This is a genomic window from Streptomyces sp. NBC_00328 (assembly GCF_036139655.1).
Lineage (GTDB): Bacteria > Actinomycetota > Actinomycetes > Streptomycetales > Streptomycetaceae > Streptomyces.
In genome coordinates this window covers 8495424-8951137 of sequence record NZ_CP108013.1, presented here as the reverse complement: position 1 = coordinate 8951137, position 455714 = coordinate 8495424, and the positions used below count along the sequence as shown (strand labels likewise).

Annotated in this window: 419 protein-coding genes, 2 tRNA genes, 10 pseudogenes and 1 riboswitch (2 of these 432 cut by a window edge); of the genes and pseudogenes, 230 read left to right on the top strand and 201 right to left on the bottom strand. The window is 71.1% G+C overall.

What is annotated here, in order from left to right; genetic code table 11:
• A protein-coding gene (locus OG485_RS39290; protein ID WP_328673404.1) for a cation-translocating P-type ATPase crosses the window boundary here: on the top strand, positions 1–453 show its end. It extends 2271 nt beyond the left edge of the window; 453 of the gene's 2724 nt are visible here — the last part of the coding sequence; its start codon lies beyond the left edge, outside the window; the stop codon is at positions 451–453.
• A 53-nt stretch (positions 454–506) separates the two neighbouring features.
• Positions 507–2261, top strand: coding sequence for a SulP family inorganic anion transporter (locus OG485_RS39285; protein WP_443048865.1), 1755 nt, complete (start codon positions 507–509; stop codon positions 2259–2261).
• Positions 2262–2293: 32 nt separating this feature from the next.
• Here OG485_RS39285 and OG485_RS39280 read toward each other — a convergent pair whose 3' ends face one another.
• Complete coding sequence (locus OG485_RS39280; protein ID WP_328673401.1) at positions 2294–4786, bottom strand: SpoIIE family protein phosphatase; 2493 nt, start codon at positions 4784–4786, stop codon at positions 2294–2296.
• Positions 4787–5034: 248 nt separating this feature from the next.
• On the opposite strand from OG485_RS39280, the gene OG485_RS39275 reads away from it, so the two are divergent.
• Positions 5035–7104, top strand: a complete 2070-nt coding sequence (locus OG485_RS39275) for a SpoIIE family protein phosphatase (protein ID WP_328673399.1) — start codon at positions 5035–5037, stop codon at positions 7102–7104.
• Positions 7105–7132: 28 nt separating this feature from the next.
• On the opposite strand, the gene OG485_RS39270 is transcribed toward OG485_RS39275, so the two are convergent.
• From OG485_RS39270 to OG485_RS39245, 6 genes are all read right to left on the bottom strand, one after another.
• Positions 7133–8089 (bottom strand): YhjD/YihY/BrkB family envelope integrity protein, encoded by a 957-nt coding sequence (locus OG485_RS39270; RefSeq protein ID WP_328673397.1) that lies wholly within the window; start codon positions 8087–8089, stop codon positions 7133–7135.
• A gap of 150 nt (positions 8090–8239) precedes the next feature.
• Positions 8240–10333 (bottom strand): SpoIIE family protein phosphatase, encoded by a 2094-nt coding sequence (locus OG485_RS39265; protein ID WP_328673395.1) that lies wholly within the window; start codon positions 10331–10333, stop codon positions 8240–8242.
• Positions 10334–10547: 214 nt separating this feature from the next.
• Positions 10548–11747: a beta-1,3-glucanase family protein gene (locus OG485_RS39260; RefSeq protein ID WP_328673393.1), complete on the bottom strand. Its 1200-nt coding sequence runs from the start codon at positions 11745–11747 to the stop codon at positions 10548–10550.
• Between the two features lie 315 nt (positions 11748–12062).
• Entirely contained in the window at positions 12063–13817 is a 1755-nt protein-coding gene (locus OG485_RS39255; protein ID WP_328673392.1) for a hypothetical protein, read from the bottom strand.
• A gap of 188 nt (positions 13818–14005) precedes the next feature.
• Positions 14006–17740, bottom strand: a complete 3735-nt coding sequence (locus tag OG485_RS39250) for a S8 family serine peptidase (protein ID WP_328673391.1) — start codon at positions 17738–17740, stop codon at positions 14006–14008.
• A gap of 515 nt (positions 17741–18255) precedes the next feature.
• Positions 18256–19413 carry a serine/threonine-protein kinase gene (locus tag OG485_RS39245; RefSeq protein ID WP_328673389.1) on the bottom strand — a complete coding sequence of 386 codons (1158 nt, stop codon included), beginning with the start codon at positions 19411–19413 and terminating at the stop codon, positions 18256–18258.
• 418 nt (positions 19414–19831) lie between these two features.
• Here OG485_RS39245 and OG485_RS39240 point away from each other — a divergent pair, with 418 nt between their 5' ends.
• Together OG485_RS39240 and OG485_RS39235 are read left to right on the top strand one after the other, a co-directional pair.
• A complete protein-coding gene (locus OG485_RS39240) occupies positions 19832–20986 on the top strand; it encodes a S1 family peptidase (RefSeq protein ID WP_328673387.1) in 1155 nt (384 codons plus the stop codon).
• Between the two features lie 230 nt (positions 20987–21216).
• On the top strand, positions 21217–22047 hold the full coding sequence (locus OG485_RS39235; protein ID WP_328673386.1) for an aldo/keto reductase: 831 nt from the start codon (positions 21217–21219) through the stop codon (positions 22045–22047).
• 153 nt (positions 22048–22200) lie between these two features.
• On the opposite strand, the gene OG485_RS39230 is transcribed toward OG485_RS39235, so the two are convergent.
• Together OG485_RS39230 and OG485_RS39225 are read right to left on the bottom strand one after the other, a co-directional pair.
• The gene (locus tag OG485_RS39230; RefSeq protein WP_443048863.1) at positions 22201–25011 is read right to left on the bottom strand and encodes a hypothetical protein; all 2811 of its coding nucleotides are present in this window, start codon (positions 25009–25011) and stop codon (positions 22201–22203) included.
• A 252-nt stretch (positions 25012–25263) separates the two neighbouring features.
• A complete protein-coding gene (locus OG485_RS39225) occupies positions 25264–26679 on the bottom strand; it encodes an alpha/beta fold hydrolase (RefSeq protein WP_328673384.1) in 1416 nt (471 codons plus the stop codon).
• Positions 26680–27258: 579 nt separating this feature from the next.
• Between OG485_RS39225 and OG485_RS39220 the strand changes: the two genes are divergently transcribed.
• Both OG485_RS39220 and OG485_RS39215 read left to right on the top strand, forming a co-directional pair.
• Entirely contained in the window at positions 27259–27906 is a 648-nt protein-coding gene (locus tag OG485_RS39220; protein ID WP_328673383.1) for a TetR/AcrR family transcriptional regulator, read from the top strand.
• A 209-nt stretch (positions 27907–28115) separates the two neighbouring features.
• Positions 28116–29354: a carbohydrate-binding protein gene (locus OG485_RS39215; protein ID WP_328673382.1), complete on the top strand. Its 1239-nt coding sequence runs from the start codon at positions 28116–28118 to the stop codon at positions 29352–29354.
• Between the two features lie 176 nt (positions 29355–29530).
• Here OG485_RS39215 and OG485_RS39210 read toward each other — a convergent pair whose 3' ends face one another.
• Positions 29531–29893, bottom strand: a complete 363-nt coding sequence (locus OG485_RS39210; protein WP_328673381.1) for a DUF1330 domain-containing protein — start codon at positions 29891–29893, stop codon at positions 29531–29533.
• 460 nt (positions 29894–30353) lie between these two features.
• Between OG485_RS39210 and OG485_RS39205 the strand changes: the two genes are divergently transcribed.
• Positions 30354–31175: a maleylpyruvate isomerase family mycothiol-dependent enzyme gene (locus tag OG485_RS39205; RefSeq protein WP_443048862.1), complete on the top strand. Its 822-nt coding sequence runs from the start codon at positions 30354–30356 to the stop codon at positions 31173–31175.
• 47 nt (positions 31176–31222) lie between these two features.
• Here OG485_RS39205 and OG485_RS39200 read toward each other — a convergent pair whose 3' ends face one another.
• From OG485_RS39200 to OG485_RS39190, 3 genes are all read right to left on the bottom strand, one after another.
• The gene (locus tag OG485_RS39200; RefSeq protein ID WP_443048976.1) at positions 31223–33097 is read right to left on the bottom strand and encodes a glycoside hydrolase family 15 protein; all 1875 of its coding nucleotides are present in this window, start codon (positions 33095–33097) and stop codon (positions 31223–31225) included.
• A gap of 123 nt (positions 33098–33220) precedes the next feature.
• Positions 33221–33742: a hypothetical protein gene (locus OG485_RS39195; protein WP_328673379.1), complete on the bottom strand. Its 522-nt coding sequence runs from the start codon at positions 33740–33742 to the stop codon at positions 33221–33223.
• Between the two features lie 134 nt (positions 33743–33876).
• On the bottom strand, positions 33877–34296 hold the full coding sequence (locus tag OG485_RS39190) for an ATP-binding protein (RefSeq protein WP_328673378.1): 420 nt from the start codon (positions 34294–34296) through the stop codon (positions 33877–33879).
• Positions 34297–34699: 403 nt separating this feature from the next.
• On the opposite strand from OG485_RS39190, the gene OG485_RS39185 reads away from it, so the two are divergent.
• A complete protein-coding gene (locus OG485_RS39185) occupies positions 34700–35374 on the top strand; it encodes a hypothetical protein (protein WP_328673377.1) in 675 nt (224 codons plus the stop codon).
• Between the two features lie 255 nt (positions 35375–35629).
• Here the strand turns inward: OG485_RS39185 and OG485_RS39180 are convergent, their stop codons facing one another.
• Positions 35630–36121, bottom strand: coding sequence for an FBP domain-containing protein (locus OG485_RS39180; protein WP_328673376.1), 492 nt, complete (start codon positions 36119–36121; stop codon positions 35630–35632).
• Positions 36122–36192: 71 nt separating this feature from the next.
• On the opposite strand from OG485_RS39180, the gene OG485_RS39175 reads away from it, so the two are divergent.
• Positions 36193–36762: a TetR/AcrR family transcriptional regulator gene (locus tag OG485_RS39175; protein WP_328673374.1), complete on the top strand. Its 570-nt coding sequence runs from the start codon at positions 36193–36195 to the stop codon at positions 36760–36762.
• Positions 36763–36889: 127 nt separating this feature from the next.
• Here OG485_RS39175 and OG485_RS39170 read toward each other — a convergent pair whose 3' ends face one another.
• The gene (locus tag OG485_RS39170) at positions 36890–37630 is read right to left on the bottom strand and encodes a flavodoxin family protein (RefSeq protein ID WP_328673372.1); all 741 of its coding nucleotides are present in this window, start codon (positions 37628–37630) and stop codon (positions 36890–36892) included.
• Positions 37631–37996: 366 nt separating this feature from the next.
• Here OG485_RS39170 and OG485_RS39165 point away from each other — a divergent pair, with 366 nt between their 5' ends.
• From OG485_RS39165 to OG485_RS39155, 3 genes are all read left to right on the top strand, one after another.
• Positions 37997–38794 carry an oxidoreductase gene (locus tag OG485_RS39165; protein WP_443048975.1) on the top strand — a complete coding sequence of 266 codons (798 nt, stop codon included), beginning with the start codon at positions 37997–37999 and terminating at the stop codon, positions 38792–38794.
• A 129-nt stretch (positions 38795–38923) separates the two neighbouring features.
• Complete coding sequence (locus OG485_RS39160) at positions 38924–40579, top strand: serine/threonine-protein kinase (protein ID WP_328673368.1); 1656 nt, start codon at positions 38924–38926, stop codon at positions 40577–40579.
• Complete coding sequence (locus tag OG485_RS39155) at positions 40576–41235, top strand: hypothetical protein (protein ID WP_328673367.1); 660 nt, start codon at positions 40576–40578, stop codon at positions 41233–41235. The genes OG485_RS39160 and OG485_RS39155 overlap by 4 nt, the downstream gene beginning before the upstream one ends.
• A 111-nt stretch (positions 41236–41346) precedes the next feature.
• Here OG485_RS39155 and OG485_RS39150 read toward each other — a convergent pair whose 3' ends face one another.
• The 4 genes from OG485_RS39150 to OG485_RS39135 form a co-directional block, all read right to left on the bottom strand.
• Complete coding sequence (locus OG485_RS39150) at positions 41347–41781, bottom strand: hypothetical protein (protein ID WP_328673366.1); 435 nt, start codon at positions 41779–41781, stop codon at positions 41347–41349.
• 185 nt (positions 41782–41966) lie between these two features.
• Complete coding sequence (locus OG485_RS39145) at positions 41967–42458, bottom strand: hypothetical protein (protein WP_328673365.1); 492 nt, start codon at positions 42456–42458, stop codon at positions 41967–41969.
• Between the two features lie 397 nt (positions 42459–42855).
• The gene (locus tag OG485_RS39140) at positions 42856–43113 is read right to left on the bottom strand and encodes a hypothetical protein (RefSeq protein ID WP_328444843.1); all 258 of its coding nucleotides are present in this window, start codon (positions 43111–43113) and stop codon (positions 42856–42858) included.
• Entirely contained in the window at positions 43100–43369 is a 270-nt protein-coding gene (locus OG485_RS39135) for a DUF6400 family protein (protein ID WP_328673364.1), read from the bottom strand. The genes OG485_RS39140 and OG485_RS39135 overlap by 14 nt, the downstream gene beginning before the upstream one ends.
• Positions 43370–43539: 170 nt before the next feature.
• On the opposite strand from OG485_RS39135, the gene OG485_RS39130 reads away from it, so the two are divergent.
• From OG485_RS39130 to OG485_RS39115, 4 genes are all read left to right on the top strand, one after another.
• Positions 43540–44037, top strand: coding sequence for a lamin tail domain-containing protein (locus tag OG485_RS39130; protein ID WP_328673363.1), 498 nt, complete (start codon positions 43540–43542; stop codon positions 44035–44037).
• A gap of 254 nt (positions 44038–44291) precedes the next feature.
• Positions 44292–46028, top strand: coding sequence for a diacylglycerol kinase family protein (locus tag OG485_RS39125; RefSeq protein ID WP_328673362.1), 1737 nt, complete (start codon positions 44292–44294; stop codon positions 46026–46028).
• Between the two features lies 1 nt (position 46029).
• Positions 46030–46983, top strand: coding sequence for a YihY/virulence factor BrkB family protein (locus tag OG485_RS39120; RefSeq protein ID WP_328673361.1), 954 nt, complete (start codon positions 46030–46032; stop codon positions 46981–46983).
• Positions 46984–47784 carry a phosphatase PAP2 family protein gene (locus tag OG485_RS39115; RefSeq protein WP_328673360.1) on the top strand — a complete coding sequence of 267 codons (801 nt, stop codon included), beginning with the start codon at positions 46984–46986 and terminating at the stop codon, positions 47782–47784.
• A gap of 16 nt (positions 47785–47800) precedes the next feature.
• On the opposite strand, the gene OG485_RS39110 is transcribed toward OG485_RS39115, so the two are convergent.
• Complete coding sequence (locus tag OG485_RS39110; protein ID WP_328673359.1) at positions 47801–48031, bottom strand: helix-turn-helix domain-containing protein; 231 nt, start codon at positions 48029–48031, stop codon at positions 47801–47803.
• Positions 48031–48675: a DUF2975 domain-containing protein gene (locus OG485_RS39105; RefSeq protein WP_328673358.1), complete on the bottom strand. Its 645-nt coding sequence runs from the start codon at positions 48673–48675 to the stop codon at positions 48031–48033. The genes OG485_RS39110 and OG485_RS39105 overlap by 1 nt, the downstream gene beginning before the upstream one ends.
• A 194-nt stretch (positions 48676–48869) precedes the next feature.
• On the opposite strand from OG485_RS39105, the gene OG485_RS39100 reads away from it, so the two are divergent.
• The gene (locus tag OG485_RS39100) at positions 48870–49202 is read left to right on the top strand and encodes a putative quinol monooxygenase (RefSeq protein ID WP_328673357.1); all 333 of its coding nucleotides are present in this window, start codon (positions 48870–48872) and stop codon (positions 49200–49202) included.
• A 42-nt stretch (positions 49203–49244) separates the two neighbouring features.
• Here OG485_RS39100 and OG485_RS39095 read toward each other — a convergent pair whose 3' ends face one another.
• From OG485_RS39095 to OG485_RS39085, 3 genes are all read right to left on the bottom strand, one after another.
• Positions 49245–50276, bottom strand: a complete 1032-nt coding sequence (locus OG485_RS39095; RefSeq protein WP_328673356.1) for a medium chain dehydrogenase/reductase family protein — start codon at positions 50274–50276, stop codon at positions 49245–49247.
• A gap of 157 nt (positions 50277–50433) precedes the next feature.
• Positions 50434–50916, bottom strand: coding sequence for a DUF5990 family protein (locus OG485_RS39090; RefSeq protein WP_328674820.1), 483 nt, complete (start codon positions 50914–50916; stop codon positions 50434–50436).
• A 182-nt stretch (positions 50917–51098) separates the two neighbouring features.
• Positions 51099–51692: an NADPH-dependent FMN reductase gene (locus tag OG485_RS39085; RefSeq protein ID WP_328673355.1), complete on the bottom strand. Its 594-nt coding sequence runs from the start codon at positions 51690–51692 to the stop codon at positions 51099–51101.
• Positions 51693–51804: 112 nt separating this feature from the next.
• Between OG485_RS39085 and OG485_RS39080 the strand changes: the two genes are divergently transcribed.
• Positions 51805–52641 carry a helix-turn-helix transcriptional regulator gene (locus OG485_RS39080; RefSeq protein WP_328673354.1) on the top strand — a complete coding sequence of 279 codons (837 nt, stop codon included), beginning with the start codon at positions 51805–51807 and terminating at the stop codon, positions 52639–52641.
• A gap of 108 nt (positions 52642–52749) precedes the next feature.
• Here OG485_RS39080 and pgm read toward each other — a convergent pair whose 3' ends face one another.
• From pgm to OG485_RS39065, 3 genes are all read right to left on the bottom strand, one after another.
• Positions 52750–54390, bottom strand: a complete 1641-nt coding sequence (gene pgm, locus OG485_RS39075; protein WP_328673353.1) for a phosphoglucomutase (alpha-D-glucose-1,6-bisphosphate-dependent) — start codon at positions 54388–54390, stop codon at positions 52750–52752.
• Between the two features lie 100 nt (positions 54391–54490).
• Positions 54491–55486, bottom strand: a complete 996-nt coding sequence (locus OG485_RS39070) for an MASE1 domain-containing protein (RefSeq protein ID WP_443048861.1) — start codon at positions 55484–55486, stop codon at positions 54491–54493.
• A 171-nt stretch (positions 55487–55657) separates the two neighbouring features.
• On the bottom strand, positions 55658–56491 hold the full coding sequence (locus tag OG485_RS39065; RefSeq protein WP_328674818.1) for a PP2C family protein-serine/threonine phosphatase: 834 nt from the start codon (positions 56489–56491) through the stop codon (positions 55658–55660).
• A gap of 218 nt (positions 56492–56709) precedes the next feature.
• On the opposite strand from OG485_RS39065, the gene OG485_RS39060 reads away from it, so the two are divergent.
• The 9 genes from OG485_RS39060 (at position 56710) to OG485_RS39020 (ending at position 64403) form a co-directional block, all read left to right on the top strand.
• Positions 56710–57198, top strand: coding sequence for a hypothetical protein (locus OG485_RS39060; protein WP_328673352.1), 489 nt, complete (start codon positions 56710–56712; stop codon positions 57196–57198).
• Positions 57199–57495: 297 nt separating this feature from the next.
• A complete protein-coding gene (locus OG485_RS39055; protein WP_328673351.1) occupies positions 57496–58431 on the top strand; it encodes an ABC transporter ATP-binding protein in 936 nt (311 codons plus the stop codon).
• Positions 58428–59276: an ABC transporter permease gene (locus OG485_RS39050; RefSeq protein WP_328673350.1), complete on the top strand. Its 849-nt coding sequence runs from the start codon at positions 58428–58430 to the stop codon at positions 59274–59276. Before OG485_RS39055 ends, OG485_RS39050 begins: the two co-directional genes overlap by 4 nt.
• A 216-nt stretch (positions 59277–59492) precedes the next feature.
• On the top strand, positions 59493–60851 hold the full coding sequence (locus OG485_RS39045; protein ID WP_328673349.1) for a sensor histidine kinase: 1359 nt from the start codon (positions 59493–59495) through the stop codon (positions 60849–60851).
• Positions 60848–61525: a response regulator transcription factor gene (locus tag OG485_RS39040; RefSeq protein WP_328673347.1), complete on the top strand. Its 678-nt coding sequence runs from the start codon at positions 60848–60850 to the stop codon at positions 61523–61525. Before OG485_RS39045 ends, OG485_RS39040 begins: the two co-directional genes overlap by 4 nt.
• Before the next feature lie 52 nt (positions 61526–61577).
• Positions 61578–62018 (top strand): OsmC family protein, encoded by a 441-nt coding sequence (locus OG485_RS39035; protein WP_328673345.1) that lies wholly within the window; start codon positions 61578–61580, stop codon positions 62016–62018.
• Between the two features lie 113 nt (positions 62019–62131).
• On the top strand, positions 62132–62608 hold the full coding sequence (locus OG485_RS39030; protein WP_443048859.1) for an ATP-binding protein: 477 nt from the start codon (positions 62132–62134) through the stop codon (positions 62606–62608).
• Between the two features lie 201 nt (positions 62609–62809).
• Positions 62810–63763, top strand: coding sequence for a Ppx/GppA phosphatase family protein (locus OG485_RS39025; RefSeq protein ID WP_328673341.1), 954 nt, complete (start codon positions 62810–62812; stop codon positions 63761–63763).
• A gap of 280 nt (positions 63764–64043) precedes the next feature.
• Positions 64044–64403 (top strand): hypothetical protein, encoded by a 360-nt coding sequence (locus OG485_RS39020; protein WP_328673339.1) that lies wholly within the window; start codon positions 64044–64046, stop codon positions 64401–64403.
• Positions 64404–64530: 127 nt separating this feature from the next.
• Here the strand turns inward: OG485_RS39020 and OG485_RS39015 are convergent, their stop codons facing one another.
• From OG485_RS39015 to OG485_RS39000, 4 genes are all read right to left on the bottom strand, one after another.
• Entirely contained in the window at positions 64531–67074 is a 2544-nt protein-coding gene (locus OG485_RS39015) for a discoidin domain-containing protein (RefSeq protein WP_328673337.1), read from the bottom strand.
• Positions 67075–67557: 483 nt separating this feature from the next.
• On the bottom strand, positions 67558–69846 hold the full coding sequence (locus OG485_RS39010) for a M4 family metallopeptidase (protein ID WP_328674817.1): 2289 nt from the start codon (positions 69844–69846) through the stop codon (positions 67558–67560).
• A 402-nt stretch (positions 69847–70248) separates the two neighbouring features.
• Positions 70249–71754, bottom strand: coding sequence for an MFS transporter (locus tag OG485_RS39005; protein ID WP_328674816.1), 1506 nt, complete (start codon positions 71752–71754; stop codon positions 70249–70251).
• A gap of 370 nt (positions 71755–72124) precedes the next feature.
• Complete coding sequence (locus OG485_RS39000; RefSeq protein WP_328673335.1) at positions 72125–72298, bottom strand: CsbD family protein; 174 nt, start codon at positions 72296–72298, stop codon at positions 72125–72127.
• Positions 72299–72432: 134 nt separating this feature from the next.
• Between OG485_RS39000 and OG485_RS38995 the strand changes: the two genes are divergently transcribed.
• The 3 genes from OG485_RS38995 (at position 72433) to OG485_RS38985 (ending at position 74099) form a co-directional block, all read left to right on the top strand.
• The gene (locus tag OG485_RS38995) at positions 72433–73074 is read left to right on the top strand and encodes a DUF5709 domain-containing protein (protein ID WP_328673333.1); all 642 of its coding nucleotides are present in this window, start codon (positions 72433–72435) and stop codon (positions 73072–73074) included.
• A gap of 423 nt (positions 73075–73497) precedes the next feature.
• Positions 73498–73728, top strand: a complete 231-nt coding sequence (locus tag OG485_RS38990; protein ID WP_328673330.1) for a CsbD family protein — start codon at positions 73498–73500, stop codon at positions 73726–73728.
• 2 nt (positions 73729–73730) lie between these two features.
• Entirely contained in the window at positions 73731–74099 is a 369-nt protein-coding gene (locus OG485_RS38985) for a low affinity iron permease family protein (protein ID WP_328673328.1), read from the top strand.
• A gap of 50 nt (positions 74100–74149) precedes the next feature.
• On the opposite strand, the gene OG485_RS38980 is transcribed toward OG485_RS38985, so the two are convergent.
• Complete coding sequence (locus OG485_RS38980; RefSeq protein WP_328673326.1) at positions 74150–74629, bottom strand: hypothetical protein; 480 nt, start codon at positions 74627–74629, stop codon at positions 74150–74152.
• A gap of 168 nt (positions 74630–74797) precedes the next feature.
• Here OG485_RS38980 and OG485_RS38975 point away from each other — a divergent pair, with 168 nt between their 5' ends.
• The 8 genes from OG485_RS38975 to OG485_RS38940 are packed head-to-tail and all read left to right on the top strand — an operon-like array spanning position 74798 to position 78627.
• On the top strand, positions 74798–75148 hold the full coding sequence (locus OG485_RS38975) for a gas vesicle protein GvpO (RefSeq protein ID WP_328673324.1): 351 nt from the start codon (positions 74798–74800) through the stop codon (positions 75146–75148).
• 28 nt (positions 75149–75176) lie between these two features.
• Positions 75177–75686, top strand: coding sequence for a gas vesicle structural protein GvpA (locus tag OG485_RS38970; RefSeq protein WP_328673322.1), 510 nt, complete (start codon positions 75177–75179; stop codon positions 75684–75686).
• Positions 75687–75689: 3 nt separating this feature from the next.
• On the top strand, positions 75690–76403 hold the full coding sequence (locus OG485_RS38965; protein WP_328673320.1) for a GvpL/GvpF family gas vesicle protein: 714 nt from the start codon (positions 75690–75692) through the stop codon (positions 76401–76403).
• A gap of 10 nt (positions 76404–76413) precedes the next feature.
• Complete coding sequence (locus OG485_RS38960; protein ID WP_326783828.1) at positions 76414–76665, top strand: gas vesicle protein GvpG; 252 nt, start codon at positions 76414–76416, stop codon at positions 76663–76665.
• A 59-nt stretch (positions 76666–76724) separates the two neighbouring features.
• Positions 76725–77138: a gas vesicle protein gene (locus OG485_RS38955; protein ID WP_328444896.1), complete on the top strand. Its 414-nt coding sequence runs from the start codon at positions 76725–76727 to the stop codon at positions 77136–77138.
• Complete coding sequence (locus OG485_RS38950) at positions 77119–77988, top strand: GvpL/GvpF family gas vesicle protein (RefSeq protein ID WP_328673317.1); 870 nt, start codon at positions 77119–77121, stop codon at positions 77986–77988. Before OG485_RS38955 ends, OG485_RS38950 begins: the two co-directional genes overlap by 20 nt.
• Complete coding sequence (locus OG485_RS38945; protein WP_328673316.1) at positions 77985–78224, top strand: gas vesicle protein; 240 nt, start codon at positions 77985–77987, stop codon at positions 78222–78224. Before OG485_RS38950 ends, OG485_RS38945 begins: the two co-directional genes overlap by 4 nt.
• Complete coding sequence (locus OG485_RS38940) at positions 78214–78627, top strand: gas vesicle protein K (protein ID WP_328673315.1); 414 nt, start codon at positions 78214–78216, stop codon at positions 78625–78627. The genes OG485_RS38945 and OG485_RS38940 overlap by 11 nt, the downstream gene beginning before the upstream one ends.
• Positions 78628–78729: 102 nt before the next feature.
• Here OG485_RS38940 and OG485_RS38935 read toward each other — a convergent pair whose 3' ends face one another.
• The 6 genes from OG485_RS38935 to OG485_RS38910 form a co-directional block, all read right to left on the bottom strand.
• Positions 78730–80760, bottom strand: coding sequence for a beta-galactosidase (locus tag OG485_RS38935; protein ID WP_328673314.1), 2031 nt, complete (start codon positions 80758–80760; stop codon positions 78730–78732).
• Complete coding sequence (locus OG485_RS38930; RefSeq protein WP_328673313.1) at positions 80757–82100, bottom strand: glycoside hydrolase family 36 protein; 1344 nt, start codon at positions 82098–82100, stop codon at positions 80757–80759. The genes OG485_RS38935 and OG485_RS38930 overlap by 4 nt, the downstream gene beginning before the upstream one ends.
• Before the next feature lie 49 nt (positions 82101–82149).
• Complete coding sequence (locus OG485_RS38925; protein ID WP_328673312.1) at positions 82150–83046, bottom strand: carbohydrate ABC transporter permease; 897 nt, start codon at positions 83044–83046, stop codon at positions 82150–82152.
• Positions 83043–84023, bottom strand: a complete 981-nt coding sequence (locus OG485_RS38920; protein ID WP_328674815.1) for a carbohydrate ABC transporter permease — start codon at positions 84021–84023, stop codon at positions 83043–83045. The genes OG485_RS38925 and OG485_RS38920 overlap by 4 nt, the downstream gene beginning before the upstream one ends.
• Before the next feature lie 8 nt (positions 84024–84031).
• Positions 84032–85342 (bottom strand): ABC transporter substrate-binding protein, encoded by a 1311-nt coding sequence (locus OG485_RS38915; RefSeq protein ID WP_328673311.1) that lies wholly within the window; start codon positions 85340–85342, stop codon positions 84032–84034.
• Between the two features lie 609 nt (positions 85343–85951).
• Positions 85952–86926, bottom strand: a complete 975-nt coding sequence (locus OG485_RS38910; protein ID WP_328673310.1) for a LacI family DNA-binding transcriptional regulator — start codon at positions 86924–86926, stop codon at positions 85952–85954.
• A gap of 380 nt (positions 86927–87306) precedes the next feature.
• On the opposite strand from OG485_RS38910, the gene OG485_RS38905 reads away from it, so the two are divergent.
• Positions 87307–88461: a hypothetical protein gene (locus tag OG485_RS38905; RefSeq protein WP_328673309.1), complete on the top strand. Its 1155-nt coding sequence runs from the start codon at positions 87307–87309 to the stop codon at positions 88459–88461.
• Positions 88462–88767: 306 nt separating this feature from the next.
• Here the strand turns inward: OG485_RS38905 and OG485_RS38900 are convergent, their stop codons facing one another.
• Both OG485_RS38900 and OG485_RS38895 read right to left on the bottom strand, forming a co-directional pair.
• A complete protein-coding gene (locus OG485_RS38900; RefSeq protein WP_328673308.1) occupies positions 88768–89463 on the bottom strand; it encodes an alpha/beta hydrolase in 696 nt (231 codons plus the stop codon).
• 103 nt (positions 89464–89566) lie between these two features.
• Positions 89567–90175 carry a TetR/AcrR family transcriptional regulator gene (locus OG485_RS38895; protein ID WP_328673307.1) on the bottom strand — a complete coding sequence of 203 codons (609 nt, stop codon included), beginning with the start codon at positions 90173–90175 and terminating at the stop codon, positions 89567–89569.
• 57 nt (positions 90176–90232) lie between these two features.
• On the opposite strand from OG485_RS38895, the gene OG485_RS38890 reads away from it, so the two are divergent.
• Positions 90233–91132, top strand: coding sequence for an alpha/beta fold hydrolase (locus OG485_RS38890; protein WP_328673306.1), 900 nt, complete (start codon positions 90233–90235; stop codon positions 91130–91132).
• Positions 91133–91364: 232 nt separating this feature from the next.
• Here OG485_RS38890 and OG485_RS38885 read toward each other — a convergent pair whose 3' ends face one another.
• The 5 genes from OG485_RS38885 to OG485_RS38865 form a co-directional block, all read right to left on the bottom strand.
• Positions 91365–91970 (bottom strand): GOLPH3/VPS74 family protein, encoded by a 606-nt coding sequence (locus tag OG485_RS38885; RefSeq protein WP_328673305.1) that lies wholly within the window; start codon positions 91968–91970, stop codon positions 91365–91367.
• 211 nt (positions 91971–92181) lie between these two features.
• Entirely contained in the window at positions 92182–92304 is a 123-nt protein-coding gene (gene ykgO / locus OG485_RS38880) for a type B 50S ribosomal protein L36 (protein ID WP_328673304.1), read from the bottom strand.
• A gap of 41 nt (positions 92305–92345) precedes the next feature.
• The gene (locus OG485_RS38875; RefSeq protein ID WP_326783840.1) at positions 92346–92606 is read right to left on the bottom strand and encodes a type B 50S ribosomal protein L31; all 261 of its coding nucleotides are present in this window, start codon (positions 92604–92606) and stop codon (positions 92346–92348) included.
• A gap of 87 nt (positions 92607–92693) precedes the next feature.
• Entirely contained in the window at positions 92694–92858 is a 165-nt protein-coding gene (gene rpmG / locus OG485_RS38870) for a 50S ribosomal protein L33 (RefSeq protein WP_328673303.1), read from the bottom strand.
• Between the two features lie 406 nt (positions 92859–93264).
• The gene (locus OG485_RS38865) at positions 93265–93684 is read right to left on the bottom strand and encodes a DUF4232 domain-containing protein (protein WP_328673302.1); all 420 of its coding nucleotides are present in this window, start codon (positions 93682–93684) and stop codon (positions 93265–93267) included.
• Here OG485_RS38865 and OG485_RS38860 point away from each other — a divergent pair.
• Positions 93683–94057 carry a hypothetical protein gene (locus OG485_RS38860; protein WP_328673301.1) on the top strand — a complete coding sequence of 125 codons (375 nt, stop codon included), beginning with the start codon at positions 93683–93685 and terminating at the stop codon, positions 94055–94057. The two genes, OG485_RS38865 and OG485_RS38860, sit on opposite strands and share 2 nt — an antisense overlap.
• 70 nt (positions 94058–94127) lie before the next feature.
• Here the strand turns inward: OG485_RS38860 and OG485_RS38855 are convergent, their stop codons facing one another.
• The 3 genes from OG485_RS38855 to OG485_RS38845 all read right to left on the bottom strand — a co-directional run bounded on the left by OG485_RS38855 (position 94128) and on the right by OG485_RS38845 (position 97804).
• Positions 94128–95669, bottom strand: coding sequence for a hypothetical protein (locus OG485_RS38855; RefSeq protein WP_328673300.1), 1542 nt, complete (start codon positions 95667–95669; stop codon positions 94128–94130).
• 469 nt (positions 95670–96138) lie between these two features.
• Positions 96139–96837 (bottom strand): hypothetical protein, encoded by a 699-nt coding sequence (locus OG485_RS38850; protein ID WP_328673299.1) that lies wholly within the window; start codon positions 96835–96837, stop codon positions 96139–96141.
• Between the two features lie 79 nt (positions 96838–96916).
• A complete protein-coding gene (locus OG485_RS38845; RefSeq protein WP_328673298.1) occupies positions 96917–97804 on the bottom strand; it encodes a hypothetical protein in 888 nt (295 codons plus the stop codon).
• Between the two features lie 232 nt (positions 97805–98036).
• On the opposite strand from OG485_RS38845, the gene OG485_RS38840 reads away from it, so the two are divergent.
• Genes OG485_RS38840 through OG485_RS38825 form a run of 4 tightly spaced genes read left to right on the top strand, consistent with a single transcriptional unit; the run spans position 98037 to position 100913 of the window.
• A complete protein-coding gene (locus OG485_RS38840; protein WP_328673297.1) occupies positions 98037–98741 on the top strand; it encodes a response regulator transcription factor in 705 nt (234 codons plus the stop codon).
• 5 nt (positions 98742–98746) lie between these two features.
• The gene (locus OG485_RS38835) at positions 98747–100246 is read left to right on the top strand and encodes a sensor histidine kinase (protein WP_328673296.1); all 1500 of its coding nucleotides are present in this window, start codon (positions 98747–98749) and stop codon (positions 100244–100246) included.
• A gap of 47 nt (positions 100247–100293) precedes the next feature.
• Complete coding sequence (locus OG485_RS38830; protein ID WP_328673295.1) at positions 100294–100719, top strand: hypothetical protein; 426 nt, start codon at positions 100294–100296, stop codon at positions 100717–100719.
• Positions 100719–100913: a hypothetical protein gene (locus OG485_RS38825; RefSeq protein ID WP_328673294.1), complete on the top strand. Its 195-nt coding sequence runs from the start codon at positions 100719–100721 to the stop codon at positions 100911–100913. The genes OG485_RS38830 and OG485_RS38825 overlap by 1 nt, the downstream gene beginning before the upstream one ends.
• Before the next feature lie 218 nt (positions 100914–101131).
• On the opposite strand, the gene OG485_RS38820 is transcribed toward OG485_RS38825, so the two are convergent.
• Positions 101132–101821 carry a class I SAM-dependent methyltransferase gene (locus OG485_RS38820; RefSeq protein ID WP_328673293.1) on the bottom strand — a complete coding sequence of 230 codons (690 nt, stop codon included), beginning with the start codon at positions 101819–101821 and terminating at the stop codon, positions 101132–101134.
• Positions 101822–101911: 90 nt separating this feature from the next.
• Here OG485_RS38820 and OG485_RS38815 point away from each other — a divergent pair, with 90 nt between their 5' ends.
• Complete coding sequence (locus tag OG485_RS38815; protein WP_328673292.1) at positions 101912–102613, top strand: TetR/AcrR family transcriptional regulator; 702 nt, start codon at positions 101912–101914, stop codon at positions 102611–102613.
• Between the two features lie 233 nt (positions 102614–102846).
• On the top strand, positions 102847–105204 hold the full coding sequence (locus OG485_RS38810) for a SpoIIE family protein phosphatase (protein WP_328673291.1): 2358 nt from the start codon (positions 102847–102849) through the stop codon (positions 105202–105204).
• A gap of 108 nt (positions 105205–105312) precedes the next feature.
• Here OG485_RS38810 and OG485_RS38805 read toward each other — a convergent pair whose 3' ends face one another.
• Together OG485_RS38805 and OG485_RS38800 are read right to left on the bottom strand one after the other, a co-directional pair.
• Positions 105313–106554, bottom strand: a complete 1242-nt coding sequence (locus tag OG485_RS38805) for an NAD(P)/FAD-dependent oxidoreductase (RefSeq protein ID WP_328673290.1) — start codon at positions 106552–106554, stop codon at positions 105313–105315.
• Positions 106555–106919: 365 nt separating this feature from the next.
• Positions 106920–107267, bottom strand: a complete 348-nt coding sequence (locus OG485_RS38800; RefSeq protein WP_328673289.1) for a PRC-barrel domain containing protein — start codon at positions 107265–107267, stop codon at positions 106920–106922.
• Positions 107268–107927: 660 nt separating this feature from the next.
• Here OG485_RS38800 and OG485_RS38795 point away from each other — a divergent pair.
• The 9 genes from OG485_RS38795 (at position 107928) to OG485_RS38755 (ending at position 117786) form a co-directional block, all read left to right on the top strand.
• Positions 107928–108086: a hypothetical protein gene (locus tag OG485_RS38795; protein WP_328673288.1), complete on the top strand. Its 159-nt coding sequence runs from the start codon at positions 107928–107930 to the stop codon at positions 108084–108086.
• An 84-nt stretch (positions 108087–108170) separates the two neighbouring features.
• Positions 108171–109709, top strand: a complete 1539-nt coding sequence (gene pelF / locus OG485_RS38790; RefSeq protein WP_328673287.1) for a GT4 family glycosyltransferase PelF — start codon at positions 108171–108173, stop codon at positions 109707–109709.
• A complete protein-coding gene (locus OG485_RS38785; RefSeq protein WP_328673286.1) occupies positions 109706–111082 on the top strand; it encodes a hypothetical protein in 1377 nt (458 codons plus the stop codon). The genes pelF and OG485_RS38785 overlap by 4 nt, the downstream gene beginning before the upstream one ends.
• Before the next feature lie 107 nt (positions 111083–111189).
• Positions 111190–112191 (top strand): SDR family NAD(P)-dependent oxidoreductase, encoded by a 1002-nt coding sequence (locus OG485_RS38780; RefSeq protein ID WP_328673285.1) that lies wholly within the window; start codon positions 111190–111192, stop codon positions 112189–112191.
• A gap of 34 nt (positions 112192–112225) precedes the next feature.
• On the top strand, positions 112226–112939 hold the full coding sequence (locus tag OG485_RS38775; RefSeq protein WP_328673284.1) for a sugar phosphate nucleotidyltransferase: 714 nt from the start codon (positions 112226–112228) through the stop codon (positions 112937–112939).
• Positions 112940–112946: 7 nt separating this feature from the next.
• Positions 112947–113876: an NAD-dependent epimerase/dehydratase family protein gene (locus OG485_RS38770; RefSeq protein ID WP_328673283.1), complete on the top strand. Its 930-nt coding sequence runs from the start codon at positions 112947–112949 to the stop codon at positions 113874–113876.
• Positions 113873–114535, top strand: coding sequence for a spherulation-specific family 4 protein (locus OG485_RS38765; protein ID WP_328673282.1), 663 nt, complete (start codon positions 113873–113875; stop codon positions 114533–114535). Before OG485_RS38770 ends, OG485_RS38765 begins: the two co-directional genes overlap by 4 nt.
• A gap of 240 nt (positions 114536–114775) precedes the next feature.
• Positions 114776–116638 (top strand): M1 family aminopeptidase, encoded by a 1863-nt coding sequence (locus tag OG485_RS38760; protein ID WP_328673281.1) that lies wholly within the window; start codon positions 114776–114778, stop codon positions 116636–116638.
• Positions 116639–116814: 176 nt separating this feature from the next.
• Positions 116815–117786 carry an alpha/beta hydrolase gene (locus OG485_RS38755; protein ID WP_328673280.1) on the top strand — a complete coding sequence of 324 codons (972 nt, stop codon included), beginning with the start codon at positions 116815–116817 and terminating at the stop codon, positions 117784–117786.
• A gap of 30 nt (positions 117787–117816) precedes the next feature.
• Here the strand turns inward: OG485_RS38755 and OG485_RS38750 are convergent, their stop codons facing one another.
• From OG485_RS38750 to sthA, 4 genes are all read right to left on the bottom strand, one after another.
• Positions 117817–119187 carry a VWA domain-containing protein gene (locus tag OG485_RS38750; RefSeq protein WP_328673279.1) on the bottom strand — a complete coding sequence of 457 codons (1371 nt, stop codon included), beginning with the start codon at positions 119185–119187 and terminating at the stop codon, positions 117817–117819.
• Positions 119184–120041, bottom strand: a complete 858-nt coding sequence (locus OG485_RS38745; protein WP_326790669.1) for an AAA family ATPase — start codon at positions 120039–120041, stop codon at positions 119184–119186. The genes OG485_RS38750 and OG485_RS38745 overlap by 4 nt, the downstream gene beginning before the upstream one ends.
• 186 nt (positions 120042–120227) lie before the next feature.
• On the bottom strand, positions 120228–121172 hold the full coding sequence (locus OG485_RS38740) for an NADP-dependent oxidoreductase (RefSeq protein ID WP_328673278.1): 945 nt from the start codon (positions 121170–121172) through the stop codon (positions 120228–120230).
• A 319-nt stretch (positions 121173–121491) separates the two neighbouring features.
• Positions 121492–122895 carry a Si-specific NAD(P)(+) transhydrogenase gene (gene sthA / locus OG485_RS38735; RefSeq protein WP_328673277.1) on the bottom strand — a complete coding sequence of 468 codons (1404 nt, stop codon included), beginning with the start codon at positions 122893–122895 and terminating at the stop codon, positions 121492–121494.
• A gap of 292 nt (positions 122896–123187) precedes the next feature.
• On the opposite strand from sthA, the gene OG485_RS38730 reads away from it, so the two are divergent.
• Positions 123188–125089, top strand: a complete 1902-nt coding sequence (locus OG485_RS38730) for an AMP-dependent synthetase/ligase (RefSeq protein ID WP_328673276.1) — start codon at positions 123188–123190, stop codon at positions 125087–125089.
• A gap of 129 nt (positions 125090–125218) precedes the next feature.
• On the opposite strand, the gene OG485_RS38725 is transcribed toward OG485_RS38730, so the two are convergent.
• The 4 genes from OG485_RS38725 to OG485_RS38710 all read right to left on the bottom strand — a co-directional run bounded on the left by OG485_RS38725 (position 125219) and on the right by OG485_RS38710 (position 129482).
• Positions 125219–127060, bottom strand: coding sequence for a sensor histidine kinase (locus OG485_RS38725; RefSeq protein WP_328673275.1), 1842 nt, complete (start codon positions 127058–127060; stop codon positions 125219–125221).
• On the bottom strand, positions 127057–127755 hold the full coding sequence (locus OG485_RS38720; protein WP_328673274.1) for a response regulator transcription factor: 699 nt from the start codon (positions 127753–127755) through the stop codon (positions 127057–127059). Before OG485_RS38720 ends, OG485_RS38725 begins: the two co-directional genes overlap by 4 nt.
• Before the next feature lie 132 nt (positions 127756–127887).
• Positions 127888–128646 carry a L,D-transpeptidase family protein gene (locus OG485_RS38715; RefSeq protein WP_328673273.1) on the bottom strand — a complete coding sequence of 253 codons (759 nt, stop codon included), beginning with the start codon at positions 128644–128646 and terminating at the stop codon, positions 127888–127890.
• A gap of 194 nt (positions 128647–128840) precedes the next feature.
• Positions 128841–129482 carry a DUF6629 family protein gene (locus OG485_RS38710; RefSeq protein ID WP_328673272.1) on the bottom strand — a complete coding sequence of 214 codons (642 nt, stop codon included), beginning with the start codon at positions 129480–129482 and terminating at the stop codon, positions 128841–128843.
• Positions 129483–129710: 228 nt separating this feature from the next.
• On the opposite strand from OG485_RS38710, the gene OG485_RS38705 reads away from it, so the two are divergent.
• The 9 genes from OG485_RS38705 to OG485_RS38665 all read left to right on the top strand — a co-directional run bounded on the left by OG485_RS38705 (position 129711) and on the right by OG485_RS38665 (position 138283).
• A complete protein-coding gene (locus OG485_RS38705; RefSeq protein ID WP_328444985.1) occupies positions 129711–129926 on the top strand; it encodes a DUF4177 domain-containing protein in 216 nt (71 codons plus the stop codon).
• Positions 129927–130122: 196 nt separating this feature from the next.
• A complete protein-coding gene (locus OG485_RS38700; protein WP_328673271.1) occupies positions 130123–130926 on the top strand; it encodes a VOC family protein in 804 nt (267 codons plus the stop codon).
• A gap of 183 nt (positions 130927–131109) precedes the next feature.
• Positions 131110–131562: a cyclic nucleotide-binding domain-containing protein gene (locus tag OG485_RS38695; RefSeq protein WP_326783873.1), complete on the top strand. Its 453-nt coding sequence runs from the start codon at positions 131110–131112 to the stop codon at positions 131560–131562.
• A gap of 63 nt (positions 131563–131625) precedes the next feature.
• Complete coding sequence (locus tag OG485_RS38690) at positions 131626–132495, top strand: N-formylglutamate amidohydrolase (RefSeq protein WP_328673270.1); 870 nt, start codon at positions 131626–131628, stop codon at positions 132493–132495.
• 39 nt (positions 132496–132534) lie between these two features.
• A complete protein-coding gene (locus tag OG485_RS38685) occupies positions 132535–133359 on the top strand; it encodes an amidohydrolase family protein (RefSeq protein ID WP_328673269.1) in 825 nt (274 codons plus the stop codon).
• Positions 133360–133409: 50 nt separating this feature from the next.
• Positions 133410–134714, top strand: coding sequence for a DUF4032 domain-containing protein (locus OG485_RS38680; RefSeq protein WP_328673268.1), 1305 nt, complete (start codon positions 133410–133412; stop codon positions 134712–134714).
• A gap of 94 nt (positions 134715–134808) precedes the next feature.
• Entirely contained in the window at positions 134809–136485 is a 1677-nt protein-coding gene (locus tag OG485_RS38675; RefSeq protein ID WP_328673267.1) for an FAD-dependent oxidoreductase, read from the top strand.
• The gene (locus OG485_RS38670; protein WP_328673266.1) at positions 136482–137936 is read left to right on the top strand and encodes an ATP-binding protein; all 1455 of its coding nucleotides are present in this window, start codon (positions 136482–136484) and stop codon (positions 137934–137936) included. Before OG485_RS38675 ends, OG485_RS38670 begins: the two co-directional genes overlap by 4 nt.
• Positions 137933–138283, top strand: coding sequence for a UBP-type zinc finger domain-containing protein (locus tag OG485_RS38665; RefSeq protein WP_328673265.1), 351 nt, complete (start codon positions 137933–137935; stop codon positions 138281–138283). Before OG485_RS38670 ends, OG485_RS38665 begins: the two co-directional genes overlap by 4 nt.
• A gap of 63 nt (positions 138284–138346) precedes the next feature.
• On the opposite strand, the gene OG485_RS38660 is transcribed toward OG485_RS38665, so the two are convergent.
• Positions 138347–138838, bottom strand: a complete 492-nt coding sequence (locus tag OG485_RS38660; RefSeq protein ID WP_328673264.1) for a VOC family protein — start codon at positions 138836–138838, stop codon at positions 138347–138349.
• A gap of 134 nt (positions 138839–138972) precedes the next feature.
• On the opposite strand from OG485_RS38660, the gene OG485_RS38655 reads away from it, so the two are divergent.
• Positions 138973–139188, top strand: coding sequence for a hypothetical protein (locus tag OG485_RS38655; protein WP_326783881.1), 216 nt, complete (start codon positions 138973–138975; stop codon positions 139186–139188).
• 27 nt (positions 139189–139215) lie between these two features.
• Here the strand turns inward: OG485_RS38655 and OG485_RS38650 are convergent, their stop codons facing one another.
• Both OG485_RS38650 and OG485_RS38645 read right to left on the bottom strand, forming a co-directional pair.
• Entirely contained in the window at positions 139216–139683 is a 468-nt protein-coding gene (locus OG485_RS38650) for a hypothetical protein (RefSeq protein WP_328673263.1), read from the bottom strand.
• Positions 139684–139800: 117 nt separating this feature from the next.
• Positions 139801–141294, bottom strand: a complete 1494-nt coding sequence (locus OG485_RS38645) for a serine hydrolase domain-containing protein (RefSeq protein WP_328673262.1) — start codon at positions 141292–141294, stop codon at positions 139801–139803.
• A 386-nt stretch (positions 141295–141680) separates the two neighbouring features.
• On the opposite strand from OG485_RS38645, the gene OG485_RS38640 reads away from it, so the two are divergent.
• Entirely contained in the window at positions 141681–143327 is a 1647-nt protein-coding gene (locus tag OG485_RS38640; RefSeq protein WP_328673261.1) for a protein kinase domain-containing protein, read from the top strand.
• Between the two features lie 25 nt (positions 143328–143352).
• Here the strand turns inward: OG485_RS38640 and tgmB are convergent, their stop codons facing one another.
• Together tgmB and tgmA are read right to left on the bottom strand one after the other, a co-directional pair.
• A complete protein-coding gene (gene tgmB / locus OG485_RS38635) occupies positions 143353–144306 on the bottom strand; it encodes an ATP-grasp ribosomal peptide maturase (RefSeq protein WP_328673260.1) in 954 nt (317 codons plus the stop codon).
• A 14-nt stretch (positions 144307–144320) separates the two neighbouring features.
• Positions 144321–144512 (bottom strand): putative ATP-grasp-modified RiPP, encoded by a 192-nt coding sequence (gene tgmA, locus OG485_RS38630; protein WP_151467140.1) that lies wholly within the window; start codon positions 144510–144512, stop codon positions 144321–144323.
• Between the two features lie 252 nt (positions 144513–144764).
• Between tgmA and OG485_RS38625 the strand changes: the two genes are divergently transcribed.
• From OG485_RS38625 to OG485_RS38615, 3 genes and pseudogenes are all read left to right on the top strand, one after another.
• Positions 144765–145793, top strand: coding sequence for a hypothetical protein (locus OG485_RS38625; protein WP_443048858.1), 1029 nt, complete (start codon positions 144765–144767; stop codon positions 145791–145793).
• Positions 145794–145916: 123 nt separating this feature from the next.
• Positions 145917–146101, top strand: a pseudogene (locus OG485_RS38620) (IS630 family transposase); the annotation flags it as partial.
• A gap of 316 nt (positions 146102–146417) precedes the next feature.
• The gene (locus tag OG485_RS38615) at positions 146418–146759 is read left to right on the top strand and encodes an FtsX-like permease family protein (protein WP_328673259.1); all 342 of its coding nucleotides are present in this window, start codon (positions 146418–146420) and stop codon (positions 146757–146759) included.
• A gap of 19 nt (positions 146760–146778) precedes the next feature.
• Here the strand turns inward: OG485_RS38615 and OG485_RS38610 are convergent, their stop codons facing one another.
• Positions 146779–147930 carry an FAD-dependent oxidoreductase gene (locus OG485_RS38610; RefSeq protein WP_328673258.1) on the bottom strand — a complete coding sequence of 384 codons (1152 nt, stop codon included), beginning with the start codon at positions 147928–147930 and terminating at the stop codon, positions 146779–146781.
• A gap of 91 nt (positions 147931–148021) precedes the next feature.
• The gene (locus OG485_RS38605; RefSeq protein ID WP_328673257.1) at positions 148022–148756 is read right to left on the bottom strand and encodes a TetR/AcrR family transcriptional regulator; all 735 of its coding nucleotides are present in this window, start codon (positions 148754–148756) and stop codon (positions 148022–148024) included.
• 304 nt (positions 148757–149060) lie between these two features.
• On the opposite strand from OG485_RS38605, the gene OG485_RS38600 reads away from it, so the two are divergent.
• Positions 149061–149639, top strand: a complete 579-nt coding sequence (locus OG485_RS38600; RefSeq protein ID WP_328674813.1) for a DUF2238 domain-containing protein — start codon at positions 149061–149063, stop codon at positions 149637–149639.
• Positions 149640–149771: 132 nt separating this feature from the next.
• On the opposite strand, the gene OG485_RS38595 is transcribed toward OG485_RS38600, so the two are convergent.
• Positions 149772–150755, bottom strand: a complete 984-nt coding sequence (locus OG485_RS38595; RefSeq protein WP_326783889.1) for an aldo/keto reductase — start codon at positions 150753–150755, stop codon at positions 149772–149774.
• 259 nt (positions 150756–151014) lie between these two features.
• Here OG485_RS38595 and OG485_RS38590 point away from each other — a divergent pair, with 259 nt between their 5' ends.
• The gene (locus OG485_RS38590; protein WP_328674812.1) at positions 151015–152838 is read left to right on the top strand and encodes a glycoside hydrolase family 15 protein; all 1824 of its coding nucleotides are present in this window, start codon (positions 151015–151017) and stop codon (positions 152836–152838) included.
• A gap of 18 nt (positions 152839–152856) precedes the next feature.
• Here the strand turns inward: OG485_RS38590 and OG485_RS38585 are convergent, their stop codons facing one another.
• Together OG485_RS38585 and OG485_RS38580 are read right to left on the bottom strand one after the other, a co-directional pair.
• Positions 152857–153291 (bottom strand): DUF7144 family membrane protein, encoded by a 435-nt coding sequence (locus tag OG485_RS38585; protein WP_328673256.1) that lies wholly within the window; start codon positions 153289–153291, stop codon positions 152857–152859.
• 120 nt (positions 153292–153411) lie between these two features.
• Positions 153412–155190, bottom strand: coding sequence for a cation:proton antiporter (locus OG485_RS38580; protein WP_328673255.1), 1779 nt, complete (start codon positions 155188–155190; stop codon positions 153412–153414).
• Positions 155191–156009: 819 nt separating this feature from the next.
• Between OG485_RS38580 and OG485_RS38575 the strand changes: the two genes are divergently transcribed.
• Positions 156010–156225: a DUF6243 family protein gene (locus tag OG485_RS38575; RefSeq protein WP_328673254.1), complete on the top strand. Its 216-nt coding sequence runs from the start codon at positions 156010–156012 to the stop codon at positions 156223–156225.
• A 150-nt stretch (positions 156226–156375) separates the two neighbouring features.
• On the opposite strand, the gene OG485_RS38570 is transcribed toward OG485_RS38575, so the two are convergent.
• Complete coding sequence (locus OG485_RS38570; protein ID WP_328673253.1) at positions 156376–157773, bottom strand: FAD-dependent oxidoreductase; 1398 nt, start codon at positions 157771–157773, stop codon at positions 156376–156378.
• Positions 157774–157825: 52 nt separating this feature from the next.
• Between OG485_RS38570 and OG485_RS38565 the strand changes: the two genes are divergently transcribed.
• Positions 157826–158068 (top strand): hypothetical protein, encoded by a 243-nt coding sequence (locus OG485_RS38565; RefSeq protein ID WP_328673252.1) that lies wholly within the window; start codon positions 157826–157828, stop codon positions 158066–158068.
• Between the two features lie 603 nt (positions 158069–158671).
• Here the strand turns inward: OG485_RS38565 and OG485_RS44145 are convergent.
• The 3 genes and pseudogenes from OG485_RS44145 to OG485_RS44140 all read right to left on the bottom strand — a co-directional run.
• Positions 158672–159931: a hypothetical protein gene (locus OG485_RS44145; RefSeq protein ID WP_443048857.1), complete on the bottom strand. Its 1260-nt coding sequence runs from the start codon at positions 159929–159931 to the stop codon at positions 158672–158674.
• A gap of 372 nt (positions 159932–160303) precedes the next feature.
• Complete coding sequence (locus tag OG485_RS38555; RefSeq protein ID WP_328673251.1) at positions 160304–160687, bottom strand: tyrosine-type recombinase/integrase; 384 nt, start codon at positions 160685–160687, stop codon at positions 160304–160306.
• A 331-nt stretch (positions 160688–161018) separates the two neighbouring features.
• Positions 161019–161240: pseudogene (locus OG485_RS44140) on the bottom strand (site-specific integrase); the annotation flags it as partial.
• On the opposite strand from OG485_RS44140, the gene OG485_RS38545 reads away from it, so the two are divergent.
• Together OG485_RS38545 and OG485_RS38540 are read left to right on the top strand one after the other, a co-directional pair.
• The gene (locus OG485_RS38545) at positions 161196–161615 is read left to right on the top strand and encodes an NUDIX hydrolase (RefSeq protein ID WP_328674811.1); all 420 of its coding nucleotides are present in this window, start codon (positions 161196–161198) and stop codon (positions 161613–161615) included. The pseudogene OG485_RS44140 and the gene OG485_RS38545 sit on opposite strands and share 45 nt — an antisense overlap.
• 9 nt (positions 161616–161624) lie before the next feature.
• Positions 161625–162041, top strand: a complete 417-nt coding sequence (locus tag OG485_RS38540) for a hypothetical protein (protein ID WP_328673250.1) — start codon at positions 161625–161627, stop codon at positions 162039–162041.
• Between the two features lie 74 nt (positions 162042–162115).
• Here the strand turns inward: OG485_RS38540 and OG485_RS38535 are convergent.
• The 9 genes and pseudogenes from OG485_RS38535 to OG485_RS38495 all read right to left on the bottom strand — a co-directional run.
• Positions 162116–162343, bottom strand: a pseudogene (locus OG485_RS38535) (helix-turn-helix domain-containing protein); the annotation flags it as partial.
• A 558-nt stretch (positions 162344–162901) separates the two neighbouring features.
• Entirely contained in the window at positions 162902–163453 is a 552-nt protein-coding gene (locus OG485_RS38530; protein ID WP_328673249.1) for a F0F1 ATP synthase subunit B, read from the bottom strand.
• A gap of 276 nt (positions 163454–163729) precedes the next feature.
• Complete coding sequence (locus tag OG485_RS38525) at positions 163730–164056, bottom strand: hypothetical protein (protein ID WP_328673248.1); 327 nt, start codon at positions 164054–164056, stop codon at positions 163730–163732.
• Between the two features lie 431 nt (positions 164057–164487).
• A complete protein-coding gene (locus OG485_RS38520; protein ID WP_328673247.1) occupies positions 164488–165012 on the bottom strand; it encodes a peptidoglycan-binding domain-containing protein in 525 nt (174 codons plus the stop codon).
• A gap of 259 nt (positions 165013–165271) precedes the next feature.
• Positions 165272–166237, bottom strand: coding sequence for a CU044_5270 family protein (locus tag OG485_RS38515; protein ID WP_328673246.1), 966 nt, complete (start codon positions 166235–166237; stop codon positions 165272–165274).
• 2 nt (positions 166238–166239) lie between these two features.
• Positions 166240–166845, bottom strand: coding sequence for an RNA polymerase sigma factor (locus tag OG485_RS38510; RefSeq protein ID WP_328673245.1), 606 nt, complete (start codon positions 166843–166845; stop codon positions 166240–166242).
• Positions 166846–167358: 513 nt separating this feature from the next.
• Complete coding sequence (locus OG485_RS38505; protein WP_328673244.1) at positions 167359–167589, bottom strand: hypothetical protein; 231 nt, start codon at positions 167587–167589, stop codon at positions 167359–167361.
• Positions 167590–167779: 190 nt separating this feature from the next.
• Positions 167780–168169, bottom strand: a complete 390-nt coding sequence (locus OG485_RS38500) for a hypothetical protein (RefSeq protein ID WP_328673243.1) — start codon at positions 168167–168169, stop codon at positions 167780–167782.
• A gap of 1249 nt (positions 168170–169418) precedes the next feature.
• Positions 169419–169685 (bottom strand): annotated as a pseudogene (locus OG485_RS38495) (transposase family protein); the annotation flags it as partial.
• Positions 169686–169703: 18 nt separating this feature from the next.
• Here OG485_RS38495 and OG485_RS38490 point away from each other — a divergent pair.
• Positions 169704–170024: pseudogene (locus OG485_RS38490) on the top strand (hypothetical protein); the annotation flags it as partial.
• A 329-nt stretch (positions 170025–170353) separates the two neighbouring features.
• Here the strand turns inward: OG485_RS38490 and OG485_RS38485 are convergent.
• Positions 170354–171148, bottom strand: a complete 795-nt coding sequence (locus tag OG485_RS38485; protein ID WP_328673242.1) for a LamG domain-containing protein — start codon at positions 171146–171148, stop codon at positions 170354–170356.
• 230 nt (positions 171149–171378) lie between these two features.
• Here OG485_RS38485 and OG485_RS38480 point away from each other — a divergent pair, with 230 nt between their 5' ends.
• From OG485_RS38480 to OG485_RS38465, 4 genes are all read left to right on the top strand, one after another.
• Complete coding sequence (locus tag OG485_RS38480; protein WP_443048856.1) at positions 171379–171699, top strand: hypothetical protein; 321 nt, start codon at positions 171379–171381, stop codon at positions 171697–171699.
• Positions 171700–172155: 456 nt separating this feature from the next.
• Positions 172156–172422, top strand: coding sequence for a hypothetical protein (locus tag OG485_RS38475; protein ID WP_328673241.1), 267 nt, complete (start codon positions 172156–172158; stop codon positions 172420–172422).
• Between the two features lie 312 nt (positions 172423–172734).
• Positions 172735–172959 carry a DUF7660 family protein gene (locus tag OG485_RS38470; RefSeq protein ID WP_328673240.1) on the top strand — a complete coding sequence of 75 codons (225 nt, stop codon included), beginning with the start codon at positions 172735–172737 and terminating at the stop codon, positions 172957–172959.
• A gap of 47 nt (positions 172960–173006) precedes the next feature.
• Positions 173007–173213, top strand: a complete 207-nt coding sequence (locus OG485_RS38465; protein ID WP_328673239.1) for an Imm32 family immunity protein — start codon at positions 173007–173009, stop codon at positions 173211–173213.
• Positions 173214–173514: 301 nt separating this feature from the next.
• Here OG485_RS38465 and OG485_RS38460 read toward each other — a convergent pair whose 3' ends face one another.
• Complete coding sequence (locus OG485_RS38460) at positions 173515–173979, bottom strand: BP74-related protein (protein WP_328673238.1); 465 nt, start codon at positions 173977–173979, stop codon at positions 173515–173517.
• 457 nt (positions 173980–174436) lie between these two features.
• Between OG485_RS38460 and OG485_RS38455 the strand changes: the two genes are divergently transcribed.
• From OG485_RS38455 to OG485_RS38430, 6 genes are all read left to right on the top strand, one after another.
• On the top strand, positions 174437–174823 hold the full coding sequence (locus OG485_RS38455; RefSeq protein WP_328673237.1) for a hypothetical protein: 387 nt from the start codon (positions 174437–174439) through the stop codon (positions 174821–174823).
• Entirely contained in the window at positions 174784–175488 is a 705-nt protein-coding gene (locus OG485_RS38450) for a DUF6461 domain-containing protein (protein ID WP_443048855.1), read from the top strand. The genes OG485_RS38455 and OG485_RS38450 overlap by 40 nt, the downstream gene beginning before the upstream one ends.
• Before the next feature lie 236 nt (positions 175489–175724).
• Positions 175725–178013, top strand: coding sequence for an ATP-binding protein (locus tag OG485_RS38445; RefSeq protein WP_328673235.1), 2289 nt, complete (start codon positions 175725–175727; stop codon positions 178011–178013).
• Positions 178014–178209: 196 nt separating this feature from the next.
• Positions 178210–178692: a hypothetical protein gene (locus OG485_RS38440; protein ID WP_328673234.1), complete on the top strand. Its 483-nt coding sequence runs from the start codon at positions 178210–178212 to the stop codon at positions 178690–178692.
• A 54-nt stretch (positions 178693–178746) separates the two neighbouring features.
• Positions 178747–179994, top strand: a complete 1248-nt coding sequence (locus OG485_RS38435) for a serine hydrolase domain-containing protein (protein ID WP_443048854.1) — start codon at positions 178747–178749, stop codon at positions 179992–179994.
• 61 nt (positions 179995–180055) lie between these two features.
• Entirely contained in the window at positions 180056–180460 is a 405-nt protein-coding gene (locus tag OG485_RS38430; protein WP_328673233.1) for a hypothetical protein, read from the top strand.
• A gap of 326 nt (positions 180461–180786) precedes the next feature.
• Here OG485_RS38430 and OG485_RS38425 read toward each other — a convergent pair whose 3' ends face one another.
• The gene (locus OG485_RS38425) at positions 180787–181368 is read right to left on the bottom strand and encodes a dihydrofolate reductase family protein (protein ID WP_328673232.1); all 582 of its coding nucleotides are present in this window, start codon (positions 181366–181368) and stop codon (positions 180787–180789) included.
• Positions 181369–181433: 65 nt separating this feature from the next.
• Positions 181434–181634, bottom strand: coding sequence for a hypothetical protein (locus tag OG485_RS38420; RefSeq protein WP_328673231.1), 201 nt, complete (start codon positions 181632–181634; stop codon positions 181434–181436).
• A 467-nt stretch (positions 181635–182101) separates the two neighbouring features.
• Between OG485_RS38420 and OG485_RS38415 the strand changes: the two genes are divergently transcribed.
• Both OG485_RS38415 and OG485_RS38410 read left to right on the top strand, forming a co-directional pair.
• Complete coding sequence (locus OG485_RS38415) at positions 182102–184267, top strand: RICIN domain-containing protein (RefSeq protein WP_328674809.1); 2166 nt, start codon at positions 182102–182104, stop codon at positions 184265–184267.
• A gap of 36 nt (positions 184268–184303) precedes the next feature.
• On the top strand, positions 184304–185596 hold the full coding sequence (locus OG485_RS38410) for a ThuA domain-containing protein (RefSeq protein WP_328673230.1): 1293 nt from the start codon (positions 184304–184306) through the stop codon (positions 185594–185596).
• Positions 185597–185684: 88 nt separating this feature from the next.
• Here the strand turns inward: OG485_RS38410 and OG485_RS38405 are convergent, their stop codons facing one another.
• Together OG485_RS38405 and OG485_RS38400 are read right to left on the bottom strand one after the other, a co-directional pair.
• A complete protein-coding gene (locus OG485_RS38405; protein ID WP_328673229.1) occupies positions 185685–186521 on the bottom strand; it encodes a DUF1206 domain-containing protein in 837 nt (278 codons plus the stop codon).
• Positions 186518–186916, bottom strand: a complete 399-nt coding sequence (locus OG485_RS38400) for a hypothetical protein (RefSeq protein ID WP_328673228.1) — start codon at positions 186914–186916, stop codon at positions 186518–186520. The genes OG485_RS38405 and OG485_RS38400 overlap by 4 nt, the downstream gene beginning before the upstream one ends.
• A 191-nt stretch (positions 186917–187107) precedes the next feature.
• On the opposite strand from OG485_RS38400, the gene OG485_RS38395 reads away from it, so the two are divergent.
• The 6 genes from OG485_RS38395 to OG485_RS38370 all read left to right on the top strand — a co-directional run bounded on the left by OG485_RS38395 (position 187108) and on the right by OG485_RS38370 (position 193081).
• The gene (locus OG485_RS38395; RefSeq protein ID WP_328673227.1) at positions 187108–188034 is read left to right on the top strand and encodes a MurR/RpiR family transcriptional regulator; all 927 of its coding nucleotides are present in this window, start codon (positions 187108–187110) and stop codon (positions 188032–188034) included.
• 374 nt (positions 188035–188408) lie between these two features.
• Positions 188409–188792 (top strand): hypothetical protein, encoded by a 384-nt coding sequence (locus tag OG485_RS38390; protein ID WP_443048853.1) that lies wholly within the window; start codon positions 188409–188411, stop codon positions 188790–188792.
• 50 nt (positions 188793–188842) lie between these two features.
• Positions 188843–189739, top strand: a complete 897-nt coding sequence (locus OG485_RS38385; RefSeq protein WP_328673226.1) for an MBL fold metallo-hydrolase — start codon at positions 188843–188845, stop codon at positions 189737–189739.
• A 99-nt stretch (positions 189740–189838) separates the two neighbouring features.
• On the top strand, positions 189839–190183 hold the full coding sequence (locus OG485_RS38380; RefSeq protein WP_328673225.1) for a YkvA family protein: 345 nt from the start codon (positions 189839–189841) through the stop codon (positions 190181–190183).
• Positions 190184–190271: 88 nt separating this feature from the next.
• Positions 190272–191591, top strand: coding sequence for a CAP domain-containing protein (locus OG485_RS38375; RefSeq protein ID WP_328673224.1), 1320 nt, complete (start codon positions 190272–190274; stop codon positions 191589–191591).
• Positions 191592–191824: 233 nt separating this feature from the next.
• The gene (locus OG485_RS38370; protein WP_328673223.1) at positions 191825–193081 is read left to right on the top strand and encodes a serine hydrolase domain-containing protein; all 1257 of its coding nucleotides are present in this window, start codon (positions 191825–191827) and stop codon (positions 193079–193081) included.
• A gap of 24 nt (positions 193082–193105) precedes the next feature.
• On the opposite strand, the gene OG485_RS38365 is transcribed toward OG485_RS38370, so the two are convergent.
• Together OG485_RS38365 and OG485_RS38360 are read right to left on the bottom strand one after the other, a co-directional pair.
• Complete coding sequence (locus tag OG485_RS38365) at positions 193106–195451, bottom strand: glycoside hydrolase family 65 protein (protein ID WP_328673222.1); 2346 nt, start codon at positions 195449–195451, stop codon at positions 193106–193108.
• A complete protein-coding gene (locus tag OG485_RS38360; RefSeq protein WP_328673221.1) occupies positions 195448–196185 on the bottom strand; it encodes an HAD family hydrolase in 738 nt (245 codons plus the stop codon). The genes OG485_RS38365 and OG485_RS38360 overlap by 4 nt, the downstream gene beginning before the upstream one ends.
• Before the next feature lie 226 nt (positions 196186–196411).
• Here OG485_RS38360 and OG485_RS38355 point away from each other — a divergent pair, with 226 nt between their 5' ends.
• Positions 196412–197101, top strand: a complete 690-nt coding sequence (locus tag OG485_RS38355; RefSeq protein ID WP_328674807.1) for a nucleoside/nucleotide kinase family protein — start codon at positions 196412–196414, stop codon at positions 197099–197101.
• A gap of 52 nt (positions 197102–197153) precedes the next feature.
• Here OG485_RS38355 and OG485_RS38350 read toward each other — a convergent pair whose 3' ends face one another.
• Complete coding sequence (locus OG485_RS38350) at positions 197154–197882, bottom strand: peptidoglycan-binding domain-containing protein (protein WP_328673220.1); 729 nt, start codon at positions 197880–197882, stop codon at positions 197154–197156.
• A 327-nt stretch (positions 197883–198209) separates the two neighbouring features.
• On the opposite strand from OG485_RS38350, the gene OG485_RS38345 reads away from it, so the two are divergent.
• The 3 genes from OG485_RS38345 to OG485_RS38335 all read left to right on the top strand — a co-directional run bounded on the left by OG485_RS38345 (position 198210) and on the right by OG485_RS38335 (position 200429).
• Complete coding sequence (locus tag OG485_RS38345; protein ID WP_328673219.1) at positions 198210–198890, top strand: DUF6445 family protein; 681 nt, start codon at positions 198210–198212, stop codon at positions 198888–198890.
• 114 nt (positions 198891–199004) lie between these two features.
• Positions 199005–199364, top strand: coding sequence for a luciferase domain-containing protein (locus OG485_RS38340; protein ID WP_328673218.1), 360 nt, complete (start codon positions 199005–199007; stop codon positions 199362–199364).
• Between the two features lie 693 nt (positions 199365–200057).
• Positions 200058–200429, top strand: a complete 372-nt coding sequence (locus OG485_RS38335) for a Zn-ribbon domain-containing OB-fold protein (RefSeq protein WP_392973043.1) — start codon at positions 200058–200060, stop codon at positions 200427–200429.
• 194 nt (positions 200430–200623) lie between these two features.
• Here the strand turns inward: OG485_RS38335 and OG485_RS38330 are convergent, their stop codons facing one another.
• The 4 genes from OG485_RS38330 to OG485_RS38315 form a co-directional block, all read right to left on the bottom strand.
• Complete coding sequence (locus tag OG485_RS38330; protein WP_328673217.1) at positions 200624–201430, bottom strand: pectate lyase; 807 nt, start codon at positions 201428–201430, stop codon at positions 200624–200626.
• A gap of 38 nt (positions 201431–201468) precedes the next feature.
• Positions 201469–202446: a pectate lyase family protein gene (locus tag OG485_RS38325; RefSeq protein WP_328673216.1), complete on the bottom strand. Its 978-nt coding sequence runs from the start codon at positions 202444–202446 to the stop codon at positions 201469–201471.
• 376 nt (positions 202447–202822) lie between these two features.
• Positions 202823–203209, bottom strand: a complete 387-nt coding sequence (locus OG485_RS38320; protein ID WP_328673215.1) for a PPOX class F420-dependent oxidoreductase — start codon at positions 203207–203209, stop codon at positions 202823–202825.
• Positions 203210–203264: 55 nt separating this feature from the next.
• Positions 203265–203900, bottom strand: coding sequence for an HAD family acid phosphatase (locus OG485_RS38315; RefSeq protein WP_328673214.1), 636 nt, complete (start codon positions 203898–203900; stop codon positions 203265–203267).
• Between the two features lie 257 nt (positions 203901–204157).
• On the opposite strand from OG485_RS38315, the gene OG485_RS38310 reads away from it, so the two are divergent.
• Positions 204158–205510, top strand: a complete 1353-nt coding sequence (locus tag OG485_RS38310) for an NAD(P)/FAD-dependent oxidoreductase (protein WP_328673213.1) — start codon at positions 204158–204160, stop codon at positions 205508–205510.
• 322 nt (positions 205511–205832) lie between these two features.
• Entirely contained in the window at positions 205833–207218 is a 1386-nt protein-coding gene (locus tag OG485_RS38305; RefSeq protein ID WP_328673212.1) for a S1 family peptidase, read from the top strand.
• 85 nt (positions 207219–207303) lie between these two features.
• Here the strand turns inward: OG485_RS38305 and OG485_RS38300 are convergent, their stop codons facing one another.
• Positions 207304–207495, bottom strand: coding sequence for a hypothetical protein (locus OG485_RS38300; protein ID WP_328673211.1), 192 nt, complete (start codon positions 207493–207495; stop codon positions 207304–207306).
• A 95-nt stretch (positions 207496–207590) separates the two neighbouring features.
• Positions 207591–208286, bottom strand: a complete 696-nt coding sequence (locus tag OG485_RS38295; protein WP_328673210.1) for a L,D-transpeptidase family protein — start codon at positions 208284–208286, stop codon at positions 207591–207593.
• 262 nt (positions 208287–208548) lie between these two features.
• Here OG485_RS38295 and OG485_RS38290 point away from each other — a divergent pair, with 262 nt between their 5' ends.
• Complete coding sequence (locus OG485_RS38290; RefSeq protein WP_328673209.1) at positions 208549–209949, top strand: pyridoxal phosphate-dependent decarboxylase family protein; 1401 nt, start codon at positions 208549–208551, stop codon at positions 209947–209949.
• A gap of 54 nt (positions 209950–210003) precedes the next feature.
• On the opposite strand, the gene OG485_RS38285 is transcribed toward OG485_RS38290, so the two are convergent.
• The 5 genes from OG485_RS38285 to OG485_RS38265 form a co-directional block, all read right to left on the bottom strand.
• Positions 210004–210357, bottom strand: coding sequence for a VOC family protein (locus tag OG485_RS38285; RefSeq protein WP_328673208.1), 354 nt, complete (start codon positions 210355–210357; stop codon positions 210004–210006).
• Positions 210358–210414: 57 nt separating this feature from the next.
• Positions 210415–211233, bottom strand: a complete 819-nt coding sequence (locus OG485_RS38280) for an SDR family NAD(P)-dependent oxidoreductase (protein ID WP_328673207.1) — start codon at positions 211231–211233, stop codon at positions 210415–210417.
• A 61-nt stretch (positions 211234–211294) separates the two neighbouring features.
• The gene (locus tag OG485_RS38275) at positions 211295–212221 is read right to left on the bottom strand and encodes an SDR family oxidoreductase (protein ID WP_328673206.1); all 927 of its coding nucleotides are present in this window, start codon (positions 212219–212221) and stop codon (positions 211295–211297) included.
• A gap of 158 nt (positions 212222–212379) precedes the next feature.
• Positions 212380–213009, bottom strand: a complete 630-nt coding sequence (locus tag OG485_RS38270; protein WP_328673205.1) for an MBL fold metallo-hydrolase — start codon at positions 213007–213009, stop codon at positions 212380–212382.
• Complete coding sequence (locus OG485_RS38265; protein ID WP_328673204.1) at positions 213009–214094, bottom strand: S-(hydroxymethyl)mycothiol dehydrogenase; 1086 nt, start codon at positions 214092–214094, stop codon at positions 213009–213011. Before OG485_RS38265 ends, OG485_RS38270 begins: the two co-directional genes overlap by 1 nt.
• Before the next feature lie 141 nt (positions 214095–214235).
• On the opposite strand from OG485_RS38265, the pseudogene OG485_RS44135 reads away from it, so the two are divergent.
• From OG485_RS44135 to OG485_RS38255, 3 genes and pseudogenes are all read left to right on the top strand, one after another.
• Positions 214236–214630 (top strand): annotated as a pseudogene (locus tag OG485_RS44135) (rhodanese-like domain-containing protein); the annotation flags it as partial.
• Positions 214631–214741: 111 nt separating this feature from the next.
• Entirely contained in the window at positions 214742–216496 is a 1755-nt protein-coding gene (locus OG485_RS38260) for an ABC transporter ATP-binding protein (protein ID WP_443048974.1), read from the top strand.
• A 312-nt stretch (positions 216497–216808) separates the two neighbouring features.
• The gene (locus OG485_RS38255; protein WP_328673202.1) at positions 216809–217801 is read left to right on the top strand and encodes a helix-turn-helix transcriptional regulator; all 993 of its coding nucleotides are present in this window, start codon (positions 216809–216811) and stop codon (positions 217799–217801) included.
• On the opposite strand, the pseudogene OG485_RS38250 reads toward OG485_RS38255, so the two are convergent.
• Positions 217770–218067, bottom strand: a pseudogene (locus OG485_RS38250) (hypothetical protein). The gene OG485_RS38255 and the pseudogene OG485_RS38250 sit on opposite strands and share 32 nt — an antisense overlap.
• 172 nt (positions 218068–218239) lie before the next feature.
• On the opposite strand from OG485_RS38250, the gene OG485_RS38245 reads away from it, so the two are divergent.
• Positions 218240–218605 carry a nuclear transport factor 2 family protein gene (locus OG485_RS38245; RefSeq protein ID WP_328673201.1) on the top strand — a complete coding sequence of 122 codons (366 nt, stop codon included), beginning with the start codon at positions 218240–218242 and terminating at the stop codon, positions 218603–218605.
• Between the two features lie 277 nt (positions 218606–218882).
• On the opposite strand, the gene OG485_RS38240 is transcribed toward OG485_RS38245, so the two are convergent.
• Positions 218883–219869 carry a polyprenyl synthetase family protein gene (locus tag OG485_RS38240; RefSeq protein WP_328673200.1) on the bottom strand — a complete coding sequence of 329 codons (987 nt, stop codon included), beginning with the start codon at positions 219867–219869 and terminating at the stop codon, positions 218883–218885.
• A gap of 185 nt (positions 219870–220054) precedes the next feature.
• Here OG485_RS38240 and OG485_RS38235 point away from each other — a divergent pair, with 185 nt between their 5' ends.
• Positions 220055–221299, top strand: coding sequence for a glycosyltransferase (locus OG485_RS38235; RefSeq protein ID WP_328674806.1), 1245 nt, complete (start codon positions 220055–220057; stop codon positions 221297–221299).
• A 568-nt stretch (positions 221300–221867) separates the two neighbouring features.
• Here OG485_RS38235 and OG485_RS38230 read toward each other — a convergent pair.
• On the bottom strand, positions 221868–222539 hold the full coding sequence (locus OG485_RS38230) for a TetR/AcrR family transcriptional regulator (protein ID WP_328673199.1): 672 nt from the start codon (positions 222537–222539) through the stop codon (positions 221868–221870).
• Positions 222540–222763: 224 nt separating this feature from the next.
• On the opposite strand from OG485_RS38230, the gene OG485_RS38225 reads away from it, so the two are divergent.
• Entirely contained in the window at positions 222764–224023 is a 1260-nt protein-coding gene (locus OG485_RS38225; protein ID WP_328673198.1) for a YncE family protein, read from the top strand.
• Positions 224024–224030: 7 nt separating this feature from the next.
• Here OG485_RS38225 and OG485_RS38220 read toward each other — a convergent pair whose 3' ends face one another.
• On the bottom strand, positions 224031–225899 hold the full coding sequence (locus tag OG485_RS38220; RefSeq protein WP_328673197.1) for a cellulase family glycosylhydrolase: 1869 nt from the start codon (positions 225897–225899) through the stop codon (positions 224031–224033).
• A gap of 109 nt (positions 225900–226008) precedes the next feature.
• Positions 226009–227994 carry a translation factor GTPase family protein gene (locus tag OG485_RS38215; RefSeq protein ID WP_328673196.1) on the bottom strand — a complete coding sequence of 662 codons (1986 nt, stop codon included), beginning with the start codon at positions 227992–227994 and terminating at the stop codon, positions 226009–226011.
• Positions 227995–228246: 252 nt separating this feature from the next.
• Here OG485_RS38215 and OG485_RS38210 point away from each other — a divergent pair, with 252 nt between their 5' ends.
• The gene (locus tag OG485_RS38210; RefSeq protein ID WP_328673195.1) at positions 228247–229467 is read left to right on the top strand and encodes an XdhC/CoxI family protein; all 1221 of its coding nucleotides are present in this window, start codon (positions 228247–228249) and stop codon (positions 229465–229467) included.
• 90 nt (positions 229468–229557) lie between these two features.
• Here OG485_RS38210 and OG485_RS38205 read toward each other — a convergent pair whose 3' ends face one another.
• Together OG485_RS38205 and OG485_RS38200 are read right to left on the bottom strand one after the other, a co-directional pair.
• Complete coding sequence (locus OG485_RS38205; RefSeq protein ID WP_328673194.1) at positions 229558–230067, bottom strand: metallophosphoesterase family protein; 510 nt, start codon at positions 230065–230067, stop codon at positions 229558–229560.
• A 12-nt stretch (positions 230068–230079) separates the two neighbouring features.
• On the bottom strand, positions 230080–232512 hold the full coding sequence (locus OG485_RS38200; protein ID WP_328673193.1) for a SpoIIE family protein phosphatase: 2433 nt from the start codon (positions 232510–232512) through the stop codon (positions 230080–230082).
• A 290-nt stretch (positions 232513–232802) separates the two neighbouring features.
• Here OG485_RS38200 and OG485_RS38195 point away from each other — a divergent pair, with 290 nt between their 5' ends.
• Positions 232803–234971, top strand: coding sequence for a SpoIIE family protein phosphatase (locus tag OG485_RS38195; RefSeq protein ID WP_328673192.1), 2169 nt, complete (start codon positions 232803–232805; stop codon positions 234969–234971).
• A 168-nt stretch (positions 234972–235139) separates the two neighbouring features.
• On the opposite strand, the gene OG485_RS38190 is transcribed toward OG485_RS38195, so the two are convergent.
• Entirely contained in the window at positions 235140–236492 is a 1353-nt protein-coding gene (locus OG485_RS38190) for a S1 family peptidase (RefSeq protein ID WP_328673191.1), read from the bottom strand.
• Between the two features lie 738 nt (positions 236493–237230).
• On the opposite strand from OG485_RS38190, the gene OG485_RS38185 reads away from it, so the two are divergent.
• From OG485_RS38185 to OG485_RS38170, 4 genes are all read left to right on the top strand, one after another.
• Positions 237231–237446, top strand: a complete 216-nt coding sequence (locus OG485_RS38185; protein WP_326783939.1) for a type A2 lantipeptide — start codon at positions 237231–237233, stop codon at positions 237444–237446.
• Between the two features lie 91 nt (positions 237447–237537).
• Positions 237538–238347, top strand: a complete 810-nt coding sequence (locus OG485_RS38180) for an HlyD family efflux transporter periplasmic adaptor subunit (RefSeq protein ID WP_328673190.1) — start codon at positions 237538–237540, stop codon at positions 238345–238347.
• Positions 238344–240566 (top strand): NHLP family bacteriocin export ABC transporter peptidase/permease/ATPase subunit, encoded by a 2223-nt coding sequence (locus OG485_RS38175; RefSeq protein ID WP_328673189.1) that lies wholly within the window; start codon positions 238344–238346, stop codon positions 240564–240566. The genes OG485_RS38180 and OG485_RS38175 overlap by 4 nt, the downstream gene beginning before the upstream one ends.
• Before the next feature lies 1 nt (position 240567).
• On the top strand, positions 240568–243396 hold the full coding sequence (locus OG485_RS38170; RefSeq protein WP_328673188.1) for an NHLP bacteriocin export ABC transporter permease/ATPase subunit: 2829 nt from the start codon (positions 240568–240570) through the stop codon (positions 243394–243396).
• A 4-nt stretch (positions 243397–243400) separates the two neighbouring features.
• On the opposite strand, the gene OG485_RS38165 is transcribed toward OG485_RS38170, so the two are convergent.
• The 3 genes from OG485_RS38165 to OG485_RS38155 form a co-directional block, all read right to left on the bottom strand.
• A complete protein-coding gene (locus OG485_RS38165; protein WP_328673187.1) occupies positions 243401–243937 on the bottom strand; it encodes an SRPBCC family protein in 537 nt (178 codons plus the stop codon).
• Between the two features lie 244 nt (positions 243938–244181).
• Complete coding sequence (locus OG485_RS38160; protein ID WP_328673186.1) at positions 244182–245726, bottom strand: phosphatase PAP2 family protein; 1545 nt, start codon at positions 245724–245726, stop codon at positions 244182–244184.
• Between the two features lie 341 nt (positions 245727–246067).
• Positions 246068–246490: a subtilase-type protease inhibitor gene (locus tag OG485_RS38155; protein ID WP_328673185.1), complete on the bottom strand. Its 423-nt coding sequence runs from the start codon at positions 246488–246490 to the stop codon at positions 246068–246070.
• A 341-nt stretch (positions 246491–246831) separates the two neighbouring features.
• Here OG485_RS38155 and OG485_RS38150 point away from each other — a divergent pair, with 341 nt between their 5' ends.
• Complete coding sequence (locus OG485_RS38150) at positions 246832–247383, top strand: hypothetical protein (protein ID WP_328673184.1); 552 nt, start codon at positions 246832–246834, stop codon at positions 247381–247383.
• Positions 247384–247504: 121 nt separating this feature from the next.
• Here the strand turns inward: OG485_RS38150 and OG485_RS38145 are convergent, their stop codons facing one another.
• Positions 247505–248683, bottom strand: a complete 1179-nt coding sequence (locus tag OG485_RS38145; RefSeq protein ID WP_328673183.1) for a PucR family transcriptional regulator — start codon at positions 248681–248683, stop codon at positions 247505–247507.
• Between the two features lie 113 nt (positions 248684–248796).
• Here OG485_RS38145 and OG485_RS38140 point away from each other — a divergent pair, with 113 nt between their 5' ends.
• The gene (locus OG485_RS38140) at positions 248797–249966 is read left to right on the top strand and encodes a lactate 2-monooxygenase (RefSeq protein ID WP_328673182.1); all 1170 of its coding nucleotides are present in this window, start codon (positions 248797–248799) and stop codon (positions 249964–249966) included.
• Positions 249963–250937 carry a 2-hydroxyacid dehydrogenase gene (locus OG485_RS38135; RefSeq protein WP_328673181.1) on the top strand — a complete coding sequence of 325 codons (975 nt, stop codon included), beginning with the start codon at positions 249963–249965 and terminating at the stop codon, positions 250935–250937. The genes OG485_RS38140 and OG485_RS38135 overlap by 4 nt, the downstream gene beginning before the upstream one ends.
• A gap of 168 nt (positions 250938–251105) precedes the next feature.
• Here the strand turns inward: OG485_RS38135 and OG485_RS38130 are convergent, their stop codons facing one another.
• On the bottom strand, positions 251106–251591 hold the full coding sequence (locus OG485_RS38130) for a DUF6415 family natural product biosynthesis protein (RefSeq protein WP_328673180.1): 486 nt from the start codon (positions 251589–251591) through the stop codon (positions 251106–251108).
• A complete protein-coding gene (locus tag OG485_RS38125) occupies positions 251588–251797 on the bottom strand; it encodes a hypothetical protein (RefSeq protein ID WP_328673179.1) in 210 nt (69 codons plus the stop codon). The genes OG485_RS38130 and OG485_RS38125 overlap by 4 nt, the downstream gene beginning before the upstream one ends.
• A 206-nt stretch (positions 251798–252003) precedes the next feature.
• On the opposite strand from OG485_RS38125, the gene OG485_RS38120 reads away from it, so the two are divergent.
• Both OG485_RS38120 and OG485_RS38115 read left to right on the top strand, forming a co-directional pair.
• Positions 252004–253452 carry a helix-turn-helix domain-containing protein gene (locus OG485_RS38120; RefSeq protein ID WP_328673178.1) on the top strand — a complete coding sequence of 483 codons (1449 nt, stop codon included), beginning with the start codon at positions 252004–252006 and terminating at the stop codon, positions 253450–253452.
• Positions 253453–253462: 10 nt separating this feature from the next.
• Positions 253463–253954: a hypothetical protein gene (locus OG485_RS38115; RefSeq protein WP_328673177.1), complete on the top strand. Its 492-nt coding sequence runs from the start codon at positions 253463–253465 to the stop codon at positions 253952–253954.
• A gap of 111 nt (positions 253955–254065) precedes the next feature.
• On the opposite strand, the gene OG485_RS38110 is transcribed toward OG485_RS38115, so the two are convergent.
• Positions 254066–254126: transfer RNA gene (locus tag OG485_RS38110), tRNA-Ser, on the bottom strand.
• A 78-nt stretch (positions 254127–254204) separates the two neighbouring features.
• A complete protein-coding gene (locus OG485_RS38105) occupies positions 254205–256010 on the bottom strand; it encodes an RICIN domain-containing protein (RefSeq protein ID WP_328673176.1) in 1806 nt (601 codons plus the stop codon).
• A 794-nt stretch (positions 256011–256804) separates the two neighbouring features.
• On the opposite strand from OG485_RS38105, the gene OG485_RS38100 reads away from it, so the two are divergent.
• From OG485_RS38100 to OG485_RS38090, 3 genes are all read left to right on the top strand, one after another.
• Positions 256805–259180 carry a SpoIIE family protein phosphatase gene (locus OG485_RS38100; protein ID WP_328673175.1) on the top strand — a complete coding sequence of 792 codons (2376 nt, stop codon included), beginning with the start codon at positions 256805–256807 and terminating at the stop codon, positions 259178–259180.
• Positions 259181–259466: 286 nt separating this feature from the next.
• Positions 259467–260735 (top strand): arsenic transporter, encoded by a 1269-nt coding sequence (locus OG485_RS38095; protein WP_328674805.1) that lies wholly within the window; start codon positions 259467–259469, stop codon positions 260733–260735.
• A 5-nt stretch (positions 260736–260740) separates the two neighbouring features.
• Positions 260741–261283 (top strand): universal stress protein, encoded by a 543-nt coding sequence (locus OG485_RS38090; protein ID WP_328673174.1) that lies wholly within the window; start codon positions 260741–260743, stop codon positions 261281–261283.
• Positions 261284–261390: 107 nt separating this feature from the next.
• On the opposite strand, the gene OG485_RS38085 is transcribed toward OG485_RS38090, so the two are convergent.
• On the bottom strand, positions 261391–262917 hold the full coding sequence (locus OG485_RS38085; protein ID WP_328673173.1) for a DUF2079 domain-containing protein: 1527 nt from the start codon (positions 262915–262917) through the stop codon (positions 261391–261393).
• 114 nt (positions 262918–263031) lie between these two features.
• Here OG485_RS38085 and OG485_RS38080 point away from each other — a divergent pair, with 114 nt between their 5' ends.
• From OG485_RS38080 to OG485_RS38035, 10 genes are all read left to right on the top strand, one after another.
• Entirely contained in the window at positions 263032–263760 is a 729-nt protein-coding gene (locus OG485_RS38080; RefSeq protein WP_328673172.1) for a response regulator transcription factor, read from the top strand.
• A complete protein-coding gene (locus tag OG485_RS38075) occupies positions 263753–265522 on the top strand; it encodes a sensor histidine kinase (protein ID WP_328673171.1) in 1770 nt (589 codons plus the stop codon). The genes OG485_RS38080 and OG485_RS38075 overlap by 8 nt, the downstream gene beginning before the upstream one ends.
• A 46-nt stretch (positions 265523–265568) precedes the next feature.
• On the top strand, positions 265569–266402 hold the full coding sequence (locus OG485_RS38070; RefSeq protein WP_328673170.1) for a phytanoyl-CoA dioxygenase family protein: 834 nt from the start codon (positions 265569–265571) through the stop codon (positions 266400–266402).
• Positions 266403–266613: 211 nt separating this feature from the next.
• Complete coding sequence (locus tag OG485_RS38065) at positions 266614–267465, top strand: endo alpha-1,4 polygalactosaminidase (protein WP_328673169.1); 852 nt, start codon at positions 266614–266616, stop codon at positions 267463–267465.
• An 11-nt stretch (positions 267466–267476) separates the two neighbouring features.
• A complete protein-coding gene (locus tag OG485_RS38060) occupies positions 267477–268769 on the top strand; it encodes an ABC transporter substrate-binding protein (RefSeq protein WP_328673168.1) in 1293 nt (430 codons plus the stop codon).
• A gap of 48 nt (positions 268770–268817) precedes the next feature.
• Positions 268818–269780: a carbohydrate ABC transporter permease gene (locus OG485_RS38055; protein ID WP_328673167.1), complete on the top strand. Its 963-nt coding sequence runs from the start codon at positions 268818–268820 to the stop codon at positions 269778–269780.
• Positions 269777–270607: a carbohydrate ABC transporter permease gene (locus OG485_RS38050; protein ID WP_328673166.1), complete on the top strand. Its 831-nt coding sequence runs from the start codon at positions 269777–269779 to the stop codon at positions 270605–270607. The genes OG485_RS38055 and OG485_RS38050 overlap by 4 nt, the downstream gene beginning before the upstream one ends.
• A 6-nt stretch (positions 270608–270613) precedes the next feature.
• Positions 270614–271600, top strand: coding sequence for a carbohydrate kinase family protein (locus OG485_RS38045; RefSeq protein ID WP_328673165.1), 987 nt, complete (start codon positions 270614–270616; stop codon positions 271598–271600).
• The gene (locus OG485_RS38040; protein WP_328673164.1) at positions 271597–272916 is read left to right on the top strand and encodes an alpha-glucosidase/alpha-galactosidase; all 1320 of its coding nucleotides are present in this window, start codon (positions 271597–271599) and stop codon (positions 272914–272916) included. The genes OG485_RS38045 and OG485_RS38040 overlap by 4 nt, the downstream gene beginning before the upstream one ends.
• A 116-nt stretch (positions 272917–273032) precedes the next feature.
• A complete protein-coding gene (locus tag OG485_RS38035; protein WP_328673163.1) occupies positions 273033–273452 on the top strand; it encodes a DUF7144 family membrane protein in 420 nt (139 codons plus the stop codon).
• Between the two features lie 74 nt (positions 273453–273526).
• Here the strand turns inward: OG485_RS38035 and OG485_RS38030 are convergent, their stop codons facing one another.
• On the bottom strand, positions 273527–276190 hold the full coding sequence (locus tag OG485_RS38030; RefSeq protein WP_328673162.1) for a LuxR C-terminal-related transcriptional regulator: 2664 nt from the start codon (positions 276188–276190) through the stop codon (positions 273527–273529).
• Between the two features lie 312 nt (positions 276191–276502).
• On the opposite strand from OG485_RS38030, the gene OG485_RS38025 reads away from it, so the two are divergent.
• The 4 genes from OG485_RS38025 to OG485_RS38010 all read left to right on the top strand — a co-directional run bounded on the left by OG485_RS38025 (position 276503) and on the right by OG485_RS38010 (position 281693).
• Positions 276503–278128 carry an MFS transporter gene (locus OG485_RS38025; protein ID WP_328673161.1) on the top strand — a complete coding sequence of 542 codons (1626 nt, stop codon included), beginning with the start codon at positions 276503–276505 and terminating at the stop codon, positions 278126–278128.
• 201 nt (positions 278129–278329) lie between these two features.
• The gene (locus OG485_RS38020) at positions 278330–278527 is read left to right on the top strand and encodes a hypothetical protein (protein WP_328673160.1); all 198 of its coding nucleotides are present in this window, start codon (positions 278330–278332) and stop codon (positions 278525–278527) included.
• 126 nt (positions 278528–278653) lie between these two features.
• Positions 278654–279316, top strand: a complete 663-nt coding sequence (locus OG485_RS38015; RefSeq protein WP_328673159.1) for an HdeD family acid-resistance protein — start codon at positions 278654–278656, stop codon at positions 279314–279316.
• Positions 279317–279899: 583 nt separating this feature from the next.
• On the top strand, positions 279900–281693 hold the full coding sequence (locus OG485_RS38010) for an ArnT family glycosyltransferase (protein ID WP_443048849.1): 1794 nt from the start codon (positions 279900–279902) through the stop codon (positions 281691–281693).
• A 77-nt stretch (positions 281694–281770) separates the two neighbouring features.
• Here the strand turns inward: OG485_RS38010 and OG485_RS38005 are convergent, their stop codons facing one another.
• The 3 genes and pseudogenes from OG485_RS38005 to OG485_RS37995 form a co-directional block, all read right to left on the bottom strand.
• Entirely contained in the window at positions 281771–282286 is a 516-nt protein-coding gene (locus OG485_RS38005) for a hypothetical protein (protein WP_328673158.1), read from the bottom strand.
• A gap of 173 nt (positions 282287–282459) precedes the next feature.
• A pseudogene (locus OG485_RS38000) lies at positions 282460–283238 on the bottom strand (sugar nucleotide-binding protein).
• A 198-nt stretch (positions 283239–283436) separates the two neighbouring features.
• Positions 283437–283739, bottom strand: a complete 303-nt coding sequence (locus OG485_RS37995) for a hypothetical protein (RefSeq protein WP_328673157.1) — start codon at positions 283737–283739, stop codon at positions 283437–283439.
• A gap of 188 nt (positions 283740–283927) precedes the next feature.
• On the opposite strand from OG485_RS37995, the gene OG485_RS37990 reads away from it, so the two are divergent.
• The 7 genes from OG485_RS37990 (at position 283928) to OG485_RS37960 (ending at position 288251) form a co-directional block, all read left to right on the top strand.
• Positions 283928–284104, top strand: coding sequence for a hypothetical protein (locus OG485_RS37990; protein ID WP_328673156.1), 177 nt, complete (start codon positions 283928–283930; stop codon positions 284102–284104).
• Positions 284101–285264: a hypothetical protein gene (locus OG485_RS37985; protein ID WP_328673155.1), complete on the top strand. Its 1164-nt coding sequence runs from the start codon at positions 284101–284103 to the stop codon at positions 285262–285264. Before OG485_RS37990 ends, OG485_RS37985 begins: the two co-directional genes overlap by 4 nt.
• Positions 285265–285890: 626 nt before the next feature.
• Positions 285891–286097, top strand: coding sequence for a hypothetical protein (locus tag OG485_RS37980; RefSeq protein WP_328673154.1), 207 nt, complete (start codon positions 285891–285893; stop codon positions 286095–286097).
• A gap of 189 nt (positions 286098–286286) precedes the next feature.
• Positions 286287–286589: a hypothetical protein gene (locus OG485_RS37975; RefSeq protein ID WP_328673153.1), complete on the top strand. Its 303-nt coding sequence runs from the start codon at positions 286287–286289 to the stop codon at positions 286587–286589.
• 42 nt (positions 286590–286631) lie between these two features.
• A complete protein-coding gene (locus tag OG485_RS37970) occupies positions 286632–287534 on the top strand; it encodes a hypothetical protein (RefSeq protein ID WP_328673152.1) in 903 nt (300 codons plus the stop codon).
• 187 nt (positions 287535–287721) lie between these two features.
• Positions 287722–287895, top strand: a complete 174-nt coding sequence (locus tag OG485_RS37965) for a hypothetical protein (protein WP_328673151.1) — start codon at positions 287722–287724, stop codon at positions 287893–287895.
• Positions 287871–288251 (top strand): hypothetical protein, encoded by a 381-nt coding sequence (locus OG485_RS37960; protein ID WP_328673150.1) that lies wholly within the window; start codon positions 287871–287873, stop codon positions 288249–288251. Before OG485_RS37965 ends, OG485_RS37960 begins: the two co-directional genes overlap by 25 nt.
• Positions 288252–288270: 19 nt before the next feature.
• On the opposite strand, the gene OG485_RS37955 is transcribed toward OG485_RS37960, so the two are convergent.
• Entirely contained in the window at positions 288271–289026 is a 756-nt protein-coding gene (locus OG485_RS37955; protein WP_328673149.1) for a GntR family transcriptional regulator, read from the bottom strand.
• Positions 289027–289166: 140 nt separating this feature from the next.
• On the opposite strand from OG485_RS37955, the gene OG485_RS37950 reads away from it, so the two are divergent.
• From OG485_RS37950 to OG485_RS37945, 3 genes are all read left to right on the top strand, one after another.
• Positions 289167–289511, top strand: coding sequence for a hypothetical protein (locus OG485_RS37950; RefSeq protein ID WP_328673148.1), 345 nt, complete (start codon positions 289167–289169; stop codon positions 289509–289511).
• 67 nt (positions 289512–289578) lie between these two features.
• A complete protein-coding gene (locus OG485_RS44130) occupies positions 289579–289773 on the top strand; it encodes a DUF7848 domain-containing protein (protein WP_443048848.1) in 195 nt (64 codons plus the stop codon).
• Entirely contained in the window at positions 289770–289985 is a 216-nt protein-coding gene (locus OG485_RS37945) for a hypothetical protein (RefSeq protein WP_328673147.1), read from the top strand. The genes OG485_RS44130 and OG485_RS37945 overlap by 4 nt, the downstream gene beginning before the upstream one ends.
• A 208-nt stretch (positions 289986–290193) precedes the next feature.
• A riboswitch (cyclic di-AMP (ydaO/yuaA leader) is annotated at positions 290194–290339 on the top strand.
• A 364-nt stretch (positions 290340–290703) separates the two neighbouring features.
• On the opposite strand, the gene OG485_RS44125 is transcribed toward OG485_RS37945, so the two are convergent.
• Positions 290704–291075, bottom strand: coding sequence for a DUF6959 family protein (locus tag OG485_RS44125; protein WP_443048847.1), 372 nt, complete (start codon positions 291073–291075; stop codon positions 290704–290706).
• Here OG485_RS44125 and OG485_RS44120 point away from each other — a divergent pair.
• Complete coding sequence (locus tag OG485_RS44120) at positions 291002–291478, top strand: DUF6578 domain-containing protein (RefSeq protein WP_443048846.1); 477 nt, start codon at positions 291002–291004, stop codon at positions 291476–291478. The two genes, OG485_RS44125 and OG485_RS44120, sit on opposite strands and share 74 nt — an antisense overlap.
• A 55-nt stretch (positions 291479–291533) precedes the next feature.
• Here the strand turns inward: OG485_RS44120 and OG485_RS37935 are convergent, their stop codons facing one another.
• Both OG485_RS37935 and OG485_RS37930 read right to left on the bottom strand, forming a co-directional pair.
• Positions 291534–292067, bottom strand: a complete 534-nt coding sequence (locus OG485_RS37935) for a flavoprotein (protein WP_328673145.1) — start codon at positions 292065–292067, stop codon at positions 291534–291536.
• Between the two features lie 90 nt (positions 292068–292157).
• On the bottom strand, positions 292158–292616 hold the full coding sequence (locus OG485_RS37930) for a nuclear transport factor 2 family protein (RefSeq protein ID WP_328673144.1): 459 nt from the start codon (positions 292614–292616) through the stop codon (positions 292158–292160).
• Between the two features lie 122 nt (positions 292617–292738).
• On the opposite strand from OG485_RS37930, the gene OG485_RS37925 reads away from it, so the two are divergent.
• From OG485_RS37925 to OG485_RS37915, 3 genes are all read left to right on the top strand, one after another.
• Positions 292739–293317, top strand: coding sequence for a TetR/AcrR family transcriptional regulator (locus OG485_RS37925; RefSeq protein WP_328673143.1), 579 nt, complete (start codon positions 292739–292741; stop codon positions 293315–293317).
• A gap of 305 nt (positions 293318–293622) precedes the next feature.
• Entirely contained in the window at positions 293623–294255 is a 633-nt protein-coding gene (locus tag OG485_RS37920) for a LysE family transporter (RefSeq protein WP_328673142.1), read from the top strand.
• Positions 294256–294429: 174 nt separating this feature from the next.
• Positions 294430–294873, top strand: coding sequence for a nitroreductase family deazaflavin-dependent oxidoreductase (locus OG485_RS37915; RefSeq protein WP_328673141.1), 444 nt, complete (start codon positions 294430–294432; stop codon positions 294871–294873).
• A gap of 135 nt (positions 294874–295008) precedes the next feature.
• Here OG485_RS37915 and OG485_RS37910 read toward each other — a convergent pair whose 3' ends face one another.
• Positions 295009–296094, bottom strand: a complete 1086-nt coding sequence (locus OG485_RS37910; RefSeq protein ID WP_443048973.1) for a cation diffusion facilitator family transporter — start codon at positions 296092–296094, stop codon at positions 295009–295011.
• Positions 296095–296270: 176 nt separating this feature from the next.
• Here OG485_RS37910 and OG485_RS37905 point away from each other — a divergent pair, with 176 nt between their 5' ends.
• Positions 296271–296576: a DUF4235 domain-containing protein gene (locus tag OG485_RS37905; RefSeq protein ID WP_328673140.1), complete on the top strand. Its 306-nt coding sequence runs from the start codon at positions 296271–296273 to the stop codon at positions 296574–296576.
• Positions 296577–296605: 29 nt separating this feature from the next.
• On the opposite strand, the gene OG485_RS37900 is transcribed toward OG485_RS37905, so the two are convergent.
• Positions 296606–297067 (bottom strand): pyridoxamine 5'-phosphate oxidase family protein, encoded by a 462-nt coding sequence (locus OG485_RS37900; protein WP_328673139.1) that lies wholly within the window; start codon positions 297065–297067, stop codon positions 296606–296608.
• Positions 297068–297157: 90 nt separating this feature from the next.
• On the bottom strand, positions 297158–297922 hold the full coding sequence (locus OG485_RS37895; RefSeq protein WP_328673138.1) for a TetR/AcrR family transcriptional regulator: 765 nt from the start codon (positions 297920–297922) through the stop codon (positions 297158–297160).
• Positions 297923–298038: 116 nt separating this feature from the next.
• Here OG485_RS37895 and OG485_RS37890 point away from each other — a divergent pair, with 116 nt between their 5' ends.
• From OG485_RS37890 to OG485_RS37875, 4 genes are all read left to right on the top strand, one after another.
• Positions 298039–299532: an APC family permease gene (locus OG485_RS37890; RefSeq protein ID WP_328673137.1), complete on the top strand. Its 1494-nt coding sequence runs from the start codon at positions 298039–298041 to the stop codon at positions 299530–299532.
• 45 nt (positions 299533–299577) lie between these two features.
• Positions 299578–301209, top strand: coding sequence for an amidohydrolase (locus OG485_RS37885; protein ID WP_328673136.1), 1632 nt, complete (start codon positions 299578–299580; stop codon positions 301207–301209).
• A 146-nt stretch (positions 301210–301355) separates the two neighbouring features.
• Positions 301356–301718 carry a DUF1304 domain-containing protein gene (locus tag OG485_RS37880; protein ID WP_328445204.1) on the top strand — a complete coding sequence of 121 codons (363 nt, stop codon included), beginning with the start codon at positions 301356–301358 and terminating at the stop codon, positions 301716–301718.
• Complete coding sequence (locus OG485_RS37875) at positions 301715–302269, top strand: TetR/AcrR family transcriptional regulator (protein WP_326783982.1); 555 nt, start codon at positions 301715–301717, stop codon at positions 302267–302269. Before OG485_RS37880 ends, OG485_RS37875 begins: the two co-directional genes overlap by 4 nt.
• A gap of 33 nt (positions 302270–302302) precedes the next feature.
• Here the strand turns inward: OG485_RS37875 and OG485_RS37870 are convergent, their stop codons facing one another.
• Together OG485_RS37870 and OG485_RS37865 are read right to left on the bottom strand one after the other, a co-directional pair.
• The gene (locus tag OG485_RS37870) at positions 302303–303148 is read right to left on the bottom strand and encodes a hypothetical protein (protein ID WP_328673135.1); all 846 of its coding nucleotides are present in this window, start codon (positions 303146–303148) and stop codon (positions 302303–302305) included.
• A 133-nt stretch (positions 303149–303281) separates the two neighbouring features.
• Entirely contained in the window at positions 303282–304292 is a 1011-nt protein-coding gene (locus OG485_RS37865; protein WP_328673134.1) for a GlxA family transcriptional regulator, read from the bottom strand.
• Between the two features lie 71 nt (positions 304293–304363).
• On the opposite strand from OG485_RS37865, the gene OG485_RS37860 reads away from it, so the two are divergent.
• The 5 genes from OG485_RS37860 to OG485_RS37840 all read left to right on the top strand — a co-directional run bounded on the left by OG485_RS37860 (position 304364) and on the right by OG485_RS37840 (position 308605).
• The gene (locus OG485_RS37860) at positions 304364–305314 is read left to right on the top strand and encodes an NADP-dependent oxidoreductase (protein ID WP_328673133.1); all 951 of its coding nucleotides are present in this window, start codon (positions 304364–304366) and stop codon (positions 305312–305314) included.
• 301 nt (positions 305315–305615) lie between these two features.
• The gene (locus tag OG485_RS37855; protein WP_328673132.1) at positions 305616–305996 is read left to right on the top strand and encodes an anti-sigma factor antagonist; all 381 of its coding nucleotides are present in this window, start codon (positions 305616–305618) and stop codon (positions 305994–305996) included.
• A gap of 166 nt (positions 305997–306162) precedes the next feature.
• Positions 306163–306972: an alpha/beta fold hydrolase gene (locus tag OG485_RS37850; RefSeq protein ID WP_328673131.1), complete on the top strand. Its 810-nt coding sequence runs from the start codon at positions 306163–306165 to the stop codon at positions 306970–306972.
• Positions 306972–308240, top strand: coding sequence for a PP2C family protein-serine/threonine phosphatase (locus OG485_RS37845; RefSeq protein ID WP_328673130.1), 1269 nt, complete (start codon positions 306972–306974; stop codon positions 308238–308240). Before OG485_RS37850 ends, OG485_RS37845 begins: the two co-directional genes overlap by 1 nt.
• Entirely contained in the window at positions 308237–308605 is a 369-nt protein-coding gene (locus OG485_RS37840) for an STAS domain-containing protein (RefSeq protein WP_328673129.1), read from the top strand. The genes OG485_RS37845 and OG485_RS37840 overlap by 4 nt, the downstream gene beginning before the upstream one ends.
• Before the next feature lie 92 nt (positions 308606–308697).
• Here the strand turns inward: OG485_RS37840 and OG485_RS37835 are convergent, their stop codons facing one another.
• On the bottom strand, positions 308698–309534 hold the full coding sequence (locus OG485_RS37835; RefSeq protein ID WP_328673128.1) for a formate/nitrite transporter family protein: 837 nt from the start codon (positions 309532–309534) through the stop codon (positions 308698–308700).
• A gap of 354 nt (positions 309535–309888) precedes the next feature.
• Here OG485_RS37835 and OG485_RS37830 point away from each other — a divergent pair, with 354 nt between their 5' ends.
• The gene (locus OG485_RS37830) at positions 309889–310347 is read left to right on the top strand and encodes an ATP-binding protein (RefSeq protein ID WP_328673127.1); all 459 of its coding nucleotides are present in this window, start codon (positions 309889–309891) and stop codon (positions 310345–310347) included.
• A 75-nt stretch (positions 310348–310422) separates the two neighbouring features.
• Here the strand turns inward: OG485_RS37830 and OG485_RS37825 are convergent, their stop codons facing one another.
• The 10 genes from OG485_RS37825 to OG485_RS37780 are packed head-to-tail and all read right to left on the bottom strand — an operon-like array spanning position 310423 to position 316089.
• Positions 310423–310701 carry a gas vesicle protein K gene (locus OG485_RS37825; RefSeq protein WP_326783991.1) on the bottom strand — a complete coding sequence of 93 codons (279 nt, stop codon included), beginning with the start codon at positions 310699–310701 and terminating at the stop codon, positions 310423–310425.
• Positions 310698–310925, bottom strand: coding sequence for a gas vesicle protein (locus OG485_RS37820; protein ID WP_328673126.1), 228 nt, complete (start codon positions 310923–310925; stop codon positions 310698–310700). Before OG485_RS37820 ends, OG485_RS37825 begins: the two co-directional genes overlap by 4 nt.
• A gap of 3 nt (positions 310926–310928) precedes the next feature.
• A complete protein-coding gene (locus OG485_RS37815; RefSeq protein WP_328673125.1) occupies positions 310929–311738 on the bottom strand; it encodes a GvpL/GvpF family gas vesicle protein in 810 nt (269 codons plus the stop codon).
• Between the two features lie 60 nt (positions 311739–311798).
• Positions 311799–312149 carry a gas vesicle protein gene (locus OG485_RS37810; RefSeq protein ID WP_328673124.1) on the bottom strand — a complete coding sequence of 117 codons (351 nt, stop codon included), beginning with the start codon at positions 312147–312149 and terminating at the stop codon, positions 311799–311801.
• On the bottom strand, positions 312142–313266 hold the full coding sequence (locus OG485_RS37805; RefSeq protein ID WP_328673123.1) for an SRPBCC family protein: 1125 nt from the start codon (positions 313264–313266) through the stop codon (positions 312142–312144). Before OG485_RS37805 ends, OG485_RS37810 begins: the two co-directional genes overlap by 8 nt.
• A gap of 6 nt (positions 313267–313272) precedes the next feature.
• Positions 313273–314241, bottom strand: coding sequence for a histone protein (locus tag OG485_RS37800; protein WP_328673122.1), 969 nt, complete (start codon positions 314239–314241; stop codon positions 313273–313275).
• Between the two features lie 7 nt (positions 314242–314248).
• Positions 314249–314503 carry a gas vesicle protein GvpG gene (locus OG485_RS37795; protein WP_328673121.1) on the bottom strand — a complete coding sequence of 85 codons (255 nt, stop codon included), beginning with the start codon at positions 314501–314503 and terminating at the stop codon, positions 314249–314251.
• Position 314504: 1 nt separating this feature from the next.
• Positions 314505–315254 (bottom strand): GvpL/GvpF family gas vesicle protein, encoded by a 750-nt coding sequence (locus OG485_RS37790; RefSeq protein ID WP_328673120.1) that lies wholly within the window; start codon positions 315252–315254, stop codon positions 314505–314507.
• Between the two features lie 3 nt (positions 315255–315257).
• Complete coding sequence (gene gvpJ, locus OG485_RS37785; protein WP_328673119.1) at positions 315258–315728, bottom strand: gas vesicle protein GvpJ; 471 nt, start codon at positions 315726–315728, stop codon at positions 315258–315260.
• 40 nt (positions 315729–315768) lie between these two features.
• Positions 315769–316089 (bottom strand): gas vesicle protein GvpO, encoded by a 321-nt coding sequence (locus OG485_RS37780; protein WP_328445241.1) that lies wholly within the window; start codon positions 316087–316089, stop codon positions 315769–315771.
• 259 nt (positions 316090–316348) lie between these two features.
• On the opposite strand from OG485_RS37780, the gene OG485_RS37775 reads away from it, so the two are divergent.
• Positions 316349–316519, top strand: coding sequence for a hypothetical protein (locus tag OG485_RS37775; RefSeq protein WP_057605601.1), 171 nt, complete (start codon positions 316349–316351; stop codon positions 316517–316519).
• Positions 316520–316765: 246 nt separating this feature from the next.
• A complete protein-coding gene (locus OG485_RS37770; protein ID WP_328673118.1) occupies positions 316766–317116 on the top strand; it encodes a PRC-barrel domain-containing protein in 351 nt (116 codons plus the stop codon).
• A 139-nt stretch (positions 317117–317255) separates the two neighbouring features.
• Here the strand turns inward: OG485_RS37770 and OG485_RS37765 are convergent, their stop codons facing one another.
• Complete coding sequence (locus OG485_RS37765) at positions 317256–318209, bottom strand: ribose-phosphate diphosphokinase (protein WP_328673117.1); 954 nt, start codon at positions 318207–318209, stop codon at positions 317256–317258.
• A gap of 495 nt (positions 318210–318704) precedes the next feature.
• On the opposite strand from OG485_RS37765, the gene OG485_RS37760 reads away from it, so the two are divergent.
• The 4 genes from OG485_RS37760 to OG485_RS37745 all read left to right on the top strand — a co-directional run bounded on the left by OG485_RS37760 (position 318705) and on the right by OG485_RS37745 (position 322236).
• Positions 318705–319355, top strand: a complete 651-nt coding sequence (locus OG485_RS37760) for a DUF4230 domain-containing protein (RefSeq protein ID WP_328673116.1) — start codon at positions 318705–318707, stop codon at positions 319353–319355.
• A gap of 418 nt (positions 319356–319773) precedes the next feature.
• Positions 319774–320280 (top strand): VanZ family protein, encoded by a 507-nt coding sequence (locus OG485_RS37755; RefSeq protein ID WP_443048972.1) that lies wholly within the window; start codon positions 319774–319776, stop codon positions 320278–320280.
• 137 nt (positions 320281–320417) lie between these two features.
• Positions 320418–321665: a ricin-type beta-trefoil lectin domain protein gene (locus OG485_RS37750; protein ID WP_328673114.1), complete on the top strand. Its 1248-nt coding sequence runs from the start codon at positions 320418–320420 to the stop codon at positions 321663–321665.
• Between the two features lie 232 nt (positions 321666–321897).
• The gene (locus tag OG485_RS37745; RefSeq protein ID WP_328673113.1) at positions 321898–322236 is read left to right on the top strand and encodes a nuclear transport factor 2 family protein; all 339 of its coding nucleotides are present in this window, start codon (positions 321898–321900) and stop codon (positions 322234–322236) included.
• Between the two features lie 212 nt (positions 322237–322448).
• Here the strand turns inward: OG485_RS37745 and OG485_RS37735 are convergent, their stop codons facing one another.
• The 8 genes from OG485_RS37735 to ppdK all read right to left on the bottom strand — a co-directional run bounded on the left by OG485_RS37735 (position 322449) and on the right by ppdK (position 333112).
• Positions 322449–323354 carry a universal stress protein gene (locus OG485_RS37735; RefSeq protein WP_328673112.1) on the bottom strand — a complete coding sequence of 302 codons (906 nt, stop codon included), beginning with the start codon at positions 323352–323354 and terminating at the stop codon, positions 322449–322451.
• 91 nt (positions 323355–323445) lie between these two features.
• Positions 323446–324183: a pyruvate formate-lyase-activating protein gene (pflA, locus tag OG485_RS37730; protein WP_328673111.1), complete on the bottom strand. Its 738-nt coding sequence runs from the start codon at positions 324181–324183 to the stop codon at positions 323446–323448.
• Positions 324180–326438 carry a formate C-acetyltransferase gene (gene pflB, locus OG485_RS37725; RefSeq protein WP_328673110.1) on the bottom strand — a complete coding sequence of 753 codons (2259 nt, stop codon included), beginning with the start codon at positions 326436–326438 and terminating at the stop codon, positions 324180–324182. The genes pflA and pflB overlap by 4 nt, the downstream gene beginning before the upstream one ends.
• A gap of 148 nt (positions 326439–326586) precedes the next feature.
• Entirely contained in the window at positions 326587–327027 is a 441-nt protein-coding gene (locus tag OG485_RS37720; protein ID WP_328673109.1) for a pyridoxamine 5'-phosphate oxidase family protein, read from the bottom strand.
• 177 nt (positions 327028–327204) lie between these two features.
• A complete protein-coding gene (locus OG485_RS37715; RefSeq protein WP_328673108.1) occupies positions 327205–328026 on the bottom strand; it encodes a helix-turn-helix domain-containing protein in 822 nt (273 codons plus the stop codon).
• Between the two features lie 18 nt (positions 328027–328044).
• Positions 328045–329112, bottom strand: coding sequence for a zinc-dependent alcohol dehydrogenase family protein (locus tag OG485_RS37710; RefSeq protein ID WP_328673107.1), 1068 nt, complete (start codon positions 329110–329112; stop codon positions 328045–328047).
• Between the two features lie 206 nt (positions 329113–329318).
• Positions 329319–330203, bottom strand: a complete 885-nt coding sequence (locus tag OG485_RS37705) for a universal stress protein (RefSeq protein WP_328673106.1) — start codon at positions 330201–330203, stop codon at positions 329319–329321.
• Between the two features lie 278 nt (positions 330204–330481).
• Positions 330482–333112: a pyruvate, phosphate dikinase gene (gene ppdK / locus OG485_RS37700; protein WP_328673105.1), complete on the bottom strand. Its 2631-nt coding sequence runs from the start codon at positions 333110–333112 to the stop codon at positions 330482–330484.
• Between the two features lie 312 nt (positions 333113–333424).
• Between ppdK and OG485_RS37695 the strand changes: the two genes are divergently transcribed.
• The 5 genes from OG485_RS37695 (at position 333425) to OG485_RS37675 (ending at position 339499) form a co-directional block, all read left to right on the top strand.
• Positions 333425–333892 carry a cyclic nucleotide-binding domain-containing protein gene (locus OG485_RS37695; protein WP_328673104.1) on the top strand — a complete coding sequence of 156 codons (468 nt, stop codon included), beginning with the start codon at positions 333425–333427 and terminating at the stop codon, positions 333890–333892.
• Between the two features lie 32 nt (positions 333893–333924).
• Positions 333925–334587 carry a CBS domain-containing protein gene (locus tag OG485_RS37690; protein ID WP_328673103.1) on the top strand — a complete coding sequence of 221 codons (663 nt, stop codon included), beginning with the start codon at positions 333925–333927 and terminating at the stop codon, positions 334585–334587.
• Between the two features lie 433 nt (positions 334588–335020).
• A complete protein-coding gene (locus OG485_RS37685) occupies positions 335021–336844 on the top strand; it encodes a glycoside hydrolase family 15 protein (protein ID WP_328673102.1) in 1824 nt (607 codons plus the stop codon).
• Complete coding sequence (locus tag OG485_RS37680; protein WP_443048843.1) at positions 336837–337823, top strand: cyclase family protein; 987 nt, start codon at positions 336837–336839, stop codon at positions 337821–337823. Before OG485_RS37685 ends, OG485_RS37680 begins: the two co-directional genes overlap by 8 nt.
• Before the next feature lie 95 nt (positions 337824–337918).
• On the top strand, positions 337919–339499 hold the full coding sequence (locus OG485_RS37675; protein ID WP_328673101.1) for a GMC family oxidoreductase: 1581 nt from the start codon (positions 337919–337921) through the stop codon (positions 339497–339499).
• 23 nt (positions 339500–339522) lie between these two features.
• Here the strand turns inward: OG485_RS37675 and OG485_RS37670 are convergent, their stop codons facing one another.
• Both OG485_RS37670 and OG485_RS37665 read right to left on the bottom strand, forming a co-directional pair.
• Positions 339523–340839 carry a DUF2254 domain-containing protein gene (locus tag OG485_RS37670; protein ID WP_328673100.1) on the bottom strand — a complete coding sequence of 439 codons (1317 nt, stop codon included), beginning with the start codon at positions 340837–340839 and terminating at the stop codon, positions 339523–339525.
• Complete coding sequence (locus tag OG485_RS37665; protein ID WP_328673099.1) at positions 340836–342593, bottom strand: cation:proton antiporter; 1758 nt, start codon at positions 342591–342593, stop codon at positions 340836–340838. Before OG485_RS37665 ends, OG485_RS37670 begins: the two co-directional genes overlap by 4 nt.
• A gap of 460 nt (positions 342594–343053) precedes the next feature.
• Between OG485_RS37665 and OG485_RS37660 the strand changes: the two genes are divergently transcribed.
• From OG485_RS37660 to OG485_RS37650, 3 genes are all read left to right on the top strand, one after another.
• Positions 343054–344535 carry a cytochrome ubiquinol oxidase subunit I gene (locus OG485_RS37660; RefSeq protein WP_328673098.1) on the top strand — a complete coding sequence of 494 codons (1482 nt, stop codon included), beginning with the start codon at positions 343054–343056 and terminating at the stop codon, positions 344533–344535.
• 26 nt (positions 344536–344561) lie between these two features.
• Positions 344562–345602: a cytochrome d ubiquinol oxidase subunit II gene (gene cydB, locus OG485_RS37655; protein WP_328673097.1), complete on the top strand. Its 1041-nt coding sequence runs from the start codon at positions 344562–344564 to the stop codon at positions 345600–345602.
• 232 nt (positions 345603–345834) lie between these two features.
• On the top strand, positions 345835–346629 hold the full coding sequence (locus OG485_RS37650; RefSeq protein WP_328674801.1) for an SDR family oxidoreductase: 795 nt from the start codon (positions 345835–345837) through the stop codon (positions 346627–346629).
• A gap of 82 nt (positions 346630–346711) precedes the next feature.
• Here the strand turns inward: OG485_RS37650 and OG485_RS37645 are convergent, their stop codons facing one another.
• Positions 346712–346948, bottom strand: coding sequence for a hypothetical protein (locus OG485_RS37645; RefSeq protein ID WP_328673096.1), 237 nt, complete (start codon positions 346946–346948; stop codon positions 346712–346714).
• Between the two features lie 253 nt (positions 346949–347201).
• Here OG485_RS37645 and OG485_RS37640 point away from each other — a divergent pair, with 253 nt between their 5' ends.
• Together OG485_RS37640 and OG485_RS37635 are read left to right on the top strand one after the other, a co-directional pair.
• Complete coding sequence (locus OG485_RS37640) at positions 347202–348221, top strand: PHP domain-containing protein (RefSeq protein WP_328673095.1); 1020 nt, start codon at positions 347202–347204, stop codon at positions 348219–348221.
• Positions 348222–348523: 302 nt separating this feature from the next.
• A complete protein-coding gene (locus OG485_RS37635; RefSeq protein ID WP_328673094.1) occupies positions 348524–349483 on the top strand; it encodes an SDR family NAD(P)-dependent oxidoreductase in 960 nt (319 codons plus the stop codon).
• A gap of 29 nt (positions 349484–349512) precedes the next feature.
• Here OG485_RS37635 and OG485_RS37630 read toward each other — a convergent pair whose 3' ends face one another.
• Positions 349513–350346 carry an alpha/beta fold hydrolase gene (locus OG485_RS37630; protein WP_328673093.1) on the bottom strand — a complete coding sequence of 278 codons (834 nt, stop codon included), beginning with the start codon at positions 350344–350346 and terminating at the stop codon, positions 349513–349515.
• A 153-nt stretch (positions 350347–350499) separates the two neighbouring features.
• Entirely contained in the window at positions 350500–351822 is a 1323-nt protein-coding gene (locus OG485_RS37625) for an ROK family transcriptional regulator (protein WP_328673092.1), read from the bottom strand.
• A 169-nt stretch (positions 351823–351991) separates the two neighbouring features.
• Here OG485_RS37625 and OG485_RS37620 point away from each other — a divergent pair, with 169 nt between their 5' ends.
• From OG485_RS37620 to OG485_RS37605, 4 genes are read left to right on the top strand one after another with little or no spacing between them, the layout of a single operon-like run.
• Entirely contained in the window at positions 351992–353305 is a 1314-nt protein-coding gene (locus tag OG485_RS37620) for an ABC transporter substrate-binding protein (RefSeq protein WP_328673091.1), read from the top strand.
• A gap of 14 nt (positions 353306–353319) precedes the next feature.
• Positions 353320–354321: a carbohydrate ABC transporter permease gene (locus OG485_RS37615; protein WP_328673090.1), complete on the top strand. Its 1002-nt coding sequence runs from the start codon at positions 353320–353322 to the stop codon at positions 354319–354321.
• Positions 354314–355186, top strand: coding sequence for a carbohydrate ABC transporter permease (locus OG485_RS37610; RefSeq protein WP_328673089.1), 873 nt, complete (start codon positions 354314–354316; stop codon positions 355184–355186). Before OG485_RS37615 ends, OG485_RS37610 begins: the two co-directional genes overlap by 8 nt.
• Before the next feature lie 47 nt (positions 355187–355233).
• Positions 355234–356592 (top strand): GH1 family beta-glucosidase, encoded by a 1359-nt coding sequence (locus OG485_RS37605; protein WP_328674800.1) that lies wholly within the window; start codon positions 355234–355236, stop codon positions 356590–356592.
• Positions 356593–356910: 318 nt separating this feature from the next.
• Here OG485_RS37605 and OG485_RS37600 read toward each other — a convergent pair whose 3' ends face one another.
• Positions 356911–357921: a phosphotransferase family protein gene (locus OG485_RS37600; RefSeq protein ID WP_328673088.1), complete on the bottom strand. Its 1011-nt coding sequence runs from the start codon at positions 357919–357921 to the stop codon at positions 356911–356913.
• 166 nt (positions 357922–358087) lie between these two features.
• Here OG485_RS37600 and OG485_RS37595 point away from each other — a divergent pair, with 166 nt between their 5' ends.
• Positions 358088–358582, top strand: a complete 495-nt coding sequence (locus tag OG485_RS37595) for an FBP domain-containing protein (protein WP_328673087.1) — start codon at positions 358088–358090, stop codon at positions 358580–358582.
• Between the two features lie 35 nt (positions 358583–358617).
• Here OG485_RS37595 and OG485_RS37590 read toward each other — a convergent pair whose 3' ends face one another.
• A complete protein-coding gene (locus OG485_RS37590; protein ID WP_328673086.1) occupies positions 358618–359223 on the bottom strand; it encodes a TIGR03086 family metal-binding protein in 606 nt (201 codons plus the stop codon).
• A gap of 118 nt (positions 359224–359341) precedes the next feature.
• On the opposite strand from OG485_RS37590, the gene OG485_RS37585 reads away from it, so the two are divergent.
• The 3 genes from OG485_RS37585 (at position 359342) to OG485_RS37575 (ending at position 363109) form a co-directional block, all read left to right on the top strand.
• Positions 359342–360595 (top strand): FUSC family protein, encoded by a 1254-nt coding sequence (locus tag OG485_RS37585; RefSeq protein ID WP_328673085.1) that lies wholly within the window; start codon positions 359342–359344, stop codon positions 360593–360595.
• An 85-nt stretch (positions 360596–360680) separates the two neighbouring features.
• Positions 360681–361751 (top strand): hypothetical protein, encoded by a 1071-nt coding sequence (locus OG485_RS37580; protein ID WP_328673084.1) that lies wholly within the window; start codon positions 360681–360683, stop codon positions 361749–361751.
• A gap of 110 nt (positions 361752–361861) precedes the next feature.
• Positions 361862–363109, top strand: a complete 1248-nt coding sequence (locus OG485_RS37575; protein WP_328673083.1) for a lactonase family protein — start codon at positions 361862–361864, stop codon at positions 363107–363109.
• Here OG485_RS37575 and OG485_RS37570 read toward each other — a convergent pair.
• Positions 363077–363802 (bottom strand): DUF2470 domain-containing protein, encoded by a 726-nt coding sequence (locus OG485_RS37570; protein WP_328673082.1) that lies wholly within the window; start codon positions 363800–363802, stop codon positions 363077–363079. The genes OG485_RS37575 and OG485_RS37570 overlap by 33 nt on opposite strands.
• A 137-nt stretch (positions 363803–363939) precedes the next feature.
• Complete coding sequence (locus OG485_RS37565) at positions 363940–364548, bottom strand: TetR/AcrR family transcriptional regulator (protein WP_328673081.1); 609 nt, start codon at positions 364546–364548, stop codon at positions 363940–363942.
• Between the two features lie 108 nt (positions 364549–364656).
• On the opposite strand from OG485_RS37565, the gene OG485_RS37560 reads away from it, so the two are divergent.
• Positions 364657–366135, top strand: a complete 1479-nt coding sequence (locus OG485_RS37560; protein WP_328673080.1) for a cytochrome P450 — start codon at positions 364657–364659, stop codon at positions 366133–366135.
• Between the two features lie 138 nt (positions 366136–366273).
• On the opposite strand, the gene OG485_RS37555 is transcribed toward OG485_RS37560, so the two are convergent.
• The gene (locus tag OG485_RS37555) at positions 366274–367119 is read right to left on the bottom strand and encodes a pentapeptide repeat-containing protein (RefSeq protein ID WP_328674799.1); all 846 of its coding nucleotides are present in this window, start codon (positions 367117–367119) and stop codon (positions 366274–366276) included.
• 127 nt (positions 367120–367246) lie between these two features.
• Here OG485_RS37555 and OG485_RS37550 point away from each other — a divergent pair, with 127 nt between their 5' ends.
• Positions 367247–368221, top strand: a complete 975-nt coding sequence (locus OG485_RS37550; RefSeq protein ID WP_328673079.1) for an SDR family oxidoreductase — start codon at positions 367247–367249, stop codon at positions 368219–368221.
• A 3-nt stretch (positions 368222–368224) separates the two neighbouring features.
• Here the strand turns inward: OG485_RS37550 and sigJ are convergent, their stop codons facing one another.
• The 10 genes from sigJ to OG485_RS37500 form a co-directional block, all read right to left on the bottom strand.
• Complete coding sequence (sigJ, locus tag OG485_RS37545; protein WP_328673078.1) at positions 368225–369130, bottom strand: RNA polymerase sigma factor SigJ; 906 nt, start codon at positions 369128–369130, stop codon at positions 368225–368227.
• 50 nt (positions 369131–369180) lie between these two features.
• A complete protein-coding gene (locus tag OG485_RS37540; RefSeq protein WP_328673077.1) occupies positions 369181–370014 on the bottom strand; it encodes an enoyl-CoA hydratase/isomerase family protein in 834 nt (277 codons plus the stop codon).
• Positions 370015–370070: 56 nt separating this feature from the next.
• Positions 370071–371420, bottom strand: coding sequence for an alpha/beta fold hydrolase (locus OG485_RS37535; protein ID WP_328673076.1), 1350 nt, complete (start codon positions 371418–371420; stop codon positions 370071–370073).
• Positions 371421–371506: 86 nt separating this feature from the next.
• Positions 371507–372532: a LacI family DNA-binding transcriptional regulator gene (locus OG485_RS37530; RefSeq protein ID WP_328673075.1), complete on the bottom strand. Its 1026-nt coding sequence runs from the start codon at positions 372530–372532 to the stop codon at positions 371507–371509.
• Between the two features lie 79 nt (positions 372533–372611).
• A complete protein-coding gene (locus tag OG485_RS37525) occupies positions 372612–374036 on the bottom strand; it encodes a BNR repeat-containing protein (protein ID WP_328673074.1) in 1425 nt (474 codons plus the stop codon).
• Between the two features lie 120 nt (positions 374037–374156).
• Positions 374157–374477, bottom strand: coding sequence for an L-rhamnose mutarotase (locus OG485_RS37520; RefSeq protein ID WP_326784076.1), 321 nt, complete (start codon positions 374475–374477; stop codon positions 374157–374159).
• Between the two features lie 88 nt (positions 374478–374565).
• On the bottom strand, positions 374566–375651 hold the full coding sequence (gene rhaS / locus OG485_RS37515) for a rhamnose ABC transporter substrate-binding protein (protein ID WP_328673073.1): 1086 nt from the start codon (positions 375649–375651) through the stop codon (positions 374566–374568).
• 37 nt (positions 375652–375688) lie between these two features.
• The gene (locus OG485_RS37510; protein WP_328673071.1) at positions 375689–376684 is read right to left on the bottom strand and encodes an ABC transporter permease; all 996 of its coding nucleotides are present in this window, start codon (positions 376682–376684) and stop codon (positions 375689–375691) included.
• Positions 376677–377717 (bottom strand): ABC transporter permease, encoded by a 1041-nt coding sequence (locus OG485_RS37505; RefSeq protein ID WP_328673069.1) that lies wholly within the window; start codon positions 377715–377717, stop codon positions 376677–376679. Before OG485_RS37505 ends, OG485_RS37510 begins: the two co-directional genes overlap by 8 nt.
• Positions 377718–377772: 55 nt before the next feature.
• Positions 377773–379290, bottom strand: coding sequence for a sugar ABC transporter ATP-binding protein (locus OG485_RS37500; RefSeq protein WP_328673066.1), 1518 nt, complete (start codon positions 379288–379290; stop codon positions 377773–377775).
• Positions 379291–379654: 364 nt separating this feature from the next.
• Between OG485_RS37500 and rhaI the strand changes: the two genes are divergently transcribed.
• From rhaI to OG485_RS37465, 7 genes and pseudogenes are all read left to right on the top strand, one after another.
• Positions 379655–380815 carry an L-rhamnose isomerase gene (gene rhaI / locus OG485_RS37495; protein ID WP_328673064.1) on the top strand — a complete coding sequence of 387 codons (1161 nt, stop codon included), beginning with the start codon at positions 379655–379657 and terminating at the stop codon, positions 380813–380815.
• A gap of 286 nt (positions 380816–381101) precedes the next feature.
• Positions 381102–383141: a bifunctional aldolase/short-chain dehydrogenase gene (locus OG485_RS37490; RefSeq protein WP_328673061.1), complete on the top strand. Its 2040-nt coding sequence runs from the start codon at positions 381102–381104 to the stop codon at positions 383139–383141.
• A 5-nt stretch (positions 383142–383146) separates the two neighbouring features.
• A complete protein-coding gene (locus tag OG485_RS37485) occupies positions 383147–384637 on the top strand; it encodes a rhamnulokinase (protein WP_328673060.1) in 1491 nt (496 codons plus the stop codon).
• An 80-nt stretch (positions 384638–384717) separates the two neighbouring features.
• Positions 384718–385455: pseudogene (locus OG485_RS37480) on the top strand ((Fe-S)-binding protein); the annotation flags it as partial.
• 110 nt (positions 385456–385565) lie between these two features.
• The gene (locus tag OG485_RS37475; protein ID WP_328673058.1) at positions 385566–387044 is read left to right on the top strand and encodes a LutB/LldF family L-lactate oxidation iron-sulfur protein; all 1479 of its coding nucleotides are present in this window, start codon (positions 385566–385568) and stop codon (positions 387042–387044) included.
• On the top strand, positions 387041–387724 hold the full coding sequence (locus OG485_RS37470) for a LutC/YkgG family protein (protein WP_328673056.1): 684 nt from the start codon (positions 387041–387043) through the stop codon (positions 387722–387724). The genes OG485_RS37475 and OG485_RS37470 overlap by 4 nt, the downstream gene beginning before the upstream one ends.
• A gap of 309 nt (positions 387725–388033) precedes the next feature.
• The gene (locus tag OG485_RS37465) at positions 388034–388444 is read left to right on the top strand and encodes a hypothetical protein (RefSeq protein ID WP_328673054.1); all 411 of its coding nucleotides are present in this window, start codon (positions 388034–388036) and stop codon (positions 388442–388444) included.
• 115 nt (positions 388445–388559) lie between these two features.
• Here OG485_RS37465 and OG485_RS37460 read toward each other — a convergent pair whose 3' ends face one another.
• Together OG485_RS37460 and OG485_RS37455 are read right to left on the bottom strand one after the other, a co-directional pair.
• Positions 388560–389264, bottom strand: a complete 705-nt coding sequence (locus OG485_RS37460) for an SUKH-4 family immunity protein (protein WP_328673053.1) — start codon at positions 389262–389264, stop codon at positions 388560–388562.
• Between the two features lie 163 nt (positions 389265–389427).
• Positions 389428–390234 carry a leucine-rich repeat domain-containing protein gene (locus tag OG485_RS37455; protein WP_328673050.1) on the bottom strand — a complete coding sequence of 269 codons (807 nt, stop codon included), beginning with the start codon at positions 390232–390234 and terminating at the stop codon, positions 389428–389430.
• Positions 390235–390613: 379 nt separating this feature from the next.
• Between OG485_RS37455 and OG485_RS37450 the strand changes: the two are divergent.
• Positions 390614–391287: pseudogene (locus tag OG485_RS37450) on the top strand (IS701 family transposase); the annotation flags it as partial.
• 415 nt (positions 391288–391702) lie between these two features.
• Here the strand turns inward: OG485_RS37450 and OG485_RS37445 are convergent.
• Both OG485_RS37445 and OG485_RS37440 read right to left on the bottom strand, forming a co-directional pair.
• The gene (locus OG485_RS37445; RefSeq protein ID WP_328673048.1) at positions 391703–392329 is read right to left on the bottom strand and encodes a hypothetical protein; all 627 of its coding nucleotides are present in this window, start codon (positions 392327–392329) and stop codon (positions 391703–391705) included.
• 475 nt (positions 392330–392804) lie between these two features.
• Entirely contained in the window at positions 392805–393485 is a 681-nt protein-coding gene (locus tag OG485_RS37440; RefSeq protein ID WP_328673047.1) for a TetR/AcrR family transcriptional regulator, read from the bottom strand.
• A gap of 78 nt (positions 393486–393563) precedes the next feature.
• Between OG485_RS37440 and OG485_RS37435 the strand changes: the two genes are divergently transcribed.
• The 4 genes from OG485_RS37435 to OG485_RS37420 all read left to right on the top strand — a co-directional run bounded on the left by OG485_RS37435 (position 393564) and on the right by OG485_RS37420 (position 397472).
• Positions 393564–393776: a hypothetical protein gene (locus OG485_RS37435; RefSeq protein WP_328674867.1), complete on the top strand. Its 213-nt coding sequence runs from the start codon at positions 393564–393566 to the stop codon at positions 393774–393776.
• A 22-nt stretch (positions 393777–393798) separates the two neighbouring features.
• Positions 393799–395373 carry an acyl-CoA carboxylase subunit beta gene (locus OG485_RS37430; protein ID WP_328673045.1) on the top strand — a complete coding sequence of 525 codons (1575 nt, stop codon included), beginning with the start codon at positions 393799–393801 and terminating at the stop codon, positions 395371–395373.
• Positions 395370–395633 (top strand): acyl-CoA carboxylase epsilon subunit, encoded by a 264-nt coding sequence (locus OG485_RS37425; protein ID WP_328673043.1) that lies wholly within the window; start codon positions 395370–395372, stop codon positions 395631–395633. Before OG485_RS37430 ends, OG485_RS37425 begins: the two co-directional genes overlap by 4 nt.
• A gap of 66 nt (positions 395634–395699) precedes the next feature.
• Entirely contained in the window at positions 395700–397472 is a 1773-nt protein-coding gene (locus OG485_RS37420) for an acetyl/propionyl/methylcrotonyl-CoA carboxylase subunit alpha (protein ID WP_328674798.1), read from the top strand.
• A gap of 202 nt (positions 397473–397674) precedes the next feature.
• On the opposite strand, the gene OG485_RS37415 is transcribed toward OG485_RS37420, so the two are convergent.
• Entirely contained in the window at positions 397675–398640 is a 966-nt protein-coding gene (locus OG485_RS37415; protein WP_328673041.1) for a pirin family protein, read from the bottom strand.
• Positions 398641–398839: 199 nt separating this feature from the next.
• Here OG485_RS37415 and OG485_RS37410 point away from each other — a divergent pair, with 199 nt between their 5' ends.
• The 5 genes from OG485_RS37410 to OG485_RS37390 all read left to right on the top strand — a co-directional run bounded on the left by OG485_RS37410 (position 398840) and on the right by OG485_RS37390 (position 403072).
• The gene (locus OG485_RS37410) at positions 398840–399370 is read left to right on the top strand and encodes a MarR family winged helix-turn-helix transcriptional regulator (protein WP_328673039.1); all 531 of its coding nucleotides are present in this window, start codon (positions 398840–398842) and stop codon (positions 399368–399370) included.
• A 2-nt stretch (positions 399371–399372) separates the two neighbouring features.
• Positions 399373–399813 (top strand): MarR family winged helix-turn-helix transcriptional regulator, encoded by a 441-nt coding sequence (locus tag OG485_RS37405; protein ID WP_328673038.1) that lies wholly within the window; start codon positions 399373–399375, stop codon positions 399811–399813.
• 118 nt (positions 399814–399931) lie between these two features.
• Positions 399932–400279 (top strand): tetratricopeptide repeat protein, encoded by a 348-nt coding sequence (locus tag OG485_RS37400; protein ID WP_328673035.1) that lies wholly within the window; start codon positions 399932–399934, stop codon positions 400277–400279.
• Positions 400280–400507: 228 nt separating this feature from the next.
• Positions 400508–401167, top strand: coding sequence for a peptide deformylase (locus OG485_RS37395; protein ID WP_328673032.1), 660 nt, complete (start codon positions 400508–400510; stop codon positions 401165–401167).
• A gap of 318 nt (positions 401168–401485) precedes the next feature.
• Positions 401486–403072: an ABC-F family ATP-binding cassette domain-containing protein gene (locus OG485_RS37390; RefSeq protein WP_328673030.1), complete on the top strand. Its 1587-nt coding sequence runs from the start codon at positions 401486–401488 to the stop codon at positions 403070–403072.
• A 68-nt stretch (positions 403073–403140) separates the two neighbouring features.
• Here the strand turns inward: OG485_RS37390 and OG485_RS37385 are convergent, their stop codons facing one another.
• Complete coding sequence (locus tag OG485_RS37385) at positions 403141–404574, bottom strand: dihydrolipoyl dehydrogenase family protein (RefSeq protein WP_328673028.1); 1434 nt, start codon at positions 404572–404574, stop codon at positions 403141–403143.
• 119 nt (positions 404575–404693) lie between these two features.
• Between OG485_RS37385 and trxA the strand changes: the two genes are divergently transcribed.
• Positions 404694–405107, top strand: a complete 414-nt coding sequence (gene trxA, locus OG485_RS37380) for a thioredoxin (protein WP_328673026.1) — start codon at positions 404694–404696, stop codon at positions 405105–405107.
• A 48-nt stretch (positions 405108–405155) separates the two neighbouring features.
• Here trxA and OG485_RS37375 read toward each other — a convergent pair whose 3' ends face one another.
• From OG485_RS37375 to OG485_RS37365, 3 genes are all read right to left on the bottom strand, one after another.
• A complete protein-coding gene (locus tag OG485_RS37375) occupies positions 405156–406592 on the bottom strand; it encodes a benzaldehyde dehydrogenase (RefSeq protein WP_328673024.1) in 1437 nt (478 codons plus the stop codon).
• Between the two features lie 24 nt (positions 406593–406616).
• Positions 406617–407825, bottom strand: coding sequence for a 4-hydroxybenzoate 3-monooxygenase (locus tag OG485_RS37370; RefSeq protein ID WP_328673022.1), 1209 nt, complete (start codon positions 407823–407825; stop codon positions 406617–406619).
• A gap of 133 nt (positions 407826–407958) precedes the next feature.
• The gene (locus OG485_RS37365) at positions 407959–408996 is read right to left on the bottom strand and encodes a LacI family DNA-binding transcriptional regulator (RefSeq protein ID WP_328673020.1); all 1038 of its coding nucleotides are present in this window, start codon (positions 408994–408996) and stop codon (positions 407959–407961) included.
• Positions 408997–409165: 169 nt separating this feature from the next.
• On the opposite strand from OG485_RS37365, the gene OG485_RS37360 reads away from it, so the two are divergent.
• The 4 genes from OG485_RS37360 to OG485_RS37345 all read left to right on the top strand — a co-directional run bounded on the left by OG485_RS37360 (position 409166) and on the right by OG485_RS37345 (position 413282).
• The gene (locus tag OG485_RS37360) at positions 409166–410590 is read left to right on the top strand and encodes an amidase (protein ID WP_328673018.1); all 1425 of its coding nucleotides are present in this window, start codon (positions 409166–409168) and stop codon (positions 410588–410590) included.
• Positions 410591–410616: 26 nt separating this feature from the next.
• The gene (locus tag OG485_RS37355; protein ID WP_326784142.1) at positions 410617–410835 is read left to right on the top strand and encodes a hypothetical protein; all 219 of its coding nucleotides are present in this window, start codon (positions 410617–410619) and stop codon (positions 410833–410835) included.
• 273 nt (positions 410836–411108) lie between these two features.
• Complete coding sequence (locus tag OG485_RS37350) at positions 411109–412599, top strand: SPFH domain-containing protein (protein ID WP_328673014.1); 1491 nt, start codon at positions 411109–411111, stop codon at positions 412597–412599.
• A gap of 227 nt (positions 412600–412826) precedes the next feature.
• The gene (locus tag OG485_RS37345; RefSeq protein WP_328673012.1) at positions 412827–413282 is read left to right on the top strand and encodes a type II toxin-antitoxin system PemK/MazF family toxin; all 456 of its coding nucleotides are present in this window, start codon (positions 412827–412829) and stop codon (positions 413280–413282) included.
• Positions 413283–413695: 413 nt separating this feature from the next.
• On the opposite strand, the gene OG485_RS37340 is transcribed toward OG485_RS37345, so the two are convergent.
• Entirely contained in the window at positions 413696–414529 is an 834-nt protein-coding gene (locus OG485_RS37340; protein WP_328673010.1) for a TIGR02452 family protein, read from the bottom strand.
• Positions 414530–414786: 257 nt separating this feature from the next.
• Between OG485_RS37340 and egtA the strand changes: the two genes are divergently transcribed.
• The 5 genes from egtA to OG485_RS37315 all read left to right on the top strand — a co-directional run bounded on the left by egtA (position 414787) and on the right by OG485_RS37315 (position 420184).
• Complete coding sequence (gene egtA / locus OG485_RS37335) at positions 414787–416124, top strand: ergothioneine biosynthesis glutamate--cysteine ligase EgtA (protein WP_328673007.1); 1338 nt, start codon at positions 414787–414789, stop codon at positions 416122–416124.
• Positions 416121–417467: an ergothioneine biosynthesis protein EgtB gene (gene egtB / locus OG485_RS37330; RefSeq protein ID WP_328673005.1), complete on the top strand. Its 1347-nt coding sequence runs from the start codon at positions 416121–416123 to the stop codon at positions 417465–417467. Before egtA ends, egtB begins: the two co-directional genes overlap by 4 nt.
• A complete protein-coding gene (gene egtC, locus OG485_RS37325) occupies positions 417467–418258 on the top strand; it encodes an ergothioneine biosynthesis protein EgtC (protein ID WP_328673004.1) in 792 nt (263 codons plus the stop codon). Before egtB ends, egtC begins: the two co-directional genes overlap by 1 nt.
• Positions 418255–419229 carry an L-histidine N(alpha)-methyltransferase gene (gene egtD / locus OG485_RS37320; protein WP_328673001.1) on the top strand — a complete coding sequence of 325 codons (975 nt, stop codon included), beginning with the start codon at positions 418255–418257 and terminating at the stop codon, positions 419227–419229. The genes egtC and egtD overlap by 4 nt, the downstream gene beginning before the upstream one ends.
• 328 nt (positions 419230–419557) lie before the next feature.
• Positions 419558–420184, top strand: coding sequence for a precorrin-8X methylmutase (locus tag OG485_RS37315; RefSeq protein ID WP_328674797.1), 627 nt, complete (start codon positions 419558–419560; stop codon positions 420182–420184).
• A 340-nt stretch (positions 420185–420524) separates the two neighbouring features.
• Here OG485_RS37315 and OG485_RS37310 read toward each other — a convergent pair.
• A tRNA-Trp gene (locus tag OG485_RS37310) sits at positions 420525–420599 on the bottom strand.
• 133 nt (positions 420600–420732) lie between these two features.
• Between OG485_RS37310 and OG485_RS37305 the strand changes: the two genes are divergently transcribed.
• On the top strand, positions 420733–421236 hold the full coding sequence (locus OG485_RS37305) for an N-acetyltransferase (RefSeq protein WP_328673000.1): 504 nt from the start codon (positions 420733–420735) through the stop codon (positions 421234–421236).
• Between the two features lie 178 nt (positions 421237–421414).
• Here OG485_RS37305 and OG485_RS37300 read toward each other — a convergent pair whose 3' ends face one another.
• Entirely contained in the window at positions 421415–422188 is a 774-nt protein-coding gene (locus tag OG485_RS37300; protein WP_328672998.1) for a cobalt-precorrin-6A reductase, read from the bottom strand.
• A 327-nt stretch (positions 422189–422515) separates the two neighbouring features.
• On the opposite strand from OG485_RS37300, the gene OG485_RS37295 reads away from it, so the two are divergent.
• The gene (locus OG485_RS37295; RefSeq protein WP_328672996.1) at positions 422516–422731 is read left to right on the top strand and encodes a dodecin; all 216 of its coding nucleotides are present in this window, start codon (positions 422516–422518) and stop codon (positions 422729–422731) included.
• Between the two features lie 42 nt (positions 422732–422773).
• On the opposite strand, the gene OG485_RS37290 is transcribed toward OG485_RS37295, so the two are convergent.
• Complete coding sequence (locus tag OG485_RS37290) at positions 422774–423265, bottom strand: phosphatase domain-containing protein (protein ID WP_328672995.1); 492 nt, start codon at positions 423263–423265, stop codon at positions 422774–422776.
• Between the two features lie 317 nt (positions 423266–423582).
• Here OG485_RS37290 and OG485_RS37285 point away from each other — a divergent pair, with 317 nt between their 5' ends.
• Both OG485_RS37285 and OG485_RS37280 read left to right on the top strand, forming a co-directional pair.
• Entirely contained in the window at positions 423583–424959 is a 1377-nt protein-coding gene (locus OG485_RS37285; RefSeq protein ID WP_328672994.1) for a glycoside hydrolase family 43 protein, read from the top strand.
• A gap of 30 nt (positions 424960–424989) precedes the next feature.
• Entirely contained in the window at positions 424990–426339 is a 1350-nt protein-coding gene (locus tag OG485_RS37280) for a jacalin-like lectin (protein WP_328672992.1), read from the top strand.
• 150 nt (positions 426340–426489) lie between these two features.
• Here the strand turns inward: OG485_RS37280 and OG485_RS37275 are convergent, their stop codons facing one another.
• Positions 426490–427077: an RNA polymerase sigma factor gene (locus OG485_RS37275; RefSeq protein ID WP_328672991.1), complete on the bottom strand. Its 588-nt coding sequence runs from the start codon at positions 427075–427077 to the stop codon at positions 426490–426492.
• 9 nt (positions 427078–427086) lie between these two features.
• Between OG485_RS37275 and OG485_RS37270 the strand changes: the two genes are divergently transcribed.
• Together OG485_RS37270 and OG485_RS37265 are read left to right on the top strand one after the other, a co-directional pair.
• Positions 427087–428469: a serine/threonine-protein kinase gene (locus tag OG485_RS37270; protein WP_328672990.1), complete on the top strand. Its 1383-nt coding sequence runs from the start codon at positions 427087–427089 to the stop codon at positions 428467–428469.
• Between the two features lie 142 nt (positions 428470–428611).
• Entirely contained in the window at positions 428612–429355 is a 744-nt protein-coding gene (locus OG485_RS37265) for a DUF4232 domain-containing protein (RefSeq protein WP_328672988.1), read from the top strand.
• 53 nt (positions 429356–429408) lie between these two features.
• Here the strand turns inward: OG485_RS37265 and OG485_RS37260 are convergent, their stop codons facing one another.
• From OG485_RS37260 to OG485_RS37250, 3 genes are all read right to left on the bottom strand, one after another.
• Positions 429409–431529, bottom strand: coding sequence for a ricin-type beta-trefoil lectin domain protein (locus OG485_RS37260; protein ID WP_443048840.1), 2121 nt, complete (start codon positions 431527–431529; stop codon positions 429409–429411).
• 562 nt (positions 431530–432091) lie between these two features.
• Complete coding sequence (locus OG485_RS37255) at positions 432092–433060, bottom strand: aldo/keto reductase (protein ID WP_328672984.1); 969 nt, start codon at positions 433058–433060, stop codon at positions 432092–432094.
• Between the two features lie 84 nt (positions 433061–433144).
• Positions 433145–433918, bottom strand: a complete 774-nt coding sequence (locus OG485_RS37250; RefSeq protein ID WP_328672982.1) for a nuclear transport factor 2 family protein — start codon at positions 433916–433918, stop codon at positions 433145–433147.
• 203 nt (positions 433919–434121) lie between these two features.
• Here OG485_RS37250 and OG485_RS37245 point away from each other — a divergent pair, with 203 nt between their 5' ends.
• The 3 genes from OG485_RS37245 to OG485_RS37235 all read left to right on the top strand — a co-directional run bounded on the left by OG485_RS37245 (position 434122) and on the right by OG485_RS37235 (position 438033).
• Entirely contained in the window at positions 434122–434622 is a 501-nt protein-coding gene (locus OG485_RS37245) for a methylated-DNA--[protein]-cysteine S-methyltransferase (RefSeq protein ID WP_328672980.1), read from the top strand.
• Between the two features lie 229 nt (positions 434623–434851).
• Positions 434852–437206 carry an excinuclease ABC subunit UvrA gene (locus OG485_RS37240; protein WP_328672979.1) on the top strand — a complete coding sequence of 785 codons (2355 nt, stop codon included), beginning with the start codon at positions 434852–434854 and terminating at the stop codon, positions 437204–437206.
• 110 nt (positions 437207–437316) lie between these two features.
• Complete coding sequence (locus OG485_RS37235; protein ID WP_328674796.1) at positions 437317–438033, top strand: PH domain-containing protein; 717 nt, start codon at positions 437317–437319, stop codon at positions 438031–438033.
• A 129-nt stretch (positions 438034–438162) separates the two neighbouring features.
• On the opposite strand, the gene OG485_RS37230 is transcribed toward OG485_RS37235, so the two are convergent.
• The 5 genes from OG485_RS37230 to OG485_RS37210 form a co-directional block, all read right to left on the bottom strand.
• Positions 438163–439173 (bottom strand): 1-acyl-sn-glycerol-3-phosphate acyltransferase, encoded by a 1011-nt coding sequence (locus OG485_RS37230; protein ID WP_328672977.1) that lies wholly within the window; start codon positions 439171–439173, stop codon positions 438163–438165.
• Positions 439173–439943, bottom strand: coding sequence for a GNAT family N-acetyltransferase (locus tag OG485_RS37225; RefSeq protein WP_328672975.1), 771 nt, complete (start codon positions 439941–439943; stop codon positions 439173–439175). Before OG485_RS37225 ends, OG485_RS37230 begins: the two co-directional genes overlap by 1 nt.
• A gap of 266 nt (positions 439944–440209) precedes the next feature.
• On the bottom strand, positions 440210–440959 hold the full coding sequence (locus OG485_RS37220; protein ID WP_328672974.1) for a succinate dehydrogenase/fumarate reductase iron-sulfur subunit: 750 nt from the start codon (positions 440957–440959) through the stop codon (positions 440210–440212).
• The gene (locus OG485_RS37215; RefSeq protein WP_328672972.1) at positions 440956–442917 is read right to left on the bottom strand and encodes a fumarate reductase/succinate dehydrogenase flavoprotein subunit; all 1962 of its coding nucleotides are present in this window, start codon (positions 442915–442917) and stop codon (positions 440956–440958) included. Before OG485_RS37215 ends, OG485_RS37220 begins: the two co-directional genes overlap by 4 nt.
• A gap of 1 nt (position 442918) precedes the next feature.
• Entirely contained in the window at positions 442919–443590 is a 672-nt protein-coding gene (locus OG485_RS37210) for a succinate dehydrogenase (protein WP_328674795.1), read from the bottom strand.
• 120 nt (positions 443591–443710) lie between these two features.
• Here OG485_RS37210 and OG485_RS37205 point away from each other — a divergent pair, with 120 nt between their 5' ends.
• Positions 443711–444601, top strand: a complete 891-nt coding sequence (locus OG485_RS37205; RefSeq protein WP_328672970.1) for a LysR family transcriptional regulator — start codon at positions 443711–443713, stop codon at positions 444599–444601.
• A gap of 18 nt (positions 444602–444619) precedes the next feature.
• Here the strand turns inward: OG485_RS37205 and OG485_RS37200 are convergent, their stop codons facing one another.
• The 4 genes from OG485_RS37200 to OG485_RS37185 form a co-directional block, all read right to left on the bottom strand.
• The gene (locus tag OG485_RS37200) at positions 444620–445399 is read right to left on the bottom strand and encodes an SDR family NAD(P)-dependent oxidoreductase (protein ID WP_326784178.1); all 780 of its coding nucleotides are present in this window, start codon (positions 445397–445399) and stop codon (positions 444620–444622) included.
• A 197-nt stretch (positions 445400–445596) separates the two neighbouring features.
• Positions 445597–447732, bottom strand: a complete 2136-nt coding sequence (locus tag OG485_RS37195) for a putative bifunctional diguanylate cyclase/phosphodiesterase (RefSeq protein WP_328672967.1) — start codon at positions 447730–447732, stop codon at positions 445597–445599.
• A complete protein-coding gene (locus tag OG485_RS37190) occupies positions 447729–448541 on the bottom strand; it encodes an SAM-dependent methyltransferase (RefSeq protein WP_328672964.1) in 813 nt (270 codons plus the stop codon). The genes OG485_RS37195 and OG485_RS37190 overlap by 4 nt, the downstream gene beginning before the upstream one ends.
• A gap of 421 nt (positions 448542–448962) precedes the next feature.
• Complete coding sequence (locus OG485_RS37185) at positions 448963–449907, bottom strand: SCO0930 family lipoprotein (RefSeq protein ID WP_328672962.1); 945 nt, start codon at positions 449905–449907, stop codon at positions 448963–448965.
• A gap of 271 nt (positions 449908–450178) precedes the next feature.
• Here OG485_RS37185 and OG485_RS37180 point away from each other — a divergent pair, with 271 nt between their 5' ends.
• From OG485_RS37180 to OG485_RS37170, 3 genes are all read left to right on the top strand, one after another.
• A complete protein-coding gene (locus OG485_RS37180; protein WP_328672959.1) occupies positions 450179–450814 on the top strand; it encodes a hypothetical protein in 636 nt (211 codons plus the stop codon).
• A 16-nt stretch (positions 450815–450830) separates the two neighbouring features.
• Positions 450831–451595 (top strand): bestrophin-like domain, encoded by a 765-nt coding sequence (locus OG485_RS37175; RefSeq protein ID WP_328672957.1) that lies wholly within the window; start codon positions 450831–450833, stop codon positions 451593–451595.
• Positions 451596–451820: 225 nt separating this feature from the next.
• Positions 451821–452360 carry a hypothetical protein gene (locus tag OG485_RS37170; protein ID WP_328672955.1) on the top strand — a complete coding sequence of 180 codons (540 nt, stop codon included), beginning with the start codon at positions 451821–451823 and terminating at the stop codon, positions 452358–452360.
• A 130-nt stretch (positions 452361–452490) separates the two neighbouring features.
• Here the strand turns inward: OG485_RS37170 and OG485_RS37165 are convergent, their stop codons facing one another.
• On the bottom strand, positions 452491–452982 hold the full coding sequence (locus OG485_RS37165) for a hypothetical protein (protein WP_328672953.1): 492 nt from the start codon (positions 452980–452982) through the stop codon (positions 452491–452493).
• A gap of 331 nt (positions 452983–453313) precedes the next feature.
• Between OG485_RS37165 and OG485_RS37160 the strand changes: the two genes are divergently transcribed.
• Positions 453314–453976, top strand: coding sequence for a class F sortase (locus tag OG485_RS37160; RefSeq protein ID WP_328672951.1), 663 nt, complete (start codon positions 453314–453316; stop codon positions 453974–453976).
• Between the two features lie 110 nt (positions 453977–454086).
• Here OG485_RS37160 and OG485_RS37155 read toward each other — a convergent pair whose 3' ends face one another.
• Together OG485_RS37155 and lysX are read right to left on the bottom strand one after the other, a co-directional pair.
• Positions 454087–454932 carry a polysaccharide deacetylase family protein gene (locus OG485_RS37155; RefSeq protein ID WP_328672950.1) on the bottom strand — a complete coding sequence of 282 codons (846 nt, stop codon included), beginning with the start codon at positions 454930–454932 and terminating at the stop codon, positions 454087–454089.
• An 80-nt stretch (positions 454933–455012) separates the two neighbouring features.
• A protein-coding gene (gene lysX, locus OG485_RS37150) for a bifunctional lysylphosphatidylglycerol synthetase/lysine--tRNA ligase LysX (protein ID WP_328672948.1) crosses the window boundary here: on the bottom strand, positions 455013–455714 show its end. Its footprint extends 2577 nt past the window's final position; 702 of the gene's 3279 nt are visible here — the last part of the coding sequence; the start codon falls outside the window, past its right edge; it ends in the stop codon at positions 455013–455015.

The following is a 455714-nucleotide window of genomic DNA, read 5'->3' as shown; positions in this document are numbered from 1 at the left end:
GGACTCATGCGGCGCCGGCCGCGTCCCCGGGGCGAGTCGGTGCTGACCCGGCCCGTGATGGTGACGGTCGGGCTCAGCGGGCTGGCGATCACCTTGATCCTGCTCGGGCTGATCAAGCTGGGCGAATCCCGTTACGACAGCGTCCAGACCGGCAGTTCGATCGCGTTCACCGCGTTCGCGCTGTGCCTGATCGTGGCCGCGTTCGAATGCCGCAGCGAGACGGACTCGGTGCTGACGCCGAGCACCTTCGACAGCAAGCAGATGAACTGGACGGCACTCGCGCAGTTCGTCCTCGCGGTCCTGGTGACGCAGATGGACGGGTTCCGCCGCATCCTCGGCACCACGGAGATCGACCTGCGGCAGTTCGGCTGGGCCCTGCTGTCCGCCGTCGCGTTCCTTGTCGTGTGGGAGGTGGGTAAGCTCCTGGCCCGCAGGGCGCGGCGCACCGAGTGACCACGCGGGCCCCTTGTCCATGAAACCGCCGGCGCGATCCGAAGGGCTGGCCCGTGTCGAAGCACCACGGCACCCCGAGCGGAGGGTGGCGTCCCCCTGTTCCGGTGCTGCCCGGTCTCCTGGTGCTCAGGCACTACCGGCGGAGCTGGCTGCGCGGAGACCTGCTGGCCGGGGTGACGGTCGCGGCCTATCTGGTGCCGCAGGTGATGGCGTACGCCAGTGTCGCCGGGCTGCCGCCCGTCGTGGGGCTGTGGGCGATCCTGCCCGCCATCGTGCTGTACGCCCTCGTGGGTTCGTCCCGGCTTCTGTCGGTGGGGCCCGAGTCGACGACGGCGCTGATGACCGCGACCGTCGTCGGGCCGCTCGCCGGCGGCGATCCGGAGCGGTACGCGGTACTGGCCTCGGCGCTCGCCGTCGCCGTGGGGCTGATGTGCGTGGTGGCCTGGGCGGCGCGGCTGGGCTTCGTGGCCGATCTGCTCTCCCGGCCCGTGCTGATCGGGTATCTGGCGGGCGTGGCACTGATCATGATGGTGGATCAGCTCACGAAGCTCACCGGTGTGCCGACGGACGGTTCGGAGTTCTTCCCGAAACTGGCCTCCTTCCTCGGGAACCTGGACGAGGCCCATCCCGCCACGGTGGTCTCCAGCGCGGCGACGCTGGTCGTCCTCTACCTGGCCACACGTTTCCGCTGGCGCGTCCCCGGACCGCTGCTGGTCCTGGTCGCCGGTACGGCCGTGGTCGCGGCCTTCGGCCTCGAGGACCACGGCCTCGCGGTGATCGGGGAGATCCCGGCCGGGCTCCCCCGCCCGGACCTCCCCCCGCTCGACACCCTGCCCGAACTGCTGCTGCCCGCGGTCGGTGTCCTGCTCGTCGGGTACACCGACTTCATCCTCACGGCGCGCGCCTTCACGACCGACGACGGCGGTACGGCGATGGACGCGAACCAGGAACTGCTGGCCCTGGGCGCCGCGAACCTCGGCGCGGGCACCCTTCAGGGGTTCCCGGTGAGCAGCAGCGCCAGCCGTACGGCCCTCGCGCAGTCAACGGGCGCGCGCACCCAGGTGTACGGGCTCACGGCCGGATTCTTCGTGCTGGCCGTGCTGTTGTTCCTGAGTCCCCTGCTCACCGACACGCCCTCGGCCGTCCTCGGCGCGCTGGTCGTCTACGCCGCGATCCGGATGATCGACCTGGCGGGCTTCCGGCGGCTGGCGGGCTTCCGGCTCCGGGAACTCCTGCTGGCCCTCGGCTGTCTCGTCGGCGTCCTCGCTCTCGACATCCTCTACGGGGTACTGGTGGCCGTGGGTCTGTCGGTGGCCGAGCTGCTGAGCAGGGTGGCGCGCCCGCACGACGCGGTCCAGGGGCTGGTACCGGGCCTCGCGGGCATGCACGACGTCGACGACTTCCCGGACGCCCGGGTGATCCCGGGTCTGGTGGTCTACCGCTACGACTCCCCGCTGTTCTTCGCCAACGCGGAGGACTTCCGGCGCAGCGCCCTCGCCGCCGTGGCCGAACAGGAGGTCCCGGTCAGGTGGTTCGTCCTCAACACGGAGGCCAACGTGGAGGTGGACATCACCGCCCTGGACTCGGTGGACGAGCTGCGCCGGGAACTCGGGGAACGGGGCGTGGAGTTCGCGATGGCCCGGGTCAAGCAGGATCTGCGCGACGATCTGGACGCCTACGGTCTGAGCGCGTCCGTCGGCGAGGAGCGGATCTTCCCCACCCTGCCCACGGCGGTCGCCGCCTACCGTTCCTGGTGCCGCGACCACGGCATCGATCCGGGCGACGAGGACGCTGATCCCCAGTCCTAGCGGCTGTCGTTCGGATCGTGCGGCGGGAATCCTCAGGGGATCTCCTGTTCGGCCCAGATGATCTTTCCGTCCGCCGTGTAACGGGCGCCCCAGCGATGGGAGAGCTGGGCCACCAGGAACAGGCCCCGCCCGCCCTCGTCCGTGCTCCGGGCATGTCTGAGCCGTGGGGCGGTGCTGCTGGCGTCGGAGACCTCGCAGGTCAGCCGGGTGTCGCAGAGCATCCGTAGCCGGATGGGCGGTACGGCGTAGCGGATCGCGTTGGTGACGAGTTCGCTCACGATGAGCTCGGTGGTCATGGTCAGTTCCCCGAGGCCCCATGCCTCGATGACGCGGGTGGCTCGGGCCCGCATCTCGGAGACGGCGGCCGGGTCCACCGGCACCTCCCACGAGACGACATGGTCGTCCCCCAGGGAGTGGGTGCGGGCCAGGAGCAGGGCGATGTCATCGGGCTGCGGTACGGGCACGAGGTGCCGTACCGCGTCCGAGCACAGCGCTTCGAGGTCGGGATCGGGCCGGGCGAGCAGCTCTCCCAACTGTGCCATGCCGAGTTCCATGTCGTAGTGCGCTCCCGCCACGAGGCCGTCGGTGAAGAGGCCGATCAGGCTGTTCTCCTCGAGCTCGATCTCCCGGCTCTCGAAGGCCATCCCGCCGAGGCCGAGCGGTGGACCGGCGGGCAGCTCGGGGTAGGAGACGCGCCCGTCGGGGGCGACGAACACGGGGGGCGGATGTCCGGCCCGGGCCATCGTGCAGCGCCTGGTGACGGGATCGTAGACGGCGTAGAGGCAGGTCGCTCCGAGGAAGGACGCGGTGGTGCTCCGGTCCGCGTCCTGTTCGGTGGTGGTCAGGCCGGCCCGCTGTTCCTGGCCGCGCTCCTCGCTGAGCCGGAGCACGAGGTCGTCGAGGTGTGCCAGCAGTTCGTCGGGGGGCAGTTCCATGTCGGCGAGGGTCTGCACCGCGGTGCGCAGCCGGCCCATGGTGGCCGCTGCGGTGATGCCGTGGCCGACCACGTCGCCGACGACCAGGCCGACCCGGGCCCCGGACAGCGGGATGACGTCGAACCAGTCGCCGCCGACCCCGCCGCTCGGGTCAGCCGGCAGATAGGAGGAGGCCACCTCGAGGGCTGTCCCCCCTGACAGGGCGTGGGGCAGCAGACTGCGCTGAAGGGTGACCGCCGCCGTGTGTTCGCGGGTGTAGCGGCGGGCGTTGTCGACGCACAGTGCCGCGCGCGCCACCACCTCGCGTGCCAGCAGGACGTCGTCGGGCTGGAACGAGACCGGATTGAGCGAGCGGATGAACGTGGTGAGTCCGAGGGCGGTGTTGCGCGCCCGCATCGGTACGGAGATGAGGGAGTGCAGCCCGTACCGGCGGATGCTGGCCGCTCTCTCGGGCTCCTCGGCGATCCACAGGTCGTCGTCCGGGTCGAGGACCTGGATGAGGACGGGCTCGCTGTCGGTGAGCAGGTGCACGTCGTGGGGAGGCGGCAGGAAGTCCGCCCGGTCGCCGATCCGGGCCACGGCCTCCGGGCACCCCTCCCGCACCGAGCTCATGCCCGCGCGCCGCATCATCGGCTTGGCGGGTGCGGGTCCCGCGTCCGACAGCCAGGCTCCGTGGCCCTCGGTGCTGAGGACGGATTCCAGCAGGTCGACGATGACGAAGTCCGCGAACCGCGGAACGGCGAAGTCGGCGATCTCCTGGGCCGTCCGCATGACGTCGAGGGTCCCGCCGATGGTGGTCCCGGCTTCGTTGACGAGCGACAGGATCTGCCGGGCGTTCCATCGGTCGGTGACGTCCAGGACCGTGTAGCACACGCCGGTGTAGGACTTGTCGACGCCGACCAGCGGGAAGAAGGAGGTGGAATAGGCGTGCCTGCGGTGCGGGTCGGCCCAGCTCCATCCCAGGTACTCGTAGTCGATCATCGGCTCGCCGGTCGCCAGGACCTTGCGCATCAGTCCCTCGATGGTCTCCGCCTGGAGCCCCGGCAGCAGTTCGGTCAGCCGGCGTCCGAGCCGCTGCCCGCGGGGCACACCGCCCAGGTGTTCCAGGGTGTCGTTCATCCAGACGTAGCGCAGTTGCAGATCGAGCACCGCCATGCCGACCGGCGAGCGGGTCAGGAAGCCGTCGAGGAAGGCCGGGCCCACCGTCCACGGCCGCCTGCGGTCCCGTGCCGAGATCAGGAAGCACTCGCTCCCGCCCATGCGGAACGACGCGGAGACGCGCAGGTCCGCGTCGATGCGCCGGCCGTCACGGTGCCGCAGGGGGATGTGTCCGCTCCAGCCCATTCCGCCGCGGCAGCGCTCGGCGACCGCCGCCACCCGCGAGGGGTCCCTGGGCAGCGCGAGCAGACGCGCGGCCGATGAGCCGACCATCTCGGCCGCCGGATGGCCGAGAAGGGCCTCGGCCCCCCTGGTCCAGGCCGTCACCAGCCCCTCGCCGGACACCACCGCCGCCGCGTCGGAGGACGCGTCAAGGGGATCGCCCGGTCCTTGGGACACGGGCGCGTCGGAACCTTCCTGCGAAGAAACCATGAAGCTCTCATCCTCTACACGACCATGTTCCTGCTTGTCCGCCGGATGTGCAGGCCCACCGGACGATCACCCCCCGGCACGGCACCGCACGGCACCGACCTCTCATCCTGAACATGCCAACGGGGCGCTCTGGAGTGGGCAAGGCCGGGGGCAGGGCGCAGCATGGAAGGGCCGGAGTCGGCACACACGTGCCCGGCGGCGGCCACGGAGCCCGGCACATCGCGCCGGCCGGTGGAGGAGGGCCAGGGATGACAGCCGAGTCCACGCAGTCCGACAGTGCGAGCGGTCCCGAACCCGCACGGTCCCGGCCGACCGGCCTGCTGGACGTCCTCAACGTGGGCGCGCTGGTCCTCGACGCCGACGGGCGCATCGTGTTCTGGACCCCGCAGGCCGAGGAGCTCATCGGGTACTCGGCGGAGGAGGCCCTCGGCAAGTACGCGGCGCGCCTGATCATCCACCCCGAGCACATGCAGTCCGTCACCGAACTGTTCGCCGATGTCCTGGAGACGGGACGCAGTTGGGCGGGCGCGTTCCCCATCCGGCACAAGGACGGCAGCACCCGCCTCATGGAGTTCCGCAACATGCGGCTCCTGGACGACCTCGGGGACGTCTACGCCCTGGGCATCGCGGCCGACCACACGTTGCTCCAGCGCGTGGAGACCGACCTGGCCCTGTGCGAGCAGCTGATCAACCAGTCACCCATCGGACTGGCGCTGATGGACCCCGACCTGCGGTATCTCATGGTCAACCCGGCGCTGGAACGGATCGACGGCATCCCCGCCGAGGACCATGTCGGCCGTCATCTGCGGGAGACACTGCCGTTCCCGGACGTGGACACCGTCGAGTCGGCGCTGCGTCAGGTGCTCACCACCGGCACACCGCTGCTCGACCAGTACCACGTGGGCCGCCCGCCCGCCGATCCCGACCACGAACACGCCTGGTCCCTCTCCTTCTACCGGCTGGAGGACCCGGGCGGACGCATCCTGGGCGCGGCCGCCTCGGTCGTCGACGTCACCGAACGCCATCGCGCGGCCGCCGAGGCCGACCGCGCGCGGCGTCGTCTCGCGCTCGTCGCCAGCGCCTCCACCCGTGTCGGCACCACCCTGGAGGTGGAGCAGACCGCCCGCGAACTGGCCGACATCGCCGCCCCCGAACTGGCCGACGTGGTCGCCGTGGACGTTCTCGACTCCGTCCTGGCCTGCCGCCGCAAGCGCAGGCCGGACAGCGGCCCGGAGTTCTTCCGCGCCCTCGCGCTCAAGGCCTCGCACCCCACCGTGGCCCTGCGCGCCGCCGACTCTCCCGGCGACCTGGCGACGTACGACGGTGACCGCCTGGTGACCCTGTGCGTCCACACCGGCAGGCCGGTCCTGGTGCGGCACGTCGGCGAGCACGATCTGCCGCGCATCGCCCGCGACGCCGAGGGCACGACCCTGCTGGCGCAGGCCGGCGTCCACTCGTACCTCGCGGTTCCGCTGATCGCGCACGGTGAGGTGCTCGGCGCCCTCGATCTCAAGCGCACCCGCAATCCGCTCCCCTTCGACGAGGACGACGTGGTGCTCGCCGGTGAGCTGGCCACCCGCGCCGCCGTGGCCATCGACAACGCCCGCTGGTTCCAGAGCGTGCGCAACACGGCCGTCACGCTCCAGCGCAGCCTGCTGCCCCAGCATCCGCCGCGTCTCACCGGTCTGGAGGTCGCGTCCCGCTATCAGCCGGCGCAGGCCACCAGCGAGGTCGGCGGCGACTGGTACGACGCGATACCGCTGGCCGACGACCGGACCGCGCTGGTCGTGGGCGACGTCATGGGCAACGGAATCGACGCCGCCGCCACCATGGGCCGGCTGCGCACCGCCACCTGCGCCTACGCCGACCTCGACCTGGACCCCGGCGACGTGCTCCAGCACCTCGACAAGATCACGTGCGATCTGGAGCACTACATCGTGACGTGCATCTACGCCGTGTACGACCCCCACAGCGGGCAGTGCCGCATCGCCAACGCCGGGCACATGCCGCCCGCGCTGGTGCGTTCCGGCGCCGCTCCCGAACTGCTGGACCTGCCTTCGGGCGCCCCCCTCGGTGTCGGTGGCATCTCCTTCGAGACGACCACGGTCGAACTCAACCCGGGTGATCTGCTCGTCCTCTACACGGACGGTCTCGTCGAGACCAGGCTGCATCCCATCGACGACCGCCTGAACGTCCTTCTCAGTTTCCTCGACGAAGCGGACAGGCCGCTCGAGGAGATCTGCGACCTGCTCCTGTACGGACTGCGCAACTCCGACGACCACGACGACGTCGCCCTGCTCGTCGCCCGCGCGAAGTAGCCCGCGCGACGTACCGCGCGAAGTAGCCCTACCCGTTCTTCGTGTCCTTGGAGCGCCGACGGGAGGAGACCTGCTCGCGCGTGGTGTGCCACCGCGATCGGGCCTGTTCGACCACGCTGTCCCACTCGCGGCGGACCTCGTCGTCGGAGGGACGGTCGCCCGCGCGGATCCGGACGAGTTCATCGCGCATCTCGTGCCCGAGGGCCGCCGACGCGACGATGACGAACATCGCGGCGAAGAGCGCCGAGATCATCGCGAAGACGGCCCCCACCGCCCCGTAGCGTGCGGCGTAGGAGTTGAACAGGCGTGGCAGATACACGGTCGCGCCCACCGAGTAGAGCGCGGTCGCCACGCCCGCCGTGACGCCGAAGGGCACAAGGTCGCGCCAGGGGATCCGCTTCGCGGACAGCGCCCAGCCGCTCCAGACGAGGAAGGCGACGCTCACCGGGATCTCGCACACCGAGGCCGCCACGCCCAGCTTGCTCCCCCCGAGAACCGCGTGCAGCCACCCGGTGACGGCCGCGTAGCCGGCGAGCCCGAGGATCCACCACAGGCCGTTCCTCGTGTTGCGGACACTCAGCGGGGGCAGTTCCCAGGTCTGCTCGAACAGCCGCTGCGAGGCGCGGGCGAAGCTCAGTACGGAGATGATCAGGAACAGGCTCCCGAAGACACCCACGCTCGCGCTGGCGCTCTCGGCGGGGGCCAGGAGCGACTTGACCGCCGCGGCGCCCTGACCGGTGAGGCCGTAGCGCTTGATGATCCGGTCGGCGGCGTCGTAGTCCGAGAAGCTGCTCAGCACGGCGCCGATGAGAATCGTGAGGGGGATGAGCGCGGTGAGCGCGCTGGACGCCAGGGCCATCGAGCGGTCGAAGCCCACGATCTTCTGGAACCGGCTGACGACGCGCAGCGCGAACGCGGGACGCAGCCAGAACGTCAGCATCCTGACGAGGCGCTCGCGATTGATCCCCGCCGTCCTGTCCTCCATGTCATCGGGCCCGGTATGGCGCTGCGAGCGTAACGGACGGCCGTCCCGGCCGGGACGGCCGACACGGCCCGCCGTCCGCGTCCGGGCCGGGCGGCCCGTGCGGAGCCACCCGGCCGGCCGTCCCCCGCGACCGGCAGGCGTTCGACGCGCTCATTCCTCCTCGGACAGGGCGATCTCCGCCCAGATCGTCTTCCCGCGGGACTCGGGCCGGGTTCCCCAGCGCCGGCTGACCTGCCAGGTGAGGTAGAGGCCCCGGCCGCCCTCGTCGACCTCCTCGGCGTGCCGGAGGTGCGGCACGGTGCTGCTGTCGTCGGTCACCTCGCAGGCGATCGCGGATCCGTCGAGAATGAGGCGCACGGAGATGGGACCGTCCGAGTACCGGACCGCGTTGGTGACGAGTTCACTGACCACCAGGGTGACGGTGAAGGCGTGCTGCTCCAGCCCCCAGTCCGCCAGCGCGCGCTCGGCGCGGGAGCGTGCCTCGCCGACGGACGCGGGGTGGTTGGGCAGCGTCCACGAGGCGACCTGGTCCGGTCCCAGACCCCGGGTACGCGCCAGCAGCAGGACGGCGTCGTTCTCCATCTCCTCCGGTGCCAGCTTGTAGAGCACTTCGTCGCAGATCTCCTGAAGCCGCCGGTCGACCGGCTGCAACGCGTCGCCGACACGCTCCAGTTGTTCCTGCGGGTCGTCCGACACGGCACGCAGCATGGCGGTGTTGGACAACAGGATGACGCTGCCCTCGGCGAGTTCGAACTCGGCGCTGCCGTACTTCGCCAGGCCACGGCCCAGCGGCGGCCCGGCGGGCACCACGGCGTACTCGACGGTCCCGTCGGGCAGCGCGAGCACCGGAGGCGGATGCCCCGCACTGGAGACCGAGCAGCGGCGGGTCACAGGGCTGTAGACGAGGTACAGGCAGGTGGTGTCCTGGCGCGCGTCGTCCATAGCGGCGTCCGGGCGCCGCGGCCGTTCTCCATGGAGCCGGGTCACCAGGGCGTGCAGCCGTTCCAGAACCTCTTCGGGGGCCAGGTCGAGGACGGCCAGCGCGCTGATCGCGGCCCGCACCTCGCCCATCGTGGCGGCGGCCTCCAGGCCCCGGCCCACCGTGTCGCCGGCCACCAGGGCCACCCGCGAACCGGACAGCGGGATCACGTCGAACCAGTCCCCGCCCGCGCCCAGCGGGCAGTAGCTGTACGCGGTCTCGACCGCGTCGTGGCCGAGGACCCGGGCCGGCCGCAGACTGAGCTGCAGGACACGCCCGGCCGAACGCTCCCGTGCGTACAGCCGGGCGTTGTCCAGGCACAGGGCCACCCGGTCGGCGAGTTCGGCGGCCAGCGCGAGGTCGCCGTCGTCGAAGGCGTGCGGGGTGCGGTCCCGGTAGCAGTGGGCCAGCCCGATCACGGAGCCGCGGGCGGTGAGCGGCAGCACGAGCAGCGAATGCGCCCCCGCGTCGGTGAGACGCCGCCCTCGCACCGGCTCCCGGTTCATCCAGTCCGCGTCCGGGGTCAGCTGCTGGACGGCGCGCGGCCGGAGGTCGGACAGGCACTGCGCGAAGGGCGTCGCCATGGACAGGCCGATCACCTCGCCGATGGAGGGCAGGTACCGCTCGGCGTCCGGGACGGAGGAACGACGGCTCGTGCACCGCAGGGCCCCGTACTCGAAGAGGGTGCCCGGAGCACCGGCCTCGCCCCGCAGGACGGAGTCCAGGACCTCGACCACGACCGTGTCGGCCAGCTCGGGAACCATCTCGTCGGCGAACTCCTGCGCCGTACGGAAGATGTCCAGCGTCGTGCCGATGCGCCCGCCCGCCCGCTCCAGCAGGGCCAGTCGGTCCGCCGCCCGCTTGCGCTCGGTGATGTCCACCACCGCCGTCGCCAGCCCCAGGACGCCACCGGCGGCGTCCTCCAGCCGGAAACACGAGATCGACAGCACGAGCTCGGCCTGGTCGGAACTCAGATGGCCGTGCACCTCCACATCCAGCGCGGGTACGCCCGTCTCCAGCACCTCGAGCAGCGTCGCCTCGTAGTTTCCGGTGTAGAAGTCACGACCCCACTCCCTCGGGTGGCGCCCCAGTGCCTCATCCAGGGCGAACGCCTTGACGTAACGGGCCGCCGTGTTGAAGCGCACCAGACGAAGCTGTGTGTCGAGGACGTGCAGACCCACGGTCGACTCGGAGAAGAGCGCGCCGAGAATGGCCTCGTCCAGCTCCGCGTCCGGCGGGCCATGTCCGCCCAGCGATGCAACCATGACACTTCCGTTGACCGTTTACCGCCCATGCATTCCGTTTTGTCAGAGTTCCACCATATTCGCTCACCGGCGACGCGCGACCGGAGGTTCGCTCACGGCGACGTGCGACCGGAGCGCCTGTGCGGCCCGGCGGTCCCCGATCCGCACCGCGCCGCGTGCGCCCGCCGGCGCGATCGGCCGCCCCGCCCGCGCCGGGCAGGGCGGCGCGGGGTCTCTAGAAGGGCGACAGGGTCAGCCGCATCGCCGTGGGTGCGCTGTCCTGGATGAAGGAGGCGAAGTCGGCGACGTCGTCGAAGGCGAAGCCGTAGGCCTTGCCGTCCTCGGTGGCCGCGTGAACGGTCTTGGAGTAGTGGTTGGTGAGTTCGGTCCGGTAGAAGTCGGCCGCGGAGGTGGTCGGCTGTGCCGGGTTGCTGAGCAGGGTGGAACGGTTGAACCCGGCGCCGAGCACGGCGGCCACCGGGCCGGTCGTGCCGTCGTTGGGCGCGGCGAGGGTGCCGTCGCAGAAGAGGACGTCACGGGTGGAGGGCTTGGCGAACGAGACGGAGGCGGGTCCGTCGAACGTGAACCGGTCCCCGCGGACCCGGCCGGTGAACGTGCCCGCGTTGGTGGTGACGGTCAGGTCCTTGCCGGTGTACGTGCTCCACACCTCGTCGACGTACGGGGCGAGGTAGTCCTTGGCGAACAGGCCGGAGTCCAGGCCGTGGCCGGGGGCGATGATGCGGAGGTCGTCCACCACGAGGGGCGCGAAGTCCTCGTTCTGCTTGATCGCCGCGAAGGCGGCGGCCCGTCCGCCGTCGCGGATGGCGCCGGTCGTCTGCTCCTTGGCCCCGTTCAGCCGGATGTTCATGGGCACGCTGAACATGTCGACCATGGTCGTGTTGCAGAACATCCCGGCGGAGTTGTAGGTGAACTCCGCGCAGTCGTGCAGCACCCCGAAGCTGGGGTCGGAGGTGACCCAGCCGGCCGGGAACTGGAGGGCCGCGTTGCCGTTGCCGTCCTGGACCGCCTTGAACTTCAGCTTCGCGCCCAGCGACACATAGACGCGGCCCGACATGAACGGGAGGTTGAGCCGTGTCTCCCCGCTCGCGGCCAGGGTGAGCGCGTAGTCGGTGAATCCGTCCGCGCCGTTGTCCGAGAGGGAGATCGGCGCGAGTGTGCCGTCCTGGGTGACGCGGACCTGCTTTCCGTCCTGGTTCCCGACGATGTAGACGAACACCGACCCGTTGGCGAACGAGCCGCTGTTGTTGACGATCGTCAGCGGGAGCGAACCCGCGGCGGCCTTGGTGGACGCGTCCGTCTGCCCGGCCATGGCGTACGGCGCGATCGCCGCGATGGCGGGTGCGGCCACGGCCGCACCGCCGAGTGCGAACAGGGCCTTGCGACGGGTCAGGTTCCGCTGGTGACGAGACGTCATGTGACGGGTACTCCTTGGTGCTTGTGCCTGGGAAAAGGCGGTGGGGGGATCTCTTTTTCGGCGGACAGCCGAGCGTTGAGAGCGCTCTCCGCCCGTGGTGGAGGGCACCGGTGGGCACCGATGCTACGCACGAGTCGTTGAGGGACCAACTGCCGCCGGCGCCCGCCAAATCGCCCTGACCTGCGGCTACTTGCTGAAGCAGACGGTCCCCATGGTTGCTTAAGACGCGTTTAACCCCCACTTAAGAAGGAGGGTTCCGCTTCTGGCGCGCGATCCGCCCGGTCTGTCGCGGATCCGCCCGATCGGCCGCCGCGCTCAGTTCCCGCCCGGCGGCGGGTCCCCGTCCACGGCCCCGGACGCGCGGTACACGAACGTCGGAAAGGCCTGCCCGGTCGCCCGTGTCCAGGCGGATACGACTGCGTCCGGGTACTCCGCGCGGGCGTCGGCGAACGCGGTGACGCAGCGGGCGTGGACGTCTGTCCGGCCGGTGCGGCGGGTGAGTGAGAGCAGGGCGCGCAGCGCCGCGACGCCGTCGTCGGCCCGGCCGTCGGCCAGACGGGCGCGGGCCTCCTCGGCGAGCGCCAGAGCGAGACCGGAACGGGCGGCGGCCAGGGATGCCGCGTACAGGCCGGCCTCGGAACCCGCCGCCTCGTCGACGAGGACGGACTCCGACTCCGCGTAGCAGGCGACGGCCGCCCCGTGGTCGCCGGCGCGGCGGAGGGCGCGGCCGAGCACCCGTAGACGGCGGGCCGTCACGGCGTGGTGGGCCGACCAGTCCGTCTCGGCCAGACGGCGCGTGAGAGCGACTGTCTCCCGCGCGGCCCCGACGGCGCCGTCGAGGTCTCCGTCGTCCAGCCGCAGTCGGCTCAAGTCCTCCAGAACACGCGCGAGTTGCGGCTTGTGCGCCGTCGGGTCGAACTCCGCCGCACGCCGGTACGCGGCCACGGCGCGTTCACCCGCCCGGACCGCTTCACCGCGGTCGCCCGCCGCCGTGTGGCAGTCGGCCAGCCGCTCCAGACACGCGGCGAGAAGAGAGCTGTGGGTGTCCGGCTGTTCGGCGACGAGCGAGGCAGACAGGTCGACCGCCTCCCGTCGGCAGTTCAACTCCGTGTCCCGGTGCCCGAGTTCGCCGAGCCGGTCGGCAAGGCAGTCCAGCGCCAGGATGAGCAGGGGTTCACCCGTCGTCCGGTCCCGGTCCGCCAGGGTCCGCGCTTCGGCCACGGACTCCTCCGCCGTCGTGCGCGCGGCCGCCCGGTCCCCGGTGGCCGCCAGGCAACGGGCCAGGTCCGCGAAGAGCCTCACCCGCAGCGGCCGTACGACCTCGGGCACGACCCGCAGCATGATCGGGTCGGCGGCGTCCCGGGCCTCCCTGCCGACGGACAGCGCCTCCTCGTGCCGGCCCAATGCCACCAACCCCGCGGTGAGTTCACACATAACGCGTACACGCACCACGAACGCGTGGCTCACCTCGCGCAACGACATGTTCCGTAACAACCCTGCGCACTCCTCGTAGGCGGCCACGGACTCCTCCGTGCGGTTCAGGGCCGCCAGCGCCAGGGCGTAGGTGCGCAGCGCGCCCGGCAGGGTGCCAAGGGTCCGATCCCGTCGGGTGAGGACGAGGCGACGGTAGGCGGCCACGCACTCCCCCGCCGAGACCAGCGCGTCGTCCGGTCGCGCCAGGCCGAACTGCGCCTGCGCCCGCAGATGCAGATGCAGGGCCCGCTGCGCCGGCGACCACCGGACGCCCGGTACGGCCGAGGACGCGTCCAGCACCGCACACGCCTGCTCGCAGCGGTTGACGAGCACCAGCGTGTAGGCGTGCCAGACAAGACTGCGAGCCAGCAGGTCACGGTCGCGCGGGCGGGCGCCCTTCCTCTCGGCCAGCGCCCGGTACACGGCCGTCGCCTCCTCGGCCCAGGCCAGCCGACGCCACGTCGGGGGCGGCCGCAGCAGCACCCAGCGGGGGGCCACACAGTGCGTCAGCGCGGCGCCGAGCAGCCGCCGCCCCGCACCAGGACCGAACCGGGCCGCCGCGCGCGGCAACGGCAGCAGTACACGCACCAGCCCCATCGGCGCCCCCTTCCGGGATCCTCGTCCAAAGGACGGCCGGGCACCCGTATAGGTTGCCCGGAGAGGGCGGACACGGTCTGTCGTTCCGGTGGGAACACAGCTCCGATCGCCCATGCGTACGGAGGCTGTCGCCCGCCGGTCGCCGGATGGGCGACCGAAGGTCCGGGGCGACAGCCTCCGTTCACGGGCTACTTCAGACCGTAGGCGCGGATCACCTCCTGGGTGATGCGGTTGCCCGCGTCGTCCCAGCCCTCGGCCTTCAGCGAGACGTAGCCGTGGTGCGGGGCGTCGTAACAGGCCGTCCAGGTACCGGACTTGCCGGTGACCTTGACCGGCTTCCACGTGGTGCCGTCGTCGTACGAAACCGACAGCGCGGCGCCCTGGATCTTCCCGGTGCCCACCGCGTCGTCGATGTGGCGAGGCGTCAGGGCGAGCGTCTGACGGCCGCCGCGGGCGTCGTTCGCGAGGTCGGTGGCGACGCCGTAGTCCATCTGCAGCACGGCCATGTGTTCGATCTTCGTCGGGTCGGTGACCGGGTCGGACTTCACCTGCCAGACCGTGTGGGTGCGGGTGGACAGCCGGTAGGTGTCCGCGTCACGCTCGGCGGTGAGGTCGAGGGTGTAGACCGACGGGGTCGTCGGCGCGGGGTAGATCGTGGCGGCCTGCGAGGCGCTGGTCTTGATCAGAGTGCCGTCCTGATAGACCTTCAGGCTCTTCTTGTCACCGCTCTGCATGACGCCGGCGTGCTGTCCCGCACTGCTGTCGGCCCAGGGCTGGACGTTGAACGCGATCTGGGCCTTCTGCCGCTGCGACCACCAGTAGGTGCCGCCGTTGGCGGGCCGCGTCACCGCCCCGAAGAAGTCACGGACCTGCCGCGATCCCGGCTGGTACGCGTTCCGTACGCTCTGCGAGGAGAGCGCCATTCCCGGCCCGGTGGCCAGGTTCTCCACCCACCGGGCGCCCGGCTGCGTCGACACGTAGTCGGTGCGCGTGCCGGGGATGTCCAGGCGCTGCAGGTACCCGGCGCCGTACTTGCGGTACGGGCGGAAGCCCGACCGGTACTCGCCGCTGGGCGTGGTGGTGGTGCCGTGGAAGCGCATGTCCACGGTGGCCAGATCGGACGAACGGGGCCGGTAGGTCAGCCCGGTGGACGGGATCTGTCCCGGGTGGGCGTCGGAGAGGTCGTACACGTACGGGGAGTTGGGCACACCCTCGACCTCCAGCCGTCCCCGGCCGCGCTTGGCGTCGGCGATCAGGGCCGCGCCGTCGCGCGCGGTGAGGGAGAACACCGGCACGGCGCTGTAGTTGCTGCCCGTGGTGCCGACGTACTCCAGCAGCTTGCCCGGACGGTCGTTGACGACGATCAGCAGCCCGGCCCCGGCGTCGGCCGCGGCCTGTGCCCGGTCGACGGCGGAGATCGCGTCCGAACGGGTCACCAGCGCCACCTTGCCCTTGACGCGCAGCTTCGCGTACTCGGCGGCGGTGCCGGTACCGGCGTACACCACGTCCAGGAGCTTGTGACCGTCGTACAGCGCGGAGCCGCCCTGGCCCATCGGCCGGAGCTCACGGCCGTCGTGGGTGAGGGTGAGGAACGGGACCGCCTTGCGCCAGCGGGTCTCGTACTCGAAGCTGCCGGTGGTCACCTTGCGGGTGGGCAGCACGAACATGCTGTCGTACTTGGCGGCCAGCAGGTACTGCACCTCCAGGATGCCCAGCCCGTACTGGTTGAGGTCCGAGCCGTCGGCGCGGTACCAGTTCATGGACAGCACCCGGTCCTCGGTCCTGCGCGGGACCTCCGCGGTGACCTCGCGGGTGCGGCTCGCGTCGAGGGCCACGTCACGGTCCCGGTCGAGGACGACCTCGGGGTCGCCCATCAGCGCCATGCCGACCGAGTCCGGGCCGTGGCTGCCGGGCACGTCCAGGTAGGTCACCAGGCTGTAGGTGCCCTCGCGCAGCCGCAGGTCGAGCGTGCCGCTGTCGTCGATGGTCTGGGAGTACGGGTCCTCGTTGGACCCGAAGCGCTGGACCTCGACCCAGCCCGCCGTCGGCTTGCCGGAGCGGTCCTTCAGGCTGACGTGCAGGGTGTGGCGAGCGTCCTCCCGGTACAGGCCCACCTGGGTACGGGCGAGCGTCGCGCCGGAAGAGGCGTCCGCGGCGGTGATCTGGCCGAGGTAGCGGCGGCCGTCGGCGCCCAGGCCCGGCTCGGCGGTGGCGGTGACCGTCGCGGTGCCGTGGGCGGGCACGGTCACGGTGTCGGCGGAGAGGGTGAACATGCCGTCGGGGGCGGGCTTGCCCTTGTCCGCGGTCGGCTCGGTGTCGTACGGACCGCCGGCGACGGTGGCGTTCAGCGCGAGCTTCAGCTCCGCGGGGGAGTCGCCGGTGTTGGTGTAGGTGACGGTGCGGTCGACCGGGCTCGCGCCGTCGTGCGGCCAGGTGTCGATGCCGAAGTAGGCCGAGCCGGTGGCGGTGACCGTCGCGGCGGTGGCGGCGCCGAGGTCGGCGCGGCCCGATCCCACCTGGTAGGCGGTGTAGGCGGACAGCTCCTTGGACGTGCTCATCAGCGCGTCCTTGAGCTGGCGCGCCTTCCAGTCCGGGTGCTCCTGGGCGAGGATCGCGGCGGCGCCCGCGACGTGCGGCGTCGCCATCGAGGTGCCGCTCATCGACTGGTACCAGCCGGTCTCGGCGCTGCCGCCCGCCTTGGCGGCCAGGACGGCGACGCCGGGCGCGGAGATGTCGGGCTTGAGGGCGTAGTCGTTCAGACGCGGGCCCTGGGAGGAGAAGGACGCGCGCTTGTCGGCGGAGTCCACGGCCGCGACGGTCAGCGCCTCGTCGGCGACACCGGGGCTGCCCATGCTCGCCTCGCCGCCCGAGTTGCCGGCCGCGATCACGAACAGGGCGCCGCTGTCGTCGGTGAGCCGGTTCACCGCCTGGCTCATCGGGTCGGTGCCGTCGGACGGATCCGAGGAGCCGAGGCTCATGCTGATCACCTTGGCGCCCTGGTCGACGGCCCATTCCATGCCGGCGATGATCCAGGAGTCCTGGCCGTAGCCGTCGTCGGACAGCACCTTGCCGACCAGCAGGTCGGCTCCGGGCGCAACGCCCTTCTCGGCGCCGTCCGAGGCGGCGCCGCTGCCGCCGACGGTGGAGGCGGTGTGGGTGCCGTGGCCGTGGCCGTCGTCGGGGGTCTCGTCGGGGACGAAACTCTGCGACCCGGAGATCCGGTCGGCGAGGTCGGGGTGGTGGGAGTCGGCGCCGGTGTCCAGCACGGCGACCTTGACGCCCTTGCCGTCGAGGCCCTTGCCCCAGGCGGCGGGCGCGCCGATCTGCGCGGTGCTGTCCTTCAGGGTGGCCTTGACGCGGCCGTCCAGCCAGATCTTGGACAGCCCCTCGCTGAGCTTGGGAGTACCGGCCGCCGATCCGTTCAGGGCTTCCGCGGAGGCGCCGGTGGCGGAGGCCGCGGGCGCGACGGACCGCCACAGCTTCCGGGTCTGCTTCTTGGCGGCGCGCACGGACGTCGCGTGGATCGCGGGCAAGTTGCGCACGCGGGTGGCGCCGCCGGGCGTGGCCTGGGCGGACGGCGCCGTCTTGGAGCCGTAGCCCAGGATCAGCGGGATGCCGTCGCTGTGGGCGTCGTCGTAACCCTGCTCGATCAGGGCGGTGACGTCGAACAGCCGCCGGTCCAGCCGGTTCGCGGCCAGGTAGGGCAGCACCTCGTCCGGGTAGACGTAGAGATCACCGCCGACGGTCTCGGTGCGCACGCCTCCGAGAGCGCCGGGAGGGCGGGTCACGTCGGCGGTCTGCTTGCCGCCGGAGGGGCCGGTGACGCGTACGACATCACCGGTGAGGAGAGTGACGGTGTGCTGCCCGGAACCTGAGGCCGCAACGGGGTTCGCGGCGACGGTCGCTGATGGGTTGTCAGCCACCGCGAGAGGGGGTGGCAAGGCCAGGGACGTCAGAACGGCCAAGGTGCCGACCGCTGCCGCGAGTGAAGTTCGGCCGCTGCGGCCGGGAGGTATGCGGGAGATCATGGAGCGCTTTCTACCGGCCCCGTACCCGCGGAGGGAACAGCGGGCCGATGGCACGAAAGCGCCACGTCTCACATGCGCCAGATCGAAGAACTCCGCACAAACATAGGGGAGTTATCTCATTCGCCGCATCCTCGGGCCCGCCGGGTCACGACCCGTCCGGGGCTCCTGCCGGACACCGTCCGGCCCACGCACACTCACCGGGTCGCGGCCCACCCGCACCCCCTCACCGGGCACCACCCGGCCCCGTCACCCTCGCGAGGCACCGCTCGATCCCCGCACCCTCGCCGGGTCACGCCCACCCGCCCCCCTACCGGGAACCGTCGGGCCCACCCCTCGCCGCGCACGGTCAGGCCCGCGTGCCCGTGCCGGGCGCCGCCCGCCCCGCACCATCACACCGGGCTCCGGCCCACTCAGGAGCCGGCGGCCGGCTCCGTGGGGGCGGGAGCTGACGTGCTGACGCCGCCGGTCGAGCCCGGCTCCGGGGTCTCCGCGGAGCTGCTGTCGGGCGAGAACACCGCCACGCCCACGAGCACCGCCAGCAGGAAGACCACGGCTCCGGCGGCCGCGCCCACGACTCTTCGCCGGTCGGCGAGGAGTTCGCCGACCCCCGAGCGCGGGCGTCGGCGCGCCCGGTGCCCGCCGCCCGCGGTGTCCCTCAGCACCGACGGCAGAGCGTACGTGGTCGCGGGGCCCGTGGCCCTGACGGCCTGCCGGTGACGACCCGGCTCCGGCATCACCGCCGGGAGCGGCTCGGCACGCCCCTGCCAGGAGCCCGAGCCGTACCAGGCGGCCGCCTCGAGCGCGGTGGGCCGGTCCTCGGGCTGCTTCGCGAGCAGGCCGAGCAGATGGTTCTCGAAGGCGGGCGGCAGATCGGCGCCGAGCTCGCGCGGCGGAGTGGGGGCGGTGTCGAGATGGTGGTGGAGGACCGCGACAGGGCTGCCTGCCTGGAACGGCGGCCGTCCGGTGAGGAGTTGATACAGGACACAGCCCAGCGAGTACATGTCGGAGGGCGGCCCGGCGGTCTTGCCCAGAGCCCGTTCGGGGGCCAGGTACAGGCTCGTGCCGACGATCTGCCCGGTCGCGGTCAGACCGCCCGCCGGATCGTCCATGAAGCGGGCGATCCCGAAGTCGCCGATCTTGACACTTCCCTCGGCGTCCAGGAGCAGGTTGCCCGGCTTGATGTCCCGGTGCACGATGCCCTGTTGATGCGCGGCGGCCAGCCCCGCGGCGGCCTCGGCCGCGATCCGCGCGACCCGGTCGGCGGGAAGCCTCCCGGCATCGTTGAGGACACCGGCGAGACTGTCGCCCTCGACCAGCTCCATCACGAGGAACAGCCGGTTCTCATAGGCCCCGAAGTCCAGAACACCCACCACATGGCGATGGTTGAGCAGGCCCGCGGTCTGGGCCTCCAAACGGAACCGGGCCGCGGCCGTCGGGTCGGCGTCCTGGGAGAGAAGCAGTTTCACGGCCACGGACCGGCCGATCATCTCGTCGTGGGCCCGCCACACCTCCCCCATCGCGCCCCGCCCGAGAGTGGTCTGCAGCCGATACCGCCCCGCTATCAGCACTTGTGCTTCATCCTCACGCCGTTGGGATTCCGTCGATCGCCACGGGTCGATTCCCTACCGAGCATGAGTGATCATCGGGGCGCCGCAGCAGGTTGAGCCTACTGCCAACACGATGGTGATCAGACGCTGTTCACCCTCGGCCTCAAGATCACGGAGAACCGTTCGGTGCGCCACAGGGCACTGACGGAAAGTGACTCCGCGAACCGCTGCGGGGGCAGGCCGACGACGACCCGGGAAGCAGCCCGGCGGCCGGACGCACCCGAAGCCCCGCACTTCGGGCCGCCCCGGGCGAGCGGTGCATGCATTGGTATGGACCTGGCAAGGACCTCCCACTACCCTCGTTCACGCAACTCTGAGAGCGCTCTCTCCTGCCCTTCGCCCCACTCACCGACCATCGGATCGACGAAAGGCAACTCCCGTGAGACGCACCACAGTTCTGCGCATCGCCTTGTCCGCCGGCCTGCTCGTCAGCGCCGCGACGCTCGGACTCACCCAGGCCGCGGCCGACGAGGCCCCCCTCACCGCCACGACATCCCGGGCACCCGCCTCCTCGGCCCTCGTCTCGGCCATGCAGCACGACCTCGGACTCACCGAGCGGCAGGCGACCGTCCGACTCGCCCAGGAAACAGCCGCACGCGGCGTCGAGGCCACCGCCCGGCGCGTGGCCGGCGCCGCCTACGGCGGCTCCTGGTTCGACGCGAAGAGCGGCAAGCTCGTCGTGGCCGTCACCGAAGCCGCGTCCCGGGACGCCGTGGAGGCGACCGGCGCGCGCGTCACCCTCGTCGAACACAGCCAACGGCAGCTCGACGCCACCATGGCACGCATCGACGCGCTCCACGCACCGGCCGGCGTGGGCAGTTGGCACGTCGACCCCCAGGCGGGCTCCGTCGTCGTCGATGTGGTGTCCTCGCACCAGGATGACAACGATGTCCGGTCCTTCGTCGCCCGCGCCCGGGCGGCAGGTCCCGTCGTCGTGCGGCAGACGGACAAGGCTCCGAGGACGTTCGCGGCCGGCACGGTGGGCGGTGACCCCTACTACACCGGCAACGTCCGCTGCTCCATAGGCTTCTCCGTGTACGGCGGCTTCGTCAGCGCCGGGCACTGCGCCCAGCCGGGCGCCGCCGTCCGCGGCTGGGACGGCAGCTACATCGGCAACTTCCAGGGCTCCTCGTTCCCGGACAACGACTACTCCTGGGTCAACGTGGGCAGCGGGTGGTGGACGGTACCCGTCGTCCTCGGCTGGGGCACCGTGTCCGACCAGCTCGTCCGCGGCTCGGGCGAGGCGCCCGTCGGAGCGTCGATCTGCCGCTCCGGCTCGACCTCCCACTGGCACTGCGGCACCGTCCTCGCGAAGAACGAGACCGTCAACTACAGCCAGGGCGCGGTGCACCAGATGACCAAGACGAGTGTCTGCGCCGAACCCGGCGACTCGGGCGGCTCGTTCATCAGCGGCGACCAGGCACAGGGCGTCACCTCCGGCGGCTGGGGCAACTGCAGCAGCGGAGGCGAGACCTGGTACCAGCCCGTGAACGAGATCCTGAACCGCTACGGGCTCAGGCTGCACACGGCCTGACCCGGCCGCACCGGCCCGCTCGTCCGCCGAGCGGGCCGGTGCACCCGCGAGTCGTCCGGGACGCGTGGCGCGGCACGCGCCGGCCTTCGGCCCCGGCTTCCGGCTTCCGGCTTCCGGCTTCCGGCCGAGCGGGCCGGAGGTCCTGCCGGTGACGGCGTGCCCGCGTCGCCGCGGCGGCGGCAGCCGTGCACCATGGGCGGGTACCTCTCGCAGCTTCGGAAGGGCTCCTCGTGATCAGCATCCCGGGCCGCACGGCCCACGACGGTACGAAGGTCCCGGCTGTCGGCCTCGGCACCTGGCCGATGGACGACGCGCAGGCCGAGGAAGCGGTGAGCCGCGCGCTCGGCATGGGCTACCGGCTCGTCGACACGGCGGCCAACTACCGCAACGAGACCGGCACCGGACGGGGCGTCGCCCGCTCCGGCGTCCCTCGTGAGGAGATCGTCGTCACCACCAAACTGCCGGGCAGGCACCACGGCTACAAGGAGACGCTCGCCTCCTTCGAGGAGTCACGGGTCCGTCTCGGACTCTCCTACGTCGATCTCTACCTCATCCACTGGCCCCTGCCCCGCGTCGACAAGTACGTGGACTCCTGGAAGGCGATGATCGAGCTCCGCGCGGCGGGCCTGGTGCGGGCGATCGGCGTCTCGAACTTCACGGCCGAACATCTCGGCCGGCTGGAGGCGGAAACCGGAGTGGTGCCCTCGGTGAACCAGATCGAGCTCCATCCCTCGCTTCCCCAGGACGAGTTGCGCGCCTTCCATGACGACAGGGGCATCATCACGGAGAGCTGGAGTCCCCTGGGCCGCGGCTCCGCCCTCCTGGACGACCCCGTGCTCGGAGAGATCGCCGAGACCCACGGTGTGACGCCCGGCCAGGTCGTGCTGCGCTGGCACACACAGCTCGGAGCTGTGCCCATCCCCAAGTCCGCCGACCCCGGGCGGCAGCGGGAGAACCTCGACATCTTCGGGTTCGAGCTGACTCCCGCCGAGATGACGGCCGTCGGCGACCGCCCGCGACGGCGCCTCGGCGGCGACCCCACGACACACGAGGAGTTCTAGAAAACGCGAGGGTTCCGCGACGCAAGGCCGCTTCAACGCCTTGAGGGCTCAAGGGCTCAACGATTCAGTGGCACTTGAGCACCCGCACCGCGCGCCGGCCGGACCCGGGTCCTCTGGACCCGGGTCCGGCCGGCGCGTGGGCCGGCGCGCGGGCTACGCCGCGTCGCGCACCGTGCCGGTGAACTCCGGCCCGTCGTGCCGCGTGCCGTTCTCCTCGTCGTAGACCCGCAGCCGCAGCCGTACCGTCTCCGCGGGCTCGGTCACCGTGTCCGCGACGACGGGAATGGTGATCTCGGTGCTCGTCCGGCCGGGCGGAACGTCGGGGTACAGGGAGAGTCCGCGCAGCCGGGACAGGGGCCGTGACGGCAGCGGTGCCTCGCCGCTGTTGTTCCGCAGCCACTGGGGATCGACGTCGGTGGTGGACAGTTCGGCGCCCGAGGTGACGGGCAGGATGACGACGTCGGCCGCGATCTCCACGTCGGCCGCCGCGGAGAGGGACATCCGCCAGGTCAGTCTCCCGCCCTCGACGGCACTGGCGGCGGCCGGGGTCACCTCGACGGTGGGCGCCGGATCGTCGTTCAGCGCGGTCACACCACCCCGGTAGGCACCGGTCACGGCGCCGTGGACCGCCTTCACGAAGATGTCGTGGGAGACGTCGTAGCCGTAGCGCGTGTTGCCCCGGACCTCGACCGGCACCTCGGGGCTCTGGCCGCCGGGCCGTACGGTCACCTCGCGCGAGGTGGTCCGGCCCGTGTCCGGGTCGGCGACGAACAGCCGGACCGTGCCCTTCCCCTGCCCGGTGACCTTCACCGGAACGTGGTAGGTCCGCACGCCCGACTCGCCCTCCGCGACGCTCAGCCGGCCGATGTCGACGCGTACCAGGTCCGCGGCCCGGACCGCGGGGGTTCCGCCGCGCCATCCCCACGCGTCGATGAGCCACGCCTGTCCGGAGCCGGTGCGCGGGACGATCTCCAGGGACTTCACCCGGTGTGGATCGACGCCCGCGCGGAGGGCGGCGGCCAGCGGCAGCCGGACCTCCTGGCCCCAGAAGGAGGCGGTGCGGTCGGTTCCGGGCAGGCCGTCGAGACTTACCCGCCCGAGGGTCGCCCGGTGGCCGGAGGTGTCGGTCAGGCCGATGTCGAACCGGGCGTCCCTGGTGTTCGGCGGAACGATCAGACGCAGCGCCAGATCCCGGGAGCCGGCGATCGAGACCGGTCTCGCCGAAGTGACCCGGACCGTGTGACCGGCGGACGTCCATCGCAGTGCCACGGCACGCCGGCCCGGCTCCCGCGACGGCGCCCAGGTGGCGAAGTGCGGCGAGAAACCGCTCCGGCCCGAGCCCAGGCAGGCCGCCGACACGGTCTCGGTCACCTCGTCGCACAGCCTGCCGCCGCCGACGGAGACCTGTCCGTCCGGCAGGAACGCCGGAGTCCGGCGTCCGCCGACCGCGTGGGTGAGAACCCGGACGGGACCGGCGGAGGGTGCTCGCCGCCCCGAACCGTCGAGCAGCGGCCGTACACGGTCGTCACCGGCGACGAACAGCCGCGCGGCGGCGGCGATGTATGCCGCGCCGGCGGTCTGCTGCTGACGTGCCGTCAGCCTCGTGGCGGTGCCGGGCGAGCACACCCGGTCGGGCTCCCCGTTCCAGAAGTCGTCCTCCGCCGGTGCCTGGGCCTGGCCCGGGGTCCACTCGGCGTTGAAGAAGTTGTGGTTGGCGCCGACCATGTAGACGGCGCTGTGCAGCGCGGCGCCGCGGCTGACTCCGCGTGTCGCGTCCACGTACATCTCGCCCTGGAGGTCGGACACATCGCCGTCGCAGCCGGGCAGGATCGTCGCGGAGGGGACGTCGGGCGCCGGGTTCTGCCCGAAGATCGTGGGGCCGATGAGGACGGTGCCGCGGATGCGCCAGCGCACCGGCCCGTGATAGCCGTCCTGGTCGGCCGGGGCGCCGTACAGGCTGTCCATGGCTGCCCGGTTCACGCCCTCGCCGCCGCGCGAGTGCCCGATCAGCAGGACGCGTGACAGGTCCGCGGGAGCCGCCCGCCGTACGATCGGGGGCGCGGAGGCCGGGTCCGCGGACCAGCCCGCCCAACGGGCCAGGTGCTGCCGCACCAGCGACGACCGGGCCTGCGCGCCGCCGTCCTCCGCCGCGTAGTCCTGTCCGTTGATGCCGTTGGCGGCGATGGACACGGTCACATATCCCTGCGAGGCCAGCAGCTTCTGGTCGGCGAGGTAACCCCGGTAACTCGGAATGGGCCTGCTGCCCGCCGGGCAGGGCCATTCGCCACTCGGGTCGTGACCGTGGCCGTAGCAGGTGGCGTGGCGGCCGTGCAGGAACAGGGCCAGCGGCCGGTGTCCCGAGGCGTTCGTGGGCGCGACCACCACGGCGCGCATCTCCACGCGCTCGGCCAGGCCGGGCAGGCGGACCGAGGGGAGCTTGTAGTTACCGGTGGCCGTCCGGTAGGAGCCCGGCCTGCCGGGGTCGACGGCGTTCACCGGCAGCCGGGTCGAAGGCTGGGCCGACAGGCCGGACGGTTCCCCGGGCCCCTTCGGCCCGACGGGCCGGTTCCGCCCGGCGCCCACCGCGTCCAGGCGCCGTTCGCCGGTCCGTGCCTGGAGGTCGGACGGCTTCCCCAACCGTGCCGGACCCAGCGCGAGCCGGAAGGAGCGGCCGTCCGGAGCGCCGACGGGACGGCCGAGGAACCGGTCCCCGGAATAGAACGCGACGCCCGAGTCACTGATGGGCACCGGCTCGGCCGAGCGCCAGAGCAACTGTCGCGCCGCTCCCTCTCCGGTGAGGCTCCACCCGGCGGGAAGCCCGGCGTCGGCGTCCTCGGCCGAGGTCGATTCCATGGACCGCGCGGAGCCGGCGGTGTTGTGCTGTGCCTGGGTCGATCCTGGCGATCCCGCGACAGCTGCGAGCAACACCGCAGCGACGACCCCTATTCGCCGGACACGGAACAAGATTCTTCTCCTCCTGGTCGGCATGCGCCCCCGTCGCCACGTCGGTCCCGAAGGGCTCCCCCGTCCCACGAGGACGGATGAGGGGGCCGGGGGGTTGCCTCGCGCCGGCGGTGTTCTTCCTTCCCAACTCCCCTACGGCGGAGCGGAGTCGAGCATTCCAGCCAGACGGAGGGTGCGCGTGACGCTCTCTTTCGCGGCCACGCGTGCGGGCCCCGGCACCGGGGATCGGCGCCGGGGCCCGCACCGGACACATCAGGGCTGGAGGGGCATCGTCCAGCAGTTGGAGGTGGTGCGCTCGCCGGAGAGACGGTCGGTCAGCCAGGAGATGGCGTCGCCCTGGTCGGTGAGGAGGGGTGCGACATGGTTGAGGAGCAGTCCGTCGCCGAGGTTCGGCAGGACGATGGCGTCGTACGTGATGTCGGCGCCCTTGCGGCACCAGTCGACGGCGAGTTGACGTGCCTGGGCGTGCGGAACGATGTCGTCCTGGACGCCGGTGACCAGGCGTACGGGACTGGTCGGCTTGAGATTGCCGATGCGCTGGTCGGCGAGCGTGGCCTGGAGGGCCGGTGTGCTCGCGACGAGGTCGCTGACGGAGTGGCCGTCGGTCGTCCAGGAGGTGCTCTTCTTGAACGCGTATCCGAGGATCGCGTCGCCGACGCACATCGTGGAGAGGTCGTTCAGCGCGGCCTTCCCGGCGGCGTTGATGTGGGCGTCCGCGAAGCCCTGAAGATCGGGGTCGGACTGGAGGAAGCCGTTCAGGGACCAGCCCAGGGCGCCGGCGAGGGCGCTGCCGTCGATGCCCTTGATCACCTCGGTGAGGTTGGCGGGCGGTGCGCCGGAGTAGGTTCCGGCCAGGGTGATGTCCGGGGCGTAGGACGGCTGGAGTTCGGCCGCCGACGCGCTGGCACCGCCGCCCTGGCTGTAGCCGAAGAGGCCGACGGGTGAGGCGGAGGTGACCGATGTTCCGGCCAGCGCGCGGGCCGCGCGGACGGCGTCGAGCAGCGCGTGGCCGCCGTCGAGACGGTCGACGTACGTGTGGAGCCGGTCGGTCGCGCCCAGCCCGACGTAGTCGGTGACGACCACCGCCACGCCGGAGGCCAGGAGCCGGTAGATGGAGAGGTCCTCGTAACCGACCGAAACCGTCTCGTCGTTCAGGCTGATCGGGTGTTCGAGACCCATGGAGGCCGCGCACTGGTCGCCCTGGCCCATGGTGCCGGGGGCCACGGCGACCAGGGGGCGCGGACCGTCACCCTTCCAGTGGGCCGAGGGCTCGATGTAGGCGCCGGTCACGGCGACGGGCCGCCCGTTGGAGTCGGTCGACTTGTACATCAGGCGGGTGGCGGTACCGGGGAGCGGACCGTCGAGGCCGGGCAGGCTGAGCGCGAGCGGGAGGGGTTCGCTGCGGATCAAGGCGCCGTTGGCCGCGGGGAGGTTCGCGGGCGGCGTGTAGAACGCGGGGATGGTCACGCCACGGGACACCACGTCGCCGGTGCCGGCCGCCGCCGCAGGGATCGCCTGGACGCTCAGACAGGCGAGTACCGCGAGTGCGGTGGCGAGGAGGCGGCCGCGGTTCCGTGCGACGGGCCCGGGGCGGTTGGAGGGCAGATCCCGTTCCGGACGTCGGCCGGACACCGGACGCGGCTGATGGGTGCTGTGGGGTCGTTCCATGCGGCTCACTCCCTGCTTCGTCAAAACGTGGGGGTCGTGCGGGTGGCCGACGGCGTCAATGGCGTGACGCCGGGTGTGGCTGGGGGCCGGCCGGGGGCCGTCACCGCAGGACTGCCGGTGACGGTCACGGGTCGGTGAGGGGGGGGGAAGAGCGGTGCCGGGATGCGGAGTTCGGGCAGGACGGGACCCCGCCCGGCCGCATCGCGGAGGTGGACAGGACGAAGACACCGTCGGACGCGCCGTCGGCCGGGCGGCGCGTGGTGCGGCGTCCGCCCGCACGTCGTCCGACGTGCGGGCGGGGCGGCAGGGCTCGGGGGTCGTGTTCGGCGGAGCCCGGGGGCTCGTGGCTGCGGCTCCGTCGTTCCGTACTGCGTCCCGCTGTCCCGTGCCGCCCTGTTCCTGTATCGGTTCCCGGCAGCGGCGGACGTCGAAGTCCCGTTCGACGTCCGCTAGTTACTCCCGAGTCACATCAGGAGAGTAGGAGCGGATGTCACTCAGTGACAAGATGTCTGCGTGCGCCATTTCCGAACGGCTCGCTATGCTGCCCCCGGTCGGACAGACAGGGGTGGTGGGGCGACGGTGCGCGAAGCGGCACCCGCAGACCGGGCCACGCAGGCCGCGGCGGCCGCGCGGCCGTCACTGGGCGAACGGCGCAAGGAGGCCCTCCGTCTCGACATAGCCCGTGAGGCCGTGCGCCTGTTCGTCTCCCAGGGCGTCACGAACACCACGGGGGACCAGATCGCGGAGGCGGTGGGCGTCTCGACCCGCACGCTATGGCGTCACTTCCCGACCAAGGAGAGCTGCGTACGCCCGTTACTGACGGCGGGACTCGACGCGGCGACGGATCAACTGCGGCACTGGCCGCCGGAGACCGGCCTGCTGGACTTCCTCACCCGCTCCTGCCGCCACGGGACACTGCCGTCCGCCGACCCCGCGGTGCTCGACCTGATCCGCATGACCCCCACCGAGCCGGCGCTGCGCGCCGTCTGGCTCCAGGCCCACGACGACGCGCTACCCGTCCTCACCGAAGTCCTCGCCCGGCGCTCCGGCGGGAGCACCGACGATCTGCGGGTCAAGGTGCACGCGGCCACCGTCAACGGCGCGCTGCGCGCGGCGGCGGAGGACTTCGCCGTGCGTTTCGCCGACGAGGCGCAGGTCTCGGAGGAGGACCTCGCCGCATGCATGCACGCCGCACTCCGCGCGGCATCCGAGGGCCTGCCGTACTGACACCGTCAACGACCCGCCAGGACCCAGTGGTTGGAGCCGCGAGCCGCATACGAACCCCCTGCGAGCCGCATGCGAGCCGTACGGGAACGGCGGCCGGGTAAAGATTTCACCTGGTCTAGTCCAAAGACCCATTTGGTCTAGTCCAACATATTGACGTGATCGCGACAGAGCCCGGAAGCTGGGGACTCCCCCACCCCTCTGGAGGCACAGTGAGACGTCTTCGCGCATGTCTGGGCGCGGCTGCCGCCGTGAGCCTGGCCGCGGTCGGCACGACCGCGCTCGTCGCGGGCAGCGCCTCGGGCGCGACCACCGCACTCAGCAACCGCTGGTACGCCGCCGCCCCTTACCTGATGCCGCTGGACAACGATCCGCCGGACGCGGCCGCCATCATGGACGCGACCGGCCTCAAGGCGTTCCAGCTCGCTTTCGTCCTCGCCCCCAACGGCGGCGGCTGCTCGCCCACTTGGGGCGGAACGGCAGCGGTGTCCTCGGACACGGCCGTGCAGTCGGTCATCAACACCATCCGGGCCAAGGGCGGCGACGTCTCCATCTCGATCGGCGGCTACGGCGGCACCAAGCTCGGGCAGACCTGCTCGGACGCGGCCTCCACCGCTGCCGCGTACCAGCAGGTCATCACCAAGTACGGCCTGCACGCGGTCGACTTCGACCTCGAGGAGCCGGAGTACGAGAACACGGCGGCCATCAAGAACGAGATCGGCGCCGCCAAGATCCTTCAGCAGAACAACCCGGGCCTGTACGTGTCCGTCACCACGGCCGGCACGGCGGACGGAACGGGCTGGTTCGGCAAGCAGATGCTGCTGGAGGCTAAGGCGCAGGGCTTCACCCCGAACAACTTCTCCATCATGCCGTTCGACGGCGGCTTCAACGGTGCCGCGTCCCAGACCGGCGCGCTCGCCAACTTCAACACGATCCTCCAGTCGACCTTCGGCTGGGACCAGGCGACCGCCTACGCCCATGAGGGCTTCTCCGGCATGAACGGGCGCAGTGACACCGGCGAGTACTTCTCCCAGGCCGACTTCCAGACGGTGCTGGACTTCGCCACGAACCACAGGATGGACCGGTTCACCTTCTGGTCCCTCAACCGCGACCGCCAGTGCTCCCCCGCCGACAACGGCGGTCGTACGTCGGGCACTTGCTCCAGCGTGGCCCAGAACTCCTGGGACTTCGCGAAGTACTCGGTGAAGTTCGCCGGCGCGACCCCGCCCACCGGTACCCCCACCCCGACGCCCACCCCGACCCCGACGCCCACGCCCACGCCCACGCCGCCGAGCAGTGCCTGCAGGACGGCCTGGAACTCGGCCACGGTCTACACCGCCGGCAACGAGGCTTCGTACAACAACCACAACTGGAAGGCCAAGTGGTGGACCCAGAACGAGGCACCGACCGGCGCCGAGTGGGGTCCGTGGCAGGACGAGGGCGCCTGCTGACCACGAGACGGGCTCCGGAGCGGTTCCTGACCGGCTCCTGACGGGACGGCCCCACGGGCGCCCGTCCGGCTCCGCCGGCCCTCGGCCCTCGGCCCTCGGCCCTCGGCCCTCGGCCCTCGGCAGGACCGTACCTCCGAGGGGACGGCGTCACCCGGGATCCGGGCGGTGCCGTCCCCTCACCGGGTGGCCCCGGGGCCGGCACGCAGTGCCTCCCTCATCGCCTTCGCGGTGGCCGTCGGGTCGTAGCCCTCGGGCACGCCCGGGACCAGGATGATGTCCCCTTCGATGTGCCGCGAGCGCAGCGGGGCGATGTCCCGGTACGCGGGTGAGTCCCACCAGGCACGCGCCTCGGTCATGCCGGGGAAGCCGATCACGACGACATGGCCGGGCCAGCCGCCCTCCACCACCTCGTGCTGCGTGGCGTGCACGAGGAAGCGGCCGCCGTACGGTTCGAAGGTGGCGCCGATCCGCTCGATGTACTCGGCGATCTCGGGGTGCGGTGCGGCTTCCCGCAGGTGGGCTATGGCGTACGCGGTCATGGCATCCCTTCCGGCCGTTCCGGGCTCCGTACGCGGACGACCTTGCCAGGCGCGCGGGAGGACGTCGATTACCCAGGAGGTAAGCGGCCCGTGACGGTCACCCGCCACCCCGGACGCGGCACCCGCGACGGCGTTGCGCTGGGCTCGTTCCTGGCCGGACCGGGGGACGCGTCACGGTGACCGTCAGCCGCGCGCACTCCATCGCCACGGAACATGTGAAGATCCTCTGGCAGCGCACCAAGAGCCGCCCGTCGTGCGGCTGACACGGCACGACGACGACGGCACAAATGACCGCTTTTCCGCCGCGGGCCCGCCTCAGAAGTGCGTTCTCCCTGTTCAGGGTCTTGTCTCTGCCGCCGATGCCTGGTCTTCTGTACGCCCGGTGGGCAAGTGGCGCCTCGCCCCATCACGGTCTGCCCGCGGCCCGGGTGAGGAGGGGCCGGCAGGAGAGGCGAACGACGTGGACCCAGTGGCTGGGCAGGACGTGCGGAGGAAGCTGCCCGAGGGACTGGGTGCGGCGCTGCACGAGACCGCCGAGGACATCGCCGCGCTGCTGCGGGCCGACGCCGACATGGAACGCCGGATCCCCGGGGCCACCTGGAGTGTCGGCGAGGCGGCCGCACACCTGGCGCTGGCCAACGAGCTGATGGCCCAGCTCGCGGCGGGACACGCGCGCCCCTACGGGGACGGCACCCCGCAGAGCCTCGCCGGGGCCAACGAACGGTCGCTGGCGGAGTTCGGTGAGCGGCGGGCCGAACCCCTCGCCGCGATGATCGTCGAACACGCCGACGCCTGTGCCGCGTCACTGGGCGAAGGCATCCTGGAGGGACCCGTGGTCACTCCGCTGGGCCCGATGAGTCCGGCGGAGCTCGGGGCGTACCTGCTCACGCACATGCTCGGCCACGGCTACGACCTCGCCCGCGCGCTGGGGCGGCCGCACATGCTCGACCGGGCCCGGGTGGAGCTGACCCTGCCGTTCCTGCTCACGGCGATGCCGCGGGTGGCCGAACCGCGCACCACCGCCGGCATGAACGCCCGCTACGCCATACGGCTGTGGGGCGGCGACGCGTTCGGCGTGACACTGGCCGACGGTGTGGTGACCGTCGACGAGCGGCCACCGGCGGGACCGGACTGCACCATCTCCATCGAGCCGGTCACCTTCCTCCTGATGGCACTCGGCCGCCAGGGGCAGGTGAGCCCCCTTCTCCGCGGCCGCATCCTCGTCCGTGGCCGCAAGCCCTGGCTCGCGCCCCGCTTCCCCGGCCTCTTCACCGCGCCCTGAGCGCACCGCCCCGTACGGGACCGCTCTCCGCGCCCCTCCCGCGGGGGTCAGCCGAGCCTGCGGTCGAGGTTGAAGGCGGCGCTGATCAGGGCGAGGTGGGTGAAGGCCTGGGGGAAGTTGCCGCTCTGTTCGCCGGTGTGGCCGATCTCCTCCGCGTAGAGGCCGAGGTGGTTGGCGTAGGTGAGCATCTTCTCGAAGGCGAGCCGGGCCTCGTCGAGACGGCCCGCTCTGGTGAGTGCCTCCACGTACCAGAACGAGCAGATCGAGAAGGTGCCTTCCTCGCCCTGGAGACCGTCGGGGCTCGTCTGCGGGTCGTAGCGGTAGACCAGGGAGTCGGAGACCAGGTCCTCGCCCAGGGCGTCGAGGGTGGCGAGCCATTTGGGGTCGGTGGGGGAGATGAACTTCCCGAGCGGCATCATCAGCAGCGACGCGTCGAGGATGTCGCTGTTCTCGCACTGGGTGAAGGCGTTGCGTCGGGTGGACCAGCCCTTGCTCATGATCCGCTGGTAGATCGTGTCGCGGGCTTCGCCCCAGCGCAGCACGTCGGCGGGCAGGCCACGGTGCCGGGCCAGCCGCATGGCACGTTCGATGGCCACCCAGCACATGACGCGGGAGTAGAGGAAGGGCTTACGGCCTCCGCGGGTCTCCCACACTCCCTCGTCGGGCTGGTCCCAGTACTCGCACACCCAGTCGACCAACCCCCGGATGTTGTCCCAGTGCGCGCTGGAGAGGGGCTGCCCCCACTTGTCGTAGAGGTAGAGGCAGTCGACGAGGGCGCCGTAGATGTCGAGCTGGAGCTGGCCGACGGCGCCGTTGCCGACGCGTACGGGCGCGGATCCGCGATAGCCCTCGAGGTGGGTCAGCTCGCGTTCGGGCAGGTCACGGCGCCCGTCGATGCCGTACATGATCTGCAGCGGGCCGTCCGGGCCGATGTCCTCCGGTATACCGGTCTGGACGTGCTCGGACAGGAAACCCATGAAGGCCTCGGCCTCGTCGGTGAAGCCCAGGCGCAGCAGCGCGTACACACAGAACGCGGCGTCGCGGATCCACACGTAGCGGTAGTCCCAGTTGCGCTCACCGCCGATCCGCTCGGGCAGGCTGGTGGTCGGCGCGGCGATGATGGCGCCGGTGGGGGCGTACGTGAGCAGTTTCAGTGTGAGTGCGGAACGGTGCACCATCTCCCGCCACCTGCCCCGGTAGCGGGACTGCGACAGCCAGTGCCGCCAGTAGCGCACGGTGGCCTTGAAGTCCCGCTCGGCCTCCGTCACGGCGCAGAACCGCGGAGCCACCTCGTCGGTGATCCGGTCGAGGGCGAAGACCGCGGACTCGCCCTCGCGCAGCTTGAACAGCGACCACACGTCCTGCCCCGCGACCTCGACCGGCACCGTGGACGTCAGGGCCAGCTTGAGCGCGGGTGTGGTGAAGACGGCCTGGCCGGAGTCGACGTGCACGGTGTGCGGGACCGTCCCGTAGGCGAAACGGGGGGCGACGCGCGCGCGAAACGGCAGGGTGCCCCGGACGCACACCACACGGCGGATCAGGCGGTGCCGGCCGGCCTCGCGCGAGTCGTCGACGACCGGCATGAAGTCCTGGATCTCCCCGACCCCGTCGTCCGCGAAGAACCGGGTGATCAGCACATTCGTGTCGGGGAAGTAGAACTGCTTCGTACGTGCCGGAACGTCCGCGGCGAGTTCGAAGCGGCCGCCCCGGTCGGCGTCCAGGATCGAGGCGAAGACGCTGGGCGCGTCGAAGCGTTCGGGGCAGTACCAGTCGATGGTGCCGTCGGTGCCGACCAGCGCCGCGCTGCGCAGGTCGCCGATCAGGCCGTGGTCGGCGATCGGCAGGTAGCGGGGGGTGCCCGCGCCGTACGGGCCACCGGGCGCGCCATGGGTCCCGCCGTCGGCTCCGACCCCGGAGTTCATGTCCGCCGTGCTGGCCATACCGGCCTCCTCTGGGCCGTCACCCGAGCCTCCCCCTCCGCTCCAGGCTAACGAGTCGCCCGCGTTCGGGGGTGTTCATGATTGTTCATGGGTGTTCGCGCGTGCTCAGTGCAGGACGACCTTGGCGGCGACGATGATCAGGCCGAGGGCCAGGTTGACGAAGCCCTCGGCGACGACCAGCCCGCGGGAGGCGCCGGCGCGGACGGCTCCGAGGCACGCCCACATGATCTGCTGGGCCACGGCGATGCCCAGGGCGATCCACAGGCCCGTGCCCACGCTCGCCCCGAAGACGGCGCTGAGGGCAACGCCGGCGGCGGGAAGGGTGGCCGCCTCGACGATGGACCACTCGTGCGTGCCGATCCGGCGGATCTGGCGCAGCGACCAGCGCTGGCCGACGATGCGTTCCCCGGCGATCTGCGCGTAGACATGGGTCGCCCAGAACACCAGGCCGGTGACCATCAGCAGCACGACGGCCTGGAGCCGCGGGTGCTCCCCCGTCGTTCCGGCCGTGGCCACCACGGAGGCGGCCAGGATGGAACCGTAGATGGCGCCCGCGTAGTCGGTCCGCTGGTGTTCCGGCCGGTGTGCGCCATCCCCGCGCTCGGGCGGAACGCTGGAGCCACTCACCCGTTCACGATAGGCGGCGGGCCGGGGCCACGCCCGGCGGGCGGGGCCGTCCGGGCGGACTCCGGCGGAGTCGGGCGGAGTCGGCGGACTCTCGTCGTACGCAGTTCGAGGTGGCGGCGGGGAGGAAGCGGGCCTCAGCCGCCGTCACCGCGCTGCCGGGCGCCGGACGGCCGGAAACACGCCGTGACCGTCTTCCCGTGCCGCTGGCGTTTCATGTCCCACTCGTCGGCGAGCATCCGCACGATGCCCACCCCGCGGCCGGACAGCGCTCCCGGCTCCGGGTCACGCTGGACCGGCGGTGTGGAGTCCTCGTCGTGGACACTCACGTGCAGGCAGTCGCCGTCCCAGGTGAGAACGAGATGCGCGTCGCTCCGGGCGTGGATGTGGGCGTTGGTGAGCAGCTCGGACACCGTCAGCACGACCGCGTCCACCGTCTCGGGCTCCTCCGCCGTCCACGCCAGGGACTCCAGGTGCCCACGGGTCCAGCGTCGCCCGGCGCTCACCCCTCCGGAGACCGGGAACGAGTGCGCCCAGCCCATCGCCTTGACCGCCATGACGCGACCTCGCTTCCGCCGGTGTCGTCCGTGCCCCTCGTACGGGTCGTGTACCCACGGGACATGCGTACAGTCAGCACCGTCCCCGATCGCTTCGGCACATCGCGGCGGCCCTCCACGCCTGCCCCGCCGAGGAGTTCGGGCAGGGCCTTCATGTGCTCGGGACGGATCCCGGACGGAGCGGAGGGAGTCGGTCCCGCCGAACGACCCGAACTCCCCTTTGGGGCGAACCCGCACGCGAAAGGAACAACGGGCCAACACTGTCCGTACTATCTGTAAGCCGGGGCATACGCACCATGTGCGGTCGCCCAGCCATGCAGCCCGGTCGACACCAACACGCCCTGCCCCACGGCACCTTCCCGGTGTGTTCATGTGCGACCGCGCATCGAAGAGAGGTTCCATCGTGCCCGACACCAAGACTCCCACCGAACTGACATCGCAGTACACGGCCCAGGTGGTCGCCGACCTGGAGCGCAACGCCAAGGAACAGGAGCGCATCGGTGGGGAAATGGAGGCGCTTCAGGAGCAGTTGAACGCTCTGCGCCACGACCACGCCGTCCTGACCAACCTGCATCAGGCGCTGGGGGCCACCACCGCGCCCGTCGAGACCGGCCCGGAGCCGACGGCGGCGACCTCGGTGCCCCGTCAGAAGACTCCCGGCAAGTCCGCCGAGGGCAAGCGCCGGACCAGGAAGGCCGACAGCGCGAAGGCCACGACGGCACGGACGTCCGCGGCCGGGAAGCCCGCGGCCGAGGCCGCCTCGACGCAGCCCACCCTCATCGAACTCATCCGCCGCTATCTCACGGAACAGCGGGAACCGCGCTCCGCCGCCGAGGTCTCCACGGCACTGGGCCAGACCCACCCCGAGCGTCGCATCCAGACCAATGTCGTCCGGACCACCCTCGAGAACCTCGTGGCCAAGAGCCATGCCCACCGCGCCAAGCAGGGCACTTCCGTGTTCTACACGGCCGTCGACGCCGAAGAGCCGACGCCCGGCACGGAACAGCCGGCGAAGGCGAAGTCGGAGGAGAAGACGGAGGAGAAGGCCAAGGCAGAGGCGAAGACGGACAGCGCCTGAACGGATCGCCCCCGGTTCGCCGTGCGGGACTTGCGCGTCCACGCGGCCTCCCGGGCCCTGCGGGCGAACGGTCAAGCACTCGCGAGGACCCTCGGCGTGTGTCCCGCGCGACCACGCACCACACCCCTTGATGCGCCCTCTCCCGAGGCGGTCCCCGCCACCGCGCGGACCTGACGAGGTCCCGCGGGAGCCGGTGAAGTCCGGTGCCGCGGCCGCGGCGTTCGCGCCGCGGCCCGCCGCCGTCCGACGCACGGGTCAGGCCGTCACCTTGGCGATGAACGCCGCGAGGTTCGCAACGGTCCGCTGGATCTTCTCCTCCAGCGTCAGCGACTCGCGCATCCGCCCGCCGGCGCCCGCGTCCCGTTTGCCGCGCACATACAGCGAACAGGCGAGGTCGCTGCAGATGTAGGCACCGACCGAGTTGCCCTGCTGCCCGGCCTTCCCCGCCTTGGGCGCGACCATCAGGGAGACGCCTCCGGTGTGGGTGGTCACACACATCGAGCACATGCTGCGCCGCAACTGCCCCACCGTCGCACCGGGGCAGCGCAGCACGAGGCCCTTCAGACCGTCACCCGACTCGGCCACGACGTAGGCGCGGTCGGGCGCCTGGGGGTCCCGCCAGCCGAGGTAGTCCAGGTCGTCCCAGGGCCGTTCCGCCAGGTCGCGCGGGACGGAGAGGCGCTTCGCCTCACCCTTGGTGCAGTTCACGAACGCGGTACGGATCTCTTGCTCGGTCAACGGCTTCATAAGACTCACGGTAATTTGCCTAAAAGCTTTAGGCAAATGCATAATCGGTTACGCCAAGGGAGAGGAAGGACATGGGCCGCGCGGGACTGAACGCCGAACGCCTCACACAAGCGGGGGCGGAGCTGGCCGACGAGGTCGGCTTCGATCAGGTGACCGTCTCGGCGCTGGCCAGGCGGTTCGACGTCAAGGTGGCGAGCCTGTACTCGCACGTCAGGAACTCACAGGACCTCAAGACCCGCATCGCCCTGCTCGCCCTGGACGAACTCGCCGAGAGGGGTGCCGCCGCGCTGGCGGGCCGGGCCGGCCGGGACGCGCTGACCGCCTTCGCGAACGTCTACCGCGACTACGCCAGAGAACACCCCGGCCGCTACGCCGCCGCACAGCTCAGACTCGACCCCGAGACCGCGGCGGCGAGCGCGGGCATCAGGCACGCGCGGATGATGCGGGCGATCCTGCGGGGCTACGACCTCACGGAACCGGACGAGACTCACGCGGTCCGGATGCTGGGCAGTGTGTTCCACGGCTATGTGAGCCTGGAGTCGAGTGGAGGCTTCAGCCACAGCGCCCCCGACTCGGGGGAAAGCTGGGCGCGCGTCCTGGACGCCCTCGACGCCCTGCTGCGCAACTGGCCCGCGCCCTGAGTCCGGCGCCCGGCCGGCCGGCGGCACCGGCGGCCCGCGTTCCCCGTTCCCGTGCCGGACAACCGTCGACGCCGCAGCTGTCCGGCACGGGTGTCCGGCCCAGGACCGTCCGCCCGCAGTCCGCGCCTCAGCGGTAGTCGGGATTCGGGGCGTCCGGGCTGCAGCCCGCGTCCCATCGCGAACGCTGGTTGCCATGGGCGGGGATGCCGCCGGACCGCTTCAGCAGGGCCGCCATGTGCATCAGGTTCCAGGTCATGAAGGTGGTGTTGCGATTGGTGAAGTCGTTCTCGGGACCGCCCGAACCCGGGTCGAGATACGAGGGGCCGGGCCCCGCCGGCCCGATCCAGCCGGCGTCGGCCTGCGGCGGGATGGTGTAGCCGAGGTGCTGGAGACTGTAGAGGAGGTTCATCGCGCAGTGCTTCACACCGTCCTCGTTGCCGGTGATCAGACAGCCGCCGACGCGCCCGTAGTAGGCGTACTGACCCGCGGAGTTGAGCAGTCCCGAGCCGCTGTAGAGCCGCTCGACGACCTGCTTGGTGACCGAGCTGTTGTCACCGAGCCAGATCGGCCCGGCGAGGACGAGGATGTCGGCGGCCATCACCCGCTCGTGAATGGCGGGCCAGTCGTCCTGGGCGAATCCGTGTTCGGTCATGTCCGGGTAGACACCCGGGGCGATGTCGTGGTCGACGGCGCGTACGACCTCGGTCGTGACTCCCTGCGCCTCCATGATCGCGCTGCTCTTGTCGACCAGACCTTCGGTGTGGCTCAGCTGGGGTGCCGGCTTGAGGGTGCAGTTGATGAACAGCGCGCGCAGGTCCTCGAAGCGGTACGCGTCGTCGGCTGCCGAGGTCGAAGCTGACTCGGTCACGGGTTACTCCTTGGTGCGGGGCCGCGGCGGTGCGGGCCGGGAAACGGAGACGACCCGGTTGCCGGGTCCGGACGGTGCTCAGGGGCAGCGTCTCGTGTATGCCCCGGCTTGTCCTCGACCGACTCACGGGAACGCCTCGCACAGGGCGCGCATCGGAGTGTCGCGCGCCGTGCGGATGCGGGCCGCACGGCGGCAGGCCGCACGACAAAACCCAGTGCCGCGTCAGCCAAGGTTCGCCCCGTCGCTACGCCCGGTACTCCTCGAAGGGCGAACCTTGACTGACACGGCACTAGGCTGGTGGTCGTGACGACTGAACGATGGGAACTCGGCGGCGACTTGGGCGTCGCGCGCATCGGCTACGGCGCGATGAAGCTGACCGGCTGGCCGCGGGGCGAGCGGCCGGACCGGGACACCTCACTGGGCATTCTGCGCCGCGCCGTGGAGCTCGGGGTGAACCACATCGACACCTCGTACTACTACGCACGTGACGGGGTGTCGGCGAACGAGCTGATCCGGGAGGCACTGCACCCCTATCCGGACGACCTGGTGATCGTGACCAAGGTGGGCGCCCTGGTGGAGGGCGCCGACATCGCCCTGCCCGCGGACCGGAAGACGGGCCTGACCGCCGGCAATCTGCGCCGTGGTGTCGAGGCGAACCTCAGCTCACTCGGCCTGGACCGGATGGACGTGGTGAACCTCAGGATGGGTGATGTCGGCGAAGCCGGCGGGGCCTCCCTGGCCGAGCCGCTGGAAGCGCTGCTGGCGCTGCGGGACGAGGGCCTGATCCGGCATCTGGGCGTTTCCAACATCTCGGCCGACCAGTTCGCCGAGGCCCGCAAGGTCGCTCCGATCTCCTGTGTCCAGAACCTCTACAACCTGTCCCAGCGCGGTGACGATCCCCTGGTCGACGCCTGTGCGGAGGCCGGCGTCGCCTACGTACCCTTCTTCCCGGTCGGCGGCTTCCAGCCGGTCACCGCCGAGCACCTGGAGACCGTGGCCGCCCGCCACCGGGCGACCACACCCCAGGTGGCCCTGGCCTGGCTGCTGGCCCGGTCGCCCAACATCCTCCTCATCCCCGGCACCGGCTCCCTGGCACACCTGGAGGAGAACATCGCCGCCGGAGCACTCGAACTGACCGCCGAGGACCTCGCCGAACTGGGGTGACGGACACCGGGCGATCCGTTCCGCGCCGCCTGCAACCGAAGCGGCCCCGATCGTGTCTCACAGCACACGACTGGAGCGCGTGGGCACCGGAATGCCTCACGGGCCCCACGTCCCGGGGAGGCATGGGTCATGAGCGGTTGGGCGGTACCGGGCTACACCGAGTCCCGCGAGCTCGGTTCGGGGGCCAGCGGACGCGTCGCGCTGGCCGTGCACGAGGAGACCGGCCATCCGGTCGCGGTCAAGTACCTCAGTGAGTCGCTGCGTACCCGTCCGGGCTTCGTGCAGGAGTTCCGGGCGGAGGCGCGGCTGCTCGGCGGGCTGCGCAGCGACCACGTGGCCGGGCTCTACGAGTACGTGGAGGGGCCGGAGGGCGCGGCCATCGTCATGGAACTGGTGGACGGGGTGTGTCTGCGGGCCCTGCTCGGCCGGCAGGCTCCCCTCGATCCGGAAGCCGCCCTCGTCCTTCTCAAGGGCTCACTGCTCGGCCTCGCCGACGCCCACCGCATCGGCGTCGTCCACCGTGACTACAAGCCGGAGAACGTCCTCGTCCGCACCGACGGCACGTCGAAGCTCGTCGACTTCGGGATCGCCGCCACCGACGGCACCACGGCCGGCATCGCGGGCACGCCGTCGTACATGGCTCCCGAGCAGTGGACCGGCGCCCCCGCCTCACCCGCCGCCGACGTGTACGCCGCGACCGCGACGTTCTTCGAGTGCCTGACCGGCCGCAAGCCCTACACGGGCCAGAACCTGGCCGAACTCGCCCTCCAGCACGTGGACGGGATCATCCCCGCCGACGAGGTCCCCGAGCCGGTCCGCTCCCTCGTCCAGCGCGGCCTCGCCAAGGCTCCCGACCAACGGCCCGCCCACGCCGAGGACTTCGTCGCGGAACTCGAGGCCACGGCCGGCGGCGCGTACGGCCCGGACTGGGAGGAGCGCGGCCGCCGGCGACTCGCGGCGCTCGCGGCCCTGTGCCTCCTGCTGGTCCCCTCCGCCCCTTCCGTCCCGCGCCACGCCACGGACGCGGCGCGCACGGTCCTCGGCAGGGCACCCGACTGGCTCCGGGCCTGGCAGCCGAGTCTGCGCGCGCTGCTCGTGTCCGGGGCCGCGCTCGTCGCGGCCCTCCTGCTGACCTACGGCGTCGACCGGCACGCCCCGGACTTCGGCACACCCCGAAGGGCCGCGGAGGCACTGGCCACCACCAGCGCGCAGCCGGCCGGTGACAGCGGCCCCACGGCGACGGCGGACCCCGGGTCCCCGACGCCGTCCTCCTCGTCGTCCGCGTCGGCTCCGCCCTCGCCCTCCGGTTCGGCCACGGACGCCACCGCGCAGCCGTCGGCGTCGGCCTCGGCGTCCGGTTCGGCGTCCGCGTCCGCGTCGGCCACCGTGGCGCCTCCGACGCCACCGGCCACGACGACGTCCGAGCCCACCACGACGTCCCCGTCGCCCACCCTCACCGTCAACGTCAAGTCCGTCACCTTCAGCGAGTTCCGGCAGACGGGCACGGCGACCGCGGCGGCGACGGCCACGGTCACCACCGACGGCACCGGACCGGTCACCCTCACGGTCGCGTGGTTCACCGGTGAGGTCAGCGGGCAGGCCGGAACCCAGGACGGGGCGGCGGAGACGTACCGGCGCAGCGGTTCGACCCAGTACACCATCGCCCTCGACCACACGTTCCAGGGAGCGGGCTGCTACTGGGGCGTCCGGGCCGGCACCCAGCCGGCCTCCGCCGACGGCGGCGCCTGGCAACAGCTCCTGACCCGGCGGTGCTCGCTGCGATGAACGACAACTCCGGCGCCCCGGGCGCCCACTCGCCCGACGACGACTACAGCGCGACCGTGCTCGGCAGCCACTGGATCCAGCGGCCGGACTCCTCCGACACGCTCGCGCTCACCGGGAGTTCGCCCACCGTCGCGCTGTCGGACGCCGAGGCCGGGGCCGTCGCGCCCGACCGGGTCGAGGGCACCCTGCTGCGTTTCGGCCCCGGCGTGAACGCCGACACCATGCGCCGGGTCGCCGTGACTCCCGCGGCCGTGCCGGTACGCCGCCGGACCTGGCGCCGGCACGCGCTGCCGGCCGTGGTGCTGCTGGCCGTCGCCGCCCTTCTCCTGTGGCACCGCTCCGCGCCGTCCCTCGGGGTGGAAAGCGTCGCGGTCGGCTCCGGATCGCCCTCGCCCGGATGCGACGAGACCGCCGACATCACGGGCGTCGTCACCACCAACGGCATTCCCGGCGAACTCACCTACCGCTGGGTCCGCAGCGACGGCACCTCCTCGGACGTCCTGCACGAGGATCTGACGCGTCACCAGAAGCGGGCGCGACTGCACTTGTTGTGGACGTTCCAGGGCGACGGCAGCTACGCGGCACGCGCCGAGCTGCACCTGCTGTCGCCGGTACGCCGCACGGTGTCGACGAAGCTCACGTACCACTGCCCGTGACAGGGCCGGGCACCCGCCCGGCGGTGTGACGGCGTTCGGCCGCCGCGGACCGCGAACCGGGCACGGGCACGGGGAAACCCGCCGCCCGGGCCGTCCGGGTGTCCGGCGCCTTCACACGCTCGGCGGTGTGCAGGCGCTCAGCCCGGTGACGTAGTTGAGCTGGGGGCCGTAGCCGGCGAAGGTGGCGATCGCCCGGGGAAGCAGGGTGCGGCACGGGGCGCCCTGGCCGTCGGTGTACTGGACGGTGACGTCCACGGTGGTGTCGCAGTCGTTGACGACGGTCGTGTAGCGCCAGTCGCTGTAGTAGTGGACGCAGTCCGGAACGGGTGTCGCGTCGACCGCATCGCCCGCGAGGACCCCCTGACCGGCGTCTCGCGCGGCGGCGGGCGCCTCGGCGGCACCCATCAGGCCCACGATCGCGACGGACAGACCCAGAGCCGTCCTGAGCCCGCGCGGATGGATGAGGCGGCTGGTGGTGAACATGGAGGCGTCCTTCAGGTCGGCGAGAGCGGCGGCCGTGGAGCCGCGCTGCGTGCCACCTTGCAACGCCTGCAAGTATTGCGCAAAGCCATGCAACATCTTTCAGTCGATGATGAACTCTCAACCGAACAGGTGCCGTTCACGAGAATGTCCCGCCTTGGACCTTGCACCCCCTGCGGTACGACCTGTGCGCGGGGCCGGCCCGGTGACGGTGTGACCGCGGGTCGGCCCGGTGCGGGCCGGCCGGGTGGTCAGCCGCGAGATCTGCCCTGGTCCCGTCGGCCCTGCCGGGACTGGGGGCGGCCATGCCCGCCGGCACGGCGACGTGACGGTGCGGGGGGTGCGTCCGCGCTGTTGAAACCGGGGCCGCTCGGGGCGCTGAATCCGCCGGGGACCGCGGGAGCGGCCGCGGGGGCACCGGCGGCGGCCGTCGGCGCGGGGGGCGCGGACGGCGTACGGGTGCGCGGCACCGCGCGGCCCAGGACACGGGTGTGCGTCATCAACGGGGCGCAGGCGGCGCAGACTTCCATCAGGTTCCACACCTGGGCAATGGCCGGATCATGGCGCAGCACCAGGAGCACACTGCCCATGCAGTGCACCTGACTGCCCTCGTGGGAGGCGCACTGCGCCTGCCGGCAGGCACAGGCGGCGTCCGCGTGCACGGTGGCCGCGCGGGCGTGCGCCCCGATGTGGGCCTCGGCGAAGCGGCGCAGCGCGGCGAGGTCACGGGAGCGCGGCGGCATGGCGCAGGGAGAGGAGCAGGTGACCGACGCGGTGCGGTCGCTGTGGCCGGAGATACGGACGGTCCACGTGCGTCCCGGACGTCGCGCGGCAGGAGATTCAGAGTATGGGAGGTCCAAGACCGGCAGTCCTTCGGCAGTGGGATGTTCGCGCAGATGCGCATGGAGTTTCTTTACCCGCGCGGGCCGGTCCGTCATTCACCGGTGGGCCGCGAGCGTCCTCGAATCTTCGAGCGATGGCGTGCGCGGGCCCGGACTGCTGTCGTGCGGGGTTGCGATCTTCCCACAGCGGCGCGTCGGACGAGTTCGACCCGCCTGGGGCCCTTGAGGATAACCCCGCCGTGACGTGCGGGTCATCGGGGGTGGGCGCATCCCGCGCCCGCGATACCGGCCCGCCGGGTCAGCGTCCGGGACGGCCGCCCGTGACGCGGCTCCACCAGGAGCGGGTGGCGCCGAATCCGGTCTCGTGGGCCCAGACATGGGTGCACGAGGGGCACTGGAGGTGGAGCAGGCTTCCGGTGGTGGAGAGCAGGTAGCGCCAGTGGTCGGAGCACGACCGTCGCTGCTCGCAGGAGGCGCATCCGCGGCTGTCGGCGCAGTTCGGGCAGGTCACCCAGGCGCGCCGCCCGATGTCCGCCTGCGGGTCAAGCGGCAGCACGGCCGTCTCCGCGACGGGGAAGTACACCGGCCGCGACGAGGTCGTCGTACACGCGCTGCTGCCGCTCGTCGAGACCGGAGTACAGAAGCGCGTACGCGGCCTCCTCCTGGCGCATCACCTCCATGGGGTCCCAGTCGGGACCGAGGGCGGTCAGGACCTGGGCCTGCCGCAGGACCTCCTGGGCGGTGAGGTCGACGGAGAACTCGACCAGCCCGGAGGCGGGGCCGGTGGGAAGCGAGGGGTTCTGTGGGGCCATGGGAGAGAACTTAGGTATGCCTTTCTTGTCGGGACAAGAGGAGGTGGGCGAAGTCACAGCGAGCTCAGGACCGACGGCCGCTCACGAGTCCCACACATCTCCGTCATCCGTTGATCACATCATCGGTATGCTCCTGGAGCTCCATCCGCACTACTGAGGGGGGATTCCTCATGCGTATCCGCAATGCCCTGGCCGTCACCGCCGCCGCTGTCGGCACGCTCGCCGCCATCGCCACGGCCCCGGCCCAGGCCACGGAGTACTCGTCCGCGCTGAAGATCAAGGGCGTCCAGTACGACGCGCCCGGCCGGGACTCCAACAGTTGCTCCAGCGGCAACACGAAGAACGAGTACCTGACCATCAAGAACTACTCGTCCGGCACGACCGTCAACCTGAAGGGTTACGTCGTCAAGGACGCGACGGGCAACAAGTTCACCTTCCCGGCGAACCACTACCTGGAGCCCGGGGACTCGGTGAAGCTTCGCGGCGGCCACGGCACCGACTCGGACGCCGGCAACGTCGTCTACCGCCAGAACTGCAACTTCATCTGGAACAACGACAAGGACAGCATCTACCTGTACAAGTCGTCCGGTGCCCGTGCCGACGTCCACTCGTACACCAAGTCGGCCAACGACCGTGACGGCAACGGCTACATCTCGTACCACGGCTGAGCCGGGCGCCGGGACCCGCTGACCGGTCCCCGTGCGGCCGCCGGGCACCGTCCGCCCGGAGACGACGTCCCGGGCGGAGCGACCTCGCGGTCGCTCCGCCCGGGACGGGACGACCGCGAGGACCGGGGGCTTTCGTCCCGATCCACGCCGTGACAGGCCTGTCCGGGGCCATCGGGGGCAAACGGCCGTGGACCCGGGAGGAAGCGCGTCCCGGGCGGCAACCGGCCGCAGCGCGCTGCCCCTGGGAGTCCCCGATGCCGACCGCCGTACCGGACGGAGCCGCCGAAGTGACCGGCGGCCGCACCGAAGCCGTGAGCTCCGCCCGCCCGTTCGCACTGCCCCGGGGCACCGGCCGGACCACCGCCCGCATCGCCGCACTGACCGCGGGCCAGGCCGCGTCGATGGTGGGCCTCGGACTGCTGATCACCGGTCCCGCCCGCGGACTGTGGCCGCTGACCGCCGAGGACACGGTCAACGAGCGCCTCGAACAGGCCCGCACCGGGACCCTCACCACGCTGTCCTCCATCGCCTCGGAGGCCGGCAACACCCTCACGGTCGTCGCCCTCACGCTGCTGGCCTGCCTGGGGCTGCTCCTGATACCCCGCCTCCCGATGTGGCGTCAGGCGGTCTTCCTCGCCGTCGCCGTCTCGCTCCAGTCGCTGGTCTTCCTGGCCATCACCGAGTCGGTGGACCGCAACCGGCCGGACGTGGACCGCCTCGACGCGTCGCCGCCCACGTCGAGTTACACCTCCGGGCACACCGGGGCGGCGACCGCGCTCTACGCGGGTCTGGCGGTTCTCGCGCTGTCCCGGGTCCGCGGGCCGTGGCGCAGGGTCGTGGCCGGGCTGCTGCTGCTCCTGCCGCTGCTCGTGGGCGCCGCCAGGCTCTACCGGGGCATGCACCACCCCACGGACGTCCTGGGCGGCCTCGTCAACGGCGGGCTGTCCCTGCTGATCGTGGGGCGCGCCCTGCTCGTCGACCCGTCCGTGACCGCCGTGCCGTCCGGCACACGCTCCGCACGGACCGTCGCCGAGCGTCCCCCCGGTACGACCACCGTGATCCTCAACCCCACGGTGACCGGCGAGTCCGAGCGCCACGAACTGCGGCGGACCCTGGAACGGCACGGCCACCGCGAACCCGTGTTCCTGGAGACCACCGCGGACGATCCCGGGGCCGGACAGGGCGCCCGCGCGGTCCGCGAGGGAGCGACACTCGTCGTGGTCTGCGGTGGGGACGGAACGGTCCGCGCGGTCGCCGACGCCCTGGCCGGCAGCGGTGTTCCCCTGGCCGTCGTCCCCTGCGGCACCGGCAATCTGCTGGCCCGCAATCTCGGTCTGCCGCTCTCCCCGGTCGCCGCGCTCGAAGCCGCGCTGAGCGGCGGTCCGCGCCGGCTCGACCTCGGAAGCATCGAGGGCGACGGCCTGCCCGCCACCCGGTTCGCCGCCATGGCCGGGGCCGGGCTCGACGCCGCGATGATGGAGCACACCGATCCTCGCGCCAAGGCCGCCCTCGGCTGGCCCGCCTACGCGCTGGCCGGGTTCGGAACACTGCGCACTCCCCGTATGCGGGTGACGATCCGGCTGGACGGGTCCCCCGCCTTCCGCCGCACGGCCCGCATGGTGCTCGTCGCCAACGTGGGAACCGTCCAGGGCGGGGTCACCCTGCTGCCCGCCGCCCGTCCCGACGACGGGCTGCTCGACCTCCTGGTCCTCGACCCGCGGGGACCCGGCGGCTGGCTGCGGGCCGTCCGGACATTGCTGCGCGGACGCGCCGCACCCCGGGAGCCGTCCAACGCGAACACCCTCGCGGCCGAGGGCGACGACCGTCACGGGCTCCCCGTGGAGTTCTTCACCTTCCGGCGGGCCGAACTCACTTTCGACGCGCCGCAGTCCAGGGAGCTCGACGGGGATCCGGTGGACCCCGGCCGGCGCCTCACCGCCGAGGTCCGGCCCGGCGCCCTGACCGTCCTGCTGCCCTCCCAGGAGAAGTGAAGTGGGTACCGCGACGAAGGTCCCGGAGACCCGTGCCATGTCCGGCGACGAGCTCTCGGCCGACGAGGCCCTGGCGTCGCTGCGCCGGTACGGCGGCTGGCCCCTGCTGCGCGACGCGTTCATCCGGTTCCGCTACGCCGACGGGTTCAGTCATTCCCGTGCGCTCGCCCTCCAGACGGTACTGGCCCTGATCCCGCTCGCCATCGCGTTCGTGGGCCTGTCCTCGGCCCTGCACACCGAGAACATCGGCAGAGTCGCCGAACTGACGATCCGCAAGCTCGCCGCGGGCCCGAGCGCCGACGTCGTCGACGACGCGCTGCGCCGCAGCCGGCACACGGCGGGCGACGGGGCGCAGGTCGCCCTGTGGTTCGGGCTGGCCTTCTCCCTGGTCAACGTGACCACCGCGATGTGCCAGATCGAGCGCGGTGCCAACCGGATCTACGGCAACGAACGCGACCGCGTGTTCCACCGGAAGTATCTGCGCGGCCTGGCCATGTCCCTGAGCGCGGGGATCCCGCTCGGCCTCGGTTTCGTCCTGATGGTGGCCGGCGGCGACCTGGCGTCCGCCGTCGTGACGGTCTACCACGTCGACGGCGGCGCCAAGACCGCCTGGGACATGCTGCGTTGGCCCTTCGGCCTGCTCCTCGCCCTCATCTCGGCCAGCGCGGTCTTCCGCCGCTCGCCCCGCCGTCGCCAACCCGGCTACACCTGGCTGGCCTTCGGAGCGGCCGTGTACCTCGTGCTGTGGACGGCGCTGACCTGGCTGTTGAGCCTCTATCTCGGGCTCAGCGGCACCTTCGACACGGTCTACGGCCCTCTCAGCGCCTTCATGTCGCTGCTGCTGTGGGCCTACCTGACCTCGATCGCCCTGTTCCTCGGACTGTCCTTCGCCGCCCAGCTGGAGGCCTCACGCGCGCGGCGCCCCGGTCCGGTCCAACCCGATCCGGGAGTCTGAATGGCGGCGCGCGCAACGGTCCGGACCCAGAGGGACCGCCGCCGGGCGGCCGACCGACGGTTCGGCGCCCGGCTGCTCGGCTCGGCCGCGGTGGCCGCGATCACGGCGGTGCCGTTCGGCCTGCTCCTCGTCCTGGTCGAGGGCCGGTGGCAACCCCTGCGCCGGCTCGACGCGGGCGCGGCCCGCCGGCTGCACGAGATCGCCCTGGAGCATCCCGCCTGGACGAGCACACTGCGTTTCCTCTCCGACCGGGTCTGGGATCCGGTCACCTTGCGCACGGCTGTCGCCCTGCTGACCGTCTGGCTGGTGTACCGCCGGGCCTGGCGTCTGGCCGCGTGGGCGGCGGTGACAGCGGTGGCCGGCGGGTTCATCGGGCTCCTGGTGAAGACGGTCGTCGAGCGGGCACGTCCGTCGCTGGAGGATCCGGTGGCACGGGCGCCCGGGTTCTCCTTCCCGTCGGGCCACGCGATGACCGCCACCACCTCGTTCGCCGTCCTGCTGCTGGTCCTGCTGCCCATGGTGCCGCGCTCCCTGCGCGCGCTGTGCTGGGGCGCCGCCGTGCTCTCGGTCCTCGGTGTCGGCTTCACCCGCGTCGCGCTGGGCGTTCACTGGTTCAGCGATGTGCTGGGCGGCTGGCTGCTCGGTCTGACCGTCGTCACCCTCACCGCCTGGGCGTTCGAGGCCTGGCGGGCCGACACGGGCAGGCCCCCCGCCGACGTCGGCGAAGGCCTGGAGCCCGAACTCACCGACGAACGGCCCGAAGCCGAGGCCCCCGGGCCGGGGGAACGGGCTGTCACATGACGGTCCGTTCGGTCCCCTACTCGGGCGGGCGATAACTGAGGAGGTCCCCCGGCTGGCACTCCAGCACCTCGCAGAGCCGTGTCAGCGTGGTGAACCGTACGGCTCTCGCCCGGCCGTTCTTCAGGATCGACAGGTTCACATGCGTGACACCGACCCGGTCCGCGAGCTCCGCCAGGGTCATCCCGCGTTCTTCGAGCAGACGGTCGAGATGGACCTCGATCGCGTGCTCCTCCTTGTCCTCGGGCATCAGACCGTTCCGTCGAGGTCTTCTCGCATGGCGACGCCGACGCGCATGATCCGGGCGAAGGAGAGAACGCCGAGGCCGGTGAGTATCGCCATGTACGGAGCGTCCCACGAGATGAGCCCGGACAGGGCGCTGACATCGCCGCCTCTGCTCAGCGAACGGATCAGCGCCTTCTCGCCCACGGACTCCGCGATCGCGGCGAGCACACTGCCGGCCAGCAGCCACCAGCCCAAGCGCCGCAACCGCCGCGCCGTCCGCGCGGTGTAGAGGCCGTCGCCCTCGGCTCCCCTGATCAGCCGGAGGACGAGCAGGAGCGCCCCGACGGTGAAGACGAACGAGGGAACCTGCGTCGCGGTGTTGAGCAGGCCTTGAGCCGTGCCGGGATCGTCGGTGCAGAAGCTCGGGTGGGCGTCCAGGCCCATCGAGGCTCCCGGCGCCGCCTTGAACCCCATGTGGGACGGCATGTCGGGGCCCACCGTGTTCGTCGTGTCCGTGACGCAGATCGTCGTGTCCCCGATGCCGAGGACGCTGACTCCGTCCACGAACATCGAACCGAACACGCCCAGGACCGTCACCACCGCGATCAGCGTCACGATCATCGTGACCGCGCTCGACATCGGCTCCAGTGGATTGCGTACCCTCGCCATGACTCCCCCATATCGATTATCGATGTTATCGAAAAACGATACAGAGCCCGCCGTGGCTCCGCAAGGCCGTTCGAGGCCGGGCGCCGGACAGGAGCGATCAGGTCGCCGAGGTTCCCCCGATCGGCCTACAGGCCCCTGGTGTTCACCTGCCGCTGACGGCACAGAATGGCTCGACACCGACCCGAGGAGCCCTCATGATCTTCATCACCGTCAAGTTCAGCGTCCGCCCCGAGGACGCGGAGAAGTGGCCGGAGATCACGGCCGATTTCACGGCGGCCACCCGCGCCGAGCCCGGCTGCCTGTGGTTCGACTGGTCCCGGAGCCTCGACGATCCGACGGAGTACGTCCTGGTCGAGGCCTTCCGGGACGACGAGGCCGGGGCCTCCCACGTCCAGTCCGCGCACTTCAAGGCCGCCCAGCAGGCCCTGCCTCGCCACCTGACCACGACACCGCGCATCGTGAACATGAAGGTCCCCCAGGACGACTGGTCCCTCCTGGGCGAGATGGTCGTCGAGGAGCGCCCCTGAGGCTTGTCCGACAGCGCCGCGGCACCGGGCGGGGGTCCCCGCCTACGGATTGAGGACGACCTTTCCGGCGACGGTGCCGGACTCGGCCAGCCGCAGCGCCTCGGCAGCCTCGGTCAGCGGCAGCCGGGCGGCGATCCGGGCGGTGACGTCACCGCGCTGGAGGGCGCCGAAGACCTGGGTGAGGTCGGCGCGCAGCCGGGCCCGGAACCGGGTCCGGGACAGGGCCCGACCGGCCCAGATGTTGAAGAAGTACGCGTGGCGGCCGTTGGGCAGGACGTTCCACAGCCAGACACGGCCGAGCAGTTTGAGCACGGGCCACTGCTTGGACCCCGTGTCGTCCCGGGTGGAGGCGCTGCCGTAGGAGACGAGCGTGCCGCCGGGAGCCAGCAGGTGCCACGAGTCGACGGCGCTGCGGCCTCCGACGTGGTCGAACACGGCATCGACCCCGCCGGGCGCGAGTTCGCGTACGCGCGCCGGGACGTCCTCGGTGCGGTAGTCGACGGGGATGACGCCCTGTTCGCGCAGGGAGTCGTGGTGACGTGCCGAGGCCGTACCGATCACCTTGGCGCCGGCGGCGCGCGCGAGCTGGACCAGGACCGAACCGACGCCGCCGTTGGCGCCGTGCACGAGGACGGTCCGGCCCGCGCCGATCCGCGCCTTGCGGTGCAGCATCTGCCATGCCGTGACGCCGTTGACGACCACGGTCTCCGCCTCCGCCGCCCCGACGCCGTCGGGCACCGGTACGACGTCGGCCGCCTCCACGCGCACATGGCTGGCCCAGCCGCCGACCTTGACCAGCGCGGCGACCCGGGTGCCGGTCAGGCCCGGGTCGACCCCGTGGCCGGTGGTGAGAACCGTGCCGACCAGGTCGTAGCCGGGAACGAAGGGGAAGGGAGGCTGGTCGTAGTACCGCCCGCGGCGCATCTGCTGTTCGGCGAAGGAGACGCCAGTCGCCTCCATCCGCACGACGACCTGACCGGGGCCCGGGACGGGCACGGCGCCGTGCCGGATCTCCAGCCCTTCCGGCTCCACCTTGCCCGGCAGGACGACCTCGACGAGCCCTTCGGCGTTCATGACGACCTCCACTGCACTCCGCGCGAGTTATCTACTATCGCTTTAGTTAGAAGCTATAACGCACGGGCGTGAGCGTCAAGAGCTTTCGTTATAGGTTCTAACTCGGAGGGTGCCGCCGGGCCCGTCGCCCCGGCACCACCTCGGGTGCGCGCGGGGATTACGGGGCGGATTCGGCCGTCCACTCGATGTCCGGCGGCACGACGCGGGCGCACCGCGGGTTTCCGAGCGCGTCGGTCAGCCCCAGCCGCCCGACGAGGAGGCCTTCGCGCGCGGCCGCGTCGAGCACATCCGCGGGGACGGCGTCGAGCATGAGTTTGGCGCGACGGAACATACTGAAGACACCCGCCTCGTCGACCGTGCCCCACGACAGATAGATGAACCGGTGCCCCAGGCGGTCCTGTAGATAGGGGCCCTTCAGTTCGATCCCCGTCGGCGAGGGCGCGGCCGTGCAGGGGAGGGTCCAGGTCGCGAAGGCGCCGTCGCCGGGCTGGGGATCGAGCAGTTCGGCCGGACGGTCACGGAGCTGCACCGCCACGTGGATGTTGTCGTACGCCGCGACGGTGCCGCGGCCTTCGGGAGCCGGGCAGGTGAGGCCGGGCAGGTCGTCGGCGTCGATACGGATGTGCATACGGGCCATCATGCCGCCGAACCGCCAGGCACCGAGATTCGCGAGGCCTCCGGGGACGGTTCGACCACCGTCGGCGACGACGGTCCGCCCTCGGTCCGGCATCGGGCGAGGGCGGTCGCGAACCCCTGCGACCGAGCGCGACCGTGCCGACCGGCAGATCGGTGCGCCCGAGCGGGAGCTTCCGTCGTCGCCGCTCAGGCCGGGTAGGGAGCGGCGTTGCGCGCCGACCGGAGTGCGGCCGCCCACCAGGCCAACTGGTCGAGCACCGTCTTGGCGTACCGGGGGGACTCGGGATCGAGCGGACGACCGTCCTGCCACGCGGTGAAGTAGTTCGGGAAGGCAAGACCATCGCGAATCGTCACCGCGTGCAACTCGGTCAGCACGTTCTCCAGGTGCAGCACGGCGTGCCGGCCGCCTGCCGCACCGCCATAGCTGACGAAGGCGACGGGCTTGGCCGTCCACTGGGTGAAGTGCCAGTCGATGGCCGCCTTCAGCGAGGCGGGATAGCTGTGGTTGTACTCCGGCGTGACCACGATGAACGCGTCAGCACCCTCCAGAGCCGACGTCAGTGCCGCCATCCCCGCCGGACGGGGGTACCCGTCGCCGGCGTACTTCGGCGATGCCGAGGGCAGCGCCAACGGGATGTCGATCTCGGCCAGATCTATGACTTCCACATCGAAACCACCGTGGAGGCCTGCCTGTTCGGCCACCCATGACCCCACAACCGGGCCGAACCGTCCCTCCCGGACGCTTCCGACGATGATCACAAGCTTGTCGCTGTTCTCCATGCCCACCACGATCAGGCCGCTGCGGGGATCCGACCAGACCGTGCTCAGGCCAGCCCCCGCAGGGCCAGTCTGAGCAGTCCGCGCTCAGCGGGCAGCGCCGTATGCTCACGGCATGGGTTCGCCGTTGGGGGATTTCGTCCGGGCCAGGCGCGACAGCATCCAGCCGGAATCGCTGGGACTGCCGGATCACGGCCGCCGCCGGTCACCGGGGCTGCGGCGCTCGGACCTCGCCGCGCGGGCCGGCATCAGCGTCGAATACCTGACCCGCATCGAACAGGGCCGAGACCGCAATCCGTCGGTGGCGGTGGTGAACGCGCTTGCCGACGCGCTCGGTCTCGACCGCTCCGAGCGCGACCACCTGCGCTACCTCGCAAAGATCACTGGCGGCGTATGTTCCGCTCACACACGGCCCGCACCACCACGCCGCGACGTCCGCCCGTCGGTCCTGGAGACACTCCGCCTCCTTGAACCGGGGATCGCCATGGTGACCAACCGGCTGGGTGACGTCCTCGCCCACACCAGCGGCTACGAGTCGGTGACGAGCCGTACCGGATTGCTCGACGCCGACCCGCCTAACCTCACCCGCTACGTCTTCACCGACCCCCGCGCCCGGACGTTCTTCGCCGACTGGGACGAGGTCGCGGACGAACATGCCTTCGACCTGTGGCTCGGACCGTCCGTCGAGAACTCCGAGTGGTTCACCACCGAGCTCGCCTCCATCGCCGGCCCGGAGTTCACGCGCCGCCTGAACCGTCACGTGGTTCCGCGACGTGGAGCTCTCCGCCTCAACCACCCGTCAGGGCACGAACTTCAGCTCCTTCGCGAAACCCTCGAACTCTCCTCGGACGCCCAACAGCTGGTCGTCTTCCTCCCTGCCGACGAGAGAACGGCCCAGGCAGTCGACCAGCTCCGCCACCAACCCCATGGCCGGCTCCGGGCCATCTCGTAAGACCCCCTGATCAGCGGCCGGCGGCCGGCCCGATCCTGGGTGATCCGAACGACACCCCTGGCGGTACCGGCGCCGTGTCGACGAGACCACGGCGCCGGCGGCGTGGTGTCAGCCGGACAGGGCCGCCGAGACCACCGCCTTCGCCTCGTCCTGCACCCGGCGCAGGTGATCGGCACCGAGGAACGACTCCGCGTAGATCTTGTAGACGTCCTCGGTGCCCGACGGACGGGCCGCGAACCAGGCGTTCTCGGTGGTCACCTTGATGCCGCCGATGGGCGCGCCGTTGCCCGGCGCCTCGGTGAGGACCGCGGTGACGGCCTCCCCGGCGAGCGTGTCGGTCGTGATCTGCGCGGGCGACAGCTTGGCGAGGAGGGCTTTCTCCTCGCGCGACGCCGGGGCGTCGATGCGCTCGTAGGCGGGCTCCCCGAAGCGCGAGGTGAGTCCGGCGTAGTGCTCGGAGGGCGTCTTCCCGGTGACTCCCGTGATCTCCGAGGCGAGCAGGGCCAGGATGATGCCGTCCTTGTCCGTGGTCCACACCGAGCCGTCACGGCGCAGGAAGGACGCGCCCGCCGACTCCTCGCCGCCGAACCCGAGGGAGCCGTCGACCAGCCCGTCCACGAACCACTTGAATCCGACGGGCACCTCGACCAGCCGGCGGCCGAGATCGGCGGCGACCCGGTCGATCATTCCGGAGGACACCAGGGTCTTGCCGATCCCCGTCCCGGCGGGCCAGCGCTCGCGGTGGGAGTAGAGGTAGGCGATGGCGGCGGCTAGATAGTGGTTGGGGTTCATGAGCCCGCCGTCCGGGGTGACGATCCCGTGGCGGTCGGCGTCGGCGTCGTTGCCCGTGGAGATCTGGAAACGGTCGCGCCTCTCGATGAGCGAGGCCATCGCGTACGGCGAGGAACAGTCCATCCGGATCTTCCCGTCCCAGTCCAGCGTCATGAACCGCCAGGTGGGGTCGGTGAGCGGGTTGACGACCGTCAGGTCCAGCGCGTGCTGTTCGGCGATGCGCCCCCAGTAGGCGACCGAGGCCCCGCCCAGCGGGTCGGCGCCGATGCGGACCCCGGCCGCCCGAATCGCGTCCAGGTCCAGCACCTGCGGCAGATCGGCCACGTAGGTGCCGAGGAAGTCGTGGCGACCGGTGCCGGGTGCGGCGAGCGCCCGGGCGTAGGGGACGCGGCGTACGTCCTTGAGGCCGTCCCTGATGAGTTCGTTGGCCCGGTCCTGGATCCAGGAGGTCGCCTCGGAGCCCGCCGGGCCGCCGTTCGGCGGGTTGTACTTGAAGCCGCCGTCGGCCGGCGGATTGTGGGACGGGGTCACCACCACACCGTCCGCGAGGCCCTTGGAGCGTCCGCGGTTGTACGTGAGGATGGCGTGCGACACCGCCGGGGTGGGCGTGTAGCCGTCCGCGCTGTCGAGGAGCACGGACACGTCGTTGGCCGCGAACACCTCCAGGGCGGTGACCTTCGCGGGTTCCGAGAGCGCGTGGCTGTCGGCGCCCAGGAAGAGCGGGCCGTCGATGCCCCGGCCGTCGCGGTACTCGCAGATGGCCTGGCTCGTCGCGGCGATGTGGTCCTCGTTGAACGCGGTCGCCAGGGACGAACCGCGGTGTCCGGACGTACCGAAGGTGACGCGCTGGCCGGGTTCGGCCGGGTCGGGGTGGAGCGCGTAGTACGCGGTGACCAACCGGGCCACGTCGACGAGATCCTCGGGTCCGGCCGGACGGCCCGCTCGCTCGTGCTGCATGTGCCCGCACCTCCGCATCGGTGGTTCTTCGCTGGTGGTCTCATCTTTCCCCACCGGGCCGGGCGGCGGCACCGGGCCGGACGGCGGAACCGTGCCGCCGTCAGGCGTGACCGTCCTCCCCCAGGGGAGGCGGTCTGGGCGTGGGATTCCCGGCGGTCAGATGTTCGAGGACCTCCACCAGTTCCTGGCAGGCCCGTTCCACGGAGCGTCTGGTGTTGCGCTGCTCGGTGATGACGGCGGACAGGAGGAGGGCCGTCAGGGCCATGGTTCCGTTGAAGGCCTGCAGCTTGATCATGACCTCGGTATGGCTCAGCCGGTAGAACGGGCCCACCTCCTCCGTGGCCGCGACGGTGGCCATGACCGAGGCGAACAGGGCGCACACCACACTGCCGGGGAGCTCGAATCGCAGGGCCGCCCAGATCAGCAGCGGATAGACCAGGAACAGCATGCTGATGGAACTGCGGGTGGCGACCGGCACCATGACGCCGGCCACGACGAGGATCACGGCGGCCTCCTTCCACCGTGTCAGTCGCATCGGGGGTCGTATGGCGTACAGCATCAGGATGACCGGGGTGACGATCAGGACGCCCATCGCGTCGCCCACCCACCACGCCAGCCAGACCGGCCAGAAGTCGCCCAGGGCGAGTTTGTCCGTGGCCACCAGCAGGCCGACGTCCACGGTCGCACTGATCGTCATGGCGCCCAGGGCCGCCAGGAACACCAGGGCGAGACCGTCGCGGAACCGGCTGAGATCGGTGCGGAAGTGGACGGCGAGCAGCAGGAGGTAGGCGCAGACCGGAGCGACGGTGTTGCCCGCGACGATGCCCGCCGCGGAGAACTGGAGCGAGGTGAACGAGGAGAGGGACAGGACGACCAGGAGTGCCCCGATGGCGATCCCGAGCCACGCCTGGATCCCCAGGAGCAGCAGGGCGGCGACGGCCACGCCGGTGGGCGGCCAGATGGGTGTGAACACCGCTCCTTCGACAGTGAGCCGCCGCATGAGTCCCAGCCGCCCTGCTCCGTAGTAGCAGGCGGCGATCACCAGCGTCTGAAGGGCGCCGACGGCCGGTCGGCTCATCTTCTGTGCAGCCACCACAGAGTCATCAGACACCGTCGGGGCCCTGTCGGCGAGGCGAGCGCCGGTGTGCGGCGAGCGGCGGCGGGCGCGTCAGCCGTGCCGGACGACGGCCTCGTCGACGGAACGGGACGGTGGGCGCGTCACCCCGAAGCGGACGACAGCCGCGTCCCGGAACCGGAAGGTGACGCGTCACCGGAACCGGACGGTGGGCGCGCCGTGGCGGACCACGAGTACGGCCGCGTCGTCCTCGTGCCCCACGCGCTCGGCGCCCTTGATGACCGCGGCGGCCAGCGAACCGGCCGACAGACCCGCGACGGCGGCGACTCCGGCGAGCCGGACGACCTGGTCGAGACCCTCGTCCACGTTCATCGACGGGCCCTCGACGACGCCGTCGGTCAGCAGGACGAAGACCCCGCCGGTGGTGAGACGGTGCCGGGTCACCGCGTACCGCATCCCGGCCTCGATGCCGAGCGGTGGCCCGCCTTCGTCCTCGGTGATGCCGGACTTCCCGTCCGCCGTCGCCCAGACGCAGGGTATGTGCCCGGCCCGCGCGCTCTCCAGTACCCCGGTGACCGGGTCGAGCCGCATGAAGGTGCAGGTCGCGAAGAGGTCGGAGCCGATGGACAGGATGAGGTCGTTGGTCCGGGCGAGCAGTTCCCCGGGGTCGCCGGTGACGGAGGCGAGGGCGCGCAGGCCGACCCTGACCTGCCCCATGAAGGCGGCGGCCTCGATGTTGTGGCCCTGCACGTCGCCTATGGACAGGCCGATGCGCCCGTCGGGCAGTCTGAAGGCGTCGTACCAGTCCCCGCCCACGTTGAGGCCGTAGCAGGCGGGCGCGTACTGGACGGCCACGTCGAAACCCGGGGCGGAGGGCAGGTCTCCCGGAAGCATGCCGCGCTGCAGCGCGATGGCCAGTTCGACCTGGGAGCGCTGAAACTCCGCGCGTTCACGTGCCTGGGCGGTCAGCGATCCGAGCCTGGCGAGCAGCTCGTCGTCATCGCCCGTCGGCAGCTTGCGGGACATCGACCACCCCGGAGGAAAAGCCATCCATGAAGGGAATATGAAGAAACCGTCACTATCGGATGATAACGACCATGACGCACGACCCGACATCGACGCTTCCCGGCCAGCCTGCTCGTGCCAGGTGACGTGCGTCGGCGACGGCCGCCCGTCGCATGGCCGTCAGGCGCAATCACAGCGAGACAACCAACCCGGTACACATCACCACCCTTCAGCGCTACGTGCGCACAGCTCAGCTGGAAAGCGTCTACGCCGCCATCGGTGACACCCTGGCCGCGACCGATACGAGCGCGCTCTCCTACCGGGCAGTGGCGGTCAGGCACGCCGACTGGGGCGTGCCCGGCCAGGGGCTCGCGGTCATCCTCGTCCAGCCCAGCGAGCAGGTGCTCGGCTTCCAGGCCGCGCTGCTCGCCGCCGTCACCCCCTTCACCGAGCCCGACGGCACGGCCTCAGCCTTCGTCACCGACCCCGGCGAGGACATCAGCCAGAGCACCCGCGACTGGGTCGAGGGATACGTCCCCGCCCAGATCGGGCCGGGCAAGTACACGGCCCACGTCACCGTCGGCTTCGCCACCCTCGACGCACTCAAGACCATCGAGGCCGAACCGTTCGACGCCTTCCCCGTCCACCCGGCCACCGTCGCCGTCTACCAACTCGGCAACAGCGGAGCCGCCCGCAAACTCCTCAAGACCTGGCCCATCCCGCGCTGACGGCCGGCTCGGCAGCCCGGGGCACGGAGCGAGGATGCGCGCCGCACGCTCTGTCGATTGTCAGCCCTGCCATTTCGGCGGGGCCCAAAACGCCGGGGAACTCCGCGCCCGCCGGAGCTCGGACGGACGCGCCCGCCCGCGTCCTGTCATCCGCGAGCCGTAGCCGAGTGATACCGCGGTACTACGTGTCTCCCCTCGACCGGGCTCTCCGGTACCACGGATCCGGGACCGCGGGCTCCTAGCGTGGTGGGTGAGCAGTCAGGTGGGGGGCCTGCCCCCGAAAGCAAGGGATCATCGATGATCGAGGCACATCAGCTGACGAAGCGGTACGGGGAGAAGACGGCGGTGGACCGGCTGGACTTCGTCGTGAAGCCCGGTACCGTCACCGGCTTCCTGGGCCCCAACGGCGCGGGCAAGTCCACCACCATGCGCATGATCGTCGGCCTGGACGCGCCTTCCAGCGGCAGCGTCACGGTCAACGGCAGGCACTACGCCCAGCACACCGCGCCGCTCCAGGAAGTCGGCGCGCTGCTCGAGGCCAAGTCGATCCACCCGGGCCGGTCCGCCTTCGACCACCTCATGGCCCAGGCCTACACCCACGGCATTCCGCGCCGCCGGGTGGAGGAGGTCATCGAGCTGACCGGCCTCCGGACGGTGGCCAAGAAGCGCGCGGGCGCCTTCTCCCTCGGCATGGGCCAGCGCCTCGGCATCGCCGCGGCACTCCTCGGCGACCCGGCCACCGTCATGCTCGACGAACCGGTCAACGGACTGGACCCCGAGGGCGTGCTGTGGATCCGCAATCTGCTCACCGGCCTCGCGGCGGACGGCCGTACGGTCTTCGTCTCCTCGCACCTGATGAGCGAGATGGCCCTGGTCGCCGACCACCTGATCGTCGTAGGGCGTGGACGCCTGCTGGCGGACACCACCGTGCGGGAGCTGGTCCAGCAAGCGGGCGGTGACACGGTGACCGTGGCCACCGACCAGGCGGCCCGGCTGCGCGAGGTGCTGGCCGGTCCCGGTGTCGGGATCACCGGCGCGGCCGGATCCGAAGAGCTTCAGGTGACAGGTCTGACCCCGCGGGCGATCGGTCTCAAGGCCGCCGAGCACGGCATCCCGCTGTTCGAGCTCAGCTCCCGGACCGTCTCTCTCGAAGAGGCGTTCATGGATCTGACCCGCGACGCTGTCGAGTACCACGCCAGCGCCACCGTCGAGACTTCTGGGAGGGCGGCATGAGCACCGTCACCGTCACCGACAGTCCCGCGACCGGTCCCGTACGAGCGGCCCGTCCGACGTACAAGGTCACCGGGCGCCGGGTGCTGCGCTCCGAGTGGGCGAAGCTGTGGTCGCTGCGCTCCACCTGGATCACCCTCGGCCTCGGACTGCTGTTCCTCGTCGCGTTCGGCGTGATCGCCGCCGCGCACTACAAGTCCGAGCTCAACTCGGGTCACCCGATGCACCGGGACGACGTCGCGGCCTCCGCGCTCAGCCTCTCCGTGTTCGGCACGAACTTCGCGCAGCTGGCGCTCGGTGTGCTGGGTGTGCTGATCACCGCCGGTGAGTACTCGACGGGCATGATCCGTTCCACGCTGGCGGCGGTGCCGCGCCGGCTGCCGGTGCTGTGGTCCAAGGCCTCGGTGTTCGGCCTGGTCGCCCTCGTCGTCGCCACCGTCGGCGTCTTCGTCGCCTTCACGATCGACAGCGGCATCGTCTCGGGCACCCCCGCGGCCCTCACCATGTCCCACTCCGGCGTGGTCCGCAGCCTGCTGGGCGCGGGCCTCTACCTCGGCCTGGTCGGCGTGATCGGCACCGCCCTGGGCGCTCTGCTCCGCTCGGTAGCCGGCGGTATCTCGGTCCTGGTCGCCTCGCTGATGCTGGTGCCCGGTCTGGTCTCGCTGCTGCCCAGCTCGTGGCAGGACAACATCAGCCCCTACCTGCCGAGCAGCGCGGGCGAGTCGATGTTCGCGCTGACCCACGACTCGACCACCTTGTCGCCCACCGCCGGGCTCGTGGTCTTCCTCGGCTGGACCGTGCTCGCCCTGGCGGGCGCCGCGTACCGTCTCGTCCGCACGGACGCCTGAGACACCGCCCACCGCACCCCACGACCGGCACGCCACGGCACCCGACCGGACCACCCGGTCCGGTGTCGTGCCGTCCGGGTCCCGGGCATCACGACCGACCCGCGCGGTGACGCCCGTACGAGGACACGAGGAGTCGCGTACGGGGCGCGGCCGGACCCACGGCGTCCGGACCCACAATGGACAGGTGAGACCCATGAGCGTGGACCGGTGACTCCCATGAACGCCGACGACACCGCCCTGCCCGAACCGGCGGACGACCCTCCTTTCGCCGAGGCCGACCTGCCGTGGAACCACCCGCTGGCCCGTGCGCTGTCCCGTCTCGGCCGCCGGCTCAAGCGGGGTGACCGAAAGCGCCCGTGGATCCTCGACGCGGCGGTGACGGCTGTCGTGGCACTGCTGTTCTGCGTTCCGGACCTCGTGCACGACGAAGACGGCAGACACCATGGATTCGACACCCAGTTCACCCACCTGCCCTGGCCGGGGACGCTCGCGCTGCAGGCCGGACTGGTACTGCCCCTGCTGTGGCGGCGCAGAAGGCCCTCCCTCGCCTTCGCCGTGATCACCGCGGTCTTCATCCTCCAGCTGGCGCTGGGCGTCTGGCTGCGCGCCGACGTCGCCGTGCTGATCGCCCTCTACAGCCTGGTGCTGCACGGAGAGCTGCGACGGCTGCCCGTGGCCTGCGCGGTCACGGCCGGCGCGCTGGGGCTGGTCGCCGTACGCCTGCCGCCCGAAGTACATGTCCTGGACGCGCTGTTCTTCCTGTTCAGCACCATAACCGCGGCCGTCGCGCTCGGACTGGCCGTCCGGATCCGGCGCGGCCAGCTCGCCGTCCTGCGGGACCGCGCGACCCGGCTGGAGGTCGAACGCGACCAGCGCAGCCGACTGGCCGCCGCCGCCGAACGCACCCGCGTGGCCCGTGAGATGCACGACATCGTCGGACACAACCTCTCCGTCATCATCACCCTGGCCGACGGCGGCGCGTACGCGAACGACCTCGCGCCGGAACGCGGGAAGCAGGCCCTGCTGCTCATCGGTGACACCGGACGGCAGGCGCTCGGCGAGCTGCGCCGCATGCTCGGCGTGCTGCGCGAGCAGCCCGCGACTCCCAGCGCGCCCGAGCTGAGTCCCCAGCCGGGGATCGGAGACATCGACGCCCTGTGCGAGCGGATCCGGGCCGCCGGTCCGGTGGTCGTGCACCGCAGCAGCGGCGAACTGCGCACCCTGGACCGCGGTGTCCAGCTCGCCGTGTACCGGATCGTCCAGGAGGCTCTCACCAACGCCCTCAAGCACGGGGGCCCCGGGACACGCGTCGATCTCGCGGTGGGCGTGGAGGAGGCGCTGCTGCACATCGACGTCCACGACACCGGCCCGGGCAACGGCAGCGTGCGCTCCCGGCCGCACGACGACGAAGGGCACGGCATCCCCGGCATGAGAGAACGCGCGGCCCTCTACGACGGAACGGTCTTCGCGGGGCCCGGCCCCGACGGCGGGTGGACGCTGCGGGCCACCCTCGATCTCACCCCTCCGGGCGGGACCGACCTCGCTCCGCCGGCCGTCACGGGCGGTGCCGCGTGACCAGCGTGCTCATCGTCGACGACCAGCCGCTGCAACGCCTGGGCTTCCGCATGCTCCTGGAGAGCACGCCGGACACCTCTGTCGTCGGCGAGGCGTCCCACGGCGCCGACGCCGTCCGCAGGGCCGCCGAGCTGCGCCCGGACGTGATCCTCATGGACGTACGGATGCCCGGGATGGACGGCATCGAGGCCACCCGCCGGGTCGTCGCCTCCGGCGGCCGCTCCCGGGTGCTGATCCTGACCACGTTCGACCTGGACGAGTACGCCTACGCCGCGCTGCGCGCGGGAGCCAGCGGGTTCCTCCTCAAGGACGCCCATCCGGAGGAACTGCTCTCCGGGATCCGGGCGGTCGCCGCGGGGGACGCGGTGATCGCCCCCGCGCTGACCCGGCGTCTCCTGGACGCCTATGCCCGGCACCTCCCGCACGATCCGTCGGGCGCGAGGCCGCAGGACGACCCTCGCCTGCACGCCCTCACCGAGCGCGAGTACGAGATCTTCGTCGCCATCGGCGAGGGCTGGAGCAACAGCGAGATCGCCGGGCGCCTCGTCGTGGCGGAGTCGACGGTCAAGACACACGTCGGCCGCGTCCTGTCGAAGGTGGGCGTCCGCGACCGCGTCCAGGCGGTCATTCTCGCCTACGACCTCGGTGTCGTCCGGCCGAACCCGCCCGACTGACCCGACGGCACATCCGAGGCGGGCGGCGCGGCGCGACATTAGGGTCGGCGGTATGACTGACGACAAGCTGCGCCGCGTCACCGTCGAGCGGACCGGCACCGGACACTTCACCGCGACGAACACGCGGGGCGGGACGATCGCCTTCGGTACCGGTTCCGGACCCGGCGGGGAGGACGAGTTCACCCCGGTCGAACTGCTGCTCGCGGCCATCGGCGGCTGCACCGCGGCCGATGTCGATGTCGCGACCGGCCGCCATGCGGAACCCACGCGGTTCACCCTGACGGTGACCGGCGACAAGATCAGCGACGAGCTCGGAAACCGGATGACCGACCTCGCGGTCACCTTCTCGGTGGCGTTCCCGGACGGCGAGCCCGGCGACCGCGCCCGTGCCATCCTCCCCCGCGCCGTCAAGACCTCGCACGACCGGCTCTGCACGGTCAGCCGCACGATCGAGACCGGCACTCCCGTCGCCGTGACGGTCGCCGACGCCTGACCGCGGGGCACCCCGGCGCGGTGCCCCGCGGACGAATGCGCGGCCGGGTGGAGTGAAGCCGGATTTCCGGGGCAGACGCCGAACGTCGAAGAGGTGGACGCGGGACGGATCATATGGGTCAGCAGGTGAGCAAAGCGGAACAGCAGGAACAGCGGGGTGCACTCATCGAGGCCTCAGTCGCGTACGACGGTGACTCCGCGTGCATCGCTCAGGCGCGGGCGTTCACCCGCGACTTCCTGACACAGGTGCAGGCGGTCGCCGGACTGCCCGTCTCCGGACGGGTGATGGGCATGGTCCCCCTGGTCGTCAGCGAATTGGTGACCAACGCGGTCAAGTACGCGGGCGGACCGTGCCTGTTGTCGCTGGAGGTCGACCAGGGCGCCGTCCGGGCGACCGTGTGGGACTCCGACCCGACCCTTCCGGTGGCACGCGCGGCCGACGCCGGCCGCGTCGGCCAGCACGGACTGGAGATCGTCATGGCCGTGTGCCATGCCTTCGAGGCGCACCGGGAACCCGTCGGCAAACGGATCACCGCCGTGGTGACGTTGGCCGACACGCCGGACAGTGACCTGAGCCACTCCGCCACCTGACGCCGGCTCCCGCCCCCGGTGCGACAGCGGGGGCACGGCGGCGCGCGTGAAGTCCCCCCGGTCGGCCGCCCGGCGCCGCCGTGGCACCCTGAAAGGTCCCCCGACAGGCTCCTGACGAGCCGAAACGAAATCGTGTCGCGTCACCACGGCTGCTGTGCGGGACAATGGCAAGTTCGCGGGGTCCCCTTCGGCAGGAAACGGGTGGTTAACACAGTGCGTCAGGCAGGTGTACTAGACGTCGGGTGCCACAGCGCTCTGCTCACCGTGGCGCGGCGCCGCGCCGGAGTCGCCATGGAGGAGGTGCTGTCCCGAAAGGTACGGCTCCAGTTGCACGAGACGCTGGACGCCACGGGACGACTGGACAAGTCGGGCGTACGGAGCGTGCAGCGGGCCGTGGCCGAAACACTCGCCGAGAGCCGGGGAACCCTCCCGGAGGTGTACGCGTTCGCCACGTCGGTGATTCGCGACGCGCCCAACCGCGACGAGGTCCTCGCCCAGGTGGCCAGCGCGACCGGTACCCGGCTGCGGGTGATGTCCGGCGAGGAGGAGGCCCGTCTGGCCTACGTGGCCGCACGCCACTGGGCGGGCGAACGGGCCGGCTCCCTGCTGGTGCTCGACATCGGCGGCGGGACCGTGGAGGTCGCGTCCGGGTCGTCCAGGCAACCCCGGACGACCCATTCCCTGCCGCTGGGCGCCCGTACGGTCACCCGCGCCTGGAAGCTGGACGAGGCCGTGTCCTCGAAGCGACGGCTCGCCGAGGTGCGCGACCATCTGAGCGACCGGCTCGCCGAGGTGGCCGACCTGCCGCGCGCCGATCCCGACGGACGCGTGCTCGCCTGCTCCAAGACCTTCACCCAGCTCGCCCGCTACACCACCGCCGGCCGCGACCGCTCCCGGACCCCGCAGCGGCTGACCCTCGACGAGGTACGGACCGCGGTGGGCGTTCTCGCCAGGAACGGGACCGCGGGCCGCGGCCGTCTGCCCGGCATCTCACGTCACCGGGCCGGACAGTCCCTGGCCGGGGCGCTGGTCGCGGAAGCGCTGATGGAGGCCTGCCGGGCCACGAGTGTGGAGGTCTCGCCCTGGTCCACCCGGGAGGGCCTGCTCCTGGAACGGCTCGGGGCCCTGCGCGCCAAGGACTCCACCCCGCGCTGACGCGGACCGACCGCGGGCCGCCCGGTCCGCCGGGCGTTCCCCGTCCACGCACCGGGCGGGGATTTCGTCAACCACGTGAACACCGCCCCGTGTTCGCGGCCCACGGGACCGGCGGGCGGCTCGCGGGATGCGGTCGCGAGGGAGCGTGGCGCGCGGAGGCCGGGAACAAACCGGTACCACTCGACGCTGACCTGAACAGTCCGGCAGATGCCGGAGCGCGGAGTTCCACCGAGCGTGGTGGACCCGGCGGCGGTTCTGCTCGTGGAAAGGCGTGAGAGCGATGACGGCGTCCGGACAGCGGCGGCTACGCGCGGCCGGGGCGGGCGAGTTGCCCCTGGTGACTTCGTGCGGCCGCAGGATCCTCGTGAAGGAGCTGCGGCTGCCCACGCCGGGCCGGCCGATCGGCCGCGTGACGCTGGACGTGGGTCCCGACCAGGGCGACGAGCACGGGGTGTGGGCCTCGCTCACCCCAGCCGAGGCACGTGAACTCGCCCGTCGCCTCCTGGCGCACGCCGCCGGGGTGGAGCCGGCGGGGCCGCCCGATCAGGAAGCGCCCCGGGCTCATGACACGCGGCTCGACACACCTCGCGGCACGACGGGGGCCGCTGGGGGCTTCGGCTCGGGACACCGCTCCGTCTGAGCGGGCGGGCCCGGGCCGGCGACGGCCCACGCCGCCGGGTGACGCCGAACGCGCGAGGGTGCCGGCGCTCCCCCGGACCAGGGGGAGCGCCGGCACCCGCTTGTCTGTCAGCCGGCGCCGTTCAGGATCACGGGAACTGCGTGACCTTGGACGGGACGGTGTCCGTCCCCGAGGTGGGCGCGCCGGTGTTGTTGACGACGTGGGCGTACTGGCCCTTGCCGCCCAGGGAGATCACCTGGATGTCGTGCAGCTTGACCCCTGTCTTCACCGGGACCTGGAAGCCGTGTGCCTGCACGATCGACGGGTCCGAGGTGAAGTTGCAGTAGCTGCCCAGTCCCCATGCCTCGTGCACGGCCACGGAGTCGGCGACCTTGTAGGCCGCGTACCCGACGATGCCGTCGTGGGTGATGGCGGCGGAGTTGGGTACGTCGTACGCCTTCTCGTTCTGGTAGAAGATCGTGCGCCCGTTCTCGCCGTTCCACAGCACGTCGTACTTGTTGAAGTGCTCGACGAACAGGCCGGTCGCCAGGACGTCGTCACCGTTGACCACGAGCCCGTAGTCGGCGCGGTTGGTCTCCCAGCCGACTCCTTCGCCGTGGTCGGCCCGCCAGAGCCAGGTGTGGTCGATCACGACGTCGTCGCTGTTGACCACGACCGAGTTGGTGGCGAGGCCGGGGCCCGCACCGCCGATCCGCACGAACACGTCCTGCATGGTGGTCGGGTTGGCGGAGTGGTCGGCCGAGGCGCCCGACGGACCGATCTGCAGCAGGGTGTCGGACTTGGAGCTGCCTGCGTCGATGAGGAAACCGGCGAGCCTGACGCCGTCCACGTCCGCCACGTGCATCGCGTCGATGCCGTTGTCCGGCACGACGGTCGCGAGCCCGAGACCGAGGACGACGGTGTTGGCCCGGGTCACGTTGATCGTCTGGTCGAGGTGGTAGACACCCGGGGTGAACAGCAGGTTGAGGCCCTGGGCGAGCGCCGCGTTGATGGTCTGCGCGGTCGCGCCGGCCTTGACGACGTAGAACTGGTCGAGCGGGATCGACGTACCGGCCGTGTTGGGCCACGAGACGCCGCGGGAGTTGGTCCGCTTGGAGGGCACGAACACCTTGTAGGTGCTGCCGTCCAGGTAGAGGTAGGGCTTCTCGCGGGAGACCGGGGTGGTGTCCAGGGTGGTGTACGGGCCGGAGTCGAAGTTCGTCGCCGGTGCTCCCTGGACGCCCGTGAAGGTCATGTTCCAGACGCCGTTGGTCCAGCCGCCGACGGAGCTGTCACGGGTGTACCACTGCTGCTGGGAGTACGGGCCGACCGTACCGTCGATCTTGGAGTCGGCGATGTAGCCGCCGGAGGCCCAGCCGTAGCCGTTCGGAGCGAGGTTGAGGCCGCCCTGTACGTGGATACGGCGGAAGGGCGCGGCCTGGGCCACGGCCCAGCGGTCCGTGCCATTGACCGGGGTGATCGACAGGTTCTCCGCCGAACGCCAGAAGTTCTGGGTGGCGTTGCCGTTGAACCAGCCCGCGTCCACGGTGATGTCGCCGTTGATGTGGGTGTCGTCGGGGTTCAGGCCGAGGCCCGAGATCGAGGTGTAGAAGCCGACTTGGGCGTTGATGCCGTTGTACGTGCCCGGCTTCATCAGGAACTGGTAGCGGGCGGAACCGAACTGGTTCGACTCCTGCTGGGCGAAGACCTGGTCGAACTTGCCCTGCAGATCGGGCGTCGAGGGGTCCACGACGATGACGTTGGGCCCGAGGTCTCCGCCGCCCTGCACGGGCGGGGTGCCGGTCCCCGTTCCGGTGTGGACGGCGACCTCCCACAGCGAGTACCCGTACGCGGTGCCCCGGGTCGTCCCGTAGATCCGTACGTACCGGCCCTTGCCGGAGATGTCGTAGGAGGCGGTGCCGCCGGTGCCGTCGGTGACGGACTTGAGGACGGTCCAGTTCTGGCCGTCCGTGGAGGACTGGATCTGGAAGGCCCTGCCGTACGCCGCCTCCCAGTTGAGGTCGACCCGGCACAGGTCGCTGGAGGATCCGAGATCGACCTGGACCCACTGCGGGTCGGAGAAGGCGCTGGACCAGCGCGTCGCGGTGTTGCCGTCGAAGGCGGCCGAGGCGGGGCCGGACGCGTTCTCGGTGGAGGAGGCGGTCGCCGCCTTGCCCTGTGCCGCGTTGGCCGTGTCGCAGGTCGTCGGGGTACCGGTGCCACTGGTGCCGAAGACCTGGAACTCCCAGAGGGAGTAGCCGTACTGGGTCGCGCGGTGGACGCCGTTCATGCGGACATAGCGGCCCTGGCCCGAGACGTCGAGGGTGTCGGTGCCGCCGTCACCGCCGGTCACCGTCTTGATGTCGGTCCAGGTGCTGCCGTCCGGTGACGTCTGGATGCGGTAGTCACTGCCGTACGCGGCCTCCCAGTTGAGGACGACCTTGGTGATCGTGGCCGAGGCGCCGAGGTCGACCTGGAGCCACTGGGCGTCCGTGGCGGCCGAGGACCACCGGGTGGCGGTGTCGCCGTCGACGGCGTAGGCGGCGGGAGTGCCCCCGTTCTCGTCCGACGAGGACGTGACCGTCTTGCCCTGGGACAGCGGGAGTTCGGCCGCGGCGGCCGGTCTCTGCAAGGGCAGGGTGACGAGCGCGGCCATAGCGGCCAGCGCGACACCCAGGGTTCTGAGTTTCATGCCGTGACTCCATGCGGGTGGGGTGACGAGCGGAGCGGACACAGTGGATCGAGAGCTGTGGACACAGCTCTGCCATGTGGGTGGGAACGCTGTGAACTGGCCTTCCGGCGCTCTTAGTTCACGGTTTGATTTAAGTAATGAACCATCAGAGTGGCAAGTCCCGTGACACGGGTTTCTTCAACTCGTGTGCGTCGGCCCCGTGTTGGTGGGGCACTTCAAGGGGTTTGACCTGGATGGGGGTCTGCGCGGACAGGCGGGAGGCCGCCCGGATCCGTCAAGGCTTGAAGGCGCGGAGGACACGGAAGGCCCTGAAGGCCCGGAAAGCGCGAAGGGACCGCGGCGGAACGTGATCGAGGGCAGAAAGAAGCCGAGTGCCCTGGGGCGTCGCGCCGTTGTGACGGCGGACGCCCCCGGACACTCGGCGGGGACAGCTCGCCCGTCCGGTCCGCGAGGCGGTCCGGACGGGCACGGGTCAGTGGAGGATCAGGGGGTGATCCTCCACTCCTGGATGTAACCCACGTCGATCGACGCGAGGTCGCGGACCCGCAGCTTCCACGTGCCGTCGACCGGCTGCGCGGAGGCGTCCACCGTGAACGTCTGGTCCACGTTGTCGGCCGAGCCCCCGCTGCGGTTCAGCAGCGAGTAGACGGTGCCGTCGGGGCCGACCAGATCGACCGTCAGGTCACCGCGGTAGGTGTGCACGATGTTGACGTAGACCTCGGTGGTCGCCGAGGCGTTGCCGGGCCGGCCCGTGATCGTGACGGGCGACTCGACCGCCGGACCGACGTCGGGGATGTCGACCCGGGTGCTGTTGGCGTAGACGTACGCGATCCGCCAGTGGAAGGCCACCGACACCGCCGCGCCGGTGCTGTCGGTCACGGTGACCGTCGTGTCGCTGGTCCCCGGGGTGACGGGGATCCCGGAGACCAGTCCGGTGTCACCGATGGACAGGCCCTCCGGCAGTCCGGTGGCCGTGTAGGCGAGGCTCGCGTCGGTGTTGGTGGTGTACGCGTTCACCTGGAGGGACACCTGCTGGCCAACCCCCGAGGTCTGGTCGGCGACCGGGGCGACGTTGACACCCAGGGCGATGCGGTCACCGACGTTGATGCCCGCCCAGGCGTCGGCGACGGCGAGATAGGTGGGGCTGTAGGCCCCGAAGAGATCGCCCGCGGCTCGCAGGGTCGCGGTCCTGGCACCGGCGTAGCCGGTCGTGGACGTCATGTACGTCGTCAGCGCGCGGTACCAGATCCGGGCGGCGTTCTCGATGCCGATGCCGGCCACCGGAAGACCGTCATGGGTCGGACTGTCGTACGACACCCCGTTGACGGTCTTCGCGCCGCTCCCCTCGGAGAGCAGGTAGAAGAAGTGGTTCGCCGGTCCCGAGGAGTAGTGGACGTCGATGCCGCCCAGCGAGGAGTCCCAGTAGTCCCGGGAGGAACCGTCCTTGGAGGGCTTGTCCATGTAGCGCAGCGGCGCGCCGGTGCCGCGGATGTCGATCTTCTCGCCGACCAGGTAGTCGGGCACGTCGGCCGCGAGGTTCTCGTGGAACTCCACGGCCGCGGCGAAGATGTCCGACGTCGCCTCGTTGAGACCGCCGGACTCCCCCGAGTAGGTGAGGTTGGCGGTGGCCGCGGTCACCCCGTGGCTCATCTCGTGGGCGGCGACATCCAGGGCCGTCAGGGGGTGCGTGTTGCTCGCGCCGTCGCCGTAGGTCATGCAGAAGCAGCTGTCCTGCCAGAAGGCGTTGACGTAGTTGTTGCCGTAGTGGGCCCGGCTGTAGGCGGCCACACCGTCATTGCGGATCCCGTTGCGGCCGAAGACGTCCTTGTAGTAGTCCCAGGTCGCGGCCGCTCCGTAGGCGACGTCGACACCGGCGGTCTGCCGGTCGCTCTGGGCGCCGGTGCCCCAGACATCGTTGTCGTCCGTGAACAGGGTCCCGGTGCCGGAGGTTCCCTGGTTGAGGTCGTAGGTGCGATGGCCGGCGCGGTCGCCGTCGACCAGTTGGTACGACGATCCGGACGGGGTGGTGGAGAGCGGCACCGTCCCGACGTACTGGCCCGTCCCCGTGCCCGTGTCGACCCCCTGGTACCGGGAGGCGACCTTGCCGGAGGCGGCGTCGGTGATGACGTGCAGCTCGCTCGGTGTGCCGTCGCGCTGGACGCCGTCGATCACCGATTCCCAGGCGAGGACCGGGCGGGTGCCTGCGGCCCAGACGACGAGCCGGGGTGCCCCGTCGACGCCCGCTCGCCGGACGGCCGCCGCTCGTCCCACCGCGAGGGCCCTGGCCGCGGCGTCACCGGCGGAGATCCTGGGCTTGACGCTCGGCACCGCGATGGCGGCCCGGCCGGCCTCGGACACGGTGCTCCGGCCGCTCCTCAGGTGCTCGACCAGATCGCCGCCGAGCACCGGCAGTCCCGCGTAGGTGCGCTCGTATCGCGTATGGGTCGTACCGTCCGCGTCCTTGGAGACGTCCTTGACGACGAGTCGTTCCCGGGCGCCGAGGCCGAGCCGCTTCGCGGTGGCACCCGCCGCCGCTCCCGCGCTCTCGACCAGCGCTGCACGCCGGGCGGGCGACAGCGGAACCTGGCGGGCGCCGGACCTGGGCTCGGCGACGATCCGGGCGACGGCCCTGGCAGCCGGCGGATCAGCGGGGGCCGCGGACGCGGGAGCCGGGCGGACGGCGAGCGCCAGTAACGAGCTCGCGGCCGTGAGGGCGAGGACAGTTGCGCGTCTGCGCCGACGGGCGGAGGGGGGTTGCCGGTTCAAGGTCATCTCCATCTGCGAGGGGGGTGGCCCGGGCGGGCCGACCGTCGGATACGGCCGGTCCGTGGTGAGCCGGGCGGGAAGCAGCGCCGCAGTGACTGCCGCACGAAGGCGCTCGCGGAGTCGGCGGCGCGTGAATCGTCGGGGTGCGGGTGCGCTGGAAGGGGACGATGCGGAGGGGGTGAGCCGGAGGGGGTGAGGGCACCAGCGTGTGCACGAAGCGTGCCTGGTCGACAGCAGAGTGACATCGACCTGATGACCTTGTCATGGAGAGGACAAGACTTCGGCTTGAACTTGCCATTGCCTACTGGGAGTTCATCCGCCCGTCACAACTTTTCGGCCGCTGTGCGACGACTGTGAGCATGGCCGACGGCACGGCCTTCCACGCGGCCGGGTTCCCACATATGTGCCTCAGGGCCGACTCACGTGGGTGTGTTCGTGCGGCGTCCTGGAACGGCGGCGCGGTGGCCGGGGCTCACGGTCGCGCAGCCAGTCGTGAACAGCCAGGACGAGGGCGCACAGGACGGCCACGATCCCGGAGCCCACGGCGATCGCCAGGGCGGAGCGGAAGTCGTGCCGTCCCGTGCCGAGCACCATGTAGAAGAGTCCCGGCAGCGCCGCCGTACCGACCGCGCCGCCCAGCCGCTGGGCCGTCTGCAGGGCGCCGCCGGCCGCGCCCGCCATCCGCACCGGCACGTCCCGGAGCGTCATCGTGACGTTCGGTGAGATGACGCAGCCGCTGCCCAGCCCGCCGAGGAACAGGGCCGGAGCCGAGTACCACACGGCCGGATCCCCGGGTGCGAGGCACAGGATCAGCACGGCACCGCCCAGCCCCAGGGCGACGGCGGCCAGACCGCAGACGGTCAGGAGCCGGCCCAGCCGCTCGACGAGCCGTCCGGCCACCACGGCCGCCGCGGCCGAACCGATGGCGAAGGGGGTCACCGCGAGCCCCGAGCGCAGCGGGGAGAAGCCCTCACCGTTCTGGAAGTACAGCGCGAACACCAGCCACACGCCGCTGAACCCCACGAAGTACAGGGCGGCGATGACCGCTCCGGCCGCGTAGCCTCGCGTGCTCGTCACCAGGCGCGGATCCAGGAGCGGCTGCCCGCCGACCGCCGTCAGGCGCCGCTCCCACCCGGCGAACACCGCGAGGAGGCCCGCCCCCAGCGGGAAGAGCCACCACAGCCTTCGTACGCCGCCGGACTCGGCCAGGATCAGGGGAACCATCAGGGCGAGCACCCCGCAGCCGAGCAGCAGGACGCCCCGCAGATCGAGCCGTTCCCGGCGACGCGGAGCGACCTTGGGCAGCAGCCGCAGGCCCAGCAGGAAGGCGACTGCTCCGACCGGCACGTTCACGTAGAAGATCCAGCGCCAGCCCTGGGGCCCGTCGGCGAGCATCAGGATCAGGCCGCCGATGACGGGGCCCACCGCGCTGGAGATGCCGACGGTGGCACCGAAGAGCCCGAACGCCCGCCCCCGCTCGGCTCCCCGGAACAGCTGCTGGATGAGGGCGGAGTTCTGCGGTGCCAGGCACCCGGCGGCCGCGCCCTGGGCCAGTCGCGCCACGACGAGGAGAGTGATCGTCGGCGCGGCGCCGGCCGCGGCGCTGCACAGGACGAAGGCGGCGAGGGCGAGCAGGAAGATCCGCCGTCGGCCGATCGCGTCGCCCAGGCGTCCGGCCGTCACGAGAACCAGCGCGAAGGTGAGGGCGTAACCGGAGACGACCCATTGGATCGACGGGGCGGAGGCGTGCAGGGCGCGCTGCATGGAGGGCAGCGCGACGGCGACGATGGTGACGTCGAGCAGGCTCATGAACCCGGCGGTCAGGGTGACCCACAGGGCGCGCCACCGCCGCGGATCGGCTCCCTCGGCCGGCCCCTGCGCGCGGTCCCCTCGCCCCTCTGCCTGCGCGTCCAGTTCCACGCCGGGGACTCCTCTCCGCCACCCCCACCATCTTCGGCCCGCGGGGGCGTGGGGCAACACGAGGTCTTGGCCGGTGGCCATGAGCGTCGGAGTCTCGCCGGGCGCGGTCGGGGCCGATGACGGTGGGTGTCGCCGCGGTCAAGGCGTTTGCCGCGGTCATCGGCCCGACGCGTCGCTCCGGAGCGGCTGACCGTCCCGGGCTCCCGGCGGGGCCATGACCGTGCCGGACGCGTGCATGACCGTGGGGCCCGTTCCCCGGAACGGGCCCCACGTGGTTGGCCTGGCGGCCGCGCCGACTCCCCGGGACCTGAGCGATCGGCCCTTTCAGATCTTCGGCGGTTCAGTTCAGCCCCATCAGTCCTTCTCAGCCCTTGAAGACGTCCTTCGTCTTCTCCTTGGCCTCCCGCGCGTCGCCCTTGGCCTTTTCGGCCCGGCCCTCGGCGGTCATCCGCTCGTTGCCCACGGCGCGCCCGGCCGCTTCCTTCGTCTTGCCCTTGGCCTGTTCCATCTTGGCCTTGGCCTTCTGCTCGCCACTCACGATGTCTCACTTCCCATCACGATCGGCTTCGAGTGTCGACTCGTCGAGTGACCCTTCCCTCGGATACCAAACGTGGAGATCGAGAATCATCACCTCGTTTCCAGTGACTCTCTGTGATCGCGTGCCGTTCCGGCATGCCGGAACCGGTGTACTGGGTGAGCCTGGAGACATGGGCCGATGACACTCGGATCCGTCCGGAGGTCGCGCCCGTCTTGGGCAGCCAGAGCGAGGACGGCGTCATGGGTGATGAGGTCTACCAGCCGGGAGGTCCCGACATACGCGAGGACGAAGGCATCCTCGACCCCGAGGACACCCTGGAATACCGGGGCTCGGACCCCTTCGACGACGGGTGGTCCCCGCCCGAGCGCCCGCTCGCGGTGGACCATCCGGGCACCACGGCGCGTGAACAGCGCGAGGGGGAGAGCCTGGACGAGAAGCTGGCCGAGGAACGGACGGATCCGGCCCTGCGGGACCCCGGTGAGGACGACGGCGAGGACGACCTGGCGGCCGACGGAGACGAGCTCCTGGCCGACGAGGTGGACACGGATCCCGCGGAAAGGATCCTGGCCCTCGACGTGGGCGCCCATGAGGACGCCGAGCACGACATGATCGCCGAGGACGTCGGGGCCGACGGCGGACCCGACCCCGCCGAGCAGGAGGCCGTTCACCTGATCCCGGACGACGACATGCCCGAGCGCCTGGTGGACGAGGGTCAGCGCCGTCCCCCGGAGGACGAGATCCGCCGGCTGCGCTCCAAGACGGACTCCGCCTCCTGAGGTTCACCCGTGACGGCGCGGCCCCGGACGGAGAAGTGACGGCCGGTCAGTCCTCACCCCTGACGATGTTCCACTCGGGGGCGGTCCGGTCCTGGCGGGCCGACGCGCCGGCCGTCGCCGGAAGACAGGTCCTCGGCCCGGTCTGCCGCCGACGACGTGCCTTCGCCCATCCCGTCTCCGGTCGCTGGGTGCTCCTGGTCCCGATATCGGCAGCCATGGCTCCTTCTCATCACTTCTCTGTCCGGACCCGGCTCCCACCGTGTCCGGATCCATCGGATCCGGTCCCTTTCGCGGTTCCGGGCTTTCCGCATCGGGTCCCCCTCAGTCGCGCGGGGAAACCGGCCGGGCCGCACGACGTGGCGGACGTGGCCCCGACGTGGCCGGTTTGCGGTGCCGCCCGCCAGGTCACACGGTGAGAAGGGGATGAGTGACCCGCCGCGTCGCGGCACGGCGCGCACCCGGAGGACGGTGGCGATGATGTTCCAGGGCAACGCGAAGGCCAAGCAGATCAAGGGCAAGGTGAAGGAGTCCGTCGGGAAGGCGCTGGGCGACACGTCGGTCCAGAGGGCGGGCCGGCGTGAGCAACTTCGGGGCAAGGCGCAGGAGGTGACGGAGAAGGCCACGACGCGGGTGCGTCAGTGGACCAAGCACTGACCATGGCCTTTCAGCATCCCGCCGACCGCGGTGGCGACGAACGCGGCGGGTTCGAGCGGCTCGCCGAGTCCGGGTCGAGGTTCACCAGCTCGCCCGTCTTCTTCGCGTTCTGCGTCGGACTGGTCGCCCTGACGGTCGCCGTCCACATCGCCGGCCTCGCCGGGGAATGGCTCCTTCTCGCCGGCGACGCGATGACCGCGGTGACGCTGCTGCTCCTGGCACTGCTGAAGAACTCCGAGCTCCGGTCCGAGCGGGCGATCCAGCGCAAGCTGGACGCCATCGCCTCGGCGCTGCTGGAGGCGCGGGAAGGTACCCCCGGCAAGGCGCATGAGGATCTCAGGCGGGTGATCCGCATGGAGGACGAGACCTGACGGAGGCGCGCCGACGTCCAGCCTTGTCACGCTCTTTGGTGGCCATGGCCCTACCTCCGGCGTCCGGAAGCGCTCTTGGCTGTTCCGGACGAAGATCTCTTCGCGGCGGACTTCTTCGCGGGCGCCTTCTTCACGTCGGACTTCTTCGCGGGGGATCTCTCAGCCGTGGTCTTCTTGGCCGCAGCCTTCTTCGCTGCCGTCTTCTTCGCTGCTGTCTTCTTCGCCGGGGGCGAGGTCTTCTCTGCGGCCGTCTTCTTGGCAGGCGTCTCCTCAACCGGAGCAGTAGCCGCCAGGGCCTGGCGGCCTGCGTTCATCAGTTCGCCCCGTACCTGTTCCTGGAGCTCCGCGACAGCCGGGACCGCCGAGAGACGCTTGAGCCCTTCCGTGGCCAACTGCTGTGGATCGAGTCCGAATCGGCGCCCGGCGAGACAGGTGGCCACCGCGAACGTGAGGCGGCCCTTCTTCATACGTCCGAGCAGATAGCCCCCGGCGACAGCCGCGGCCAGGGCAATCTTGGTCGTCACCTTCATGAACCCGTTCCCTTCCGACCACGCGACCCCGCCTCCCCCTCTGCCCGCGTGCTCCACCGGGCCGGCTCGGAGAAGGCTGTCCACATCTGACGCTCCAAGTACCCCATATATGATGAGATTGCTTACTTACATGGGAATACGGCGTCCGTTTCGATGACCGGAGACACCATGGCCGCAGCAGAACCCGCCAAACGGCGACCGAGCGCCGACCGCGGTACCGCGCGCCGGCGGCCCGCCGGTGACAGTGCGGCCCCATCACGCTCCGGAGGCCCCGCCCGGGCCATCCGTGAGGCGGTGAAGCAACTCGGCTCGTTGCTCGGCCGAGCCCCCGAATCCGTTTCCGCGATCAAACCCACGGACGACGGTTGGGAGGCGGATGTGGAGGTACTCGAGTTGGAGCGCGTCCCCGAGACCACCAGCGTGATGGCCACCTACCGAGTGACCCTGGACAAGAAGGGCGACCTGGTGGCCTACGAGAGGAAGCGCCGCTATACGCGTGGACAGATCGACCGGCGCTGAGTCATCACTGCCGGTGAAGGGAGGCACCATGAGTGTGGTGCCGCAGAGTGGCAGCGGCCTCGCCCAGGGCGGCGGATCCGGCAACCTCTACGACGTTCTGGAACTCATTCTCGACCGCGGGCTCGTGATCGACGTCTTCGTCCGGGTGTCCCTCGTGGGCATCGAGATCCTGAAGATCGACGCACGCATCGTCGTGGCCAGTGTCGACACCTATTTGCGCTTCGCGGAAGCCTGCAACCGTCTCGATCTGGAATCCGGCAACAAGTCACCGGCCCAGCTCACCGACCTCGTCGGCGACTCCGTTGAATCCGGCGCGCGGGGCAAGTCCAAGGGAGCCCTCAGCGGCGCCGCCGAAGCGGTCACCGAAACCATCCGGGGAGTGACGGGCAAGGACAGCGACGACGAGGAGGAGGACGAGCCGGAGACGGAGGAGCCGGAGGAAGAAGAGGAGACGGAGGAAGAGCCGGTGCAGCGACGGCGGCGGCCGGCCCGGCGCTCCCCCCGGCGGGAGAGAAGCGCGTCTCGCGCGGAGGAGTGAGCCATGGCCGTATACATCTACTCGATCACGTTCAAGGACCATCCGCTGCGGCTCGACGGTCTCGACGGGGTCGGCGCCTCGCCCTCCCCGCTGCGCACGGTGACCGCGGGCCCGCTCTGCGCGGTCGTGAGCGACTCGCCGGAGGAACTGCGTCCTAAACGCAGAGACATCGGCCGGCACCAGGAGATCCAGCAGAGTCTGCTGGCGGACGGCACCGTGCTGCCCCTCAGGTTCGGCTACACCGCCCCGGACGAGGACGCGGTCAGGGAGGCGCTGGAGGAGCGCGGCGACGAGTACGCCGAACGCCTGCACCGGTTGGAGAACTGCGCCGAGTACAACCTGAAGGCGTCGCAGGACGAGGAGATGCTGCTGCGGGAGATCCTCGCGCAGTCGGAGACGGCCCGGCAGCTCAACGACGCCATCCGCGACGGCGCGGCGCCCCCCGACGCGGCCGTGCGGCTCGGCGAGCTGGTCGCCAACGAGGTGCGTGCCCGCCAGGAGGCACTGGCGTCGGGCGTGATCGAGGCGCTCCGCCCGTTCGCCCGGGAGATCGACTCCTCTCCGCCCGCCGGAACGGACTTCCTCAGCGTCTCGTTTCTGGTGAGCGACGACCAGGACGAGCTCTTCCTCGCCACGGAACTGAGTCTCGCGCACCAGATGGGCGAGGGGTTCGAATTCCGGCTCAACGGTCCGCTCCCCCCGTACAGCTTCAGCTGATGGAGATGTCATGGGACTGTTCACACAACTCGTCACGCTTCCCCTGGCGCCCGTGCGCGGGGTCGCCTGGGTGATGGACAGGGTCCTGGAGGCCGCCGAGAACGAGTATTACGACCCGGCACCGATACGGCTTCAACTCGCCGAGCTGGAAAGGCAGTTGAACGCGGGCGAGATCGACGAGGAGACGTTCGACCGGATCGAGGACCAACTGCTCGACCGGCTGGAGGAGATCAGGATCCACGAACGGGGCGGACCGCCCTGACCGGCCCGGTCTCCCCGAACGAACCCCGACCGGATCCGAGAGAACTCGAGGCCAGCGTCGTGAGTCAACCGCTCTCCAACCGCCTGGGCGACTATCCGTCCCGAGCCGCTCCGCCGTACGCGCAGGGGTCCTCCGCCAGTCTCGCCGACATCCTGGAACGCGTCCTCGACAAAGGCATCGTGATCGCGGGCGACATCCGGATCAACCTCCTCGACATCGAACTGCTCACCATCAAGATCCGGTTGCTCGTCGCCTCGGTCGACAAGGCCAGGGAAATGGGCATCGACTGGTGGGAGCACGACCCGTCGCTCACGTCGGGCGCCGGGGACGAGCGATCGCTCGCCGAACAGAACCGCAGGCTGCGCGCCGAGTTGAACGCGCTGCGCCGGGACAGGGGCATCCCCGAGGTGGACGCGGAACCGCACGGCACCACCCGCCGAAGAGCTGATCGCGATGACGACGAGTACGAGTGAACCGGTCACCTACGCGTACGCCGTGGCACGCGCGCACCCGGATCTGCCACAGTCCCTCACCGGACTCACGGGAGTGGCCGGCGCCCCGGTACACCTGATCGCCGAAGGCGGGAAGGAGCACGGCGACGCGGACATCGTTCTCGTGGTGAGTCCGGTACCGGCGGCGGACTTCCGTGAGGAGGGGCTCAGACGGCACCTGGAGGACCTGGCCTGGCTGGAGGCGGTCGCACGGGCGCACCACGCGATCGTCGAGGAAGTCGTGGCCCGCGCTCCGGCGCTGCCGCTGCGGCTGGCGACCGTCTACCGCGACGACAGCAGTGCGCGCGACATGCTGCGCTCCGCGGTACGGCTGTTCGCCGAGCGCCTGGATCACCTGGCCGACCAGGTCGAATGGGGAGTGAAGATCTATGTCGAGGCGACCGCCCCTCCCACCCCGGCGGCCCCGGAATCCCCGTCGGCGGACATCTCGCCGGGGCGTGCCTACCTGAGTGCCCGAAGACGACAGCGCGGCGACCGGGAGGCCGTCCACCGGGCGGCCCAGGAGGCGGCCGAGCGTGTGGGGAACGTGGCACGCGCGTACGCGACCGACCGGGCGGCGCACCGGCCCCAGCAAGGTGCCCTGGCCGGCGACGCGGGCGAGAACGTGTTCAACGACGCCTTTCTGGTGCCCCGCGGGCGCGGCGAGGCCTTCCGCGCCGAAGTCGCCCGCGCGGGCCAGGGACTGGCGGGGATCCGCGTCGAGGTCACGGGCCCGTGGGCGCCGTACTCCTTCGCGATGCCCGTGACCGACACGAACGCCCCCGGCGACACGGACGGCGGGGACGACTCTGTCCGGGGTGTCGGGCCATGACCGGGCCCGGCCGTTCGACCGCTCTGGAACCGCTGCCGGGCCGTCAGGTCGCGCTCATCGACCTGCTGGACCGGCTGCTCGCCGGAGGGGTGGTCCTGACCGGTGACGTGGTGCTGTCCGTCGCCGACATCGATCTCGTGCGGATCTCGCTGCGCGCCCTGATCGTGTCCGTCAGCGCGGAGAACCCGTCGCCCTGGGAACAGTCCGCTCCCCCGCGAGGCGGAGATGACGGCTGACGACGACGGCACCCCGGGCGCCGCGGATCCCCTGGAAGAGGCGGCGGAGGCCGCGGCACGGGCCTTCCGGCTGCTGCCGGCCGAGCCCTCGGACCGGCAGCGGCCGGGTGCGCGGGGTCGTGCCGCGGCCGGGCGGATCAACACGGACCCGGACACGGTCGAGCGCGACCTTCTGCGGCTGGTTCTGACGCTGGTCGAACTGCTGCGTCAGGTCATGGAACGGCAGGCGCTGCGCCGGGTCGACCAGGGTGATCTCAGCGAGGAGGACGAGGAGCGGCTGGGCGCGACGCTCATGGTCCTGCACGACCGGATGAGGGACCTGTGCGCGACTCACGGTCTGACCATGGAGGACCTCAACCTCGACCTCGGTCCCCTGGGCCCGCTGCTGCCGCCGCCCGACTGACCGGGGACCCGCCGGCTGCTCCTCGGCCCACGTCCCGGCGTGACGGTCGGTGGCGGGGCCGGCCTGGATCCGCCCCCGCCACCGACCGTCACCGTCCATGGGCTACACGCCCGCCGCACGCGGCTCCCGTACCACCGCGATCTCGCCGGGATCGACCCTCACCGAGCCCGACAGGGTTTTGCCGGTGAGGAGTTCGGTGGCGCCCGGCGGGACGGGGATCTCCGCGCCTCGGCCCGCGTGGTCGATGAGGAACACGTAGTCGGCGTCCCGGCCGCGCCGGCGGACGGTCTCCACTCCCGGTGGTGTGTCACCGGCGCCGGAGACCCCTGCCTCGGCGCGGACGCGGTCCAGCAGGGCGGTGAGCGTGTCCGCGTCGGGAAGGGTCGCCATGTACCAGGCGGTGCCCTGTCCGTGGGTGTTCCGCGTCACCGCCGGGACGCCGGCCAGGGGTCCGTCCGTGTACGTGGCGACCGCCTCGGCGCCGTTCAGGCGTACCCGCTCCGACCACAGGGTGGCCGTGGCGCCCGGGGGCACCTGGCCGGTCAGGCCGGCCGACTCGCCGGGGAGCAGGGGGAAGAGTTCGTCGCCGCGGACGCCGAGGATCTCGCGGAACGCTCCCGGGTAACCGCCCAGTCTGATGTGGCAGTTCTCGTCGACGGCGCCGCTGTGGAAGCCGATCGCGAGCGTGCCGCCGCTCTCGACATGGCCGGCCAGGTTCGCCGCGCCCGCCTCGTCCACCAGGTACAGGCTCGGGGCGAGGACCAGGCGGTAGGCCGAGAGGTCCGCGTCCGGGCGTACGAAGTCGACGGCCGTGCCGGACCGCCACAGCGGCTCGTACCAGGCACGGACCAGATCCTTGTACCGGAGGTCGCCGCTGGGCTGGGAGGGCAGCTCCAGTGCCCAACGGGCGTTCCAGTCCCAGACGATGGCGACCTCGGCCGTGCCCGTGCTGCCGCGTACCTCGGCCAGGGCCCTGAGGTCGGCGCCGAGGCGGACGACGTCCTGCCAGATGCGGCTGTCCGTGCCCGCGTGCGGGAGCATCGCCGAGTGCCACTGCTCGGCGCCCGCCCTCGCGGCCCGCCACTGGAAGTAGGCGATGCCGTCGGCGCCGTGGGCGACATGGGCGAGGGCGTTGCGGCGCATTTCCCCGGGGGTTTTGGCTCTGTTGACGGGCTGCCAGTTCACGGCGCCGGTGGAGTGCTCCATGAGCAGCCAGGGTCCGCCGGCCAGTGACCGTGTCAGGTCGCCGCAGAGCGCGACGTCGATCTCGGAGGCCGGATCGGTGGACATCAGGTAGTGGTCGTTGGAGACGACGTCGAGTTCCGGGGCCCACCGCCAGTAGTCGAGCGCGTCGAAGGTGTCCATCACCATGAAGTTGGTGGTGGCCGGTGTCGACGGGGCGGCCGCGCGCAGGACGTCCCGCTCCGCCGTGTACAGCGACAGCAGTTCGTCGGAGCAGAAGCGGCGCCAGTCGAGCTGGTGCGTGGGGTTGGGGACGGCGCCGGTGGCGCGCGGCGGCAGGACCTCCTCCCAGTCGTGGTACCACTGGCTCCAGAACGTCGTGCCCCAGGCGTGGTTGAGGGCCGCCAGGTCGTCGTCGTAGCGGGTGCGCAGCCAGCGGCGGAAGGAGCGGGCGCTGATGTCGCAGTAGCAGGCCGCGTTGTGGCAGCCGTACTCGTTGTGGACGTGCCACATCACCACGGCCGGGTGGGCGGCGTAGCGCTCGGCGAGGGCCGTCGTGACGCGCAGGGCGGCCTCGCGGTAGGCGGGGCTGCTCGGGCAGAACGTCTGCCTGCTGCCGTAGGTCAGTGTCCGGCCGTCGCGGTCGACCGGGAGCGCCTCGGGGTGTGCCCGGAAGAACCAGGCGGGCGGAGCGGCCGTGGGGGTGGCCAGGTCGGCCGCGATGCCGTTCTCGTGGAGGAGGTCCAGGAGCCGGTCCATGCGGGTGAAGTCGTACCGGCCCTCGGAGGGTTCCATGAGCGCCCAGGAGAAGATGCCGACGCTGACCATGGTGACGCCGGCCTCGCGCATCAGGCGCATGTCCTCGGGCCAGATCTCCTCGGGCCACTGTTCGGGGTTGTAGTCGCCGCCGTAGACGATGCCGGGGACGGACAGGGTGCGTTCGGGGGTCATGCGGCTCCTCCCGGGGCCGACGCGTGTCCCGGGGACAGCAGGCGGCGGGTGGTGGCCACGCCCCACTCGTCGAGGGACAGCAGCCGGTCGCTGGAGGCCATCAGGCCGTCGGTGGCCTCGACATGGGCCGCCCAGCGTTCGCGGGTCTCGACGGCGGGCCGGGCCATCAGGCAGTCGGGGTCGTTGATCCACAGGCGCCGGTGCTGCCATTGGCGGCCGGCGCCGGTGAACTCGGCTGCGTCCTGGCCGGGTTGGCTGTAGTCGTCGGCCTCGGGTCGCCGGTGCGGTGCCGTGTCGGGGCTGACCCGCATCGCGTCGAACAGGCCGATGGACGGGAGGATCGGGGCTCCGCAGCCGAGGAGGTGGGCGTCGGGGCCGATGGCTTCGCGGATCAGGGCGATTCCGTCGCGGTAGGCGGTCAGCGCGTCGGCTCCGGAGTGCCGTACGCCGTCCAGGGCGCCCGCGTACAGGAAGTCGGTCTTGAAGTAGTCGTATCCCTCGGCGCGCAGCGTGCCGAAGACGTCGGTCAGATAGGCCCTGGCCTCGGGGTGCGTGGCGTCGAGGGTGTACAGGTCGTGGTTCCAGTTGTGGCCCGCGTGCAGGGGTGCGCCCGCCGGGTCGCGGACGAGCCAGTCGGGGTGCCGGCCGGCGAGTTCGCTGTGCGGCGCCACGAGGAACGGGGCGGTCCAGATTCCCGCGCGCCGGCCGCGCGCGCGGATGGCGTCGGCGAGGGCCGCGCGGGAGCGGAAGCGGCCGGAGAGGGTGAGCCAGTCGCCGAGCGCGCTCTGGTAGCCGTCGTCGATCTGGACGACGTCGACGGGGAGGTCGAGGGTGTCCATGGCGCGGAGGTTCTCGTGGATGTCGTCCTCGGTGACGGCGGTGAAGTACTCGTACCAGGAGCACCACACCGTGGGTGCCGGCCGTGGGGCGGGTGCCGCGAGGGCGTCGGCCCAGGCGGCGAGCGCGCCCTGGATTCCGTCCGGTCCGGAGTAGGAGGACTCGGTGACCGGGCCGTCGGCGCTGATCTCGGCACGGCCGTCGTGGACGGCCAGCCTGATCGAGGGGACCGAGGTGGCCGGGTCGGGCGCCGCCCACAGCCGGACCGGGGAGCCGTCGCCGGGGTGCAGCGCGAGCAGTCCCTCGCCCTGGAAGCCGGCGGGCGGCGCGGTGCGGCCGGGCCGGTAGCAGACGGTCGCCCAGTTGGCGTTCGCCGGGCGGTGCGGAGCGTCGTCGAGGGCGTAGGAGCCACTGGGGCTCCAGGACTGCCAGCCCTCCTCGTGGACCCGTGCGGTGCGCGGGTCCACGGGTACGGAGGCTACGGGGGTGAAGGCTTGGGGCACGTCGGTCTCTTTCACGTGGAGCCGCCTGAGTCTTTCGGGTGGTGTCGTCTCAGCTCTTGTTGGCGCCGAGGGTCAGACCGCTGACGAACTGCCGCTGGAGCGCGAAGTACACGACGAGTGTGGGGATCGCGGTGAGCAGGGCGCCGGCGGCGACCAGGTTGGGGTCCGTGAAGTACTGGCCGGAGAGGTTGTTCAGGGCCGAGGTGATGGGCATGTTCTCGCCGGTCGAGATCAGGACGAGGGCCCAGAAGAAGTCGTTGTAGATCCAGATCGACAGCAGGGTCGCGAGGGCCGCCATGGCGGGCTTGCACAGCGGCAGGGTGATCTGCCAGTACAGCCGCCACACCGAGGCGCCGTCCACGAGCGCGGCCTCGGTCAGTTCGTCCGGCAGGGAGCGCATGTAGTTGCTCAGCACGAACGCGCAGAACCCGGACTGGAAGGCCACGTGGATCAGCACCAGGCCGAGCGCGGAGTCGTACAGCTTGCCGCTCTCCGTGATGCCGGGCAGGTCGGTCAGCAGGTACATCCGGTACAGCGGGGTGATGATGACCTGCTGCGGAAGCAGGTTGCCCGCCGTGAAGACCAGCAGCAGCGCGAGGTTCAGTCGGAAGTCGAAGCGGCTGACGTAGAAGGCGACCATCGACGACAGGAACAGCGTGAGCAGCACGGCCGGCACCGCGATCAGCAGGGTGTTGACGAAGTAGTGCGTCATGTCCGACTGCTCGAACGCGTTCTTGAAGTTGTCGAGGTTCAGCGTGTCCGGCCAGGACACATAGCCCTTGTCGCTGGTCTCGCCGTACGGGCGCAGGGCCGAGAAGACCGCCCACAGCAGCGGGGCGAGCCAGGCCAGGGCGGTACCGGCGAGGAAGAGGTGCAGGAGCACGCGGGCGGGGCGGACGGGCGCGCGCCGCTTGCGCGCGCCGGTGGCGAGGGTGGGGGCGCTCACGGTCGCCGCTCCTTCCGGAAGGTGGCCACCAGATACGGGACGATCACGACGAGCGAGATGACCAGCAGGACCACGGCGATCGCGGAGCCGTAACCGATGCGGCTCGACTCGCCGAGGATGTTGTTGGTCACCAGGATCGAGAGCAACTCGGTCCCCTGGGCCCCCTTGTTGAAGACGAAGACCAGGTCGAAGGCGCGCAGGGCCTCGATGACGGTGACGACCAGCACGACCGTGTTGGTGGGGCGCAGGGTGGGGAAGATGACGTTCTTGAACGTCTGCCACTCGTTGGCGCCGTCCAGCGCGGAGGCCTCCCTGAGGGAGGGGTCGACGCCCTTGAGGCCGGCCAGGTACAGGATCATCATGTAGCCGGTGTGCCGCCAGGAGGCCGCGACGAGGACGGCCCACAGATTGAGGTCGGGGTCGCCGATCCAGTCGATGTAGTGGCCGGGCGTGTTGGCCCCGATGAGGCTGTTGATCAGGCCCGTGTCCGGGTTGTAGACGAGCTGCCAGACGAAGCCGATGCAGGCCATCGAGATGACGACCGGCAGGAAGAACGCGGTCTGGTAGACGCGGCTGAAGCGGATCCTCTTGTCGAGCTGGACGGCGAGGAAGAGGCCGAGCGGCGTCGGGATCAGGATGAGGACGACGAACCAGATGATGTTGTGCTGGACGGCGGGCCAGAACTGCGGGTTGTCGTTGAAGAGTTGCTCGAAGTTCTGGAGGCCGACCCATTTGATCGAGTCGAACCCGATGCCGTCCCAGGTGGTGAAGGCGAGCGCGATGGAGGCGAGGGCGGTGACCCAGACCAGGGCCACGTGCAGGACCGTGGGCACGCCCGCCATGAGGGCGAGCGTGAAGCGGTCACGGCGGGTCAGCAGGCGGCGCTTGCCGCGTGCGGCCCGCTTCGGCGCGGAGGCGGCGCCCGGAGGCGGCACGCTGGCCGCCTCCGGGGACTTCGTCGTGGTGTCGGTGGTCATGGTGTCGCTCACGAGGTCGCGAAGATCTGCTTCTTCTGGCGCTCGATCGACGCCAGCAGGCTGTCCACGCCCTTGGGGTTCTGGAGGAACTTCTGGAGTCCGGGCTGCATCACGGTCGCGGTGAAGTCCGGGCGGGAGTCGCGGTCCATGAACTGGGTCAGGGTCTTGGCGCCCCCGATCATGTCGAACGCCTTCTTCTGGAGCGCCGAGTACGCGGAGGTGTCGGCCTTGCTGGAGGCGGCCACCACGCTCGGGTCGCCCTTGAGGTAGAGCTCCTCGGCGGCCGGGCTGCCCATGTACTCCAGCAGTTTGAGGACCCCGGCGTGGTTCTTGGGGGCCTTGCTCACCATGAGGCCGTCGGTGGGCGCCTCCACGGTGTCCTGGCCGTACGCGGAGTTGATCTCCGGGAAGGGGAAGAAGTCGAGGTCGTCCAGGTCTTCCTTCTTGGTGAACTGCTGGGCCACGAAGGTGCCGAGGAGGTACATGCCGGCCTTCTTGGCCACGAGCGTCTGTGCCGCGTCCTGCCAGGTGCGGCCCATGAAGCCGTCCTGGTGGTAGGGCAGGAGCTCGGCCCAGTGGTCGAAGGCGGCCTTGACCTTGGCGTCGGTCCAGGAGGCCTTGCCCGCCATGAGCTGCACGTGGAAGTCGTAGCCGTTGAGACGGAAGTTGATCTGGTCGAAGGTGCCCATCGCGGGCCAGGCGTCCTTGTCGCCGAAGGCGATGGGGACCAGCTTGTCCTTCTTCATCTGCTTGCACAGGGCGATCAGTTCGTCCCAGGTGGTGGGGACCTTGTAGCCGTGCTGCTGGAACACGCTCTTGCGGTAGAAGACCGCCCACGGGTACGTCGTCATCGGGACGAAGTAGTACTTGCCGTCCTCGCCCTTGCTGAGCTTCTTCATCGCCTCGGGGAAGTTGTCCCCGATCTTCGCCCACACGTCGTCGATCGGTGTCGCGAGCTTCTTGGCCGCGAAGAACTGCATCCGGTACCCGGCGAACCAGTTGAACACGTCGTCCGGCGTGCCCTGCAGATACGAGTTGATCTGCCCCTGGAAGGTGTTGTGGTCCTTGGTGTTGACGTCGACCGTGATGCCGGACTGCTTCTTGAAGTCCGCGTAGACGTCGGCGAAGGCCTTCTTCGGCACGGCGTCGGACGCGTTGGAGCCGACGGTGACCGTCTTGGGGTCCGATGCCGTGCCGCTGCCGCCGCAGGCGCTCAGCAGGGGTACGCCCGCGCCGAGGGCGACCGCGCCGCCGATTCCACGGATGAGGGTGCGACGGCTGGGCGTTGGGGCGGACAGACCAGAGAGGGGAAGGTGCATGACGGCTCCTGAGGGCAGGGTTCGGTCAGGCTGGACGGCGGGGAGGCCGGAAATCGATCAGAAACCAACTCGACCGAACAACGTGGGCGTAATGACAGCCTCATGTCGTCACGGCGTCAAGACCTCGCACTCGCCTTGCCCGAAACGTGACCGACACGTCACGGACCATCGACGCCGGGAGTCCACCGTCTCGACAGACGCCAAGAAATGAGGGCAAGAACGACCGGCGCGAGCCGTCGGGCCCACCGCCTCGCCCGGTTCTCGAACCGGCGAACGGCGGGCGGCCCGACCACATCAGCCGTGTTGGCTTTTGCGACGCGGCTGACCAAAAGCAAACAGGTCATGGTTGATTCTGTTTACAGGCAGCCCAAATCGACTTGCGGGCTTTCCCCTACCAAATGCGACAGACTGATGACGGGTCATGGGCGCCGTGCACCCCGGTCGGGCGTTCGTCCGCCGTCCAGTCTCGCGCAACGTAATCGATTACGCTACGGTCCCCCGACATCGATCGGGCAAAGCCGTGGAACGGGAACAGACGTGGCGGGAGGGACGGTCACGGAGCCCGCGACGGGGTCGACGACCCGGCCCGGACTCCGCGCCGACGCGGTGTCAGACCGACGCGCGCGCCACGAAGACCGCGCCGACCCGTACGGTCCTTCGCCGCGTCCGGCCGTCGATCTGCTCCAGAAGGAGCCCGGCCGCGACGCGGCCCACCTCGCGCGCCGGATAGCGGATGGTCGTCAGACGCGGCCGGACGAGCGAGGCGAACTCGATGTCGTCGTGCCCGACCAGCGACACATCGCGGGGAATGTCCAGCCCGAGGCGCTCGGCCGTGTCCATCGCGCCGACAGCCGTGATGTCGTTGCCGCACAGCACCGCTTCGGGCCGGGGCCGTGCCCGCATCAGCCGTTCGAAGCCCTCTGCCCCCGCCTCGCGCGTGTGCTCGCCGTGGACGATGTGCTCCCGGGCGATGCGCAGCCCCGCCTCGGCCGCGTGCTCCCGTACGCGTTCCAGGCGCGGATCACCGCCGGCGGCGTCCAGCGGCCCGGCGATCACACCGATGCGCCGCCGGCCGGTGGCCGCCACGTGCGCCAGCGCCGCACGGACCGCGTCGTCGGCGTCGGGAGTCACCAGATCGACGTCACCGAACGAGACGTCGGCGCTGACCACCGCCGGGATCCCGGCGGCGCGCAGCACGTCGAAGGCGTCGGTCGCGAGCCGGAACGGCGTCATCACCACACCGGCGAACCTCTGGTTCACCGCTTCGCGCAGCAGCGCCTCCTCCTCGTCCCGCCGCGCTCCCGTACTGCTGACCAGCACGTGGTAGCCCCGGCCGCGCAGCTCGTCCTGGATCGAGCGGGCGAGCAGCGCGTAGAAGGGGTTCGCGATGTCCGGTACGACGAGGGCGACCATGGTGGACTTGCCCGTACGAAGGCTCCGGGCAACGGGGTTGAGGGTGAAGCCGAGCCGCTCGATGGCCGATTCGACCGCTTTGCGCGTTTCCTCCGTGACCGGCCGTTTTCCGCTCAGTACATACGAGACGGTGGCGGACGAGACTCCCGCGGCTCGCGCCACGTCACTCATGGTCACCCGCTGCCGCATCCGCGTCCGCCCCTTCTCCGACCGCAACCCTACCGGCGCCCGCCGGCCGGCGAGCTCCGGCCGCTCACGCCCCGGTTCGCGTCCTCGCAGGTCCACACTCTCGACCGGCCGGACGCCCACCGCCACCGCACCCCGGCGCGCACATCGCGACCCCGGCGGCGCGGGCCGCCCCGGCAGGCCGCTCTCGCACCCACGGGCCGCTCGAATTCTTCGCGATGACCCCAATACGGTCAATCGTCAACGAAATTCGCATAGTCACCCGATGGCGGAGGTCTGTGATCTCAAGGGGCCTCGCCTCCCGGCTCTTGGCCAAAGGTGACCATACTGGGAGGGCACACCGCACCCCACCAGCAAAGTGACTCATGCCGAAGTCCTCAGAGCGTCTCACCGCCCCGGAAACGGTCTGGCTCGCCGCCGGGCGCCACACCGGTCCCGCCCCGCAGACGGCTCTCCGGGAGCACCTGCGGGAACTGAAGAACAGTGAAAGGATCCAGGACTTCCTGGAGAAGGAGAACGACACGACGCCGGACGGGCACGTCTTCGAGGCGCGCTGGTTCGTCGACGGCGATGTGACCGTGCGGGCGCGGCTCACCACCGACGGACGTGCGCAGGTGGACGGCGAACGGCGCTGGACACTCGCGGCCGAGGCGGAGCGTCCCTGGGACCCCGGGTGGCCCTCCCCCGCCGCCCTGCTCTGGCCCGAGCGGAGCGACCTCTCCTGGGACCGTGACGCCGCGGCCGGACTGATGCTCCAGGACATCAACCCGCTGCCGAAGGACGACGCCGCGCTGCGCCGCCTGCTCAAGGACATCGCGCGGCACAGCTGGAGCATCAACGTCGTCGTGCACGAGGCCATGACCCCCGACGCCGAGGGCCGCCTCCCGCTGGTCCGGCTGCTGCCGCCCGCGCTGCGGCATCGCGTGGTGGAACACCGGGCCACGCCCGAGCAGTTCCACGCCGTCAACTGGGCGCTCGGCGACCTCGGGACGTCCGTGCCGCGTGGCGGCGCCGTCATCCTGTCCGGCACCCCCGCCCGGACCGGGTTCGACGAGCAGGCGTTCAGGGTGCGCAGCGTCTTCCTCGACGGCTCCGAACCGACGGAACTCCTCGACAAGGTCGTGCAGTTCGCGGCGCTTCCCTGGCCGCTGCCGGACGACGCGGCGGTGGCCTTCACTGCGCTGCGCGAGGAATGGAGTCTGCTGACCCTCGAAGAGGAACTCACGCACGCACGCGCTCTGGTGGCCTCGTACTCCGAGGCCCTCGACGCGATGACGAAGTCGCGCGACCTGTACCGCGAGGCGACCGAGCTCGCGCACGCGGCGCTCTCCGAGATGGCCGAGTACCGCGACGCCGCGTCCGCCGCCCGGGGTTCCGCTCAGGGGCAGGACAAGCACCCGCTGGCGAAGACGCTTCAGCGCGTCACGGACTCGCTGCTGCCCCGACGGGCACAACGCGTCGACGCCCACCTCCAGGAGGCACGTGAGAGCGAGCGGCGGGCCCGCGACGCTTCCGGGTGACCCGGGGGCGCCAGGGGTCTTCTGTGTCCAGGGAGGACGACGGAGACCCCACGACGGGCCTGTGCCGCTGCGGGTGGCTGCTCGTTCTGGCGGGCTGGGGGCGGGGCGGGCTGGGAGCGGGGCGGGGCGGGGCGGGCTGCAGCGTTTCACGCTGCACTTCCTCGCTGCGAGCTTGCTTGACCTTTCAGATCAGATGACCGAGCCGGGTCTCTTGCTCAGGGCATCTCGGTGGTCTTGCGGTGTGCTGCCGCCTTGCGTGCGATCGAACATTTCCCTCGAAGCGACTGGGCGTCTATCGGAAGTGGATCAAGTTGTAGCGGCGAGCTCGACGAGGTGACGGGCTGTGCCGGCAGGGTCGATGATCTGATGGAGGTGCGCGCCAGGCAGCTGTGCCACACGCCAGCCGCGTTCGCCCGCCTGGTCGGCGAGGTCGTCATACGGAGGGCCGAACAGCAAGTAGGAGCAGGGGTGGTCGTCCCAGCCGTCGGGGACCGGGATGTGCTGCTCGTAGTAGGACAGCGGCAGGGTGGGCTGCTCCTCGATGACTGTCTGCCGCATCGTCGGATCGGTGAACATGGGTGCGACGTCTGCCTCGTCCCACCAGTCGGTCCAGCGTGGCAACCTGCCGTTCACGGCCATCGGGCGGAGGAACTCCAGCAAGTCGGTTGTGGCGACAGGGGTCGGTCCGGTCCGGGCCGGCAGCGCGGCATCGACGAAGATGGAGCTGGTCACCGGATGGTCGAGGCCCGAGCGGATCGCCGGGAGAAACAGGCCCGCGTTGCTGTGTGCCACCAACGTGACAGGACTGTCGGCCGGAAGCTGCCGGAGGTCGTCGCGGACGGCGTCGACGACGCGGGGCCAGAAGGGCGGAGCGCCGGTTCCTATGTGCAGCAGGGACGGTACCCGTACCTGGTATCCGGCCGTCGTCAGGTGTTCGGCCACTGGGTGCCAGGTCGAGGGGCCTACGGACGGACTGTGCACGAGCACGAAGATCGGCTGCATGTGACGATCCTGTCGCTCATGCCGTCGGAGGCGAGACAGACTTGGCTGACAGCAGAACGCTTCGCTTCGAAGACAGGTCCATTGGCGACGGAGCCGATCCCGCCTATCGCGGCCCCGACGGTTCGGCCGGCCGGTTCGGCGGAGCCTTGGCATTCTTTGCGGCGGCTGCCGCGACGGTTGCCAGGTCTTCGCCCGAGAAGCCGGCGCGGCTCAGCACTGCCAGGGATTTGTTCGTCGCCAGCGTGCACAACGCCAGCTCTGCCGCCTCCTGTTCACCGGCCCCCGCCGCCAGCAACGCCTGCTCCAGCATCGCCCGCAAACCGTCGATCATGGCGCGGACCGTCGCCCGTCCCTCCGCGTCAAGCGCCGGGAACTGCGTTGCCGACACCGTGAGCAGGCAGCCATCCGGGACCGTCGGGTCGGCGATGCGGTTCAGGGCGACCTGCAGGAAGGCGGCCACAACGGCGCTCGGGCTCGGGTGGGGGCCGGACAGTGCCTGCTCGTACAGCGGGTGGTAGGTCTGCGCGTACCGTTGGAGGCTCTTGCGGAAGAGGGCGCTCTTGTCGCCGAAGGTGCCGTAGAGCGAGCCCCGGCCCAGGCCCGTGCCCTCGGTCAGGCGATCGATCGAGGCCTCCGAATAACCCCAGCGCCAGAAGACGTGCATCGCACGTCGTAGCGCCTCGTCCACGTCGAATTGCTTGCGGCCTGCCATGGTCCGTCAGCCTACACATCTTGTACCGATCGTTCAAAGATGGGTATGGTCACCGGCATGACAAGCTTGCGTTCGCTGCGACTGCCTGACGGATTCCTTGACGTCTTCACCAGCCGGCTCGTGGAGGTGAACGGACTGCGGCTGCACGCGGTCACCGGTGGGGACGGCCCGGCGCTGCTGCTGATCGGCGGGTGGCCCCAGACCTGGTACGCCTGGCGGGAGGTGATGCCCGCGCTCGCCCGCCAGCACACCGTCGTCGCCGTCGACTCGCGCGGGGCCGGGCTCTCCGACAAGCCCGACGACGGGTACGACGCCGGCACGCTGGCCGCCGATCTGGTCGCGTTGATGGCCGCGCTCGGGCACGACCGGTTCGACGTGGTCGGCCACGACATCGGTACGTGGACCGGATACGCCCTCGCCGCCGATCACCCCGAGCGGGTGGGCCGGCTCGCCGTCCTCGAAGCAGTGATCCCCGGTCTCACGCCGTCCCCGCCGTTCTTCGGCCCGGCCGCGGTCAACCTGAAGCTCTGGCAGTTCGGCTTCAACCGGCTCACCGACCTCAACGAGGAACTGGTCCGGGGACGGGAGCGGCTCTTCTTCGGCTGGCAGTTCGCCACCAAGGCCGCCACGCCGACCGCGATACCCGCGTACGCCGTCGACGTCTACGTCGACGCGATCACCGCGGATCCTCGCGCGCTGCGGGCGAGCTTCGCGTACTACCGGGCGCTGGACGAGACGATCGCGCAGAACGAGCAGCGCAGCAGGACCCGGCTGACGCTGCCGGTGCTCGCCCTCGGCGGCGCGCTGTGGAGCGGCGCGAATGCCGCCCAGACGATGCGGCTGGCGGCCGACGACGTCACGGGGGTCGTCCTCGACGACTGCGGCCATTACCCGGCCGAGGAGCAGCCGACGCGGTTTGTCGAGATCCTGGAGGACTTCCTCGCGGCCAACCGGTAGCAGGCACGCCACCCAGAGCGGTCGGCTCGTGCCGGACGAGTTGACTGATGCGCCCCGGGCGTCGGTCGAGCCGATCATCAAGGCGTGGGAGCCCCCGACCACCGCTTGCGCCCGGGGCGCGTGATGCTCGATACGTTGTTCCACAAGGCACGTGCAGCAAGAAGCGGTGCCCGCCGGAACAGGAATCCCCGCGCCCGTCACCTGGCCCTCGCGGGCCCCGGCCCGGGTCACGTCAGGCGCCGCGCCAGATGTTGGCGAAGGCCGCGTTCTCGATGGCCCGGCGCTGGCGGACGGCTTCCAGTTCCATCACCGCGTCGTGCACGGCGACCAGGACGGTCGTCACCGCCTCGTCCTCGACCGTCGAGTTGTCATCGCTCTCCTCGGCGGGGATTCCGACCACGTCGGCGAGCGCGGCGAGGACGGGCTCGTCCGCCGCCCAGCGATGCATCGCCCGGCTGCGGGCCGGTGAGTCCACCAGCTCCATGCGGTCGGGGCCGAAGGGCAGTCGGCCCCGCCGTTGCCGGGTGAGCTGGCCCGCCTGTTCGAGGTCGGTCTGATAGGCCTTGGCCAGATCGCGGCCTCTGCGCCAGAGCCAGTCCTCGACCCGCTCGTACGGGACCTGCCGCACGAGCGAGGACGCCGCCTCGCCCAGAAGACGGTCGTCCGTCGCGGGCTGCCTCGCCGGAGTCATCCGGTCACCGTCCAGCGTGATGACCTCATCCGCGAGAAGGTCGATCACCTCGGCTCCGGCGAGGGCGAGCGACAGATCGCCCTGCCCGACACTGCGTTCCGGCTCCTTGTCCATCGTGATGATGAACAAGTCCCTGGCCGTGGTCACGAACGGCTCCCTTCGGAGTACTTCGCCCGGCGCGACCCTCACGCATCGGATCCAGCGTGTCCACCGCACCACCCTCCGCGGGCGATCCGTCGTCCGCGGAGGAAGGGCACGTCACGATCGTGATCGTAACTCCCGGCACACATCACGCGCGGCCGGTCCGGCCGACGCGCGGTGCGTCCGCCGGACCGGTTACCCTCGGCCTGATGCGCCGTCAGCCCTGGCGGGCCTTCAGGTGCGGGTTCTTCTTGTTCACGACGAAGACCACACCGCGCCTGCGGACCACCTGGGCCCCAGGCTTGGACTTCAGTGAGCGCAAGGACGCTCGTACCTTCATGGTTCTGTCCTCCTTCTGCCGAACTCGGCGCGCTCCGGCGGTCAGTGCCGGTTCGACGCCGTGCGGCCGTAGCGGCGCTCGAAGCGCTCCACCCGGCCGGCGGTGTCCAGGACCCGTGAGGTCCCGGTGTAGAACGGGTGGCTCGCCGACGAGATCTCCACGTCGACGACCGGATGGACGGCCCCGTCCTCCCACTCGATCGTCCGGGCGGAGTGCGCGGTCGATCGCGTCAGGAACGCGACACCGGCGGCACGGTCCCGGAAGACGACCGGACGGGATTCGGGGTGGATGTGAGGCCTCATACGGTTCCCTCCTCGGTTACGGCAGGTTCGTCTGCGGATACGACGGTGCTACGACGAGTGCGCCCGCCGAGTACGCCCGGCGTGCGCTCAGCGCTCCTCGCGGAACGTGACGTGCCGGCCCGCCAGCGGGTCGTACTTGCGCAGGACCAGCCGGTCGGGGTCGTTCCCGCGGTTCTTGCGCGTCACATACGTGGCGCCGGTCCCGGCCGTCGACCTCAGCGTGACGACGGGGCGCGCGGTGCTGCGTGCCATGAGGCCCTCCTTCTCCCACCATGCACGAGCCTTGACTCGCGCATGCCAATCAGTTACGTGAGCTGTAACAGCGCACCCGGTGCCGGCATTCCCGGACCCCGGACACAGCAGGAGGCGGTCACCGCGCCGAGGGCCGCTTCGACGTGTCCGGCCCCGCCCGTTCCACCGGTCCGGGCCGGGTCCCTTCCACAGGTCCGGCCCGGCAGGCGCCGCCGTTCGCCGTCCACAGGGCCCTGACCGGCACGGCACGGCTCCGGCAGCCTGTGGACGACTTCGCAGGCACACCCCCTCAGCGACCCCCGTCGCGGGCCACCCCCTGGTCGCGGCGCACCCCTTTCTTGCGGCCCACCCCCTGGTCGCGGCCACCCCCCGGCACGGTTGTGACAGCGCGCCGGTGACGGTCAGGTCAGGAGGGCTTCGTCGCGGTGACGGCGGTGACCGTCACCTTGTTGTCGCACTCGGCCAGCACGCCGTCTTCGAGGGCGAGCTGGTGCGCTCCGCTGGAGGGGAGACCCACCACCAGGGTCGGGTAGGTGACCGGAGTCGTCCCGGACACGCAGTAGCCGTCGGCCTCGCCCTGCACCTGGACGAACGTCATCTTGAGCCAGGCCTTCGCGGCGGGTGCGAGCGTCACCTTGGACGAGGAGCCCGTCCGGGTCACGGTCAGCGGGTGGTTCTTCTCGGGGGAGCCGTTCGCCGCCCCCGCCACGGTCGGATACCCCTCAAGGGCGCACGTCGCTCCGGACATGTTGGTGAACTCGACGATCGCGGCGCCCGTTCCGGTGCCCGGGGGCCGTACGTCGGCCTGGTACATGAACGCCTTCATGGACTCCGCCGCGCACGTCCTGGTCTTCGTCGCCGGTGTCGTGGTGGCGGTGGCGGGGACCGATGCCGGGGCCTTGGTCGTGGAGTCGCCCGCGGGTTCGGCCGAGGCTCCCGTCCCGCCGGACGGCGCGGTGGGTGTCGGGGAGCCGGAGGACGAGGCCGTCGGCTTCTTCGCCGTGCCCGAGGGCGAGGCGGCGGAATCCGCGCTGTCCGGGCCCGGCTGGCACGCGGTCATGAGAAGTGCGGCCGCCGACATGGTCGCCATGGCCAGTGCGGCCCCGCGGACCCGCGACCCGAAGTGCATCCCGTACAGCATGAAGTCCCCCGATGACGATGTTCAGGTGCCGGGCGTTCACCGGCACTCGTCGCTGTAGATCGCGGGACGGCCTCCGTGGTTCACGCGCGCACAGGCCTGTGACACGACGGTGACGCCCCGGGTACCGATCACCGGGGCCGCTCGCTCGGACCGGACCGCTCGTCGTTTCCCAAGGTCAGCGACAGGCGCTGCGCGGTGGTCGACGTGGAGGTGAACTCCCGGCAGGCGACCACGGCCCGCGTGACCCCGGTCGCGGCCCTGATGAGGTCCAGCCGGACCGTCGGGCCCCCGCCGGTGACGAGACGGGCCTCCGTCCATGTCGTGGTCGCGCTGACGTCCGTGCGCCGGGTGCGCTTCCCGGTCAGCAGGCGTGTCGTGGCGTCGACAGACGTGGTGCGCAGGACCGGGACCTCGGCCAGGTCGGCCGCCAGCGTGCCGTCGTCGCGCAGTGTCCAGCGGGCCCCGCGCAGGCGGGCGGCCACCTCCTGGGCCTGGGAGCGGGTGCCCGAGAGGGGATCGGCGGATGTGACACCGAGCGTGCGGAAGGTGCGTGGTCCCCGCGCGTGATCCGGGTCGCCGCCGGACGACGACGGCTTCCCGGGCGTGAAGGTCGGGAGCCCCGGCGGACGGCTCGGATCACGCGGTGCGGCACGGCTGGGGCACCCCGTCGTCGCCCCGGCCCCGGTTCCAGACCCGGCTCCGGCCCCGGTGCCGGCGCCGGCATCGTTCTCGGCTCCGGTTCCGCCACCGATACCGGTTCCGGTTCCGGTTCCACCAGCACCCGGTACCCGCGTGGCCGGGGCGGTCGGCCCCGCCGGTTCATCGGCGAAGACTCCGCCCGCCGGGCGGGAGGCGAGGGGCAGCAGCCCGAGGAGCGGCAGGACCGCCGGGAGGAGGACGGCTGCCGCGTACACCACCGCGGACCGGGCCGGCGCGGGCCTGACCAGCTCGGGCCGGACCGTCGCTGGCCGGGCCAACGCGGGCCGAGTCGATACGGACCGAGCCCTCTCCGACCGGACCGTCGCCGACCGGTCCCCCCGTGCCCGGCGCACTCGTGTCGCCGACGGCCAGACCAGTGCGACGGCGAGCGTCGCCCACCAGGCGGGCTGCCCGGCCAGCGACTCATGGGCCAGCGCGAGGACCTGCCGGGCGGCCCGGTCACCGGACGCGCCCAGCAGCACGTACGCGGGAAACGCCCCCAGCGTCGTCAGCAGAAGCTGGGCCAACAGCGCCAGCGGCCACAGCAGCGTCGACAGGAGCCGGCCCCGGGTGGTCTCCGCTCGCGACACACACCAGACGCGCATCCTGACGGGCGGGTGGTAGAGCCGTGCGAGGCCGCCGCGATCGCCCTTCTCCAGGCTGCGCAGGGCGCGTACGACGGTGTCGGCGCCCGCGGCCCCAGCCGCGAAGCGGTCCGCGGCGAGCTCCGCGGACCACAGCGCCGCCACCACGAGGAACAGCACCTTCGGCACGCTCTGGAGGACCAGCACGACCTCGGCGAGTGTCAGGACCGCGGTCGCGTTGCCCGTGACGAACAGCAGCGTGACCGGCAGGACGACGAAGCCCGCGAGGACGTACGGCCAGACCCGGACCAGGGCGGTGAGGGGGCTGCCGAGCCCGGTGACGTGCTGCTCGCCCCGGCGCAGGTGGCCGAGTTCGTGCAGGAGCACCGCTCGGGCCGCCTCGATGTCCGTGTGCCACAGATGGACGAGCGGGGCGAAGACCCCGACCGAGTGGCACGCCGACCGCCGGGGTAGACGCGGGCGGAGAGTCCGTCCAGAGTGCTCAGGCGCAGCCGGGTACCCGGGGCGTGCGCGTGGACGAACTCCGTCATCGCGGCGGCGAAGTGCTGCTCGGCGCTCCCGCCCCGGCTCCCGGGTACCGCCGCCGGAGGCGCCATCAGCGGGTCGTCGGGGGCCAGGAGCCCGTAACGGCGCTCGACGCGACGGCAGCGTGCCCGTGGGGCGAGGAGCGCGAGGACCGCGGCGAGCAGGAAGAACTGGGGCAGGAGCTGGACCAGGCTGAGCACCGCGGTGACGAAGCGGCCGCGGCCGGCCTCACCGAACCGGCCGAGACCGGTGCCCACACCGAGGGCGTGCCCGATCAGCGCGGGAAGCTGGGCGAGGAAGAGCGCCAGGGTCAGCCACAGCCAGGGCGGCGGCCCCCACGACCGGCCGGGGCCAGCCCCCGGGCCCGGAGCCGCCCGCTCATGCGCAGGGCGGCCCGGACGACGTCGACGGTGGGAGCGGCCGAACCGGGGGCCGCGCCGCCCGAGGGAGCGGCCGTTCCCGGCAAGGCCCCGGGTCTCGCTCCTGGCGACGCTGACGACAAGTCCTCGTCGTCGCCGTCGGCCCCGCCGTCCCGGTCACCCCCACCGTCCTCGTCGTCGCCTGGCACGGCCCGCGGCGACGGCGATGGCCCCGGCGACGACGGCGACGGCGGTGGCCCGGGTGACGGCGCTGGTGGCGCGCCGTCACCCGGTAAGGCCGTGCCGTCGTCCTGCCCCGGTCGCCGGGTCGCGGCCTCGGCGCGCCGCTGGGCCCGTAACCCGACCAGCAGTCCCGTCGCGGACAGCAGGTTGTTCAACTCGGGGCTACCCAGGGCCGACTTGAGGGACTCGGCGGCGTAGGCGAGCCCGTCCAGCACGGCGGGAAGGACGGCGACCGCTCCGCCGCCCATGCCTCCGGCCGCCTGACCGGGCGAGGAGAAGAGGTTACGGCGGGGAGCGCCGCCCGCGGCGTACGCGCGAGCGGTCTGCGCCGCGAACCCGCTCTCCTTGGGAGCGGCCCGTTCGGCGATCCGTATGCTCCAGGTGTCGAGCCGGTCCGGTGTCGTCATCCGGCCTCCCTCGGTGCGGTCGCCCCGCTCTCCCGCCGTCCCGTCCCGGCTGTCCGCGGGAAGGGGGCCGATAAGGGTGTCACGAGGCCGTGCCGTCGAAGGTGAACTTGAACGCGACCACGCCGTCGGTGGTGCTTCCCTCGGCGGTGAGGGACGCCCCGGAGCTGTCGATGCGGCCCGTGAACGTCGTGCCGGCGGCCAGCGCGTGCGGGAAGCCGCCGGGCATCTGACCGAGGTCGGAGCGGCAGGCGACGAGCAGGCCGGGCCAGTTGAGCAGGTTCGGGACGACGGCTTCCCGGTCGTGCGGATCCGTGAGCCGTGCGTCGAGCTCGCCGTCGGACCAGTCGATGTTCCAGTACGTCAGCAGGAGGTTCGGATCCCGGTAGTTGCCCGCCAGGTCCTGACTCGAGACGGTGCTGACCAGCGACGACTGGAAAGACACCGCGCCCGCCTGGGAGGCGTAGCCCGCCGCGAACAGCATCGAGAACGGGTTGCTCTCGGTCTGGTCGCCGCCGGACTCCGGCCGGCCCAGGTTGAGGGTGCTGTTCATGGAGTAGGTCTGGCTGCCCGCCAGGCGCCGGGACCCGTCGGTGGAGCAGTAGTCGTAGACGTCGACCGTGATGCTCGCGCTGCCGCTGTACGCCTTGCCCCACAGGGCCGACGCCTCCGAACCGCCGGCCGACACCGGTTCCTGGGAAGCGGCCGTCGTGGCCTCCTCCGTGGTCGGTGTCTCCGTCGGCGTCGCCGCCTCGCTCGTCGAGGGCGTCGCCTCGGGCGTGGACGCGGCGGCGGACGACGGCGCCGCGGACGCCAACGTGTCGGCGGACGCCGTCGAGGCGTCGGCAGTCGCCGTACCGTCGTTCCCGCATCCGGCCAGGGACGCGCACAGGAGCCCCGCGCAGACCGTCGCGACCACCCGGACCCGGACAGTTGTGGGCACTCTTCGAACCCGCGTCATGGCAGCCATGACACTCCCCTCCCCGCACCGGGCAACCCCCCACGAGCACCCGGACATGCGGGACATTACGCTGCGCGGGCATCTCCTCAACCGCCAGAAAGTCCTTCGTTACCGTTTTGTGCCTGGCCCATGGCTTCGCGCCAGGCGACCCGCGTGGGACCGCTATCGAAGCCGCTGGTGCACCATGGGCGGCGAAACGGGCCGGCCCGACCGGTCCGTTCCTCGGAGCTGGGGAGTGGTGATGGGCGGAGACCGGGGCCGGGTCCTCGTCGTCGACGACGACGCGGCGATACGACGGTCACTCGAACGCGGGCTGCGGCTGGGCGGATTCACCGTGGACCTCGCCGACGGCGGCCGGCCCGCGCTGGACCTGGCCCGGCGGACGCCGCCGGACGCGATCGTGCTGGACATCTCCATGCCCGGTCTCAGCGGCATCGACGTGTGCCGGACGCTGCGCGAGGAGGACAACGACGTACCCGTCCTGATGCTCTCCGCGCTCGACGAGACCGCCGACCGGATCGCGGGGCTCCAGGCCGGCGGTGACGACTACCTGGTGAAGCCGTTCGCCCTCCAGGAGTTGGTGCTCAGGCTCCAGGCACTGCTGCGGCGCCGGCCGCCGAAGGGCACCGACACCGTACGGGTGGGCGGACTGTCGCTGGACCCGACGGCCCGCACGGTCAGCCTGGACGGGCGGCAACTGGAGCTCACCCGGCGGGAGTTCGAGCTGCTGCACGTCCTGGCGCGCAACGCGGGCATCGTGCTCAGCCGGGATCGGCTCCTCGACCGGGTCTGGGGGTACGACTTCGATGTGCGCACCGACGCGGTGGACACGTTCGTGAGCTATCTGCGCCGCAAGCTGGAGGCACCGGACCGGGCCCGGATCATCCACACCGTGCGGGGCGTGGGGTTCGTGCTGCGCGACGACGGGCCGGAGGCCGGACGTTGAGGACGATGAGACTGTCCACCCGCATCGCCCTCGCCGTCGGAGCGGCCGTGCCGGTCCTGGTGCTGGCCACCGGCTGGCTGCTGCTGCGGCTGGTCGCGGCGGATCTGCACGACCAGCAGGACGCACACCTGCGCCGGAGCGCGGCGGCCGTGGCGAAGGACGCCCGCGGGCTGCTGCGCGCGAGCGCCGCGGACCGGTCGGCGGCGGTCGAACGGGCCCGCGAGAGGCGGCTGTTCACCTCCGCCCTGGACGTCGGCGTACGGCTGATCGGCCCGTCGGAGACGTACACGGGCGGTCCGCAGCCGGACCGGGCGGCGGCGCTTCCCGCGAGCGCGCCGGTGCCGGTCACGCTGCGGGCCGGCGGGGATTCCTGGCGGGTTTTGTCCCAGCGGGTCTCCGGTACGCGTCCCGGGGTGCGCGGCACACTCTGGCTCTTCGCACCGGACACCGCCGCGGACGCCCAACTGCGCCTGGTGCGCAGGCGCGTGGTGACGGTGGCGCTGCTCGCCGCGCCGCTGTCGGGGCTGCTGGCCGGTGCGGTGGCGGGGCGCGCGAGCCGTCCGCTGCGGCGGCTGCGGGACAGCGCGAGCGGTCTGGATCCGCGGACCAGCGCCGCCCGCCTCGACCACGCGCCGGCCCGGATCGCCGAGGTCGACGATCTGGCGCACACCCTCCAGACGGTCCTGAGCCGCTACGACGAACAGGCCGCGAGGACCGAGGAGGCACTGGCCACCGCCCGTTCGTTCGCCTCCGCCGCCGCGCACGAACTGCGCACTCCGCTGATGAGCATGCAGACCAACCTGGAGATCCTCACCGAGCATCCGGCCCTGCCCGCTCCCGACCGCGACGAGGTCCTCGACGACCTTCGCCGTGAACACGCCCGGCTGCTGGGGCTGTTGGTCATGCTGCGCGAGCTCGGCCGCGGTGACCTGGTCGAGGCGGACGCCTTCGGACCGGTGGATCTCGCGGAGGTCGTCGAGGCGAGCGTGCGGGAGCAGCGGCGGCGTCATCCGCTCGCGCACATCGCCGTCGACTGTCCGCCGGGGCCGCGGGTCCACGGCTGGGAGCCGGGACTGCGCACGGTCCTGGACAATCTCCTCACCAACGCGCTGGTGCACGGCGGATGCGCCGACGGACGCCCCGCGCGCATCGATGTCACGTTGCGCGCGAGCGACGACCGCGCCGTCCTGTTCGTCGACGACCAGGGACCGGGGATCGCGCCCGAGCGTCGCGCCGCGGTCTTCGAACGCTTCGAGCGCCGCCCGGACAGTCCGGGATCGGGCCTCGGACTCACCCTGGTCTCCCAGCAGATCGACCTGCACCGGGGCCGTGTCCGCGTCCTCGACGCGCCGGCCGGAACGGGGACCCGGATCGAGGTCGCGCTCCCGTTGCTCCCGTTTCCGGGCGGCGGGTCCGGCGTGGAGGCGAGGCTCCCCGCGCAGCGCAACTGGGTGATCACGACCGCCGGTGTCCGGCCACAAGAATTCCACAAGGAGGACTCCTAGCGTGCCGGACGTGCGGACAACCGCCCCGGAAGGAAGAGGAGTTCAGCATGGCGAGGACAACGAGGAAGCCGACGGCACCGAGGACCAGGACGACCGTCGTCTCGTTGATGGCGGTCGGCGCGCTGCTCGGCGCCGCGGGCGCCGCGTCGGCCGACGGCACAGGGACGCACCCGTCGGGCGCGCCGACGGGTGACGGCGCGAAGGCGCTCTGCAAGCGCGCGCCGAAGATCGACAAGAGGATCGACCGCATCCTCGACCGGCTGAACGGGGACGCCTCTCAGCGCGGTTCCATCGCCAGGCTGGAACAGCGGGTGGCCAACGCCAAGTCCGCCGGGCACACGGAGATCGAGAATTATCTCGACAACCGACTGACCTTCCGGCGTTCGCTCGTCCCGACCCTGGAGGGCCGCCAGAAGGATCTGGCGGACGTCGAGAAGTGGTGCGCCGGCCACGACGACGGGGCCGGTTCCTGATGCGCGCGGCACGTCTGGCGACGGCCCTCGCCGTGGCCGCGCTGCTCCTGACCGCGTGCGACGGCGCGGGTGACACCGGGAACGCCCCCGCGTCGCCCGGCCCGGCGTCCACGGATGTCGCCCGGCTGCAGAAGCTGGTCGACGGCGCGGAGTCCGCGGCGAGTTCCGCCGAGTCGGACATGGCTCACGACTGACGCCGTGACGGGCGGAGTTCGCGCGGCCGGGGCGTGTCCTGGCCGGCCCGGCACCGGCACCGGCGAGTGCCGTCGTCCGCGGGGCGCTGTGCGGGAGTCGGCGCCGCCGGGCCGGGTGCCCGGGGGCGGCGGCGGCCGGTCGCGCGGTCCGGCGGCGACGGCTCCGGGCGCCTGACCCGGCTGCCCCACGGGTTCCTGACGCGGCCGCTCCGCGGGTCCTAACCCGGCTGCTCCGCGGGCTCCTCGGACGTCGGCCGTACGGCCTGGACGTAGGTCAGCCACGGGCGGACGTCCCCGCTCCCCCGGATCCCGAAGCCCGCGCCGGTGACGAGCCCGTCCAGCAGGTCGGTCCGGTTGTGGGACATGGCGTGACCGAGGCCACCGTGCACCAGATGGCGCCCGACGGCGCTGCGCGGCGGCCGGAACTCGACGACCAGCAGGCGCCCGCCCGGCCGCAGGACACGCCACATCTCCTTGAGGGCGGCCGGCCGGAGTTCTTCCGGCAGGTGGTGCAGCATCAAGCTGGTGACGACGGTGTCGAACGACCCGTCCGGGTGGGCGAGGTCCTCCGCGACCCCTTCCCGGTAGGTGCACACGGCGCCCTGTCCGGCCCTGTTCCTGCGTCGCGCGTAGGCGAGCACCGAGGACGACGGGTCCACGCCCGTCACCGTTCCCTGCGGCCCGACGACGGCGGCCATCCGCCGGGTCAGATACCCGGTGCCGCAGCCCACGTCGAGCACGCGGTCCCCGGTCTCGGCGCCGCTCAGCGCGGCCAGCCGGGAGAAGGCGCGGTTCCGCCGGCCCGCGAAGCAGAACGCGCCGCACAGTTCGTAGGCGCGCGGGGCCCCGATCGTCACTCCTGGGGTGTCCGCGTGCGGCTTTCCTTGCATGAGGCGTCCGATGGACATACCGGTCACTCCCTTAACTTAGTTGCGACTAAGTACACCACTAACTTAGTCCCGACTAAGAAAACTCGCAACGGGCCTACGATGGCGGGTGTGACCGACACCGACAGGGCCCCCAGCCGCCAGGGCAAGGCCGCCCGCACCCGCACCCGGATGCCGGCAGCCGAGCGGCGCGCCTCGATCCTGGCCGCGGCCACCGAGGTCTTCTCCGAGACCGGCTACGAACGGGGCAAGGTCTCCGACATCGCCCGGCGCGTCGGGGTCACGGAACCGGTGGTCTTCCAGAACTTCGGGTCCAAGTCCGCCCTCTACCAGGCGGCCCTCGACCACGTGACCACGGCGGTCACCACGCTCCTGACCGAGGCCGCGGACACCGGGCGCCCCGTCCCCGACGTACTGGCCGCCTTCCTGGACCCGGCCCACATGGACCGCTTCCACCGGCGTGGCGCCCATGGCTTCCTCTTCGCCGACGCGGCGGCCCTGGCCCACGATCCGGCCCTCGGCGAGGCCGCGCGGAACATCCACCGGAATTTCGCCGAAGCCCTCGCGGGCCTGCTGCGCCGGGGCCAGAGCGAAGGCGACATCCGCGACGACATCAGCGCGGACACCGCCGCCTGGTGGCTGATCTCGCTCCTCGCCGGACGCCCGCTCCGCACCGCGGTGATGCCGGACCGGGCCGCCCAGGAGGCCCGGTTGACGGACATGGCCCTGCGCTCCCTGCTGCCCCCGGATGCCGAGCACGCCCCCGAGCCCCGGCCGGCGGCCAGCCGTCCGGGGCTGACGACTGACGACTGACCGCCGACTGCTGCCTGCCGCCTGCCGCCTGCCGCCTGCCGCACGGAACCTCCGGGGAACGCGCCGGTCCGCATCGGCGGGCGGCTCGGCAGCGCCGTACAATGATGGTTTTGTGGACCATAGGGAACAAAGAAGGCAAAGTCCGCGACACGGCCTTCCCCGGTGAATCAGCCGTCGACGTCGTCCCCGGGCCCGGGGGTGCTCACCCGGACGCACAGCAGAGGTGATTTCCGGTGACTGCCGCCACTCCGCTGATGGTCGTCGACGGCGAGGGCGTCGTCGTCCGGTGGAGCCGCAGAGCGCGCGAGATCTGGCTGCGTTCGGACTCCGAGGCCGTGGGGCGAACGGCCCTCGCCATGGTCACGCCCGACACCGGAGACTCCGCCGGCTCCGACTCCGTCGACGGCACGAATCCCGGATCCGGGCCCCTGGTCATCCATGACGTCGACGGAAACCCGGTCGACCTGCGTGTCCGGGTGATGCCGCTCTCCGACGGCGCGGTCGCCTGGGGCGTCTTCGAGGCGGGCGGCGACGACGCCCCCCTCCACGGCACACCGACCGCGGTCTTCGACATCCTGCACGCGAACACGCACGAGGCGTTCTTCGTCCTGGACCCCGCGCTGCGCGTCCTCAGCGTCAACGAGGCGGCCCGCGCGCTGACCGGCGTCACGGCGGACCAAGCTCTCGACCGGCCGGTCGGGGAGGTGTGCCGCCCCTCCCGTCCACAGGAGTTCGAGGACGTCCTGCGGGGCGTGCTCACGGACGGCACGTCCGTCGGCGACTGCCTCGTACAGCTCGAACCGGTGGACGGCTCCTCGCGGGAGCGCTTCGTGAACGTCTCGGCGTTCCCGCTGAGGAACGCGCGCGGCGTGGTCGTCTCCATGACCGAGGTCACGGAGGCCCTGCGGAGCAGAAGGCGGCTGGAGGCACTCGGTTCGGTACGAGAACGGGTCGGCCGGAGCCTGGACGTCGTCACGACCTGCCAGGAACTGGTGGACGCGCTGGTGCCCGGCTTCGCCGACATCGCGGTGGTCGAAGTGGTCGACGCGGTGGTGCGGGGCGAGGATCCTCCGCTCAGCCCCCTCGGGCGCGACGTCCCGCTGCGCCGCGCGGCCTTCCGTATCGAGGGCCCCTCCCACAGGGCGCAGGCCCACCCCGTCGGCGACGTGCGAGCCGTGCCGTCGCCGACCCCGTACTCGCAGGTGCTCAGCGATCTCCGGCCACGAACCGTCACGCTGGACAGCGGCACCCCCTGGCTGGACGCCGACCCGGAGCGGGCCCGCGCCATCCGCGCCTCCGGCGCCCGCGTGATGCTCACCGCCCCGTTGACGCTGCGGGGCGCCGTACTCGGGCTGCTGAGCCTCTATCGCGTACGACCGCACAACGACTTCGACGAGAACGATCTCGCCGTCACCGAGGAACTGGCCGCACACACCGCGCTGAGCCTCGACAACGCGCGCCGCTACACCCGCGAGCACACGATCGCGGCGGCGCTGCAACGCCATCTGCTGCCGCCGGAACCCCCGTCGCAGACAGCCGTGGAATTCGCGCCGCTGCACATTCCGGCCGACGCGGGAGCGGGCACCTGGTACGACGCCTTCGGACTGCCCGGCGCCCGTACGGCCCTGGTGATCGGGGAGGTCAGCGGAAGCGGCATCGACGCCGCCACCGCCATGGGCCAGATCCGGACGGTGATCCACACGCTCGCGGCGCTCGACCTGGACCCCGACGAACTGCTCGCCCGCCTCAACGACGCGGTCGTACGGCTGGCCCACGAGCGGGAGGCCCTGCCGGCGAGCGATCCGCTGCACCAGCAGCCGCTCAGAGCCGGCTGTGTCTACGCGATCCACGACCCGCTCAAGGAAACCTGCGTCATGGCCTCCGCCGGCCATCCCGCGCCCGTCGTGGCCCACCCCGGCGGTGTCGTGCACGTCCCGCAGATCCCGACGGGCCCCCTTCTGGGCAGCCGGGACGGACCTCCCTTCGCCACCGCGTCCGTCCCCGTGCGGGACGGCAGCGTACTCGCGCTGCGCACGACGTCGTTCCCGGTTCCCGAGGGCCCTGACGACGACCGGGCGAAGGACGCGCTGCGCGTCGCGCTGACCCGCCTGGACCGCTCCCTCAGCGAGGTACGGGACGATGTCCTGTACCGGCTGCGCGACACGACGGGCCATCACGACGTCCTTCTGCTGCTGGCCCGCACCCGGGCCTTCCCGCCGGACCGCGTCGCCACCTGGTCCCTGGACTTCGTGCCCACGGCGCCGGCGACGGCACGGCACCACACCCAGGACCTGCTCCGCAGGTGGCGGGTGGGCGAGGAGACCGCCTTCGCCACCGAGCTGATCGTCAGCGAGCTGGTGACCAACGCCCTGCGGTACGGAGCGCCGCCGATCCGGTTGCGGCTCATCAAGGACGCCACGATCACCTGCGAGGTCAGCGACGCCGGCGCGGCGGCTCCGCGCCTGCGCCACGCCCGCGCGGCCGACGAGGGCGGCCGCGGCCTGTTCATCTGCGCGCAGATGAGCCACAACTGGGGCATCCGCTACTCGGCGCCGGGCAAGACGATCTGGACGGAACAGACGCTGCCCTAGGTCTGGGCTCCCCAGGGCCGGGCAGTCAGCCGTCCGGGACGGGTCGCGGACGCGGGACGCGGGGTGCGGGGGGGGTGCGGGGTACGACGGAGGCAGGGCGTGCGGCGTCTACCGGGCCAGGTCGGCCGCGACCTCGCGGGCCGCGCGGGCTCCCGACGCCAGCGCGCCCTGGACCGAGCCCGTGGCCCGGTGGTCCCCGCACACATAGCGGCCGGGAGCCACGCGGGTGGTCCGGCTGAGCGGCTGCGGGGGCGGCATCGCCGGCAGGGCGTCCGGAACGGTACGGACGGTCAGCAGGTCCCACTGCGAGGTGTCAGCGCCGTACACCTCGGCGAGCGCGTCGCGCAGCCAGGTCTCCCGGCCCTCCTGGTCGTGCCCGAGGACAGAGGTGGCGATCAGCGACATCCCGGGCGGAGCGTAGCCGCGGACCGCCTCGCTCAGGACGCAGGTGTTGAGGAAACGCCTTCTGGTGTCCGTCAGCAGGACGGGTTCGGCCAGCGGTGAACGGGTGGCGGCGTGGTAGTACGTCGTCACGACGCGGTAGCCGGGGAGGCTCAGCCCGGGCAGCAGCCGGGCAGCCGGTCCCGGCCCCGTGGCCACGACCACCGCCCGCGCGGCGAGTTCACCCCCGGAGTCCACCTCGACCCCGTCGTCCGTGAGCCGCGTGACCGGGGCGCCGAGACGTACGGCGTCCGGGGGCAGCCCCTCGGCCAGCAGGCGCGGCACCGCCCCGATGCCGGCGCCGGGCAGACACAGGGTGCCGCGCAGCATGCTGCGCCAGACGAGGTGGAACACCCGGCCGGAGGTCTCCAGCTGGTCCTCCAGGAAGACCCCGGACAGGAACGGCCGGAAGAACCGTTCCACGAACTCCTCGGAGAATCCGGCCGCCGCCAGCACGGTGCGGGTCGTACGGTCCTCTCCGCGCCTGAGCCATCCGGCGGGGGCGAGCATGTCCCGGCCGGACAGGGCGGCCAGCGCGATCAGGTCACGGGTTCCCGCGAGGCGCCCCGGGCGCAGGTCGCCCGGTCGCCGCCGGCCACGGGTCGGGTCCTCGAAGCGCAGCGTCCCGTCCTCGGTGTGGACGAGGATGCCGGGCGTGAAGGGCCGCAGCCTCAGCTCGCGCAGGGCGAGCCGGCGCCGGACCTGTGGATAGGACGTGTTGAAGACCTGGAAGCCGCGGTCGACGACGAAGCCCTCGTGCGGGTCGGAACGCATCCGGCCGCCCACCCCGTCCGAGGCCTCCAGGAGCCGGACCCCGAAGCCGTACCCGGCGAGATCGCGGGCGCACGCCAGACCGGCGAGCCCGCCTCCGACGATCAGGACATCGGGCACACCGCGCTTCGCGGTCATGGGCACCATCCTCCGAGCAGCCGGTCCGTCCGCGCGCCGGTGGGCACGCGGAGGTGGTCCGGGCACAGGACGGCGGCCCCGCGCCGTCGCACGCGCCCTCCTGAACCGATCTTCCCGCCGGGCCCGCCCTGCGGATGCGGGGCCACGCCGGTGTCCCGTCCGCTCCCGTCCACTCCGGTCGCCCTGGACGGAATAGATGGATATCGACCGATGTTCACCCCATGCGGAGCGGAGCGGCCTCCGCACACGAGCGGCCCCGGCTGGTCTCCCCCGTCCAGCCGGGGTCTCCCGCTTTTCCCGGCCGCCCGGAGACAGCGAAAACCGCCGGTGCCCCCGGGCAGGGGGCACCGGCGGTCGGCGTCGCGTCAGTGTCCGGAGCCGTAGTGGCCGCCGAGCTGATCACGGTAGTGCGGATCGCCGAGATGCTTCTCCTTGTCGAATTCCGGAGCCGCCTTGATCTCGTCCTTGGTCCGGGAGACATGGATCGTCTTGTCCTCGTGACTGATCGCCGTGACAGTTCCGGCGGGCAGCAGGACCTCCTTGCCGAAGATCCAGACGCCGGTGTCGACGACGATGTACTGAGAACCGACCTCGTCGGAGTGCTTGTCGACCTTCCCGATGTGGCCGTCGACGGCCTCCACCCGGTAGCCGGAGAGATCGGCGTCGGGCGTGTGCCCGCTGGTCGGGCCGTAACCCCAAAGGTTCTCGTTCACGAAGAAGTCCTCCAACTCGTCCACGGACGCGCGCCGCGATCCCGGAAGGAATCCGCAGGCGCGCCCTTCGGTGACCGGATCCCGGTCACCGTTTCCCGGCACGCTTTCCGCCGGAGCTCGACGGGTGTCCCCTTCCGGGCCCCTGACACCCGCTCACCGGAACTTCCCCGAATCCCGTCGCGGCCGCGGACACCGTCGCGTCGCCCCCACCCCCCGCCTCGCGATCGTGGCGACGGAGTCACGAGCGCGGTGTCGGCACACACGTTCTTCACAGACGCGGTTCACAGTGGCCTGAAACCGACGACTCAGCCGAAACTCGTCTCGGCCTGGACCGCCGGGACCCAGACAGGGCGGACCAAGGCATTCCGGATGTGGTCGACTCCGGGCCGCGCAAGCACAGGAACGTTTCATTGAGTAGTTACCCGAACGCTCAAAGTGACGATCACATCGTCATCGCGGCACTCAATGATCACCCGTTCGGTGGACGCGCTTTTCCGTCATGTCTCGCGGCAAGCACACGAAAGCTCCACAGAGACACCACTATGTGACCCGACGAACGCGTCGACGACCACGTCTGAGGGGGGCTGTGGCGTCGCGCCAGGGGGTGGTCGGCTCCATGGGAGCGGTACTCACCCCTGCCCGGGGAGGGGACTTCACCGCATGAAGCGGACCATTCGCGCGACCGCGCCCATCGCAGGCGCGCTCATCGCGTCCGGCCCACCGGCCGGCACGGCGCACGCGAACACCGCGCACGTATCCGACAACCACGACCTGCCGACGGGTGTACCCGAGCAGGTCCCCTACAGCCCGGACAACTGAGCCGCGCACCGACCGAAGATCCCGTCCGCGCCTCGGCGGACGGGACGGGCCCGACCACCCCAACCTCGGCCGTGGAGCACATCCATGCACGTTCCCCGCGGCGCGCGCAGCCTCAGCACGACGCGCGTCACCCTGCTCACCGAAGGCACCTACCCGCACAGTCACGGCGGCGTCAGTGTCTGGTGCGACCAACTCGTCGACGGGATGCCCGACTTCGACTTCGACGTCATCGCCGTGACCGGCACCGGACGTGAACCGATCGTGTGGGACATCCCCGCGCAGATCACGGACATCGTCACGGTCCCCATGTGGGGACCCGCGCCCGAAGGCCGCTCTCCGCGCGGGCGGCGCCGCAGGCAACTCGCCTCCGTCTACGAACAGTTCCTGACCGCTCTGGTCGATCCGGGCGCCGAGGACGGGTTCGCCACCGCCCTGTACGCGATGGCGCGGGCCGCGGCGGACGGGACGCTGAGTCCCTTCCTGCGCGGCGACCGGGCGATCGGCGTCCTGACCGGAGTGTGGAACCGCCCGGGTCTGGCCGTCCGTGAGGCCCGGCCGACCCTGCACGACGCCATCACCGCGACCGCCCTGCTGGAGCACGCGCTGCGCCCGCTCACCGCACCGCTGCCCGAGCACGGGGTGGCGCACGCGGTCAGCGGCGGCGTCGCCGTGCTGCCGGGTCTGGCCGCGCTCGAACGGCACGGCGTCCCGCTGCTGTTGACCGAGCACGGCGTCTACCTGCGCGAGCGCTACCTCGGCTACCGCACCGCCCCGTACCGCTGGCCGGTCAAGGCGGTCGTGCTGGGCTTCTTCCGGCTGCTCGCCGAGGAGACGTACCGCCGCGCGGCCCTGATCACCCCGGGCAACCGCTACAACCGGCTGTGGGAGGAGCGGGGCGGTGCCGCGCCCGAGTCGATCCGTACGGTCTACAACGGCGTGGACCCGGCCGCGTTCCCGCCGGCCGGTCCTGAGCCGGAGCGGCCGACGCTGAGCTGGGCCGGGCGCGTCGACCCGATCAAGGACCTGGAGACCCTGATCCGGGCGTTCGCTCTCGTGCGGGACCGGCTCCCGGACGCGCGGCTGCGGTTGTTCGGCGGCACCCCGCGCGGAGGCGAAGCCTACCGCGAACGCTGCGAGGCGCTGGCCGCCGAGCTGGGGCAGGCGCAGGCGGTCACCTTCGAGGGCCGTGTGGACGACATCAAGGACGCCTACGCCGCGGGCAGCGTCGTGATGCTCTCCAGTATCAGCGAGGGTTTCCCGTTCACCCTGATCGAGGCCATGTCCTGCGGGCGGGCCACCGTGTCCACGGACGTGGGCGGGGTGAGCGAGGCCGTCGGGGACAGCGGTCTCGTCGTCCCGCCGCGTGATCCGGCCGCCATGGCCGCCGCCGCGCTGGACCTGCTCGGCGATGCCGGGCGGCGCGCCTCGATGGGCGAGGCGGCCAGACTGCGCGTCATCGATCAGTTCACCCTGCGGCAGACGGTCGACACGTTCCGGACCATCTATGGGGAACTGTCGGCGCTCGGCGCACTCGTCCCGGGCGTCCCCGCGACGGCCGACGCCCCGCTCGCGGTCCCCGGGGGCCGGGCCGCCGCGTCCACGTCGAGGAGCCTCGCCGGATGAGCGGACCCATGGCGCTGGAACCCGGCGGCACGGCGGGGGACGCGCTGTCCCTGCGGCTCGCCGACGCCCGTACGCCCGCCCGGTCCGCGTCCGGCCCCGGCGCGAACGGGGAGGCCGTCGACCGGCTCGCCGCCGAACTGGCGGAGGGAATCGGACCGGCGGTCCACCCGTACGAGGTGGCGGCCCTGCTGGAGTCGGAGGGGCTGACCGCCGAGATCATCCAGGAACGGTACGGGCACACGGACCTCTTCTCGCTCGCCTCCGCGCTGTACGAGCGGGTACCGCGCACCTTTCCCGAGCCGCCGCGACCGGCCGACCCATGGCGTCCGGACGCTGTTCGCTGCGGGTTGCGCGGGGCGCTGTTCGCCCTGCCGGGCCTGGCCTATCTGCTGACCGGGCGGCTGTGGCACGCGGGCCGGGATCTCGACGTCCTGGTGGTGGCCGGCCTCGTCTCCTGGGCGCTCGGCCAGGCACTCGGGCACCGTGCCCATGTGCGGATGGCCACGGGCCGTCGCGAAGCGGGCCGGACCCTGCTCAAGGGGGCACCGCTCGGCGCGCTCGCCGCGACCGGGGCCGGGGCGCTGGTCGCCGGGTCCGGCACCGCGATCGGGGTCGCCGCGGCACAGTCGGTGTATCTCGCGGCGGCCGGGGTGCTGCTCGTCCTGGGCGCGGAGCGGTTGCTGCTGGCCGCGCTCGCCCCGCTGATCGCCGGTGCGGCGGCGCTGCCCTGGTGGGACCCGGGGACCGCGGGGCGCGGCGCCCTGGTGCTGCTGTCCGTGCTCGGCGCGGCCGCCGCGGCCGGCTGGGCGCTGCGGTCCGCGGTCGGCGCCTCACCGGTCCCGGATGCGGCCCGTCCGTCGCTGCTGCGGTCGCTGCCGTACGGCCTGTTCGGACTGTCCGCCGGGGTGCTGGTGCTGCTGGAGGGCCGGCAGCATCCGTACGCCGTGGTCGTGCTGACCGTGAGCATGGGTCCGGCGGAGTGGCTCCTGTACCGGTATCGCGGGATGTCGGTGTCGGCGCTGCGGGCGACCGCGACTCCGGCCGCCTTCCTGCTGCGTTCGACCGGCGTCCTCTGCCTCTGTCTGCTGCTCTATGTGCTCCCGCTGCTGCCCGCGGCCCTGCTCACCGGCGCGGAGCCGGTCCCGCTGCTGCTGCTCGCGGCCACGCTGTGGACCGCGTTGCTGCTCCAGGCCTTCGGGGCGGCCTGGCCGCCGGCCGTGGTCTGTCTGGCGGCGGCCTGCGGCGCCGCCTCGGCCGTCACGCTCCGTTCCCTGCCGGGCGCCCTCGTACTGACCCTGTCCTGCGGCACGGCCTGCCTGTGTCTGGCGGTCTGTGCCGTGCGGCTGCTGGGGCGACCGGCCCCGCACGCCTGAACCACCACCCCGCACAGCCCTTCCGGACGGATCCGGAGGGCCACCGTGCCTTCGTCCGCATCACCCATGACCCAACACACGCACAACCAACCGGAAGGATCCACGAGTTGACTACCCAACCGCTCGCCGCCGTCACCGGGGCCGAGGGTTTCATCGGCTCCCACCTCACCGAGGCGCTGGTCGCCTCCGGGCACCGGGTGAGGGCCATGGCGCAGTACAACTCCTTCTCCTCGTACGGCTGGCTGGAGACCCTGCGACCCGATGTCCTGGACCAGGTGGACATCGTCCTGGGCGACGTCCGGGATCCGGGTTCGGTCCGCGCTCTGGCCGAAGGCGCCGACACCGTCTACCACTTGGCCGCGCTCATCGCGATCCCGTACTCCTACCAGGCACCGCACAGCTATGTGGACACCAATGTCACCGGCACCCTCAACGTGCTGGAGGCGGTGCGCGCGCTCGGCACCCCCCGGCTCGTGCACACCTCCACCAGCGAGACCTACGGCACCGCCCGGACCGTGCCCATCACCGAGGACCACCCCATCAACACCCAGTCCCCGTACGCCGCTTCGAAGGCGGGCGCGGACCGGCTGGCCGACAGCTACCACGCGAGTTTCGGCACGCCGGTGGTGACGTTGCGGCCGTTCAACACCTTCGGCCCGCGTCAGTCGATGCGCGCGGTCATCCCCACCGTCATCGGCCAGGTGGCCGCGGGCGAACGCACCATCACCCTCGGCGATCTGCGGCCCACGCGCGACTTCACCTTCGTCGAGGACACCGCGCAGGCGTTCCTCTCCGTGGGCACGGCGCCCGCGGACCGGGTCGTGGGCAGGACCTTCAACGCCGGTACAGGCGGGGAGATCTCGGTCGGCGATCTGGTGGCGCTGATCGGCAAGGTGATGGACACCGCCCTCGACGTGCGCGAGGACGATGGGCGCGTCCGGCCGGCCAACTCCGAGGTGATGCGGCTGGTCGCCGACGCGACCCGGCTGGCCGAGGCGACCGGCTGGAGCCCCGCCCACGAACTGGGACAAGGGCTCGCGCGGACCGTCGAGTTCTTCCGCGAACCGGCGAACCTGGCCCGCTACAAAACCGGCATCTACAACATCTGACCCCGACCGGCACGTCCCACGAAGGAAGAACCTCATGCACGCAGTAATCCTGGCGGGAGGCAAGGGCGTCCGGCTGCGGCCCTACACCACCGCCCTGCCCAAACCGCTCGTTCCCATCGGCGACCAGCACGCCATCCTGGAGATCGTGCTCCGCCAGCTCGTCACGTCCGGCTTCACGAGCTGCACCATCGCCGTGGGCCACCTGGGCGAGATCATCCGCGCCTACGTCGGCGACGGGGCCCAATGGGGCCTGGCCATCGACTACTCCACCGAGGAGAGCCCGCTCGGCACCATGGGCCCGCTGCTGACCATGCGCGACCGGCTGCCCGAGTCGTTCCTCGTGATGAACGGCGACGTGCTCACCGATCTCGACTTCGGCGACGTCCTGCTGCGGCACCGCGATTCGGGCGCGCCGCTGACCATCGCGACGTACGCGCGCAAGGTGCGCATCGACTTCGGTGTGCTGACCACCCACGACCGCAAGGTGGTCTCCTTCACCGAGAAGCCGAGCATCGACTACCGCGTCTCCATGGGCGTGTACGGTCTGTCGCGCTCCACGCTCGATGGCTACACACCGGGGCTGCCGCTGGGCTTCGACGAGCTGGTCATCGACCTGCTGCGGAAGGGCGGCGAGCCGCACTCCTACGCGTTCGACGGGTACTGGCTCGACATCGGCCGCCCGGACGACTACGACCGGGCCAACGCCGAATTCACCACGCGCAAGTCGCTGTTGCTCAAGGGAGCCTGACCACCGCATGCGCATTCTCGTCCTGGGCTTCACCGGCTATCTGGGCGGCCATGTCGCCGAGCACCTGCGCACCCTCCCGGGCGTGCGGGTGCTCGGCGGCGGGCGTTCGCCCGCCGCCGAGTTCGGCATCGACCTGGCCACCGCCCGCCGCGAGCGGCTGGTCCCGGCCCTGGCCTCGGCCGCACCCGATGCCGTCATCAACTGCGCCGGTGCGACCGGCGGCGACGCCGTGACCCTTTCCGAGGTCAACTCCCGTGGCCCGGCGGCCCTTTGCGCCGCGCTGCGCGAGGCGGCGCCGTCCGCCCGGCTGGTCCATCTGGGCTCGGCCGCCGAATACGGTCCCGGCGTCCGGGACACCGCCGTGACCGAGTCCGCGGCCACCTGTCCGCTCACCCCGTACGGGGCCACCAAGCTCGCGGGCACGGTCACCGTCACCACGTCCGGTCTCGACGCGGTGGTGCTGCGGGTGGGCAACCCCGTGGGTCCGGGAGCACCGTCCACGGGGCTTCCGGGCCGGATCGCGGGACTGCTCCGCGAGGCCGGGACGGACCCGGACGCGGTCATCCGGCTGGGCGATCTCTCGGCGTACCGCGACTTCGTGGACGCACGCGATGTGGCACGGGCGGCGGCCGCCGCGGCGACCACCCCCGGGCCGCTGCCGCGGGTCCTCAACATCGGGGGCGGCAAGGCCGTCCCGGTGCGTGATCTGGTGTGCGGCCTGGCGCGTGTCGCCGGGTTCCGGGGGCGCATCGAGGAGAACGGCGGCGGTTCGGCGCGCTCGGGCGACGTGTCGTGGCAGTGCTCCGACATCACCGCCGCCGGGGAGGCACTCGGCTGGCGGCCGGAGCTGACGCTCGACGACTCGCTGGCCGCCCTCTGGACGGCCACGACGGGGACGGGTCCCGCCCCGCGGGGAGAAGGCGAACGGACCCCATGAGCCTGCTGATTCCGCTGTACGTCCACCCGGGCGACGACCCGGGCGCCTGGCAGCGGCTGACCGAGACGGCCGACCGGACGTACGGGGTCGTCATCAACCCGGCCGACGGGCCGGGCGAGGGCCCGGATCCCGCGTTCGCCGCGGCGGCCGACGCGCTGTGCTCGGCCGGTGCCCGGCTGCTCGGCTATGTCGACACCGACTACGGCGCGCGCGATCCGGATCTCATCGCGGACGAGGTCCTGCGGCACCGGGACTGGTACGGAACGCAAGGGTGTTTCCTCGACCGGGTGGCGCCGACTCCGAAGGCGCTTCCCGGCTGCGAGCGGCTGGTGCGGAGTCTGCGCGGGCTCGGCGCGGCTCCGGTCGTGCTGAACATGGGAGTCCACCCGGCGCCCGGGTACGCCCGCTGCGCCGATCTGCTCGTCACGTTCGAGGGCCACTGGTCCACCTATGTCTCGGCGTTCAGCAGACCGGCGTGGACCGTGCGGCACGCGCCCGAGCTGTTCTGTCATCTGGTCTACGGCGTCCCCGAGGCGCTCGTCCCGCTGGCCGTCCGCACCGCGCGTGACCGCGGTGCGGCGGTGGCCGGACCCGTGACGGGCGAACTTCCCAACCCCTGGTCGCGGTTGACGCCCGCCCTGAGCGAGCCGGGTTCCTGAGCGGCCCCTGCCCCGACCGCCGTCCGGCTCACCTCTCCTTCCCCGGTTCGATGGCATGTCTAGGTCAAATCTGCGAGGCTTTCCGATGCCGTCGCCCTGACCCCAGGGTGACGGCACGGAAATCTCACCAAGCGACCGCGCGCACCCGTGCGCGGCCCGCGGCCACCCAGCGGCGCACCCCAGTCGTCCCGGGCGGCCACCGAGCAGGCCGGAATCCCGGCCGCCTCAAAGGAGTTTCGTGTGAGACCGACCCCCCTCAAGGCCCTGGCGGCACGCGTTCTCGTCGTCGCCGCCCTGGCCGCAGTCTCGCTCCCCGGCACCCCCGCGGGGGCCACGCCGAGCACCACGCCGGCCGCCGCGGCCGCCTGCACACCCGCCCAGGTCGTGACCAACGGCGGCTTCGAGAGCGGCACTTCGCCCTGGACCCAGTCCTCGACCACCGTGATCACCAGCCGGACCGGCCAGAGTGCCCACGGCGGCACCGCCTTCGCCTGGCTGGACGGAGTGGGCAGCACCCACACGGACACGCTCTCGCAGAGCGTCACGATCCCGTCCGGGTGCAGCAGTGCCAGCCTCACGTTCTGGCTGCACATCGACACGGCGGAGACGACCTCGTCGACGGCCTACGACAAGCTGACGGCGAAGATCGGCAGCACCACCCTGGCGACGTACTCGAACCTCAACAAGGCCTCGGGATACGCCCAGAAGACCTTCGACGTCTCGGCGTTCGCCGGCCAGACCGTGACCGTCGCGTTCACCGGCACCGAGGACTCCAGCCTCCAGACGAGCTTCGTCCTCGACGACATCGCCCTCAACACCTCGGGTGACACGACCCCGCCGGCCGACTCCACCCGCACACCCGCCGCCCCCGGGTACACGGTCAGCCTGACCAGCAACACGAGCGGCACCGGCTGGACCGGTCACGAGAGCGTGACCTTCACCAACGCCTCCTCCACCGCGCTCAGCGAGGTGTACCTGAGGCTGTGGGACAACTACCACGGCACCTGCTCCGCGACGCCCATCACCGTCAGCAACGTCAGCGGCGGCACCGCCGGAGCCCTCTCGGTCGGCTGCACGGCCCTCCAGATCAGCCTGGCGTCACCGGTGGCCCAGGGCCAGAGCGCGACGATCGGCTTCGACCTGGCCATCACCGTGCCCAGCGGCGCCGACCGCTTCGGCTACGACGGCGCCTTCGTCAACATCGGCAACGCCCTGCCCGTCCTGGCGGTCAAGGACGGCGCCGGCTGGCACCTGGACCCCTACACCAACAACGGCGAGTCCTTCTACTCGCTGGCCGCCGACTTCAAGGTGACCCTCGACCACCCGACGAGCCTCCTCGTCCCGGCCACCGGCACCTCGGTCGACACCGCCGGATCGAGCGGCCGTACGGTCACCACGGCCACGGCCTCCAAGGTCCGTGACTTCGCCTGGGCCGCCGGGCCGTTCACCAAGATCTCCGGCACCTCCCCCGCCGGCACCGCGATCAACATCTACTCCGTCTCGGGCATCAGCTCCTCCGACTCCCAGTCGATGCTCACCACCGCCAAGTCCGCGGTGGACGCCCACGCCGCGCGCTTCGGCGCGTACCCGTACGGCGAGCTGGACGCCGTGATCGACAACAACTACTGGTTCGGCGGCATGGAGTACCCCGGCTTCGTCCTCGACCTGGTCAGCACCACGGCGCTCACCCACGAGATCGGTCACCAGTGGTTCTACGGGATCGTCGGTGACGACGAGTACACCAGCCCGTGGCTCGACGAGTCGTTCACGGACTACGCCACCGACCTGGCCCAGGGCAAGACCGGAACCAGCTGCTGGAGCAGCGTCTCCTGGGCCTCGAGCGCGGAGAACATCACCAACTCGATGGCGTACTGGGACGCGCACTCGTCCCGCTACTCCACCGTCGTCTACGGCTACGGCAAGTGCGCCCTGCACGACCTGCGGCGTGTGCTCGGCGACACGGCCATGGCCAACCTGCTGAAGAGCTACGCCACTTCGCACTGGTACGGCGTCTCGACCACGGCCGAGTTCAAGGCGGCCGCCCAGGCCGCCACGACCACGGACCTGACGTCGTTCTGGACGACCCACCGCATCGTGGGCTGACCCGCTTCCGCGCGACCTGTTCCCGTGTCCGTCGCGGTGACACCTCCGGGCGTCACCGCGGCGGGCATGGCCGGCCGGGCCGGGGGCAGGTTCCGCTGTACGGCGGCTCCCGGTCCGGGAGCACGGCGCCCGATCATGGGATCAGGGAGCCGCCGTGCTCGGTGCGAGGAGACGTCATGGTGCTGGTACCGCCCCCGTTCGACCCCGAACTGGGTATCGCCCTCGCGGCGGTGGGACCGTCCGATCCGTCCGGGCCGAGCCCGGCCGACATCGCCGCCCTGCGCGGGGTGCAGGAGTCCGCCGTGCCCGCGTACGACCTCACCGACGGCGGCGCCTTCACGACCACGGATCTGACGGTGCCGGGGCCCGAGGGCGCTCCCGACGTCTCGCTGTTCGTCGTCAGGCCCCTGGCGCCGCCCCGGGACGGGCCACGCCCGGTGATCTACCACTCCCACGGCGGCGGAATGGTTCTCGGCAACAACCGGGCCGGGGTGGAGGTCGTCCTGGAGTGGGCGAGGGAGCTGGACGCGGTCGTGGTGTCCGTGGAGTACCGGCTGGCGCCCGAACACCCGTATCCGGCCGCGGTGGAGGACGTCTACGCCGGTCTGCTGTGGACGGCGCGGCACGCCGGGGAGCTCGGCGGCGATCCGGAGCGGATCGTCGTCGCGGGCGCCAGCGCGGGCGGGGGCCTCACCGCGGCGCTCGCCCTGCTCGCCCGGGACCGCGAGGGGCCGCGGCCGCTCGGCCAGGTCCTGATGTATCCGATGCTCGACGACCGCAACGACACTCCGTCCGCGCACCAGATGGCGGGCGTCGGTGCCTGGGACCGTACGGCCAACGAGACCGCGTGGACCGCCGTGCTCGGCGAGGCGCGCGGCGGCCCGGACGTGCCCGCCTACGCCGCCCCGGCGCGGGCCTCGGACCTGTCCGGACTGCCCCCGGCCTTCCTCGACGTCGGCTCCGCGGAGACCTTCCGGGACGAGGTCGTCGACTACGCCTCCCGGATCTGGCGGGCCGGCGGGGTGGCCGAGCTGCATGTGTGGCCCGGCGGCTTCCACGGCTTCGACGCCTTCGCCCCGCACACCGCCCTCGCCCGGACCGCCCGCGCGGCCCGGCTCGCCTGGCTGCGCAGGCTCCTGGCCCGGTGACGGCCGCCGCCTGTCGCGCCCGTCGGCCGTTCAGACGGGCAGCAGCCTGCCGATCAGCTCGCTGAGCTGCTGGGCGTTGCGGCACTCGTGCATCTCCACGAGGTCGGCGTAGGCGAGGGCGGCCGAGTCGCCCGTGCCCCACTGCGAGCGTGCCTCGGGGTTCAGCCAGTACAGCCGGCGGGCCTGCCGGGTGAGCTGCCGGACGGCCGGCAGGTTGGGATCGCTCATGTTCGTCCGCGCGTCGCCGAGGACGAAGACCGTCGTCCGGGAACCGACCGCGCCGGTGTACCGCTCGGCGAACTCGCCGAGGGCGACGCCGTAGTCGCTGCTGCCGTGCCAGCCCGTGATCGCCGCCTCCGCGCGGATCCGGGCGCTCAGCCCCTCGGGGTCGGCCGAGCCGGGCCCGATCAGACCGGTCACCTCGTCGACCCGGTTGACGAAGGCGAACACCCGCACCTTGCTGAACTGGTCGTGCAGCGCCTGCACGAGCAGCATCGTGAAGTCCGAGAACCCCGACACCGATCCCGACACATCGCACAGCAGCACCAGTTCGGGCCGCACGGGACGGCGTCTGCGCAGCACGGGGCGCATCGGCACCCCGCCCGTGGACAGCGACCCGCGCAGGGTCCGCCGCAGGTCGATGGTGCCGCGCCGGGCCCGGCGGCGGCGCGCGGCGAGGCGGGTGGCCAGTTTGCGCGCGAGCGGCTGCACGGCCTTGCGCAGTTCGGCGAGCCGGTCGCGGCCGGCGAACAGGAAGTCGACGCGGTCGGCGGTCGGGGCCACCGCTCGCCGGGCGATCTCGTCGCGGTCGCGCCGTTCGGCGATCCGTCGCCGTGCCTCCGTCGCGACCTGCCGGCGGAACACCTCGATGCGCCGGCGGATCTCGTCCTCAAGGAGACGGTCGGTGAATCCCTCCGCGCCGCCCCGCGCACGGACGGTGTCCCGCACGCGGGCCAGCAGCGTCTGCGGCCGCAACCGGTCGAGCGTCTGGTACGACGACCAGCCGTCGCTCGCCGTCGTACCGCCGTAGCCGCCGAATCCGTCGACGGCCTCGATCGCCAGCTGCCCCATGAGGGCTTGGTCGTCGGCGGCCAGGGCGGCCGCGAGACGCGCCCGCAGTTCGTCCCGGTCCGCGGGCGCCGCGCTGTCCGGCGCCCCTACGCCCCGCGGGAAGTACACGTCGAAGACGGGGTCGAACACCCGGCGCTGTCCGGGGTTGTGGAGGAGGGTGGCCGCCAGCCCCTCGCGCAGCCGGTCACGGTCCGCGAAGCCCAGCGCCGCCAGCGCCCGCGCGGCGTCCACGGTCTCGCCGGTGCCGATCCGCACGCCGTGCGAGCGCAGTGCGCCGACGAGTCCGGTCAGCCGGTCCGCGATTCCGTCCGCCTGCGCGGCGGCGTTCACACGGCGCCCAGGTCGAGCTTGGCCGCCGCCTTCAGTACGTCGTCCTGGTGCTTGAGGATGACGCCGAGGCTGTCGCGTACGACGTTCTCGTCGAGGGTGTCGGCGCCCAGCGCGAGCAGGGTGCGGGCCCAGTCGATGGTCTCGGCGACGGAGGGGACCTTCCGCAGGTCCATCTCCCGCAGCGCCCCGACGACCCGCACGACGGACTCGGTGAGCGCCTCGTCGAGTCCGGGCACCTTCAGCCGTACGATCCGGCGCTCCAGCTCCTCGTCGGGGAAGCCTATGTGGAGGAAGAGGCAGCGGCGGCGCAGGGCCTCGGACAGCTCGCGGCTGGCGTTCGAGGTGAGCACCACGAACGGGCGGCTGGTCGCCTTGATCGTGCCCAGCTCGGGGACGGTGACCTGGAAGTCGCTGAGCACTTCGAGCAGCAGGCCCTCGACCTCGATGTCGGCCTTGTCGGTCTCGTCGATCAGCAGGACCTTCGGGTCGTCCCCGCGGATGGCGGTCAGCAGCGGGCGCGGCAGCAGGAACTCCTCGGAGAAGATGTCCGTGCGTGTCTCGTCCCACGACTCGTCCCGGCCGGCGGTGATGCGCAGCAGTTGCTTGGCGTGGTTCCACTCGTACAACGCCCGTGACTCGTCGACGCCTTCGTAGCACTGGAGGCGGACGAGCCGGGCTCCGGCGACCTGGGCGACGGCCTTGGCGAGTTCGGTCTTGCCGACGCCGGCGGGCCCCTCGACCAGGAGGGGTTTGCCGAGCCGGTCGGCCAGGAAGACCGTGGTCGCGACGGCGGGCGACGCCAGATAGCCCGTGTCGGCGAGGCGTGCGCAGACGTCGTCGACGGATGTGAACAGCAACGGGGCCTCCAGCACGCGCGAGCGAGGTCGGACTCACTATCTAAGCGCTTGTTCACCCTCGCTGTCACGTGTGACGGCCCCCACGAGGCAGCGACGCCCGGCAGGGTCGGCACCCCGGCCCCGGGCCTCAGGAAGCAGGCCGGGTCGGGCATCCGGCAACAAACGCATCCCAGGACACCGTGCCTAGGACACCACCCTCAGTACGATCTTGCCGCGCCGGTGCTCGCGTTCGAGGGCCGCGTAGGCTCCCGGGGCACTCTCCAGGGAGAGGATCCGGTCGACCTGCGGGATCAGCCGTCCCGTCTCGACGAGGGCCGTCAGCTCCTCCAGACCGGAGCGGTCCGGCTCGACCACGAAGAACACCGCGCGGGCGTCCGCCCCCTCCGGCGGCGCCGGCGGCTCGACGACACTCACCAGGACTCCACCCGGACGCAGCACCTCCCAGGAGCGGGCCTGTGTGTCCCCTCCGACGGTGTCGAAGACGACGTCCGCGTCCTTCACCTCGGTCTCGAAGCGCTGCCCGGCGTAGTCGATCACGGTCTCGGCACCCAGGCCCCGCACGAAGTCCGCGTCCCCGGCCGAAGCGGTGGCCGTCACCTCGGCCCCCAGCGCGGCCGCGACCTGGACGGCGAACGAGCCCACGCCGCCCGCGCCGCCGTGCACCAGCACGCGCTGTCCCGGCGTGACGCCGGCGTGGGTGACAAGGCCCTGCCATGCGGTCAGGCCCGCGAGCGGCAGCGCGGCCGTCCGCTCGTGGTCGAGCGACCCCGGCTTCGCGGCCAGCCCCGCCGCGGGAACGGTCACGTACTCGGCCGCCGCTCCGTCCCGGGTGAAGGGAATCAGGCCGTAGACAGCCTCGCCGGGCCTGAAGTCCGTGACGCCGTGGCCGAGCTCGGCCACCACCCCGGAGACCTCCTTGGACGGAACGACCGGCAGGCGCGGGCTGCCGCCGTCGAAGCTGTCGGTCCAGGTCGCGTCCCAGCCGAGCTCGCCCGGGGTGACCGACGCCGCCCGCACCTCGACCAGCACGTCACCGCGACCGGGGACCGGCTTCGGCGCGACCTCGTAGACCAGCTCCTCCGGCCCGCCGCGCCGATGTCCGCGTACCGCGTGCATCGTGGCGTACATCGGGTTCCTCCTCGTCGGGACGGCACAGCCCTCCGTCGAGTCGGTCCCCATCGGGTCCTCGCGCTCCGGCACGGACCGGCCGTTCCTCACGATAGTTCCGGGACCGGCCGCTTTCCTGCCGGGCCCGCGACCCGCACCGCCGCGGGCGGCCTCCGGCCGACGGCCGACCGCGGCCATACGGCGGCTGGCGGCTGGCGGCTGGCGGAAGACAAAGAGGTCTGGCCCGTCGCCACGGGGGGAGCGACGGGCCAGACCCTGGGTCCACGGTGCCATGCCCGGCCCGTGTCGCGCAGTACCTTCGCGAAGTCCCGTACGGCGGTCAGTCCCTGAGCCGGTCGATCTGGCGGATCTTGTTGGTCGCGTCCAGTGCGGCGACCTTGTAGGACTCGGCGAGCGTCGGGTAGTTGAAGACGGCGTCGACCAGATAGTCGACCGTTCCGCCGCAGCCCATGACGGACTGGCCGATGTGGATGAGCTCCGTCGCGCCGGTGCCGAAGCAGTGGACGCCGAGGAGCTTGCGGTCGTCGGGCGAGACCAGCAGCTTCAGCATGCCGTGCGAGTCGCCGATGATCTGCCCCCGGGCCAGTTCCCGGTAGCGGGAGATGCCCACCTCGAACGGCACGCAGTCCTCGGTGAGCTGGTCCTCGGTGCGGCCGATGAAACTGATCTCCGGGATGGTGTAGATGCCGATGGGCTGCAGGTCGTGCATCCGGTTCACCGGTTCGCCGCAGGCGTGGTACGCCGCCGTACGGCCCTGTTCCATCGAGGTGGCCGCGAGTGCCGGGAAGCCGATGACGTCACCCACGGCGTAGATGTGCGGCACCTCGGTGCGGTAGTGCTCGTCGACGGTGATCCGGCCGCGCGGATCGGCGGACAACCCCGCTTTGCCGAGGTCGAGTTCGTCGGTGAGACCCTGTCGTCCCGCCGAGTACATGACCGCGTCGGCGGGTATCTTCTTGCCGCTCTCCAGGACCGTGAGCGTGCCCCGGGCATGGCGCTCCACGGCGGCGACGGTCTCACCGAACCGGAACGTCACGGCGAGGTCCCGCAGGTGGTACTTCAGCGACTCGATCACCTCGACGTCACAGAAGTCGAGCATCGCGGACCGCTTCTCGACCACCGTGATCTTGGAGCCGAGGGCGGCGAACATGGAGGCGTACTCCATGCCGATCACCCCGGCGCCGACGATGACCATGGAGCGCGGCACCTGCTCCAGGTTCAGGACGTTGTCCGAGTCCATGATCGTCCGACCGTCGAACTCGACGGTGTCCGGCCGCGCGGGACGCGTGCCGGTGGCGATGACGATGTGGTCGGCGCTCAACCGCTTCTCGTTGCCGTTCGCTTCGGTCAGGGCGACCGTGTGGTCGTCCACGAAGCGGCCGACGCCGGCGAACAGGGACACATGGTTGCGCGAGAGCTGGCTGCGGATGACGTCCACCTCGCGGCTGACCACGTGCTCGGTGCGAGCGGTCAGGTCGGCGACGGTGATGTCCTCCTTCAGGCGGTAGCTCTGGCCGTACAGATCCCGCTGGCTGAGGCCGCTGAGATACAGGACCGCCTCACGCAGCGTCTTGGAAGGGATGGTTCCGGTATGAATGGAGACCCCGCCGACCATGTCGGGGCGGTCGATGACGGCGACCCGACGGCCGAGCTTCGCCGCTGCGATGGCGGCTTTCTGTCCACCCGGGCCGGATCCGATGACAAGCATGTCGAAGTCGCGCACCAGCGGAGTCTGTCAGCCCGGGACCGCTTCCCGATAGGGCGAACGGGGGATCCGTCGCCCGAGTGACGGATGAAGCGCCTGCTCGCGGTGCCACCTTGGCCGGGCCGGTGTCCGGCGGCGACCGACGGGTTTCGGCCAGAGGAACGGGCACGCGGGGAAACGGGAAGTCAGCGGCGGGCGAACGCATGCCGGAATAGGGCACGGGCCGCGCCCGGGTGGGCTACATTCGGGAATCCTTGGCATCGGCGCCTCCGGGGGTGAGGTCGCGTCGAGGAGAATCCCGGAGCGGCGCATGCATCAGTCCCACCTTTCCGCACCGCCGACCGTGCCCACCCAGGGGGGACTCGCCGACAGCCTCCGCGAAACCGCGCGCAACACCCCTGATCTGCCGCAGCTCGCGCGCCGCGACGAAGGCCGCTCGGGTGGCTGGATCCAGGTGACGGCGGCCGAGCTGTGGGCCGAAGTGGTCGACGTGGCACGGGGGTTCGTCCGGTCCGGCATCCGGCCGGGCGACCGTGTGGCCATCATGGCGCGCACCCGGTACGAGTGGACGGTGCTCAGCTACGCCCTGTGGTCGGTGGGCGCCGAGGTCGTGCCGGTCTACCCGACGTCGTCACACGATCAGGTCGCGTGGATCCTCCAGGACGCGCATTGCGTGGGCGTGGTGGTCGAGGACGAGCAGGGCATCATGACGGTCGGCTCGGCGTGCGCCGCGCTCCCGTTCCTGCGCCACGTCTGGCAGTTGGACGCCGGGGCGGTGGCCCAACTGGTGGAGCGCGGCCGGGCGATACCCGCGACCGCGGTCGACTCGCTGCGCCGGATCGTGCTGGCCGACTCCACCGCGGTCATCGCGTACACCTCCGGCACGACGGGACAGCCCAAGGGCTGCGCCCTGACCCACCGCAGCCTCGCGAGCCCCTGCGACACGCTGCTCGAAGGCTGGAGGCAGACGGCGGCTCCGCCGGACACGCAGCCGGCCGTGCTCGCCTTCCTGCCCTTCTCCCACGCCTACGGGCTGATGGTCCAGGGGATCTGTCTGCGCGGCGGCCTCCTGATGGGCCACGAACCGGATCTGCGGGAGGAGACCCTCTCCGAGGCCATGCTCTCGTTCCGGCCGACCTATCTGTACGCCGTCCCGTCCGTGTTCGAGCGGATCTACAAGAACTTCGTGCGGGCGTCCCAACGAGCCGGTCGTGGCGTGCTGTTCGAGCGTGCCGTGCGCACGGCACGGGACTTCGCCCTCGCCGAGGAGAAGCAGCGGCTGGGCACGGGTCCGGGCCCGGGTTTCGATCTGCGGCTCCAGCACTCCCTCTACGAGAAGACGGTGTACAAGAGGCTGCGCGCCGCGCTGGGCGGACGGGTGTGCGGCGCGGTCTCGGGCGGCTCCCCGCTGAACCGTGAACTCGCCCTGTTCTTCGCGGGAATCGGCATCTTCATCCACGACGGGTACGGCCTGACCGAGACCAGCGGAGGAATCACCGCCCAGCCGGTCGGCCGGGAGAAGTTCGGCACCGTCGGACGCCCCCTGCCGGGCACGGAGATCCAGGTGTCCGACGACGGGGAGATCCTCGTGTGGGGGCCCTCCGTGTTCCAGGGCTACATCAACGACTCCGCGGCGACGGCGGCCTCGTTCCGCAACGGCTGGCTGGCGACCGGGGACCTCGGCCGGGTGGACTCCGAGGGCTATCTGACCATCACCGGGCGCAAGAAGGACATCATCATCACCAGCGGGGGCATGAGCGTGGCCCCCGCGGCTCTGGAGGAACGCCTGCGGGTCCATCCGCTCATCCATCAGGCGGCCGTCGTGGGCGACAACAGGCCCTGTGTGGGCGCTCTGATCACCCTGGACCCGGAGTTCGTGACGCACTGGCGCGCCGCCCGGGCCAAGGGGGAGACACCCGCCCGGGACGCGCGGGAGGAGAACGAGCTGCGCGAGGAGGTCAGGCGCGCGGTCGCGGCGGCCAACAGCACCGTCTCCCGCTCCGAGTCCATCCGGGTCTTCCGTGTCCTCCCGGAGCCCTTCGACCTGTCCAACGGGCTGCTGACTCCTTCGCTGAAGCTGCGCCGGGACGCGATCGCCCAGCGGTACGCGGCCGAGATCGAGGCGATGTACCAGACCTCGTCGCGGGTTCCGCGGGAGGCGATGATCGGCGACCCGTCGATCCTGGACGACTCCGACAACGTGTTCCGGTGACCGGATTCCCCGCGCCCGGAAACCAGCGGAGACCCGGTGACCGGAATCCGGGCGCGCGAAATCCGGGCACCCGGAGCCGGGTGACCGGCTGAAGCCGTCCGGATGCCCGGCCGAAGCGCGTCCGGCTCCTCAGTCGGAGCCGCTGGCCGAGGCCGGTGGCCGGGGACTGGGCAGCCGCAGGGTGAAGACCGAACCGGCGCCCACCTCGCTGGTGACGGAGACGGTTCCGGCGTGGGCGGCGACCAGCTGACGGACGATGGCGAGGCCCAGACCGCTGCCGCCGGTACGCCGGCTTCGGGACTTCTCCGCCCGCCAGAACCGGTCGAAGACGCTGGCCAGATCTCCGGGAGCGATGCCGCCGCCGGTGTCGGCCACCTCGAACACGACCTCGTCCTCCTCGCGGTGCGCGAAGAGCGTGACCGTGCCGCCGGGCGGGGTGTGGCGGGTCGCGTTGGACACCAGATTCCCGAGCGCCTGCCGCATCCGTACGGGGTCCGCGTCCAGCCAGGGCGCCCCGGCGACCTCGGTCACCAGCCGGATGCCGGCGGCCCGCGCACCGACCCGGTGTGCCGCGGCGACCTGTTCGAGGAGTTCGTCGGCGCGCACCTCCTCGCGGTGCAGCCGCAGCGTGCCCGCGTCGGCGGCCGCGAGGTCCTGGAGGTCGTCGATGACACGCTGGAGCACCACGGCCTCCTCGTGCAGGGAGGACAGCAGTTCCGGGTCGGGGTCCACGAGGCCGTCGCGGGCCACCTCCAGCCAGCCGCGGATGTTGGTGAGAGGTGTGCGCAGTTCGTGCGCGATGTCGCTGACCATCGCCTTGCGCTGGACCTCCATCCGCTCGCGGCGCTCGGTCAGTTCGTTGAAGGCGAGGGCGAGGATGCCGGTCTCGTCCCGGGTGGTGACGGGCACGCGTACGTGCCGCTCCAGGGGTTGCCGCGCGGCCTGGGTCAGCGCGCGCAGGGGGCGCACGAGCCGGGTGGCGACCAGCGCGGTCACGGCCACGGTGAGGGCGAGGACGAGTCCGGCGACACCGACCACCTTGGCCTTGTTGGCGGCCGACATGTCGAAGCGGGGGACGGGCCTGTCCCCCGTGCCGAGGAAGAGTTCGGCGGCCGGGGCGACGTAGGGGTCGAGTTGGCGGAGCCGGGCCTCGGCGACGCAGGCGTTCGCCGTCCGGGCCAGCGGCCCGTCCTGGTCGCCGAGTCGTTTGCCCGTCAGGTAGGGGACCGGGGTGGCTCCGCTCGCGGCCTCCAGCGGCAGCGCCACGAAGTGGTCGAGGTGCACCTTGTGCCGGTCCAGGCAGGTCCGGGTGAGTGCCGACAGGGCGTCCAGGGCCTTCCGCTCGGTCGGGGTGGGGGTGTTGAGCCTGCCGTCGGCGCATTCGGCCGGCACGTAGCCGGGGTCGACCGTCCCGTCCACGCCCTTCAGTACGGTCCGGCCGCTGGGCATCCGCTCCGTGCGGGTCCGTATGCCGTTGCGGGAGAAGCAGAGTTGACGCACCACGGCCAGCTTGTCCACCGACAGACGCTCGGTCGTGGTCAGCCGGTACGGCCCGACGACACGTGGGTCGACACCGGTGAGCTGTGCGCCGGGTTCCGCGTAGGTGTCGGTGCGCAACGGGTCGACGGTGGCGGCGGCCCGGGGCGGGAGGGAGGTCCCGGTGGCCGCGGAGTCGGCGAAGGGGACGCGGTCTCCCGCGGTCAGCGCGATGCGCCGGCCCGTCCGCTGCGAGATCGTACGCAGCGTTCCGGCGGCATGGGACCAGTCGTCATGGGTGGCCGCGTATCCGCTGAGCTGCCGGAGGATGTCCATGTCCTCGGCGAGCACCTGGCCCTGCTCCTCCTGGATGGCCCGGGTGGTGGTCTGCACCGCGAGCCAGGCGGTCGCGGCCACGGAGCACACGGCGATGAGCACGGACGTGATCAGCAGTCTGACGAGCAGGCTCTTGCGCAGGGGCACGGCACGGCTCACGCCCTCTCGCCCCTGAGCTTGTAGCCGACGCCGAACACGGTGACCAGACGGGCCGGTCTGCGCGGGTCCGCCTCGATCTTCTTGCGCAGGTTCATGATGTGCACGTCGATTGCCCGCTCGGTCGAGGCCCGGTCGATGCCCCGGGTGTGATGCAGCAACTGCCGCCGGGAGAAGACCCGTTCGGGTTCCGCGGCCATCGCGAGCAGGATCTCGTACTCGCCCGGGGTGCAGTCCACCGGCGAACCGTCGCACACGACCGTGTGCCGCCGCGGGTCCACCGCGATCCCCCCTGCCCTGACGACCGGATCGGTCTCCCGTCCCCCCGCGGGCCGTCCGCCGCGTCTGAGCACCGTACGGATACGGGCCATGAGCTCGCGCGGACTGTACGGCTTGGTCATGTAGTCGTCCGCGCCGAGCTCCAGGCCGAGCAGGATGTCGTCCTCGGTGGAGCGGGCAGTCAGCATCAGGACGGGGATGTCGTCGTTCTCCCGCAGCGCCCGGCACACGCCGAAGCCGTCGACCACCGGGAGCATCAGGTCCAGGACGACGAGGTCGGGCCGGTGCCGCCGGACCTCGGCGAGGGCGGCCGCGCCGTCGTGGACCACGGCCGCGGTATGCCCCTCGCTCAGCAGCGAACGGCGTATCAGCTCCGCCTGCTTCTCGTCGTCCTCCGCGACCAGCACATATGCGCACACGCGGCCGATGCTAGGGCCTGCCGGCCGCGCGGTGGCCGGTGAGAGGGGCTTCCCACACGCTGACACCTTCCTGACAACCTCGATGGACACTGCGGCCCTGGTCCGACGCGGGCCGGGGGCTCGCGCCGGGCGTCAGCGTGCCAGGGAGGCGGCGTCCCCCATGACGACCACGGGGTGCCGGGCGGGGTCCAGGGCACGCATCAGCTCCACCAGGTCGCCCTCGCGCAGACCGACACATCCGTGTGTGGGGCCTCCGTGGTCCACGTGCAGCCAGATGCCCCCGCCGCGGCCCGCGCCCAGCGGCCGGGTCCAGTCCAGGGGTGTGGTGCCGGGCCTGCGGTTGTAGTTGACGGCGACGACGTAGTCGAAGGAGCCGGCCAGCGGCTCGCCCTCGAAGCCGGTGCCGGGTGAGGTGAAGGCGCGCGAGCGGTCGTACGGGAGCCGGGTGCCGGGATCGGCCAGCAGCCCGCCTGCGTCCGTCAGGGTGAAGACGCCTATGGGGGAACGCAGGTCACCGGCGCGATGGTGTCCGGTCCAGCCCTTGAGGGCGTTGTGCGCGGGCCAGCCCGGGCCGGCCCGCCAGCCCGCCTCCGTGCGCTCGTACAGCACCACGGTGGACCGCGACGAGTTACTGCCCCGGCCGGTCACCACGACGGCCTGACGGGTCCGCGACGGGATCGCGGCCAGCGTCCTGGGGCCGAGTCCCGGCAGTCGCCCCGGTGCGGCCGCGCGCGAGGCGCCCGGCCCGGGTGCCGGTGTCGCCTCGCCGTGACGCGACGGTGAGCCGCCGGCCCCGGGGCCGAGCCTCTCGGCCGGGCCTCCACCGCAGCCGGCGAGCAGGAGGGAGGCGGCGGCGACCGTCGCCCGGACACGGTGTGCGGAGTTGATCATGTATCGACCCTGGCCGACACATATGAGGAACTCGTCAGGTCATCCACGGTTCGCCGCGTACCCAGGATGCGGCGGATCACCGGTCCTCCGCCGGATCATCCGCGGTCCGCGCGACGTCGGCCCGTACCGGGCTCGTCCCCGGGCGGGCTCCGCGCCGTCACCCGTGGTCCACCCGCTCCGGCGGGGCTACGGGATCACCCGTGGTCCACCCGCTCCGGCGGGCCGACGGCCTCCCGCGCGTTCACCCAGCCCAGCAGGGTCACCGAGACGACCGCGGCGCACGCGCACCACGTGGAGACGAACTCCAGCTCCCACAGCGACCAGCAGATCACCGCGCCCGCCCCGGTCAGGGCGCCGAGCAGCACCAGTCCGCGGTCGCCGGAGACCAGCAGCGCGCCGACGGTGGCGACGAGGTAGCCCGCGATGACCAGTCCGGGCCGGGGCAGGTCGACGGCATAGCCCATGGTGTGGCCGCGGATCTCGGCCCTGACGGGACGGACCGCCATGGAGTGCGCGAGCGCGGCCGCGGTCGCGACACCGGCGGCGAGCGGGAGCAGCAGCCGGCGCCGGGCGCGGCGCGGCGCCGCGCACAGGACGCCCGCCGGCACCCACACCGCCAGCAACGGGAGGGCGATCACGGCCCAGGCCACGGTGGCGGGACCCGTACCGCCACCGGTGTCCCAGACCCGGGCCTCGACGATCTGGTGGACGCCGAGCAGCAACGGCAGCGCGGCCAGCGGGAGATCCGTCCTGCGCCGTGCCCGGGCCATACAGGCGACGCCGACCGCGGCCACCCCGGTACCGGCCGCCAGATCGGCCGTCGCACTCCAGCACATCGAGCCCCCTGCGTCCGCCGTCACCGTTCCCGTCGACCCGCGTCCACGCTACGACGCCCGGGCCCGGCTCCTCTTCCGGCCTGCCGTCAGGACGCCTTCCCGGCACGGCACTTCATGAAGTTTCAACAAAGGTATGCCTACCGTCCGGTTCGCCCCTGTGCCGCGGCCGCGAAGAGTGATTGGGTGGGCCCGGTCATACCGTCCAACACGCAGGAGAGCTCCGCAACCATGAGCACCCCGTACGCCTTCGAATACAAGGTCGTCACGTTCCGCGAGTCGCTGATCGGCGACGCGCTGGACAGCGACAAGCTGGAAAAGGTCCTGAACAAGCATGCCGAGGACGGGTGGGCGCTCAAGGCGATCACGGCCGCGGACGTCAAGGGCCGCATAGGCCCCGGCGCCGTGGAAGGCCTGCTGCTCACCCTGGAACGGCCGCGCGGCTGACCCTCGCGTGGTGCGCGCGGCGCCGAAGCGGGAGATGCTGTTGGTGATGGGACAGCGGATCCGCAGGTGATGCTGACGCCGTCGGGGGCCTTCCGGAACGGAGGGCCTCTCACGGCTGAACTCACGTCCGGGAGCCCCACGAGGGCCCCGCACCCCGCGAGACCACTGTCGGCCGATCGCGTCAGGACGGGCGGCGATGAAGAGCGACGGAACTCTCGACACCGGTGTCGTCACCAGCAAGGCGGTCTTCGGCGCGCCGTGCTGGGTCAGTCTCACCACCCGCGACATGGTGGCCGCCCAGAACTTCTACACCGCGGTTCTGGGCTGGCGGTGGACCCCGGGCACCAGGCTGGGCGAGCAGTACCGCGTCGCCAGTGTCGCCGGGGTTCCGGTCGCGGGGATCTCCGAGGTCGGCTCCGTGGCGAACACGGCGGTCGCCTGGACCGCGTTCTTCGCCGTGTCCTCCGCCGACGAGACCGTCTCGCGCAGCCAGGAGCGTGGCGGCACGACCGCGGTGGGCCCGATCTCGCTGCCCCCGGGCCGGGCCGCGCTGCTGGCCGACCGTGACGGCGCGGTCTTCGGGATCTGGGAGGGCGACCTGGTGTCCGGCTGGGAACGCTGGCGCAACGCGGCCCCCTCCTTCCTCCGTCTGCACACCCGCGACGCCTTCGACGCCGCCATCTTCTACGGCGAGGTGCTGGGCTGGGCCTCCTCCGTCCCGGGCTGCTGCGAGGTCGACTACGAGGAGAACGAGGTCGTCCTGCGCAGCTTCGGCGACGTGGTGGCCCGGATCCACTCCGGCGCGCTCGGTGCCGCCCCCGACCCGAGTCTGCGGCCGCACTGGCAGATCCACTTCGCGGTCGACGACGTGGAGGCCTGTGTCCGCGCGGCGCGCGCCCACGGCGGCGCCGCGCACCAGCAGGGCATCGGCTCGGTGGAGGCGCTCATCATCGACCCCGACGGGGCCCGCTTCTCGGTGACCTCCCGGACCGCCGGATGACGCCCCGGACGGCGCGCGCACGACCGCCCCGCGCAGGACGCGACCCGTCCCACGGCGAACCCGAGCGTCCCACGACGCGACGGATTACGCCGTTCGGGCTCCAATAGAGGATGACGGGATACCACCGGTACGACAGGCGCCGCCGACCCCCTCGGTCGTGCGGCGGCCCGATGGAGGTCCGCGATGCCCACTGCTCTCCGGCTCCTGCACGCGCTCTCCCCCGAACACCGCGATCGGCTGATGAGCGTGGCCCGCGAGGTGTCCTTTCCCGCGGACGGGCCGATCTTCGAGGAAGGGGGCACCGCCGACCGCTTCTGGGTGGTCCGCTCCGGAACGGTCTCGCTGTACCAGCGGGTCATCGCCGACCGGCGGATCACCGTCGCCCAGCTCGGGCCCGGCGACCTGCTCGGCTGGTCGTGGCTGTTCCGCCCGCACACCTGGGACTTCGGCGCCGAGGCCTTCAGCCCGGTGCGCGCCTACGAGTTCGACGCCTCCGAGGTACGCACGCTGTGCGACCAGGATCCGACACTGGAGCTGTCGCTGACGCGGACGATCGGCGCGATCCTGGCCCACCGTCTCGAAACGACCCGGACGGCGCTCATCGAGCACTACGCGCGCCGCGGGGGCGGTGGCTGAGCACACACGGTGAGGTCGTCGGGTCCCGTCCATTGTCAGACCCGGCTGCGACAGTGATCTCTTATGAACGACATCCCCGGTTCCCCGGACTCCTTCGCGCTCCTGCCCGGAGCGGTCCACTCGCCCGTGATCCTGCACGTGCCGCACTCGTCCCGGGAGATCCCCGCGCCGGTCCGTGCCGGCATCCTCCTGGACGACACGGCGCTGGACGGCGAGCTGGACCACATCACCGACGCGCACACCGCCGAACTGGCCTCGGCCGCGGCCGAGGCCGCCGGGCTGACGCCGTGGCGGTTCGTCAACCGGCTGTCCCGGCTGGTCGTGGATCCCGAGCGCTTCCCGGACGAACGCGAGGAGATGCTCACGGTCGGCATGGGCGCGGTCTACACACGGACGACGCACCGGGCGCCGCTGAGGCCCGCGGACGTCGATCCGCGGCCGCTGATCGGCCGCTACTTCCACCCCTACGCGCAGGCGATGACGGCCGCGGTGACCGACCGGCTGGCCGCCACCGGGCGGGCCGTGATCATCGACGTCCACTCGTATCCGACGGCCCGGCTGCCCTACGAACTGCACGGTGACGGGCCCCGGCCGCCGGTGTGCCTCGGGACGGACTCCTTCCACACACCGCCGGAACTGGTCGCGCTCGCGGAGAAGGCGTTCGCCGGGCTCGGCGGTGTGGGGATCGACAGTCCGTTCTCCGGCGCGTACGTCCCGCTGCGGTACTACGAACGCGAGCCCGGGGTCACGGCGCTGATGGTGGAGATCCGGCGGGACACGTACATGAAGGAGCCGGGAGGCCCGGTGAGTCCGGGATTCGCGCGCCTCGCCGCGGCCCTGACCGCGCTCGTGGACGCGGTGGACGAGTGGACCCGGAGCGTCGACACCCGGGCAGGTAGCCACGGAGCGCCGGGCACCCTAGGGTCGCGGTAAGCAAGCGCTCAGCCATCGACTCAGGGGAGGGCAAGGACCATGCCGGTCGTCGACGCGTGGATGCAGCACCCCACTCTCCGCCATTCCAACCACGAGATGTTCGAGTCCCTGCGCCGCTGGACCGGCATGAAGGTGCTCCAGGAGGAGCTGCCGGTCGAGGTCACCCTGACCGCGCTGGCGGCGGCCGGCGTGGACACCGGCCTGGCCTCGGCCTGGTACGGACCTCAGGGCGCCCTGATCAGCAACGACGAGGTCGCCGCGTTCGTGGCACGGTCGGACGGGCGGCTGCGCGGGGTGGCGGGCGCCGACCTCACCCGCCCCGTCACCGCGGTGCGCGAACTCCGGCGGGCCGTCGAGGAGCTGGACTTCGTGGCCCTGCGGATCATCCCGTGGCTGTGGCAACTGCCGCCCACCGACCGGCTCTACTACCCGCTGTACACCGCCTGCGCCGAACTCGGCGTCCCCTTCTGCACCCAGGTCGGTCACACCGGACCGCTGCGCCCCTCCGAGACCGGCCGGCCCATCCCGTACATCGACCAGGTCGCGCTCGACTTCCCCGAACTGACCATCGTCTGCGGGCACATCGGCTACCCGTGGACCACGGAGATGATCGCGGTCGCCGACAAGCACGAGAACGTGTACATCGACACCAGCGCCTACACCACCCGCCGCTATCCCCCGGAGCTGGTCGCGTATCTGCGCGGCAGGGGACGGCGCAAGGTTCTCTTCGGCTCCAACTACCCCATGATCGAGCCGAGTCGGGCCCTGGAACACCTCGCTGAACTGGGCCTGGACGAGGAGACCACCGAGCTGTTCCTGGCGGGCAACGCCCGGCGCGTCTTCCGCCTGGGCGATCATTCGTAGATGCTGGGGCCCCGAGCAGCGTTCGACCTTGAGGTGAGGGCGTCCCGGCCATGGCTCTGCAGATCAGCGCGACGAACCCGGAGCATCCCGCGCTCCTGCTCGAACTGCCGTGGCGGCTGCCCCTGGAGGAGTGGCCCGAGCACCATCTGGTGCCGCTGCCGCGCGGCATCTCCCGGCACGTGGTGCGTTACGCGCGCGCCGGTGACGAGGTGGTGGCCGTCAAGGAACTCGCCGAGCGGCCCGCGGTGCGCGAGTACGAACTGCTGCTCGGCCTGGACCGGCTCGGGATACCCGCGGTCGACCCGCTCGCCGTGGTCTCCGGCCGCACGGACGCGGCCGGAGAGCCCCTGGAGTCGGTGCTGATCACCCGGCATCTGGGCGGATCGCTGCCGTACCGGTCGATGTTCGAGACGACCATGCGGCCGGCCACCATGCACCGGCTGATGGACGCGCTGGCAGTCCTGCTGGTGCGGCTGCACCTGGCCGGCTTCGCCTGGGGCGACTGCTCGCTGTCCAACACGCTGTTCCGGCGCGACGCGGGAGCCTACGCCGCGTATCTGGTGGACGCCGAGACCGGTGAACTCCATCCGCGGCTCAGCACCGGCCAGCGGGACTACGACCTCGATCTGGCCCGGGTGAACATCAGCGGCGAACTGCTCGACCTGGAGGCGGCCGGCGCCCTGCACCCCTCGGTGGACCCGGTCGAGTTCGGCCGGGAGATCTGCGCGCGCTACCAGGGCCTGTGGGAGGAGCTGACCCGCACCTCCGTCTACCCGGCCGGCAAGTACCACTACATCGACCGCCGCATACGGCGCCTGAACGACCTCGGTTTCGACGTCGCCGAGATGCAGATCGCGAGCTCCTCCAACGGCGACACCGTCACCTTCGTCCCCAAGGTCGTCGACGCGGGCCACCACCAGCGCCAGCTCCTGCGGCTGACCGGCCTCGACACCGAGGAGAACCAGGCCCGCAGACTCCTGAACGACCTGGAGAGCTGGATGGCCACCCAGGACGACTACGCGCCGGGCTCCGCCGCCCCCGGCACCCGGCCCGGAGGGCATCCGCACCCCGCCCGCCCCGAGGTGCTCGCCCACCGCTGGGTGCGGGACGTGTTCCGGCCCGCGGTCCGGGCGGTGCCCCAGGACCTCCGCGGCTCCATGGAGCCGGCCGAGCTGTACCACGAGCTCCTCGAACACCGCTGGTTCCTGTCCGAGCGTGCCCAGCACGACATCGGCCTGGACGCGGCCGTGAAGGACTACGTCACGAACATCCTCCCGAAGGCCCGCGACCCCCTGCCCGCCCCCGCGGACGCCCCGGAGGCGCCCGGCGGGTATCCGGTTCCCGAGCAAAGGTGACCGATCGTACATACGATTGGCTCTGTACCGGCCCCGCAGCGCCCCGGCGTCCGCTCGGCCGGAACGCAACTGACCTGCTCGGGGTGGGAGAGGTATGACCCAGGCCGCCAGTCCGGCGCGGACCGTCATTCTGACCGTCGACGACGACCCCGGGGTCTCGCGAGCCGTCGCCCGTGACCTCCGGCGCCGCTACGGCGAGGGGCACCGGATCGTGCGCGCGGAGTCCGGGGACGCCGCGCTGGAGGCCCTGCGCGAGCTGAAGCTGCGCGGTGACCAGGTGGCGGTGATCCTCGCCGACTACCGCATGCCGCAGATGAACGGCATCGAGTTCCTGGAGCAGGCCCTCGACGTGTACCCCGGCGCACGCCGGGTGCTGCTGACCGCGTACGCGGACACCAACGCGGCCATCGACGCGATCAACGTGATCGACCTCGACCACTACCTGCTCAAGCCCTGGGATCCGCCGGAGGAGAAGCTCTATCCGGTCGTCGACGACCTCCTGGACGCCTGGCGGGCCAGCGACTACCGGCCCGTGGGTGCCTGCAAGGTGGTCGGGCACCGCTGGTCGGCCCGCTCCTCGGGCGTGCGGGAGTTCCTGGCCCGCAACCAGGTGCCGTACCGGTGGTACTCGTCCGACACCCCCGAGGGGCAGCGGCTGCTGAGCGCCGCCGGGCAGGACGGCGACCGGCTGCCGCTGGTGGTCACCCCGGACGGCACCCCGCTCGTCGAGCCCGAGGATCCGGAGATCGCGGCGCACGTGGGACTCGCCACGACGCCCACCTCGGAGTTCTACGACCTCGTCGTGATCGGCGGGGGACCGGCCGGACTCGGCGCCGCTGTGTACGGGGCGTCCGAGGGGCTGCGCACCGTACTCGTGGAACGCTCCGCGACCGGCGGACAGGCGGGCCAGAGTTCACGGATCGAGAACTATCTCGGCTTCCCCGACGGCGTCTCCGGGGGACAGCTCACCGACCGGGCGCGGCGGCAGGCGGCCAAGTTCGGCGCCGAGATCCTCACCGCGCGGGAGGTGACCGGACTGGAGGTCACCGGGGCCTCGCGCACCATCCGTTTCTCCGACGGCTCCGCGATCTCCGCGCACGCGGTGATCCTCGCGACCGGAGTGTCGTACCGCCAGCTCCAGGCGCCCGGTCTGGCCGAGCTGACGGGCTGCGGCGTCTTCTACGGCTCGGCGCTGACCGAGGCCGCCGCCTGCCAGGGCCACGACGTGTACATCGTGGGCGGCGCGAACTCGGCCGGCCAGGCGGCGATGTATCTGGCCCGGGGCGCCAAGTCCGTCACCATCCTGGTGCGCGGTTCCTCGCTGTCCGCCTCGATGTCGCACTACCTGATCCAGCAGATCTCCGACGCGCCGAACATCTCGGTGCGCACCGGAACGGTCGTGGAGTCCGCGCACGGCGACGGCCATCTGGAGCAGCTCACCCTGCGCGATGTGGCGAGCGGCCACACCGAACTCGTCGACGCGCAGTGGATGTTCGTGTTCATCGGCGCGGCCCCGCTCACCGACTGGCTGGAGGGCACGGTCCTGCGGGACGCCCGCGGATTCATCGTGGCGGGCCCGGACATGACACCCGACGGGCAGCCGCCCCGCGGCTGGGAGCTCGACCGGCCTCCGTACCACCTGGAAACCAATGTGCCCGGCGTGTTCGTGGCCGGGGACGCCCGCGCCGAGTCGGCGAAGCGGGTCGCGTCCGCGGTCGGAGAGGGAGCCATGGCCGTCATGCTCGTCCACCGTTATCTGGAGCAGTCGTGAGCGGGCGGCCGGTGCCGTGCGACGCGGCCGAACTGAGCACCCTGTTCCTGTTCGAGAAGCTCGACAGCGACCAGTTGGACCGGCTGTGCCGGGAGGGCCGGACCGAGCAGTTCGACCCCGGGCCGGTCTACACCGAGGGTGATCCGGCCACCTGCTTCTACGTGCTCCTCGAAGGCACGCTCGTGATGTCGCGCAGGGTCGGCGCGGATGACGTGGAGATCAACCGGACCTCGCAGCGCGGGGTGTACGCGGGCGCGATGCAGGCGTATCTCAGCGATCCGGGCGACGCGCAGTACAAGGGGTCCGTGCGGGTCACCGAGCCGTCACGGTTCTTCGTGCTGCCCGCGGCGACGTTCGCCGCCATCCTGCGGGACTGGTTCCCGATGGCCGTCCATCTGCTGGAGGGCATGTTCTTCGGCAGCCAGAACGCCCAGCGCACCGTCGGGCAGCGCGAGCGGCTGCTGGCGCTCGGCTCGCTGTCGGCGGGGCTCACGCACGAGCTCAACAACCCTGCCGCGGCGGCCGTGCGGGCCACCTCCTCGCTGCGTGACCGGGTGGCGCACATGCGGCAGAAGCTGGGGATGATCGCCGCGGGACCGTACGCGCGCGACGCTCTGGAGACGCTGGTCGAGATCCAGGAACGGACCGCCGAGCAGGTCGCCAAGGCCACCCCGCTGAGCCCGCTGGAGGCCTCCGACCGGGAGGACGCGCTGGCCGACTGGTTCGACGACCACGACATCGCGGACGGCTGGCAGCTCGCCCCGACGTTCGTGCAGGCGGGTCTCGACACGGACTGGCTGGACCAGGTCGCGGCGGCCGTGGACGGGCCGACCCTCGAAGGCGCGGTCCGGTGGCTGAACTACACGGTCGAGACCGAGCTGCTGATGAACGAGATCGAGGACTCCACCACCCGTATCTCGCATCTCGTGGACGCGGCCAAGCAGTACTCGCAGATGGACCGCGCGCCCTACCAGGTCGCCGACGTGCACGACCTGCTCGACAGCACCCTGATGATGCTCGCCGGCAAGATGGGCTCCGGCATCAAGGTCGTCAAGGAGTACGACCGTGCGCTGCCCCGGATCCCCGCCTATCCGGGCGAGCTGAACCAGGTGTGGACGAACCTCATCGACAACGCCGCCTCCGCGATGGCCGGCGAGGGGACACTGACGGTGCGGACCGCGCCCGACGGCGACCACGTGCTCGTCGAGTTCCGTGACACGGGTCCCGGAGTGCCCGAGGAGATCCGCGACCGGATCTTCGACCCGTTCTTCACCACCAAGCCGGTGGGCGAGGGGACCGGTCTCGGCCTGGACATCTCCTGGCGGATCGTCGTCAACAAGCATCACGGCAGTCTGCTGGTGCAGTCCGTGCCCGGGGACACCCGCTTCCAGGTGCGCCTGCCCCTGACCGCCGCGGAAACCGCCGCGGAATCCTCCGAGGAGCCGTCATGACCACGCCGAACGGAATCGACCCCTCCGCACCGCCGAGCGGAACCGGCTGCACCGAGTGCGACGCCGTCGGCGGATGGTGGTTCCATCTGCGGCGCTGCGCCCAGTGCGGTCACATCGGCTGCTGCGACGACTCCCCGGCCAAACACGCCACCGCGCACGCGCGCGGCACCGGGCATCCGGTCATCCAGAGCTTCGAACCGGGCGAGAACTGGTTCTGGGACTACGACACCTCGGAGCTCTACGAGTCCGGTCCCGACCTCGCTCCCCCGGTGAGCCACCCGCTCGACCAGCCCGCACCCGGCCCCGCTGGGCGTGTTCCGGACAACTGGGCCGAGACCCTGCGCTGAGCCGCTGAGCCCGGGGCCGCAGCCCCTGGCTCCGGCCCTGGCCCCGGCCCCCGCCCTGGGGGCTCAGAGGACCTTGTTGCCGTACATCTCGCCGAGCGGATCGGCGAGGAGTTCGATCCGGGCGCCGTCGGGGTCGCGGAAGTAGATCGACACACCGCTCTCCTCCATGTACTCCACCCCGGCGGCGTCGAGCCGGTCGCGCAGGTCGCGCCAGGTGGCGGGGTCGACCGAGATGGCGAGGTGGTGCAGTCCGCCGAGCACCTCCGCGTAGGGCCCTACGTCGAGGCCGGGGAAGTCGAAGAAGGCGAGCAGGTTGCCGTTGCCGAGATCGAAGAAGAAGTGGGTCGAGCCCTTGTAGTCCCGGTTCTCGATCATCTCGGTCAGGGGGAAACCCAGGACGCCCTGGTAGAACCGTACGGTCCGCTCCACGTCCGCGGAGAGCAGCGCGACATGGTGCACGCCGCGGGCCGTGCTCCGCGCCCTCTCCGGATTCAGATGGGCGTCCCTGATCCGCTGACGCTCCGCTTCGATCGCCGCCAGGTCCGTCGCGCCCATCGAAAGCTCCTCACCGAGAACCGGTACCGCATTCAGTACCGAATACAACCACTTCCCCACCGTACGGCGACCGGTGTTCGCCCGTGTCCGTCCGCCGGGATGCGCGGCGCGGCCGGAAGGACGATCCTGGATACATGTCCGGACGCGCTCCTTTGGTTGTGCATCCGGCCCTGGATACCAGTGGCCGTGAGGTGACCGCGCGGGGCGAGGACCTCGGCGTGGCGTTCTCGGACGAGGATCTTCTGGAGTTCCTCGGCCGGGCGGGACTACCGGACGCGGAGGATCTGCTGGACGATCCCGCGTGGGTGAAGTGGCGCGGAGGCCAGGCGCACTTCTACGGGACCGGATAGGTCTCCCGATTCCGTGGGTGGCCGGGTCTACTCGCCGGCCGGCGGTGCCAGGACGGCGAGTGTCCCGTTGGCCTGGCGCAGCGCCAGTTCCAGGGAGACCACGGGGTGCAGGACGCCCGTCCCGTCCGGCGGCACGATCCACTCCAGCGGTCCCGCCGAACGGTACGGCGGCGGTACGGCGACCCACGATCCCCTGCCGAGGTGGCGGAGCCCCGAACCCTCCCACCGGCTCTCGGGGTCGGGCGGCAGGAAGAATCCCACGCGCTGCGCCGCGCAGTCGACCAGCGTGGGCCCCGGTACCTGGACCGGGTCGGACCACAGGATGTCGAGGGCGAGCAGGCCGAGCTGTTCGGGCACGCTCAGCACGTCCCAGTAGCGCCCGGCCTCCAGAAGCACACCACCGCTCCCCTGGTCCCACTGGCGTTTGCACGCCCTCGGATTCATGGCGGCCGCCGCCAGCCACTCCACGCTCCGCGTCCACATCAGGTTCGTCATGCATCACCCCGGAGTCGGCTCCGGTTCCCTCGGCTCGGCAGGGCACGCGGGAGGCGTGGGCGGAAGAGCCCGCGTCCGCCCGTCAGGACCTCGGCATATGCATGGTGGTGGATATCTCTACGTGGCGGAAGGGGTGGCGAGCCGTGGCGTTTCCCGGGTACCGGTTGACGGCTGTCGCGACGGCGCCCGGAGGGACTCCAGGGAGCGGATGTGGAGCGGGGTCGTGTGCCAGCGGGCGGTGAAGGTGCGGCCGGCAAGGACGCACTCCACGGTCAGCCGGTGCGGGGTCTCCAGGAAGAGCACGTCGACGCGCAGGGTGCCCGGGGCGGTCCAGCCGCCGCTCACCGCCAGCGGCGTCGGGCCGGGACCGACGCTCCAGCCGGTTCCTCCGAGCCGCAGCTCGAGTCGCCGGTCCCCCTCGGCCAGGGTGACGCGGGCGCCCTGGTCGTCCTCGGCGACGGTCACGCCCGTCAGTGTCCGCTGGGCCGTGCAGACGCCTCCCTCGGGAACGAACCCCGCCCGCGACCAGACGCCCCGGGGCTCCACGGGCCCGGCCGCGGCCTCGACGGGCGGCAGGGCGAGCCGGGCGAGCCGTCGGCGCAGCGCCTCGTCGCGCTCGCCCGCGGCCGGCAGCGGTGCCGTCCCGAACGCGGGCAGCAGATGCCGCCACATCAGGTCCAGCAGTTCCTGCATCCGGTCGGTCGCCGCGGTCGTCGCGATCACGGCGTCGTGTTCGGGCAGTACGACGCAGAACTGTCCGAACGCCCCGTCGCCGCGGTATCCGTGCCGTCCCCGCCAGAACTGGAGTCCGTAGCCCTGCTGCCAGTCCGACCGGGCGCCCTCGGGGGTACCGTCCGCGGTCGCGACGTGCGCGCGGGTCGCCTCCGCGATCCAGGAGGCCGGCAAGAGCCGCCGCCCCTCCCAGACGCCCTCGTCCAGATAGAGCTGGCCGAGCCGGGCGACGGCGTCGGTCGCGGCGTGCAGCCCGCTGAAGCCGATCTCCCGGCCGGCCCGGTTGCGGGTCCAGTCGGTCTCACCGATGCCCAGCGGGTCGAACAGGCGGGGCCTCAGGTAGCCGGTCAGCGACAGACCGGTCACGCGCTGGAGGATCGTGGCGAGCGTGTAGGTGGCGGACTGGTTGTACGCGAAGACGGTGCCGGGGTCGCGGTCCGGCGGGATCAGCAGGAAGCCGCGTACCGTCTCGGTCCGGTCGAGCCGGAGCGCGTCGGCCCAGGTCTCGGTGAGATGGCCGCTGGCCATGGCCGCGACGTGCCGGACGAGCATCGCGCGGCTGCGCGGACCGGTGATGTCGGCCGCGAACTCGGGGAAGTACGAGATCACGGGCCGGTCGAGGTCCAACAGGCCCTCGGCCACGGCGAATCCGGCGGCCGTGGAGGTGAAACTCTTGCTGAGCGAGTAGAGGAGCTGGAGACGATCCGGCGTGTACGGCGCCCACCAGCCGGAGGCGACGAGGTGCCCGTGGCGCAGGATCATCAGGCTGTGCGGTTCGATGTCCGGGTCGGCCTCGACGGCGTCGAGGAACGCGGTGATGCCCGAGGCGTCGACTCCCTGCTCGGCGGGCGGGCTCTGGGGCAGCGGTCGGACACTCATACGGACGGCCTCCGGACGGCTCGGGCGGCGGGCGACGACTGGACACGACGGTCGGGGAGCATTGCGTGCATCTGGCATCTTTCCCGGGCGGCCCGCCGGTGTCCATGTCCCGACGGCACCGGCACTCACCAGTTCCAAGCCACGCTTCAACTCCGTCTACTTAAAGGCGAGTTGGCGTTCGGTGCGCACTTCGGAGCACGGTCCCGGCCAAACGTCCGGTCGGTGAAACGGTGGGAAACAGGGGCCTGAACTGTTCGTACGGGCGCGCGACGGCCGGACGTCCGGGTAAAAACACTCATCTCCAGCCGTCTCCCGTTGAACACTCTTCGTCACATCCCGCGTACTTCTGGGAAAGACGAATGTCCGGTACACGACGAAGGATGACGATGGCCAAGGCGCATGACTCCGCGGGCGAGTTGATCGCCGGGAGATACCGGCTGCTCGACGTGTTCCTGCGCGAGGAGGGCCAGGTCCTGTGGCACGGCGAGGACACCGCCTTCGGACGGCCCGTCGTCCTGACCCGGTCGCGTGCCGCCGGACAAGGAGGCGAGGGGACGCCGGAGCCCGCCGCCGACCGGATCCTGCGTACGGCCGAGATCCTCGGGCCGGCCTGTCACGGAGGGGTGGCCGCGGTCCTCGACGTGGTCGAGGAGCCGGGCTTCCTGTGGACCGTCACGGAGCGGCCTCCGGGTGCCCCGCTGTCCGAACTCCTCCTGCACGGTCCCGTCGATCATGTGCGGGCTGCCGGAATCGGGCTCGGGGTCCTCGATGTCCTCACCGCCGCGCACGGCGAGGGAGTCGTGCACCGCGAACTCGGCCCGAGCCAGGTGTGGTCCGACGAGCACGGCACGGTCACCGTGACCGGGTTCGGCCTGACGGCGTCCGCCGACGCGCCCCGCGTCACCGCTCCCTCGTATGCCTCCCCCGAACAGGCCCGCGGCGAGGGCGGCGCACCCGCGGCCGATCTCTGGGCGCTGGGCGCGATGATGTACGCGCTGGTCGAGGGGCGGCCGGCCGTACGGGACCGGGGCGAGGCGGAGGCCACGCTCCGGGCGGTGGACCGGCTGCCGGTCAGGGCCCCGCGCGGCGCGGGCCCGCTCGCTCCCGCCATCCTGGGCCTGCTGCGCTGGGACCCCGTGGAGCGGGTGCCCGAGGCTGTCGTGCGGGAGTCGCTGACGCGCATCCTCCGGCAGAACTTCGAGGAGGTCACGCCGCCGGAGCCGCTGCCCGATCTCCTCGATCCCGCCGGGGACCACCGCGACGGGCGTGCGGAGGGCGAGGGCAAGGGGCATCCGGGGCGCAGCCGCGGAGGCCTGCCCGTGGGCCGGCCGGTTCTGCTGGGCACGGCCCTCGCCGTCACGGTCGCCGGTGCCCTGGTGTTCGCCTCGATGGGCGGACCGCCGGACGGGGACGACACCTCCGCGTCCGGCCCGGCGGCGTCCCGGACTGCCACGCGCGCGCCGTCCGCGGCCCCCACCGGTGCCGGCGCGCCCGCCGGCCGGGAGACGCCCACGGCGTCCGCGAAGCCGTCCCCCTCCCCCTCCCCCTCGGCCACCGCCGGCGCGAACCTGCCGTCCGGCTTCTCCCTCTACCGGGCGCCCCAGGGCTTCGCCGTCGCCCTGCCGTCGGGCTGGAAACCCGTGGAGACACAGTCCTCCGACGATCTCGCCTACCGGGTGACGTTCGGGGCGAGCGGCGATCCGCGCACCCTGGCCGTCACCTACAGCACCCAGCTCGGGCCGGACCCGGTCGCCGTCTGGAGCGACCTGGAACCGTCCCTGCGCGCCGTGTCCACCGGATACGAACGGGTGGGCGCCATCCGGCCGGTGACCTATCGCGGCATGAAGGGCGCCGACATGGAGTGGTACTCCGTGTCCCAGGGCGTACGAGTGCGCACCCTCGGCCGCGGTTTCCTCATCGGCGGACACCGGGGCTTCTCGCTGCGCTGGACGACCCCGGCGGACGACTGGGACACCGCCGCCAACCGGCAGGCGCTGAAAGCCTTCCTCGACTCCTTCCGGACCGGCACGTAGTGCGGCTCGTCACCGAGCTCTCATGTCAGTGTCCTTCCGGAATACGGAGGCCGGACCTTCGCTGCGCCAGCCACACGGCGACCTCGTCGGCGATGGGCTGTCCGGTCTCCAGTTCGATGAAGCCGAACTGGCCTCCCTGGTTGCACTCCAGGAACCACCAGATGCCGTCCGCGTCCTCGGCGAAGTCGAAGGCCGCGTAGGCGAGTCCGGTGAAGGCCAGGTAGTCGTGGACCGAACGGGCGATGCGGTGGGGCACCGGCGTGGGTTCCCAGCCGTTGTCCGCCTCGCCGAACCGGCCGTCGACCTGACCGGGCTCGGCGGCCTTGCGGGCGGCGAACAGCCGGGTGCCGATGCCGGTGAGCCGGATGTCGGCACGTCGGGGAATGTAGCGCTGGAGCAGGGCGGGACCGGCCGCCACGCCGGAGAAGTCCGTACCGGGTCCGACCAGCGTGGTGGGCAGGGCCGCCGGAGGCTCACCCGGCGGCGGCCCCGAGGCCGACTTCACCACCACGTCCCCGTGCTCCTCCACGAACTGCTGTGCCACCCGGGGAGCGGTCGTGATGACGGTGGGCGGCACGGCGAACCCGCTGCTGTGCGCCACCCTGAGCTGCCAGGGCTTGTGCCGGGCCTGGTCGGCACGGCGCGGGTGGTTCATCCAGCGGGTCGAGGCGGAGTAGAGCATGCCGAACAGGGCCTGCCTGGTCTCGGCGGTGAGCCACGCGGAGGGTTCCGCGGCATGGGCCGCGGGCTCGCCCGGCCTGCGCACCCACACGGAACGCAGGCCTCCCATGCTGAGCACATGGCCGTTGACCGACAGATAGCCGTCGAAGTCACCGTGGGCGTAGTCGGCCGACAGCACCGCCTTGCCGGGCACGTCGGCGGGATCGAGGCGCACCATGGGCACACCGCGCTCATGCAGTCTGGCCACCACCATGTCGGCGGTGACGTCCTGTTCGGCCGTGAGTATGAGAACCGTCATGCGCGCGGCATCCGTCAGTCGTCGAAGTGCGTCTGAGAACCGGCCGTCGAGGTCGTGGTGCCGGCCGCCATCAGCAGCGCGCGGTCACTGACGGCCGGACGGCCGTCGGGCAGCACGTTCAGTTGCAGGGACACGTCGAAGTGGTACGGGGGTACAGCGGCCGACTGCCCTGAGGGCCGGGCGTAGTTGAGAGTGAACGGTCGCACGAAAGATCCTCCCGCGGTCGCGCGATGGCCAATACACACCCGTACGTGACACAGCCGTAAGGAATTCATCACTTTCTGCCACATCGGGGTGAAGGTCATCACATCGCGTCGTTTCTGGCTTGCACATTTCGGATTTACTGGGGTGTCCGCTGCGGTCGCGGTCTCCGCGTGTCTCCTTGGTTCCACGCAGACCTTAGGCCATAGCTTCATCCTCCGTGACATCAACGCCCCACCACCCCAGGAGAGTTCCCGGTGACCGCAGCCATCACCTCGTCAGAAGACGGCGCCACGCAGACCGGGGTTCCCGGCCTCATCGAGCGCGACGCGCATGACTTCGGCGCCTACGCGCGGAACGGCGGCTGGGCCTTCGCACTGAAGGTGGCGCGCAGTGTCCGTCCGGGCGGACAGTCCGCCGAGGACACGCAGAAGGTGTCCGCGAAGGAGTTCGCGGAGCTGGCCGGCTGCTCGCCCGAGCGGGTCATGCGCTACTACAAGGCCTGGGACAGGGCCGCCGACGACGGCCTGGTCCCCCATTTCGAGGCCCTGCTGCCCGGCGCGGACGTCGAACTGCCGGACGGGGACGCCTGGTCGGCCTACTACACCGCGCGCTCCAGCGCCTCTTCGGAGCGCGGCGCCGCCATCACCGAGGCCGCCGAGGCCGAGGGCATCCGTCCCACCAAGGCCCTGGAGGTGGCCGAGAACCCGACCGCGCTGCGGGCCGCGATCCTCGCCGACCCCTCCACGGCGAAGGCGGCGCGGGCCGCACTCCTCGACCGGGTGAAGGAAGACCCGGCGCTCCAGACCGAGTTGGCCCGCGACATCGCCCGCACGGACGAGCTGAAGAAGGCGGTGGCCATCGAGAACAGGGCGGCCGACCGCATCGGCTACGTGCGCCAGATCGCGGAGAAGGGCCAGATCAGGACGCCGGCCGGACAGACGCTTGACGCTCCGGCGGAGCTGCGCTCCGAGGCCGAACGGCATCTGTCCCTCCTCGACGAGCTCGACGAGGGCGAGGACGCGGGAGAGTGGGCCACCGAGGCGTACGACACCATGAAGAACCTCGTCGTCGAGACGGTGGAGGCAGACCCCGAACTGCGCGTCCAGGAACGCCGGACGAAGTTCTACAGCAGCCTTCAGAAGGCCACGAAGGTGTTCGAGGAGCTGACCTTCGACGACGCCGACGACATCTACGAGGACGACATGGTGCAGCGCCTGGAGGAGCTCCAGCAGGCGATCGGGACGGCCATCGCGGCACTGCGCGGGGCGGCCGGCCGGGAGTGAGCGGGCCAAGTGGCCGTGCGGGAACGGGCGTTCCCGCACGGCCGCGCGTCACCGCGGAAGCCCGCCGGGAGCGGCGGCTCCCCTGACGAGCTGTCATATCGACGCCTCCGTACGTCAGTGCGTCTCGGGGCCTGGATCGTCTTCGAGGACGAGGCCGGGTTCGCGATGATGCCGCCACGAGCGCGCACCTGGGACGGCGCGGACAGGCTCCCGTGGTCACGGTGCGGGGACGGTCCCGGCGCCGGATCTCCATCGCCGCGATGTGCCGCCACCGGCCCGGTGAACGGTCCCGGCCGATCTACCGGCCCCACTCCCCCACACGGACCAGTGGTGCGGCGGTGGGGACGCTTCATCCCGTCCGTCCCCTGCCGCGGGGGCGGGGCGTCACGCGTAGTACGCGGTTCGGGCCACGTCTCGCCCCAGGGCGGCGGATGCCTGTACGGACGTCCTGCGCCGCGGCCTCTTCCGGTGCCGCCAGGGCCTTCGGTCTCACCACCGTCCCGGCCGGCCGTACGCACCCCAACGCCTGCACCGCCGTGGTGATCAGCCTGCTCATGGACCGAACGCCCGGTCTGTCCGAGGTTCCGCGCGAGCACAACCCGCACTGCCTTCCGCGTCGCGCTGGTGGCACTGTCCACGCTCAACACCGTGCTCCTCGGCTGGAGCACCGCGGTGCAGGCCCGGCGCGCCCTGTCCATCGCCCGTACCCTCGGTGCCACCCCCGGCCAGGTCGTCACGGCACTCTGTGTCGCACAACTCCTGCCTGCCGTGCCCGGAGTGGCGGCGGGCATGCCGGTCGGGCTCGGCCTGTACTGGCTCTTCGGCACGCAGGTCATGCCCCCGGGACCGTGGCTGCTCACCGCCGCGCTCGCCATCCTGCTGGCCATCGCGATGCTGACCGTGCTCCCCGCATGGGCCCACACCCGCAAGCCCGCAGGGCCGGTCCTCAACGCCGAAACCGCATGACGGGTCCCTTCGACGAACTTCAGTCGGACTCGCCCCGGTACTGGTTCATCAGGTCGACCAGGCTCTGCGGCGCGTCCGGGCCGAAGCAGACGGCGAGGTTCGCGGCTGACTCGGTCGCCGCGTTCTCGGAGCGCGGGAAGAGCGCCTCCTCGTACACGGTGAGGGCCTTCTCGGTGTCGCCGGGATGGGCGATGAGCGCGGCGGCCAGTTCGGCGCCGTCGAGCATCGCGAGGTTGGCGCCCTCACCGGCGAAGGGGGACATCAGATGGGCGGCGTCACCGAGCAGGGTGACGCCGGGGACGCGCTCCCAGCGCAGACCGGGCGGCAGGGCGTGGATCGGCCGGGCGACGAGTTCGCCGTCAGCCTCGGCGATGAGGGAGCGCAGGCTCTCGTCCCAGCCGTCGAAGTGCTCCAGGAGGCTCCGCCTGGCCGTCTCGGCGTCGGTGAAGTCGACGGCGCCGGACACCGCCCAGTCGGCGGGCGCGCGCAGGGCCGCGTACACGTGCAGGGAGCCGTCCGGGTCACGGTGGCCCAGCAGGCCCTTCTCCTCGCCCAGCGCGAACAGGACGCCTCCTCCCACGACCTCCGCACCCCGCGGATGACGGGTGTCGGCGTCGAGCAGGTGCATCTCGACGAAGGAGAGGCCGGAGTAGACCGGGGTGGCCTCCGTGACCAGTGGCCGCACCCGCGACCAGGCGCCGTCGGCGCCGATCAGCACGTCGGTGGTGAAGGTGCCTCCGTCGGCGAGGGTCACCTCGTGCCGGCCGTCCCCGAGCGGCCGGGCCGCGGTGACCTTGGAGCCCCAGCGGACGCGGCCCTCGGGCAGCGAGCCGAGCAGGAGGTCGCGCAGGGCACCCCGGGAGACCTCCGGACGCGACTCGTTCTCGCCGGTGTCCTCCATCCGGACGGTGGCGTGCCGGTCGAGGATGCGCATGGCCTCGCCGCCGGCGTGGATGAGCGCGCGGAACCCGTCGTGGAGACCCGCGGCGCGGAGCGCGGCCTGGCCCCCGTCCTCGTGCAGGTCGAGCATGCCGCCCTGGGGCCGGGCCGCCGGTGAGGCGTCCAGGTCGTGGACCACGGCCTCGACGCCGTTCAGATGCAGGACGCGGGCGAGCGTGAGGCCGCCCAGGCCTGCGCCGATCACGGTGATGGGGTGGTGGGTGTTCGTCATGGCGGAGTCTCCTCGGTACATCGATACAGGGGTGTCCGTCGGCTCCCGGTGACGGCGCCGCCGGGTGGTGGCGGCCGTCACCGGGGGACGCTCACGGCGTGTCGGGTGATGCGGTCGCGGTCGGCGCACCGGGCGGGTCGGGGAGAGCGGTGCGCAGGACGCCGTTGATCAGGACGTGGAAGCCCCAGTCCAGGCGGGCCTCGCCCGGACCGGAGAGCAGGTCGGCGGCCCGCTCGGCGATGTGCGGGTGCCGCTCGCGGGAGGCACCGCGGACCGCCGAGTCCAGCGCCGCCCACTCGCCCTCGGTCTCGGTCGCCCCCTTGTCCCCCGCGGCGTGTTCCGCCGCGGTGGCGGTGGCGAACTGGAGCAGCAGGTCGATCGCCCACGCCGCCCGGTCGCCGGGGACACCGCCCCCGTCGAGCAGGGACAGCAGCGCCTCGACCAGGTCCAGGTAGCGCTCGCCGGACGGGCGGGCCACCAGGGCCGAGCGGGCGAGCCCCGGGTGCTCGAACAGCACGGCCGTGTACGAGGTGAGGATCCGCACGAGCCGGTCGCGCCAGTCGCCGTCCGCCCGCGCCGGGCCCAGGTCGACTCCCCCGAGCAGGTCGTCGAGCACGGCCGCGTGCAGTTCGGCGGTATTGCGCACATAGACGTAGAGCGAGGCCGGTCCGGTGTCGAGTTCCTGCGCCAGGCGGCGCATGGTGACGCGCTGAAGTCCTTCGGCGCGCATCAGCGCCACGGCGGTGCCGACGATGCCGTCCCTGGTCAGGGCCGGCTTGGCCGGGCGCTCGCGGCGGCTGGGGCGGGGGGCGGGTTGTCCTGTCACTCCTTCACGATAACGAACATGTTCGTTGCGAACAAGTACGTCACGAACATGTTCGTCACCTCACGGATGTGTACCCGGGTCACAGGCGCGGGTCACCACGGGTGCGTACCCGGGTCACAGGCGCGGGTGAGTACCCGTACTCATGCCACCCTCCCCGGCGCTCCACCACCATGGGGCCACCTGGACGAAGGAGCCCGTCATGCCCGGATCAGCCCTCGCGCCGCCCGGCCCGCACCCCGCCTTCCCCGAGCACGCCCGGCGCAAGGCCCTCCCGGCCGTGCTCCTGGCGGTGGTCGTGACGGGTATGGCGCTCTCCGCGTGGCACGCGCGCGACCCGATGACCTGGCTGCTGGAGACCGTGTGGGTGCTCGTGGGGCTGCCGCTGGTGGTACTCGGCCGGCGGCGGTTCCCGCTGACGAACCTGCTGTACTGCCTTCTCGCGGCGCACGCGCTGGTGCTCGCGGTGGGCGGCCATTACACCTACGCGCAGGTGCCGTTGGGCGACTGGGCGCGCGACACGTTCGGGCTCGACCGCAATCCGTACGACCGGTTCGGACATCTCATGCAGGGCTTCGTGCCGGCCGTCCTGGTGCGGGAGCTGCTCAGCAGGACGTCACCGCTGCGCGGCAGCCGGTGGCTGGCGCCCCTGACCGTGTGCGCGTGTCTCGCCTTCAGCGCCCTCTTCGAGATGTTCGAGTGGGCGGCCGCGGTGATCGGCGGGCACGGCGCGGACGCCTTTCTGGCGACCCAGGGCGATGTGTGGGACACCCAGTGGGACATGTTCTGCGCGCTGATCGGCGCGACCGTCTCGGTGCTGGTGCTCGGCCGGGTGCACGACCGCCAGCTCGACGCGCTCGCGGCGGCGCGGCCCTCCGGGGGCTGAGACGCGGGAACGGATTGCAGGATCGTGTGGCACCCGACGGCACGGGACCCGGTGACGCCGGACGGTGCGGGACCCGGTGGCACGGGGCTCCAGGGAACCTGGTGCGGTACGACCGCGGGTCCCGCGTCGGTGTCACCAGCGGCTCTCCACCTGCTCCTTGATCCGCCGCTCGTAGAGCTCGTCGATGGCGTCCAGCGTCGCCCGGGACAGTTCCGGCAGCTTCGCGGCCTCCGCGTTGGCGCGGGCCTGTTCGGGCGACCGGGCTCCCGGAATGACGGTGGTGACGCCGGGCTGGGCGACGATCCACCGCAGGGCCAGCTGGGCCGGCGTGTACCCCTCGGGGGCGAGGGCGGAGAACTCGGCCGCCGCCTCCACGCCCGTCGCGAAGTCGACCCCGGAGAAGGTCTCGCCCTGGTCGAAGGCCTCGCCGTGGCGGTTGTACGTCCGGTGGTCGTCGGCGGCGAAGACCGTGTCCTTCGTGTACTTGCCGGAGAGCAGCCCGGAGGCCAGCGGGACCCGCGCGATGATGCCGACGCCCGCCTCCCGGGCCGCCGGCAGAACCTGGCGCAGGGGCTTCATACGGAAGGCGTTGAGGATGATCTGGACGCTCGCCACGTTCGGGCGGGCGATGGCGGCCAGTGCCTCGTCGCACGTCTCGACGCTCACCCCGTACGCCGCGATCCGCTCCTCCTCGACCATGGTGTCGAGGGCGTCGTACACCGCGTCCGAGGAGTACACGGGTGTCGGCGGGCAGTGGAGCTGCACCAGGTCGAGGCGGTCGACCCCGAGGTTGCGGCGGGAACGGTCGTTCCAGGCACGGAAGTTGTCGAGGACGTAGTTCTCCGGGATCTGGTCGACACGGCGGCCCATCTTGGTGGCGACCATGACGTGCATGTCCGGCCGGCCGCGCAGGAAGCCGGCGATGGTCTCCTCGCTCCGCCCGTCGCCGTACACATCGGCGGTGTCGAAGAAGGTCACCCCCGTCTCCGCCGCCGTCTCCAGCACGGCCAGGGCGTCCTTCTCGCTCACCTCGCCCCAGTCGGCCCCCAGTTGCCAGGTGCCCAGACCGATGACGGAAGCATGCTGGCCGGACCTGTCGAATGCGCGCTCGTCCATGGCGCCAGTCTGTCACCTCCCCCGGACCGGACCGGACGTCCCCGCTCCGCGCGTCCTCGCGCGACGCCGGAGCCGTCGAAGGCCGGCGGATCGCGCGCCGAGCGGGCCGGTACCCGTCCGCGCGATGCGTCCGTTGAACGCCATACCGACAGGTCCTGACGGGTCGCGTCACCGCCCGTGTCGCGGACCTCGTCCAGGGCGGACAAGCACACATGACCGGCATGTCGGATAGTGAAGATGCCTGGATCCTCGAGATTGGATCACCATGGACCGCTATCCGCCCATCGCCGACCACGGCCTGGTGGGGGATCTCCAGTGCTCCGCTCTGGTCTCCGCCAAGGGCGTCGTGGACTGGTTCGCCGCCCCGCGCTTCGACTCCCCCAGCATCTTCGCCGCGCTGCTCGACCACGACCGCGGCGGCTTCTTCCGGTTGGCGCCCTCCGGCCCGAAGGGCACCTGGAAGCAGCTCTACTACCCGGACACGGCGGTGCTCGTGACCCGGTTCATGTCACCCGACGGGGTGGGCGAGGTCCTCGACTGGATGCCGCCCGACCGCTCCGGGACCGCTTCCGCCCGGCACCGCCTCGTCCGTACCGTGCGGACGGTGCGGGGAACGATGGAGTTCGCCCTGGAGTGCCGTCCGCGCTTCGACTACGGGCGGGCCGGTCACGAACTCACCGTCGGTCCCGACGGCGCCGCGTTCCGCGGCCCGGGGATCAGCGCGTTCCTCCAGAGCACCTTCCCCCTGGAGCGGGACGGCCGGGACGTCCGCAGCACGGTCACCCTGAAGGCCGGCGAGACGGCGGCGGCCGTGTTCACGGTGGACGGTCCGGACGCCACGGCACCGCCGCCGCCCACCGTGCCAAAGACCGAGGAGAACCTGGCGCGGACCCTCGACTTCTGGCAGGACTGGGTACGGAACTCCAGGTACCGGGGCCGCTGGCCCGACATGGTGCACCGCTCCGCGATCACCCTCAAGCTCCTCACCTACGCGCCCACCGGCGCCCCGGTCGCGGCGGCCACCATGGGACTGCCGGAACAGATCGGCGGCGAACGCAACTGGGACTACCGCTACACCTGGGTACGGGACGGGTCCCTGTCCCTGCGCGCCCTGATCGACCTCGGGTTCGCCGAGGAGGCGACGGCGTTCACCCACTGGCTGCGCGAACGGCTGGTGGAACGCCTGGACCAGGAAGGCGAAGCGCTCCAGATCATGTACCGCGTGGACGGCACGCCCCTGCTGGGCGAGGAGATCCTGGACCACTTCGAGGGCTACCGCGGCTCCTCCCCCGTACGGGTCGGCAACGCCGCCTCCGGCCAGCTCCAGCTCGACATCTACGGCGAGGCCCTCTACGGCATCTCGGAGGGGCGTGAGCTCGTAGTCCAGGCCGACTACGCGGGCTGGAAGGCCGTCTCCCGCACCCTGGACTGGCTCGCCGACAACTGGGACCGCCCGGACGAGGGCATCTGGGAGACCCGCGGCGGACGCAAGGACTTCACGTACAGCCGCGTGATGTGCTGGGCCGCGTTCAACCGCGGTCTGCGGCTGGCCCACGACTGGAGCCGGCCGGCGGACACCGCGCTGTGGACCCGGGCGCGGGACACGATCCTGGAGCAGGTGATGGACCGCGGCTGGAACGAGCGGGAGAAGGCGTACGTCCAGCACTACGACGGCGGCGTCCTGGACGCTTCGCTCCTGCTCATCCCCCGGGTCGGCTTCCTGGGCGCGAAGGACCCGACCTGGCTGTCGACGCTCGACGCGATGGGCCGGACGCTGGTCTCCGACAGCCTCGTCTACCGCTACGACCCCGCCGCCTCCCCGGACGGCCTGCGCGGCTCGGAGGGCACCTTCAGTCTGTGCACCTTCCTGTACGTCGACGCGCTGGCCCGCTCCGGCAGGCTGGCCGAGGCGCGCTACACGTTCGAGAAGATGCATACGTACGCCAACCACGTCGGGCTCTTCGCGGAGGAGGTGGGCCCCAGCGGCGAGCAACTGGGCAACTTCCCCCAGGCGTTCACCCATCTGTCGCTGATCATGGCCGCCACCACGCTCGACGAGTCACTCGACCGGCAACGCGGCTGAACGAAGACGCCGGACCGGCTACACCCGCGCCCCGTGCACATGCTTCGGCTCGGCCAGCAGGCCGTAGATGACCAGCAGGGACACGAGCATCGTGAACACCGACCACCACGGGTAGACCGGCAGGAAGATCATCTGCGCGATCAGGCTGAACGCGGCGAGGCCGATGGCCCCCAGCCGCGCCCCTCTGGAACCCACGAGCACACCGAGACTCAGCACGGCCATGACGATGCCGATGGCGACGAAGATCCAGCCCCAGGCCGTGTAGTTGAGGATCAGCAACCGGTTGCCCTGGGAGTACACCTTCGAGTAGTAGCCGTGGTTGAAGATCGCCACGAAGCCGGTGAGGAGGTTGAACAGGGCGCTGACCATCAGCAGGATTCCGGCGAAGGCCACCCAGTGCGAACGCTCCATCGGCGGTACGAGGTCGTCTGGCTCAGAAGCTTGTCGCTGCATGGGAACCATGAGATCCATCCGGCGGGCGGACCGCAATCCGCACTGGACCGTTGGTGTCGGAGGGGCCGGGCAGCTCGCCAAACCGCGCCGGGACGCCGGCCAGGGCCGGACGGGGCGCCGTCAGTCCGCCCGCACCGGGTCCCGTGTACGGGCGGGACCGAGCAGGATCGCGGTGTCCCGGGCCTCCGGCACCGGGGTGCGGGTGTCGGTGACCGGATCCAGCCGGCCGTCGGGACGCACGAGGAACAGCAGCGCGTGTCCGTCCGGGATACCGTTCCCGGCCGGGCCGGAGACGATCCGGGCGCCGCCCTCGTAGCGACGGGCCAGTTCCGGTCTGCTCAGTCCGGCCCCGAACAGGGTGTCCCCGGTCGTGTAGGGGGCCACCACGCCATGGCTCAGGCCGGGCGGCCCCAGCCGGTGCACGAACCCGTCCACCGCGCCGCGCAGGGTCTCCGAGGCCAGCGCGTTGAAGTCGTCCTCCTCGGTGAGCAGCAGAACGCCGGTGATGCCTTCGAGCTCGGCTCCCTCGCCGGTGGCCGCTGCCAGCAGCTCACCCGGCGCCAGGTGCAGTCCGGCGCCCCGGATCAGGTCGCGCTGCTCCTCCCGTCCGGCCCACATCAGCACGTCCAGGCCGGCGGAGCGCAGCGCGCGGCCCAGGTCGATCGCCCAGGGGTCGCCGCCCACGAGCAGTGGGCGGGCCCGGGCCGGGCGCAGCACGCCGAGGCGCCGGGCCACGGGGTGCGCGCTCAGCCCGTACAGCGTCACCGTGGCGACGATCACCAGGAAGGTGGCGGGCAGGATCTTCTGGGCGCCCCCGACGTGGTCGGCGACGAGAGTGGCGGAGAAGGTCGAGGCGGTGGACGCGGCGACGATTCCGCGCGGTGCCATCCAGCCGAGGAACGCTCGCTCGCCGCGGGTCAGGTCCGTGCGCACGGTCGACAGCAGCGCGACCAGTGGTCTGACCGCCAGGACCAGGGCGGCGACGAGAGCGAGCGTGGGCAGGATGATGTGCCGCAGGGACGCCGGGGTGACCGTGGCCGAGATCGAGATGAACAGCAGCCCGATGATCAGCGAGACCAGGGTCTCCAGAAAGGGGCGGCGCGCCGGGAGGGAGACGCCCGGCAGATTGGCGAGGGCCATCCCCATCACGACCGCGGCGATGAGCCCGGTGTCGTCCCGGATCGCGTCGCAGAGGGCCGCCATACCCACCGCGGCGGCGAGCTGCGCCGTCGTCCCCAGCACCTCGCCCAGGTGCAGCCGGCCGAGGAGGAACCACAGCACGGCGGCGCCCACCGCGCCTCCGATCAGTCCGACGGCCGCACTCGCCGCGAACTGACCGATCTTGCCGGGCAGACCGTTGCTGTCGTCGGCGACGACCGCGTGGAACACGAGCGCGCCGAGGATGCCGCCGACCGGGTCGATCAGCGACCCCTCCCAGATCAGGATGCGCTGGATCCGCTCGGTCGGCCGCACGAAGTGGAGCAGTGGGCCGACGACGGTGGGCCCCGAGACGACGAGGATCACGCCGAGCATGACCGCCGAACTCTTCGACATGCCCAGCAGCGGCACCGCGAGAACGGCGGCGACCCCCCAGGTGATCAGGACGCCCATCCAGATCAGTCGTGCCACGACACGGTGCATGTGTCCGTGCAGCCTGCTGATGTCCAGGCCGAGCCCGGCTTCGTAGAGGATCACCGCGACGGCGAGCGAGACCATCGGGGAGAAGGCGTCCCCGAGCAGTTTGTCGGGATTGACGATGTCGGTCAGCGCGCCCGCGGTGAAGCCGACCGGCAGCAGGACGATCAGGGCGGGGATCCGCAGCCGGCTCGCCACGATCTGGGATCCGACGGCCAGGACGGCGATCAGGCCGAGGCCCTGGAGGATCTGATTCTCCGTCACGGCTGCCTCCCTGCCGGTCGTCGGGGACCGGAGGGTGTCGTCCCGTCCTGGGCATGGCCGCTCGGGACGGCGCCGGTGCCTTCGGCCGCGGACGGGCCCGTCGGCGGCGGACGGGCCGGCTCCGGGCTCGGCGGTCCCCCACCGAGCCAATCACTCCCGCCGGAGGCCGGCGACGGCGGACTCGCCGCGCTCGGCCGTTGGAAGTAGCCGGGTCCCTCGGGCGGAGCAGCCGTCCGGCTCCGGCGCACCGCCGAGAGACGGCGCCGGCCGGGACCCTGAGGCCGTCGCGGAACACGCACGGCGCCCCGGAGGTGCTCCGGGGCGCTGTTCCGCGGCAGCCGCTTCCCTTGCCGCAGGACACGAACCGGCGGTGCCGGTCGGCGCGGTGGCCGGTGGATTTCCGTGTCTCTCCAGGACAGGAGTCACCGACCCGGAACCAGAGTGCCCTGAGAGGCGGGTGAGGCGGGTGTGATTCGCCACCATGTCATCACCTTGTAAGGAACCCCACACGGGGAACGCCGGCCCGGAGCCGGCGCCCGAGAGCACCAGAACGACGGCAAACCGCATCGGACGGCCTGGCGGACAGCCGGGTGGAAAGGAAACGGCCGGCCCCGGGCGCTCGCCGAACGCCCGGCCTACGCCGGGGCGGCGAAAGGTTGGTGTGCGGGGCCGACGGAACCGGGTAACGTCTTTGTCATGTTCTTCCAGACCCGATGTACGAGTGAGAGCGTGATGGACCCCCGCTGACGTCCTTCGACGGCGCCGCCCGTCCCCACCGCTGAATCCGTAGATCACTTCACATCATTACCGGGAGAACCCGTGACCGTGAGCAAGAACATCAACAACCCCGTGGGCATGGGCGGCGGCAAACGCAAGAAGCTGTCCCGCGCCGAACGGCAGAACAACGGTCCGCACCGCAACCTCGACCGCAAGGCCGCGGCCGACCAGAAGGCGGAGCTGGTGCGCAAGATGCGCGAGAAGGCGGCCGCAGCCGAGGGCGCCGGGCAGGCCGGCGACAACACCGCACAGAGCTGACGCTCCGCCGCCGTCGCCTTTGAGGGCGGCAGTCGCGCAGAAGCCTGGTCCGTCCGTCCTTCCGCCGCCGCCCTCAGCAGCTCTTCCACACCGCTCGGCCAGGGCTCGTCCCCAGCCGAGCGGTACGTCCGCGCTTCCGCCGCAGGCCGTTCAGCCGGCAGCCGAAACGTACGACTCGAAGAAGGCGCGTTCCTCGACGGTGAGTGGCGGCCCCTCCAGCGAGGGCAGGACGGGCCCTGCCAGCGTTGCGAGCAGGAGTGAGGGGTGCACCAGCCAGATCGCGTCCTTCCGCAGTGTGGTCACGTCGCACATGGCGGAGGACACCTGGTAGGAGGTGATGGCCACTCTCGTCATGCGGCGCACGTACCGGGTGAGGGCGCGCTCGGCGAAGTTGGGCGGATTTCCCTCCACGTCAGGGAAATGCCTGTCCTGAGACGTACTCATCGCCCAGGCGGCCTCTACCGGCTTCGCCGCGGCCCGCTGGACACGGCGCGCGAGCCCGGGGGCGCCGGCGCCGTCTCGCTGTACTTCCTCTTGAAGCGCCTTCGCTCCCAGCGCAGCCACGGACATGCCCTGGCCGTACACCGGGTTGTACGTGGCGACGGCGTCGCCCAGGACGATGAATGCCTCGGGCCAGATGCGGGCCTTCTCGAAGTAGCGGCGGCCATTTCGCGTGCCCCGGCTCAGGACGACGTCCGTGAGAGGCTCGGCTCCGGCAATGAGCTCGCCCACGATGGGGTGCCGCAGGCTGAGGGCGAACCGCGTGAAGTCCTCAGCGCTGGAGGTGGGCTCGCCGCCCCGTGTCCCACCCAGGCTGACGAGCCACTCGTCGTTCTCGATGGGTACGAGGTTCGCGGAACGGCCAGGTTCTCCGGAGAAGGGATCCGCGTTCACCTGCGTCAGGGGCCAGTCCTCGGCGCCCTTGGGGATGCGATAGCGCCGGCTGGCGTACACGAGCCCGGAGTCGACAACGGATTCCGTGACATCCGTTATGCCGAGATCCTTGAGCCAGTGCACGGCCCGGGACCCACGCCCGCTCACGTCCACGATCAGATCCGCGGACAGATCGCTCTCCTGGCCGTCCTCGTCGCGCAGTCGTACCCCCGTGACCCGTGCCGAGCTCCCCAGCAGTCCCACAACCTGCGTTGTGCGAACCGCGATGTTGTCCTCCTCCAGAACGGCCTCGCGGACCGTCCAGTCCAGCAGGTCCCGGCTGCAGGCGGTCAGCGGGTGACTGTCGCGCCCCCAGCGGCGGAACCATCCCTCGGTGCCGAACGTGAGGAGCGAGGTGGCAGACGAAACACGGGCGCCGGCAGCAGCGAGACGGCTGCCGATGCCCGCGCCCGGTATCAGCGACTCGATCGCATCACGGCCGCTGGGCAGCAGGATGTGGGCGTGTCGGCTCTGCGGGATGCCCTTGCGCGGCCCTGGCCCCTCCGGCAGCGGATAGCGCTCGAGGACGGTCACTTCCTCGACCCTCTGAGACAGGGCCGAGGCTGCCAGCATGCCGGCCAAGCCACCGCCGATGACGACTGCAGTACGCGACATGCTGCTCCTCAAGCCTCAATGACCGGGCGGGACTTCACCGTACGCTCGCGCCTTGTACCGACGACTTCAGATCAAGAAGAAGGCCGGAACTCCCCTGCACACGCCCGTTGTCGGATGGTGCAGCCATCGCGCCGCAGCAGGAGCGGCGGCCCGCCACGACGACCGGGCCCGCACATCGACGCACCTGCTGCCCACCGCGGGGCATCACTCCGGCACGGACGAGTCCGAAGGGGTGGGCGGGTGGTCGGTCGCTCCACGTAAGGCGTCCGTTCGCGTGACAGCGTGGCTCGTGTGAACGAGGACGAGGAGGCCGAAAGGGCACGGAAGGCTCGCACCCGGAGGACCCGACGCGCTGGTCGCCGGGAAGGCATCGACTCGCCGGCCGCCTCGACGACCAGGTCCGCCAACGCGCGTACCGGGAAGCGCCGGCAGCCGGCTCAGCAGCAGCCGAGGCCATCGGGACGGCAGCGATGACCGCCGTCGCGGCCCTTGCTGAGGCCCCCGCCCTGACCTCAGGCACGATTGCCATCGCGATCGGGGACATCGACCTCGTGGTACCGAGGAGCGGGTACGTACCGCGCTCCCCCACCGGACCACGGGTGCTGGACACCGGGCAGCCATCGCTCTTGAGCCTGTCCCGGGCGGTGCGCACGCCGGTCGTCGACGCCGCTGTCCAGTCACGCATTGGCCGGGTGCCACAGCGCTGACCCTGCTCACGGCCGAGCACGTCGAACCGATCAGCTCAGTCCTGGAGTGGCACCCGTCCGAGACGACAAGGCATCGGTATGCGTGCCGTCGCCGCCGCCTGGGTGACCGTGTGCGGTGAGCATGCTCCAAGGCGGGACCGGTATCGCCGATCGAGGAAGCAGGCTCGGAACGCGGACCGTGTTATCCGAAGTTATCCGAAGGCCGCTGCGATGCCACCTACAAGGAAGCACGCGAGGGAGACGCCGGGCCCCAAACACTCCGGGAGCCCGATCGTGATGCGCTTCTCGAAGCCGTGTCCGGCCAGTGGCACGGCGGCGTCGCGGCGGCGCAGCAACTCCTGCGCGACGGTGTCCCGCTTGGCCTTGCCCGTCAGAGGAGCGGCGCCGAGTGCGTCCACCCGCATGCCGCCGTACCCCGACACGACAAGGTCGAGGGCGGACCGCCCTCCCAGCGCCGTGATCAGCTGGTAGGGGACAAGGTAGTGCGTGAACATGTTGTTGACCCGAAGGCGGTGCTGCCCGAACGACACGTAAGGGTTCAGGAACAGCCGCCAGACGAAGTACAGGCCGAACGGCATCGGAGCCAGCGGGAGCAGGCGCGTCATCCACGAGCCGGTCACGGTCGCGTCCTCCTGGAGCGCCACCTCCAATGCCACCATCGCTGCCTGTGCGGTGACGGCCAGCACCACCCTGAGGGTCCTCCTGATTTTGACCACTGAGCCGGTTCTTTCGTCGTGTGCATTCGGACAGTCCTGCCCCGCCCCGGAATCGAGCGCGGCGATAAACCTACTCGGTACTGTCCGGTGGGCCATCCTCACGGTCAGATCGCTGCGAGGGCGACCACGCCGTGGGATTCCACAACCTCGCCGGCCGCGTACCGCCCTGCACGCCATGGAGGCGCCCACCCAGTTCGACGGCCGTCGAGCCGTGCCACTCTCGTTGAGGTGACCGGTCTGCTCCTCCCATTCGGCGAGCCAGGGCCCGAGCGTTCCGGAGGCCTCGGCGCACATCGCGAAGACCTGGTGCGCCGGGACGACCGCATCCGGGTCGGTGAGGCTCTGCGCCCACCAGGCATGCAAGAACTCGCGTACCGGACCCGCGTGCTCGTCGGGCCACTGCTGCCAGCGACCGCGGGCGAAGCAGTACCCCGCCTCTTCCAGCCCTCGCCATGGTTCAACGCGACCGGCGACCAGCGCTGCGGCGAACTGCGGCAGGATGCGGCGCAGCACGGCCGCGTGATCGGTCCAGTCGGTGACCTGCCAGGTCCGGCGCAGGAGATCCGGCTCCAGCTCCACGTCCGGCGTCTTCAGCAGGGACAGCTCCGCCGAACTGCCCCAGTGGCAGGTGCAGTTGGTTTCGTCCGGATGCGCGGTCATACCGCGGAAGGTGACGTTGAGACTGTCCAGGGCGGCGCCGAGACGGCGGCTTGCGGGATGTTCGGTCAGACGCATGATGTGCCCGGCCTTCAAGGACTCCGTACGGCTTCCGCCGATCGAAGATCGTCACGCTACCAGGTGAGGCGTGGTCGGCGCCCGCCACCGTGGCCCGGGCGAGAACCCATGGAGATCTGTCCTGTGCCCGGATTGTTCCGCTGACATCAACAATCATGGACGGCTGCGGTTTTGAGCGACCACAGACGATATTTGTGTGCGCAGTTGAGCCCCGCCAAGGTCCGGTCGGAGCGAACTTACAAGGCGGATGTCGGCGGTTCGAAACCGTCCGCGCCCACCAGTCTCAGGACACGAACAAGGCCCAGGTCAGCCGGTGTGAATCCGGATGCCTGGGCCTTGATCTTTTTCGGCTGCTCGGGGCCGCCGTGCCACTCACGTGCCAGATGGACCGCGCGGAGGCCGCCGCACCTTCCTGATCTGACCGTCCACGTAGTCGGCGATCTGGTGGTCGCGTCCGTTGACGAGGTGCTGATAGACCAGCGCGGCCCGCACCGACGAGTGGCCCATCCGCTGCATCAGCTCACGGGTGGTGGCGCCGCCGGTCGCGGCGAGGGTGTTGCCGGTGTGCCGGAGATCGTGGAAGTGCACGTCACCGAGACCGGTCGAGGCGAGGGTGCGGAGCCAGATCCGCCGGAAGTTGTTCCGCCGCAGGACACCACCGCGGGTCCCGACGAAGACGAGCCCGGTGCGGCCGGCCTCCGCGCGCTCGGCCAGGTGGTGCGCCAGCTCGGGCACGAGCGAGGCCGGGAACGCCACGGTGCGGACACCCGGCCGCGCTCTTGGGCGCCTTGACCGTAAGGCCATCCGTCCGGGTCTCGGCGTACGAGCGACGGACGGAGACAGTACGGGCCTCCAGGCCGACGTCCCGGCGCTGGAGCGCGGCCAGCTCACCGAAGCGGAGCGCGGCGAACGCGGCCAGGAGCACCAGGGCACGGCAGTGAGGCGGGACCGCGTCGGCGAGCCGGTACACCTCGGGCACGGAGAGGAACGGCCGCTCGGTGTGGGTGACCGTCCCCGCACCTTTGACCCGGCACGGATTGCGCTCGATCAGCCCGTCATCCACGGCCGTGCTCATGATGGCCCGGAGGACCTGGTACGCCTTGGAGACGGTGGCCGGCCCGACCCCCGCGTCGAGGAGATCGGTACGCCAGCGCCGTACCTGCGGCGTGGTGATCTCCCGCAGGGGGACCGCGCGGAACGTCGGCAGGATGTGCCGGTTGAGGACGCCCGCGTTGCGCTCACGCGTGGTGGCCGCGTAGTCACGATCCTTGAACCAGGACGCCGCGAAGTCGCCGAACGCGATCTTCACATCAGGGTTCTGGCAATCCGCCGTGCGGACAACGGCACTTGGGAGCTCCCGGGTGGCGTGCTCGAACTCAACGAGACCCCCGAGGCCGGCGTCGCCCGCGAGGTCCTGGAGGAGACGGGCATTCACGTCGAGGTGGACCAGCTCACCGGGGTGTACAAGAACACGACCAGGGGCGTCGTCGCCTTGGTCTTCCGGTGCAAGCCCTCCGGGGGCGCGGAGCGCACGTCCAGCGAATCGACCGCGGTTGACTGGCTCACGCCCGAAGAGGTCAGCGAGCGCATGGCCGAGGTCTTCGCGATCCGGCTCCTAGACGCCTTGGACGGTAACGGCCCGCACGTGCGGAGCCACGATGGCAAGCAGCTGCTGCGCCGCTAAGGTGCCCCGATGACTGCATCAGATGGAACACGGCGGAAGCCGAGGCAGCTGACCGAGCTGGGCGACGTACACGACTTCCTCGACAAGGTCCGCCTACGCCCTGGGATGTGGCTGCCTGGCAGTTCCCTGCAGCATCTCGACTCCATGCTTGTCGGATACCGAGTCGCGTTGGCAGTGCACGGCACCGCAGAGGACTTCGACTTCTGGAACCCTGGCTGCCAGGGGCCATTCGCCGAGTGGCTGTGGAAGCGGCTGGGTCGGCACAGCTCCCTGGGATGGGCAGCTGAGATCGAGCGCGAGGCCGAGGCCTCCAACACACCAGCGGTCGAGCTGTTCTTCAGCCTGCTGGACGAGTACCGCGCTGAGCGCAGCCAGCCTGTCGGATCCCAGCTGATGCTTGACGTTCTGGTCCCAGGTGATGCTTGACGGTGGGCCTAGACAACATGGGAAGCCCCGTGGGGCCTGTTCGCTTTCACGTTACGGACCGGGACGTCGGTCGTGCGCCGCAGCTCGCACACGGCCGCTTCGACCTCGGCAGAGGCCTGATGCGGACACGAGGCCGGCCTGCGGGAACGGTCCGCCAACCCGGCCAGCCCCGAAGCCTCATACCGCGACTTCCACCCGCTGACCGTCTGCCGCGACACCCCAAGCGACGCGGCAACCTCCGTCACCGTCGCACCCGCCAACACGGCCAGGACAGCCCGGTATCTCTGCTCGACAACCGACAACTCCACCAGCGCCAATCCCGGCCTCCCCACACACGCCGCAACGACGCGCACAGAAAAGCCGAACACGGCCACTGTCAACTATCAGCTGGGACCGAACTGTCAAGCGTCTACCGGAACCGGACAGGCCCCACGAGGACGACGTGATTCAAACTTTCTCTACTGGTTCAAGCCCCGGCTTCGCTGCGCGCCGCGCTCCTGCCTTCGGCCCGCTCGCGCGCGCTGCGCCGACGCGCGCCCACATGTGGATAGGGCGGTGGCCATGAGCCGATCACTGCATAGCGCGGCCACGGTCAGAGCAGTGCCTCCGGCGGGGGATCGGCCGGCACCGGGATGGAGGGGGCGCCGTTCCCGACCGCGGGTCCCTTGTGGCGTGCGCGGGGTGCTCTCATCCCGTCCACCGTCGACCCAGGCAAAGCCGAGCAGACGCGGCCCATGGCGTCCAGGTCGTTCGTACAGTAGCGCGCTCCACCTGGACGCCATGGACCACGCCCGCTCCACGGTGTGTGGGTCGACGGCGGACGGGATGAGAGCTGGGGAAGTGGTGGGTTGAGGTGGGGACTACTGCAAACCTGCCACGCTTCGAGCGTCGAGGTCCGAGAAGAAGCGGTCCACGATTTCGCTGTTGGCGACACTTTCGAGAGCCTCGCCGACTACCCGACCAGCCAGCTCCGTGGCCAACGACACGATGTCTCCCCGCAGTTCTGTCTCCGCGATGACGCGATCGGCCGCGAGCCGTGCCTGAGCTTCCACAATCATCGCCTCGCGTTCCCGCAGGCCCGCAGCGCGAATCTCGGCGATCAGTTGCGCGCCCTCCTCCAAAGCCCCCTGGCGCAGGCGCGCCGCCTCGTGTCGGGCCTCAGCCAGCTCCTCGCGATACTTGGCGAGGACTTCATCGGCTTCAGCCGCCAACTGTTCAGCACGTTCAGTCTGGCCCTCGATGGCGTCCTTCCGTTCGCCGAGGACCTTGTTGATGCGCGGTAAGAGAACCTTGGCCATGCAGACGAAGACAACAGCGAAGCTCACCACGCCGACCACCGTCGGCGCGAACCCAGGTATAAGAATGCCCATGCCAAGACCATAGGGGAGTAATGATTGCGCTGCGCAGGGCATCAGGTAAGAGTTCGCTCCTATCTGGTGCAGCAGCCATCCCGCTCTCCCATCTGGATCAGCCAAAACTGCTATAGGTCGGAGGGTGCACCCTTCGTGCCCCAACCGTGCCCGATCGAGCGGGGACCAGCGGTGAACCGCGGGCACTCGCGGGCAGCAGGCAACGCAACGGCCCCTGACCGATCTACCTGGTCAGGGGCCGTTCACCAGCGCGGTGGGTGTGGGATTTGAACCCACGGTGACTCGCGCCACGACGGTTTTCAAGACTGCCCCCTGGGCTCACCGCGGCAGATCGAGGTGCGCGAGCAGGCGCAGCACACCGGCGAGGTGATCGAGATCGTGCCACAGGGCAATGACGTCCTCTGGGGCGCGCCGCACAAGCGCCCCGATCTCAGTGACATCGTCGCTGACCTGTCCGCAGTCAAGCTGCGCTGTCGGCGTTTGGCTCATGTCGAACGCGGCTGCAAGGTCGAGGCTCCAGTAGTAATCCACGGGCAACTCGGAGAGGTCCACCTCATGACCGAACCGGCGTTCCGCCTCGTCCAGGAGTACGGAACAGGCGCGCCGGAGATCGGCCATCCTCAGTACGTGTTCGCTCTGCGTCATACACGCGATGATGCCGGAGCACGTCAACGGCCCCAGGGCGTGCCACTCCCGTGCCAGAACGGACGGGGACTCACGGGGAATCGGGGTTCGCCAGGGTGCGTACCGCCCGACGCTGCCCAAGGCAGGGATTCCCAGGTCGCACCTGTGATCGCCCAACCTCGCTCCTAAAGCGGGTGTCGCAGGTTCGAATCCTGCCGGGGGCACAAGGGAAAGCGCCCCGGACCGATCATGGTCCGGGGCCTTTGACATCCACGGGGGCGGTTGGTCACGACTAGGCCGCCGTTTCCTGAAGCGCTTCGGCAAGTGGCCGACCTTAGAGAGACGCGACCGCATCTAGGAGCCGTTCGCGTTCAACTCCGGCCGACGGGTACCCGGACCGGGGTCAGGGTACCGAGGCTGGTTGGTCCGTCAGCGGGACGCCGGGGCCGGGCTCAGCGGCAGTTGGCGGCACTCGTGTAGCTCGCATCGACGAAGCCGTTGGTGTAATCGGTGTGGAAGAAGTACTCGCCATTGTTGACGTTCCGGCCGATGTAGATGCTCCCGTACTGGAGGCTGAAGCCGTTGTCCGTGCTGCCGATGTGCTGGCTGGCCTCACCGAACGTCTTGTTGCCGACGACGCCGTCCGCCTCCGAGGCCCTCAGGTAATGCGCCTGCCACTTCTTCGTAGCGGCCTGGGTCTTGGGTCCGAACTTGCAGTCGACGTCGGACTCGGAGAGGTACCCGTCCTGCCACAGCACAAGCTGCCACAGGCCGGTGGCACCGCTGTTTGCGTGCTGGGTGGTCGACAGGATGCCCTCGTCGGCCCAATCGTCCGTGAAGTTGTCCCAGCCGTTTACGAAGCCCTGCGCGGTGGCTGCCTGGGCGGTCGTCGCCGGACCGGCGACGACCCCGAACGCCAGGGCGGCTGCGGCAAGAGCGGTGACACGGTAGCGGGTCTTCCTGCTGATGTTGTTCATTGCGGTGAGAATCCCCCGATTTAAGGTGAATTGATTCCTAAACAGACACCGGCGCACTGCGTCGTGAATCTTGCAGCCGCCGGAGCTTCTGAACATTAGTACGCAAAGAGGCAGGTCAACTGCCAATCGCTGCACGTCTGTTGGCTAGGTCACTCGCCCGGGGTCCGAGCATCCCAAGCTGAGGTACCAGGTGCGCAGACGCAGACGCAGAGGGGCGGGGCGCGCCCCCGTGGTGCGGGCCGCCCTGGATCGCGGTCGGTCAACTGCGGTCGCCCGCCTTGTCCACCACCGCCGTCGCGACGAGCGAGTCACCGCCGAGGACCTTGCCCTCGCCCGAGACGATCCGCTTGCCCACGATCCGGTAGGTCTGCGGGTCGATCAGCCACTGGTCGTGCATCGATTCACCGGTCCTGGGGTCTTCCCCGCGGCTGTAGTCCAGGGCGATCACCCGGCGTCCGGCGGCGGTGTCGACCAGGTGGCCGGTGACCTTTCCGCCCGGCAGGAGTGCGAGGGCACGGTAGAGAGAGGCCAGGCCCTTGGCCGGCATCACGTCGGCCGACAGCAGGACTCTGATCTCGAAGTAGTCGTTGCGTGCCTGTGAGTCTTCCTTGGAGTCGGCGATGGCGTCCTGCTCGCGCAGCGCCTTCAGCGTCCCCCTGCCGTCGGCCGGCAAGGCGGTGAGGACCCGGTACATCTCACGTGGCGAGCGCTCATCGCCCGCGCCGCCGTTCTCCAGGTGCATCTTGGTGACGTCGAGCGGCCTATCCCCCAGCCGGAAGGCGCCGGCGGAGCCGTCGTAGCGGATCCAGTTCTCCAGATCGCCCATGAATTTGTGGGACTTGTTCGGAGGCTCCTGCGCCGTCTTGGTATAGATCCACTGCTTGGCCGTCGGGACGGTGCCGTTCGGCTGTGTCCGGACCGCGTCGGCTGCCTGCCGCAGGAACTCGGCCGCGCTCACTCCCTTGAAGCGCACGCCCGGCGTGGCCGCGGGCTGCACCGTGCCTCCCGAGCCCTTTCCGCCCACCAGCAGGGTGACGGCGACGGCGACGGCGGTCACCGCGGCCACGACCGCGACGATCGCGAACTCCCACCGCAGCCACAACGCGCGGCGCGACTGCCCGGCCCGCGCGGTCTCGGTGAGCCGGGCCCGTCCCGGTGCGAGCCGGGCCCGGTCAGGGACCGGCACGTGGGCGCGCAGCTCGCGCACTTCGGTCATCTCGTCCATGGCTACGCCACCTCCGCCGCGTCGATCACGAATGCAGGATCGGCACCCAGCGCCGTACGTACCTTGCGTCGCGCCCGGTTGAGCCGCGAACGAACCGTGCCGACCGGTATGCCCAACGCCTCCGCGACCTCCTGGTAGGTGAGTTCGGCCCAGGCGACGAGCAGCAGGACGTGCCGGTCCGGCGCCGACAGTCCCGCGAGGGCGCCGGCCAGCGGGCCCTGCGCCGCGATCCGGCTGTCGGTGTCCTCGATCCAGAACTCGCTCCCGGACGCGGCGAGCGGGTCACAGCCGGTGCGGGCGAGCGCCCTGAGCGCCCGCACCTCGGCGCGGCGCTGCTTGCCGATGAGGTTTCCGGCGATGCCGTACAACCAGGGGCGCGCGTTGGCGCGCGTGCGGTCGTAGCGGGACCGGATCCGGAAAGCGACCAGGAAGGTGTCGGCGGTGATGTCGTCTGCGGCGCTGTCGCCCAGGCGACGGGCCGCGTAGCGGTGGATATCGGGGGCGTAGCGGTCGTAGAGCAGCGCGAACAACTCCGGCTGCTCCAACGACTGCACGACTGTCTCCGCGTCGTCCTCCGTCCGTGTCACAGACGGCGGTGGTCCGCTCACAATGCTTCCCCTGGCTCCTCGGCGAGTGCCTGTCACCTGCTGTTCCCCGATGCGCCCCGAAGAGTTCACGGTTTCGCGAAAGTCGTCGCACCACCGGTGAACACGCGGGCGATCAGAGAATCACCCGCTTCAGCACCTCCCGCACGGAGGGGCTGAGCCTCCGAGGCTCGCCGTGCCTCGCACCGAGGCGTGCGGTCTGCCAACGGGCCACGCATCTGCGGACCAGGCCACACGCCGGCTACTGCACCGTGCGCAGTGAGCGTGTGCGATGCCCTGGAGAAATCCTGGAGATGATCTTGTACCGAAGCCCCGGGGCGTCGACGGAAAACGACGCTCTCCAACGCCGTGACCGGCATATTTGACCTAGAGCACAGGCAAACGATCTTCCAGGTCCTGCTTCGGGACGAAGAGGTCGTGGGTTCAAATCCCGCCACCCCGACACCGGTCGGAGGCCCATTCGCGTGATCGCGAATGGGCCTCTGTCGTGCGTACAGCAGCGGAGTACAGCAACCGCTATGGCTCTCGCCGGCCGCCCTCGGCCGACGGCTCTTCCGCCCCCTCTTGCTGCTTGCGCTTCCCCTTCTTTTCCTTCTTCTGCTTGCTGCCGCCACCCAGCGCCTTGCCGAGCTTGCGGAGCGCCCGGCGGGTGTCGGCCGAGGGCACGTGCGTGTAGACCTCCATCGTGACCGCGATCTCCGAGTGGCGGAGGATCTGCATCGCGATCCGGGGGTGGACGTCAAGCACCCGTCGTCGCTTCGCTCCTCCAGGCGGGCGCGGGCGGCCGGCGGCGCCCGCGCTCATGTCTCCGCCCCGCTCGGCACCGCCGGCCGCCCGTGCCCGTGCCCGTTAAGAGGCAGGCACACAGGGCATGCGGTCAGAACACGTTGTACTGGGGTGAGGCAGGTCGGCTCCACGGCTTTAGATCTCAGTCGAATCAGCCGAAGTCGTTGATCTGGTCGCTCGTTGTAGGGCTGGTGGCCTGCCACTGCTCAGGACTCAGCAGACGTGTCCGCGCGGCCAGACGGCGCAGGGCGGCGATGGCACCTTTGTCGAGTTGGGCCCCGCTGTAGCCGATGTACGCCACGACACCGGGCACCGGCTCCCAGGCCAGCGCGCCGTTGCCGCCGAACGCAGACGTGATGATCGCGGGCTTGCCATTGACGGTCCCTGCCGTCTGAACACGGGCGGCGTACAACTGGTCTTCGAGGCCGCCGCACCGGGCGACGCCGGTGAAGGTCAGGCCGCCTGAGAGCTCGTCTACCTCCCCGGTCTCGGCTGAGCTGTATCGGGCCTCGTGTATGTAGGTCGGGCGTGAGGTGCCCATGGCCGTTACTGAAAGTCCGGGCGGTGATTCGACCTCGGGGCGGCCCGAGGCGACGCTAGTAGCGGCGGCGACAGCGATCAGCTCGGACTGCGGCAAATCTCCTCGGACTCGTGCGTATGAGCCACCGACTGGCCAGGTGATCTCTCGCTCAAGGGTCCTGCCCGAGACGCTGCCGACCAGGACCGGGCGCCCACCTGTCGGCGCAGGTACGGGGAACGTGACCACCGCGCCGTGCAGTCCCAGAGAACCGTCTGAGCGTCGCACGACCACCGTCAACGGGCCCGCGTCCGCTCTGCGATCACGCCTGATCAGCGTGGCACCCTGAGACAGTGGTAAACCTGTGATCACCATGCCAGGGGTTTGTTTTGCCCCGACAGTCGAGTCCGGGCCATCAGGAAAGGCACGGCCGGACGGCGACGCCGACGACGAGCTCACGGGTGCTGCCGGGTCCTGCTCGTCGGGCCCGCTCACGGCCACGATGCCCACCACGAGCGCCGCGGACAGGGCTACGGCTGCGGCCGCAGCGATCAGCCGACGCGGTGGTCTCCAGGGCGGTCGGTCCGAGCCACTGCTGAGTACATCCCCCATGCCCACAGTCTCCCCCGACAGGTTCCGGGCCGTACAGACAGCGGCGTCGTCAGTGCCGGGGAACCACAGGGAATAGCAGGGCCCGTAAAGACCCAAGCTCCCAGGCTGAGGGCTCAGCAGCAGTCGTCACGGGCCTGCCGTTGGGGCTTGCTCTGGTCGAGGCCGCAAGCCAGTAGCGTGGCTGAGGCCGGTGGGGGTACAGCGAGACATACGCGTGCGTGGTCGGTCGGCGCACCCGCCGTCGTGGCTGACTGTCTTCGACTGAGGTCCAGGCGGCGTGTATCGAGGGTGCCGGCCGTCAGTCGCGCGCGGCAAAGCTGGGCCGTCTCTGGGCCGTCCAAGGGTGCTCGATGGTGGCCAAGGACGACCAACAATGACCACCAGGCGCACGAGCCCGCCGCCCCTGAGCAGCAATAACCCAGCTTGCCAAGATCCCCGGCAAGACCCAGGGCAAGAAGAAGTAGCAATAGCGATCATGCCTCCCACCTGCGCATACGGCGCGGGCGGGAGGCATTTTCGTGCGCTGGGACTGCTCTGGGCCCTCAACCCTCCTCGTCCTGCGGTCGGAGAGCCTGGTCTAGAGCCTTACGAGCACGCTCCCGACTGCTGGGCATGAGGTGTGCGTACACCTTTAGGGTTGGGCAGTGAGCCTCTTCCAACCTCATGTTGATGCGTGGTGAAGGACGAGGACGGCCTTCACGACGTCGGTGATCCGGTTGGTGCTGCAGCGGAGCTTGCGGAGCAGACGCCGGCCTTTCAGGACGGCCATGGCCTGCTCGCCGACGCAGCGGATCTCGGCGTGGGTGGTGTTGTGGCACCGCTTCCATCGCTTGGGGCGACGGTCCCGGAACGGGACTCGGATGGGACCGCCGGCCCCCTGATACGCCTTGTCCGCCCAGCACTTCAGCTCTGCAGTGGTGAGCGCGTCGCAGCTTGAACGATTGTCGCCGGCGGACGGATCCAGCGGCGCGGTGCATGGCGGGTACCTCGGAGCCTCAAGGTCGAGTCCGCATTCGGAAGGGTGCACCTGGACCTGTCCCGGGCGGTCATCGAGCATCCGGTGGTCGACATCGAGTTGCAACTCGGCACCGGCAGAGCCAAGATCACGGTGCCTCGCAACGCGATCGTCGACGTCGAGAATCTGCAGACCGGGTGGAAGGGCCTGCTCTACAAGCCCCGGCGGCGTTCCCACCTCAGTGGGCCGAGGATCCGGATCTCCGGGGCTATGGGGCTCGGGCGCTCGAAGATCCGCCACGCGCGGCGTTGAGCCCCCATCCGGTACCAGGACAAGCATCTCGGACACACGCGAGAAGCCGTTTAGGTCATCTACGCAAGGCAGTTCAAGCCGAGTGCCTCTTCGCAACCGCAGGATCTTCTCTGGAACTGGGACCGTGGAGCAGTTCGAAGGAGCAAGCGGCGAATCTGCAGCGCAACCGGTCGGCCGAAGCCGTCGGCCCGCATGATCGACCTGGCGAGGGCGAGGGCGAGGCGTCCGCGTGCCGCCTGAACCAGGTTTCGGCGAGCCCCTGCACGGATGTCCTGCGTGCAGGGGCTCAGCAAGCCAGGGCCTATGGGTGTGTCCGGACCATCCGGCACTCAGAGGTCGGGAGTTCCCGTCAGCGAGGACATCAGGCTGATCATCGTGGGGTTCGCGGCTCCGGAGTAGGCGCGCACCTCGTCCACGGTGCCCTCGAAGTACTCACCGTGGATCGCCGATCGGCCTACCTGAAGGCCGCCCGACGCCGCCCACGAGGTCGTGTCCACGGCGGTGGACGTGTTGGCCAGTTGACCGTTCACGTAAAAGCGAAGCTCATGAGCGGGGGCGTCGAAGACGACGGCCAAGTGGTCGCCCACGCCGTAGGGATCGTCATTGGGCAAAGCCTGTTCCTCGGTGATGACCACTTGCGGAGCATTCGCCTCGTCCTTGGTGGACACCACGACTTCCCACTTCCCGCTTGTCGCCTGGTACCGGATCGCGATGCGGTCGGCGTCAGAGCCAGGAAGTGACAGGACGGTCTGCGTCCTGTTGTCGGCTGCGGCCGGGCGAGCGCGAACGGCGAGGGTGAAACTTCCGTCCCCGCTGACCGGTGCTCCGGATGTCGCTGCCCAGTCGCCGTCGCCGTCGAGCCTGAGATCACTCTGATCAACCAGTGCGGGATCTCCGAAGATGTCCTCGTTGTGGTAGATCCAGGCATCGCCGTTCACGGTCAGTGGCAGGCCTCCCGGCTCCACGTTGGGAGCGATTCCGCCGGGTGCCCCCTCCAAGGGCCAGTAGCCCTCCCGGCTCAGCGGCGTCTCCGCAGCCCGGTAATTGTGTCCCTTGTCGGCCGTGTGGGCGGCACCAGGCGGCGCACCGAGTGTTAACGAGATGGCGACGGCACCTACCGTCACAAAAGCCGCACGATATCTGTTGTACATGGCCCCTCTATTGAAAAAAAATATAGTCAAAGTTCTGACGAGATCTTCCAGTCTCGCTCCTGCGGACGCAAGGAGTTTCAGTTGCCCAGCTCACATGTCCGGCCTCCCTCCGAGGCGGACCGGACATGGCCAGGCGGAGCAACTGCCTAAGCGAGTCGGTACTGCGGCGGCGTACCGCAACCGCTGCACCGCAGCCGACTGCCATGAGCGATCGAGGACTGATCAGCCGGCTCGAGGCGGAGCAGTACAGCCGCGAGGTTTGCGGATACTCGGAGATCGACTACGAGCGCAACAAGGCCAATTGGCTCGGCAGCCAGCCGGAACAGAAGCTCGACCCGGAGACCACGCTCCGCCAACTGGACCAGTTCGAGGCCAAGGCCCACAACCGCGGCATCACGCACACGACGTTCCGCAGGATCACCGAAGCCCTCGGCCTCAGCGGCAAGCAGCGTCAGGACCTCAGAGCACTACTGCTCAGCAGCCGCCCGGAGCAGTACGAAGCCCCACTGTGGCGCATCACGTGAGAGACGATCACAAACTTCCGGCCGCCGCCGACCTGCCCGATCCCCGCTCAACACTCACCCGAACCAACTGGGCCGCGCTCCACCATGCTTACGGGCCGGCCACAGATGTACCCGAGATCCTGGTCGCGCTGCTGGATGCAGATAAGGGCGTGAGGACCAGGGCGCTGGACAACCTGCACGGCATCCTGCACCACCAGGGCACGATCTATGAGGCGACGGTTCCCACAGCCCAGTACGTAGCCACGATCCTGCCCGATCCTCAGACAGCGCTCTCGGTCGACAAGACCCACCGGTCCTTTCCCGGATGCATGCGCGCCGATCTGCTGGCTTGGCTCGGCTCAGTCGCCGACGCGGTTGATGAAGTAGGTCAACGGCTCGGGTTCCCCGTCACTGCCGCGGCATTGTCGCAGGTGGCGCCGGTTGACGCGCTCCGGGCAACCCGCAAGGATGCGCGTCATGGTGCAGCTCAGCGTGCAAGCCTCCCACGGCGGCCAGGTGTTCCTGTTGATCTGGGGAGTGGGCGCGCTGGTCATGGGGTCGGCATTCGCCTCGAAGAAGGGGTCCGACTGGTTTCGTGAAGTGATCGTGTCCGGGCTTCAGGGAAATCCCGTACAGCAGGCCCGTGCGCAGAACTTCGGTGGTCTGCGAGTGATAGCGACTGTGCTTGCCGTTGCAGGCCTGATCGGAATCATGGCAGCCGGCGCCTTGCTGACACGAGGCTAGAACGCAATCCGGCCCCGGCTGCGCTTGTCAAGAGTGCCCGGATTTCTGACACCAGCGACTGACACCAACGAGCGCGAACGGCGATGGACAACGCCGAACTTCCGCGCCCAGCCAACCGAAGCCATGCACAGCCCGACCGGTGTCGACGACTGCTCTTAATCGACCTGATAAAGATGAGGCCACGCCTCAAAGCCTGCGTTCCGGGCGAAGCACCGTCAGCAAGCGATAAACGACGAGCGACACCATGCCGACCACGCTAGGGTCCCGGCCATGCCCTTCGTTGCGCCCGATCCCGATCCCTATGAGGAAGTCATGACGCGAGAGTCCCTCGCTGCCATGATCTACGACCTCTGCGAGGACTTTCAGCGACGAGGCGAGGAGTGGGAGAACCGCACCGTAGAGGACTACCTCGGTGCGCTCGCCTCGTGGATCACAGACTCGCCCGGCTCGTACCGTCACCTCGGCGAAGAGATGCCGCCGAACGGCGACTGGACGTTCTTTGCGCGGGCCCTCAGCGCGGCCGTCATCTACGAGTAGCCGAAGCCGCGCCCCTGCCGTACCCGCCCGCACCGTAGCGTGACGTCATGGATGAACCTCGAATCAAGGTGTTCGGCTCGGCCACCGAGATGACCATTGCAGCCAACGCAGCCGGACTGCGGGATCTTGTGGATCGGCTTTTTGGTCTCGCGGATCCCGAGCTCCGAGATGGCTACCACGAACATCTTGAGGGTCGCGTCAATCTTGAGAGCGGGTCGATCAGCCTGATCTTGGAGCGGGACGACAAGGTCTAGAGCTGCCGTACAGCAGCGAGGTACAGCAACCGTCGCGACCCGAGTCGACCGTCAGCAGCCACATCCGACCGTGTGACCAGCCGAGCAGACCTCAGGGACCGTCGTGCCCATAGTTCGCACCGAGAGGGCTGGGGGCCTCCAGCCGACCACACGATCAAGCTCACGGCGCGTGCCACGACCGTGCCAGAACGGGCGGGGAACACCAGGGAGCGCCCGGGCCGACCACGAACGGTCGGCCCGAGCAGCCCTGCGTGGGCCGGGGCGTCGTGAGGGTACGGCGCCAGCCGACCTTGTCGGTCAGCTACGGGGCGGGGATTTCCCTGATGAGGCGCGAGGACCAGTCGCACCAGATCAGGCCGGGCAGGAAGGGGCCGCCAGCTTCGTCCAGGTGGTCTTCGACGTACGGGATGACCGCGTCACAGACTTCGATGGCCTGGTCGAAGAATTCCGTGTAGTCGGGGTTGTTGTGGTAGCTCCAGCGCGGGTTGTAGGGGGCCTGCCGCTTGAGAATCCGCGTGAGCACGTGGGGCCGGTCGGTGGTCTGCCCGCTGACGAGTTCCCGGGCGTGCTCGATGTCCCCGGGCTTGGTCAGCTTGATGACGAATTCCTCCCGCGTGACGTCGGTCATCACGAAGTACGCGGAGCTCTCGGCGGCGGCGCGGCCGGGCTGCTTGCTGAGGGTGTTGGCCTGAGTGGGCTGCGCCGTGGCGAAGGCCAGCACGCCGACGGCGGCCAGGCCGGCCGCCTTGGTGAGCATGCGTCGCATGAGGGTTCTCTCCTTGGTTACGGGCGTCGTGCACGTCACGACTAGTCACCAATCGGATTGAATCAGTAACATTGAGTAATCGCACTGAGGGCGCGCTCGACTTCGCCGCATATGCCATTAGCCTCATGCCGCCGCCACTCTGGGGCGTCGCCACCGTCCTCGGCACACCTTGACCGTGCGGCACTGGCAAGTTCGCGCTGAGGTGCAGCACACGGCGCCCCACTCGGGCCGTCTCTGGGCCGTCCGAGGGTGCTCAACGACGACCAACGCTGACAGCTAAGTCGCAGGTCGCAGCGTTGATCGATTGCAGGGGTACAGGTCAGAGACCCGGCCCCGCACTTCTTCGGCTACTGAGCGCCTTGACTGGTCAAACCAGACACCGCCCGCGCTGCCACATCCAGGAGCCGGGAGGAAGGAACCACAGATCGCATGGGCAGTCGCATGCGACGATCGTGCCGTGACCACTACCGACCCTTCGTTTCGCCGACGTTTGCTGGTCGAGTCGCTCACTGTGCTGGCCGCTGATCCCTCGGTCCAGGCAGTGCGGCTGGAGAAGTACGGCATCCCCACGGATGAGATCGCCTTGGACTTCGACCACGCCTTCCGTATGTCAGAGCAACTGGTGGAAGAGGGACAACTCAGCCACGATGTGCTGCCCGATCTGCACGGCATAGACGTGGTGTTCAACGAGATGAGCGGTGAGCCGAATGCCGCCAGGTGGGCCGCGGACGCGCTATCCAGCGATGCGGGGTGGATCAAAGTCCGCGAACTGGCCCGCCGGGTCCTCATCGCAGAACTGAGCGAGTGGGGAGCTCCCATGCCGGCCATTTGCGTGATCCGTTGAGGGGCTGTTCGGAGGTCGGGTACACCCTGACGCTGGTGCGGGGAGTCTCGCCCTCAGAGGTGTTCCGGATCGTGGGGGCCGAGCCGCGCGATGTGTGTCAGGGACTCAACGAACTCATCGAGGCGCAGCAGGAGTTCTTGGAAGGTTACGAGGAGTGGCCCGAAGCCTTCCTCGCAGGAGCGTTCACCGCGCAGGGCGAGGGAGGGGACTGGACTCTCGCTCTGGAGTTCGGAGGCGATCTGGGCACGCGACCGGGCCTCATGGAGGCACTCTCCGCCGGGACGCGTGCTGTCTCGCATTCGAGCAACGGGGGGAAGCCCATGGACTTCTTCCACTGGTACGAAGAGGGCGAGTTGCGGACCACTTTCGAGTGGCCCGCGGACAGGACCGGCAGCACTCCCGATGAACTGAACGGCGTGATGACGGAGGTCGGTCTCAATCCGTCGGGGGACGAAGATCCCGACGTCGACAGGAAGACGGCGGTCCTGGCGCTGACAGAGCGCCTCACAGGCGTACGGGTGACCGAGGAGCTACTGGCGCGGGCCGAGTACCAGGTGGGGGAAGTCCCGGAGGAACCCGCCGACGAGTGGCAGAGCATGACCATCGACGTCACGGACGCGTACGGCGAGGGGACGCACATACAGCTGCGACGAGATCAGCTCTGACACACGAGGTACCGCCGGCCACTGACCCCTCCATGTCGCCAGCAAGACCGGCCGAGGGCTCACGTGCCAGGCGCGCCGACACCGCTCCGCCGCGGGTCAGTTGAGCTCTCACAGTAAGGGACCCAAGTTTCCCGACCTGAGAGTGCGAGTTCGATTCTCGTCACCCCTCCAGTCGACTTCGCCCCCTCTAAGATCAACGCGTGAAGCTCACGTGATGTTGGAGGGGGCTGGCAAGCGTGCGTGAGGAGTTGGCCGGGCAGTTGCGGCAGTTACGCGATCTGACCGGGCTGAGTCTGCGGGGGTTGGCCCGTGATGTGCGCGGGAGCAGTTCCTCGCTGTCGCGATATTTCTCCGGGCAGGCCGTTCCGCCTTGGCCGACGGTGGTCGCACTGTGCAAGGCGGCCGGGCGCGACCCGAGGCCGCTGCGTGAGGTGTGGGAGCGGGCCAGGGGCGAGGCACAGCCGAGCGTCACCACCGCACTTGCGCCTGTGCGCAACGATCTGCCGCACGACATCACCGCGTTCACCGGGCGCGGGGAGGAGCTGGCCGCGCTCCTCGGCGCCGCGCGGACCACGACGATGGCGGCGATCGACGGTATGGGCGGGGTGGGCAAGACCGCGCTGGCCGTGCACGGCGCGCATCTGCTGTCCGCCGAATTCCCTGGTGGTCAGCTCTATTTGGACCTGCACGGGTTCACTCCGGGCCGGGAGCCGGTCGAGCCCGCGGAGGCGTTGCGGGTGCTGCTCGCCGCGCTCGGGGTGCCACCCGGCAGGATTCCCGACGGGGTCACCGAACGGGCCGCGCTGTGGCGGTCGGAGCTGGCGGCGCGGCGCGCGATCGTACTGCTGGACAACGCCGCCGACGCCGATCATGTGCGTGAACTGCTGCCCGGCGCCGGGCAGAGCTTCGCTGTGATCACCAGCCGTCGGCGGATGGTGGGGCTGGACGGCGTCCAGCCGATATCGCTGGACGTCTTACCGACCCAGGAGGCGGCGGAGCTGTTCATCGAGTCGGCGGGCGGGGCCCGCCCCGGTGATGTCGGCGAGGTGCTGCGCCGCTGCGGGAACCTGCCGCTGGCCATCAGGGTGGCCGCCGCGCGGCTGCTGCACCGGCCCGCGTGGACCCTCGACACCTTGGTGGAGCGGCTGCGCGAGGGCGAGTTGGCGGTGTCGGACGTGTTCGCGATGTCGCTGCGGCAGCTCGACTCCGCCCAGCGGCGGATGTTCGGGCTGCTGGGGCTCGTACCGGGTGAGGACATCGACGCGTACGGCGCGGCGGCCCTGGCCGGGATCCCGCTGGCCAACGCCCGTTCCCTGCTGGAGGAGCTGGTCGACGTCCATCTGCTGCAGGAGCCGACGGTGGGCCGCTACCGGATGCACGACCTGCTGCGGCAGGCAGCCCGCGCCGAGGACGCCGCGGCGGACCCCGGACCGGCGATCGCCCGGCTGGCCGACTACTACCTGAGCGGCCTGCTGGCCGCGACGGAGGTGATCGAGCTGGTCGTCGTTCCCGTACCGGTCATCGTGTCGCAGCGCCCTCCCGCGCTTCCCGACTTCTCTCATGACAAAGCCCTCGACTGGCTGGACACCGAGTGGGCCGGCATCACCGCGACGCTCTCGCTCGCCGTGGAACTGCGCGTCGACGGACCCGCTGTCGGGCTCGCCCAGTACGCCTTCGTGATCTCCCTCGGACGGCGCGGTGGCATGCCACAGCTGTGCCGTGGGCTGGAGGTCAGCAAACCCGCCGCCGAAGCGCTCGGCGGGCGCCGGACACTCGCCTCCCACCGGTACCTGCTGGGCGCCGCGCTGCTGCGGGTGGGCCGGCTGGAGGAGGCGGTGCCGGAGCTGGCGGCGGCCCGCACGCTGATGGCGGCGGAGGGCGACATCGTCGGCGAGGCCCTGGCCGTCGAGCAGCTGGCGGAGGTCCGGCTGTACGCCGCCGACGCCCGCGGCGCACTCGAACTCCTGCGAGAAGCAGCCGGGCTGGTACCTCCCGGCGAGGGCGCCGTCCGGGTGTACATCGGTGTACGGCTCGGGCGGGCCCTGGTGCTGCTGGGCGAGCACGACAAGGCCCGCGAGGTCGTCGCGGACCTGCTGGAAACCGCGCGCGGGCTGGACCGGCAGAAGGTGCGCATGTGCCTGGACGTGCTCGGCCGGGCGGCGCTCGGTCTGGGCGACGCCCGCACCGCGCTCGACCTGGCGGAGCAGGCCGTCGCGATCAGCCGGGAGACCCGCCACCCGGTCCTGGAGGCCATCAGCCGGACGGACGAGGCCGTGGCCCTGCGCCACCTCGGTGACAGCGAGGAGGCGACGGCCGTGCACGCCGAGGCCATGGTGCTGCTCGAAGAGGCCGGTGAGTCGCATCGGATGGTGCGCAGCCTCCTGCCGTACGCGCAGGCCTGCCTGGCCACGGGCGACCGGGAAGCCGCGGCGCGGCACTTCCGGCAGGCGCTGGAGATCGCCACCGCGCACGGCGTCACCTACCTGGTGCCGACGGCGCGTTCGGGGCTGGCGCGGGTGTCCTGAGGCCGGTCCCGAGAGGTGCCTGCCCTGAGCCCGTCCCAGCGGTGCCCCGGGTGTCCCGTCCCGTCCCGGGACACCCGGAAGGCAGTCGTACGGTGGGGTGACAGCGCAGGTCAACAGGGTGCCGGTGGGGTGCCCACCGTGCCGGACCGCGGTACGTGCCGTCCCGGACGAGCCGCCCGCGCCCAAGCTTCCCGCCATGCACACCACGCCTTCCCTGCTCGCCGAGCTGGACGCGCTGCCCGCCCGGTGGGAGGTACGAGGGGCGCTCGCCGCGCCCGTCGGCGCGGTCGCCGCGCTCCTGCTCTCCGTCGCCGAGGGGCGGGTCGGCGACGACAACCTGCTGGTGCTGGCCAGGGCTTCGGCAGCTCGGCAGGGGGCGATGACCGTCGTGGCCGGCTCCGGCGCCGACGGTTACCGCGTCGAGTACGCCGGGCCGGTGGAGCCGGTGGAGATCCAGGTGGACCGGGCCCGGTCCAGGCTGGCGGTGCAGAGCTGGTACGCCGGTGTGCACACCGTCACCGCCTGCCCCGAAGGCGCCCGGGTGACCCATCGCGTCCACCGGGTGCTCCCCGACCATCAGGGGTTCGCGCCCGGGATCGCCGAGCTCGGCCTGTACACACGCATGTCACGCGATCTGAAGCAGGTCCTGGACGTGATCGCCGACCGGCTCGGCCGCTGACGCATCGCACCCCCTCCACACCCCTCCACTCAATCGACAAGGGAGTACACAGCCATGGCCATGTCCATCGGCCACACCGACCAGCACCACGGCTTCTCCAAGGCGGGACTGCAAAGAGTGCGCGACGTGCTGGCCCGGCATGTCGACTCGGGCAGGATCCCGGGAGTGGTCGCCCTGTTCAGCAGGGGGGACGAGACGCATGTGGAGACCCTCGGGACGATGCGGCACGACGGCGGCGCGCCGATGCGCCGGGACACGATCTTCCGGATGGCGTCGACGTCCAAGCCGGTCTCGATCGCGGCGGCGATGGTCCTGCTCGACGAGTGCCGGCTGCGCCTGGACGACACGGTGGAGGAGTGGCTGCCGGAGCTGGCCGACCGCCAGGTGCTCAGGACGATCGGCAGCCCGGTGGACGACACCGTGCCGGCGCGTCGGCCGATCACCGTACGGGACGTGCTGACCTCCACGTTCGGGCTCGGGATGGATATGACGGTGATCGGTACGCCGATCATGAACGCGGTCTTCGAGCAGGGGATCACGCCCAATGGACCGGTGCCGATGCCCGAGCCGGACGAGTGGATGCGCCGCCTCGGCTCGCTTCCGCTGATGTACCAGCCGGGAGAGCGCTGGCAGTACCAGATCAGCAGCGACCTGGTCGGCGTTCTGGTCTCCCGGGTCACGGGCCGGTCGTTCGAGTCGTTCCTTCGTGAGCGGATCTTCGAGCCGCTGGGCATGAAGGACACCGGGTTCCACGTCCCCGCGGACCAGATCCACCGGCTGCCTCCGCTGTACGCCCCCGACCCGCAGACCGGCGAGTTCCAGGTGTGGGACGAGGCCGCCACGGGACGCCACAGCGCGCCCCCCGCGTTCCAGGGGGGTGGCGGCGGGCTGAACTCCACCGCCGACGACTACCACGCCTACTTCCGGATGCTCCTCGGCCAGGGCGTGCACGGCAGCGAGCGGATCCTGTCCCGGCCCGCCGTCCGGCTGATGACCACCAACCGCCTCACCCCTGAACAGCAGTCCGCGCGGCAGGAGTTGGCCCTCGACAACGTCCACATCTCCTTCGGCCAGGGCCAGCACGGCGGCTGGGGCCTCGGAATGGCCGTGCGGACCTACCAGGGTGACTACGCGCCCGTCGGCCAGTTCGGCTGGGACGGCGGAAGCGGTACGTCGACGTACGCCGACCCTGTCAACGGGATCACGGGCATCCTGCTCACCCAGGTCGGCGCGACCGTCCCGGACGGAATCCGGATCATGCTCGACTTCTGGACCAGGCTCTACCAGGCGATCGACGACTGACGAAGCCGAACCGGCTCCCTCTCCCTCATCGCTTCAGCCCTTCGCCCCGAGGAGACCCACCATGTCCGTCACCCTGACCGGGCAGGACGAGACCACCCTGCGGACCGCCGCCTACGGCTCCGTCACGCTGCTTGCCGCCGCCGGTGCCGTCGACAAGCCTCACAAGATCGCCAAGAACGGCTCCATGGCCCTGGCCTCGGCTACCGGCCTCGTCGGCCACGTGCTCGCCGTGTACCCGGAGGGCAAGGACCTGGCGGGCCGGTCCGCGGCCGAGATCGCCGATCGTGTGCTGCCGGCCCTGACCGCGGCCATGGGCCTGCTGAGCAAGCAGGACCCCGCCGAGGCAGACAACTTCCGCCGCACCGTCCTCGTCGCGGTCGAAGCCGCCCAGGCCCACCAGGGCAAGCCCAGCCCCGTCATGGTCGAGATGACCCGCAAGATCACCGAGGCCCTCGACGCGGGCTGACCGGCCGTCCGCCCGCGCGGGGCGGCCAGAACGGCATGGGCGTGCGACGTGAACGCACGCCCATGCCACCTGGCGCGCCCTTGCAGCCGGCAAAGGCCGATCGCAGGCTTCCGTTCCGGGCAGCGGAGTGAGTCGGCTCCGCTGCCGACCATCGCGCGCACGACCTGTCCGGCCGTTCCAGAACGCCGTGCTCACAGCGGGCTCGTACGGGCGGACAACAGCGGTCGACAAAGGTACGACCCTGCCTGTACTGCTGCCCGGCGGGTCGGCATCCCCGCAGGTCGGAAGTGAAGCGTCCGCCCAAGCGCAGTCGCTTCCCCAGCTGGTCAACGGCGCACCCGATAGCGCAGGTGAAGCACCCGGTTGCCCTGAATCACCACGTCAGGATCCTCCAACAGGTGCTGCGCGTGGACCGACCCGAAGTAGCGCTTGCCGGACCCGAACACGACGGGTACGACGTCCATGCGCACCTCGTCGATCAGGCCCGCGGCAAGCACCTGGCCACCGACGTCGCCGGCGGCGACCTCGACGATGCGGTCACCCGCAAGCTCCTGCGCCTTGGCCATGGCCGCCTCGACGCCGTCGACGAAGTGAAACGGCGCCCCGGGGTCCCAGCCCTCGGGCTCCGGCCGGTGCGTCACGACGACAACGTGGTCGATCCCGCCCGGAGGCTTCCCGTCCCAGCCGTCCGTCAGGTCGAAGACGTGGCGGCCGACGATCGTGACTCCGATCCGGTCCCAGTACGGCCGGGTGTAGTCGTAGGACGTCTGCGACACCTTCAGCGCGCCGCTCTCGTCCAGCGGGACGTCACCGCGGGACAACCAGTCGAACAGCGGTCCGGGCAGGTCATTCTCGTCCGCGACGAAGCCGTCCACCGACACCGAGCTGTACATGACCACCTTGCCCACGGGGCTCTCCTCTGCTTCGGGGTGCCCCAAATTAGCGTGTCGTGAGCTGTCGCTCCGGTAGGAAATCAATCGGCCGGCAGCGGCCGGCCGTCCAGCGCGTGGCCGGGATGTTCGCGCAGGAACCGTCGCCGGACTTCGACGTACCGGGCCGGCGTGAGCCCGGTGAACGCACGGAACTCGTGGCCGAAGCGGGCCCGGTCGAAGTCGCCTGCGCCACCGGCGAGGTCGCACCAGCCGATCGGTCCGGCGGGGTTGATCGCGAACACGGTGGCGACTGAGCGGTAGGTGCGGGCCGGCCGTCAAGAGCACTGGAAGGGCCGCCGAATGCACCGGCTGTGCGGACAGCCGGGCGGCGTCCGTCAACAGCTCTGCCGGTAGCGCCATGTGACGAGCCTTCAAGAAGTGAATCGCCTCACGAAGCGGCGACCTCGCCACATCTCGCCGGTGAACAGGACTGTCACAGAGCCGAGTTCAGGGGCTCTCCGGTCGCCGTCTCTTCAACTCCAGTTGAGGACTGGCCATTTGAGAGAGTTCTTTGCTTCATATCTTGACGTCTTTGGTGCAGACCTTTAGGTTCACCGATCACCACAACTCCATGAATGCATTCAATGTTCACGGACATGAACCCCCCACCAGTTCAGGAGTGTCCAGCATGTCCAGATTCCCCCTGCCCCGGTCCCGAAGAAGATCCGGGCGCCGTCGAACGGCCAGGCTGCTCACGGTGACCGCGCTCATGGCGACGACCGTGTCGGGCCTGACGGCCACCGCGCAGAGCGCCGCCGCCCGGAACGACGCACTCGCGCAGGCGGCCGCGGTGCCGACGGGCTGGGCCACCGTCGTCAACGCGGGCAGCGGCAAGTGTGTCGACGCCCGCGCCGCCGGAACGGCCGACGGCACGGCCGTCCAGCAGTACGCCTGCAACAGCAGCCAGGCCCAGCAGTGGCAGTTCGCCGCCACGTCGGGCGGGTACTCCCAGGTCGACAACCGGGCCGACAGCACCAAGGCCTGGGACGTCACCGACGTCTCGACCGCGGACGGCGCGCCCGTCCAGCTGTGGGCGTACGGCGGCGGCACCAACCAGCAGTGGCAGGCCGTGGCGGAGGCCGGCGGCGCCTACCACTTCGTGAACCGGGGCAGCGGCAAGTGCCTCGACGTTCCGAGCGCCTCCACCGCCGACAGCGTGCAGCTCCAGCAGTACACCTGCAACGGAACGGCGGCCCAGTCCTTCCATGTCAACGCGGTGGACACGCAACAGCCTCCGGGGACACCGAACCTGGGCCCGAACGTCACCGTCTTCGACCCGTCGACCCCGGCCGCGACCATCCAGAGCAGCCTCGACGCGGCCTTCTCCCAGCAGGAGACCAACCAGTTCGGCACCGCCCGGAAGGCCTTCCTCTTCAAGCCCGGCACCTACAGTGCCAACGCGAACGTCGGCTTCTACACCCAGGTCGCGGGTCTGGGCCTCTCCCCCGACGACGTCGACATCCGGGGCTCGGTGCACGCCGAGGCGGACTGGTTCCAGGGCAACGCGACCCAGAACTTCTGGCGTTCGGCGGAGAACCTCTCCGTGACTCCCCCGTCCGGCACGGACCGCTGGGCGGTGTCGCAGGCGGCGCCCTACCGGCGCATGCATCTGCGCGGCAACCTGGCGCTGGACGACGGCGGCTGGTCCAGCGGCGGCTACATGGCCGACACGAAGATCGACGGCCAGGTCAACTCCGGTTCGCAGCAGCAGTGGCTGTCGCGCAACACCGAATGGTCGAACTGGACCGGCTCCAACTGGAACATGGTGTTCGTCGGCGCGAAGAACGCCCCCGCGAACAGTTTCCCGAACCCTCCGTACACGACGGTGGGCCAGACACCGGTCTCCCGCGAGAAGCCCTTCCTGTACGTCGACGCGGCGGGCGCCTGGAAGGTGTTCGTCCCGTCCGTACGCACCAACTCCACCGGCACGACGTGGAGTTCGGGCACTCCCGCGGGCTCGTCCCTGCCGCTGTCCGACTTCTTCGTGGTGAAGCCGGGCGCGACGGCGGCCCAGCTGAACGACGCGCTGGCCCAGGGCAAGAACCTGCTGGTGACGCCGGGCGTCTACCACCTCGACCAGACGCTCAGGGTCACCAGGGCCGACACCGTGATTCTGGGCCTCGGTCTGGCCACCCTCGTCCCCGACAACGGCATCACCGCCATGACGGTCGCCGACGTGAACGGCGTCCGGCTCGCCGGGCTGCTGATCGACGCGGGCACGACCAACTCCGCGCAACTGCTGGAGATGGGACCGAGCGGCTCCTCCGCGGACCACAGCGCGGACCCGAGCTCCCTGCACGACGTGTTCTTCCGCGTCGGCGGCGCGGGCGTCGGCAAGGCCACCACCAGCCTGACCGTCAACAGCGACGACGTCATCGGCGACCACCTGTGGCTGTGGCGCGCGGACCACGGCAGCGGGGTCGGCTGGACCAGCAACACGGCCGACACAGGGCTGGTCGTGAACGGCGACGACGTGACCATGTACGGCCTGTTCGTCGAGCACTACCAGAAGTACCAGACCGTCTGGAACGGCAACGGCGGCCGCACGTACTTCTACCAGAACGAGATGCCCTACGACCCGCCCAGCCAGGCGGCGTGGATGAACGGATCGACGCAGGGCTACGCCGCCTACAAGGTCGCGCCCTCCGTGACCAGCCATGAGGTGTACGGCTTCGGCAGCTACTGCTACTTCAACGTCAACCCCGCCGTCGCCGCGGAGCACGCCATCGAGGCGCCCGTCAACGCCAACGTGCGTTTCAAGGACATGGTGACCGTCTCCCTCGGCGGTACCGGCACCATCCGGCACGTCGTCAACGACCGGGGCGGTCCTTCCAACTCCGCCACCAACGTCGCCGACCTCGTCAGCTACCCGTGACCACCACCCCTGACACGTACGGGAAAGGAGAACCGGATGCGCATCAGCCAGTCCCCACCGGCGCGCGGTGTCCTGCGGGTCCTCGTCCTGCTGGCGACCCTGCTCGGCCTCGCCGCGCCGCCGGCCGCGCACGCGAGCGCCACGGCGGCCCCGTTCAAGGTGCTCGCCCTCTACAACGGCACCTGGGACGCGGCCCACATCAGTTTCGTCCACGAGGCCAACGACTGGTTCCCGAAGCAGGCCGCGGCGAACGGCTTCACCTACACGGCCAGCAACAACTGGGACCTGCTCGGCAACGGGGGCGTGAACGCGTACCAAGTCGTCCTGTTCCTCGACGACCTGCCGCAGACCGCGGCCCAACGCGCCGGTTTCGAGCAGTACATGCGCGCCGGCGGCGGCTGGATGGGCTTCCACGTCTCCGCCTTCACCACCGACGCGCAGAGCTGGTCCTGGTACCACAACCAGTTCCTGGGCAGCGGGAACTTCAAGTCCAACACCTGGGGGCCGACGACCGCCGTCCTGAAGACCGAGGACCGGACGCATCCCTCCACCGTGAACCTGCCGGCCACGTTCACCTCGTCGGTCAGCGAGTGGTACAGCTGGTCGAACGACCTGAGGCAGAACCCGGACATCCGCGTCCTCGCCTCGGTCGACCCGAGCAGCTTCCCGCTGGGCACGGACCCGAACCAGACCTGGTACAGCGGCTATTACCCGGTTCTGTGGACCAACACGAAGTACCGGATGCTGTACGCGAACTTCGGTCACAACGCGATGGACTACGCGACGAACACCACTCTGTCGTCGACGTTCGCCAGTACGGCCCAGAACCGGTTCCTGCTGGACGGGCTCAAGTGGCTCGGCGGGGCGGACACGCCGGTGCCACCGACGGACCCGATCTCGGAGACCGCCTGGTACTCCCTGGCCGGTTCGGGCAACGGCGCCTGTGTGGACGCCCGTTCGGCCGCCACGGCGAACGGGACCGCGGTCCAGCAGTACACCTGCAACGGCACACAGGCGCAGCAGTTCCAGTTCCGTTCGACGGACAGCGGCTACACGCGGATCGCGCTGCGGCTGAATCCTCAGCAGGTCGTCGATGTCACCGACCGCTCGACGGCCGACAACGCGCCGCTGCAACTGTGGAGTTGGTCGAACGGCCAGAACCAGCAGTGGCAGCCGGTGAAGGAGGGCAGCGGGCGCTATCACTTCATCGCCCGTCACAGCGGCAAGTGCCTGAGCGCGGCGGCATCCGCCGCGAACAGCGTGCAGCTCACCCAGCGCGGCTGTGACGGATCGGCCGCCCAGAGCTTCGCGCTCACCGCGCAGCCCTGACCGGTCCGCATCGGGGTGCCTCCGTCGCGCGGCGGCGGAGGCACCCTCGCGGTGCGACCGGACACGCGACCCGGCCCCGTCCGGTGCCTCACACCCTGCGCCACCGTGCCATCGCGAACGAGAACAGCCCGAACAGGACGAGGCCGGCGGCGACGCAGGCCAGCAGCCACGGTCCCATCGGCGTTCCGGCGAAGGACCGCAGCGTGCCGTCCATCCCCTTGGCCTGGTCGGGCCGGTACTCCACGGCGGCCCGGACCGCGAAGGCACCCGCCGCCGCGAACACCACACCGCGCGCGGCCCCGCCGCCGACTCCCGTCGTGTCGACGGCCCCGCGGACCCGCCGCGACATCTCACCGAGCTTGAGGTGCTTGTGGTACTTGCGCATCACGGCCCGTACGGCGATCCAGACGCCCGCGACGACCAGACCCGCCCCGGCGGCACCGACGATCCACTGGCCACCGGGTATGCCCAGCGCCTTGGCCGTGACGTCCTGGGACTGCCGGTCGCCCGAACCGCTGCCGCGCGAGCCGGCCGCGAAGGCCAGCACGGAGTACGCGACGAATCCGTAGAACACGCACCGCCCGGCCGACATCAGGCGCTTGCCCGCCTTGCCGCCGTCCTGTCCGGCGGCGCCGAACAACGCCTCGGACAGCCGCCACAGCGCCATGCCCACGAGCCCGGCGCCGAGAGCCCACAGCAGGGCCGCGCCGAACGGTTTCGCGGCGATCTCCTGAAGGGCGCCGCTCCGGTCCGCCTGCCGCCCGCCGCTGTCGCCGAAGGCGATACGCAGGGCCAGCAGGCCGACCAGGACGTAGATCACCCCACGGGCGACCAGCCCCGCCCGGGCCGCGCCCTCACGCGCTGAGCCGGTCGCCGCACGGCGGGCGCCGATCTCTCCGTCGCGGGCCACCGACCCGGCGTTCACGCGGACCGCGTCTCGTGCGCCGTACTCGAATCCAGCCGCAGCCTCATCTGAACCTCCTGGTCACCGGCCTCCGTGCCCAGCTCGTGCACGGAGAAGGCGGCACCGAGGACCTCCCGCAGACGCTGTGTCGCCTGGGGGCCGCCCTGTGCCTCCACGATCGGCTGCCCCGAAAGTTCCACGACAGGCCCCGCCCTGCCGCTGGGATCACCGGCGGTGTCGAACAGCACGGTCCACACCGTCGGCCTGCCGCTCTCGGACTCGTGGGGCTGGTCCGCCCCTTCCCGGTCCGCGGCGAAGCGGCCGCACAGGACACCGAGCACGCTTTTGGCGTCGGCCGCGGAACAGTCCCCGAGCATCACGTGAACCGTTGACGCGGGCAGTTGTTGCACGCTCATGAAAACCCTCTCCCTCGCGTCGGCGAACAGGCACGCGCGCCCGCGAACGAGCACGTCGTGACAGGTGTGCGAGTACCCCGTGATCCGGCGCGAAACGAGGAACGCACGCATTGGTTGCGTCCATACCGGCCCAGGTCAGAAAGGTCCGTGAGCTATGTTGAGTTCTCGTGGGACATGAAGGAGGCGCATCGGTGCCATCGCCGCAGCAGGCACGCGCCCAGGCATCCGCGATCACCTCGGGAAAGACGGCACCCGAGGCGGGCGTGGCGCCCACGTCCCAGCTCAGGGAGCTCTTCGACGGACCCCGGCTCTCCCCCGGCCAGCGGCGCATCGCCCAGTACCTGATCGAGCACCTCACCGAGGCCGCGTTCCTGTCGATCACCGACCTCGCCGAGCGGGCGGGGGTGAGCCAGCCCTCCGTGACCCGTTTCGCGGCGGCCGTGGGCTTCAGCGGTTACCCCGCCCTGCGCGAGAACCTCCAGGCCCTCGCGCTCAGCACCCTGGGCAGCAGCACACCGGGAACCCCCGCCGAGGTCACGAGCAACGAGCTCCAGGCCGCGGTGGACGCCGAGATCGAGAACCTGGAGAACCTGCGGCGGGACTTCACCGATCCCGACCAGATCATCCGCATCGGCCGGGCCCTGTCGGAGTCGGCGCCGCTGACCGTCCTCGGGCTGCGGATCTCCGGCTCGCTGGCCGAGTACTTCGCCTACGCGGCCCGCCGCATCCACCCGGACGTGCGGGTGGTGACCCGCGGCGGCTCGGTCGCCTACGACGCGCTGCTCCAGTCGCGAGAGGCGGGCGGCACGTGGGTCCTGGCCTTCGGGATGCCCCGGCACGCCCAGGAGACGCTCACGGCCATGCGGGTCGCGCGCAGCGCGGGCCTGCGGGTGGCCCTGGTCACCGACCTCGGGCTGGGCCCGCTGGCCGACGAGGCCGACGTGACCTTCGCCACCGGGACCGGTTCCCGGCTCGTCTTCGACTCCTACGCGGCGCCCGTGGTGCTGTCGGCGGCCTTGCTCCAGGCCATGACCGACGCCGATCCCGAGCGCACCCAGGCGCGCCTGGAGGAGTACGAGCAGGTCGCCGAGCAGCACCAGTTCTTCCTGCGGGACTGACCCCCCGGCCTGGGCCCGCCTCGGCCCCGGCATCGGCGGAGGAAGTCCCCGCTGTCACGAGGAGGGGCTCCGGCCCCACGCGGCGGCCTCTCCCGTACCCGCTCTCACCACGGCATCACGGGATCATTCACAACAAAGCACGCATGAATGTTTTCATGTCCTTGCGCTTCTGGCGGCATATATAAATACTTCTTTCGGATCGTGCCCCGGAGGATTCCAGGTCACGACCCATGAACACCGGGGGCCGTCCGCTCCTACCCGCATCGGGTCCCGGGTGTTCGAGCGGGTCTCGCCTGCGAGACCCGTGGTGGCGGCCCCGGTCCCCCTATGCCGGGGCCGCCCCCAGAGTCCCCCGCCGACGTAATCCGGAAGCGATGAACATGGCCCTGACGTACTCACCGATCACCTCGGACTGGCCGTGCCAGGTCAAGACCCCCGGCAGCTTCGACTGGGAGCGATCGGCGGTGAAATGGCTGCGCGAGCTGGTGCCGAGCCGCTACGCGAGCTACCCCGTCCTGCACAAGCACCCCGTCCTGCTCGCCCGCCACGCGCACCTTCAGGTGCAGCAGGAGATACGGGTCGCCCGTACGGCGCTGCAGACCGCCCGCTCCGAGCTGCCCGGCCTGGGCGTCCAGGAGAGTGTGATCGAGCACTCCATCAAGATGTACGCTGCCGAGGTGATGCAGCTCCAGCACATCGCCCGGAGCATCCGTGCGGTGTCCCAGGCGCTCATCGACCACGCCCACCCGCGAAACTGAGGTCCCGGGCCCTGCCGTGGCCCGGCAGGACCGAGTCCGAGGGAGACAGCGTGGACAGTGCCGGGCAGCAGACCGACGGAACTCCCGGAGGCGACGATTCCGCGGCGGCCGCACCGCTCGACGTGCGGTGGATCCACGGCTCGCCCTCGGCCAAGCACAACACGGACCCCGACATCCAGGTCCACGCCTACGACGCGCACACGGTGATCCTTCGCCAGAACATGGCGATCGACTACGAAGCGCCCTTCATGTTCCTGCTGTTCGGGACCGCGCGAGCCGTCCTGATCGACACGGGCGCCACGGCCTCGGCCGACCACTTCCCGCTGCGCCGGGTCGTCGACGAGCTGATGGACTCCTGGCTGGCCGCGCACCCCCGTGACGACTACGGGCTGCTGGTGCTGCACACCCATCCGCACGGCGACCACATCGCCGGGGACGGCCAGTTCACCGGCCGTCCCGGCACCGAGGTCGTGGACGCGGCCCTGGACAGCGCCTGGGACTTCTTCGGGTTCCACGACGATCCCGACGCCGTCGCGCGGGTCGACCTCGGCGGCCGGGTGCTGGAATGCCTGGCCACACCCGGGCACCACGAGGCCGCGGTGACGTTCTTCGACCCCTGGACCGGGGTCCTGCTCACGGGCGACACGGTCTATCCCGGACGCCTGTACGTCGAGGACTGGCCGGCCTTCACCCGCACCGTCGACCGGCTCATCGACTTCTGCGGGCGCCGCCCCGTCACCCACGTACTCGGCTGCCACATCGAGATGACCCGGGAACCGGGACGGGACTACCCCGTGCGCACCACCTACCAGCCCGACGAGCCACCGCTCCAGATGACCACGGATCAGCTCATGGACGTCCGACGGGCCGTCGAGTCCGTCGGCTCACGTCCCGGCCGGCATGTGTTCGACGACTTCGTCATCTGCCGCCGCGACACCCGGCGGTGAGAGAACGCGTGCCCGGACGGCGCTGCCAGGCGGCACTAGCCTGGGCGTGAGCGGGCACACGGGAGGGAAGCGCGCCCGACGACATCTCTGGACGGACACATGGATTCGACCTCGTGGACCGTGGTCCTCGTCATCGTCGCCGTACTCGCGGCCGCCGCGCTCGCGGTGGCGCTGGTGCTCCTGCTCCGGCTCGTACGCGCCCGCCGTGACCTGCGGCGGGCCGGACTGCCGACCGGATCCCGCTGGGTGTTCTGGGGCGCCGTCGCCTATCTCGTGCTGCCGACCGACCTGCTGCCCGACCCCGTCTACCTGGACGACATCGGCGTCATGCTGCTCGCCCTGCGCTCCCTGCGCTCGGCGGTACCCTCCGGGTCGCTCCGCCCACCCCTCGCTCCCGTCAAGGGCGATCCCGGCCAGGTCCCGCGCCGGTCGCGGGAACCGTAGGCCACAGGCGGTCCGTTGAGCGGTCGACGGCCCGTGCTCCGCATCCCTGGCGCGGGGGGCACGGATCACGACCTCGACGGGCGGCGGCATGAGCGAGCTGGTTCCCGGGGGCAACACGCCCCTGCCGGACGGGACCCTGACCCTCAGGGTCCCCGGCCCCTTCGACGTGTCCGCGCTCATCACCGACGACAGCGGCAAGGTGCGCGGCGACGGCGACTTCGTGTTCTACAACCAGCCGGCCGCACCCGGTGTCCGTCTCGACGGCGGCCGGCTCACCGTCGATCCGCCGCGGCTGAGGACCGGAGCGTCCCGCGTCACCGTCGTCGTCAGCCCCACCGCTCCCACGACTCCCCTGGGACGGCTGCCCTCCCCCACGATTCAGGTCACCTCGGCGGACGGCCGCGTCCTCGCCCGGTTCACCCCGCCCCGGCCGGAGCGGGAGACCGTGCTGCTGCTCGCCGAGCTGTACCGGCGCGGTACGGCCTGGAAACTCCGTGCCCTCGGGCAGGGGTACGCCGACGGACTGGCGGGCGTCGCGCGGGATTTCGGGGTCGATGTCACCGAGGACGGCGCGCCGTCGGGCGGCGCGCCTGCCCGAGGCGGATCGCCGGGGGCGTCCGGAGGCGGCCCCGACCCCGACGGATTCCTGGGACCGGTGAACTCCGCGCGCGCCGCCGCCGGTTCCCCGCCCGTCCGCCTCGACTCCCGGCTGACCGCCGCCGCGCGCGGTCACGCCGCCGCCATGGCGGCTCGCGGCACGCTCGCCTCGGAGGGCCCTGACGGCGTCTCCGTCTACCAGCGCGTCGTCTCGGCCGGCTACGTGTACCTGACCATCGGCGAGCATCTGGTCTCCGGCCCGCGCACCCCGCACGAATTCGTCGAGTACTGCCTCTCCGCCGAGCCGTCACGGCGCACGCTGTGCGATCCCGCCTTCGACCAGGCGGGAGTGGCCGGCGTCCCCGACGCCCGCACGGGCGACCTGTACTGGACGGCGCTGTGGGCCCGGCCGTTCAGCCCGGCGGGCCTGGACCGGACGACACGCGAGGTCATCGCGCTCACCAATACCGAAAGGGCCTCGGCCGGGCTGCCGCCCCTCGCCGCCGACGCGACGCTCACCGCCGCGGCCCAGGCCCACAGCGCCGACATGGTGGCCCGCGACTTCTACGCTCACACCTCCCCCGAGGGGAGCAGGCCGTGGGACCGCGCCGCCGCGGCGGGCTCCGTCCACCGCGCCGTCGGCGAGAACATCGCCTGCGGACAGCGCTCCCCCGCCGAGGTGGTCCGGGGCTGGATGGACAGTCCCGGCCATCGCGCCAACATCCTCAAGCGGGACTTCACCCACATAGGCATCGGCCTGGCCGGCGGCAGCAGGGCGGGCACGTACTGGACCCAGCTCTTCGGCGGCTGAACCGGCGTCAGCGCCCCGGGCCCGTCCGGCACTTCCTGTCTGGTGTACGACTGAGTGGGCCCGGCGCACGGCTTTCGGCCAATTCGCCGATTCCGTCGCCCCGTTTCCGCTGCATCCCCATGGCGTTGCAACCCGCGCGCCCCGTCAGCGCGTACAGATGGTGCCGTCGCCCGCGTCCGCGGCGCGGTCGGGGCCGGGACGTCGAACCGGCAGATGGCACTCGGGAGAAGAAGATGGTCTCAGCAACGGCGGTTACGGGGACGGCGCTGGGCGCGGTCGTGGTGTCCCTGCTGGCGGCCCCGGCACAGGCCGTGGCGCCGGCGGGCACGCACCGCTCCGGCGGCGAACGGACCGTGGTGGCCGCCACCGCGGCGCCCGACGAGGCGGGCCTGCGGGCGATCCTGCGTACGGCACGCGGTCAGGGAGCACCCGGCGCGATGGCGAGAATCGACGACAACGGCACGGTGCACCGGCTCGTCGAGGGGGTCGACGACCGCGCCACCGGCCGGACCATCAGCACCGACGACCGGTTCCGCGTCGGCAGCGTCACCAAGTCCTTCTCCGCCGTGGTGCTGCTCCAGCTCGTCGACGAGGGCAGACTGAATCTCGACAAGCCGGTCAACACCTATCTGCCGGGCCTGCTGCCCGACGACAGGATCACCGTGCGGCACCTGCTGAGCCATCGCAGCGGTCTGTACGACTACACCAACGACATGTTCGCCCGGTCCGTCTCCGGCTTCGAAACGGTCCGCAACAAGGTCTTCGGCTACCGCGACCTGGTGAAACTGTCGCTGGCCAAACCGCGCACCAACGCGCCGGGGGCCGCCTACTCGTACTCGAACACCAACTTCGTCGTCGCGGGCATGCTGATCGAGAAGCTGACCGGGCACACCGTCGCCACCGAGTACCGGAAGCGCATCTTCACCCCGCTGAACCTGACCGGCACCTTCTACGTCCACCCCGACACCGCGATCCCGGGCCGCCACGCCAACGGCTACCTCACGCCCGACACGGCGGGGGCGGCGCTGGTCGACTCCACCGAGCAGACGGCCTCCTGGGCACAGAGCGCGGGCGCCGTCATCTCCACGCCGCACGACCTGGACACCTTCTTCTCCGCGCTGCTGCGCGGCAAGCTCGTGTCCGCCGCCCGGCTCACCCAGATGACGAAGTGGACGCGGGTCAACAGCACCACGTCCTACGGCCTCGGCCTGCGCCGCCGCGAGCTGTCGTGCGGGATCTCGGTCTACGGGCACACCGGCACCGTGCAGGGCTACTACACGTACGCCTTCACCACGAAGGACGGCAAGCGCAGCCTCACCGCCCTGGCCAACACCTCCAACAACACCGCCGTGCTCAACACCATGTACCGCGCCCTGGAGCCCGCGTTCTGCGGCAAGCCCACCACCAGGGCCGCCGCTCGGGCCGCCGCACCCGGCGTGGCGCCCCTGGAGCGGCACGAGGACATCGCGCCTTCCGTCGGCCGCGACTGACCCGCCGGGGGCCCGCGCCGCGCCTCACCCCCGGGAGTTCGGCCTCCGGTGCCGCGGCTGGTCAGGGGCGGGGCGCAGCCTCTGCGCCGGGATCGGCAGGCTGCGGGGCTTGTCGGCGTCGACGGTGAGGGTCTCGCGGTGGTGGCGGATCTCCAGCGGGCCGCCGGACGCGAGCGTGTAGGTGGCGACGTCCTGCCCGATCTCCACGCGCAGCCGGTGTCCGAGGACCTGGAGGGAGAAGGCGAGCCGGCTGAGCCGTTCCGGCAGCCGGGGCGCGAACTCCAGGGTGTCCCCGTGGTGGCGCAGCCCGCCGAAACCGGCGACCAGAGCCGTCCAGGTGCCGGCGAGCGACGCGATGTGCAGGCCGTCCCGGGTGTTGTGCTCCAGGTCCTGAAGATCCATCAGGGCGGCCTCGACGAGATAGTCGTAGGCGAGGCCCGGATGACCGGTCTCGGCGGCGATCACGGCCTGGCAGCAGGCCGACAGGGAGGAGTCGCGGACGGTGAGGGGTTCGTAGTAGGCGAAGTTGCGGGCCTTGTGCTCCTCGTCGAAGAACGGGCTGCACTTGTAGAGGGCGAGCACCAGGTCGGCCTGCTTGACGACCTGCTTGCGGTAGATGTCGAAATAGGGGAAGTGCAGCATCAGCGGGTACTGGTCGGGGCGGGTGGAGGTGAAGTCCCAGCGCTGATAGCGGGTGAATCCGGCGTTCTGTTCGTGGACGCCGAGTTCGTGGTTGTAGGGGATGTGCATGGCGTCGGCGGCGTCGCGCCAGGCCGCGCTCTCCTCCTCGTCGACGCCGAGTTCCGCGGCCCGCCGGGGGTGCCGCTCGACGGCGTCGGCGGCGGCCAGCAGGTTCGCGCGGGCCATCAGGTTGGTGTACGTGTTGTCGTCGGCGACGGCGCTGTATTCGTCGGGCCCCGTCACCCCGTCGATGTGGAACCTCCCCTGGTGGTCGTGGTGTCCCAGGGAGCGCCACAGCCGCGCCGTCTCGGTCAGCAGCTCGACGCCGGTGTCGCGTTCGAAACGGGTGTCGCCCGTGGCGGCGGTGTAGCGGACGACGGCGTCGGCGATGTCGGCGTTCACATGGAACGCGGCGGTGCCCGCCGGCCAGTACGCCGAGCCCTCCGATCCCGCTATGGTCCGCCACGGGAACGCGGCTCCCCGCAGGCCGAGTTGGACGGCCCGTTCGCGCGCCGCCGGGAGGGTGCTCTGGCGCCAGCGCAGCGCCTCGGCGACGGCGCCCGGGGCGGTGTAGGTGAGCAGCGGCAGGACGAAGGTCTCGGTGTCCCAGAAGGCGTGGCCGTCGTATCCGGAGCCGGTCAGGCCCTTGGCGGGTATGGCGCGCTGTTCGGCGCGGGCGCCTGCCTGGAGCACGTGGAAGAGGGCGAAGCGGACGGCCTGCTGGATCTCCTCGTCGCCGTCCACCTCGACGTCGGCGCGTGCCCAGAAGTCGTCGAGGTAGGCGTGCTGTTCGTCGACGAGCCGGTGCCAGCCGCTGTGCCGGGCGGCGGCGAGGGCCGCGTCGACCTGGTCGCGCAGGGCGGGCAGGGAGCGGTTGCCGGACCAGCCGTAGGAGACGACCTTCTCCAGGCGCAGGGTGTGGCCCGGCTCCAGCACGGAGGTGACGGTGAGGCGGGCGAGGTCGTCGCTGCTCTCGCCGCTCAGGGTGGTCCTGTCGGGGCCGCTGACCGTGTGGTCGGCGGCCGCCGCGACCCGCAGGGCGCTGCGCCGGGTGCGGTGCACGAGCCGCAGCCGGCCTCCCGCCGCGAAGTGCTCCTCCGGCTCCAGCGGCGACTCCAGGGCGATCGCCGCCCGCGGGTCGCCGTCGCGGCCGGGCAGTTGCTCGTTGGCGACCAGCTCCGACTGGACGACCACTCTGATCCGGCTGTCGACGGCCTCCACCTCGTAGGCGACGGCCGCGATCGCCCGCTGGGTGAAGGAGACGAGCCGGGTGGAGCGCACCCGGACCGTGGAACCGGCCGGTGAGGTCCACTCGCAGGTGCGGGTGAGGAGCCCGGTGCGCAGGTCGAGGACGCGCTCGTGGGAGCGCAGCCGTCCGTAACGCAGGTCGAACGGTTCGTCGTCGACGAGCAGCCGGACGAGTTTGCCGTTGGTGACGTTGATGACGGTCTGCCCGGACTCCGGATAGCCGTAGCCCGCCTCGGCGTAGGGCAGCGGGTGTGTTTCGTGGACGCCACCCAGGTAGGTGCCGGGAAGACCGTGGGGTTCGCCCTCGTCGAGGTTGCCGCGCCAGCCGATGTGGCCGTTGGCGAGGGCGAACACGGACTCGCTCTGCGGCAGCAGTCCGAGGTGCAGCTCGCTCTCGCGCAGGCTCCAGGGCTCGACTCCGTACGAGGAATGAGTGATCACGCGCGCTCCCCCAGTTCGTCGAGATCCTGTACGACGATGTCGGCGCCGTGGGCGCGCAGGGCGGCGCTCTGGCCCACGCGGTCCACGCCGACGACGTACCCGAAGTGGCCCGAGCGGCCCGCGTCCATGCCGGCGAGCGCGTCCTCGAAGACGGCCGCCTCGGACGGCTCGACGTCGAGGTCCTTGGCCGCGGCGAGGAAGGTGTCGGGCCGCGGCTTGCCCGGGAGCCGCCGTTCGGCGGCGACGACGCCGTCGATGCGTACGTCGAAGAGGGCCTCCGCCCCCACCGAGCGCAGGACGTCCCGGCAGTTGGCGCTGGAGGAGACGACGGCGGTCCGCAGTCCGTGCGCCCGGACCGCCTCGATGTAGCGCAGCGTGCCGTCGTAGGCCTCGACCCCGTCGTTGCGGATCATGTCGAGAAGCAGGTCGTTCTTGCGGTTGCCGAGTCCGTGGACGGTGGCCCGGTCCGGCGGGTCGTCGGGGGTTCCGTCGGGGAGTTCGACGCCGCGTGAGGCAAGGAAGGACCGTACGCCGTCGGCTCGGGGCAGGCCGTCCACGTACGCGGCGTAGTCGGCGTCGTCGAAGGGACGGAATCCGTCGCCGTCGCGTCCTCGCAGGAAGTCGTCGAACGTCCGCTTCCAGGCGGCCGCGTGGACCACCGCGGTTCTGGTGATGACCCCGTCGAGGTCGAAGAGGCAGGCCAGGATCTGTTTCGGCAGGCCGAGCTCAGTCATACGAGGAGTCTGCCCCCGGGAACCGTCTCCACCGGGTGGCGAGCGCCACATCACCGCCCTGGCTCAGGAACCGTCGCCGCTGTTCCCTGCTCTTCCCTGCCCTTCCCTGTCCTTCCCGGCGATCCGGCCCGTCCGGTACGGGACTTCCCCCGCGCCCCGCGTCGCCGATACTGGAGGGCATGGAGACCGCTGCCCCCGCGCCTTTGTCCGGGCTCGAATGACCGAGGTGAGTCCGTCCTTCGACGACCTGGTGGAACGGGCCGCCGCGCTCGTACGGCCCGGCCGGCGCGCCCTTCTCGGGATCGCCGGCAGCCCCGGGGCGGGCAAGACGACGCTCGCCGAGCGACTGGTCAGGCGGCTCGACGAGGTCGGGCCCTTCCGTGTCGCGCACGTGCCCATGGACGGGTTCCATCTCGCGGACGCCGAGCTGGACCGGCTGGGGCGCCGGGACCGGAAGGGGGCTCCGGACACGTTCGACGCGGCGGGGTACGCGGCGCTGCTGCGCAGGCTGCGCGAGGACGAGGAGGAGCTCGTCTACGCGCCCGGCTTCGAGCGGGTCCTCGAACAGCCCCTGGCGGGAGCCCTCGCGGTTCCCCGGGCCGCGCGTCTGATCGTCACCGAGGGGAACTACCTGCTGCTGCGCGAGGAGGCGTGGGCGCGGGCCCGGGCGCAGCTGGACGAGGTGTGGTTCTGCGAGCTCGACGAGGCCGACCGTGTCCGGCGGCTGGTCGCGCGCCACGAGGAGTTCGGGAAGGACCACGACACGGCGGTGGCGTGGGTGCTCGGAACGGATCAGCGCAACGCCGAGCTGGTCGCCGCGACCCGGGACCGCGCCGACCTCGTCGTCGGAGCGGCGGTCGTCGGGAGCGCCTTCGGCGGGGCGGCTGTCGGCCGTGCCCGGGGGCGGCGGGTATAGGGGGGCCGGGGCGGAGGGAGCGAGCGTCACCGCGCCGGCCGCCTCGGCCGTCTCAGGGGGCCGCCGTCCTGGATTCCAGGTCGGCCCGGGTGTCGTTGCCGTAGACGCCGGACTCGTCGCCCCGGATGCCGTACCAGAGCTGGAAGCGGGCGACGGCGGCCGTGAGCGCGGCGTCGTAGGTGCCGCCGGTGCTGCCGTGGTCGTACACGTTCGGGATACGGAGCAGGCGTTGCTGAAGAGCGGTCACCTCGGGGCCGCTGTCACCCTCCCGGAGCGTGCCGGCGCCGTCCGGATCGGAGGCCCCGTCCGCTGCCCGGTCGGCCGGTGCCGTCGGGGAGTGCCCTCCTGCCGCCCCGGACGCGTCCCCCGGGGCCCCGCCCGGCACCAGGAGCGCGAGGGCGAAGCCGGTAAGGCCCGCCGCCGTGATGGCCAGCGTGATCGCGGCCCGGCGCAGGCCCGCGCCACGAGCCGGGCCGTGGGCGCCTCCGGGCCTCTTCTCGTGCGGGCGTCCGCCTCCGGAAGATGTCCCCTCGGCCGGGTCGGCCGCGTACACCTGCGGAGTGTCGGCCGTGTAGTCCTCGCCTCCCGGGACCGGGGGAAGTTCCTCGGTCTCGTCCTCCTCCACCAGGACGGGCAGGAGCCGTACGGGGGGTGTCGGCTCAAAGACCGGACCGAAGTCGTCGTCCGCGTCGGTCATCCCCTCCTTCTCGCGCACCTGCCGGAGCAGCTCCGCCAGGGACTCCGAGCGGCGGCTGCGCTCGACGCGCGTGGGTTCGATCACGGAGCGCCCGGTGGACCTCCCGCGTTCGGGCCGTGTCGGCACACTGCTCTCCTTCCGTCCACGCGGTCTCCCGCCGTCCCTGTGCAGTGATACGCGGGCGCGGGCCGGGACGTTCACCGCCCCCGCTCCTCAGTGATCACCGACGGGTCACCCCTGCCGTGGAAGGGTGAACTCGGTTGTTCTCGGACGGCGTTGACGTCGCGGGTCGTGCGCACTTCCTCGCACGGACGCCGGGCTGCCGGCCTTGGCCAATCCATGAACCGAGTTGGCGGAAGGTTGACCAGTTCCCTGGAGATCACTGACGGACCCGTCCATAGGGTCGGCCGCATGCCCCCACAACCTCCCCTGCCACCGGCGTTGCCGGTCCTGCCGTACCGGAAGCCCACGCGCGACCGGGACTACTGGGTCTTCGACGACGTGCTGCCCGACCCGGATGCCGTACGAGCCCGGTGCCTCGGAAGGGACGACTGGGCCAAGGGCCATCCGTACACCTCGGAGAGCTGGCCGGGACTGCGGACGATGCCGGGACTGGAGCAGGACGAACTGGCGTGTGTGGAGCGGGTGGTGAGGAAGGCCACCGGCGCCCGGGAGCTGTGGCAGCAGTCGACCCCGTCGGGCGCCACCCTCAACCACAACTGCGTCCAGGTCGTCGGCAAGGACGAGGGCGAGCCCCGCCCGCACACGGATTCCCGCGCCCTGTGCCGTTACGCGGCGGTGCTCTATCTGAACCCGAACGTCCCCAAGGACTGCGGAACGGCCTTCTTCCGGCAGGCCCTGCCCGGGGGCCGGCTCGGCGGCAACGTCGTCGTCGCACCGCACAGCAATCTGGTCGAGGCCCTCGGTACGCGGTTCGTCCCGCCGGACTCCTTCGTCGAGGACATCCGCGTCCCGCACCGCTACAACCGGCTGCTCCTCTACAACGCCAACCTGATGCACAGCGCCACCGGCTACTGCGGGACCACCATGGAGGACAAACGGATGACCGCCGTCTTCTTCTGGATGGCGTGACCCGGACAGCCCCTCGTCAATTACCAGGCGAAAACCGGACATTCTTCGACGACGGAGGGATTACATCCGCGCCAAGTTCTGGTGGCCGAGAGGTGTGCTCGTCATGATGGGCGCATGACCTTGGCCTCCAGAGCCATGACGCGACTGGCCAGCTGGCCGGACCTCGCCGAGTCCCTGCCGAGCTGCGGCACGGGACGCGCACTGTGTGCCGCGCAGTGCGAGATCGTCCACTTCCATTCCGAACACGATGTCGACCTGCACCTCACCGACCGGGCCATCCGGCGCTTCGAGGACCAGCTCAGGACCTCGACGGCGATCCGCATGGTGCCCGGTTCCCGCTGGGTGACCATCCATCTCGAAGTCGACTCGGACATCGATCTCCTGCTGACCCTGGTGAGCGTCGCCCTGCAGGCCCATCGGAACGGGCACATGGCGGGCGACGACATATTCTCGACGGCCTGCAACGACCGCTGACCGCGGCACCGACAGGAAGACAGCAAGCCTCGGCACTCGTGCGGGAACGAGTGCCGAGGCTCTTCTCACCGCGTCGTCCGGGGGGCGATGACGCGGCGGGTCGGGGGCGGGTGTCCCGGGAGTGAGCGGTCGAAGAACACCGGACCCCTCGGTCAGGTGGGCCACGGCTCGACCTCATAGTCGATCACTGCTTATGGGCTGTCAACTTCGCTCCCTGCGCGCGGAGTTCACCCGTGAGCACACAACGGCCGCATGAGGAACCCCGCACTCCGAGGTGCGATCCGCACCGGTCCCGGCGCGGATCCCGGCGCGCACGTACGGCCACGACCGTCAGGGAATCCCGGCCGGGACGGTCAGGGAACCCGGTCCCCCGCCAGTAGGGCACCGAGTGCCACTACCTCGGCTTCGATGCCGGTCCCCCGGGCCGTGGCCCAGGAGATCGAGTCGACCTTCGCGCGGGACTGAGCGCGGACCGGCCGCCAGCACCGTTCTTCACGAGAGGTACGGAGTTTCATTTGAAAGGTACGGAGTACTTTACGGGGTGGCACTCAGTGCCATAGCCTGTGGTCGTGCACGGCGATCCGCGCACATCAGATTCCGGTCCGAGCGCAGGGAGATGACATCGTGTATTACCCAGGAATCGCCCTTCACCCGGGCCTGAACGCCTCGACGGACGTGCTCGACGCGGGATCCGTGGAACGCCTCGACACCGCTTCGGCGCAACGCGCCGGGGACGTGCTGCTCTTCCAGCGGTGCCACTGGTGTGCCACCGCCATGTACAACCGTCTTCTCTGTCCCGTGTGCGCGGGCAGCGACCTGCGGACGGAGGCGAGCGCGGGCACGGGCGTCGTGCGCCACTCCACGGTGATCCACCGCAACACTCCGGCCGCCCGCAACGTCTCCCTGATCGAGATGGCGGAGGGCTTCACGGTCCGGGGCCGGGTCATGGGTTCGCCCGCCACCATCCACAGCGGCGACCGCGTCCAGCTCTCCACCGCCCAGGACCCGGTGCGCCGGCAGCCGGTGTTCCAGCTCATCGACGGCCCGTACAGCGCCTGGAGCTGAAGAACCCACCTGGCGACGGCAGGACCCGGAGCCTGCCCCCAGCGGCGATCTCCCTGTCGTTCGAGTCCGGCATTCAGGCGATTTCGGTACGGGCAGAGATTTGACGCTCTTCCCCGATCGACCCGCGGGGTTGTCGACGCGGCTGGACGAACCGGCGTACGAGGCCGGTTCGTTCAGCCGCCGGGCGACGGCCGTCAGCTGTAGGTGATGTCGGACGTCGCGTACTTGCAGTAGGTGCTGTCGGGGCCGCTGCCGTTCGTGGTCGGCTCCGCCCCGGTGTTGTTGCCGATGTACTTCTGGCAGGGGATGATCTTCTTGCTGCTGTCCCCGACGATCTTGATGGACTTCAGGGTCGCGCTGTCGCCGTAGTTGGTGTTGATGCCGACGAGCTTGCTTCCCTTGTAGGTCGCCTCGATGGTGTTGAGATTGATCGTCCGCTTGTACTGCGTCTTGCAGTTGCCGCAGGACCGGACGAACGTGCCGAAGGTCTGCACCGCGAAGTTCGACACGTTCAGCGTTCCGGCGCCGTTGAACTGGAACACCTTGTCGCTGGCCGCCTTCGCGCCGCCGCCGCTGACGGTGTAGACGTTGGACGACGACGAGCCGAGGAACGTCGCCGCGTCCTCGCCGACGTCCTCCCACCAGACGTTCTGGAGTGTGCAACTGCCCAGGCAGTGGATGCCGTCGGCGGCGGGGGCGCCGATGATGACGTTCTTCAGGACGGTGCCCGCCGCCAGTTCCAGGATCGGCCCCTGGTCCTCGTCCTGGCTGTCCGAGCCCAGGTCACCGGTGCCGTAGAGACGCTTCATCCCGTAGTCCTTGGTACCGGAGACCGAGATGGTGGAGGAGACGGCCTGACTGCCGGTCGCGGTGGGCCAGGTGGCGGCGCTCGCCGGTGTCAGGGCGCCGTCGGCCATCACCATGGCGGCCGAGAGGCCCAGCGCGGCGAGGGTGCCGGTGAGGGCGCGCCGCCTGGCGCGCGGACGTGCTGATGACGTCATGTCCGGATGCCTTCTTCCTGTGGGGGTGGTGGAGTTCGTCAGAGCTTTCCGGTGCCCGCGCCGGACGTCACCGAGGCGACGACGGTCGAGGCCGGCTCGGCGGTGTAGCCGTAGGGCGGCTTCGTGAACGTGCCGACCTGCGAGATCTCGGTCGCGGCTCCGCCGAGATCGTTGCCGGTGAGGTTGGCGTAGCCGTCCACGTCGCTGTCGCGGTTCGTGGTGACGGCGACGGCAGTGCTCCGGAACACGTTGTTCTCCACGAGCATCTGGGCGCCCATGCGGGAGTGGACCGCGGTGTCGGCGCCGACGACGTAGTTGTCGTAGACGTGCCCGGTGCCGAAACGCAGGCTGGGGATGCGGGAGTTGACGTTGTTGAACCAGTTGTGGTGGTACGTCACCCGCAGGTGCCCGGTGTCCTCACTGGCGTTGCTGTCGCTGTGGCCGACGAGCGAGCCCTTGTAGTGGTCCTTGAAGGTGTTCCAGGAGACGGTGACGTAGTCGGAGGCGTGGGTGATGTCGAGCAGACCGTCGTAGTAGTCCTTGTCGTGGTCGCGGTCCGACGAGAAGGCGTTGTGGTCGATCCACACCTTCGTCGAGGCCTGCACGGTGATCCCGTCGGCGGGCGCGACCGGCTTGCTGATGTTCAGGTTGCGGACGACGACGTTGGTGACCTTCTTCAGGCGCAGTCCGCCGCCGGTGAACCCGGACGCCGAACCGACGCCCAGGACCGTGGTGTTGGAGCCGATGTCGACCTGACCGCTGAGCGAGATCAGGCCGCTGACCTTCACGACCTTGGCCGTGTCACCGGTGACGGCGGTCTTGAAGGCGGCGAGTGTCGTGACGGTGACGGCGGTCGCGCCGCCGCCACCGGTGGTCCCGGCACCGAAGCCGACCGGCGCGGTCTCGGCGGCTCCGGCCGGCTGCGGCAGTACGAGTGCTGTGGCGACCGCCAGGGTGGCGGCCCCGGCCGTCAGCAGGGCCAGGCGGGGGCGCTTGCGTGGGGGGAGCGTACGCATGCGGGTGTGTCCCTTCAGAGGCGACTCTGGACATGTACACAGATGCTGTACCTGTATCTGAACAGTGCAGGTTGTGCGACATGACGTTCATGGACCCGAAGCGAGCTGGATGCGACGACTTGCCCTGGTGGTGCGGCTCGGAGATCTGATGTCTCGTATACGAGATGTCACACATGGGTCACGCTGCTGAACGGGAACGTAAACGGTAAGCGCTTTCTAGTCAACGCCTCCGGCAGCACTCATCCGGCCAACTCCCGCATCAGCCGCGACCCACGCCACCGTGGACGGCGGGGCGGGCACGCGAAAGGGAGGGCGCCCTCGGCGCCCTCCCGGGATACGGCACACGGCTCGAAAGCCGTCCTCACGACGGACTACGTCACTGGGACAGGGTGATACGGATGCCGACCGTGCCGCTCTGGCCGCGGCGCAGGCGGCTGCCGAACAGGGTGAGACGGCCCGTCACGCCGTACTTGCGGGCGATGAGCTTCCGGTAGCGGGCCGTCTCCGCCGCGTCGACGATCTCGGCCGTGCCGGGAACCGGCTCCCCCGTCGGCCTGCCGCGCACGTCGCACGGACCGACCAGGACATCGGCACGGTTGCGGATGCGCTTCACCTTCCAGCTGTCCGCCACGGTCCAGGCGCCCAGCGCCGTCCCGTCCCGCACCACCCACACGGGCGTGGCGACCCCTGTGCCGTTCTTCCGATAGCTGGTGATCAGCAGATACTTGCCCGATCCCAGCGCGTCCAGCGAGGCCTCGTCCATGGCGGAAGTGTATGCGGGACGGTCCACGGCCCCCTCGGCACCGGAGCCGTCCGGGTCAGGACAGCTCGCCGTCGTAGTCCGGCAGCTTGAACGTGCGCTCCGCGTGACCGCCGGACAGGTCGGTGGTGTTGTTGCCGATGTTGGCGATGATCGTGTAGCCGCGGGACTCGATCTCCGCGCGCTTGCCGGTCTTGTAGGCGCCGACCTCACCGAACAGGTCCGGCAGATCCCGGACGTAGAGTCCGTCCACCGGGTAGCCGACGCTCTTCAGGTTCCACTTCGTCTCACTGGCGATGATGCCCGGACGCGCGGTCACGAAGAACACGGCCACGCCCCGGGAGTGCGCGTAGCGGGCGAGTGCGAGCGAGGCCTTGACCGCCGGCGTGGGCAGCTCGTACCAGGGGTGGAAGTCGGTCTCCAGCGTGGTGTTGTCGATGTCGAAGACGACCGCGAGCTTCTGGCCGCCGGCGTTCGCGGTGCGCTGCTCGACGTACGGCACCGCCTGGTCGATGACGGCCTGAACGTCGTTCTGCCAGGTGGCGTAGTCGACACCGGCCGTCGCGGAGGCACTGGCGACCGTCCGGGCCGGGGCCGCGACGGCGGACCCGGCCGCGGTGGCCGTCCCCCCGATCCCGAGCGCCACGACCGCCGACACCGCACCTATCCGCCGCACCACAACACGTCGCGTCATGCCTGTCCCCTTTTCACATCTGTCGGTCGGAGCGCGTGAGTTGGCCGAACCCACACATCGAGACGGCGGCAGTGCCCGGGACTGCCGCCGTGGCGGAAATGATCCTGGCAGCGCGTGTACGGCGGGGGAAGAGGTAGTTACTGATCGGTAGAGATCGTGCTTCGCGCTCTTCGGGGTACCCGCCGTGCAGTGGCACGTGTCCGCGGCCCGTGTGAGCCTGGGCTCGCGGCTGGCACCAGTGGAAAGAGGCTGCTCTGATGCAAGGACCGAACATCGTCATCGTCGGCGCGGGTTTCGCCGGAGTCGAGGCCGCCAGAAGCCTGGAACGGACGCTCACCCCCGGCGAGGCCAGGGTCACCCTGATCAGCCCCACCGACTATCAGCTCTATCTGCCGCTGCTGCCCCATGTCGCCGCCGGTGTCGTCACACCTCAGTCCGTGGCGCCCTCGCTGCGCCGGATCCTGCACCGCACCGCGCTGGTGCCGGGCGGAGTGATCGGTGTCGACCCGGAAGCCAAGGTGTGCGTCGTCCGGAAGATCACCGGAGACCTCGTCGATCTGCGCTACGACTACCTGGTGCTCACTCCGGGAAGCGTGACCCGCACCTTCGACATCCCCGGGCTGGCGGAGGAGGCGCGCGGGATGAAGACGCTCGCCCAGGCCGTGTATCTGCGCGACCACGTGATCGCCCAGCTCGACCTGGCGGCGGCCACGTCGGACTACGACGAACAGGCCGCGCGGCTCCAGTTCGTGGTGGTCGGCGGCGGGTACGCGGGCACCGAGACGGCGGCCTGTCTCCAGCGCCTGACCACCGCGGCGGCACGGCGCTACCACCCCCGTATCGACCCGGGTCTCATCAAGTGGCATCTGATCGACGTCGCCCCGAAGCTGCTGCCCGAACTGGGGGACAAACTGGGCGAGAGCGCGCTGCGGATGCTCAGCGCACGCGGCGTACGGATCTCGCTGGGAACCTCCGTCGCCTCCGTCACCAAGGACGAGATCACCCTCACCGACGGGCGGGTGCTGCCCTCGCGGACGCTGGTGTGGACCGCGGGCGTCGCGGCGAGTCCGCTGGTCGACTCGCTGGGCGCGGAGACGGTGCGCGGACGGCTCGTCACCGAGCCCGACTTCAGGGTGCCGGGAATCGACGGGGTGTTCGCGCTGGGCGACGCGGCGGCGGTGCCCGACCTGGCCAAGGGCGACGGCTCCGCCTGCCCGCCGACCGCCCAGCACGCGGCCCGGCAGGGCCGGCACGCGGCCAAGGTCCTCGCGGCGAAGCTGCGCGGCGAGCCCACCCTGCCGTACCGGCACAAGGACCTCGGTCTGGTCGTCGACCTCGGCGGCCACGACGCCGTGTCCAAACCGCTCGGCATCGGCCTCAAGGGCGCGCCCGCGCAGCTCGTGGCCCGCGGATACCACCTGTACGCCCTGCGCACGGGCGCCGCCCGGTTCCGTACGGGTGCCAACTGGCTGCTCAACGCCGTCGCGGGCGACGACTTCGTCCGCACCGGCTTCCTCGCGGACCGCAAGGGAACCCTGCGGGACTTCGAACGGACGGACGTGTATCTGAGCCGGGCCGAGGTGGCCGCCCGGACCCGCACGGGCGTCTAGAACCCGACGCCCGTCCTGCTGTCGGACAGGGTCCGGCCCTCTCCTCGGACAGGGACCGTTCCTCCCGTGGGGCGGCGTAGCGCTCCGGCCGTCTCAACGTCCCTCGGAGTGCGGCGACTTCGGCGGCTCGAAGCCAGGGCCGGCATCAGGAGCGCCCGCGCGCGCTTCTGATGCCGGCCGTTCCCGACACGAACCGGCCACCTGTGCGAGAGCTCCGAAAGGCGGTGAACGCGCGGGCCGGGACGCACGTATGAGGGGAGGGCCCTCGACCGGGGCCTTCGGCGGCGGGGCCGCCGCTCCGTACGCTTTCGGGAGCCCACGCATGAGGCACGCACGACGACGGATCGTCCAACGGGGGGCGCGCCTGGCGGCCGTCGGCGGGCTGCTCTGCGGGGGGTTCATGGTGACACGCGCCATGGCCAGCGAACCCTCCGACGCGTCGGGCACCACGGCGAGTTCGGCGCGGGTCGCGGCGGACACGGGTGCCGGACTCGTGTCCCGGCTGGGTACCTCGCGGACAGCCGGCAACTGGATAGCCGCCGACGGACGTCCCGTCGTCGCGGTCACCGACGCGGACGCCGCGGACGCGGTGAAGCGGGCGGGTGCTCGCCCGAAGGTCGTGACGCACAGCATGCAGGACCTCAAGTCCGCGACGCAGACGCTCGGTTCGGCACCCCGCGTGCCGGGCACGGCATGGGCCGTGGACTACACGAAGAACGAGGTGGTGGTGCAGGCCGACAGCACGGTCTCCGCCACCGACTGGTCGCGCATGACGAAACTGGCCGACGGCATCGGCGACTCGGTGCGGATGCAGCGGACCCGGGGCACGTTCACCACGCGGGTGAACGGCGCGCAGGCGATCTTCTCGACGAGCGGACGCTGCTCGGCGGGGTTCAACGTGACCAACGGGCAGAGCGAGTTCATCCTCACGGCCGGACACTGCGGCCCCGCCGGATCGGTCTGGTTCTCCGACAACACGGGCAAGCAGCAGGTGGGCCGCACGGTCACCACGGCGTTCCCCGGCAGTGACTTCTCGCTGATCCAGTACGACAACGGGCAGCAGACCTCGGCCGGGAACAACGTCGTGTCCATCGGCGGCGGCAACGGCGTACGGATCACCGGCGTCGCCGATCCGGCGGTGGGCCAGCGGGTCTTCCGCAGCGGCAGCACCAGCGGGCTGCGCGACGGCAAGGTGACCGCGCTCAACGCGACGGTCAACTACCCCGAGGGCACGGTCACCGGGCTGGTCGAGACGACGGTGTGCGCCGAACCCGGCGACAGCGGCGGCCCGTTGTTCTCCGAAGGCATCGCGCTCGGGGTGACCTCGGGCGGCAACGGGGACTGCAAGACCGGCGGTACGACGTTCTTCCAGCCCGTCACCAAGGCGCTGACGGCGCTGGGAGTGACGCTCGCGGGCCAGCCCGCGCAGGGCGCCGGTGGTGCGGCCCAGCCGTCCCTCGCCCCGTCGGCGTCGGCGATGGCCTCGCAGGGAGGGGCGCCGGGTTCGGCGGCTCCGGGCGCGGTCGAGGCGGTGGGTGAGACGGGGGCGGCCGAGACGTTCGTCTCCGAGCTCACCGACCCGAACAATGTCGGGCCCGGTCTGCTCGTCATCGGGGGAAGCGTCATCGCGTTCGTGGCGACCCGGTTCATCCGCACCGAGCAGGACCGCAACGCCTACCGGCGGCAGTATTCGCAGAGCTGGGGCTGACGGGCCGCCGCAGGTCGGTGCCGACGTTCGAAGTGAGATGAGGCGAGGGCTCCCCGGGAACGGGGAGCCCTTCAAACGTGGAGGATCAGGCGGCCTGGGTGGCCGAGGACGACGGAGCGGCCTTCGCCCACTCCAGGACGAGGCGCTGGTACTCGCGCCGCTCGTCCATGTTCAGCGACCCACCTGCCCGGAACCAGAGGGCCCGGATCTCCTCGTTGACTTCGGCAGCGGATCGCTGAGTGTCGTTGTCAAGAGTGGTGCACATGGCGTGAAGCATACGACCCTTGACGTGAAGATGATGTGAGTAAAGGCCCACGGGCCGACATAACGGACCGTGAACCTCGTCACTCACGTGCCGGCTTGCGGGCGTACTCACGTGCCGGGCTTGCGGCCGTACACGTAGACGTCGTCACCGTTCTTGAGCAGTGACCAGTACTTCTTGGCCGTCGTCGGGGTCATGTTGACGCAGCCGTGCGAGCCGGGCGGGTTCCACATGCTGAGGCCCACCGAGTGGAAGGCCTGACCGCCGTCGAAGAACTGGCTGTAGGGCATGGCCACGTTGTAGATGCTCGAGACGTGGTCGATGTCACGCCAGTAGATCTTCTTCAGGCCGGTGCGGGTCTCGTAGCCGTCCCTGCCCGTGCGGACCGGGACCGGTCCGTAGACCAGGCGGCTGCCGTCCTGGATCCAGCTGAGCTGGAGCGTGAGGTTGACGCAGGCGATACGGCCCTTGTTCACCGGACACTTGCCGTCCCGGTTGGGGTTGCTCCCCACGGCCTTCTGCTTGTTCATGAGGTCCATCACGCCCCAGGTGACAGGGCCCGCGTACCCGATGTTCGGGGTGATGCCGTGCTTGTTCTGGAAGGCCTGGATCGCCTTGCAGTCGGTGGTGGACTGCCGGCCGTCGACGGGCCGGCCGAGGAACTTCTCCACCTGCTTCTGGTACGGGCCGGCGGCCGTCGTGCAGCTCGCGGCCTGGGCGGGCGTCGCGCCCAGCGCGAGGGTGAGCGGTGCCACCAGTCCGGTGAGTCCGAGCGCGACAGCTCCCCGCCTGCGTGTGTCCCCCATGGCGGACCTTCCTGTTGTGTCCATCGTGTTGTCTGCCTGCTAGACCGCCCTAGAGGGTATTGCGTTGTACGGCCGGTAAGACAGGCACGAAACAGTGACATTCCTCGCTGTGACGGCTCCGGTCCCCCGGCGGCGCGCCGTCGCCCCGGGTCCGGCGGACCCCGCGAGGTCCGCCGGGCCCGGCTGCGCGTCCGCTCCGGACCGGTCCGCTTTCCTTGAAGTGGACCGCTTGTTCGACGGGCGTTCCTTCTAGGCTGCCGTCATGCACCCCGCGCTCTCCGACGACCTCGACCGTCTCCCCGAACTCCTGCAGGCCGCCCGGGACTTCGCCGTCCAGGAGGTGAGCGGCCTCGACGGCCGTCCCGTCGCCCGGCTCGGCAAGGCGCCCGACCCCGACCCCCTTCCGGGCCGTGGCGCCGGTGCCGAGGGCGCCCTGGCCCGGTTCGCCGGACGCTGGGCACCCGGGTTCTCCGGCTCGGCGGGCCCGCGCTACCTCGGATTCGTCACCGGCGGCGCGACGCCCGCCTCGCTCACCGGGGACTGGCTGACCAGCGCCTACGACCAGAACGTCTCGGGCGCCGCCGGATCCTTCGCCAGCGCGCTGGAGCACGAGACGCTGGGCTGGCTGCGTGAGCTGTTCGGGCTCGGCGAGGGGCACCACGGTGCCTTCGTGAGCGGCGCGACGATCTCGAACACGGTCGGGCTCGCGATCGCGCGGGAGTGGCTCGGCGAGCGCCGGGGCGTGTCGGTCGCGCACGACGGAGCCGGCGCGCTCGGTCCGGTGGACGTGCTGTCGGGCCGCCCTCATTCGAGCGTCGCCAAGGCCCTGTCGATCCTCGGCCTCGGCCGGAACAGCCTGCGTCGGGTGCCGGTGCTGCCCGGCAACCGCGAGGCCGTGGACGTCGAGCGCCTCGATGCCGCGCTCACCGCGCTCGACGGGCGTCCGGCCGTCGTCGTGGCGAACGCCGGGACCGTCGACACGGTCGACTTCGACGATCTGCGGGCCATCGCCGCGCTCAGGGAACGCCATGACTTCTGGCTGCACGTCGACGCGGCGTTCGGCGGATTCGCCGCGCTGTCGCCCGCGTACTCCTCGCTGGTGGCGGGCCTGGACGCCGCGGACTCCGTCTGTGTCGACCTGCACAAGTGGCTCAACGTCCCCTACGACGCGGCCGTCCAGTTCACCCGTCGTCAGGACCTCCAGGTCCGGGTCTTCCACAACGCCTCGCCCTATCTGGGACTCCCCGGCGCCGACCCCGACTTCCTGCACCTGACGCCGGAGAACTCGCGCCGGCTGCGCGCGCTCCCGGCCTGGTTCTCGCTGACGGCCTACGGGCGCGAGGGGCATCGCGAGATCGTCGAGCGGAACGTCGCGCTCGCCCGGCGGCTGGGCGAGCGGATCGCCCGTACCCCGGGACTGCGGCTCCTCGCGCCGGTGCGGCTGAACGTCGTGTGCTTCACCCTCGCGGACGACCCGACCGAGCGGCGCGTGCGCGCGCTGGCCGACACCGTCGCCGCCTCGGGCGAGGCGTTCGTGACACCGACGTGCTACGACGGCACCCACGGGCTGAGGGCCGCGTTCAGCAACTGGCGTACGTCCGAGGCGGACACGGACCGGGTGTTCGCGGCCGTCGCGCGTCACCGCACGGAGCCAGGCCTTTGACGGCCCGCGACAGCCGGTGACGCACGGGTCACCGGGCGGTCATCGGTCCTCGCGTCAGGCGGGCTGCCACAGCTCGACGCGGTTCCCTTCCGGGTCGGTGACCCAGCCGAACCGGCCGACGCCGTCCATGTCCTGGGTCTCCTCCGCCACGTCCGCTCCCCGGGCGCGCAGTTGCGCGAGCATCGCGTCCAGGTCGCGGACGCGGAAGTTGAGCATGGTCTGCTGGCCGGGGGACCCGAAGTAGGCGGTTTTGGACTCGAAGGCCGCGAACACGGTCGGCCCGGCTTCCGGGCGCCACAGGCCGTTCTCGTCGGTGTCCAGGCCCAGGCAGTCGCGGTACCACGCGCTCAGGGCCGCCGGGTCGCCGGCGCGCAGGAAGTATCCGCCGATTCCAAGCACACGTTCCATGGGGCCATCCTGTCAGCAGGGGTCCCGGACGGACCGGCACCACACCTGTCGCCCGCTTCAGCTTCCGTCGTCGCTTCCGTCTTCGCTCCCGCCTGCGACCGCCTGCCGGAACCTCTTGTTGACGCCCAGCAGGCCGCCGTCGACACACAGGGTCGTCCCGGTGATCCAGGACGCGTCGCGGGAGGCGAGGAAGGCGACGGCGGCCGCGATGTCCTCCGGTTCGCCGACCCGGCCGAGCGGGTACAACTGCCGGGCCGCCGAGGCCAGAGCGTCCTCGCGGCCTTCCCAGGCCGTGGTACGGACCGTTCCCGGCGCCACCAGGTTGACGCGGACACCCCGGTCGGCGGCGTGGCCGGCCAGGGTGCGGGTGAGCGACATCAGTCCCGCCTTGGCCGCGCTGTAGGCGTGGTTGCCGAAGTCCTGGATGCCGTTGACGGAGCCGATGGTGACGATGGCCCCGCGGCCTGAGGCGACCAGGTGCGGGAGCGCCGCTCGGGAGCAGCGGTAGGCGCCGGTGAGGGTGATGTCGAGATCACGGGCCCATGACTCGTCGCTCTCGTCCTCGAAGAGCGGGGCGTCGGGGCTGCACCGGTAGGCGCTGTTGACCAGGACGTCGAGCGAGCCGAAGGCGTCCACGGCGTACGCCACGGCGGCCTCGACCTGGGCCCGCTGCCCCACGTCGCAGGCGAACGCCTCGGCCCGCGAGCCGAGTTCACGCAGTGCGGCGGCTGTCTTCTCGGCCTCGGCCCCTTCCACGTCGGTGACGAGGACCTGAGCGCCCTCCGCGGCCAGGCGGTGGGCGGTCGCCGCGCCGATGCCGCGGGCCGCGCCCGTGATCAGAACCCCGTGTCCCTCGAAGCGCCTCATCGCAGTCATGGCTGGGAAGGTACCTCCATGATCGTGACAGCGACAGAGGACGGTCCGGACCCGTCGTCCGTCAGCGGTACCCCGTCGCGTCCGCCGGTTTCCCCTTGTCCTGCACCTCGACCATGTAGCGCCAGGCGTCCGGTCGGCTGCCGTCCCGGTCGGTGAAGCCGTACACCCGGGCGAGCTGCCCGCTGGAGAGGGACTGCCCGTTCCAGCGCGCTCGTTCGGGATCGGCGGCCAGGGCGGCGACCGCGCGCCCCACGTAGTAGGGCGTCTCGGAGATGGCGAAGTGCGGCACGTTCACCTCGGCGTCGTGCCAGTTCTCCTCGGTCACGCCGAAGGCCTCGAGCATCATCTCCGAGCGCAGCCAGCCGGGGGTGAGCGCCACGGCGGTGGCGCCGCGCGGGCCCAGTTCGTGCCCGAGGGCGAACGCCATGCGCAGGACGGCGGACTTGGCGATGTCGTAGAAGAAGGAGATCCGGTAGGTGTCCCGGTTGTACTCCGCGGTGCCGTCGGTCATCTCGACGACCAGGCCGCCCGGGGTGCGCAGCAGCAGGGGCAGCGCGTGGTGGCTGGTGATCGCGTGGGTCTCGATGGCGAGCCGGAGCATCCTGCGTCCGTTGTCGAGGTCGTGCTCCCAGACGGGCACGTCCCACTCGAAGAGCTTCTCGGCGCCCCAGATGTCGTTGACCAGGATGTCGAGACGGCCCTGTTCGTCCGCGATCCGGGCGACGAGCTCGGCCACCTCGGCCGGGACGAGGTGGTCGGTGGGAACCGCGATGCCGCGTCCGCCCGCCGCGGTGACCAGGTCCGCGGTGTCCTCGATGGTCTCCGGGCGGTCGTACTCCGAGCGCCGTTCACGTGTGCTGCGGCCGGTCACGTAGACCGTGGCGCCGGCCGCGCCCAGTTCGACGGCGATTCCGCGGCCCGCGCCCCGGGTCGCGCCCGCCACCAGCGCGACCTTGTCCCGCAGCGTGCCTTCCAGCGGCCCTGACATGTCCGACCTCCGTGCTCGTGGCGTCCACGGGCGCTCACCCGTGTGTCCCTACGAGCCTCTCTCGGAAGCCGGACATCTTCTGTCAGGTATCCGTGTGGCGGCTACGCCGTGTCGCCGCGCGGCGGAGCCGGACGTCCGGCCGGCGCGGTGGCGGGGCGTCAGTGGCCGCGTGCGATCCAGGTCTCCAGGTGCGGAGCCTCCGCTCCGATCGTGGTCGTCTCGCCGTGGCCCGTCCGTACGACCGTGTCGGCGGGCAGGGTGAGCAGCCGGTCGCGGATGGACTCGACGATCGTCGGGAAGTGGGAGTAGGACCGGCCGGTCGCCCCCGGGCCGCCCCGGAAGAGGGTGTCGCCGGAGAACAGCGTGCCAAGGCCCGGGTCGTAGAGGCAGACCGCGCCGGGGGCGTGGCCCGGGGTGTGGAGCACGGTCAGATCGGTGCCCGCGGCCTCGATCACCTGCCCGTCCTGGAGCCAGGCGTCGGGCAGGCGGTCCGGGTGGGTGAGCTTCCACAGCGGCAGGTCGTCGGGGTGGAGCCAGATGGTGGCTCCGGTGCGCTCCGCCAGGGCGGGAGCGGCGTCGATGTGGTCGTTGTGGGCGTGGGTGCACACGATCCCGCGCAGGCGGCGGTCGCCCACCGCCTTCGCGATGGCGTCGGCGTCGTGGGCGGCGTCGATCACCACGGCCTCGTGGTCGTCACCCACGATCCAGACGTTGTTGTCGACCTCCCAAGTGCCGCCGTCGAGTTCGAACGTGCCCGAGGTGACGAGGTGTTCGATGCGCGCGGCCATCAGAAGGTCACCACCGAGCGCAGCACGTCGCCGTGGTGCATCCGCTCGAAGGCGGCCTCGATGCCGTCCAGGGCGATCGTCTCGCTCACGAACGCGCCCAGGTCCAGGCGTCCTTGGAGGTGCAGGTCGATCAGCATCGGGAAGTCGCGGGAGGGCAGACAGTCGCCGTACCAGGACGACTTGAGGGCGCCGCCGCGGCCGAAGACGTCGATCAGGGGGAGTTCGAGCTTCATGTCGGGGGTGGGCACGCCGACGAGGACGACGGTACCGGCGAGGTCGCGGGCGTAGAACGCCTGCGTGTACGTCTCGGGGCGGCCCACCGCCTCGATGACGACGTCGGCGCCGAACCCGCCGGTGAGTTCACGGATCGCCTCGACGGGGTCGGTCGCCCGGGAGTTGACGGTGTGCGTCGCGCCGAGCTTCTCGGCGGTCGTGAGCTTGCGGTCGTCGATGTCCACGGCGATGATCTTCGCCGCGCCCGCGAGCCGGGATCCCGCGATCGCCGCGTCGCCGACACCGCCGCAGCCGATCACGGCGACGGTGTCGCCCCGTCCGACGTTGCCCGTGTTGATGGCGGCCCCGATGCCGGCCATGACTCCGCAGCCGAGCAGTCCGGCGACCGCCGGGGAGACGGCCGGGTCGACCTTGGTGCACTGTCCGGCCGCGACCAGCGTCTTCTCGGCGAAGGCGCCGATCCCGAGCGCCGGGGACAGCTCGGTGCCGTCCTTCAGCGTCATCTTCTGCTTCGCGTTGTGGGTGTCGAAGCAGTACCAGGGGCGTCCGCGCAGACAGGCACGGCACTGCCCGCACACCGCGCGCCAGTTGAGGATGACGAAGTCGCCGGGCGCCACGTCCGTGACACCGGCGCCGACCGACTCCACGATTCCGGCAGCCTCGTGGCCGAGCAGGAACGGGAAGTCGTCGTTGATACCGCCCTGCTTGTAGTGCAGGTCCGTGTGGCAGACCCCGCAGGCCTGGATCTTCACCACGGCCTCGCCCGGCCCCGGATCCGGCACGACGATGGTCTCGACGCGCACCGGCTCGTTCTTGCCCGGTGCGATCACGCCCCGTACTTCCTGCGCCATGTGAGTGAGCCCTTCCCTGAGTCGACGTTCCGTCAACCGACCCTACGGGGTGACGGGCCGGTAGAAGGCCAGGTGGGCCGCGGCGGATGATCCTCGCCCTCGCCGCCGGAGCCGTGACCGGGCTCGCGCTCGGCGCGCCGGGCGGCGAACGTCCCGCTGGACCGGCTCCGCCGTGCGCTGCCCGTGCTCGGGAACTCCCGGACCGAACTGCTCGTGGTCTGCGCCTCCGGCAACCGCTCGGCGAAGGCCTGCGCCCTGCTGGCCGAGCACGGTGTGCCTGCGGCCACCCTCACCGGCGGCACCGGCGCCTGGGCGGAGCGCGGCCACGAGCTGCACCGCCCGGCCACCGCGACGCGGCCGCCTGGTCCATGGAACGCCAGGTCCGGTTCACCGCCGGCACCGTCGTCCTCACCGGCCTCGGCCTCGGACTCCTGTACCCCGCCTGGCAGTTGCTCTCCGCAGGTGCCGCGGGCGGTCTGGTCCTCTCGGCGCTCACGAACACCTGCGGCATGGCCGCGCTGCTCCCTCGGGGCCCTCGGGGAGCGCGTGTCCTGAAAGTCCGCGCGGATCCGGGGCAGCCGGGGCGGGCCGGCCCGGGCCGCCGACGTAGCCTGAGGGCTCCGTACCCCACTCCCGCGAGGAGCGCCGTGAGCCCGACCGAGGCCGAGCCCGAGGTGCCCGCGTGGCGCCTGCTGTTCGGGTACGTACGACCGCACCGCCGGGCGCTGTTCGGGGGCGCGCTGCTGGCGCTCGCGACCGGGGCCACCGGTCTGCTGCTGCCGCTGGTGGCGCGCGGCCTCATCGACGACCTGTCGCACGACCGTCCGATCGGACGGGCCCTGTTCGGCATGGCGGCCCTCGTAGTGACCAACGCGGCGGTGGGAGCGCTGGGTTCGTACGTTCTGCGGCGCACCGCGGAGTCGGTGGTTCTCGGCGCGCGCCGCGCCCTGTCGTCGTATCTGCTGCGGCTGCGCATACCCGCCGTGGACCGCAGCGAGCCCGGCGACCTGATGGCGCGCATCACCTCCGACACGACCCTGCTGCGCGAGGTCACGACCGATTCGCTGGTCGGCCTCGGCACCGGCGGCCTCACCCTCGTCGCGACGGTGGTGATGATGGGCCTGGTCGACGTGGTGCTCCTCGGCGTCACGCTGGGCGTGGTGCTGTGCGCGGGTTCGGTGCTCGCCCTGATCGTGCCGCGCATCAACCGGGCGAGCAGACAGGCGCAGGACGCCGTCGGGGTGATGGGGGCCTCGCTGGAGCGGACCCTCGGCGCGCTGCGGACGATCAAGGCGTCGGGCGCCGAGCACCGCGAGGAGCGAAGCGTCCACGAGGCCGCCGAGGAGTCCTGGCGGCAGAGCGTGCGGGCGGCCCGATGGTCGGCGGCCGCCGGCAACACGGCCGGTCTGGCGATGCAGGTCGCCTTCATCACGGTCCTCGCCGTGGGCGGCGCCCGGGTCGCGACCGGCGCCATCGACGTCGGCACACTGGTCGCCTTCCTGCTCTACGTGTTCTACCTGATGTCACCGATCCAGCAGGTGGTCGGCGCGGTCACGCAGTACCAGACGGGTGCCGCCGCGCTCGCCCGCATCCAGGAGGCCCTGCGGCTGCCCGCCGAACCCGCCGCCCTGCCCGCACCCCTGCCGACGCCGGACGCGGAACCGGCGACGCTCGCCTTCGAGGACGTCCGCTTCCGGTACGGCGACGACCTGCCGTACGTCCACCACGGCGTGACGTTCACCGTCCCGGCCCGGGGCCTGACCGCGTTCGTCGGCCCTTCCGGAGCCGGAAAGACCACCGTGTTCTCGCTCATCGAGCGGTTCTACGAGCCGGAGGCGGGCGCCATCAGTGTGGACGGCCGCACGCTGGAGGAGTGGGAGCTGCCCCGGCTCCGTTCCGCCATCGGCTACGTCGAGCAGGACGCGCCGGTGCTGTCCGGCTCGCTGCGCGACAATCTCCTGCTCGGCAATCCGGAGGCCGAGGAGGGCGAGCTGACGCGGGTGCTGAAGACGACCCGCCTCGACGGCCTCGTGTCCCGGCTGCCGAACGGCCTGGACACCCTCGTCGGGCATCGCGGCACCAAGCTGTCCGGCGGCGAGCGCCAGCGCGTCGCCATCGCCCGGGCCCTGCTGCGCCGCCCCCGGCTGCTGCTCCTCGACGAGGCCACCTCGCAGCTCGACGCGGTCAACGAGGCCGCGCTGCGCGACACGGTCGCCGACGTGGCCCGTACGACCACGGTTCTGGTGGTCGCGCACCGGCTGTCCACGGTCACGACGGCCGACCGCATCGTCGTGATGGACGCGGGCCGCGTCCGTGCCGTGGGCACCCACCGCGAACTCGTCGCGGCGGATGAGCTCTACGCCGAACTGGCCGCCACCCAGTTCCTCGCCACCGCGGGATGACCCGGGCACGCCAACCAGACCCACAGCCCGGCACCCGGACCGCACCCCAGGCACTCCCAGCACCCCAGCACCCCGGCACCCCGGCACCCCGGCACCCCGCCTCGGAACGCCCCCGGCACGGTGACCACACCCCGGTGTCCCGACGGCACCCCTCCACCGCGCCCGGCGAAGAAGCCCGCGGCGGTTCCTTGGCGACGGCCCGGCTCTCCTCTATGGTGATGCCTTCCTTCCGCCCCGGGGCGGTCGTCCGCACGCCGCCACCCCCGACCGGGCGGCGAGGCACGTCCCACCCGGATACGCAGGCGACTGATCATGGTCAACAACCGACACCCGGCCGGGCAGGCCGCCCCCGGAACCATCTGCGCGGCCCCCGCCGGCCCACCCGCCGGCCTGGAAGTGATCTCGCTCGCCGCGCTGCGCGCCCGGACCCGTGCCGACGGCACCGATCTCGGCGTGCCGCAGCGTCCCGCCTTCCACCAGGTGCTCACGCTGGCCTCCGGCACACTGCGCCAGAGCGTGGACTTCACCGCCCATGACGTCGAGCGGGGCACCTGGCTGTGGACGCGCCCCGGGCAGGTCCTGCAGTGGGGGGATCTCACAGGGGCCGAGGGGACGCTGATCGCCTTCGAGCGGGACTTCCCGGGCGCGGCCACCGTCCGCGCGGCCCGGCTCGACGACCCGCACGCACGCGTGCTGTGCACCCCCGAAGGCGAGGTCGCCACCTCGCTGCGGGTGGCGACCGAGCATCTGGTGCACGAGTTCCGGGCACCCGGGCGGCTGCCGCGCGACGCGCGAGGCACCGTACTGCGTCATCTGCTGGACGTGCTGATCCTGTACCTGGCCCGTCCGGAGGAATCGGACCCCCCTCCCACCGGACCCGGCGAAACCTTTCTTCGCTTCCGCGCGACCGTCGAGCGGGACTTCGCGCGCACCCGGCGCGTGGACGACTACGCCCTCGCCCTCGGCTACTCGGCCCGCACGCTGTCCCGGGCCGCCCTCGAATCGGCGGGCATCGGCGCCAAGGAGTTCATCGACCGCAGGGTGATCCTGGAGGCAAAACGGCTGCTCGCCCACACCGACCTGGCCGCCGCCCGCATCGCCGCGCAGCTCGGCTTCTCCAGCGCCACGAACTTCGCCAAGTATTTCCACCAGCGCGCCGGGCAGGCTCCCATCGCGTTCCGCACGGCGGTACGCGGACGGGGCGCGGGCATCCCCTCGGCCCGGGGCGGAGGGGATGCCGCCGCTGTCGACGCCTGCCAGGGCCCGTCGGACGCTAGCCCTGGATGCCCGGGAGGAGCCCCGTGACGGGCGCGGCGAGGTCGGTGATCCGGTGCAGGTGGTCCAGGTCGTTCAGCTGGTTCAGACCCGCGAGCTGGTCGGAGGGCCGCGGAAGCCCGGCCTGCTGCTCGGCGGGGATGTCGCTCGTGGCGAACGAGTCGAGCGTGGCGACGGGGCTCACCTTCCCGGCGTCGTGAGCCTCGGAGCCCGCGGCCGTCGCCATCGGCGCGGCAAGTCCCCTGACGCCGACGGCGAGACCCAACGGCGGCGACGATACGTCGTGTCGAGATCAAGCAATCAGCAACGGCACCGGCCCGGAACGGACACGGCCCGGGGTGCGTGCTCACCCGAGAGGCGCATCGGGCCCCTTGCGTTTGCCGTGGGCCCCGAGGCGGAGGACGCTCGATACTGAGGCGCTTCACGGCCGGCTCGTGGCCGGTCCACGCCTTCCTGAGGAGGTCACCCATGGGCACAGCCGCAGCCCCCGCCTTCGACACCGAGGCACTGCGCCGGGGCATTGAAGGACACAGTGCGGCAGATCTGCTGTCGCTCTACGCCGACGACGCGGAACTGCGCGTCGTCGACCGCAACACCCAGCCCAGCCACCCGATGGTCAAACACGGTCGCGCCGAGATCGCCGAGATGCTCAACGACGTCTACAGCCGGGACATGACGCACAAGATGGACCAGTGCGTCGTCCAGGGCGACCACGTCGCCTACACCGAGACCTGCGTGTACGCGGACGGGGTACGGGTGATGAGCACGTCGATGATGTCGTTGCGTGACGGCAAGATCGTCGAACAGATGCTGGTACAGGCATGGGACGAGTAGGGAGGAACTGGCCGAAGGTCCAGGTCACGTCTCGTCTGACCTGGACCTTCTCCGCGGGCGCGGCGATGGGGAGTTCACGCCCGGACCGGTCTCGACGGCGGCACGCGGTCTCCGCGGCGGGTCTGCGGGTGTCCGCCTCCCTGCTGGACTCGATCCTGCGGACCGCGCGTTCGTATCCGCGTCCCCCTGCGGCTCGTACCGCCCGAAGGCTTCGCATCCGGCCCCGGTGAGTGCCACGCGGCCGCCGCATACCGGCTTGTGGCGGGCCGAGTCGCCGTCAGAGCCGGGGCGTGACCGCCCGGGCGACGGGCTCAGCCGCCCGCAGCAGCATCGGGGAAGCCCGGTCCACCAGGTCGTGCAGGACGTCCGAATAGGCCGTGTCGCCCCCGAGTTCGTCCAGGAGGCGGTGGGCCCGGTCGCGGAAGACGCTGATGTCCTCCTCGTAGCGGCGCAGCACGTCCGGTGCGAGAAGGACGCCGGTGAGTTCGGCTCGGGCATCGGTCGAGTGGCGTGCGGCGGCGTGCAGTTCCAGGACGTCGCCCGCGCGATCCCGTCCGGCGCCCTCCACCGCGCACGCCAGCAGATAGGTCACCGTGCCGTTCGCGAGGTCTTCGTTGCGGCCGGTCAGGATGTCCTGCTGATCGTTGAAGAGCTGCCACAGAACGCCGAGGACGTTGCCGAACTCCCGCCAGAGCTCGACTCGTTCGTCCGGGCGGTCGGCCAGTCGCGCGGCCATGGCGGTGACCATGCTGAACGGGGCGCCGGACTTCCCGAGGTAGGCCGTGACCACGGCGTCGCGGGTGGCCGTGTCCGCGCGCAGGTCCCTCAACTGCCCCTCGGTCGCGGTGATCCAGCACCTCACGACCTCGGCCGACAGCGGCCCGCGCGCCTTCTCGGGGATCCGCGGCGACTGAACGACGAGCAGGGGAAGCGGAATTCCGCTGATGACCGTCGCGAGCAGCGCCTCGCTCTCGCCGAGACCGCCGGCGGCGAAGACGGCCTGGCCGTCGGCGAGGTCGTCCAGGTAGCACGCGGAGGTCCACCACAGTTCGTGGACGACGGCCAGCGGAACGGCCGGTCCTGTCGCCCCCGTCTCCACGGCGTGGACGATCACCGGCAGCACCGACAGAGGGTAGGCGAAGGTCCGGTGTTCCAGGAGCTCGGCGACCGCGGCCCGGACGGACACGGCCGACGGTCCCAGCATGTCGAGCGCGGACGCGCGCTCCGCCTCGATGCCCGCGGACATCTCCCGATGCAGATCCATGTACGACTTCGCCCGCACGCAGCCCACCCCCACCACTGAATTGTTCGAGCGCTGATTCGATCATTCGTCATGATGGCGAGCCAGAGCAACTTTCCGCCATGGCCGGTCCCTTGAGAGCTCTTCCCGCCGGCGAAGCGGCGGGAGCCACGAACCTCGCCATACTGGATCTCGTGCGCGTAGCGATCCTGACCGCAGGTTCACGGGGCGACGTGGCCCCGTTCACCGGACTCGGGCACGGCCTGGTGCGGGCCGGCCACGACGTGACCCTGGTGACGCACGGATGCTTCGCGGACCTGGTGCCGGGTTCGGGGGTGGGGTTCCACGCGCTGCCCGTCGATCCGCGGGCCGAACTGGAGTCCGGGCGAGGGCGGCGGCTCCACCGGAGCGCCACGGGCGCCTGGAAGATCATCAGACTGGCAGGAATCGCCCGGTCGCTCGTCGGGCGGCTGACCGACGGCATGATCGCGGCCGCCCGCTCCAGCGACGTCCTCCTGCTGGCCGGTCCGCTGGGACCGCTCGGGTACGCCGTCGCGGAGGGACTGGGCCTGCCCAGCATGGGAGTGCATCTCCAGCCGCTGGCACCGACAAGGGAGTTCGCGCCCCCGGTGGCCGGCACCGGCTCCTGGGGGCCCACGGTCAACCGGGCGGCCGGGTACGGGGTGAACCTGGCCGTCGAGCGGGTCTACGCGGAGACGGTGCGGAACCTGCGCGAGGAACTCGGCCTGCCGCCCCTGGGTCCCCTCGCCGTCCGTCGCGCCCGCGAACGGCGGGCCTGGCCGGTGCACCACGGGTTCAGCCCTCTGGTGGTTCCCCGGCCGCGGGACTGGAGGCGCGGGCTCGACGTCTGCGGCTACTGGTGGCCCTACGACGGGCAGGACGCCCGGCTCCCCTCCGCGCTGGAGGACTTCCTGGACGCGGGCCCCGCTCCCGTCTTCGTGGGCCTCGGCAGCGCGACGGTCCCCGATCCCGGACGGCTGAGCGGCGAGATCGTACGTGCTCTGCGTGCCGCCGGGCTGCGCGGGGTGATCCAGCGGGGGTGGGGTGAGCTGCGCGCCACCGGTGACGACATGTTCACCGTCGGGGAGGTGCCTCACTCGGTCCTGTTTCCCCGGACGGCGGCGGTGGTGCATCACGCCGGGGCCGGCACGACCGCGGCGGGGCTGCGGGCCGGGGTGCCCGCGGTGCCCGTGCCGGTCCAGTTCGACGAGGGGTTCTGGGCGGCGCGGCTCGTCGCGCTCGGGGTCGCGCCCGGCGTCCTGTCGCCACGCGGGCTGCGCGCGGAGCGGCTGGCGCCGGCCCTGGTCCGGGCGACCACGGATCCCGCGTTCCGGCGAAGCGCGCGGAACCTGGCGGAACGCCTTCGCCCGGAGGACGGGGTGACCCCGGTGGCAGAGGCCCTCGACCGGCTCGAACACTTCGGACACCCATGACGGCTCCTTGGCTCCGGCAGCTCCGGCAGCTCCCACGGCTCCCACGGCTCCCACGGCTCCGGAAACGCCGGCTGCTCGCCGACGGCACCAGCGAGGGCAACCCCTTTTGCCGCCCTTGACCGCGTCCTGCTAGGACCTGTCCGGTCGATCACGGTGGAGGATGCCGACGGCCCCTGGTGGGCGCCGGTGAGCGGGGTGTGGTGCGTGCAGCTGCAAGGCGGAGGAGGGAGGCGACGCGGTGGGGGCCCCTCCCGGCCGAGGCTGGGGGACGTCGTCGACCGACGACAACGCCGCGGGGGGTCCCCCCTGCTCGCAGAGCTTGGGAGCGTGCGTGCCACACCCCGCGTCTCCGCCGTGATCGGCCGGACAGGTCCTAGTGCCCCGGCAGGCAACGTTTGCCCGTCAAGGAGCGGCGTCCGGTGCGTGCTCTCGGCGTGCCGGGTGCAAGCCCTCGTACTGGACGTACTTGGGCTTGTGCCCGGTGCGGCGAGTGGGGGTCCCCCCTGCTCGAAGAGCTTGGGGGAGCGTGCCGGGCGTCGCGACGGGGCGAACGTTGCCTGCCGGGGCACTAGGTACTCGTGATCCCGTCCGCGCCCCAGTCGGCGGGGCGCAGGATCCCGAGCAGTTGGCGGACCAGCTCCTCCACCACCTCGTCCAGGGTCGCGTCCACCCAGCCGGCGTTCCAGTCGTGCAGCAGGCCGTTCACGCTGCCGATGAAGGCGGTGGCGGCCAGCCGGTAGTCACGCGGCGCCGCCTCCCCCCGGGCGACGGCACCCGCCGCCTCGCCGCAGATGAACTCCACCCAGCGGGCCCGGCGGGCGAGCCGCTGTTCCTCCAGCCGCGCGCTCACGCCGATGATCTCCACGAAGGTGATACGGATGCGGCGCGGATCGCTCGTCACGTTCGCCGCGTAGGCGCGGAAGAGAGCAGTGGCACGCTCGGCGAGCGGCAGGTCACCGGCTTCGGCGAGCGCGGCCAGAGCGGCCTGCTCGGCCCAGTCGTTGACCTGCAGATGCAGCGCCGCCAGTACGTCTTCGAGGCTGCGGAAAGCCTCGTAGAACTGGCGCGTGGACAGTCCCGCCGCCCCGCTGAGGGCCGCCACGGTCGTGGACCGGTACCCGGGCCCGGCGCCGAAGAGCTGGAGCCCGGCGTCGAGAAAACGACGGCGGCGCTCCGCCTGCCGCTCCTCCGCCGTCCTGCCGCCGTAGCGGCCGGTGGGCTGTCTGAGCCTGCCCGCCACGCGTTCCTCCCCAGCGCCCGTCACGAACCGGTGTTCGCCCCCTTCCGCGATTTTCTCGTGCACCGACCCTTGTGAAGAGGCTCCCTCAGTCCTTACTTTCCAGTAAGTGAACTTTGAAAGCAGGCATGTTCAGATTCCCGCCTGTCACGCACGTCGCGCACGCACAGCACGCCTCCGGTCCACCGTGCCGTCACCCGCACTCCCCCACCAGACAGGGACCCTCCATGTCCGTCCTCAGAGCCAGACACCTCTGTTCACTCGCCGCGGCCCTCACGCTCACCCTCGGCGGCACGGCGACCGCCGCTTCCGCCGCCGGCGCGCAGACCTCCGCCACCGATCTGCGGGAGGTGATGTTCGTCGGCAACAACTGGGAAGGCACCTCGGACGTCATCAAGTCCTCCGGTGACTTCGCGAAGATCGGCCGGATCAACGTCATCCCGGACAAGGCCGAACGGCTCGCGGCGATCAACGCCGATCCCATCAAATGGGCCTACTTCATGGGCATCCGGAACGGCGTCGGCGAGGGACACGACCAGTTCGTCGACGACATGTACTCGACGCCGGACGGCCGGTCGGTGGTGGTCTCGCGCCCGAGTTTCGCCGATGTCGTCTCGATCGACCTCGCCACCGGGCGGATCAACTGGCGTTTCGCCGTGTCGGGTTACCGCTCGGACCACATGGCCGTGTCGCCCGACGGCACCCGGGTCGCGGTCTCGGCCTCCACCGCGAACACCGTGCACGTGCTCGACATCACGACCGGCAGGCAGCTCGGCTCGTTCGCCACCGGCGACAAACCGCACGAGAACATCTTCACCCACGACGGCAGGTACATCTGGAACATGGCCATCGGTGACGTCACCACCGCGCTGGACGACCCCTGGCTGGACTGGACGAAGGGCGACCGGAAGATCACGGTCGTCGACGCGGCCACCTTCAAGCAGGTCAAGGTGATCGACATGCGCCAGCGCCTGGACGCCATCGGCCTCAAGGACTTCTCCGACGCCGTCCGCCCGGCCGTCTTCTCGCCGGACGAGTCCAAGCTGTACTTCCAGGTGTCGTTCTTCAACGGCTTCCTGGAGTACGACGTGGCCACAGACAAGATCACCCGGGTGAAGACCCTCCCGAAGAACCCCGCCACCAGCAGCGACCGCACGACCTGGGTCAACGACTCGCGCCACCACGGCATTTCGATGAACCCCTCGGGTACCAGGCTGTGCGTCGCGGGGACGATGGACGACTACGCGACGGTCGTCGACCGCGCGACCCTTCAGGAAGGACCGCTGGTCCCCGCCGTCAAGCCGTACTGGGCGACCGTGAGCGGTGACGGCAAGGACTGTGTCGTCTCCGAGAGCGGCGCCGACCAGGTCACCGCCATCGACTTCGAGACCGGGCTGAAGACGGTGTCGGTGCCGGTCGGCGACCACCCCCAGCGGGTCCGGCTCGGCCACGTGGAAGCGAACTGGACCGGCCAGGGCGGCAGCTGATGGTCGTTCAGCCGAACCGCGCGGCGGCCCAGGCGGTGAGTTCGGTCCGGGCCCCGTCGAGCAGGGCGGCGGACGGGGCTCCCGCCCCGTTCGTGACCAGCGCGTAGTGCACGGTTCCCGGGCCGGACGCGGTGAGCAGGAGGCGGCGGCTTCCGGTGCCGCCCGGCTCGGGAGCCACGGCGACGGGTGTGGCCGTGGTGTAGGCGGGCGGGGAGACCAGCGCTCCGAGGTCGGACACCACCGTCGTGGCCGAGGAGGGGAACGAGGCCGGCAGATGGAGTTCCGTCGGGGCGGACCCGCCGTCGGAGCGCCAGACGAGCAGGCCGTACTGGCCCGTTCCCACGAGCTGGGAGACCTGCGGAAGGGTCGAGGGGACCGGGTTCCAGGTCAGGGTGGTGGAGCCGTCGCGGGAGCGGTCCTCGTAGGTGAAGGCGAGGGTGGAGCCCGCGGTGGCGCCGGGGTAGAGGCGGTCGAGGAGCCGGGCGTCCTGGCGCAGCACGGCCGTGCCCGAGTCGTCGAGGCGCACGGCGGAGAGGTCCTCGTCGTTCCAGGCGTCGGTCGAGGTCAGGACCTTGTCGGGGTTGTCGTTCATCAGCTCGTGGTGCCGGCCGCTGTAGATGTCCCACTGCCACTGGGTACCCGACAGGACCGGTCCGGACGAGGCCGCTCCTGACCACCAGCCGGACCCGGAGAGCCGGGAGTCGAGGGCCTGGTACATCGCCTTGTCGACGGTCGGGGCCTTGTCCGAGACCGTTCCGGAGAGCGGGTGGCCGAACTCGGAGACGACGGCCGCCGTCCCGGCGGCGGTGGCCCGGTTCCGTACGGTGCCGAAGTCACCGATGTACTGGCCGTCTCCCGCCTTGCCCCACATGAGGATGCCCGAGATGGCCTTCTGGTCGTAGAAGTGGGTGTTGAACACATAGCGCGGGCCGAGGGTGCCCGCGTCGAGCAGTCCGCCCTCCTGCTTCTGGGAGGTGATGTTGGCGTTCCAGAAGAGGTTCGGTTCCACGAAGGCGGGCTTGTCCTGCCAGCCGGCCGCGTCCATCCGGGCCCGGAACTTCCCGTAGAACGGCCAGAGCAGGTCGCGTTCCCAGGTGCGGCTGGTCTGGCCCGAGTCGTAACTGCCCGCGTAGGGCTCGTTGTACGGGTCGAAGCCGGCGACGCCCGCGAACTCGGCCGTGGTGAGGTGCTGCCGGACGTACGTCATGGTGGCCTGGGCCGTGGTGAGGAAGGCGTCCTGGAGTCCGTAGGAGTTGTGCCAGAAGTCGTACTGTGCGGCCTTGACGGCGTTGTTCTGGGTGATGTTCTGGCCCCAGAAGAGGCAGAGGCCGCAGGACTCCTGCGGGTAACCGCCCGCGGTCACGGCCCACTTGGGGGCGCCGTCGCCCGAGTACCAGCTTCCCTGGTTGAAGAGGTAGCGGGAGTAGAGGTCCTGGTGGAAGTCGGGGAAGACGCGGATTCCCGCGTCGAGGAAGGCTCGCATCTGGTCGGTGACCGCGGCGAGATAGGCGTTGTCGACCTGGCCGCGGACCGGTTCGGCGTGCGCCCAGGAGAGCAGGAGGCGCACGGAGTTGCCGCCACCGAGGGCGCGCAGCGCCGTCGCGGACTTCGCCGCGTCGGCGACCGAGGCGAAGGGCAGTCCGCTGTTCTCCTCCAGCTTGGTCTCGCCGGAGACGTTGTAGCCGCGCAGGACGACCTCGCGGCCCAGGCCGTCGGTGAAGCGGCCGTTCACGACCGTGAGGGCGGCGGCGGCCGGCTGGTCGAACCAGAGGGAGTCGGGGAGTCCGTCCGCGGCGGCGGGCCCGGTGCCCGCCGCCGTGAGGAGACCGGTGAGGAGTACGAGGACGCCGAGCAGACGCGCACGTAACTTCGTCATGTCCACAACAGTCCCGCCGGCACCAGGAGCCGTCAACACCTCTGACTCATGAGTAAGTTTCTCGTTTCACCCGCCTGGCCGCACGGGGCCGGCAGCACGGCCGGCCGGCTCACCCTGCGACCCTGCGCGTCAGGTTCAGCAGATACTCCTTGCGGTCCAGCGGGTTCAGATCGGTCCGGGGACGGTCCGGGATCGCGCCCCGCGCCACGGGCGCGTAGTGGTCGAAGGAGCATTCCAGCTCACCCTCTCCGCGCGTCGGCCCCGGGAGCTGCTGCTCCAGATCGTGCGCCCGCACCACCGGGAGGACCCCCTCCAGCACACACGAGGACCCCTGGATCCGGGTGGTCCGCGGCACCGCCCGCTGCCGGGCCAGCAGGGGCAGTACGGCGCCGAGCGTGTCCGCGGGCACCTCCAGACGGAACGCGTTCACCGGCTCGTACACCTGGGTCCCGGCCGCGCGCAGTGCGGCCGTCAGCACCAGCGGGGTCAGGCCCCTGAAGTCGGCACCCGTGCTGGACATGCTCTTGTCGAATCCCTGGTGTGCATGGCTCTGGCGCGGTGAATAGCCCGAGTGCGTCATCGTGACGGCGCAGTCGGTGACCTGCCAGCCGTGCAGCCCCTGCCCCAGGGTCTCCTCGACGGTGTCCTCGACCGCTTTGAAGAACGCGTACGGCATCGATCCGAGCTCGACCTCCAGCCGGAACGCCACACCGGATCCGACCGGCGCCGGGTCGACCCGCAGTCCGACGGTCGCGAGGAAGGGATTCGGGTCCTTCTTGTTGAACTCGACCGACGCGCCGATGCCCAGAGGCCGTTCGACACAGAGCGGGGTCGTCTCGCGGAACAGGACGTCGATGCCGAACTCGTCGGCCAGGGTCGCCTGGAGGACCTCCTTCTGGACCTCGCCGTAGAGCGACACGGAGATCTCCCCGCGCAGTTCGTCGTGCCGGAGGCCGATCAGCGGGTCCTGTTCGGCGAGTTGGGTGAGCGCCGTGTGCAGCGCGCCCCTGTCGGCCGGACGGCCGGGCGAGACGACGGTCTCCAGGGTCGGCGGAGCGAAGTGGTGTTCACCCGCCGGTGAGCGTGGCGGTTCACCGATGGTGTCGCCGATCCGGACCGCTCCGAGCCCCCACAGCTTGCCGATGCGTCCCGCGGTCACACTCGCCTCACGGACCGCCGAACCCTGGTCGAAGACGCTGATCGCGGTGACCTTCCCCTCCTCGCCGTCGCGCAGCGTCAGCCGGTCACGGGTCCGCAGGGTGCCCGAGAACATCCGCGCGTACGCGATCTTCTCCCCGGCCGCCCCTCGCTCGACCTTGAAGACGGTGCCCGACAGCGGCCCGTCCGCGTCCGCCTTCGCCGTGGGCAGCAGCTCCCGGATCCCGGCGATCAGTTCGGTGACGCCCGCGCCCGTCATGGCCGATCCGAAGAACACGGGGTGCACCAGGGCCTGCCCCGTCTGCCGGACCAGCGCCCCGCGCAGACGCTCGTCGGACAGGCCGTCCTCGACGTACGCGGCCAGCAGTTCCTCGTCGTGCCCGGCCAGTGGGTCGAGGAGACGCGGCCGCAGCCGGTCGGCGGGGTGGGGGGCGAAGTACGCGGCCCGCGTGCCCAGCCCGCCGGGCTCGCCCATCGGGACGATCGCCGGGGTGAGGCGCTCGGAGATCCTGTCCAGGATCTCCTCGCACCGGGCGCCGCGGCGGTCGATCTTGTTCACGAAGATCAGCGTGGGGATGCGCAGCCGCTGGAGCGTCCGCATCAGCACGCGTGTCTGCGCCTGTACGCCCTCCACGGCCGAGACGACGAGGACGACGCCGTCGAGCACGCCGAGCACCCGTTCCACCTCGGCGATGAAGTCCGGGTGACCGGGGGTGTCGATCAGATTGACGGTGAGATCGTCGATCACGAAGGAGACGACGGCGGACTTGATCGTGATGCCGCGCTGCCGCTCCAGCGCGAGGAAGTCGGTCCGGGTGTTCCCGTCGTCGACGCTGCCGATCTCGTCGATGGCCCCGACCGTGTGCAGCAGCCGCTCGGTCAGGCTCGTCTTACCGGCGTCTACGTGCGCCAGGATTCCCAGGTTGAGCATATGCACCGGGTGTCATGTCCTTTGAGATGAGAGGGATTCCTTCCTGGGTGGACATGAACGGTGCGCGCATGTGCTGCTCCTCATCGGTGGTGGTGAACACGTTCCCGTCAGTGCAACAGGTGGCCACCCGCGACGGCAACGCATTAACGCTCAACGAAACCTCGTCGCGGGGCGGATCCTTGGAGGTGACCGGATCCCGGTCCTTCGAGGTGACCGGATCCCCGGGCGGGCCCGGCCCCGCGGCGAGAGGAGCGGACGATGCGTGACATCCTCCCCGCGCTGTACGAGTGGTACGCCGCCGGATCGCCCTTCGGGCTGGCCACGGTGGTGGCGGTCGACCGCAGCGCGCCCCGCGACCCGGGCGCGGCCATGGCGGTCGGCCCGGGCGACGAGATCGTGGGCAGTGTGTCCGGCGGCTGTGTCGAGGGCGCGGTCTTCGAGCTGGCCCGGGAGGTGATCGCCTCGGGCGAGGCCCGCCTGGAGACGTTCGGGTACAGCGACGAGGACGCCTTCGCCGTGGGACTCACCTGCGGCGGAGAGATCACCCTGCTGGTCCGGCGGGTGTCGGCCGCCGACGATCCGGCCTTCGCGGCGGTGGCCGAGTCGGTGGCGGCGGGCCGCCCGGTGACGCTGGCGACGGTACTGGACGGCCCGGCACCACGGGGGGCGACGCTGGCCGTCCGGCCTGACGAGACCCCGGCCGGGAGCGGGACCCCCGGCTCGGCGGCCTCCACCGGCCCGGACGGCGCGCCCGGCTCGGCGGGCCCGGACGGCGCCGCCCCCGCGCCACCCGGGCCGACGGACCCGGACGCCGGGGCTGTCGGGTCGCTCGGTTCCGGGGGGCTGGATGCCGCCGTGGCCGCCGACGCGCGGGGGGAACTGGCCCAGGGGGCGACGGGGCGTCGGCACTACGGGCCGCACGGTGAGCGGCGCGAGGACGCCGTCACCGTATTTCTGCACTCCTTCGCACCGCCTCCGCGCATGCTGGTCTTCGGCGCGATCGACTACGCGTCCGCCGTGGCCCGCATCGGAGCCTTCCTCGGCTACCGGGTCACGGTGTGCGACGCCCGTCCGGCGTTCGCCACGCCGGAGCGCTTCCCGGCGGGTGTGGAGGTCGTCGTGGACTGGCCGCACCACTACCTGAGCGGCACGACGACCGACGCGCGCACGGTGATCTGCGTCCTGACGCACGACCCCAAGTTCGACGTGCCCCTGCTGGAGGAGGCGTTGCGTCGCCCGGCCGCGTACATCGGCGCGATGGGCAGCCGCCGCACCCACGACGACCGCCTGGAACGGCTGCGCGCGGCCGGCGTGCCGGAGCACGAGCTGTCCCGGCTGCGCTCCCCCGTCGGCCTCGACCTCGGAGCCCGTACACCGGAGGAGGTGGCCGTGTCCGTCGCCGCGGAGATCATCGCGCTGCGCTGGGGCGGCAGCGGGCTGCCCCTGACAGCCGGGGGCGGGGCGATCCATCCGCGGTGAGCCCGAGCCGGCCCGGCGCCGGGCGACCCGTGGCCAGCGACCCGTGGCCAGCGACCCGTGGCCAGCGGCCCGTGGCCCCTGGCCATGGGATCAGCCGCTGCGCGGAGGCAGCCGGTGCAGGGTCACCTCGGTGAGCCGGCCGTCGTCGGTCACCGTCGCGGTCATGTACGTGCAGTACGGCTCGCGGCGGCGGTCGGTCGGTGAGCCGGGGTTGAGCAGGCGCAGGCCGGTGGGCGCGGTGCTGTCCCAGGGGATGTGGCTGTGGCCGAAGACCAGCACGTCGAGGTCGGGGAAACGCCGCGCGCAGCGCTGTTCGCGCTGGTGCGCGGAGCCGGTCTCATGGACGACACCGAAGCGCAGGCCGCCCAGTTCGGCGCGGGCGGTCTCGGGGAGCCTGGCCCGCAGACCGGGGCCGTCGTTGTTGCCGTACACGCCGATGACCCGCCGGGAACGGGCCTCCAGCAGGTCGAGGGTGGCGGTGTCCACCCAGTCGCCCGCGTGGATCACGACGTCGGCCGACGGGAGTTCGGCGAGCAGCGCGGCGGGGAGTTCCCTGGCCCGCTTCGGAAGGTGGGTGTCGGACATGAGCAGCAGACGCACGGACTCACCTCCTCAGTCGAGGGCGATCTCGCTCCAGACCTGCTTCCCGCCGCTCACCGGCACCGTGCCCCAGGTCGCCGACGTCGCCTCGACGAGCAGGATTCCACGGCCTCCGGTGGCCTCCCAGCCGATGCTGGTGGGCTTGATCGGCGTACGGGGCGAGTTGTCGGCGACCGCGATGCGCAGGCGGTGGTTGATGAGGGTGAGGTCGAGCCTGACCTTGCCGTCGGTGTGCACCAGGGCGTTGGTGACGAGCTCCGAGACGATCAGCAGGGCGGTGTCCGTGTACTTGCCGACGCCCCAGGCCCGCAGGGCGCGCCGGGTGTAGCGGCGGGCGTGCCGGACCGCCTCGGGGACCCGCCAGACGGTCCAGCTCTCGCGGAGCGGCAGGACCTCCATGCCGTCGTACCGCATCAGCAGGAGGGCCACGTCGTCACTGCGGTTGGCGCCCGTGAGCAGTTCGTCGGCGACGAGACCGAGGTGGGCGGGGTCGGAGCCGGCCAGCCCCTCGGCGAGACGCCTGAGGCCGTCCTCGATGTCGACCTCGACGGACTCGACCAGTCCGTCGGTGGTCAGCGCGACGATGGTGCCGGGCTGGAGCCGCAGCGGGCTCATGGGGAAGTCGGTCTGGCGGATGACGCCGAGCGGCGGTCCCGTCTCCGACTCGGGGACCTCGGTACGGCCGTCCGGGTGACGCAGCACGGGTGGGATGTGTCCGGCGCGCACATACCAGGCGGACCCCTCCTCCATGTCGACGTCGACATAGCAGCAGGTGGCGAAGAGGTCGGTCTCCAGATCGAGCAGGAGCCGGTTGGCGTGCGAGACCACCACGTCCGGCGGGTGGCCCTCGACGGCGTAGGCGCGCAGGGCGGTGCGCATCTGGCCCATGAGGGTCGCGGCCGAGGCGTTGTGTCCCTGGACGTCGCCGATGACGAGGGCGACGTGGTTGTCGGGCAGCGGGATGACGTCGTACCAGTCGCCGCCGACGTCCAGGCCGGAGGTGGTCGGCAGGTAGCGGGCGACGGCGACCGCGCCGGGCAGCCGGGGCAGCCGTCGTGGGAGCAGGGTCCGCTGGAGCATGCCGATCAGCTCGTGCTCGGCGTCGAAGGCGTGGGCGCGTACCAGGGCCTGCCCGGCGAGACCCGCGGACGCGGTGAGCAGGGCCCGCTCCTCGGGGCCGAACTCGTGCGGGGCGTCCCAGCCGATCAGGCAGGCGCCCGCCATGCGGCCGCCCGCGGGCAGCGGCAGGACGGCGAGCCCGCCGGGGCCGACCTCGGCGAGCGCGGATTCCAGGTCGGCGCCCGCGGGCCAGATGGCGGGCCGCCCCTCGTTGAGGGCCGCCGCGAGCGTGGGCATGGCCCGGACGGGCGCGTCGGGCCACTCCGAGCGCCATTCACTGCGCCACAGCTCCGGCCAGAACTCCGGCTGAGGCGGGTCCAGAAGCGTGACGACGAGACGGTCCCCCTCCAGCTCGGCGACGGCGATCCGGTCGGCCTGGAGGGGTTTGCGCAGGGCGGCGACGACGGCCTGGCCGACATCGCGGACGGTGCCGGCGGTGGCCAGCGCGGCGGCGAGCCGCTGGACGCGGCCCACGTCGCTCAGGCCGGAGCGCAGCTTGGAGGCGTCGGAGACGATGCCCACGAGCCGTGCGGGGCGGCCCTCGGCGGAGGGCAGCAACCGGGCGCGCAGCCGGAGCCACTTGTGTCCGCCGGACGGCTGGTGGATGCGGAACTCCAGCTCGCGTTCACCGATCGACATGTGGTCCGGTTCGACCGCGGACATCAGGGCCGGGAGGTCCTCCGGCACGGCCATGGACAACAGGGTCTCGACCTTGCCGTCGAAGGTGGTGGGGGACAGTCCGAACAGGTCGAGCACCTCGTGGTCGACCTCGACGTGCCCGGTGTCCATGGCGAGGCTGAAGGCGTTGGCGGGCAGGTCCGCCGCGTTGTCCGGCGGCGGCGCGGGCGGGCAGACCACGGCATCGGCGAGCAGCCCGAGGCAGGCCCGGTCCTCGGGGCCGAAGCCGTCGGGGCGCTCGCTGACGGCGACCAGGCAGCCGTTGTCCCCCAGGGGCAGCACGGCCAGCGAGAAGTCCTGGGAGGCCAGTCGCCGGGCGTCGGCGCAGCGCCCGAGCTCCTCGGGTCCGAGCCAGCACGGCAGTCCCGAGCGCAGGGCCTCGGCGGCCGGGGAGCCGCCGGACAGGGGGTAGCTGTCGCGGAGCCCGTACAGCGTCCTGGGCACCCCCGCGGACTCGGCCAGCTGCAGTTCACCGCCGCTCGCACTCGGTGAGTACACGGCGGCCACGGTCGCACCGGTGAAGACGAGTGCCTGTTCCAGCAGGCGGTGCAGCCGTTCGCGTGGGTCGAGATCCGCGGTGAGCGTCTTCAGGGCAAGTTCGGCACGCGACCTTCTCGTTCCGCGTTCCGCAGCACCCTCACTGACCACGCCGTCATTACAGCGCTTCCCGGGCTCGGGCGCAGCCCCTGTGACCGTTCCGGACGCGCCGGGCCTGCGGCGGAGCCCATACGGGACTGCAGATCCGACGAAAGCGAATCCGTCGTGATTCATGTCGTTCGCACCGTGCTCCCGTGACGGAGGTGGCGGTTCGTGTCCCGGCCGGGCTGGACAGCGGGCCGGCGGGCCGTGGGGGCGGGTCGGCTCGCCGTGCGGGATCGATCTCCAGGGAGGAGCCTTGACCCCTGGAGGTGCGGAGTCGTGGACGGCCCCGCGAGGAGGTGGTCGCCGTGTCCGACGGGCAGGAGGCCGCGCAGGCGCCGGCAGGCCGTCCGGCCCCGGTGGGACGTCCGCTGCTGTCGCTGACGCTGGCCGCGATGCTGGACGACGTGGACGCCCACTCGGGAGCCCTCTACCTGCTGTCCCCCCACGAGCCGGTGCTGGAGATGGCGGTGTCCGCCGGGCTGCCACGGGCCTTCGCCGCGCCGTGGGAGCGCGTGGGGCTGAACGCGCCGATCCCGGTCGCCGAGGCGGTACGGGAGCGGCGGCTGATCTGGGTGGGCGGCGAGCACGAGATGGCCCGCAGGTATCCCCGGATCGCGGTGGTGCTCCCGTATCCGTTCGCCCTCGCCGCGCTTCCGGTGGCGACGGCCGCCACGATGTACGGCGCCGTCTTCGTGACCTGGCCCGGCTCGCATCCGCCGGACCTCTCCGACCGGGAACGCGATCGCCTCACCGCGGCCTGCGACCGGCTCGCGCTGCGTCTGGAGCGTGCCGCCGCGGAGAACCGGCCGCTGCACCCCGAGCCGGACCTGCTCACGCCGTACGCGGAGGCGCCCGGCGGCACGCTCGGCTCGGTGGAGGCCACGCGGATGGTGGGGCGGCTGCCGTACGGGCTGTGCTCGCTGGATCTGCACGGGCGGGTCGGCTTCGCGAACGCGGCGACGGCCGAGCTGCTCGGGGTGCCCGTCAGCCGTCTCCTGGGCACCCAGCTGTGGGCGGCCGTGCCCTGGCTGAACGACCCGGTCTACGAGGACCGCTACCGGGCGGCGCTGATCAGCCAGCACGTGACCTCCTTCGTCGCGCTGCGTCCGCCGGGCGACTGGCTCTCCTTCCGCCTGTATCCGAGTACGAGCGGGCTGAGCGTGCGGATCTCGCGGGCCCGCCCGGTGTCCGAGATGACGCGGGCGGGCCCGCAGCGGCACGACGGCAGCCCCCGCCTGGTGACGATCTCCCATGTGCTGAGCCTGGCGAGCGCGCTGACGGAGGCGGCGGGCGTGCAGGACGTGGTGCAGCTGGTGGCGGACGAGATCTCGCCCGCCGTCGGCAGCCAGTCCCTGGTCGTCCTCGCCAGCCGGGCCGGGCGCATGCATGTCCTCGGGCATCGCGGTTATCCGGACGCGCACATCGTGGAGCGCTTCAACGGGCTGCCGCTGAGCGAGCAGACCCCGGGCACCCAGGCGCTGAACACCGGTGTGCCCGCGTTCTTCGACTCGCGCGAGCAGCTGGAGCGGCTGTATCCGTCGCGGAACGCCACGCCCGACGGCATGGGCGCGTGGGCGTATCTGCCGCTGGTGGCCTCCGGACGGCCGGTGGGCACCTGCGTCCTCGGGTACACGCAGTCCCACCACTTCGCTCCCGACGAGCGGGCGGTGCTGACCAGCCTGAGCGGGCTCATCGCCCAGGCGCTGGAGCGTGCCCTGCTCTACGACGCGAAACTCCAGCTCGCACAGGGCCTTCAGGCCGCGCTGCTGCCGGCCTCGCTCCCGCCGCTGGCCTCGGTCGAGGCGGCGGCACGCTATCTGCCGGCGACCCAGGGCATGGACATCGGCGGGGACTTCTACGACCTGGTGTCCTCGCACGGCCGGGCGGCGGCGGTGATCGGGGATGTGCAGGGGCACAACGTGACGGCGGCGGGGCTGATGGGGCAGATCCGTACGGCGGTCCGCGCGTACACGGCGGTCGGCCAGGCCCCGGAGGAGGTGATGGGGAGCACCAACCGGCTGCTCATCGACCTGGGCACCGAGCTGTTCGCCAGCTGTCTGTATCTGCGCCTGGACCCGGCGCGCGAGGTCGCCGTGATGGCCAGGGCGGGGCATCCGCCGCCGCTGCTGCTCCGGCCGGACGGCAGGGTGAAGGTGCTCGACCTGGCCGGCGGGCCGCTGCTGGGGATCGACCCCCACGCCGTCTATCCGACGACCGCGGTGCCGCTCGTCCCGGGGTCGGTGCTCGCCCTGTACACCGACGGTCTGATCGAATCCCCCGGTGTCGACATCGAGGACGCGCTCGCCGACCTCGCGCGACGGCTCGCCGCGAGCGGGCACCAGCCCCTGGACGAGCTGGCCGACACACTGCTCCAGCAGGGCGAGGGGAGCGCGCGGGAGCGGCCCGACGACGTCGCCCTGCTTCTGCTCCGGGTACGGCCGCATGGTGGGAACGGCGCCGTATGAGGAGCGGTCCGACCCTCCCGCCGGAGGGCCGGACCTGTCCACTGTCGACCGGAATTCCCTGTTCCGTTGGCCGGTCAGTGGTTCTTGACCGCCGGACTCACCGGCTTCGGGGCGGACACGAGGCCCGATCCGTCACCGGTGGCCGACTACTGGGGTGGCGGTGCCGGACTACTGGTGCTTGCGGGACCGGTGGTGCGTCCCGTTCTGGCCGGTACCCGCGCCCGCCGCGTCACCGGCGCTCGCGCTCGGGTCCACCGCTTCACCGGCACCCGGGTCCACCGCGCCCGCGCTCGGGTCCACGGCGTCACCGCCGGCGCCCGGGTCGACGGCGCTCGCACTCGGGTCCACCGCGCCGCCGGCACCGGCGTCACCGGCACCCGCGTCGCCCGCACCCGCGCCCGCGCCCGCGTCACCGGCTCCCAGCGTCGCGCCGACCGCGGCCAGCGCGGTGGTGACGGGCTGGAAGAAGGTCTCGCCGCCGGCCGTGCAGTCGCCGCTGCCGCCGGAGGTCAGGCCGACCGCGCCGCCGTCCTGGGTGAACAGGGAGCCGCCGCTGTCGCCCGGCTCGGCGCACACATCGGTCTGGATGAGGCCCGTGACGGTGCCCTCCGGGTAGTTCACGGTGGCGTTGAGACCGGTCACGTTGCCGTCGTGCAGACCCGTGGTGCTGCCCATCCGGAAGACCTGCTGGCCCACGGCGGCCTCGACGGCCTGGTTGATCTGGACGCTCTGCCCGTTGCCGACGTTGACGGCGCTGTTCGTCTGCGTGGCCGGGTCGTCGTACTTGACGAGGGAGAAGTCGCCGTCTCCGGGGAAGGTGGCCTGGTCGACGGTGGCGATGGGCGCACCGTTGGCCGCGTCCGACCACTCGGCGGCGGCGACACCGCAGTGGCCCGCGGTGAGGAAGGCGGGGGTTCCGTCGCCCGCCGTGACGTTGAAGCCCAGCGAACAGCGCGCGTTGCCGCCGAAGATGGCGTCACCGCCGTCGACGAAGGTCTTCAGGGTTCCCGCGGACTTCGAGAGGGTCGCCACGTCGGAACCGAGGCCCTTGACGGTCGACTCGACCGTGTTCCACTTGTCGCCCGTGACGGTGGAGTCCGCGGTCACCCGGATCTCGTTGGTCTTCGGGTCGACGGACCACGCGGTGCCCGGGATCGTCGCGTCGGCCTTGAGGGTCTTGGCGGCGGTCTGCAGCGCGGCGGTGCTGTTCTGCACCTGGTGGGCCACCGCGCCGGCCTTCTCGATCTGGTTGACGACGTTGCTGTTGTTACCGACGACATTGATGACGAGCTGCTTCTGCTGCGCGTCGTAGTACGAGCCGGCGAACGCGTCACCCAGTTGGGAGGCCAGCAGGGAGGCGACGTCCGAGACGTCGTTCGCCGCGAAGGTTCTGGGAGTGGCGGCATCCCCGTTCGACTGCGACGCGTTGGCGTTGGGCAGCAGCAGAGCCGCTGCTCCGAGCGCCGCGACGCCGCCAACCGCGATGGCGGCCTTGCGCTTGGGTATCCGTTTGTGACTCAACTCTTGACCTCCTGGGGACGGGGTCGATGCCGCGTCCGGCAGCTGACTAGGGGGGCGCCTGCTTGCCCGTTGATACGCGTGTGTCGCCCGGGGCGTTCAACTGCCATTGCAAATTGCGGGAGTTGACCTCGCCAAAGGTGTCGATTGCGGAGACAACCGGGGCATTTCCTCAACCGGGAGGACGCCGGGCACGGGCAGAACCGGCACAGGCGGGACCGCCGGGGCCGAGGGGAACCGGAGGGAGCGGACAGCGCCGCCGAGGGGGACAGCCACATCCGGGGCGGCACGGAAAGCGACCGGCCGACGACGTTCCGTCGACGAGCGGCGGCGGAATCCCGGGTTCAGGGAATCTGCACAGCCCATGCTCACCGAGGTCACCGCGGACCGGGGATCTGCACAGTCGCGCGCCCCCCGCGCGCCGATGGGCCGGGACTGTCCGGTTCGGCGCGGGAGTGGCAAGGGTCAGGGTGGATCGATGCCGCGCAGCATGTGAAGAAGTGGCCGCAGAGGCGTGTGCGCCCGTCCACGGTTCACCGCCCATGGAGCACAAGTTCCCAGGTGAGAGCCCTGGTTGATTGGAAGCGCGCCCCGCGGCCGTGCTTTGATCCGTTGCACCGCGGAGGTCGCAGCACAGCTCCCGGCAACGGGAGCCGCACCCCTGCGGTGGCGGCCGTCGTCTGTCCCCCAGAGGGGGCCGCTCTCCCCCTTGTGAATATCCATATGAAGGGAAGTTCCATCATGAACTCCACCCCCCGTGTCGAGACCGCCGAGATCTCCGACGCCGACCTCGACAACGTCTCCGGTGGCCTCGCGCTGAACGCCGTCGGCACCGTCACCGGCCTGGTGGACGGCGTTGCCCCAGTTTCCGGCATCGTCGGCACGGCCATCGGCACCGTCGAGGGTGTGACCGGCCTGAACACCGCCCCGGTCACCGGCCTGGTCGCCGGTCTCTGATCGCGTTTCACGCCGCCGAGTCCCGGAACCGCCCCACCGGTTCCGGGACTCTCGGGTGCCCTGAGCCTCTCGAACAGGTGAGAAGAGTCCCGTGCAGTTCCGCCAACAGGCCCTCGCCAAGCTGCGCTCCCCCGAAGAGCTCGACCTTCCGGTGCGCTTCGCCCGCCCACAGGGTCGGCTCGCCCTGTCCGTGACGGTCCTCGCCATGGCCGCGGCCTCCGTCTGGGCCGTGACCGGCACCGTCACCTCCACCGTCGCAGGACCCGCCGTCCTCACCCACGCGCAGGGCAGTTACCTCCTGCAGAGCCCGGTCGCCGGGCAGGTCACGGCGGTCCTCGCGAAGGAGGGCGAACGGCTCCCCGCGAACGCCCCCGTACTGAAGGTGCGTACGGCGCGAGGGGAGACGGCCGTCGTCCGCACGGTCGCCGCGGGCCGTGTCACCGCCCTGGCCGCCACCATCGGCGCGATCATCTCGACCGGCGCGAACGTCGCCGCCGTGGAGAAGACCGCCCACGCCGACGACCCCCTGTACGCGACGGTGTACGTCTCCGCCACGAGCGCGGCCGCCGTTCCCGCCGACGCCGCCGTCGACCTCACCGTCCAGTCGGTGCCCGCCCAGCGGTACGGAGTGCTGCGCGGCCATGTGAAGGCGGTGGGCCGCAGCGCGCAGACCCGGCAGCAGATCGCCGCCTACCTGGGCGACGCCCAACTGGGCGAGCAGTTCAGCGAGAAGGGCAGGCCGGTCGCCGTGCTGGTCGGCCTCGACCGGTCGTCCGCCACCCGCAGCGGCCTGAAGTGGTCGTCCGCGGACGGGCCGCCCTACGCGCTCACCTCCATGACCCTGGCCACGGCCTCGGTCCGGCTGGCCGGTCAGCGCCCCGTCGACTGGCTCCTGCCGTGAGCGCCGCACCGGACACCCGCGGCAGACGGCGCGCCGCCCCGCCCCGGCGCAGCGTGCCGAGGACCCGGGTCAGGAGCGTCCGCACCCCCACCGTCCTCCAGATGGAGGCCGTGGAGTGCGGCGCGGCGTCCCTGGCCATGGTGCTCGGCCACCACGGCCGGCACGTCCCGCTCGAAGAGCTGCGTATCGCCTGCGGTGTCTCGCGGGACGGTTCGCGTGCGAGCAACCTGCTGAAGGCGGCGCGCGGTTACGGTCTGACGGCCAAGGGCATGCAGATGGACACGGCCGCTCTCGCCGAGGTGCGGGGGCCCGCGATCCTGTTCTGGGAGTTCAACCACTATGTCGTCTACGACGGCATGGGGCGCCGTCTCGGACGCCGGGGCGTGCACATCAACGACCCGGGCAAGGGCCGTCGTTTCGTGCCGATGGAGGACTTCGACACCAGCTTCACCGGAGTCGTCCTGGTCATGGAGCCGGGCCCCGGGTTCCGCAGGGGCGGCCGCAGGCCGGGGGTGCTGGGTGCCATGCCGGCCCGGCTGCGCGGCACTTCGGGCACGATGCCCGCCGCGGTGCTGGCGAGTCTGCTGCTGGTGGCGGTCGGCGCGGCGGTGCCCGCGCTCAGCCGGACGTTCATCGACCAGTATCTGATCGGCGGTCAGAGCTCGCTGCTCGGGGTGCTGTTCGCGTCGATGGGCGTCTCGGTGCTGCTGACGGTGGTGCTGACCTGGCTGCAGCAGGCGAATCTGCTGCGCGGCCGCATCATCTCCTCGACGCTCTCCAGCGCCCGGTTCCTGCGTCATCTGCTGCGGCTGCCGGTCACCTTCTTCTCCCAGCGCAGCCCAGCCGATCTGGTGCAGCGGCTCCAGTCGAACGACGCGGTGGCCGAGACCCTGGCGCGCGATCTCGCCGCGGCGGGTGTGGACGCGGTCGTCGTCGTCCTGTACGCCGTGCTGCTCTACACCTACGACCCGCAGCTGACGGCCGTCGGCATCGGTGTCGCGCTGCTCAACGTGGTGGCGATGCGGGTGGTGATCCGGCTGCGCGCGACCCGCACCGCCAAGCTCCGCGCCGACACCGCCCGGCTGACCAACACCTCTTACACCGGGCTCCAGTTGATCGAGACGATGAAGGCCACCGGTGGCGAGGACGGCTACTTCCGCAAGTGGGCGGGACAGCACGCCACCACGCTGGAGGAGCAGCAGCGCCTCGGTGTGCCGAGCGCGTGGCTGGGGGTGGTCGCCCCCACGCTGGCCATGCTCAACAGCGCGCTGATCCTGTGGATCGGCGGCCTGCGGGCGGTCGAGGGGCAGGTCTCCGTGGGTCTGCTGGTCGCCTTCCAGGCTCTGGTCACCCGGTTCACCGCGCCGATCACCCGGCTCAACGGTGTCGCCGGCCGGATCCAGGACTTCGCGGCCGACGTGGCCCGGCTCAAGGACGTGGAGGACTTCCGCGCCGACCCGCTCTACGCCCGCCCCGGCACCGGCGGGTCCACCCGGCGTCTGCGGGGTCATGTGGAGCTGGAGAACATCACGTTCGGCTACAGCCCGCTCGACGAGCCGCTGCTCACCGGATTCTCGCTGACGGTCGGGCCGGGTCAGCAGGTCGCCCTGGTCGGCGGTTCGGGCAGCGGCAAGTCGACGGTGTCCCGGCTGATCTCGGGCCTGTACACGCCGTGGGAGGGCACGATCCGCATCGACGGCCGGCGCCTGGAGGACATCCCGCGCCAAGCGCTCGCGTCGTCCGTGTCCTTCGTCGACCAGGACGTGTTCCTCTTCGAGGGGACGGTCCGCGACAACGTGGCGCTGTGGGACCCGTCGATCCCCGACGACGCGGTGGCCGCCGCCCTGGAGGACGCGGCGCTGTACGACGTCGTCACCCGCCGTCCCGGCGGGATCCACAGCCGCGTCGAGCAGGACGGGCGGAACTTCTCCGGTGGTCAGCGGCAACGCCTGGAGATCGCGCGGGCGTTGGTGCGCAGGCCCAGCATCCTCGTGCTCGACGAGGTGACCAGCGCCCTGGACGCGGAGACGGAGCAGACCGTCATGGACAACCTGCGCCGGCGCGGCTGCGCCTGCGTGGTGATCGCCCACCGGCTCAGCACCGTGCGGGACAGCGACGAGATCGTCGTGCTCGAACACGGCTCGATCGTGGAACGCGGGCGGCACGAGGCACTGGTGGCGGCCGAAGGCCCTTACGCCGGTCTGGTCAGGGAGCGTTGAGATGAGCACGGTCCACGAAGGCGTCCACGAGCAGGACATGGTGCTCGGCGCGCTCGGCGGCATGGGCACCCACGTCGGCTGCTCGGGAGTGAGCCGTCTCGATCTGGAGGGTCCGCAGGTCCTGTGGCTGGTGGCCGCGGGAGCCATGGACCTGTTCGCGGTCGACGCGGCGCAGCAGGGTCACTGGCATCACCTCGGCCGGCTCGAAGCGGGCTCCCTGCTGCTCGGTCCGGTGACGGGCCCTCAGCACACCCTGGTGGGGCGGCCGTTGCGCGGCTGCGAGCTGCGCCGGATCGGGTTGCGCGAGCTGCACCGGCCTGCCGACACGGCGACCTGGTCGTACGACGCGTACGGCAACCCGCAGTTCGTGCCGCCGGCGTCGAGCCCGCTGGAGCACGCCCTCGCGCTCGGCGTGGGACGCGGTCTCTCCGTCCTCTTCCAGGCGCCGACGGCCGCGGAGTACACCGCCGCTCCCACCGACGACGACGTGTTCTGGATGCGGGTCCCGCCGGGGAGTGTCCAGTACGGCTCGTTGTACGGGGCCGAGGCTGCGGCCGATCTGCTGATGGACTCCGGTGTCTGGCAGGGCATGGTCGACCAGCAGTACCGGCTGCTGTCCACCCTCGACCGCTGGATCGAGGAGCTGGAGGCCGGTCACGAGGACCGGGCGGCGGCGGGCATCAAGGCCGGTGAGGACGTCCGCGACCGGGCCGACCGGGCGCTGCTCGCCTCGATCGGCAGAACATCGGCGAAGCGCCCGACCGCGGCCGAGGCGGACGCCACCTACGCGGCCTGCGAACTGGTCGCCCGCGCGGCCGGGATCACCCTGGCCGAGCGGACGGGCGGCGGCGCGGAGAGCGAACGGCTCGACCCCGTCGAACGGATCGCGCTCGCCTCACGGATCCGCGCCCGTTCCGTGCGGCTGGACGGGCGCTGGTGGCGTGACGACATCGGCCCGCTGGTCGGCAGCCGGGCGGTGTCCGGTGCGCCGGTGGCGCTGCTGTGGCGGCGCGGCGGCTATGTCGCCGTACAGCCGTCGTCCGGGCGGGAGACGCCGGTCGAGAAGGCCAACGCCTCGGAGTTCGAGCCGCGGGCCGTGATGTTCTACCGCCCGCTGCCCGAGCACGGGCTCGGCCCGCTGCGGCTGCTGCGGTTCTGTCTGGCGGGCACGGGCGGGGATCTGCGCAACCTCGCGATCAGCGCTCTGGTGACCGTGGCGATCGGCGCGCTGGTGCCGATCGCGACCGGCCGGGTGCTCGGCGAGTACGTCCCGAGGGCCGAGCACGGCCTGATCGTGCAGGTCTGTCTCGCGCTGATGGTCACGAGCGTCGTCTCGGCGGCGTTCACGCTGTTGCAGAACCTCACGCTGCTGCGGATGGAGGGCCGGATCGAGGCGAGTCTCCAACCGGCCTTGTGGGACCGGCTGTTGAGGCTGCCCACGTCGTTCTTCGCGGCCCGTTCGACCGGCGAGCTCGCGAGTGCCGCGATGGGCGTGAGCGCGATCCGCCGTCTGCTCGCGGGTGTCGGGCCCACGCTCGCGCAGGCGGGCACGGTCGGCGCGATGAACCTGGGTCTGCTGCTCTGGTACAGCGTGCCGATGGCGCTGGCCGCGATCGGCATGCTCGTGGTCGTCGCGGCCGCGTTCCTCGGTCTCGGTCTGTGGCAGGTGCGCGGGCAGCGCCGGCTGGTGGTGCTGGGCAACAAGCTCAACAACCAGGCGTTCCAGACCCTGCGCGGGCTGCCCAAGCTGCGGGTCGCGGGGGCCGAGAACTACGCGTACGCGGCCTGGGCGGGCGAGTTCGCGCGCAGCCGTGAACTCCAGCAGCGGGTCGGCCGCGTCAAGAACCTGACGACGGTGATGGGCGCGGTGTATCTGCCGTTGTGCTCCCTGCTGATGTTCATGCTCCTGGCGGGCCCGGCGCGGGGCTCGCTGTCGGCCGCGGCCTTCCTCACCTTCAACACGTCGGTGACGATGCTGCTGACGTCGGTCACCCAGATCACCGGCGCGCTGGTCTCCGCGGCGGCCGCGCTGCCGATGTTCGAGGAGATCAGGCCGGTCCTCGACGCGACGCCCGAGGTGCGCGGGGCGAGTACGCGTCCCGGTGTCCTGTCCGGCTCGGTCGAGGCGCGGCGGCTGTCGTTCCGGTACGCCGACGACGGTCCGCTCGTCCTGGACGACGTGTCGTTCTCCGTCCGGCCGGGCGAGTTCGTGGCGATCGTCGGCCCGAGCGGCTGCGGCAAGTCCACGCTGCTGCGGCTGCTGATCGGCTTCGACCGGCCGGTGTCGGGCAGTGTGCTGTACGACGGCCAGGATCTGGGGGCCCTCGACCAGTCCGCCGTACGACGTCAGTGCGGTGTCGTGCTCCAGCACGCGCAGCCCTTCACCGGGTCGGTCCTGGACTGCATCTGCGGAACCGAGCCGTACACGCCGGAGGAGGCGATGGAGGCGGCGGAGATGGCGGGTCTGGCCGAGGACATCGCGCGGATGCCGATGGGGCTGCACACGCTCGTGGCGGGCAGCGGCGCGATCTCCGGCGGTCAGCGCCAACGCCTCATGATCGCCCAGGCGTTGATACGGCGGCCGCGCATCCTCTACTTCGACGAGGCGACCAGCGCGCTGGACAACGCGACGCAGCGCACGGTGATCGAGAGCACCAAGGCGCTCAACGCGACCCGGGTGGTGATCGCGCACCGGCTGTCGACGGTGCTGGACGCGGACCGTGTCATCGTGATGGAGAACGGCCGGGTCGCCCAGCAGGGCCCGCCCGCGCAGTTGCTGGCGGACACGGGCGGGCGGCTGCACGAGCTGGTGCGGCGGCAGCTGGCCTGAGCGGTCAGTCCGCCCCCGGCACCGGGGCGCCGGAAGGGACACCCGCCTCGACGTAGTCCTCGTAGATCTCCTTCCAGGCCGGAACCCCGCCTGCGTGCGGGCCCTCGGTCGGTTCACCGCGCACCGCCCGGTCGAGGGCGGCGAGACACACCTCCCAGCCGGCGCCGTTGCGGGCGGCCGTGTTCCGCTCGGCGAGCACGTCGGTGAGCGTGAAGCGGGTTCGCCCGCCGTCGAGGGCTTCGAGGTCGAAGCGCAGTTCGTCGCCGCCCCACTCGAAGGAGAGGTGGCGGGGCGGGTCGACGGCGAGGACGCGGCCGGTCGACCCGGGCATGTTCGGATCGCCGCTGAAGGTGATCGTGCCGCCGGGGCGCAGTTCCATCTCGGCGCGGGAGGGGAACCACGCGGCCAGTTCGTCGGCGTCGGTCACGAACCGCCAGACGGGGTCGACGGGGTGGTCGTAGGTGCGGCTGAACCGGACTGCGGGGCGGTCGTCTTCCAGGGTGAGGTACGTCCCGGTGCGTGCGGTGGCTTCGGCGGACATGGTGTCTCAGTCCTTCGGTGAGGAAGCTTCCTGTGGGGGTGCCGCGCCGTTCGGCTGCCTTCGGCCGGGCGGGAACGGCTCTTCTCGCTGATCCGACGGCACGCCCGCCACGTCGTCCAGACGGCGGCGGAGGGCGACCGGGCTCTCGTTCCACAGTCTGCACCCGTCGTCCACGTGCGACCGGGTGCCGGCCCGGTCACTCCTCAGGCCGCGGGGCCGCCGTCGGCAAGGAGGCGGCGGCCCCTCACCCGTCGCCTGGGGCGGGCCGTCGCGGCGGCCCCGCGTGTCTCCCGGACCGGCTCGCCCTCCCCCGGACGGGCCGGTACACGACCAGCGCCCGGTACTCCTTCTCCAGCCTCAGCCCGGTGGCTCCGGAAAGCGGTTCACCGTCGAACGCCAGGATGTCCGCTCCGGCGATACCGTCCAGCTCCAGCCAGGGAACCCGCTCGGCTTCGTAGACCCGTGAGTACTCCAGGGTCCCGAGGACCGCGGCGGCGACGGTACGGGTGCGGGCGAGACGGCGTCCCGCGTCGACCAGGCGCACATCGAGCAGATCGTCGTCCAGACGCGGCCGGAAGGCGGGGACGAGTCCCTCCGGCACGAAACGGCCGTTGCCCGCGAGGAGCAGCCACAGGCGACGGGGCCTGCCGTTGACGTTCAGCTCGACCGGGCGGGCGGTGCCGAGCACCCGGGCCAGGGCGAGCGCCGTCGTCGGCGCGGCGGGCCGGAGCCGTTCCAACCGCTGGCCCAGCCGCGCGAGTTCGGGGTACGGGCCGATGCTGAACTCGTTGAGGAACCAGGTGTCCTCTCCCGCCCCCGAACGGGCCACGCCGATGTCCACCGACACCCCCTCGCCACGGGCCACCGCGCCGGCGGTGTCCTCAAGGTCCTGGACACCCACGTCCAGCGCGAAGCGGTCGGCGGTGCCACCGGGGAAAACGGCCAGCGCCAGCCCCCGTCCGGCCGCCGCGCGGGCGGCGACGCCCGCCACGGCGTCGCCCCCGCAGACACCGAGCGCGCCGCCGGTCTCCACCGCCCGGTCGGCCGCCGCGGCGAGCAGCTCCGCGAGGTCGTCGCCGGGGCCTCGCTCGATCACCTCGGCCTCGGGCAGCAGGGCGCGCAGCCGCCGGGCGTGGCCCGGCGGCACCCCGGGGGCTCCGGGCGCTCCGGCACGGGCCGGGTCGTCGACGATGACGACCAGTCCCTTGCCCAGCGGCAGGGCGGGCGCCCGCGCGGCGGGCCGTTCCCGCTCCGGTACGGCGGGGCGCGGCGGCCACCAGCGGCAGGTGAGGGCGGCCGCGCCCGCGCCGATGGCCACGCCGGCGAGGACGTCTCCCGGGTAGTGGACCCCTACGTAGACACGCGAGAAGGCGACGGCGGCGGCCACGGGCGCGACCAGGAGGCCGTAACGCGTGGACTCCAGGGCGACGGCGGTGGCGAAGGCCGCGGCGGAGGCGGAGTGTCCCGACGGGAAGGACGTGGTGTGCGGCTGACGGGCCAGGTGCCGGATCGCGGGTACGCCCTCCAGCAGCGGGCGGGGGCGGCGGGCGCTCCACTTCACCAGCGTGTTCACGGTGAACGAGGCCAGCGCCAGCGAGCCGAGGCCCCGCAGCGCCGCCCGGCGCCCGGCCGGCCCGCCGACGAGGCCGATCCCGGCGGCCGTGCCGAGCCACAGGCGGCCGTGGTTGGCGGCGTGGCTGAGCCGCCGCAGCGCCGGATCGGCCCCGGGCACCCGCGCGGCGGCCACCCGTGTGAACAGCCGCTGGTCCCATTCGAGGAGTGCACCCATGCTCCACCGCTACGCCGTCTCGGCCGCGCCGGCATCCCGGGTGACCCGGAACGGTGACGGGCATGGGCCGTTGGGCGCACGGACCGCCCCGGCGTGGTACGGGGGTTCGGCACGGGCGCGGAACGGCCGGCGTCCGCCGCGGCACCCTCACACCCTCCAGGGAGCCACGCCCGTACCGCGCTGCCGCGGTGGCGCACGCGGACATGCCGAAGGCCGGTCGACGGCCCCACTCCGTCTGACCGGCCCTCGGTGCGAAATCACATGGCGCCTCGTGACGGTGCCCGCACTCCCCAGCTACGGATCCCGGTCCATGTCCACGACGGCCACGCGATCCCGGTCTCTCAGAACGCGAAGACAGTCATCCCGTAGGAGGTCTTCACGCACTCGTTGGCGAAGGTGTGCTCGTACGAGACGCGCTTGCCCTGCCAGACGCCGGCCACCGTGACCACCACGGGGTCGTACTGCCTGGTACAGAAGACATCGTTCCTCGGCGTCAACGCGTCGAGATCACCCTTGACCCCCCGTAGTTCGGCGCAGGCGTCGGCCGCGGCGGGATGGGTCCCGGAGGCCGTCGGGGCGCAGTTGAGAGTGACCGCGCGCTCCGGCGTCGCGACGGAGGCGTTCTGGCCATGGCCCGTGGTGAGCACCAGGGCGGAGGGGGCGTAGAGCCCGGACGGGGCTGCGTGGGCGGACCCGACGAGGGGGCCGCAGACGGCGGTGGCCGTCAGGGTGAGAGTCGCTGCCCAACGCGCGGTGTTCGGCATTGTGTGCATCCTTCCGCTCGATCGAATGCGATACCGGCTCGGTCGGTGCCGGTTCGGCGAGCGCGAGTCTGCCGAGTTCGCACAGGAAACACACATCGACCCCACATGTTTCAGTAACTTTGAGTATTGAATCAGTGGCGCGAAGTTACAGAATTCGAACGGATGAAGCCCGGAACTGGGCGCCCGACGACAACCACAGACAGCCACCTGGCCGGAAAGACACGGCTCAGCAATAGGCCTGAAACATTCCACTTGAACCGTCATGCCGCCTCGACTTCCGCTGTCGGCGGACTTCTCCGGCACCCCTTGCGCCGCGCTCACGGACGAGTAATGGTGATTACATGATTACATCGGAGCAACGCGAGAAGCTGCGCGGCTGGTTCGCCGGCCGCCTGCCCGACGATCTCTTCGAGAGCCTCACGGAGGTGACGGCCGACCGTGAGGAGATCACCGTCGTCGGCCGCATCCCCGAGCCGCGGCTCGCCGAAGGCGCCTCGGACGCCGAGAAGGAGGCGGCGCTCCGGGCCCGTATCCAGGAATTCCGCGAACGCACCCGCGAGGACCGCATGGAGGTGGCCCGTGACGCGGAGCACCGCTTCCGCAAGAAGGTCTCCTGGGGTGTGGAGTGCGGCACCGAGCGCGCCCTGTTCACCCATGTCGCCGCGCCCGTCATGACCCGGCTGCGCCAGCCCGAACGCGAGGTCCTCGACACGCTCGTCGCCTCCGGGGTCGCCCGCAGCCGCAGCGACGCCCTGGCCTGGTGCGTCCGCCTCGTGCAGCGCCACACCGACGACTGGCTGGGCGAACTGCGCGACTCGCTGGAGCATGTGCAGCGGGTTCGGGCGCAGGGCCCGGACGTCGGGGCGGAGGACGATCCCGGCGACGAGGAGTGACCGGGCGGGCGGCACCTCGGCGACACCGCTCCGGGGGTTGCCCTCGCGGTGACGGCGAGGACCGTCCGGGTCCGCCCGGAGCCTCACCCTGGACATCGCCCGGACGATCCGCCGTCGAGCCTCAGTCGCGGATCGTCCGGGCGATGTCCAGGGTGAGCCGCTGCCAGGGGTCGCGGGGGTCGCGGCCGGTCAGCTCGTGCACGCGGCGCAGGCGGTAGCGCAGGGACTGCGGATGAAGGTGCAGGGCCCTCGCCGCGGCGTTCGCCGAGCCCGAGTCGATGTACGCCGTGAGGGCGTCCAGCAGATGCCGCCGGGCGGCCTCGGCGAGCGGCCCGAGCACCAGGCGCGCGATGTGGCCGGGCGCGGCGGCCGGGCGCCCGGCGAGCAGGGCGAGCACCTGCGCGTCGGCGTCGGTGAGCACCTGCCCGGACCGATGGGCGTGGGCCGGGGCGGTGTCGAGCGCGTCGGCGGCGAGCCGGTGCGCCAGGGCGATCCGGTCCAGGCCCTCGCCGGTGATGACGCACCCGCGCCAGGACCCTTCGCCCATCACCTCCCCGGCCCGCTCGGACGCCGCGAGCGGCAGCAGCAGGACGGCGCGTGAGCCCCGTACCGTCGCCAGGGACGTCACCTCGCCCCCGGGAGGGGCCAGCGCGTCCAGCAGGGCCGTCGCCGTCTCGTGGGCGAGATCCGGCCGGTCCGCGGCGACCTGCTCCGCCGCCAGCAGGCAGTACGGATCCGGGAGCTGGATACCCAGTCTGGCGGAGCGGTCGGAGAGCGCGCCCACCGAGGCGTGCCGTCCGGCGATGAGGTCGTCGAACAGCAGCCGCAGCGCCCGGCTCCGGTCGCCGGCCAGGTCCTCGCTGGTGGCGGCGTAGGCGGTGGCCATCTCCTCGGAGAGCGTGTCCAGGGTGGCGAGCAGCATGCGGGCGAGCGCGAAGGCGTCCGCGGCGGCGAGCCGGGGCGCGCGGGCGGCGACCTCGTCCGTGAGGACGGTGCCCGCGACCCGGTAGGCGCGCAGCACCGCCTGCACCGGGCGCCCGTCCGCCGCGCGGGCCGAGGCGATGCCCCGGAAACGCCGGAGATCGGCCGGTCCCAGCCTGCCGTCGGTGGCCCACAGGTGGAGCAGCCGTTCCAGGCCCCAGGCCGCGATGGCCCGTACCTCGGGCAGCCGGCTGTCGTCGAGCGCCGCGTACACCGGGACCTGTTCGTGGACCGCCGCGACGATCGCCTCCACGACACGCGGGTCGGCGACCATTTCCTGCCGGACGCGTTCCCGGTCCTCGGACGGCTTGTTCGTCACAGGGTGATGATCCCAGCCGCACGTTGTGCGCACCACGGTGGACGGGACTTGTCACAGTCGCCAGGATCATCGTCGTACAGCGCGGTCTCAGGGACGAGAGGCGGGACGTACGGATGGCGAAGCACTGGGCCGACTTCCAGTACGAGATCTATCTGAACGGGATGACGGGTGCCGTGCCGCGGCTGCCCACCGATCTGACGCGGCTGGAGGAGCTGACCGAGCAGCGGCTCGGCCCCGGTCCGGTCGGCTATGTGGCGGGAAGCGCGGGCGACGGCAGCACGGCGCGCGCCAATCGTGCGGCGCTGGCCCGGCGCCGGATCGTGCCGCGCATGCTGCGGGACGTCCACGAACGCGACCTGTCCGTCGAGGTGCTGGGGCGCCCGTTGCCCGCGCCGCTCGCGCTCGCGCCGATCGGCGTCCTGTCGATCATGCATCCGGACGCCGAGTGCGCCGCCGCACGGGCCGCCGCCGCACAGGGCGTCCCGTACATCCTGTCCTCCGCCTCCAGCACCCCGATGGAGCAGGTCGCCGAGGCGATGGGTGACGGCGAGCGCTGGTTCCAGCTCTACTGGGCCAAGGACCGCGAGGTCACCCGCAGCTTCCTGGACCGGGCGAAGGCGGCCGGGTTCACCGCGCTGTTCGTCACGCTCGACACGCCGCTGCTGGCCTGGCGACCGCGCGACCTCGACCAGGCGTACCTGCCGTTCCTGCACGGCGTGGGCACCGCCAACTACTTCTCCGACCCGGCGTTCCGCGCGGGGCTGGCCAAGCCGGTGCACGAGGACCCGAACGCGGCCGTGATGCACTTCGTGAGCATGTTCGCGGACCCCGGCAAGACCTGGCCGGACCTGGCCTTCCTGCGGGAGAACTGGGACGGGCCGATCGTCCTCAAGGGCATCCTGCACCCGGACGACGCCCGCAAGGCCGCCGAGGCCGGGATGGACGGCGTGGTGGTCTCCAACCACGGCGGCCGGCAGGTGGCCGGGTCCGTCGCGGCCGCCGACGCGCTGCCCCGCGTGGCGGCGGCGGTGGGCGACCGGCTCACCGTGCTCTTCGACAGCGGCATCCGCACCGGCGACGACATCTTCAAGGCGCTCGCCCTCGGGGCGCGGGCGGTGCTCGTCGGACGTCCGTACGCCTACGGTCTCGGCCTCGACGGGCAGCCGGGCGTCGAACACGTCGTCCGCTGTCTGCTCGCCGAGTTCGATCTCACCCTCGCCCTGTCCGGACACGCCCGCCCGGCCTCCCTCGGCCCCGAGGACCTCATCGAGGAGACCGCATGACCGTCACCAAGAACGTGCTCGCCGTCGTCTCCGCGCATGTGGGCGGCCGTACGGCGGGAGCGGCGCTCGCCACCCTCTTCCCGGGGCAGGCCCGTGTCACCGTCGTGGAGACCACGGACGAGGACCCCGCCGCGCTGCGCGCGGCGCATGTCGTCGTCACCGGCCTCGGCCCCGTGACCGCCGGACACATCGCCGCCGCACCGGACCTGGAGCTGATCCAGTGCGCGAGCCACGGCTTCGACTACGTCGATCTGGACGCGGCGCGCGAGCGGGGCATACCCGTGTGCAACATCGGTTCCAGCGGCGCCGAGAAGCAGAACGTGGCCGAGCAGACCTTCGCCCTCATGCTCGCCCTGGCCAAGCAACTGGTGCCCGCCCACACCGCGTTGACCGAGGCGGACTGGGCGCTGCCCCGGCTCCAGCAGTCGATCACCGAGCTGTCCGGCAAGACGCTCGGGATCGTGGGACTCGGCCACATCGGCGAGGAGGTCGCGCGGCGGGCCGTCGCGTTCGACATGAGCGTCGTGTACGCCGGGCCCACGCGCGCGTCCGCCGAGACGGAGGCCCGGCTCGGCGCCCGCCATGTCGAACTGGAGGAACTGCTGCGCGTATCGGACTACGTCAGCCTGCACGCGCCGCTCACCGACGCGACCCGTCATCTCCTGAACGCCGAACGGCTCGCGCTGCTCAAGCCGACCGCGTTCGTCGTCAACACCTCGCGTGGCGCCCTGATCGACCAGGACGCCCTGGCGGACGCGCTGCACGCGGGCGCCCTCGCCGGAGCGGGCCTCGACGTCTTCGACCCCGAACCGCCCACCCCTGCCCTGCGGTTGCTCAAGGCCCCGAACGTCGTGCTCTCCCCGCACGTCGCCGGCGTCACCCGCGAGACCCTCGTACGGATCGCGCTGGCCGCGGTCCGGAACGCCGCGGACTTCGTGGCGGGCAAGCCGCCCCAGGACGTCGTCTCGTAGCCCGGGCGCCGGGCGACGGCGGGTCGGAGCCCTGCCTGATCGGAGCCCCGCTCAGGGGCGTTCGGCCCGCCGGCGCCTTCCGGGACGCAGGCGGGCCGGGCGAAGGTGGGTGCGGCCCTGACCCGAACGGCCGCCATAGGGCCCTGTGCGCCGGGGCGGGCGGCCGAACTAGCGGCGGGGGCGGGGCGCGTCGGCGCAACCGGCGTGCACGCCGGCCGTGATCGCCCCGCCCGAGTTACTGACCTGGTCCAGGGGCACGGCGTCTTCCGGACGGCGGATCTCACGGTCGCAGGCGACGCACATGACCTGTCCGGTCAGGGTCTCGAAGTGGTCGCACAGCGCCGCGAGGGAGCGCGCCAGCTTCCGCGCGTACGCCACGTCCCCACCGAGGCCCATCCCGGGCAGGGACCGGAGCTTGCCCCGGGCCTCCCCGACGCACGCGAGCGCGCAGTATCGGGGGATGTCGTCACGATGAAGTCGGCCGGCCAACTCCTCGACCTCCGGGATCAGCCCGGTCATGAACCCGCGCAAGGTCTCCGTCAGCGCCGGCACTTCGAGTCCGGCGGGCAGGTCCTCCGAGGGCGGCAGCAGCGCGGCGATCGCCTGTCTCATCACGGCCACGTCCACGGCCTCGCGTCGGGTCTCGGTGTTCACCGGCCGACTCCCGTCCGACGGTGGAGCGGACAGGCGCATTCCGGGAACAGCGTCCCCAAAGCCACCGGGTCGGGCTGGTAGTCGTACGGCACGACGACCACGGCGCGCGGCCGGGTCACAACTCCTGTACGACTGACGGTGCAGACGCTGAGCGTCATCTTCGCGGAGGCTTCGCGTCCGTCTCCCGAAGCTCTACTCTCTGTCATGTCGACGCTCCCTCTCAGGTTCGAGCGTTGGCCACGCCCCCGGGACCGGTCGCTCGGTCGCCGGGGTGCGATGTCTATGCATCGAGAGTCGTCTTCCACGGTTAGCTCCGCGATGACCGGCGGGGGGTTACCGAGGCGGTAATACACTCGTTCCTGGTTCGGAACAGGTCACCGCAGCGCATACGATCACCCCGGAAGTTGGCCCGATGGATGCCACCACCCCCGGCCCGCTCGCCCCTGACCTCCTCGATCGAGATGACGTCAGGCGAGCTCTGGCAGAACACGACTTCGCAGCAGCCTTCGCCCTGATCAAGAAGTGGGGCGGACTGTCTCAGAACCGGATCGCCGTCGCCTGCCAACTCACCCCCGGCAAGGTCTCCACGATCATCCGCGGACAGCAGCACATCACCAGCTTCGACGTCATCTGCCGCATCGCCGACGGATTACGCATTCCCGGGCGCATGGTCGGCTTGGCCGACCGCCCGTGGGAGACCCGTCCTCCACCCGACCCTCCAGACCCACCTCCACCGGCCTCACGGTCTTCCGACGGCGCATCCTGGCGCCCCTCAGCGACCGTTCACCAGGCCGCTGACCTGACCAGGAGTGACCTCGTGATGGACCGCCGCACGGCAGCGCGCACAGTCGCCGGCGCCGCCATCTCCGGCGCCACCCTCCTCAACTCCCTGGAAGCCTGGCTCCAACCCCCTCCAGCCGCGGACCCAACCGTCAGGCGCGGCAGGATCGGACGCCGAGAGGTCCAGGAACTCGAAGCCACGGCACAGGCGTTCCGCGCCTGGGACCATAAATACGGTGGCGGCCTGCGCCGAAAGGCCGTCGTCGGCCAGCTGAACGAGGTGGCCGGCCACCTCGACGAGCACCAGGCGCCCCCTGTCGAGCAGGCCCTGTTCCGGGTGATGGCGCAGCTCGGCGGCGTCGCGGCCACCATGGCCTGGGATTCCGGACTCCACAAGCAGGCCCAGAACTACTATCTGCTCGCGCTCCGCGCCGCGTACGCGGCCGGTGACGCATGTTTCGGCGCTAACGTGCTGGCCGGAATGGCCCGGCAAATGCTGTACACCGACAGGCCACAGGACGCTCTCGAACTCATCCGCCTGGCGCAGAGGGGTGCACACTCCTCGGCCAGTCCCCGCGTCCGGGCCATGCTGCACACCCGCGAGGCGTGGGCCTACGCAGCCATGGGCCGGACCGCCGCCTTCGAACGGGCGACCCAGGAGGCAGCCGAAGTCCTCGCTGATTCGCCGGGCGCCGAAGAGCCGTACTGGATCGCCTACTTCAACGAGGCGGAGCTCGCCGGAGTCACCGGCGGCAGGCTCCTCGACTTGGCCCGGCACAACCCCCACGAGCACGCTGAGGCTGCCGCCGCGAGCATCCGCAACGCTCTCACAACCCGCGGCGCGGAAGCAGGCCGCAGCCACGCCCTGGACCTCATCGGGCTGGCTGAGTGCCACTTCCTGGTGGGCGACGTGACCGGGGCGGTCGAGCAGACCCACAGGGCCGTCGACGCGGCGGCAGACACCCAGTCGGGCCGGGTCCGCGCGCAACTCGGCCAGCTCTACCCGTACACGGTGGGCCGATCGACCTCCAGTACGGTCAGCGAAGCGCGGGCCAGACTCCGCGAAGTCCTCTCCGTCTGAAGGGAACACAGTGGCCACGATCGCCGTGACCGGGCACATGGATCTCACCGAGGACAGCGTGCCTCTGGTGCGGGACGCCCTGCGAGGAGTGCTGAAGCCGCACGCGGCGTCCGGCGACCTGGTCGGCCTCTCGTGCATCGCGAAGGGCGCCGATTCAATCTTCGCCGAGGTCGTCCTGGAACTCGGCGGCAGCCTGGCTGTGGTCGTCCCGTCCGCGGACTACCGCGAGAACAAGGTGAAGCCCGACCACGCCGAGACCTTCGACCGGCTCATCGCGGCCGCCGCCCAGGTCGACGTCCTCGCCCATGACACGGCCAACAGGGCCGCATACGAGGACGCCAACCGCACGCTCCTCGAACGCGCGGATCGTCTCGTCGCGGTCTGGAGCGGCGAACCGCCGAGCGGCAAGGGCGGAGGTACGGCAGACACCGTCCTTGAGGCCCGTGCGGCCGGTCTGCCTGTCGATGTCGTCTGGCCGGAGGGCGCCGCCCGGAGGATCTGACACAGCAGAGCCGCCCGCAACTCCCCCGTGGCGGACGGCTCGTTTCTGACGTCCAGAGATCAGGTTCGGTGCCGGTACATACGCTCTAGGCCGCTGAGCTACACCTGCCGAAGCCGGCGGCGGGATTCGAACCCGCGTCTCTCGATTAACAGTCGAAGTAACCGGCACCTGCGCACCTGGACGCGCCTACCGTAGCCGCCCAACCGCCGCCGGGCACGGGGTTTTTGCGGCAGCGGCCACCCGACCGTATTCAGGGCCGTTCGGTCCGCCAGCGCTGGATGTCGGAGTAGTCGCGGACCTTGACCACGATGTCGGCTCCGGGGTCCGTGGACGCGGGTGCGACGGCCAGTCCGTCGCGCCCGCGGGACAGCAACTCGCCCTCGTCGGTGAGGTCGTAGCGCAGGTCCTCACGCCGCTTCTCGTCCCCGTCGGCACAGCGGCCGAGGAGCAGGACACCGTCGTCGGCACGTGCGTCGAGGCAGAGCCCGGTGCTCGCGACGCTGCGCAGCAGTCCGTCCCGCTCGTACACCCATTGCTGGGTCCAGGCGGACGAGCACACGTCCAGCGTGGCCTCGGCGCCTTCCACCGCCCTGGCGTCCCGCAGGCCGAGGCACAGGTCGGCGTCCACGTTGCGCAGCCGGGTCCGCTCACCCTTGGACGCCACTTCGGCCGCGGTGGACGGCGTGGACATCACGGGCGGGACCTGAGAACCCTGGGCCGGAGACAGCGTCCGGCTGCTGCTCGCTCCGATGGCGGCGGCGGAGTCGGTGCCGCCCTCCTCGTTCGGCCACAGACTGACCGCGAGGACGGTCGCGAGCAGCGCGGCCGACAGACCGGCCCCGGTGACCAGGGCCTGCTGGGACACCTCGGCCGGCCTGGCGGCCCGTCGCCCCGTCGACGCGGACAAGGGCTGCGGACGACGGCGCCCGCCGCCCGCCGGGCTCGCACCGCCTTCGGCGCGCCCCTCCCGGCCACGGCGTCCGCCCGCGCCGGCTCGCCCACGGACCGCCGGGGTCTCGCCTCCCTCCGCGCTACCACGGCCCGCCGGGATCTCGCCGCTCTCGGCGCGGCGCGCGTCGTCTCCGGGGCGTGCGTCCTTCCCGGTCCGCTCGCCGCCCGCCGGGCGTCCGTCGTCCGGGAGACGTCCGTCCTTCCCACTCTCACCGCCGCGCTGCCGCCTGGCCCGGAACCGGGAGACGCCGGCACGCGGGCGCAGTCCCTGCCGTCCGCGTGCCCGGCGGGAGTCGTAGTAGCGGCGGGCGCCCCAGCCGAGCACGGACTCGGCGATCAGCAGCCCCAACCCACCCTCGAAATGGCTGAGTTGTGCCGCCGCGTACCGGCAGTAGGAGCACTCCGAAAGGTGCTCCTGGACATCCGGCAGCAGGGCCCCGCCGCGCCGGATCGGCGCGTCGAGGAGCCGGTTGTGGAAACCGCATTCCCTGGTCGGGGCGAATTCCAGATGTGCCCGCAGACAGGCCTGGCGGAATTGCTCGCGGGCCTGTTCCCAGGCGGCGACCGCGATGGGCTCCTCCATGCCCAGGAGTCCGGCCGGCACGGACAGCGACTCGTCCTCCACCTCGGTGTGCCACAACAGGCATCGGGCGACGCCCGGAAGACCGAGGAAAGCGTGTTCGGCGAGCTTGCGGTTCTCCGCCGTCATGGACTTCGCCGCGCGCATTCCGCGCCCGCCCGCGGGTTTCCTCAAAGCCGGCAGGGCCTCCGACATCCGGTCGTCCGCGGCCCAGGTCCGGACCGTGTCCCGCACCGTGACGAGGAGTTGGGGCCGCAGCGCGAGAGCATGCCCGCCCGCCCCGAGGCCGTCGAGGACGTGACGGAAGGACGCCTCGGTGACCATGGAGGCGACCTGCGAGGACGTGGCGAGGCAGATCACCGCGTAGTCGTACGCCGGTCGCCAGTGCCGGGCTGTCAACAGGGCGACGGGACGGGTGCCGTCGGCCTCCTCCCCGTCTCTCAGCACGGCGGCGAGGTCCTCGTCGGACTCGCCGAAATATCCGCCGGGCGGACGGTCGGGCAGCGGCGGGTGGGGGGTGCGCACGGGAGCGGGTTCCTTCCGAGGTGCAAGGGGCACACAGGTCGTGCTTGCCCGTCGAAAAGGAGTCCCGATTGGTGTGGACCTTTTGACGGAGCGCCGGGAGAACGGCCGGGGACGAAGGCCGTGCGGCGACCGTCGCTCGGAGAGCTTCTTGAGCTCGTCGACAGCCGGAAATGGCGAACAGCGATTCAGACCCGGCCTTGACCAAGCGCGGGAGGCTCACCCTCGCACAACACACTCGTCACCAACAAGGCGCACGAGCCAGATCAGCCTTATTGAAAACATGTCAAAAGCGAACGACGGCTCGGGGGACCGTCCGGCTTTCGGCATTTCATGCGCCCCGTGTGAACCGTGCGCACACACCGGCTTCTCACGCACGCTCCCCGCGCACCCGGCTCCGCGGTCGACTGGGACCGGCCCTTCTCGAAGGCCCCGCGCGGGACGGCGGGCGCTCCCACGCGAAACCGGCCGCCGACCCCGCTCCTCCCGCCCTCGGTCGGCGGCCCCGGGGCCGTTTCAGGGGGCCTTGCATTCGCCTCGCATTTAGGCAAACACCCATGAATAAGCGGATTCTGACGGAGGGATACGGGCTCACGAATCCGGCCGTCACCGGCCCGGCGCTCACTTCCGTCCCGCGAGCCGCATCGGCCGCGAAGGCGCGGCGCGCGGGCCGTCCGCTACGAATGGCTGTCCGGACCCTCCGCGTTCGAGGGTGCTCGAGTCGCCCAGCCACTAGTCTGGAACCCGGACGACGCGCTTGTTCACTGTGAGTGTGCGCACAAGGGAAAGTGGCGACGATGAGCCCGGTCCACCCTCTCGACGAGGCCGCCACCGCACAGGCGGTCATCGACGGGAACGGCACCCTGATCCACTGGAGCGAGGGTGCCCGCCGGCTCCTCGGCTACTCCCCCGAGGAGGTCGAGGGCCGCCCGGCGGCGGATCTCCTGGCCCCCGGGAGCACCGGCCCGCTCCCGGAGGCCGGCGTCGACCGCCGGTACGGAGTGCTCGACCTGCGCCACCGCGACGGCCGGATCCTGCCCGTGTGGCTGCTCGCCCACCGCATGGAGCGCGGCGAGGACTGGCTGGTACTCACCCCGCTGGAGGGCCAGGAGCCCCGCACCCTGGAGGACCCGCTCGTCCGCGCCGTCCTCGCGCAGGCTCCCTGCGCCATAGCCGTCTACGACGAACGGCTGCGGCTGTACGGCCTCAACGACGCGATGTGCGAGGTCGTCGGCCTGCCGGAGGACCGCATCCGAGGTCTGCGGGTCTCCGAGATCGGGTCCCGGCGGGCCGGCGAGCAGCTGGAGCGCGAGATGGCCGAGGTCCTGGCCTCCGGACGCCCGCGCGCCGTGGCGACGTACGCGCGCGCCGACGGCGAGGACCGGCCGCAGCACTGGCTCGCGCGGATCGCCCCGCTCACCGACACCCATGGACGCGTGATCGGCGTGTCCGTGGCCGCTCACGACTTCACCGAGCAGTACCGGGCCCGCGAGCGGCTCCAGCTGGTCAACGAGGCGAGCATGCGCATCGGCACCACCCTCGACGTCGGCCGGACGGCCCAGGAGCTGGCCGACGTCTGCGTACCCGCCCTCGCCGACTTCGTCAGCGTCGATCTGCTGGACCCCCCGGAGAACGGGGGCGAGTACGACGTCGAACCGCCGGCCGCCCCGGTCACGCTCCGCCGCGCCGCCCACCGGTCGGTGAACGAGGGCAGCCCGGAGGCCGTCCTCGAACCCGGCGACGCCGACGTCTATCCCGCGTCCTCGCCGCAGGCCGACTCGCTGATCGCGGGCCGGCCCCTCGTCGCGCCGAACGCGAGCGGCACCCTGGAGGAATGGCTGAGCTCGGACGGACCGCGCGGCAGACACGTCCGGGAGTACGGCGTCCACGCCACCATGTCGGTGCCCGTCCGGGCCCGGGGCCGGACCCTCGGGGTCGTCGTCCTCAGCCGGTTCCGGCGGCGCGACCCCTTCACCGCCGACGACGTGCTGCTCGCCGAGGAGGTCACGGCCAGGGCCGCCGTGTGCATCGACAACGCCCGCCGCTTCTCCCGCGAGCGGCAGACCGCGCTGGCCCTCCAGCGCAGCCTGCTGCCCCAGTCCCTGCCCCGGACAGCGGCCCTGGAGATGGCGTCGCGCTATCTGCCCGCGGCGCGTGCCGGGGTCGGCGGCGACTGGTTCGACGTGATCCCGCTGTCCGGGATGCGGGTCGCCATGGTCGTCGGCGATGTCATCGGCAACGGCATCCAGGCCTCGGCGACCATGGGCCGGCTGCGCACCGCCGTACGCACCCTCGCCGACATCGATCTGGCCCCGGACGAGCTGCTCACCCACCTCGACGACCTCGTCGTACGGCTGTCCGCCGAGGCCGGGGCCGAGGAGACCACCGGAGAGGTGGGCGCCACCTGCGTCTACGCGGTGTACGACCCGGTCTCCCGGCGCTGCACGCTCGCCAGCGCGGGCCATCCGCCGCCCCTCGTCCTGACGCCGGACGGACCGCCCCGGCAGATCGACGTGCCGCCCGGTCCGGCGCTCGGCCTGGGCGGGCTGCCCTTCGAGTCGGTCGAGCTCGAACTGCCCGAGGGCACGGTGCTCGCGCTGTACACCGACGGCCTGCTGGAGAGCCGCGACCGGGACGTCGACGCCGGCCTCCGGCTGTTCTGCCGGGCCCTGGAGGAGTCGTCGCGGCATCTGGAGGGGGCGGCCCACGCGATCCTCCAGGCGCTGCTTCCCGCGGGCGGCGCGCCGGACGACGTGGCGCTGCTGCTCGCCCGTACCCAGGGCCTCGCCGCGTCCGACGTGACGACCTGGGACATCCCCGCCGACCCCGCCCTCGTCGCGCCGATCCGCAAGCAGGTCGCCGATCAGCTGGAGATCTGGGGCCTGACCGTGGCCACCTTCACGACCGAGCTGGTGGTCAGCGAACTGGTCACCAACGCCATCCGCTACGGCGAACCGCCCATTCGGCTGCGGCTCATCCACGACGCCGAGACCCTGATCTGCGAGGTCTCGGACAGCAGCCACACCGCGCCGCATCTGCGGCGGGCGAAGACCTTCGACGAGGGTGGACGCGGGCTGCTCCTGGTCGCCCAGCTCACCCAGCGCTGGGGCAGCCGGCACACCCCGGAGGGCAAGACCATCTGGGCGGAGCTGTCCCTCCTCGGCGAGGAGTGAGGACCCCACCGGGACGGAGCCGGAGCGGGACCGCGGCGCGAGGGAGGGCGTTCAGGGGCCGGGGGTGCGGTGTCTGATGTGATGTGGGTGCCGCCATCACCGCCCGGAGGACACCATCCTGTACAGCCCGCTCGTCCAAGGCATCCCCGGCGCGGCCGGCACCCGGTTCGCCGGAGCGTTCTCCGCCGGTCCCGGCACCCGTCTCGCCGAGGCCTTCTCCCCCGGACCCGGCACCCACCTTCCCGCGCCGCACCTCGGCGGTGCCGCCACCTCCGGCACCGCGACGCTGGCCGCCGCTCTCGGCAGTCCGCTCGCCGAGGCGCTGTCCGTCGTCCTGCTCGCGGCCGTCCTCGTCTGCGCGGTCGTACGGCCTTTCAACTGGCCGGAAGCGGTCGTGGCCGTGCCCGCCGCGGGGCTGGTCCTGGCCACCGGGGCGATCTCCTGGGACCACGTCCGCGCCGAGGCCGCCCATCTGGGTCCGGTGATCGGCTTCCTCGCGGCGGTCCTCGTCCTGGCAAAGTTCTGTGACGACGACGGGCTCTTCCAGGCGTGCGGCGCCTGGATGGCCCGCTGGGCCGCGGGGCAGCCGGGCCGGCTGCTGACCGCGGTGTTCGCGCTCGCCTCGGCGATCACGGCGGTGCTCAGCCTGGACGCCACCATCGTGCTGCTGACCCCCGTCGTGTTCGCGACGGCGGCGCGGATGGGAGCCCGCCCGAAACCGCACGTGTACGCGTGCACCCACCTGTCGAACACCGCCTCGCTGCTCCTTCCGGTCTCCAACCTCACCAACCTCCTCGCGTTCGCCGCCAGCGGTCTGAGCTTCACCCGGTTCGCCGCGCTGATGGTGCTGCCCTGGCTGGTCGCGATCGGCGCCGAGTACCTGGTCTTCCGGCGCTTCTTCGCCCGTGACCTCGCGGCGGGCGCGTTCCCCCGGCGGGCCGAGGAGCCGCCGGACCTGCCGCTGTTCGCGCTGATCACCGTGGGCTGCACCCTGGCCGGTTTCGTCCTGGCCTCGGCCGTCGGCGTCGACCCGGCCTGGTCCGCCGCCGCGGGGGCGCTCGTCCTGGCCGGGCGGGCTCTCCTCCGCCGCCGCACCACCCCGCTCACCGTGGTGCGCGCCGCCGCGCCGTCCTTCCTCGCCTTCGTCCTCGCGCTCGGCGTCGTCGTCCGCGCGGTCGTCGACAACGGTCTGGCCGGTGCCCTCGACGACCTCCTCCCGGAGGGCGGATCACTGGCGGCGCTGCTCGGCGTCGCCGCGATCGCCGCCGTCCTGGCCAACCTGATCAACAACCTGCCCGCGGTCCTCGTTCTGCTGCCACTGGCGGCCGACTCGGGCGCGGGCGCGGTGCTGGCCGTCCTGCTCGGCGTCAACATCGGGCCCAATCTGACGTACGCGGGTTCCCTCGCGACGCTGCTGTGGCGACGTATCGTGCATCAGCACGAACACGGCGTCGACCTCAAGGAGTTCACCCGGCTGGGCGTGATCGCCGTACCCGCGGCGCTGGTGCCCGCCGTACTGGCGCTGTGGGGCTCGCTCCACGTCATCGGAGGCTGATGGGCATGCGGGTGGTCGTCTGGCTGGTCGAGGGAACATGGCCCGCGTGCGTGGACGCCGTGCGCACGCACGCCCCCGGGGCCACGGACGTGGTGCTGCTGCATGTCGCCGACCCCGCCGTGCCCGGTCTCGCGCACGGCGCCTTCGCGGGGCTTCTCGGACGCGGACGCGCCGAACCCGATCCCGGCGACCTCCTGGAGACCCTCGGCACGGTCTCCGGGGCCGAGCTCCTCGACGCGGCGGCCCGGCGGTTCGGGGGCCCGGCGACCCGTCTGGAGCGCACCGGCCGGGTGGAGCGGGAGGTCGTGGCGGCGGCCGAGGACGCCGGTCTGCTCGTCCTGGCCCGCGACGGCGACCGCAGCCGGCTCGGCCCGCACAGCCTCGGACCGGCCGGACGCTTCGTCGTCGACCACGCCCCCTGCCCGGTGCTCCTCGTGTGGCCCGAACCGGCACCGGACGTCACGACGTTGCCGCCTCCGCCCCCGCATCCGCCGCACCACCCGGACCATCCTCACCATCCCGATCACCCGCACCGCCCTCATCCCTGAAGAGCCGTTTCACATCCTCTTTTCGCAGGGTCACGGGGACGAGCCCAGCAAGCTACCGAGCGTAGGAGGCGCCACGGGTTCCACGGCGTCGTCTGCCTGCGGCTCTGTCAGGGCCGCCGCTGCAGGAGAACGTAGCCGTCCTGGTCCGCGACGGTCCGGTAGCGGCCGTTGTCCCGGGCCTCGGACAGCAGCCTGCGGTCGTCGTCGGGTGAGATCGGCCAGCCCTGCGGTCGCGCGCTGTCGTCGATGATCCACTCCGGGTCGGGACGGCTGTCCCCCAGGCCGAACACGCTGACCCGGGTGCGGCTGGCGAGCTGCGGGACCAGCCGGTTGGAGGCGGCGACGGTGGCGCCGTCCGGGATGCGGTCCATCAGCCGCCGGGCGGTCGCGAGCCGGGGGTCGGTGTGCCAGGTGGCGGGCTGCGTCAACTCCCACAGCGGGAACTGGGGTAGCAGGAGCACGCTGACGGCCGCGCTCGCCGCCAGCGCGTACCGCACGGGGCCGGGCCGGGTCAGCGCGTCGACGAGGGCGGCGAACAGCACCGGCATCAGGACCGCGCTGTAGTGGTAGCCGGTTCCCCAGTAGGCCTGGTTGTCCGACGCGAAGCGCCACAGGAGCGTCGGCACGGCCGCCCACAGGAGCGGGGAGCGCACGGCCAGGAACCCGGTCACGGACAGCAGGGCCAGCACCGTCAGCGCCTTGGTGTCCGGGGTGACCAGTCCCACCGTGTAGTGGAGGAGCAACTCGCCGACGCCCGGCGTCGCGGACCCCGCGCCGGGCACGCTGGAGGTGTAGGCGAACGTGCCACCGGGGTTGAACGCCGGTATCACGACCAGCATCTCCAGGAAGGACCCGAGCACTCCGGCCAGGAACAGGGCACCCCCCGTCCGGCGGTGGTCGTGATCGCCGGTGCGCGCGATCAGCAGACCCACGACCGCGACGGTCAGCCCGAGATCCTCCTTCACCAGCAGCAGCGGAAGCGCCCACAGGGCCGCGGCACGCGCCCGGCCCCGGCCCACCGCCGTCAGGGAGAACGCCAGCAGCGGCACGGCGAAGCACACCTCGTGGAAGTCGAATCCGACCGCCTGGGCGACACCCCAGGAGGCGCCGTGGCCGAGACCGACCACCAGCGCCGCCCGCCGGCCGCGTACCTCCTCGGCCCACCTGGCCAGGGGTATCACCGCCACCGCGAACAACGCGGCCTGCGCCACCAGCAGGGTCACCGGCGTCGGCCAGACCCGGTACAGCGGTGCCAGCAGGGCCAGCACGGGCGAGAAGTGGTCGCCGAGCAGCGGGAACCCCGGTCCCTTGAGCTCGGCCACCGGCAGGTGCCCGTGCGCGTAGGACCGTACCGCCTGCTCGAAGATCCCCAGGTCGTAACCGGTGGTCAGCATCCGCTGGTGCAGCCGCACGGACAGCGCCGTGTACGTCACGAAGCACACCAGGGCGACAGTCAGCGCGGTCGCCCAGCCGGGGGTACCCCCCGACGGCCGGGCCGTTCCGGCGACGGGCCCGGCCGCGTCGTCGCGGGACGGGCGGGACGGGGAGGGGAGCGCGGGCAGGCGGGTAGGCACGTCGGGCCTTTCGTCCGGCGGATCACCGATACGGCGCTCGCCGCGCGGGTGGGGCCGCACGGCGAGCACCTTTCTGGGGGCTCGGACACCGTGCCGGAGAGCCGCTGACCGGGTCCTGACCGAACCTGACGAAGCGGTCAGGGAGCCGCCGGAAGCCTGTGCCAGGCTGGCGGGATGAGAATTCTGGTGGTGGAGGACGAGCGCGAGCTGGCGGAGACGCTGCGCCTCGGGCTGACGGCCGAGGGCTATCGCGTGGACGTGGCCCATGACGGCCGCGAGGGCCTGTGGAAGGCCCGCACGGGTGACTACGCGGCCGTCGTGCTCGACCTGATGCTGCCGCTGCTCAACGGCTACCGGGTCTGCGCGGAGCTGCGCCGCGAGGGCATCACCACCCCCGTGCTGGTGCTCACCGCGAAGGACGGCGACTGGGACCAGGCCGAGGCCCTCGACACCGGCGCCGACGACTACGTCACCAAGCCGTTCACCTACCTGGTCCTGGTCGCACGGCTGCGCGCGCTCATGCGCCGGGCGCGGGGAGCGGCCTCCCCGCTGCTGGCGGTGGGCGACCTGGTGCTGGACGTGGCGGCCAGAACCTGCCTCAGGTCGGGCGTCGCCGTCCCGCTCACGCCCCGGGAGTTCGGAGTCGCCGAGGTGCTCGCGCGGCGGCCGGGCGAGGCGGTCACGAAGTCGGAGATCCTGCACCACGCCTGGCCGGACGTGGCCGAGGACCTCAACCTGGTGGAGGTCCGGGTCAGCGCCCTGCGCCGGAAGATCGACACGGCCTTCGGACGGCAGTCCCTCCTGACGGTGCGCGGGGTGGGCTACCGGTTGGTCGACGACCGCGGAGAGGCGAGGGAAGGCGCCGTGCAGGAGCCCCCGGCCGGGCGGAACTCCGGTGGCTGACGTCCCGAACGGGCGGCATCCGAGCGGGCGCCGCACCCTGGTACCCGCGTACCCGCCCGGCACGCTCCGCCGGCTTCGGCGCGCCCGCCTGCTCCCACGCCCGGTACGGGTCCTCCGCTCGCTGCGGGTCCTCCCACGCTCGGTACGGGCGCGTTCCGCGTTCGCCGCCGCCTTCGCCGCGGCCGTGCTCTTCACCTCCGGGGCCCTGCTGATGCGGCATCAGCTGTACGACGAGCGGCTGCGTGCCACTTCGTCGGTGGCCCAGGAGCAGGTCGACACCCTGCTCAGCGCAACCGCCCACTCATCCATCGGCGGCCCCTGGGGGGCGCCCTACGAAATCGTCGCCGACGACGGCGTGCTCCTGGCGTCCAGTCCCGAGCTGGAGCCGTACGAGAAGGACGGCCACGCGTTCCTCCCGGGCCCGGGCCGGGGCGGGAGCCTGCCCCTGTACACCAGACGCCGGTTCACGTTCCCCGCCGTGGCCGAGCCGGCGGCCCGCTCGCTGTCCGGACGGACCCTGACCACCGTCGAGGGGACGGTGCCCGCCTCCTACCTGCCCGGCGAGACGCAGGGGCGCGGGGTGGCCGCCGGCGCCCGGGTCCGGGTGTACGTCCTGATCGTCCCGGACGATGCCGAGCGAGCGGTCGGCGAACTCGACCGGGAACTCGTCGTGGCCGTTCCCCTCGCGACCGCGCTGGTGGCCGGGGTGGCCTGGCTGGCCACGCGGCGGGCGCTGCGGCCGGTCGAGGCGATCAGGGCGCGTACCGCCTCGGTGACCGCGACGGACCCCCGCGAACGGGTGGAGGTACCCGACACCGCCGACGAGGTGGCGGAACTGGCAGTGACCATCAACGCCACCCTGCAGCGGCTGGAGGAGGCGGCCACGGCACAGCGCCGGTTCGTGGCGGACGCCGCGCACGAACTGCGCAGCCCGCTCGCCACCCTGCTCGCGGGGCTGGAGGTGGCCACCGCCTACCCCGACCGGGCCGACTGGCCCGCCGTGGTGTCCGCGGCCGGCCGGCAGACGCGGCGGCTGAGCGGTCTGACGGAGGAACTGCTCCTGCTGGCCCGGCTGGACGCGGGCGCTCCGCCGGCCCGCACCGAACGGGTCGACCTGGCGGCGCTGGCGGGCCGGCTCGTGGAGGAGTACGCGGAACGCGCCGGGGGTTCCCCGAAGGTGGATCTCCTCGTCGCCGCGCCGGGTACCGCGACGACGGTGTTCGCGGCACCCGGTGACCTCGAACGGATCCTCCGGAACCTGCTCGACAACGCCCTGCGCCACGCCGTCGACCGCGTGCTGCTGACCGTGGCCCGGGACTCGGCCGCACCCGGGCCGGTGCTGTGCACCGTCCGCGACGACGGGCCCGGCGTCGCGGAAGCCGACAGCGAACGGATATTTGAGCGGTTCACCCGCCTGGACGAGTCCCGCACCCGTACGGACGGCGGCACCGGCCTCGGCCTCGCCATAGCCCGCGACCTGGCGGCCCGGCACGGCGGCCTGCTCGTGCTGGCGGTGCAGCCGAAGGGTTCGGGGGCGTGCTTCGTCCTCCGCCTGCCCGCGGGAGACCCGTGTCAGGGGTGTGGTGGAGAGCAGTTGTCGGGCCTGCCGCCACTCGACGGTGAAGGCGGTCTGTCGGCCTGCGTCCTCGAAGGCGGGACGCCTACCGGCAGTTGTTCACGTCCGGCGGACGCCCGGCCGTGTCGCGTGCCGCCTCGGGAGGAACCGCTCGCGCGGTGGTGGGCGAGCCCCCGGAGAGGGTAACCGCACGGTGTGGGACACGAGGGGCACGCCGAGAGGGGACGGTCGTATGGCAGTCACGGACAGGAGCGTGCTCGGCCGGTTCGAGCAGGACGGCTTCGTGGTGCGGCGCGGGCTGTTCGCCCCGGACGAGATCGACACCCTGTGCGCGGAGTTCGCGGCGCTGCACGAGGCCGGCCCGGTCCCCGGGCACTTCGAACCCCGGGCCCCGAGGACCGGCGGCACGGAGTTCGGCGGCGTCGGAACCGGCGCCCCGGCCGACCCGCTGCACGTCTTCCCCCGCTTCATGCACCCGCACCGCGTCAACGCCCTGTCGCTGCGTCTGCTGCTCGACCCGCGGGTGCGGGACGTCCTCGAGATCCTGCTGGGGGAAGAGGTGCTGGCCGCCCAGAGCATGTTCTACTTCAAGCCGCCCGGAGCCCGCGGCCAGGCGTTGCACCAGGACAACTTCTATCTGCGCGTCGAGCCCGGCACCTGTGTGGCCGCGTGGACCGCCTGCGATGTCATCGACCGCGAGAACGGCGGCCTGGAGGTCGTGCCGGGCACGCATCGGATGGACCTGTTCTGCCCGCACGAGGCGGACCCGGCGCTGTCCTTCGCCCGCGAGTACGTACCGCCGCCTGCCGGTCTGACCGCCGTGCCCGTCGACATGGAACCGGGGGACGTCCTGTTCTTCAACGGCAGCCTGGTCCACGGCTCCGGCCCCAACCGCAGCCGTGACCGTTTCCGCCGGTCCTTCATCGGCCACTACGTCGGCCGCTCCACCCGGCGCATCGGCGGCTTCTACCGCACGCTGACGATGGACGGTGAAGCCGTGGCCCTTCCCGAGAACGAGGGCGCGGGCCCGTGCGGGACGGGCTGGACGGCGGCCGGTCCGCACTGAACGCCGGAGCACTCTACCGGCGGTACCCAGGGCCGAAGGGGTCACTTGACGAAGTCGGGCATGCGCGATTTGATCCTCTGAGTGCCGTGGTGCGACCCGGCACGCAGAGGTGCGCCCAGCCGGTAACGGACCAGGTTCAAGTCCGGCCAAAGTCGCCAGGATCGCTCGAAGCGTCCGAGGCGGGGACGTACTCGCGATTGATGGAGCGGACATGCCCCCCGTCAAACGTGTTCTCCGCGCCGGAGTTCCGGTCACGGCCCTCGCCTGTCTTCTGACGCTCGCGGGCTGCGACGCGGGCACCGACACGAGCGCCTCGGCCGAACCGGCGCCCCGGCCCGGCCGGACAGCGACTTCCGTCGAACTCCCGCCGCTCCACGCGGGGTTCGACTACCAGATCGGCGGCGCCTACCCCCCGGCCGCCGACGTCCGCGTCGTCAGCCGCGACCGCTCGTCCTCCCCCGCCCGGGGCCTGTACAACATCTGCTACGTCAACGCCTTCCAGGCCCAGCCCGAGGAACGCGGACAGTGGCCCGCCGACCTGCTGCTGCGGGGCGCGGACGGCGAGGTCGTCGTCGACCAGGACTGGAACGAGGCGCTGCTGGACATCCGGACGCCGGACAAGCGCCGGCGGGTGGCCGCGCGGGTCGAGGAGTGGATCGACGACTGCGCCGACAAGGGATTCGACGCCGTCGAGCCCGACAACTACGACAGCTACACCCGCTCGCGGAAACTGCTGAGCGCGGAGGACGCCACCGCGTTCATCACCCTGCTCTCGCGGCACGCGCACGCCCGGCATCTGGCGATCGGGCAGAAGAACACCGTCGAACTGGCGGGAGTCAGATCGCGGACCGGGCTCGACTTCGCGGTGGCGGAGGAGTGCGGCGAGTACGACGAGTGCGGCGCGTACGCGAGGGCCTTCCACGACCGGGTGGTGGTCGTCGAGTACACCGACAGCGGTCTGCGCAAGGCCCGTTCGGCCTTCGGCGACCGGCTGAGCATCGTGCGCCGGGACGTGAAGGTCTCGACACCCGGCAGCGCGGACTACGTCCGCGAAACGCGCTGACGGAGGCCGGGATGACACACGTGATCGCGCGGCGCCGGCTGCTCCTGGGCGCGGCCGCCGCCGGGGCACTGGCAGGCTGCGGCGGCCCCTCCGACGGCGTCGGCACCGACGGCAGGGTGACCGTCGAACTGTGGCACGGCCAGAACGACACGGCCAGGAAGGCCGTGGAGTCGCTGGTGGCCGAGTTCAACCGCACCCATCCACGCATCCGCGTGGACAGTTCGGGCGGCGGGGTGGTGGCCGACGCCATGCTCCAGAAGGTCACGGCCGCGCTCGCCGCCGGCTCTTACCCCGACATCGCCTACATCTTCGGCTCGGACCTGGCGAGCGTCGCCCGCAGCCCCCGGGTCGTCGACCTCACGTCCGCGCTGCACGAGGGCGCCCCGCCGTGGAAGTCCTTCTGGACGCCGGTACGGGACGCGGTCACCGTCAACGGCAGGGTGCGCGCCGCCCCGGCGGTGCTCGACTCGCTGGCCGTCGTCTACAACAAGAAGCTGTTCCGCGAGGCCGGGGTCCCCTTCCCGAAGGCGGGGTGGAGCTGGGACGAGTTCACCGACACCGCGCGCAGACTCACCGACTCCGGACGCGGGACCTTCGGCACGGGCTGGCCGGGCACGGGCGACGAGGACACGGTCTGGCGGCTGTGGCCGATGATCTGGGACCTCGGCGGAGAGGTGATCGCCGCCGACGGCGGGAGAGTCGGCTTCGCCGAGCAGGGCGCCCAGGCTCTGTCGACCCTCGCCCGACTGGCCCACGACAGAAGCGTCTACGTCGATCCGAAGCCCGGCAGCGAGCAGATGTACCAGGTGTTCCTGAGCGGCCGGATGGCGATGGTGGCGACGGGACCCTGGCAGCTTCCGGACGTCATCACCGCCAAGGTCGACTACGGCGTCGTCCCGCTCCCGACGTACAGCGGCAGGCCCGTCACCATCTCCGGGCCGGACACCTGGACCGTCTTCGACAACGGCTCCGCCCGTTCCCGGGCGGCCGTCGAGTTCGTGCGCTGGATGATCCGGCCGGCCCAGGACGCGCGCTGGGACCTCGCGGCGGGCAGTCTCCCGCTCGGCTCGGCCACCGCCCGGCGTCCGGAGTGGCGCGAGCACGCGCGGACGACCACCGGACTCGGCGTGTTCACCGACACGCTGAACTCCGCCCGGGTCCGGCCCGTGCACGCCGCCTATCCGCAGATCTCCCAGGCCCTCGGCGAGGCGATCGTCTCGGTCCTGCTCGGCAAGGACTCCCCCGCCCACGCCGTCCGCCGGTGCGCCGACGCGGCCGACGCGGCCCTGCTCATCCCCCGGTGACCTCGACTTCAGACGTTCCCAGCCGACTTCCGGCTGAAGGAGGCCGTCATGTCCACCCTTCCCCGTGCCATCACCCTCGTTCCGGGCCCCGCGGTGACCCCGGCCGCCGCGCGGCGCGCCGCCCGCCGCCGCGGCCGCCGGGAGACCGCCACCGCCTGGGCCTTCATCGGCCCGTCGGTCGTCGTGATCCTCGGTCTGAGCATCGTGCCCGTCGTCTGGTCACTGCTGCTCTCCTTCCGGGCCGACGACCTGGTCACCCCGGGCCGCTGGGTCGGCCTCGACAACTACCGGGCCCTGGCCCAGGACCCCAACTTCCGTACGGCCGTGGGCAATACCCTGCTCTACGCCGCCCTCTACGTGCCGCTCAGCCTGTTCGGCGGACTGATGCTGGCCCTGGCGCTGAACCGCCGTATCCGGTTCATCGGCCTCTACCGCACGCTCGTCTTCGTTCCGTTCGTGGTCTCGGCGACCGCGCAGGGCGTGCTGTTCTCGTTCATCCTCGATCCCGAGTTCGGTGTCGCGAACTCCCTGCTGCACAAGCTCGGACTGTCCCCGCAGGGCTTTCTCACCGACCCCGACCAGGCGATCTATCTGCTGGTGCTGATCTCGCTGTGGAGCGGTGTCGGATTCTGCGTCGTCGTCTATCTGGCCGCGCTGCAGGACGTGCCGCCCGAACTCGTGGAAGCCGCGCGGATCGACGGGGCGGGTCGCGGTCGGGTACTGCGCCACATCATCCTGCCGACCCTCACCCCGGTCACCGTGTTCCTGCTGCTGTGGCAGCTGATCACGGCACTCCAGGTCTTCGACCTGATCTATGTGACGACGAAGGGCGGCCCCCTCGGCTCGACCGGCGTGGTCGTCTACTTCGTCTGGCAGCAGGCGTTCCAGACGTTCACGGCGGGCTACGGGGCCGCCGCGGCGTACGTCCTCGCGGTCGCCCTGCTGGTGGCGGGCGGGGCGCTGCGTCTTCTGCGGCGGCGGCAGGAACGTACCGAAGGAGCGGTCCGATGAGTTCACCCGCGGCCTCCCGCAGGCCGAGTACCTGGCATCTGCTGCTGGCTCCGCTGACCTTGTGCTTCGCGCTGCCGCTGGTGTGGCTGGTGCTCAGCTCGGTGATGTCCGACGCGGAGATCAACCGGTTCCCGCCCGCGCTGTGGCCGAAGGGGATCGACCTGGGCGGTTACCGGTATGTGCTCGGGAACGCGATGTTCCCGCGCTGGTTCGCCAATTCGCTGATCGTCGCGGTCGCGGCCGTCCTGTCGAACCTGCTGCTGGGAGCGCTCGGCGGCTACGCCTTCGCGCGGATGCGGTTCGCCGGGTCACGGACCCTGCTCGCTCTGATGCTCGCGACGATGGTGATCCCCTTCCAGCTCACGATGATCCCGACCTTCCTGGTGATGAAGGAACTCGGTCTCATCGACACGCTCGGCGCGCTGATCGTGCCCTCGCTCGTCACCCCGTTCGCGGTCTTCCTGTTCCGGCAGTTCTTCCTCGCGCTGCCCAGGGAGATGGAGGAGGCGGCCTGGATCGACGGGTGTTCGCGGCTGCGGGTGCTGTTCTCGATCGTGCTGCCGCTGGCCCGGCCCGCGCTGGCCACGGTCGCGGTGCTGACCTTCCTGAGCACCTGGAACGACTTGTCCTGGCCGCTCATCGCGATCAATCACGACACGCGGTACACCTTGCAGCTCGGTCTGACGACGTTCCAGGGACAGCACCACACGCGGTGGTCGGCGGTGATGGCGGGCAACGTGATCACCGTGCTGCCCGTCCTGATCGCGTTCCTGCTCGCGCAGAAGACCTTTGTCCAGTCGCTCACTTCGAGCGGTCTGAAGGGCTAGGCCACCATGAAATCGTTCGATCTCCTCGTCGTCGGCGACGCCAATCCGGATGTCGTCCTCGGCCCGTTGCGCGGCCCCCTGGAGTTCGGGCAGCGCGAACAGCTCGTCGAGCACGCCGGTTTGGTGCTCGGCGGCTCCGCCGCGATCATGGCGTGCGGGGCGGCTCGGCTCGGGCTGCGGGTCGCGTTCGCGGGCCGGGTGGGTGACGATCCCGCGGGTGCCTTCGTGCGCGAGGCGCTCGCCGGGCGCGGTGTCGACGTGGGCTTCCTGGTCACCGACCCGGTCCGGCCCACCCCTCTCACGGCCGTCGTCATGGCCGGGGACGGGGACCGGGCCATCCTGACGGCGCCGGGCTGTCTCACCGAGACCGGTCCCGAGGACGTGCCGCGGGACCTGATGGCGGACTCCCGGCATGTGCACGCGGCCTCGTTCTTCCTGATGCCCCGTCTGGCCCGGTCCCTGGCGACGGTGTTCGGCCTGGCCCGGGAGACCGGCGCGACGACGTCACTCGACACGAACGACGACCCGGCCGGGCACTGGGACAACCAACTCCTCGACCCCGTACTGGAGTTCACCGATTTCCTGTTGCCCAACGCGGCGGAGGCGTCGGCGCTGTCCGGGGAAGCCGATCCGGTCGCCGCTGCCGCCGTCCTGGCCGGCCGGGGGCCGACGGTCGTGGTCAAGGACGGCGCGAACGGCGCCCTCGCCGACACCGGGACGCGGCTCGCGCACGCACCGGCCACGGCCGTCGACCCCGTGGACACCGTCGGCGCGGGCGACAGCTTCGACGCCGGGTTCGTCGCCGCGACCCTGCGCGGTCTCGACCTGCGCTCCGCGCTCACGGTGGCCGCGGCCTGCGGTTCGCTCTCGACCCGGGCACACGGCGGTACGGCGGCACAGCCCACCTGGGACGAGGCCCTCGCCGCGGCCCGCGCACACCTCCCTGCAGTTCCACCAGCCCCCCGCACCCGCGAGACCAGGAGCCGTTCATGAACGACGTCACCGCCCCGAAGATCGCCTTCATCGGAGCCGGGAGCGTGGTGTTCACCCAGGGACTGCTGGCCGACCTGTTCAGCTTCCCCGAACTCGCGCACGCGCGCATCGCGTTGCACGACATCGACCCGGAGCGGCTCGCCACGGCGGAGGGCGCCGCCCGGTACATCGCCGGCGTACGCGGCGCCAAGCCCACGATCACCTCGCATCCCGACCGCCGAGCGGCCCTGGCGGACGCCGACTTCGTCATCAACATCATCCAGGTCGGCATGGACGGGGCGACCCGAACCGACTTCGACATCCCCGCCCGCTACGGACTGCGCCAGACCATCGGCGACACCCTCGGCATCGGAGGCGTCTTCCGGGCCCTGCGCACGTTCCCGGTGCTCCGCGCGCTCGCCGCCGACATGGCCGAACTCTGCCCGGACGCCCTGCTGTTGAACTACACCAACCCCATGGCGATGAACGTCCTCTATCTGAGCCGGATCGCGCCGAAGCTGCGCGTCACTGGCCTGTGCCACTCGGTGCACTGGACGATGCACGACCTCGCCCAGCTCGTCGGGGTCCCCTTCGAGGAGGTCACCCACCTGGCCGCCGGGGTCAACCACCAGGCGTGGGTGCTGCGTTTCGAGCGCGCGGGCCAGGACCTCCACCCGCTCCTCGACGAGGCCATCGCCAAGGACCCCGGGCTGCTGCGCCGGGTCCGCGTGGACATGTACCGCCGCCTCGGCCACTACCCCACCGAGACGAGCGAACACTCCTCGGAGTATGTGCCGTGGTACCTCCACCACGACAGCGAGATCGAGCGGCTCAGGCTGCCGGTGGGCGCCTATCTGGAGATCATCGAGGAGAACGCGGCGAGCTACCGGCGTACCCGCGACGCCCTCGCCTCCGGGGCGCCCCTCCCCGTCGAGGGCACCTTGGAGTACGCCCCGCAGATCATCCACAGCACGCTCACCGGCACCCCGCGCACGATCTACGGCAATGTGCCCAACCGCGGCCTGATCGACAATCTCCCGGCGGACTGTGTCGTCGAAGTCCCGTGCCTGACGGACGCGTTGGGGGTGCAGCCGACCCGTGTAGGCGCGCTGCCCCCGCAGTGCGCCGCGCTGAACAGCGCATACGTCTCCGTCACCGACCTGGTGGTCCGCGCCGCCACCGATGACGAGCCGCGGCACATCCGGCACGCCGCGATGGCCGACCCCGCGACGGCCGCCGCTCTCCCCGTCGAGCGCATCTGGGACCTGTGCGACGACCTCGTACGGGCTCACGGTGATCTCCTCCAGCCCGGGCTGAGGGTGCTGCTGGGCCACTGAGCGGGGGACGACGTCCGTTCACCGTCACCCTTAGGGGGTGAGGCCGGTCGGGGCCGGGTGCCGCAGGCTCGGTGGTGAGTGGCTGCGGTCGCAGCCCGTGCAACGGAGGTCTCGCCATGGCAACCACCCAGCATCACACCCGCTCCAAGACCACGATGACGGCCGCGGGCGGCCTGATGATCTTCGCCTCGGTGATGCTGTTCGTCTCCGGCGTCCTGGACATCCTGCGGGGCGTCATGGCCATCGCCGAGGACGACGTCTTCGTCACCAGCCAGAACTACGTCTTCAAGTTCGACCTGACGAGCTGGGGCTGGATCCACCTGACGCTCGGCGCGGTCGCCGTGGTCGTGAGCCTCGGTCTGTTCACGGCGGCCACCTGGGCCCGGGTGATCGGCGTGGGCATCGCCGCACTGCTGATCATCGCCAACTTCCTCGACATCCCGTACTACCCCGTCTGGTCGCTGACGCTGATCGCCCTGTACGGATTCGTCATCTGGGCGCTCTGCGTGGCACGGCCGGACACGGACACCGTCTGACCCGGCGGCGACGCCGGAACCGGCCCGGACCACCGGACCGGGCCGGGCCGGCTCCCGGTGCGACGGTCCGCGGCTCACAGGATGTGCAGGTCGCGGGCCCGTCGTACGGCCTCGCCCCGGCGGGTCGCCGCGAGCTTGCGGTAGACGCTCTTGAGATGAGTCTTGACCGTGTTGACCGACAGATGCAGGTCGGACGCGATCTCGTCCCTCGACATCATCTGCGCCAGCCGTTCCAGCACCTCCTGTTCGCGCTCGCTGAGCGGTTCGATCACCGGCTCGATCACGGATTCCTGACCCGTCCGCAGGCCCGGCCCGGTACCCCGGACCGCGGCCGCCTCCGGGAGCCACTCATGGCCCTGGGCCAGCGCGGGCCGGTGCCGTACGAAGGCCCGTATCCAGGGGCCGGCCTCCAGGAACGGCCGTCTCAGACGCTCCGGTCTGGCCGTCCGCAGGGCCCGCGCCACCAGTCGCTGGGCGGTGGAGTCGTCGCCCAGCGCGTCCGCGGTCTGCGCCCGCGCGAGCAGCACCCGGACGGCGATGCCCGGTCCCTCGTCCACCTCGGCGGAGAGCGCGTCGAGCAGGGCGCGCGCCGCCTCCCGGTCACCGGTGGCGAGCCGGGCACGGGCTGCGGCCGCCGTGGCCTCCGGCCCGGTCGCCCGCTCCTCCACGAGCACGTCCGCCGCGGCGAGCGGTTCGCCCAGCGCCAGGTACGCGGTCGACATGGCCAGCGCGGCCCGGTCACTGACCCACGGTGAGGGCTCGACCCCGTGCGGCGGGCGCTTCAGCTCCTCCAGGACGCGCAACGCCTCCTTCGGATGCCCCTTGGCCAGCAGTATCCGGGAGCGCAGCAGCGCCAGGCCCGCCGTCGCGACGGGATCGTGCGAGGCCGTGCCGGAGGCGGTCGCCTGGTCCAGATGGGTCTGTGCCGCCGCCAGATCGTCGCGCTCCTCGGCCACCGCCGCCAGGACGAGCTGGGCGACGCCCGTCCGGGCGGCGGGCGGCAGGCCGGAGCGCTCCGCCTCGGCGACCGCCGCCCGCGCGTGCGACTCCGCCCGGCTCGGCCGCCCGCACAGGAGATCGATCAGGGCGAGCCGGCTGAGGGATTCGTGCCGGGGGTACGCGGTGGACGGCCCGTCATCGACCTGCACGGCGGCGGACAGCGAGAGCCGGGCCGCGTCGAGCCGTCCCGCCCAGAGCTGTGCCGAGCCCAGGTCGGTGAGCATCAGGGCGGGCAGTTCCGGGTGCCGTTCCAGCCGCTCGGCCGGAAGGGCCAGCTCCGCCGCCGTCATGTCCTCGGCCGCCGCCTGCGCCGCCTCGGCCGAGCCGGTCAGCCGGGCGGCGAACACCCGCAGCAGCGCGTGGCTCAGCCTCAGGGCCGCCGTGCCGGGCTCGTCGCCGGCCAGGTTCTCCCCTGCCCGGCGCAGGTAGTCGAGGCCCCGGTCGACGTCGTGGCGTACGAGTTCACGGGCGGCGCGCACCAGGCACGCGGCCGGGCCGGCCGCGTCCGGGGGCATGGCGGCGAACAGTCCGTCGAGGCGCTCGGCGTCGAGTCCCGTCAGCAGTTCGCCGATGGCCAGCTCGTCGACGAACCGGTCGGCCGCGAGCTCCCATTCACCCGCCCCCGCCGCGTGCGGCAGGGCCTCCGCCAGCAGGCCCGACTCGCTCAGCCAGCGGGCGGCCCGCCGGTGCAGTTCCGGCTCCAGGCCCGGGAGTCTGACGCGCAGATGGACCCGCAGGATCTCCGCGAACAAGGGGTGCAGCCGGTACCACGAGTGGCCGATGGCCTCGACGAAGGCGTTGGCGTGCTGGAGCCCGGCCAGGATGGGATCCGCGTCGTCCCGGCCCGTCAGGGCGTTGGCGAGATCCGGGTGGATCTGATCGAGGATGCTCGAACGCAGGAGCAGGTCCTGTGTCTCCTCCGTCTGCGCTTCGAGGACCTCGGCCAGCAGGAAGTCCGCGAGCGTGCTCTGGCCCGCCTCGAAGTTCTTGATGAACGTGTCCGGGTCGTCGACGTGCTGTGCCGCGAGGATGCACAGGCGCAGTCCGGCCGCCCAGCCTCCGGTCCACTCCGTCAGCGACCGGGCGCCGTCGTCCGACAGCCGGATGTCGTGACGGTTCAGCAGCGCGGCCGTCTCTCCCGGGACGAAGGCCAGGTCGGCGCCGCGGACCTCGGCGACCTCTCCGGCGGCGCGGTAGCGGTGCAGCGGAAGCTGTGGCTCCGTACGGCTGACGACGACCAGGCGCAGGCCACCACCCGCGTGGCGCAGGACGAACTGGAGCTCGTCGGCGACCTCGGCCGAGGCGCCCACCCGGTCGAACTCGTCGAGCACCAGGATCACGGGATCCGCGCGTTCGCTCAGCCAGGCCGCCAGCCGGGTCAGCAGGGAGTGGTCGACGTCGCCGGGGCTCGACGGGCTGCCGATGTCGTCCGGGACGTCCGCTCCGTGCCGCCGCAGGGATTCCAGGACGTACGTCCAGAAGATGCCGGGGCCGGTGTCCTCGGGCTCCACGGTCAGCCAGGCCACGTCGTCCGGACGGTCCATCGTGGAGATCCAGTGGGCGACCAGGAGCGTCTTCCCCGCTCCCGCGGGCCCGTTGACCAGGGTGAGGGGGCCTCGCACACCCTCGGCGAGCCGTCCGACCAGCCGCGGCCTGCGGACGAAGGTCTCCGTCAGGTCGGGGACGGTGAACCGGACGGCGAGCAGTGGGTCACCGCCCGGGGTCAGCAGCCCGGCCATGAGGTCCTGCCTCCGCGATGTCTCGGCAGCGGCGACGCGTCCGATCCGATGTGGTCCGGGTCCACGGCTCCCTCCCCGGTGTAACCCCCGCACACTGATCGTCACCCGCTGTCCCGAATGTCGCAAGGCAGGCTCCGGTCCCCCGCCGCGGGTGAGGTGCGGGGCGCCCGTCCCGGATGCCATGGGAGCGGATTCCCCGGATGCGCGAAGGCTGAGGTCCGGGTGCCATGGAGGTGCCGTGGACGTGCGGCCGGGCCGGACGCCCTGTCCGGCACGGCGGCGTCGCGGGCGGAATCGATGAGGTGGTCACCGGTGAAACACTGGCGCGCTCTTGCCGTGCTCGGGACGGCCCAGTTCCTGATGGTCCTGGACACCTCCGTCATGAACGTGTCCATCAGCCAGCTCGTGGAGGACTTCGACACCGACGTCACCGCCATCCAGGCCGTCATCACGCTCTACGCGCTGGTCATGGCCGCGTTCATGGCCACCGGCGGGCGGCTCGGCGACATCCTCGGACGCCGTCGGCTCTTCCTCGTCGGACTCGTCGTCTACGGCGTGGGCTCGGCCCTGACCGCGGTGGCTCCCACCCTGTGGGTGCTCGCCCTCGGCTGGTCGGTCATCGAGGGGCTCGGGGCCGCCCTGGTGCTGCCGGCCATGGCGGCCCTCGTGGCGGAGTCCTACAGCGGAAAGGACCGGGCCGTCGCCTACGGCGTCATCGGCGGGCTCGCCGGTGCGGGCATCGCGGTCGGACCGCTGCTGGGCGGCTGGGTGACGACGTACCTCACCTGGCGTCTGGTCTTCGCGGGCGAGGTCGTGGTCGTCGTCGCGATGCTCTGCTTCCGCCGGGCGATCCCCGACAGACCCCGGCCCGAGCCCCGCCCCCGGCTGGACGGCGTGGGCGCCTTCCTGTCGGCGGCCGGACTGGGACTGGGCGTGCTGGGTGTCCTCCAGAGCGGCACCTGGGGGTGGGTGCAGCCCCGCAACCCGCCCTTCACCATCCTCGGCTTCGCTCCGACCCTGTTCGTCGTCGCCGCCGGGGTGCTCGTCCTGGCCGTCTTCGCCAAGTGGGAGCGCCGCAGGGAGGCGCACGGCACCGACCCGCTGATCCATCTGTCGCTGCTGCACCGGCTGCCCCTGCGCTCGGGTCTGCTGACGCTGGTCAGCCAGAACCTCATCCTGCTGGGGCTGTTCTTCGCCATCCCGCTGTATCTCCAGGTGGTGCAGGGATTCGACGCGTTCCAGACGGGTCTGCGGCTGCTCCCGGTGTCCGTCACGATGCTGCTGGCCTCCGTACTGGCCTCCAGGCTGGGGCGGGTGATGGGGCCGCGCCGGGTGGTCAGACTGGCCCTGCTGACGCTGCTCGGAGCCATCACGTGGCTGCTGGCCACCATCGAACCGGACATCGACGACGCCCAGTTCGCCGGGGCCATGGCACTGCTGGGCGTCGGCATGGGTCTGCTCGCCTCGCAGCTCGGCAACGTGGTGCAGTCCAGCGTCGGCGAGGAGGAGCGCAGCGAGGTCGGCGGGCTCCAGTTCACCGCCCAGAATCTGGGCTCCGCCCTCGGTACCGCGCTGATCGGATCGATCCTCGTCGGCGCCCTGGCGCAGGCCTTCACCAACCAGGTGGCGAAGAACCCGGCGGTGTCGCAGGAGGCACGCACCCAAACCAGCATCGCGCTCGAAGCCGGCATCAGCTTCGTCCCCACCGACCAGGTGCGTTCGGCGGCCGAGCAGGCCGGGCTGCCGCCGGCCGAGGTCGATGCCGTCACGGACTCCTACGCGACGGCGCAGCTCAACGGCCTGAAGGCGGCGATCCTCGCGGCCGGCGGCATCACGCTCGCGAGTTTCCTGGTCACGACGCACCTGCCGACCGGACGGGCGGGCCGGGGAAAGGAACCCGGGACGAGCAGCCCGACCGTCCCCGTCGAACCGGCGTGAACGCGCGGGACTCGAACCGGTGAACCCGAGACGCCCGCACCGGCGTGAACCCGGGGCGCGTGAACCGGCGCAAGCACGCACGGCGGCGCCCCGGCCCCGATTCACCTTCTGCGGGTGAGGGCGGGCTGGGCGTGGTGCCGGATGATCGTGGGGAAGGGTGCCGTCAGCCCACCCCAGGCCGCCCGCCGGGGGGAGCCCCGTATGCAGTACGAGATCCGCGTCGAGGGACATCTGTCGGAGGCGCTTTCCGAGGCGTTCCCGGAGATGGACCACGTGCTGATCTCGGGCCAGACCATCCTGTTCGGCCCGGTCGTCGACGAGGCACACCTGTACGGACTGCTGGCCCGCTGCCGGTCGCTCGGCCTGCGGGTCGTGGAGATGCGCCAACTGCCCGGGTGACCACGAGGATCACCCGCCGGGGGTGAGCCGCCGAAACCCGGCGCACGGGAGCGTGGATGCCGGGAATCCACCCACCGTCCCGTCGGCGGCCCGGAACCGGTCCGCTCGACCGCGTGAGGAGGAACCATGACGGAATCGCATGGTCCGGCACCGCACACCGGACCCGAACCCGGGCCCGGGGGCCAGGCCTACGCGCCCCCAGGGGACCCCGCGGTCATGCTGGACCGCGTCGGCGCCTCCTGGACCTGGCTCCTCGGCTCGGCCGTCGCGACGCTGATCCCCGGCATCCTGATCCTGGTCTGGCCGGACGAGACCCTGCACGTTCTCGCGGTTCTCCTGGGCCTCTACCTGCTGGTGATCGGCGTGTTCCGGTTCGTGTCCGTCTTCGGCCACCGGGAGCAGGGCAACCGGTTCGCCACGCTGCTGATCTCGGTGCTCTACGTCCTGGCCGGCGTCCTGTGTCTGCGGAACCCGCTGCAGACCATCGCCGCGCTCTCCCTGATCCTCGGCATCGTCTGGCTCGTCTCCGGCGTGCTGACCGCGTACACCGCCATCGCGGCCAAGGACCTGCCGCACCGTGGCTTCGTCCTGTGCGCGGCGGCGATCGGCATCATCGCGGGCATCGTCGTACTGGCCCTGCCGACCGAGTCGGCCCGCGCCCTGACCCGGCTGCTCGGTCTGTGGATGGTGCTGATCGGTCTGGTCGAACTGGCCGTGGCCTTCGCCTGGCGGGCCGCGCTGCGCCGGGCGGTCTCCGCCGGGCCGCGCGACCCGGCCTCCCCGTACTGAGGAGAAGCCGGAACGGAGGACCTAGGGCCTGTCTGACAATTCGCGTCGTCGCCCGAAGGGCGGCCCGGCGGCGTCATGGGGGTCCCCCCTGCTCGAGCGAAGCCGAGAGCTCGGGGGAGCGTGCTCTCGGCGTGCCGGCCCCAGACCTGCGTACTGGACGTACTCGGGTCTGGGGCCGGTGCGGCGAGAGGGCGTGCATGGCGTCGCCGGGCAGACGGGAATTGTCAGACAGGCCCTAGTGCCGCGACAGGCAACGTTCGCCCCGTCGCGACTCCCGGCACGCACTCTCGCCGCACCGGCCGAAAGCCCAAGTACATCCAGTACGAGGACTTCCGGCCGGCACGCCGAGAGCACGCACCGGGCGCCGCTCCTTGACGGGCAAACGTTGCCTGCCGCGGCACTAGCACTCCCGGCCCTCCGCACACCGCCGCCCGCGACCCCTTGAGTTGTGCGGAAGGCCGGGCATACTCGTGACTCCCCTGCCAGGGCGCCGGCCGGATCACCCGGCCGGCGCCTCGACGCGCACCCGAATCCGTGGGCCGCCCGATGAGCAGGCTCGTACGGAGCGGACGTAACAAAGGGCATGCCGACATCTCTGGCCAGCAGGCACGACGAGCGCGTGCCGGTGAACGGCGCGGTGGCACCGCGCGCGCTCCTCGGGCGGCTGCGGCGGCACAGACGGGCCGCTTTCGTCGTCGCCGTGGCCCTGCTGCTGGTCCAGATGGCCGTCGCCATGGTCACTACGGCCGTCGAGCAGACGCCGACGATCGACGAGCCCGTGTACGTGGGCACCGCGACGGTCTACGTCCAGCAGCACGACCTGAGGTACAACCCCGAGCATCCGCCGCTGGGCAAGCTGATCATCGGAACCGGTCTGCTGTTCGCGCACCCGCACCTCGACCCCGCGTTCAAGGGCGACCAGACCGAACTCGGGCGGCATGTGCTGTACGAGTCCGGCAACGATCCCTGGCGGGTGATGCTGTGGGCACGGTTGCCGGTGATCGTCCTGACGCTGCTGTCCGGTCTGGTCGTCCTCGCGTTCGCCCGTGAACTCGCGGGCAGGAGAGGCGCGTTGGTGGCCCTCGCCCTCTACGCCTTCTCGCCCGACGTGATCGCGCACGGCTCGCTGGCCACGCTCGACGTTCCGGCGTCGGGGTTCCTGCTGACCTCGGTGTGGCTGGTGTGGCGGGCCAGGCGACGGCCGTTCCTGTACCTGCCGCTCTCCGCCGTGGCGCTGGGCGCGACGGTGGCGACCAAGATGAGCATGCTGCCGGCCGTTCCGCTGGTGCTGCTCCTCGCGGTCGTGTCCGTGTGGCACGCGGGCACCACCGGCCGGGGCGCGGCACCGGGTGGCGACCCACGGGCGAAGGCTCGGCTGCTCGGACGCGCCGCCGCGGCCGCCGCCGGGATGGCCGTGGTGGCCGTCGCCGTGGTGTGGGTGACGTATCTGGCCGTCGATCCCCGGCTGCGCTGGACGGCGCCCGCGGATCTCCCGGCCGCACACGGACTGCGCGCGCTGCTCGTCGACCACCTGCCCGTGCCGCGGCCGTACCGGGACGGTATGCGGGTCCAGTTCGGCTTCGAGAACGCGACCTGGCAGGGCTTCCTCTTCGGCCGGCTCTACCAGGGGTCTCTCTGGTACTACCTGCCGGCGGCGCTGCTGGTGAAGACCCCGCTCGGCATGATGGCGCTCTGGACGGCCGGTTCGCTCACGCTCCTGGCCGTACGCCGGCTGCGCCCCGCGGCCCCGTACCTCCTGGTCCCGCCGGTGCTGCTGCTGGCCTCGGCGATGACCGGATCCCGCGATCTCGGCGTGCGCTACGCCCTGTTCATGCCGGTGTTCCTCGCGGTCGCGGCGGGCTGCGCCGTGGTCCCGCGCGGGCGCCGGCCGGAACGGGCCGGGGCCGAGCGGCGGCGCCTGCCGGGATGGGCGGGGCTCGTGCGGCAGCCCGGTCCGGGGTGGCCGGGGCCGGTGACGGCGGCGCTGGTCCTGTTCGTCGCCGTCAGTTCGCTGCTGACGTACCCGTACTACCTGCCGTACTCGAACGAGGCGTTCGGCGGCCCGGGGAAGACCTATCTGCGCCTGCACGACTCGAACGTCGACTGGGGTCAGGACCTCGGCCGCCTCGCCGACCGGCTGAAGGGGCACTACCCCCACGAGAAGGTGTGGCTCGTCTACAAGGGCGCCGGGGTGCCGTCCGCCTACGGCATCGACGCGACCGACCCCCGTACGGTGCCCGCGGCCCGGGTGCACGGACTGCTCGTCGTCTCCGACACCGCGATCGACAAGGCCGATGCCCGCCTGAAGGCGCTGCTGGCCCCGAGCAGGCGGGTCGAGGAGATCGGCCACTCGATCACCGTGTTCCGGAGACCGTGACCCGCCGCCGTCCGCGGACGGCAGACCGGCGACCGGAGCAACACCTCCGCCGCACGGCCGACGGCCGTCGAGCCTGCCTAGGCTCGCTCCAGGACGTAGGCGCTGCGGGAGTCGGGGTCGCCGAAGAAGAAGTACAGCAGCAACCGCTTCTTGTCGTTCCGCCGCAACTCGAAGGTCCAGGTATAGGTATCGGGTGCCGGCTCGGGCCCTGCCGACGCGCCGAGGCTCTCATCGGGACCGGGAGTGCGCGTGGCCGATGCCGTGCGCGAGGTGAGGGTCAGCCGGACATGCTGACCGTCGTTCCACCCGCCGCGCTCGTCCGTCAGCTCCCACGCCCCCGTCCCCGACACCCGCCACCTGTCATCGAAGTCGAACTCCTGCCCGTCCAGGAGACGGATGACGGCCGTTCCGTCAGCACGGAGAGTGACCTCCGTCCTGTCGACGCAGCGCCACGAATCCACGATCTCCGCCCGCTTCGCGTCATGCACCGCGGGCACCTCGTCGTACATGTGCGGATCGCATCCCACCAGCACGAACAGGCCGGCCACGAGGACCGCGATGCGCCGTACCGGGCGGGGCAAGTCGGTCTTCACGATCCGGCCCTCCGGGGCGGCGCCACACATGACTGCGGTTCGACCTGGTGTCGATCATGCGTCCACCATCCTGCCAGCATATTTGAACATGTTCAACTCCTTCCACCGGGCCGTGTGCGGGTACGCTCCGCGCTCCGGATCGGCGCGGTCGGCCTCCCACGGGAAGCCACGTATCACGCCCCGCCTCCGCGGAGGAACTCGCGGGCGCCTCGGAGCCTGGTCCGCAACCGCTCCTGCGTCGCGCGGCTGTCGAGGTGTACGTCGAGGGCCGCGGGCAGGTTGGTGTCGGCTCGTCGCCCAGCAGGCAGTTGCGCACCATCAAGTCCTTGATCCCGGGCGATGTGGACACCGAGGTCGTGACGGCTCAGGGCATCTGGCCCGGCAAGGTAGAACATGCTGGCTGCGTCGGACAGCGCGATCTCCCACCACGCGGCGGCCAGGTCTTCGACATGTACTGGGCAACGGATGTCATCGGTGAACAGGACCCCGTCACGGGTGCCGGCTGCCAGGGCATGCACCGTGTGCTCGTGCCCGGACTTGCCCTGTCCGAGGATCAGCGAGGTCCGAACGACGGCTGCGCCTGGCAGCAGCAGCCGCACCGCCGTCTCGGCCGCGGCCTTGCGGCACCGTAGGAGGTGACCGGGTCGGGCAGGCTGCTCTCGTCGTATCGGACATGCATACCGGAGAACACCGCGTCACTTGAAACGTGGACCGAGCGACATCCTTGCCCGGCGGCAGCCAGCGCCACGCGGATCGCACCGTCGGCGGTGACCGCCCAGTCGGACTGGCCGCTGGACGCGTTGACGACGATCGAGGGGCGACATCGAGCAGTCCTGCGGCGGGCAAGCAGAAAGTTTTCGCGATCAACCCGATGGCCACCGCCCGCTACCGAGACCGCGGTGCGGCTGTGGGTCAACCAGGCCGACGCCCACACCGTGATCTTCGACTTCATCGAGGGCTGGTACAACTTGCACCGACTCCACAGCAGCCTCGGCTACCAAAATCCCGTCGAATACGAGACCGCACTCGCAGCCTGACCGCCACACCGACGGTGTCCATCAAAGCGGAACAAGCTCAGTGGCGTGGGGGCTCCGGCTACAACGGAGTCCTCCACGGCCGATCCTTCCACAAAACGCCTTCCTTACGCCCGTCAGCCCAACGCCTGTCCGTCCAGGGCCCGCTGAAGGCTCACGGTCGTCACGTGGGCTGCCGACATCATCGACTCGATGCGCCCCTTCTTCCCCTCCGCCTCCCAGTGGCCCTTCGCCCAGTAGGGCTGGGGGTACACGTCCGGAGAGTGCACCCAGACCACCGTCACGGTCATGCCAGTGCCCGCCTTGGTCCATCGGTCGATGCACGTGGTGATTCCCTGCCACGTCATCTCGGCCACCTCCAGCTTCCACCCCTTACTCGCGGCGTAGCTCCGGGCCGAGTCCCGCTCTTCGATCTTCATCGTGCCTCCCTGAGTCCGAGTCAGACAGTCTGCACCGATGACGCCCGTCAGCACCTGACCGGTCACCCGTCATCCCACGCGTGTAAGGGGGTGAGCCGGCCGTGGCCCGCACCTTCTCCGCAGAGGACGAGGACCGTCTCCGTCAGCTCCACGCTGACGGCGTTAGCCGCAACGAGATCGCGCGTCAGATGGAGTGGTCCGTCGGCACGATCACGAACCACGCCCAGCGCCTCGGGCTCTCCTTCGGCGAGGACAAGCCCCTCAAGCAGGACGACCACAGCGTGGATGCCCTCCGCTACACGATCAAGACCACTCAGCACATCTGGCGTCCCCACGTCGCTCTCAACTTCGAGGAGGTGGCGTGATGGTCCCCGCATGGCCTCCTCCGGAACTCGCTGACGTCTTCGCCCAGCAGGACGTCTGGGGCGCCTGGTACGCCGGGATACCCGAGGCTCTGACCGACGCGTACCGGAATGCCCCGAACGACAGGCCCGCCCTACGCCGGAAGGGCTTCCTGGCCTGCCTGGGGCGGTGGTTCTGGGGTCAGCCCACGGCGGTGGGAGAGCGGCCCTCCAAGCTCCACGTGCCGCTCGCCGGAGCCATCGCGGCCGCCAGCGCCAACCTGCTCTTCGGGTCTCCGCTGAACCTGACGGTGGACTACAAGGCGACCCAGGAGCGCCTGGACCAGCTCACCGACGACACGACGTACGCCGTTCCTGCGGGAAGCCGCGGAGATGTCGGCGACCCTCGGCGGGGTGTACCTCCGTGTCGTCTGGGACAGAGCGTCCAGGACAAGCCCTGGCTGGTGGAGGCCTCCCCCGATATCGCTGTTCCCGAGTGGAAGTGGGGCCGGCTGAGCGCCGTCACGTTCTGGAACGTGATCCGCGAGGACGCCAACACCGTTGTCCTGAAGCCGAACAAGCTCTGGCGTCACCTGCCCGCAGCCACCCACCTCGGCCGCTCGGACTTCTCCGGTGTCGAAGGGCTCATGGACGCGCTGGACGAGGCGTACAGCGACTGGATGCGCGACCTGCGTACGGGCAAAGCCCGACTCCTGGTCGGCAACGAGGTCCTGAAAGGTCTCGGCAAGGGCCAAGGCGCGTACTTCGATCTCGACCGCGAGCTGTTCGCCCCGCTGAACCTGGAGCCGGGCGAGGACAAGGGCTCGGTCATCGAGCAGGTCCAGTTCGCCATCCGCACCGAGGAACACCGCGTTCTCTGCGCCGACCTGGCCGAACGGATCATCCTCGGAACCGGATACAGCCTCCAGACCTTCGGCGTTGTGCCCGAGGGCAGCGGCAACCCGACGGCGACGGAGATCGCGGCTCGGGAGCGTCAGTCTCTCACCACCCGGGCGAACAAGACGAGTTACTGGCGTCCCGCGCTTGCCCACCTCTTCGGCGTGCTGCTGGAGATCGACCGAGCCGTCTTCCGGTCCCCGGTCGTCACCCAGATCCCCGGCATGGAGTTCCCCGATGTCGTCACGCCCGGCCCAGGCAAGACCCGCGTCAGCTCAACGACCTGAACGCGGCCGGCGCCATCTCTACGTACGAGAAGGTCCGTCGCCTGAACCCTGACTGGCGGGACGAGCAGGTTCTCGAAGAGGTCGCACGCATCTATTCAGAGAGGGTGTCGAACCAAAGCCCCTCTCCGGAAAGCAATCTGGCCCAGGACGCAAAATCGCTTCCAGCACCTGACCGCGCTGGAAGCGATTCCTAGTACTCAAAGCCATGTGGCGCCTGGGGGTTACACCACAGAACCCAGAATACCTAATGGTGGTCGATCAGCCGCACGGCCAAGGTCCACAGGGCGCGAGCGCCCAATGCGATACCGAGCCGCTTCGTCAGATCCCGAACAAGGCCCCGCTTGCTTGGGGCACGTTCTTTTTCCACCATGCACCTCATCTCATCTTGATGGACTGGGTCACCGGGCATCCGGCGACCCCCAGGACGGCGGATCAACCAGGCAACCCAGCCCAGCCCACTGATGAGGTAAGGCCCTCTCAAGGTAGAGCCCGGTCCTGGCGCCATCTAGGGCGCATCAGGCGCGCAACGGACGCGTACGAATCACTCCACGGGGCGTTCTTCACCTCCCACTCCCCCGACTTTCAGCCCGCATGGGCACCTCCACCCGACAAGGGAGAGCACGGCCATGGCGACACCCGCAGAGCCCGGCACGGGCGCGGAGAGTCCCGGCGCTTCCCCGGAGGACACCCCCGTCACCCTGAGCGAGGCGGAGAATAACACCACGGACGCCATTGACGTCCAGGTCATCGATGAGTTCCGCAAGGCGAGCGCCGTCCTGGACGCGCTCGCCTTCGACGACGTCGTGAACCCTGCCGGTGGCGGCGCAACCTGACCTACGGCTACCACCGACTGGTCACCCAGCCCACTGCGGCCTTCCGTGCGCTCAACACCGAGTACGCCCCGAGCAACGTCCAGACGCAGCGGTACACCGTCGATCGGGCCGTCCTCGGTGGCAGCTTCGAGGTGGACCGCATCATCGCCAAGATCGGCCCTGCCGCATCACGGCGCGGTCGCGCTGAACATGTCGCAGAAGATCAAGGCGACCAAGACCCGCTTCCAGGACGCCGTCGTCAACGGCGACGTGGACGGCAGCGAGGACGCCGACGCGGAGAACGGCTTCGACGGCCTGGACAAGGCACTCCGGGGCTCCGACACGGAGTGCCGCGCGACCCCAGACCACGAACTGGTCGGACTTCGACACCGACTCTGCCGCGAAGTCGCAGGCCCTAGATGTCCTGGACGGGTGACGTGCCGCCTAGTCCTTCAGGAAGCCCCCGACCTCGAGGAGTTCTGGGTGTGGTTCGCCCCCAGGTCGGGTCCATGAATTCGATCGCCCCTGTAGTACATGGCTACTAATGTCCTGTTCATGAACGATTCGCTCTCCTTCGAGAGCCTCTTCCAGGGCGCTGAGAAGGCCGCCCACAAGGCCATGGACGACCATGGGAGAGGCGAGTACGACGAGTTCGCCCTTCACGCCGGTGTCGCGATCGAGCGGCTCGCCAAGGCGGTCCTTGTGAAGATGAACCCGCTGTACATCGCCAGCGGCAAGGTTCAATTCGGAGGCCCTCAGAAGGCAGCCAAGATCTACACGATCACCGTTTCGGAAGCGCTGACTCGGCTACAGAGCTTGAACATCCTTAAGGTGTCTGACCAGTTGAGGTTGTTGATCGAACAGCGCAACGGCACCGTCCATGCGTCGGGCGACGACGAATCGAAGAGTCAGATCCCGACGCTCGCCACGACCATCGCGGCAATGCTCAAGCACCTCAACATCCCGATAGACACCTTCTGGGGTCGCTGGACAAGCGCGATCAACGTGGCCGTCAACAAGCAGCGAAGCGAGATCGAACGGGACGTACAGATTCGGATCAGGCAGGCCCGGCACCGCTTCGACGATCGGTTCAAGGGCCTTCCGCAGGAACTAAAAGAGCGCGCGATCAGCTTGGAGCCGCACGTCATCACTGCGGCGTTCGACCACTTCGTTGAGATCGACAGCAAGACCTTCCCCTCATCGATCATGACCCCGGGTCCTCCGTGTCCGTCCTGTACCGCCGAGACGACGCTCCTCTTCGGCATGGTCGACAGGAGCGCGGACCAGACCCAGTACGCACCAGACGGGATCACCTGCCATGCCTGCCGTCTGTCCCTGGACGGGTTTGACGAGATGGCAGCCCTACGGGACAGCCTCGGTCCTTCGAACGAGGCATACGAGCAGCTACGGACGGAAACACTCAGCGCCTTCTTCGGAGGTCACTGGGACACGAACTGAGAACTTCCTGCAAGCCCCGGCCTCCCCGCCGGGGCTTTCGCATGTCCAGAACAGCGCTGGTTCTTCCTGCGCATACTCCGCAAGGAGTAACCGCGTGATACCCAAGCTACTCAGGGCCCTGGCGGCTGCCGACGACAGTGGCGGAGGTCCCGAGGTCGGCAAGCTCGTCTAGTACGGCATCGTCGTCGTGCTGCTGATCATCGGCATCATCATGCCGGTATACGTGATGACCAACCTCACGGGCGACCGGGACAAGTGGCGCGAGGCGTTCGAGAAGGAACGCGAGGCCCACCAGCTCCCCCTCGAGCAGCTCGCCACGGCCGAGGAGCGGGCGACGTGGCCACCGAGCAGGGGCGGATGATGAACACGCTCCTCCTGAAACTCAGGCACCGCCCCGATCCCGCGAAGGAACGCCGCGTGCCCCGCCAGATGGCGTACGAGGACTTCATCGGCATCGGTCACCGAATCAAAGAACTCTTCGAAGACATGCCCGAGTGGTCCGCACACGGGCATCTCTGGCTGGAGCTAAGCCAGCGAGTTGCCACAGTCACCGTGGTCGGTCCGGACCAGGTGGCGGGGGCTGCCGAGACCGCTATGGAGGCGTTCACTCTGGCGTTGTTCCGCCACGGTCGCGATGACCATGCCGAACACACCGACACGGTAGGACCGATGAAGGCGTTCGCCGCTGCTGCAGGCCGCGCTCTGGAAGAAAACTGAACGAACCGCAGCGCTGCTGTCAGTCCTCCAGGTCGATGACGAAGTCGACCACAGTGGTGTCACCTCGCCTCACGATCGGATGCCCGACCTCCACGATCCGGCCGTTGTCGGCGACGTGGCGCCGGGTGTAGCGCAGGACGGGCACACCTGTACCGATCCGCAGGATCTTGGCCTCGATCTCGGTCGGCATTCCTGAGGTGAAGCTCTCGGTAATCCGCGTGACCCTGATGCCGAGGGAGGCCATCTGGGCCCTCGTCCCACCCGGCCACGGCTCATGAATTGCGTCCGCCACGGGGGTCCCCTCCACGTCGCTCCAGCGCACGTACGAGGTGCTCATCTGGGTCGGGGTGTCGTTGTCGTGGAAGACGAAGTGCCGCGCGAGCAGGCGCTCTCCGACCTCGCACTCGAAGAGGGAGGCGAGGTCCGGCGTGGCCTCCACCCGCTCGAACTTCTTGTCCAAGCGGTACTCGGACCAACCGATCCCCTGATCCCGGGTGTACGGCGTGGACGGAGCACCGGGCTTGTTGCGATACCGGTCGGCGGCCATGCGGTGCACAGGAGGCGTCTGGCGTACGCGAGTTCCTGCTCTGGCCCGGGTCTCGATAAGGCCCTCGTTCCGCAGCAGCGCAAGAGCGTTGCGGATTGTCGTCTCCGACACGTCGTAATGGCGTGCGAGCGGCAGGAGCGTGGGGAGCTGATCGCCGGGTCCGAACTCGCCGGAAGAGATACAACGGCGCAGCTCATGGGCGATCCGCAAGTACTCAGGCTGTGCCACGGACTTACCGCCTTCGAGTGATCGTCGCTTATCTGTGCACACATATTGCCCCGACTGGCTTGACCCGCGCCAACACCCGTCAATCTGTGCACAGATAAGAGTTATCTGCGCAGATGAAACTGCGGCCACCAGGAACAAGCATGCTCAAATTGGGTCAATCATGGCGTCGGGAGTTCAAGGCGCATCCCGCCGAAGCCCGGCAGGTCCGTCAGTGGGTGGGTGCCCGCCTGGAGCGGCAGGACGCCCAACAGATCGCGCATGAACTGTTCGTCGCCGTCATGACCACGGGGTCCGAGACGGTTGAGATGACGCTCTCGAAAGCAGGCCCGCGCGTCCGGATCGCCTCGGCCGGCTCGGTCGAGCTGGGCCTCCGCCACAGCCATGACCCCGGCTTCCGCATCGTCAACGGCCTCTCGGCCCAGTCCGGCTCGAACACCGGCGGACACGGGCTGTGGGCTCTGCTGAGCACGAGGGACGAAACGTGAGAGCGATCATCAAGGCAGCAGAGTGGACCCTCGAGCCGGAGACGACCGAGGGCGCCCCCAGGAACCCATGTACGGAGCCGAGTGCACCACGTGCGGTGAATCCAGCGGGGCCACGGACGGGGAATCCCTTCCGGCGGAGGTCTGGGCTCTCAAGCACACGGACTCCCACCCTGCACACCGGACCTTCCGGGCAATCATCACGAGCTTCTGGCGGGTCTCGCCCGCCGAGGGCAACCCGCACCGCGCGCTGGAGGCGTCATGACCGAGGACGAGCCGAAGCCGTGGGTCGGAGACCAGGTCTGGGACGAGGACGCCGAGAAGGAGGGCGTCGTCACCGACGTGAAGGCCGGGACGTACATCATCCGCGAGGTGTACGCGTGGGCCCGCACCTGGACGGCCCCCGGCCCGGAGCATCTGAAGATCATGGTCACTCGCGAGGAGCGGCTCCGGCAGCGCCAGGAACTGGGCTGGTGATCCACCCAGAGGCCCCGCGCGGCGTAAAGGCCCCCTGCCCCAGGAGGCTCCCCTACCCGCGAGGAGTAGAACCCCGACTACCTCTGTGACTGTCGGGGCTCTACGTCATCTCTGCGGCACGGGCGAAATGAGCGCAGTGCATTCACACGGCGCGCGAGTGCGGGTGCGCTCCCTGCGCTTCAATGCGCGCTGTACCTAACGCGTTTGTGCCCCTACATTGCCTGAAACGGAGGCGGGGAACCGAACGTACCCGGGGCGAATCGACAGGCGTAGCCGCAGGAGGCGGGGTGCCGTCGTAGGGCGAGAGTCGTCCGAGTCCGACAGCTAACCCGCTAGGCGCCCGTGATCACTCAGAGCCGAGTCCGTCAACACCGTGCAGTCACGCGTGTCGATGAGACTTGGAGAAGTTCGCATGCTCGTGCTTCCCGGGCTGCCCCTCAGGGCGGTAGCCGCAGTCACGGCAATCCTGTGCGCCGTCGGCCTGATATGCATGATCCTTCTGATGGCTCCCACATGGATCCTCTGGCCGCTCTTGTCGACGGATCGCCGGGCAGACCTCCTCCGGCTGGTTACGGCCTGGACAACGTGGGTCAGCACTGTGATCCAACATGGGCCCACACCAGTCGAAGTCTCTCCGAGGCGGCCGAACCAACCAAAACGCAGCCGCGGGGAAGCCGCAAACCCCCAAGTGAATGTTCTTCAAGGAAGGCATGGTGGATCAGGTTGACGGTATCCGCCGCCAAGGCCAATGGCCTGACAACTCAGTAGGGTCTCGAAATCCCATGCTCTCCCAACTCAGCCTCGTATCGCGCCAACAGAGCATCCAGGCTCGCCAGAAGAAGGACGGAGGAGTCCCGGGCTTTCTCCAGATCGCCTCGCTCGCATGCCTCCACCACCTCGACCACGTCACCGCGAAGGATGTGAAGGAGTCGCCTTGCACCAGGACCCCTGGAAACCGTCTGCCGGACATGCGAACCACGGCGTCGTTGCCACCGTCTGTGAACAGCTCAGCCTCAATGCATCCATCGGCCCATGCAACCCTCACGAAATCCCTGGTACGGGCGGGGAGCTCCTCGAACAATGACAGCATGACGATTTGGGTCGATGACTGGCAGATCCATTGCTGCGGGCAGGAGTTCACGCCGGGAGATGTCGTCTCGTGGACGCTACTGGAAGTCGATCCGAAGGATTACGCCGACATCGTCGGTGGCGAGCGTGCGGCTGAGATCGACTTCCGCGAGGAGCATCACGACCAGGAGGAACACACACCCATCCGCTTGCAGGTGCTGACAATCGCCGAGGCGCACCTTCGCTTCGAGGTACCTCCAGGCGGCACGGCTTACCATCCGGTTCCGGGTACGACCGTTCTGGTCCCGGCCGAAGAAGCTAGTGGACGGGTAGTGGCTCGACCAGGCGCTCGCTTCACGGGTTACCTGGTGACCGCTCGGCGTATCACAGAAATGTCAGAGGACGCGGCCGCTCGTGACGCCTGAGCCTTTCAGCCGGCTTCTGAGTGGTTGAGCTTCCCGACCGAGCGCCGGAGCAGCCTCACACCTCGAATGTCAGCAGGTCCAGCACCCGTTCCCAGCGGAAATCCCCTCGTCCGCCGCCCTGCTGGTCATCACCGGCGTACGGGTCACCGAAGCGGACGCCCATTCCGCGGAGGCGCTCGACGCTGGCGCGGTAGGCGGGGTGTGCCGCCAACGCCTCGTTCACGCAGGGCAGTACGGCGATCGGGACGCCGAGTCCGTATGCCTCGCACAGGGTTCCGAGGGCGAGGGTGTCGGAAATGCCGGCCGCCCACTTATTGACGGTGTTGAACGTGGCCGGGGCGAGGACCACCGCGTCCGGCGCGGGGAAGGGGCGCGGCTCGCCCGGGGCCCGCCAGGCGGAGCGGATCGGGCGGCCGGACCGCGCCTCGACCACCGCCGCGTCGATGAAGCCGAGGCCCTGGGGCGTCGCGATGACACCGACCTCCCAGCCCCGCTCCTGCGCCGCGGTGATCAACGTGCCGACACCTTCGGCGACGCCCGCCGCGCAGACGACGACGTAGAGGAAGGGTTTCCCGGTGGGTTCGCTCACATGCGAACCCTAGTGAAGATCGGGTCCCGCCACCGGAGGGAAGGCCTTCCCTCCGGTGGCGGCCATCTCCCCGCCGGAGGGAGGGGTCTCCTACCGAAGCGGGAAGGTCCGCCCGCGCTCCGCCTCCGGGCGCGGCCCGAGGATCCGGCGCTCCGTCTCCTCGATCGGAACGTCGTTGATGGAGGCCTCGCGCCGGGTCATCAGACCGTGCTCGTCGAACTCCCACAGTTCGTTGCCGTACGCACGCCACCACCGGCCGTCGGCGTCCCGCGACTCGTACTGGAAACGGACCGCGATGCGGTTGCCGTCGAAGGCCCACAGGTCCTTGCGCAGGGCGTACTCGCGCTCTCGGGCCCACTTGCCGGTGAGGAACTCGACGATCTCTGCGCGCCCCCTGACGAAGGTGTCCCGGTTGCGCCAGACCGAGTCCTCGGAATAGGCGAGCGAGACCTTGTGCGGGTCACGGGTGTTCCAGGCGTCCTCCGCGGCCCGGACCTTCTGAAGGGCGGTCTCGCGGGTGAAGGGCGGCAGGGGCGGACGGTCGGTCATGGGGAGCTCCTCGACACACGGACACGAACGCGGGCACGAGCGGAAGCAACGGAGAACGTACGTTCTCTCAGTCTGACGGCTAAAGTAGAGAACGCTCGTTCTCAGGTCAAGGAGCCCGCCGCATGGACAGCACGACCACCCGGGAACAGGCCCTCGCGCTCGCCCGGGAACAGGCGCTCGACGCTGCGGAGCGGCTGTTCTACGACCGCGGCGTCCAGGCCGTGGGGATGGACGACATCCGCGGCGCTTCGGGGGTCTCGCTCAAGCGGCTCTACCAGTTGTTCCCGGCGAAGGAACAACTGGTGGAGGCGTATCTGGAGCGGCGTGACGTCCGCTGGCGGGCACGCCTGTCCGAGCACGTCGACGGACAGCAAAGACCCGAGCTGCGGATCCTGGCCGTCTTCGACTGGCTGGGCCTGTGGTTCGCCGAGCCCGGCTTCCGCGGCTGCGCGTGGATCAACGCGTACGGCGAACTCGGCGCCACCTCGGAGCGGGTGGCCGCGCGGGCCCGTGCGCACAAGACGGCGTTCAAGGCGTATCTGGCCGGCCTCGTGAGCGCGGCGGGGCGACCCGCCGCGCTGGGCGACCATCTGTTCCTCCTCGCCGAGGGCGCCATGGTCACGGCGGGCATCACCCGGAGCACCGAACCCGCCGCTCAGGCGCGCGCCGCCGCCCAACTCCTGCTGGAGACAGGGAAATAGGGCCGCCGGGCTGTCGGGTGCCGCCGACACCCAGGCCCATGACCAGGCGCTGCGGGTGCCGGCCAGAACTCCGAAGACACCTGAGAGTCCTCGTACGACCCCGTACGGCCCTCGTACGGCCGGACCCCCTCGGCAAAGACCGCCCGGCCGTCGTCCGAAAACCGGTTGCGCGGTCGCGTCCGGCGGCCCGAACATCTGCCCATGTCCACGAACGAAGCCTTCCTGCCGCCGACCTCCGCCACCGTCCGTCCGGTGCGGGTCCGACAGCAGCCCGGCCGACCGCGGAGGCCCGAGCTTCCCGGGTCGTGACCGCCGCTCTCGTCGCGGGGCTTCTCGCGGGCTACGGCATCGCCATGCCCGTCGGAGCGGTCGCGACCTACCTCGTCTCCCTCACCGCTCGTACCTCCCTGCGGATCGGCGCCTCGGCCGCGCTGGGCGTCGCGACGGCCGACGGGCTCTACGCCCTCCTCGCCACGCTCGGGGGGACGGCACTCGCCGCCGGACTCCAGCCGGTGATGCTCCCGCTCAGCCGGGCCTCCGCGCTGGTCCTCGCCGCGCTGGCGGTCCACGGCGCGATCGGCGCGGTCCGCCGCTACCGCGAGCGCAGGCTCGCCGAGCGGACCGGGCAGGACCCCCCGCACCCCGTCCGCGCCTACCTGTCCCTGCTGGGGATCACCCTGCTGAACCCCACCACGGTCGTCTACTTCGCCGCGCTGGTGCTCGCCAGCCGCACGGCCGAGGCGGTGAGTCCGCTGGAGCAGGGGGTGTTCGTGCTCGCCGCGTTCGCCGCGTCCGCGAGCTGGCAGCTCCTGATCGCCGGGGGCGGCGCCCTGCTCGGCCGGACGCTGACGGGCCACCGGGGACGGCTGGTGACGGGGCTCGCGTCGAGCTGCGTGATCATGCTGCTGGCCGTGCGTGTGCTGGTGGCCCCGTCATGAGGGCCCGGGCCCCGGCCGGTGTACGGCCCGGCCGGTGTGCCCCCGGTACACCCCACCGGGGGATCGGCCCGGCACGGGGAGCCACGCGGGCCGCGGTGCGGAAGATTCGCGTCCGTGCTGGTGTTGAATCGTGCCGAGACACGACCAGTCCGACGCGACGATGGGACGGAAGTCATGCCACTTGAGGGCGAGTACGAGCCCAGCCCCACGCAGTGGGTCCGGGACCAGGTGGAGTTGTACGAGAGTTCCGGTGGGACCAAGGGAACGACCCTGATGGACACCGGCCTGCCCGTCATCATCCTCACGACACGCGGTGCCAAGAGCGGCAAGGTCCGCAAGACCCCGCTGATGCGCGTCGAGCACGATGGACGGTACGCCGTGGTCGCCTCGCTCGGCGGCGCTCCCAAGCACCCGGTCTGGTACCACAACGTCACCTCCGACCCTCACGTCGAGCTCCAGGACGGACCCGAGCGCAAGGAGTTCACGGCCCGGGAGATCACCGGCGAGGAGAAGGACCGGTGGTGGGAACGCGCGGTCGCCGCCTATCCCCCGTACGCCGACTACCAGAAGAAGACCGACCGGCTGATCCCCGTCTTCGTGCTGGAGCCGGTCGCCTGACTCCGGCACACCGCCGGGACCACGTACCGGCCGCCTGACCCCACCGGCCGGCGCACCGCGGGAACCCCCGACGGACCGCCCGGATTTTCCGGGGTGCCGGTGCGCATGAACCGAAGGACGTCGGGCACCCGAACATCAGGCCCCGCCGCGCTCCCCCGTCGCGGCGGGGCTTCCCGTCGTGGCGGGGTCGCGTGCGGAGGCGGGGTCTCCCGTCGGCGCGTCTCGCGTGGGGACCCCCTCGCTCGTCCCGCCCCCGCCGCGGCGCGCGGCCGCTCGCGCCGCTCCGGCGTCGGTCACGTCGAGGAAGATCTGGTCGGCCTCCGGGAAGGTGTGGGCGACCGAGCGCTTGATACGCACGGCGACCTCCTCGACCTCCTCGCTGTCGAGCCCGGGGACCAGGTCGATCCTGGCGGCCACCAGGGTCGAGTCGAGGCCGAGCTCCATGGTCAGCAGCGCCTCGACGCTGTCGATCTCGGGCTGTGCCTTCAGCAGCTCACGGATCCGGCCGCTCTGCTCCTCGTCGACAGCCCGTCCGATGAGCTGCTCGCGGGCGTCGCTGCCGAGCCAGAAGGCGATGCACACGAGCAGCAGCCCGATGGCGAAGGAGGCGCAGGCCTCCCACACGACCTGGCCCGTGATCATGTGGAGCACCATGCCGACGATCGCGAGGCTCACCCCCAGTACCGCGGTGCCGTCCTCGGCGACGACGGTCCGCAGGGCCGGGTCGCGCATGCCGTCGCCGCCCTTGCCGCGGATCTGGAAGAGGGCGCGCAGAAGCGAGGCTCCTTCCGCGAGCAGGGCCACGACGAGCACCGCGATCCCCGTCATATAGCCCCTGAAGGACTCCTCGGCGCCGTTGCGGAGCGCCTCGAAGCCCTGGAAGAAGGAGAAGCAGCCGCCCATGACGAAGATGCCGACGGCCGCGAGCAGTGACCAGAAGAAACGCTCCTTGCCGTAACCGAACGGATGCTTCCGGTCGGCGGGCCGCCTGCTGCGGCGCAGCGCCGCCAGCAGGAACACCTCGTTCAGGCTGTCCGCCACGGAGTGCGCGGCCTCCGAGAGGAGCGCGGGCGATCCCGAGACCAGGCCGCCCACCGCCTTGGCAACGGCGATCACCAGGTTGGCGCCCAGCGCCACGATGACGGTGATCCTGGTCCTGCCGTCCGAGCCGTCCTCCTTCCGCCGCTGCCGCGTCGCCGGGGCGCGATCCGCCGCTTCCACCGGTTCTGTCGTCTCTTCGCCACTCACACCGGCCGGTTTCCCTCGGGTCCGCACCTCACACCGGGCCGGCGGGGACAATCGGACCGAGGGGTACGAGGCGGCACATAGGGCACTCGCACCCTGTGGGAGTAGGTCCGCGCAGGTCGGCGGGGACCGGAAGCGGAGAAGGAGTCCCGGTGTCCAAGAAGCGGAAGCAGCTCAAACTGCCCCTGGCGTACAAGCCGATCGGCTTCGTCCTGAGCTGGGCCGGAGGCGCTGTCGCCGGACTCGCCTTCCAGAAGACCTGGATGGCGCTACGGCACGAGGAGGACGCTCCCGACGCCCTGGACAAGGACCGCGGCTGGGGCGAGGTCCTGCTGGCGGCCGCCCTCCAGGGCGCGATCTTCGCGGTCGTCCGCAGCGCGGTGGACCGCTCGGGCGCGAAGGCCATCGAACGGTCCACGGGCGTATGGCCCTCCCCCACCAAGTCCGGCCGCGACTGAACGGCACACGGGGCATGCGCCCGGCGATGTCAGTCGGCCACCAGCCACGCGCCGTCCCGCATGAGGTCGCGACCGGAGAGTTCGTCGGCCTCGCGCCAGGCCTGTACACGCACCGGGGTGACGCTGAAGTACTGGTACTGGGTGCTGAGTCCGCGCGGGTCGAAACCGGTGCGGGCCGCGAACGCGTCGCCGGTCCCCTCCGGCAGCTCGCCCGCCTCCAGTGTCCGGACGGTGCCTTCGATCATCACCACGTCGCGGGTCGGCCCGAGGCCGAGCCGTACCGTACCGGTCGCGCGCAGGTTACGGCCCGTGGGGCTGGCGGCGGGGGTGGCCAGCAGTACGGCCGTCCCGTCCCAGAGGTAGGACAGCGGTACCAGGTACGGCGCTCCACCGGCGCTGTCGGCGGTGGACACCCAGACGTCGACGTCGGTCTCCAGCCGGTCGAGCGTGTCCTGTGTGCGCTGCTTGCGGGTGCGGGCGGGCGGGTTCATCTGCGGACGGCCTCCTGGTCGACGGCGTACGGGCGGCGCACCCGCCCGGGGCGGGCAGGCCGCTCCGCACGGATGACGGTGGAGCGGGCCTCAGTGTGACGGGCCGGGCCCGTTCGGCGCGGGTCCTGCGGCGGACCCGCCCGCGGTGATCTCCGCGAGCCGGGCCGCGGCGGCGCCGAGCAGCAGGTCGAGCGCCGTCGGATAGGCGCTGCGCCGCATGTCGTGCACGAGATGGCGGGCCGTCGCCGCGATGTTCGGGTGGCTGTCGGCGGGCAGCCGGGCGTACGTCGCCCGCCACACGACGGCCTCGGCCTCGCGGGTGGCCGGGGGGAGGGCGAGGCTCGCGGCGTCCAGGGCCGCGAACGCGAGGGCCTGGTCGACGAAGGCGTGGTAGATCCGTACGGCCTCGGGGTCGGGGAATCCGGCGCCGCGGAGCACCCCGAGGATCGTCTCCACCGCCTGGATCTCGTGAGCGCGGCCGGTCACCCGGTAGGAGCTGAGCACGGCGGCCTGCGGATGGGCGAGGGACCCGGCGTGCACCCGCAGGCCGAGTTCCCTGAGGTCGGCCCGCCACTCCCCCGTGGGGTGCCAGGCGCGCAGGGTGCGGCCGATGAGCTCGTCGGCGATGGCGAGCAGCAGGTCGTCGGTGTCGCGGAAGTACCGGTACAGGGCGCTGGGGTCGGCGCCGAGGGCGAGGCCGAGGCGGCGGACGGTGAGCGCGTCGGCGCCGTGCTCCTTGAGCAGCCGCAGCGCGGTCTCGACGATCAGCTCCTCGGAGAGGACGACGCCGGTCTTGGTGGGGCGTCTGCGCCGCCGGGCGGCGGGCGGGACGACGCGGTCGTTCGTGGACGTCATGGGTCTCCCTCCGGTGCGGGCACCTTATGACAACGCCGTTGACCTGTTAAGGCCCCGGGCAGTTTCATTCCGGTCATCGGGCCGGAATCAGGCCCCGGGTGCGATCGGAGCAGGCCATGACGCAGAAGCCGTACGGTGTGGATCCCCCGTCCTTGCGCAAGACCCTCGGCCTGCTGGACGGTGTCGCCATCGCCGCCTCCAGCACGGCGGCGACCACCAGCATCGGGATCGGCCTCGGAGTGACGGCGGGGGTGGTCGGGCTGCATCTGCCCGCGATCATGCTGCTGGCCTTCGTGCCGATCCTCGGGATCGCGGGCGCCTTCTCCCGGCTGAACAAGGTCGAGCCGAACGCGGGCAACGGCTATGTGTGGGTGGGCCGTTCGCTCAGTCCCTGGCTGGGTTTCCTGGTCGGCTGGGTGAGCATCGTGGCCACGGTGGCGTTCCTCGCGTACACCACGGCGGTGACCGGTTCGGCGATGATCCAGCTCGCCGGCCAGGCGGGCCTGCACACGGTGGCGGGGCTGGCGCTCGATCCGGGCTCGACCGCCCAGACCACGGCCGTGGGCGTCGTGGTCCTCGTCGCCGTCACGTTCACCGCGGTGACCGGTGTCAGAACCGCGGCGCGGCTCCAGGCCGGGCTGCTGGTCTTCGAGTACGTCGTCCTGCTGGGCTTTTGCGGATACGGCATCGTCACCGGCACGCACCCCTTCAGCCTGAGCTGGTTCGACCCGTTCCGGATCCCGTCGGCGACGGCGCTGGCGCAGGGCCTGCTGCTGTCGGTGTTCTGTTACTGGGGCTTCGAGGCGGCGTTCACCGTGAACGAGGAGGTGCGCGATCCGCGCGACGCCTCGCGGGCCGGGACGATCACACTGGTGACGATGCTGGGGCTGTTCCTGCTCGGCTCGGTGGCCTTCCAGCGGGTGCTGTCCGAGGACGAACTGGCCGGGCACGGTGCCGAGGGGCTGGCCTTCCTGGGGAACCGGCTCGCCGACCAGCCGCTGGCCGCGCTGCCCCTGGTGGCGCTGATGTTCTCCGCGGTCGCCTCGTTGCAGGCCGGGGTGATCCCGACGGCGCGCGGGATGTTCGCGATGAGCCGGGACCGTACGCTCGGGCCCGTGTGGTCCAGGGTCAGTGCCCGGTACGGGACTCCGGCGACCGGCACGCTGCTCATCGGCGCGATGGCCGTGGCGGTGGCGACGCTCTCGCTGGTGATTCCCCGCCTCGCCGACATGATCATGGCGACGGTCAACGCCGTCGGGATCGTCGTGGCGCTGTCGTACGCGCTCATCGCCCTCGCGGCGGCCGCCCGGTTCCGCGGGCTGCTGCGCGAGAACCTGTGGGACGGGATACGCGCGGTAGTCCTGCCCGCTCTGAGCGCCGTGGCGCTGCTCGGCCTCGGCGGCTATCTCGCCTGGTCCTTCTACGACTCGGCCGATCATTTCGAGGTCAGCGCGGACAACGGCTGGTTCCTGCTGCTCACCCCGACCCTGATGATCGTCTCGGGCTTCGTGGCCGGAGCGTGGGCCAAGTGGGTCCGCAGGTCCGCGTACTTCACCACCGGGCGGGGAACCGACGCCGACGCACCCCAGCTCCTGGCCACCGCCGACTGAGCTTCCGGCGACCCGAAAAAGGAAACGGAAAAAGGAAACGGAACGATGCACGCTGACCTGCTCTTCACCGGCGGCCCGGTGTTCACTCCCGAGGGCCGCACCGCGACGGCGGTGGCCGTCACCGGCGAGCGCATCACCGCCGTCGGGAACGCCGAGGTCCATGACCTGGCCGGCCCGGGCACCGAGGTCGTCGACCTGGCCGGGCGGCTGCTGCTGCCCGGGTTCCAGGACGCGCACGTCCACCCGGTCCCGGCGGGCCTGGAACTCGCCCAGTGCGATCTCACCGACGCGAAGACCGCCGAGGACACCGTGGCCGCCGTCCGCGCCTACGCCGAGGCCCACCCCGAGCGGGAGTGGATCACGGGCGGCGGCTGGTCCATGGAGGCCTTCGCGGGCGGTACGCCCACCAAGGAGCTCCTGGACGCGGTCGTACCCGACCGGCCGGTGTACCTGCCGAACCGGGACCATCACGGCGCCTGGGTCAACAGCCGCGCCCTCGAACTCGCCGGCGTCACCCGGGACACGCCCGACCCCGCCGACGGACGCTTCGAACGGGACGCGTCGGGTGAGCCCACCGGCATGCTTCAGGAAGGGGCCATGCAGTCCGTGGGCCGGCTCACCCCCGCGGCCACCCCTGCCGACCGGCTCGCCGCGCTGCTGCACGCCCAGCGGCGTCTGCACGCGCTCGGCATCACCGCCTGGCAGGACGCGATCGTCGGCACCTTCCTCGGCATGGAGGATCCGTCGGAGGCGTACATGGCGGCGGCCCGTGACGGTTCGCTGACCGCGCGGGTGGTCGGCGCCCTGTGGTGGGACCGGGAGCGCGGCGCCGAGCAGATCCCCGAACTCGTGGAGCGACGGGCCGCGTTGCGGCACGGCAGGTTCCGGGCCGACAGCGTCAAGCTGATGCTGGACGGGGTCGCCGAGAACGGCACCGCCGCGCTGCTCGACCCGTACCTCGACAAGTGCGGCTGCGCCACGGCGAACCGGGGCAAGAGCTTCATCGACCCGGACCGTCTGCCCGCGTACGTGGCCGAGTTGGACGCGCTCGGGTTCCAGTGCCACTTCCACGCGCTCGGCGACGGCGCCGTACGCCATGCCCTGGACGCCGTGGAGGCGGCGCGCAAGGCGAACGGGCCGAGCGACACCCGTCCGCACCTGGCGCATCTCCAGGTCGTGCACCCCGACGACGTTCCGCGCTTCGCCGCTCTCGGCGCCACCGCGAACATCCAGCCGTTGTGGGCCGCCCACGAACCGCAGATGGATGAGCTGACGATCCCCTTCCTGGGGCCCGAACGGGCCGCCTGGCAGTACCCGTTCGGGTCGCTGCTGCGCTCCGGCGCGCGGCTGGCGGCGGGCAGCGACTGGCCGGTCAGCAGCCCCGACCCGCTCCAGGGCGTCCATGTCGCGGTCAACCGGGTGAGCCCGGACGAGCCGGGGCCGGTGTTCCTGCCGGCCGAACGCATCGATCTGACCGCCGCGTTGACGGCGTACACCGCGGGAACGGCGTACGTGAACCACCTCGACGACACCGGGAGCGTACGGGCGGGTGCCCTCGCTGATCTCGTCGTCCTGGACCGCGACCCGTTCACGGGACCGCCGGAGGCGATCAGGGAGACCGCAGTCGCGCTCACCTACGTCGGAGGGGAGCGCGTGTACACCGCGCCGGACGCCTGAGCCGCACGGCCTTCCGGCTTCCCTGAACCACACCCGTTTTCGGGATTCTCCGCCGCCGTCACTTCTTGGACAGTCGTCCAGCTATAGTGGACACCTGTCCAAGAACCTGTCCAAGAAGTGACGAGACGGATCGGAGCCCGCCGACGATGGAAACGGCCGCGAGCGTGCTGGTGGGCCTGGTGGCCGCGCTGCACGCGTACATCCTGGTGCTGGAGATGTTCCTGTGGGAGAAGAAACCGGGGCGGGGGCTCCACGGCTTCGACGCGCCGATGGCACGGGCGACCGCGCCGCTCGCCGCGAATCAGGGCCTGTACAACGGATTCCTGGCCGCGGGTCTGGTGTGGGGGCTGATCGCGGCGGACCCGACCGGGCATGACGCGCAGGTCTTCTTCCTGTGCTGTGTCGTGGTCGCGGGTGTGTACGGATCGGTCACCGCGAACCGCCGCATCCTCTTCGCCCAGGCGCTGCCGGGGGCGCTCGCCCTGGCCGCCGTCCTGCTCGCCGGATGACGCCCGACGACCCGCGCGCCGCCCGGACCCGCGCGAAGCTGCGGCAGGCACTGCTGGAGGAGTGCGCCGAACACCCGCTGGAGGAGACCGGTGTCGCCGCGCTGGTGCGGCGGGCCGGGGTCGGCCGGGCGACCTTCTATGTGCACTACGCCGATCTGGAGGCCCTGGCGGTCGACGCGTGCGCCGATGTCGTACGGGAGGCCGTGGAGGCGCTGCACGCCTGGCGCGGCCGGCCCGACCCGGTGTCCGCGCCCCCCGCGCTGCGGGCCTTCTTCACCGGACTCGCCCCGCACGCCGGTCTCTACCGCGCGCTGCTGAGTCCGGGCGGCGGCGGCCCGCTGGGCCTCGTGCTCCACCGCGACCTGCGGGCCCGCAGCCTGGCCGAGCGCACCCTCGCCGGCGCGCCGGACGCCCCCCTCGTCGCCTCCGCGGTGGCCGCCACCTTCGCGGGCGTCCTCGGGGACTGGCTGCACGGCCTGCTGGAGGGCACCCCGGACACCGTCGCGGACGAGGTCTGGCAACTCCTGGTCGCCCTGCACACGAGCAGATGACACGCCGGGCCGGGCGGCGGACCGCCCGGCGGCTCACCGGCAGCCGAAGCGCGAGGTCGTCGCCGGCCACGCCTCCACCCCGTGCGAGGTCCTGACGTACGCCGTGGACCGGTCCGGCGTCAGCCAGAGCCTCCGGTCGCCGTAGCGGTAGCCGGTGTCACGCGCGTCGGCGGGCATGCGGACGTCCGGGTCGTAGGCGGCTGTGAGGGCCTCGGGCGGGAGGACCCCGCGCGGGTCGCGCGCGTACTGGCGGCCGTACCGGCCCAGGTCGAGGAAGTGCGCGCTCTGCCAGTCGCAGTGCTCGGCACCGGCCGTGCTGGACACCACGGTGGTCGGCACGCGGTGGCCGTCCCGGTCCGTCCAGATCTCGTACCCGTGCGCCTTCGTCCAGCTCGCCGGGAACTCGGAAGGGTCGCAGGACGCGCTCGTCTCCGGGCCCCAACCCGGGCGCCGCGGCTGGTCCTTGGCGACGACGACGGCGACCTTGGTTCGGCCCGCGACGTCGTACGAGAACAGGACCCGATCCCCTTCGGCACGCTCCACCCGGTAGCCCCGATCGGGCAGTTCGGGCTGGTAGATGTCGAAGTACGCCTCCAGCCCCTCCTCGGGGGTCGAACCGCCGTCGCCCTTGCTCCACGCGTCACCCGCGTCGCCCGCCCGTATCGCCCCCTCGCACTCCAGCGCCCGGCCCGCCGCGCCCGAACTCTCCTGCGCGTCCCCGTCGTCCTCCACCGTGTACGGCAGGTCCAGCGGCCCGGTGTACGAGGTGGCGGGCACCGTGCCGGTCACCACCAGCGTGTCGTGCCCGTCCCCGCCGCACCCCGCCGCCGCGAGCCCCACCAGCACCACCGCGGCCACGATCCCGCTGCGCGTCCTCACCACTGTTCCTCCGCCTGTCGTCGGTGCTCCTACGACGCACGGGTGCGGACGTTCGTTCGCCGGCCGGCGCGGACCGCTGCGGGTGATCGCCCGGGGAACGGCGTACGGCCTCGCGCGGACGGTCCCGCCGGGGTCAGCGCGCGGTCTGGAAGGTCCGCCGGTAGGTCTGGGGCGAGACGCCGATCGTCGCCTGGAGGTGCTGGCGCAGCGAGGCGCCCGTCGCGAAGCCGACCTCGCCCGCGATCCGGTCCACCGGCAGATCGCTGGCCTCCAGCAGATGACGGGCCCGGGAGAGGCGCTGCTGGATGAGCCAGCGGCCGGGGCTGAGACCCACCTCGTCGTTGAAGCGGCGGGCGAAGGTGCGCAGGCTCATTCCGGCGTGGGCGGCGAGATCGGTCAGGGTCAGCGGGTCGCCGAGGCGCGCGAGTGCCCAGTCGCGGGTGGCGGCGGTGCTCGCCGTCGAGGGTTCCGGGACGGGCTGTTCGATGAACTGGGCCTGGCCGCCCTCGCGCAGCGGCGGGACCACACAGCGCCGGGCCACCTTGTTCGCCAGTTCGCTGCCGTGGTCGCGGCGGACGATGTGCAGGCAGACGTCGATGCCGGACGCGGCTCCGGCCGAGGTGAGGATGTCGCCGTCGTCCACGAAGAGGACGTCCGGGTCCAGGTCGACCCGCGGGAACAGGCGCCGGAACTCGTCGGCCACATGCCAGTGCGTGGTCGCCGGGCGCCCGTCCAGCAGACCTGCGGCGGCCAGCACGAACGCGCCCGTGCAGATGGAGACGATGCGCGTGCCCGGACGGATGCACGCGAGGGCGGCGGCGACCTCGTCGGAACGTCCGACGGGGAGGGCGGCCGGGGTGACGGCGGCGATCACCACCGTGTCCGCCGTCCGCAGAACCTCAGGACCGTGCTCGACGGTGATGGAGAAGTCGGCGTCGGTACGGACCGGACCTCCGTCGACGGTGCAGGTCACCACCTCGTAGCGGCCGTCCGCCGCGCCGAGGATACGGCTGGGCATCCCCAGCTCGAAGGGATAGACCCCGTCGAGCGCCAGCACCACGACGCGCTCCACGCGCCGCCCCGGCTCCCCTCGCTCCCCGCACCCCGCCCGCTCCGCCTGTTCCGCTCGCTCCGTCTTTTGCATGGCACGATCTTATCGAAGGTTGGCAATCATGCCATTTTCTGTCGCGGCGCCCCCGGGCAGGCTGGTTCACCATGAGCACTGTGAACACGATGCGAGCCATCAGCCAGACCGTCCTCGGCGGTCCCGAGGTTCTTGAGGAAGTGACCCTGGAGCGGCCCTCGCCGCGACCGAACGAGATCCTGGTCCGGGTACGGGCCGCGGGCGTCAACCCGACCGACTGGAAGCACCGCGAGAACGGCGGGTTCCTCGGCGAACCGCCCTTCGTCCTCGGCTGGGACGTCTCCGGCGTGGTCGAGGCGACCGGGATCGGCGTCGCCGCCTTCCAGCCCGGGGACGAGGTCTTCGGCATGCTGCCCTACCCCTTCGGCCACGGCTCGCACGCCGAGTACGTGACCGGCCCGGCCCGCGCCTTCACCCGTAAGCCGTCGGCGATCGACCACACGCAGGCCGCGGCCCTCCCGCTGGTCTCCCTGACCGCCTGGCAGGCACTGACCGAGCGGGCCGGCCTGCGGCCCGGCCAGCGGGTGCTGATCCACGCGGCGGCCGGAGGGGTCGGCCATGTGGCCGTCCAGATCGCGAAGTCCCTCGGTGCGTACGTCATCGGCACCGCGAGCGCGGGCAAGCACGACTTCCTGCGGTCCATCGGCGTGGACGAGCCGGTCGACTACACCAGCGTCGACTTCACCGAGGCCGTGCGCGACGTCGACGTCGTCCTGGACACCATCGGCGGCGATACGGGACTGCGCTCGCTGCGTGTCCTTCGCCCCGGAGGCGTGGTCGTCTCCATCCTGCCGGTCGGGTCCGACGCGTTCTACGAGGAGGCCGAGCGGCTCGGGGTCCGGGCGGTGCGGATGCTCGTCGACGCCGACCGGACGGGCATGAGGGCGGTCGCGGATCTCGTCGAGAAGGGCGCGCTGCGCGCCACCGTCGCCGAGACCTTCCCGCTCGCCGACGCCGCCAAGGCACACGCCCTGGGCGACACGGGCCGGACCACGGGGAAGCTGGTCCTGGTGGTCGACTGACGGCCGCGCGACCGCGCCGCCGGGCGGGCGGGTACAGCGGCCGCCAAGCGCAGCGGCCACCGGGTACAGCGGTGGCCGTGCGCAGCGGCCAACTCGCCGCGCACAGCGAAGACATATGTCAATCGAACATGCTGGAATTCACCTCAACGAGGGTAACTTGCAGAGCAGGAAACGGTTTTACATCGAACCGGCGCCCTGGTCGTGTCCAGTGATCGCTTGACGAGTCGTCGCCCCGGCCTCCGGTGAGCCCGCTCTCGAGCGATCGGGAGCAGGCCCACAGCCGGCTGGAGGTGATGTCCGCGTGGCGAGCGAGTTCGCACCGTGCACCAGTCATCTGCGGATCCACCATGCCCACGGTCATGTGGTGCTGGAACTGCACGGGGAGATCGACCTGCTCGCCTCGACGGAGATCACCCCGCTCCTGGACGCGGCAACCTCGGACCCCGCACCGCAGGTCGTGATCGACCTGCGGTGCGTCGAGTTCTTCGACTGCTCGGGGCTGCGGCTGCTGTACCGCGCCAGGCGCCGCGTCCTCGACCGGGGCGGCCGGCTGCACCTGGTCTGCGCCCATCCGCTGACGCTCCGCATGTTCCGGCTGACGGGGCTCTCGAAGATCCTGCCGCCCGCGGCCTCGCCGGAGGAGGCACTGAACCGGCCCGAGGCCGTCCCGGACCCGTCCTGAGGGCCCGGCGGACCGCTCAGCCGCTCAGCCGCTCAGCCGCTCAGCCGCTCAGCCGCGGGGAGTCCCCCAGGTGGTGATCCACACGTGGCTGACACGATCACGCGTGGTCAACGGGCCGGCCGGGACTTCCGGCCGGGTCCCAGGAGCGGTCTGCGAAGATGGCTCCATGGACGTGTGGGGCAGGAACCACGTAAGGGTGACCGGCCGGACGGGCGGCCCCGTCGTGGTGCTCGCGCACGGATTCGGGTGCGACCAGAACATGTGGCGCCTGGTGGTGCCGCTGCTGGAGCGCGATTTCACGGTGGTGCTTTTCGACCACGTGGGGGCAGGGCGCTCCGACCTGGCGTCGTGGAGCGAGCGGCGATACTCCACGATCGACGGCTACGCCGAGGATGTACTGGAGATCTGTCACGAGCTCGCGCTGGGTCCCGTGACGTTCGTCGGACACTCGGTGAGCGCCATGATGGGTGTCGTGGCCTCCGCGCTGGAGCCCGATGCGTTCAGCGGTCTGCTGCTTCTCGCCCCCTCTCCCTGCTTCATCGACGACCCGGCAACCGGCTATCGCGGCGGGTTCAGCGCCGAGGACATAGAGGAGCTTCTGGAGTCGCTGGACGCGAACTATCTCGGCTGGTCGCGTGCCATGGCCCCGGTCATCACGGGTAATCCCGAGCGTCCGGAACTGGGTGAGGAGCTGACCAACAGCTTCTGCCGCACCGATCCGGACATCGCCCGGGTCTTCGCCCGGGTCACGTTCTTGTCCGACCACCGCGAGTCGCTTGCCCATGTGCGGGTTCCGACCCTCGTGGCGCGGTGCTCCAAGGACGCGATCGCCCCGCCGGAGGTGGGGGCGTTCGTGCAGGCGCGGATTCCCGGCAGCAGGCTGATCACGCTGAATGCCACCGGGCACTGTCCGCAGCTCGCCGCCCCGGAGGAGACAGCTGCCGCGATCGCTGCCTTCGCCGGAGCAGGCCGCTGATGTGCAGAACCGGCCTCAGCGGGAATGGTGAGAGTTCCGCCCCGGAATCTCAGCCCGGCGCCGACCAGGCCGCGTTCTCCGCGTTGCTGGAGGACAGCGCGGAGGACTTGTACGAACACGCGCCGTGCGGCTACCTGTCCACGACCCTCGACGGCCGCATCGCGAAAATCAACCAGACTCTGCTGAACTGGCTCGGATACGAGAACAGCGACCTGGTGGGCCGGAAGGACTTCGCCGATCTGCTCACCGTCGGAGGCCGGCTCTACCACGAGACCCACTTCGGCCCATTGCTCCGTATGCAGGGTGAGATCAGCGGCATCGCCCTGGAACTCAGAACCGCCGGGGGCGGCCGGCTCCCGGTTCTGGTGACCTCTGTCGTTCGCAGCGGCAGTGACGGACAGCCGCTGCTGATCCGCACGACAGTCTTCGACGCCCGGGACCGGCGCACGTACGAGTCCGAACTGTTGCGAGCACGTCAGGAATCGGACCGGGAACGCGAACGTCTGAAGCGACTGAACGCCACCCTGCAGAAGACTCTGCTGCCTCCCACCCTGGTGGACGTGCCCGGACTGGACGTCGCCGCGTACTACCATGTCGCCTCCGCCGACGAGGTGGGCGGCGACTTCTACGACTTGTTCCCCCTGGACTCCGGCACCTGGGGATTCTTCCTGGGCGACGTCTGCGGCAAGGGCGCGGCCGCCGCGGCCGTCACCTCTCTGGCGCGCTACACACTGCGGGCGGCCGCCGTGTACGACCCCGACCCCGCGGCGGTGCTGGCCAATCTCAACACTGTCCTGAATCACGAGTACAACGGCGACGACCCACGCTTCTGCACCGTCATCTTCGGCCTGCTCACCCCGGAGGGGGACGCAGGCGGCTTCCAGGTCACCCTGGCCAGCGGCGGCCACCCGCCGGCCCTGCTGATGCGCTCCGACGGCCACGCCAACTTTCTTCCCACCCCCGGCGGCCAACTCGTCGGCGTCCTGCCCGACGCCCACATCGCCACCACCTCCATCCGCCTCGACCCCGGCGACACGCTGTTCCTGCACACCGACGGTCTCACCGAAGCCCACTCCGCCGGTGCCGCCGACGGCCGCTACGGCGACGAAGCGCTGCTGGAGTTCGCCCAGGAGCTGGCACCCACCACCGCCCGCGACGCCGTGGCCGCGATCCGGGACCTGCTCGACACCTTCGGCACCGGCGTGGACGACGACACCGCGGTCCTGGCCTTCAACGTGCCCCGACACAGCAGTGAAGAGCAGATGTGACCCGCGAGCTGACCGTCCGCACCCGCACCACACCGGCGGGCCCGGTGGTGGAGCTGACCGGCGCCCTGGACCATCACAGTGCACCCGACATCCGCAGACTGCTCCCTGGCCTCGTCCTCTCCCCCGGCCAGCAACTCGTCATCGACCTGGGCCGGCTCACCTTCTGCGATTCCACCGGCATCACGGTCCTCATCGCCGCCCGCAACCACGCGCTGGCATCCGACGCGTCCGTCGTTCTGGCCGCGGTTCCGGACGGAGTGATCCGGACCTTCCGCATGACCGGTCTGGAACAGGTCTTCGCGATCCAGCCCACGGCGCGGGCGGCCGCGGCAGCGTGGACCCGGCCACCTCCCGCTCCCGAATGAAACGCGGGGCAGGCCGCCGAGAACGACCAAGGACCCCGAACGGGACGGCGCCGACGACAGTGATGTCGTCGGCGCCGTTCAGAGACCGGGGGTCAGACCGTGGCGGAGGTGCGGGCGGTGTCCTGGGCCGGGACGGACGGTTCGACGGGGGCCTTGCTGACGGCCGTACGGCCGCCGTCGTTCGCGAACCAGTACGCGGCGGCGACCAGCACCGCTCCGCCCACGATGTTGCCCGGAACGGTGAAGGCGAGGTTGCGGGCGAGGTCAGCGACCTCCGCCTGACCGTTGACGATGCCGAGCGAGAACAGCGACATGTTGGCGATGCTGTGCTCGAATCCGCTGGCGACGAAGGCGAACACCGGCCACCACACCATGGTGGCCTTCGCGCCGTCGCCCGATGCCCGGGTGAACATCCACACGGCCAGACACACCAGCATGTTGCAGAGCACGGCGCGTGCGAACAGCTCTCCGCCCGACGCGGCTTCCTTCGCGGCCAGCAAAGAGCCCAGCAGGCTGGCGGAGGGTCCGGATTTGAGGGTCCCGGCCATGCCTATGAACAGGGCGAAGACCACGGCGCCCACCAGGTTGCCGAGCAGCGACATCACCCAGACCCGCGCCAGGTCCGCCCAGGTGGTCCGGCGGCTGAGCACGCCGAACGTCATGGTCATGCACTGGCTCGTGAACAGATCGGCACCGGCGAACAGCACCAGCAGCAGGGCGACGGGGAACACCGCGCCCTCCACCAGCCTGACGACGCCCGAATGGCCTGCCTCCAGCGGCCCCGCAACGCTGAGCAGCAGAATCTCGCCGACGCCGATGTAAATGCCGGCGAGCATCGCGGAGACCAGATAGCGGGCCGGCGAGCGGACAAGCCGGGACTTCTTGACGGCTAGATCGGCGGATTCGTCAATGGTTGCGGGAATTGTCATTGGCACGGAAACGACATTATGCGCCGCACCGGCGTTTTATCACAGGAGATGGTCCCCAGTCTGCGGGCCTCTCGGTCCGGGTCTTCCGGGTCGTTCGGCACACATCGGCCGTCATGTCCCTTCCAGGGGGATCCCACGCCGCCCGCGGCGGACCGGATCGGACCCCGATCGGCGGCCGCGAACAGCACGCAACGCTCCCGGCGCCGGAAGCGGCGGACCGGCACTGCCCACCACGCACCGCTGTCCCAACGCACGAGGCGGCACGCCCGCACAGCGAAGCAGGTGCGTGAGAGCAACATCTTCCGCGCCACCCGGGGTACATGTCGGGACAATAGGGAACGAAGGTGAAGAGAAATGGACTCATCCGGTAAGGACTCGGAGCCGCCGAGCACTCACCCCATAGCCACCGCTGTCCCTTTGAACGGAGGCAACACCTGCATCGCCGCGGCGCGCCATGTCGCGGCGGACTTCCTCACCCATGCCCAGGCAGATCAGAACGTTGCCGTCTCCGCCCGTGTGATGGACCTGACCCAGCTGGTGGTCAGCGAGCTGGTCACCAATGCCCGTAAATACGCGCCGGGGCCCATCCTCATGGAATTGCGCATCGAGGAGTCCACGGTCGAGGTGACCGTGCGCGACAGCGGCCGCGCCCAGCCGATCGTCTTCGACGTCGACCCCCTCCGAATCGGTCAGCACGGCCTGGAGATCGTCAGGGCCGTCACGCGGAAGTTCCAGGTCCAGGCAGAACCGTCCGGCAAACGCGTCACGGCACACATCGCCCTGGGAGACGACTCAGGACCTGCACCGGGGTGAGCCTGGGGCCCAAGGCGCTCGGGCTGGGTCCGGAAGAGGCCGGGCACGCCTCCGCAACCGGTCGGATCAACCGCGTCAACTCCTGGGCAGAAGGGTCCCGAGCGGGCCCAGGTCGAGATTGAGATCCTCCGGGCGCACTCCGTGCTGCTCGCAGAGTTCCGCCATCCGCTGGTCGAGGAGCATGAGCGTGGTCCCGATCTCATCGACCTGCTCGTCACTGAGGTCACCCTGCTCGACACGGCGGATCGCCTGGCGCTCCATCAGCTGTCTGAGCAGTTCGACCACGGTGAGTACCAGGGCGACCAGGTCGCGCCCCATCCGGTCGGAGTCCAGGTCGAGCCGGGAGCCGCTCACAGGGGGCCGCCGTCCGCCCAGGGAGCCGGGACGCGCTCGTTGACGGACGACAGCAGGGCATGGAGGGACAGCCGCACCAGGGGGACGTCGGCGATGGCGATGACCAGGTCCCCGCTGATCACCACGCCGGTCGCCAGGACGCGGTCCAGCAGATCCACGAGCGGAACGCCGATAGGACCGCTCAGGGGCCCGGGGTCGTCCCAGGGCACCGCGTCGTGCGTCACGGTCTACACCTCACCGACGAAGGAATAGGGCACCCATGGCCCGGACAGCTCGATTTCCGCCCCGGTGCGTTCCCGCAGCGTCTGTGTCAGCAGAGCCAGTTCGTCGGCGCGGTGTTCGGCCACCAGGTAGGTCGCGTTGAGCACCTGGACCCGGCGTTCCCCAGCGGGCTGGACGTGCGGTCGCAACGTGCGGGAGGCGGTGGCGAGGCCCCGGACTTCGGTGTCCACCTCTTCCGCGGTCCTCAGTGCCTCGTCCTGGATCCGCTCGCGGCGCTCCTGTGCGCCTCGTTTTCGATTCAGGTAGGCGAGGCCGGCTCCAGGCGCCGGGCGCGACCGCTCGGGCGGCGTCACGCGCCGGGGCGCCGTCTGTACCGTGTCGTCTCGCGGGCAGGGCGGCGCGTAGACCTTCACACCCCATTCGGCATGGCGTGCAATGCGCTTGAACGCGGCATCGAACCGATCCGCCTCTTTGGCGAGTGCCTCTCGCGCCCTGTCCTCACCGCGGTACAGGGTGGCCATCGGCAGGGGGACCGTCGGGCAGCAGGCCGCGACGGCGGCGACGACGTCGTGGTGGGCGCGTGCGTAGTGTTCCAGTTCCCGCTGGTCGGACAGGCGCGCCTGCCAGACTTCGTCGGTGAAGTCGCTTGCCCGGACGGACTGGACGATGGCCGTCAGTGCCCCCAGAGGCAGTGAGCTCACGGGTGCCTCGTCGGTGACACCCGGCAGCCCGACCACGACCGAGGGGTCCGGTTTCCGGCAGACAGCGAACACGTAGATGGTGTCGCCCGAAAGCTCGGGCCCGCGCTCCGTCATGTGCCTCGGTTCTCCTTGTTCCTCGCCGACTCGGGGCGTTGCCGTGGGCCTTCTCTCAGGCTATTTCTCCGCGCTCTCGGATTCGGGTGACTTCTCCGGCGTACCGGATTCGAGCGCCTTCAGCCGTTCGCGCAGTTCGCGGTTCTCGTCCCGCAAGGCATCGCGTGAAGCTCGCGAACTGAGCGCGGGATCGTTTTCCCACCAGTCGATTCCCGCCTTTTTCGCGGTGTCCACGGACGCCACGAACAAGCGGAGCCGAATGGTGAGCAGTTCGATGTCGAGGAGATCGATCTTGATGTCCCCGGCGATCACGATGCCCTTGTCCAGAACGCGTTCGAGGATGTCGGCGAGGTTGGTGGTCTGAGGGCCGGAGGCGGGGTACGAGCCCTGCCGGACGTCCACGTCACTCACGGCGCCGCCTCTGTCCTCGCTTCTTCTTGGGAGTCTTCTTCTTGGGAGCTTCTTCCTCTTCCTCCGCTTCCCCCTCCTCGTCTTCGTCTCCGTCTTCCGCGCTCTCGTCGCCCTCGTCCTCGTATACGTCCTCGGCCTCGTCGTCGGCCCCGTCCTCGTCCTCGTACGCGTCCTCTTCGTCTTCGTCCGCGTACGCGTCCTCCGCCCCCTCTTCTCCCTCACCGTCGCCTGCGGAGTCGGCGTCTTCCTCGGCGCCTTCCTCGGGCTCCTCGCCCTCCTGCTCCTCCTGCTCGGCCTCTTCCTGTTCGACGGCGTCATCGTGGGACACGACGACTTCTCCGTCACGGATTTCGCCGCGCCAGCCTTCTGGTTCTTCGTTGGTGAGGGTCACATATCGCTGGAAGTTCTTGAAGTCCAGTCGCATACGGCGCCCTTGCGCCCGCCAGAGGTTGCCCGTCTTCTCGAAGAAGCCCGACGGGTAGTACTCCACTACAAGGACGATCCGGGTCAGGGTGGGCGCCAACTCGTGGAAGCTGACCGCGCCGCGGGTGCTCCCCTTGGCTCCCTCCGAGGTCCACACGATGCGGTCGTCAGGAATCTGTTCCTGGACGGTCGCCTTGAAGCTGCGCGACGAAGGGCCGACTTTTACCTTCCAGTCGCTCCCGCCCTCATCGTCCTTGGAGACGTCGCGAACGCCCTTGGCGAAGCTGCTGAATTTGTCGTACTGCGTCCAGTAGTCATAGGTGTCCCGGAGCGGCACTCCGACATCGAGAACCTCGATGATGTTCATGACCTTGCCGCCGCTGGCCTTCCGCTTCCCTTTGCCGCCCCCGAAAGCGCTCTTGGCCTTCTCCACGACGTTGTCCTTTACACCCTTGGCCTTCTCCGACACGAAGGCCTTCAGCGGTGAGTCGCCCTGGAGCATGCGGGACCCGATGGCGGGAAGCGAGCCGCTCTCGGCCGAATCGCTGAGCTGCCCGGCGACGTCCGTCAGTTTGTCGCCGGCTTTCTCGGCAAGGTTCTCCACCTGCGCGGACACGAACTTGGACAGCTCCTCACGGAGCTTGTCCATGCCCGACGTACCCTCTGCCGACCCGTCCGTTTCCTTCTCGGCCATGGCTGCCTACCTCCCACGACCGGCGCGCTTGGACGCTGCTCGCTTCGATGACGTCGTCTTCGAGGCAGCGGACTTCTTTGCCGGAGCGGTCTTCTTGGCTGTGGTCTTCTTCGCTACGGTCTTCTTCGCCGGAGCGGACTTCTTCGCCGCGGTCTTCTTGGCTGTGGTCTTCTTGGCCGCGGTCTTCTTCGCTGCGTCCTTCTTCGCCGGAGCGGACTTCTTGGCCGCGGTCTTCTTCGCCGGCGCGGTCTTCTTCGCCGCCGCCCTGCCGGAAGCGGCCTTCTTCGCCGGCGCGGCCTTCTTCGCCGCCCGGGGCTTCTGTCCGCCGGCGGGGGCGGCCTTCTTGCGTGCGGCGGGTTCGGGTGTCTCGCGGGACCGATCCGGCCGTGAAGCGCGGCGCCTCCGCGGCTTCGCCTCCGGCTCTTCTTCCGGCTCTTCTTCCGGTTCCTCCTCCGGTTCTTCCTCTTCTTCTTCCTCTTCTTCCTCTTCCTCGTATTCGTCCTCCGGCTCTCCCTCTTCCTCCTCTTCCTCCTCTTCTTCCTTGGGCTGGTCCTCTTCGTACTCGCCCTCGGGCTCCTCCTCTTCCTCGTATTCGTCCTCCTCGTACTCCGCGTCCTCCTCCGGCGGGTACTCCTCCTCGTACTCCTCCCCTTCGTCCGGCTTCTCCAGGAGCCGGGCCGTACGCTCGCTGAGGCTGCCCGCAAGCGTGCTCATGCCCCGGTCGGCGGCGGCCGTCATCGCCTTGCGGCCCGCCTCCAGCACTTCCCCTCGCAACTGCTCCTGCAACTCGGCGACCTGCGGGATCTCCCCCAGTCGTCGCATCCCTTCGGCGGCAAGCTGGCGAGGCTCGAGACCGAAGCGCCGGCCCGCGATATAGGTCGCGATGGACAAGGCCATCCGGCCCTTCTTGGTGCGGCCCAGCACATAGCCGCCCACTACCGCAGCCGCGAGAGCCACCTTGTCCTTGTCATCCATGATCTCGTCACCTTCGATCGCTCGGCGTGGAACAGGTCTGTGCGGCGTGCAGCCGGTCGAGCAGCCGTTCCTCTTCTCGTTCGAACTCCTCCAGGCTGATGTCTCCGTCCTCAAGCTCCCGGTTCAGCAGGGCCAGTTGGGCACGGAGCACCGCTGGGTCGTGCAACTCCCGTTCGGCGGCGTCGTTGAGCTTCTCCGCCACCCAGACAACGCCGCGGACCGGCGCGATGGGGAGGGTGAGCAGTCCGGTGATCAGTCCCATCTCAGACTCCAGCGGTTCGGACGGGAGTGCCTTCGGCGGAGACGAAGCTGTAGCAGGGCAGCGGACCCGTGAACCGGAGCTCCACCCGGTCGCGATGTGTGCGGGCGAAACGCTCTGCCGCGCTTCGGAACGCGTCACTGTCGCCGCGATCGACGAGGAACGACGCGTTGAGCACGCATCCCTGGACTTCGGGACCCGAGGCCACCGCACGGGCCCTGGGCGTCAGTTCGCGCAGAACGCGCCGACCGGCTTCGGCGGCCCTGCCCTCCAGAGCGGCCGAGACGGCCTCCCCCAGTCGCAGGCTCGCTTCGTATCCGGGCCGTCGGCGCACTTCGTCCCGCAGCCGGCGAACGTTCATGTCCTGCGTCAGAAGACTGGCCAGCGCGTCCTTGGCCGGGAGCGCCTTGACGTTGACCTCGACCCCGCCGGAGAGGTGTTCCAGTGCGGCCATGTGCTCCGCCTCACGGGCCTTCAACTGACCGCGCACCGCCTCCTCGTCGGATGCGACCACACCGAACCGCATCGGCAGTACCGATCCCTGCTCCGACAGGCGCAACAGCAGATCCTGGTGAGCGAGCAGATCACGCCGTCGGGCGCGGAGCTTGGAAGGAGCCTCACTGACGACTGCGGCGACCCGCCCCTGCCGGATCACCCGCAGTTCGGCGGCCGGGTCGCCCACCCCCTTCGCGTCCACCGGCAGCGGTCCTCCCGCCGTGATGATCGCGTAGACGTACACACCATCGCCGGTCACGGCTCACGCCTCCACGGGTCGTCGTCGGCTGCTGCCGCCCCGGGCCGGAGCACGCCGCTTCCTCGGTCGTTCCTGCTGCTCTTCCTCGTCCTCGTCGTGCTCGTCGGAGTCGTCGTCACGGCCGCCCCCGACCGCCTTGCGAACGGTGTCCCCCACGGTTTCCGCGGCCTTGCGAACCTTGCGCTTGCCGATGGACTTGGCGGCACCACCGCCGATCAGCTCGGGAACGGTGGTGCTGCCGGAGTCACGCTCCAGGTCCAGCCGGTTGCACGCCTCCGCGAAGCGCAGGTACGTGTCGACACTCGCCACCACGATGCGCGCATCTATCTTGAGGATCTCGATGCCGACCAGGGACACCCGGACGAACACGTCGATCACCATGCCCCGGTCAAGGATCAGTTCGAGCACGTCGTACAACGTGCCGGCGCGCGGCGGGCACGCCACTACCTCATCGGAGTAGGTGGTCGCGGGCATGGGGGATCCTTCCGGTCGTCGGGCAAACCTGAGTCACTGGTCACTCGTCGGCGGACCCCCGCCGATAACGGCGGACCCTGCGGTACCCCATGAGTTCGCCGTCCTGGTCGATCCGCACCTCGTACGAAGCGAGAAGGCTCGTCGTGTCCGGAATCCGCGGCAGTTCAAGGACGTCCACGACGACACACCAGCCGTCGTCCTCACGCCCCACCGCTGATACGCCCTCCGTGGGATGACCGATCAGACCCTCCAGGGCCCGGCAGGCAGCACGCGCGGCATGTTCCGCTCCACGCACGGAGGGTGTGCGTCGAGCGGTGGTCGTCGAGGACTTCCTGGGGCGCGGCCGACGCTCTTCTGCCATGAGTTCAAGTCTGGGCCGTATCCGGTTCGACGCACCTTGAGTGGGCCAGTCGAGCGTCCGCGCCCGGTCCCGCGATCGCCCCGGGGGGCGTCAGGCGGTCGCTGCAGTATTTCGCCGCCCCCGCTTCCCCCCGTTAACGCTCTCAAACTCGGAACTCAGCCACAGAATTGCCGCCGCTCCAGGTTCCGTAAAAAATATCTAAGGCCACAGGAATGCAGATCGTCGGGCAGGGCACAAGATGGCTCGGAGGTTGATAACTATGGTTCCTATTCTTCTCGTTCTCCTGCTCGCTCTGATCCTCTTCGGTGCCGGTTTCGCACTCAAGGCCCTGTGGTGGATCGCCGTCATCGTGCTGATCGTATGGGTCCTCGGCTTCGTGATCCGGCCCGCTGCAAGCGGCGGCAAGCGGGGCCGCTGGTACCGCTGGTAGGCATGCGCGGCACAACGCACGGATCCGGGTGGGCCCCGACGCCAAGGCGTCGGGGCCCACCCGCGCTTCGCCGTCAGGGTGCACGGCGGCGAATACGGGTTGACTATTTCTTGGCTACGAATGTGTGGCATCCGGGATTCAGGGCACCCGACGTCCTGAGGAAACGTCACCGAATTCAGATGACGCTTGCACGACTCCGCAGTTTTTCTGCGGACCGGCGAATAATTTCGATGAGGGAGCCGTTTTATGAGTGACAGCATCTGGGGCTACCAGGCGACCACCGGCCACATCGCGGGCAACGATCTGACCGGGTACAAGGTCGAGGCGACCGACGGCAGTATCGGGAAGGTCGACAAGCACTCGGACGACGTCAGCTCCTCGTACCTCGTCGTCGACACCGGCGTATGGATCTTCGGGAAGCATGTTCTGCTGCCGGCCGGAACCGTGAAGACGGTCGACCAGGCCGAGCGGAAGATCTATGTCGCTCTCACCAAGGACCAGATCAAGGACTCTCCCGAGTTCGACAAGGACAAGCATGTCGGCGACGCCGGCTATCACGAGCAGGTCGGCGGCTACTACGAGAACCACCGCGCCTGACCTCACAGCGCCGTACGAGAAGTGGGGCCGCCCGGAGACGCTCCGGTCGGCCCCACTTCCCATGTGTCCTACGGCAACCGAAACTCACGCGCGTCGCAAGGTGCCGATCGCGCGTCCAAGCGCTCGTTTCACGGCCTGCCTATCGGTCCTGCGGCGCGTCGAACAGAGCGCTGACGGACTCACCGTTGTGAATGCGCCGCACCGCCTCGGCGAGCGCCGGGGCGATGGACAGGACGGTCAGCTTCTCCGTGTACTCCTCGCTCGGTATCGGCACCGTGTTCGTGCAGACGATCTCCAGCACGTCGGGCTGCTCACTGAGCCGCTTGAGCGCCCCCGCCGCGAACAGTCCGTGGGTACAGGCGACGCGGATCGACCGCGGACCCATCTCGCGCAGCCTGTCCAGGAGTTCGAGGACGGTACTGCCCTTGGCTATCTCGTCGTCCAGCACGATGACATCGCGCTCGGCGATCTCGCCGATGACGGAGCTGATGCTCACCCGGTCGTCGGCGAACCGCTGCTTGGCGCCGGCGGCCACCTGGGCGCCGATCAGCCGCGCGAACGCGGCGGCCTCCTTCGCGTTGCCGAGATCGGGCGAGACCACCGTCGTACGCGACAGGTCGTTGGTCCGGAAGTGCGCCGCCAGCTCACGCAGGGCGTGCAGATGGTCGACCGGCACCGAGAAGAAACCGTGCACCTGCGGGGAGTGCAGGGTCATGGCGAGGACACGGCTCGCGCCGGCCGCCACCAGCAGATCCGCCACGAGCCGGCCGCCCAGGGAGATCCGGGGCATATCCTTCTTGTCCGAACGTGCGTACGAATAGTGCGGCATGACGACGGTGATCCGCCCGGCGGAGGCACCGCGCGCGGCGTCGCACATCATCAGCAGTTCGACCAGGTGTTCCTGCACCGGCGTGACGAGGGGCTGCACCAGGAAGACATCGCGCTCGCGGCAGTTGGCCTGGAGCTGGACCTCCAGGCAGTCGTTGGCGAACCGGCTGACGCGGGTCGGGCTGAGGGGCACACCGAGGTGTGCGCAGAGCTCGTCAGCGAGCTCTGGATGGGCACTACCGCTGAACACGGCGATGTCACGCACGACCGCTCCTCGCATGATCGAACCGGGTTGCGTCGCCGGGCGCAAGATCGGCCCGGAGTGCGTCGCCGGGCGCAAGATCGGCCCGGAGTGCGTACCTCATGCTACTGGGCGTCTTTCGGGCCTACGACCGGGGATTTCCGGTTGCGGGCGAGGCCGCGGGGCGCCGGGCCGGTTGCGGGCGGGACCGCACCGGGCCGGTTGCGGGCGGGACGGCAGGGCGCCGGACCGGGCACGGGCGTGCCGGTGGTGGGCCGTACCGGAGCGTCACGCCCCGGACGGCGTACACCCCGGCGCGTCGGGCCGGCGGCCGGGGCCCGGCGTCCCGTCCGGCCCATCCCCCTCTCCCCCAGCCTTCTACCTTCTACCTTCTGCCTTCTGCCTTCCGCGTCCGCCGGACCGCACCGCGGGCTCACGGCAGCGGAATCCGCACGCCAACCCGGCGGCCTGCGAAGGGGCTTGGGGGGTACCCGGACAGTTGAAAGGAGGACCGTCGACATGACGACGTCCATCAAACGCATGCCCGGCTGGGCGAAGGTGGTCTCCGCCTTCGTGCTGGTGCTCGTGGTGCTCTTCGCCGGGCTGCGGCTGGCCGTTCTGCCGGGACTGCGCGATGTGTTCGGCACGGAGACCCACGACAATTCGGGCCCCACGCTGCTCAAATCCATCCAGGACATGAGCCGTTACGACGCGGCTTCGGGCAACTTCCAGGTGGTCGTGGACCTGGAGAAGGACGCGAAGTACCTGCCCGACGCGATCCGAGGCACCCGCACGCTGTACGTGGGAGCCGGCACCGTCGACGCCTATGTCGATCTCGGGCGCATCGACCAGAAGGACGTGACGGTCAACGACGACCGCACGTCGGCCACGCTCCGTCTGCCGCACGCGGCACTGGGCAAACCCGCCCTCGACCCCGACCACTCCTACGCCGTCTCGAAGCAGCGCGGTCTCCTCGACCGGCTCGGTGACGTCTTCTCGGACAACCCGAACGACGAGCGGGCCGTCCAGCGGCTCGCGGCCCAGCACATCGGCAAGGCCGCGAAGGACAGCCGCCTCACCGCACGGGCCGAGGAGAACACCACCAGCATGCTCGAGGGCCTGCTGCGCTCTCTCGGCTTCACGGACGTGACGGTCACCTACGGGACCTGAGTCCGGACGGTGCCGTCGGCGCCGGGGCGAGCACACAGCCGCACCCGGCGCCCCGGCGTCCCTCACGCATGAGGTCCCGGGCTTCCCCGTAGCGGCGACCGGACACCCACCTGCTCACTTGTCCGCAAAGTCCCCCTGCCCCGAGATCCTGGGCGAGATCCCGGGCATTGTCGGCCCCGCCGGGGGTAAGCGGGCTGCACCAGAGGGCAGTTGAAAAGGGGAGGGTCTCATGGTCCGCACCGCGTTGCGCGCTCGTGCCGCCAAGGCCGTGGCCGGCCGGCGGAAACCGGCGCCGAAGTCGGGATCGGACCGGGGGAAGCCGGCGTCGAAGGCCGGAGGGGGCAGGCCGGCGTCCAAGGCGGAGCGGGGCGGAAAGGCCGCGAAGGCCGAGTCGGGGAAGCCGGAGAGGTCGCGGTGGCTGCTCGGCCGAAAGAGGCCGACGCCCGCACCCGCGCCGGAGACCCGGGCTCTGGCGCTGCCCTTCCGGCTGCTGGCCATGCTGCTCGCGTTCGCGGCCATGGTGGCGTTCGCCGTCGCGTTGGCCAGGCTGACCCTGGAGCCCTCACCGGCGTCCACGGCGCTGATCCACGACAACCTTCACCCCGGGCGCTCGCTGCGGGCCTATCTCGACCAGCCGGAGCTGCGCGACGCCGTCAAGCAGATCGGCGGGAACCTCTTGCTCGGGGTGCCCTTCGGAGTGCTGCTGCCGGTGGTGTTCCCGAAGACCCGCGGAATCCTGCGCGTCCTCGCGCTCACCGCGGCGGTCATGCTCCTGGTCGAGCTCGTTCAGGGAGCCCTCATCACCGGACGCTCCTTCGACATCGACGACGTCATCCTCAACACGACCGGAGCGCTGGTGGGTTACCTCCTTCTGGGCCGACGGCTCGGCCGGGCGGTGCACCCCAGGAAACGCCTTCGCACCTGAGGCATCACCTCAACTACTGGTACGGACCAAAGTATTGACACCTCGTTACCTCACTCCTTAAATCAAGAGGCGAAGCATGGACCCCCCACCTCAGTCGGCGCACCCTCCCCCCGGGTGACCGTACGGAAATGAGAGTCATGGACTCCCCACGCCTGCTCCGCAGATGTCTCTTCGCCGCGCTGTCCGCCGCGCTCGTCGCCTCCGCCTCGGCCGTCGTCACCCCCGCGCACGCGGGCCCGGCGGCGGCCACCGCGGCGGTCACGTTCCAGGACACGTTCGACGGGGCGGCCGGTTCGGCCGTCGACTCCTCCAAGTGGCAGCTGGAGACCGGCGACAACGTCAACAACCACGAGCGGCAGTACTACACCTCGGGCAACAAGAACGCCGCGCTGGACGGCCAGGGCCATCTGGTGATCACCGCCCGCAAGGAGAATCCGGCCAACTACCAGTGCTGGTACGGCACATGCCAGTACACGTCGGCCCGGATGAACACCTCCGGGAAGTTCACCACGGCCTACGGTCATGTCGAGGCCCGGATGAAGATCCCGCGCGGGCAGGGCATGTGGCCGGCGTTCTGGATGCTCGGCAGCGACATCGGGCAGGTCGGCTGGCCGAACTCCGGCGAGATCGACGTCATGGAGAACGTCGGCTTCGAGCCGTCCACCGTGCACGGCACGATCCACGGCCCCGGGTACTCCGGATCCGCGGGCATCGGCGCCGGCTACACCCTCCCGAACGGCCAGGCCTTCGCGGACGCCTTCCACACCTTCGCGGTCGACTGGGCGCCGAACTCGATCACCTGGTCGGTGGACGGGACCGTATACCAGCAGCGCACACCCGCCGATCTGGGCGGCAACACCTGGGTGTTCAACAAGCCGTTCTTCCTGATCCTGAACCTCGCGGTCGGCGGATACTGGCCCGGAGACCCCGACGGCTCCACCTCCTTCCCGCAGCAACTCGTCGTCGACGAGGTGAAGGTGACCACGAGCGACAGCCCGGGCGGCACCAGCGGTCCGATCAAGGGCCTCGCGGGCAAGTGCGTGGACGTGGCGGCCGCCAACTCGGCCAACGGAACGCCCGTACAGCTCTACGACTGCAACGGGACGGGCGCCCAGCAGTGGACGGTGTCCCCGGACGGCACGATCCGCGCGCTCGGCAAGTGCCTGGACGTCACCGGCAACGGTACGGCGGACGGCTCGACGGTCCAGCTCTGGGACTGCTCCGGCGCACCCAACCAGAAGTGGACGGTCACCGCGGCCCACGACATCGTGAACCCGCAGGCGAACAAGTGCCTGGATGTCACGGGCAACAACTCGGCCAACAGCACCCGCCTGCAGATCTGGACCTGCACGGGTGGCGCCAACCAGAAGTGGACGGTGGGCTGACACCGCTCGAACTGTTGTAGCTCCAATGGCGGGACTCCCGACGGCCGGCCCTGTGACAGGGCCGGCCGAAGCCGCTGCTCACAGGCGCGTTGAGCAGCACTCCGACATGGTCACCAGGAGCGGCGGGACCGGTGGCGGAAACGTCGACCGGCCCCGTCGCTCCCGCGCGTCAGGGCCGATGTGTGGTTATACCGTGGCGGAACAGGTCCAACCGTCCGGCCGAGGAGACCGAATGATCGACAGTCCGGCACACATCGTCGAGGCGGCGTTTCGGTACTACAGGTCGCAGGACCGCGACGCGGCCTTCCCTCTCTACGCCGATGGTTTCTCGTTCACCAGTCCGCAGGACGACCATATCGACAAGGCGACCTTCTTCGAGAGGTGCTTCCCGACTGCCGGCCGGTTCAAGGAGCAGCGGTTGCTTCACGTCACCCCCGCGAACGAGGAGCTCGTCCTCGTGTACTACGAGTACGAGCTCAGTACGGGCGACAGGCACCGAAACGTCGAGGCGATCACCGTTCGGGACGGACTCATCCAGGAGGTGGAGGTCTTCTTCGGAGGCAAGGCATGAACAGGCCCGGGCCCGAAGAAGGCGTCGGTGGCGGCCCGGGACCGGCACACCCGAGCTGGACACGCATCCGCCGTAGGTCGACAAGGGCCACCACGGCCCCACGATGCGGCGTCCTGTGAGGGCATACGGTTCGACGCGCACCCACATGTCGCGCCTGCCACCGGCCCACGGCGCGCTGTATGCCCGCTCCGGCGCTCTCCTCCTCGGGTGGGTCAGCCGTGGGGGACGACGGCGACAGGAGCGGTGGAGTGGTGCAGGACGGAGTGGGTGACGTGTCCGATGTGGGCGCCCAGGGGGCTGCGCCGGATGCGCCGGCCCACGACGACGAGCGAGGCCTCGCGCGAAGCGCCCACGACGTGGACAGCGGCGCTGCCGTACCGCGGCACCTCGACGACCTCCACGTCCGGGAACTTCTTCCGCCAGGGGAGCAGCACCTCGGTCACGGCCTGGGACGCGCTCAGGGCGAGTGCCTCGTGCAGCGCCGGGTTGGCGGGCGTGCCGTACGCGTAGTAGGGCGGCGGGGTCCAGCCGTGGACGACCCGCAGGGACGTCGCACGGAGCTCGGCGGCGGCGAAGGCGAACGCGATCAGCGTCTCGTCCGGGTGCTCGACGTCGAGTCCGAGGACCACGGGCCGGAACGGCGTCGCGGCGGACGGAACACCCGCCGGGTCCAGCTCGTGCTCGTCGGCGGCTGTCTCCAGCGCGCGGACCAGTACGACGGGGGTGTCCGTGTGCCCGACCGCGGACAGGCCGACCGAGCCGACCATGAATCCGCCGATCCCGCCGAGGCCCCGCGAGCCCAGCACCAGCAGTTCGGCACTCTTCGCGGCCTCGGCCAGGGCGTCACCCGGGTGGCCGGAGAGCTGCTCCGTGCACACCTCGATGCCGGGGTGACGCAGCCGGATTCCCTCGGCCGCTTCCCGGGGAATCCGCTCGGTCCAGTGCTGCTGGGTCTCGGTGCCCAGGAGCGGGGCCTGAGCCATGGGCTCCGGCACCGGCTCCCACACGTGCACGATCTTCAGCGGCAGGCCGCGCAGCTCCGCCTCGCGAGCGGCCCATTCTGCGGCGGCACGGCTCTCCTGCGAGCCGTCGAGACCTACGGTGATGGTGCGGAGCATGATCTCCACCTCCTGGGGTGAGAGTTCGGATTCCGAAGTCGTCTTCGAGCGGTTCCTCGTGCGGCCAGGGGCCGTACCCGGTATTCGGCTCTCAGTTGGCGGACAGACCGAGAGCCCTGAACCGACCCCGGACGCGTTCGGTCAGGGCGGGGTCGGGGACGGGGTTGTCCCGCAAGGGGAAAGGGATGCCCAGGGCTTCGTACTTGGGGGCGCCCAGTTTGTGGAAGGGCAGGACGTCCACGCGGTCGACGTTGCCGAGGCCGGAGAGGAAGCGGGCGAGTCCGTCGACGGTCTCGGGATCGTCGGTCCGGCCGGGGACGAGGACGTAGCGGATCCATACCGGGATGCCGAGACGGTCGAGCCGGGTGGCGAAGTTGAGCGTGGGGGCGAGTTCGCCACCGGTGAGCCGGCGGTAGGCGGCGATGTCGAAGGACTTGATGTCGAGCAGCACCAGGTCGGTGTCGGAGAGGAGTTGGTCGTCGGCGCGGGCGCCGAGGAAGCCGGAGGTGTCCAGGGCGGTGTGCAGCCCGGCTTCCTTGCAGCGGCGCAGCAGCTCGCCGGTGAAGGCGGGCTGGAGGAGGGGCTCGCCGCCCGTGACGGTCACGCCTCCCCCGGCGGTGGTGACGAACGGCCGGTACTTCTCGATCTCCGCCATCACCTCGTCGACGGTGGCCTCCTTCCCGTCCCGCATGTGCCAGGTGTCGGGGTTGGCGCAGTAGAGGCAGCGCAGGGGGCAGCCGTTGACGAAGAGGACGAACCGGGTCCCGGGACCGTCCACGCCGGTGGACAGGTCCCAGGAGTGGATCCGGCCCGTCGTCTTCGTCCTCACAGCGTTCCGTGGAAGGTGCGGCTGATCACGTCGAGCTGCTGTTCCCGGCTCAGGCGGACGAAGTTGACGGCGTAGCCGGACACCCGGATGGTCAACTCCGGGTAGTTGTCCGGGTGTTCCATCGCGTCCTCCAGGGTGGCCCGGTCCAGGACGTTGACGTTCATGTGGAAGCCGCCGGAGGCCGTGTACGCGTCGAGGATGCCGACCAGATGGCCGACGCGCTCGACGGGCACGTGTCCCAGGCCCTCCGGGGTGATCGTCGTCGTCAGCGAGATGCCGTCGCGGGCGTGCTCGTAGGGCAGTTTGGCGACGGAGAGCGCGGAGGCGGCCACCCCGTGCCGGTCGCGGCCGTTCATCGGGTTGGCGCCGGGGGCGAAGGGCTGTCCCGCGCGGCGGCCGTCGGGTGTGTTGCCGGTGTGCTTGCCGTAGACGACGTTCGAGGTGATCGTCAGCACCGACTGGGTGTGTTCGGCGTCCCGGTAGGTGGGGTGCTCGCGCACCTTCGTCATGAAGGTGTCCACCAGGCCGACGGCGATGGCGTCCGCCCGGTCGTCGTTGTTCCCGTACGCCGGGTAGTCGCCCTCGATCTCGTAGTCCACGGCCAGCCCGGTCTCGTCCCGGATCACCTTGACCCGGGCGTACTTGGCGGCGGACAGGCTGTCGGTCGCGACGGAGAGGCCGGCGATGCCGCACGCCATGAAGCGGTGCACGGGATAGTCGTGGAGCGCCATCTCGACGCGCTCGTAGGCGTACTTGTCGTGCATGTAGTGGATGACGTTGAGCGCGTTGACGTAGGTCTCCGCGAGCCAGTCCAGCATCCCGTCGTACGCCTTCGACAGCTCCTCGTACTCCAGATACTCGCCGGTCAGGGGCGGCGTCTCGGGGGCGATCCGCTCGCCGCTGATCTCGTCCCGGCCGCCGTTGACCGCGTAGAGCAGGGCCTTGGCGAGGTTGACGCGGGCTCCGAAGAACTGCATCTGCCTGCCGACGGCCATCGCGGAGACACAGCAGGCGATCGCGGTGTCGTCGCCGGTGCGGGGCCGCGTCAGTTCGTCGGACTCGTACTGGACGGCGCTGGTGTCGATGGAGACCTTGGCGCAGAACTCCTTGAAGCCGGACGGGAGTCGGGGCGACCACAGCACGGTGAGGTTGGGTTCGGGGGCCGGACCCAGGTTGTAGAGGGTCTGCAGGAAGCGGAAGGAGGTGCGGGTGACGAGGGGGCGGCCGTCCTCGCCGATGCCGCCGATGGATTCCGTGACCCACGTCGGGTCGCCGGAGAACAGGGCGTCGTACTCGGGGGTGCGCAGGAACCGTACGATGCGCAGCTTGATCACGAAGTCGTCGATCAGTTCCTGGGCGTGGGTCTCGTCGAGGACGCCCGCGGCCAGGTCGCGCTGGAGATACACGTCGAGGAAGGTCGAGGTGCGGCCCAGTGACATCGCCGCGCCGTTCTGCTCCTTCACGGCGGCGAGATAGCCCAGGTAGAGCCACTGCACGGCCTCGTGGGCGGTGCCGGCGGGGCGGGAGACGTCACAGCCGTACGTCGCGGCCATCCGGGTCAGCTCGTCCAGCGCCTTGATCTGCTCGGCGAGTTCCTCGCGGTCGCGGATGATGTGCTCGGTCGACGGCGCGGCGTCGAGTCCGGCGCGTTCCGCGCGCTTGGCGGCGATGAGCCGGGTCGTTCCGTACAGGGCCACGCGCCGGTAGTCGCCGATGATCCGGCCCCGGCCGTAGGCGTCGGGCAGGCCCGTGATGATGCCGGCCTTGCGGGCGGCGCGCATCGCGGGGGTGTAGGCGTCGAAGACGCCGTCGTTGTGGGTCTTGCGGTAGGTCCCGAAGACGCGGGTGACGAACTCGTCGGGCTCGTAGCCGTACGCCTTCAGTCCGTTCTCGACCATCCGCAGACCGCCGTTGGGCATGATGGCGCGCTTCAGCGGTGCGTCGGTCTGCAGGCCGACGATCAACTCCCGCTCGCGGTCGATGTATCCGGGCGCGTGCGAGGTGATCGTCGAGGGGGTCGCGGTGTCGACGTCGAGGATTCCCCTGCGCCGCTCCTCCGGGAAGAGCGCGCTGACCGTGCCCCAGACGGCTCGGGTGCGCTCCGTCGGGCCGGTCAGGAAGGCCGCGTCTCCTTCGTAGGGCGTGTAGTTGGCCTGGATGAAGTCGCGGACGTCGACGCGCTCGCGCCACGCCGTCCCGGCGAAACCCCACCATGCCTCACCCGTCCGGCTCCCAGCCGTCACTGCCGTGGTCATCGCCGGTCTCCCCTCACGCTGTTCGGAATGTCCCGCACTGTCGATACTTGTCGTTCGGGGTGGACGGGACGAGGGCCGGACAGTACCGGCCGGGGCGCCGAACGCCTTCCGTCCGAGGGCCGTTCGGCCCACCCCGCGATGGCGGAGGTCAGGAAGACCGCTCCACGCCGTACTGCGTGCGGCCGCCGACGAGCTCCCGGCCGGTGACCAGTTCGGACGTGATCCGGATGAAGACCTCGTGGGGAGAGGCCACCCAGGAACGGGGTCCGGTCCGGGTCAGGCGATCATGCTCGGCGGGATCGGTCACCACCAGGGCGTGGCCCGTCACGACGACGCTCCAGCCGGAGTGCGCGGTCGCGTCCACCGCGTCGGCTTCGAACGCCACCACGACGCCGTCGATGGTGCGGGCCAGTTCCGAGTCCGCCGACGTCCGCAGGACGACGGCGGAGTCGGCGTCGAGGCGGAAATTGACCGGCAGGACCGCGGGCAGGGCGTCTCGTGTGTGGACGACCCTGCCGATGGGCGCGTCACCGAGGCGGTCCAGGCATTCCTGCCGGCCGAGTTCACGAAATCCGTCGTTGGGATTCATCAGCGGGGTCAACTCTCACGCGGTACGGCGCTTCGGCCACAAGCGTCGCTTCCACCTGTGGCGGGACAGCAATCGGGGTCAGGGCTCATCGGCCCTGCTCGGTCTCCGGAGAACGGAGAAGGTCATCGGAGAACAGAGAAGGTCACGCCTTCCGGTGCTCTGCGCGCGGTGCCCGGATCACGGCACCGCGATCCGGCGTCCGCTGATCCGGTCCTGTTCGACGCGTACCCACAGGTCGCGCGCTTCGCCGCCGGCCCAGGGACGGCTGTAGGCGAGGGCGTCGAACCGGCGCCTGACGTCCGGATCGGTCACGGCCCGGGCGCTGCCCTGGACGAGTACGCTCCAGCCCTGGCTGAGGGCTTCGTCGGCGTGATCGACCTGGAAGGCGACGTTCGATCCGACCGCTGCCGCGATCGTCGAGCCCGGCGTCGTCCTGAAGGCGATCGCGCCGTCGATGACGCTGTAGTTGACGGGGAGGATGACAAGGCCGCCCGGGGTATCGGTGGCGAGCCTGCCGACGCCGTGCGTCGACAGGCGTTCCAGGCAGTCCTCGGGGCCGAGCTCGATCAGTTCGGCGTGGCCTGCGGCCTGGCCGAGGCCTGGCGGCAGGCCGGATTCTCCGCCGTACAGGGCGGCGACGCTCGTGCCGAGGGCGCCCGCGAGCCGGATCAGGACGCTGGTTCCGGGTCTCGCCGTGGACCGTTCTTCCAGGTAGCGGAGGTAACCTGCGGCTGTGCCCGCGCGGGCGGCCGTGTCCTCCCGGGTCAGGCCGAGTTCCTCACGTCGCGCCGCGAGGCGCCGCCCGATGTCGCCCGGTGCCGCCGCGGCCGAAGCGGCCGTGCGGACCGTCGGCCGGGATGCCTCCCTGGTATCTGCTGTCACGACCGACGTCGGCCAGGCTGCCTCCCTGGTGTCTGCTGTCGCGACCGACGTCGCGCCGCGTGTGCCCTCGTCCTGCGGTGTCCCGCCGAGCATGTCGCTTCGTGTCTGTCCGGACATGACCTTCGCTTCCTTCCGTCAGGGCGTCCTGACCGTCAGTGCGTCGTGCTGCGGTTCGCCGAGGACCACCTTGAGGGCGCCCGTGTCGGCGGCCCGTGCGAAGACGTCGTACGCCTCCTCCATGCGGTCCAGCGGGAACGTGTGGGTGACGAGGGACCCGGCCGGAAGCCGGCCCGCGGCCATCATGCGCAGCAGGGTGGGGGTGGAGTGGGTGTCGACCAGGCCGGTGGTGATCGTCAGGTTCTTGATCCACAGGCTTTCGAGGTGCAGGGTCGCGGGCCTGCCGTGCACGCCGACGTTGGCGACGTGTCCGCCGGGCCGCACCATGCGCGTGCACATCTCGAAGCTCTCCGGGACACCGACCGCTTCGATGACGACGTCGGCTCCGAGCCCGTCGGTGAGATCGGAGACGAGCTGCTCGGCCTCCTCGCCCGTCGCGACGGCGTCGGCGCCGAGGCGCTTGGCCGCGTCGAGCCGGGCCGGAGCGAGATCGACGGCGATGATCTTCTCGGGCGAGTAGAGGCGCGCCGTCGCGATCGCGGCGAGCCCGATGGGGCCCGCTCCCACGACGGCGACGGTGTCTCCGGGGCGTACCCGCCCGTTGAGCACGCCGACCTCGTAGGCGGTGGGGAAGATGTCGGCCAGCAGGACCGCGTCCTTGCTGTCCACGGCCCCGGGCAGGAGATGTGTGGACAGGTCCGCGTGCGGGACGCGGACGTACTCGGCCTGTGTCCCGTTGATCCGGTGGCCGAGGATCCAGCCGCCGCCGGCGCGGCACTGGCCGTAGGTGCCCTCCCGGCAGAAGCGGCAGCGGCCGCACGCCGTGATGCAGGAGACCAGGACACGGTCGCCCGGCCGGACCGTGCGCACGTCGCCGCCGACTTCGACGATCTCACCGACGGCCTCGTGACCGAGGACGGTGCCAGGGGTCACCTCCGGCACATCGCCCTTGAGGATGTGCAGGTCGGTGCCGCAGATGGTGACGGTGTCGACCCGGACGACGGCGTCGGTGGCCTCTTCGATACCGGGATCCGCCACGCTCTCCCACGCGGAGCTTCCCGGGCCGTGGAACACGAGTGCCTTCATGCCGATCCCCTTCAAGTCGAGACTTGACGTGGTAGCTCCAGCCTGACCGGGGCGGATGCTTCCCGCATGGGCCGGTCGGTCCCCACCGCGGGACCGGAAGGCCCCCGCCACCGCGCAAAGGCGCCGCGGTTCCCGACCGGGCCGCCTCCCGGCGCGAGGGACGGTCGAATACCCCGGGCCTCTCATGGCACTTCCCCGACCCAGTGCTATTCGTGCGGGACGACCGCGACCGGTGCGGTGGAGTGGTGCAGCACCGCCTGGGTCACCGGTCCGATGTGAGTGCCGACCGGAGTCTGCCGGTGGCGGCGACCGACCACGACCAGTTCCGCGTCCCGTGAAGCGTCCACGAGGTGGGGACCCGCACCGCCCACCACGGCCTGCTCGTGGACCTGGACGCAGGGGAACTTCTCACGCCAGGGATGCAGTACGTCGGTCAGGCGCCGCTGTGCCTCGGCGAGCAAGTCCGCTTCGGCCACCGCGTCGGTGGCTCCGCTGTAGCCGTAGTAGGGCGGCAGACTCCAGCCATGGACGACGCGCAGGTCCGCCGTCCTGCGAGCCGCCGCCTCGAAGGCGAATTCGATCACGGAGGTGTCCGAGTGCTCCAGGTCGAGGCCGAGGACCACGTGCCGGCTTTCGCGCACGTCCTCGGAACCTTCTGCCGCGCGTACGAGGACGATCGGCGTGCGGCTCCTGGCCACCACGGCCTGCCCGACGGAACCCGTCAGGAAACCGGCGACTCCGCTCAGCCCCCTGGACCCGAGGACCAGCAGTTCGGCGTCCTCGGCCGCGGCCAGGAGCACGGTGACAGGCTGCTCGGCGACGCGCTCGGCGCTGACCGACAGGCCCGGATGAACGGCAGCCAGCTGGGCCGCGGTCTCGTGCGGCAGACGTTCGGCCCACTCGCGCTGCGGATCGTCCTGCGGCGCCGGAACGGCGACGCCGGCCAGCGGGGCGTAGATGTAGGGGTGCCACTGCCAGGCGTGCACGACACGCAGGTGGGCATCCGTGCGCAGGGCTTCACGAGCTGCCCAGTCGGCCGCTGCGAGACTCTCGGGCGAACCGTCCAGACCGACGACTATGGTGCGGGACATGTGATGGCCTCCTTGATGGATACGTGATCAGTCTCGTGTTCGCCCGGCTGCGCAAGGAGGGGCCGCTGGTCCTCGAAAGGGACCAACTGGCCTACATGAAGGGGGACTTCACGGCCCCGGTCGGACGGTGTCCGCCGACCGGCGGCCGGCGGATCGGTCGGCCCCGTCGGCACAGCGCTCGTTCCCGCACGCGGAAGCGCCTCGGGGCGCCCCCGCACCTGCGCGGGGGCGCCCCGAGGCCGGCCTGCCGCACGGTCGCGGTCAGGGTGAGGGTCACCCTAGGTCGAAGCCGACGCGCCGTCCCTTCCGTCGGCGAGCGAGGCCCGGCCGGCTTCGAGACGGGCGGCCGGGACGCGGAACGGCGAACAGGAGACGTAGTCGAGGCCGATGTCGTGGAAGAAGTGGATGGAGTCGGGGTCGCCGCCGTGTTCGCCGCAGACGCCGATCTTCAGGCCGGGGTGGGCGGCGCGGCCCTCCTCGACGGCGATGCGCACCAGACGTCCGACGCCGTCCCGGTCGAGGGTCTCGAACGGCGAGACGGCGAAGACGCCCTGCGCCAGATAGGCCGGGAAGAAGGACGCCTCGACGTCGTCGCGGGACAGGCCCCAGGCCGTCTGGGTCAGGTCGTTGGTGCCGAACGAGAAGAAGTCGGCGGCCTCCGCGATCCGGCCGGCTGTCAGTGCGGCCCGGGGCAGCTCGATCATCGTGCCGATGGGGCACTCGACGGTGAGCCCGGACTCCCGTGAGACGTCGGCGAGGACGCGCTCCGCCGCGGCGCGGACGATCCGCAGTTCCTCGACCGTGCCGACCAGCGGGACCATGATCTCCGCGCGGGGGTCTCCCCCGGCGCGGATCCGTTCCACCACGGCTTCGGCGATCGCCCGTACCTGCATCTCGACCAGGCCGGGGACGACGAGCCCGAGGCGGACGCCACGCAGTCCGAGCATGGGGTTGGACTCGTGCATGCGCTCGACCGCGGCGAGCAGCCGGCGGTCGTGCCCGGTGGGCCGGGTGGCGACACGGACGGCCAGCTCGGTGCGGTCGGGCAGGAACTCGTGCAGCGGGGGGTCGATGAGCCGGATCGTCACCGGGAGCCCGTCCATCGCGGCGAGGATCCCGGTGAAGTCGGCCCGCTGAAGAGGCAGTAGGGCCTCCAGTGCGGCGCGCCGTCCGGTCTCGTCCCCGGCGAGGATCATCGCCTCGACGAGACTCCGGCGCTCACCGAGGAACATGTGCTCGGTGCGGCACAGCCCGATGCCCTGGGCGCCGTAGCGGCGGGCGCGGGCCGCGTCCTCGGGGGTGTCCGCGTTGGCGCGCACCTCCAGGTGCCGTACGGAGTCGGCGTGCCGGAGGGTCCGGGCGACCGCGTCGGTCAGCGCGCCGTCGCCCTCTCCGGTGTCGAGGAAGTGCCCGACCGGGGAGTCGGCCAGCGGCAGGGCGCCGAGGTGGACGGTGCCCGCCGTGCCGTCCACGGAGATCACGGTGCCCTCGGTGAGCACGGTCCCGTCGGGTGCGGTGAGGGTGCGGGAGGCGACGTCCACCGTCAGTTCCTCGGCACCGCACACACAGACCTTGCCCATCCCTCGGGCGACGACGGCCGCGTGGCTGGTCTTGCCGCCCCGGCTGGTCAGCACGGCCTCGGCCGCGACCATCCCGGGCAGGTCGTCGGGCGTCGTCTCGCGCCGTACGAGGACGACGTGCTCCCCCGCGTCCGCGCGCCGCACGGCCTCCGCCGAGTCGAAGACGATGGCGCCGACCGCGGCGCCGGGCGAGGCGGGGACGCCCTGGGCCAACGGCGTGGCCTCGGCATGCGCCTCGAACCGGGGGAACATCAGCCGTGCCAGCTGCGCCCCGCCGACCCGGGCCAGCGCTTCGTCCTCGTCGATCAGCTTCTCGTCGACGAGCGCCTCCGCGATCCGGAAGGCGGCCTCGGCGGTGCGCTTGCCGACCCTGGTCTGGAGCATCCAGAGCCTGCCGCGCTCGACGGTGAACTCGATGTCGCACAGGTCCCGGTAGTGATGCTCCAAGGTCTCCATGTGCTGGAGGAGTCGGCGGTGGGAGGCCGGGTCGAGGCGCTCCAGTTCGGCGAGCGGGACGGCGTTGCGGATGCCGGCGACGACGTCCTCGCCCTGGGCGTCGGGAAGGTAGTCGCCGTAGACGCCCCGGGCGCCGGTGGCCGGGTCGCGGGTGAAGGCGACGCCCGTGCCGGAGTCCGGGCCGAGATTGCCGAGGACCATCACCTGAATATTGACGGCGGTTCCGAGGTCGTCGGGGATGTGTTCACGGCGGCGGTAGAGGCGGGCGCGCTCACCGTTCCAGGAGTCGAAGACGGCACGGATCGCCCGCTGGAGCTGTTCGGCCGGGTCCTGCGGGAACTCCTCGCCGGTCGCGTCGCGGATGACCTGCTTGAAGTGCTCGACGAGCGCCGCGGGGTCGCCTCCGCCGGCGTGCCGGTCGAAGCGTTCCGGTGCGATGCCGAGGACCGTGCGGCCGTACATCTGGAGGAGCCTGCGGTAGGAGTCCCAGGCGACATGCTCGCTGCCGGTGACCTTGGCGAGGCCGAGGACGGACTCGTCCCCGAGACCGATGTCGAGGATGGTCTCCATCATCCCGGGCATCGAGAACTTGCTGCCCGAACGGACCGACAGCAGCAGCGGGTTGTCCCGTCCGCCGAGCTCGCGACCGGTGCTCCGCTCCAACTCGGCCAGCGCGTGCACGACTTGTGCGCCCAGCTCGCCCGGTTCATCTCCGGTGGCCAGGTACTCACGGCACGCGGTGGTCGTGACGGTGAAGCCGGGCGGTACGGGAAGTCCCAGCCGGGTCATCTCCGCGAGGTTGGCTCCCTTGCCGCCGAGCAGGTCCGCCATGTCCCGGCCCCCGTCGGCGAATTCGTACACGTAGCGGGTCATGTCCTTCACCCTCCGGGTGTGTTCAGACGTGCTGACGACGGCGACGGAACCACCGTGCTCCGGCGTCGTGCGCTCGGCGGAGAGCCCACGGGCCTCGCGGTGGTCGCCGTCGCCTGCGGAATCCCTTCTCCCGTCGAGCCTGGTACGGGTCGAGGGCCGAGCGCAGGGGCCGGGCAGTACCCTCCGCCGGGGCCGATTGGCCCCGGCCGATGCCGTGCGGCCCGCCGCGGGGGCCGGGTGGCCCATGGCGGCGGGCGCGACACGGGCGGAGATTGGGGGTGGGAGGGTCACGTGCCAGGAAGAGGCAGGATCATGAACACTTCCACCACCACATCCACCATGCTGCGGGCGCTGCCCACCGAGCACCGGGAACGGCTGATGCGGGTGGCCCGCGAAGTGTCCTTCCCGGCAGGCACCTGCCTGTTCACGGAAGGCCGGCTCGCGGACCGGTTCTGGATCATCCGGACCGGGACGGTGGCCCTCGACCTGCGAGTGCCGGGCCGCCGAGCGGCCGTCATCGAAATCCTCGGACACGACGAACTCGTCGGCTGGTCCTGGCTGTTCCACCCGCACACCTGGCATCTGGGCGCCAAGGCGACCAGCCCGGTGCGCGCCTACGAGTTCGACGCGGGGACCGTCAGGGCGCTGTGCCGGGCCGATCCCGGATTCGGCGTCGCCATAACCCGGTGGACCGGCGAGATCGTCGCCCACCGCCTCCACTCTACCCGGACCCGACTGCTCGACCTCTACGCCCCCTACGGCAGCGGCGACGTCCGCTGACCGGCGTTTCCGGAACCGATCAAGGAGTCACCGTGCACGGCAGTCCGCACATCGTGAGCGACGTGATGACCCACACCGTCGCCGCCATCGGCCGCGGGGCCGGTTTCAAGGAGGTCGTGCAACTGATGGAGCAGTGGCAGGTCAGTGCCCTGCCCGTCGTCGAGGGCGAGAGCCGGGTGATCGGAGTCGTCTCCGAAGCCGATCTGCTGCCCAAGGAGGAGTTCCGCGACGGCGACCCCGACCGCGAGACGCAACTGCGGCGGCTGGACGATCTCGCCAAGGCCGGCGGTCTGACCGCGGAGGAGCTGATGACGTCTCCGGCGATCACCGTGCGCGCGAACGCGCCCCTGGCGCAGGCGGCCCGCATCATGGCGCACGCCAAGGTCAAGCGGCTGCCCGTCGTCGACGAGACCGGCGGCCTCGAGGGCGTCGTCAGCCGCGGCGACCTCCTCAAGGTGTTCCTGCGCGGTGACGAGGACATCGCCGAGGAGGTGCGCAGGGAGATCGTGTCCTACCTCTTCCACGGGTCGCCCCCAGCGGTCCGCGTCGAGGTGCGCGACGGTGTCGTCACCCTCACCGGACGGGTCCGCGACACAGCGCTGGTGCCGGTGGCCGCCTGTCTGGTGCGAGCTGTCGAGGGAGTGGTGGACGTCGGCTTCGACCTCACAGGCCCGGAGCGCACCCGGGAGCGGTGAAACGGCCACGAGTGCCGTGCCGTGTCGATCCCTCAGGCCGTGTCGATCCCCCAGGGGGGTCGGCGCGGCCATCGTGCGAGAGCATCCCGCTCAAGGCCGGCCGACCTCCAGCCGACCTCCAAGGGATCGACGCTCAGCCTTCGTGCTGCCTTCGTGTCGTTTCCCCCATGGGCTGACCGGGTGCACCCCATGGGCCGCCCGGCCCCTGCCAGGGACCGGGCGGGCTGACGCCCGGTAGCCCGTACGGCCCGACTGGGAGTGCCGCCTCACCGTGGAGCGGCGGAAATGGAGGCAGGCGGCACGGAGCATCCGGGCTCGTGGGCACTGCGGGCCGTCGTCCATGGCCTGATTCGGCCGTCCGTGACGCCGAGAGGCGCCCGTGCACGGCCTGTCGGACAGTGGACCGCGCCGGAACCTCCTTGATTGGACGCTCATGGACCGCTATCCCCCCATCGCCAACCACGGTCTGGTGGGCGACCTGCAGACCGCCGCCCTGGTGTCCTCCGAGGGCGTGGTGAACTGGTTCTGCTCGCCGAGGTTCGACTCGCCGAGCGTCTTCGCCTCGCTGCTCGATCACGACCGCGGCGGGTATTTCCGGCTTGCGCCGGAGCACTCGGACGTCACGTGCAAACAGCTCTACTACCCGGACACCGGGGTGCTGGTCACGCGGTTCATGTCGCCGGAGGGCGTCGGCGAGGTCATCGACTGGATGCCCGCGAACACCAGCCGGACCCCCACCGACCGGCACAGCCTGACGCGGGTGATTCGCGTGGTGCGCGGCACCGTGCGGTTCCTGCTGGAGTGCAGACCGCGGTTCGACTACGGCCGGGCCGACCACGAGCTGGATCTACGGGCCCAGGACGCGGTGTTCCGGGGGCCCGGGATCGCGGGACACCTGCAGACGTCCTTTCCGCTGGCACGGGACGGGCACGACGTGAAGGCCGCGGTCACGCTCGGCATCGGGGAGTCGGCCGCCGCCGTGTTCACGACGTGCGCCGCCGACGGCGAGGCGCCGCCTCCGCTCACGGTCGACGGCGTGACGGAGTCGCTGTGGCGTGAGGTGGACTTCTGGCAGCGGTGGCTGCACACCTCCCACTACCGGGGGCGCTGGGCCGAGATGGTGAACCGCTCCGCCATCACGCTCAAACTTCTGACCTACCACCCGACGGGCGCGCCGGTCGCCGCCGCCACCATGGGTCTGCCGGAGCAGGTCGGCGGTGAGCGCAACTGGGACTACCGGTACTCGTGGGTGAGGGACGGGTCCCTCTCCGTGCGCGCCCTGCTCGACCTCGGCTTCGCCGAGGAGGCGTCGGCGTTCACCAAGTGGCTGGGCGAGCGGATGCGCGACCGGGCGGACCTGCCCGGCGAGCGGCTGCAGATCATGTACCGGGTGGACGGGGACCCGCACCTGACCGAGGAGATCCTCGACCACTGGGAGGGTTACCGCGGCTCGTACCCGGTACGCGCCGGGAACGCCGCCGCCGACCAGTTGCAGCTCGACATCTACGGCGAGGCCATCTACGGGATGGCCGAGGGCATGGACGTCAGCGAGGAGCTGGGTTTCCACGGCTGGAAGGGGCTTGCCCGGACGCTGGACTGGTTGTCCGACAACTGGGACCGTCCGGACGAGGGTGTCTGGGAGACGCGCGGGGGCCGCAACGATTTCACGTTCAGCCGGGTGATGTGCTGGGTCGCCTTCGACCGGGGCCTGCGCCTTGCGACGGAACTCAGCCGGCCCGCCGACATCCCGCGCTGGCGCAACGCCCGTGACAGCATCCTCGAACAGGTGATGGACAAGGGCTGGAGCCAGTCCGAGCAGGCCCTGGTGCAGCACTATGGCGGAGACGTCCTGGATGCTTCCCTCCTGTTGATCCCGCGCGTCGGTTTTCTCTCCGCGAAGAGCCCCGGCTGGCTCTCCACCCTGGACGCCATGGAGCGCAAGCTCGTCTCGGACAGTCTCGTGTACCGGTACGACCCGGCCGCCTCCCCGGACGGTCTCCGTGGCTCGGAGGGGACCTTCAGTCTCTGCACCTACCTCTACGTCGACGCCCTGGCCCGGGCCGGGCGGATCCGTCCGGCGCGTTACACCTTCGAGAAGATGCATACCTACGCCAACCACGTCGGCCTGTTCGCCGAGGAGATCGGCCCGAGCGGCGAGCAACTCGGCAACTTCCCGCAGGCGTTCACTCACCTCTCGCTCATCATGGCGGCGACGACCCTGGACGAGGCCATCGACCGGAAGCGGCAACGTGACTGAGACCGGGCACGGGCAGCCCGATCCGGGCGCGCCGTACCCCGATGGCCGCCCGCAGAGCCGCGCCGCCTTCGACGCCCTGTACGCGCGACTGCGGCAGCAGGCGAACACCTCCGGACCGCCGGCCTCCGCCGGCGGCCGCGGGGCGCTGTCCACCATCACACCGGCGCGAGTTCTCGCCGCGGCGGCCGAGGTCCTCTCCGGCCTGACGGTCTCCTTGTCGTCTCCGATCGAGACCGGCGCGGCTCCCGACAATCCGCACCCGGCCGGCCACCGGCTCACCAGCGGCCCCGAGGCCGAAAACGCGGACAGAGAGCTGCACTTCGCCACCGACCACTTCGCCATGAACGTTCACGGCGACGCGGACAGCCACCTCGACGCCCTGTGTCACGTCGTCTTCGACGGCACGCTGTACGGCGGCGTCCCGGCGAGCACCGTGACGCCGGAGGGCGCCACGGCCCTGTCCGTCGAACTGGTTCGCAACGGAATCGTCGGCCGTGGCGTCCTGCTCGACATCCCGCGGCTGCGGGGCGTTCCGTGGCTGGAGCCCGGCGACCACGTCACCGCCGACGACCTCGGAGCCGCCGAGGCCGCCCAGGGCGTGCGGGTCGGGGCCGGGGACATTCTCCTCGTGCGGGTCGGCCATCGCCGCAGGCGTGAGGAGGCAGGGCCGTGGGACGCCTCGCGCAGCCGGGCCGGCCTGCACCCGGCCGCCATGGAGTTCCTGGCCGAGCGCCGGGTCGCCGTACTGGGCAGCGACGGGAACAACGACACGGCTCCCAGTCTCACCGAGGGCGTGGACTTCCCCGTGCACGTCCTGGGCATCCACGCCCTCGGGCTGCACTTCATGGACTACCTGCGGTTCGAGGACCTGGTGCCGCTCTGCGAGGAGGCGGACCGCTGGTCGTTCCTCTGCGTCGTCGCACCCCTGCGGCTCCCCGCGGCCACCGGCTCACCCGTCAACCCGATCGCCGTCCTCTGACCCACGAACGACCACGAACGACCCGCGAACGACCCACGATCCGGCTGGTCCCGGCCTGCCCGCACCCATCCCCCCCATGATCCGAGGCACCCCCCATGACAGGAACCGAGCACTACGACGTCATCGTCATCGGCACCGGAGCGGGCGGCGGTACTCTCGCCCACCGTCTCGCTCCCTCCGGCAAGCGTGTCCTGATCCTCGAACGCGGCGGATACCTGCCGCGCGAGCGGGACAACTGGGAGTCCACCGCGGTCTTCGTCAAGGGCAAATACCGCGCACCGGAATTCTGGTACGACAAGCACGGCGAGAAGTTCCCGCCCGAGGTGAACTACTACGTGGGCGGCAACACCAAGTTCTACGGCGCCGCGCTGTTCCGTCTGCGCCCCGAGGATTTCGGCGAGTTGCGTCACCATGGCGGCGTCTCCCCGGCCTGGCCGATCCGTTACGAGGATCTGGAGCCCTACTACACCCAGGCCGAACACCTGTACCTGGTGCACGGCCGGCACGGCGAGGACCCGGGTGAGGGGCCGGTCAGTGCCCAGTACGCGTATCCGCCGGTGCAGCACGAGCCACGGATCCAGCAGCTCAGCGACGACCTGGAGAAGCAGGGTCTGCACCCCTTCCACCTGCCGATCGGCGTCAACCTCACCCAGGACGCCGGCGGGGGCGCGGCCCACGGAAGCGTGTGCATCCGCTGCAACCGGGTCGACGGATTCCCGTGCCTGGTGCAGGGCAAGGCCGACGCCCAGGTCATCTGTGTCGACCCGGCCCTGGAACACGACAACGTCACGATGGTCACCGGGGCTAACGTTCGCAGGCTGGAGACCGGGCCGACCGGCCGCAGCGTCGACAAGGTGATCGCCGAACTCGCCGACGGGACGGTCGCACAGTACTCCGCCGACATCGTGGTGGTGGCCTGTGGCGCCGTCAACTCCGCTGCCCTGCTGCTGCGTTCGGCGAACGACGGTCATCCGGACGGCCTCGCCAACAGCTCCGGCGTAGTGGGCCGCCACTACATGCGGCACAACAACCTCGCGCTGATGGCGGTGTCGAAGGAGCCCAACGACACCCAGTTCCAGAAGACCCTCGCCCTGAACGACTGGTATCTGGGCGCGGACGACTGGGACTACCCGCTGGGCGGAATCCAGATGCTCGGCAAGTCGGACTCCGACCAGATCCGGGGCGAGGCACCGCGGTGGGCGGGCATGGCCTCGCCGGATCTTCCCTTCGAGGTGCTGGCCCATCACGCGGTGGACTTCTGGCTCTGCGGTGAGGATCTTCCTCACCCCGACAACCGGGTCACGCTCGACGCCGACGGTGACATTCACCTCGCCCTGGACGAGAAGAACAACACCGAAGGGCTGTCGCGCCTTCAGCACAAACTCCAGAAGATGCTCGGCCACCTGGGCATGCACCCCCACCACCTGTTGCCGCACAGCCTCTACCTGCACAAGGGCATGCCGATCGGCGCCACCGCCCACCAGGCGGGCACCGTGCGTTTCGGCACGGACCCGCGGTCTTCGGCCCTCGACGTCGACTGCAAGGCCCACGATCTCGACAACCTCTACGTCGTCGACACCAGCTTCTTCCCGAGCATCGGCGCGGTGAACCCGTCGCTGACCGCCATCGCCAACGCCCTTCGGGTCGGCGACCACATCGCGGAACGTCTGAGCTGAGCGAGGAACGCCCTGCGGCCGTCCTACGGGCCGGGCTCGCCGGGCGGTGAGACATCGGGGGGCGCGTCCTGGCGGCGCCGCCCCCCGATGCCCTGGGGGTCGGCCGTCCGTGCGTCGGCCCGGCGGGGGGCGTCGGCGAACTCCCTCTCGACCGCGTCGTCGAGGAGGCCGAGTTCGGCGCGGAGAGCGGGTCCGCAATCGTCCGGCAGCGCCGCGAGGAGACCTTCGAGGAGGGCCCGGAGCCGTCGGCAGACCTGGACGGAGGTCGCGCCGTACTCGCGGATCTCGGTGACGGCGAGCTCCAGGTAGTTCTCCCAGGGCCGGCCGGGCACCACGACGCGTGGCCGGCCGCGCTCGCCGGCGAGCACGTAGTGACCGCGGGTTCCCGCACGTCCGACGGCGTGCAGGAACGCCTCGATGTGGTTCAGCACCTGGATGGCCGTGGTGGGGTCGTTGACCGCGGGCGAGAGGGCGCGGATGGCGATGTCGACCAGGATGCGCAGGGCGAAGGCCGGGTCCTGCTCGATGGTCCGCTCCGCACCGAGGGCGAGGAGACCGGTCACCAGGCGCGGGTCGGGCGCGGGCGCACCGCCGTGGATCTCGACGACGGTGCCACTGGGCGGGACGAAGTCGCCGACCGACGCGGCCAGCACGAACACGCAGTCGTGCCGCGCCGCGAGCGAGACCATGCCAGGTGCGTCGAACGCCTGGATGACACCGCCGCGTTCCGACCGGATGCGGGCCACCGGGCCGGCCGCCGGTGGGACCCCGTCGGACACCCCGGTGCTCCGTACATGTGCCGCCATGCGGTCGAGGACCTGTTCGCCCAGGCGTCCCACGATGTCGGCGATGGCCACCGGCCGCAGGTTGTGGGTGAAGCGGTTGAGGTAGATCAGCAGGAGCAGGAGGCTCACGGACACGGCGATACCGGCCAGGGTCACACCGAGATTGGGCACGGAGTTGGTCTCGATGCTCCGCAGCAGTGTGTAGGCGAACGAGAAGGTGCCGGTGAAGGTGGCCAGCACGGCCTTCTGCAACCGGTCGCGGTACCAGAGCCGCATGTAGCGCGGTGAGAGGGTGCCGGTGGCCTGCTGGATGACGAGGACCCCGATGGTGACGACGAACCCGAGCAGCGCGATCATCGCGCCGACGACGGAGCTGAGGACACTGCTCGCCGTCGACGCGGAGTAGTCCCAGGTCTTCGGCAGCCAGGACGCCCCGTCCACGGTGGCCGCGGCCTCGGCGAGGGCGACGCCGAGCACGAGCCCGAAGAGGGGGACGATCCACAGACTCGCCTTGGCGTACTGCCGCAGCCGGAAGCGGGTGGCCCAGGAGGTCATACGGAGCCCATCAGTACGGCGGTGTCGCCCGGTTGAGGTGTGATCGCCTGCGTGCCGGTGACCGGGACCAGCTGGCCGTCGGCCCGGACCACGAACAGGATGTCGCGGTCCGAGGGGATCGGCTGGGATCCGGGCTGGACGTGGAAGCGGGCGCCCTGCTCGTAGCGGGCCGCCAGGCGGTGCCGGACGAGCGGGTGGCCGAAGAGGATGTCGCCGCCGGTGTACGGGGCGACCACGCCGTGGCTGTCCCTCGGTGGCCCCACCCGGTAGACGGGCCCTCGCACGTTGTCCTTGATGACGACGGAGGCGAGGGCGTTGAAATCGTCGTCGTCGGTGAGCAGGAACACCGCCGTCACGCCTTCCAGGCGGGCTCGGGGATTGGTCGCGGTCGCCAGCATCTCCCCGTGCGCGAGCTCGATTCCGGCCGCGGCGATCCGCCGGCGTTCCTCCTCCAGCCCGGCCCACATCAGTACGTGGAGTCCGGCCGCCTCCAGAGCCTTCCCCAGGCCGATGACCCATGGGGCTCCGCCCACCAGGAGCGGCCGTGTCCTCGCGGACCGGACGACACCCAGCCTCCGGGCCACGGGCGCGGCGGTCAGGGCGTAGAGCAGGACCGTCCCCACGATCACGAGGAAGGTGATCGGAAGGATCTTGGACGCGCCGGGCAGCCCCTTCGCCACGAGGGTGGCGGAGAAGGCGGACGCGGTCGATGCCGCGACGATGCCGCGGGGCGCCATCCACCCGATGAACCCCCATTCGCCCCGGGTCAGGTCGGAACCCCAGGCGGAGGCGTACGCGATGAGCGGCCGGACCAGGAGGACGAGTACGGCGATCAGGACCAGCGAGGGGACGAGCACGGGCACCACGGAGTCGGGGGTGACCGCGGAGGAGATGGAGATGAACAGCAGGCCGATGATCATCTGGACGAGTGTTTCGAGGAAGGGCCGGCGGGCCGGCATGTCCATCCCCCGCAGGTTGGTGATGGCGAGTCCGGTGAAGATGGCGGCGATGAGGCCGGTGTCGTCGCGGGCGATGTCGCAGCCCGCGGAGACGAGGATCACCGTCGCCAACTGGGCGAGAGTGCCGAGCGTTTCACCGAGCCGCAGCTTGTTCAGGGTCAGCCAGAGGATGCCGGTGCCCACCGCACCGCCCACGAGACCGACTCCCACGCTGATGAGGAACTGTCCGATCTGGTAGCCCCGGCCGAGGTCGACCCGGTGGGAGGTCGCGACGGCGTGGAAGACGACCGCTCCGAGGATGGCGCCGATCGGGTCGGTCAGCGTTCCTTCCCAGATCAGGATGCGCCTCAGCCTGTCCGTCGGCCGGACGTACTCGAGCAGCGGGCCGACGACGGTGGGGCCGGACACGACGAGGATCATGCCGATCATCGCGGCACCCCGCAGCGGGATGCCGAACAGGGCCGGCCCGATGCCCCCGACGGCGAAGAAGGTGACCAGGATGCCGATGACCAGCAGCCGGACGACGATCGAGCGGGTACGGCCGGTGAGGTTGCGCAGGTTCAGCCCGAGGCCCGCGTCGTAGAGGATCACGGCGACGGACAGCGAGACCAGCGCGGGGAAGTCCGGGCCGATGAGGCGCCCGGGGTGGATGACGTCGGTCAGGGCGCCCGCCGTGAAGCCGACGGGCAGGAGGATGATCAGCGCGGGGACGCGCAGCTTGTTCGCCAGGATCTGCGAGCCCGTGGCGAGGGCGACGGTCAGGGCGATGCCCAGGAGGATGTCCTCGTCGGTCATGGCGGTCGTCCTCCTTCCACCGCTCGGGGCCGCGGGATTTCAAGCGCGTCCACAACCCCCTGCGCCCCGCCTGCAGGGGATCTTGAAATCCGATGGCGCCCGACTCGACGCCGACGAGGGTTGCCTTCAGAGCAGGCGCCGAGCACGCCCGTACCCGGACCGACCGTGAGGACGAGGCAGTCACGTCGAGGTCCAATCCACTACACCTGCGTACGGCACGCACCGCCACGAAGCCGTCCGGGTGACCCGGGACGTCCGCGCCGTTGCCGGGCAGGCACGTCGACGGCCAGGACGACGGCGCCGCCCACCACGACGGTGACCACGGGACGACGGCGCGAATCACCCGAACGAATGGCCACGGTCTTTCACGAGCACGGTTTGCCGACTGCCAGGGAACCAGTGTGTTTGTCTGGGCGGCCGCATCAGCTGCGTCGCAGTGCGATCCGATGGATGAGGACAGATGAGCCAGCTGGACTTGGCGCGGCTGCAGTTCGCGATGACATCGATCTACCACTTCCTGTTCGTCCCGGTGACCATCGGACTGAGCCTGCTGACTGCTCTTCTCCAGACCGCCTGGTACCGAGGAGGGCAGGTCACGTACCTGCGGCTGACACGGTTCTTCGGGACCCTGCTGGTGATCAACGTCGCCGTCGGCGTGGTGACCGGTCTGGTCCAGGAGTTCCAGTTCGGTATGGACTGGTCGGGCTACTCCCGCACGGTCGGTGACGTGTTCGGAGCGCCCCTGGCGATGGAAGGCCTCGCCGCGTTCTTCCTGGAGTCGACGTTCCTCGGCCTGTGGATCTTCGGCTGGGACAAACTGTCCGAGCGCGTCCACCTGGCGACCATCTGGGCGGTGGCGGCCGGCAGCGCGCTGTCGGCGCTGTTCATCATGGCCGCGAACTCGTGGATGCAGCACCCGGTCGGCTACAAGGTCGACCCGTCCACCGGACGCCCGCAGCTCGACGACGTCTGGGCCCTGTTCACCAACCCCGTCTTCCTGCGCGGCTACCTGCACGTTCTGCTGGCCGCGCTGGTCACCGGCTCGATGGTCATGCTCTCCATGTCTGCCTGGCATCTGCGCAAGGTCCTCCGCGACGACAAGGGCGACGACAAGGGCGGCGCCGAGGACAAGGGCACCCAGGTCCGGGCCGAGGTCCAGGACGGGGGCGCCCCGGACGCCGCGAAGGAGGCGGCCTCGGGGTTCCGGCTGTCAGCGCGCCTGTCGCTGTTCATCCTCGTGCCGGCCCTGATGTTCAACATGCTCGTCGGCAGCGAACTCGGCGTGACCGAGGGCAAGTACCAGCCGATGAAGATCGCGGCGGCCGAGGCGCAGTGGGAGACCTGCCAGCCCTGCTCCTTCTCCCTCTTCCAGATCGGTGGGGGCAACGACGACCAGAACCCCACGAAGATCCTGGAGATCCCGCACCTGCTCTCCCTGCTGGCCACCAACCACTGGAACGGCAAGGTCCTCGGCCTCAACGAGGTCAACAGCCAGTACCAGCAGGCCTACGGTCCGGGCGACTACGTACCCAACGTCTTCATCCAGTACTGGGCGATGCGCGTCATGGCCTACCTCGCCTCGCTCGCCCTCCTCCTCGGAGTGTGGGGTCTGTGGCTGCTGCGGCGCGAACGGCTCACCCGCTCACACTGGTTCCTGACCGCGGCGGTGTGGGCCGTGGTGCTGCCGTTCCTCATCAACACCTCAGGCTGGCTCCTCACCGAGAACGGACGCCAGCCCTGGATCGTGCAAGGCATCCAGTTGACGAAGAACGGGGTCTCCTCCTCCGTCAGCACGACCGAGGTCGCCATCAGCATCGTGGCCTTCTTCCTCCTCTACGCCGCGATGGCCGTGATCGCCGCCGTGCTGATGACACGCCACACGCGCAAGGGCACCGGCCCCCTGCACCAGGACGACCAGCCCGCATCCGAGATGACCTACTGAGGTCCCGAGCCGCCGGAAGGCCCGCGATGGCATTCACCACCCTCTGGTTCATCCTCGTCACCGTGCTGTGGACGGGCTTCTTCGTTCTGGAGGGCTTCGACCTCGGGGTCGGCATGCTCCACGGACTGCTCTCCCGCGACGAATCGCGCCGCCAGGCCGTGCTGCACACCATCGGACCGGTATGGGACGGCAACGAGGTCTGGCTGGTCACCGCCGGCGCCGCGATGTTCGCCGCCTTCCCGGGCTGGTACGCCACCCTGTTCTCCGGTTTCTACCTCGCGCTGGTGCTCCTTCTGGCCGGACTCATCGTCCGCGGCATCGCCATCGAGTACCGCGGCCGCGTCGACAGCGCGCGATGGCGACGGAACTGGACGGTCCTGCTGACCGCGAGCAGCGTGGCCGTGCCCCTGGTGCTCGGCATCGCCCTCGGTGGCCTGCTGCACGGCGTGCCCATCGGCCACGACCAGGAGTACACGGGCACCTTCGCCGACCTGTTCACCGGCTACGGCGTCTTCACCGGGATCACGCTCACCGTGCTCTGCCTCCTGCACGGCGCGACCTTCCTCTCGCTGAAGACCAGCGGGGACATCCGCGAGAGGGCCCGCCGACTGGCCCGGCTCACCGTCCTGCCCGCCGGCCTGGTGGTCCTCGCCTACGTCTTCTGGACGCGCTCCCTCGCGAGCGGCGGCGTCCTCCTCAACCTCGCCGAACTCGCCACCGTCGTGGCCGTCGCCGCCGCGGCCTGGCTGATCAGCGGCGGCCACGACGGCTGGGCGTTCTGTGCCACCGCTTTCGCGATCGCCGGAACCGTGGCGTCGCTCTTCACCGAGCTCTACCCCAGGGTCATGGTCTCCAGCACGGGCAGCGCCTACGACCTGACCGTCCACAACACCGCGTCCGGCCCCTACGCGCTCAAGGTCATGACCGTGGTCGCCCTCGTCCTGCTCCCCGTCGTCCTCTGCTACCAGGGCTGGACCTACCACGTCTTCCGGCAGCGGATCTCCTCCGACCGGTTCCCCGCCGCCGGAGGGCCTGCCGCGGCGCCGACGGCCCTGCCTGAAGGATGACGGCGACCCCGGGCGCCCACGGGAGCCCAGGAGGCGGGGTCAGGCCCGGCCGAGCCCGCGCTGGGCCGTTGGAGGGGCATCTCCGCCCGAATGGACGGGTGGGGCGACCCGTCCGCCCGCGTACGCACCGAGGGCCGAGGAATGTTGTGCCCCGGTGCCGAAGTTCGGCGGGCGACGGGAGACGGCAGTGACCTCAGGCGTGGACATCCAAGGGCAGCTCGCGGCGCTGCCGTTGCTGCGGGGCCAGAAAGCCCTGGTGACCGGGGCGAACTCCGGTATCGGACTGGCGACGGCGGTCGCGCTCGGCCGGGCGGGCGCCGACGTCGTCGTCAACTACGTCGCCGGGCAGGAGGCCGCGGAGGACGTGGTCCGGCAGATCCAGGGTTTCGGCGTGCGGGCCTTCGCCCACGAGGCGGACGTGTCCAACGAGGGTCAGGTCGTCGGCATGTTCGCGCGCATGCTGGAGGAGTTCGGCACGATCGACGTTCTGGTGGCCAACGCCGGCCTGCAACGGGACGCGTCCGTGACGGAGATGACCCTCGCGCAGTGGCACAAGGTCATCGACGTGAACCTCACCGGCCAGTTCCTGTGTGCCAGGGAGGCGACCAAGGAGTTCCTGCGGCGCGGAGTCGTGCCGGAGGTCTCCCGCTCCGCCGGGAAGATCGTCTGCATGAGTTCCGTGCACCAGATCATCCCGTGGTCCGGTCACCTGAACTACGCCGCGTCCAAGGGCGGTGTCCTCATGCTCATGCAGACGCTGGCCCAGGAACTCGGCCCGCACGGAATCCGGGTCAACGCCGTCGCGCCCGGCGCCATCAAGACCCCGATCAACCGCAGCGCCTGGGAGACCCCCGAGGCCGAGGCGGATCTGCTGAAACTGATCCCCTACCGCAGGGTCGGTGACCCCGAGGACATCGCCGACGCGGTGACGGTCCTGACCTCCGACCTCATGGACTACGTGGTCGGCACAACCCTGTTCGTCGACGGCGGGATGACCCTCTTCCCCGGCTTCGCCACCGGCGGCTGACCGCACCGTACGAGACCGTGTGACCTCGCGCCGGGCCGGAGCCCGGCGCGGCACCGCGACGGGGTTCCGGGCCCGAACCGCGTCAGCCGGGATGCCAGGTGAGTTTGTCGCCGCCCACCCAGCGGACCACCTCGGGGTCGTCCAGATCATGGACCGTGATGCCGTACGCGGCCGCGTACTCCAGGACGTCCGTGATCGCCTTCGCCTCGCCCACCATCTCGCCGTCGATCTCCATGATCCGGAACGGCGGCGTGCCCGGCTGCACCCCGAGCACCATGATCCGCGGGTGGGAGATGTGGGGGCTCGCGCTTTCGGTCATGACTAGAGCGTAAAGCGATTCCCGCTGTTCCCGCTGGTCAGCGGTGGAGCACCAGGAGCGTCCGGACCGTGCCGCCCGGCAGGGGCGCGGCAGCGGACATCGGCGCGTTCGCCCGGTCGGGTGACGTGCCCGCCCGCACGTCCGGAAACCCGGCACCACCCTCGCACCGGCGGTCCGCCGTGCGGTCCGCCGACGGCTGGGCAACGCTGGGGAGAGCGTGCGGCGGCCGTCGCGACCGCAGGGAGGAATGCCGATGGACCCCGTCGAGGCCCTGGACCGGATCGCGTTCCTGCTGGAGCGGAGTCTGGCGCCCACCTATCGCGTACGGGCCTTCCGTACCGCGCAAGGCCTGCTCGCCGGGCTGCCGGCCGACGAGGTCCGCGAGCGCGCGGCGACCGGGACACTGGAATCGCTCAAGGGCATCGGCCCGAAGACCGCGCAGGTGGTACGGGAGGCGCTGGCCGGCGAGGTGCCGGGCTACCTGGAGAAGGTGGAGCGGGAGGCCGCCGGGCCGCTGACCGAGGGCGGTGAGGGTCTGCGGGAACTGCTGCGCGGGGACTGCCATCTGCACTCCGACTGGTCCGACGGCGGCAGCCCGATCGAGGAGATGGGGCGCACCGCGGCACGGCTCGGCCACGCGTGGGCGGTGCTCACGGACCACTCGCCCCGGCTGACCGTGGCGAACGGCCTGTCGCCGGAGCGGCTGCGCGAGCAACTGGCGGTCGTCGCCGCCCTCAACGACCGCTGGGCGCCCTTCCGGCTGCTCACCGGCATCGAGTGCGACATCCTCGACGACGGATCGCTCGACCAGGAGCCGGAGTTGCTGGAGCTGCTGGACGTGGTGGTCGTGTCCGTGCACTCCAAGCTGCGGATGGAAGCGGGGCCGATGACCCGCCGTATGGTCGCCGCCGTGCGCAATCCGCACGCGGACATCCTCGGCCACTGCACGGGCCGGCTGATCGCGGGCCGCGGCCGCCCCGAGTCCGCGTTCGACGCGGAAGCCGTCTTCGCGGCCTGCGCGGAGACCGGCACGGCCGTCGAGATCAACAGCCGTCCGGAACGCCTCGATCCGCCGCGCCGGCTGCTGCGCCAGGCGGTCCAGGCGGGTGCCCTGTTCTCCCTGGACACCGACGCGCACGCTCCCGGACAGCTGGACTGGCAGATCTACGGGTGCGCGCGGGCCGAGGAGTGCGGGGTGCCGCCGGAGCGGGTCGTCACCACATGGACGCTGGATGACCTCCTCACCTGGGCCCGGACCCGTGAGACACCGTGACACACGTCACCGCTGACGGCCCCGTTCCGGGGAACACCCACAGGTAGTTACCCGTTGAACGAACCGTGGGTGCGGACGGGACAGTGTCCCCGGGCCTCACCTCTGCCCGCAGGGACGATCGTCCGGCTGAAGCCCTGCGGAGCATTTCGCCGCGAGGCGACCGCCGTCCGTGCCCCCCACAGACGACCCCGACCGAGATTCCCCCGTCCGGTCGGGGTCTTTCCATCGCCGAGGCCGGACGTTCGCCGCAACGGCCGTGTCCGCTTGACTTCGAGTCCGCTCGAATTCGTAGCGTGCGAGGCATGAGCACTGCACAGCACAAGATCGGTTCGGGATTCGGTGCCCGGAGCACCGCGGACGACGTCCTGCGGGGCATCGACCTCTCCGGCAGGCTCGCGGTCGTCACGGGCGGCTACTCGGGCCTCGGCCTGGAGACGACCCGGGCGCTGGCCGGGGCGGGCGCCCACGTCGTGGTCCCGGCACGGCGCCCGGCGACCGCGCGCGAGGCGCTGGCGGACATCGACGGCGCCGAGACGGACGAACTGGATCTCGGCGACCTGGAGAGCGTGCGCGCCTTCGCCGAGCGGTTCCTCGCCTCGGGCCGCGTCATCGACATCGTCATCGACAGCGCCGGCATCATGGCCTGCCCGGAGACGCGGGTCGGCCCCGGCTGGGAGGCGCAGTTCGCGACCAATCACCTCGGTCACTTCGCGCTGGTCAACCGGTTGTGGCCGGCGATCGCGCCGGGCGGCGCGCGGGTCGTCTCCGTGTCCTCCGCGGGCCACCACTACTCCGGTATCCGCTGGGACGACGTGCACTGGCGGAGCGGCTACGACAAGTGGGAGGCCTACGGGCAGGCGAAGACGGCGAACGTCCTGTTCGCCGTGGAACTCGACCGAAGGGGACGGGACTTCGGCGTACGGGCCTTCTCGCTGCACCCCGGCGGCATCCTCACCCCGCTCCAACGGCACCTGCCCAGGCAGGAGATGGTGGAGCGCGGCTGGATCGACGAGAACGGCACGCCGTTGAACCCCGAGGGCTTCAAGACGCCCCAGCAGGGAGCGGCCACCCAGGTGTGGGCCGCGACCTCACCGCAGCTGGCCGGCATGGGCGGGGTGTACTGCGAGGACTGCGACATCGCCGAACCCGCTCCGGCGGACGGCACCCGGACCGGTGTGAGCGCCTACGCGACGGACCCCGAACAGGCCACCCGGCTGTGGGAGTTGTCGGCCGAGCTGACCGGGGTGAACGCCTTCGGATGAGCCACGCGGCGTCAGCCGCATCCGCCGCATCAGGAGCCTGACATGAACTCCCGCAGATCTTCCGTGAGTTGCTCGCGGTGCGTGGCGAACAGGCCGTGACCGGCGTTCTCGTAGACCTTGAACGTGCTGTCGGGCAGCAGTTCCGCGGCCCGGCGGCCGGTCAGGTCCAGCGGCGCCGACGCGTCGTGCGTCCCGTGCACGACGAGGGCGGGCAGGTCGAGCTTCGCGAGCTCGGGCGCGACGTCCAGGGTGACGACGAGGTCGCCGAGGGCGGCCCCGGCCCGCGCGGTCGCGCCGTGGCAGCGGTCGATCATGGATCGCACGTAGGCTTCGGAGAGGTCGTTGCCGGGGAGGCCGAGGGCGAAGAACGCGTGGGCGCCGTCCTCGAAGAACGCGGCCCGGTCGTGGCGGAACGCCTTGTTTCCCGCCTCTACGAGTGCCGGGTCGACCCCCTCGGGATGGTTCACGGACCGCACGGGGCCCGGTGCCATACCGGCGACGAGCGCCACTCCCGCCACCCGCTCGGCCCCGTGCCGGGTCAGAGCACGGACGATCTCGGCGGTCCCGACGGAGTGCCCGACCAGGGTGACCTCCCGCAGATCGAGGTGCCGGAGCAGCCCGTCGACGTCGTCGGCGAGACTGTCGAGGTCGAATCCTCCCCAGACGTCCTCGGACCGGCCGTGCCCACGCCGGTCGAACCCGACGCACCGGTAGCCGGCGTCCGCGAGCGGCAGCGTCTGGTACTCCCACATCTCCGCACCGAAGTAGGAGCTGTTGACGAAGACGGCCACCTGGCCGGTGGCGGGACCGTAGTCGACGAAGTGCAGCCGGGCACTGTCGACGGGGCTCGCGAAGTACGGCATGGGTCCTCCCGGGATCCGGTGGTACGAGGGCCTGGCAGACGGGAATTGCCAGACAGGCCCTCGGGCGGTCGCTGTGCCCTTCATGGTTCCGGGAGGCGGCGACGGGGTCGATTACCCCGGAGGTCATGCGAACGCGGTCGCCTGCGGAGGGGATCAGTGCGGTGCGCGTTCCTCCAGGGCCGTGCGCCAGGCGGGGGACGGCCCGGCCGGCGCGGGTTCCGCGCGCCGGCCGCCGCGGGCGAAGAAGTCCGCCAGCGGGAGAATCGCGGCGCCGACCGTGACGGCGTCGGGGCCGAGGCGCCCGAGGTCCACGGTGACGTGCTGGGCGGGATAGCGCAGGGCGTACGACGAGGCGTACCGGCGGACGGCGGGCAGGAAGCGGGAGCCGAGCTGGAGGCCGGCCCAGCCGCCGATGAGGATGCGTTCGGGCTGGAAGAGGTTGATCAGGTCGGAGAGGCCGGCGCCCAGGTACTCGGCGGTCTCCTCCAGGACGGCGAGTGCGATGCGGTCGGGCTCGGTGCCCTCGGGCGGGTAGGCGGCGGCGAGCATCGCGGTGAGCGCGGTCTCCTCGTCCGTGCCCTCCGGGGGCCGCCCGCCCTCCTCGCGCCAGCGGTCCAGCAGCGCTTCGGCGCCCGCGTACGCCTCCAGGCAGCCGAGGGCGCCGCAGCGGCAGCGGCGGCCCCTGACCCGGACGGTCAGATGCCCCCACTCGACGGACCGGCCGTTCTCGACGTCCTCGGTGACGAGAGAGGCGCCCACGCCGGAGCCGAAGAGCACGACCACCGCGTTGCGGGCGCCGCGTCCGGCGCCGAACCACATCTCGGCCTGGCCCAGGGTCCGGGCGCCGTTGTCCGCGAAGTACGGGACGGTGTCGGGGAGTTCGCAGGCCGAGCGGAGCAGGGACTCCAGCGGGACGGCGTCCCAGCCGATGGTCTGGCCGTGCACGACCGCGCCGCGCTCGGGCGTGCGGGCGACGATGCCGGGCACCCCTATGCCGACGCCGAGGAGCTGTTCGGGGGCGATGTCCGCCTCGGCCAGGACCTCGGCGATGCCGTCGCGGATGTGGCCGACGATGACGTCGACGTCGTACTCCTGGCCCCTGAGCGGCCGGTCGGCCTCGTAGCCCTGGCGTTGCAACGGACGTTCGGTTCGGGCGAGTTCGGTCAGGGTCAGGTCGAACAGCTCGATACGGACGCGGGTTTCGCCGACGTCGACGCCGATCATGTGGCCGCTGCCGGGCACCACGCGCAGCAGGGTGCGGGGCCGGCCGCCGTCGGAGTCGACGCTTCCGGCCTCCTCGACGAGGCCGTCGGTGACGAGTTCGGCGACCACGTTGCTGATGGATCCGGAACTCAGCCCGGTCGCCGGGCCGAGCTCGTAGCGGCTCATCGGCCCGTCGAAATACAACCGTTGTAGTACGGCGGTGCGATTGCCCCGTCGCAGGTCACGCACTGTCCGTCCGTTCCGCCCCGCCATGTGAAGTCCCTTCCGGCCTGCCCGAACTGCAAGATACCCCTGCGCGATCCCTTGACGCGACTTTCTTCCGGGTCTTAACTCACGTCCTAAATTAAGCCATGAGGATCGTTCGGGAAGTGAACCCGGGCGTCCCTCGTGCGCTCCCTCCGGGAAAGGGACGAAAGCAGCCATGCGCAGAATCCGAGCCGCGGCCGCCGGTGCGGTCACCATCACCCTGCTGACCGCCGCGACCGCCTGTGGCGGCGGCTCGTCGAGCGGCGGGTCCAACGCCTCGCCCAAGACACTCACGTACTGGGCATCCAACCAGGGTGCCAGCATCGAGATCGACAAGAAGACGCTCGCCCCCGAACTGGCGAAGTTCGAGAAGCAGACCGGCATCAAGGTGAAGCTGGAGGTCGTGCCCTGGTCCGACCTGCTGAACCGGATCCTCACCGCCACCACCTCGGGCCAGGGCCCGGACGTCCTGAACATAGGCAACACCTGGAGCGCCTCGCTCCAGGCCACCGGCGCGCTGCTGCCCTGGGACGCGAAGAACTTCGCCAAGATCGGCGGCAAGGACCGCTTCGTCGACTCCGCGCTCGGCTCGACGGGCGCCGAGGGCAAGGACCCCGCCGCGGTGCCGCTGTACTCGATGGCGTACGCGCTCTACTACAACAAGCAGATGTTCGCCGACGCCGGGATCGCGAACCCGCCGGCCACCTGGGACGAGCTGGTCGCCGACGGCAAGAAGCTCTCCAAGGGCGGCAAGTGGGGTCTCGGCGCGGAGGGCTCCAACGCGTCGGAGAACATCCACCACGCCTTCGTCTTCGCCAAGCAGCACGGCGCCGACTTCTTCACCGCCGACGGCAAGGCCGACTTCACCAACGACGGGGTCGTCGCCGCGGTCAAGCAGTACGTCGACCTGATGGCGAAGGACAAGATCATCGCCCCGGGCAACGCCGAGTACGCGCAGAACCAGTCGGTGAGCGACTTCGCCAAGGGCAAGAACGCGATGCTGCTGTGGCAGTCCGCGGCCGCCAACCTCAAGTCGCAGGGCATGAGCGAGGACGCGTACGGTATCGCCCCCGTCCCCGTGCAGTCCGGCACCCCGGGCACGGGCACGAACGTCAACTCGATGGTCGCGGGCATCAACCTCGCCGTGTTCAAGAACACCAAGAACCTCGACGGCTCCGCGAAGTTCGTGAAGTTCCTGACCAGCGACGCCGAGCAGAAGATCCTCAACGGCGCCTACAGCTCCATCCCGCCGGTCAAGACCGCCCAGACGGACACCGCGTTCAACTCCCCCTCGAACGCGGTTCTCAAGGACACCCTGGCCAAGAGTGCCGCCGCGCTTCCGCAGGTCGCCGACGAGTCCCAGTTCGAGACCGCGGTCGGTACGGCCGTCAAGGGCCTGTTCGCGGACGCCGCCGCCGGTCGCGCGGTGACCACCGCGTCGGTGAAGGCGGCGCTCGAGAAGGCCCAGCAGCAGATGCCGAAGAAGTGAGTGCGGACACCGTCATGACCACCACGACCGCCGCTTCCGCCGAACCCGGCGAGCGGACGGTGCGCAAGAGCTCCCCCGGTGCGGCGCGCGGCCCGCGCCGCACCGGGCGGATCAAGCGCATCGGACTCCCCTACCTGCTGCTTCTGCCCGCGCTGGTCCTCGAACTCCTGGTCCACCTGGTGCCGATGGTGATCGGCATCGTGATGAGCTTCAAGGAGCTCACCCAGTTCTACATCCGTGACTGGGGCACGGCGCCCTGGGCCGGCTTCGACAACTACTCGGTGTCGGTGCACTTCGACGAACCCGTCGGCGAGGCGCTGCTGCACTCCTTCTTCGTCACCATCGCCTTCACGCTGCTCTCGGTCGGCCTGTGCTGGCTGATCGGCACGGCGGCCGCGATCTACATGCAGGACACCTTCCGGGGGCGTGGCATTCTGCGGGCCCTGTTCCTGGTGCCGTACGCACTGCCCGTCTACGCGGCCGTGATCACCTGGGTGTTCATGTTCCAGCACGACAACGGCCTGGTGAACCACGTCCTGCACGACCAGCTCCACCTCACCGACAAGCCCTCGTTCTGGCTGATCGGCGACAACAGCTTCTACGCCCTGCTCACCGTGTCCGTGTGGAAGGGCTGGCCGTTCGCCTTCCTGATCGTCATGGCGGGCCTGCAGAACATCCCGGGCGAGCTGTACGAGGCCGCCGCGCTCGACGGGGCCGGTCTGTGGCAGCAGCTTCGCCGCATCACGCTGCCGTCGCTGCGGCCGGTCAACCAGGTACTGGTACTGGTGCTGTTCCTGTGGACGTTCAACGACTTCAACACGCCGTTCGTCCTGTTCGGCAAGACGGCCCCGGAGGCGGCGGACCTCATCTCGGTCCACATCTACCAGGCGTCCTTCGTGACCTGGAACTTCGGCACCGGCTCGGCGATGTCCGTGCTGCTGCTGCTCTTCCTGCTCGTCGTGACCGGCGTCTACCTCCTGCTGACCTCCCGGGGAAGGAAGACGGCCGATGTCTAGCACCTCCACCGCCCACCGCTCGCCGATGGCTCCCCCGCGGTCCTTCCTGTGGTCCCGGCGGATCTTCCTCACCCTGCTCACCGGCTTCGTCCTGGTGCCCGTCTACGTCATGGTCTCCAGCTCGCTGAAGCCGCTCGCGGACGTCTCGGGGAAGTTCCGCTGGCTGCCGAGCGGCCTGACGCTGCGGCCGTACATCGACATCTGGTCGACGGTGCCGCTGGCGAAGTACTTCGCGAACTCGCTGATCGTGGCCGGGGCGGCCACGGCCTGCTCGGTCGTGATCGCCGTCTTCTCCGCCTACGCCGTCAGCCGTTACAGCTTCCGCGGCAAGCGCGTGTTCACGGTCACCGTGCTGTCCACCCAGATGTTCCCCGGCATCCTCTTCCTGCTGCCGCTGTTCCTGATCTACGTCAACATCGGCAACGCCACCGGGATCGCGCTGTTCGGCTCGCGCGGGGGTCTGATCCTCACGTATCTGACCTTCTCGCTGCCGTTCTCGATCTGGATGCTGATCGGGTACTTCGACTCGGTGCCCCGCGATCTCGACGAGGCGGCGCTGGTGGACGGCTGCGGGCCGCTCGGGGCGCTCTTCCGCGTCGTCGTTCCCGCGGCGATCCCGGGCATCGTCGCGGTCGCCGTCTACGCGTTCATGACCGCCTGGGGCGAGGTGCTGTTCGCGTCGGTGATGACCAACGACGACACCCGCACGCTCGCCGTCGGCCTCCAGGGCTACTCCACGCTCAACGACGTGTACTGGAACCAGATCATGGCCGCCTCGCTGGTCGTCAGCGTCCCCGTGGTGGCCGGCTTCCTGCTGCTCCAGCGCTATCTCGTCGCCGGTCTCACGGCGGGAGCCGTCAAGTGACCGGCCCCGCCGAGGACATCGACACCATTGACGACGAAGGGACTTCAGTGACCATCGACCTTGCCGCCCTCCCCGAGGACTTCTTGTGGGGCACGGCCACGTCGGCCTACCAGATCGAGGGTGCCGTCGCCGAGGACGGCCGCTCCGCCTCCATCTGGGACACGTTCTCGCACACCCCCGGCAAGATCGACAACGGTGACGACGGGGACGTCGCCTGCGATCACTACCACCGCTGGCGCGAGGACATCGGCATCATGCGCGGGCTCGGCACCAACGCCTACCGGCTGTCCGTCGCCTGGCCCCGTGTGATGCCGGGCGGCGACGGCCCGGTCAACGCCAAGGGGCTCGACTACTACGACGCGCTGATCGACGGCCTGCTGGAGGCGGGCATCACGCCCTCGGTCACGCTCTACCACTGGGACCTGCCGCAGGTGCTCCAGGACCGGGGCGGCTGGCCCGCCCGGGACACCGCGCACCACCTCGCCGCCTACGCGTCGGCCGTGGCGGAGCGGCTCGGTGACCGTGTCCAGCACTGGACCACCCTCAACGAGCCGCTGTGCTCGGCCTGGATCGGCCACCTGGAGGGGCGGATGGCCCCGGGACTGACCGACCTCACGGCCGCCGTCCGCGCCTCGTACCACCTCCTGCTCGGCCACGGGCTCGCCACGCAGGCGATCCGCGCGGCCGCACCAGGGGCGCAGATCGGCATCGTCAACAACCTGGGCAGCATCGAGGCCGCCACCGACCGCCCGGAGGACATCGCGGCGGCGAAGCGGCAGGACGGGCACACCAACCGCTGGTGGCTCGACCCGGTGCACGGCCGCGGCTTCCCCGCCGACATGGTCGAGGTGTACGGGGTCGAACTCCCGGAGGTCGCGGGCGATCTGGAGACGATGGCCGCGCCGCTGGACTGGCTGGGGCTGAACTACTACTTCCCGTCCAGCGTGGTCGACGACCCGACCGGGCCTGCCCCGTACGCCCGCCAGGTCCGCCGGCCCGGCGTGCCCGTCACGGGCATGGACTGGGAGGTCGGGGCCGCCGGTATCGAGAGTCTGCTGCTGCGCCTGACGAACGAGTACGGCGCCCGCAAGCTGTATGTCACGGAGAACGGCTCCGCCTATCCCGACGTCGTACGCCCCGACGGTACCGTCGACGACCCGGAGCGCACCGCGTACCTCGAACAGCACCTGGCGGCCTGCGCCTCGGCGGTCCGCAAGGGCGTTCCGCTGGCCGGCTACTTCGCCTGGTCGCTGCTGGACAACTTCGAGTGGGCGTACGGCTACGACAAGCGGTTCGGACTGGTGCACGTCGACTACAAGACGCAGGTACGGACGGTGAAGGGCAGCGGTCACCGCTACGCGGAGATCGTCCGCGAGCACCGCGGGGGCGCGAGCAAGGCGGCCTGAGCCACGGCCGGCCTCCGAGGGCGCGGCAGGCCCCGGGGCCTGCCGTCCGGCCCGCGTCCCTCCGCGTGATCCGAGCGGCGGGGTCTAGTGCCGCGACAGGCAACGTTCGCCCCGTCGCGACGCCCGGCACGCTCCCCCAAGCTCTTCGAGCAGGGGGGACCCCCACTCGCCGCACCGGCCGAAAGCCCAAGTACATCCAGTACGAGGACTTCCGGCCGGCACACCGAGAGCCCGCTCCCCCAAGCTCTCGGCTTCGCTCGAGCAGGGGGGACCCCCATGACGCCGCTCCTTGACGGGCAAACGTTGCCTGCCGCGGCACTAGCAATCGTGTTCGGCCGGGGTGTTCGCGCCCCGGCCGATCTCGTCGAGGGCGGCCGTGAACTGCGGGGCCACCGTCGCGCGTACCCAGGCGACCCGTTCGTCGCCGGAGGCGCGGGGGACGGTCTCGATGAGCATGATCAGATAGAGGTAACTCCGGTACAGGGCCAGGCGCCGCCGGGTCGCTCCGTCGAACTCGACCACTCCCCCGCCCTCTTGATAACCCGTCAGGAAATCGGTGTCCTGGCGGATGTCCCCGAGCAGGGCCAGGGAGACGAAGTCGGCGAGCGGGTCGCCCCAGAGCATGCGCTCGCCGTCGATCAGACCGCCGATGCGCGGGCCCGCCTCCGCCCGCTCGACCAGGATGTTCCCCCGCCACAGGTCGAAGTGGACGAGGCGGGGGACGGTGACCTCGTCCAGGGCGCCGAAGGCGGTCCGCGCGGTACGGGCCACCTCGTCGACGGGGCGCGGCAGCCAGGCACGGTAGCGGCGGGCGTCGTCCAGGAGCGCTTCGTACATCCCGGTGAAGGCGGTCCGCCAGTCGGGGGCCAGCGGGCCGAGTGCGCCGGAGGGATAGCCGAAGCCCGGGCCGGTCACCCCGTGCAGCCGGGCCACCATGATCCCCAACTCCCGCCGCAACGGCCTGCGTTCGCCGTCGGGCAGGTCTCCCCAGGGCTCGCCCGGACAGTGCGTCATGAGCAGGTGGCCGTCGCGGTGATCTCCGACCGCCCGGGGCGCCGGTACGCCGGCGGTGGCAGCCCACCGATAGAACTCCGCTTCGGAGACAAGGAGTTGCCGCTCGTACGCGAGAGCGGGGGCGGTGTCCGGCGGGGGCACCTTCAGGACGTAGCGGGTGCCGTCGGTGAGCCTCAGCTCCTCGACCGCGTTGTACGTGCCGCCGGACAGGGCCCGGCGGCCGACGAGACTCCCGGGCGGCAGCCCGGCCTCCCGGAGGGCCCGCCCGGCCCGCTCCCACTCGTCCGTGCCGGCTCCCGCGCCCTCCTCGTCCATGCGCCCACCCTGTCAGGTGAACCCCTGAATCGGCAGCCGTCGCGCGACACCGTTGGGTTCGTTCCGGAAATCCAGTGGATCCTCTCCGTCGGGCTAGGTACCTTCGGTCAAAACCTAGTACCCCTAGGTTTGGACCGAAGGTACCCGAGCGAACCAGGAGAACCCCATGCGACCACTCACCGAGCAGGCCGTCCGCGACTCGTTCGTCAACTGTTCCCGGGGGGAGGCCAAGCGGCTGGCGACGCCTCGCGATCTCACCGAACGCCCCTGGGACGATCTGGACTTCCTGGGCTGGCGAGATCCCGGAGCTCCCGACCGGAGCTATCTCGTGTCCGAACAGGAAGGAGAACCCGTGGGCGTCGCCCTGCGCCTCCCCTCCTCCCGGCGCGGGCTCCTGCACCGCAGCATGTGCTCGCTGTGCCTGACGACGCACCCGGGCAGCGGGGTCTCGCTGATGACGGCCCGCAAGGCGGGCGCGGCGGGCCGCGAGGGCAATTCGGTGGGCATCTACATCTGCGCCGACCTGGCCTGTTCGCTCTATGTACGCGGGAAGAAGTCCCTGGAGTCGGGCAGCCGCTTCGAGGAGACCCTCACGACGGAGCAGCAGATCGCCAGGACGGTCGGCAACCTCTCGGCCTTCCTGACGAAGCTGCACGGCTGATCCCGCCGGAGGGGGCGGGGGCCGTCCCGGACGCGTCAGGTGCCGGCAGGCGTCCAGTGCGGGTCCCTGCCCAGGAAGGCGAGCAGCGCCTCGGCCCGGCCGGCCTCCGCCGGGACCTCGCGCGCGGCGGCGAACACGCCGAACGCGTCGCGCAGGTGGTCGGCCAGCCGGTCCGCCGCGAGCCGGATGCCGCCGGCCAGGGCGTCGCCGAGGGGGGACGCCTGGCCGGTCGCCACGGCGATGTCCCAGGCGTGCACGCCCGCGTCCATGGCGGCCGCGGCGGCCGCGACACGGAACGGCAGCGGCCCGAGCGGCGTCGCCACCTCCTCCGCGTCGGGGGACAGCCCCGCGTAGACGTCGGCGACGCCCACGAGGACCTTGTCGAGCGCCGCCGTCGCGTCGGCCTCCAGAGTGACCTCGGGCTGGAAGGCGTCCTGCTCGGGCCACCCGGTGCCGGTGACCGCCGCGCCGTACGCCTGCTGGTCGAGCCGGGCGTGGTTGAGCACCTGGGCCACCGTCCACTCGCCGCACGGCGTCGGCGCCGACCAGGCGCTCTCCGGCACACCGGCGGCCACGGCGCGCAAACGGTCGTGCGACAGCGTCAGCAGTTCGATGCCCTCGACGTCGCTCATTGCGCTCATTCGGTGCCTCCTGATGCGGTCCGACCCGGTTGACGCCTTCAATCTAGGACTCCTTGCGGACAGGTATGGTCCGCAATGGACACGTTCGGTACCCGTGTTAAACGGGAAGGCCCGAAGGATGCAAGAGGCACGCGGTGAGTGGACGACATCCGTCGCGAAGATCGTGGAGCGGCGCCGGGAGCCGGTGGTCGTCCAGACACTTCGTTCGACGGCCGCCGCGACGATCGCGTACGTGGTGGCCATCCATCTCAGTCCCGAGCCCGCGCCGCTGACCGCGCCCCTGACCGCGCTGCTGGTCGTACAGGTCACCCTGTACTCGACGATCACCACCGCGATCCGGCGGGTGAACTCCGTGGTGGTGGGCGTCGTCATCGCCATCGGCTTCAGCAGCCTGGTGGGCCTGACCTGGTGGAGTCTGGGTCTGATCATCCTCGCCTCGCTGGCGGTGGGCCATCTGGTCCGGGTCAGCGAGTTCGTGCCCGAGGTGGCGATCAGCGCCATGCTGGTCCTCGGTGTCACCCGGGTGGGCAGCACCGCGTGGGCCCGCGTGCTGGAGACACTGATCGGGGCGGTGGTGGGTCTCGCCTGCAACCTCGTGCTCGCGCCCCCCGTGTGGGTGGGCGTGGCCGGTGAGCAGATCGAGGACCTGGCACGCCGGATGCGGCAGCTCATGCTGCGGGTCGGCGAGGGCGCCGTGGCGCACACTCCCTTCCATGTGGCGGCCGAGCGGCTGCACGAGGCCCGCCGGCTCGACAACGACATCGCCGGGGTGGACGCGGCCCTGCGGCAGGCCGAGGACAGTCTGAAGCTCAACCCGCGGGTGCGCGAGGGGCTGCTGCACCGGGTCGTGCTGCGCACCGGCCTGGACACCCTGGAGATCTGCACCGTGGTCCTGCGGGTCATCGCGCGCAGCCTCACCGACCTGGCCAAGGAGCGCGAGCCCAGGCCCCTGTTCGAACCGCAGGCGGGGGCCGTCCTGCGGGAGCTGCTGTCGGAGGTCGCCGACGCGATCGTCAGTTTCGCGGTGCTGGTGACCAGCGACGTCGCCCAGAACGCCGCGTCCGCCGAGGAGCGGCTCAGCGCGGAACTCGCCACCGCCGCCGCCACCCGCGACAAACTGGCCCAGCTCTTCCTCGAAGAGGTCCGGCGCGACCCGAGCCAGTGGCAGCTTCACGGCTCCGTGCTGACCGAGGTCACCCGCATCCTCGACGAGCTGGACACCGAGCACCGCACCCGCCGCCTGTTCGAGGAGCTGGATCGCTGCACCCGCGAGCAGCACGAGCGGCGGCCGCGCCTGACCCGGCTGCGGCGCCGGCTGCGTCTGCCGCGTCGGAAGCGGAACCGTTCCCCCGTCTCCGGGCGTTCTAGGTGAGGAGTTCCATGAGAGGAAACGGCACGAAGCCGTGGCGGTGAGCCGCCCGGCGTCGGCGTCGGCAAGAGAACGAGGGGGCGGGCGGATGACCGAGGACACCGTGCGGATCGACGGGAACGCACTGCGGCTGCCGGGCGGGGTGCAGGTGCGGTTCATACGGACGCTGCGCCTGCCCGAGACGGGCACGCACGCGTTGCCGCCGGGGCTCGGCGAGTTCCCCGTCCGGCGCGTCGAGGACTACGGGGACCGGGTGCCCGCCGAGTGGCGGGCGCGCGGCGGCGTGATGCTGCCGGTGTATCTGCGCGAGGCCATGTGGCTGAGTTTCGCCGGGACGGCGGAGCCGGCCGCGTTGCAGGTGGGCGTCGGCAAGGTGTGTGCCGTGTCCGGCAAGCCGTGGACCTCCAAGCTCACCCGTGACCCGCAGAACTACGTCGTGCTCCCCCGGCAGCCGTGGCTCGACGGCATCAACTCCGGCAAGGGGACGGTCCGCCAGTTCGTGGCCGTGCCGCTGGGGCTGGGCGCGACGGTCGAGGGCCAGGTCACCGGCGAGGAGGTCTGGGGCGGTGTCCAGCTCCAGTCGTTCCCGCTGGAGGCCGGGGAGCTGGCGGCGTGGCGGGAGGCGGAGCGCCGCAAGGCGGAGGAGCGTCTGCGGATGCCTCCGATGCCTCCTTCGGTCGGCGCGTACGGCGGCGCCATGCCGATGATGGCCGCGCTGCCCGCGCCGGGCGCCGCTCCCGCGCCCGCCGGGGCCGCCCCGGGCCGTGCGCGCAGCGCCCCGGCGATGGGTCTCGGCGTCGGCGGTTCGATGCGCCAGGAGGTCTACCGCGACGACCGGCCGCTGAAGGCCTGGGCGCAGGAGCCGGCCGGACGCGTGTTCGTCCACCTCGTGACACCGCCGGAGTGGCGCCGCATCACCGGCGAGGCGCCGCCGCCGTCCCCGGTGGACCGGGCCGCGTACACCCGCGCGGGGCTTCCCTGGTTCGACTACTACGACCAGGACGCAGCCGATCTGGCGCCCGCGGACCAGCTCGGTTCGGTGCAGCCGGTCGGCGACTGGCTGGGCGACGACCACGAGCCCTGGCAGCAGCCCTCGCCCCATCAGGTGCAGCCGCTCGGTGACGCGCCGGGCAAGCCCGTCGGGGACGGCGACTGGTAGTTCGCGGCGTTGCGCGGGCCGCAACGCGCAGGGCCGTTCTTGCACGTCCGGGGTGTCGCACGCCAAGGTGGCCGTCCCAGCCGAGGCAACCGACACCCCGAGGTGCAGGCATGAGCAGTGGTGCAGGGCCGTCGCGCGGCGCGGGCGGCGGCTGGACCAGACGGCGTTTCGTCGGCGCTCTGACGGGGGCCGCCGCGATCACGGCGGCCCCGGCATGCGCGGCGCCCCGGGCGGACCCCGCCGAGACGACGCCGGTCCCGAAGGCGCCGCCGCCCGGTCCCTCGGCGTCGGCGGCTGCATCCGCCCCCGTGTCCCCGGCTCCCGCCTCCGGCCCGCGTCCGCTGTTCCTGGGCACCTACACCTCGGGCGACGGCGGCGGGAAGGGGATCGGTGTCGCCGCGTACGACCCGGCGACCGGCGCGGTCACCGGCGGCGGTGTGGTGACGGGCGTCGACAACCCTTCCTTCCTCGCGGCGCATCCGGACGGCCGGACGCTGTACGCGGTCGACGAGCGGACGGCGGGCGCGGTGACGGCCGTCCGTCTCCCGGGGAACGAGGTGCTCGGCAGCCGCTCCACCGGGGGCTCGGGTCCCTGTCATCTGTCGGTGCATCCGAGCGGCCGCTGGCTGCTGAGCGCGAACTACGCCTCGGGCAGCGTCGCGGTGCATCCCATCGACGCGTCCGGCGCGCTCGGCGAGCGCACCGATCTGGTCACGCACACGTCCCCGGCACCCGGTCCCGGCCAACAGGGCCCGCACGCGCACCAGTTCGTCACCGCTCCGGACGGCGGGCACCTGCTCGCCGTCGACCTGGGCACCGACACCGTGTACAGCTACCGTCTCGACGAGACCCGGGGCACGCTCACCGAGGTCTCCCGGGCGCGGACGAGGCCGGGCGCGGGCCCGCGGCATCTCACGTTCCACCCCGGCGGCGGGTACGCCTATCTCGCCAACGAGGTCGACAACACGGTGACGGTCTGCGGCTACGACCCCACGACCGGCCGCCTCTCGGTGGGCGAACCGCAGTCCACGGGCACGGGAAGCGGGACGAGTTACCCGGCCCAGCTCCTGGTGACGCCGAACGGTTCGTACGCGTTTCTCGCCAACCGGGGCCACAACAGCCTGACGCGGTACGCGATCGAGGCGGACGGCGCCCGGCTGCGGCTGCTGGACACGGTGCCCGTGGACGGCGACTTCCCGCGTCACATCGCGTTCTCGTCCGACGGACGGCTGCTGTTCGCGGCGAACCAGCGGTCGAGCACGGTCACGGTGTTCCGGGTCGACCAGGAGAACGGTGAACTCCGGCGCGCGGGCGAGCCGTTCGCCTCACCCCTCGCGGTCTGTGCGCTGCCGCTGTAGGGGACGGGGGCAGGAGGCGAGACTCGCCTGGGTGAGCAGGACGTGCATGCGCTCCGTGAGCTGGGAGACGTCGTCGGCGGGTGCGTGGAACAGCAGGCGCACATCGCCGTTTCCGCGCGCGCGTTCGATGCGCAGGGTGAGTCCGTGGCGGTCGACGGCGAGGGGCTGGACGCGCACGGCGCCGTGCAGACTGTCCGGTTCGACGAGGCGGGTGAGCCGCTCGACGGCGTCCGGGTGGGCGTCGGCGAGATGGGTGAGGAGCTGGGCCTCGGCGAGGGCCAGCGGGTCGGGCCGGGCCTCGGCCAGTTCGTCCAGGTCGACCACGACCGTCCCGCCGGGCCGGCGCAGCACGGCGCGGGTGGTGCGGAACGAGAGCTGTCCGTCCTCGGGGACGAACCAGCCGGCGAGCCAGAGCCGGGCCCGGACCCGGTTCCGTACGGGAACCGGTGCGACATCGGCGAACTCCAGGACGGCGGACGGTTCTCCGCGCGGGGAGCAGATGGCCGCGGCGAGCAGCGCGCTGTCCTCGGGCACCCGCAGGAGCACCCGGCCGTCCGCGGTGACGGAGTGCGAGCCGAAGAACTCCTCCCGGCCGCCCTCGGCGCTCACCGCGCAGGACCAGGCCGCGGCGAGCACCGAACGGGCGTGCTCTGCCGCGTCGGGCGCGGCCGTCCAGGTGTCACGGTCACCCATCAGCTTCCTCCTTAGGTAAGGCTTGCCTAACCTATCGAAGATCGGGGCGTACGCCAACCACGCCTCGGGGGCCGAACGGACGGACGTGGATCCACGCCCGCCGGGAGAGGAGTCGCGGTCACCGGGCCGACCGGGTCTCAGGGCGTGATCGCGCCGAGCAGCGCCCGCGCGCACAGGTCCCGCACCTGGTCACGCGTCAGGTCCGCGCCCCGGAGCCACTCCAGGCACACGGCCGTGGTGAAGGCCAGCCACCCGCGGACGGCGATCCGCAGTTCGGGCCGGTCCTCGCAGGACCGGCCGAGCTCGGGATCCGCGGCGAGGGCCGAGAGGATCTGCGTCTCCTGCGCGGCCAGCGCCTGCTGGTAGACCCTGCGCACCGCCTGGTCACCGGCCGCGTCGGCACGGTGGAAGGCACGGAACCCGTGCGCGTGCTCCTCCACGTACCCGAGGAAGGTGTCCAGACCCGCGCCGAGCTGCTCACGCACCGGGACACCGGGCACCGCCGCGGTCATCCGCAGCATCCGCCCGCTCTCCCGCTCGACCACGGCGGCGAAGAAGTCCCGCTTCGTCGGGAAGTAGTGGTACAGGAGTCCGCGCGAGACTCCCGCGATCTCCGCGACCTGCTCGATCCAGACGTCGTCGAACGGACTCTCCGAGAACAGACGGGCACCGACCGACAGAAGCTGCTCCCGGCGCGCCTCTGTACTGAGCCGGCGGCGCCCGCGCTCCCCCTGCTTCCCCGTCATGCCCGCACCTTACTTGACGCCGGTTCAACAACGGGATCAGACTGAACACCGCTATTGAACTCGCGTACAACAGACTCAACCTGCCCGAGTCACAAGGGAGATGGCGTCATGGCGGAGACGAAGGAGGCGGCGCGGCCCAGGGGGTTCCGCAGCGCGGAACTGGGCTGGCCGGAGCTGCACCGCATCCCGCACCCGCCGCGCCGCGTCCCCCTGGTCGGCGATGTGCTCGGCGCCGGCGTCCGTTCCCCGCTCCAGGACTCCATGAAGTTCGGGAAGCGGCTCGGACCGATCTTCCGGCGCCGGGCCTTCCGCAACGAGATCGTCTTCGTCTGGGGCGCGGACCTAGCCGCCGAACTCGCCGACGAGGCGCGGTTCGCGAAACACGTGGGCCTGGGAGTCGCCAACCTCCGTCCGGTCGCCGGCGACGGACTGTTCACCGCCTACAACCACGAGCCCAACTGGCAGCTCGCGCACGACGTCCTCGCCCCCGGTTTCAGCCGCGAGGCCATGGAGGGCTACCACCCGATGATGCTGGCCGTGACCGAGCGGCTGACGGACCACTGGGACCGGGAGCAGGCCGCGGGCCGCGCGGTGGACGTGCCCGGTGACATGACGAAGCTGACCCTGGAGACGATCGCCAGGACCGGCTTCGGCCATGACTTCGCCTCCTTCGAGCGCTCCCGCCCGCACCCCTTCGTGAACGCGATGGTGGGCACGCTGACCTACGCGCAGCGCCTCAACGTCGTCCCGGTCCCGCTGGCACCGCTCCTGTTGCGGGGCGCCTCCCGGCGCAACGCGGCCGACATGGCCTACCTCAATCGGACGGTCGACGCCGTGGTGGCCTCCCGCCGGGCCGGCGGCGAGGGCGACCTGCTCGACCGCATGCTGGAGACGGCACACCCCGAGACCGGGGAGCGGCTCACCCCCGAGAACATCCGCCGCCAGGTCATCACCTTCCTGATCGCCGGGCACGAGACCACCTCGGGCGCCCTGTCCTTCGCCCTGCACTACCTCTCCCGGCACCCGGAGGCCGCCGCCCGTGCGCGTGCCGAGGTCGAACGCGTCTGGGGTGGCACGGACCGGCCGGGCTACGAGCAGGTCGCCAAGCTCCGCTACGTCCGCCGGGTCCTCGACGAGTCACTGCGCCTGTGGCCGACAGCCCCGGCGTTCGCCCGCGAGGCCCGGGACGACACCCTGCTCGGCGGTGTCCACCCGATGCGGCGGGGGGCGTGGGCGCTGGTCCTGACCGCGATGCTGCACCGCGACCCGCAGGTGTGGGGCGCCGACGCGGAGAAGTTCGACCCGGACCGCTTCGACGCGAAGGCGGTACGGGCCCGGCCCGCGCACACCTTCAAGCCGTTCGGCACCGGGGCGCGCGCCTGCATCGGCCGCCAGTTCGCGCTGCACGAGGCCACCCTGGTCCTCGGGCTGCTGCTGCGCCGCTACGACCTGCGGTCCGACCCCGGCTACCGGCTGCGGGTGGCCGAGCGGCTGACCCTGATGCCGGAGGGGCTGCGCCTGCACCTCGAACGACGCGCGCCGGTGATACCGGGGCGGGCGGCGACCCTGGCCGGCGCGGCCGAGTGAGGCCCGCGCTCCCGGCCCGGGAGTGTCGGCCGCGCCTCCCGGCCCCGGGGGTGTCCCGCCCCTCGGCCCGGAGTGCGTCCCGCCTCCCGGACCGGGGGTGCGTCCCGGCCGGGGGGTCCCCCGGCTCGGAAAGCCCCCTCAGCTGTGAGCGGTCCAGTGGCCGGGGCGGCCGACCGTTTCCGGGAGCCGGGTGCCGGCGCTGCCGCGGGCCGCGTCGAGCTGCGGCTGGGTGAGGAAGAGGGCCCCGGTCAGATCGGCGTCGGTGAGGTCGGCGTCCCGGAGGTCGGCGCCGATCAGATCGGCGCCGCGCAGATCCGCCCCGGTCAGATCGGCGGCGATGAGCAGCGCCCCGCGCAGGCTCACACCGCGCAGGTCGGCGCCCTTGAGGCGAGCGCCCATCAGATCCGCGCCGCGCCGGTCCTTCTTCCTGCCCCCGTCGGCGCTCGCGCGCATGAGTTCGCTGGCCCGCAGGAGCAGTTCGCCGGCCTTCTGCCGGTGCGGGCCCACATCCATCGCGGCCAGTTCCTCCGGGCTCTGCCGGGTGAGGCGCTCGGTGGTGGAGATCAGTCGCCGGATGTCGTCGTGCACCGGACGCGCCGCGGGGAGCGTCAAGGCCTCACCCAGGTACCGGAGCAGTTCGTGGAGGTGGCGCACGACGGGGAACACGTCGAACATCAGCCGGGCGCGCTCCTCGGACCCCGAGCGCCAGTCCTCGCCGCCGAAGACCACCTGGGAGACGTGCTGCCCGGCGCCGAAGCAGTCGTAGACCGTGCAGCCCGTGAAGCCCGTCCGCCGCAGCCGGGTGTGGATGCCGCACCGGGAGTCGCTCCGCAGATTCGGGCAGGGCTCGCCCGCGCCCTTGTCGATCGCGAAGTCGGCCGAGCGGGCGAAGGGCAGGGCGACGCAGCACAGCCCGAAACACCGGTCGCAGTCGGCTCGCAGTTCGGATCGTGGGTCGGGGGAGGTGCCGCCGTACTCGTGCATGATCTCCAGCCTACTCAGCCCGGACGTGCCCTGAACCGAGCCGACTTGACGTCCCTGGTCCCGCACCGGGTGTTCCTCGCCGTCCCCGTCCGGATGTTCCGCGGCGGCACCGGGTATCGAGACCGCCATGGACTCCACAGCGCTCCCCGGCCTCCCCGCCCCTCCCCCGCTGGGCGCGAGCGCCCTGCCCGCCGGGACCTACGACGGCTCGCTGGTGCTGGTCACCGGTGGCGGCACCGGACTCGGGAGGGCGATCGCGGCGGAGTTCGCCCGGCTGGGCGCCGATCTCCTGATCGTCAGCCGCCGTGAACGGCATCTGGCCCCCGCCCGCGCGGAGTTGGCGAAGCTGGGCACCCGGGTCAGGTCCGCGGTCTGTGACATCCGGGATCCGAAGCGCGTCGCCGAGGTGTTCGACGGATGCGCGCTGCCCGACGTACTGGTCAACAACGCGGCCGCCAACTTTCCCGTGCCCACCGAGGACATGTCTCCGAACGCCTGGCAGGCGGTCGTCGACATCACCCTCACGGGAACGTTTCTGATGACCCGTGAGTTCGGGCGACGGCATCTGGCGGCGGGCACGCCCGGGTCGGTCATCGACGTCGGCGCGTCCTACGCCTGGACCGGCGGCCCCGGTTTCGCGCACAGCGCGGCGGCCAAGGCCGGCGTGGAGAGCCTCGTGCGGACCCTGGCCGTCGAGTGGGGACCGTACGGCATCCAGGTCAACGGTCTGGTACCGGGGCTGATGCCGCACGAGGACATGACGGAGGACATCCGCGGCAACCTGGCCCGGGCCGCGGCCGGCACGGCCCTCCCGGCCGGCACGAACGCCGAGGACGCCGAGGACGACCAGGACGGCCGGGACGGGGACAGCCACGCTCGGGACGAGGTGTCCGACGCGCTCGGCCGGCGGCAGCCCGCCCTGCGCGTCGGCGCACCCCGTGAACTCGGCTGGGCCGCCACCTTCCTCGCGTCCCCCTACGCCCGCTTCATCACCGGTCACACCCTGGTGGTCGACGGCGCCAACTGGCAGCGCAGGGATCTGGTCGCCCCGCCGGTCACGCCGGTGCGGGACCAGCTGGGGCGTGGTCCCTTCACCGGCTGACCGTCACTCCCCCGGCTTCGCCCCACCGAGATCGAGACGGGCGAGCCGTTCGGGGTCGGCCAGGATGTACATCGCGACGATCCTGCCGTCGGCGACGGTGACACCCATGACCGACTGCGGCCGGCCGTCCACGATCGCGACGACACCCGCCTCCCCGTTGACCTGGACGAGCCGCGAACTCGCCGCGAACCGGCGGAAGGCCATCGCCTGCCCTGCCACCGCCTCGGCGCCGCGCACCAGCTTGGACACGGTCACACCGCCGACCAGCGCGCCCGCGTCGGCGCGCAACACGACATCGGGATCGAGGACGGCGACGAGCGCCTCGAAGTCCCCGCCGCGTGACGCCGCGAGGAAGGCGTCCAGGACCTCCCGCTGCCGGATGACGTCCCGCTCGGGCTCGGGAGCGGCTCCCTTGACGCGACGGCGTGCCCGGCTGGCGAGCTGACGGGTCGCGGCCGGGTTCCGGCCCACCACGGGCGCGATGTCGTCGAAGGGCACCGCGAACATGTCGTGCAGCACGAACGCGAGCCGCTCGGCGGGCTCCAGGGTCTCCAGGACGACCAGGAGGGCGAGCCCGACCGAGTCGGCCAGGAGCACCTCCTGTTCGGGGTCGATCCGGTCCAGGGTGCTGACGACCGGATCGGGGACGAAGGTGCCCGAGGGTTCGAGCGGGTCCTCGCGGCGCGCGGCGCGGGAGCGCAGCATGTCCAGGCACACCCGGCCGGTCACGGTGGTCAGCCAGCCGCCCAGGTTCCTGATCTCGTCCGGGTCGGTGCGGCCGAGCCTCAGCCACGTCTCCTGGACGGCGTCCTCCGCCTCGCTCAGCGATCCCAGCATCCGGTAGGCCACCGCTCGCAGCCGGCCCCGGTGCTCCTCGAATCTGTCCGCGAGAAGCTCACTGTCGTGCATCGGTCCCCCTGCCTCGTCGTACGCAACAGGATCCGATCAAAACACGTGGGTCACTTTCCCTCGAAACGGGGCGCGCGGCGGGCACCCTTGGCCGCGTACCCCTCTGCCGCGTCGTCGGAGGTGAGGGTGAGCGCGGCCGACAGGGCGGTGCGGTCGAGAGCGGCGGTCAGCGGGGCCTCGGCGTACGCGTCGATGTCGTGCTTGACGGCCTGCACGGCGAGCGGCGCGTTCGCCGCGATCTCCGCGGCGACGTCTCGGGCCGTCTCGTCCAACGCGGCTTCTTCCGTGACAAGTTGGACGAGGTGCAGGCGTTCGGCCGTCGTCGCGTCCAGCCTTCTGCCTGTCAGTGCGAGGAACTTCGCCCACCCGGCGCCCGCCTCGCGGGCGATCCGCAGGTCCCCGCCGGCGTCCACGGCGAGCCCCAACTGGGCCTCGGGCAGGGCGAACACGGCGTCGTGGGAGGCGATCCTGATGTCCGCCATCAGCGCGAGCTCGAACCCGAAGCCGAGGCAGTAGCCCTGGACGGCCGCGACGACGGGCTGCGGCAGCCTCGCGAAGGCCGCGAAGCGCTCATGGGCCCAGCGGATGCCCTCGTAGTAGGCGCGGGTGCGCTCGGCACCGGAGCGGCCGGTGATCGCGCCGCCGGGGGCGCTCACGTCGATCCCCGCGCAGAAGGCACGCCCCTCGGCCCGCAGGAGCACCGCCCGGACCGCCGGGTCGAAGCGGATCCGGTCGGCGACCAGGCCGAGTTGGCGTGTGGACTCCCAGCTCCACGCGTTGAGTTTCGCCGGCCTGCACAGGGTGAGGACGCCGATCCCGTCCTCGACGTCGAACCGGAGCCGTTCCTCGCCCACCGGGATGTCCGTGCGGGTGGTGTCGATCATGCCTACCCCCTCAGGATTCTGACGGTCCGTCAGAATCCTAGAGGAGGTCGGGCGGCTCAGACGTCGTCGCGCGTGAGCGCCAGCAGCCGGTCCAGGACGCGCGGGCCGCCGGCCCGTACTCCGTCGTGCTCGAACTCGTCGGTCACCCAGGTGCGCAGGCCCCGGACCGCGCGGGCGGTGCGCAGGGAGTGGCCGGTGTCGACGTACATGTCGTCGTGGTAGACCGCCGCCGCGACCGGCACCTCGTTCACGGCGAGGCGGGCCGGGTCGTACAGCGGCGCCCAGTCGGTACGGGCGGCCAGTTCCTCGGCGGTGTCGCGCAGCGGGCGCAGCGCGGGGTCGTTCTCGAACATCCAGGGGTGCACGGACTCGCCGGTGAACAGCAGCGGCCCGTCGTCCGCGAGGGTCTTGGCCGCGTCGAACTGGGGGAACTCGGCGCGCACCCGCTCGGCGGACCAGGCGGTGGGGCGGCCGCCCTGGGCGTAGCAGGCCTCGTGGACCAGCGCGTACAGGGGGTGACCCGCGTACGAGAGCAGCCCCTGGACGTCCTCCTGGAAGGCGTCGGAGAGTGCCGGACCCTTCGGGGTGCGGACGAAGGCGTCCTCCAGGAGGTAGTGCAGGCGGTGGCTGCCGTCGCTGCCGCCGAGGAGGATGCCGAGCGACTGGAAGGCCTCGGCGGTCAGGCGGTAGCCGCCGCTCAGCACCGGCTCGTGCTGGAGCAGGTACTCCGCGATGCGGCGGGCGCGCTCGACGTCCTGCGGGTAGCGCGCGTAGTGCGCGGCGACCTTGCGCTCGATGCGCGGGTAGGCGGCGCGGTAGACGTCGTCGGCGTGCCCGTCGAGGGAGGGCAGGCCGCCGGTGATCACGGCCGCGCTCAGGCCCTCGGGGGCGCTGGAGAGGTAGCGCACGCCGCAGAAGCCGCCGAAACTCTGGCCGAGGACCGTCCAGGGCGCTCCGCCGGTGAGTCCGGGCCGGATGGCCTCGCAGTCCCGGACGATGGAGTCGGCGCGGAAGAGCGCGAGGTAGTCGGCCTGCTCGCGGGGGCCGCCGCGCAGCGGCAGCGTCTGCCGGTTGGCGGGCGTGGAGTGTCCGGTGCCGCGCTGGTCGAGCAGCAGGACGCGGAAGTCCTTCAGGGCCCGGTCGAGCCAGGCCTGACGGCCGACGAAACGATTCGCCCCGAAGCCGGGACCGCCCTGGAGGTAGACCATCCACGGCAGATTCTGGTGCGCCTTGTCGCTCGCGACGACCTCGCGGGCGAACAGTTCGATGGTCTCGCCCGCCGGTCGGTCGTGGTCGAGAGGCACGGTGAAGCGGTGGTCGGTGAGGACGACACCGGGCTGGCGGTAGCTGACGGTCAACAGGTCTCCCGAGACGTACGGATTCCAGGCTGCGTCCCAGTTGAGCACATGTCGCCCGGGCTCCGTGGCCGGGGATCGGGAAAATGAACTGAACAGTGACTCAGCAGTACGGTGACAGGGAACTGAACCGCTGATCAGCGCGCTGCCAGGCTGGAGCGGCGCACCACCAGTTCCGGCTGGAGCACGACCCGGCGGTGCTCGTGCGGCACGGACGTGGCCTCCGCGTCGATCTCCTCCAGGAGCAGCTCGGCCGCGAGGGCGCCCATGGTCACGGCCGGCTGGCGCACGGAGGTGAGCGGGACGGCGGCGGCGGCCGCGAACTCGATGTCGTCGTAGCCGACGATCGCGAGGTCGTCGGGCACACCGACGCCGGCCGCGTACATGGCCTGCAGGACACCGAGGGCGAGCAGGTCGTTGGCGCAGAAGACGGCGGTGGGCCGCTCGGCGAGGCCGAGGAGCCGGGCGCCGGCGTCGCGCCCCGCCGCCACGTCGAGGCGCTCGGTGGGCAGCTCGCGCAGGTTCTCCGGGCCGAGGCCCGCCTCGCGCAGGGCGTGCAGAGCGCCCGTACGGCGGTCCCTCACCTGGCTGAGTCCGGGCGGCCCGCTGACGTACGCGATCGAGCGGTGTCCGGCGTCCACGAGGTGCCGGACGGCCAGCGCGCCGCCCGCCACGTCGTCGACCGAGACCGAGCACTCGGTAGTGCCCTCGGCGACCCGGTCGACCAGGACGAAGGGGATGCCGTTGCGGCGGAAGGCCTCGATGTTGCGTCCGCTCGCGTCGGACGGCGTCAGCAGCACCCCGCGCACCCGCTGCTCGGCGAAGAGCGACAGATAGTCGGCCTCCTCGCTCGGGGACTGGGCGCTGTTGCAGACCATCACCCCGAGTCCGGCCTCCCGCGCGGCGCGCTCGGCGCCCCGGGCCACGTCCACGAAGAACGGGTTGCCCATGTCGAGGACGAGAAGCCCCATGATCCGGCTGCGCCCGGCCCGGAGCTGGCGTGCGGACTCGCTGCGTACATAGCCGAGCCGGTCGATGGCGGACAGGACGCGTGCCCTCGTCTCGGAGGCCACCGAGTCGGGGCGGTTGATCACGTTCGAGACCGTGCCGACGGAGACTCCGGCGGCACGGGCGACGTCCTTGATACCCACCGACTGGGCCATCAGGCGGGAACCTCCAGGAGAAGAGCGAGTAGCGGCAGGCAGGCCCTCACATTACCCGCGAGCGGGCCGCGCACAGCGGTCATGAGGGCAGCCGGAAATCGATGACGTGCAGGGCCGAGGGCGTGGTCCCACTGGACTTCTCCTGGTACATCACGGACAGCGTTCCGTCCTGTGGGACGCGTGTCTCGTCGATGACGACCTCGCCGAAGGCGTTCAGCCCGGCGCCGTCGAACAGGAGTTTCCAGTCGGTGTGCCCGGAGGCCTTCGAGGCGCCCGCGATCCGTCCGAACGGCAGGATCGCGTAGGCGTTGTCGTACCGGTCCAGAACCAGTCTGGTGCGCTGGCTGGAGTTCGGGGCGACCGGGATCTCGGTCTTGGTCCAGCCGCCCGAGGAGTTCTTGCGCAGGTGGAAGGCCCGGCCGTTGGCGGTGCGGTCCGTCACGTAGTTGGTGGTGCACTGGCCGAAGCGTCCGGGCACATAGCTGATGATCGCGTGCGGCAGCCCGGCCGAGTCGGTGGCCTGGCTCTCCTGGTTCATCAGGGAGTGGTCGGGGTCGAGGGAGTCGACGACGAGTCCGGCGTCGGTGACGGCGACGGTGCCCGAGGTCCCGGTGGTGCCGACGACGGTGCCCGCGTCGTTGCGCCAACTGCGGCCCCGGTCGGTGGAGTAGACGTAGCCGGTGTCGTGGTTGGTGATGCCGCCGGCGTTGCACATCACGGCGGCGTTCTGCTCGCGCCAGGTGAAGAAGGAGTGCAGCCGGCCGTTCACGTCGTAGTCGATCCCGTGCAGGTACATGTTGCGGGCCGTGCTCGACCCGTGCGCGCTGGTGTAGGTCCCCGTGGAGGCGGACCATTCGCCGAGTGCGGTCCAGGACGAACCGTCGTACTCCGCGAGGGCGTTGCGCCCGTTCCCGGAGACGCCGACGCGGTAGCTGAGCTGGAGGCGGCCCTCCGGGGTCGCGACGAACTGCGGATAGGTGAACTGCGTGGTGAGCGCGAGGCCGTCCAGGGAGGTCTGGACGGCCCCGAGGACGGCGGAGGTCCAGGCCGTCGACGTGGGACTGTCGAGCAGCCCGGCCACGGACTTGACGTAGAAGAAGCCGTCGCTGTGCGAGTCCATGTTCAGGTGCAGCCGGCCGTCGGTCCGGGAGACTCCCATGGAGATCACGTTGTGGGAGTCGTCGCTCTTGAGCTTGTGGCCGATCGTGATCTTGGACCAGGTGGTGGCGCCGAGCGCACGGCGGGCGACGACCGCGCTGCGGTCGGCGGTGTACCAGGCCGAGTACTGGTAGCCGCGGTAGGTCAACAGGCCGTTCTTCTGGAACGAGTTGTTGTTGACCAGCCCGTCGTAGGAGACGAAGTAGATGGCCTGGGAGTCGAGTTGGGAAGTGCCGGACTGGGTGACGGAGGGGCCGGGAACGGCCGCTCGCGCCGTCTGCGCGGTGAGGGCGGGGCCTGCCACGGCGCCCAGCAGGGCCGTCGTCAGTACGGTGCGTCGTCTCATGTACGGGCTCCTCGATCGGACTGCGGGCGGGTGGGTCGGGGCTGTGCGGGCAAGTCGGGCAGACTGTTCGGGCGAGATGGAACACCGGTCGTTCCACAGCAGATGGAACACCTCGGCCGATCACGCGAGGTGGAACACCTCGGTGAGCGGTCTCATGGCCTCGTCGGGTCTGGCGCCGTCCAGCGCGGTGAAGAACGGCGCCATCTCCGTCTGCCAGCGGGCATTGACGTCGGTGGCTTCCATGGCGGCCTGCGCGGCCGCGAAGTCCTCGGTCTCCAGGTAGCCGACCAGCAGGCCGTCCTCGCGCAGGAAGAGCGAGTAGTTGTGCCACCCGGTGGCCGAGAGGGCGTCGAGCATCTCGGGCCACACGGCGGCGTGCCGCTCGCGGTACTCGTCGAGGCGGTCCGCACGGACCTTCAGCAGAAAGCACACACGTTGCATCGATGACCCTCCGGGGCCTGCGGGCCGGACCGGACGGACCGTCACGACGCCGGAGCGTGAGGACGTCGGCGGACCGGCGGCCGGACCGTCAGAAGTTGAACTGGTCGATGTTCTTCGCGTCGAAGACGGTCGGCTTGCCGAGGCTGATCACGCCGTCCTTGCCGATGGTGAACGAGCCCATGTCGCCGGCCTTGAAGGTCTCGCCCTCCTTGCCGGTGATCTGCCCCGAGGACAGCGCCACGGCCGTACGGGCGGCCAGCTCGCCGAGCTTGGCCGGGTCCCACAGCTCGAAGCCCTCGACGGTGCCGTTCTTGACGTACTTGCGCATGTCGTTGGGGGTGCCGAGGCCGGTCAGCTTGACCTTGCCCTTGTACTTGGAGCCGGACAGGTACTGGGCGGCCGCCTTGATGCCGACGGTGGTCGGGGAGATGATCCCGGCGAGCTTGGGGTGCTCCTGGAGCAGGCCCTGGGTCTGCTGGAAGGACTGCTGGGCCTCGTCGTTGCCGAAGGCGACCTTGACCAGCTTCATGTCCTTGTACTTGGGGTCCTTCAGCTCCTCCTTCATGAAGTCGATCCAGGTGTTCTGGTTCGTCGCGGTCTGCCCGGCGGACAGGATCGCGATCTCGCCCTTGTAGCCGATCTGCTCCGCGAGCAGCTGCACCTCGGTGCGGCCCAGGTCCTCGGCGCTCGCCTGCGAGACGAAGGCGTTGCGGCAGTCGGCCTTGGTGTCGGAGTCGTAGGTGACGACCTTGATCTTGTTCGTCATGGCCTGCTTGAGCGCGGTGCACAGGGCGCCCGGGTCCTGCGCGGAGACCGCCATCGCGTCGACCTGCTGCTGGGTGAGCGTGTTGACGTAACTCACCTGGCCGCTGGTGTCGGTGGCGCTGTTGGTGCCGACCTCCTTGTACTTCGAGCCCAGTTCGGTCAGCGCCTTCTCGCCGCCCTTGTCCGCGGAGGTGAAGTACGGGTTGTTGACCGCCTTGGGCAGGAAGCCGACGGTGAGCCCCTTCTTGGTGGCCGCGTTCGGGTCCGCCTTGGCACCGGCGGCGGCGTTGGAGCCGCCCGAGTCCTTGACGTCGTCCTTGGTGGTGCCACCGCACGCGGTGACGGCCAGGGCGAGGGAGGTGACGGCGGCGAGCGCCGCGCAGGTGCGGCGGATCGATGACTTGCGCATGGGTGAGGGTTCCTTTACGAGGGTGAGCGGAGCGGGGTTACGGAATCGGAGTCGGGGCGGCGGCTCTGCGGCCCGCCCTCGCCACGGAGATCTGCCGCGCGACCCGGGGGCCGAGCACGGAGACGACGAGCAGAACGCCGGTGACGACGATCTGCGACTGCGCGGAGACGTTGAGGAGGCTCATCACGTTCTGCAGCGAGCCGAGCAGGAAGACTCCCGCTATGGCGCCGCCGAGCGTGCCCCTGCCGCCGTCGAAGTCGATACCGCCGAGCAGGACGGCGGCCACGACGGACAGTTCGAGCCCGGTGGCGTTGTCATATCGGGCGCTGGCGTAGTGCAGGGCCCAGAACACGCCGGTCAGGGAGGCCATGAAGCCGGTCGCGACGAACAGCAGCAGCTTCTGCCGCTTGACCCGGATGCCGGCGAACCGGGCGGCCTCCTCGTTGGCGCCGATCGCGAACGCGGAGCGGCCGAAGGGGGTGGCGTGCAGCACGACCACGGCGACGGCGAGCAGCACCAGGAACAGCGGGAGGGCCTGCGGGACGAACGTGTCGCCGATGCGTCCGGCCGCGAAGTCCTGGTACTGGGTGGGGAAGTCGGTGACCGCGTCGGAGCCGAGGATGATCTGCGCGATGCCCCGGTAGGCGGCGAGCGTGCCGATGGTGACGGCGAGCGAGGGCAGTCCGAGCCGGGTCACGAGCAGGCCGTTGACGAGCCCGCACACCACCCCGAGCACCAGACAGAGCGGGATGATCGTCTCGATCGCCATGCCCTGGTTCCACAGGGCGCCCATCACCGAGCCGGAGAGCCCGGCCGTGGAGGCGACGGACAGATCGATCTCGCCGGCCACCACGAGCAGGGTCATGGGCAGGGCGATCAGCGCGATCGGCAGGGTGTTGCCGATCAGGAACGACAGGTTGAGGGCGTTGCCGAAGCCGTCCACGAAGGAGAAGGAGAAGAGCAGCAGGACGATGAGGAGGGCGCCGACGACCGTGTCCCAGCGGACGGCGCGCGCGAGAGCGGAGTCAGCCATGGCGGGCGTTCCTCTTCTTCAGTGCGGAGGCCACGCGCAGCGCGACGATCCGGTCGACCGCGATGGCGAGGATGAGCAGGACGCCGTTGATGGCGAGCACCCAGACGGAGCTGACGCCCAGGGCGGGCAGGACGCTGTTGATGGAGGTGAGCAGCAGGGCGCCGAGCGCGGCTCCGTAGACGCTGCCGGAGCCGCCGGTGAAGACGACGCCGCCGACCACGACCGCGCTGACGACGGTGAGTTCGTAGCCGTTGCCCGTACCGGAGTCGACGTTGCCGAACCGGGCGAGGTAGAGGGCGCCGGCGAGTCCGGCGAGTCCGCCGCAGACGACGTACGCGGTGAGGATGCGCGCCCGGACCGGGATGCCGGCCAGCCGCGCGGCCTCGGGGTTGGAGCCGAGCGCGTAGAGCTCGCGGCCGCTGCCGAAGTGCTTGAGGTAGTACGCGGCGACCACCAGGACGGCCAGGGCGATCAGGGCGAGATACGGGACCGCCGAGATGCCGCCGGAGCCGAAGTCGACGAAGCCGCCGGGGAGATCGGCCGCCGTGATCTGACGGGAGCCGACCCAGATGGAGTCGATGCCGCGGATGATGTAGAGCGTGCCGAGGGTCACGACGAGGGCGGGCACCTGGCCGAGGCTGACGAGCAGGCCGTTGACCAGCCCGCAGCCGACGCCGAGCAGCACCGCGAGGGACACCGCGACGACGGGGTTGCCGCCGCCCTGCAGACAGGTGCCGGCCGCGAAGGCGCTGATGCCGAGGGTCGAGCCGACCGACAGGTCGACGTTGCGGGTGATGACGACCAGGGACTGGCCGGTGGCGACCAGCACGAGGATGGTCGCGTTCAGCAGCAGGTCCTTGACGCCCTGCTCGGACAGGAACTCGCTGTTGCCCGTCTGGGTGATGGCGATCATCACCAGGAAGACGGCCAGGATGGCGAGTTCGCGCATCTTGAAGACGCGGTCCACCAGCCGGGCGCCGCTCGACCTGGGCACCTCGGTGGCGGGGGCGGGCGTGGGCGCGGTCACCGTCATGCGGCGGCCCTCCGGGGGATGATCGGGGTCATTCGGGCAGCCCTCTCGATGGCTGTCATGCGGCGGCCCTCCCGGTGGCGGCGGCCATCACGGTTTCCTCGGTGGCTTCGGAGCGGGGGATCTCGGCGGTGATCCGGCCCTCGTGCATCACGAGCACGCGGTCGGCCATGCCGAGGATCTCGGGCAGATCGGAGGAGATCATCAGGACGGCCACCCCGTCGGCGGCCAACTCGCTGAGCAGGCGGTGCACTTCGGCCTTGGTGCCGACGTCGATGCCGCGGGTGGGCTCGTCGACGATCAGCACCTTGGGGCCGGTGGCCAGCCACTTGGCGAGGACGACCTTCTGCTGGTTGCCGCCGGAGAGCGTGGCGACGGTGTCGGCGATCCGGGCGTGCTTGACCTGAAGCCTGACCGCCCAGTCGAGGGAGCGGCTGCGCTCGGCCCCGCGGTCCATCAGGCCCGCCCGGACCGTCGTACGCAGCCCGGTCAGGCCGATGTTGCGCTCGATGGACATGCCCATCACCAGGCCCTGGGCGCGCCGGTCCTCGGGGACGAGGGCGAGGCCTGCGGCCATGGCGGTGGAGGGGGCACCGTTCGTCAGCGCGCGGCCGTCGACCTCCACCTCCCCGGCGTCCCAGCGGTCCACGCCGAACACGGAGCGCGCGACCTCGGTGCGGCCCGCGCCGACGAGGCCGGCGAGTCCGACGATCTCGCCGCGCCGGACGTCGAAGGAGACATCGGTGAAGACGCCTTCCCGGGTCAATCGGCGCACGCTCAGGGCGACTTCGCCCGCCTCGACGTCCTGCTTGGGGTAGAGCTCGTCGAGGTCACGGCCGACCATCCGGCGTACCAGGTCGTCCTCCGTCATGCCCTCCAGCGGCTCGCTGGAGATCAGGGCTCCGTCGCGCAGGGTCGTCACGCGCCCGCAGATCTGGAAGATCTCCTCCAGCCGGTGCGAGATGAACAGCACCGCGGAGCCCTGCTCGCGCAGCGCCCGGACCACGCCGAACAGGCGGGCCACCTCGCTGCTGGTGAGGGCGGCGGTCGGCTCGTCCATGATCAGGACGCGGGCGTCGAAGGAGAGCGCCTTGGCGATCTCGACGATCTGCTGGTCGGCGATGGACAGTCCGCGGGCCGGGCGCTCGGGGTCGAGTTCGACGCCGAGGCGCTTCATGAGGGCCGCGGTCGCCGCGTGGGTGGCCTTGTGGTCGATGCGGCCGAGGGCCCGCCGGGGCTGACGGCCCATGAAGATGTTCTCGGCGATGGAGAGGTCGGGGAAGAGCGTGGGCTCCTGGTAGATCACCGCGATGCCCGCGTCGCGGGCGTCGGCGGGGCCGTGGAAGACGGTGGGTTCGCCGTCCAGCAGCACCTGGCCGGCCTCCGGTCGGTGCACGCCGGCGAGCGTCTTGATGAGGGTCGACTTGCCCGCGCCGTTCTCTCCGGCGAGCGCGTGCACCTCGCCGGGGAACAGTTCCAGGGACACGTCCCGCAGGGCGCGCACGGCGCCGAAGGACTTCGAGATGTCCTTCAGCGCCAGCACCGGGGTCGGTCCCGTGTCGGACGGGTGGGTCATGAGGGGCTCCTCGACGACGCCGGCGGGACGGCCCCCACAGCGTCGTGAAAGGTTTCAATTGGGTTGCCGGGACGTTAGGCATGCGACCCAGGTCACGTCAATGGGTTCGTGTCGAAATTCTTCGACCGCCTTGTGTCACAACAGGGTCACGGCAATCGCTCCACGCCGGAGGGGTTGACAGCCCTTCGGGGTGCTCATAGCTTCAGCTTCTGAATCGTTTCAGAGGATGTGTTCAGAAGTCCGCTGAACAGCACGGGCGGACGTCCTGCGGAGCGTCCTTCGGGAAGCGCCCTGGGACACCGCCTCGAACGGTTCAGGAAGCCGTCGGACAAGCCGTCCCCTTCGAAGTCGTAGGAGTCCCGAAGTGACCGAGTTCGCCGCGGTGAAGGCCGCTCTCAAGACCCAGGCCGTCGAGACGCCGTCGTGGGCGTACGGGAACTCGGGGACCCGGTTCAAGGTGTTCGCGCAACCGGGCGTGCCCCGGACCCCCCAGGAGAAGCTGGACGACGCCGCCAAGGTGCACGAGTTCACCGGCGCGGCCCCGACCGTCGCCCTGCACATCCCCTGGGACAGGACCGACGACTACGCGGCGCTCGGCAAGCACGCCGAGGAGCGCGGCCTGAAGCTCGGCGCGATCAACTCCAACACCTTCCAGGACGACGACTACCGGCTCGGCTCCGTCTGCCACCCGGACGCGGCGGTGCGCCGCAAGGCCGTCGGCCACCTGCTCGAATGCGTCGACATCATGGACGCCACGGGTTCGAGGGACCTGAAGCTGTGGTTCGCCGACGGGACGAACTACCCCGGCCAGGACGACCTCCGCGCACGCCAGGACCGGCTGGCGGAGGCTCTGGCCCAGGTCTACGCGCGACTCGGCGACCACCAGCGGATGCTGCTGGAGTACAAGTTCTTCGAGCCCGCCTTCTACGCGACGGACGTCCCCGACTGGGGCACCGCGTACGCGCACTGCCTCAAGCTCGGCTCCAAGGCGCAGGTCGTGGTCGACACGGGGCACCACGCCCCCGGCACCAACATCGAGTTCATCGTCGCCACGCTGCTGCGCGAGAACAAGCTCGGCGCCTTCGACTTCAACTCCCGCTTCTACGCCGACGACGACCTGATGGTGGGCGCCGCCGACCCCTTCCAGCTCTTCCGGATCATGTACGAGGTGATCCGCGGCGGCGGCTTCACCCCGGACGTCGCCTTCATGCTCGACCAGTGCCACAACATCGAGGCGAAGATCCCGGCGATCATCCGGTCCGTGATGAACGTGCAGGAGGCCACGGCCAAGGCGCTCCTCGTCGACGGTGCCGCGCTCGCCGAGGCTCAGCGGACCGGTGACGTGCTGGCCGCGAACGCGGTGCTGATGGACGCGTACAGCACGGACGTACGTCCGCTGCTCGCCGAGGTCCGCGCGGAGCTGGGGCTCGACCCCGACCCGGTGGCCGCGTACCGCCGCTCCGGGTGGGCGGAGCGGATCGCCGCCGAGCGGGTCGGGGGGACTCAGGCGGGGTGGGGGGCCTAGGGCCTGTCCGGCCCCGGCCTCTCACCGGCGCCCGCTCTCTCCCAAGGGGCCGGGCACCGACTCCAGCGCCGCCCTCCGGCCCACGGGCGCGGGACCTGAAGGTCGACGCCCCGCCCTGTCTGTCACGCGGGCCAGGGTCCAGCCCCGTACCGCGTCTGCCCCGCGAGGCCCGTCGCGGGCCGCGGGTCGTCCTGGGCTGATCGCGCAGTTCCCCGCGCCCCTGAAGGGCGCTCCTCCTCGGGTTCGTCCGCAGTGCACCCACTCACTCTCCCTAAGGACCTGGAACATGGCACCCCATCCCGAAGCCGCCGCTCTGCTCGCCCGGTCGCACCGGCTCGGCGCCGATCCCCGCAACACCAACTACGCGGGCGGCAACGCCTCCGCGAAGGGCACCGACACCGACCCCGTGACCGGCGGTGACGTGGAGCTGATGTGGGTGAAGGGGTCCGGCGGCGACCTCGGCACCCTCACCGAGTCCGGACTCGCGGTGCTGCGCCTCGACCGGCTACGCGCGATGACCGAGGTGTACCCGGGCGTCGACCGCGAGGACGAGATGGTGGCCGCGTTCGACTACTGCCTGCACGGCAAGGGCGGCGCCGCGCCGTCCATCGACACGGCGATGCACGGGCTCGTCGACGCCCCGCACGTCGACCATCTGCACCCCGACTCGGGGATCGCGCTCGCCTGCGCGGCCGACGGGGAGAAGCTCACCGCCGAGTGCTTCGGCGACCGTGTGGTGTGGGTTCCGTGGCGCCGGCCCGGCTTCCAGCTCGGGCTGGACATCGCGGCGGTCAAGGAGGCCAACCCGGGGGCCGTCGGCTGTGTCCTGGGCGGCCACGGCATCACCGCGTGGGGCGCCACCGCCGAGGAGTGCGAGCGCAACTCGCTGCACATCATCCGCACCGCCGAGGCCTTCCTCGCCGACCGGGGGAAGGCGGAGCCGTTCGGGCCGGTCGTCGATGGGTACGAAGCCCTCGCCCCGCGGGAGCGCCGTGAGCAGGCCGCCGCGCTCGCGCCGCACATCCGGGCCATCGCCTCCCAGGACCGCCCGCAGGTCGGCCACTTCACCGACTCCGAAGAGGTGCTCGACTTCCTCGCCCGCGCCGAGCACCCACGGCTCGCGGCCCTCGGAACCTCGTGCCCGGACCACTTCCTGCGCACCAAGATCAGGCCGCTCGTGCTCGACCTGCCGCCGGCCGCCTCCCTCGACGAAGCGGTCGCCCGGCTCGCGGAGCTGCACGCCGAGTACCGCGTGGAGTACGCCGCCTACTACGAGCGGCACGCGCTGCCCGACTCCCCCGCGATGCGCGGCGCGGACCCGGCGATCGTGCTGGTCCCCGGGGTCGGCATGTTCTCCTTCGGCAAGGACAAGCAGACGGCGCGGGTGGCGGGCGAGTTCTACGTCAACGCGATCAACGTGATGCGCGGTGCCGAGGCCGTCTCGGCGTACGCGCCCATCGAGGAGTCGGAGAAGTTCCGCATCGAGTACTGGGCCCTTGAGGAGGCCAAGCTCCAGCGGATGCCGAAGCCCAAGCCGCTCGCCACCCGCGTCGCCCTGGTGACGGGCGCGGGCAGCGGGATCGGCAGGGCCATCGCCGAGCGGCTGGTGGCCGAGGGCGCGTGTGTCGTGGTCGCCGACCTGAACGCCGAGGGCGCCGAGCGGGTCGCCGCCGAGCTGGGCGGTCCCGACAGGGCCGTCGCCGTCGGCGTGGACGTCACCTCCGAGGAACTGATCGCCGAGGCCTTCCAGGCCGCGGTGCTGGCCTTCGGCGGTGTCGACCTGGTGGTGAACAACGCGGGCATCTCCATCTCCAAGCCGCTCCTGGAGACCACCGCGAAGGACTGGGACCTCCAGCACGACATCATGGCGCGCGGCTCCTTCCTCGTCTCGCGCGAGGCGGCGCGGGTCATGATCGCGCAGAAGCTGGGCGGCGACATCGTCTACATCGCGTCCAAGAACGCGGTCTTCGCCGGCCCGAACAACATCGCCTACTCCGCGACGAAGGCCGACCAGGCCCACCAAGTTCGGCTTCTGGCAGCCGAGTTGGGCGCTCACGGCATCCGGGTCAACGGTGTCAACCCGGACGGTGTCGTGCGCGGCTCGGGCATCTTCGCGGGTGGCTGGGGCGCGCAGCGGGCGGCGACGTACGGCATCGAGGAGGAGAAGCTCGGCGAGTTCTACGCCCAGCGGACCATCCTCAAGCGGGAGGTGCTGCCGGAGCATGTCGCGGCCGCCGTGTTCGCCCTGACGGGCGGGGACCTGACGCACACCACGGGGCTCCACATCCCGGTCGACGCCGGCGTCGCCGCCGCTTTCCTGCGATGACGTCGATGAACGCCCCGCACACCTCCGCGTCGCACACCTCCGCCGCGCGCACCGCCCCGGCGCGTTCCTACGCCGCCGTCGACCTCGGCGCGTCCAGCGGGCGCGTCATGGTCGGCCGCGTCGGCCCGGACACACTCGGACTGACCGAGGCGCACCGCTTCCCGAACCGGCCCGTCCGCGTCCCCGAGGGGCTGCGCTGGGACATCCTGGGGCTGTACGCGGGTGTCCTCGACGGACTGCGCGCGGCCGGGCAGGTCGACTCCGTCGGCATCGACAGCTGGGCGGTGGACTACGGTCTGCTGGACGCCGACGGAGCGCTGCTCGGCAACCCGGTGCACTACCGCGACGCCCGCACCGAGGGTGTCGCGGAGAAGGTGTGGGCGAGCGTGCCCGCCGCCGAACTGTACGCGGCCACGGGGCTCCAGTACGCGCCCTTCAACACCCTGTACCAGCTCACGGCGGCCCGTTCCTCCGCCCAACTCGCTTCGGCTCAGCACCTGTTGCTCGTACCCGACCTGCTGGCGTACTGGCTCACGGGTGAGATGGGCACCGAGCTCACCAACGCCTCCACCACGCAGTTGATCGATCCGAGGACCCGCGACTGGTCGTACGGTCTGGCGGAACGGCTCGGTATCGACCTGCGGCTGTTCCCGCCGCTGCGCCGTCCCGGCGACCCGGCCGGGACCCTGCTGCCGCACGTGCTGGAGGAGACCGGAACGGCCGGCCCGGTGCCGGTGACGACGGTCGGTTCGCACGACACGGCCTCGGCGGTGGCCGCCGTTCCCGCGACCGGGGAGCGGTTCGCCTACATCTGCACCGGCACCTGGTCCCTGGCGGGCCTGGAGCTGGACGCCCCCGTCCTCACCGAGGCGAGCCGGGCCGCCAACTTCACCAATGAACTGGGCCTGGACGGCACGGTCCGCTATCTGCGCAACATCATGGGCTTGTGGCTGCTCCAGGAGTGCGTACGGGAGTGGGGCGACCCCGATCTGGGTGAACTCCTCGCGGCCGCCGCCCAGGTGACGCCGCTGCGGTCCGTCGTGGACGCGGGCGACGCGGCGTTCCTCGCGCCGGGCCGAATGCCGTCACGGATCGCGGACGCCTGCCGGGCCTCGGGGCAGCCGGTGCCCGAGTCCCGCGCCGAGATCACCCGCTGCATCCTCGACTCCCTGGCGCTGGCGCACCGCCGGGCGATCGAGCGGGCGCAGTCCCTCGCCGGACATCCGGTCGACGTCGTGCACATCGTCGGCGGCGGCACCCGCAACGAACTGCTGTGCCGGCTCACCGCCGACGCCTGCGGGCTGCCGGTCGTGGCGGGCCCGGCGGAGGCGGCCGCGCTCGGCAACGTCCTCGTCCAGGCGCGTGCACACGGACTGGTGGGCGACCGTGCCGGGATGCGCGCTCTGGTGGCGCGCACCCAGCCGCTGCGCCGCTACGAGCCGCGGGGCGACACGGCGGCCTGGCGCGCGGCCGAGGCAAGGCTCGGCACACCGTGAGGCACCGAGGGTGAAACGCCCATGAAGCGGACACCGCCGCGTACCCTGCAACCGTCCATGACCGACCCCGAGGAGCCGCGATGCGTGTCGCCCTGTTCCTGACCTGTGTCAACGACACGCTGTATCCGGACACCGGCCGCGCCGTGGTGGATCTGCTGACCCGGCTGGGTGTCGACGTCGACTTCCCGATGGGGCAGACCTGTTGCGGCCAGGCGCACTACAACACCGGCTACCGCCATGAGGCCGAGCCGCTCGCCCGGCGTTTCGCCGAGGTGTTCGGCGAGTACGAGGCGATCGTGACGCCGTCCGGGTCGTGCGGGGCGATGGTGCGGGAGCTGTATCCGCGGATGGGTGAACGGGCCCGCGCGGAAGGGCGCGGCGACACCCTGGCCAGGACACTGGCTCCGGTCGTGCCGAGGACGTACGAGCTCACCGAGTTCCTGGTCGACGTCCTCGGTGTGACGGACGTCGGCGCGTACTACCCGCACACCGTGACCTATCACCCCACCTGTCACGGGCTGCGCGGTCTGGGGCTCGGCGACCGTCCCCTCCGACTGCTCAGGGCCGTCAGGGGACTTGAGCTGCGGGAGCTGCCCGGCGCCGAGGAGTGCTGCGGCTTCGGCGGCACCTTCGCCCTCAAGAACGCCGACGTCTCCGCGGCGATGGGGCTCGACAAGGTGCGCAACGCCGAGTCGACGGGCGCCGAGGTGCTGTGCGCCGCGGACAACTCGTGTCTGATGCACATCGGCGGCACGATGGGCCGCCTGAGGACGGGGATGCGGCCCGTGCACATCGCGGAGATCCTGGCGAGCACGGAAGCGGGCACGGAAACAGGCACCGAAGCCGGCACGGGAGCAGGCTCAGGCACGGTCGAGGACGCGGGCCCGGAAGCCCGCGGGAACACGAGGACGACAGAGGAGCCGAGCGCATGAGCGGAACGTTCGTGGGCATGCCGGCCTTCCCGAAGGCGGCGCACGAGGCCGTCAACAACCCGACCCTGCGCGGCAATCTGCGCCACGCCACCCACACCATCCGCACCAAGCGCGCCAAGGCCGTCGCCGAGGTCTCCGACTGGGCGGAACTGCGCGAGGCCGGCAAGCGGATCAAGGATCACACGCTCCGCCATCTCGACCGCTATCTGGTGCGGTTGGAGGAGTCGGTGACCGCGGCCGGTGGTGTCGTGCACTGGGCCGCCGACGCCGAGGAGGCCAACCGGATCGTCACGGCCCTGGTCAAGATGACCGGCGAGAGCGAGGTCGTGAAGGTCAAATCGATGGCCACGCAGGAGATCGGGCTCAACGAGGCCCTGGAGGCCGCGGGCATCCACGCGTACGAGACCGATCTCGCCGAACTCATCGTGCAGTTGGGCAAGGACCGGCCGTCGCACATCCTCGTCCCGGCGATCCACCGCAACCGCGGCGAGATCCGGGACATCTTCGCCCGCGAGATGGGCGAGTGGGGCCGCCCGGCGCCCGAGGGACTCACCGACACGCCCGCCGAGCTGGCCGAGGCGGCGCGACTGCATCTGCGCGAGAAGTTTCTGCGCGCCAAGGTCGGCATCTCCGGCGCCAACTTCATGGTCGCCGAGACCGGCACCATGGTCGTCGTGGAGTCGGAGGGCAACGGCCGGATGTGCCTGACGCTCCCCGAGACCCTGATCTCGGTCGTCGGCATCGAGAAGATCGTGCCGAGCTGGCGGGACCTGGAGGTGTTCCTGCAGACCCTGCCGCGCTCCTCGACGGCCGAGCGCATGAATCCGTACACCTCGATGTGGACGGGCACCACGGACGGGGACGGCCCCCAGACCTTCCATCTGGTCCTGCTGGACAACGGCCGCACGGACACGCTCGCCGACGAGGTCGGACGCCAGGCGCTGCGCTGCATCCGCTGCTCGGCGTGCCTCAACGTCTGCCCGGTGTACGAGCGGGCGGGCGGCCACGCCTACGGCTCGGTCTACCCGGGCCCGATCGGCGCGATCCTCAGTCCGCAGCTCCGGGGCACCGCGAGCGAGATCGACGCCTCCCTGCCGTTCGCCTCCTCGCTGTGCGGCGCCTGCTACGAGGTCTGTCCGGTCGCGATCGACATCCCCGAAGTCCTCGTCCATCTACGGGAACGGATCGCGCAGGGCGGGCGGGCGACCCGGGACGGCAACACGGTCGTACTGAAGCCGGCCAAGGGGCACGCCGCCGAGCGGGCGGCGATGCGCGCGGCGCGCTGGGCGTTCAGCCACCCCGGCGCGCTGGGCGCCGGGCAGCGGCTGGCCTCCCGGACCCGCCGCTTCCACCCGCGGACCCTGCCGGGCCCCGGCCGGGCGTGGAGCGGGACCCGTGATCTGCCCGCGGTCCCGGCGGAGTCGTTCCGCGAGTGGTGGCAACGTACGCGCGGCGGAAAGGACACGACGAAGTGAGCAGCAGCAGGGATCTGATCCTCGGCCGGGTGCGCCGGGCCCTCGCGGACGTCCCCCGGGCCGACACTCCCCCCGTGTCTGAACAGCCTGGGAGGGACTCCGCGTACGAGCGGGCCGTCGACCGGAGATATCTGCGCGAGCACGGTTCGCGGAGCGTCTCGGAGACGGTGGACCTGCTCGCGGAGAACCTGGCGGACTACCGGGCGATCGTGCACCGCGCCACCGAGGAGGAACTGCCGTACGTCGTCATGCGGCTGCTCGCCGCACGCGGATCCCGGTACGTGCTCGTGCCGCCGGGGCTACCGCCGCAGTGGATGTCGGCGGCGGATCCCACCCGGGTCCACGACCGTGCCGAGAGCACGCCCGGCGAGCTCGACGAGGTGGAGAGCGTGGTGACCGGCTGCGCCATCGCCGTCGCCGAGACCGGCACGATCGTCCTCGACGGCGGCCCCGCCCAGGGCCGCCGCCGGATCACCCTGATCCCGGACCACCACATCTGCGTCGTCCGGGTCCCCGGCCAGGTGGTGGCCTCCGTCCCCCAGGCCCTGGAACGCCTGGACCCGACACGCCCGTTGACCTGGATCTCGGGCCCGTCCGCCACCAGCGACATCGAACTGGACCGGGTGGAGGGGGTGCATGGTCCGCGCACTCTGGAGGTCGTGCTGGTGGGGGGAGCGTGACGGACGAGCCGCGCCGGGGGCGGCGCACCCCGCGCGACCCCCTTTCGTATCACCGGGATCATGGTGCCGCCCATGAACACCGAGCACCTCACCCGCCACGCCCGCGGATCAATCGCGGTGAGGACGATGCAATGAACAATGAGTGGGAATGACTGAAGAGAATACCGTCTGGCACGGGAGTTCCTGATGCTCTCGGCCCTGATCAGCGCCCGGGCCGAGTGGACAGCGACCCGGCACGAGTGTGCGAGTGCCTGGCCGGCGCCTTTGCTGCTTCTCCTAATACTCCAGCGACAGACAAGGCAGGACGGTATGACCGCTGACGAGACCGGCCGGGGCGAACCCGAGCCGCGGCAGGATCTAGTGCAGCGCTCGGCACCGTTCCTGCCCGCCGGCAGCGAGATCCGGCAGGTGTTCATCTGCCAGAGCGCGCCGAACTTCTGGTTCTTCGTCATCACTTATCTCACCGGCCTGACGATGTTCTGGAACAAGTACCGATGCTTGGCGGTCACCCGGAACGCCATCTACGTGTTGGACAGCAGCAAGCTGTCCGGCGGCGCCAGTCCACAGCGTCTGGCGGGCACGATGCCACGCCATACCCGACTTGGTCCGGTCTCCGGCCGATGGGGACAGGTGAACCTACTCGGCGAGCGTCATTGGGTCCACAAACGCTTCCACGACCAGATCGCCGCCGCAGACCGGGAGACCGGCTTCGCCCCATAGGCCACCTTGGACGGCGACCTGCTGTCATGGTCTGATGCGGCCGACGCGAGCTGCCGTGTCGACGGTCATGTATTTGGCTCTGCCCGCAGTTCCGTGAAGGCTCGCGACTGCCAGGTCAGATGGAGTTCTCGCGAATCAGCTCGATCCAGACCGGCTGAGGATCCTCAGCCGCGACTGCATGGTCGAGGCGTCGTGCGGCGTCCACGACAAGCTCCACGCATGCGTAGAGACGGTCGTAGTGGCGGACATGGTCCGCTTCTGAAGCCGTGTATGCAGGTTCCTCGACCTTCCGGAGGAGCTGGATCGCCGCGCTCCAGCGCCAGGCAGTCTCGACGTACTGGGCAACCGAGGAGCTCAAGAAGGAGACCGCTGGCTTGTGCAGGCCTGCATGGTATGGCCGGAGGACCTCTGGGATGTCGTCGACGGTGATCGGTGCGGGGCGAAGACCCAGGACACGGCCATCGCCGGGAACCACGCCGACGACGAAGCTGTCCTCGCTGGGCCCCCAGAATCCCAGGTCGTAGAGCTGCTGGCCGTCCTTGACCAGCCGGCGCTCGTGCTCGCCCGCCACGTTTGGCACTAGGACGGGATCCGGTCCGGCCTGCGGCCTGGGCGTGAAGAGCGGCAGTTGCGGCAGGCCCCACTTGCTCAGGGCAATCCGGTCGCCCTGGGGGATGTCCCACTCGTGAGCCACCCCGATGAACACTGGCCGATCCTCAGTGGTGACCAACCGCGCCAGCGGCTGCGGCAGCATGAACCGCAGTTCGTCCTCTACCGCCGCCCGCTTGTCTCCGTGCTCGTTCCTCACAAACTGCAGCATCTCCTGGCGCGCCAGCTCAACTCAAGATCGTTCACGAAATCGCGGTCAGAGCCAGGTATTTCCCCATCGCGAGCGTCAGCTTCCCCGCCCAGACGTTCGACCCGTCGTCACACCATCGTGGTCGTTTCTCGACTGACCAGGAGGGTGAGGCTAGGTCGGCTGGTCAGCCCCAGTCGGATGCCGACTGGTCGACTCGGCCGCCCTTGTGGGGTGTGGGGATGTAGTCGCGAGCACCGCCGGGCAGGGCGGCGACACACGCCGCCGAGCAGGCGCTGACCAGCAGGGGCAGTACGTCAGTGGCCACGCGCAGTGAGATCCACACCTGATGGAGTCCGCTCTGTTCGATCGGGCGGTCGCAGACACTGCAGCTGTGGATGGCAGTGGATCCCCGGCGCCGGGGATCCAGGTCTCCCGGATCGAGGTCCGTGACGGAGTCCGGGGAAGGCTGTAGCTGCGGGAACGGCGGTCGCAGCTTGTAGTTGCCGAACAACGCGCGCGTGCTCACCGTGCTGCGGGTCAGCTTCCGGCATCGGGTGATCTCGTAGGGGAACCAGTGCAGCCGGTAGGAGGTGTAGGGGGTGAACTCCTCCAGACTGGTCATGGCCCCGATCTCGGGCGGGATCCGGACCAGATTGCTGCCGTAGAGCACGAGGTGTCTGACCGCCGTCAGCTGGGCGATGCTCGGTGGCAGGGTGATGATCTGCCGCCGCTCTTCCGGGCTGAGCTCGGTCAGGGGGCGGAACTCTTCGCGCCCGTCGGCGGCGGCCTCGTCGATCAGCTCCAGCAGGTGGCGCCAGCCCGGAGCTGACGTGTCCTGCCGCTCAGCGTGAAATCCGACTCGGGCTCGCGGATGCGGCCTGGCCTGGTCGAAGCACGAGCACGCGTCCTGGCGGGGCCGCCGCTCCGGGGCCGGGTCCGATGTGTCGCCCCAGCGGTTCAGATTGAGCCTCGGCTCTGCCTCGTCCGTCATGGCGCCAAGATACGGAGGCCGCCCGAGGCCGTCTCAGGGTTATCGGGCGGGAGCACAGACGGCATCCATCGCCACGCTCGAACGTTTGGCCGGGGAACCTGACACTGCTGATGGGGAATTACGTGGAGTTCCACACTGCCGCGAGCACCGGATTCCGCATCGCCCGCAGCGGACCACGATTGGACTGGCTCACCGAATTCGCCGCCCGCCTGGCGGAGTTGCTCACCGAACGCCCGTAGGTCGTGATCTCGGTGGTGGGGGCTGGTGCGGGAATGGCTGCGGCCGCCGGTGATCATCGGTGTGTGAAGACAGAAGATCAGACAGTGGCCGCAGGTCGCAGCATGGACCCTGCCCGCGGCAGGAGACGTTCGAGGTCCTGATGAGCCGTATCGCGGGACGGTTCGTCCGGGTGGAACCACGGCGGCGGGCGCGGGCGTTCGTGCTCGGCTTGTTGTCGGACCTGCCGCGCAAGAACTGCCGGACGCTCGCCGAGCATTGCCGGGGACGCGACCCCGTACGGTCTGCAGCATCTGCTGTCGGGGGCCAAGTGGGACGCCGACGCAGTACGCGACGACATCCGTGGATTCGTCGTCGAGCAACTGCACGACGACACGGCAGTCCTGGTCGTCGACGAGACCGTGATCTCAAGAAGGGCGCCGCCACAGTGGGCGTGCAGCGCCAGTACACCGGCACCGCCGGACGCATCGAGAACAGCCAAGTCGCTGTCTATCTCGCCTACTCCACCAGGCGGGCCATCCGGCGATCGACCCGGAGCTGTACGTTCCGCGCTCCTGGACCGAGGATACGGCCCGCTGCCGGGCCGCCGGGATGCCCGACACCGTCGGCTTCACGACGAAACCCGCACTCGCCGCCCGCATGATCGGCCGCGCACTGGACGCCGGTGTTCCCGCTTCCTGGGTCGCCGGCGATGAGGTCTACGGAGGCAATCCGCACCTGCGAACCGAGCTGGAGAGACGCGAGATCGGCTACGTACTCGCCGTCGCCCGCGACCACCAGATCACCACCCGCGCGGGCAAGCTCCGCGCTGACGCCTGACGCGAGCGGCGGTGGGACCCCTCGGCCGTCGCTGGTCACTGGTCACTGGTCACTGGTCACTGGCAGCGAAATACAGCAACTCCAGTGACCGTCCCAGCCCGGCAACATCCGCGAAAGGCCGTAGCGCGGCCGGTATGACCGTTCGTGACGGTTCTACATAGAGCTACGGATCAGAAGGCGCCATGCCCGATACGGCGGGAATCCGCGGGAAGCGCCGGGCAGGGCTGTGGCGAGCCTCAGCTTGAGGGCGCGCGCTCGGGGCTGTCTCCGGGCCGTGCGAGGTCAACCAAGGCTGACCCGCAATGACAGAAGCCCACAGCATCTGAACTGATCGGAGCTGTGGGCTTCTTCGGCGTCGCTGGTCAGCTGAACCGGTGATCAGTACACCGGCTGGTGAGATCGCGCGGAAGGCTCAGGCGTGCGTCTGTTCGTCGGTGACCTGGCGACGGCCACCGTACGAGGTGACCAGTGCGTCAGCGACGGCCACCGCGTCTGCGTCGGCTACGTCCGCCGGATACTCCGGCAGGAGGTCGTCCCAGACGGGCATCCACGACCCATACAGCTGGGCCTGCCCCTCGGGCCGAGCGCAGAACCAGATGTGCAGGTGCGCAGCTCCGTCCCCGATCCGGTAGACGTGGGCTCGGGAGACATGCGGTAGTGCCTGAACATGGCGGACGATGTGAGTGGTGAGCACCCCGAGTTCGGCGGCCATTTCATCGGGCAGATCCGCCATGTCGTAGTGGTCTCGGGAGAACAGCATCAGCACCAAAGGCACGCCGACACCCGTGATCCTGGCCAGTCGCCAGCGTTCGTTGAACCAGACGCCTTCGTCTCGGGCGCGGCACGGGTCGCAGTTCGCCGGATCCTCGCCGTGCCGTTCCGGCTCGGGCAGGGTGGGCGGACGCAGCGGCGCGACGCGAAGTCCTTCAGGTTCGAACGGGCTTATCTCCCAGCTGGTCATCCGCGCCAACGGAAGCCGAAGCTCACCGTCCGCGGCCGCGCGTGCGTGGTCGTAGAACTCATCAGGTCGTAAGGCCATGACCGGAGACTAACGTGGCCCACGGGCGCCCTGTCCATGCCGGACGCGTGCCGGATCGTGCGGGGAGCCACGAGGGAACAGCGAGGAAGACGAGCGTGAGGACGAAGCAGATCAGGCTCACTGCCGTTGCAAGGCGCGGGACCTCGTGCGTGCGACGGAGGGGCTTCCACGTTGATCGTGGACACCGGTTGTCATGCAGCGATGGCCAGCGTAGTTGATCTCTTTTCGAAGGCGACCGGCACGAAATAGCCGATCGTGGAGTGCCTGCGCCAGTGGTTGTAGAAGCCGAGCCGGCGGAAGACCGTAAGCCGGGGGCCGGCTCGACGAACGAGCCGGCGCCACCGCGTCGGCCCGGAACTCCGCCGAGCACTTGTAGGTCCCCCTCGGGACTCCCTCCCTGGATTCAAGATCCAGTGTCGAGGTGTCCACGATCAAGGTGGAAGGCCACATCGCGTCTCCCCCGACAGGGCGACCCTCAGTATTCGGCCCCGCCCTCGACAAGTCGCCGCAGTGAGGGAAGCAGGGCGTCGATGTCCTGCCCGGTGCGGAAGGCGACGACCGTGGTGCCGGCTCCGCTCGTCGGCGAGCCGGCCGTCGGGAAGAGCGCGAGCACATCACGCATCGCCTCGTCCACCTCGCCGACCGGATCCGTGGTCTCCCCACGGAGCCAGCGGCGGAGCACGTGGTTGTGGGCCGCGACCACCGCGGCCGACATGAGTTCGGCCCTGAGTGACGCCGACTTGGCCTCGTCGCCCATCCAGTCCCCGATGAACTCACGGAACAGTCGCTGGTAGCGCGCCACACTGGCGATCTCGCGGTCGCGGAGGGCGGCCACCTTGCTGGTGAGCACGTACCGCCGGCGCGCGAGATCGCCCTCGTCGAGGTAGTGCAGCAGCACCAGGCGGACCGCGTCGGAGACGGCGACCAGGGCGGTGCTGTGACTCGAGGTCGCCAGCCTGTCCCTGATCAGGTCGAGGAGCCGGTCGTGGTCGGGGAAGATCACGTCTTCCTTGGACCGGTAGTGCCGGAAGAACGTCGTACGTCCCAGCCCGGCGCGTTCGGCGATGTCGTCGACGGTCGTCTGCTCGTATCCGCGCTCGTCGAAGAGCGCGAAGGCGGAGTCTGCGAGTCGGGACCGCGCGGATGGCTTGCTCATGATCGCCCATCTTTCCCCGTCTCGGCCTTCGGAGGCCACTTGCCTTCCTGAATGGTACTGCGTACCGTCGATCAGAGATTGAGTACCGAGGAGGTGCAGTGTGAGTTCCGTGGCCCGTGCCGGGCGACCTGCCAGTACAGCCGCTCCACGGCGGCTCGGCGCCGACGGAGCGGCACCGGCAACGTCCTGCCGCCGATGCGTGAAGCGCTGAGACTGCGGGCCACGGGCGGCGAGGTCTCCCCTGCCCTGCGCGACGTCCGGGGTGTGCACGTCCCCCTCGAAACCTTCTGACGAACGGGAAACATCACGCGTCATGAACGACATCGACATCCACACCACCGCGGGCAAGCTCGCGGATCTGCAGCGCCGCATCCAGGAAGCGACGCACGCCGGCTCGGAGCGCGCCGTCGAAAAGCAGCACGCCAAAGGCAAGTTGACGGCCCGTGAGCGCATCGAACTGCTGATGGACGACGGTTCCTTCGTCGAGTTCGACGAGTTCGCGCGGCACCGCTCGACCGACTTCGGCCTGGAGCACAACCGCCCCTACGGCGACGGTGTGGTCACCGGCTACGGCACCGTCGACGGCCGCCCGATCGCGGTGTTCTCCCAGGACTTCACCGTGTTCGGCGGCGCCCTCGGCGAGGTCTTCGGCCAGAAGATCATGAAGGCGATGGACTTCGCGCTCAAGACCGGCTGCCCGGTCATCGGCATCAACGACTCCGGCGGCGCCCGGATCCAGGAAGGCGTCAGCGCGCTGGGCATGTACGGCGAGATCTTCCGCCGCAACACCCACGCCTCCGGCGTCATCCCGCAGATCAGCCTGGTCGTCGGCCCGTGCGCGGGCGGCGCGGTCTACTCCCCGGCCATCACCGACTTCACGGTCATGGTCGACCAGACCTCGCACATGTTCATCACCGGCCCCGACGTCATCAAGACGGTCACCGGCGAGGACGTCGGCTTCGAGGAACTCGGCGGCGCCCGCACCCACAACGCCGTCTCCGGCGTCGCCCACCACATGGCGGGCGACGAGAAGGACGCCATCGAGTACGTCAAGCAGCTGCTGTCCTACCTGCCGTCCAACAACCTCAGCGAACCCCCGGTCTTCGCGGAGGAGGCGGACCTCGCCCTCACCGACGAGGACCGCGAGCTGGACACCATCGTGCCGGACAGCGCGAACCAGCCCTACGACATGCACACCGTCATCGAACACGTCCTGGACGACGCCGAGTTCTTCGAGACCCAGGCCCTGTTCGCCCCCAACATCCTCACCGGCTTCGGCCGCGTCGAGGGCCACCCGGTGGGCATCGTCGCCAACCAGCCGATGCAGTTCGCCGGCTGCCTGGACATCGACGCCAGCGAGAAGGCCGCCCGCTTCGTGCGCACCTGCGACGCCTTCAACGTGCCCGTCCTGACCTTCGTCGACGTCCCCGGCTTCCTGCCCGGCGTCGACCAGGAACACACCGGCATCATCCGCCGCGGCGCCAAACTGATCTACGCCTACGCCGAGGCCACCGTCCCGCTGATCACCATCATCACCCGCAAGGCCTTCGGCGGCGCCTACGACGTCATGGGCTCCAAACACCTGGGCGCCGACCTCAACCTCGCCTGGCCCACCGCCCAGATCGCCGTCATGGGCGCCCAGGGCGCCGTCAACATCCTGCACCGCCGCACCATCGCCGCCGCCGAGGACCAGGACGCCACCCGCGCCCGCCTCATCCAGGAGTACGAGGACACCCTCCTCAACCCCTACACCGCGGCCGAACGCGGCTACATCGACGCCGTCGTCATGCCCTCCCAGACCCGCGCCCACGTCGTCCGCGGCCTGCGCCAGCTCCGCACCAAACGGGCATCACTGCCCCCCAAGAAGCACGGAAACATCCCGCTGTGACGGCCACGACGCGTTCGGCCGTGGACCGCGCCCCCGCCACGGCGGCCACACCCGTGGCGAGCCCGCGACTGGTGATCAGGGCCGGCGCTCCCACGCCCGAGGAGCTGGCCGCCCTGGTCGCGGCCCTGGTGGTCAGCCGCCCGGCGGCCGCCGCCCCCGTCGCCCGCCGCCTCGACGGCTGGGCCTCACCCGAACATCGGCTGCGCACTCCGCATTCCCCCGGACCCGACGGCTGGCGAGCCTCGGCGCGTCATCGCTGATCATCCGAACGGAGACACCATGAACACCCCGCATCAGCACGACGAGAACACCCTGGAGCCCGCATGCTGAGGAAGATCCTCATCGCCAACCGTGGCGAAATCGCTGTCCGCGTGGCCCGGGCATGTCGGGACGCCGGGATCGCGAGCGTTGCCGTGTATGCGGAACCGGACCGGGACGCTCTGCATGTCCGTGCGGCGGACGAGGCGTTCGCGCTGGGCGGTGACACTCCGGCCTCCAGTTACCTGGACTTCGCCAAGGTGCTGCAGGCCGCCAAGGACTCGGGCGCGGATGCCATCCATCCGGGCTACGGCTTCCTTTCGGAGAACGCGGACTTCGCCCAGGCCGTCCTCGACGCCGGGCTGATCTGGATCGGCCCGCCGCCGCAGGCGATCCGCGACCTGGGTGACAAGGTCGCCGCCCGGCACATCGCGCAGCGCGCGGGCGCGCCGCTGGTGGCGGGTACCCCGGACCCGGTTGCGGGTGCGGAGGAGGTCGTCGCGTTCGCGGAGCAGCATGGTCTGCCGATCGCGATCAAGGCGGCGTTCGGTGGTGGCGGGCGTGGTCTGAAGGTGGCCCGGACGCTGCAGGAGGTGCCGGAGCTGTACGAGTCGGCGGTGCGTGAGGCGGTCGCGGCGTTCGGGCGCGGTGAGTGCTTCGTGGAGCGCTACCTGGACAAGCCCCGGCATGTGGAGACGCAGTGTCTGGCCGACTCCCACGGCAACGTGGTCGTCGTCTCGACGCGTGACTGTTCGCTGCAGCGGCGCCACCAGAAGCTGGTCGAGGAGGCCCCCGCGCCGTTCCTGTCGCCGGCGCAGGTGGACGAGTTGTACGCGTCGTCCAAGGCGATCCTGAAGGAGGCCGGCTACGTCGGCGCCGGCACGGTGGAGTTCCTGGTCGGCACGGACGGCACGATCTCCTTCCTGGAGGTCAACACCCGTCTGCAGGTCGAGCACCCGGTCACCGAGGAGGTCGCCGGTATCGACCTGGTCCGGGAGATGTTCCGTATCGCCGACGGTGAGGAACTGGGCTACGGCGATCCCGAACTGCGCGGGCACTCCATCGAGTTCCGTATCAACGGCGAGGACCCGGGCCGCGGCTTTCTGCCCGCTCCCGGCACGGTCACCGCGTTCGCGGCGCCGTCCGGCCCCGGGGTGCGTCTGGACGCGGGCGTCGAGTCCGGCTCGGTGATCGGCCCGGCCTGGGACTCGCTGCTCGCCAAGCTGATCGTCACCGGCGCCACCCGCGAGCAGGCCCTGCAGCGGGCCGCCCGCGCGCTGGCGGAGTTCCAGGTCGAGGGCATGGCGACCGCGATCCCCTTCCACCGCGCGGTGGTCACCGACCCGGCGTTCGCCCCCGAGCTGACCGGCTCGAAGGACCCGTTCACGGTCCACACCCGCTGGATCGAGACCGAGTTCGTCAACGAGATCAAGCCGTTCGCCGCCCCGGCCGACACCGACACCGACGACGAGCCCGGCCGCGAGACGGTGGTCGTCGAGGTCGGCGGCAAGCGCCTGGAGGTCTCGCTGCCCGTCTCGCTGGGCATGTCGCTGGCCCGCACCGGTCTGGCCGCCGGCGCCAAGCCCAAGCGCCGGGCCGCCAAGAAGTCCGGCCCGGCCGCCTCCGGCGACACCCTCGCCTCCCCGATGCAGGGCACCATCGTCAAGGTGGCCGTCGAGGAGGGCCAGGAGGTCAAGGAAGGCGACCTGATCGTCGTCCTGGAAGCCATGAAGATGGAACAGCCCCTGAACGCCCACCGCTCCGGCACCGTCAAGGGCCTCAGCGCCGAGGTCGGCGCCTCCGTCACCTCCGGCGCCCCCATCTGCGAGATCAAGGACTGACGAATCCGTGAATCTGAGGAATCCGCGGATCTGACGAATCCACGGGTCCGACGAATCCACGGACCTGTCGAACCCGTGGACCTGCCGAACGCTTCCGCCCGCCCGGAGACCGGGCGGGCGGAGACGTGGCGGCGGAGGACATCGGCGAGACGAGAGGTGCCGCGACCGTCGACGCTCCGCGCCGTGGTCGTACCATCGCGGCTCAGCGCACGCGCCCCCGTGGCTTCAGCGCGACCGGGGGCAGTTCCGGGGCGGGCAGGGGCGCGCCGTCGTAACCCTTGACCTCGCCGAATCGGCCGCCCTCGGCCCAGTCCCGGCGGGCCTGTTCGATGTCCGCCTGGGTGCGCCCGATGAAGTTCCACCACATGATCAGCTCCTCCTCGAACGGCTCGCCGCCCAGGAGCATGAGGCCCGCGTCCGTCGTGGCGCGCAGCGGAAGTTCCGTACGGCCGCAGCCGAGGTAGAGCATGGAGCCCGGGACCACCGGCACGCCGTCGACCTGGGCCTCGCCGGACATCACGAGGACGGCGTACTCGAAGTCGGGCTCCAGCGGCAGGCGGACGTCCGCGCCGCTCGCGAGGGCAAGGTCGGCGCCGACGATCGGCGTGTACGTCGTACCGGGCGAGGCCGTGCCGTCGAGCGTGCCCAGCAGGAGCGTGGCCCGCAGGCCGGGGGCGGTGACGACGGGCAGCTCGGCGTGGTGCTCGAAGTGCGGGTCGGTGTGCCGGTGGCTGTCCGGCAGCGCGACCCAGAGCTGCGCGCCGTGCAGCAGACGGGAGTGCGCGCGGGGGCTCTCCTCGGAATGGCTGATGGCGCGGCCCGAGGTCATGAGGCCGAGTTCGCGCGGGCGGATCGTCTGGAGGCTGCCCGTGGAGTCGCGGTGCAGCACCTCGCCCTCGTGCAGCCAGCTGACGGTCTGCAGGCCCATGTGCGGGTGCGGCGGGACCTGCATGCCGGGCTCGTCGGCGATGTCGTCGGGCCCGTAGTGATCGACGAAGCACCACGCGCCGACCATGCGCCGGCCCAGATTGGGCAGCAGACGGCGGACCTCGGTCGACTCGCCGAGCTTGACCCGGCGAGGGCTGAGGAGTTCGCGCACCGGCTCGGCCACCACGAACCCGCGGCCGCCGCAGGCGGCGGGAACCGCCTCCCGATCAAGATTGCTCATGGCCCACAACCTAGACCCGGCGGGGGCCGCTCGTCAGGCCATCGATACGTCCATCGAGGGGCACTTGGCTCAGAACCGGCGCGGCGCCCCGGGAGTCCGGCCCCCGGGTCCGTACGCCACGACCGGGCCGTTCGGGGGTCGAGGACGAGGTCCGCATATATAGTAGCCATGGACATAGTAACCATGTACTGTTTCTTGCATGAGTACAGCGAAGTCGGTCTCCGAGAACGCGACCCCCGGTTTCCTCGTCTGGCGCCTGTCGATGAAGTGGCGCGTCGCCGTGGACCGGGCGGTGGGCCCGCTGGGCCTGACGCACGCGCAGTACTCGCTGATCGCGTCGCTGTACAGCCTCAACCGGGGCGGGCGGCGGCCCAGTCAGCGCGAGCTGGCCGACCACACCGGACTCGAACCGCTCTACGTCTCGAAGCTGGCCCGCGCCCTGGAGACGGCCGGCCGCCTCGACCGCACCCGGGATCCGGCGGACCCCCGGGCGGTGCGGCTGACCCTCACCGACGACGGGCGCGAGATCGCCCTCCACGCCATCACCGTGGTCCAGGGCCTTCTGGAGCAGCTTCTCGAACCACTGGGCGGCCTCGGCGGCGAACGCACACGGGCGTTCAGCCGCGAGCTGGCCGTCCTGCTCGACGTACCACTCGATCCGCACACCGGAGCAGGGCCGCGTTCCGGCGCGGTTCCACCGTCGTCCGAAGAGTTCTCACCCGAGGAGTAGTCATGACCACCTCTGTTCCCCCTGTCAACGGCCAGGTCATCGGCCTCGCCCACTACGCGGGCCGGGCCGCCCTGGAGCGGGTGCTGGCCCGCAGCGGCACCACCTTCGAACAGTCGGTGGCCCTGCGCGCCGCGTCCGACAACGGCGGGACCGTCGAGCGGGCGCGGGTCGTGGGCCGGCTCACCGGCGGCCTGAAGATCGAGGAGTCGGCGGCCCGGCGGACCGTCGAGGAACTGACGGCGCTGGGGCTCCTGGAGGAGCAGGCGCCCGGACAGGTGTCCCTGACGGACGGCGGCCGGGAGCTGTTCGCGTCGATCCGCAGCGCGGGCGACGCGATCGCGGCCCGGGTGTACGCCGGGATCCCGGCCGAGGACCTGGCCACCGCCGGGCGCGTACTGGCCCTCGTGACGGAGCGGGCCAACGCGGAACTCGCCGACGCGTAAACGGCTCGGACCACTGCCGGGACCCCGGAGCCGCCATCTCGAACCACCTCGGACCCCCGCCAGCTCGTGGAATATTCAACCAACTGGCACGGTTGTGGCCCGTCGAAGGAGGTCAGTGGTGGACACGACGTACTACGACCACGGGACGGCCGCGGAGCGCTGGGAGCGGGCGCGGATGTTCTTCGAGGCCAAGGACTACGCCGCGGCGGCACGCGTGCTGGACGGACTGGTCGAGGAGGTACCGGAGCAGACAGGGCCCCGGCTGCTGCTGGCGCGTTCCTATTACCACTCGGCCCAACTGCGCCGTGCCGAAGCCGAGTTGCGCACCCTCGTGGAGCTCGATCCGGTCGAGCACTACGCCCGGCTGATGCTGGGACGCACACTCCAGCGCCTCGGCCGCCCCGACGAGGCCGCGCCGCACCTGCGGATCGCGTCCGCGCTCGGAGGCGACTTCGGACAAGCCTGATCCGGGCCTGATCCGGGCCTGATCCGGATCGGATCCGGATCGGATCCGGGCCGGCGGTCGCGGGTTCGGGGTTCCAGGTGGGAAGGCCGGTCGCCTCGGTGACCGGCCCTCCCGCGTGCTGTGCGGGTGGACGGCCGGGCCGGCACGTGACCGGAGCCACATGAGGAAAGTCGCGGGGCTCCCCCGTGCCGCCTCGATCGCCTCGGTCCGGCTTGGCATCCTGGCGCGATGGCATCCGAGCGAGACCGCAGCGCCCCCCGCACCACCCTGAGCGACATGGTCGAGGAACTCCTCGGCCACGAGGGTCCGTTGCCGATCGTCGCGGCCGGTGACCCCGTGCTGCGCCGGGGCACGGAGCCGTTCGACGGGCAGCTGGACCCGGCACTGCTGGCCCGGTTCGTGGCCGCCCTGCGCGCCACGATGCACGCGGCGCCGGGTGTCGGTCTCGCCGCGCCGCAGGTCGGCGTGCCGCTGCGGATCGCCGTCATCGAGGACCCGGCGCCGGTCTCGGACGAGGTGCGCCTCGTCCGCGGGCGGGAGCCGCAGCCGTTCCGGGTACTGGTCAATCCCTCGTACGAGGGGATCGGTCCGGGCCGGGCGGCGTTCTTCGAGGGCTGTCTGAGCGTGCCGGGCTGGCAGGCCGTGGTGGCCCGGCACACCGAGGTGCGGCTGACCGCGCTCGACGAACACGGGCGAGCGGTAGACGAGGTGTTCGGCGGCTGGCCCGCACGCATCGTCCAGCACGAGACGGACCACTTGGACGGCATGCTCTACCTCGACCGCGCGGAGCTGCGCTCACTGTCCTCGAACCAGGCGGCGGCGGAACTCTGGTCCCAGCCGACGCCGGAACGGGCGGCCGACGTTCTGGGCTTCACCCTGCCGCACTGATGCCGGCCCGGCCCCGGCGGCTCCGGGCATCACGGCCGGCCCTCGGGGTCCGGGCCCGGCCCTCGGTTCCACGTCCGGCTTCGGACGTCACCATCAGACCTGCGCTTCGGCTGCCGAGCTGACGGCCGGGATCCCCCGCCAGACGCTCGCCGCACCGCACCGGTGCCGCGCCGGGCCTCCCGGCGGAAAATCGCAGGCGCCCCGAGTCCGGCTCGGCTAGCCTGCGGGCATGTCCACGCCCCGCGTCTCTTAGCTCCAGGACCCGCTTCCACGCCACCCGTGTGTCCTTGAGCCGATTGACTTCTGGAGCGTTTTCCCATGATCACCGTTCGCGGTGTCGATGTGCGCGTCGGCGCGCGTCTGCTGCTTTCCGGCATCTCCTTCACCGTCTCCCCCGGCGACCGCATCGGCCTGGTCGGCCGTAACGGCTCCGGCAAGACCACCCTCCTGAGCACCCTCGCGGGGCTGCGTCGTCCCGCCGCCGGTTCCGTCTCCCGTACCGGGGCGGTCGGTCACCTCGCCCAGGACCCGGCCGCGGCGGACCCCGCGGTCACGGTCACCGCGCGGATCCTGTCGGCCCGGGGCCTCGACCGTGCCGTACGGGCCCTGCGGGCGGCCGAGACCGCGATGGCCGACGGATCCGACCGTGCGATGAACGCCTACGCGCGCGCCGAGGCCGAGTTCCAGGCGCGCGGCGGGTACGCGGCCGAGGCAGAGGCGGCCCGCGTCGCCGCCGGACTCGGTCTGCCGGCCCGGGTGATGGACCAGCCCGTCGGCACCCTGTCCGGCGGACAGCGACGACGGGTCGAACTCGCCCGCATCCTGTTCGCGGACGACGGCACCCTGCTCCTCGACGAGCCGACGAACCATCTGGACGCCGACTCGATCGCCTGGCTGCGCGGGTTCCTGGCAAGCCGTCAGACAGGGCTCGTTCTCATCAGTCACGACACCTCCCTGCTGGCCGACGTGGTCAACCGCGTCTTCCACCTGGACCCGCACCGCGCCACGCTCGACGTCCACAACACCGGCTGGGCGGCCTACCTCACCCGGCGCGACGCCGACGAGCGGCGCCGGACCCGGGAGCGCGCCAACGCCGAACGCAAGGCGGCGGCGCTGCACGCGCAGGCCGACAAGATGCGCGCGCACGTGGCGACGGCCGTGGCCGCCAGGAACATGGACCGCCGCGCCGACCGCCTGCTCGCCGGACTGGAACCGGTCCGGCGGGCGGAGAAGGTCGCCAGGATCCGGCTGCCCGAACCGGCCCCGTGCGGACGCGTACCGCTCGGCGCGGTCGCGCTGACCAAGTCGTACGGCGATCTGCGCGTCCTCGGCGGCGTCGACCTCGCCGTCGACCGGGGCAGCCGGCTGGTGATCCTCGGCCCGAACGGCTCGGGCAAGACCACGCTGCTGCGGCTGCTCGCCGGCCACGAGAGCCCGGACAGCGGGCGGGTCGTGCGCGGACACGGGCTGCGCCTCGGCTACTTCGCGCAGGAGCACGACACGCTGGACCCCGCCGGAACGGTCCGGGACCATCTCGCCGCCGCCGCGCCGCACCTCGGCGACGGGGAGGTCCGAGGGGTGCTCGGCTCGTTCCTGTTCACGGGCGACGACGCCGGCAAACGGGTCGGCGTCCTCTCCGGCGGAGAGAAGACCAGGCTCGCCCTGGCGGGGCTCGTCCACTCGGGCGCGAACGTACTCCTCCTGGACGAGCCCACCAACAACCTGGACCCCGCCTCCCGCGCCGAGGTCCTGGCGGCGGTGGCCACGTGTCCGGGCGCGCTCGTCATGGTCACCCACGACGAGGGAGCCGTCGACGCCCTGCGCCCGGACCGGGTGCTGCTGCTCCCGGACGCGGACGAGGACCTGTGGAGCGAGGAGTACCGGGAGCTGGTGTCCCTGGCCTGACGCGCCGCCGTCGGACGGCACACGGGCGGCACGCCGCACGGCGCGGCCGCCCGTGTGCCACGCCCGGCTCACGCGTCCCGGTACGCCTCCAGGAGCCTCAGCCAGACCTCGCTGACCGTCGGGTAGGACGGGACGGCGTGCCACAGGCGCTCGACCGGGACCTCGCCGACGACGGCGATGGTCGCGGAGTGGATGAGCTCGCCGACGCCGGGGCCGACCAGGGTGAGACCGAGGACGATCTCGCGGTCGAGGTCCACGACCATGCGGGCCTTGCCCCGGTAGCCGTCCGCGTACAGTCCGGCGCCGGCCACCGAGGCCATGTCGACGTCCACGGCCCGGACCCGGTGACCGGCCTGCTCCGCCTCGGCCAGGGAGAGGCCCACGGCCGCGGCCTCCGGGTCGGTGAAGACGCACTGCGGAACGGACGCGTGGTCGGCGGTGGCGGAGTGCGCGCCCCAGGGGTCCGTCTCCAGCAGCGGCACTCCCGCGGCACGGGCGGCGATGGCGGCACCCGCGATCCGGGCCTGGTACTTGCCCTGATGGGTGAGCAGCGCGCGGTGGTTGACGTCGCCGACCGCGTACAGCCATGCGCTGCCGATGACCCGGAGGCTGTCGTCGACCTCGATCCACTTGCCCGGCTCCAGGCCGACGGTGTCGAGGCCGATGTCGTCGGTGCGGGGCGCGCGGCCGGTCGCGAAGAGGATCTCGTCGGCCTCGATACGGTCGCCGGTGTCCGTGAGGGCGACCACCGTCGAGCCCTCGCGCGAGACGGCGGTCACCGAGGTGCCGGTGCGCACGTCCGCGCCCGCCTCGGTCAGTGCCTCGGCGACCAGTTCCCCGGCGAAGGGCTCCATGCGGGGCAGCAGGCCCTTGCCGCGCACCAGGAGGGTGACCTGGGAGCCGAGCGCCTGCCAGGCCGTGGCCATCTCGGCGGCGACGACACCGCCGCCCACCACGATCAGCCGGCCGGGCACGGTGTGCGCGCTGGTGGCCTCGCGGCTCGTCCATGGTTTGACCTGGGCGAGGCCCGGCAGGTCGGGGAGCTGGGCGCGGGTGCCGGTGCAGACCGCGACCGCGTGGCGGGCGGTCAGCAGGCGCCGTTCGCCGTCGGGTCCGTCGACCGTCACGGTGCGCGGTCCGGCGAGCCGGCCGTGTCCGCGGTGGAAGTCGGCTCCGATGCCGTCCAGCCAGGAGAGCTGGCCGTCGTCCTTCCAGTCGGAGGTGAACCAGTCGCGGTGGGCGAGCACCGCGGAGGCGTCGAGGGGGCCTTGTACGGCGGCGGCGAGGCCGGGGACGCGGCGGGCGTCGGCGCGGGCGATGGCCGGGCGGAGGAGGGCCTTGCTGGGCATGCACGCCCAGTACGAGCACTCTCCGCCGACCAGTTCGCTCTCCACGACCGCGGTGGAGAGGCCGGCGGCGCGTGCGCGGTCGGCGACGTTCTCCCCCACGGGTCCGGCACCGAGCACCACGACGTCGTACGCGATGGATTCCGTTTCCGTCATGAGGCCAGTCTGGTTGCTGGTGTGCGCCGTGGCCACACGGGTACGGGCCCGGAATAGGCCCCTGGTGGGTTGCGTTGTGCTGACCGGCATGACCCGGACATGAGGAAGAGGGAAATGGAATGAGCAGCACCGTTGAGCTCACCAAGGAGAACTTCGACCAGACGGTCACGGACAACGAGTTCGTCCTGATCGACTTTTGGGCGTCCTGGTGCGGGCCGTGCCGTCAGTTCGCCCCTGTCTACGAGAAGGCCGCCGAGGCCAATCCGGACCTGGTGTTCGCCAAGGTCGACACGGAGGCGCAGCCGGAGCTCGCGGCCGCGTTCGACATCCAGTCCATCCCGACCCTGATGATCGTCCGCGACCAGGTCGCGATCTTCGCCCAGCCCGGGGCGCTGCCCGCCGCCGCCCTGGAGGACGTCATCGGGCAGGCCCGGAAGCTGGACATGGACGAGGTCCGCAAGTCGGTCGCGGCCCAGCAGGCCGCGGCCAAGGAGCAGGGCACCGGCACCGAGCAGGCCGAGAACGCCGAGTAGGTCCTCGGCCCGCCGCGTCGCCGGCCCCCTGGAATCCGCCGGTTCCCCCTAGAAGGGGTAGCCGGCCACGTCCCCGCGCACCGTCGTCCATCGCAGGTCGGTGAAGGCGTCCAGGTTGGCCTCGCCGCCGAAGCGGGCGCCGGTGCCGGAGGCGGCGGTTCCGCCGAAGGGTGCGACGGCCTCGTCGTTGACGGTCTGGTCGTTGATGTGGGCGATGCCCGTCGGGATGCGCTCGGCGAGGTCCAGGCCGCGTGCGGTGTCCCGGGTGACGATGCCCAGGGAGAGGCCGTACGGTCCGGCGGAGGCCAGGGCCGCCGCCTCGTCGAGGGTGGTGAAGGAGCGGACCGGCGCTACCGGGCCGAAGACCTCCTCCGCGTACGCCGGGGTCGTGTCGTCGACTCCGGCGAGCACGGTGGGCCGGTAGAAGAGCCGGTCGTACGTGCCGCCCGCCGCGAGCTTCGCGCCGTTCGCGGTGCTGGACTCCACGAGCCCGTGGATCTTGGCGAGTTGGGCGTCGTCGATGATCGGTCCGAGGTGGATTTGTTCGCGGTGCGGGTCGCCGACGGCCAGCGAGTCGGCCTTCGCGGCGAGCCGTTCGACGTACTCCTCGTAGAGCGAGGCGTGGACCAGGTGGCGGCCGGTCGTCATGCAGATCTGGCCCTGGTGGAAGAACGAGCCCCAGGCCGCCGTGGAGATGACCGCTTCGATGTCGGCGTCCGCCAGGACGACCAGGGCGGAGTTCCCGCCCAACTCCAGGTGTGCGCGCTTGAGATGACGTCCCGCCGCCTCACCGACCGCGCGTCCAGCGGCGGTCGAGCCGGTGAAGGAGATGACCGGGACCAGGGGGTCGGCGACCAGGGCGCGGCCGGTCTCGGGGCCGCCGGGAAGGACCTGGAGCAGCCCGTCGGGAAGTCCCGCCTCGGCGAAGACGGCTCCGAGCGCGAGGCCGCCGCACACGGCCGTGCGCGGGTCCGGCTTCAGGACGACGCCGTTGCCGAGCGCGAGCGCCGGAGCCACCGAGCGGATCGAGAGGATCAGCGGTGCGTTGAAGGGCGCGATCACGCCCACGACGCCGGCCGGGACGCGGCGCGTGTACGACAGGCGCGGTGCCTCCGAGGGCAGGATCTGGCCCGTCGGGCGCGAGGCGAGTGCGGCCGCCTCGTAGCACTCCTGGGCGGCGACGTGCAGCTCGAAGTCCGCCTTGCCCGGGATGGAGCCGGACTCCCGCACGATCCAGTCGCGCAGCTCGTCGGCGTGCGCCGCGAAGAGGTCGCCCGCACGGCGCAGTACGGCGGCGCGGACGAAGTGCGGGGCCTTGGCCCACTCGGCCTGGGCGGCGCGGGCGGTCCGCGCGGCCGTCGCGACGTCCTCGGCGCCGGCGAGCGTGACGGCGGCGAGGCTCTCACCGGTGGCGGGTTCGGTGACGGTGTGCTCATCGCCCGAGAGCGGGCGGGACTGCCAGGTCGTGGGGTCGAGCAGTGGCATGTCGGCTCTCCGATCGTTCACTGATCACCAGCGGGACTCGGCGGACTCCTGCGGCCGGGGGCCGAGCGGAAGTCCCGTGTAGTTCGCGGCCAGTTCGGCGGCGGCGGAACGGGATGCCGTGATCCGGCGCAGTCGCGCGAGCTGCATCCGGCCGTCGAAGGCGTCCCCATTTGGTTGAGCGTGCAACATCGTAGTCATGTCGTACGAGAAGCGCGTGGCCTGCCACACTCGCTCAAGAGCGATCTGCGAGTACCGGTCCAGGAGTTCCGTCGATCCCGTACGGTGCAGCGCGGCGAACGCGTGCGCCAGGACCCGCACGTCCGCCACCGCGAGGTTGAGCCCCTTGGCGCCGGTCGGCGGCACGATGTGGGCGGCGTCCCCGGCCAGGAACAGCCGTCCGTGGCGCATCGGCTCGTGGACCCGACTGCGCATGGGAGTGACCGACTTGGCGGTCACGGGACCGCGTTCGAGCCGCCAGTCCCCGTCGACGGCGAAACGCGCGGCCAGTTCGTCCCAGACGCGCTCGTCGGGCCAGTCGTCGGCGTCGGTCCCGTTCGGGACCTGGAGGTACAGCCGGGACACCGACGGGGAGCGCATGCTGTGCAGGGCGAAGCCGGTGGCGCCCCGGGCGTAGACCAACTCCTCGCAGGAGGGCGGCACATCGGCGAGGATGCCGAGCCAGGAGTACGGGTAGTCGTGCGCGTACGTGCGGCCCGTACCGGCCGGGAACGCGGCGCGCGCGACGCCGTGGCCGCCGTCGCAGCCCACCACCCAGTCGCAGCGCAGCGTCCGCTCGCGCCCCTCCCGCACGAACCGCACGACGGGCGAGGCGCTCTCCGACCCCTCCACGGCGAGCGCCTCCGCCTCGAACAACAGGGGCGGCCCGTCCGCGAGTTGGAGAGCGACCAGATCCTTCACGATCTCCGTCTGGGCGTAGATCGTGACGGTCCTGCCGCCCGTGAGCCCGGGGAAGTCGAGGTGATGGCGCTCGCCCTCGAAGCGCAGCTCGATCCCGTGGTGGACCAGACCCTCGGCGTCCAGCCGCCCGCCCGCTCCGCACGCGCGCAGGGCGTCGACCGTGCCCTGCTCCAGCATGCCGGCCCGCTGGCGCCGCTCGACGTACGCGCGCGTCCTGCTCTCCAGGACGACACAGTCGATCCCCGCCCGGTGCAGCAGCCGGGCCAGCAGAAGTCCCGCCGGGCCCGCGCCGATGACGCCGACCGTGGTCCGCATGACGCGCCTCCGGTGTCCGATGCGGCCGGGGCCTGGCTCCGGCGCGGGGACCGGCCCCGTCGCGCACGGGGCCGGGCGAACAGGCTCGGTGTCACGAGACCGCGGAACCCGCCTGCTGCGGCACCAGCCTCTCTCAGCTCGACGCGCGGTGCACCACTCGCGCGCCCAGCACCTCGTGCGTCTCCGGCTCGGCGCCCGGTTCGCGGACCGCGCGGTCGACCAGTTCGGCGAGGTCGCGGCCGGAGGGCAGGTCGAGGTGCACGGTGCTCAGCCGGGGCCGGAGCAGCCGGCCGAGCATGAGGTCGTCGGCGCCGACGACGGCGGTCTCGTCCGGCACGGCGACGCCCTCGTCCTGAAGGGCGCGCATGAGGAGCATCGCGTACTCGTCGTTGTACCCGAAGACCGCGTCGAGGCCGAGCGAACGCCAGCGCGCCGCGAGCCGGGCCGCGGCCTCCTCCTCGTAGGCCAGCGGCAGCTCGGTGACCGTCGCGTCCGTGCCGCGCACAGCCCGCCGGACACCGTCGAGGCGGGGCCTGGAGAAGATCTCCAGGCCGCTCTCCTCGGGCATCACGACGCCGATGCGGCGGCGGCCGCCGGACAGCAGATGGACACCCGCGCAGTGGCCGACCCGGTCGTGGTTCATGAGCAGCGCGTGGGCTCCCTCGACCCGTTCGGGGCCCAGGGTGACCACGGCGCGGGCGCCGGCCCGCTTCAGGACCGCCACGCCCGGCGGACCGAGTCCGCTGCCCGGCACCAGGACGGCGACCGGGCGCAGCTCGGCCCAGGCGCGGGCGGCCTCGTCGCCGTGCAGCCCGACACTGCCGTACTGCACGACGGTGTAGTCGAGCCGGCCGAGCGCGGACTGGAGTTCGGCGAAGAACTGATGGTAGAGCGGGCCCACGGGGGCGGTCGGGGCGGGCATCAGGACCATACGGCTGTGACCGGCGCGCAGGCTGCGGGCGGCCGCGTGCGGAACGTACCCGAGTTCCTCCGCGGCCTCGCGGACCCGGCGCCGGGTGGGGTCGCTGATCCGGACGGCGCTGGTGTTGTTCAGGACGTACGAGACGGTCGCGCGCGAGACACCGGCGAGGCGTGCCACGTCGGCACTGGTCGGTACGGGTCGTCGTGCGGGCGCCGGCTGGACGGCGGACTGCTTCGGTATCTGCACCATGACGCGACGCATCCTTGCAGAGGGCCCGGACACCACCTCGCGCCGGGGCACCCGATCGGCCTCCCGTTTTACGGAACTCCCGCCTCCGTAAAGGGGGTTGACTGCCCAGTACCGCCACGCCGACCCAGAGGTTACCGTTCAGTAGACGATCGCTTCGGAGGTGACCGGGATGGCTCCCGACCGTGCCCCAGGACTGACGGAGAGCGCGCGTGCGCTGGCCGCGGGCGAGGTGAGTTCGCGCGAGCTGGTCGAGCGGGCGCTCGCCCGGATCGAGGCGGCCCGGTCCACGGTGAACGCCTTCCGGCTGGTGCGCGCCGAGGCCGCGCTCGCGGAGGCCGACGCGGCGGACGCGGAGCTGGCCGCGGGCGGGCGGAGGCCGCTGCTCGGAGTGCCGGTCGCGGTCAAGGACGACATGGACGTGGCGGGCCAGCCGACCGCGTTCGGCTGCCCGGGGGAGTTCCCGCCGGTGTCCGAGGACGGCGAGGCGGTCCGCCGGCTGCGCCTGGCCGGGGCCGTCGTGGTCGGCAAGACCAACACCTGCGAGCTGGGCCAGTGGCCCTTCACGGAGGGCCCCGCCTTCGGCGCGACCCGCAATCCCTGGCACCACGGGCACACCCCGGGCGGCTCGTCCGGGGGCTCCGCGGCCGCCGTGGCCGCGGGCCTGGTGCCCGCGGCGCTGGGCTCGGACGGGGCGGGCTCGGTACGCATCCCGGCCGCCTGGACCCATCTGGTCGGCATCAAGCCGCAGCGCGGCCGGATCTCGACCTGGCCGCGCCCGGAGTCCTTCCACGGCATCACGGTCAACGGCACGCTCGCCCGCACGGTCGCGGACGCGGCCCTGCTGCTGGACGCGGCGAGCGGCAGCCACGCGGGCGATCTGCACCGGCCCGCCGCGCTGCGCGTCCACGACGCCGTGGGCCGTGACCCGGGCCGGCTGCGTATCGCGCTGTCGCTGAAACCGCCCTTCACCGCGCTGCCCGCGCGGCTCGACCCCGCCGTACGGGCGAAGGTCCTCGCCCTCGCGGAGCGGCTCGCCGCGCTCGGGCACACGGTGGAGGAGGCCGATCCGCGCTACGGGCGGATCGGGCTCACCTTCGTCCCGCGCGCCACGGCCGGCATCGCGGAACACGTACGCGACGTGCCGTTCCCCGAGCTGCTCGACCGGCGCACCCACGGCGCGGCTCGCCTCGGCCGGCTGCTCGGCGGCGCGCCGCTGCGGGCGGCCCGCCGGGCCGAGGCCACGCTGCAACGGCGCGTCGGCGCGCTGTTCGACACCTACGACGTGGTGCTCGCGCCGACGACCGCCGCTCCCCCGCCGCCCGTCGGCGCGATGCTCGGCCTGAGCGGTCTGCGCACCGACCGCGCCATGATCGCGGCCTGTCCCTACGCCTGGCCGTGGAACATCCTCGGCTGGCCGGGCGTCAACGTCCCCGCGGGCTTCGTCGGCGAAGGCCTCCCGGTCGGCGCGCAGTTGCTCGGCCCGGCAAACAGCGAGCCGCTGCTGGTGTCGCTGGCCGCGCAACTGGAGGCGGACCTGCGCTGGCACGAATGGTGGCCTTCGTACGAAGCCGTCGCGGACTCCCCGGCCGCGTAGGCGAGTTCCGGCTCTACCCTGTGCCCATGGACGATGCCTCGATGGTCGGTTTGATGGGACGGGTCACCGGCACGGTCGGACCCGGGCTCGTCGGTGAGGTGATCGTCAAGGTGCGCGGCGGCGCCGAGCACTTCCTCGCGTACCCGGCCGCGCCGCAGGACCGTATCGAGCGGGGCACGGTGGTGATGGTGGTGGAGTACCTGCCGCCGCGCACGGTGTACGTCTCGGCCGCGTACGACGGCTGAGAGCGCTCCGCCGCCTACTTGCGGCCCTGCGGCCGCCAGCGGCCCCTGTCCGGCCCGCGGCGCCACCGGCGACCCCGCGGAGTCCGTCGAACGGCGCCCGAACGGCCCGGCGAACTCGCTTCTGCCGTACGACAGTTGAGCTGCCCTCGTCCCAGGTGAGAACCGTATGCGTCAAGAACGCAACAAGGATTCGCGCACCTCTGTATTCCGGTGTTGGCGAGGAGCACACTCCCGTTCGTTCGGTGCCGAAAGGGCACCATCAAAAGGGGGCGTATGCCGATGGTTGTCGGCGTCGTGGCGGGGGCGGTTGTCCTCGCACTGGTCATCTTCGTTGTGATCTTCAAGCTTATGTGGCGTGTTGCGGAGCCCAACGAAGCGCTGATCATCTCCGGTTCGAAGCATCGGACCGAAGGTCTCGAAGACGGCATGGGATTCCGCATCGTGACGGGGCGCGGCACGCTGGTACTCCCCGGTGTGCAGGCGGTGCGGAAGATCTCGCTCGACCTCAACGAGACCGAGCTGCACGTGGACTGCGTGACCACCCAGGGCATTCCGCTGAGGGTGCGAGGCGTGGTCATCTTCAAGGTGGGCGACGACTTCGTGTCGATCGCCAACGCGGGGCGTCGCTTCCTCGACCAGCAGAAGATGATGGCCGAGCGGGTGCACAACGTGTTCGCCGGTCATCTGCGGTCCATCGTCGGCGGGTTGACCGTCGAGGACATGATCCGCGACCGGGAGAAGCTGACCGGCCAGACCCGAGCCGCTTGCGGCACGGAGATGGAGAAGCTCGGTCTGATCGTCGACTCGCTGCAGATCCACGAGATCGAGGACCCGACCGGGTACATCAAGAACCTCGCGATGCCGCACGCCGCCGCCGTGCAGCGGGACGCGCGCATCGCGCAGGCGGAGGCGAACCGTCTCGCCACCGAGGCCGAGCAGAAGGCCGCGGCCCGGATGTCGGAGGCGACCCGGGACAGCGAGATCCAGCAGGCCGGTTACCAGGCCGAGCGGGACAAGGCGGCGGCGACGGCCCAGATGGCCGGCCCGCTCGCGGCGGCCGCCGCCCAGCAGGATGTCGTCGTCCAGGAGACACGCGTCGCCGAACTGGAGGCGCACCGCCGCGAGCAGCAGCTCCAGGCGGACGTCCGCAAGCCGGCGGACGCCCGGGCGTACGAGATCCGGGCGCGGGCCGAGGCCGAGCGTGACGCGCGGATCTCGGCGGCGCAGGCCAAGGCCAGGGAGACCGAACTCGCCGCCGCGGCGGAGGCGACCCGGGTCAAGACGGCCGCCAACGCCGAGGCCGAGGCGACCAAGGCACGGGGTGCGGCCGCCGCGACGGCGACCCGCGCCACCGGTGAGGCCGAGGCCGCGGCCGCGCAGGCCAAGGGCCTCGCGGCGGCCGCGGCGACCCGGGCCCAGGGTCTCGCGGAGGCGGAGGCCATCCAGGCCCGCGCCGCCGCGCTCGCCGAGAACCAGGAAGCGGTCGTCGCCCAGCAACTCGCCGAGAACTGGCCGGAGATCGTCCAGGCGGGCGCGAGCGCGTTCGGCAACGTGGATCACATGGTGCTGCTCAACGGCGCCGACGGCATGTCGGACCTGTTCGCCAAGGCGCTCACCATGGGCGGCACCGGCCTGGGCCTGGCACGCCAGTTGCTCTCCTCGATGAACCCGGAGGGGAGCCCGGCCAAGCACCCGACCGCGGAACTCAACGGGGTCGCGGCTCCGGTCAGCGAGAAGGTGCCCGTGGAGAAGGACGAGGGGTGAGGCCGGCGCGCTGAGGGGCACAGGCACCAGGGGTTCCGGTCAGCAGGGTCCGGGCGTACGGGAGTTGGGCCACAGCCCCCGTACGCCCGCGCCGTTCCACCGGCTCGCCGGTCGCCGTACGGCAGAAGAGGTGCGGGGAGTCGGCCCGCGCCCTCCGGCACGCGCGAAGCCGTCCGGCTCCGGACCCGCCCGCCCCGACCTGGCAGGCACGTTCTACGGTGGCCCGCGTGACTGCCTTTACCGATGACACCGAAGAAGACGTCCCCGGCCGCTACGGCCCGTCCGCGACCACCGAGGCCGAGCCCCGCAAGGTCGGCCCCGTGAAGACCGAGTACTCCCCCGCCCACGACGGCGACCCCGATCCCGGTGAGATCGTCTGGACGTGGGTGCCCTTCGAGGAGAACGACGGCCGGGGCAAGGACCGCCCGGTGCTGGTCGTGGCCCGGGAGGTCGCGGGCACGCTGCTCGCCGTCCAGCTCTCCAGCAAGGCGCACAACGGCGACCGCGAGTGGGTGGCGATCGGCAGCGGTCCGTGGGACCGGACCGGGCGCGACTCCTGGGTGAACGTGGACCGCGTGCTGCGACTGCACGAGGACGGGATGCGGCGGGAGGCGTGCGCGCTGGACCGGATGCGTTTCAATTCCGTGGTCCACCGGCTGCGGGAGCGGTACGGCTGGCGCTGAGCCCCGCCCGTTGACGGCGGCGCGGGCCGCCGTCAGCCGGAGCTCCGCCTCCTCCGGGTGCCCGGGCCCCGCCTCCGCGGGCGGCGAGGCCCGGGAAGCGAGGCTCGGGGGGCGGCGAGCGAGGGCCCGGACCGCCAGGCGGCGCGGGCAGCCGGGTGCCGGGGCTCCGCCTCTCCCAGGTGCCGGGGCTCCGCCTCCGCGGGGCGGCGAGGCACGCGCCGCGAGGGTCGGGGGACACCGGGCGAGCGGCCCGGACCGCCAGGCGGCGCGGGCAGCAGAGCGTGGGTGCGTAGGCGGCGCCGGGCGCGAGGGCGTCGGCCGGGCGCGGGGCTCGGGTCCTCAGGTCTGGGTGCCGGGCAGCGGGGCGCGCCGCACGGGCCGCGAGGTGCCCGGACCGGCGTGAGTGCGGGCCTTCACGCTCCCAGGAGCTCGGATGCGAACACCCGGTCGAACGCCTGGCGTGTGGTCCGGCCCGGTGTGCGGTCCAGGATGCCGAACACCACCTGGTCGAAGTACCCCTCCAGGCGGCCTCCGGCCAGCACTCCGCGGAAGGCCCGCGCCACCTGCTCGGGATCGTTCCGGAAGACCCCGCAGCCCCAGGCTCCGAGAACCAGGCGGCGGTAGCCGTGCGCGGCGGCCGTCTCCAGGACGCGTTCGGCACGGATCGCCAGCGCGCCCGGCAGGTCGGCCGCCCGCCCCGGGGCGGTCCGCAGGACGACTCCGGCGTTCGGGGCCGCCGCGGTCAGGAAACCGGCCGGGAACGGCTCGTCGAGGAGCCGGCCGCGGTCGTCCCGGAACACCGGTACGCCGGGAGAGTGAATGACACGGTCCGTGTAGAACGCGTCACGGTGGGCGCGGTGATGGTCGTAGAAACCCCGGGCCCGCAGCAGACAGGTGTACAGCGCGGAGGCCCGGCACAGGGCCTCTTCCTGGGCCTGCGCACCGTTCAGATAGCCGCCGCCGGGATTGCGCGCCGAGGAGAAGTTCAGCACGGCGACCGGATCCCCGCCCCCGGAGACCAGCCGGCGGGCCGCCTCCAGGCTGCTCTCGCCGGTGACCTCGAAGGAGGTCACGACCGGCGTCACCGACGGTATCTCCACCGGTTCCGGTCCGTGCATCAGTGTCCCGTCCCGCGCCGCCTCGACCGCGGCGGCGACGGACACCGCGTCCCCGGAGGGACCGCGGTAGCCGCCGGCCGCCACGATCTCCTCGGTCTCCCGGGCGATCGCACGCAGGCGCGCGCTCATGGCGCCACCCCCGTACGCGCCACGGGCGCGGCCTGCTTACGCTCCCCCGTCGTGCCCATGAACGCATCGTGAGCGATGCTGGTCGTGCGGCGCAACAGAGTTTCGCGGCCCCTCACAAGAGTGCTTCCCGGTCCCCAAAGAAATGATTTGCACCCTTGTGCGAACCGCCGAGAGGGTCTTGGGTGGAACGGTCATTGTCGGTCCGGCCCACCAGACCCCGGGCCGGCGGCATGGTGGAATCTCAGGAGGATCCCGACATGTCCGATTCGGTGAGTGACTGTACGGAGCGACGACGCTCCCATGTCACCGAGGCCGAGGTGGAAGCACTGGTCCGTGGCATCTGCTTCAAGACCGGTCCGCCCCGCCTCCTCGGTGTCGAGGTGGAATGGCTCGTCCACGAGCTGCGCGGGCCCCGGCTCCGCGTGACACCCGAACGACTCGAAGCGGCCTATGCCGCGCTGCGGACCCTGCCCCTGCGTTCGGCGCTCACCGTCGAACCCGGTGGACAGCTGGAGCTCAGCTCCGCCCCCGCCGGCTCCCTGATGGAGTGCGTGGGATCCGTCTCGGCCGACCTCGACGCCGTACGCGCCACCTTGCGCGAGGCGGGCCTCGGCCTCAGTGGTTTCGGCCAGGATCCCTGGAACCCCCCGAGCCGCTATCTCCATGAGCCCAGGTACGACGCCATGGAGCGTTATCTCGACCGCGCGGGTCCCGAGGGCCGCGCCATGATGTGCACCTCGGCCTCGGTCCAGGTGTGCGTGGACGCCGGGTACGAGGAGCCGGGCCCGCTCGGGCACGGGCGCCGCTGGTGGCTGGCCCACCAGCTCGGCGCGGTCCTGGTCGCCGCGTTCGCCCACTCGCCGATGGCCCGCGGACGGCACACGGGCTGGCGGTCCACCCGCCAGTCCCTGTGGGCGTCGATGGACCCCGGACGCACCGACGCACCGCCCCTGGACGGCGATCCCCGCGCGGCCTGGGCACGGCGCGTGCTGGACGCGCCGGTGATGTGCGTACGGGCACCCGAGGGTCCCTGGGAGGTCCCGGAGGCGCTCAGTTTCCGGGACTGGACGCGGTCCGCCGCGCCACCGGACCGGGAGGACCTCGCCTACCACATGACCACGCTGTTCCCGCCGGTCCGGCCGCGCGGTCATCTGGAGCTCCGCATGATCGACGCGCAGCCGGGCGAGGACGGCTGGATCGTGCCGCTCGCGGTGACGGCGGCGCTGTTCGACGACCGGGACGCCGCCGAGACCGCCTACCGGACCGTCAAGCCTCTCGCGGAGCGGGCCGGACCGGCACCGGCGCCGCGCAACCCGCTGTGGCAGGACGCGGCGCGGTTCGGCCTCGCCGATCCGGAGCTGCGCGAGGCCGCGGCGGTCTGTTTCGCGGCGGCGTCGGAGGCGCTGCCCCGGCTCGGCGCCACCTCCGAAGTGCTCGACGCGGTGGCCGAGTTCACCGAACGCTACGTGGCCCGGGGCCGCTGCCCCGCCGACGACCTGGTCGGTGCGGCCGCGTCACACCACGACGGCCGGCCCGGGCGGCGCCCGGCCGGCCCCCGCCAGGGCCTGTCCGACGGGAAGGACATGAACACATGACCGGCACGACCGCTTCCGACACGACCGCTTCCGGTCCGCGCACGGATCCGGAGTCGCTCCGGCAGCGCGCGCTGGACGCGCTCACCACCGCCCGCGACCGCACCGCCCTGCTCACCTCCTGCGTGGAGGACCCCGATCTGACCGCGCAGCACTCGCCGTTGATGTCCCCGCTCGTCTGGGACCTCGCGCACATCGGCAACCAGGAGGAACTGTGGCTGCTGCGGGCGGTCGCCGGGCGCGAGGCGATGCGGCCCGAGATAGACGGGCTCTACGACGCGTTCGAGCACGCACGCTCCGAACGGCCCTCCCTGCCGCTGCTGCCGCCCGCCGAAGCCCGTACGTACGCGGCCGAGGTGCGCGGCCGGGCGCTGGACGTCCTGGAGAGAGCCCCGTTCGAGGGCGCCCGGCTGACCGAGTCGGGCTTCGCGTTCGGCATGATCGCGCAGCACGAACAGCAGCACGACGAGACCATGCTGATCACCCATCAGCTCCGCCGGGGGCCCGCCGCCCTCACGGCACCCGACCCCGAGCCCGCCGCGCCGTTCACCGGACCCGCCGAAGTCCTGGTGCCCGGGGGGCCGTTCGTGATGGGCACCTCCACCGAACCGTGGGCGCTCGACAACGAGCGCCCCGCGCACCGGCGCACGGTCCCGTCGTTCTTCATCGACACCACTCCGGTCACCAACGCCGCCTACCAGGCCTTCATCGAGGACGGCGGCTACGGCGAGGAGCGCTGGTGGACTCCCGCGGGCTGGGACCACATCCGCGCGCACGGCATCGAGGCGCCGCTGTTCTGGCGGCGCGAGGGAGGTCAGTGGCTGCGGCGCCGTTTCGGGGTGACGGAGGCCGTGCCGCCCCAGGAGCCGGTGCTGCACGTGTGCTGGTACGAGGCCGACGCGTACGCGCGCTGGGCGGGGCGGCGGCTGCCCACCGAGGCCGAGTGGGAGAAGGCGGCCCGCCACGACCCGGTGTCCGGTCGCTCCACGCGCTACCCGTGGGGCGACGAGGACCCCACGCCGGTCCACGCCAATCTGGGCCAGCGCCATCTGCGCCCGGCCCCGGCGGGCAGCTATCCGGCGGGCGCCTCGCCGCTCGGTGTACGGCAGTTGATCGGCGATGTGTGGGAGTGGACGTCGAGCGATCTGGAGCCCTACCCCGGGTTCGTCGCGTTCCCCTACCGGGAGTACTCGGAGGTGTTCTTCGGCCCTGAGTACAAGGTGCTGCGCGGCGGCTCCTTCGCCGTGGACAAGGTGGCCTGCCGGGGCACGTTCCGCAACTGGGACCATCCGATCCGGCGGCAGATCTTCTGCGGGTTCCGCACGGCCCGCGGCGAGGACGCCTGATGTGCCGTCATCTGGCGTTCCTGGGAAGCGAGGAGAGGCTCGGCGCGCTCCTCGTGACACCGGAGCACAGCCTGTACCGGCAGTCGTGGGCGCCCCGGAGCCAGCGCTACGGGACCGTCAACGCCGATGGTTTCGGGGTGGGTTGGTACGCCGAGGGGGACCCGGCGCCGGCCCGCTACCGGCGCGCCGGTCCGATCTGGGGCGACCAGTCGTTCGCGGACCTGGCCCGGGTGATCGGGACACGCGCGTTGCTCGCCGCGGTGCGGGACGCGACCGTGGCGGGCGCGGACGGGGAGGCCGCGGCGGCGCCGTACACCGCGGGCCCCTGGCTGTTCAGCCACAACGGCGCCGTCCGCGGCTGGCCCGACACCCTCGCCCCGCTCGTGGCGGGCCTGCCTCCGGCCGAGTTGCTGTCACTGGAGGCCCGGTGCGACTCGGCGTTCGTGTGGGCCCTGGTCCTGCGCCGGCTGCTCGCCGGCGACGAGGAGGGCCAGGCACTGGCCGACACCGTCCTGGAGGTCGCCGAGGCGGCCCCCGGGTCCCGGCTCAACCTGCTGCTCACCAACGGCGGGACGATCACCGCGACCGCCTGGGGCGACACCCTCTGGTACCTGACCGAGCCCGGCCGCCGCACCGTCGTGGCCTCCGAGCCGTACGACGACGACCCGCTGTGGCGGGAGGTCCCCGACCGCACCCTTCTCACCGCGAACCGCACCGAGGTACTGCTCACCCCGCTCAAGGACATGAGCGACGACATGGCATCCGCACAGCACAAGGAGCCCCGTACGTGAGTCCGTTCCTGTTGACCCGCACCCTTCCCGAGGACGCCACGGACGCGGCACTGCGCGCCGATGTCCTGCTCGGCCTCGGACACCTGCCCAAGACCCTGCCGCCGAAGTGGTTCTACGACGCCCACGGCAGCGCGCTGTTCGAGAAGATCACCGAACTCCCCGAGTACTACCCGACGCGCGCGGAACGCGAGATCCTGCTGGCGCGGGCCGCCGAGATCGCCGCGGCGAGCGGTGCGCGCACGCTCGTCGAGCTGGGTTCGGGATCTTCGGAGAAGACCCGCCATCTGCTCGACGCGATGCCGGACCTGCACACGTACGTGCCCGTGGACGTCAGTGAGAGCGCGCTCACCCAGGCCGGTCACGCGCTGATCGCCGAGCGGCCCGGCCTGAACGTCCACGCGATGATCGCCGACTTCACCGGCGGTCTCGCGCTCCCGGCCACCCCCGGGCCGCGGCTCGTGGCCTTTCTCGGCGGCACGATCGGCAATCTGCTGCCCGCCGAGCGCGCGACGTTCCTGGCGTCCGTACGGTCACTGCTGTCGCCCGGCGACGCCCTGCTGCTCGGCACCGACCTGGTCAAGGACGCGTCGGTGCTCGTCACCGCCTACGACGACGCGGCCGGGGTCACGGCGGCGTTCAACAAGAACGTGCTGAGCGTCGTCAACCGCGAACTCGGTGCCGACTTCGACCTCGACGCGTTCGATCACGTGGCGCTGTGGGACCCCGAGAACGAGTGGATCGAGATGCGGCTGCGCTCGCGCGTCACGCAGACCGTGAAGGTCCCGGCACTGGATCTGGCGGTCCACCTCACGGAAGGCGAGGAGATCCGCACCGAGATCTCGGCGAAGTTCCGCCAGGACGGTGTCCGCGGTGAACTGGCCGCGGCGGGCTTCGGTCTGTCCCACTGGTGGACGGACGCGGAGGGCCGGTTCGCGCTGTCGCTGAGCGAGGCGGTGGAGAACTCGCCGTAAGGCTGCGCCTTCCCGCGCCTTCCCGCGCCTCCCGGAAAAGGAACCTGCTCCCACGTCGACCACGGCCGAGCCCGGATCCCCGGCCGGCAGGTCCCGCGGGACCGCCCGGCCCAGGCTGCACAACGGGGCCTGGGCCGGGGCCGCCGGCCCCGGCCCACGACTCGTCCTCCGGCCACGAACCGGCCGTCCATCCCGGCCTGACCAGCCTCGACGGAATCGCTGTTCTGGTCGAGATCGGTATGCTCGCGCCCGTGCCCGCGTCCTCCGGCCGGCCGGTCCCGGCCCGGGCACGCGCCCGGAACGACGTCGACGGATGAGCGAGAAGACAGTGTTCGAGTACGAGAAGGACGGCGCGGCCATCTACCGCGAGTCCTTTGCCACCATCCGCGCGGAAGCGGATCTCGCGGCCCTGCCCGCCGATGTCAGCCAGGTCGCGGTCCGGATGATCCACGCCTGCGGCATGGTGGACCTCGTCCGCGACCTCGCCTACACACCCCGCGTGGTGGCCCGCGCCCGCGAAGCCCTGCGTTCGGGCGCGCCCGTCCTGTGTGACGTCTCCATGGTCGCGAGCGGGATCACGCGCAAACGGCTGCCCGCGGACAACGACGTGATCTGCACGCTCTCCGACCCGTCGGTGCCGGACCTGGCGGCGGAACTGGGCACCACGCGCAGCGCGGCCGCCCTGGAGCTGTGGCGCGACCGCCTGGACGGCGCCGTGGTGGCCGTAGGCAACGCTCCCACCGCGCTGTTCCGCCTCCTGGAGATGATCGAGGAGGGCGCGCCGCGCCCCGCCGCGGTCATCGGCGTGCCCGTCGGCTTCGTCGGCGCCGCCGAGTCGAAGCAGGCTCTGAACGAACACCCCTCCGGCCTCGACCACTTGGTCGTACGGGGCCGCAGGGGCGGCAGCGCCATGGCAGCGGCCGCGATCAACGCGATCGCGAGCGAGGAGGAATGACCGAGGGGCCCACGCGGCGTCGAGGTCACCTTGCCACTGACGGCTAGGAGGCCTGAGCAACTGCTCCGTCGGAAGGTACTTGGACAGGACCAGGACCCTGAGCTGTTGCTGCCCTCAACTGCTGCGATGGCTCATGGGTGTCCGAGCACGTCCGCTGCCGTTCGTCGGCGTCGTACGGGGAACGTCACGAAACCGCCTCGGCCGCCATGGAAGCGCTGAACCTTCCCGAGCCAAAGGTGTTCACAGCCGTTCGCCACTACGCGCTGGTCTCCCCGCTCGAAAACGGCTGACGGGGATGTTGGCCTTGGGACGTACGTATGGACGCCGCAGCTGGGGCGGACGAAGCCGGCCGGATTCGAACCGGCGTCCTCGCGGTTTTGGAGACCGCGCGCGACGACCTCTGCGCTACGACTTCGCCCGACTGGGATCCTAGCCCCGCCGGTCATGTGCGCGACGTACAGGCGCTCTTCGTCAGAAGCCGTTGCCGTACCGGTCATGGAGGAAAATCCAGGGGAACGGACGGCCGTGCGCTGCTACGGTCGGGCGCCATGAGCTGGCTCCCCGAAGACTTCGTCCACCCCGTCCTGGTACCGCTGCCGGGCGGTGGTCATCACCTGCGGCCGATCCGGGAGGCGGACACCCCGCTCGACTATCCGGCGGTGACGGGTTCGCGCGAGCGGCTGTGGACCATCTTCGGCCCGGCCTGGGGCTGGCCCGCGGCCACCATGACCTACGAGGCCGACCAGGCCGACCTGTTGCGGCACGAGAAGGAGATCGCCGCACACCTGTCCTTCAACTACGCGCTGTTCGACGCGGCGGAGACAGCTCTGCTCGGCTGCGTCTACATCGACCCACCGGAAAGGGCCGGCGCGGACGGCGAGATCTCCTGGTGGGTGGTGGACGAGCTGGTGGGCAGCGAGGTCGAGCAGGCCCTCGACGCGCTGGTGCCGCGGTGGATCGCCGCCGACTGGCCGTTCGAGCAGCCGCGCTTCCTCGGCCGCGAGATCTCCTGGTCGGACTGGCTCGCCCTGCCGGAGCATCCCGACGCGTAAGTGGTTGCTGCCCGTACCGATCTCGAAGCCTGTCGATCACGCGGTGCTGCCACCTTCCTCGGCACCGGGTCCCGGACGAAGCAGGCGGCCACTTCCTGGCACGTCGGCGGACCCTGCCGGAGCCGTAACACAGCCATCAGGCCCTCAATGGCAACAACCACTCAGCGATCCGTGGAGGTCAGTCGGGATCCGGGGGCGTGCCGCCTCGGTGGAGCCGTGCCGAGATCCAGGCGGCCGCCGCCGCCGGGTCGGGCACGATCGGGACCCCGGGCGGCACCGGTGGTCTGCGCACCACGACCACGGGCAGTCCCGCCTCACGGGCCGCGGTCAGTTTCGGTGCGGTGGCCTGTCCGCCGCTGTCCTTCGTCACCACGACGTCGACGGCGTGGCGCCGGAGCAGTTCCCGTTCCCCCTCTGGCGTGAAGGGGCCTCGGTCCAGCAGCACCTCCATGCGGGGCGGAGCCGGAGCCTGCGGCGCGTCCACGGAGCGTACGAGGAACCACAGGTCCTCCAGAGCCGCGAAGGCCGCAAGACCCAGCCGGCCCGTGGTGAGGAACACCCTGCGGCCCAGTGAGGGCAGGAGTCCGGCTGCCTCCTCCAAGGTCCCGGTCTCGTGCCAGACGTCGCCCGCGACCGGCACCCAGCCGGGGCGCCGCAGGACGAGCAGGGGAACCCCGGTGGCGGCCGCCGCCGCGGCCGCGTTGGAACTGATGGTTCCGGCGAACGGATGCGTGGCGTCGACGACCGCGTCCACCGCGTGCTCGCCCAGCCACCGCGCCAGCCCTTCCGCACCGCCGAAGCCGCCGACGCGCACCTCGCCGGGCGGCAGCCGGGGCGCGCCCACGCGTCCGGCCAGCGAGCTCGTCACCCTGAGGCCGGCAGGCGTCCCCGCCGCCAGGCTCTCGGCGAGACGTCGGGCCTCGGTCGTACCACCCAGGATCAGTACGTGCACGACGTCCGGGTCCCTTCCGCGGGGTGAGGCGTGGGCAGCGCGGCCGCGGGGCGGTCGCAGGGCCCAACCCAAGCACACCGCGGCCCGGGGTCGGATCCGCCCCCGGTGGTCGCGCGGACGCGGGAGAGGCCGACGTGATCGGTCACGGCGTACGGGCCCGGCCGGCCCGCGGAGCCGACCCCGGACACCGCCCACGCCGTACGGTCCCCGCCGGTCCCGGACGCCCCCGCATCACCCGGGACACCCCGCCGTCTCGCGGAGCGCCACCCGGTGGGGCACCGTGGAATCACGCCTGGCACTCCCGCCACGGCGGAGAGGAGCAGCCGCATGTCCGAGCACACCTACCGGGTCACCGAGATCGTCGGGACCTCTCACGAAGGCGTCGACCAGGCCATTCGCAACGGGGTCACCCGGGCCTCGCAGACCCTGCGCAACCTCGACTGGTTCGAGGTCACGCAGGTCAGGGGCCAGATCGAGGACGGACGGATCGAGCACTACCAGGTCGGTCTGAAGCTCGGTTTCCGGCTGGAGGACGCCGACTGACCGACCCGCGTCCCACGGGTCCACCGGACCCGCCGAGAACCCTCAGGTCCGCCCCTCCCGCTCCTGCGCGTCCTTCAGTGCCGCCGACGCGGCGGCCCACCGTGCCCGTACGACCGTGAAGCCGGCCCGCTCCGCCTCCTCGCACACGAACTCGTCGTCGTCGACGAGGACGCGGACCTCCCGGTCACGGGCCAGCCGGCGAAGGATCTCCAGTTTGGTGCGGCGGGCGGGCCTGCGGTCGTCGTTGCGCCGCATCCAGATGCGCCCCTCGGGCAGACCGTGCCCGGCCAGCCACTCCACGGTCGCCCGCCGGCACCGCTCGGGGCGGCCGGTCAGATAGACGACCTCGCACTCCCGCGCACTGCTCAGCGCGAGCGCGACGCCCTCCGCGAGCGGCGGATCCTCGGACGCCGCCGCGAAGAACCCTGCCCAGTCCCGCGGCGAGCGCTCCAGGAACCGCTGCCGGTGCGCGGTGTCCGCGAGGGTGCCGTCGAGATCGAACACGGCGAGTGGTCTGCTGCTCTGATCCTTCACGCGGACCAGCCTAGACAGCGACTCCGACAACGGGCCGGCCACAACACCCCGCCCCGGGACCGCGAAGCGGCGTGAACACGCTCAACTTCCGTCTCTCCAGGCCCTGTTCACACCACCGGCAAGCCCTTACCGTAATGCCTCGCACAGCATGTCGCACAGCATTCGGTATGTCGAACCGAGTCGGCTCCGTCGACGTCCCGAGCCGGACGGCGTGGCCGGCTTCCGCCTGCTGAGGCGTCCGCGTACACACCACCGAGCCACCGGGCCCCCGGCCCGGGTGTGTTGCGGCGCCTCGCACGAACACCGAGGAGACCGGCATGAACGACAGGCCCCTTCAGCCCTCCCGGCGGGTCGCCCTCGGGGCGATGGCCGGCCTCACCGCCGCCTTCGCCCTCGGCGCCCCGGCCCGCGCGGCGGCCGGGACCGCCTATGTGATGGGGTACTTCACCGAGTCCCCGAACGGCGACGGAGCGGACTACGGCCTGCATCTGGCCGTCAGCGCCGACTCGCTGCAGTGGACACCGCTGAACCAGAACAAGCCCGTCGTCACCCCGTCCGGCGGCACCGGCGGTCTGCGCGATCCGTTCGTCCTGCGCAGACAGGACGGCACGTTCGTGGTGCTCGCCACCGACCTCAAGGGCACCGACTGGAGTCTGCAGAGCCAGTACATCCATGTCTGGGACTCCGCCGATCTGCGGTCCTTCAGCGGCTACCGGCGCCTGAAACTGCACGACATGGCCACCCACAGCTGGGCGCCGGAGGCGTACTGGGACGCGGGGCGGGGGCAATACGGGATCATCTACTCCGCGGTCAACGGCAGCGGTCACAACGTCATCATGGTCAACTACACGTCCGACTTCGTGACGGCGTCGGCCGCGCAGGTCTTCTTCGACCCGGGCTACGACGTGATCGACGGCGATCTGGCCGTGGGCGTCGGCGGGGTGAACTACCTCTATTTCAAGAAGGACCAGACGCTGGTGGGCGCCAGGTCGACGTCCCTGAACCCCGGCAGCTTCACCGTGTTCAGCACACCGGTCGCCCACGGCGGCACCGAGGCCCCGATCCTCGTCAGGTCCCAGTCGACCGGGACCTGGTTCCTCTGGGGAGACACCTACACGCCCAACGGGGTCTTCTACGCCTGGCAGTCGGCCGATCTCGCGAGCGGCACCTGGGCGGCGGTCGACCAGCGGCTCTACACACAGCCGCTGAACTCCAAGCACGCGAGCATCCAGCCGATCACCACGACGGAGTACGACAGCCTCCTCACCAAGTGGGGTGCCCCCGCCTGGAACCGGCTCAAGTCCTACAACCATCCGGCGCGTTACGTCCGGCACTCCAACTACGTCGGCCGGATCGACGAGTACCCCTTCGACCCGTACCCGGACTCGCAGTGGACGCTCGTTCCCGGACTCGCCGACACGGCGGGCGTCTCGTTCCGCTCGGTCAACTACCCGACGCGCTATCTGCGCCACAGCAACTACCAGATGGCGCTCGACATCGACGACGGGACCACGACGTTCGCCCAGGACGCCACGTTCCACCGGACCGCGGGTCTGGCCGACACCTCGTGGTCGTCGTTCCGCTCCCACAACAACCCGAGCCGTTACCTGAGGCACGCAAACTACGTGCTGCGCATCGATCCGATCTCCACCTCCACCGACAAGGCCGACGCCACCTTCTCGGTCGGTTCTTGACGCCCCTTCACCCTCAGGAGACAACCCCCGATGTCCCCTCTCCGCAGACTTCTCGCCGGTGCGGCGGCGGCAGCCGCCGCGCTCGGCGGGCTCACCTCAGCCGCGTCCCCCGCCACGGCCGCCGACTCGGGCACGTTCAGTGTGCTCAGCTACAACGTCGCCGGGCTGCCCGACGGCATCTCCAGCGCGCCGACACCCCGCCAGGCCGCGACCACCGCGATCGGCGGACTCGTCGCCCCCTACGACATCGTCCATGTCGAGGAGGACTTCAACTACCACGCGGCGCTGTACGCGTCCGACACCGCGCACGCCTACCGCACCCCGACCAGCGGCGGCGCGGGCATCGGCAGCGGTCTCAACACCCTCTCGAAGATCTCGTACGACACCGACGACTTCGAGCGGGTCGGCTGGAACTCCTGCCAGATCGACTCCGGCGACTGCCTCACGCCCAAGGGCTTCACGTTCATGCGGGAGCGCCTGGCCGAGGGTGTCTACGTCGACTTCTACAACGTGCACACCAACGCGGGCACCAGTGACGGCGATCTCGCCTCCCGCGCCGACAATCTCAACCAGCTCACCGCCTTCATCGGCTCCCATTCCGCGGGCAACGCCGTCGTCGTCATGGGCGACACGAACACCCGCTACACCCGCTCCGGCGACACCATCGCGGAGTTCGCCGCCGCCAACGGGCTGTCGGACGCCTGGGTCCAGCTCGTCCGCGGCGGCACCCCGCCGGCCAAGGGGAGCGACGCCCTCGTCTGCGACCAGAGCGGCACCACCGTGCCCGACACCTGCGAGGTCGTCGACAAGATCCTCTACCGCGGCAGCAAGCTCGTCACGCTCCACGCCACGAACTACCGCAACGAGCACACACGCTTCCTGACCTCCGACGGCCTGATGCTCTCCGATCACGATCCGATCACCGCGTCGTTCACCTGGTCACGCAACAGCGGCTTCCAGCTCAGCGACCAGTTCGGCGGGCCGCACGGCGACTACTTCAACGACATCGCCCGGGTGCCGGCCGGCGCCCGCGCGTCCGTCGTGTCCCTCGGCAGCGGCGCGCGGATCGACCGGATGGGACTGACACTGAGCGACGGCACCACGCTCACGCACGGCGGCACGGGCGGTACCACCGCCTCGCTGACCCTCGGCAGCGGCGAGTACGTCGCTTCCGCGCAGCTCTGCGAGGGAGTGAAGGACAGTCATACCCGCATATTCTCAGCGAAGTTCACCACGAGCCTCGGCCGCACCCTGTCCGGGGGCACGACGACATCGGACTGCGTGACCCGCACCGCGCCGAGCGGCTGGCAGATCGCCGGCTTCCACGGCCGCGCCGGGGACGAGGTCGACAAGATCGGCTTCGTCTACACCCAGCGCTGACCGGACGGCAGGCACCCAGGCCGTTCCCGCCGGGTTCCCGCAGGTTCCCGGACCCGGCGGGAACCCGGCGCCACCGGCCTCCGGCCACCCGGCCACCGGAACCACTCCGTCACCCGGCCGCCCTGTCACCCGGACCATCCCGTCGCCCCGTCAGGAAGCGTCCGACAGCCAGGGCCTGACCCTTCTGCGTGCCTCATGCAGACGGGACTTGAGCGTGCCGAGCGGAATGCCGACGCGCTCGGCGGCCTCCGCGTACTCGAGCTGACAGATGTCCCGGTAGACCAACGGCTCCACCAGATGCGGGTGTTCGCGCTCCAGGCGCTCCAGCGCCTCCAGGAGGTCGACCCGGGAACCCGCGATGACACTTGTCGTCCGCGGATCGACGTACCGCGCCGCGTCGATGGCCTCCGGCCGCTCGGCGGCACGCCGCTTCAGCTCGCGGTACTTCTGCCGGGCGCAGTTGGCGACGACCGTGTGCAGCCAGGTGCCGAACCGGCTGCGCCCCTCGAACGCCGTGATGTTCCGGGCGACTTGGAGCAGGACGTCCTGGGCCGCCTCCTCGGCGTCCTCGCGGCACGGCAGAAAGCGCCCGCAGCGCCGCACGACCTCGGGCCGGACCTGCCGCAACAGGACGTCGAGTGCCGCCCGGTCTCCGGCCGCCGCCCGCAGCGCGAGCTCCTCGGTCTCCGCCGCCTCGCCCACCTGGCGCTCCCCTCGGTGCCGGCCAGAGCCAGGCATGATAGTCGTATGCACTCGCTGGAGCGGATCGGCCGTTACCGCCTCGAACGGCGCCTGGGCGCGGGTGGTTTCGGCGTGGTCTGGCTCGCCCATGACGACGTTCTCGACGCGGCCGTCGCGGTCAAGGTTCTCACCGAGAACTGGGTCGACCGCCTGGACATCCGGGAGCGCTTCCTCACCGAGGCCCGGCTGTTGCGCAAGGCCGACTCCAGCCGGGTCGTCCAGGTCTACGACATCGGTGAACTCCCGGACGGCAGGCCCTACTTCGTCATGGAGTACGCCGACGGTGGCACCCTCGCCGAGCGGATCGAGGCCGGTCCGCTGCCGGTCGCCGAGGCGCTGCGCCTGACGGCGCTCGCGGCGCGGGGCGCTGCCGCGCTGCACGCGGCCGGGATCGTGCACCGCGACATCAAGCCCTCCAACGTGCTGCTGCGCACCACACCCGGCGGAGCCGACCGGGTGCTGCTGGCCGACCTCGGGCTCGCCAAGAGCCTGGCCCAGGCCTCCGGACTCACCCTCGCCGCGGGCTCGGCCGGCTACACCCCGCCCGAGCAGGCCCGGCCCGGATCCGGGATCGACGCGCGGGCCGACGTGTACAGCCTGGGTGCCCTCGGCCACCACCTCGTCACCGGTTCGGTTCCGGGCCCGCCCGGCCAGGTCGATCGCCCCGACCGGCTCCGTACGGGCCTCGGTCCGGACGTCGGACGGGCACTGCTGCGCGCCATGGAACCGGACCGGGAGCGGCGCTGGCCGAGCGCCGCCGTCTTCGCGGCGGAGCTCGAACGGCTGGCCGGGGAGGCCGCGGCCGGAGGTGCCCCCGCGTCCCGGCGAAGCCGGCGCACCACGCTCTTCGCGCTGGCGGGTGCCGCCATGGCCTGCGCCGTCGGCGTCACCGCCGTACTGCTGACGAAGGAGTCCGCGGCGAGCACCCTGGCGGTCGAGGACGGCACGGGCCGGATCACGGTGGAGGTGCCGGCCGGCTGGGGCGGGCAGGTACGCGACTCCGGGTGGAATCCGCGCTCGCTGGGTCTCGAGGACGGCACGGAACCCGGCCTCGTCGTCGCGAACCGCCTGGCGCGCTGGCCGGACCTCAGCGCCGGCGTCGACGGAGCCTTCGTCGGACTCAGCGCGCACGGCGACGTGAGCGGCGAGGTCCGGGCCATCGCGCACCCGGGATGCCACTACGCCGGAAGCCACGCCTATTCCGGCGCGCGCTGGCACGGGCTGATACGGACCTGGGACGGCTGTCCCGGCGAGGACGGCCGTCTCACCGAGGCCGCGCTGACCTCGCCGGGCGGCGGGCAGCCCCAGGTGTACGTGCAGATCCGCCAGGAGAGCGGCGACGACGACACGGCCGACGGCGTCATCGCCTCCGTACGCCTCAAGGCCTGATCCTGGACGGGCGGTCCCGCCGGAACCCGTCGGCGTTCCCGCGAACTTTTCGGTCCCCGGGCGCATCCAAGAGGAGTGAGGGGCGCGACGCGCCCCGCACAGGTGCGATGGCCTCGTACGGAGATTCGCAAGGAGTGGTGACATGTCGACCTTCCCGCGCACGGTGGCGGACCCGGACCGGCCCGGCACGGTGTCCGCGCACCGCGTTTCACCCACCGCCCGGCGGGCCGCGCTGCTCGCGGGTGCCGCCCTGCTGAGCCTGCTGACCGCCTGCAACAGCGGCTCCCCGCAGAGTTCGCCGAAGACTCTTCCCGGTACGGCCGGACCCGCTTCCGGCGACACGAGCACGAAGGCGGGTTCCACACCGGCGGCCAGCCCGGCCGCGAGTTCCCCGTCGAAGAAGGCGGGAACCGGGACGGGGAGCGGGTCCGCCCCGGCCACGGCCACCTCGGGGAGCGCCGGTGGCGGCGGGCGGTGCCACACCTCGGAGCTGCGCGCCTCCGTCGGCCGTAACGACCCCGGAGCGGGGCAGCAGAACTTCCCGGTCGTCCTGACGAACAAGTCCGGGCGTACCTGCACGGTGCGCGGCTATCCCGGCGCGGCCTTCGTCGACGCCTCCGGCAAGCAGCTCGGACCCGACCCCCAGCGGTCCCCGGGCACGCCGACGACGGTCGTGCTCGCGCCCGGACACAGCGCGTGGTCGGGCCTGACCTTCTCCAACCCGGAGATCAGCGGGGCGGACACGGCGACCCCCGCCTCGCTGATCGTCACGCCGCCCGACGAGCTGGACTCCCTCACGGTGGCGTGGACGCAGGGCAAGGTGCCCGTGTCCGGCAACGCGTCATCGGTCCGCCTGACAGTCCTCAGCCCCGGGACCGCCCCCTGACGTAGCCCCACGACGGCCGCGCCGCGGACAGGCGGCCGACGGAGCCCGTCACGTCACCGGCGGCCTCCCTCACCCCCGCCGCCGAACGATCCGAAACCCCCGGAACCGGAACCGGAGTCCGTGACGTATCCGCCGTCCCGGGGCGAGCCGCCCGGACCGTCCCCCGGGCAGAGAGCGGACGCGGAGGCGCAGGTGCTGTCGGACGGCTCCGCGGACGGAGTGGCGTGGGCAGGGGTCGCGGCCGTCGCGGTCGGCGTCCGGGGACTGACGGGTGCCGTCGCCGACGTGGAGGGCTTGCCGGTGGCGGAGCCCTTCGCGTCACCCTTCGCGGAGTCCCAGTTGACGACCTCCAGCTGGAGCGAGGGCGAGGAGGTGTCGAGCGTCCAGTGCTGGATCGGTTCGTCCTTGCGGAGTTTGAGGACGAGGTCGGACTCCCCCTCGGCCGACGCGGGAACGAGGGCCAGGTCCTGGTTCCAGCGCGGCACGAGCATGCCCTGGAGGGTGAAGTCGTAGCGGATGTTCTTGCCGCCGGGCTGTGACGCGCCCGTACAGGGGGCCAGTTGGACGGAGTAGGCGAGGTGGGAGTCGAGGCACAGGTCCGGGTGGGCCGCGTCGCGCAGCAGCCCGTCCGCCGCGTACGACCACTCCGTCGCCGACTCCGAGGAGCACGGGACGAGCCGGGCCTCGGCACCGCTCGCGGGCGTCGCTCCGGCGAAACCGACGCACCGGTCGGTCGCCGTGTTGTGCAGCCGGCCGCGGACGGTCCCGTCCTTCTTCTCGCCGTTCCGGGCCCACGACGGGTTCGTTTCCCCGCTCGATGCCGCCGACGTGTGGCCGCGGTCGGTCGTGTCGTGCCGACCGTCCGGGTCCGCGTCGGACGCCCACAGGACCAGCGGAACCGCGATGAGCGCGCTGAGGGTCAGCACGGCGACGGCGACGTTGCGGCGGCCCGGTGCGCGCCGGGCCGCCTTGCGCCCCGCGGCCCGGCGGGAGGCGCGGGTTCCGTCGCCGGTACGGGTTGCGCCCCGGCGGCGGGAGGCGCGCCTGCCTTCGCCGGGTTCGGCGGCGTCCTGTCCGGACGGGGTGGACGGCCGCTGCGTGGCCCTCTCGTGGGCCGTGGGCGGCGTGCCGCCGTACCGACGGGCGTCCGGCGGGGTGCGCGGAGGAAGGCCCGGAGGGCGTACGTCGTCGGCGTCGGGCTGGAACTCGACGATCCCGGCGGTCCCGGCGGCCGGGCCGCCGGTGGCACCCGTGGCTCCGTCGGTGAAGACATGGCCGGTGAAGGCCTGGCCGCTTCCGGCGACGGTCGTTCCATCCGCGTAGAACCGGCCGGTACCGTCGCCCTTCTGTTCCTGGACCTCCTCCGTGGCCGCCGCGGCCCGCGCCTGCCGGGAGGCCAGATAGGCGTGCGCGCCCCAGCCGAGCACCGCCTCGGCGAGCGGGACGGCGAGTTCGCCGTTGAACAGGCTCAACTGGTCGGCCGCGTACCGGCAGTGGCCGCATTCGTCCATGTGGTTGCGCAGGTCGGGGTCGAGGTCGGTACCGCCGCGCCGGAAGGAGACGTCGAGCATGCGGTGGTAGCGGCGGCACTCCTGGCTGGGGGCGAGTTCGTGGTGGATCTCCAGACAGCCCTGGCGCAGGCGTTCTCTGGCCCGCTCCAGTTCGGTGACCGCGTCCTCGGGGAAGATCCCCAACAGGGCCGCGGGTACCTCCGGTTGTTCCGCCTCCACCTCCCCGTGCCACAACAGGCAGCGGGCCGGCTCGGGCAGCCGCTGGAACGCGCGGGAGATGAGCCGCCTGTCCTCCGGCGGAAGCAGTCGCGCCGCCGCGCGGTCCACGCGGTCCTCCCGGTCCGCTTCGGCCAGAAGTTCCGGAGCGAGCAGTTCACGCCGCTGGTCCATGAGCCACTCGGCCGCTATCCGGCGGACGGTGACGAGCAGTTGGGGTCGCCATGCGGCGCTCGGCCCGGCCTGGTGCAGCGAATCCCCGAACATCCGCGTGAATGAGGCGGTGGTGAGCATTCCCGCGGGCCGTACGCCGCCGGTGCACAGCCGGGCGTAAGAGAACACCGCCTCCCAGTGCCGGTCCAGGAGTTCCCCGACGGGATAGTTCGCGGGCGCGCCACCCTGCCTCTTCAGCTCGGCCGCGAGCCGTTCATCCGACGCCTCGAACAAGCGGTCGGGGTCAGACGAATGAGACTGCGTTCCGTCATTCACGTCCGCTTTCCTTCCAAAGGCAGCGCAGCAATTGTCCATACCAATGGGTATGTAGACCGCCCGTCGGAACCGGAGGGTCTACCCAGGGGGTGGTGGTGACGTCGGGAACGACCGCCCCTGACAGCCCTTTCGGGCGAGGGGAAGCGGGCGCGCCGCACGCGTGCAGAACGAACCCAATATTGTCTGCACGCCGACAACGCCCACCTTTGCACAGGGCGGCGAGCGGGAACAAGCGATCCCGGATTTTCCCTTAATGCGGCACGGTCGCGAATATTGACCAAATGTCAGCGGGCCCGCGCCAAAAGAAATTCGGAAACCCGGCGACCCGACCTTCCGTCCCGAAGTCTCCACAATGGGAGCGCTCTCATGCGCTCATCCGAGCACCTTTCCGCACGGAATTCCTGGTCCGCCCGGAGCCGGCCGTCGTGAGCACGCCGGACCACGACGACGGGCGGCCCGGTCGCGGTGGCCGGGGCGTCGCCCGCTCGGGGGCCGTCGGCGCCGCGGGGGCCCGTACGCGTCAGTGACCGCTGATCGCCCGGGGCGTGTACGGCTGTTCCAGCTCCTCGGTCTCCTTGTCCGAGAGCTCCAGGTCGAGCGCGGCGACCGCGTCCTCGATGTGCGCCGCCCTGCCGGCGCCGACGATGGGCGCGGTCACGGTGGGGCGCGTCAGCAGCCAGGCGAGCGCGACCGTGGCGCGCGGCACCCCACGCCCGGCGGCGACGCGCGCGACCGCGTCGACGATCCCGCGGTCGCCGTCCTGGTACAGGTTCCGGCCGAACCGGTCGCCTCGGCTGCGTTCGGTGGACGTGTCCCAGTCACGGGTGAGCCGGCCACGGGCCAGCGGGCTCCACGGCAGGACGCCGACACCCTGGTCGGCGCAGAGCGGCAGCATCTCGCGCTCCTCCTCGCGGTAGAGGAGGTTGTAGTGGTTCTGCATGGACACGAATCTGGTCCAGCCGTGCAGCGTGGCCGTGTACTGGGCCTTGGAGAACTCCCACGCGTACATCGAACTCGCCCCGAGGTAACGGGCCTTGCCCGCCTTGACCACGTCGTGCAGCGCCTCCATCGTCTCCTCGACGGGGGTGCGGCGGTCGAATCGGTGGATCTGGTAGAGGTCGATGTAGTCGGTGCCGAGGCGGCGCAGACTGTTGTCGATCTCCGTCATGATCGCCTTGCGGGACAGTCCACGGCCGTTGGGGCCCTCGTGCATCGCGCCGTTGACCTTGCTGGCGATGACGATCTCGTCGCGGCGCGCGAACTCGCCGAGCGCCCGTCCGACGATCTCCTCGCTGGTGCCGTCCGAGTACACGTTCGCCGTGTCGAAGAAGGTGATCCCGGCCTCCAGGGCCTGGCGGATCAAGGGGCGCGATGCCTCCTCGTCGAGGGTCCACTCGTGGACGCCCCGGTCGGGCAGGCCGAAGCTCATGCAGCCAAGGCAGATCCGGGAGACGTCCAGACCCGTCGAACCGAGCTTCACGTACCGCATGCTCACTCCTGCTCTCGCTGCCGGTGGGGGTGGGGCGGGGAGATCCGAGGACACATTCCTGCCCGCCGGGGACACCCGACAGCCCTACTCCACAGGCGCTTCCAGGTCGTCGTACACCCGCGCCGACGCGATCAGGCCATCGCCGCCCCGGGCGCAGACCGCGAGGCCCGGCTGCGGCGGCAGAGCGGCGCCGCCCCAGCGGTCGACGACGTACTCGAACGCGGTGCGGGTGCCGTCCTCGGTCACGGTGCACAGGGTGAGCGGGATGCCGCCGCCCGCGGCGAAGAAGGCGTCGTGGAGTTCGGTCAGCTCCTTGGTCCCCGTGTACCGGCGCGCGCCGGCGGCCGGCCCCCGGAAGGACCCGTCCGGCGCGAACGCGGCGACGACGGCCGCGGTGTCCCCCGCGCCGAGGGCGGCCAGGTAGGCGCCCACCACGTCGGAGGCGTGCGCCGACGGGTCGGGCGGCGTCATCGGGCGGCGCACGACGCGCCGGCCGGGCAGCGGCAGCCGGGAGTGGTGGACCCGCACCGGCAGCGCGGAGGCGAGGTCCACCACGGCGGCCACGGGCAGCCCGACGCGCTCGCCCTCCGCACCCTCCAGATGGACGACCCACTCCCCCACGGCCCGTCGCTCGCCGAGTGTGGTGGCGACCTCCTCGATCTCCGCCTTCCGCTCCGCCCTCCAGGTGTCCTGCACGGCCAGCCAGGCCGCCAGGACGGCGACACCGCTGATCCGGCCGGCCTCCGGGTCGTCGAGGGCGACGGGTACGGTGGCCGTCGCCGGGTCGCGCAGGGCGTCGGCGAGCTCGGCGTCGCCGAGCCGGTCGACGAGGTCGGGGATCTGCGGGATCCAGACCATGGGGACTCCTGGGCCGTGCGGAGTGGTCGCCTTCGATCGTGTGCCCGCACCGGCCCCGGCGCGACCCCAGGGCGGGAGACCCGTGCGTACGGCGTCGCCGGAGCACCCGCTCAGCGCTCTGTCCGAATCCCGCCGGACGCGAGGCCGCGCAGGGCGCACTGTTGAGGGTGAACACGCTGTGAGAACTCGGAAAGGACCGACCGATGACGGTCTACACGACCATGGACAGCCCGCTCGGCCGACTGCTGCTGGTGGGTGAGGGGTCGGCCACCGCCAAGGGCGGCACCGCGCTCGCCGCGCTGTCCGTGCCGGACCAGAAGTACGGCGCGGTCGTCCAGACCGGCTGGCGGGAGGACGCGGACGCCTTCCGGGAGATCGTCTCCCAGCTGAGCTCGTACTTCGACGGCCGGCTGACCGCCTTCGACATCGAGTACGTGACGAACGGCAGTGACTTCCAGCGGCGCGTCTGGAAGGCCCTGGAGACCATCCCGTACGGCACCACGGTCAGCTACGGGGAGGTCGCCGCGCGGATCGGCGCGTCCAGGGCCGCGGTCCGTGCCGTCGGTACGGCGATCGGGGCGAACCCGCTGCTGATCGTCCGCCCCTGCCACCGCGTGATCGGCGCGAGCGGGGCGCTCACCGGCTACGCCGGGGGCCTGGAGCGCAAGCGACAGCTCCTGGACCTGGAGGACGTGCCGTCCTGACCTGCGCGGGCGCGTCCCTGCCGGTCGTCCCCACCGGCGCGGGCGCGTCCCTGCGGGTCGTCCGGGCGTCCGGCCGGACGGCCTTCCGGGTCCCGCCCGTCGCGCCCGGGTAGCGGGACCGGGCACGGCCTAGAATCGTGGGGTTTGCCCTGCCCCCTGCCCCCTGCCCCCGACGGCCGGGCCGCGGCCCACCGGACCGCGCCCCGGGCCGCCACCAGGAGTCCCGCCGATGCCCAGCCCCGACGGCCGCCCCCACGACTCGTACGTCCGCGTCCGCGGCGCCCGGGAGCACAATCTGCGGGGTGTCGACGTCGACATCCCGCGGGACCTCCTCGTGGTGTTCACCGGGGTGTCGGGGTCCGGGAAGTCGTCGCTGGCCTTCGGAACGATCTACGCGGAGGCGCAGCGGCGGTACTTCGAGTCGGTCGCCCCCTACGCCCGGCGGCTGATCCATCAGGTGGGGGCGCCCAAGGTCGGGGAGATCACCGGGCTGCCGCCGGCGGTGTCCCTCCAGCAGCGCAGGTCGGCGCCGACCTCCCGGTCCTCCGTGGGCACGGTCACCAATCTGTCCAACTCGCTGCGGATGCTGTTCTCGCGTGCGGGCCGGTATCCGGCGGGCGCCGAGCGGCTCGACTCGGACGCCTTCTCGCCGAACACGGCCGCGGGGGCGTGCCCCGGGTGCCACGGCCTCGGCCAGGTCCACCGTACGACGGAGGAGTTGCTGGTCCCCGATCCGGAGCTGTCGATCCGCGAGGGCGCGATCGCCGCCTGGCCGGGGGCCTGGCAGGGCAAGAACCTGCGGGACATCCTCGGCACGCTCGGCCACGACGTGGACCGGCCCTGGCGCGAACTGCCCGCCGGGGAGCGGGAGTGGATCCTGTTCACGGACGAGCAGCCGGTGGTCACCGTGCATCCGGTACGTGAGGCCGAACGGATCCAACGCCCCTACCAGGGCACGTACATGAGCGCCCGGCGCTATGTCATGAAGACCTTCTCCGACACGAAGAGCGCCACCCTGCGGGCCAAGGCGGAGCGATTCCTCGCCGCCGCCCCCTGCCCGGTGTGCGGCGGCGCCAGGCTGCGGCCCGAGGCACTGGCGGTGACGTTCGCGGGGCGCACCATCGCCGAGCTGGCCGCGCTGCCGCTGGTCGATCTCGCGAAGTCCCTCACGGCCGACTCCGAGACCGCCCGCGTCCTGACCGAGGACCTCGCCTCCCGTATCGCGCCCGTCATGGAGCTCGGACTCGGCTACCTCAGCCTCGACCGGGCCACCCCCACCCTCTCGGCGGGCGAACTGCAACGGCTGCGCCTGGCGACGCAGTTGCGCTCCGGGCTGTTCGGCGTGGTGTACGTCCTCGACGAGCCGTCCGCCGGACTGCACCCGGCGGACACGGAGGCCCTGCTCACCGTGCTGGAGCGGCTGAAGGCGGCGGGCAACTCGGTGTTCGTCGTGGAGCACCACTTCGATGTCGTGCGCGGCGCCGACTGGCTGGTCGACGTGGGACCGCTGGCGGGGGAGCACGGCGGGCAGGTCCTGCACAGCGGGCCGGTCGCCGGGCTGGAGGGTGTGCCGGAGTCCGCGACGGCACGCTTCCTCTTCGACCGCTCCCCCGCACCGGCGCGCCCGGTGCGCACGCCCCGGGGACGGGTGTCGGTCGGTCCGGTGACCCGGCACAATCTGCGCGGGGTCACCGCCGAGTTCCCGCTCGGTGTGTTCACCGCGGTCACCGGGGTCTCCGGCTCCGGGAAGTCCACACTGATCGGCGAGTTGACCGAGGACCTGGCGGGCGTCGGACGGCTGGTCGGTGTCGACCAGAGACCCATCGGCCGTACGCCCCGCTCCAATCTCGCCACCTACACCGGGCTGTTCGACGTCGTGCGCAAGGTGTTCGCCGGGACGAAGGAGGCCACGGCGCGCGGCTACGGCGCGGGACGGTTCTCCTTCAACGTGGCCGGAGGGCGCTGCGAGACCTGTCAGGGCGAGGGCTTCGTCAGTGTGGAGCTCCTGTTCCTGCCCAGCACCTACGCCCCGTGCCCGGACTGCGGCGGCGCGCGCTACAACCCCGAGACCCTCGAAGTGACGTACCGGGGACGGAACATCGCGCAGGTCCTGGATCTCACGGTCGAGGCGGCGGCGCGGTTCTTCGCCGACGCGGACGCCCCGGCCGTCACGCGCAGCCTCGGCACCCTGCTCGACGTGGGCCTCGGCTACGTGCGGCTCGGCCAGCCCGCCACGGAGTTGTCGGGCGGCGAGGCCCAGCGCATCAAGCTGGCGAGCGAGTTGCAGCGGATCCGCCGGGGGCACACCTTCTATCTCCTCGACGAGCCGACGACGGGACTGCACCCTGCCGATGTCGAGGTGCTGACGGGCCAGTTGCACGGGCTCGTGGACGCAGGTCACACCGTCGTGGTGGTGGAGCACGACATGACGGTGGTGGCGGGCGCCGACTGGGTCATCGACCTGGGTCCGGGCGGGGGTGACGAGGGAGGCCGGATCGTGGCCGCCGGTCCCCCCGGGCGGGTGGCCACGGCGGCCGGCCGGACGGCGCCCTACCTCGCCCGAGCACTCGGCGGGCGCCGCTAAGGGCTGATCGGTCTGCACCGCGAGGCCCCAAATAGCGCTCGACACAATGGAGTTGAGGCCACACCATGGTGGCGATGACGGGCTGGGCCGGGAGGAGCGGATCAGTGGGCATGGGGTACGAGGGGCTGCCTCGCGAGTACCGGTTGAAGCGGTCCCGGATGCGTCTGTTCCTCTGGGTGATCACGGCGGGCACGGTGAGCGTGGCGCTGGCGCTGCTGAGCGCGGACGATCTGCCCACCTCGTTCACGTACCCCTTCCTCGTCGCGTGGGTGGCGCTCATGGGCTGGCTCTTCTACGCCACCCTGCGCTGTTCCACCACGGCGGACCTCAAGGCGGTCCATGTACGCGCCATGGTCAGGCGGCGCCGGCTGGCCTGGGAGGACATCCAGGACATCAGGGGCGAGCTGAATCCTGGCGCGGCGTTGCACGAGCACGCGCCCGATGTGCTGGTCTACGCCTTCGGCCGGGACGGCAAGAAGGTGCTGCTGCCCTTCCTCGACGACCTGCACGTGAACGTGGAGCGCGAGGTCGCGGTACTGCTGGAGGCCTGGGAGGAACTCCGCGGCGAGGACTGGGCGCCCGTCCCCGAGGCCGCCGCCCGCATCGACCGGCACAACGCCCGCCACGGCGCGATACTGAACGCCATCGCCAACACGATGCTGGCATTCGTCCCGCTGACGGTGCTGATGCTGCTGCCGCTCTTCGTGGACATGCCCGGTTGGCTGGAGTCGGTGCTGCGGCCGCTCGTGGTACTGGGTCTTGGCCTGCCGCTGGTCTTCGCGCTGACCGCGATCACCACGTACCGCCGTCGGATGCGGAACGGCTGAGCCACGCGCTCCCCGGCGCGGCACCGATGCCCTCCGGCGGCCTCGTTCCGCCCCGCCCGTGTGCTCGGGCGGCTCCGGTGGCGGAACCCCTGGATCTCAGGGGCCCGCCCCGGAACACGAAACCGGCTCTCAGAGATGCGCCCCGGGGCCTGGGCCGGGATCGCCCGCCGAGGCCTGTGCCGCCTCGGCCAGGGACCGGCGGTCGGGGTGGCTGCCCGCCGGGAACGGGGGCCGCAGGCTCACCTCGGCCACCAGGCCGCGCGCCGACACCACGCGCCACAGCGAGGCGAGCAGCGAGTCCTCTCCGACGAACGCGGGCGCGGTGCTCGCCGCACCGTCGGCGAACCGGTACCGGATCCGCACCGGCTGGACCGGCACTCCGGCGTCCAGCGCGGCCTGGAACAGGGCCCTGCGGTAGCGGCCGTGGGCCCGGCCGCACCAGGTGCTGCCCTCGGGGAACGCGGCGACGGCCGAGCCGCCGCGCAGGGTCGCGGCGATCCGCTCCACCGTGCCGGGCAGGGCCCGCAGCCGGTCGCGGTCGATGAAGAGCGTGCCGCCGCGGGCCGCCAGCGCGCCCGCCACGGGCCAGTCGCGCACCTCGGTCTTGGCGACCATCCGTGCCGGGCGGACGGCGGCCAGCAGCGGGATGTCCAGCCACGAGATGTGGTTGGACACGATCAGCATCCCGCCGAGGGGCCGGGCGGTTCCGGTGATCCGGGTGCGGACCCCGGCCGTGTGCACCAGGGCCAGGCACCAGCGGCGGATGCACCGGTCCCGTCGCTCCGCCCTCAGCCGTGCGATCAGCGGGACCAGGGCGACCCCGAGGACGACCACGGCCAGCAGCGCGGCCAACCGCAGGACGGCGCGCGGCACGCCTGTCCAGGGCCGCCCGGACTCCACGCAGTCGCGCGGCGAGCAGGGCGCGGTGGGCAGCCAGGCACTGGCTCCCCGGACGGGACCGGCGGCCGGCCGCCGCGGCGCGGGGACCGGATCGGCGGCCGGCCGCGGCGCGGGCACGGTACCGGCGGCCGGCCGCGGCGCCGGGGCGGTTCCGGGGAGCAGCGCCGCTCCCTGCCCTCCGCCGAACCGGGGACGGCGGAGGGCGGTGAGACGCGGCGCTCCGGTGCGGGCCGTGCTCATCAGGCGGGGACGAGCGAGAGGAAGTGGCGGAGGTAGCGCGGGTTGACCCTGCTCATCGACAGCAGCACGTACATGTCGGCGACGCCGAAGTCCGTGTCGTGCGCGGGCTCGCCGCACACCCAGGCGCCGAGGCGCAGATAGCCGCGCAGCAGCGGGGGCAGTTCGGTGCGCGCGGGCCGGGTGACGCCCTCCGCGCTCCAGGGCAGCAGGGGGCGGACCCGGAACTCCTCGGGTGCCAGGTGCTTGGCCACCACCCGGTCCCAGGTGCCCGCGGCGAGGGCGCCACCGTCGGCGAGGGGTATGGAGCAGCAGCCGGCGAGCCATTCGTGGCCGCCGTCGATCATGTAGCGGGCTATCCCGGCCCAGATCAGGCCGATGACCGCGCCGTCGCGGTGGTCGGGGTGGACGCAGGAGCGGCCGACCTCGACCAGCCCGGAGCGAATTCCGGCCAGCGGTCCGAGGTCGAACTCGCTCTCCGAGTAGAGCCGTCCGGCGATCGCGGCACGCTCGGGCGGCAGCAGCCGGTAGGTGCCGACGACCTGGTCCGTCTCCGTGTCGCGGACCAGCAGGTGGTCGCAGTACGCGTCGAAGGCATCGATGTCGAGGCCGGGCTGCGGGGTGTTCAGGAGGGCGCCCATCTCCCCGGCGAAGACGTCGTGCCGCAGGCGCTGCGCGGCCCGGACGCCGGCCTCGTCGCGGGCCAGGGTGACGGTGTAGCGGGTGGGGGCGACGGGCTGGGTCGGGCTGTCGAGGGTGGAAACGCCGGTCATGGCACTCTCCTGGTCACGGGCCGGTTCGGCGGAGGGGGTACCCCCCTGCTCGAACGGAATTGAGAGCTCGGGGGAGGCAGGCCGGATCCGAACGGTCTGCGCGCTCCTGTTCTTCCGACGCCGGTTGGCGTACGCGTGACCTTTGCCAGGAGGGCGGATGTGAGGATGTTGAATGACAGGGGTGCCCCGGAAAAGCGAGACGGGACCGGGTATGAGCACCACACCCGGTCCCGCCCGTCCGCACCGTACGGCGAACGACTTTGTGCCTAACGCTTGCCGGCCTTGCGGGTGGCGCGCAGCCACTCCTTGTTCATGCCCGTGATGGAGAACAGCGGGATGCCCTTCGGGCAGGCGGTGGCGCACTCCCCCGTGAGGGTGCACCCGCCGAAGCCCTCCTCGTCCATCTGCCCCACCATGTCGAGCACCCGGGTCTCGCGCTCGGGGGCGCCCTGCGGCAGCACGTTCAGGTGGTTGATCTTGGCCGAGGTGAACAGCATCGCGGCGCCGTTCGGGCAGGCCGCCACGCAGGCGCCGCAGCCGATGCACTCCGCGTGCTCGAAGGCGAAGTCGGCGTCGGGTTTGGGGACGGGAGTGGCGTGCGCCTCGGGCGCGGCGCCGGTCGGGGCGGTGATGTAGCCGCCGGCCTGGATGATCCGGTCGAAGGCGGAGCGGTCGACGACGAGGTCCTTGACGACCGGGAAGGCGGCGGCCCGCCACGGCTCGACGTCGATGGTGTCGCCGTCGCGGAAGGAGCGCATGTGGAGCTGGCAGGTGGTGGTGCGCTCGGGTCCGTGGGCGTCGCCGTTGATGACCAGGCTGCACGCGCCGCAGATGCCCTCGCGGCAGTCGTGGTCGAAGGCGACGGGGTCGTCGCCCGCGAGGATGAGGTCCTCGTTGAGGGTGTCGAGCATCTCCAGGAAGGACATGTCGGCGGAGATGCCGTCCACCTCGTACGTGGACATCGCTCCGTCGGCGTCGGCGTTCTTCTGCCGCCAGACGCGCAGGGTGAGCTTCATGCGTAGCTCCGCTGGGTGGGGTGGACGTACTCGAAGACCAGGTCTTCCTTGTGCAGGACGGGCGCGGCGCCGGTGTCGGTGAACTCCCAGGCGGCCGCGTACGAGAACTCCTCGTCCCGGCGGGCCGCCTCGCCGTCGGGGGTCTGGGACTCCTCGCGGAAGTGGCCGCCGCAGGACTCGGCGCGGTGCAGCGCGTCGAGGCACATCAGCTCGGCGAGTTCCAGGTAGTCGACGATCCGGTTGGCCTTCTCCAGCGACTGGTTGAACTCCTCGCCGGTGCCGGGCACCTTGATGCGCCGCCAGAACTCCTCGCGGATCTGGGGGATGCGCTCCAGGGCCTTGCGCAGGCCGCTCTCCGTACGGGCCATCCCGCAGAACTCCCACATGAGTTCGCCGAGTTCGCGGTGGAAGGAGTCGGGGGTGCGGTCGCCGTCGACGGCGAGCAGGAGCCGCAGCCGGTCCTCGGTGTCGGCCAGTACCTCCTGGACGGCGGGGTGTTCGTCGTTCAGCTCGTCGTCGGTGGTGCGGTGCGGGTTGCGGGCGAGGTAGTCGTTGATGGTCGACGGCAGGACGAAGTAGCCGTCGGCGAGTCCCTGCATGAGGGCGGAGGCACCGAGCCGGTTCGCGCCGTGGTCGGAGAAGTTGGCCTCGCCGATGGCGAACAGGCCGGGGACGGTGGTCTGGAGGTCGTAGTCGACCCACAGTCCGCCCATCGTGTAGTGCACGGCGGGGTAGATCCGCATGGGCACGGTGTACGGGTCCTCGGCGGTGATCCGGGCGTACATGTCGAAGAGGTTGCCGTACTTCTCCTCGACCGCCTTGCGGCCCATCCGCCGGACGGCGTCGGCGAAGTCGAGGTAGACGCCCTGGCCGCCGGGGCCCACTCCCCTGCCCTCGTCGCAGACGTTCTTGGCGGCGCGGGAGGCGATGTCGCGGGGCACGAGGTTGCCGAAGGAGGGGTAGATGCGCTCCAGGTAGTAGTCGCGCTCGTCCTCGGGGATCTCGTTCGGCGGGCGGGTGTCGCCGTGCGCCCTCGGGACCCAGATGCGGCCGTCGTTGCGCAGCGACTCGCTCATCAGCGTGAGCTTGGACTGGTGGTCGCCGGTGCGCGGGATGCAGGTGGGGTGGATCTGGGTGAAGCAGGGGTTGGCGAAGTACGCGCCGCGCCGGTGGGCCCGCCAGATCGCGGTGGCGTTGGAGTTCATGGCGTTCGTCGAGAGGTAGAAGACGTTGCCGTAGCCGCCGCTCGCCAGGACGACGGCGTCCGCGAAGTAGGTGTCGATCCGGCCGCTGACCAGGTCGCGGGCGACGATGCCGCGGGCCTTCCCGTCGACCACGATCAGGTCCAGCATCTCGGTGCGCGGATGCATCTCGACGTTCCCGGCGGCGATCTGCCGGGACAGCGCCTGGTAGGCGCCGAGCAGGAGCTGCTGGCCGGTCTGGCCGCGGGCGTAGAAGGTGCGGGAGACCTGGACGCCGCCGAAGGAGCGGGTGTCGAGCAGGCCGCCGTACTCGCGCGCGAACGGCACCCCCTGGGCGACGCACTGGTCGATGATCTCCACCGAGATCTGCGCCAGGCGGCGGACGTTGGACTCGCGCGCCCTGAAGTCGCCGCCCTTGACGGTGTCGTAGAAGAGCCGGTGCACGGAGTCGCCGTCGTTGCGGTAGTTCTTCGCGGCGTTGATGCCGCCCTGCGCGGCGATCGAGTGGGCCCGGCGCGGGGAGTCCTGGTAGCAGAACTGGACGACGTGGTAGCCCTGTTCGGCGAGGGTGGCGCCCGCGGAGCCGCCCGCGAGGCCGGTGCCGACGACGATCACGGTGTGCTTGCGGCGGTTGGCCGGGTTGACCAGTTTCGCCTCGAACCGGCGCCTGTCCCAGCGCTCTTCGACCGGGCCGGCCGGCGCCTTGGTGTCGGCGACCGGCTCCCCGGTCGTGAAGTGGGCGTATTCAGCGGTCATTTCAGCTCACCACTCCGGTCATGACGCCCACGGGCACGGCGATGAAGCCGGCCGTGAGCAGCAGCGCGAGGACGTTCGCGATGGTCTTCAGGGCGCGGTCGCGGGTGCGGCTGCCTGCCCCGAGGGTCTGGGCGGCGCTCCAGAAGCCGTGCCGGATGTGCAGGCCGAGCGCGAGCATCGCGACGATGTAGACGACGTTGCCGTACCAGGTGGAGAAGGTGTCCACGACGTTCTGGTAGGGGTGGCCCTCCTGGAAGCCGCCGGAGTGCACGGTGCCGGTGGTCAGGTCGAGGAGGTGCCAGACGATGAACAGGCCGAGGATGATCCCGCCCCAGCGCATCGTGCGGGTGGCGTAGCTCGCGCCGCGCTTCCTGTGCACGTACTTGGCGGGCCGGGCCTTGATGTCGCGTCGGCTGAGCTGGTACGCGGACGTGGCGTGCGCGGCCACGGCGACGACCAGCACCACGCGGACGAGCCACAGGGTCCACTCGTAGTGCATGAAGGGTTCGCCGACGGTGCGCAGCCAGTGGGCGTAGTGGTTGAACTCGCCCGCGCCGAAGTAGATCTTCAGGTTCCCGATCATGTGGGCGACCAGGTAGAGCAGCATGATCAGGCCGCTGACGGCCATCACGGTCTTCTTGCCGACGGAGCTGTCCCACACGGTGCGCGCCATGGACGGCCGTCGGTCCGTCCGCGTTGCCAGAGCCATGGGACGAGACGGTAGGCCGCGGCGAACCGATCGGTCCAAGACATGAAGCGGCTGGTTTCCATAGACCTGAGCTATCGTCGAAGGGTGCAGTTCCACCAGCTCCAGTACTTCGTGGCCGTCGCGGAGACCCGGCACTTCACCCGGGCCGCCGAACTCGTGCATGTCGCGCAGCCCTCGCTGTCGCAGCAGATCAAGTCGCTGGAACGGGAGTTGGGGGCCGATCTGTTCCTGCGGGCGCGCGGGAACATCACGCTGACCGACGCGGGCGAGGCACTGCTGCCGCTCGCCCGGCGCATCCTCGCCGACGCGGACACGGCCCGGCACGAGGTGCAGGAGCTGGCGCAGCTGCGCAGCGGCCGGGTGCGGCTCGGCGCGACCCCGAGTCTGTGCACCGGTCTGCTTCCCGACGTGCTGCGCGCCTTCCACGACCGCTATCCGGGCATCCGGCTGCTGATCGAGGAGGGCGGCTCGCACGATCTCGTACGGGAACTCGCGCGCGGCGCCCTCGACCTCGCCCTGGTCGTCCTGCCGCTGCCGACCCCGTCCCCCGCGCTGACCACGGTGGAGCTGCTGCACGAGGACCTGGTGGTGGTGTCGTCACCGGAAGCCCCCGTGCCCGGCGGTGGCGGCCGCCGGGGCACGGTGCGTGTCGCCGATCTGGAGGGAGAGCGCCTAGTGATGTTCCGGCACGGCTACGACCTGCGGGAACTGACCGTCGCCGCCTGTCGCGCCGAGGGCTTCGAGCCCGACTTCGCGGTCGAGGGCGGTGAGATGGACGCGGTGCTCGGCTTCGTCCGGGCAGGCCTCGGCGTGGCCGTCGTACCGCGCATGGTGGCCGCGCGGTCCGGGCCGGGGCTGCGGGTGACACCGTTGGCCCCGCCCGGACTCGAGCGGACCATCGCGCTGGCGCACCGCAGCGATGTGGCACCGCCCCGGGCCGCCCGGGAACTCCAGCGGATGCTGCTGGAACGCTGAGGGCGGGCCGCCCCGGGCTCACCAGGTCGGGATGAGGCCTCCGTCGATGACGAAGTCGCTGCCGGTGATGTTGCGCGCGCGGTCCCCGGCGAGGAAGAGAACGAGGTCGGCCACCTCCGACGGCTCGGAGAAGCGGCCGGTGACGCTCTGGCCGGAGGCCTGGGCGACCACGTCGTCAGGGGTGAGCCCGGCGGCGGCCGAGACCGTGGCGGCCACCCCCCCGCCGCCGAGCCACAGGTCGGTCTTCACCGGACCGGGGCTCACCGTGTTGACGCGGATGCCCTTCGGGCCGACCTCCTTGGACAGTGCCTTGGAGAACGCGACCAGGGCTGCCTTGCCCGCGCTGTAGTCGATGACCAGGGGGTCGGGCAGTGTGGCGTTGACCGAGGCGATCGTCACGACCGAGCCCTGTCCGGCGGCCAGCATCGACGGCAGGGCCGCACGGGTGACCCGTACGGCCGTGAGCAGGTTCAGGTCGACGGTGCGCCGCCAGTCCTCGTCGGTGACCGACAGGAAGCCACCGGTGCGGGCGGGGGCCGTACCCACGTTGTTGACCAGGACGTCGATGCGCCCGCCCGCCGCCTCGACGAGCCTCCCGGCGGCGTCGGGTTCGGCGAGGTCGACCGGCACCCAGGTCACGTTCCCCTTCCCGGCCAGGGCGTCGAGGCCCGCCGAGGTGCCGCGGGAGCCGGCGATCACCGTCGCGCCCGCGCCGGCCAGTGCCTCCGTGACCGCGAGTCCGATGCCCTTGCTGGCTCCGGTGACGACGGCCGTCCTGCCCTGAAGTTCGGTGCTCATCCGTCTCAGCTCCATCGGTAAGAGGTACCTCCTGCCAGTGAGGCACAGGGACGGCCGGGAGCGCGAGGCGTCCCGTGGGCGGCCGGGGCCCGGTGAGGCGGAGGACGCCGACGGATCCGGGACGCGGTGCCGTCCCGTGTTCCGGCGGCGGTGCGCGGCGCGTCCCCGTTCCGGGAGGCCGCGCCGCGCCGCGGTGCTCAGCCGACCGCGTCGACCAGCGCCAGCTCGTGCAGCCGCTCCGGCGGCCCCGGACGGGCGTAGTACCAGCCCTGGGCCGTGTCACAGCCCAGTATCCGCAGCTGTTCGGCCTGCGCGCCGGTCTCCACGCCCTCGACCGTGACCGCCAGGTCGAGACTGTGGGCGAGGGAGACGATGCCCTCGACGATCTTCAGGTCGACCGGATCCGCCGGGAACTGCTGCATCCCCTGGGTGAAGGACCGGTCCAGCTTGAGGATGCTGACCGGCAGACGACGGAGGTTGGCCAGGTTCGAGTAGCCGGTGCCGAAGTCGTCGAGCGCGATGTCGACGCCCATCTCGGCGAGCCTGCGCAACGGCTTGAGCAGATCGTCGTCCGCGCCGATCAGCGCGGACTCGGTGACCTCCAGGCACAGCGCCCGGGCGTCGAGACCCTCACGCTCCAGGATGTCGACCGTGTCCTGGACCAGGCCGGGATGGGTCAGCTGGCACGGCGAGAGATTGACGTTGACACGCAGCGGGCCGGCGGCGGAGTGCCGTTCCTGCCAGCTGCGGGCCTGGCGCACCGACTGCTCCAGGACCCAGCGGCCGAGCGGCACGATCAGTCCGGTGTGCTCGGCGAGGGGGATGAAGCGGTCGGGTCCGAGGACACCGTGCTGCGGGTGCAGCCAGCGCACCAGCGCCTCCGCGCCCCGCACACTGCCGTCGCCGAGGTGCACCAGCGGCTGGTACTCGATGAAGAACTCGCCCCGGTCCAGGGCGGCCGGGAGCGCGGTGGTGAGTCCGTTTCGGGTGATGGCGCGGGCGTCGGCCTCGGGGTCGGCCAGCTCGAAGCGGTTGCCGCCCGCGGACTTGGCCCGGTACATCGTGATGTCGGCGCTGCGCAGCACCTCGGCGGCGCCGCGCTCCCCGGCCGGGCCCTCGACGACGCCGACGCTGCCCCGTACGGTCAGGTCACGGCCGTCGATGCTGATCGGGGTGACGAGCGCGTTCATGATGCGTCCGGCCAGTTCGTCGACCTCGCGCTCGGTGTCCGGGCCGGTGGTGAGGGCCACGAACTCGTCGCCGCCCAGCCGGGCGACCATCTCGCCGGGGGCCGTCGCGCAGGACTGGAGGCGGTCGGCGACCTCGACGAGCAGCCGGTCGCCGGCCGCGTGCCCGAGGCTGTCGTTGATGGTCTTGAAGCCGTCGAGGTCGAGGTAGCAGAGCCCGAAGCGCTGTCCCTCCCCCGCCGCCAGCGCCTTCTCCAGCCGCTCGAAGAACAGGGTCCGGTTGGGCAGTCCGGTCAGCGCGTCGTGGGTGGCCTCGTAGCGCAGCCGCAGATTGAGCAGCCGCCGCTCGGTGGTGTCCTCCATCAGCGCGAGCTGGTACTGGGGTTCGCCGTCCGCGTCGCGCAGGAGCGAGACCGTCAGGTTGGTCCACAGGGCGGTGCCGTCGGGGCGGTAGAACGCCTTCTCCACGTGGTAGTGCTCGCGCTCACCGCGCACCAGCTCCTCGTACAGCCGCCACACCTGAGGGCCGTCCTCGGCGTGCGTCCATTCGAAGACCCGGCGCCCCCGCATGGTCTGTTCCGAGCCGCCGAACATGCGCAGCAGGGCTCCGTTGACCTGGAGGATGTTGCCTTCGAGGTCGGCGATGCCGATGCCTATGGCCGCGCCCTCGAACACCGCGCGGAAGCGGGCCTCACTGTCGTGCAGTGCCTCGGCGACGGCGCTGCGCGCGGTCAACGCCGCCTGTGAGATGGCCTGTTGTTCGGCGAGGGTCCGCTCCCGAAGCGCCTCGGCGTACCCGGCGGCGATGGCGTGCTGGAGCCGTGCGGAGCGGGTGCGCAGCGCTTCCTTGGGCCCGTCCTCGCCGCAGTAGAGCACCAGGTAGGCGTCCACGCAGTCGAGGGCCCGGCTGAGAGCCTCCGGGTCGGTGCAGTGTGCCGCGACGAGTGCGGCGCCGACGCCGCGTCCCTCGGCCGCCTCGAAGGTCCTGGCCCGCAGGGCCTCGCTCAGCCGCCTCGCGAGCGGCAGCAGCTGTTCCTCGAACTCCGGCCGGGTCAGCGAGGTGGAGGTGACGGGGAAGACCGCCCGGCTCCAGATCGTCGCGAAACGGCGCAGTCTGTCCTCCGGCCCGTCCGGCTCGGCGCTCACGCCGCGCGTCCCACGCCGCCGAACCCGGAGAAGGAATAGGGATCCTCGTCCTCGGGTGCCGTGTCGGGCCGCCAGTCCGGCATCGGCACCAGTCCGGGTTCCACCATGTCGTACCCCTCGAAGAACCGCGCGATCTCCTCGCGCGTGCGCATGATCAGCGGGTTGCGGATGTCCTTGTACACGTCGACCGTGCCCTCGGCCTGCTCCCGTGAGAGCGGAATGCCCTCGAACGAGGCATGCGTGACGACGAGCATGCTTCCCGGCGCGAGGGCGTCGCGCAGTTCGGCCACCGCCCGGTACGGGTCGTCCGCGTCTTCCACGAAGTGAAGTATGGCAACGAGAAGCAGCGCGACCGGCCGGTTCAGGTCGATCAGCCGCTGAACCGGGTGACTCACGAGGATTTCCTGGGGCTTGAGGAGGTCCGCGGCGACGACGTCCGCGTGCTCGTTGTCCCGCAGCACGACCTGACTGTGTGCGACGGCAACGGGGTCGTGGTCGACGTAGACGACCCGTGCGCCGGGGCGGGCGGCCTGGGCGATCTCGTGGACGTTGCCGAACGTGGGGATGCCGGAGCCGATGTCGAGGAACTGGTCGATGCCCTCGCCGGCCGCGTAGCGGACCGCCCGGCGCATGAACGCCCGGTTCGCCTGCATGACCTTGGGGAGGCCCGGCATGAACTCCATCGCCTTGCGCGCCGCTTCCCGGTCGACCTCGAAGTTGTGCGAACCGCCCAGGTAGTAGTCGTATATCCGGGACACGCTCGGCACTGAGATGTCAATGCTGCGAGGGGCCCAGGCGGGACGCTCCATCTATCTCTCCAAGGCGTAGGCGACGGCACGGACGATCCGGTGTTCGAGCAGAGGCTACTGATCGCCCGCCAAAGGAGCGAGTCAAACCGGAAATTGACCGTCCGTTCCCGGTCACTGCCTCAGGCACGTGCCGAATTGGCATCTGCGAACGTATACCGCGAACGCCACTCACCGCCCCCGCGAAATCGTTCCGAAGCATTCCAAAAAGCTCGGCGGGGTCACGAAGCGTGGCCAAGTCCCCTGTCGTGCCGCGGCGTTCTTTCACATCCGGGCCGCCGACCGGATCTTTCACGTTCCGGCGACGGCCGGAATGCTTCGCCCGCGCCGGGGAGCACAAGGGTCCGCCCCCTCCGGTGGAGGGGGCGGACCCTGGGCGGCGCGTTCTTTCGGGCGAGCCGGTCAACCGTGGGGTGTTGACGCCCTACTCGGCCGCGCCGACCGGCTTTCCGTCGGGCGAGACGGCGTACCAGGTGCCGCCCACTCCCTGACCGTTGGTGTCGCCGGGAGCACTGTCACCGGAGAAGGTGTAGATCGGCCAGCAGTTGACCGACATCTGCTTCACGCCGTCGGGGCGCGTGAAGGGCATCAGGCCCTTCTTCTTGACGCCCTTGGTGTCGTCCTCGGAGACCGGGGCGACCGCGGGCCACTTCTCCAGGCAGGCGCCGGTGCAGGCCGACTTCGAGACGGGCCAGGCCTGGTCCTTCATGAAGCGGTAGACGGTCATGCCGTTCTTGTCGACGACGATGTCGCCGAGCTTCGCGTCCTTGCGGACCGACAGACCGGGCAGGGAGGCCAAGGTGGCCTTCTTGCCGTCGGGCGCCGAGGCGAACCAAGTGCCGCCCACGTTCTGGCCGTTGGTGTCACCGGCCTTGGTGTCCTTGGCGTACCGGTACATGGGCCAGCCGCCTATGGTCAGCTGCTTCGTGCCGTCGGACCGGGTGACCTCGCCGAGCAGTGCCTTGTCCACACCGGTGGCGGCTTCGGCGCCCTCGGCGGGCACGGGCGGCCAGGCGGTCGCGCAGGCACCGTCACAACTCGACTTCGGCGGCTCGGCGGTGTCCTTGTCGAAGCGGTAAAGGGTGAACCCGGAGCCGTCGGTCAGCACCTTGCCGAGCTTGACGCTCTCGGCCACGGCCAGCTCGCCCGCGGCCTCCGGCTTCGCGGCCGCCGCGCTCTCCTTGGAATCGGCTCCGTAGCCGTTGCCCGTACCGGCGGTGGTGCTGGTTCCGTAACCGCCCGCCGCCGAGGTGGCGCCCACGTTCTGGGCACCCGTCGAAGTGCCATTTTCCTGACCACACGCCGTCGTGAGCGCCAGCACGGCCGCAGCTGACGCTACGAGTGAGGCGCTCCGCCAGGAGGTCTTCATTGGTAACTCCCGCTGTTCGCATAAGTGTTGCAGCGCCCTGCAGCGCCGCGCATGGCCCTAGGTACGGGCGGGAGGTGCAGGAGTGTTCAAACGGGCCACAAATTTCTTTCGGAATACTGTGCGGCGGTCGACACGGATCGCTCACGTGTTCGATAAATGCCCGCTGTTCCCGGCCGCACGCGTCAGCCACCGGGGGCCGGAGGTACCCAATTCGTGGCCAATCCAGGACACTTCGGCGCGACCCGTCCCCTCGCGCCCCATGATCTTGGTCGTGCACGCACCCCAGCGGAATCGATCCGCCCTCGTCATACGGGTACTGGCGCTGACGGCGCTCACCTGGCTCCTCGTCGGCGCGCCGAGCGGAACGGCCACGGCCGACGCCTGCGCGTACGCCTCGACGGGCCAGGACGGCGACGGGATCACCGCGGTGGCCGTGGCGGGCGACGGGGCGGCCGCCGTCGCCGGACACACCGTCCGGTGTCCGGTCCCGACCCCCGCCCCGACCCCGCCCTGCCCGCCGACGCCCACGCCGACCCCGCCGGCCCCCGAGCCCCCTCCGCCGCCGAAGCCCAAGCCGACACCGAAGCCGGCCCCACCGCCTCCGCCCACCCACGCACCGAAGCCCGCGCCTCCACCACCGCCTCCGCCCCCACCACCGCCTCCACCGGCGCCGAGGCCGAAGCCCGCGCCGCCGCGGCCCGCTCCGGTCGTGGCACCGAGACCCACGCCGAAGCCCGCACCGACACCGAGCGCGCGTCCCGCTCCGGCGCCGGTTCCGGTCAGTTATCCGGCGTACCGCACCCCGCCGCACAAGCACGCGCCCCGCGGCGGTCCGTCACTGGTCTCGTTCACCCTGCTCATCACCGCGCCCGCGGTGCTCGCCGTCGCCGCGCTGCGCCCGCGCTGACCCCTGGAGGCACACTTTGTCGGATTGGCTTGTTCTCACCCTCGCGATGGCGGCCGCGTGCCTGGTGGTCCTCGTCGTGACCCTCGTACGCCATCGCAGGGCCCGTGAGGACGAGGACCCCACCGAGACGCCGGACGTCATCGAGTACATGACGATGATGATCGGCGTGGTGTACGCCATCGTCCTCGGACTGGCCATCGCCGGTGTCTGGGAGGCCCGCGGCGGCGCCCAGAACCAGGTGCAGAGCGAGGCGCAGGCCCTGCACGAGATCTCCGAACGGGTCCGGGTCTACCCGCCCGACGTCCGCGACCGGATCCGCGGTGACGTCGACGCGTACGTCCACTACGTGGTCACCACCGAGTGGAAGGCCATGGCCGAGCAGGGCCGGGTGACCCCGGAGGGCGGCCGGCTCCTCGACCGGGTCCGGCACGACGTCACCGACTACCGGCCGAAGTCGGACTTCGAGGCGCAGGCCTACCAGCCGCTCCTCGACCAGGTGACGGCGGCCGACACCGCGCGCAGCGCCCGCGCCGGCTCCACGGGGGCGACCATGCCGGGGGTGGTGTGGTTCGGGCTGATCACCGGCGCCGTGGTCACGGTCGGGATGATCTTCGCGCTCCAGATCCGGCGCACCGCCCGGGAACTGATCCTGGCCGGGCTGTTCTCCGCCCTGATCGCGTTCCTGCTGTTCCTGATCTGGGACTTCGACGCGCCCTACAGCCGCGGGATCACGGCGTCGACGGAGCCCTTCACGGCGCTGTTCCCACACCTCCCCGGGTGACGTGCCCCCTGGGGGCCTTCCGTGGACGGGGGGCGGGCGCCACGCCGTGCGCGTCCCCCGTCCGCACGCACGCCGTCCCCCGAACGGCCCACACAATTGCCCCGTTCGCGCTACTGGGATCGCGCCCCTGTTCGCCCTTTCCTAGCGTTCCGATCATCGAGGTGCATTTCCGGCGCAAGCGGAATAGGTCCGCAGCAAGGCTCCTCGGGGACCTGGAGGCTCACCATGCGCGCGATACGCGTCGCTTCGGCCGCACTGCTGGGCATGACCGCCCTGACCTTCGCCGCACCCGTCGCGTCCGCCGGCGACGGGGACCACGGACTCACCCCGATCACCCCGTTCGCCTTCAGCGTGCAGCCGTCGACCGTAGCCGCCGGTGGCCAGGTGTCCCTGCTCCTGAAGCGGGACGGCGGGTGCAGGGGAACCGCCACGGTCACCTCCGGGGTCTTCGACACCGTCACCATCCCGCCGGGGCAGTCCTCGGCCACCGCCATGGTCGACTGGGACGCCAGACCCGGGGCCGTGTACGACGTGACGTTCTCGTGCGGCGGAGCGAGCGGCAGCACCGGTCTCACGATCACCGGCGGCCGGTCGCCGGTCCCGCCGAACCCGGTGCCCCTCCAGCGGGGCGTGCGGGCCGGCGTCGGCGGCAGTGTCGGCGGCTTCGACCTGAAGCAGATCGGGGTGGGCACGGCGCTCATCGCCGGTTCGGTCGGCGCGGCCTGGTACCTGTCCCGCCGGCGCGCCCCCTCCGACGAGACCTGACGAAACGGCACAGCCCTCCACCCCGGACCCGGTCGGGCGGGTCCGGAGCGAAGGGCTGTCACGTGCGGCCCGCGCGGCGGACGGCCGGCCTCCGAAGGGGGGCGGGACCGGCCGCTCGCCGGCGGAACGGTCAGATGTGCCGCTCCGACCTGCGCCGCATCCAGAACACCCCGCCGCCGACGGCCGCCGCGGCCACCAGACCGCCGCCGATCGCCATGTCGGTGGGCGTGGCACCGGTGGTGCTGCTGCCGCCGAGGCCGCCGCGCACACCGCCGATGACGGTGAAGGCGGCCGGGCGGGTCAGCGGGCCCGTCCCGTCGCAGTTGACGGTGATGTCGTACGAGCCGGGAGCGGCGTCCTGGTTGATGGTGGCCGTACCGCTGGACGACTCGTTGCGGCTGCCCAGGAGCGGCGAGAGTCTCGCCTGACGGAAAGCGGGAGAGGTCATCGTGCCTCCCTTCGGGCACCCGTCGACGGTCACGGTGAGCTGGCCGCCACGGGCGATGACGCTGGGCATCGCGACAATGTTGCTGGGCGTGTTCCACGCCGCGGCCATCGGGGCGGCGAGCCCCACGGCGGCGACCGCGGCGGCGGACACCGCCAGGGCACGAGTAGTACGCATGTGATCCTCCGCGGGGGCGCCCCGGGAACCGTCCCCGGTGGATCGGCGAGAAAGCGCCTCCCAGTCAGACCCTCAGATGCCGTGCACGCGGCCGCATTTCGGGAATGGTCCGTCCTGGTGAGAGGACACGCCGAAGGAATTCCACACAATCGGATATTGCCGCAGGTCACGGACTGTCAGAAAATTCCTGGTCACGGCAACTCGGATGGCGCACGGGGCTTTCCTTCGGCCACCCGTTCGCCCGCGCCCCGTCGCCGGGCGGCCTTGCTGCCATTAGCGTGCTCATATGCGCGGATGACGAGGCGACGGCCGCGTCGAGAGGGGATTACGAATGTCTGCGTCCGAGTTGGCCGAAGAGGAGGAGCGGCAGAGGAAGCGCGCTCCTTGGGGCGTCATAGCGCTTGTTCTGCTGACCGGCCTCGCACTCATTCGGAACGGTTCCGGCGAGTTCGACGTGGGCCCCCCGCAGCCGGCCTCGGCGGCAGCGGCGGACAGCCGCACGCCGGGCGGCACGTTCCCGAAGGCGCCCGACGCGCTGCCGTACTCCGTGGCCGACCGGGTACGGATCCCCGCCATCCGCGTCGACGCCCCGGTGATGCCGGTGGGCCTGGACGTCGACGGCTGGGTCGACGCGCCGCCGCCCGACGACGCGAATCTCGCCGGATGGTTCACCGGAGCGGTCTCCCCCGGCGAGAAGGGCACGGCCGTGATCGTGGGCCATGTCGACAACATGCGGGGCCCCGCCGTCTTCTACGGGCTCGGGGCGCTCAAGAAGGGGAACAAGGTCGAGGTCCTGCGCAAGGACGGGAAGACCGCGGTGTTCGAGATCTACGGCATCGAGGTCTTCGCGAAGAGCAATTTCCCCGGCGACCGTGTGTACAACAGCAAGGGAACCCCCGAACTGCGCGTCATCACGTGCGGCGGCGGTTTCTCCAAGCAGCACGGATACGACGGCAACGTGGTCGTCTTCGCGCGCCTTTCCGAGGTGCGCTGAGCGTTCCCGGACCGGGCGGGCGAAAAGCCGGTCGGCGAGGCGTTCCGCCTCCCGCCGGCCGACCCGGCCGAAAGCCCCGCGGCACACCGTGCGCGGGGCCCTTTTCGGTTCTAGGCGTACTTACGACGCGGCACCGCCATGTGGTAGCCGGCGTCCAGCAGTCGCGGGAGGTAGGTGCGCAGCGCCTGCACGCTCTGTGAGCGGTCGCCGCCCGCGTCGTGCGAGAGGACGACGACACCCGGGGCGGCCTCCTTCTTGACCGTGCCGACGATCGCGCGGGTCCCCGGCCTCGCCCAGTCGTTCGTGTCGATCGTCCAGGACATCGGCTCCATGCCGAGTTCGGCCCCGATCTGGTAGGTCGCCCGGTTCCACTCCCCGTAGGGCGCGCGGAACCAGGACGGCGGCTCGCCGCAGGCCTCGTCGATGACCTCGCTGGTGCGCTCGATCTCGGAGCGGATCGCGGAGCGCGAGAGCTTGGTGAGCAGTGGATGGCTCCACGTGTGGTTGCCGACGAGGTGACCGTCGTCGGCCATCGCGCCCAGCAGGTCCTTGTTGCCGGCGGCCATCTGCCCGCACACGAAGAACATGGCGTGCACGTCGTACTCGCGCAGGATCCGCAGGATCTCGGGGGTGTAGTGCGGGTCGGGGCCGTCGTCGAAGGTCAGCACCATGGAGCGGCCGCGCCCGGACACACGGATGAAGGGCTCGTGCCGGACGAGGGTCCGCAGCTGCGTGCCGTGCGGCGGGGCGCCGTACCCGGCGAGGGGCTGGAGGCGGTAGGCGGAGGGCTTGAGGGCCCGGTTCGCCTGCGGGCCGGAGAGCGGCAGACCACGTGCCGGCTCCGCGGCCCGGCCGGCGGTCAGGACACGGGCCGTGCCCGCCGCTCCGGCCGCCCCCAGGACGGCGGCGCCGGCGATCAACGCCCGGCGCCGGGTAATCGGCTGATCCTTTTTCATGACAAATCAGTCACCCGGCGGAGGGCTCACCACGCCGGGCAACACCCGTAGGGCCTCGCGAATACACCCGCATGGACCATTCAGCGACGGCGCACCAGCGGGAACGGCAGCGTTTCACGGATCGTCAGGCCGGTCAGGAACATGACCAGCCGGTCGACGCCGATGCCGAGCCCGCCGGTGGGCGGCATGGCGTACTCCAGCGCGTCCAGGAAGTCCTCGTCGAGCTCCATCGCCTCCGGGTCTCCCCCGGCGGCCAGCAGCGACTGCTCGGCGAGCCGGCGACGCTGCTCGACAGGGTCGGTCAACTCCGAGTAGGCGGTGCCCAGTTCCGTACCGAACGCGACGAGGTCCCAGCGTTCCGCGAGCCGCGGGTCGGTGCGGTGCTGCCGGGTGAGGGGGGAGACGTCGGTCGGGAAGTCCTTGTAGAACGTGGGGAGCTGGGTCTTCTCCTCGACGAGACGTTCGTACATCTCCAGGACGACGTCACCGCGTCCGTCGTCCGCCGTGTACGGCACGCCCGCGCGGTCGCACAGCCGCAGCAGCCTCTCCAGGCTCGTGTCGGCGTCGATCTCGTCCCCCAGCGCCTCGGAGACCGCTCCGTACACCGTCTTGACGGGCCAGTCCCCGGAGATGTCGTACTCGACGCCGTCCTTGCGGGCGACCGGTGTGCCGAACGCGGCGGTGGCGGCACCCTGGATCAGCTCGCGGACGAGGTCGAGCATCACGTCGTAGTCGGCGAAGGCCTGGTACGCCTCCAGCATCGTGAACTCGGGGTTGTGCTT

Excerpts from the sequence above, each read along its gene's own strand:
- OG485_RS37875 (WP_326783982.1), top strand. The coding sequence starts at position 301,715 with ATGACGCCCGACGACCCGCGCGCCGCCCGGACCCGCGCGAAGCTGCGG.
- OG485_RS37570 (WP_328673082.1), bottom strand. The coding sequence starts at position 363,802 with ATGGGTGACCGTGACACCTGGACGGCCGCGCCCGACGCGGCAGAGCAC.
- OG485_RS37860 (WP_328673133.1), top strand. The coding sequence starts at position 304,364 with ATGAGCACTGTGAACACGATGCGAGCCATCAGCCAGACCGTCCTCGGC.
- OG485_RS37485 (WP_328673060.1), top strand. The coding sequence starts at position 383,147 with ATGAACGCCCCGCACACCTCCGCGTCGCACACCTCCGCCGCGCGCACC.
- OG485_RS37750 (WP_328673114.1), top strand. The coding sequence starts at position 320,418 with ATGGACTCCCCACGCCTGCTCCGCAGATGTCTCTTCGCCGCGCTGTCC.
- OG485_RS39050 (WP_328673350.1), top strand. The coding sequence starts at position 58,428 with ATGAGCACCGTCACCGTCACCGACAGTCCCGCGACCGGTCCCGTACGA.
- OG485_RS38300 (WP_328673211.1), bottom strand. The coding sequence starts at position 207,495 with ATGCTTCACGCCATGTGCACCACTCTTGACAACGACACTCAGCGATCC.
- OG485_RS38965 (WP_328673320.1), top strand. The coding sequence starts at position 75,690 with ATGGCCGTATACATCTACTCGATCACGTTCAAGGACCATCCGCTGCGG.
- OG485_RS38400 (WP_328673228.1), bottom strand. The coding sequence starts at position 186,916 with ATGAGCGTGCAACAACTGCCCGCGTCAACGGTTCACGTGATGCTCGGG.
- OG485_RS38435 (WP_443048854.1), top strand. The coding sequence starts at position 178,747 with ATGGCCATGTCCATCGGCCACACCGACCAGCACCACGGCTTCTCCAAG.
- OG485_RS38680 (WP_328673268.1), top strand. The coding sequence starts at position 133,410 with ATGGCTCTGCAGATCAGCGCGACGAACCCGGAGCATCCCGCGCTCCTG.
- OG485_RS38985 (WP_328673328.1), top strand. The coding sequence starts at position 73,731 with ATGGCCTTTCAGCATCCCGCCGACCGCGGTGGCGACGAACGCGGCGGG.
- ppdK (WP_328673105.1), bottom strand. The coding sequence starts at position 333,112 with ATGACCCGCTACGTGTACGAATTCGCCGACGGGGGCCGGGACATGGCG.
- OG485_RS37635 (WP_328673094.1), top strand. The coding sequence starts at position 348,524 with ATGAGCACTGCACAGCACAAGATCGGTTCGGGATTCGGTGCCCGGAGC.
- OG485_RS37640 (WP_328673095.1), top strand. The coding sequence starts at position 347,202 with ATGGACCCCGTCGAGGCCCTGGACCGGATCGCGTTCCTGCTGGAGCGG.
- OG485_RS38360 (WP_328673221.1), bottom strand. The coding sequence starts at position 196,185 with ATGACTGAGCTCGGCCTGCCGAAACAGATCCTGGCCTGCCTCTTCGAC.
- OG485_RS37525 (WP_328673074.1), bottom strand. The coding sequence starts at position 374,036 with ATGAGACGACGCACCGTACTGACGACGGCCCTGCTGGGCGCCGTGGCA.
- OG485_RS39255 (WP_328673392.1), bottom strand. The coding sequence starts at position 13,817 with ATGGGGCTGGTGCGTGTACTGCTGCCGTTGCCGCGCGCGGCGGCCCGG.
- OG485_RS38390 (WP_443048853.1), top strand. The coding sequence starts at position 188,409 with ATGAACATGGCCCTGACGTACTCACCGATCACCTCGGACTGGCCGTGC.
- OG485_RS37850 (WP_328673131.1), top strand. The coding sequence starts at position 306,163 with ATGGACGTGTGGGGCAGGAACCACGTAAGGGTGACCGGCCGGACGGGC.
- OG485_RS38270 (WP_328673205.1), bottom strand. The coding sequence starts at position 213,009 with ATGGCCGCGCGCATCGAACACCTCGTCACCTCGGGCACGTTCGAACTC.
- OG485_RS38995 (WP_328673333.1), top strand. The coding sequence starts at position 72,433 with ATGCCGGAACCGGTGTACTGGGTGAGCCTGGAGACATGGGCCGATGAC.
- OG485_RS38040 (WP_328673164.1), top strand. The coding sequence starts at position 271,597 with ATGAACGACGTCACCGCCCCGAAGATCGCCTTCATCGGAGCCGGGAGC.
- pgm (WP_328673353.1), bottom strand. The coding sequence starts at position 54,390 with ATGCAGCACGAGCGAGCGGGCCGTCCGGCCGGACCCGAGGATCTCGTC.
- OG485_RS38690 (WP_328673270.1), top strand. The coding sequence starts at position 131,626 with ATGAACGACATCCCCGGTTCCCCGGACTCCTTCGCGCTCCTGCCCGGA.
- OG485_RS39280 (WP_328673401.1), bottom strand. The coding sequence starts at position 4,786 with ATGGTTTCTTCGCAGGAAGGTTCCGACGCGCCCGTGTCCCAAGGACCG.
- OG485_RS37530 (WP_328673075.1), bottom strand. The coding sequence starts at position 372,532 with ATGGCCCAGTCGGTGGGTATCAAGGACGTCGCCCGTGCCGCCGGAGTC.
- OG485_RS38225 (WP_328673198.1), top strand. The coding sequence starts at position 222,764 with ATGTCCGTCCTCAGAGCCAGACACCTCTGTTCACTCGCCGCGGCCCTC.
- OG485_RS38255 (WP_328673202.1), top strand. The coding sequence starts at position 216,809 with ATGGTCAACAACCGACACCCGGCCGGGCAGGCCGCCCCCGGAACCATC.
- OG485_RS37360 (WP_328673018.1), top strand. The coding sequence starts at position 409,166 with ATGGCTCCCGACCGTGCCCCAGGACTGACGGAGAGCGCGCGTGCGCTG.
- OG485_RS38035 (WP_328673163.1), top strand. The coding sequence starts at position 273,033 with ATGGCAACCACCCAGCATCACACCCGCTCCAAGACCACGATGACGGCC.
- OG485_RS38775 (WP_328673284.1), top strand. The coding sequence starts at position 112,226 with ATGCACGCAGTAATCCTGGCGGGAGGCAAGGGCGTCCGGCTGCGGCCC.
- OG485_RS38080 (WP_328673172.1), top strand. The coding sequence starts at position 263,032 with ATGAGAATTCTGGTGGTGGAGGACGAGCGCGAGCTGGCGGAGACGCTG.
- OG485_RS38610 (WP_328673258.1), bottom strand. The coding sequence starts at position 147,930 with ATGACGAACACCCACCACCCCATCACCGTGATCGGCGCAGGCCTGGGC.
- OG485_RS38090 (WP_328673174.1), top strand. The coding sequence starts at position 260,741 with ATGCGGGTGGTCGTCTGGCTGGTCGAGGGAACATGGCCCGCGTGCGTG.
- OG485_RS37465 (WP_328673054.1), top strand. The coding sequence starts at position 388,034 with ATGACCGCTGACGAGACCGGCCGGGGCGAACCCGAGCCGCGGCAGGAT.
- OG485_RS39030 (WP_443048859.1), top strand. The coding sequence starts at position 62,132 with ATGGGTCAGCAGGTGAGCAAAGCGGAACAGCAGGAACAGCGGGGTGCA.
- OG485_RS37385 (WP_328673028.1), bottom strand. The coding sequence starts at position 404,574 with ATGACGGAAACGGAATCCATCGCGTACGACGTCGTGGTGCTCGGTGCC.
- OG485_RS38345 (WP_328673219.1), top strand. The coding sequence starts at position 198,210 with ATGCCCCCACAACCTCCCCTGCCACCGGCGTTGCCGGTCCTGCCGTAC.
- OG485_RS39085 (WP_328673355.1), bottom strand. The coding sequence starts at position 51,692 with ATGGAGAACAGCGACAAGCTTGTGATCATCGTCGGAAGCGTCCGGGAG.
- OG485_RS38840 (WP_328673297.1), top strand. The coding sequence starts at position 98,037 with ATGGGCGGAGACCGGGGCCGGGTCCTCGTCGTCGACGACGACGCGGCG.
- OG485_RS37735 (WP_328673112.1), bottom strand. The coding sequence starts at position 323,354 with ATGCTCCGCACCATCACCGTAGGTCTCGACGGCTCGCAGGAGAGCCGT.
- OG485_RS38475 (WP_328673241.1), top strand. The coding sequence starts at position 172,156 with ATGGTGCAGCTCAGCGTGCAAGCCTCCCACGGCGGCCAGGTGTTCCTG.
- OG485_RS38480 (WP_443048856.1), top strand. The coding sequence starts at position 171,379 with ATGAGCGATCGAGGACTGATCAGCCGGCTCGAGGCGGAGCAGTACAGC.
- OG485_RS37510 (WP_328673071.1), bottom strand. The coding sequence starts at position 376,684 with ATGGCTGACTCCGCTCTCGCGCGCGCCGTCCGCTGGGACACGGTCGTC.
- OG485_RS37185 (WP_328672962.1), bottom strand. The coding sequence starts at position 449,907 with ATGAAGACCTCCTGGCGGAGCGCCTCACTCGTAGCGTCAGCTGCGGCC.
- OG485_RS38675 (WP_328673267.1), top strand. The coding sequence starts at position 134,809 with ATGACCCAGGCCGCCAGTCCGGCGCGGACCGTCATTCTGACCGTCGAC.
- OG485_RS37555 (WP_328674799.1), bottom strand. The coding sequence starts at position 367,119 with ATGCACGAGTACGGCGGCACCTCCCCCGACCCACGATCCGAACTGCGA.
- OG485_RS38295 (WP_328673210.1), bottom strand. The coding sequence starts at position 208,286 with ATGGGGGACACACGCAGGCGGGGAGCTGTCGCGCTCGGACTCACCGGA.
- OG485_RS38155 (WP_328673185.1), bottom strand. The coding sequence starts at position 246,490 with ATGCCGAACACCGCGCGTTGGGCAGCGACTCTCACCCTGACGGCCACC.
- OG485_RS38320 (WP_328673215.1), bottom strand. The coding sequence starts at position 203,209 with ATGGACGAGGCCTCGCTGGACGCGCTGGGATCGGGCAAGTATCTGCTG.
- OG485_RS37970 (WP_328673152.1), top strand. The coding sequence starts at position 286,632 with ATGAACGATTCGCTCTCCTTCGAGAGCCTCTTCCAGGGCGCTGAGAAG.
- OG485_RS39180 (WP_328673376.1), bottom strand. The coding sequence starts at position 36,121 with ATGAAGCCGTTGACCGAGCAAGAGATCCGTACCGCGTTCGTGAACTGC.
- OG485_RS38890 (WP_328673306.1), top strand. The coding sequence starts at position 90,233 with ATGACAAGCTTGCGTTCGCTGCGACTGCCTGACGGATTCCTTGACGTC.
- OG485_RS39065 (WP_328674818.1), bottom strand. The coding sequence starts at position 56,491 with ATGTCCCGCAAGCTGCCGACGGGCGATGACGACGAGCTGCTCGCCAGG.
- OG485_RS38070 (WP_328673170.1), top strand. The coding sequence starts at position 265,569 with ATGGCAGTCACGGACAGGAGCGTGCTCGGCCGGTTCGAGCAGGACGGC.
- OG485_RS39100 (WP_328673357.1), top strand. The coding sequence starts at position 48,870 with ATGATCTTCATCACCGTCAAGTTCAGCGTCCGCCCCGAGGACGCGGAG.
- OG485_RS38530 (WP_328673249.1), bottom strand. The coding sequence starts at position 163,453 with ATGCCCTGCGCAGCGCAATCATTACTCCCCTATGGTCTTGGCATGGGC.
- OG485_RS38500 (WP_328673243.1), bottom strand. The coding sequence starts at position 168,169 with ATGGGCACCTCACGCCCGACCTACATACACGAGGCCCGATACAGCTCA.
- OG485_RS38150 (WP_328673184.1), top strand. The coding sequence starts at position 246,832 with ATGATTACATCGGAGCAACGCGAGAAGCTGCGCGGCTGGTTCGCCGGC.
- OG485_RS38020 (WP_328673160.1), top strand. The coding sequence starts at position 278,330 with ATGCAGTACGAGATCCGCGTCGAGGGACATCTGTCGGAGGCGCTTTCC.
- OG485_RS37775 (WP_057605601.1), top strand. The coding sequence starts at position 316,349 with ATGGTTCCTATTCTTCTCGTTCTCCTGCTCGCTCTGATCCTCTTCGGT.
- OG485_RS37630 (WP_328673093.1), bottom strand. The coding sequence starts at position 350,346 with ATGCCGTACTTCGCGAGCCCCGTCGACAGTGCCCGGCTGCACTTCGTC.
- OG485_RS38850 (WP_328673299.1), bottom strand. The coding sequence starts at position 96,837 with ATGACGACACCGGACCGGCTCGACACCTGGAGCATACGGATCGCCGAA.
- OG485_RS37390 (WP_328673030.1), top strand. The coding sequence starts at position 401,486 with ATGATCACCGTTCGCGGTGTCGATGTGCGCGTCGGCGCGCGTCTGCTG.
- OG485_RS39020 (WP_328673339.1), top strand. The coding sequence starts at position 64,044 with ATGACGGCGTCCGGACAGCGGCGGCTACGCGCGGCCGGGGCGGGCGAG.
- OG485_RS37225 (WP_328672975.1), bottom strand. The coding sequence starts at position 439,943 with ATGACCGGCGTTTCCACCCTCGACAGCCCGACCCAGCCCGTCGCCCCC.
- OG485_RS38275 (WP_328673206.1), bottom strand. The coding sequence starts at position 212,221 with ATGTCAGGGCCGCTGGAAGGCACGCTGCGGGACAAGGTCGCGCTGGTG.
- OG485_RS38765 (WP_328673282.1), top strand. The coding sequence starts at position 113,873 with ATGAGCCTGCTGATTCCGCTGTACGTCCACCCGGGCGACGACCCGGGC.
- OG485_RS38940 (WP_328673315.1), top strand. The coding sequence starts at position 78,214 with ATGACGGCTGACGACGACGGCACCCCGGGCGCCGCGGATCCCCTGGAA.
- OG485_RS37340 (WP_328673010.1), bottom strand. The coding sequence starts at position 414,529 with ATGAGCGCGCGCCTGCGTGCGATCGCCCGGGAGACCGAGGAGATCGTG.
- OG485_RS37490 (WP_328673061.1), top strand. The coding sequence starts at position 381,102 with ATGGCACCCCATCCCGAAGCCGCCGCTCTGCTCGCCCGGTCGCACCGG.
- OG485_RS37280 (WP_328672992.1), top strand. The coding sequence starts at position 424,990 with ATGTCCCCTCTCCGCAGACTTCTCGCCGGTGCGGCGGCGGCAGCCGCC.
- OG485_RS37705 (WP_328673106.1), bottom strand. The coding sequence starts at position 330,203 with ATGTCCCGCACCATAGTCGTCGGTCTGGACGGTTCGCCCGAGAGTCTC.
- OG485_RS38755 (WP_328673280.1), top strand. The coding sequence starts at position 116,815 with ATGGTGCTGGTACCGCCCCCGTTCGACCCCGAACTGGGTATCGCCCTC.
- OG485_RS39200 (WP_443048976.1), bottom strand. The coding sequence starts at position 33,097 with ATGAACTCCGGGGTCGGAGCCGACGGCGGGACCCATGGCGCGCCCGGT.
- OG485_RS39010 (WP_328674817.1), bottom strand. The coding sequence starts at position 69,846 with ATGACCTTGAACCGGCAACCCCCCTCCGCCCGTCGGCGCAGACGCGCA.
- OG485_RS39175 (WP_328673374.1), top strand. The coding sequence starts at position 36,193 with ATGGGCCGCGCGGGACTGAACGCCGAACGCCTCACACAAGCGGGGGCG.
- OG485_RS37930 (WP_328673144.1), bottom strand. The coding sequence starts at position 292,616 with ATGACCGACCGTCCGCCCCTGCCGCCCTTCACCCGCGAGACCGCCCTT.
- OG485_RS37215 (WP_328672972.1), bottom strand. The coding sequence starts at position 442,917 with ATGACCGCTGAATACGCCCACTTCACGACCGGGGAGCCGGTCGCCGAC.
- OG485_RS39110 (WP_328673359.1), bottom strand. The coding sequence starts at position 48,031 with ATGCCCGAGGACAAGGAGGAGCACGCGATCGAGGTCCATCTCGACCGT.
- OG485_RS37975 (WP_328673153.1), top strand. The coding sequence starts at position 286,287 with ATGTCGCAGAAGATCAAGGCGACCAAGACCCGCTTCCAGGACGCCGTC.
- OG485_RS38210 (WP_328673195.1), top strand. The coding sequence starts at position 228,247 with ATGCGTGACATCCTCCCCGCGCTGTACGAGTGGTACGCCGCCGGATCG.
- OG485_RS38305 (WP_328673212.1), top strand. The coding sequence starts at position 205,833 with ATGAGGCACGCACGACGACGGATCGTCCAACGGGGGGCGCGCCTGGCG.
- OG485_RS38330 (WP_328673217.1), bottom strand. The coding sequence starts at position 201,430 with ATGACGTCATCAGCACGTCCGCGCGCCAGGCGGCGCGCCCTCACCGGC.
- OG485_RS38370 (WP_328673223.1), top strand. The coding sequence starts at position 191,825 with ATGGTCTCAGCAACGGCGGTTACGGGGACGGCGCTGGGCGCGGTCGTG.
- OG485_RS38030 (WP_328673162.1), bottom strand. The coding sequence starts at position 276,190 with ATGGCCGGGCTGCTGACCCCGGGCGGTGACCCACTGCTCGCCGTCCGG.
- OG485_RS37165 (WP_328672953.1), bottom strand. The coding sequence starts at position 452,982 with ATGCGTACTACTCGTGCCCTGGCGGTGTCCGCCGCCGCGGTCGCCGCC.
- OG485_RS37925 (WP_328673143.1), top strand. The coding sequence starts at position 292,739 with ATGGACAGCACGACCACCCGGGAACAGGCCCTCGCGCTCGCCCGGGAA.
- OG485_RS37660 (WP_328673098.1), top strand. The coding sequence starts at position 343,054 with ATGAGCCAGCTGGACTTGGCGCGGCTGCAGTTCGCGATGACATCGATC.
- OG485_RS38140 (WP_328673182.1), top strand. The coding sequence starts at position 248,797 with ATGGCGAAGCACTGGGCCGACTTCCAGTACGAGATCTATCTGAACGGG.
- OG485_RS37720 (WP_328673109.1), bottom strand. The coding sequence starts at position 327,027 with ATGAATCCCAACGACGGATTTCGTGAACTCGGCCGGCAGGAATGCCTG.
- OG485_RS37945 (WP_328673147.1), top strand. The coding sequence starts at position 289,770 with ATGACCGAGGACGAGCCGAAGCCGTGGGTCGGAGACCAGGTCTGGGAC.
- OG485_RS37830 (WP_328673127.1), top strand. The coding sequence starts at position 309,889 with ATGGACTCATCCGGTAAGGACTCGGAGCCGCCGAGCACTCACCCCATA.
- sigJ (WP_328673078.1), bottom strand. The coding sequence starts at position 369,130 with ATGCACGACAGTGAGCTTCTCGCGGACAGATTCGAGGAGCACCGGGGC.
- OG485_RS37550 (WP_328673079.1), top strand. The coding sequence starts at position 367,247 with ATGGACTCCACAGCGCTCCCCGGCCTCCCCGCCCCTCCCCCGCTGGGC.
- OG485_RS38990 (WP_328673330.1), top strand. The coding sequence starts at position 73,498 with ATGAGTGACCCGCCGCGTCGCGGCACGGCGCGCACCCGGAGGACGGTG.
- OG485_RS37900 (WP_328673139.1), bottom strand. The coding sequence starts at position 297,067 with ATGAACCCGCCCGCCCGCACCCGCAAGCAGCGCACACAGGACACGCTC.
- OG485_RS38975 (WP_328673324.1), top strand. The coding sequence starts at position 74,798 with ATGGCCGCAGCAGAACCCGCCAAACGGCGACCGAGCGCCGACCGCGGT.
- OG485_RS37625 (WP_328673092.1), bottom strand. The coding sequence starts at position 351,822 with ATGGCGGGGCGGAACGGACGGACAGTGCGTGACCTGCGACGGGGCAAT.
- pelF (WP_328673287.1), top strand. The coding sequence starts at position 108,171 with ATGCACGTTCCCCGCGGCGCGCGCAGCCTCAGCACGACGCGCGTCACC.
- OG485_RS37475 (WP_328673058.1), top strand. The coding sequence starts at position 385,566 with ATGAGCGGAACGTTCGTGGGCATGCCGGCCTTCCCGAAGGCGGCGCAC.
- OG485_RS38830 (WP_328673295.1), top strand. The coding sequence starts at position 100,294 with ATGGCGAGGACAACGAGGAAGCCGACGGCACCGAGGACCAGGACGACC.
- OG485_RS37745 (WP_328673113.1), top strand. The coding sequence starts at position 321,898 with ATGATCGACAGTCCGGCACACATCGTCGAGGCGGCGTTTCGGTACTAC.
- OG485_RS38055 (WP_328673167.1), top strand. The coding sequence starts at position 268,818 with ATGTCCACCCTTCCCCGTGCCATCACCCTCGTTCCGGGCCCCGCGGTG.
- OG485_RS38685 (WP_328673269.1), top strand. The coding sequence starts at position 132,535 with ATGCCGGTCGTCGACGCGTGGATGCAGCACCCCACTCTCCGCCATTCC.
- OG485_RS39155 (WP_328673367.1), top strand. The coding sequence starts at position 40,576 with ATGAACGACAACTCCGGCGCCCCGGGCGCCCACTCGCCCGACGACGAC.
- egtB (WP_328673005.1), top strand. The coding sequence starts at position 416,121 with ATGACCGGCACGACCGCTTCCGACACGACCGCTTCCGGTCCGCGCACG.
- OG485_RS38915 (WP_328673311.1), bottom strand. The coding sequence starts at position 85,342 with ATGCACCTTCCCCTCTCTGGTCTGTCCGCCCCAACGCCCAGCCGTCGC.
- OG485_RS38540 (WP_328673250.1), top strand. The coding sequence starts at position 161,625 with ATGACTGCATCAGATGGAACACGGCGGAAGCCGAGGCAGCTGACCGAG.
- OG485_RS37355 (WP_326784142.1), top strand. The coding sequence starts at position 410,617 with ATGGACGATGCCTCGATGGTCGGTTTGATGGGACGGGTCACCGGCACG.
- OG485_RS38645 (WP_328673262.1), bottom strand. The coding sequence starts at position 141,294 with ATGAGTGTCCGACCGCTGCCCCAGAGCCCGCCCGCCGAGCAGGGAGTC.
- OG485_RS38265 (WP_328673204.1), bottom strand. The coding sequence starts at position 214,094 with ATGGCGCAGGAAGTACGGGGCGTGATCGCACCGGGCAAGAACGAGCCG.
- OG485_RS37780 (WP_328445241.1), bottom strand. The coding sequence starts at position 316,089 with ATGGCAGAAGAGCGTCGGCCGCGCCCCAGGAAGTCCTCGACGACCACC.
- OG485_RS38860 (WP_328673301.1), top strand. The coding sequence starts at position 93,683 with ATGGACTCCGCCGCGCACGTCCTGGTCTTCGTCGCCGGTGTCGTGGTG.
- OG485_RS37230 (WP_328672977.1), bottom strand. The coding sequence starts at position 439,173 with ATGAGCACGGCCCGCACCGGAGCGCCGCGTCTCACCGCCCTCCGCCGT.
- OG485_RS39080 (WP_328673354.1), top strand. The coding sequence starts at position 51,805 with ATGGGTTCGCCGTTGGGGGATTTCGTCCGGGCCAGGCGCGACAGCATC.
- OG485_RS37695 (WP_328673104.1), top strand. The coding sequence starts at position 333,425 with ATGAACACTTCCACCACCACATCCACCATGCTGCGGGCGCTGCCCACC.
- OG485_RS38650 (WP_328673263.1), bottom strand. The coding sequence starts at position 139,683 with ATGACGAACCTGATGTGGACGCGGAGCGTGGAGTGGCTGGCGGCGGCC.
- OG485_RS38665 (WP_328673265.1), top strand. The coding sequence starts at position 137,933 with ATGACCACGCCGAACGGAATCGACCCCTCCGCACCGCCGAGCGGAACC.
- OG485_RS38935 (WP_328673314.1), bottom strand. The coding sequence starts at position 80,760 with ATGACCCCCGAACGCACCCTGTCCGTCCCCGGCATCGTCTACGGCGGC.
- OG485_RS38340 (WP_328673218.1), top strand. The coding sequence starts at position 199,005 with ATGACCTTGGCCTCCAGAGCCATGACGCGACTGGCCAGCTGGCCGGAC.
- OG485_RS44130 (WP_443048848.1), top strand. The coding sequence starts at position 289,579 with ATGTACGGAGCCGAGTGCACCACGTGCGGTGAATCCAGCGGGGCCACG.
- OG485_RS37885 (WP_328673136.1), top strand. The coding sequence starts at position 299,578 with ATGCACGCTGACCTGCTCTTCACCGGCGGCCCGGTGTTCACTCCCGAG.
- OG485_RS38015 (WP_328673159.1), top strand. The coding sequence starts at position 278,654 with ATGACGGAATCGCATGGTCCGGCACCGCACACCGGACCCGAACCCGGG.
- OG485_RS38065 (WP_328673169.1), top strand. The coding sequence starts at position 266,614 with ATGCCCCCCGTCAAACGTGTTCTCCGCGCCGGAGTTCCGGTCACGGCC.
- OG485_RS44145 (WP_443048857.1), bottom strand. The coding sequence starts at position 159,931 with ATGCGTCTGACCGAACATCCCGCAAGCCGCCGTCTCGGCGCCGCCCTG.
- OG485_RS37190 (WP_328672964.1), bottom strand. The coding sequence starts at position 448,541 with ATGGAGCGTCCCGCCTGGGCCCCTCGCAGCATTGACATCTCAGTGCCG.
- OG485_RS38010 (WP_443048849.1), top strand. The coding sequence starts at position 279,900 with ATGCCGACATCTCTGGCCAGCAGGCACGACGAGCGCGTGCCGGTGAAC.
- OG485_RS37410 (WP_328673039.1), top strand. The coding sequence starts at position 398,840 with ATGAGTACAGCGAAGTCGGTCTCCGAGAACGCGACCCCCGGTTTCCTC.
- OG485_RS39265 (WP_328673395.1), bottom strand. The coding sequence starts at position 10,333 with ATGGTTGCATCGCTGGGCGGACATGGCCCGCCGGACGCGGAGCTGGAC.
- OG485_RS38375 (WP_328673224.1), top strand. The coding sequence starts at position 190,272 with ATGAGCGAGCTGGTTCCCGGGGGCAACACGCCCCTGCCGGACGGGACC.
- OG485_RS37405 (WP_328673038.1), top strand. The coding sequence starts at position 399,373 with ATGACCACCTCTGTTCCCCCTGTCAACGGCCAGGTCATCGGCCTCGCC.
- OG485_RS39125 (WP_328673362.1), top strand. The coding sequence starts at position 44,292 with ATGCCGACCGCCGTACCGGACGGAGCCGCCGAAGTGACCGGCGGCCGC.
- OG485_RS37600 (WP_328673088.1), bottom strand. The coding sequence starts at position 357,921 with ATGGACGAGGAGGGCGCGGGAGCCGGCACGGACGAGTGGGAGCGGGCC.
- OG485_RS37375 (WP_328673024.1), bottom strand. The coding sequence starts at position 406,592 with ATGCCACTGCTCGACCCCACGACCTGGCAGTCCCGCCCGCTCTCGGGC.
- OG485_RS44120 (WP_443048846.1), top strand. The coding sequence starts at position 291,002 with ATGCATCCATCGGCCCATGCAACCCTCACGAAATCCCTGGTACGGGCG.
- OG485_RS37395 (WP_328673032.1), top strand. The coding sequence starts at position 400,508 with ATGGCATCCGAGCGAGACCGCAGCGCCCCCCGCACCACCCTGAGCGAC.
- OG485_RS38410 (WP_328673230.1), top strand. The coding sequence starts at position 184,304 with ATGCGCATCAGCCAGTCCCCACCGGCGCGCGGTGTCCTGCGGGTCCTC.
- egtC (WP_328673004.1), top strand. The coding sequence starts at position 417,467 with ATGTGCCGTCATCTGGCGTTCCTGGGAAGCGAGGAGAGGCTCGGCGCG.
- OG485_RS38710 (WP_328673272.1), bottom strand. The coding sequence starts at position 129,482 with ATGTGCTGGAGTGCGACGGCCGATCTGGCGGCCGGTACCGGGGTGGCC.
- OG485_RS37240 (WP_328672979.1), top strand. The coding sequence starts at position 434,852 with ATGCCCAGCCCCGACGGCCGCCCCCACGACTCGTACGTCCGCGTCCGC.
- OG485_RS37835 (WP_328673128.1), bottom strand. The coding sequence starts at position 309,534 with ATGACAATTCCCGCAACCATTGACGAATCCGCCGATCTAGCCGTCAAG.
- OG485_RS37285 (WP_328672994.1), top strand. The coding sequence starts at position 423,583 with ATGAACGACAGGCCCCTTCAGCCCTCCCGGCGGGTCGCCCTCGGGGCG.
- OG485_RS38655 (WP_326783881.1), top strand. The coding sequence starts at position 138,973 with ATGTCCGGACGCGCTCCTTTGGTTGTGCATCCGGCCCTGGATACCAGT.
- trxA (WP_328673026.1), top strand. The coding sequence starts at position 404,694 with ATGAGCAGCACCGTTGAGCTCACCAAGGAGAACTTCGACCAGACGGTC.
- OG485_RS38520 (WP_328673247.1), bottom strand. The coding sequence starts at position 165,012 with ATGAACAACATCAGCAGGAAGACCCGCTACCGTGTCACCGCTCTTGCC.
- OG485_RS39210 (WP_328673381.1), bottom strand. The coding sequence starts at position 29,893 with ATGACCGCGTACGCCATAGCCCACCTGCGGGAAGCCGCACCGCACCCC.
- OG485_RS38795 (WP_328673288.1), top strand. The coding sequence starts at position 107,928 with ATGAAGCGGACCATTCGCGCGACCGCGCCCATCGCAGGCGCGCTCATC.
- OG485_RS38160 (WP_328673186.1), bottom strand. The coding sequence starts at position 245,726 with ATGGGTGCACTCCTCGAATGGGACCAGCGGCTGTTCACACGGGTGGCC.
- OG485_RS38945 (WP_328673316.1), top strand. The coding sequence starts at position 77,985 with ATGACCGGGCCCGGCCGTTCGACCGCTCTGGAACCGCTGCCGGGCCGT.
- OG485_RS38920 (WP_328674815.1), bottom strand. The coding sequence starts at position 84,023 with ATGACCACCGACACCACGACGAAGTCCCCGGAGGCGGCCAGCGTGCCG.
- OG485_RS37815 (WP_328673125.1), bottom strand. The coding sequence starts at position 311,738 with ATGACGGAGCGCGGGCCCGAGCTTTCGGGCGACACCATCTACGTGTTC.
- OG485_RS37265 (WP_328672988.1), top strand. The coding sequence starts at position 428,612 with ATGTCGACCTTCCCGCGCACGGTGGCGGACCCGGACCGGCCCGGCACG.
- OG485_RS38660 (WP_328673264.1), bottom strand. The coding sequence starts at position 138,838 with ATGGGCGCGACGGACCTGGCGGCGATCGAAGCGGAGCGTCAGCGGATC.
- OG485_RS37590 (WP_328673086.1), bottom strand. The coding sequence starts at position 359,223 with ATGAGCGCAATGAGCGACGTCGAGGGCATCGAACTGCTGACGCTGTCG.
- OG485_RS37710 (WP_328673107.1), bottom strand. The coding sequence starts at position 329,112 with ATGAAGGCACTCGTGTTCCACGGCCCGGGAAGCTCCGCGTGGGAGAGC.
- OG485_RS39135 (WP_328673364.1), bottom strand. The coding sequence starts at position 43,369 with ATGGCCCCACAGAACCCCTCGCTTCCCACCGGCCCCGCCTCCGGGCTG.
- OG485_RS37995 (WP_328673157.1), bottom strand. The coding sequence starts at position 283,739 with ATGAAGATCGAAGAGCGGGACTCGGCCCGGAGCTACGCCGCGAGTAAG.
- OG485_RS37520 (WP_326784076.1), bottom strand. The coding sequence starts at position 374,477 with ATGCAACGTGTGTGCTTTCTGCTGAAGGTCCGTGCGGACCGCCTCGAC.
- OG485_RS37845 (WP_328673130.1), top strand. The coding sequence starts at position 306,972 with ATGTGCAGAACCGGCCTCAGCGGGAATGGTGAGAGTTCCGCCCCGGAA.
- OG485_RS38835 (WP_328673296.1), top strand. The coding sequence starts at position 98,747 with ATGAGACTGTCCACCCGCATCGCCCTCGCCGTCGGAGCGGCCGTGCCG.
- OG485_RS38845 (WP_328673298.1), bottom strand. The coding sequence starts at position 97,804 with ATGGCTGCCATGACGCGGGTTCGAAGAGTGCCCACAACTGTCCGGGTC.
- OG485_RS37595 (WP_328673087.1), top strand. The coding sequence starts at position 358,088 with ATGCGACCACTCACCGAGCAGGCCGTCCGCGACTCGTTCGTCAACTGT.
- OG485_RS37615 (WP_328673090.1), top strand. The coding sequence starts at position 353,320 with ATGACCACCACGACCGCCGCTTCCGCCGAACCCGGCGAGCGGACGGTG.
- OG485_RS38430 (WP_328673233.1), top strand. The coding sequence starts at position 180,056 with ATGTCCGTCACCCTGACCGGGCAGGACGAGACCACCCTGCGGACCGCC.
- OG485_RS38470 (WP_328673240.1), top strand. The coding sequence starts at position 172,735 with ATGACGCGAGAGTCCCTCGCTGCCATGATCTACGACCTCTGCGAGGAC.
- OG485_RS39130 (WP_328673363.1), top strand. The coding sequence starts at position 43,540 with ATGCGTATCCGCAATGCCCTGGCCGTCACCGCCGCCGCTGTCGGCACG.
- OG485_RS38900 (WP_328673308.1), bottom strand. The coding sequence starts at position 89,463 with ATGCAGCCGATCTTCGTGCTCGTGCACAGTCCGTCCGTAGGCCCCTCG.
- OG485_RS39160 (WP_328673368.1), top strand. The coding sequence starts at position 38,924 with ATGAGCGGTTGGGCGGTACCGGGCTACACCGAGTCCCGCGAGCTCGGT.
- OG485_RS39190 (WP_328673378.1), bottom strand. The coding sequence starts at position 34,296 with ATGGCGGTCAAGGCGATGGGCTGGGCGCACTCGTTCCCGGTCTCCGGA.
- OG485_RS38705 (WP_328444985.1), top strand. The coding sequence starts at position 129,711 with ATGAGCACCCCGTACGCCTTCGAATACAAGGTCGTCACGTTCCGCGAG.
- OG485_RS38865 (WP_328673302.1), bottom strand. The coding sequence starts at position 93,684 with ATGAAGGCGTTCATGTACCAGGCCGACGTACGGCCCCCGGGCACCGGA.
- gvpJ (WP_328673119.1), bottom strand. The coding sequence starts at position 315,728 with ATGCCCGCGACCACCTACTCCGATGAGGTAGTGGCGTGCCCGCCGCGC.
- OG485_RS38050 (WP_328673166.1), top strand. The coding sequence starts at position 269,777 with ATGAGTTCACCCGCGGCCTCCCGCAGGCCGAGTACCTGGCATCTGCTG.
- OG485_RS37255 (WP_328672984.1), bottom strand. The coding sequence starts at position 433,060 with ATGCGGTACGTGAAGCTCGGTTCGACGGGTCTGGACGTCTCCCGGATC.
- OG485_RS38640 (WP_328673261.1), top strand. The coding sequence starts at position 141,681 with ATGGCCAAGGCGCATGACTCCGCGGGCGAGTTGATCGCCGGGAGATAC.
- OG485_RS38100 (WP_328673175.1), top strand. The coding sequence starts at position 256,805 with ATGAGCCCGGTCCACCCTCTCGACGAGGCCGCCACCGCACAGGCGGTC.
- OG485_RS38515 (WP_328673246.1), bottom strand. The coding sequence starts at position 166,237 with ATGGACGAGATGACCGAAGTGCGCGAGCTGCGCGCCCACGTGCCGGTC.
- OG485_RS38290 (WP_328673209.1), top strand. The coding sequence starts at position 208,549 with ATGCACCCCGCGCTCTCCGACGACCTCGACCGTCTCCCCGAACTCCTG.
- OG485_RS38125 (WP_328673179.1), bottom strand. The coding sequence starts at position 251,797 with ATGACAGAGAGTAGAGCTTCGGGAGACGGACGCGAAGCCTCCGCGAAG.
- OG485_RS38770 (WP_328673283.1), top strand. The coding sequence starts at position 112,947 with ATGCGCATTCTCGTCCTGGGCTTCACCGGCTATCTGGGCGGCCATGTC.
- OG485_RS38695 (WP_326783873.1), top strand. The coding sequence starts at position 131,110 with ATGCCCACTGCTCTCCGGCTCCTGCACGCGCTCTCCCCCGAACACCGC.
- OG485_RS37365 (WP_328673020.1), bottom strand. The coding sequence starts at position 408,996 with ATGGTGCAGATACCGAAGCAGTCCGCCGTCCAGCCGGCGCCCGCACGA.
- OG485_RS37915 (WP_328673141.1), top strand. The coding sequence starts at position 294,430 with ATGCCACTTGAGGGCGAGTACGAGCCCAGCCCCACGCAGTGGGTCCGG.
- OG485_RS37505 (WP_328673069.1), bottom strand. The coding sequence starts at position 377,717 with ATGACGGTGACCGCGCCCACGCCCGCCCCCGCCACCGAGGTGCCCAGG.
- OG485_RS38465 (WP_328673239.1), top strand. The coding sequence starts at position 173,007 with ATGGATGAACCTCGAATCAAGGTGTTCGGCTCGGCCACCGAGATGACC.
- OG485_RS38910 (WP_328673310.1), bottom strand. The coding sequence starts at position 86,926 with ATGAGTGACGTGGCGCGAGCCGCGGGAGTCTCGTCCGCCACCGTCTCG.
- OG485_RS38315 (WP_328673214.1), bottom strand. The coding sequence starts at position 203,900 with ATGACGCGACGTGTTGTGGTGCGGCGGATAGGTGCGGTGTCGGCGGTC.
- OG485_RS37675 (WP_328673101.1), top strand. The coding sequence starts at position 337,919 with ATGACAGGAACCGAGCACTACGACGTCATCGTCATCGGCACCGGAGCG.
- OG485_RS38950 (WP_328673317.1), top strand. The coding sequence starts at position 77,119 with ATGACGACGAGTACGAGTGAACCGGTCACCTACGCGTACGCCGTGGCA.
- OG485_RS38165 (WP_328673187.1), bottom strand. The coding sequence starts at position 243,937 with ATGTCCGCCGAAGCCACCGCACGCACCGGGACGTACCTCACCCTGGAA.
- OG485_RS37295 (WP_328672996.1), top strand. The coding sequence starts at position 422,516 with ATGTCCGAGCACACCTACCGGGTCACCGAGATCGTCGGGACCTCTCAC.
- OG485_RS38415 (WP_328674809.1), top strand. The coding sequence starts at position 182,102 with ATGGCGACGACCGTGTCGGGCCTGACGGCCACCGCGCAGAGCGCCGCC.
- OG485_RS38245 (WP_328673201.1), top strand. The coding sequence starts at position 218,240 with ATGGGCACAGCCGCAGCCCCCGCCTTCGACACCGAGGCACTGCGCCGG.
- OG485_RS38980 (WP_328673326.1), bottom strand. The coding sequence starts at position 74,629 with ATGAAGGTGACGACCAAGATTGCCCTGGCCGCGGCTGTCGCCGGGGGC.
- OG485_RS37805 (WP_328673123.1), bottom strand. The coding sequence starts at position 313,266 with ATGGCCGAGAAGGAAACGGACGGGTCGGCAGAGGGTACGTCGGGCATG.
- OG485_RS37250 (WP_328672982.1), bottom strand. The coding sequence starts at position 433,918 with ATGGTCTGGATCCCGCAGATCCCCGACCTCGTCGACCGGCTCGGCGAC.
- OG485_RS38460 (WP_328673238.1), bottom strand. The coding sequence starts at position 173,979 with ATGCGACGCATGCTCACCAAGGCGGCCGGCCTGGCCGCCGTCGGCGTG.
- OG485_RS38310 (WP_328673213.1), top strand. The coding sequence starts at position 204,158 with ATGCAAGGACCGAACATCGTCATCGTCGGCGCGGGTTTCGCCGGAGTC.
- OG485_RS39090 (WP_328674820.1), bottom strand. The coding sequence starts at position 50,916 with ATGATGGCCCGTATGCACATCCGTATCGACGCCGACGACCTGCCCGGC.
- OG485_RS38440 (WP_328673234.1), top strand. The coding sequence starts at position 178,210 with ATGCACACCACGCCTTCCCTGCTCGCCGAGCTGGACGCGCTGCCCGCC.
- OG485_RS37585 (WP_328673085.1), top strand. The coding sequence starts at position 359,342 with ATGCAAGAGGCACGCGGTGAGTGGACGACATCCGTCGCGAAGATCGTG.
- OG485_RS38960 (WP_326783828.1), top strand. The coding sequence starts at position 76,414 with ATGGGACTGTTCACACAACTCGTCACGCTTCCCCTGGCGCCCGTGCGC.
- OG485_RS38135 (WP_328673181.1), top strand. The coding sequence starts at position 249,963 with ATGACCGTCACCAAGAACGTGCTCGCCGTCGTCTCCGCGCATGTGGGC.
- OG485_RS37170 (WP_328672955.1), top strand. The coding sequence starts at position 451,821 with ATGCGCGCGATACGCGTCGCTTCGGCCGCACTGCTGGGCATGACCGCC.
- OG485_RS37990 (WP_328673156.1), top strand. The coding sequence starts at position 283,928 with ATGGAGTGGTCCGTCGGCACGATCACGAACCACGCCCAGCGCCTCGGG.
- OG485_RS37645 (WP_328673096.1), bottom strand. The coding sequence starts at position 346,948 with ATGACCGAAAGCGCGAGCCCCCACATCTCCCACCCGCGGATCATGGTG.
- OG485_RS39275 (WP_328673399.1), top strand. The coding sequence starts at position 5,035 with ATGACAGCCGAGTCCACGCAGTCCGACAGTGCGAGCGGTCCCGAACCC.
- OG485_RS39105 (WP_328673358.1), bottom strand. The coding sequence starts at position 48,675 with ATGGCGAGGGTACGCAATCCACTGGAGCCGATGTCGAGCGCGGTCACG.
- OG485_RS37685 (WP_328673102.1), top strand. The coding sequence starts at position 335,021 with ATGGACCGCTATCCCCCCATCGCCAACCACGGTCTGGTGGGCGACCTG.
- OG485_RS39095 (WP_328673356.1), bottom strand. The coding sequence starts at position 50,276 with ATGAACGCCGAAGGGCTCGTCGAGGTCGTCCTGCCGGGCAAGGTGGAG.
- OG485_RS38185 (WP_326783939.1), top strand. The coding sequence starts at position 237,231 with ATGAACTCCACCCCCCGTGTCGAGACCGCCGAGATCTCCGACGCCGAC.
- OG485_RS38285 (WP_328673208.1), bottom strand. The coding sequence starts at position 210,357 with ATGGAACGTGTGCTTGGAATCGGCGGATACTTCCTGCGCGCCGGCGAC.
- OG485_RS38875 (WP_326783840.1), bottom strand. The coding sequence starts at position 92,606 with ATGAGGCCTCACATCCACCCCGAATCCCGTCCGGTCGTCTTCCGGGAC.
- OG485_RS38740 (WP_328673278.1), bottom strand. The coding sequence starts at position 121,172 with ATGTACGCCACGATGCACGCGGTACGCGGACATCGGCGCGGCGGGCCG.
- OG485_RS37270 (WP_328672990.1), top strand. The coding sequence starts at position 427,087 with ATGCACTCGCTGGAGCGGATCGGCCGTTACCGCCTCGAACGGCGCCTG.
- OG485_RS37430 (WP_328673045.1), top strand. The coding sequence starts at position 393,799 with ATGAACGACATCGACATCCACACCACCGCGGGCAAGCTCGCGGATCTG.
- OG485_RS37610 (WP_328673089.1), top strand. The coding sequence starts at position 354,314 with ATGTCTAGCACCTCCACCGCCCACCGCTCGCCGATGGCTCCCCCGCGG.
- OG485_RS37980 (WP_328673154.1), top strand. The coding sequence starts at position 285,891 with ATGGCGACACCCGCAGAGCCCGGCACGGGCGCGGAGAGTCCCGGCGCT.
- OG485_RS38240 (WP_328673200.1), bottom strand. The coding sequence starts at position 219,869 with ATGGATCTGCATCGGGAGATGTCCGCGGGCATCGAGGCGGAGCGCGCG.
- OG485_RS37235 (WP_328674796.1), top strand. The coding sequence starts at position 437,317 with ATGGGGTACGAGGGGCTGCCTCGCGAGTACCGGTTGAAGCGGTCCCGG.
- OG485_RS38060 (WP_328673168.1), top strand. The coding sequence starts at position 267,477 with ATGACACACGTGATCGCGCGGCGCCGGCTGCTCCTGGGCGCGGCCGCC.
- OG485_RS38220 (WP_328673197.1), bottom strand. The coding sequence starts at position 225,899 with ATGACGAAGTTACGTGCGCGTCTGCTCGGCGTCCTCGTACTCCTCACC.
- OG485_RS37580 (WP_328673084.1), top strand. The coding sequence starts at position 360,681 with ATGACCGAGGACACCGTGCGGATCGACGGGAACGCACTGCGGCTGCCG.
- OG485_RS39055 (WP_328673351.1), top strand. The coding sequence starts at position 57,496 with ATGATCGAGGCACATCAGCTGACGAAGCGGTACGGGGAGAAGACGGCG.
- OG485_RS38805 (WP_328673290.1), bottom strand. The coding sequence starts at position 106,554 with ATGACCGCGAAGCGCGGTGTGCCCGATGTCCTGATCGTCGGAGGCGGG.
- OG485_RS37770 (WP_328673118.1), top strand. The coding sequence starts at position 316,766 with ATGAGTGACAGCATCTGGGGCTACCAGGCGACCACCGGCCACATCGCG.
- OG485_RS37370 (WP_328673022.1), bottom strand. The coding sequence starts at position 407,825 with ATGCGGACCACGGTCGGCGTCATCGGCGCGGGCCCGGCGGGACTTCTG.
- OG485_RS38585 (WP_328673256.1), bottom strand. The coding sequence starts at position 153,291 with ATGCAGCGACAAGCTTCTGAGCCAGACGACCTCGTACCGCCGATGGAG.
- OG485_RS37950 (WP_328673148.1), top strand. The coding sequence starts at position 289,167 with ATGCTCAAATTGGGTCAATCATGGCGTCGGGAGTTCAAGGCGCATCCC.
- OG485_RS38280 (WP_328673207.1), bottom strand. The coding sequence starts at position 211,233 with ATGACTGCGATGAGGCGCTTCGAGGGACACGGGGTTCTGATCACGGGC.
- OG485_RS37220 (WP_328672974.1), bottom strand. The coding sequence starts at position 440,959 with ATGAAGCTCACCCTGCGCGTCTGGCGGCAGAAGAACGCCGACGCCGAC.
- OG485_RS37445 (WP_328673048.1), bottom strand. The coding sequence starts at position 392,329 with ATGGCCTTACGACCTGATGAGTTCTACGACCACGCACGCGCGGCCGCG.
- OG485_RS38730 (WP_328673276.1), top strand. The coding sequence starts at position 123,188 with ATGCATCAGTCCCACCTTTCCGCACCGCCGACCGTGCCCACCCAGGGG.
- OG485_RS37415 (WP_328673041.1), bottom strand. The coding sequence starts at position 398,640 with ATGAGCAATCTTGATCGGGAGGCGGTTCCCGCCGCCTGCGGCGGCCGC.
- OG485_RS39270 (WP_328673397.1), bottom strand. The coding sequence starts at position 8,089 with ATGGAGGACAGGACGGCGGGGATCAATCGCGAGCGCCTCGTCAGGATG.
- OG485_RS39145 (WP_328673365.1), bottom strand. The coding sequence starts at position 42,458 with ATGCCGCCGCGCTCCCGTGACCTCGCCGCGCTGCGCCGCTTCGCCGAG.
- OG485_RS38595 (WP_326783889.1), bottom strand. The coding sequence starts at position 150,755 with ATGGACGAGCGCGCATTCGACAGGTCCGGCCAGCATGCTTCCGTCATC.
- OG485_RS37245 (WP_328672980.1), top strand. The coding sequence starts at position 434,122 with ATGACGGTCTACACGACCATGGACAGCCCGCTCGGCCGACTGCTGCTG.
- OG485_RS37155 (WP_328672950.1), bottom strand. The coding sequence starts at position 454,932 with ATGAAAAAGGATCAGCCGATTACCCGGCGCCGGGCGTTGATCGCCGGC.
- OG485_RS38970 (WP_328673322.1), top strand. The coding sequence starts at position 75,177 with ATGAGTGTGGTGCCGCAGAGTGGCAGCGGCCTCGCCCAGGGCGGCGGA.
- OG485_RS39015 (WP_328673337.1), bottom strand. The coding sequence starts at position 67,074 with ATGAAACTCAGAACCCTGGGTGTCGCGCTGGCCGCTATGGCCGCGCTC.
- OG485_RS37665 (WP_328673099.1), bottom strand. The coding sequence starts at position 342,593 with ATGACCGACGAGGACATCCTCCTGGGCATCGCCCTGACCGTCGCCCTC.
- OG485_RS38785 (WP_328673286.1), top strand. The coding sequence starts at position 109,706 with ATGAGCGGACCCATGGCGCTGGAACCCGGCGGCACGGCGGGGGACGCG.
- OG485_RS37200 (WP_326784178.1), bottom strand. The coding sequence starts at position 445,399 with ATGAGCACCGAACTTCAGGGCAGGACGGCCGTCGTCACCGGAGCCAGC.
- OG485_RS37350 (WP_328673014.1), top strand. The coding sequence starts at position 411,109 with ATGCCGATGGTTGTCGGCGTCGTGGCGGGGGCGGTTGTCCTCGCACTG.
- OG485_RS37210 (WP_328674795.1), bottom strand. The coding sequence starts at position 443,590 with ATGGCGCGCACCGTGTGGGACAGCTCCGTCGGCAAGAAGACCGTGATG.
- OG485_RS38825 (WP_328673294.1), top strand. The coding sequence starts at position 100,719 with ATGCGCGCGGCACGTCTGGCGACGGCCCTCGCCGTGGCCGCGCTGCTC.
- OG485_RS37760 (WP_328673116.1), top strand. The coding sequence starts at position 318,705 with ATGACGACGTCCATCAAACGCATGCCCGGCTGGGCGAAGGTGGTCTCC.
- OG485_RS38820 (WP_328673293.1), bottom strand. The coding sequence starts at position 101,821 with ATGTCCATCGGACGCCTCATGCAAGGAAAGCCGCACGCGGACACCCCA.
- rhaS (WP_328673073.1), bottom strand. The coding sequence starts at position 375,651 with ATGCGCAAGTCATCGATCCGCCGCACCTGCGCGGCGCTCGCCGCCGTC.
- tgmB (WP_328673260.1), bottom strand. The coding sequence starts at position 144,306 with ATGACGGTTCTCATACTCACGGCCGAACAGGACGTCACCGCCGACATG.
- OG485_RS44125 (WP_443048847.1), bottom strand. The coding sequence starts at position 291,075 with ATGCTGTCATTGTTCGAGGAGCTCCCCGCCCGTACCAGGGATTTCGTG.
- OG485_RS37455 (WP_328673050.1), bottom strand. The coding sequence starts at position 390,234 with ATGACGGACGAGGCAGAGCCGAGGCTCAATCTGAACCGCTGGGGCGAC.
- OG485_RS37305 (WP_328673000.1), top strand. The coding sequence starts at position 420,733 with ATGAGCTGGCTCCCCGAAGACTTCGTCCACCCCGTCCTGGTACCGCTG.
- OG485_RS38570 (WP_328673253.1), bottom strand. The coding sequence starts at position 157,773 with ATGTCGCGTACTGCAGTCGTCATCGGCGGTGGCTTGGCCGGCATGCTG.
- OG485_RS37500 (WP_328673066.1), bottom strand. The coding sequence starts at position 379,290 with ATGACCCACCCGTCCGACACGGGACCGACCCCGGTGCTGGCGCTGAAG.
- OG485_RS38600 (WP_328674813.1), top strand. The coding sequence starts at position 149,061 with ATGGCGCTCTCCGCGTGGCACGCGCGCGACCCGATGACCTGGCTGCTG.
- OG485_RS37890 (WP_328673137.1), top strand. The coding sequence starts at position 298,039 with ATGACGCAGAAGCCGTACGGTGTGGATCCCCCGTCCTTGCGCAAGACC.
- OG485_RS38325 (WP_328673216.1), bottom strand. The coding sequence starts at position 202,446 with ATGCGTACGCTCCCCCCACGCAAGCGCCCCCGCCTGGCCCTGCTGACG.
- OG485_RS38905 (WP_328673309.1), top strand. The coding sequence starts at position 87,307 with ATGCCGAAGTCCTCAGAGCGTCTCACCGCCCCGGAAACGGTCTGGCTC.
- OG485_RS37880 (WP_328445204.1), top strand. The coding sequence starts at position 301,356 with ATGGAAACGGCCGCGAGCGTGCTGGTGGGCCTGGTGGCCGCGCTGCAC.
- OG485_RS38120 (WP_328673178.1), top strand. The coding sequence starts at position 252,004 with ATGGATGCCACCACCCCCGGCCCGCTCGCCCCTGACCTCCTCGATCGA.
- OG485_RS38045 (WP_328673165.1), top strand. The coding sequence starts at position 270,614 with ATGAAATCGTTCGATCTCCTCGTCGTCGGCGACGCCAATCCGGATGTC.
- OG485_RS37160 (WP_328672951.1), top strand. The coding sequence starts at position 453,314 with ATGTCTGCGTCCGAGTTGGCCGAAGAGGAGGAGCGGCAGAGGAAGCGC.
- OG485_RS38895 (WP_328673307.1), bottom strand. The coding sequence starts at position 90,175 with ATGGCAGGCCGCAAGCAATTCGACGTGGACGAGGCGCTACGACGTGCG.
- OG485_RS39035 (WP_328673345.1), top strand. The coding sequence starts at position 61,578 with ATGACTGACGACAAGCTGCGCCGCGTCACCGTCGAGCGGACCGGCACC.
- OG485_RS38170 (WP_328673188.1), top strand. The coding sequence starts at position 240,568 with ATGAGCACGGTCCACGAAGGCGTCCACGAGCAGGACATGGTGCTCGGC.
- OG485_RS37565 (WP_328673081.1), bottom strand. The coding sequence starts at position 364,548 with ATGACGGGGAAGCAGGGGGAGCGCGGGCGCCGCCGGCTCAGTACAGAG.
- OG485_RS37575 (WP_328673083.1), top strand. The coding sequence starts at position 361,862 with ATGAGCAGTGGTGCAGGGCCGTCGCGCGGCGCGGGCGGCGGCTGGACC.
- OG485_RS37895 (WP_328673138.1), bottom strand. The coding sequence starts at position 297,922 with ATGACGTCCACGAACGACCGCGTCGTCCCGCCCGCCGCCCGGCGGCGC.
- OG485_RS37795 (WP_328673121.1), bottom strand. The coding sequence starts at position 314,503 with ATGGGACTGATCACCGGACTGCTCACCCTCCCCATCGCGCCGGTCCGC.
- egtA (WP_328673007.1), top strand. The coding sequence starts at position 414,787 with ATGTCCGATTCGGTGAGTGACTGTACGGAGCGACGACGCTCCCATGTC.
- OG485_RS37715 (WP_328673108.1), bottom strand. The coding sequence starts at position 328,026 with ATGTCCGGACAGACACGAAGCGACATGCTCGGCGGGACACCGCAGGAC.
- OG485_RS37865 (WP_328673134.1), bottom strand. The coding sequence starts at position 304,292 with ATGCAAAAGACGGAGCGAGCGGAACAGGCGGAGCGGGCGGGGTGCGGG.
- OG485_RS37460 (WP_328673053.1), bottom strand. The coding sequence starts at position 389,264 with ATGCTGCAGTTTGTGAGGAACGAGCACGGAGACAAGCGGGCGGCGGTA.
- OG485_RS37620 (WP_328673091.1), top strand. The coding sequence starts at position 351,992 with ATGCGCAGAATCCGAGCCGCGGCCGCCGGTGCGGTCACCATCACCCTG.
- OG485_RS38380 (WP_328673225.1), top strand. The coding sequence starts at position 189,839 with ATGGATTCGACCTCGTGGACCGTGGTCCTCGTCATCGTCGCCGTACTC.
- OG485_RS39115 (WP_328673360.1), top strand. The coding sequence starts at position 46,984 with ATGGCGGCGCGCGCAACGGTCCGGACCCAGAGGGACCGCCGCCGGGCG.
- OG485_RS39045 (WP_328673349.1), top strand. The coding sequence starts at position 59,493 with ATGAACGCCGACGACACCGCCCTGCCCGAACCGGCGGACGACCCTCCT.
- pflB (WP_328673110.1), bottom strand. The coding sequence starts at position 326,438 with ATGACCACGGCAGTGACGGCTGGGAGCCGGACGGGTGAGGCATGGTGG.
- OG485_RS38525 (WP_328673248.1), bottom strand. The coding sequence starts at position 164,056 with ATGACGCAGAGCGAACACGTACTGAGGATGGCCGATCTCCGGCGCGCC.
- OG485_RS38700 (WP_328673271.1), top strand. The coding sequence starts at position 130,123 with ATGAAGAGCGACGGAACTCTCGACACCGGTGTCGTCACCAGCAAGGCG.
- OG485_RS37670 (WP_328673100.1), bottom strand. The coding sequence starts at position 340,839 with ATGACCTCCTGGGCCACCCGCTTCCGGCTGCGGCAGTACGCCAAGGCG.
- OG485_RS39225 (WP_328673384.1), bottom strand. The coding sequence starts at position 26,679 with ATGGAACGACCCCACAGCACCCATCAGCCGCGTCCGGTGTCCGGCCGA.
- ykgO (WP_328673304.1), bottom strand. The coding sequence starts at position 92,304 with ATGAAGGTACGAGCGTCCTTGCGCTCACTGAAGTCCAAGCCTGGGGCC.
- OG485_RS37540 (WP_328673077.1), bottom strand. The coding sequence starts at position 370,014 with ATGATCGACACCACCCGCACGGACATCCCGGTGGGCGAGGAACGGCTC.
- OG485_RS39165 (WP_443048975.1), top strand. The coding sequence starts at position 37,997 with ATGAAGCTGACCGGCTGGCCGCGGGGCGAGCGGCCGGACCGGGACACC.
- OG485_RS38715 (WP_328673273.1), bottom strand. The coding sequence starts at position 128,646 with ATGATCAACTCCGCACACCGTGTCCGGGCGACGGTCGCCGCCGCCTCC.
- OG485_RS37560 (WP_328673080.1), top strand. The coding sequence starts at position 364,657 with ATGGCGGAGACGAAGGAGGCGGCGCGGCCCAGGGGGTTCCGCAGCGCG.
- cydB (WP_328673097.1), top strand. The coding sequence starts at position 344,562 with ATGGCATTCACCACCCTCTGGTTCATCCTCGTCACCGTGCTGTGGACG.
- OG485_RS37800 (WP_328673122.1), bottom strand. The coding sequence starts at position 314,241 with ATGGATGACAAGGACAAGGTGGCTCTCGCGGCTGCGGTAGTGGGCGGC.
- OG485_RS37275 (WP_328672991.1), bottom strand. The coding sequence starts at position 427,077 with ATGCCTGGCTCTGGCCGGCACCGAGGGGAGCGCCAGGTGGGCGAGGCG.
- rpmG (WP_328673303.1), bottom strand. The coding sequence starts at position 92,858 with ATGGCACGCAGCACCGCGCGCCCCGTCGTCACGCTGAGGTCGACGGCC.
- OG485_RS37440 (WP_328673047.1), bottom strand. The coding sequence starts at position 393,485 with ATGAGCAAGCCATCCGCGCGGTCCCGACTCGCAGACTCCGCCTTCGCG.
- OG485_RS39260 (WP_328673393.1), bottom strand. The coding sequence starts at position 11,747 with ATGACGTCTCGTCACCAGCGGAACCTGACCCGTCGCAAGGCCCTGTTC.